Source organism: Halobacillus halophilus, from assembly GCF_020171985.1.
Lineage (GTDB): Bacteria > Bacillota > Bacilli > Bacillales > Halobacillaceae > Halobacillus > Halobacillus halophilus_A.
Genome location: NZ_JAIVAL010000001.1, coordinates 346,029 through 807,401, shown reverse-complemented (window position 1 = coordinate 807,401; position 461,373 = coordinate 346,029). Strand labels below are relative to the sequence as shown.

Below are 461,373 nucleotides of genomic sequence, written 5' to 3'. Positions count from 1 at the left end.
AGCTTTAACTCAAACCGGACGTTTAAGTTCAACTGAACCAAATCTCCAAAATATCCCGATTCGATTAGAGGAAGGACGCAAAATTCGTCAGGCTTTTATTCCTTCAAAAGAAAATTGGGTTATTTTTGCCAGTGACTATTCCCAAATTGAACTTCGTGTACTCGCGCACATTGCACAAGATGAGAAACTCATTGAGGCTTTCCGCGAAGGGCAGGACATTCACACACAGACAGCAAGTGAAGTGTTTGGTGTTGCCAAAGAAGACGTTACGAGTGAAATGAGGAGACAGGCTAAAGCAGTAAACTTTGGAATTGTTTATGGAATTAGTGATTACGGATTATCCCAAAGCCTTGATATTCCGCGTAAAGAGGCTCAAGCATTCATTGATAAGTACCTGGAGAGCTATCCGGGGGTTAAAACCTATATGGAAGAGACAGTTCAGGAAGCAAAACAGGTCGGTTACGTTACCACCTTCATGAATAGAAGGAGGTATCTTCCTGAGCTGACCAGCCGTAATTTTAACCGTCGTAATGCGGCAGAGCGTACGGCTATGAACACTCCCATTCAGGGAAGTGCTGCTGACGTGATCAAAAAAGCGATGATTGATCTTGAACAACGGCTAGCAGAAGAAAAGCTGGAGGCTAAGATGCTGTTACAAGTACATGATGAATTGATATTAGAAGCACCGAGAGAAGAAGTGGAACAGTTGAAAGAAGTGGTTGCATCAGTAATGGAACAAACTGTAGAACTAGACGTTCCGTTGAAAGTAGATTATTCCTATGGATCTACCTGGTATGATGCAAAGTAAGTGAGGAGAATGACACCATGCCTGAACTTCCAGAAGTCGAAACAGTTAGACAAACTTTAAAAACCTTAATTTTAAATAAAACCATAGATGATGTTTCAGTGTATTGGGGAAATATTATTAAGAATCCAAAAGATCCTGATGAGTTCAAGCGCCTGCTTAAGAATCAATCCTTTCTGGATATTGAACGTAAAGGGAAATTTATGATCTTTCACCTGGAGGATTTGGTCCTTGTCTCCCATCTTCGGATGGAGGGGAAATTTGGATTGTATGATGCAGGGGTGGAAAAGCCCAAGCACACCCACGTCGTATTTCATTTTACAGACGGTACAGAATTAAGATATGACGATGTACGTAAGTTTGGCACGATGCACGTGTTTCCAAAAGGAGAAGAAAGGGGTCAGAAACCTCTAAATCAATTAGGGCCTGACCCTTTTGACAAAGAATTTACACTTGATTATTTTTTTCATAAATTACAAAAAACATCTCGAAACATCAAGACGGTGCTTTTAGATCAGTCCATTGTAGCTGGACTTGGAAATATTTATGTGGACGAAGCTTTATACAGAGCCCGTATCCACCCAGAACGATTGGCCAACCAGCTTCTAAAAGAGGAAGCGGATCGAGTTAGAAAGTCAAGTGTGCAGATCATAGAAGAAGCTATCAGTCTGGGCGGAAGCACAATAAGATCCTATCTAAACAGTCAGGGGAAAGTTGGAAGCTTTCAGCAGAATTTGAGGGTTTATGGAAAACAGGATACCATTTGTAAAGAGTGCGGTGATTTAATAATAAAAACGAAGGTTAGCGGAAGAGGTACTCATATTTGTCCAACTTGCCAATCGTATCAAAATTTTTAGACTCCCATATACTATTTACACCTTAGCGAACAGGGGTGGAATAGATGGGGATGACGACGTTCACTTTTTTATTTGTTATTGCACTTAGTATAGACAGTTTTGGAATAGGATGCGTTTTGGGGATGAAAAAGATCAGTCTTTCACTTAGAGGTATAGTAACGATTGCCTTTTTATCAGGTGCAGGATTCATGCTCTCATCTTACATGGGTGCGCTTATATTGCCGATTGTTCATCCTGATTATGCGGAGAGACTGGGGGCACTGGCCCTAATCGGAATTGGATTGTATTTCTTATATCAATACTTTCGTAAACCTGATCATAGTCAGAAGAAAGAGCCGTGGTCCCAGCCTGCCCGTGTACTTAACAATCCTGTAGCTGCGGATGTTGATCAGTCCGGCGGTATTAAAGGTAAAGAAGTATGGCTGTTGGGAGCCGCTCTATCACTTGATACACTTGGCGCCGGCATTAGCGGATCTTTTATGGGTGTAGAACCCTTTGTAACAGCTTTATGGATTTCGATCATTACTTTTTTTATGCTATATGCTGGGATTTTGAGCGGAGCCAAATTAAGTGAAAAAGCAGAAAGCGTTTCGATTGTACCTGCTGTATTACTAATTACAATAGGGATAATGAAATTAACTTAAGGAGGTTACAGTTTGACGGTTGTTATTGGATTGACGGGAAGTATTGCCAGTGGTAAAAGTACGGTTTCTCAAATGTTTTCAAAGTTTAACATTCCCGTTGTGGATGCTGATCAACTTTCCAGAAAAGTTGTGGAACCCGGTGAGCCTGCCTACAATAAAATTGTCGAGGCTTTTGGTTTTCAAATTCTTCAGGAAGACAGGACGATTGACCGAAAGCGTCTTGGGAAGATTATTTTTTCGGATGAAGAAAAGAGACAGCAATTAAACTCTATTGTTCATCCGCAAGTGAGACAGGAAATGCTGGAGGAAAGAGATGCATATAAGGCTGACGGCTATCCAGCTGTAGTACTTGATATCCCTTTACTTTTTGAGAGTAGACTCACCAGTTATGTGGACCGGGTAATGGTTGTCTACGTAGATGAAGAAACACAATTGAAGCGGCTGATGGAAAGGGATCAATCTGAGCGTGAAGAAGCCGAAGAAAGAATCCAGTCACAATTATCGATCGCGGAAAAAGCAAAAATGGCAGATGCTGTAATTGATAATAATGGATCTATAGAGGAAAGTTTTCAACAATTAAAAGACATACTTCATCAGTGGAACATCGTATAGTAACACGTCAGAACTTTTTAGTTTTGGCGTGTTTCTTATTATTAGATTTTGTGTGTAGCCTACTTTTAAAAAAAATCTTGGTTTAACTGAAAAAGCGCTTACAATATGTTATACTAATTCTGAAAAATCGATTTAAAAGTATATCATATATATAGGGGGCTGGAGCATGGGGAAAACAAAGATCGCTATTAATGGCTTAGGCAGAATTGGGAGAATGGTTTTTAGAAAAGCTGCAGCAGATGATTCAATTGAACTGGTAGCAGTAAATGCCAGTTATCCTCCTGAAACTATAGCTCATATGTTGAAATATGATAGTGTACATGGTCGTTTCGATGGAGAAATTAGAGCGGTAGCAGATGGTTTAGAAGTGAATGGGAAAAAAATAGTGATGTGTTCCACTCGTGATCCACTGGAGTTGCCCTGGGATCGTCTCGGAGTCGACATTGTTATAGAAGCTACAGGTAAGTTCCGAACTAAAGATGAAGCTTCTTTGCATATTGAAGCAGGTGCAAAGAAAGTAATTATCACAGCTCCTGGTAAGCAAGTTGATGCAACGATCGTTATGGGAGTAAATGAAGAATCCTATCTCCCGAAGCAGCACCATGTGATTTCCAATGCTTCATGCACGACTAACTGTCTCGCTCCAGTAGTAAAAGTTTTGGAAGATGAATTTGGAATAGAAAATGGTCTGATGACCACCGTCCATTCTTTTACAAATGATCAAAAAAATTTAGATAACCCTCATAAAGATTTACGAAGAGCTCGTGGATGTACTCAATCTATCATACCCACTTCGACTGGGGCCGCCAGAGCTCTTGGAGAAGTTATTCCCAGTTTGAAAGGGAAATTAAATGGTATGGCTTTAAGAGTTCCTACACCAAACGTTTCCTTAGTGGATTTAGTCGTGGATCTAAAAAAAGATGTAACAGCTGAAGAAGTGAATCAATCGTTTTCCAATAAAGCTTCACGAGAGATGAAGGGGATAATAGAATATAACGAAGAACCGTTAGTATCTATTGATTATACAACTTCCCCTTCTTCCGCAATTATTGATGCTCTTTCTACTCAGGTAATGGAGAAGCGCAAAGTTAAAATATTAGCCTGGTACGATAATGAGTGGGGGTATTCCTGCCGTGTCGTTGATCTTGCGAAATATGTAGGAAATGTAATGAAGCAAGAAAAAGAAGCTCGTGTTTCTTAGTAGCCAATTAACCCATAAGTATCTTATAATAGGACCATCGTGTAAGGTATTATTTTACAGGCACTCTCCTTATTTAAGTTATGTAGAGAGAGTCACTGAAAAATAAATCTTGCAAAATGGGGGTATAACGTATATACTTCTTTTTGACCTTCTGAATTTCAATCCATTTCATCTCTACTCAAAGGGTTAGGACCTCTCAGGACTAACTTTCCCCCGTGGTAGTGCATGACTGTTTTTTAGAAGGAGAAGAAGTTAATGTACAAAAGGGGGATCCTAATTATGGATACAATGGGAAGACATGTAATTGCTGAACTATGGGATTGTAATGAAGGAAAATTGAATGATATGTCGTATATAGAACAAGTTTTTGTCGACGCCGCTTTAAAAGCAGGGGCAGAAGTAAGAGAAGTTGCTTTTCATAAATTCGCTCCTCACGGGGTTAGCGGAGTAGTCATTATTTCTGAATCCCATTTAACGATTCACAGCTTTCCAGAGCATGGGTATGCAAGTATAGATGTTTATACATGCGGAGATCGTATAGATCCTAATGTTGCAGCTCATTTTATTGTGGAAGCGCTAGAAGCAGGTCGAAATGAAACAGTGGAAGTTCCGAGAGGAATGGGTCCTGTGGAAGTTGAACAGTCACGAGCTTTATAAATGAACAGGTAAAAGCCACACAGAATATTCTGTGTGGCTTTTTTGAATCGGTGAGTGTCTTTCAAATTCGCATCCCACTCACCTGCTTACTCCCTTTTAGTTCCCATTTCTTATTTTGTTGAATCGTGTTAAAATATAGAAAGTCAATGTCGAATGGAATGAAGGGGTTAGGTAAGTGAAAGCATTTATATCCAGATATTTTAGTAATCATTCGGAAACCAGTGAGCAGCATAAAGATGAGAAGCTTGTTACCCATTACTACAATGCAAAGCATGAGGAACTTATTCGTGCAGTGGAGTCCCTGTTTCCCTCCCCTTCAGAAATTGTTGCCGTGTCTAAGGAGCGTGGGGAAGTCACAGTAAAGTATAAAGGGAAGAGGCGTGCATTTGTAGTGGCGACGATTATTATGGTACGTCCTTTTCGAATAGCTGTAGATTTTTCTGTAACAACGGATTCAGGGGGACCTGTGGATTTGGGATTTAGCCGTAATCTAATTGTTAATCTCTATGACAAATTGGATGGAAAATTTACAAGAGTAGATCCATCGTAAGGATGTCAATGAAATGAAGACTATGTGGAGTTGATCGAATTTGAAATGTCCGAATTGCCACTATAAAAGTACCAAAGTCCTTGATTCTAGACCAATTGAAGAAGGACAGTCGATTCGAAGAAGAAGAGAATGTGAGCAATGTGATTTCCGCTTTACTACTTTTGAACGTATTGAAGAAGTTCCGTTGATTGTGGTAAAGAAAGAAGGTACAAGGGAAGAGTTCAGCCGTGAAAAACTCATGCGTGGATTAATCAGGGCTTGCGAAAAACGTCCGGTGGCTGTTGAAGAATTAGAAAACGTGACCCTGGATATTGAGAAGGAATTAAGAAATCGCGGGGTTTCTGAAGTGCTGAGTAAAGATATTGGTGAAATGGTTATGGAACGTTTAGCCCATATCGATGAAGTTGCTTACGTTCGATTTGCCTCAGTTTACAGACAGTTTAAAGATATCAATGTATTTATAGATGAACTGAAAGATTTAATTAAACACGAGGATGGAGAATGAGCCTGACGTGGCTCATTTTCTATTTTAATGAAAGATCGGAGGTGTTGTTGTGAATCATTCTGTAGGAAAGCTTCTTCCGGTGGATGGGTTTCGATTATCTAAGTGCGGAGAACTTCCTGTAAGTGCTTATCGATCACTAACTCATCTTTACCAGCCGGTTATCGGTCAATTGGCTGTTTCTTTATATCAAGTATTAGTGTCCGAATACGACATGGCATCTTCTGGAGAAATCCAAACTCATCACACCTTGATGGCGTATTTGTCAGTTCCTTTAGATAAAATTTACGAAGCTAGAAAAAAGCTGGAGGCTATCGGTCTACTGCAAACATACCGTCTTTCAACAAGCGAGAAGCAGACGGAATACTTGTACAGACTTCATCCGCCTTTTGCGCCCGAAGGTTTTTTTCTTGATAATATGCTGGCTATGCTGCTGTATCATGAACTGGGCTCAGAAAAATATGAACAGCTCAAGAGGCGTCTTGTTAAGCAGGAATATGTTGTGGAGGGTCTTGAGGAAATCACCGCTACATTCGGAGAAGTTTTTCATTCCCAAACGATTGAAGCGGGAAGATCTGAAGCTAATGATAAGCAAACGGAAAGTTATTCCCGAAAGAGCGGAGGTCCTTTTCTAAAAGATGACTTTGTGGATTTTGAATGGCTGCATGATGCCCTAAAGAAACGAATGTATCCTAGCGACAAAATACTAACTGGAGCTAATAAGCGTTTGATTACCCAGCTGGCTTCTCTCTACAACTTAAGTTTATTGGATATCGAAAAAGCTGTTACCTGGGCAATTGATGAAAATCACCGCTTAGTAGCCGATGAGTTAAAAGCCGCTTGTCATGATTTTATGAAAGAAAAGCCTTCAAGTCGAAATTTCAGTCATATTGACCAAAGAGAAAAAGCCGTAGCTGGCTCGAGTAACTCAAAAAGTAAAGGGGATCAGTTTATCGATATGCTGGAGCAGATTTCCCCGCGTGAATTGCTTGAAGATCTTTCAGGCGGTAATAAAGCTTCCGATCAGGATTTGAAGTTGATTCGTGACGTTATGACAGAACAAGGACTTTCACCGGGAGTTATGAATGTACTCGTTCACTATGTAATGCTAAAGACCGATATGAAGTTATCCAAAGCCTATATGGAGAAAATCGCCGGTCACTGGACGCGAAAGAATGTGACTACTGTAAGACAAGCCATGAATTTAGCCAAAGCTGAACATCAGAAATACCAGCAGTGGGGCAATCAAAATCAATATAAACGGAAAAGTAAGCAGGATGAAGTTATACCCGCCTGGTTCAACCAGAAGGAAAAGAGTAATGCGCAGCCCCATCAGGATTCAGCTGTGAATACGGATGAGATCGCAGAAAGAATTAAAAGGCTGACGAATAAAGGAAACTGATAATAAGGTGTGAGAAGAGTCATGGAACCGATTCAAAGATCATTAAAGAAATGGATGCGCGATCATAAACAGTTCCAGGAACGAATGAATCGTATGAAAGAAGAGGTTGTCCAGTCTGAGGAAGTGTCGCAACTAATCAGAAATCATCCTTCTCTGACAGAAGATGCAGTAGAAAAACAGTTAATTAAATTATACGAATATCAATCTCAATCAAAAGACTGTGAGAAGTGTCCTTCACGGGAGGAGTGTATTAATATACTCCCGGGTTATGTTCCCCGAGCTGAAGTGGAAGGCAGCGAAGTTAAATTAGCTTATGACAAGTGCCGCCGTCAGAGGAAGGTAGAAGAACAGCAAAAGCAGAAGTCCCTTGTAAAAAGTTTACACATGCCAAGGGAAATTTTAGAAGCAAGTTTATCCAGGCTTGATCTAAAGGATCCGGACCGTGGCAGTGCGGTGGAAAAGACAGTTCGATATATTGAAAATTTAAATGAAGAGCTGCCAAGCAAGGGACTATACTTTCATGGACCTTTTGGAGTTGGTAAAACGTACTTTCTTGGAGCTATTGCCAATGAATTGAGCGATAAGAATATACCATCAATGATTATTTATATGCCTGAATTTGTACGAGAGATTAAGGCATCAATTAAAGATGATTCTATGAATGAGAAGATTGAAGCATTCAAAGAAACCCCTGTACTCATGCTTGACGATATTGGTGCAGAGTCTCAGTCTGCGTGGTTCAGAGATGAAGTGCTAGGTTCTATACTGCACTACCGCATGATGGAGCGTCTGCCGGTGTTCTTTACTTCAAATTATAGTCTTGCCGAACTGGAGAAAGTACTCATGCTTAGCAATCGTGGGGATGTAGAACAGGTGAAAGCGAAAAGAATTACAGAAAGAATAAAGCAGCTTAGCCAGGCGGTCAATGTAGACGGTCGCAACCGCCGAGAATAACCCCCCTCTAATTTTTAAGGAACTGTATCATGATTTATGAAATAGACACATAAATATAAGATGGAAAAGGACAAACTCATACTTGTTATATTTGTCCACATCATACTTTATATAGACGTGAAGCCACATGATACTGTTTGGAAGGAAGCCGGGAATTAGGGGGAATACTATTGTTTTGTGTACACTTTTCTAAACGGGCTGAGGCCGTTAGTTTTTTAAAAGCCGTCGATCATACACAGAGGCATTGGTATCTTAAAGAGTATAATAACCATTTTGCGCTATTGGGAGAAACAGGTTCCTCACTCGATTGGATGTATTATCAGGAAGCCGTTGAGGGACTTTTAAGCGTAATAAGAGAAAGGAAATGGCTGGGCTGGATAGAAGGTGTTTTAAAACACCGCTATTATTATGTGGACCAGGAGGAAGTCCAGCGGATCTTGGAGATTGCGCATGAATTCGAGGATAAGCCGCCAAAGAGCCTGAATCTGCCCGATGTAAATATGAAGTTAAGGACTGCTATTCAGAAGTATCTACGTGGAGACAGGAACGTGGATTTTGATGGATTGAGTGTTTATTGTTTAGAAGATCTTCACAGCATGGTAGTCGAATACACGGGCCTGTTGATTGATGAATATAAACAAGAAGAATCCTTTCAGTTGCTTTTGGATTCTTGGAGGTGCCGTGTACACCACAAGGATACAGGTATCCGACTATTACATCTGCTGGAAAATGGTTCGATTCACTATTATCATGATGAGGGGAATGCATTAAGTGAATCCGAGACTTTGCTTTACAGAAGGCAGTATCCTGACGACTCCATTAAAGATCTGCCGCTTCGCTGGAATATCACGCCAGCCCTTGTCCATGCTCCTGATGAGCTTATTATTTATTCAGATAAAACTAATGATTCAGAACTGGAATTATTGATGAGTATCTTTGAAGAGAAAGCCAGCTGGAAACCTCTATCTGAATTTCCTTTTGAAATCTCTTGATTTCCATCGGAATAATGGATATAATACCTACATATTTAAATAACCAGCTATGATAAGGACAACAATTCGAAATGACGCTTGATTAGAGAAGGGAGCCACCGGCTGAAAGCTCCTACTTGACGATTTCGATATTTACCACCTTTGAGCTTTGCTTACGAACCTTTTTAGTAGTGGGCAGCGTCTAATCCCCGTTAAGGATGAATGAAGCCGCATGGAATGCGGGAATTTTGGGTGGAACCACGAGTAATAACGCTCGTCCCTTAGCTGAAGAAGCTATGGGACGGGCGTTTTTTAGTACAGAAAAAAGGAGTGTTTATGATGGCCGATGTAATTAATATTAAATTTCCGGATGGAAACGTGAAAGAATATGAGCAAGGCACCACGGGTGAAGAAATTGCCCATTCCATCTCGCCAGGGTTAAAGAAACAGGCGCTCGCAGTTAAGTTGAATGAGGAGCCTTTTGATTTAAGACGTCCAATAGAAGAAGATGGGACGATTGAAATACTTACGTATAAAAACCCGGAAGGTTTAGAAGTGCTGAGACACTCTTCAGCTCACCTAATGGCTCAAGCTGTGAAGCGACTTTACGGGAATGTAAAACTGGGTGTAGGTCCCGTGATCGAAAATGGATTTTATTATGATATTGACATGGAAGAATCCATCACTCCAGAAGATCTTCCTAAAATCGAAAAAGAAATGCAGAAGATTGTAGATGAAAACCTCGAAGTAGAGCGAATTGAACTTTCCCGCGAGGAAGCTAAAGAGAAGTTCCGTCAAATTGGAGATGATCTGAAACTCGAATTAATAGATGATATTCCAGAGGGCGAGCAGGTTACGATTTATAAGCAAGGAGAGTTTTTCGATCTTTGCCGGGGAGTTCATGTTCCTCAGACCAGTAAAATTAAAATTTTCAAACTGCTCAGTATCTCAGGAGCATACTGGCGCGGAGATAGTGATAATAAAATGCTTCAGCGTATCTATGGTACAGCTTTTGAGAAGAAAGACCAGCTGGAAGAATATTTGCATCTATTAGAAGAAGCTAAAGAGCGCGATCATCGTAAGCTTGGGAAAGAGCTTGAAATATTTACAGTTAATCAAAAAGTTGGACAGGGACTGCCTATGTGGCTGCCAAAAGGAGCGACAATCAGACGTACGATTGAAAGATATATTGTGGATACAGAAGAACGTCTAGGTTACGATCATGTGTACACACCTGTTCTTGGCAGTGTTGATTTATATAAGACAAGTGGTCATTGGGATCACTATCAGGATGATATGTTCCCGGTCATGGAAATGGATAATGAAGACCTAGTACTTCGTCCCATGAACTGCCCGCACCATATGATGGTTTATAAAAACCAATTATACAGTTATCGTAATCTGCCGGTAAGGATTGCAGAGCTAGGAACTATGCATCGCCATGAAATGTCAGGAGCTCTAGCAGGTTTGCAGCGTGTTAGGGCCATGACTTTAAATGATGCCCATATATTTGCCCGTCCTGATCAATTGAAGGATGAGTTTAAGCGAGTTGTGCGACTTGTACAAGAGGTTTACCATGACTTTGGAATTAATGATTATTATTTCCGACTATCTTACCGCGATCCTGAGGACAAAGAAAAGTATGTGGATAATGATGAAATGTGGCATAAAGCCCAGGACATGCTGAAGGAAACAATGGAGGATATGAAGCTTGAATACGTGGAAGCTGAAGGCGAGGCCGCTTTTTACGGTCCGAAACTCGACGTTCAAGTGAAAACAGCACTTGGTAAGGATGAGACGTTATCGACGATTCAACTCGACTTCCATTTACCAGAGCGGTTCGATCTAACATACGTTGGAGAAGATGGAAATGACCACCGCCCTGTCGTTATTCATCGTGGCGTCGTATCAACTATGGAACGTTTTGTCGCTTTTCTAATAGAAGAATATAAGGGAGTCTTTCCTACATGGCTTGCGCCCGTTCAGGCGAAAATTATTCCTGTTTCAGCTGATGCTCACCTTGACTATGCTAAAGAGTTAGAAGATGAATTAAGACAGGCTGGTATTCGTGTTGAAGTAGATGAACGAAATGAGAAAATTGGCTATAAAATAAGAGAGGCACAAATTCAGAAAGTACCGTTCCAATTGGTTGTCGGCGATCGGGAAATAGAAGATAAAGCTGTTAATGTACGCAGATATGGAGAACAGGATTCAGCTACAAAATCAGTGGACAAATTTAAAGAAGAAATTAGAAATGAGATTGACCAGAAGCTGCTAAGGAAATAAGTGGTAAACACGGGGACGCGTCCCCGTGTTTATAAATCATAAGTTTACAATTCAGACCTTGATTTTTAATTCAGTATCCCTTAAGCTATTAAAAGTGTAGTTAAACGAACAAAAGACTTGTTGACATTACTCAATAGGCATGCTATTATTGTTTAGGTAACTTAATGAACGGATCTAGAGACAAGTAGAAGCACCCGCTTCTCACCTGATCGACGCTTTAAGCAGTTGGCAGGTTATTATTTCCTTTGTTTTCTTAGGAGACGTGTGGGTGCAGTATGTGTACCGACACTTTTTTTATGCTGAAAATTCTTGTCGATGACAGATCTAATAGAAGTTTTCTAAATATGTTGGAGGTGGCTCAATATTAGCAAGGATAACATGAATGTTAATGAGAAAATTCGTGCCCGTGAAGTTCGTCTAATCGATGTAAATGGTGAGCAGCTTGGAGTTAAATCCCGTAATGAAGCATTAGATATTGCAGCTAACGCAAATCTTGATCTAGTTATGGTAGCTCCTAACGCTAAGCCTCCGGTTTGCCGAGTGATGGACTACGGAAAGTATCGCTTTGAGCAGCAGAAGAAAGAAAAAGAAGCTCGCAAAAAGCAAACCATTATTAAGGTTAAAGAAATTCGCCTGAGTCCGAATATCGAAGAGCATGACTTCAATACGAAGCTTCGTAATGCTCGCAAATTCTTGAGTAAAGGCGATAAAGTGAAAGCATCTGTCCGTTTCCGCGGCCGTGCGATCACACACAAAGAACTTGGCCAGAATGTACTTGAGCGTGTAGCTGAAGAGTGCAAAGATATTGCCCAGGTTGAGACCAAGCCTAAAATGGAAGGTCGTAGTATGTTTCTAATGCTTGCTCCTCTAAACGAGAAGTAAGAAATTGTAAAAAGTAAAAGGAGGAAATTCACATGCCAAAAATGAAAACCCATAAAGGTTCTCAAAAACGTTTCAAAAAAACAGGTACAGGTAAAGTGAAACGTTCTCACGCTTTCACTAGCCACTTGTTCGCAAATAAATCTACAAAACAGAAGCGTAAACTTCGTAAAGACACACTAGTTTCTGCTGGAGACTACCGTCGTATCAAGCACATGCTTCCAAAAGACTAATAACAGAACGAATAAATAGGAGGGATTCCCATGCCACGAGTAAAAGGTGGAACAGTGACACGCAAGCGTCGTAATCGTGTCCTTAAACTAGCAAAAGGTTATTATGGTTCAAAACATGCTTTATTCAAACAAGCAAAACAACAAGTAATGAAATCAGGTCAGTATGCGTATCGTGACCGCCGTCAGAAAAAACGTGATTTCCGCAGACTATGGATCGCACGTATTAACGCGGCAGCACGTACAAATGACATTTCTTACAGCCGTCTTATGCACGGGTTAAAGCTTGCAGGTATTGAAGTAAACCGTAAGATGCTTGCTGATCTTGCTATTAGTGATGAGCAAGGATTCGCGAATCTTGCTGAGCAGGCTAAATCTGCACTTAAATAAAGACTTATAAGCGTAAATACGCTGAAGTCTTACAAACAATTTTATTATAAAAAGCCATTTCCGAACGCCTGGAAATGGCTTTTTTTATGTGAGGCAGGGAAAACAATGAAAATAGCATTTGGATTTATAGTTATAAGCGTGATCGTCATGTCCCTGATCTGTTTCTATCTTATGGGAAGGGACAAAAGGAAAGCAGTGAAAAATCAGTGGAGAGTGTCTGAAAAAACGATATGGATTGCAGCTATTCTGGGAGGCGCGCTAGGAGGTTTTGCAGGTATGCATGTCTTCCACCATAAAACCAAACATCGCCTTTTTGCCGTTGGACTACCTGTACTTGCTGCGCTTCAAGCAGGCTTGATTGGATACGGGTTTGTACAGTTCTACCTTTCCTGATTTTTTCATAAGATGTAGCTAGGGAGGGGGATTGAATGGGCGAGACATCTTCTGCAATCCTTACGTGGATCGAACATCAAGAAGCCTGGGCACCGCTCTTATTCATAGGTATTCATTTATTACGGCCTTTTCTGTTTTTACCGGTGATGATTGTGTGTATCACGGGGGGGGTATGGTTTGGTCCCATCGCGGGCACCGCTTATTCAGTTATTGGTACTATGTTATCAAGCCTTCTTTTCTATCGTACGATCCGGTTGGTTCCATCCGGGTTGAAAAGACTTCGAGGACTGAAGGAAAAGTGGATGAAAAAGAATGCGAACTTAACGGTTAAACAAGTGGCTGTTCTTCGTTTGATTCCTTTTATTCATTTCCATTTACTATCTTACTGCTTGCTGGAGATTAGTGCGGACTTCAAAGAGTATGCAAAATCTTCTCTATTTGCAAACTTTCCCTTAGCAGTGGTTTACACGTCTATGGGGCAGTGGATTTCTTTATTGTCTATCCCCATGATGATCATATTTTCCATTTTTTTAGTTGTGCTAAGTTTTACCATCCGAAAGAAAATTGAAGTCTTTGTATGGAAAGATTTCTTTCATACGGCTCCATAAAAAAAGGCTGGTCCACATCCGTGAAGCAGCCTTTTTAATAATTGTCATCTAAAGGGTGAATAATTAGCCGGTTAATAGGATATTTCCATTCAATGGAGGCATAAGGATAGCGTATAAGGATTTCCTGCTCTAGAAAATAAATGTCTTCTCGATCCAGTCCTTGAAGCCTCTCTGGCTCATGGGTGCTCACGTTAATCGTAACCACCTCAAATGAATGCTCCGTCGTACCTAAATATTTCTCCCCTTCAAATACAAACCCCTTATAAGTCATAAGAAAGTTCTCTTTTGTGTTTTCTTTGTTATCATGAAAATAGAAGTCTTTTTTATCACGTGCCAGTTCCAGTTTCCTTCGTGGGTTAACAGCAAATTTGTAGGCTGTATATAAGATGAATGCAATAGCAATTAGTAATAATATACGGAAAAGGATGATGATCATACTTATCGTCTCCCTATTTTTGGGTTAGTAATTTATATACGTGTTGAAGTGTCGTTTTGTTTCAAAAAATGATACATTTATTAAGGATAAGCTTTTTGGAAGGAGTCAGATCTTATGAATTGGGAAACCTTATACCTTATGCAGGAAAAGCTCGATCATTATATTGAAACACATCATCAACTGAATAGCTCAGAAAACGTAAAAGAAAAGATCCTGGCTCTTCAAGTGGAATTAGGAGAATTAGCAAATGAAACACGCTGCTTTAAATTCTGGAGTACCAAGCAAGCCAGTGCAAAAGAAACCATTTTGGAAGAATACGTAGATGGTCTTCATTTTATTCTATCCTTAGGGTTGGATCTGGGTCACCGTTATGAGTCACAGCCCGTTACACCTTTCACATCACAAACAGAAGCTTTTCTAGCGGTGTATTCCCTTATAGAACAGTTTCATAACCATACAAATGACCAAAATTATAAGGAATTATTTGGAAGTTACCTCAGCCTGGGGGAGACGCTGGGATTTAGTGAAGCTGAACTGGTTCGTGCATATCATGCTAAAAATGAAGTGAATTATGAGCGGCAGGATCAGGGATATTAGGAGCAAAGAGACGCAATTTTTTGTGAAATCGCTTAAAAAGATATATAATAACACTTGGAAATAAAAAGGAGGAATTAATACATATGGCTAAAAAAGATGAAACACTGACCATGCTGAAAGACCTTACAGATGCTAAAGGTGTACCGGGAAATGAAAGAGAAGCACGTGAAGTAATGAAAAGGTATATTACCCCTTTCGCTGATGAGGTGTTTACAGACAATCTTGGCAGCTTGATTGCTAAGAAGACTGGAGATAAAAAAGGTCCGAGTGTCATGGTGGCAGGGCATTTGGATGAGGTGGGCTTCATGGTCACCCGTATCGATGATCATGGCTACGTTTATTTCCAAACGGTCGGAGGCTGGTGGAGTCAAGTAATGCTTGCCCAGCGTGTTACTCTTATGACAAGAAAGGGAGATTTAACGGGCGTTATTGGCTCGAAGCCTCCGCATATTCTTCCTGCTGAGCAGCGGAAGAAGCCAGTAGAAATTAAGGACATGTTCATCGATATCGGTGCTTCAAGCCGGGAAGAGGCTGAAGAATTTGGAGTGAAGCCTGGCGACTCTGTGGTTCCATACTTCGAATTTACTCAGATGAAAAATGAAAAAATGCTTCTGGCTAAAGCATGGGATAACCGAATTGGCTGTGCTATCGCTATTGAGGTTTTAAAACGTCTAAAAGGTGAAAAGCACCCGAACGTAGTTTATGGTGTAGGTACGGTACAGGAAGAGGTAGGGCTTCGTGGAGCCCGCACATCTGCGAACTTAATTAATCCAGATATCGCTTTTGGTGTAGATGTAGGAATTGCAGGCGATACCCCTGGTGTGTCCGATAAGGATGCCTCCAGTAAAATGGGTGATGGACCTCAAATCATTTTGTATGATGCGTCTATGATTTCTCACAAGGGCTTACGTGACTTTGTCACAGATACGGCTGATAAGAATCAAATACCTTACCAATTTGACTCTCTTGCAGGCGGTGGCACAGACTCTGGAGCGATCCACTTAAGTCATGACGGAGTACCTGCTTTGTCCATTACAATTGCTACCCGCTATATTCATTCTCATGCAGCGATGCTTCATCGTGATGATTTTGAAAATGCAGTTAGTTTGATTGTAGAAGTAATCAAGGAACTGGATGCAGATAAAGTTCAGGAGATTACTTTCCAATAAAAGAAAAAAGACCAGTCCAAATGGGGCTGGTCTTTATTATGCATGATTTAAGCGGTAGGTTCTTTTAAACTCTGTTCTAATGTATTTAATATTTCTTGTTTCTCCTGCTCATCTGACTCTTTCCATAGCATCTCGAAGAAAACACCTAAGCCAGGTAGCATCTTTTCTTCGCCTTTTTGCATCGCATCATCAATAGTTGCCTCCAATTGCTCTGAGTTATGCCCAGTTACATTGGAAAGAATGGCTTGTCTTAAGTTAAGATTCATTTTAACGGAATCCTCCTTTATATTGAATTTTCTTATGAAAGTTTCTCCCTTAGTTTGACCCAACAGGTAAAACCTATGTATGATTAGTTAGAAATAGACGAACAAATGAGGGACGACAATGATTACATCCATTCAAAATTCACAAGTTAAAGAGTGGAAAAAACTACATAAAAGAAAATATCGCAACAGAGAAGAGCGTTTCCTTATCGAAGGTTATCACTTAGTTGAAGAAGCGCTGAAAAGCGACTGGCCTGTTGTTGAATTTATTATCAGTGAAGATGCAAGCTTTACAGTACCTGAGCATACAAAATGTACAACCGTAAGCAGACAGGTGTTTTCAGCCATTTCAGAAACGGAAACGCCTCAAGGTGTTGCGGCAGTAGTTGGTCTGAAAAAATGGGAGTATTCTCCAGCGCCCCTTACATTGTTAGTGGATGCTGTTCAGGACCCAGGCAACTTAGGAACATTGATCCGCACAGCAGATGCAGCTGGATTTGACCATATTGTTCTGGGAAAGGGGACGGTGGATCCTTATAATGATAAAGTTATTCGAGCAACTCAGGGCTCCATTTTTCATATTCCTCATTTCACGGGTGATTTAGAGGAGTATGTAGAAGATTTGAAAAGCAGCGGTGCATCCATATGGGCTTCTACTCTTCAAAACTCTACTCCTTTTCAAAAACTGCAGCCGCAGGAGAAAGCAGCTCTAATTGTGGGAAATGAGGGACAGGGTATTTCCCAGAACCTTGTGGATTTAGCGAATGAACTTGTTTATATTCCTATTCACGGGAAAGCAGAATCATTAAATGTTTCGATAGCCGCAGCCGTACTGATGTACCATATGAAAGGATAGGGTTGCATCCTGCTTTTTCATTCTCTATAATAAGAAAGCAGTTATATAAAAAAAGCGCAGAAAGAGGCTAGTAAGTAATTGGGAATCGATCTCAGGGAGGAAGCACCTTAGACTGTAAGTGCTTCTATCGTTACAACTACTGAAATTTCACTCTGGAGCTGATCACTTTCCAAGTGGTCCGGAATCTATTCCGTTATTGAATCTGAGGTGGGCACTACAGGTGTCAACAAGGGTGGTACCGCGAAACGACCATGAAAAGTCTCGTCCCTTTTTTAGGGACGGGACTTTTTTATTTTTATTAAAGGAGGATATATCCGATGAAAGAGCGTTTAGAAGAGTTGAAGCAGGAAGCTCTTGAGAAAGTCAGCAAATCTGAAAACGTACAAAGCTTGAAAGATGTTCGAGTAGAATACTTAGGAAAAAAAGGACCTATTACAGAGGTGCTTCGCGGCATGGGGAAACTATCCAAAGAGGAGAGGCCTGTAATTGGTCAGCTGGCTAATGAAGTAAGGGAAAGTATTGCCGCTGCGATAGATACGAAACAGACTCGCTTGGAAGATCAAGAACTCGAAAAACAATTAGAATCAGAAAGCATTGACGTGACTCTGCCGGGACGCCCTGTACGTGTTGGCGGTCCTCACTTGCTTACAAGTATTGTGGAAGAGATTGAAGATCTATTTATCGGGATGGGCTTTGAAATAAAGGAAGGTCCTGAAGTGGAAACCGATTATTTTAACTTTGAAGCATTGAACTTACCTAAGGGGCATCCAGCTCGAGATATGCAGGATTCTTTCTATATTACGGAAGAATTACTACTACGTACTCATACTTCACCAGTACAAGCACGTACAATGGGACAGAAGAATGGAAACGAACCAGTTAAGATGATTTGTCCCGGTAAAGTTTACCGCAGGGATACAGACGATGCGACTCACTCTCACCAGTTTACTCAGTTAGAGGGACTGTTAGTTGATAAACATGTGCGCATGAGTGATCTGAAAGGGGTCTTAAATGCCTTTGCGAAGCAAATGTTTGGAGCAGAGCGGGATATAAGACTTCGTCCAAGTTTCTTTCCATTCACGGAACCTTCTGTTGAGATGGATATTTCGTGTAAAGTATGCGAAGGAAGAGGTTGTTCTGTCTGTAAAGGAACTGGATGGATTGAGATATTAGGAGCGGGTATGGTTCATCCAAACGTATTGGAAATGGCAGGATATGATCCAAAAGAATATTCCGGTTTCGCATTTGGAATGGGACCTGAGCGGATTGCTATGTTGAAATATGGTGTGGATGATATCAGAAATTTCTATACCAATGACATCCGATTCTTAGAACAATACCACAAAGCGTAAAGGAGGAGAAAATCAATGCTTGTATCATCCAATTGGTTGCAAGAATTAATCGATATTAGCAGCTATACCCCTGAAGAGTTAGCTGAAATTATTACGAAAACAGGAATTGAAGTGGAGAGTGTGACCCCTGTTGCAGAAGGCGTGTCCGGTGTAGTGGTGGGGCATGTCCAGTCATGTGTACAACACCCAAACGCTGATAAATTGTCCCTTTGCCAGGTTGACGTAGGAGAAGAGACCCTGCAAATTGTCTGCGGTGCTCCGAATATCGCAGAAGGACAGCAAGTAGCTGTGGCAAAACCGGGAGCTGTTCTTCCAGGTAATTTCAAAATTAAAAAAACCAAACTTCGTGGAGAAGAGTCTAACGGCATGATCTGTTCTCTTCAGGAGCTGGGAGTAAACGAAAAAGATGTTCCTAAAGAATTTGCGGATGGGATCTTTGTATTCCCCGAAAATGTTAAAGCGGGAGCGGACGCTCTATCTCTGTTAAACTTAGATGACAAGGTTATAGAACTCGGTTTAACACCTAACCGATCTGATGCTCTGAGTATGGCGGGGGTAGCGTATGAGGTGGCCGCCGCTATTGATGGAGAATATGAACTGCAGGAAGAAGATGTACCTTATTCTAATGAAGCAGCTGGCGATTTTATTTCGGTAGAAGTTGAAGACAAACAGGCTAATCCTTATTATGGGGCTTTCATCATTAAAGATATTAAAATTGGTGCCTCTCCCCTATGGATGAGGAACCGATTAACGGCTGCGGGTATTCGCCCGATTAATAATGTAGTAGACATTACGAACTACGTACTGCTTGAATATGGTCAGCCGCTCCATGCTTTTGATTACGATCGTTTTAACTCGGACAGGATTGTAACGAGACGAGCAAGGGACGGAGAAATGATTACAACATTAGATAACCAGAAGCGGGAACTGAAAGATCACCATCTGGTTATAACAAACGGTGATGAAGCACATGCAATCGCCGGGGTTATGGGCGGAGCGAAGTCTGAAGTTCAAGAAGATACGAAAACATTGATTTTAGAGGCAGCCTATTTCGAACCTTCAGTTGTGCGCCAGGCTTCGAAGGATCATGGTTTAAGAAGTGAGTCAAGTAACCGCTTTGAAAAAGGCGTAGACCCTAACCGTGTCGAGCGCGCAGGAAAGCGAGCCTGTGAGCTCCTGGCCAAGTATGCGAGCGGGACGGTCTTAAAAGGTGCTGTAAGCGTGGACGAGTTGGATCGTTCTGAAAATAAAGTTTCTATTGAAACCTCTGTCATTAATGATCGTCTTGGAACTTCCATTACAAACGAAGAAATTGCCGATATCCTGCGCCGGCTTCAGTTCTCCTATGAGCAGCATGGAGAAAATTTTGATGTAAATATCCCAACACGCCGAGGGGATATAGAACTTTTTGAAGATATGCTTGAAGAAGTGGCGCGTATTTTTGGGTATGATAATCTTCCTTATACGCTTCCGCAAGGATCTTCGCAAGCAGGCGGGCTGACGCTTGAACAGCAGCTCAAACGAAAAGTGAAATCGTATTTCGAGGGAGCCGGACTGCACGAAACGATTACGTATTCATTAACACCAAAGGAACGGTCTCAGATGCTTGTTAGTCCAGAAATTAAACGACAAGCGAAATCTCCAGTTGCTCTTGCGATGCCGATGAGTGAAGACCACAGCCATCTGCGGCTCAGTATGCTGCCCGAATTGTTGCAGTCCTTATCTTATAATGTTGCAAGGAAGCAGAAGGATCTTTCCTATTATGAAGTAGGGACCGTATTTGTAAGTAATGAAGAACAAGTAACGAGACAGCCAAATGAAATTCTAAGGGCATCTGGAGCCTTGACAGGTACGTGGATATCACATCCCTGGCAGCAGGAAAAGAAAGAAGTGGACTTCTATGTAGTGAAAGGAATTGTGGAGGGCTTAAGTGCTCAGCTTGATCTGTCCTTCACCTATGAAAAAACAAAGATTCCTCACATGCACCCTGGACGCACGGCCCTAGTGAAATCAGGTGATAAAGAAATCGGGTTTATTGGACAAGTCCATCCCAAACTTCAAAAGGAATTGGGTCTGAAAGATACGTATGTGTTCGACTTAAACGCTGAGGAACTATTCGCTCAATATACGAAAGAGGAAGCTTTTCAGGCAATTCCACGCTATCCATCTGTTTCAAGGGATATTGCGCTAGTGGTAGACGAACAGATAACATCGGCTGCTATTACCGATACCATTTCTGAGGCAGGAGCACCGTTGGTTAAGGATGTACGAGTATTTGATGTCTACCAAGGCGAGCATTTACCAGATGGGAAAAAATCCCTCGCTTTTAACCTTTTATACCTGGACCCTCATCGTACTTTAAAGGACGAAGAAGTGGAAGAAGCGCACGACAAAATTTTAACAGCTGTTAAAGATCAACACGATGCAGAGCTTCGTGGATAAAAAAGCAGGTGCCCTGGGTTAGCCAGGGCACCTGTTTTTACTTCTATAACTTTTTAGCTTTTTGAGTGTTGGCAAAATGTACTTTTGCTATCTCATCAAGCTTATCTTCACCATAATATTTGATGACTTGCGCTGCCGCTTCGTCCACTTTTGCGGATGCACCTTTCGGAATAGAAAGTCCTGTGTCCATTTCTAGTTGATCCATTGCCTTAACGAAAGCTGACCTAGCGATAATAGATCCTGCAGCCACAGCAATGGAGTAACTTTCGGCTTTGGTCATAAAATATACATTAGACTGCAATTGTAATTTTTCACTACGTAAATGCTTTTTGTAAACTTCCGGCTGGGAGAATTGATCAACCAGAATCCCCTCCGGTTTTATGGGAGAAATCTTTTCTAACAATTTTTCAAGAGCTTGATGATGGAGGATCGTTTTCATTTTTCCCTGGGACCAGCCCTTACGCTGCCATTGATTGTATTTTTTATTGGGAAGCCTTAAAAGGCTGTAAGGGATTTTCAGCTCGACGATGCTTTTTGCAAGCTCTTTAATCTGCCTGTCATTTAAATGCTTAGAGTCTTTGACTCCGATAGCTTTTAGAGTATGGGCTTGCTCTTTCGTAACATAAGCCGCAGCAACAGTGATCGGACCGAAGTAATCTCCGGTTCCTGCTTCATCTGATCCAATGTGAGAACTTGTAAATAAGCTCTCAGGGGGATGAAAAGCGTGAGGCTGTTTAGAACTGCTTTTGGATTTAAGGGACCCAACGTCTGGTTTTCCCCATTGCTCAGACTCCGATTCAGGACTTTTTCCTTGAAATAGAACTTTACCAGAACGATAGGCCGTAATGGTGCAGGAGCTGGTTTTAGCAGCAAAAAGGGCATTTTGAGGCGGATTTTTAAGTTGAGATTGATAATGGTTCTTCATTTTATCCAGGGTTGAAGCTGATAATTTAAGGACGACTTGTGGCATGTTTAATTCCTTTCTGTAAACAAAAATGGTATGAACAGTATAGCAAAATCCTTTTGAAATTAGAACATTTGCAAATTAGATCCATATTGGTTTCCTAATTCAATATCTTCATGTTACTATTAAATTTAGGATTGAGAAACTAGGGGGTATGGACGTGGCACAATCGGACCAAGACAAGAAAAGAATTACAGTGGAGATCAATAAGAGATCTTACACTATAGTTGGTCATGAAGAACCCCATCATATCCGTATGGTATCCAGCTTAGTGGATCAGAAAATGCGTGAAATTCACGAAGCAAATCCAAGTCTGGATACGGCTAAGCTCGCTGTTTTGACTGCTGTTAATACGATGAATGAATATATAAAGTTAAAAGAAGAATGCACGGAACTGATGGATTATATAGAAAAGAAAGAGGAAAAGGACGACAACAATCATGATTGACATATTATTGTTTTTTATATTAATAATAGGAATTCTAATAGGCCTGAAGAGAGGATTTATTCTGCAGCTCTTCCATCTAATTGGGTTTATTGTTGCTTTTGTAGTAGCGGCTATGTACTACGATGACTTATCTCCCAAGCTAACCCTTTGGGTTCCATATCCTGATTTGCCCGCCGATTCATCCTGGGCCATTTTTATGGAGAATATGCCATTAGAACAAGCGTTCTATAATGCAGTAGCTTTTGCTATTTTGTTTTTTGGAGTGAAAATCATTATACATATCATCGCATCCATGCTGGATTTTGTCGCTGAGCTTCCGATATTGAGTTCACTGAATTCACTATTGGGAGGTATTCTTGGTTTCATAGAGAATTATATCCTGCTTTTTGTCTTACTGTATATAGCAGCGTTAGTTCCTCTGGAGATGGTACAGAACGCACTGGATCGTTCTTTCTTAGCTCAGTTTATCATTGAACACACCCCAGTGTTTTCCGAACAATTGAAAACATTATGGATCGAACACGTGGCTGACTGATGATAATGTAGATATGGGTAAACTAAGCCGCTGTGATGATGATCATAGCGGTTTTTTCTTATGTATATAAGGAAAGTTGCACGGGATAATTATCAATTAGAGGAGACGATAAAATATGGCTGTTGATAAAAAGCAAGTAATCAAGTTACTAGATAAGATTGCTGTATATCTTGAGTTAAAAGGTGAAAATCCTTTTAAAATATCTGCTTATCGTAAAGCCGCACAAGCTTTGGAGTCCGATGATCACTCTTTAAATGAAATAGAGGACTTTACTAAGATGAAGGGGATAGGAAAATCCACAGCATCTGTTATACACGAATTTATAGAGAATGGAGAATCGGATACATTAAAGCAATTACAAACTGAAGTTCCTGAAGGATTAGTTCCATTGCTTGATCTTCCGGGCCTGGGAGGTAAGAAGCTGGCGAAGTTATATCAGGAGTTAGGTATTATAGATGCAGAAACGTTGAAAACGGCAGTAGAAAAAGGGAAAGTAGAAGAATTGGAAGGGTTTGGGAAGAAGTCGGCTGAGAAGATAAAGAAGGCCCTAGAAGAAGCAAATACCCGTCCAGAACGACTCCCAATTGCTTTAATGCTGCCTCTCGCTGACAAGATAGAAGGTTTTCTTCAGAATGCAAAAACAGTAGAACGCTATTCACGAGCTGGCAGTCTTCGGCGCATGAGGGAGACGATCAAGGATATTGATTTCATCCTGGTCTCGGAAAATCCGGCAGACACAAGAGATGAACTTCTTAATTATCCAGATATAAAAGAGGTAGTGGCTTCAGGAGAGACAAAAGTTTCTATTGTGGTTAATGAAGGCTATGACATTGGAATAGATTTCCGTATTGTTGCACCTGAGGAGTTCGCAACCACTCTTCACCACTTTACGGGTTCTAAAGACCATAATGTATCAATGAGACAGCTTGCTAAGCAACAAGGTGAAAAAATAAATGAATATGGCATTGAAAATGCGGAAACAGGGGAAGTTCGGACTTTTGAAACGGAAGAAGACTTCTTTAACCATTTCGGACTTCATTACATTCCTCCGGAAGTCAGGGAGAATTATGGTGAAGTAGAGAAGTACAAAGAACCGGTAGACCTCGTCGAATTAAGTGATATACGCGGTGACCTCCATATGCACTCGACATGGAGTGATGGGGCTCAGTCCATTAAGGAAATGGCTGAACAGGCAAAGAATAAAGGTTATGATTTCATCGCTATAACGGATCACTCCAAGTATTTGAGAGTAGCTAACGGTCTTAATGAAGAGCGCTTACGCAAACAGCGTGAAGAGATTAATAAAGTGAACGAGTCAATGAAGGATTTTCATATATTTGCGGGTATTGAAATGGATATTCTTCCGGATGGCTCCCTGGATTTTAGTGATGAGTTTCTGGAAGAGATGGATTTTGTTATTGCATCCATCCATTCCAGTTTTAACCAATCTGAAAAGAAAATTATGGAGAGACTGAACACGGCTTTAGAGAATCCTCATGTTGATATGATAGCACATCCAACGGGACGCTTAATTGGAAGGCGAAAAGGCTACGACGTAAATGTAGAGGAGTTAATTCGAGGGGCGAAGCGTACGGGAACGATTCTGGAATTGAACGCCAACCCTAATCGCCTGGACTTAAACTGGGAATGGTTAATGAAAGCCCAAGAAGAGGGCGTAAATATAGCTATCAATACGGATGCTCACAGTTACCCAATGTTAGAACATATGGAAGTGGGAGTTGGGGCAGCCCGAAAAGGATGGCTCAGGAAAGAAACTGTAGTAAATACTTGGACCAAAAAGCAGCTTATGAATAAGTTCGGTATTTGAGTGTTGTTATAAAGGAGACAGATTTACATGAACCAGCGAATCCTTCATGTTCTAGAATATAAAAAAATTATCGATCAATTAAGTGAGCATGCAGCCTCCTCACTTGGTAAAGAAAAGGCAGCTGCTTTAAAACCCTCCTCCAATTTGGAGGAAGTGAAAGAATGGCAGTTGGAAACAGACGAAGCTGCGCAAGTGCTCCGGTTAAAAGGACATGTACCACTTGGCGGTATTTTCGATATTAAACCTAGTCTAAAAAGAACGACTATTGGTGGTATATTAAGTGCGCTAGAGTGTCTGGATGTGGCGAGCACTATTTATGGCGGACGTCAGCTGAAACGGTTTATCGAAGAGGCGGAAGAACCTGAAATGCCTAAGCTCCGAGAAATTGTGACAGGTATTTTGCCACTCAAGGACTTGGAACAGGCAATACGCAGCTGTATTGATGAGCACGGAAATGTTATGGACGGAGCGTCGGACAAGCTGAGAACCATTCGTTCGAGAGTCCGTACGTATGAGAGTCGCGTACGTGATAAAATGGATTCATTCACTAAATCCAAGACTAAAATGCTTTCTGATGCCATTGTAACCATTAGAAATGAACGGTATGTCCTGCCTGTGAAGCAGGAATATCGCGGGGCAATTGGAGGTATTGTGCATGATCAGTCTTCATCAGGAGCAACACTCTTTATAGAACCCCAATCTGTCGTAGATTTGAATAATCAGCTTCAAGAAGCAAGGGTTCAGGAAAAACACGAGATCGAAAAGATCTTGAAAGAGTTGTCTGAGGAAATTGCGGATCATCATTCAGCTTTATATGAGAATGTAACGCACTTAGGAAACATAGATTTTATGTTTGCACGTGCGAAACTCGGTAAGCAAATGAAAGCTTCTATGCCATTCATGAACGATGAAGGGCGTATTAGAATGCTTCAGGCAAGACATCCGTTAATTGGAGAAGAGGAAGTGGTTCCCAATGATATAGAAATTGGGGAGGACTATACCTCTATCGTTATTACCGGCCCCAATACCGGCGGGAAGACCGTCACTCTGAAATTAGTAGGCCTATGTACACTTATGGCCCAGTCAGGTCTTCAGATTCCCGCTCTGGATGGATGTGAAATGGCTGTATTCGAAGAGGTTTATGCTGATATTGGTGATGAACAATCCATAGAACAGAGTTTATCCACTTTCTCTTCTCACATGACAAATATTGTCGATATTCTAAAGCACGTTGATGACAAAACCCTTGTATTATTTGATGAGCTAGGAGCGGGTACCGATCCACAGGAAGGTGCTGCACTTGCCATGTCCATACTGGATGAAGTTGTCAACCGGAATGCTCGTGTAATCGCCACGACCCACTATCCTGAATTAAAGGCTTATGGTTATAACCGAGAGGGTGTAATTAATGCGTCCGTGGAATTTGACATTCAAACTTTGAAGCCTACCTACCGGTTATTAATAGGCGTGCCGGGGCGAAGCAATGCTTTTGAAATTTCGCGTAAGCTTGGATTACATGAATCTGTAATCACCTCAGCTCAGGAAAAAATCGGCGTCGACTCTCAAAGTGTAGAGAATATGATTGCTTCACTGGAAGAATCAAAGCGCGGAGCAGAACAGGATTATGAAGAAGCTGAACGTCTTTTGCAGGAAGCGGAAGATCTTCGTAACGAACTGAAGAATAAATGGACTCAGTTCGAACAAAAACGCGAAGAGCTTTATGAAAAAGCTGAAGAAAAAGCTGAGAAAGCTATTCGCCAGGCACGAGAAGAAGCTGAGACTATTGTCGGAGAAATTAGAAATATGAAGTCACAGGCCGGTATGAAAGAACACGAATGGATTGAGGCACGAAAGATGTTTGACGAGGCTCAACCTGAACTGGCTAAAAAGAAAAAAGAGTCAAAGCCTGAACCTCAAAGAGAAGTGAAAGAACTTAAGTCAGGAGATGAAGTAAAACTTCTTACTTTAAATCAAAATGGCACGATTGTTGAGCAGACTGGAAAAAACGAATATCAGGTGCAAGTAGGCGTAATGAAAGTTAAAGCCAAAAGAAAGGATCTGGAGTTCATTAAGGCGGAGCAGCCTTATAAAGAAAAACCGATGGCAACGGTTAAAGGGAAAGGCTACCATGTAAAAACGGAACTTGACTTGCGTGGTGAGCGGTACGAGGACGCTCTCAATCGACTTGAAAAGTATATTGATGACGCATTACTTGCCGGGTACCCAACCGTCTCGATTATTCATGGAAAAGGTACAGGAGCGTTAAGAACCGCGGTACAAAATTATGCTAAGAACCACCGGAATATAACGAATCACCGTGCCGGTGGAATGAATGAAGGCGGTAGCGGGGTTACCGTCCTGGAACTCAGCTAGTAGACATAAAGGGGGCGTTAAGATATGACTGACTTTTGGGAATATACGTTAATTGAGACAGCCGCTCGCTACAGTGTTGTCATATTATGTTTGGTCGTCTTTATGGCTGTTTTTGAAATCGTCACTTCTTATAATAACTGGAAAGAAATAAAAAATGGAAACCTCGCTGTAGCAATGGCAACAGGTGGTAAAATATTTGGCATTGCTAATATTTTCCGATTTTCCATTGAACACAATGATTCTCTTCTCCAGACAATGGGGTGGGGGTTGTTTGGGTTTATTCTTCTTTTATCTGGTTATTTTATTTATGAGTTCTTAACGCCTTCCTTTAAAATTGACGAAGAAATAGCAACAGACAATCGTGCCGTTGGTTTTATATCATTCATTATCTCGGTAGGTCTTTCGTATGTGATTGGAGCGAATATCATTTAAGGGGCGACATCATGGAAACCTTAGCAAAAGTATTAATGGTTGTTGCAGCTGTTTTTCTACTGATTGGAATTATATTTTTTATTGTTTATTAAAAGGAAGCCTTCTTCACACGTGAAGAAGGCTTCCTTTTATTAGGAGCTGTTCAACCTCCGAGTTGATTTTAAAGTAAAGCTCCCATTCTTTGGTTGCGCAATATGATTCTTAAGGCTATACCAGAGTCTTGTAATAAAGAATAACTGGGGGATGATCCTTCAGGAAGTTGTGACCTAGAGCCGCAAAAAGCGAGTAGATATCATATAAGATAATCATTATGGAAGGTAATTGTTCACAGTTAATTTTTTCAAAATTTAAAATTATATTTCAATTTTTTTTCATTAATCGTTATAATGGATATATAAGACTAAAGGGAGGCAATACGATATGGACACTTTTCAACGCCCCTGGCATGAACATTATCCACCAGAAGTACCTACCACTTTGGAATATGACGAAAAGCCGCTTCATGATTATTTGGAAGCAAGTGCACAGGCATACGGTGAAAAGAAAGCGCTTTATTTTATGGGGAAGGAATTAACCTATGAACAGATTTATAAGGAATCGCGGTTACTTGCCAGCTATTTACAAGAGAAAGGTTTAAATAAAGGAGACCGCGTATCTATAATGCTCCCTAACTGCCCTCAGTCTGTGATTGCCTATTATGCTATCCTAATGGCAGGAGGAATTGTGGTCCAAACTAATCCTTTATATATGGAGAGAGAGCTTGAGTATCAAATGAAAGATTCAGGAACTAAAATGATTATCTGCCTGGATATCCTTTATCCCAAAGCAGCTAATGTTAAACCGAACACCCCGCTTGAACATATTATTGTTACCGGCATTAAAGATTATCTGCCATTTCCAAAAAACAGGCTGTATCCATTTGTACAGAAGAGACAATATCAGGTACTAGTAAAGCCGGAACAATCGAGTGACACTCACATTTGGAAGAACATACTAAAAACAGCAAGCGGAAATGTAACACCAGTTAAGGTAGATCCTAAAGAAGATTTGGCTCTTCTCCAATATACTGGTGGAACTACTGGTTTTCCGAAAGGAGTTATGCTGACTCATTACAATCTTGTTGTAAATACGCAAATGGCTAAAAGGTGGTTGTACAAATGTGAAGAAGGTAAGGAAGTGGTACTCGCCATTCTCCCATTCTTCCATGTGTACGGTATGACCTCAGTTATGAACCTTTCCGTAATGATGGGAAATAAAATGGTTTTAATGCCTAAATTCGATGTAGAAGAAGTGTTAAAAGTGATTGAAAAGCAGCGGCCAACTTTATTTCCAGGAGCCCCTACGATCTATATCGCCCTTTTAAATCATCCCAATCTGAAAAAATATGATTTATCTTCAATAGAGGCGTGTATAAGCGGCTCAGCACCTCTTCCGGTAGAAGTTCAAGAGAATTTTGAAAGAATTACGAATGGCAAACTTGTAGAAGGGTATGGGTTAACTGAGACTTCTCCCACCACTCATTCCAATTTAATTTGGGGGAGGCGCGTCAGTGGAAGCGTAGGAATTCCTTGGCCTGATACAGATGCTAAAATATACCATATGGAAGCAGACGAAGAAGCAGACGTCGGAGAAATTGGTGAAATTGTAGTTAAAGGCCCGCAAGTGATGAAAGGTTATTGGAATAAGCCTGAAGAAACAGCACAAGTTCTAAGTGAAGATGGGTGGTTTCGTACAGGAGACATGGGCCGTATGGATGAAGAAGGTTACTTTTATGTAGTAGACCGTAAAAAAGATATGATTATTGCTGGAGGGTATAATATTTACCCACGTGAAGTGGAAGAAGTATTATATGAACATTCAGAAATACAGGAGGCCGTTATCGTTGGTGTTCCAGACCCTTATCGAGGTGAAACCGTCAAGGCATTTATCGTGAAAAAGCAGGGAAGCGAAATATCAGAAGAAGAATTAGATGCGTACTGCCGTAAGAATATAGCTTCCTATAAAGTGCCACGCATCTATGAATTCCGTGAAGAACTTCCAAAAACGGCAGTGGGTAAAATTTTAAGACGTACGTTGGTGGAAGAAGAAAAAAGAAAATTAGAGGGTACAGAAAGTATTCAATAAAATTTAAAAGAGTGGTAAATGAAAGTTGACAGATATTTTTCTGGATAGTAGTATAATAGATGAATGACCATTCATTCATTTTCAACAAAGATAGGCAGGAGATTGTAGTGAAAAAGAACAAACCTAAATACAAACAAATTATTGATGCAGCGGTGGAAGTCATTGCTGAAAATGGATACCACTCTTCGCAAGTTTCAAAAATTGCTAAGAAAGCGGGAGTGGCGGATGGTACAATTTATCTTTATTTTAAAAACAAGGAAGATATACTTGTTTCGCTATTCCAGGAGAAAATGGGGCAATTCATAGAGAGAATTCAGGAGGAAACCACTTCTAGACAATCAGCTGAGGAAAAACTTCTCAAATTGATTGAGACTCATTTTGAGCAGCTTGCTGCAGATCATCATTTAGCTATAGTTACTCAGTTAGAGCTCCGTCAATCCAACTCAGAACTCAGACAAAAAATCAATGAAGTTTTAAAAGGTTATTTAAATGTCATTGATGAGATTGTTCAAGAAGGGGTAGAAGAAGGGCTGTTTCGTGATAACCTGGATCGCCGTCTTGTCCGCCAAATGATTTTTGGAACTATGGATGAGACGGTGACAAACTGGGTTATGAAAGAACAGCGCTATAACATAGTAGACCAGGCAAAAGAAGTCCATAGTTTATTTATCCATGGATTAGCCCATTCCAAAAATTAAAAGGAGGGAATTTGGTTGTCAACTCTTACATTACAAGTAAAAGAACAAGTAGCAGAAATTACGATACAGAGTCCACCAGCGAATGCTCTGTCCAGCACTATCCTTCAAGATTTGTCAGAAGAAATGGACCGGATAGAACAAGATGCTTCGGTTAAAGCCATTCTACTTAAAGGAGAAGGAAAGTTTTTTTCAGCAGGAGCTGATATTAAAGAATTTACCTCCTTGCAAGGAGCCTCTGATTATGAGGGACTGTCCAGCAAAGGGCAGGAACTGTTCAACAGAATAGAAAACTTTCATATCCCGGTGGTAGCGGCTATTCACGGAGCAGCGCTAGGTGGAGGTTTGGAGCTTGCCATGGCATGTCATATACGTTACGTGGCAGAAGACGCAAAGATTGGTCTTCCGGAAATTAACCTTGGGATTGTACCAGGGTTTGCCGGCACTCAACGACTCCCAAGATATGTGGGTGCTCCTAAAGCATATGAGATGATATTAACTGGTGTGCCAATATCAGGCAGTGAGGCTGCTTCGATCGGTTTGGCAAATCAAAGTTTCCCGGGGGAAGAAGTATTCGAACAAGCTGAAAAGCTGGCTCGTACGATTGCTTCGAAAAGCGGGCCGGCGATTAACCAGGTAATGAATTTAATCCCCTATGCTCATACGGCCACGTTTAGTGAAGGCGTAAACGCGGAAGCTTCAGCATTCGGAGCAGTCTTTGGAAACGAGGATGCTAAGGAAGGCATCCAAGCTTTTATTGAAAAAAGAAAACCGGAATTTAAAGATAAATAGTCCAGGAGGTTATGTAAATGAACATTTTTGTCTTACTTAAAAGAACCTTTGATACAGAAGAAAAAATATCGGTAGCTAATGGAAAGATTGAAGATGATAGCGCAGAATATATTATCAATCCTTATGATGAATATGCAGTGGAAGAAGCAATTAAGATTCGTGATGAACATGGAGGAGAGGTCACTGTAGTAACAATTGGTGAAGAGGATGCAGAGAAACAATTGCGTACAGCATTAGCCATGGGAGCTGATCAGGCCGTTCTCATTAATACAGAAGACGATTTAGAGGAAGGCGATCAGTTTACTACAGTTAAAATCCTTGAAGCTTTCTTCGCTGATCGTGATGTAGATCTTATCCTGGGAGGAAACGTAGCTATTGATGAGGCGAGCGGACAAGTAGGACCTCGTTTGGCTGAAAGACTTGATATGCCTTGTGTTACGACCATCACAAAAATAGAAATTGACGGAACAACTGTAACGATTGACCGAGATGTCGAGGGAGATGTCGAGAAAGTAGAAACCTCGCTTCCGCTGCTTGTTACGTGCCAGCAAGGTTTGAATGAGCCACGCTATCCATCCTTACCAGGAATTATGAAAGCGAAGAAAAAGCCATTAGAAGAGCTTGAATTAGATGATTTAGATTTAGAGGAAGACGACGTCGAGCCTAAAACGAAGACTACTGAAATTTTCCTTCCACCTGAAAAGCAAGCAGGTAAAGTTCTGGAAGGTGAAACGGCTGATCAGGTTAAAGAATTAGTATCGTTGCTTAAAACCGAAGCTAAAGTACTGTAAATAGAGGACCGGGAAAGGAGAATCGTTATGAGTAAAAAAGTTTTAGTAATTGGGGAAGCTAGAGAAGGATCCCTGCGTAATGTAACTTTTGAAGCGATTGCAGCAGGAAATATAGTTAGTGATGGTGGAGAAGTAGTAGGGGTGCTTTGTGGTGCAGGAGATTTAAGTTCTATGGCACAAGAGATGGTGTACTACGGTGCTTCACGAGTAATCACTGTTGCAAATGAAGAATTGAAAACGTATACATCTGACGGGTACGGTCAGGCAATTTATCAGGTGATTAAAGACGAATCTCCTGAGGGTATAATAATGGGACACACTGCTATTGGTAAAGATGTAACTCCAAAACTAGCAAGCAGATTAGAATCAGGACTTGTTTCAGACGCCACAGAAGTAGTGGTGGAGGATGGAAATATTGTATTCACACGCCCAATTTATTCAGGAAAAGCCTTTGAGAAGAAGGAAATTACAGATGGGCTTGTATTCGCCACAATCCGTCCTAATAATATTCCTGCCTTAACACGTGATGATTCTCTTGCGGGAGAAGTTACAGAAAAAGAGGTCGAGATTACAAACATCCGAACCATCATTAAAGATGTGATCAAGAAATCTTCTGAGGGTGTGGACTTATCGGAAGCTAAAGTTATCGTGGCCGGAGGTCGTGGCGTTAAGAGTTCAGAAGGATTTGAACCCTTACAAGAGCTGGCAGATACCCTTAATGGAACAGTAGGAGCATCTCGTGGTGCTTGTGACGCAGGGTATTGTGATTATTCACTTCAGATTGGCCAGACTGGTAAAGTGGTTACTCCAGACTTATATATTGCCTGCGGAATTTCTGGTGCTATTCAACACTTGGCAGGTATGTCGAACTCTAAAGTAATTGTTGCGATTAATAAAGACCCTGAGGCAAATATCTTTAATGTAGCAGATTACGGTATAGTAGGGGATTTATTTGATGTAGTACCGAAGTTGATTGAGGAAGTTAAACAAATGAAAGTGAATGCATAAATTTAAAAAGCCGAAGCCGATTTATTGGCTTCGGCTTTTGTTCCATGTTTAAATAGGGTATAAACAAATTGTTAGTCACTAAAAATAGATAGTGATATACTCTAAACAGAATAAAAGTTCGAGGAGGAATAGAGAATGGCAATTGTAAAAGCAACAGATCAAAATTTCACTAACGAAACAAATGATGGTTTAGTACTAGCAGATTTTTGGGCTCCATGGTGCGGACCTTGCAAAATGATCGCACCGGTTCTTGAAGAACTGGATGAAGAAATGAGCGATCAAGTGAAAATTGTTAAACTTGATGTAGATGAGAACCAGGAAACAGCTGGTAAGTATGGAGTAATGAGTATTCCGACATTATTGCTCTTTAAAGACGGTAAAGTCGTAGACCAGGTCATCGGCTTCCAGCCAAAAGAACAGTTGGCTGAACTCATCTCAAAACACGCGTAAGTAAAATCTTTAAGAAGGACCGCGTTGCATAGCAGCGCGGTCCTTTTTATAGGTGAGAAATTTCAAGTGTTCTCTTATAGGGAAAAGCGTATTGAAATCATTTATTTTTTGTATAATATTTCCTTCGTGTGATACGTTTAATATAGATTTCTAATATATGGAGTGAAATCCTATGAATTCAACAATAAAAGAAAAGCTGGCTGTATTACCAGATCAGCCGGGCTGCTACCTCATGAAAGATAAAAATGGAACGATTATTTACGTAGGTAAATCCAAGGTTTTAAAAAATCGCGTGCGCTCCTATTTTACAGGAGCTCATGATGGAAAAACCCAGCGTCTAGTGAGAGAGATTGTAGACTTTGAATACATTGTTACGACTTCTGAGATAGAAGCGCTAATTCTTGAAATGAATTTGATAAAAAAATATGATCCAAAATATAACGTTTTATTGAAAGATGATAAAACTTACCCTTATTTAAAAGTTACTGCAGAGCGCCATCCCCGTCTGATTGTGACCCGAAATGTAAAAAAGGATAATGGTAAATATTTTGGACCCTATCCAAACGTAATTGCGGCCAGGGAAACCAAGAAATTGCTGGATCGTTTATATCCCCTTAGGAAATGCAACACGATGCCTGATCGTGTGTGTCTATATTATCACATGCATCAGTGTTTAGGTCCCTGCGAATACCCTGTATCTAAGGAAACGAACCAGGAAATTGTACAGAACATTACCTCATTCTTGAGCGGCGGCCATGCTGATATTAAAAAAGACCTAAAAAAGCGCATGTATGAAGCTTCAGAATCCCTTGATTTTGAGCGAGCTAAGGAGCTTCGTGACCAAATTGATCATATCGAGTCGGTTATGGAACAGCAGAAAATGACGATGAATGACCAGGTAGACAGAGACATTTTTGGATATTCGTACGATAAAGGATGGATGTGCGTACAGGTATTCTTTGTACGAAGAGGTAAATTGATCGAAAGGGATGTTGCTTTGTTTCCATTCTTTGATGATCCAGAGGAAACGTTCCTCAGTTATATTGGCCGGTTCTATCTTCATCAGAATCATCCTTATCCGAAACAAGTACTTGTACCCGTCGCTACCAACACAGAAGTTCTTGAAGGTGTTCTTGAAACCAAGGTGCACATCCCTATGAGAGGGCGTAAGAAAGAGCTCGTCGAACTTGCTATGAAAAACGCAAGTATTGCTTTAGAGGAAAAGTTCGCACTTATCGAAAGAGATGAAGAGCGTACCATTAAAGCAGTAGAGGCACTGGGAGATCATATGAATATCGAAACACCGCATCGTATTGAAGCCTTTGATAACTCCAATATTCAAGGAGCAGACCCTGTGTCTGCTATGGTAGTGTTTATTGACGGAAAGCCAAATAAGAAGGAATACAGAAAGTATAAAGTACGTGATGTAAGTGGACCGGATGATTATGACACGATGAGAGAAGTGATTAGAAGAAGGTATAAGCGAGTACTTAAAGAGGAATTACCTTTACCAGACTTAATCGTAGTGGATGGTGGGAAAGGTCAAATGTCAGCTGCTATGGATGTACTTGAAAATGAACTTGGACTCGATATCCCTTTATGTGGTCTAGCAAAAGACGATAAACATAAAACCAGTGAACTCCTTTACGGAGAACCACCGGCTATTATGAATCTCGATCGTAATTCCCAAGAATTTTATCTTGTCCAGAGGATTCAGGATGAAGTTCACCGTTTCGCTATTACGTTCCATCGTCAGCTTAGAGGAAAAGGGGCGATTCAGTCTGAATTAGATAAAATTCCAGGAGTTGGACAAAAACGTCGTCGCTTGCTGCTGAGACACTTTAAGTCTGTACCTGAGATTAAAACTGCTGGACTTCAGGATCTGACTAAATTAGGGATCCCTGAGCCTGTGGCCAATACCATTCTCATTCATTTAAATCAGGAAGAACCAGAGTCAGCTGAAGAATAGGCTGGTGGCTCTGTATTACGTGATCATAGCTGTAAGTTCTATGTATTTCTCTTTTGTATATTTTTCTTCCAGACATTCATAGGTTTGACCTGTGAGTGTCTGAATGATTTCAGCTAAAAATCCGCATTCTAGTCTGTAATCAATGTGAAAGAGTTCCTGGCTTAATCGTTTCTCGATTATATGCCCGGTCAGTTTAAAAATCATTTGTTTTTTCTTTTCTTTGACCAATGAGAGGTCTCCCCACCCCGTATATTGAAAAAATTCATAGAGTTCGTCGTAATTATTAATGTTTGTTTGGCGTGCCATGTTTTTACCCATAAGGTATAACAGGTACGGGGCATCCTGGCCAAGGAAATCAGGTAAGGTTTGGTAGCGCATGATATCATAACCTGCACCTGTGGTGACCAGTGATGATAAAATATTTTTGTCTAATTTTGTAGATTCTTCCAATACACTCATTCCTTTCTATTTTATTATCACCCGAAATGCGACATGGCGCAATAATTATTGTTTCATTTTATGGAAAGGAAATAAATGTGTATTTTTGAGCATTTTATAGACTGGCTTTCTTGACGCTCCTAGTGGATAGAAGTACAATAAATATGTCACAAACTGTACATTTAACAGAGGGTGAATGGATAAAGGGGATTTGTTTATTATTTTTGAGGGCTTGTAAAGCGCTTAACTGTCTGAAAAATTTTCAAATTCATTCTTTCTGTTATCATTTTGAGGGGGGTAAACATGGCGGGAACACGCGGATATGTTAATCGAAGACTACATTCATTATTAGGGGTAGTTCCCATCGGGATCTTTCTGCTTCAGCACTTAACTGTGAACTTCTTTGCAACACGTGGTCCAGAAGCATTCAATGCAGCAGCTCATTTTATGGAGAGCTTGCCATATCGATATGTTTTGGAAATATTTATTATTTTCTTACCACTATTATTCCATTCTATTTATGGAGTATATATCGCATTCACAGCTAAGAGTAATTTGTCGAACTTCGGGTATTTCAGAAACTGGATGTTTATGCTTCAGCGTATTACAGGTATTCTGACTTTGATTTTCGTAGCTTGGCACGTATGGGAAACAAGGATTGCCATCGGCTTCGGCTGGGCAGAACTTAACTATTCTTTAATGGAAGGTATCCTTACGGAGCCATTCTTTTTCTGGTTCTACATAGTAGGGGTGGTTTCAACTACTTTTCACTTTGCTAATGGTCTATGGTCCTTCTGTGTAAGCTGGGGAATTACTGTTTCTCCACGTTCACAGCTAGTCATGACTTATGCAAGCATTGTAGTTTTTGTCGCTATATCTTATATCGGTGTACGTACACTGATTCAATTCGCATACGGAATATAATTATACGCAGATATATAGTATTTAAGGGAGTGAGCTTCAATCATGACTAATCGAAATATTATTGTTGTCGGAGGCGGTCTAGCAGGCCTGATGGCAACAATTAAAGCAGCAGAGCAAGGGGTTCACGTGGATCTGCTCTCTATTGTACCTGTTAAACGCTCTCACTCTGTTTGTGCTCAGGGAGGAATTAACGGCGCTGTCAATACAAAAGGTGAAGGAGACTCTCCTTGGGAACACTTTGATGATACCGTTTATGGTGGAGATTTCTTAGCTAACCAGCCTCCTGTTAAGGCTATGTGTGATGCAGCGCCTGGAATCATTCACTTGTTAGACCGTATGGGAGTCATGTTCAACCGTACTCCAGAAGGTCTTCTGGATTTCCGTCGGTTTGGAGGAACACAACACCACCGTACGGCGTTTGCAGGGGCGACGACAGGTCAGCAGCTTCTATATGCTCTTGATGAACAAGTAAGAAGACATGAAGTTAATGGACTCGTGACGAAGTATGAAAACTGGGAATTCCTATCGGCCATTATTGACGATGATGGAGTTAGCCGGGGCGTTATGGGCCAGAATTTAAGTGACCACGAAATTAAAGCATTCCCTGCAGATGCTGTAATTATGGCTACTGGTGGTCCTGGAATTATATTTGGTAAGTCAACTAACTCTGTTATTAATACAGGCTCAGCAGCAGGGGCACTTTACCAGCAAGGTGTAAGTTACGCCAATGGTGAATTTATTCAAATACACCCTACAGCGATACCGGGTGATGATAAGCTTAGGCTTATGAGTGAATCAGCACGAGGTGAAGGTGGACGAGTCTGGACTTATAAAGACGGAGAGCCATGGTATTTCCTGGAAGAAAAATATCCTGCTTACGGTAACCTTGTACCAAGGGATATAGCAACCCGTGAAATTTTTGATGTATGTGTTAACCAGAAACTTGGTATTAACGGTGAAAATATGGTGTACCTGGACCTTTCTCATAAAGATCCTAAAGAATTAGATGTAAAACTCGGGGGGATCATTGAAATCTACGAGAAATTCGTAGGAGACGATCCTAAGAAAGTACCTATGAAGATATTCCCTGCGGTTCATTATTCAATGGGAGGCATGTGGGTTGATTTCGATCAGATGACTCATATTCCAGGGATATTCGCTGCTGGTGAATGTGATTATACTCAGCATGGTGGTAACCGCTTAGGTGCTAATTCCCTGTTATCTTCAATTTATGGCGGAATGGTAGCTGGTCCAAATGCTGTTAAATACACGGAAGGACTGGAAACCATATCTGAGGATATGAGTTCAACTCTATTCGATAAGAAATTAAAAGAGGAACAGGCCAAGTTTGATGAGATTATGAAGATGGATGGTGACGAAAACGCCTATCAAATCCATAAAGAGCTTGGTGAATGGATGACTGATAACGTAACAGTAGTCCGGGAGAATGAAAAGTTATTAAAGACAGATGAAAAAATACTCGAGCTTATGGATCGTTACAAACGGATTAATATTAATGATACGTCTCGCTGGAGTAACCAGGGAGCAATGTTTACCCGTCAGCTTTGGAATATGCTTCAATTAGCACGGGTAATTACACAGGGCGCTTACAATCGAAATGAAAGCCGCGGTGCCCACTATAAGCCTGAATATCCTGATCGTAACGATGAAGATTGGCTGAAAACAACGGTAGCGAGCTATGATAAAGAAAATAACAAACCAGTTTTCAATTACGAGGATGTTGATACTTCCTTGATTGAGCCACGTAAACGCGACTACTCGAAAAGTAAATAAAGGAGGTCATTGATGATGAGCGAAAACAAAACGATTACGTTTATTATTACACGCCAGGATCATCCGGATGAATCTGCCTATGATGAAAAATTCGAAATTCCTTATCGTGAAAATATGAATGTAATATCAGCACTTATGGAAATCCGCCGTAATCCTGTGAATGCGGACGGAAAGCCCACCACTCCCGTGTATTGGGATATGGGATGTTTGGAAGAAGTTTGTGGAGCATGTTCGATGGTTATCAACGGTACCCCTAGGCAGTCTTGTACGGCTCTAGTCGATCAGTTGGAGCAGCCAATAAGACTGGCACCAATGACGACCTTCCCTGTAACACGCGACCTTGCGGTAGATCGAAGCCGTATGTTTGATTCACTTAAGAAAGTTAAAGCATGGGTACCAATTGACGGGACTCATGACCTTGGGCCAGGGCCAAAAATGGCAGAAAGTAAAAGGCAGTGGGCATATGAATTATCTAAATGTATGACATGTGGTGTGTGCCTGGAAGCATGTCCAAACGTTAATAGTAAAACTGATTTTATCGGCCCGGCTGCTTTGTCTCAAGTCCGTTTATTTAACTCTCATCCTACAGGTGCAATGAATAAGAGTGAGCGATTGCAGACAATTATGGATGCAGAAGGACTGATGGGATGCGGAAATGCTCAAAACTGTGTCCAATCTTGTCCAAAAGGAATCCCTTTAACTACTTCTATTGCTGCTTTATATCGCGACACAGCTATTGAATCGTTTAAGAGTTTCTTTGGTAGTGACTCAAGAGTTTAAGTTCATAAGGTTAATAAAACCCCCTTCCATTAGTGGAAGGGGGTTTTCGTTTGGTATATTAATGGTTTGAGAGGCTTGCCAGCCATAGTATAATAGATATAATTGATTTTGAGGTAAGGGTGATCTTATGCAGAAATTCAAGTGGAGTCACTTGGTTGTTTTATTGTTCTTTATTATATCCGCTGGGTACTTATCCATACTTTCTATTACCCAGCCTTTCCTTGGAATTGATTTGGAAAAACAAGGGGACAATTGGGTCATTACACATATTGACATGGGGAGCTGGGCTGATCGCGAAAATATACCTATAGGTTCCAGTGTTACTACTATAGAGGGAAAGGCACCGGAAGAGCATTTTAGTGTCTCTATGTTTGAGGAAGTAGAGTTAGCGAAATCTTTTACAATTCAGACTTCCTCACAACCATTCGTTTATGAGAACATTGAGCAAAAAGGTCCTCTTCACTGGACGCTTTTTATTATTATCCCTATTTTATTTTTTCTTTCTATACTGGCGATCGCTTATCTTGTTCATAAACGAGTTCCTAAAAGGTATTCTGCTAATCAATTAATTATTTTCTTTTTGACTATAGCGACGGGGTATTTAAGTAATAGTGGAGCTGTGCGGGATGATTTGTACAGTATATTTTTAAATACTTCTTTATTCTTAGTGGCTCCTGTCATCCTCATGCACTTTTTATATAATTATTTTCAAGAGCTTAATATTTATTGGTTTTCCAAGAAAATCGTGTATTCTCTATATGTTTTCGTCATTGCGGTTTCCAGTTTGGAAGGGGTATTTTTATATAGTCATCATTATCCTGATGTATTCGGTTCTATCCCTGGATGGCTGCTTATGGTACTTTACATTTTTTTATTTAGTGTCATTTATAAAGGTCATTATATTTATAAAGAATCACCCGTCGGTTCTATTTTCAAATACATGAGTGTTGGTATGACTGTCGCTTTCTTTCCTTACATTTGGCTTTACCTTGTTCCTGCTTTACTGTTTGGAGTGAAAATTATATCAATTGAGGTAGGGGCTTTTTTCTTAGTAGCTTTACCTATAACATTTATGTATCTAATTACTCGCGAACGGCTAATTGATATAAACTTTGTTATCAGCCGTGTTCGTTACTATGCTTTATTATCTGTTGTTCCAAGTGTGTTTTTAACGCTGGGAATCACATGGCTGATGGGAACAATATCATCTGAAGTGACTTATGTTCAGATTTACTTACTTATTCATATAGGTTTTATTATGTTTCTTTCCATTAAGGAAGTATTGGATTTCCGTTTGCAAAGGTATTTGTTTTCGGCGAGGTACAGTTATCAGGAAAGTATGCACCGAATTTCTAAGGACATGAAAGATCAGTCAAACGCCGTTGATTTGATGAAAGTCATGCGAGATGAAATTAGAAATGTAATGAATGTTAAAGAAATTTATATCTATTCTAAGCATAATAAAAAGAATATGTATTGTGTGTACGATCCAATTCCAGACGATATTCTAAAACACTTTGACCGCGAACTTATTAGTTACAATTACGATATTGGTTCCATTATAGAGACTGAAAAAGGATTCGGTGTTATTGTTGGGTATTCGTTAGAAAAATTAACAATGCTCTGGTGTAAAGGAAAAAAAGATTATACTAACTTGAACCGTGACGAAAAGACCTATCTTCAGACAATATCCCATAACGCAAACATTGCCATTGAAAATATGAATCTTATTGAAGATCTGGTAAAAGAATTGCAAACTTTAAAAAGTGATAATACTCAAAAGTACCCGACTTGGTTATCCCGTCTTCTTTTCACAATTGCTGAAAATCAGAGGAAGCAGCTTTCTATTGATCTTCATGATACCGTCTTACAGGAACAACTATATTTATATCGCAAAATGGATGATTTGATTGCGCATCATCATTCTTTGGAGCCAACTCTTCAGGCAGAATTAAATATGTACAAAGAATCGCTGCTTGATAGTATTCACTTAATTAGAGAAACCTGTAATGAACTAAGACCTGCTTTCATAGAAGAGTTGGGATTGGTCCAATCATTAAAGAATCTAATTCACCAATACCAATTGCGTTCAAACTTCACGGTGTATTTTAGAAGTGATGAATTTCAGGCTGGCTTAGACCAGGAGCGTATACTTGCCATCTTTCGTGTTGTGCAGGAATTGCTTACCAACGCTATGAAACATTCGGAAGCTAAAATAGTAAAATTATCATTATCGAATGATGAGGAACAAGTCCACTTATTTTATTCAGATAATGGCCTGGGGATGGATTATTCTTTTAAGCGTGATTTATTTTCTCACATCGGGTTGTCAGGGATTGAACAGCGGGTGAACGGGCTGAATGGAACTCTTGAAATTGACACAGCACCCGGTGCAGGATTTAGAATGACGATAACTTTTCCTTATGCATCCAAGAAGGAGGTCCATGTATGACTAGAGTATTAATTGTAGATGATCACCCAGCAGTTGGAGCAGGAACTAAAGCAATGCTGGAGCAAGAAAGTGATATGAAGGTAGATGTAATTGACCATTGCGATAAAGTAGAGGGCCTTCTGGATCAGTATTTGTATGACATCTTGTTGCTTGATTTATATATGCCGGGGATGAATGGAATTGAACTGGCCAAGCAAATACGTAAACACTATCCGGATCTCACCTTGTTAATTTATACCGGGTTTGATCTTAGTACTCACTTCAACATGCTTGTAGAAGCCAATATTAATGGTTTCGTAAGTAAAACAGCGACTAGTGAACAACTCGTTACTGCTATTCGTTGTGCGCTTAGGGATGAGGTGGTAATTCCGCTCCATCTCTTTAAACAGTTAAGGCGATCCGAAGCAAGTGTCAGCCAAACGAACGAATCGCAGGAAGGATCAGGGCTTTCTTTAAATGAAAAGGAACAGTCGATTCTTAAGGAGGTAGCATCAGGGTTTACTAATCGGGAAATTGCTCAAGCGCTTCATATGTCGCAAAGAAGCGTAGAATACACACTTACTGGCATTTTTAATAAACTTAATGTACGATCAAGAACAGAAGCCCTTTTCAAGGCCCAGGAACTCGGGCTTGTGTCTAAATCATAATAGGGTGACACACGGCAGCTTGTTAAGTCATACGATAAATTGACTAAATAATTCCCCTCAATCCTCATGCTCAAGGACAACAAGGAGGGGTACGCTTGTGAAGGAGGAGGGCTATCGGCCAACACAAATTCTAACCAAGCGGGAGCGAGAAGTTTTTGAGCTTCTGGTCCAAGACAAGACAACAAAGGAAATCGCAAAAGAGCTCTTTATTTCAGAGAAAACTGTGCGGAATCACATCTCAAACGCCATGCAAAAGCTAGGGGTGAAAGGACGCTCACAGGCAGTTGTAGAACTGCTACGTATGGGTGAACTGGAACTTTAAGTCTCCATAGAACAGCAAAGATATGGCATGTTTGAAATGGGAGGACCTTCCAGGTATTGCAAAAGGTAGCAATACCTGGGAGGGTTTTTAATAAGGAATAGTTTTATCTTGAATTTTTGTTTATAAACCACGAGAATGAGACATAAAGAAAAATTCGTTAGGAGTGCTGAATGTGTCTAATCAATTACAAGCGTCTATTATAGCGGATGTAGAAAAAGAGCTCAGATACATATCTGGAATTATCAAACAAAGGGGACGAGTAATTTTAAACCACTATCCTATTACCGCCCCGCAGTTTGTTGCTTTGCAGTGGTTACTTGAGAAAGGGGATATGACCATTGGTGAATTATCCGATTATATCCACCTTGCTTGCAGTACCACTACTGATTTGGTGGACCGCATGGAAAAAAATAAACTGGTTGAAAGAGTTAGGGATGTAAAGGACCGCAGAGTGGTCAGGATCCATGTTCTTCAAAAAGGTGAACAAATTATCCATGAAGTAATTGAAAAGCGACAAGATTATTTAAAGGAAGTGTTGAAAGATGTTCCCACAGATGATGTGGAAACATTAAACAACTTATTGCAGGTCCTTCATGAAAAAATGCGGGACGCTGATCAGGGGCAATTTGATTAAGAATTAAAAGAGGGATGATACGTGAAACAACAGTCGATTGGAGTTATTGATTCAGGTGTAGGTGGATTGACAGTAGCCCGGGAGCTCATGCGTCAATTACCAAAAGAATCTTTTATTTATTTAGGAGATACCCGAAGATGCCCGTATGGCCCGAGATCGGAGGAAGAAGTTCGGGTTTTTACGTGGCAAATGGTAAATTATTTACTGGCAAAAAATATAAAGATGCTTGTGGTAGCCTGCAACACGGCGACAGCTTATACACTCACAGAGCTGCAGGATGAACTTGATATACCTGTAGTTGGTGTTATTGCTCCGGGAGCAAGAGCAGCTATTAAGTTTAGTAACAATAAACGTATTGGAGTTATTGGTACAGAAGGAACAATAAAGAGCAAGGCTTATCCTGAAGCGTTAAGGTCTATTGATCAGTCAATCAAGGTTAATGATCTAGCTTGTCCTCCATTTGTACCTATGGTTGAAGAAGGCATTCTATCTGGACCAGAAGCAGAAGGGATAGTCGCTCGCACTTTGCAGCCTTTAAAGGCTATGAATCATATAGATACCTTAATTTTGGGCTGCACCCATTATCCATTGATTAAAGATCTGGTACAAAATGAAATGGGAGATCATATTCAAGTGATAAGTTCCGGAGAAGAAACAGCAAGAGAAGCAAGTTTTATGCTTGCCTATCATAAAATGCTGGAAAAAGGAAAAGAGCCACCTGTCTATGAATTTAATACAACAGGGGATCTAGAAAAGTTCCGAATGATTGCAAACAGCTGGTTCGATGATCCGGTGGAAATCGTAAGGCTTGTAGAATTAGAACACGTTCAAAGCACTGCTTATTATCGATAAGTGGTGTTTTTTTTATGTTAATTGATTAAGGAACAGGTGAAAAAATCTGTGGTCTATTCCTTTTTTGGGCTCGTATATATGGTAGTACAATCAATCTCAGGAGGGGAAACGATGAAGATGGCTGGTTATAAACCCTATTTAATTGCGGTTTTGTTATTCATAAGCTCAGGACTTTTAAGCGGCTGCTTATTTGAGGGAGAGCAAACATTAGAAAAAATGGATGCACCGAAGGAGACCACACTGACTGACTCAGAAATGGATAATGATGCTGTATCACCGGAAGGAGAGAAGGCAGAAGAAGGAGAGGCGAAAGAAAGTGGAGATACTACTGAAGAGGAGCCAGCATCCGCTACAGTAAAGAGAGAGCTTTATCTATTGGATGCTAATGGTATGGTCGTTCCCCAAACTCTTGAACTTCCTGCATCCGAAGAAGCAGCGGCTCAGGCACTTGAATACTTAGTGAAAGACGGACCAGTTACGAATTTACTGCCTAATGGATTTCAAGCGGTTTTGCCGGCAGGAACTGAAATTTTGGGTCTCAATCCGGAGGCCGATGGAACGATGGTGGTAGATGTTTCACCTGAATTCAAGAATTATGAGGAAAAAGATGAACAAAAAATCCTTCAAGCCATGACGTACACCTTAACGCAGTTTGAAAATGTAAAACGCATTAAACTGTGGATCAATGGTCATGAACAAGATGTTATGCCAGTCGGTGGAACCCCTCTAACGGACGGGGTTTCACGCTCCAATGGAATCAATATTCATGTGGGGGACCAAACGGATGTACTCGATAGTGAAGCGGTAACGGTCTATTTTCCAACTCAAAATGGTGATCAGGTTTATCAAGTTCCTGTTACCACACGAGTGAAGAAGAGTGACGACAACTACTCCTCCGTGGTCCAAGCCCTTCTAAACGGCCCTGAACTTGGAACCTCCCTACTTCACCCTTTTAATGAAGGTGCGCAGGTGACAGGTACTGAGCTGAAGAATGGCGTTTTGAAGCTATCCTTTAACGAAGCTATATTATCAGGCGAAGAACAAAAGTCGCTATCGGATGAAGCACTAGCCAGTCTGGTTATGAGTCTAACCGATCTTTCCGAAGTTGAATCTGTAGAAGTCCAGGTGGAGGGTACAGAGCAGGTAATGAAAGAATCAGGAGAACCTCTGGTAGAACCCGTAAGTCGAACTGATATCAATAAAGCTGAAGAACTCTAAAATGAAAAGGGGTGCCCTCTAAGGTGCCCTTTTTCTTTTTGGAAGCGGAGAAGAACAGACTTACTACCGAGCAGCTATAAATTGTGTTAAGATGGGCTAGGATAATGGAGTAGAAGAAGGAGGCGGCTTTAATGAGAAACGATCAAAGAAAAGCAAATCAATTAAGAAAAGTGACGATAGAAACTGATTACGTAAAACATCCTGAAGGTTCGGTATTAATAAGTTTTGGAGATACAAAAGTAATTTGTAATGCCAGTATTGAGGACCGTGTCCCACCTTTTTTACGAAATCAAGGAAAAGGCTGGATCACGGCTGAATATGCGATGCTCCCCAGAGCAACGGAGAATAGAAACATCAGGGAGTCTTCAAAAGGAAAAGTATCTGGACGTACGATGGAAATTCAACGCTTGATTGGGCGTGCACTCCGGGCAGTAGTGGATTTAGATAAAATTGGGGAGCGCACACTATGGGTCGATTGTGATGTTATTCAAGCAGATGGAGGAACACGAACAGCTTCTATAACAGGGGCATTTGTTGCTGTAGTCCTTGCATTAGGTAAATTAGTGCATAACAAATCCATTAAAGAGCTGCCAATTAGTGATTATTTAACAGCAATATCTGTAGGCGTACTTCCGGAAGGAGAGGAAGTGCTGGATTTATGTTATGAAGAAGATAGTAAAGCACAAGTAGATATGAACGTTGTTATGACTGGAAATGGGGAATTTGTTGAACTTCAGGGTACAGGAGAAGAAGCGACTTTTTCTATGCCCCAGCTCCAGACCATGCTCTCCCTTGCTCAAGAAGGAGTTACGGAGCTTGTGGAACTTCAACGGGAGGCAATTGGAGAATGGGCAGAGGTTATTTCTGCTAAACAAGCGGCGCAAACGGAGGGTCAATCGTGAAAGAGGTTTTAATTGCAACAAAAAATGCCGGAAAGGTCGGCGAGTTTCAGGAGCTTTTTGCTGCTTATGATATAGCAGTAAAGTCTTTACTTGATTTTGAGGAACAGATAACGGATATTGAAGAGACCGGTACCACATTTGCAGAGAATGCAACTATAAAAGCAGAGACTGCAATGAATTACTATCAAATTCCAGTGATTGCAGATGATTCAGGTCTTGAAATTGATGCATTGGACGGAGCACCGGGTGTTTACTCGGCACGATATGCCGGGAATGATAAAGATGACGATAAGAATATGGAAAAAGTGCTTGATGAGCTAATAGATACACCATTAGAAAAGAGGACGGCTCGTTTTGTCTGCGCAATAGCCGTAGCCCGGCCGAATGAAGATACCTTTGTGAAGACCGGCATATGTGAAGGTCATATTGCTTTAATGTCCAGAGGATCAAATGGTTTTGGGTATGACCCGATTTTTATTCCAAAAGGGTCTGATCGAACGATGGCTGAGCATACTTCTGAAGAAAAGAATTCCATTAGTCATCGACATTATGCTATCCTGCAAATAGAGGAATGGTTAAAAGATCAATCGTAAAGAGGTGATCCAGATGCCGAAAGTATTAATTATTAGTGACAGCCATGGGCTGGAAGAAGAATTAATCGAAGTAAAAAAACGTCATCAGCATGAAGTAGACGCCATGCTTCACTGCGGTGATTCTGAACTGAGTTATGATTCTCAGGAATTAGAAGGCTTCTATTATGCAAAAGGTAATTGTGATTTTGAGCCAGAAATGGAAAATAATCAGGTTGTGTCAGTAGGTGATATTACGTTTCTTGTGACTCACGGTCATCTTTACCAAATTAAATCTACCCTGATGCCGCTTTCCTACAAAGCTGAAGAAGTAGGAGCTCAAATAGCATGTTTTGGTCATTCACACATTGCAGGGGCTGAAAAAGTAAATGAAAAACTGTTTATTAATCCGGGGAGTTGCCATCTTCCAAGAGATCGGGAGGAGCCAACGTATGCTATCCTTGAATGGTCGTCTCTTGATCAATTGAAGTTACAATTCTTTCATATCAATGGGGATGTAATGCCGGAATTATACATGGAAACATCACTTGCAGCAAAGGAATAATTCTTTGCTGCAATCCTATTGACAAATATATGAGTTCTTATTATAATAGTTTTTGTCCGCTTAAACGATATAGAAATGTTGCGGTTAATAATCTTCATAAATGCGGGTGTAGTTTAGTGGTAAAACCTCAGCCTTCCAAGCTGATGATGAGGGTTCGATTCCCTTCACCCGCTCCATATCATATTTAAATTGAAAATACTTAATCTTGTCCCAGTAGCTCAGCAGGATAGAGCAACAGCCTTCTAAGCTGTGGGTCGCAGGTTCGAATCCTGCCTGGGACACTAACTTAAAACAGCTGACTCCTTTTTTATAAAGGAATCAGCTGTTTTTTAAGTTATACATCGGTTAAAATTATCCTATTTTAAAATGCAACCAATTTTTAATATGAAAAAGCAGTGAATACCGCTGGGGAGTAAATAAAAATCCTGTTTTGAAAAGACTTGTTTCACTTGCATTAAATTGAGAAGGTCTTGGAGAATTAAAAGAGTCCATAGATGCTCTCGGAACATGTGATGGTCATGGTATTTTATTCAAGATCACGGGTGTTCTAGGACGTCAATCTAAATAAATCTAAGCCGCTTTCGATTAGATCGAACTTCAAACAACTTTGATCATAAAAGACTTCCAAGTATGGTTGTGTTTCGAGGGGGTAATATCGGATGAAGAATGGGTGATGTCCTGTTAGGTTTCTTAAGTAGGAATCAGTAAGTAACTCTTTTAATGATATAAACTCTTGATTTGGTGTGTGGGCATTCCCTTCTACTAAACTGAAGCCATCGCTTTCAAGTCTGTGCAACAAATTCAATAGTAAAACCCTCCTTTTCAAGATAAATAGATGTCTACTACTATTATTTGCTTATTGAAGGTTTAACGCAATCAGAATTTTTGTCGGATTTGATTGAAAAAAGTCTTATAGGGGTGGCTGTTAGCTACATTTTGAAGGTTTTAGAGAAGTGTAAATTCAGGTGCAGAACTATACTTTTATATTTACTTTAATTACCGCTCTAATTGAATTCTTACTTCTTGATTACATAAAGCGCTGAAATCTAATATAAGGTTTCAGCGCTTTATGTATAAATTTGGAATAAATCGGTTTCTGTTTCTAAAGAGGGCGGTCATCAAATTCATAATGGACTGGTCCGGGTGCTACACGTGCATTCATAAGCGCTGGAGTATCCGGGCGGGCAATTTGATAGACCGCTGCTCCAACAATTTCTGTAGTTTCTTTCAACTTATCTTTACTAATTTTATCTATTGTATCTTCAGGGGAATGATACCACGGCTCAAGAGGCGCATGAATGAATAATGCAGACGGGATGCCGCGTTCAAAGAACGGGACATGGTCACTGCGCCCGAGCTGCCCGTATTCCACTACTTCTGCTACTCTCGCTCCTGCAGCCGCCCCTAAATCGGTTACCATATTCTTTTCTCCATCAGGTGTAAACATAATTAAATCTCCAGAATCACGACTGCCTATCATATCCATCTGAAAATGAGCGACCGTTCTGTGAACTTCATCTTCACTTAAAGTTCCTGCGTAGTGGTAAGAACCAATTAGCCCCTTTTCCTCGGCACCAAATGTCATAAACCGCAATTCAGTATCTGTTGGAGTATTCGCCATTATTTTGGCTAGTTCCAGCACTCCGGACACACCTGATGCATCATCGTTAGCACCTGGGCCTCCCGCTACAGAATCATGGTGAGCACCTACCGTAATTATCTGGCCGTTATCTTTGTTTTTATGAGGTTTCATTGTAGCAATCACATTGTATGAAGTTTTATCCACTACTCCTGCGTCTTCAACGGATATTTCTGCATGTACTTCTTCTGATTGAAGCTGGTTCACCAGGGATAATCCTGTTTCACGGTCTATAGCGACAGCTGGTATATTCTGCCCTTCGTATGTATAACCAAAGTCACTTCCTTTTTCTCCTTCTCGGTTGAACATGATCACACCTACAGCACCTTTATTTAAAACATTTTGGACTTTTTCATAAAAACTAATGGAGCCTCGTTCAATTAAAGCGATTTTACCTTTCACAGAATCCGTTACTTCTTCTGCAGATGCTAAACCAACATATTGAAGTTTAGAGTTTATTGTCCCGTTCACTGATCCATTGAAGGTGTTAACATTATCGCGAAAATCTTTACCATTAATAGCAATGGAAGAACTACCTCCGTACCAGTCTTGAAAAGTAAAGGGCTGTAATTCCGTATTATATCCATAGCTTTCAAACTTTGCTTTTATATACTGAACTGCGTGGTATTCGCCTTCTGTTCCAGCCTCCCTTGGTTGTTTTGACAGATAGTCTACTCGTTCATAAAGTCGATCAGCACTAATTTTCTTAATAATCTTATTATCGAACGCATGATCACTATTGCTGTTATGAACAGGGGGCGCAGCATCAACTGTGGCTGGAGCAGTGCTTAAAATTAATCCAGCGGCTAACATCATTTTTATTCCTTTTTTTGTCATTTACTAACTCCTCCTTGAATATTTAGCTCGAGACAATCTAACTATAATCTATTTCACAAAAAATGGAAATAGAGCTTCATTTAAGATTAATAGAAGGTTGTATTACGAGGCCAACTTAGGGCCTATACCAAAAATGGAAGTTTCTGAAGCAACCTGTCGAATGTATGAATACAAGTGTCTGCTTTAACAATTACGGGTAATGGTAGAACAGGTGAATGATACTTAAGAATCAAATTCCTAAAATTTGGCCAGGCAGTGGATATGAAAACGTTCAATTACCGTGTTGGCTTTAAAAGGAGGGAAGAAATTATTTATGGAACAAATGAATTTGTTCAACGATGACACGCTGAATATACCTGAAACGGTCCTGTCTCCAATAGAGTGTGATAAAAAATTAAATACTCAGGACTTTGCGGCGAACCAGAAATTATTTTCAGAATATGTAAAGTTAATTCAACGACAACATACATGTTCATGGTTTGAAGCCAGGCAGTTGTTCTTTAAGTTAAGGGATAGAACTCTCGAATGAGTGGAGAGAAGAGGCTCGAATTTAAAGCAAATAAACGAATGTCAAATCATAGAAAGCAAACGAGGCAAATTATTTTAAAGTGTGAGAGATAAATGACAATTTTATTAACTTAAGCTATTATTCTACATTTTTTGCTATAATACAGGCAGTTGGCACTAAAAAAGGATATACCTAATTAGATAGAATAATAGAAAAGGAGTGTACTTCTCAGTGAAAAACATAAACCGGTTGTTTAAAAAGGGACTGGCTTTACTGCCGCTCAGTCTGGTCTTGCTGTTGACCGGCTGTAATAGCGATCTTGCTATTTTAGATCCCAAAGGCCCTGTGGCCCAAACTCAAAAAGACCTCATTTTATACTCCGTCTATTTTATGTTGTTTATTGTGGTTGTCGTATTTGCAGCCTTTACGTATATGGTCGTTAAGTATAGAGAAAATAGACCGGGGCGTAAGGAGACCGATTATGATCCTGATTTGCATGGGAACAACAAAATTGAAGTAATTTGGACGGTTATTCCTTTTATTATTGTTATTGCCTTAAGTATTCCAACTGTGGATACATTATTTCAATTGGAAAAACCACCGGAGGTTGAGGCAAACGAAGAAGAACAGGAACCTCTGGTTATCCACGCTACCACAGCGGATTGGAAATGGTTCTTCAGTTATCCTGAAGAAAACATAGAGACAGTTAATTATCTGCATATTCCGACCGATAGGCCGATTGAGTTTAAATTGTCTTCTGCCGATGCTATGACAGCTCTTTGGATTCCAAGGCTTGGCGGCCAAAAGTACAATATGGCTGGAATGATGAACACTCATTATCTTGAAGCGGATGAAGAAGGTGTCTATAAAGGAAGAAACTCAAACTTCAATGGAGAAGGATTCACGAAGCAGACATTTGAAGTTTATGCAGAAAGCCCTGAAGCGTACGATCAATGGGTGAGTGATACGCAAAATCAGGCACCAGAACTAACTCAGGACAGATATGATGAATTACTCGCACCGGGATTGACGGAAGAACATGAGTTTTCATCTACACACTTGGCATGGGTTAATCACGGAAACCCTGAGGGGATGGATTATGCCATTAATCGTCATTTTCAAAAATATGGTGAATTGATGCATTTAGAAAGTCATCAGGATGCTGAAGACTTTATGGATGAAGAAAATAACGACGATCACGAAAGCGATAGAGATCATTAGGAAGCAGGTGAGTAATTTTGCAACTAGACGAATTTTTTGTGACCGGTGAACCTCTCATATACGCGGGTATGGTTTCCATTGCCCTCGTGACGATCTCCATTTTATTTTTCCTAACGTATTATAAGAAATGGGGATGGCTCTGGCGTGAGTGGCTTACAACGGTTGACCATAAAAAAATAGGAATTATGTATATTTTGAGTGCTCTTGCGATGTTATTCCGCGGGGGCGTAGATGCTATGATGATGAGAACACAGCTGGCGTTTCCGAACATGAACTTTTTAAACGCACAGCATTATGACGAAATCTTTACTACTCACGGTACCGTTATGATCATCTTCATGGCCATGCCGTTTTTAATTGGACTTATGAACTTTGTAGTGCCTTTGCAAATTGGAGCAAGGGACGTAGCTTTTCCTTATTTAAATGCTTTAAGCTTCTGGTCCTTTTTGTTCGGGGCTATGCTGTTTAACATATCGTTTGTTATTGGTGGTTCTCCAGATGCCGGGTGGACAAGTTATACTCCGCTGGCAGGAGCTGCCATGAGTCCAGGACCAGGACAAAACTTTTATCTCCTGGGCTTACAGTTATCAGGTATTGGTACATTAGCAACAGGTATTAATTTTATGGTAACTATCTTAAAAATGAGAGCTCCAAAAATGAGAATGTTTCAGATGCCGATCTTTACCTGGTCCACTTTGATTACATCTTTCATTATTGTATTTGCTTTCCCTATTCTAACGGTTGCTTTAGCTCTAATGACGCTTGACAGAGTATTCGGTGCTCAATTCTTTACCTTAACAGGTGAAGGTATGCCGATGATGTGGGCAAACTTGTTCTGGATGTGGGGACACCCTGAAGTTTACATTGTTATACTTCCTGCATTCGGGATTTTCTCTGAAGTTATTTCAGCATTTGCCCGTAAGCAATTATTCGGTTACAAAGCTATGGTCTGGGCGATCATATTAATCGCTGGATTGAGTTTCCTTGTATGGGTCCACCACTTCTTTACAATGGGTGCTGGTGCTTTTGTAAACTCAGTATTCTCTATTTCGACGATGCTCATTGCTGTGCCGACCGGAGTGAAAATATTCAACTGGCTGGGAACACTATATAAGTCTAAGATTAATAACACAGTAGCTATGATGTGGGCCTTGGCTTTCATACCAAGTTTCGTCATTGGTGGCGTTACCGGAGTTATGCTTGGTATGGCCTCAGCGGACTATCAATTCCATAACACCTACTTCCTGGTTGCGCACTTCCACTATGTATTAATCGCGGGTACGGTATTTGCCTGCTTCTCAGGTCTTGTGTTCTGGTATCCGAAAATGTTCGGACATAAGCTCAATGAAAGACTCGGAAGATGGAGTTTTTGGTTCTTTGTTATTGGGTTCCATGTTTGTTTCTTCCCACAATACTTTGTAGGTTTAGATGGAATGCCACGTCGTGTATTTACCATCATTCCTGAGTGGATGCCACTAAACGTTATTTCTACTGTAGGTGCATTTGGAATGGGAGCTGGCTTTGCCATTTTTGTATTCACCATTCTTTACAGCTACCGCTATAGTGAACGCGAAAAAACAGGAGATAGTTGGGATAATGGAAGAACGCTTGAGTGGGCCACTCCTACACCTGTACCTTTTTACAACTTTGCAACGCTTCCCCATATTGACAGTCAGGATGCTTATGTGAAGTTAAAACAAGAAGGTAAAACGACGTTTGAAGAAGATAAAGTAGAGCCTATTCATATGCCTAGCAATACGGGACAGCCTTTCATTATGATGGCTTTCATGTTCATTGCAGGATTTGGACTTGTATTTGAATGGATGTGGATGGCTATAGGTGGTTTACTTGCGGTATTCGTAATGATGGTTATCCGTTCCTTTGATTACGACGAAGGCTTCCATGTAGAAGTAGATGAAATCAAGCGTACTGAACGCTCGGCAAGGAGGTTATAATATGAGTTCTCATGAGCTGAAAACAGGTCCGTTAGAATATAGAACTGAAGAAGGTCGTCTGACCATTCTTGGATTCTGGATATTCTTAGGAGCAGAAATTGTATTGTTTGCTACACTCTTTGCCACTTATGCTGTATTATTCGGCAGGACAGCTGATGCTCCTTCTCCTGGAGAGCTTTTTGAAGCGAAGACTTTAATGATCATGACATTTATGCTATTAACAAGTAGTTTTACTTGTGGAATCGCCATTCATGAAATGAGGCGAGGATCGGTTAAAGGATTACGAAACTGGATGATTGTCACCTTGCTTCTTGGGCTCGGATTCCTTGGATTTGAGATTTATGAGTTTATTCATTACGCTCATGAAGGTGCCACACTGCAGTCTAGTGCTTACTGGTCATCTTTCTTTACACTGGCAGGAACACACGGACTGCACGTCACGCTTGGTATTGGCTGGGTAACTCTCTTGCTTATTCAATTAACACAGCGAGGATTAACCCCTAAAACTAGCAGGAAATTCTTTGTGATAGGTCTTTACTGGCACTTTCTGGACGTAGTGTGGATTTTCATTTTCACAAGCGTTTATTTGATAGGGATGGTGGTTTAACATGACAGATCATAAAAAACGTATTCCTACTCAACACATTATTGGCTTTTTCTTATCGATAACGTTAACCTTAGTAGCCGCATGGGCAGCTTTACAATCTGATTTGTCCGTTAGATGGATTATCATCGGAATAATGGCATTAGCGATTATTCAGGCAGGTATTCAACTGTTTATGTTTATGCACGTTGTAGAGCCTGAAAGTCAAGGTGGTCATATCCCTTGGAATATGATGTTTCACGGCGGCGTTCTTGCAACCATTCTTGTAGCCGGATCATTGTTTACGATGTCCTTTGGCTTTTCACATGATCATGACGGTGATGGTCATAACCAGCAGGAGCAGCAGGAAGAGCATAGTGAAATGGAAGATTCTACAGAGCATTCTGGCCATTAATTAACCATGTAATTTAATGATCTGGTGGTGATGTAAATGAAATTAAATGAAAAAGTTCATAATTGTGAAGATAATCAAGCCACGGAAATATTATCTCAAAAACATGTTATTAGTTTTATGCTCTGTATTTTATTAACAGCTATTTCTTTATGGGGAGCGCTCTATACAGCTTACTCGCCTAAGTTTGTGCTTTACGCCATTTCAGGATTAGCTTTTACCCAGGCGATTTTCCAATTATTCCATGTGCAGCTTCAAAACCAAAAGACGTACAGATAAATTAAACCCTCTACTTCTAAAGTAGAGGGTTTGCTTTTTATTGAAATTCTTTTTGGTACTTCCCATGGCTGCTGACTATATATACGATGAACATGATCCAGCCTACCTGGGATAATAAAAGTCCGCCATAGAAAATGATCCATAACAGAGAGAATGTGGCAGGTGCAACACTAAACGCAGCCTGGAAATAATAAATCCACATACCGACCAGCATCAAGGACTGTATAACAGCTAGGGATAACCTTCTTACTTTCAGGAAGAGAAAAGGCGTAAGAGTCGAAAGCAATAAGAAAATCATAACAATATCCATTTAAAAACAACTCCTTTTAAGGAAGAATTTAATGTAAGCGCATTCTTACTCTTTCTTTTATTGTAACAAAAAATTCTTGAAAAAGACACATAATGTTCACAAGTTTTCCATAATGAAGCAAAACCACTGTTAAGACATGGCTATTACTTTTTAAAACCTTTTCCTTAACAAGATCATAATCTAAGGTAAAGGAGTGGTCCCCATGTTTTTTTTATTTTACATTTTGCCTGGATTCATCCTTTGTATGGTACAGAAGGAACCTGCGCTTGAAACGAGAGAAGAACGGTCAGTTTATATTTTCTATTTAGTGTTTATTATAATTTTCTGGCCTGTTTTTATTATAGTTAAAGTGTGGAAAAGGTATGTTGGTAAATTTTTGCCGAGGAAGTGAAGGGGATTGGTAAAAGTTATGAAGCATACAGCAGCCCTTCTAATCCAATAATAAGAGTGCCTATTCGGCTATCTTGTTATTATAGGAGTGTGGAGTTAGATGAAACGACAGAACGTACAATGGTTACCAGTTATTGCATCCATAGGGGTAGGTGCAGCCACTTACAGTTTAATGACTGGTCAATCAGGGCAGCTGCAAAACGTGCTTCCTGGTTTAGCAAAGGTGGCGTCATCTCCACAGAAAAATCAATCAACAGAACAATTTCCGTTCAGCGGATAATCATATAGACTGGCTTCTTGTACAAGAGGCCAGTCTATTTTTAAACCATCTAAAAAACGTTACGGCATTCGCCAGTAACGTTTGATGTAATAAATGATTTGTGTTAGTTAATTTGTGGAATTTCAATTGCTCTTTTGTCAATTTCCTTAGTTAAAAGATATACAAAATCATCATCTAACTGAAGCTTGACGGACTCCAGATAAGTTTCTAGTAGCGTTTGATCATCTAGAAGTGACAAAACCATGCAGCTCCTTAGAAATTTTTAATTAGGTGAATTATGATTCACAACTACTTTATTTTAACAAAAAAGGATGCTTTCACATGAGACAAAAGACTCATTTTTGGTGGGGTTGTCATAACTAGACATAATTCGATTTTCTGAAACAAAATAAAAATAAGGGTTCTTATCGAATGAAAAGATAAATGTGCGCTTAACCGCGACACTTTTAGTATGGGAAGGAAAGCAATTCCATTGTGTTTCAGTAATAACTGATTTAATATAGCCTAATAAGTATAAGGTTGGGGGAATTAAATAGAAGGGACTGGCAGAAGGTTTTATTTTAACTTTTTTGGTCATAATAGAATATGCTAGAACTCCAATGCTATAGGAAGGGTGTCTTATGGAAAATAATAAAGGGAATATTGTTATGTTCCCCAAATGGAAAACGAATTTGGAAAAAGAAGGTCTTCAAGCGCTTAAAGAAAAACGTTACCAAGACGCTGTTCAATCACTTCAGCCTCTTCTCGACTATGATGCTGCCAATCATGATGTTTATACAGGCTTATTGATGAGCTGGATTGAGTTGGGCGAATTCGACGAAGCTGAAGAATTATGTAAGAAGCAGATGAAAATAGAAATCGATCATTATTATCACTATTTACATATATACATAACGATTTTATTTCAAACAAACAGGTATCAGGATATTGTGGATCTACTTGACGAAGTGTTTGAAGCAGAAGACGTTCCTCACCAAAGTAGAACTCAATTATGGCAGATGTATGAAGTCAGCCGTAAGCTTTTAGAGGATTATCAGCGAGAACAAGGCGAAAAGCTAATTAATGATTTCCTGGCTGCAATGGACAAAAATGATACTCAAAAGCAATGGGCGATGGTAGAACAGTTGAAAAAACAGCCAGCCTTACCGCATTTAGAGACATTCAGACCAATTCTTAAGGATAATTTAGTTCATCCAATTATCAAATCAGCAGTAATCGAGTGGTTCAGAGATACCCATATAGAAGTCCAAATACAGGTTCAAAAATTCGGTCAAATTATTGAAGTGGTACCCGGGAAACTAAATCAATTACAGTCTGACTACATTATAAAACAAATACAAATGAGACTTGGAGGAATTGAACAGAATAATCCAAGTATGTATGTCATTCTGGACCGTCTTTTATATAGATACTGTTATGTACGCTTTCCGTTGTTTCCTAATGAAAATGAAGTTCCAATTATTGTTGAAGCGCTCAAACAAATAGGTCATCAATATTTGCAGCTGCCTTACCATGAAAAGTCGAATAATGAGGATGTTCAGAAATATATAGAAGAAATTGAATTGTGTGAACAACATTATTCTTTAATCATTGGAGAATAACTAACAAAGGTGAGATTATTCCACTTATATGTACATATCTTGAAAGCCCGCATGTTTATGTTATAATATAATGGTTGCAAATGAGATTCGTATGTATAAAGAGTCATAGAATCAATGAACAATCGTCCATTGACGAAATTGAATGAATAGATGTTGGAGGGAATTTTTTATGTCAGCAAAATGGGAAAAGCAAGAAGGTAATCAAGGTACTTTAACAGTAGAAGTGCCGGCAAGTGAGTTCGACCAAGCACTTGATCAAGCCTTCAAAAAAGTAGTCAAAGATGTACAAGTACCTGGATTCCGCAAGGGTAAAGTACCTCGTAAATTATTTGAACAACGTTTCGGAGTGGAATCTCTTTATCAAGATGCTCTTGACATTGTGCTTCCTCAGGCTTATTCAAACGCTGTAGAAGAAACTGGAATCGAGCCGGTAGATCGTCCGGAAGTAGATGTTAAGCAGATTGAAAAGGGTGAAGACCTGGTATTTACTGCTGAAGTAACCGTTAAGCCTGAAGTTAATCTTGGAGAATACAAAGGCTTAGAAGTTGAAGAGCAAAGTACAGAAGTTACAGAAGAAGATGTGCAGAACGAATTGAAACAACTACAGGAGAAACAAGCTGAACTTGTTGTTAAAGAAGATGGCGAAGTTGAAGACGGCGACACAGTAGTTATGGACTTTGAAGGCTTTGTCGATGGAGAGGCGTTCGAAGGCGGACAAGCTGAGAACTATTCTCTTGAAGTAGGATCTGGTTCTTTTATTCCAGGTTTTGAAGAACAGCTGGTAGGTAAGAAAGCAGGAGAAGAAACAGAAGTAACTGTTACTTTCCCTGAAGAATACCATGCAGAAGATCTTGCTGGAAAAGAAGCGACATTCAAAGTAACCATTCATGAAATTAAAGGCAAAGAATTCCCAGAGCTTGATGATGAATTTGCCAAAGATGTTGATGAAGAGGTTGAATCTCTTGATGAACTTACTAAGAAAACACGTGAACGATTAGAAGAGCAAAAGAAAACAGATGCTGAAAATCAAAAGCGTGACACTCTTGTAACAAAAGCTTCTGAGAATGCAGAAGTAGAAATTCCGGATTCTATGGTTGATACTGAACTTGATCGCATGGTTCAAGAATTTGAACAGCGCCTTCAAATGCAGGGTATGACCAAAGACATGTACTTCCAATTCACAGGGCAGGACGAAGACGCTCTTCGTGAACAAATGAAAGAAGATGCAGGCAAGAGAGTTAAAACTAACTTAACTCTAGAAGCAATTGCTGAAGCTGAAGATGTAAATGTTGCAGATGAAGATGTTAATGCAGAACTTGAGAACATGGCATCCATGTATCAAACAGATGTAGCTCAGTTAACTCAAATGCTTGGCGGAAATACCGACATGATCAAAGAAGATCTTAAGGTACGCAAAGCAATTGACGTATTAGTTGAAAACAGCAAAACTAAATCTGAATAAGAGGATCTGGAGACAAGGGGCGGGTTTGCTTCTTGTCTCCTCCTATATTTCCTCTTAGTAGAGTATAGGTTAAAGAATTAGTGGATAGTATGAATGATACTTCCTGTGTTTTACATACACTATAGAGGTATCCTTTTGTTTGACTTATCCATTACATATCTACATAATGAGGTTGGTGCAATAGAGATTCGCACACCTCTAATAGGTATTGCTTTTTTGTTAGGAGTTATTTTGGTATGATGAGCAAAAGAAACTGAATCGTTTAAGGTCATATCTTAAAACTTCAGTCGCAACTATTGCGTCATTTTATTAAGGGGTGAAATGTATGTTTAAATTCAATGAGGAAAAAGGACAGCTAAAGTGTTCTTTCTGCGGTAAAAGTCAAGAGCAGGTTCGCAAACTCGTGGCAGGACCAGGGGTATATATATGTGATGAATGTATTGAACTTTGTACAGAAATTGTTGAAGAGGAACTTGGAAATGAAGAAGAAGTAGAATTCAAAGAGGTACCAAAACCACAAGAAATTCGTGAAATCCTCAACGATTATGTTATTGGTCAAGAACAGGCTAAGAAAAATTTATCCGTAGCTGTTTACAATCATTACAAGCGTATTAACGCAGGTACGAAAAATGATGATGTAGAGCTTGCTAAGAGTAATATTTTAATGCTTGGACCTACAGGAAGCGGTAAAACACTTCTTGCTCAAACACTTGCGCGTATATTAAATGTTCCATTTGCCATTGCAGATGCAACTTCATTAACGGAAGCTGGCTATGTAGGGGAAGATGTGGAAAACATTCTTCTTAAATTAATACAAGCAGCTGACTATGATGTAGAAAAAGCTGAAAAAGGTATCATTTATATCGATGAAATTGATAAAGTGGCCCGTAAGTCTGAAAATCCTTCCATAACTCGTGATGTATCAGGTGAAGGCGTACAGCAGGCTTTACTGAAGATTCTAGAAGGTACGCAGGCCAGTGTCCCTCCACAAGGAGGACGCAAGCATCCTCATCAAGAATTTATTCAGATCGACACGACCAATGTGCTGTTCATCGTTGGGGGAGCTTTCGATGGAATTGACCAGATTATCAAGCGTCGCTTAGGTCGTAAAGTAATAGGATTTGGTTCGGAACAAAATGTTGATGAGAATGAAAAGAAAGAGTTGCTTACAAAAGTACTCCCTGAGGACTTGTTGAGTTACGGGTTGATTCCGGAATTTATTGGCCGGTTGCCGGTAATTGGAAGCCTGGAGCAATTAGATGAAGATGCACTTGTAGAAATTCTTACTAAACCTAAGAATGCACTTGTTAAGCAATATCAGAAATTGTTCCAAATAGACCATGTAGAGCTGGAAATTGAAGAAGAAGGTCTTCGTGAAATTTCACGTCTGGCCATTGAACGTAAAACAGGTGCCCGCGGCCTGCGTTCTATAATTGAAGGCATCATGCTTGACGTTATGTATGAATTACCTTCACGTGATGATATTGAAAAATGCATCATTACTAAAGAAACAGTTACAGCGGAAAATGGCCGTCCTAAGCTTATTCTGACTGATGGAACGGTCGAAGATGAGAATAAAGAATCTCCTAAAGAAAGTGCTTAAGTAAAACTTTGGAGAGGTATTTCTCTTGAACTTCAAGCCGCGCTACGCCTAGCTGTAGCGCGGCTTCAATTTTATCCTTTACGAAAAGAGATAGATCTGTGATGAGGCACCGCACAGCGGATACCTTACTGGCTGGCTTGAATACAACTCTTATGATAAAGCCTGGTACATAAAGGATGAAAGAAGCGTTTCTTGCTCATAATATGGGTATCATTTGAAGAGGCTGCCCCCTTCACGCACCAATGTGAAGGGGGTTCGGCATTGGAAACTAATAGTTTTCCTGCGTTTACTTTCCAAAAAGTTTTATATATGATTAGAATACGTATTGGTATTATACGGAGGTGCAAAAATATGACAGACAAACAGAAAAATCAAATCCCCCTCCTTCCTCTTAGAGGATTGTTAGTGTACCCATCTATGGTGCTGCACCTGGATGTTGGAAGAGAAAAATCGGTTAATGCATTAGAGCAAGCCATGATGGAAGATAATGAAATCTTCCTTGTATCACAAAAAGAAGTGAATATTGATGATCCTTCTTCCGATGATATGTACTCTGTTGGTACAGTGGCACGAGTGAAGCAAATGGTGAAACTGCCTAATGGCACAAATCGTGTACTTGTAGAAGGGCTTTATCGTGCAACTATTGATGAAGTAAGTGAAGGTGAAGAATTTTATCAAGCAAATATTCAGAGGCTAGAGGATGAACACGAGGATAAAAACGAAGAAGAAGCCTTGATGCGCACGTTAATGAGTCAATTTGAACAATACGTAAAAGTATCTAAAAAGGTAAGTCAGGAGACCTACAATACGGTATCAGACATAGATGAACCGAGTCATCTGGCAGATATCGTAACATCTCACTTGCCCGTGAAACTAAAAGATAAGCAGTCCATATTAGAAACTGAAAATGTGAAAGCACGTCTCCAGAAATTAATAGAACTTATAGGGAACGAACGTGATGTCCTGCAAATCGAACAAAAAATCGGGCAACGAGTTAAGAAATCTATGGAAAAAACACAAAAAGAGTACTATTTACGTGAACAGATGAAAGCGATACAGAATGAACTGGGAGATAAAGATGGCAAAACGGGCGAAGTTGCCCAATTGAAAGAAAAGATTGAAGAAGCTGAAATGCCGGAACGAGTAGAGAAAATCGCGTATAAGGAACTTGGCAGATATGAAAAAGTGCCACAAAGCAGTGCGGAAAGTTCCGTTATCCGTAATTATATTGAGTGGCTTGTTTCTCTTCCGTGGACCGCTGAAACAGAAGATAATCTGGATGTTAAGCATGCAGAGAAAATTCTGGATGAAGATCATTATGGATTAGAGAAAGTAAAAGAGCGCGTGCTCGAGTATCTGGCTGTGCAAAAACTTACTCAATCCATTAAAGGTCCAATTCTATGTTTGGTCGGCCCTCCAGGGGTAGGTAAAACATCACTTGCAAAATCCATAGCCCGTGCCATAAACCGTAATTTTGTCCGAATCTCGCTGGGTGGAGTGAGAGATGAAGCTGAAATAAGAGGACATCGGAGAACATATATCGGGGCGATGCCGGGTAGAATCATTCAAGGAATGAAGAGGGCGGAAACCGTGAATCCTGTATTTCTTATGGACGAGATCGATAAGATGGCCAGTGATTTTAGGGGAGATCCTTCATCTGCCATGCTGGAAGTACTTGATCCTGAACAGAACAGTACTTTTAGTGACCACTTTATTGAAGAACACTATGATCTATCCAAAGTTATGTTTGTAGCGACAGCCAATACTATGTCCTCTATACCAGGACCATTACAGGATCGTATGGAAGTTATTAACATAGCTGGCTATACCGAAGTCGAGAAACTTCATATCGCAAAAGAGCATTTGCTTTCTAAACAAATAAAAGAAAATGGTTTAAGTAAAGGACAAATTCAAATCAGGGAAGATGCTTTACTTAAATTAATCAGAACTTATACACGTGAAGCTGGAGTACGCGGGTTAGAACGTGAACTGGCAAGTATATGCCGAAAAGCTGCTAAAATTATAGTCTCAGGTGAAAAGCAGCGTGTGGTGGTTACAGAGAAGCAATTGGAAGAACTGCTGGGCCGTCCTAAATTCAGATATGGTCAAGCTGAACTTGAGGACCAAATTGGAACAGCTACAGGTCTTGCTTACACGGCTGCAGGGGGCGATACACTCTCGATTGAAGTATCTATTTACCCAGGAAAAGGTAATCTTACTCTTACAGGTAAACTAGGGGATGTTATGAAGGAATCTGCACAAGCGGCCTTCAGCTATATTCGTTCCCGTGCACAAGAGTTGAATATCGATGCTGACTTTGTAGAAAAGAACGATATTCATATTCATGTTCCAGAAGGAGCAACTCCTAAAGATGGACCTTCTGCAGGAATTACGATTGCTACGGCTCTGGTCTCTGCCCTTACCGGACGGCCTGTTCGGAAAGAAGTGGGGATGACAGGAGAAATAACCCTACGAGGCCGAGTACTGCCAATAGGTGGATTAAAGCAGAAATCATTAAGTGCCCACAGGGCTGGTCTTTCTAAAATTATTATTCCTTCTGAAAACGAAAAGGATTTAGAGGATATTCCGGAAAGTGTACGTGAAGGGTTAACATTTATACCGGTTAAGCACTTAGATGAAGTGTTAAACCAAGCGCTGGTGGAGGAAGTCCATGAAGGTTAATTATGCAGATATCGTAATTAGCGCAGCGAGTAAAAAACAGTACCCTAAAGCTCCGATTCCGGAAATTGCCTTAGCAGGAAGATCTAATGTAGGAAAATCTTCGTTTATTAACAAGATGATTCAACGGAAAAATCTTGCTCGCACTTCTTCTAAACCTGGAAAAACTCAAACATTAAATTTTTATATTATTAATGATCTGTTTCATTTCGTAGATGTTCCAGGGTATGGTTATGCCAAAGTATCTAAAAAAGAGCGTGCTAAATGGGGCGAAATGATGGAAGAGTATTTTTCAGAAAGAGAACAGCTGCGTGCCACTGCTCTGATCATTGACTCTCGTCATAAGCCTACGGAAGATGATGTTATCATGTATAACTATTTAAAACACTTTGGATTACCAGTCATGGTTATTGCAACAAAACTGGACAAACTTAAGAAAAGTCAAAAACACAAACAGCTAAAAACCATTCAGGAGGTTTTGGAAATGGAAGAAGAAGATACTTTGATTCCTTTTTCCTCTGAAACCGGTGAAGGAAAAGAACTTGCTTGGAAAACTATGCTCTCACATTTGAATATGTAAGGGAAGCCACTTCTTTTAGAAGTGGCTTTTTTGTACAACGATTTTGCCCTTGTGGAAGATATTCCTTCCCAATTTATTATGAAGCTTTTTATTTAAGTAGTATTAAATATGATGGGAAGATCGTTCAATAATGACTACTACTTCTCAAATGACAACCTTAAGACTTCATGATAATCTTAAGCAATTTCATGCATTTATAAGGATTTAACTGTAATTATATAACCTAACCCATCATATACGGTATTTTGAGTTTATATGCATTATTTTAAATTTTGGGAAAACTTTGAATGATAGATATAATTAATATTATTGTCAATATAACAATTAACTAACAATTTGATGAAGGGATGGACTGGGAAAATATGAAAAAGTACTTATTTATGTTACCTCTTACTATTATCTTGATCTTTGCGTTGGCTGCTTGTGGAAGCAGTGAAGACGAAGGAGAAACTTCAGGTGATTCCGAAGAAGGCTCGGAGGAATCGAGCGGATCTAATGCGGATTACGGTTTAGTCGAAGAAGGAAAGTTTACCTTCGCCTCGTCTGGAGAATTTCGTCCATTTAGCATGACAGATGCAAGTGGGGAAATGTCAGGTTTTGATATCGACGTGGCAAATGCAATTGCCGAAGAACTGGGTCTTGAACCAAATCCTCAAAAACAGAAATTCGCTTCCATTGTAGAAGGGGTTAAAACAGGACGTTTTGATGCTGCCGTAGCAAGTCATACGATTACAGATGCACGTGCAGAACAAGTAGCTTTCTCAACACCATATTATTATTCTGGAGCGCAAATTTTCACACGCCCTGGAAGTGATATTGAAACCCTTGAAGATTTAGAAGGTAAGGAAATTGCTGTATCCAAAGGTTCTACTTACAGTAAATTTGCTGAGGAAGCAACTGAAAATATTAAAACATATGATAGTGATGTCGTAGCCCTACAATCACTTGCCAAAGGCCGTCATGATGCTGTTATCACGGACTTCTTAACAGGTAAGGAAGCGATGCAGCAGGATCTTGAAATTGAGGCTAAAAAAATGATTGAACGCAGTGAACAGGCGGTAGCCGTAGCAAAAGATAACGATAAGCTATTAGAAGACATCAATGCAGCTCTTGAAAAACTTCGTGAAGATGGGACCCTTGCTGAAATTAGTAATGAATACTTTGGTGATGATATTACCACTAAACCTGAGTAATTGATGATTTTAGTTATACGGAAGTCTAAAGAGTGCGCGCGTGCGTACTCTTTTTTGACATTAAAGAGGAGTTGAGGTTATGTACTTACAGTTTATTTCATTCTGGGGAGGTTTTTGGGAAGCTCTTGTAAACAGCCGGGAGTTATTTTTTGAAGCTTCTCAGCTTACCCTTGCATTAACAGCCGTTTCCATATTTATTGCCATATTTGTCGGTTTATTCTTTGCCTTATTAAAAATTTCTAATATTAGACCTTTGGAATGGATCGCGAATGCTTACATTTACATTGTAAGGGGAACACCGCTTATTGTGCAGATTTTTGTATTCTATTATGGATTGACCAACGTATGGATGATTAGCGGATTCTGGTCAGTTTCTTTGGGACTCGCGTTCCATAATGGTGCCTATATTGCTGAGATTTTCCGGGGGTCTATACAATCTATAGGCAAAGGTCAAACAGAAGCCGGACGTTCTCTTGGGATGAGTCAGGCGTTAACGATGAGAAGAATCATTCTCCCTCAGGCTTTCCGACGCGCGTTGCCCCCGCTCGGTAATCAGTTTATTATTGGGTTAAAAGATTCTTCTCTGGCCGCGTTTATTGGAGTGTCTGAGATATTTGCAGTTGCTACAACACAAGGGGCAAATACTTTCGATTATATGACTTGGCTGCTTGTAAGTGCTGTGTACTACTTAATTCTTGTTTTCCTTCTAACCCTTGTGGTTAGCTTGATAGAGAAGAAGATGGCTGTGAGTGGCGATGAGTAAGCATAGAGGAGGGATGCAGTTTGGCTAAGCAAATGATAGAGGTTAACAAATTAAATAAATATTTCGGAGATAACCATGTTCTGAAAGATATTGATTTTCATGTAGCAGAGAGTGAAGTGGTCGTTTTAATAGGTGCCAGTGGATCCGGAAAGAGTACAATGCTGCGCTGTTTAAACTTTTTAGAAATGAAAAACAGCGGAGAGATCTTTATCAAAGGAAATGAAGTTAATCCCAAAAAAGACAATGTTAATGAAGTTCGGCAAAAGGTGGGTATGGTTTTTCAGCATTTCAATCTTTTCCCTCATAAGACCGTACTGGGAAACGTTATGGAAGCTCCTACGCAAGTAAAGGGGCTGTCCAAATCTCAAGCAAAAAAAGAAGGAAAAGAACTGCTTGAAAAGGTAGGACTTGCTGAAAAAGCAAATGATTATCCTTCTCGTTTGTCAGGGGGACAAAAGCAGCGCGTAGCTATTGCGCGTGCCCTTGCTATGAAGCCGGAGATCATGCTATTCGACGAACCTACCTCAGCTCTTGATCCAGAGCTTGTAGGGGAAGTGCTGCAAACGATGAAAGATCTGGCTAAAGAGGGAATGACAATGGTCGTGGTAACCCACGAAATGGGCTTTGCTCGCGAGGTAGCAGATCGAGTGGTTTATATGCATGAAGGTAAAATTGTTGAAACAGGTGCACCAAAAGATATTTTTGAAAACCCGAAGGAAGAAAGAACCCAAGCTTTTTTAAGCTCTATACTATAATGAAAAGCCGCTGTGATGTATACCACAGCGGCTTTTTGTAACTATTTTTTTAACACATAGATACCGGAAATAATTAGGACCAGAGGCCAGTACCTAATGATCGTTTGAAAACCAGTCTGAATCCATTGAAACCATTCAGGATTAACCGGCCATAATAAAGCAAAAAAACCGAATCCAAGGAATAACAGCGCCAGGATCAATCCTTTCTTGGCCCCAGCATACCTGATGAGAAAAGCCATTCCTATAACCAGAAAGTAAAACGGCCAATCATCTGTCCAGAACTCTAGATGTCGGGTGGCGTGGAAATGAATACCAAATCCCAGTAGTAATGCCCCGGTAAAAAGACTCGATTGATCTTTAGTTAAATAATGATGTAATAAAAAGGAAGTTCCGATAATAATGAGTAGAGTAGGCCATGAGTAAAACTCAGATAAGTAGGCAATATTTAATTGGCTGGTCAGAAAGTATAATCCAAAACCAATGAGCAAAAAACCAATTAAAGAATTCTGTTTAGTCATCGAGCGATCCCATCCATTCCATTAATAGTAATTTCGTTTACTTGCGCAATGAGCCTGGGTTTGGTATATTACAAACGGATTATAATTTAAATTTATTCTAAATAAATAGTGAAAAAATTCTTTAACAATGTATCTATATCCTATCACATCATTTTCGAATTCTGTTCATATTTTTGCGGGAAAATAGATAGGAATATATGTTATACTAATTCATATGTGAAAGTCTGGAACGTTTAATGGGGGTAGATGAAATGCATATTTTAGCTGTTGGTCTCAACTATAAAACGGCCCCTGTGGAAATTAGGGAGAAACTCACTTTTTCGGATAAACACTTAACGGAAGCAATGCAGGAGTTAAACACTCGTAAAAGTGTACTGGAAAATGTGATTATTTCTACATGCAATCGTACGGAAATCTATGCAGTGGTAGATCAACTGCACACAGGACGCTATTATATTAAACAATTCTTAGCCGATTGGTTTAATGCTGATAAAGATGAATTCTCTCCATTCTTATCTTTTTATGAAACGGATGGGGCAATTGAGCATTTACTTCGAGTGACCTCTGGGCTTGATTCAATGGTGCTGGGAGAAACCCAAATATTGGGTCAAATGAAACAAGCATTCATTAATGGACAGGAAGCAGGAACGACTGGTACGATCTTTAATCAGTTGTTTAAACAGGCAGTTACGATGGCCAAAAAAGCCCATAAGGATACTGAAATCAGTGAAAATGCTGTTTCGGTAAGTTACGCTGCGGTTGAGCTTGCTCGAAAGATATTCGGTGATCTTGTCCATAAGCATATCGTAATTCTTGGCGCGGGTAAGATGGGTGAACTTGCTGCTAAAAATCTGCATGGATCCGGTGTGCGTAAAGTGACCGTTATTAACCGTACCCTATCTAAGGCACAGGTAGTAGCTGATCAGTTCAATGGACAAGCACGGACCATGGAAGATCTGGATTCCGTTCTTACAGACGCTGACATCGTAATAAGTTCCACAGGAGCGACAGATTACGTAGTGACTAAAGAGAAAATGGAGCCAATACACCGTAAAAGAAAAGGAAAACCTCTCTTCTTTGTAGACATTGCTGTGCCAAGAGATTTGGATCCAGCTATGGAAAGCCTGGAGAGCGTATTCTTATACGATATTGATGATCTTCAAGGCATTGTTGATGCTAATCTGGCTATACGCAAGCAAGCAGCCGAAGAAATTGAAATTATGGTGGAAGCTGAAATTGTAGAATTTAAAGAATGGCTACAGACTATTGGAGTTGTGCCCGTAATTTCCGCTTTGCGCTCAAAAGCCCTTGGCATTCAAGCAGAGACTATGAAGAGTATAGAACGAAAAATGCCTGAGCTTACAGATCGTGAAAGAAAAGTACTCAGTAAACACACAAAAAGTATTATTAACCAAATGCTGAAGGAACCGATCCTTCAGGCTAAAGAATTAGCGGCTCAGCCTGATTCGGAAGAAACCCTGCGGTTATTTACTCAAATATTTGGAATTGAAGCGCAGGTAGAAGAGGAAATAAAAGAGCAGACGAAAAAAAACCAATCAGCTGTGAAGCAAGAAGGTGAGGCAGGCCAATTTTTTCCTGTCGCTAACTCTATTGTTAATCCGTAAGGGTGGATGTCCATATGTTCGAGCTTAAATGGGTATACGAACTCATCCTATTACTTTATGGACTTAGTTTAATTGGATATTTCATTGACTTTGTGCAGACGAACCGGAAGGCTAACCGTACAGCCTTCTGGTTACTTAGTATGGTTTGGGTTTTACAAACCTTTTTTTTGTTGACACAAGTTTTGATTGACGAGAATTTACCCATAATGACCGTATATGATGGTTTATATTTTTATGCCTGGATTTTAGTAACGTTCTCTTTAATTATTAATCGACTGTTTAGGGTGGACTTTCTAGTGTTCTTTACGAATGTGGTTGGGTTTCTTGTTGTACTCATCCATTTATCTACCAGAGCCCAGAACGATTTAAAGGACCAGGGAGTGGAGCTCGTAAATGAGATGCTTGTGGTTCATATTAGTTTAGCCATCATTTCTTATGGGTTTTTTACACTTTCATTCATATTTTCAATTATGTACTTGCTGCAGTACCGACTTCTAAAGAAAAAAAAGTGGAATGCTAAACTGTTTCGTTTGGGTGACTTAACAAAACTGGATCACTTTTCTTATATATCGGTTATACTGGGAGTTCCTCTGTTGTTAATTGCTATTATCTTGGGCGTTACCTGGGGATATATATCACCTGATACATTTTATTGGTATGACTCAAAAACGTTAGGCTCGTTTCTTGTGCTCTTCGTTTATATCGTTTACCTGTTTTTGAGGGTGGTAAAGGGTTATCAGGGACGTTCCATTTCTATATTTAACTCGGGCGCTTTTTTATTTCTATTAATTAATTTCTTTTTATTTGGTTCATTATCGAATTTTCATTTTTAAGGAGGTAGTCACATGAAGAAAATAGTGATCGGTTCAAGAAAAAGTAATTTAGCTATTACTCAGACGGAGTGGGTAATCGAACAACTGAAAAATATAGATCCCAGTTATGAATTTGAAATTAAGAGAATCTCTACTAAAGGGGATAAGATTCTGGATGTGACTTTATCCAAAGTTGGCGGAAAAGGTCTATTTATTAAAGAAATAGAACAAGCCATGTATGACGGAGAAATTGATATGGCTGTCCACTCCATGAAGGATATGCCCTCAGAGGTAGCTTCTGGTTTAACTGTTGCTTCTGTTCCAATTAGAGAAGATCATAGAGATGCATTTGTCTCCAATGGTAATGTTGCACTTAAAGACTTGCATGAAGGAGCCGTAGTAGGAACCAGCAGTTTGCGGCGGAGTGCTCAAATTAAAGCTGTGAGACCAGACGTTGAGGTGAAATGGATTCGCGGCAACATTGACACACGTCTTCGAAAATTGAAAGAGGAAGATTTTGACGCTATTGTTTTAGCAGCTGCAGGTTTAAAACGTATGGGCTGGGATGATAATCTTGTAACCGAATATTTAGAGCCGGAAGTGTGTGTACCTGCTGTAGGGCAGGGAGCGCTAGCGATACAGTGCCGGGAAAATGATTCTTCGTTACGGGACTTCCTTATGCAGATTAACCATGAATATACAGCCACAACCGTATCGGCTGAACGGAAGTTTCTCCATGATCTTAACGGTGGTTGTCAAGTTCCAATTGGAGGATACGCTTATAGAATAGGCAGCGAAATTGTATTGAGCGCACTGGTAGGTACTCCAGATGGTAAAACCATTCTTCACGAAACTGTGAGAGGCGAAGACCCGCTGGCGGTAGGGAAAGAAGCTGCTGATCGTCTGAAAGCGCAAGGTGCTCAGGAAATTGTAGATGAAGCTAAAGAGGAGTATGGGCAGTAATGAAGCCTCTTGCGGGGAAAACGATTCTTGTAACAAGAGGCGCATCCCAGGCGAGACCTTTTGTAGACCGAATAAATCAGGAGGGGGGAGAAGCTTTGCAAACCCCTCTTCTTCACTTTCAACTAAATGACTCGAAGGAGAATCAGGAGATCCTTAAGAAACTTCACAACTATGAATGGGTTTTTATTACAAGCTCTAATGGTGTGAAGTTTTTTTTCGAACTAATCAATCGAATAGGAATTAGGGTTCCTGATTCTCTGCGTTTTGCAATTATTGGAGAAAAGACAGCTCGCACACTTAAGACTTACGGATACGAAGCTGATTTTATGCCATCCAGCTTCCAGGCTGATACAATGGCTGAAGAGTTTTTTAGAGACAAAAGAGCTCCAGGTATGATCCTCTACGTAAGAGGAAACCGCTCAAGAGATGTTCTTCCAGAAAAATTTACTGAACAGCAGGTCTTTTTTCAAACCATCACGGTCTATGATACGCTACTATTGAAAGAGCATCAGGAACAGATTCGACAATCGATCTGTAATCACGAGATTGATGCACTAACGTTTACAAGCCCATCTACTGTCCAGGCCTACATAGCCATCATGAAAGACATGCCGGATACAGGCCGAGATCTTCCTTGCTTTTGTATAGGACCCACAACCGCGGACCAGGCTGAGCTTGTTGGGTTTCAACAGGTCTTTTTACCCCCTCACTATACAATGGAAGATATGGTGGAGAAGATGGTGCAATTTTTTTCATAAGAAGGGAATCGATACTATGGCAGATTTAGATTTTAAACGCCATCGCCGTTTACGGCGGACAGAATCAATGAGAGCATTAGTGCGGGAAACGCATTTACGTAAGGATGATTTAATCTTTCCTATATTCGTAGTTGAAGGGGAAGGAGTTAAGAATGAAGTTTCTTCCATGCCTGGGGTTTATCAAGTTTCTCTCGACCATTTAACAGCAGAGATGAATGAATTAGTCCACGTTGGCGTGCGCTCTGTTATTGTCTTCGGAGTACCGAACGAGAAAGATGAAGTAGGCAGCCAGGCCTATCATGAAGAGGGAATTGTTCAAAGGTCTATCCGACAAATAAAGGAAGAAGTACCTTCACTAACAGTGATTGCAGATACGTGCTTATGTCAGTACACGGATCATGGGCATTGCGGTATCGTTCGCGAAGGTGATATAGATAATGATGAATCGCTTCACTATATTACGCAGACAGCTATTACTCAAGCTGAAGCAGGGGCAGACATTATTGCCCCATCTAATATGATGGATGGATTTGTCGCCTCCATTCGAAAAGGACTTGATGACGCTGGTTACAGCCAGATTCCGATCATGTCCTATGCAGTCAAATATGCTTCTTCATTTTATGGCCCTTTCAGGGATGCGGCTCATAGTTCTCCGCAATTCGGTGATCGAAGAGCCTATCAGATGGATCCATCGAACCGATTAGAAGCTATTCGAGAAGCTGAATCGGATGTAGAGGAAGGTGCAGACTTTCTTATTGTGAAGCCTGCTCTTGCATATTTAGATATTATGAGAGAAGTTAAAGATCGCATTAATCTCCCACTCGTTGCTTACAATGTGAGCGGTGAGTACTCTATGATTAAAGCGGCAGCTCAAAACGGCTGGGTGAATGAGCAGGAAATCGTTCTAGAAAAGCTTACAGCTATGAAGCGAGCTGGCGCTGATCTCATTGTTACTTACTTCGCCAAAGACGCAGCGAAATGGTTGGACGAATAAACCACTGATTTTTAGAAAGGATGAGTCGCTATGAAACAATTTGACCGCTCTTCAGCTGCTTATAATAAAGCGGTGGATTTAATGCCGGGGGGAGTTAATTCTCCTGTGAGGGCATTTAATTCTGTAAACATGGATCCTATATTTATGGAAAAAGGAAAAGGGTCTAAACTTTATGATTTGGATGGCAATGAATTCATCGATTATGTGCTTAGTTTTGGGCCTTTAATCTTAGGGCATGCGGATGAAAAAGTTGTAGAGTCTTTAAAAAAAGTAACGGAACAGGGCACAAGCTTCGGTGCTCCTACAGAAATTGAAAACCATCTTGCTGAGGTGGTTATTGAACGTGTTCCTTCCATCGAAATGCTAAGAATGGTCAATTCAGGGACAGAAGCCACAATGAGCGCCCTGCGTGTTGCCCGTGGGTACACCGGTCGTGACAAAATTCTCAAATTTGAAGGGAATTATCACGGTCATGGAGATTCTCTTCTCATTAAGGCAGGGTCTGGGGTTGCCACTTTAGGACTGCCAGATTCGCCGGGAGTTCCAGCATCCATTGCTCAAAATACGATCACGGTTCCATATAATGATTTAGATAGCGTGCGTTATGTTTTTGAAGAATATGGAGATGACCTGGCTGCGGTCATTATTGAACCGGTATCCGGTAATATGGGAGTCGTTCCTCCAAAAGAAGGTTTCCTACAGGAACTTCGTGAATTAACGGAGAATAATGGCACTGTTTTGATTTTTGATGAAGTAATGACTGGATTCAGGGTAGGTTATCATAGTGCACAAGGTCATTTTGGTGTTACACCGGATATGACCTGTCTTGGGAAAGTAATTGGCGGTGGCTTGCCTGTAGGTGCATATGGAGGAAAACGTCATATTATGGAGCGAGTGGCTCCAGTTGGAGACATTTATCAAGCTGGTACTTTGTCAGGAAATCCATTAGCTATGACAGCAGGTTACGAAACGGTATCATCCATGACAGAAGAAGCTTATGAAGGAATTAATAGAAAAGTGGACCGTCTAATTGAAGGGTATGAAGAAGCGGCAAGAGCAAACAATATTCCATTGACGGTTAACAGGGCAGGATCTATGGTAGGATTCTTCTTTACGAATGAGCCTGTAATCGACTTTGAGACTGCGAATGCTTCTAATCTTGAAATGTTTACGCGCTATTACCAAGGGATGATTGAAGAAGGAATCTACCTTCCCCCTTCCCAATTCGAGGGCCTCTTTCTATCAACGAAGCATACAGAAGAAGATATAGAGAAAACGATAAAGGCAGCAGAAAAAGTATTTGCATCCCTTTAAATATGGATTTCACAAGGCATGGCCGTATTAGGTCATGCCTTTTTCTGGTTCCCTCCATGTATATAAAATCAGTTACCGCATAAGGTGGTAATAGAGACTTGGGTTTATTATATTCTGGGAGGGGCAAATCCATTGAAAAATAAACAAAATGTATTTTCTTTTTATTTAGACGAAGCGATATGGTTTAAGGAAGGACAGGGAGTCAGGGAACTAATTGGTATTTCATTGGAACCTGAAATCGTAATTGAGGAAAATGGAGATGAAGTTCGTTTAAAAGGAACAGTCGAACTGGCGGGAGAATATGTCCCCCACCAATCTGATCATAAATATGAAGAGGCTGCCCCGCTGCAGTCGGTAAGGACCATGGATCATGTGCAATCAGGCGAAGAAGGGGTCTGTTATTTCTCCCATTCCTTCCCTGTAGAAATTACAGTACCGCTTGAAAGGATTTCCAGTCTGGAAGATGTCCTCATTGATATAGAAAGTTTCGATTATGAACTTCCTTCTAATAACCAGCTAAGGCTGCATGCTCAGTTAAACATTAACGGGGTCGAACAAAAATCAAATGCCGCTGATAATTCGGATACATTTGATGAGTCGGCTACTCTTGGACCGGTGGATTACAAAGAAGAACGTAAAGAAAAAGAAAAACCAGTAATTCCAGAAAGGGAAGCCCCTGTGGTTCAGCTCACGAATCGGAATGATCCGTCGGCTCAAGAGTTAGAAACAGATGAAGAAGGCAGATGGCCTCATAAAAAGTCTCAGAATTTCGCAGAATTCTTTGGTCATGAACAAAAAGAAGATACCCCTGAGGTTTCATCTGAGAGTACTAGTGTGTGGCACGAAAGCACTGTGGAAGAAGAAATGAGCGCTTCTTCGTCTTATGTGGAATCCTCGACAAAAGGCTCAGAGGAAAAAGAGGAAGCCCCGGGCGGACTTGATGGAATCAAACAGATATTTAAGCACCTGTTTCCTAATCGTGAAGAGACTTACACTCAAATGAAAATGTATATCGCTCAAGAAGATGAAACGCTGGCTTCTATTGCTGAAAAATATGAGGTGTCCATCCATCAGTTGGAAAAAGTAAACGAACATCGAGATGAAGTTTCTCCTGGTCAAATCGTGTATATCCCTAATTAAATCCATTTATAACGAAAAGCTAGAAAAACGCCGACAATAATTCCTAATAAGAAGACGTCAAATGTTGTAGGGAATAAGATTGTACGGAGACACTGGAAAACCAGAATTGGCAATAAAGCTTTTTCCAATATAAACAAACAAGTACGGCACCATGGTGGAAGACGATAACGGTATAAGCGGCTCAACGTCCATCAACCTCCTTTCATTGCATATTCGCGTTTTTTTCACAAATAGTTGACTAAAACAATCATTTCTATATACAATATGTAATAGAAGCATTATACGTGAAATGCCGTGACAGGGAAGAGTACATGGACATATCCTTCAGAGAGGAAAACGGGTGGTGAGAGTTTTCCAGGTTTTATGTTGGTGGAAGGTCGCCCTTGGAGCAGCTTCTTTGAACGAAAAGTAGAAGAAGCCGGTTAGAAGCCGTTATTTTTTTAAGTGTACAGATATGCACGGCATGTCTGTAAATTAAGGTGGTACCACGGAATTAGATCTCTTTCGTCCTTTTAAGGATGTAAGAGATTTTTTTATTTTTATAAACATAGATGATAAAAGGAGGAAGATCCATATGAATCAAACCGATCTTTCAATGCCCACCAAATATGATCCGGCATCCGTTGAAAAGGATCGCTATCAGTATTGGGTGGATGGTAAGTTTTTCGAAGCGTCAGGAGATAAGAATAAAGAACCTTATACTATTGTTATTCCCCCTCCAAACGTAACTGGTAAATTACATTTAGGACATGCGTGGGATACAACCCTTCAAGATATCTTAAGTCGCGTGAAGCGAATGCAGGGCTATGATGTCCTTTGGCTGCCTGGGATGGATCATGCCGGTATTGCTACACAGGCCAAAGTAGAGGCGAAACTGAGAGAGGCAGGCACATCTCGTCATGATCTAGGCAGAGAGAAATTCCTTGAAAAGTCCTGGGAATGGAAGAAAGAGTATGCTCAGTTTATCCGTACTCAATGGGAAAAGCTGGGTCTTGGTCTCGATTATTCCCGTGAACGATTTACACTGGATGAAGGGTTGTCCGAAGCGGTTAAAGAGGTTTTTGTTAAGCTTTATGAAAAAGGTTTAATCTATCGAGGCGAATATATTATTAACTGGGATCCCGCTACTCGTACTGCTCTTTCTGATATTGAAGTAGAGTATGAAGATGTCCAGGGAGCCTTTTATCATATGCGCTACCCGTTGAAAGATGAAGAAGGCGGAATTGAGATCGCAACAACCCGCCCCGAAACGATGCTTGGAGACACGGCTATTGCTGTGCACCCCGAAGACGAACGCTATCAGCACTTAATTGGCAAGAAAGCTATACTACCTATCGTGGGAAGAGAAATTGAGATTGTGGCTGATGAATATGTAGATATGGAATTTGGTTCAGGCGCTGTGAAGATCACTCCTGCTCATGATCCGAATGATTTTGAGATCGGAAATCGCCATAATTTAAAGCGTGTCCTCATTATGAATGAAGATGGCAGTATGAATGAGAACGCAGGAAAATATCAGGGAATGGATCGATTTGACTGCCGCAAGGAAATTGTCAAAGATCTTCAGTCAGAAGGGGTTCTTTTTGAAATTGAAGAACACCTCCATTCAGTTGGCCATTCCGAACGCAGTGGAGCTGTTGTAGAACCTTATCTTTCTACTCAATGGTTTGTAGATATGAAGCCACTGGCTGAAGCTTCTGTAGATTTACAAAAAGGGGAAGATAAAGTTCAATTTGTGCCTGACCGCTTTGAAAAACCTTATCTTCACTGGATGGAGAACACACGAGACTGGTGTATTTCGCGTCAGCTTTGGTGGGGCCACCGAATTCCTGCATGGTATCATAAAGAGACAGGAGAAATCTACGTAGGCAAAGAAGAGCCGAAAGATGTGGAAAACTGGATACAGGATGAAGATGTACTGGACACATGGTTCTCTTCAGCTCTCTGGCCTTTTTCTACAATGGGGTGGCCTGATGAAAACAGTGAGGACTACAAGCGTTATTTCCCTACGAACGTATTGGTTACGGGTTATGATATCATTGGTTTTTGGGTAAGCCGCATGATCTTCCAGTCCATTGAATTTACAGGACGTCGTCCGTTCGAAGATGTTCTGATCCATGGACTTGTTCGGGATGCTGATGGGCGTAAAATGAGTAAGTCCCTGGGTAACGGAGTAGATCCAATGGACGTCATTGATAAGTACGGTGCGGACTCGCTGCGTTATTTCTTATCGACAGGGTCTTCACCAGGTCAGGACTTACGTTTCCATTGGGAAAAAGTAGAGTCAACATGGAATTTTGCTAATAAAATCTGGAATGCTTCCAGATTTGCCTTAATGAACATGGGCGATTTGAAGTATGAGGATATTGATTTATCGGGTGAAAAATCTGTTGCTGATCTATGGATTCTGACTCGATTGAACCAAACCATTCAACAAGTTACACAAAATATTGATAAATATGAATTTGGTGAAGCTGGAAGACAAATGTATAACTTCATTTGGGATGACTTCTGTGACTGGTATATTGAAATGGCTAAGCTTCCTCTATACGGGGAGGATATGGCAAGGATTCATACAACAAGATCAATCTTAGCTTACACACTTGATCAAATTATGAGAATGCTGCACCCGTTTATGCCGTTCATCACAGAAGAAATCTGGCAGCACCTGCCTCATCAGGGGGAATCCATCACACAGGCTTCATGGCCTGTAACAAGAGATGAATTCCATAATGAGCAAGCCGTTCAGGAAATGGATCGTCTCGTTTCCATTATCCGCTCGGTTCGTAACATCCGTGCAGAGGTAGACACACCAATGTCTAAAGAAATTCAGTTAATGATTCAGGCGAAGGACAAAAATGTGGTTAGCGAACTTGAAAAGAACCGTGATTACCTGGAGAAGTTCTGTAATCCAAGTGAATTAACCATTGCAACTGATCTTCAAGCTCCTGAAAAAGCCATGTCCTCTGTTATAACAGGCGCGGAGCTATACCTCCCGCTGGCAGGCTTAATCAATATTGAAGATGAAATCAAACGCCTGGAGAAAGAATGGAAAAAGTGGGATCAGGAAGTTAGTCGCGTTCAGAAAAAGCTGGCTAATGAAGGATTTGTGAAGAAAGCACCAGAACATGTTGTAGAAGAGGAACGTGAAAAAGAGAACGACTATTTAGATAAGCGTGCCAAAGTTGAAGCGCGTATCGAGGAACTAAAAGCATAAATGAAGCTGGAGGGTATTCTTAGGAGTACTCTCCTCTTTTTGAAAAGAGGGAATGACATGCCAAACTATCAGGAAGCCATCCAATGGATTCATTCTAGAGAAAAATTTAAAGTCAAACCAGGATTAAAGCGGATGGAGTGGATGATGGAAGAACTGGGGCATCCAGAGAAAAAGCTGAACGCTATTCACATCGCGGGCACAAATGGAAAAGGATCGACAGTGACTTTTTTGAGTAATTTACTCCAAACGCAAGGATACGATGTAGGGACATTTACCTCCCCCTACATTATAAGGTTTAATGAAAGAATCAGTGTGAATGGAGAAGCTATCCCAGATGGTGAGCTCGCTGATTTAGTAGAACAAATTAAACCTCTGGCAGAAAAGCTGCAAGCTACATCTCTTGGAGAACCAACAGAATTTGAAATCATTACGGCAATGGCTATGCTGTACTTTTCTCAGAAAAAGCTGGACTTTGTATTGTTTGAAACCGGTCTTGGTGGACGTTTTGATTCCACTAATATTCTACTGCCTCTTTTATCCGTAATTACAAATATCGGTCTTGACCATATAAATATTTTAGGGAATACACGTGAACAGATTGCTTACGAAAAAGCAGGGATAATCAAAACCAATACACCTCTCATTACTGGTGTAAAAGAAAAGTCTGTTTTAAGGGTTTTAAAAGAGCAGGCTTCGGTTTCTAAGGCTCCTATGTCAATCTTGGGGGAAGATTTTCAGGTGGAATATAAAAAAAGCTCACTTGAAGGGGAGTCCTTTGAATTTATAAATTCATCATTTTATTCAGGAGATCTGCTTAGTCCTATGAAAGGCCGGCATCAAGTAGATAACGCAGCACTTGCGCTTCAGACGATGGAGCAACTGAAACAAATGGGAGTAGATATAAATCGTACTAAATATAGCAAAGGGCTGCTAAGAACTTACTGGCCAGCCCGTTTTGAAACAATTTGCACAAACCCTGTAACCATTATTGATGGCGCACATAATGAAGAAGGGACACAAGCTTTAGCAGATACTATGAAACGTCATTTTAGCGGCAAGCGTGTCCATCTTATTTATTCTGCCTTAGAAGACAAGCCGGTTAAAAATATGCTTGAAGTCCTAAAAGAGGTTGTCGATGTAGCCTATATGACTACGTTTGAGTTCCCCAGAGCTATGACGGGCAGTGAGCTAACTGAGCTCTCCCCTATAGCGGATACTATAACTGTCCCTGATTATGTTCAGGCAATCAGGCAGGCTATGTCCATGATGAACAGAGAAGATGTTTTACTTATCACAGGATCCCTGTATTTTATATCAGAAATAAGGAAATATTTTGAATATTAACCCCTGGTATGGTAACATTTTAGTTACTTAATTTTCCCTAATTTAGGAAAATATGGTCAGGGACGGGGTGCAAGGATGGAAAGGTACAAGAGAATCAAGATATGGGTCCTATGGGTTTGTCTATGGCCTGCGAGCATTTACTTGCTGTATCGTTGGCTGAATCCGCCTCTCCACTTAAATATAATGGAAATTGGGTCTTTCGTTATACTTGCCTCCATCGTAGCTCTTTTTCCTTTGCGGATTGGAGATAACCCTGTATTCTTCACTCATGGAATCGCATTCGCAGCTTTCTTGCAATATGGGTTATTTGTAGAAATTATCATATCCCAAGTATCTTTGCTTTTTTTACTTTTGAAGGTTCGCGTGGACCGCACCTCCTCTCATCGAATTCCTATTAATTTCCTGATGTTTCTTGCTATATCAGTCCTGTCAGCCCAAGTATATTATGCTTTGGGTGGAGAGCATGGGGGAGAAGCCGTTTCTTCTATAACGGATGCCCTCCCCATAATTACATACGCTTTATCACAAATTGCTCTCAATCAGCTATCGTTGAAAATAATTACAAAGATAATCTATAAGCAGAAAATCGTATGGTGGGACAGTGGTTTTGTATGGGACTTAGGCACGGCAGGGATTGTACTCCCTGTTGGGTTTGTCCTTTATATTGTTTTCCTTGAATTTGGAATAAATGCTATGTTTTTTGTTGGAATTCCTTTTATCTTTATTTCTGGAATGCTCATGCTCTTTCATAATAGCAATGAAATCAATTCCTATTTAAAGATAACTAGTAAGATTGGACACGAACTTACGGGGAAACTTGGGGTTAAGGATGTGCTTGACTTATTTGTAGACCGCCTCACCGAATTGCTTCCACTTGATTATATTTATGTTTATGATGTACTATCCGAAAATCAACTAAAGCTAATTCGCTTCTTTGATCGTTCCGGAGAAATGAAGCTCTCAGAGTTGCAAATGAACAGGGGGGAAGGCGTTAGCAGAACAGCAAAGATCAAAAACGGGAGTTTTCATTATAAAAAGAGAGCTGAGTGGAAGCATTTAGCGAACTCATTTACGCCTTTGAATGCGGAAAGTGTCCTTTCTGTACCAGTAGAAAGAAATAACGAGATTGTGGGCATTATAACGATTTATTCTAAAAAAAAGCGGGCATTCCTACAGTTTCAGTTTATGATTCTTAGGATTCTAAGCAATTATCTGGGGGTTGCTATTGATAATGCGAGGCACTATGAGCAGCGCAAAGAAGAAAGTGAACGATGCCCACTTACGGGCCTTTACAACTATCGCTACTTTGAAAGTTATTTGCGGGATTTATTTGTGCAATGGGAAAAAGAAGAAATAAAGAAGCCAATTTCTCTTATTCTTTTAGACATAGATCATTTTAAGCAAGTCAATGATACCTATGGACATGAAAGTGGCAATGAAATTCTTTGTCAGCTGGCAGACAGACTGCGTATGGTTTTAAGTGAACGAGGAGTGCTTGCTCGATATGGCGGAGAAGAATTTGTGATTCTTCTACCGGGATATTCGGCTGATCAATCTATTAACGTAGCTAAAGAAATTAAACGTGCCATATCCTCTGAACCGTTCTACTCTCACGAACACATATTAAGCTGGGAAACCGTCCAGGAGATTAATGTTACAGCCAGTATAGGAGTGGCAGTTTACCCGGATGATTGTGAAGAGCCCTTAGAATTAATTCGTCATGCAGATCGGGCGATGTACATAGGTGCAAAGCAGCAAGGAAGAAATAAGGTAGCAAATTATAGTCAATTGAAAACAAAAGTCCAATAATCGTTATTGGACTTTTTTAATACAGTTTAAATACGGGCTGTGCTTTTTTATTAAGAATGTATTATACAATCGGGCCGGTTATTGAAAGACTTCATTTCGAGCTATTGTTTCCCGGTCAAGGTTCTGCGAGGGAGGATTCGCTTTCCGTGTTCTACACGACACAGGGGCGTCCGATGTTATCAAAGGAGTTGGCGGTCTAGGTCGAACATCCTTTATGGTGAGGTTCCTCAGGCGTCGTCTTCTTAATCTTATCGTTTCCCTTTCCTTTCCGCCCTTCTCCCTTTAACGTTACGACCTCATTTATCTCGAAACCAAGTCTCTTAGCAGCGGTAGCTTATCTGTTTCCAAAAGAAATTAACAAAGTTCGTGTAATAAGAGAGGACAGACAGAGTTTCTTATTTTATAATTACATATAGTTAATGAGAAAGGAGGAAATAGTTAGATGAAAAAGAATATTCTTGCAACTGGGAATCCCTCACAAAACTCCACCACAAATGCGATAAGCAAACTAAATTAAAACATTCTTCTAGTATTACGATCTTCCCCTCAAAAAAATATCGATCCAAAAGGAGAAATTGATGCACTCTTTACTATCCCTCTATATACTTACAACTGGGTTAATTTTAGGCTCCTTTTACCATGTAGTCGGAATTCGCCTTCCAGTAAGAGCCCCCTTTCTTACTGGCCGCTCTAAATGTCCTCATTGTAAAACTAAATTGCAGCCTATCGATCTGATCCCTCTTTTCTCTTATCTTTTCATAAAAGGTGCATGCAGGCATTGCTGTACTCACATATCCCTCTCTTATCCAATCGTAGAAGCCTTAACAGGCGTTCTGTTTTTATTCTCTTACCTCGTTTACGGATGGACACCTTCTTTTTTAGGTGCCTGTTTACTCATTAGTTTAAGTATCTTGGTAACTGTCAGTGATCTGAAATACATGCTTATTCCAGACCGTCTCCTTATATGGTTCTCCGTTTTATTTATTATCTACAGATTCGTATATCCGCTTCACCCCTGGTATTCCTCTGTAAATGGAGCGGTTGTTTCCTTTCTTTTGATTGCTTCTATTATAATTTTAAGTAGAGGAGGAATGGGTGCCGGAGATATGAAGCTTTTGGGAGTGCTGGGAATTCTTCTTGGTACTCAGCATGTACTGTTAACGTTTTTTATAGCTGTTTTCATCGGTACGGTAAGCAGTCTGCTCATGATCAGTTTGAAACGTAGTGGTCGTAAAGACCCTGTGCCATTTGGTCCTTCTATTGTTTCCGCTGCTGTTATTGTGTATTTTTATGGAGAAAATTTAGTTGTTTTATACCTGTCATCCTTTTAGGTTTGGGGGAACTCATATCATATTATTGTAAAGACGCTTACTGTACAGAAGTAGCTAACAAGTGAAATTGTCGAAACAATACTGACAAATTTCAACGTTGTTTTTGTGGTTGCTGTGATAGGGTTGGGACAAACCTTGCAGGAGTGATTAAACGATGGGACCGAATAAAAAAATAACCATATCTTTCCGCAATGAAAATGAAAAAGTTCCTAAAAATGAAATAATTCAGGCGAAAGAGGAGGTTGCGGCATCAGATCCACACCCAAATGAGATAGAAGAGATACCGGTATTAGAAATTCGAAAACCAGGTCAATCACCTACTAAGAAAAAAAGGTATAAGAAGAACTCAGTAAAGTACTTGGTTATTGCTGCTTCTTCAGCACTCTTATTAAGTTTTGGACTCGGATTTCTACTCCTGCGCATGTTTGTTAGCCTGACAGACGAAACGACTGCTGGTAAAGAAATGATACCCGCCTCAGCTCCTTCTGAAGAAGCTGTTACAGAGCAAGTTGCTGCTGTAAATCCCAACGCAGTTGAAGCCTATTTGGTTCAGGCGGGAGTTTTTACTACAGAAGAAAAAGCTCTCCAATGGAAAAGTAAATTGACTGCTCTTTCTGTTTCTTCTATGGTTTGGGAAAGGGATCATCAGTTTTATTTATTTGCAGGTAGCGCGCAAACAGAAAGCGAAGCTTCTCAAATTGCTGCAGAGTTATCTGAACGTAGTATTGAAACCTACGTAAAGTCCTGGTCTGTATTGAAGGGAGAAGGCTCCTTTAAAGGAAAAGAAGCTAAAACATTTGAGATTATGATCGATCACTTGGAGAATTTTTCAATTGATCAACTTGCTGAAGCAGATCGTCAAAAGCTGCTTAGCACCCTGGAAGAACAGGATCCTAACTCCCCGTTACTTTCCTCACTGCAAGAATGGGAGCAACGTGACGATTACCATTTGAATTGGCTAAAGGTAGCTTATTCTCTTGAAAAAATGATGGAATAGAGAGTATAGGGCTCATATCGTAGCGAATTTTTAAGAAATTCACTATTGGAATCTTCTTTTTTACTTGTTTTTGGTAACTGAAATTCTGTTTGTGTAAATCAAAGACTGACAGAGATTACTGTAAAATGAGAATACCTCATGTAGAGTAAGGAGTTTAGTTAATGCCTACACTTATACTTGGATCGCAGTCCCCCAGAAGAAAAGAATTACTTAAAGAGGCCGGGTACAAGTTTTTACTGAGAGTTTCTGGAACAGACGAAGAATTGGAGAAAGGTGCCCTCCCAGAACAAGCAGTCAGATATTTATCAGAACAAAAAAGTTTAGCTATCCCTATCGAGGAGAATGAAGTACTGCTTACAGCCGATACCCTCGTATCCATAGATGGAAAGATTTTTGGAAAACCTGCTGATGAGAGTGAAGCTATTCGTTTTCTTACGAATTTAAGTGGACGGACCCACCAAGTGCATACAGGAGTGACATTACGTTCGAAGGAAAACATCGAATCGTTTGTTGTCAAAACAGATATTACGTTCTTTTCCCTATCTGATAAGGAAATTCATAAGTATATGGAGTCAGGGGAAGCGTGGGATAAAGCAGGTGGTTATGGCATACAGGGGAAAGGAGCACTTTTTGTAAAGTATATTCAGGGAGATTACTATAGTGTAGTAGGCTTACCTATAGCTAGAGTCGTAAGGGAACTGGAAGCTTTTGGAGTGTTGCTGGACTGACGTTCTCTACATGAGGAATGAGTTGTAAGGGAGCGAAGATGGTGACAAATGTAAGTATTATGATTAAGGATGTACCCAAGGAAGATCGTCCCAGGGAGAGACTCTTGGAAATAGGCGCTTCCCATCTTTCCAATCAGGAACTACTAGCCATCCTTTTAGGAAGCGGGACTAAAAGAGAGTCTGTTATGGATTTGGCTCAGCGTCTTCTTATTCATTTTGAGGGCATTTTATTACTAAAAGACGCGACCCTTGAAGAGTTGACCGCTATTAGGGGGATTGGGGTAGCAAAGGCCGTTTTAATCATGTCAGCTATTGAAATAGGGAAGAGAATGCAGCAAATGAAGCCCGTAGAAAGATACATGATTCGCAGCCCTGAAGACGGAGCTGATTTCGTAATGGAAGAAATGCGCGACTTAAAACAGGAGCACTTCATTTGTTTATTCTTGAATACTAAGAATCAGGTCCTCCACCGCCAGACCATCTTCATCGGAAGCTTGAACGCTTCGATTGTTCATCCCCGTGAGGTTTTTAAAGAGGCCGTGAAGCGTTCGGCTGCCTCCATTATATGCGCTCACAACCATCCTTCCGGAGACCCTACTCCTTCCCAAGAAGACATCCAGGTAACCAGACGTTTGCAGGAGTGCGGCAAGATGATCGGTATTGAATTATTGGATCATCTTGTCATAGGAGATCGAAAGTTTATATCTTTAAAAGAAAAAGGATACTTGTAACACTATCTATTTTATCTAATTTTTCGTATAATTGAATAGATGGAGATAATAGGCGCCATTTATAGGAACTTCTTATAAATAGGCGCTTCTTCTAATCCACGAAAGGCTTATGCCTGACCCCGCCTGAGCAATGCGGGCACTTAGAAAGGAAGATTGAATTGGGTCTATTTGGTTTTTCTCAAGACTTAGGGATTGATTTAGGTACTGCGAATACACTTGTTTATCTAAAAGATAAAGGGGTTATTGTAAGGGAGCCTTCTGTCGTAGCCAAAAATAATCAAACAGGTGAAATTCTGGCCGTAGGAAACGAAGCTCGTAAAATGATCGGCCGTACTCCGGCGTACATAACTGTTATTCGTCCAATGAAAGATGGGGTCATAGCGGATTATGAGACCACAGCTCAAATGATGAAATACTACATTCAAAAAGCACTGAAAACCAGATCTTCATTTGCAAGTAAGCCCAACATTATGGTCTGTGTTCCATCTGGTATTACGATGGTGGAAGAACGTGCAGTGATTGATGCTACAAAACAGGCGGGTGCGAAAGAAGCATTTCCTATAGCGGAACCTTTTGCTGCGGCGATTGGAGCTGGACTTCCCGTATGGGAACCTACAGGAAGTATGATTGTAGACATCGGTGGAGGCACCACTGAAGTAGCAATCCTTTCCATGGGTGGAATCGTAACCAGTCAATCTATACGTGTAGCCGGCGACGAGATGGATGATTCTATCATTCAGCACGTCAGAAAAAAGTATAACCTTATGATTGGGGAAAGAACGGCAGAAGAAGTAAAAATGGAACTTAGCGGAGCTGGCAGTATCCAGGGCAATGATGAAATGGATATTCGCGGCCGTGACCTGCTCACTGGTCTTCCTAAAACGATTACGGTTCATTCTGAAGAAATTATTAATGTTGTTAAAGATACAGTGGATACAATTATTGAAACAATAATTAACACGCTGGAAAAAACCCCTCCTGAACTTGCGTCCGACATTATGGAGCGAGGAATTGTCTTAACGGGCGGCGGAGCATTACTTAAGAATTTGGATACTGTCATCAGTGAACGTACAGAGATGCCTGTCTTCATTGCAGAAGAACCACTGGATTGTGTAGTTATTGGCACTGGAAAGTCTCTCGAAAATATCCACCATTTCAGAGCCCAACCTAATGTAGCAAGCCGAGCGAAAATGGAGTAGGCGGTCAAGATATGCCAAGCTTATTTCGAAGAAAAAGATTAATGGCAGTATTAATCGGCTTCATCGTATTGGTTGCTTTAATCGGGTTTTCGATTCGGGATCGTGACACTTTAACTACGCCTGAGAAATTCTTTAAAGATACGGTAGGATGGATGCAGAGTATCATTCATAAACCTATAAGTCTAGTTGACAACTCCGTTGACAATATTCAAAATATGTTTGAAGTGTATGAACAGAATCAGGTTTTAAAAGCGCGTCTTTCCGAGTACAAGGGCGTTATCAAAGACAACCAGCGGCTAAAGGATGACAATACGGAGCTGCGAAAAACGATAGGGAAAACGAAATCGTTGAGTGATTATTCACCTATCCAGGCCACAGTTATAGCCAGAAGTTCTGATAGATGGTTTGAGCAGATGACCATTAACCGAGGAGAAGAACATGGAGTGGCCAAGGATATGGCTGTATTGACCAGTGAAGGAATGATAGGGAAAATTAAATCCGCTGGAGCCTTTCACTCGACTGTTCAGCTATTGAGCGGGTTTGATCGTTCCAATAAGATTTCATCCTGGGTTGTAAGAGAAGATAAAAATGAGGCATTTGGTTTAATAGAAGGTTACGATGGAGAAAGTGGCAGATTACTACTTAAAGGTATTAAACTGGACGAAGAATTGAAAAAAGGGGACACGGTCATTTCTTCAGGTCTCGGCGGTGTCTTCCCTAGTGATCTGCGGATAGGTACAGTGGAAGAGGTCGTTAACGATCAGTTCGGTTTAACTAAAACCGCATATGTAAAACCTTTTGCTGATCTATTTAATGTTAACCATGTTATCGTGGTTGACCGCTCGATGCAGACCGTTGATAATGAGGATCAGAAAGAGGATGGAGATTCATGAAAAGGTATTACATTGCTCTGATCAGTCTTCTTCTTCTAGTTATGCAGGGGATGGCTATGAGTTTATTACCCTCAAAGCTAGTATATTCAAATCTATTAATGACTCCTCACTGGGTACTCCTATTCTTATTAATAGTGGCTATATTTTTTGATCGGGACAAAACTTATTTCGCGGTCTGGTACGGGATGGCATTTGGTTTGTTGCTTGATATTGTATATACTGGCATACTTGGAGTTTACATGGTAACTTATGCCCTGGTCATTTACGTGATTCACGGTATTAATAAGACGATTCATTCGAATTTCATCGGAGCTTCACTGTTAGTGATCCTGGGGATCATTTTATCTGATACATTACTTTACGTAATCTATTCATTTGTACAAATCACTTCTATGCCATGGAGTACTTACCTTATCCTGCGACTGCTGCCAACTGTGGCGGCTAATATGATTTTCTTCATTATTTTATATCCTGTCGTGAAGGATCGGGTTACACAGTGGTCAGAAGTAGTAAATAACGCTTAGAATTTTGTAAAATGTCTAAGGTCTGAGGTGACAGCCTGTGACGGCAAACGATCAAAAAGTATTAATAAAAGGAACTAGAGATGGATTGACGCTTAGTTTAGACGATCAGTGTGCTTACAAGGATATACTGAAGGAGTTACAAAGTAAGTTATCTATGAAAGGCATTACTGATGAAGAACCTATGATACATGTGACCATTCAATTGGGTAAACGTTTTGTGACCAACGAACAAAAAGAAGAACTAGTAGACATTATAAAAGAAAAGCAAAAGCTTGTAGTCGATCGTATTGAATCAGATGTTATTACGAAAAAAGAGGCTTTTGAATGGAAAGAGAATACAGAAATTACTCCGATCGCCAAGACCATCCGTTCTGGACAATTGGTGGAGGTACGCGGCGATTTGCTGCTTATTGGAGATGTTAACCCAGGCGGAAGTATATCAGCGACAGGCAATGTGTATGTACTTGGCAGCCTCAAAGGTGTGGCACATGCCGGGGTTGAAGGCGATACAGAAACGGTGATTGCTGCCTCCTATATGCAGCCGAGCCAATTACGAATTGCCGACCAGGTTAGCCGGGCTCCTGATTATGAAACGGAAGGTGTGTATATGGAGTGCGGATTTATTGATGAACAGGAAGGGAAGATTCGCATCGACCGATTACAGGAAGTTGTGAAGAAGAAACCGGATCTTGCAAGTTTTGAAAGGAGAATGAGGAATGGGTGAAGCGATAGTAATTACCTCCGGAAAGGGAGGGGTTGGAAAGACCACAACTACCGCCAATCTGGGGACCGCTTTGGCCTTACAGAACAAAAAAGTTTGTCTGGTGGATACAGATATTGGTCTCAGGAATTTAGATGTGGTGATGGGGCTGGAAAATCGTATTATTTACGATATTGTGGATGTAGTAAATGAACGTTGCAAAACAAAACAAGCCCTTGTAACTGATAAACGTTTTGACTGTCTGCATCTATTGCCGGCAGCCCAGACTTCCGATAAATCCGAGGTGACTCCAGAAGGAATTAAAGAAATTGTGGAAGAATTGAAGCAAGACTATGACTATATTATTATTGATTGCCCAGCCGGAATTGAACAAGGATATAAAAATGCTGTGGCTGGCGCTGATAAAGCTGTAGTCGTTACAACTCCTGAAAAATCGAGTGTTCGGGACGCAGATCGCATCATTGGACTTCTTGAACAGGAAGAAATTGAAGCTCCGAAACTTATTATAAATCGTATCAGAAATCACATGATGAAAAGCGGAGACATGCTCGATGTAGACGAGATCGTTTCAGTATTATCCATTGATTTACTTGGTATTGTGGTAGATGATGACTCCGTCATTACTGCATCTAATAGCGGAGAGCCAGTAGCCATGAAACCAAATTCCAGAGCTTCGATAGCTTACCGGAATATTGCTCGCAGAATACTGGGGGAAGCTGTGCCGCTAATGAATTTAGATGAAGATAATGGTATGTTCTCAAAAGTAAAACGCTTCTTTGGAATGCGCACATAAATTTAGAAAAGAACGCCTGTTTTTTGATAAAAACAGGCGTTCTTTTCTTTTGGCTTCGGACAAGCTTTTACACATATATCCCTTACGAGCCCCATAGAATGTAAAAAAAGGTGGCGGAAAGAGAGGGATTATTTTGAGGAGAGACATTGAACACGTCCGTAAAAATATATCAGAGCGTAAGAAAAAAAAGGTTCAGGGCAGCTACGAACTTCCTAAAAAGTCGTTTGTTCCACCTCAGGATGAAGAAATGCATGGCTATCCACCCTTGGTAACAAGTAGTGGTTATGAAAAAAAGCGACCGCTCCCTGAATTTCAAAAAGAGACAAGTCGCCTGGGGGTTCAGTTGTTTTTTTCTGTTCTATTATTTGCTGCTGTTGCACTAGGCAAACAGACAGATATTGCTTTACTTAATGGGCCAGAGGAATGGGTAACCTCTCAACTGCAGGAGGACTTTCCATTTGCTGCAGTGACGTCCTGGTATAGTGAACGCTTTGGAGAGCCTTTACAGGTGGTGGCTCCAAAACAACCCTCCACGGAAGAAAATCTCGCCATGCCCGTAAATGGAACTGTTACTACATCTTTCCAGAATGATGGAAAGGGAATAGTGTTAACCACTGAAAATAATTCGGAGATTAAAGCGGTAAGAGAAGGTACCGTTATTTTTGCAGGAAATGATAAAGACACTCAAAAAACAGTAATTGTGCAGCACGAAGATGGTTCTAAAAGCATTTATGGCTATTTATCTTCCATTGATGTTCATCTTTATGAACATGTACAAGCCCAAAGAAGTGTAGGATCAGTAAAATCGGAAGAAGGGGAATCAGCGGAGTTCTTTTTTGCCATTGAGAAAGACGAAAAATATTTAGATCCTGTAGAGGTAATAAAAGTGGATGAAAGTTCTTAATTTACTCCCGAGTATTCATATTCACCCTCTCTTCTTTCTATTAGCTATTTCCGCATTCCTTACTGGGGCTATTTATGAATTTGTTATTTTGTTTTCTATTGTTATGATCCATGAACTGGGGCACTTTTTTACCGCTAAGCATTTTGGGTGGAGAGTTACGAAGATAGAGTTCTGGCTGTTCGGAGGTGCTGTGGTTAGTGAAGAACATAATACACGACCTTTTCGAGAACAAGTAAGCGTGATTCTGGCAGGACCGCTGCAGCACATTTGGATATTTGCTCTTCTTATGATTTTGCATGTAACTATGGGGCCTAATCCCCTCTTAAGTGTAGCTGTTTTTTATAATGGAGTTATACTTCTGTTTAACCTTCTTCCGATCTGGCCATTAGATGGAGGTAAAATAATATTTTATCTGATGAATCAGACAGCAAGTTTCAGAAAAAGTCTTATGCTTACTTTATTCTTTTCATTCCTTTCTATACTTCTGATTGGCAGCTGGCTTACGCTGGACGGACGATGGACGTTTGCGGGGATTCTTCTGGCTGCTTTTTTAATTGTGGAAAATGTTCTGGAATGGAGAAGAAGAACTTACACACAGATGAGGTATTTAATGCATTGTGCGCTTGAGGACCGCCGGCATTTAAGATCTATATATGTAAATGTTCCCCAAGAAATGCTGGTACGAGATGCGCTGAAAAATATTAGAAGCAACCGAAATCACCTTTATGTGTTGAAAGAATCCCCCCTTTTCTATATAGTAGATGAGCAAGAATGCCTGCAAGCGTTTTTTGAAAAGAAAAATTCTGATTTGCGCTTAAGGGACTTACCTAAAATTGCGTTATGAAGAGGGATGACATGAGGGAAATCGTTTTCCATACACAAACTTCTGAGAAAACAGGAGTCGTGATAGAGAATAATCGTATCAATGAATATGTGATAGAACGCCCTGGAGTAAAGGCACTTTCTGGGGCTGTTTTTGTTGGCAGAGTCCAGAACATTGATCATGGACTTCAGGCGGCTTTTGTTGACATAGGACAAGGACAGAATGCTTTTCTAAGGAAGCCTGCGATTCCATGGGCTAAAGAATCGATTCATACCACTTTAAAAGAAGGAGAGTATTTATTTCTCCAGGTAATAAAAGAATCCAAGGGTAATAAAGGTCCGCAGGTTAGTGCAGATATTACTCTTCCAGGCCTTTATACGATTTATCAGCCCTATGGAAGGAAAACTTCTATTTCGAAGAAACTAACTCCTTCTGCAACTACTCACCTTCAATCAGAACTTGAGGAAATTCTGAGTCCTGTAGAAGGCTGTATTATCCGCACGGCTGCCGCTGATGTTAACCCCGTTCAGGTGATCAAGGAAATGGAATTGTTAAAGGAGCAGTGGTTGAGAATTACTACGGAACAGCTTACAAAACCTCCGCGTCTCATATGGAAAGATGAGATTATTCCTGATCAGTTAATTAGAAAGTTTCCTCTAAAATCCCTGGAAACGATCATCGTAGATGGGGTCGAGGAAAGTGAACAATTAAAAAATACATATCCATCAATTAAAGATAAAATCAGCTGGAAACCTAAGCGAACAAATGAAGTAGCCCGCAGGTTACAGGACCTGCAAATGGAGATTATCAACTCTCGCTTGGAAATTGAAGGCGGAATTGAGATTGTAATAGAAGTAACGGAAGCAATGACAGTTGTTGATGTGAATAGTTACAAATATAAAGGAAAAGCTTTTTCAAACTCACAAACGCTAGACGTGAATAGGCGGGCGGGGAAAGAAATTCTCAGACAGCTGCGCTTAAGAAATATCTCTGGAATAATAATGGTGGATTTTATATCTATGAAGGATAATTCAGCTGAAGAACAACTCTTAAATGAGATGAAGAATTTCGCTAAACAGGATTTAGTGCGAACGCAGATTTTAGGGATTACACGACTAGGTATCATGGAAATGACTCGAAAGAACGAATGGATGAGCCCCCTCCAATTATTGCAGGAAAATCCTGAACCTGTGCTAACAGTCGAAACGGCCGTTTTCCGTCTTGAGCGAGAACTTCTTTTTGGGGTGGGAAAAAACCAGGAAGCTATTCTGTTATGTATAAATCCCCAGCTTAAAATCGTAAAAAAACAATTGCTTTCAGACAGTATATCTAGTAAAATTCCACAGGAGCTGTTTGTTAGAGAGGATCCAAGCGTTTCTCACTATCAAATTGAGCTTGAAGGGTCCGTGGACATGATTCGTGAAACAATTCATAAGCGCGGTTATCATGTTGACAACTTGTTTTGAACTGTGGTAACATTGTTTTGTTATTCAAGTAGCACTCCGATGCTACAACCGCACAGAACAGGTTTGAAAAACCGTTTCCGGTACCTGAATGGCGAGTCTGAGTAAATCGAGGAGGTGCAAGTATGTACGCAATTATTGAAACTGGTGGTAAACAAGTTAAAGTTGAAAAAGGCCAGGAGATCTATGTAGAGAAAGTAAACGTAGAATCTGGTGACACTGTAACTTTCGACAAAGTTCTATTTGTAGGTGGAGAAGATTCTAAAATCGGTGCTCCTTACGTTGATGGTGCTTCTGTCACGGCTAAAGTTGAGAAACAAGGTCGTCAGAAAAAGCTTACCGTCTTCAAATATAAGCCTAAAAAGAACTATAAGCGCAAACAAGGTCACCGTCAGCCGTACACGAAACTTATCGTTGAAGATATCAACGCGTAAGGTCGGACGGTATGATTAACGTGTCGTTGTTTCGTTCACAGGGAGATATCACAGGTTTTGAGATATCTGGACATGCTGAGAGTGGACCTTATGGTCATGATCTAGTATGTGCAGCAGTATCAGCTGTTTCCTTTGGAGCAGTCAATTCACTGGTGAGTCTTTGTGAATTTGAACCACATGTCGAGCAGGGTGGAGAAGGCGGTTTTCTTAAAATTATTCTTCCTGAGGGATTGAATGAAGAAACTTATGCTAAATCCCAGTTGCTTCTTGAAGGCATGGTGGTTTCGCTTCAGACAATTGAACATGAATACAACCAATATATTACAATATCAAACCAATAAGGAGGTGGAGACCCATGCTACGTCTTGATTTGCAGTTTTTTGCCCAGAAAAAGGGTGTAGGTAGTACAAAAAACGGCCGTGATTCTGAGTCTAAGCGTCTTGGAGCTAAGCGTGCAGACGGACAAACGGTAACTGGTGGTTCTATCCTTTACCGTCAACGCGGTACAAAAGTTTACCCTGGAGCTAACGTTGGCCGCGGCGGCGATGATACATTGTTCGCTAAAGTGGACGGAGTTGTTAAATTCGAACGTTACGGACGCGACCGCAAAAAAGTCAGCGTTTATCCTGTTGCTCAGGAAGCGTAAACTAAATAGTGTATGGGTTCATACGTAATTTGAAGCCGCGCTGTGCCTTTTGCATAAGCGTGGCTTTTTTTGTTATATAATTTTCGAAGATTATTTTAGTTTCCTGCCTATATTTGCTATACTTTTTATTATTATGGATGACCGAAGGAGCTGACCCCCGTTGGATGACAAAGAAATCATTACGCTTCTCAGACATAAGCGTCATGACTGGATGAATCAAATTCAGCTGCTTCAGGGATACGCATCTCTGGGGAAGCAGGAGCGGTTATTAGATCAAATCGAAGACATAAAAAATGAAGCTGAAAATGAAAGAAGAATATTGAATAGTGATGCCGTTGTTTTTCCCATTTGGCTAATATCGTTCAATTGGAAATATGACTATTACAGAATTAAATACTCTTTGAGTGAAGATGTTGATTTATCCCGTCATGATCAAAAGCTGCAGGCTTGTGGCGAGCGCATGATTGAATTAATGAATGACTATAGGGTGGAGGATGAACTCTATGAGGGATCCGTCCAAATTTATAAGGGCATAGATGAGCATTCATTAGGGGTAAGCTGGGAATGGGATGGTCGCTTCCGGCACATAGATACCTTTTTGAAAGAGTTGAATCAGGCAGGGTTTATAGCCACTATTTTAGAGGAAAGAGAATTATCTATCGAAATGATGATAGATTGAAGAGGTGAAGAAGATGTTTGTTGATCAGGTTAAAGTATTTGTTAAAGCTGGAGATGGAGGGAACGGTTTAGTTGCCTACCGTCGTGAAAAATATGTTCCAAAAGGCGGACCCGCCGGTGGAGACGGTGGAAATGGCGGGAATGTTATCTTTGAAGTGGATGAAGGGCTGAATACCCTAATGGATTTTCGTTATCAGCATCATTTCAAAGCGGCTCGTGGAGAAAATGGCATGAACCAGAAGCAGCATGGTAAAAATGCTGATCCTCTAGTAGTCAGCGTTCCTCCAGGCACAACGGTAAAGGATGCCGACACAGATAAGGTTATTGCTGACTTAACAGAACATAAACAACGGGCCGTAATAGCAAAAGGCGGGAGAGGCGGTCGTGGCAATGCCAGGTTTGCTACAGCAAGAAATCCCGCACCAGAAATTGCTGAGAATGGTGAACCTGGAGAAGAACTTGATGTGGTCGTTGAATTAAAATTATTGGCTGACGTAGGGTTAGTAGGCTTTCCTAGTGTAGGGAAGTCAACGTTTCTTTCTGTAGTAACTGCAGCAAAACCTAAAATTGCGGATTATCATTTTACAACTCTATCCCCAAATCTAGGGGTGGTGGAAAGTCAGGATCACCGCAGTTTTGTAATGGCGGACCTTCCTGGGCTGATTGAAGGCGCACATGAAGGAATCGGACTTGGTCATCAATTCTTACGACATGTAGAGCGAACAAGGTTGCTGCTTCATGTTGTGGATATGTCAGGTGTGGAAGGACGCGATCCTTTTGAAGATTATGTCACGATCAACAATGAACTATCTTCTTACGACAAGAGACTGGAAAATCGTCCTCAAATCATTGTAGCCAATAAGATGGATATGCCGGATTCTGCAGAAAACCTGAAGGCATTTAAAGAGAAGCTGGATAAAGACGTTATGGTCTTTCCTATATCTACAATAACTCGTGAGGGGCTGGATGAGCTTCTTTATACAGTAGCTGATCAATTGGATCAAATACCGAAGCATGAAGAGTCTGTTGAAGAAGTCGATGAGCGGGTCGTTTATAAATTTGAAAAAGAAGAAGCTCCTTTCCAATTGACAAGAGCAGACGATGGAGCTTATGTATTATATGGTGAAAAGATTGAATCCTTATTTAGACGAACGGATTTCTCAAGGGATCAATCCATTAATCGTTTTGCCAGACAAATGCGCAGTATGGGTGTGGACGATGCTTTAAGAGAACGAGGAGCGAAAGATGGGGACACAGTCAGAGTACTTGATTATGAATTCGAATTTGTAGATTAATGAGGGGAGAGGATTGGATGACGGATTATAACGAAAAATTTTATTTAGTCCGTAGCGACATTCTCCCTGAAGCCATGAAAAAAACCATAGAGGCTAAAGCGCTGTTAGAACGCGGTAAAGCTGAATCAATATTTGAAGCTGTTCAGCATGTAGGACTGTCCAGGAGTGCTTTTTATAAATATAGAGATGCAGTATTTCCTTTTCAGGCAATGGTAAAAGAGCAGATGATCACTCTTTTCTTTCACTTAGAAGACAGGGCGGGTACGTTATCCAATTTATTGCGTACCGTAGCGCAGTCCGGGTGCAATGTTCTTACCATTCACCAGACCATTCCATTACAAGGAAAGGCAAATGTTACCTTGTCGCTGAACACGACTGGTATGGTTGGTACGATAGAACGAATGCTGCAGCAGCTTCATAAACTCGACTTTGTGGATCGAGTAGAAATTCTAAGTACGGGAGCTTAATTGGAGGGGAAGATATGCCGGAACAACGGATAGGGTATTTAGGACCTAAAGGAACTTTTACAAAAATGGCTGTCGATGGCTTATTCGACGGTGGTACTTATATTGGATATGAAAGCATTCCAGCCTGCCTGGATGCAGTGGAAAATGGCGAGGTAGATACGGGAGTCGTTCCCCTTGAAAACGCTATAGAGGGCTCTGTCCACTTGACCATAGATTATTTGGTTCATCAAGTAAATCAGTCCATCATTGCTGAATTGACAGTACCGATTAAACAGCATTTACTTGTACATCCTGATCATTATGACCATGACCTTAAGAAAATCTACTCGCATAGCCATGCGATTGCGCAGTGTCACCAGTATCTACACAAGAACTATCCGCAAGCAGATCTGGAATATACGGCTTCCACTGGAAGAGCAGCTGAAATTGTAGCGGATACGGGGACTGGAGCAGCGGCCATTGGAAACCATCTGGCTGCAGAAGAGAATGGGTTAAAGATTCTTGCTGAGAACATTCATGACTATGATAATAACCACACGCGTTTCGCAGTCGTCCAAAAGAATCCGATGACATTAAAGGTAAAAGACCAATTCGTAACAAAACAGAAGACCACAGTCATGGTAACGCTGCCTAAAGATTATGTGGGGGCCCTTCACCAGGTCCTTGCAGCCTTCGCCTGGAGAAAGATGAACTTATCTAAAATTGAATCAAGACCAATGAAAACCGGGCTTGGCAACTACTTTTTCTTAATAGATGTTGATCAGCCGTACGACCAGATTCTCTTTCCTGGAGTGCAGGCCGAACTAGAAGCTTTAGGGTGTCAGTTAAAGATTCTTGGAACTTATCCAAGTTACCAATTAGATATTCCTTCTCCTATTCGGAGAGCTTAATTTATGCCTCGTCGAAACCTTGTTTATATCAAGGTTTTGGCGAGGTTCTTTTTAATATTCTAAAGAAATATAGGCTTTTTCATCAATCTTTTGGCTTGAACTGCATAGAGTGTTATGAAGCTATTATTGCCTTTTTAGTTTTTAGATTCACAGGAAGGGAGTTGCAATGGTGAGAATTCACATTGTGCAAAAAGGGGATACACTCTGGAAGATTGCCAAAAAGTATGGGGTAGATTTTGAAGAATTGAAATCAGTTAATACCCAGCTTTCTAATCCTGATATGATCATGCCGGGTATGAAGATTAAGGTTCCGCAAGGCACGAAGCAAGTCAAGAAAGAAGCGCCTAAACAGATGATGCCGAAGAAAGAAATGCCTTCCATGCCACCTTATAAAGACACTTCACCTAAACCGATTCCTGTTATCAAAGAGGACGAGAAAAAGCCTGTCAAAAAAGGTGTTATGGATAAACCAATGATGCCTGTGCAGCCGATTCAAATGAATATGCCGATTCAAATGCCAAGCATCGATCAGCAAATGCAAAATTATTACACGACTTTTCACTTACCTCAAATGCCAATGCCGCAAGCACCTAAAGAAGAAGAGATGCCTTCAGAGGAGTCGCCAAAGGGGGAGGGGAAATCACAGTATCAGGAGCCTGTTCAGCAGCCTTACTTCCAGCCGATGCAGCAACCGATGCAGCAACCGATGCAGCAACCGATGCAGCAGCCGATGCAGCAGCCAATGCAGCAACCGATGCAGCAGCCAATGCAGCAACCGATGCAGCAGCCAATGCAGCCGCAGCTGGTGCATACTGACTTTTATTGCTGCCCGCCACATCCTGTAATGATGCCATCTTACATGCCTATGCAGATGCCGTCTCAGCAGAATATGCCTATGTACCCTCACCAACAAGGCTATATGGGGGGAGAATATGAGGAAAGTTCTTCACCTATGGTCCAGGGAGCTCAAGCGGGAGGGGACTGCGGATGCGGTGCGGATGGTACCGGGGGTCCTCAGGACTGGTCTCCAGCAATGGGATATGGTGGTCAGCCTATGTATCCAGGTTATTACCATCATGGATACCCTCAAGCCTATGGTCCTATGCAATATCCTATGGGTGGTTGGGGACCGCATCAAGGCGGAGGCTCCTATGGAATGGGTCCGTACAGTATGCCACAATCGATGGGGAGTGGTTACCCGCAAGCAGGGCCAATGGGTCCGTATCAGGGGCCTTGGCGGGACGATGATGTAGATGAAAGTTGAGCATACAGAAGGCGATTCATATACGGATCGCCTTTTTCAATGGCTTTTGCGAGAAGAGAAGTTACCTATTAGGTTAGAGAAAGTAATTAAGCCTAAAGTTTATAAAGTTCAGTATAATGGTCAGCCTATGATATTAAAAGGGTACAGAAGAGCGCAAACGTTAGAACAGCAGATCAGATTCTTTCAGGACTGGAACTACGCCTCAATAGCAGCTGCTCGCCCTCTGCCTTTTCAAGACAATATTTACACAAAAAGTAAGTTGGGCTGCACGTGGGGGCTTTTTGAATGGGTTCAAGGAAAACATGCCGATTTTGATAATCATTATGACAGAGAAAAAGCTGTGCAGGTGCTCCATCAATTTCATCGTACTACCAAAGGGATCGCTACTTTAGCTATCCCACGAGATCCACTCTATATTAAATGGGAAAGGCGTTTAGAGCAGTTTGAAGAAACTCAGGACGTCTTTTCAGATTACAGAAAAAGAAGTATTTACCAAGAGATTCGCTTAAGCATGATCATCCAACTTGAACGATTTTCTAATCATCCTTGGGGAGAAATAGAAGAAAAGGCTTGGGAAAATAATGAATGGCTGCACGGCGATGTCGCTCATCATAACTTTATAATTAATAATAATGAGATCAAACTTATTGATTTCGATTTGTTACACACTGGACCTCACCTATATGATCATATTCAATTGGGACAGCGGTTCCTTCCTTATCTAGAGAATCAGCGATCTTTGCTTCTTCAATATTTCAAACACACTCCTGACCCTGACATTTGGTTAAAAGGGGTATTGGTTCCTGCCGATATTCTCAGGGAGTGGCTGTACGGTTATAGGCGATGCGTTAGAGGGGAAGTGTCTCTTTCCAAGCATATAAAAAAATTAGAGAAAGCTTGGGAAAGCCGGAGGAAGTTTGTCCGATATGCTGAACATATGCTAAGATAAGATATCATATGTGTGAGAGGATGAACAATCCGGTGGAACAAAAAGTTAATGAATTAGTGACATGGTTACAAGAACAAGTGGAACAGGCAAATGTAGAAGGCTTACTTGTAGGAGTGAGTGGGGGAATTGACTCCGCGGTAGTCGCAAACTTAATTAAACGTGCATTCCCGAATCAATCTCTTGGAGTTATTATGCCTTGTAAAAGTCAAGGAAGCGACCAAAAACACGCTGAGTTAGTGACGAACGCATGTGGCTTATCCTCTATAAAAGTAGATTTGACTGAAACTCATGATGTTCTGTTTCAAACAATCAAAAACCAACTGGAAGCAGATGGAACTTTTGACGAAGATCAAGAGAAGCTGGCAGACGCAAATTTACGAGCAAGGCTTCGTATGAGTACACTATATACCATCGCTCAGAACCATAAATATTTAGTAGTAGGCACAGACAATGCCGCTGAATGGTACACCGGATATTTCACAAAATATGGGGATGGTGGAGTGGATCTCGTACCATTAGTTCACCTGCCGAAAGGTGAAGTGCGCGAAATGGCTGCTTATTTGGGCGTTCCTGATGAAATTATTAATAAACAGCCAAGCGCTGGGCTTTGGGAAGGTCAGACGGACGAGAATGAAATGGGAACGAGTTATAATAAAATTGATGCCTTCTTACGAGGGGAAGAAGTTCCTGAAGAAGATAGAAAGATTATAGAGTCCATGCATAGAAAATCAGCTCATAAACGTAACCTTCCCCCTTCACCTCCTCAATAAGGGTTGGGTAAAATTAACTGTTTAAAACATTCTCCTTAAACCATAGTAATGGTAAAAGGAGAATGTTTTTTATGTGGAAATACTTTATGGTTCTAATGTTTACAGTTTTACTAGCGGCTGGATGTGGTGCGCAGCCCGACGAAAAGGCTGAAGAAGAAACCACTTACTATGAACCCATCACCTATGGAGGGGACCCTGGTATCAAACGAAGAGGTCAGATTCCTACTGGAGAAGACAGCTGGTTCAAACGTACATCAGAAGAAGAATTCCGTAATTCCAAATTTAAAGAGACCAACAGAGGGCATGATAATGCGTTTAATAACGAAGATTCCATGGAGATCATGAAGAAGGTTAATGAATTAGAAGAAGTCACAATGACCCAGGCTTTTACGGATGACAAGAAAGTTTATGTAGCAGTGATGATTAATCCATATAACCGAAGGGATCAGTCCATACCTAAGAAGGTTGAGGCAAAAGTTAAAGAAATCACTGATAAACCAATCGTTATTTACACCAATAATAATAATTGGGATCATATGAAGGATTTGAACGCCAGGTTGAAAGCTTCGCAGGCTCCAGCTCAATTAAAAAGTCAGATCAGAGATTTCTTTCAGCAAAACCAGACCGGTAAGTAAGTTGCTTTATTCTAACCGGGAAATTGTGGTATATTGAGGGAGGAAAAGATTTGCTTTGGAGAGGAGAATGTCCATGGCTGGTCATTCAAAATGGAGTAATATAAAACGCCGAAAAGGTGCACAAGATGCCAAACGGGGTAAGCTTTTTATGAAACTGGCAAGAGAGATATTTATGGCTGCCAGGCAAGGCGGAGGGGATCCAGAGATGAATCCCAATCTTCGCTTAGCTGTAGATAAAGCTAAATCAAATAATATGCCGAATGAAAATATCGATCGTGCCATTAAGAAAGCAACAGGTGATCTTGAAGGAGTAAATTATGAAGAGTACACATATGAAGGCTATGGTCCTGGCGGTGTAGCTGTTATGGTTAAGGTATTAACAGATAACAAAAACCGGACTGCAGCGGACGTGCGTCATGCCTTTAATAAAAACGATGGAAATCTTGGTGAAAATGGCTGCGTCTCCTTTATGTTTGACCGCAAAGGCTACTTAGTGGTTGATCGCGGAGAAACAGAGGTGGACGAAGAAGAGATGATGCTTGAAGTAATCGAAGCCGGAGCGGAAGAAATGGAAACAACAGACGAGCAATTTGAAATATATGCTGAACCTGAAACTTTTTCTGAAGTGAAAGCTTCGCTTGAAAAGAGCGGATATTCATTTGTGACGAGTGAAGTTACGATGATTCCAGAAACATACACACCTCTGGATGAAGAAGGCGTCGAAAAGATGCTTAAATTAATTGATATGCTTGAGGATAATGATGATGTTCAAGAGGTGTATCATAACTTAGACGCTGATGAAACCATCTTGGAGAAATTATCATAATCGCTGACTTTCTATCATAATAACTTCTGTTCCTGGACATACTAGGAGCAGAAGTTATTTTTTAGTTAGGGGGAACCTGCGATGAATCGATGGTTATGGGTTATACCGGCCAGTTTAATTTTTGCAGGATGGCAATGGTTTGCTGCGGAAGAAGACGTGTCTCTTAGAGCAGAAGATTTATCTTATCAAAGAACGGTTATTAATAAGACAGAAGAAAATGCTGTAGAAACTCTAGTGAATCCTGAACCATTAACAATAAAGGTTGTATTGAAGCAGCATTATCTGGATGGCGTAACGGAAACCATAAATAAGGAAGAAACAATATGGTCTATGGTGGATTTCTGGTCCACTTATGAAGGATGGTCCATAGAATCTCAGGAGCTGGATCAGATCGTTTTCAAAAGACAAGTGGAAGATATTTCACCACTGACTAAGCAGCAGGGGTATTTCGGACTTACGAAAGATGGAGAACTGGCCGTATTTGAGGGGGCTCCTTCTCAGGGGAAGGTTATAGAATCCTTTAAACCCATCCCTATTGAACCATTAGAATCAAAAAGGAAATCCGAATTAAAAGAGGGTATAAAAATTAAGGATGCCTCTCATTTCGAGCAAGTTGTTAAACAGTATGCAGGAGATGAACAGCCGCTATGAATGGTCATAGACGGCTGTTTTATTTTTGTGTCATTGGGAGATGCGCTTTTTGAAGCAAGTCGATTAAACTTGGCTGAACACGGCAGGAATCAACATTCTTCTTCCGGTTCTGTCATGGGCGAACATGTGCTTGTGTGTTACAATAGAGAGTGCTAAGCAATACAGGTAAGAGAGGAATTCCAACTATGATTACTTATGTAAAAGGACAATTAAGCTTAATTGAAGATACGTCTATAATTCTTGAAACAGGTGGAATTGGTTATGAAATTCTATGTGCCAACCCTTATAACTTTCAAGATTCTTTGAATCGTGAAATTAAAGTTCATACATACCACTATATACGAGAAGATCAACAAACATTATTTGGCTTCAGGAAAAAAGAAGATAAACAGCTTTTCGCTCAGCTTTTAAATGTTTCCGGCATAGGTCCGAAGGGTGCTTTAGCTATACTTGGTACGGTTAGTGTACCCGAATTTGTTTCAGCTATTGAACAGGAAGACGATAAGTACTTAACTAAATTCCCTGGTGTTGGAAAAAAGACGGCCAGACAGATGATATTGGACTTAAAAGGCAAATTAATTGTCTGGCTGCCTGATGAGCAGAATGAAGATACCATTTTCTATCAAGAGGAACTGACTTCAAAAGAAAAAAGAGAGCGTATAGAAGATGCACTTGAAGCATTAAAAGCTTTGGGTTATACAGAAAAAGAAATTAAACTGGCACGAACAGAACTTCAAAAAACCAGTGAAGGCAGTGTTGATGATTACGTAAGACAAGGGTTACAGCTGCTGATGAAGTCATAATTGAAAGGGGGAACTAATGTGGAAGATCGAATGATTTCCGGCGAGTTGCAGGAGACGGATGAGGACATTGAACTTAGTTTAAGACCTGAAACGCTCAAACAGTATATTGGTCAGGACCAAACTAAACGAAATCTGCGAATTTTTATTGAAGCAGCAAAAATGAGAGAGGAACCTCTGGACCATGCACTTCTCTACGGCCCTCCGGGGCTCGGAAAAACGACACTTGCTTCTATTATTGCCAATGAAATGGGGGTGCAGTTCAGGACAACGGCTGGACCTGCCATTGAGAGGGCAGGAGATCTGGCTGCCATTTTATCTTCATTAGAACCAGGGGATGTACTTTTTATAGATGAAATTCATCGATTACCAAGATCAGTAGAAGAAGTTCTCTACCCAGCTATGGAAGACTTCTGTTTGGACATTGTGGTAGGCAGCGGTCCCAGTGCGAGATCGATGCGACTTGATCTCCCTCCCTTTACTTTGGTTGGAGCTACCACCAGGGCCGGTTTATTATCGGCGCCGCTTCGTGACCGGTTCGGAGTCCACAGCAGATTGGAATATTACGAAACAGAGGCATTGTGCTCAATAGTGGAGAGGACTGCTGATATTTTTCATGTGGAAATTGATTTTAATGCGGCTGTTGAAATTGCTCGGCGTTCGAGAGGAACACCGCGTATAGCCAACCGATTATTTAAGCGGGTAAGGGATATAGCTCAAGTCAAAGGTGAATCCGTGATCTCTCTCGAAACGACTCAAGAAGCTCTCGAAATGCTTCAAGTCGACGCTGAAGGCCTGGATTATATAGACCACAAGCTTTTAAAAGGCATTATGGATGGATTTCGAGGGGGCCCGGTGGGGCTTGATACTATTTCGGCTACAATAGGAGAAGAGTCTCAGACGATTGAAGATGTTTACGAGCCGTTTCTTCTCCAAATTGGATTTATACAAAGAACTCCGCGTGGACGTGTCGTAACACCTAAAGCGTACGCTCACTTCCATAGGGAGGTGCCCGGAACTTGACTGGCTTCGGAAAAATATTTATTGTTATAGGGATTGTGTTTATCGTGATAGGACTTTTATGGAGTTTTGTTGGCAGACTCCCAGGAGATTTGTCTTTTAAAAAAGGGAATACCACCTTTTATTTTCCAATTATGACGTCCATTGTTGCGAGTATTGTTCTATCACTGATATTTTATATTATTGGTAAAATACGCTAAGGAAGAATAGGGGATTTAAATGGATATTAAGCAGTATGATTTTGAGCTGCCCGAAGAGCTTATTGCTCAGGTACCGCTTCAGGATCGTTCTTCGTCACGCCTCATGGTTTGCGACCGGAGCGCTGAAACAATAGAACATTACCTTTTTTCAGATATTGAAAGGCTATTAAAGCCAGGCGACTGCCTCGTTTTAAATGATACACGCGTACTACCGGCAAGGCTATTTGGAGCGAAAGAAGACACGGGAGGAAAAGTAGAGGTTCTTCTCCTCCATCAAGATTCGAAAGACGAATGGGATGTACTTATCAAACCTGCTAAAAAAGTAAAACCAGGTTCTCGTATCGTGTTTGGGGACGGACAGTTAATAGCTGAATGCACGGAGGTGCAGGAGCATGGTGGAAGAAAAGTCAGGTTCTCTTATGATGGGATTTTTATGGAAGTACTGGAATCCCTTGGTGAGATGCCGCTTCCCCCTTATATTAAGGAACAGCTGTCGGATAGGGAACGTTACCAGACTGTGTACGCTAAGGAAGAAGGGTCTGCAGCAGCACCTACTGCCGGACTTCATTTTACGAATGAATTACTTGAAAACCTTCAGGCTTCGGGTGTAACCATAGCCTATCTCACCCTTCATGTCGGACTTGGAACCTTTCGTCCTGTTAGTGTCGATAAGGTGGAAGACCACGATATGCATGCTGAATTCTACCAAGTATCTCAAGAAACAGCTGACCAATTGAATCAGGTGAAAAACCAGGGAGGTCGTATCATCTCGGTAGGCACAACTTCCACAAGGACGCTTGAAACCATCATCCGTGATTATGGCACCTTTAAGGAAGCTAGCGGATGGACGGATATATTTATCTACCCACCCCAAAAGCTGAAAGCGATTGATGGGCTGATTACGAATTTTCATCTGCCTAAATCCACTCTGATTATGCTGGTCAGTGCCTTTGCGGGTCGTGATTTTATTATGGAAGCGTATGCCAGAGCTGTGGAGAATAAGTATCGATTCTTCAGCTTTGGAGATGCGATGCTGATTATTTAGTTAGATTATTGCTTGATGTGGAGAAAGGAAAGAAATAATGGCAATCACATATGAATTAATTAAAACATGTAAACAAACGGGTGCACGTCTTGGCAAAGTCCATACACCTCACGGATCATTTGACACTCCAATGTTCATGCCGGTAGGTACGCTTGCAACGGTAAAAACGATGAGTCCCGAGGAACTCGAGCAAATGGGAGCTCCAATTATACTTTCCAACACGTATCATCTGTGGCTGCGTCCCGGGGAAGATATCGTTGAAGAAGCAGGGGGGCTTCATTCTTTCATGAACTGGAATGGGTCCATCCTTACAGATTCAGGCGGATTTCAAGTATTCAGCTTAAGTGACTTGAGACAGATTGAAGAAGAAGGTGTTCACTTCCGTAACCATATTAGCGGAGAGAAGTTATTTCTTTCACCTGAGAAAGCCATGCACATCCAAAATTCACTGGGTGCTGATATTATGATGGCTTTTGATGAGTGTCCACCTTATCCTGCCGAGCATGACTATATGAAAAAGTCAGTGGAGCGGACTAGCCGCTGGGCTGAACGATGCCTGGAAGGTCATCAGAGACCTCATGATCAGGGGCTGTTTGGGATTATCCAAGGAGGAGAATATGAAGATTTGCGCCGGCAAAGTGCAAGAGATCTTACTTCAATGGATTTCCCGGGTTATGCTATTGGAGGACTTTCTGTAGGTGAGCCAAAAGATGTTATGAACAGGGTGCTCGATTTTACTGCACCTCTTCTACCTGATGAAAAACCACGCTATTTAATGGGGGTAGGCTCACCTGATTCACTAATTGATGGCAGCATGCGAGGCATAGATATGTTTGATTGTGTACTGCCTACTCGGATCGCACGGAACGGAACCTGCATGACTTCAAATGGACGTCTGGTTGTCCGTAACGCAAAGTTTGCCCGTGATTTTCGTCCGATTGATGAAAATTGTGACTGTCACACATGCCGCAATTACAGCCGCGCTTACATCAGACATCTTGTTAAATCAAGTGAAACATTTGGCTTTAGATTAACTACTTATCATAACCTTTATTTTCTGTTAAAATTAATGAGGCAAGTGCGTGAAGCCATTAAAGAAGATCGACTCGGAGACTTTAGAGAAGAATTCTTTGAACAATATGGTTTCAATAAACCAAATGCGAAGAACTTTTAGAAGGGGGGAAATTAAATGGATACATTAGTCGGTTTATTACCAATTATTCTAATGTTTGTCATTTTCTATTTCCTATTAATTCGTCCGCAGCAAAAGAAACAGAAAAAAGTACAACAAATGCAGGCGGACTTGCAAAAAGGCGATAGAATCATCACAATCGGAGGTCTCCATGGTACGGTCCATGCTATAGATGAAGGATCTCTAGTTATTACGGTACAGGATGGAACGCAAATGAAATTCGATCGTTCATCTGTTCGTGAGAAACTAAATCAGGACTAATGATTAGAATCCCGCTGTATTTGCAGCGGGATTTCTTATGTTCCTTTATCTTTTTGCCGTTCGTCTTGGCAGATTGACCCCAATCATCCCTCCGAGCCAGGCTGCTAGAACCAATCCCCCAAAATAACTGAGCTGCGGCAGAGATATTAATTGATTCTCAAAAATGATTTGGAATAAAGCCATAGCCGCCACAAAAATAAGACCTGTCATAACCCCGGAAAGCCACCCCTTCTGCTCACCTTTGTAAGCAGCCATCATTCCACCAAATGCTAAAATGCTCAAACCGGTAATCAGGGCTGCTTGATTGAGGGTTTGATATTCCATTGTTGTAAAACGAAGGAAAAGAGCCAATACAGCCGCGGAAATAATCATGAGCAGAAGAATAGAGCCAATTCCATATGCAAGGACGCCCTGCGTAAATTTTTTCATATCATAAATCCTCCTTCTTAAGCTTGTCATTAACACTATATGCATGCTTAAGCCTTAGATAGAAGTAGATATTTTCCTTCTTCCTTGAATACGTATAAAGTAAAGACCTTATAAAAAGGGGAAGGTGTATGGCAACTCTACTTGCATTACTCATATTCGTAGCGAGCTATGTATTAATTATGACAGAAAAATGGAATCGGGCACTTGTAGCCTTAGCCGGCGGTGTTCTTCTATTAGTGACGAAAGTGTACGAGTGGGAGGAGGCATTTGGGTTTATTGATTGGGAGACAGTGGCTTTGCTTTTTTCTATGATGGTGCTCGTTTCCATCACGAAGAAAACGGGAGTGTTCACCTATATGGCTGTTCGTTTAGCCCAGCTGGTGAAAGGACGTCCTATACCGTTGCTTGCCGTAAGCGCAATATTTACTGCTGTTGGCTCTGCCTTTTTAGATAACGTAACAACGGTTTTGCTTTTTGTTCCTGTACTCCTTACATTAATTGACCGCTTACAGCTTCCGGCTTTTCCTTATTTACTTGTTACTATATTCAGCTCGAATATCGGCGGGACTGCTACTTTAATCGGCGACCCACCTAACATTATGATTGGACAGGCTGTAGAACATTTTAGTTTTCTATCCTTTATTTATCATTTAGGTCCTGTGGTCCTCGTAATTTTTGGATCTGTGTTAACTATCTTACTGCTTATTTTCCGGAAGCAATTAATCTACAATCCTGAACTAGCTGCTGCCCTTTTGGAAATGGATGCGCGTGAGCATCTAAAGGTCTCCCGTTTATTATTTCAGTCGGTTTCAGTATTGATTTTAACTATTACCGGTTTTATGATGCATCCATTTGTACACATGGATATTACCACCATTGCTGTCAGTGGAGCTTTATTATTACTGTTTTTAACTGACAAAGAATTGGATGTTGAACACGTTTTTCAAGAGGTGGAGTGGGTAACCTTATTTTTCTTCATGGGTTTATTTATGCTGGTTGGCGGTTTAGAAACGGTAGGTGTTATTGATGAACTCGCCCGTATGATGGTGTGGGTTTCTGGCGGCGACCTGCCTATTACATCAATGGTCATGTTATGGAGTGCGGGTGTGCTTTCTGGGGTAGTGGATAATATTCCATTTGTGGCGGCTATGATTCCAGTTGTGCAGGAACTCCAGGGATACGGTATGATGAATGTGGATCCTATATGGTGGTCACTCGCTTTAGGCGCATGTCTTGGAGGAAATGGAACGCTGGTAGGAGCATCCGCGAATGTTGTAGTAGCGGGTATAGCGGCGAGTCACCGCCAGCCTATATCGTTCCTTAAATTTTCGATTTATGGAATTCCTGTCCTGATTTTATCTTTATTGATCGCGTCAATTTACGTTTATTTTAGATATTTGCTTCCCTTCTCATCATAAAAAAATAAGAATGGGTCATCTTATAAGAGAGTATCCTCATGAAAGGTCGTGGGCGTCATTGGCTTTCCTGTCTCTTATATTAAGAACCATTCTTACTTATTTAATTATTCTATTTGTGTTTCGGTTTATGGGGAAGAGAGAAATCGGTGAACTAAGTGTCATGGATTTGGTTGTTTTTATTATGCTCGCTGAAATTGGAGTGTTTTTAATTGAACAACCCGATTCAGCCATTTGGAAATCAGTCGTTCCAATGGCTGTGTTATTAATTATACAACTCGGCAGTGCCTGGATATCGTTAAAGAATCAAAGGTTTAGAACATGGTTTGATGGAAAGCCTTCTGTCATTATTAAACACGGTAAAGTGGACGAGTACGAAATGAAACGGCAGCGCTATAATTTTAACGATTTACTTATACAATTGCGCGAACATGGAATTCAGCAAGTAAATGATGTAGCTTATGCAATCTTAGAACCTTCAGGTAAACTATCGGTTTTTGAAAAAGATGATCAGGGTCATTCCTCTTATGCAGTCGTACTTGTCGCAGATGGAGAAATTCAATATAGCGGCTTGAAAAATATACGTAAAAATAAGAACTGGCTGTTAAATGAACTTAAAAAACAGGGACATGAATCTTTAGATAAAGTTTCTTTATGTACTATTAATGAGGAAGGCGAAGTTTCCATAGATGAAAAAAATCAATTTCAATAAAATAACCGCTTAAAAAAGCGGTTATTTTTTATGAAAGATTTTCTTCCAAGGTATCAACTTCCACTCGTCTTTGCGTAAAAGTTTGAATAGAAACAGAAGTGCCAGATATAGAAGCGTAAGGATGAATCCCATCCATAGGAGCTGTGGAATCGGCCTGCTTTCATGAAGCAGGTAGTGCTTCATTGTGAAACCAACGTAGCCAGTTATACCAACTACCAGTGCAAAACGGATAAACATGTCCAGTGGGAGGGTCATAATTTTGTGTTTGATAAGGACTGCAAGATGTAGAAGAGTTACAACAACTACGCCTACTACCATAGCTATGGCCACACCATGTATTCCAAACTCGGGACGGGAACTCAAACTGACTAATACAATAAATTTAATAATTGAACCAATTAGCGTGTTCCACATCGCAGGCTGTGCTAAATCTAATGCTTGCAATGTAGCCTGGAGCGGGGTTTGAATGTAATGCAACAAGAAGAATGGCGCCATAAACTGCAACATAAAAGCGGCTTGGCTAGTACCGTAAACCGTCATTAGGATAACAGCTGGGAAAATCATGAAAACGACTGTAATGACCCCTCCTGAGGCTAATGAAAGACGAATGGACTGCATAATTCGGTATTGTATGGTTTCTTTTTTACCTACAGCTGCTGCTTCACTAATTGAGGGTACAAGGGCAGTTGAAAGAGCATGGGTTAAAAAAGTAGGTAAGAAAAGCAGGGGAAGTACATATCCAGTTAATTCCCCGTATAGTTTCGTTGATTCCGCTGCAGCAAAACCAGCTATTGCAAGGCTTTGGGCTACAAGGATTGGTTCAAAGAAATAGGTTATGGAACCGATAAAACGACTGCCTGTGGTAGGAAGCGCGATAGCCATTAACTCTTGAAAAGTTTGTTTCCCTTTCCCAACGTGTTTTTTCCAGGTCTTTCTCAGTTTAAACGATTTTTGCAGATTGAACTGTCTCAGCATATAAATCAATGAAACAAATTCACCTAACACTACGGCCGCCATAGCTCCTGCTGCGGCGTATTCGACACCATAAGGGTAAAGCAGTTTAGTTAAGACAAGTACTCCTCCAATACGGACTACCTGCTCAATAACCTGAGACAGAGCCTGAGGCTTCATATTCTGCCTTCCCTGGAAATAACCTCGAATTACCGATGCGACAGCAATGATTGGTATAATTGGTGTAACGACTAATAAAGGAAAAAGAGCGCGCGGGTCGGTTAGAAAATAGGAAGCGATAACAGGGGTGAGTATAAATAATGCGCCTGTAAAGATAATACTTAAGGAACCGGTAATCGACAAAGAGACGATTAGGATACTTTTAATTTTCTTCTCATTGCCTGTGGCTTCAGCTTCGGATACACGTTTTGATATTGCTACAGGAAGACCGAACTGTGTAATGGTAATCGCCAGAATCAGAGTAGGCAGGGCCATCATATAAAGCCCTACTCCTTCGGCACCCATCACACGAGCAACAACAATCCGATTGATAAACCCAAGCAGACGAGTGACCAGCCCTGCAGCTACCAGGATGAGGGCCCCATGTAAAAAGGTTTGCTTAGACATAAAAACAATCCGCCTTCTCAAAGAATTAAAATTCCGCTACAATGAAGTATATGCTAAGCCTTGGACAAGGCATGACAAAGTTTAGAATTATCGAAATTAGTAGGCGGAAGGGCCAGGTAAATTAACGGTATCATCATAATAATTAGGTGTATTAGAAGGAACTAGGAAATTGTACGAAGTTGTTCAAAAATCCCTAATTACCTTGTTGATATATAAATGGTGCGCGGGCCACACTGGCTACATAAAAGGCTTTGGTAGAGGATTGGGTGAAGTTATTACATGAAAAACAGGATATACTGACCCTCATGCGGTATAAAGAAACGACTTAGCAGGTTGTCAAATATAAAAATAGTAGTAAAATTGGTACGGATGGATAAACAAAGGAAACACTTAAACTTAGGAGTGAGAGCCAGTCTTACTGCAAGTACATAAGCATTTCGATAATGATTAGGCGCTGAAGTTATAAAAGGAGGAAATGAACATTATGGTGAAACGGGGGCGTATCGTCGCCTTTTTTCTAGTGCTGATTCTATTAGCAGCTACGATAGGGACGACTGTAACAGGTGTTACTAAAAATATAAACTTAGGTCTGGATCTGCAGGGTGGATTTGAAATCCTGTATGATGTTGAGCCTTTAAATGAAGATCAAGAGGTGAACGAGAGGGTTCTGGAAGCGACCGTTGAATCCCTGAACAGACGAGTGAATACACTGGGGATTAGTGAAACGAACATTTCGATTGAAGATGGCGGACGTATCCGTGTACAGCTTGCCGGTATTCAGGATCAGCAGGAGGCAAGGGATTTATTAGCTACTACAGCTGAACTTTCTTTCCGCGGCGCGAATGGAGAAGAATATCTAGATGGATCAGACCTGGTTGAGGGAAGCGCGCAACAAACATATGACCAGAACAATAGTCCGGCCGTTTCTCTTGGCGTAAAAGATCCTGGTAAGTTTTATGACGTGTCTGAAGAGATTTTGAATACACCTGATGACCCAGCCACACCTTATCCAGAAAATGTTCTGGTCATCTGGCTGGACTATAATGAAGAGACTTCTTTTGCTGAGGAGTATGGGAAGGCCGATCCGGCTTATCTTTCAGCACCAAGGTTTCCAGATGGACCAGTCAGAAGCTCCACCGTACAGATTACCGGGGACTTTACCGTAGAGTCTGCAAAAGAATTAGCAGACCTCTTAAACGCAGGATCACTCCCCGTAAATCTTGAGGAAACCTATTCTACTTCAGTAGGAGCTCAATTCGGTGAACAGGCTATGAATAAAACAATCATCGCCGGAGCAATTGGTATAGCCACTATATTCTTATTCATGATGGCTTATTATCGCTTTCCTGGAATTATTGCTGTGGTAACATTGACCGCCTATGTGTATTTAATATTAGTGGTCTTTGAAGCCATGAACGGGGTACTGACACTCCCAGGGATAGCTGCACTTATTCTCGGTGTAGGTATGGCGGTCGATGCCAATATTATTACCTATGAAAGAATTAAAGAGGAATTAAAAGCCGGTAAATCTGTAATGTCTGCATTTAAAGCTGGTAACAAACGTTCTCTCGCTACCATTCTGGATGCGAACATTACTACACTGATTGCCGCTACTGTTCTATTCATCTTTGGCACAAGTTCTGTCAAAGGTTTTGCTACGATGCTGATCGTAAGTATCTTAGTCAGTTTTATTACGGCAGTATATGGTACGCGTCTTCTCATGGGGTTATGGGTGAAGAGCCGCTTTTTGAATAAACGTCCGAAGTGGTTCGGTGTGAAGCCGGAAGATATCCATTCTATAGAAGAAGGCGAAGAAGTTGAAGCTACGGTTATGAACCGTAAGTTTGACTTTGTTGGTTTAAGGAAAAGATTCTTTACAATATCTATTGTTTTGATTACAGCCGGCATTCTAGCTCTTGCAGTTTTCCGTCTGAACCTGGGTATTGATTTTACAAGTGGTTCAAGGGTCTCCATTTTATCCGATGGCAATATCGATGCTTCACAAGTTGAGGAGACCATGGAAGAAGAGTTTAATGTTGCCCCTAAGAAAGTAGTCATCTCTGGAGACAATGATGAAATTGCTGTTGCCCGCTTTGACAGTGAATTAAGTAAAAATAAAATTGGAGAAATTCAAAGTTACTATGAAGATGAATTCGGCAATACGCCAAATGTAAGCACGGTCTCCCCTGTAGTTGGTCAGGAGTTAGCTAAGAATGCGGCATTAGCTGTTCTATATGCTTCAATTGGGATTATTATTTATGTAACCATTCGATTTGAATTTTACTTTGCATTGACAGCTATCATCGCCCTTCTTCACGATGCTTTCTTTATCATTGCATTGTTCAGTATTACAAGACTTGAGTTTGATATTACAATTATAGCTGCTATCTTAACCATTGTTGGTTACTCAGTTAACGATACAATTGTGACGTTCGACCGGATCCGTGAAAACTTAAAGATGAAGAAGAAAGTCAAATCCTTCAAGGAACTTGCTAAAGTTGTAAATGACAGCTTAATGCAGACATTAGCCCGGAGTATTAATACGGTCATCACTGTAATCTTTGCAGCGATTATGCTCTTGTTCTTTGGAGCTTCGTCAATTACAAACTTTGCCTTTGCCCTTGTAGTAGGACTCCTTGCAGGAACGTACTCTTCCTTATTCATTGCCTCTCAGTTATGGCTGATCTGGCGTGGAAAGAACATTAAAGATAATCCGATTCAATTTGCTAAGAAGAAGAAAACGGATGGACCTCAAGTATAATAATATGAAGCAGCCTTACCTGTTGGGGAGGCTGCTTTTTTGATTGAAAAATAGAAAATTTGGGTATAGATAAATGAATGATTATATTTGTTATAAGGTGCAGTATCATAATTTTAGCTTTATAGAGTAAGGGCTAAACAGGTTCTCTATGGTCTTCCATATGATAATAAAGTCAAATGGAAAAAGGAGGAAAATACGTGAAAGGGCAGTCTTATATTATTTTTGCATTTGTTTTTGCTTTAATTATTGCTATTTTTGCTGTGATCAATGTGGACCCTGTCCAAGTTAATTATATGTTCGGAACAGGTGAAGCGCCCCTGATTCTGGTTATCTTAATATCCGTATTATTAGGCGGACTTGCTACAGCATCTGTAGGAGCCGTGCGTTACTTTAAATTAAAGAGAGAAAATCGCTCTCTGAAGCAAAAAGTTGAACAATCTCACGAGCCGGCAACTTCTTCCGATTTTGATGGAACCCCAGATGAATCGGTTAAACCTAAAGAAGATAGTGATAATAGAAATGTAACGTAAAAGTCGTTTGCCACCCCTGGTCCCCTCTTGTATAATAGATGGGTCAGGGGTGAACTTATGATACAAAGTAAGATGAAATGGCAGTTTACATATAATGAGAATGTCGAAGGATTCGAGGTTCAGCAGGGGCTTACCCCGCTAACCCAGCAAATGCTTGAGAAACGCGGGATTGTTGAGCCGGACGCTGTTGAACAGTTTTTGAACCCGACTATTGATTATTTACATGATCCATTTCTTATGGAAGGAATGGAGAAGGCAGTAGAGCGAATTAAAACCGCAATTCAGCGTGAAGAATCCATTCTTGTCTTTGGAGACTATGATGCGGACGGTGTAAGTTCAACAACTTTAATGATTGAGGCTTTAAGAGAAGCTGGTGCATATTGTGATTTCTATATACCGAACCGGTTTACAGAGGGATATGGACCAAATGAAGAAGCGTTCCTGTTTGCAAAGGATTCTGGATATTCCGTTATCATTACTGTAGATACCGGAATTGCAGCCATTCATGAAGCTGAAGTAGCTAAACAGCTAGGAATAGATCTGATTATAACTGATCACCATGAAGTCCAGGAAGTTTTACCAGATGCCTATAGCATTATTCACCCGAAAACGTCCAGCCGCTATCCATTTCAAGAGTTGGCGGGGGTAGGTGTTGCTTTTAAATTTGCGGAAGCTTTACTGGGAAGATTTCCAAAGGATTATCTAGATCTAGTGGTCATTGGAACCATTGCTGACCTGGTTCCGCTTCAGGGAGAGAACCGAGTATTAGCTTCAATGGGACTTGCAGCTATTTCCCGCTCAAAACGCCCGGGGGTACTTGCTTTGCGTGAAGTTTGCGGTATTGAAGGTGATATGAATGAAGAAACGATTGGATTCACCATCGGTCCTCGTATGAATGCTGTAGGACGTTTGCAAGATGCTACCCCTGCAGTAGAATTGCTTCTTTCTAAAGAGAGGGAAGACGCTCAGCAAATCGCTTCATTTATTAATCAAATTAATCAGGAACGTCAGAAAATAGTGGCTGAGATCGCCAAAGAGGCTGAAGAACTGTTATCTTCAAGGTCACAGGATCTTGAGAACGTAATTGTGGTTGCTAAAGAAGGTTGGAATCCGGGAGTCTTAGGAATTGTTGCTTCTAAACTTGTGCGTCAATTTGACAGACCTGCAATAGTGCTCGGAATTGACCCTGAAAAGGGAGAAGCAAAAGGGTCTGCTCGAAGTATCGATGCGTTTGATCTCTTTGCTAATTGTATGGAAGTCAGAGAACATTTTCTTCATTTTGGAGGTCATGCCCAAGCGGCAGGGATGACTTTAGAAGTAGGGAAAATTGATGAATTAAGAACATCACTGAACGATCTCGCTGAGCAGAAGTTGACAGAGGATGACTATCAGCAAGTTTTGGATATTGAAGCCACTCTTGAACTGGGGGACATATCTTTAAAACAGATTGAAGAAATCGATCAGCTCCGTCCTTTTGGGATGGGTAATCCTAAACCGCTGTTTCACTTAAAGCATACTCCTAAAGAGCTCAGGCTGATCGGAAGTAAAAAAAATCATTTGAAAGTACAATTTCAAAAAGAACAGTCACGAGTGGATGGTATTGCCTTCGGTATGGGAGATGTTTATCCGCACCTGACACCTTCAGACCCTTTAGAGGTAGTAGGTGAATTGGGGATTAACGAATGGAATGGTCGAAAAAACCTTCAGATTATGGTTAAAGATTTACGAGTGAATGACTGGCAGTTATTTGATCTGCGGGGATCAAAACATGTGGAGAAAAAACTTGTAATACCTGCAAATGAGTATTTTACAGCGGTATCATTTCAGGGAGAATATAATGCACCTCACAATATTCCTGTGAATAAGCCTGAAGAATTTACCGAGGGTGCCATGATTGATGGGCTACTGCTATTAGATTTACCTGAGCGTATAAGTCAGTTAGAGGAACTCCTCAGTCGTGTTTCTGTAAGTAAGGTTTTTGCCTGCTATCGTCTGGAAGAAAGCACCTTCTTAAAAACCTGGCCGACGCGCGATCATTTCAAATGGTTTTATGGTATGCTGTTGAAGCGTAAGGAATTCAATCTTAGACAGGAAGGTGAACAGTTGGCTAGGAGAAAAGGCTGGGATCAATCTATGGTTGAATTTATTTCGAAGGTGTTTTTTGAACTTGAATTTGTTAGAATAAAAGATGGAATTGTAACGATAAATTCAAAACCTTCGCAGAAAGATTTAAAAGAATCTACATTATATAAAGAGCGTGAAGAGCGTTTGTACATGGAACAGACTTTGTATTATTCCACTTACAAGGAGTTAAAAGAATGGTTCAATAATTATTTGGACCAGAGTTCCAAGGATTCCAAGGAGGAAGTAGTTAATGGATTATAAAGAACATATCGCTATTGTAGAAAACTGGCCTAAAGAAGGCATTCAATTCAAGGACATAACTCCTTTGATGGACAACGGTCCAGCATTTAAATCGGCGGTTGATGATATCGTTGAGTATGCAAAAGATAAAGAAATAGACATCGTAGTTGGACCTGAAGCACGCGGCTTTATTGTCGGCTGCCCAGTTTCCTATGCGTTAGAAATTGGTTTTGCTCCTGTTCGTAAAGAAGGGAAGCTACCAAGAGAGACGATCAAAGTAGATTATGGCCTTGAATATGGCAGTGACATCCTTACGATTCATAAAGATGCTATTAAACCCGGCCAGCGTGTCATGATTGTGGATGACCTCCTCGCCACCGGGGGCACAATAGAAGCGACGATTAATCTCGTAGAACAGCTGGGTGGAGTGGTTGCCGGCTGCGCTTTCCTGATAGAACTTACGTATTTAGATGGACGCAGTAAGCTTGATGGTTACGATGTATTAACACTAATGCAATACTAACTTAGAAAGAGTGCCCTCAAACAGGGCGCTCTTTGTTTTACAGGTGAGGGGACAGCATCTATCTCTTTACATTTCACCTGCTTTTTTTGATAATATAAATCAAATATCTTTTTAAAGAAAGTCTACAGAAACCAGGGTGATTGAATGGCGAAAGATACAGTTCTAACAGCTGAAGAAGTAATAGAACAAGCAAGCACATACTTGAATGAGGATGACCTTGCCTTTATTCGCCGTGCCTATCAGTTTGCTGAAGAGGCACACAGCGACCAGTTCCGTAAATCCGGGGAGCCTTATATAATCCACCCTATTCAGGTGGCAGGAATTCTTGTGAACCTGGAAATGGATCCGGAAACGATAGCAGGAGGGTTTCTTCATGATGTAGTTGAAGATACGGAAGTAAGTATTGAGGAAATAGAGAAAGCCTTCAATACGGAAGTATCCATGCTAGTCGATGGGGTAACGAAGTTAGGAAAAATTAAATATAAATCAAAAGAAGCTCAGCAAGCGGAGAATCACCGGAAAATGTTTGTGGCAATGGCCAAAGATATCCGTGTCATTCTTATTAAGCTGGCTGATCGCCTTCACAATATGAGGACGTTGAAGCACCTTCCTGCTGAAAAGCAAAGAAGAATATCAAATGAGACACTGGAGATTTTTGCTCCTTTGGCTCATCGTCTTGGTATATCTACAATTAAATGGGAACTCGAAGATACAGCGCTGCGTTATTTAAATCCACAGCAATATTACCGAATTGTGCACCTAATGAAACAAAAGCGTAACGAGCGGGAACATTACATTGAAGAAGTTATAGATGAGATTCGCAGTCAATTGAAGGATGTTAATATTGATGCAGATCTTAATGGAAGACCTAAGCACTTATACAGTATTTATAGAAAAATGGTTTTGCAGAATAAACAATTCAATGAAATTTATGATCTGCTTGCTGTTAGGATTACGGTAAATAGTATTAAGGACTGTTATGCTGTTCTCGGGATCATTCACACTTGCTGGAAGCCGATGCCTGGTCGCTTCAAAGACTATATTGCTATGCCAAAACCTAACCTTTACCAATCACTGCACACGACTGTGATTGGTCCAAAAGGCGATCCTTTGGAAGTTCAGATCCGCACCCATGATATGCATGAGATAGCGGAGTATGGAATTGCTGCACATTGGGCTTATAAAGAAGGACGTCAAAGTGCGGCGGAACAATCGTTTGAAGAAAAATTGACCTGGTTTAGAGAAATTTTGGAGTGGCAAAGTGAAACTCATGATGCCGAAGAGTTTATGGAATCTTTGAAAGTCGATTTATTTTCAGACATGGTCTATGTGTTCACTCCAAAAGGGGATGTAATTGAACTGCCTTCTGGTTCTGTCCCTATTGATTTTGCTTATCGGATACACACTGAAGTAGGGAATCAAACGATCGGGGCTAAAGTAAATGGTAAAATGGAGCCATTAGATTATGTTCTCAATACCGGAGATATTCTTGAAATCATGACTTCCAAACATTCTTATGGTCCTTCCAAGGACTGGATTAAATTAGCACAAACTTCCCAGGCAAAGAACAAAATTAAGCAGTTTTTCAAAAAGCAGAGAAAAGATGAAAATATCGGGAAAGGTAAAGAGCTGGTAGAGAAAGAAATTCGGAATTTCGGGATACAGCCTAAAGATGTACTTACTCCTGATAATTTAATTCGTGTTTCTGAGAAGTTCAATTTTAGCAGTGAAGATGATATGTTTGCTGCTGTAGGTTATCAAGGAATTACAGCAGCCCAAATCGCAACAAGGATTACAGAAAAATGGAGAAAACAGAAACAAAAACAGCAGAACCTGGAACAAACATTGGCGGATGTAAGTACAACTGAAATAAAAACGCCCGCTAAAAGCGGTAAGAAAGATTCTGGGGTTCGCGTCGAGGGAGTAGATAACTTGCTCGTTCGGTTGTCTAAGTGCTGTAACCCTGTACCTGGTGATGATATCGTGGGGTATATCACTAAAGGGAGAGGTGTTTCTGTCCACCGAACGGATTGTCCTAATGTGAAAACGGAGGAAGCACAATCCCGTCTCCTTCCTGTTCAATGGGAAACTTCTGTCACAGATTCAAAACAGTACCATGTTGATCTTGAAATCTGGGGATATGACCGCAGAGGTCTTCTAAACGAAGTACTCCAGGCAGTTAATGAGACAAAAACCAATATCACGGCGGTTTCTGGTAAATCCGACAGAAATAAGATGGCCACCATTCATATTACAATTCTAATTCAAAATACGAGTCATCTACGGAGAATTGTGGAGCGTATCAAGCAGATTCAAGAGGTTTATACGGTCCGACGGGTTATGCAGTAATAGGATACAAAAGGGGTGGCAATGAAATGAAAGCAGTGGTACAGCGTGCTTCAAGAGCGAGTGTAAAAGTCAATAACGAGGATGTTGGTTCCATTCAAAAAGGGCTGGTCGTTTTTCTTGGAGTAACACATGAAGATACGGAAGAAGATGCAAGGTATTTAGCTAAAAAAATTCCTTACCTGAGAATTTTCGAAGATGATGATGAAAAAATGAACCATTCACTTGTAGACTTGGGTGGGAAGATTTTGTCTATTTCTCAATTCACTTTGTACGGAGATTGCCGTAAAGGCCGTCGACCAAATTTTATGCAGGCAGCAAAGCCTGATCAAGCTAAAGACCTCTATGAAACATTTAATCATATGGTTGAAAATGAAGGTGTTGGAGTCGAAACTGGAGAATTTGGCTCTATGATGAATGTTGCTTTGACTAACTCTGGGCCAGTTACATTGATATTGGACAGTAAAGAAAGATAAGAACATAAAGCCCTGGAAGTTGTTGTAAACTTCCAGGGCTTTATGTTTTGTTTTGGATATAAAAAATTTATTCTGCGAAGTACCGAACTAATCCTTTGGTAATTCCTTGCCCGACGGTTGTGTGATAAGAAGGCGAGGTCACAACACCTTCTTCAGACTTATTGGAAATGAAGCCAAGTTCTAATAGTACAGCGGGTTTATTGTTTTCACGCAACACATGAAAATTTCCAAGCCTTACCCCTCTGTCTGTCATACGTGTCTCAACGACCATTTCCTGCTGAATTAATTCCGCGAGGTGTTGATCTTCAAAGTGATAATAGTAGCTGCTGATCCCATTTGCAGAAATATTTACAGGGGCACTATTAAAATGGAGGCTGATAAAAGCATCTGCTTTGGATTGTAAAGAATGATAATTGCGGACTGCAAGCGCCAGGTATTCATCTTTCTGTCGTGTTAATTTAACATTTGCGCCCAGACTTTGCAGCTTTTGTTTTAAAGCATCTGCGGTTTGTAACGTTAAGTCTTTCTCCAAAGTTCCTGTGAAACCAATGGCACCCGGGTCACGTCCGCCATGGCCGGCATCAATTATGATGGTTTTACCATTCAGATTTGATTGGGAATCGGAAGCCACTTCATAATTTACTGGCTGCTTTTGCTGGGTTTTCACAATCCAATCTGCCACATAAGCTTTTTGATTCTGATAACGGATTTCATACCAGGAACCTTCTTTTCCGATGATTTTATATTGCTCGTTCTTATGGCCGCGCCCCACAATAGAGGTTTCTGTAGAAGGACCACTTCTAATATTGGTGCCATTGTAATTTAACGATAAATGTGAGTTTTTTTTCTTATCCATAGTCTTATCATTTTTATGAACCAGCCACTCAGCTACCCAGCCCTGACGATTATTACTGAGTTGAATTTGAACCCACTGTCCTTGTTCACTTATGTATTCATAAACTTCATTTTTATGAACCTGGGTAATCTGTTCATGGTGGGTCCCTGGACCGCTTCTAACATTGACCACATCTTCTTTAACGACCATCTGGTCAGCGTAAGCCTTGAGATCGCTTGAACAAAGTATTCCAAGAATAAATATAAGTACCGCAAAAATTGTTTTCTTCAAGATAAATTACACCTCCTTATTTTGGGCCACGTGTATTATTCGACAGGCATGATACACGTACCTGCTATGGGAATTAAAATATAGTAATAAATATTTTAGAGAATGGCTTGACATCCTAAGGAAAAAGCCTATATGATAGTAATCAATTCTATAATGATACGACTAAAACCATTGAGGGAAAAAGTAGTCCATTCCCACATAACCAGAGACGGAATGCCACGAAGGCTGAAAGCATTCCTTTATGATGGATGGATGAAAGACATTTCTTAGGTTCTGCATCGAAATGAAGTAGGTGTAGACGTACCGCAGGCGTTAACTGTCTTTGAGTGGAAGCTGATGCTTCAATCAGGGTGGCAACGCGGGCAAATTCCCGTCCCTTTTCCTATTGGCAGGAAAAGGGACGGGGATTTTTTTATGGTATTTTATGGTGGAATGTATAAAGGAGGAGTATTAATGAGTATAAATGCCCCAAGAGGTACACAGGATATTCTTCCTGGAGCCTCAGAGAAATGGCAGTATGTAGAGAAAAAATTGGTGGACTTATGTCACCGCTATAACTATAAAGAAATTCGCACTCCTATCTTTGAACATACTGAATTATTTCAACGCGGAGTGGGAGATAGTACAGATATTGTCCAGAAAGAAATGTACACATTTGAGGATCGTGGTGGGCGAAGTATTACACTGCGCCCCGAAGGAACAGCTTCGGTAGTGAGATCCTTTGTTCAAAACAAAGTGCATGGGTCACCTAATCAGCCGACTAAATATTTTTATATTGGGCCTATGTTTCGATATGAGCGACCTCAGCAAGGAAGACAGAGACAATTTGTCCAATTTGGAATTGAAGCTCTAGGAAGTGATGATCCAGCAATAGATGCAGAAGTGCTGGCACTGGCTCTTGATTCTTATCGGGAGATGGGATTGACTTCGTTACGACTTGTGTTAAATAGTCTTGGGGATCTTGAGAGTAGAGAAGCTCACAGAAATGCGCTAATTCGTCACTTTGATCCGCACCGGGAAGAATTATGTGCAGATTGCCAAGTTCGTCTCGATCAGAATCCGCTTCGCGTTTTAGACTGCAAGAAGGATAGAGACCACCCCGCTATGGAAACGGCTCCTTCTATCCTGGATTATTTAAATACCTACTCAAAAGAATACTTTGAGAAGGTTAAAGAATATTTAGATGTGATGGGCATTGAATATGAGATCGATCCTAACCTGGTTCGCGGGCTGGATTATTACAATCATACTGCTTTTGAAATTATGAGCGACGCTGAAGGATTTGGAGCTATTACCACTCTTAGCGGTGGCGGACGCTACACCGGTCTCGTGGAAGAAGTTGGAGGTCCAGCTACTTCAGGCATTGGATTTGCCATGAGTCTGGAGCGGTTATTAATGGCTCTGGAGGCAGAAGGTGTTGAGCTTCCGATCGACGAGGAGCTGGATTGCTATCTGGTAGCTTTAGGCGAAGAAGCAGAGAAGGTTTCGGTGCGTGTGGCTTATCAATTGAGAAAAGCAGGTATCCAGGTAGATAAAGATTATCTTGGCAAAAAAATGAAAGCCCAGTTTAAAACCGCTGACCGCCTTGGTGCAAAATTTGTTCTTATTCTGGGAGATCGTGAAGTTGAAGAAAATATAATAAATGTGAAAGATATGGTAAGTGGAGAGCAAAAAGAAATCCCGCTGGATAATATTGAAACTCATATAAAGAATCAGTTGTTAGGAGGCGAATAAATATGGAACGTGTGCAGAGCGGATCCTTACGTAAAGACCATTTAGGTCAAGAAGTAACTTTAAAAGGCTGGGTACAGAAGCGCAGGGACCTGGGAGGTTTGATTTTTATCGACCTGCGCGACAGGTCAGGACTTGTTCAGGTAGTATTTAATCCGGAAACATCTGAGGAAGCATTAAATACAGCTGAGAATGTTCGCAGTGAATATGTGCTGGAAATAATGGGAGAAGTAGTCGCCAGGGATGAAAAGACGATTAATCCGAGCATCGGCACAGGAGAAATCGAGGTGGTAGCTCACTCTGTTACGATTCTAAACAAAGCGAAAACACCGCCATTTATGATTGAAGAACAGTCCGAAGTTTCTGAGGATCTTCGCTTGAAATATCGCTACCTTGATCTTAGAAGAAAGGAAATGCAGGAGACCTTTCAGCTGCGTCATCAAGCCACCCAATCCATCCGCAATTTTTTAAATGAAGAAGAATTTCTTGAAATGGAAACGCCTATGCTTACAAAGAGTACGCCTGAAGGAGCAAGAGACTATCTTGTTCCAAGCCGTGTACATGAAGGACAGTTTTACGCATTACCTCAATCACCGCAGTTATTTAAACAAATGCTAATGATGTCTGGTTTCGAAAAGTATTATCAGATTGCCCGTTGTTTCCGAGATGAGGATTTACGCGCGGACCGACAGCCTGAGTTTACGCAAGTGGATATAGAAACATCGTTCATGTCTAAAGATGAAATTATGAATATGACCGAACGCATGATGAAGAAAGTAATGAAAGAAGTTAAAGGAATCGAGGTTTCTACTCCATTTCCAAGGATGTCCTACGAAGAGGCTATGGATCGTTATGGGTCAGATAAACCCGATACGCGATTTGGTTTAGAACTTATAAACTTATCGGAAGAAGTTAAGAATTCTGGATTTAAAGTATTCAGTGGGGCTGTTTCTTCAGGGGGGCAGGTTAGTGCCATTAACGTTGAAGGTAAAGCTGATGACTTCTCCCGTAAAGATATTGATAAAATGACGGAAGATGTTAAAGTCTACGGTGCAAAAGGACTGGCATGGCTTAAAGTAAAAGATGGGGAATTTAACGGACCTATCGCTAAATTCTTTACAGAAGAAGAAGCATCCCTTATTAAAAAGAAAACAGGAGCAGCCGACGGAGATCTTTTACTATTTGTAGCCGATAAAACATCAGTCGTATATGATAGTCTAGGGGCGCTTAGACAAAAGCTAGCCCGTCGTCTTGATTTAATTGAAGAAGATCGCTTCAATTTCCTGTGGGTCACAGACTGGCCGCTACTGGAGTACGATGAAGAAGAAGAACGATATTTTGCAGCTCACCATCCATTTACGAAACCAGCAGAAGAGGATATGGACCAGCTGCATAATAATCCTCAAAGTGTACATGCAGAAGCCTACGACATTGTATTAAATGGTTATGAACTGGGCGGAGGTTCTCTGCGTATTCATCAAAGAGAGGTACAGAATCAAATGTTTGAAGTTCTTGGATTCAGTCAGGAAGAAGCGGAGGAACAGTTCGGTTTCTTACTTGAAGCTTTAGAATATGGAGCACCGCCTCATGGAGGTATTGCCCTCGGGTTTGACCGATTTGTGATGCTTCTTGCGGGTCGTACCAATCTTCGTGACACCATTTTATTTCCAAAGACAGCTTCAGCAACAGATCCAATGACCAATGCACCAGGAAGCGTAAGCAAGGCTCAATTAGATGAGCTTCACCTGCAATTAAAGCCTGAAGAATAAAAAGAAAAACTGTCTTAAATCTAGCTTGTTATTGTTGATAAGGTTATATATATATGCTATGATTGTTTTACAAATTAAACGGATCAATCCTGATGTGTACGTTGTTCGAATGTACGTTTTGACCGAACATTTTTGAAACGGGAGCCCGGTGTTTCCATACGGAATGCACGCCTCTTAACCATCACTGATGGGAGGACGCAGGAAGTGTGGAACAGGGCACCCACCTGCCTGGAGCGGGTTCAAAACTCATGATACAACGGCACAATTGGGATTGGTCTTTTAATTTACTTACATAAGAACAAAAAAGGAAGCCCTCTAAGAGAGAGGGCTTCCTTTTTTTATCTTGCTACATTTTCCAGGTTACCGTTTTTTTCCATACGGAATTGAGGTTTATAGGCATAGTCTTGTTCTTCAAACATCACCATTTTTCTTGCTCGATCCATAATTTGAATTAATGCCTGATAATCTTCTGTCATAGTTTCTAATTGTCTATTTAACTGCTGGTTCTGTTCCATTAGTTGCTTATTCTGTTCTTGAAGTTCGAACAGTTGTTTTTTAGCTGAATCACTGCTCGAGGTTTCTTTTTGAAGGTTTTTCAAGTATCGAATAACATGTGAGAGCTGAATCTCGGGTTCGGGCTGATAGTTCATAGCTGGCGGCTCACTCACAATCTTACTTTCTTCAAATATAACAGGTTCTTGTGCAGTTTCTGACTCATAAGTCATACGTGCAGGTATTTCCTTATAAACGGGCTTTTGGTGAGCTTCGTTACGTTTCTTCTCTTTTCTTTGCTTTTTAGCCAGTTCTACAGCCTGCTCATATTTTTGACGAACTTCGGCATTCCACCTGAATCCGCAAGCAGCGGATGTACGGTTTAATGCATCTCCTACTTCATCAAACGCTTTTAATTGGGTGCTCCCCTCACGAATATGGCGAAGAACCGTTTCTGCTAGTAATAAATCATCTTCATGAGACCATGCATCTTGTCTTACTTTAGGCATATTTTCCACTCCTGTATATTTTCCAGGTTTGTATGATAAAGCTCTTTTTTAAGTTGGAATGCTTTGCTTTGTCCACACCTAGAAAAGTAGTTTTTCAGATTTAGTTGTAGTTTAGCCAACAGAAAGTGGAAATATACTTAAGTAGATTTACGATTTTTAATTTTTGTCCATACCTGCTGAAGAGCTTGTTCGAATTTTCCGGTAGCTTTTGGCTCGTAATACATGCGGTTCTTGATGGTGTCAGGTAAGTATTGTTGATCCACCCAGCCGTTTTCATAATTGTGTGGATACTGATATTCTAGTCCTCTGCCTAATTGAGAAGCTCCCTCATAATGAGAGTCTTTCAAATGGGCAGGAACTTCTCCACTCTTACCATTTCGAATGTCTGATAGGGCGGCATCAAGTGCTTTATAGGCACTGTTGGACTTAGGTGACAAGGCAAGTTCCGTAACGATAACAGATAAAGGAATACGAGCTTCGGGAAAACCAATTCTTTCTGCTGCCTGTATAGCAGAAAGTGCTCTTGGACCAGCTTGGGGATTGGCAAGCCCAATATCCTCATAGGCAATGACCACAAGTCTGCGCCCTATACTATCAAGATCTCCGGCTTCTATTAACCGTCCAAGGTAGTGAAGGGAGGCATCTACATCGCTGCCTCTAATTGATTTCTGAAAAGCGGAAAGTACATCATAGTGGGCATCTCCATCCTTATCATGAGAAAAGCTTTTCTTCTGCATACACTCCTCGGCAATTTCCAAATCAATAGGGATAAGCTGGTCTTCCATAGGGGTGGAGAAAGCGGCAAGTTCCAGTCCATTCAATGCAGCTCTAAGATCTCCATTCGCTGCATGGGCAAAGTGATCGACAGCCTCAGAGGTAAGATCAAGTTCCAAATTACCAATCCCCTGTTCTTTATCTTCTATAGCTCGTTGAATCGCTTGCTTAATTTCATCAGGAGTTAGTTTGTAAAGTTCAAATAGATGGCAGCGACTCCTGATCGCTGGATTAATGGAATGATATGGATTACTTGTCGTACAGCCGATAAGAGTTAACCGATTGCTCTCAAGATGAGGAAGCAGAAAATCCTGCTTTGCCTTATCCAGGCGATGGACTTCGTCAAGGATAAGAACGAGTTGTCCATGCATCTTGGCTTCTTCCACAGCAATTTCCATATCTTTCTTTTTATCCGTCACTGCATTTAAGTTCTTAAAAGGTATTTTTAGACTTTTAGCTAGTGCGGTAGCCATCGATGTCTTACCTGTCCCCGGGGGACCAAATAGGATCATGGAAGCCAGGCGGTTTGCTGTTATCATTCGGTGAATCGTTTTACCTTCTTCCACCAGATGGGACTGTCCAATGATTTCGTTTATATTGGAAGGGCGCATGCGGAATGCGAGTGGTTGCTGACTCATACATCAAGCTCCTTTATAAATATGTTTATGATAAAGTTGATTGCCGATCTGGTGATAGTTCGCGATACGGTGCATAGAAATATGCTTTCGGATATGAGTACTTCTCCGAGATTCTTGGCTCGCCAAGAATGAGTGTAGATGATGTTGGATGAAGAGCGTCTCATTTGTCGAACCCTAGTACACTCCTCTTCACACAAAAAAAGGATTATATATAGTAAGGATACTTATATTACGAAAAATCAACATTTAACTATAACAAATTTCGTTATAAATGTAAGGTTAGATGGATTAATGAGAAAATGCAAGAGGCTTGCCATTCATGCTATAATAACGTTTGGTATAATAGAGAGAGGAGGGGTTAGGTTGAGTTTAAACCACCCTCAGGTGCGTGAAAATTTTATTAGGTGGACCTTTTTTATAGTAGGAGTAATTATCCTTGGTCTAGGTATATCCATGACCATGCAAGTAAAAGATTTCGGAATCGGGCCATGGGATGTTTTCCATTATGGACTTTTCCTCCAGTTTGGTTTAACAGTAGGAACCTGGTCCATTATCGCCGGACTCGTGATTGTCACTTTACATGCTTTCTATAAGAAGAAACTGCCGCAGATTGGTACTATATTAAACATGATTTTTATTGGTATATTTATTGATTTCTTTAATTGGCTGCTTCCAAGTCCTGAAATCATGACCATTCAAATTATTGTATTTATTCTAGGTACTATTGTTATCGCCTTAGGAATTGGTATATATGTATCTTCCGGCATAGGAGCGGGACCGAGAGACAGTTTAATGTTAATGATCTCCGAAGCAATGGGATGGAAAGTTTCAACCGTAAGAAACGGTATTGAGATCACAGTCGCTGTGCTTGGCTTTGCTCTTGGCGGTCCTGTAGGAATTGGCACTGTATTTATTGCGTTATTTTTAGGAACTTTTGTAGGATATACGCTACCAGCTTCCCAACGATTGTTACAGTTTTTAATAATGAAAGGTGACTTATATGAAGATATCTACCAAAGGCCGTTACGGTCTAACCATTATGATTGAATTAGCCAGGAAATATGGAGATGGTCCAATATCTCTAAAGCAGATTGCAAGAGACAATGGACTGTCTGAGCATTACTTGGAACAACTGATTGCTCCTTTACGAAATGCAAGTTTAGTGAAAAGCGTAAGAGGGGCTTACGGCGGCTATATGCTGACAAAAGCACCTCACGAAATTACTGCAGGAGATGTTATTCGTATCCTGGAAGGACCAATCACTCCTGTTGAGGGCATTGAAGATGAGGAACCCGCAAAACAAGCTCTATGGAAAAGAGTGCGTGATGCCGTTAAGGATGTACTGGATACGACCACTCTTGAAGATTTGAAAGACCATGTAGACGACCAGACTCAGGATGCGTACATGTTTTATATTTAATTAAGTGGAGGTGAGAATGAATGAAGGGAATTTATCTGGATCATGCTGCTACTTCGCCTGTTCACCCAAAGGTAGTTGAGTCCATGATCCCTGTTTTGGAAGAGACCTATGGCAACCCCTCCAGTGTTCATCAATTTGGAAGACAGGCAAGAAAAACTCTTGACGAAGCAAGGAAGGTAATTGCAAGGAGTATTCATGCAAGCGAAAAAGAAATAGTTTTTACAAGCGGTGGTACAGAAGCTGATAACTTAGCCATAATTGGTACGGCCAGAGCACGCGAACAGGAAGGTAAGCATATCATTACCACTCCAATTGAACATCATGCTACATTACATGCAGTCGAGTATCTTGAAGAAGAAGGTTTTGAAGTTACGTATTTACCTGTTGATGATCAAGGCGCCGTTCGTGCTGAAGATGTAAGGGAATCTTTAAGAGATGATACGATTCTAGTTTCCATCATGATGGTCAATAATGAAACAGGGGTGATGCAGCCTGTAAAAGAAGTTGCGGAACTACTGAGAGAACATTCTACTTCTTTTCATTCTGACATTGTTCAAGCATACGGTCTCATGGAAATTGATGTGACAGAGCTCGCGGTGGACTTGATGGCTGTTTCAGGTCATAAAATAAATGGTCCAAAAGGGATCGGTTTTCTTTATGTCAGGGAAGGAACGAAGCTTGAGTCACTGCAGCATGGTGGAGAGCAGGAAAGAAAAAGACGTGCCGGCACAGAGAACCTACCGGCTGTGAAAGGACTTCAAACAGCTGTAGAACTGATTGAAGGAGAGCGCAACCAAAAAAGGAAGCAATACAAAGAATTAAAAGAAACATTTCTTCATGCTTTAAACGAAGAAGGCGTGAATTACTCAATTAATGGTGCGGAAGAATATAGTATTGAATCCATTATTAATATAAGTTTTCCGGAAATGAATGTGGAAACAATGCTCACAAACTTTGACCTATCGGGAATTGCTGCTTCTAGCGGCAGTGCATGTACAGCGGGGTCCGTGGAACCTTCGCATGTACTTTCGGCAATGTATGGTACTGGTGACCCTCGAACGACCAATTCTATTCGATTTAGCTTTGGCCAAAGTAATAGCAAAGAGGACCTCATACAAGCAGCACAGAAAATCAGTCAAATCGTACAAAGACTGAGCATAACAGGAAGGTGAAAATATGAAAGAACCGAAAGACACTCGGGTTGTGGTCGGAATGAGCGGGGGAGTTGATTCCTCTGTAGCTGCTCTTTTGTTAAAAGAGCAGGGCTATGATGTAGTCGGTATCTTCATGAAAAATTGGGATGATACTGACGAAAATGGAGTTTGTACAGCAACAGAAGATTATGAAGATGTAATTAGAGTGTGTAATCAACTCGATATTCCTTATTACGCGGTTAACTTTGAAAAACAATACTGGGATAAAGTATTTACTTATTTTCTTGAGGAATACAAAGCAGGCCGTACGCCTAATCCTGACGTTATGTGTAATAAAGAGATTAAATTTAAGGCATTTTTAGATCATGCATTGTCTCTTGGAGCTGATTATCTAGCTACTGGACATTATGCACAGGTGCGGGAGAATAATGGTGTTTATGAAATGCTTCGCGGAGTAGACAGGAATAAGGATCAAACGTACTTTTTGAACCAGTTGACTCAGGAAATGCTTGAAAAAGTGATGTTTCCTCTCGGCCATTTAGAAAAGAAACAGGTTAGAGAAATAGCAGAACAGCATGATCTGGCTACGGCTAAAAAGAAAGATTCAACCGGAATCTGCTTTATAGGTGAGCGGAATTTCAAAGAATTTCTTAGTGAATATCTCCCAGCGCAGCCTGGTAACATGGAAACTCTGGATGGTGAAGTAAAGGGAAAACACGAGGGGCTTATGTATTATACTCTCGGTCAGCGCCAAGGTCTTGGAATTGGAGGGGCAGGAGATCCCTGGTTTGTAGTAGGTAAAAATGTCGAGGCAAATATATTATACGTTGGACAAGGTTTTCATCATGATGCTTTATACTCTGATGGTTTAATTGCTTCCGAAGCAAACTGGACAAATGGATATGTTCCTGAAGAAGCCATGGAGTGTACAGCAAAGTTCCGTTATCGGCAAGAGGACAGCCACGTAACCGTACAACCCATGACAGATGGACGCTGGAAAGTAATCTTTCATGAACCGGAAAGAGCCATTACACCTGGACAAGCTGTCGTGTTCTACGATGGAGAAGTTTGCCTGGGCGGTGCTACGATTGATACGGTCTTAAAAGAGGATGCAGCTGTCACATACGTCGGCTGAGCAAATGGTCATGTCCGTTAATCAGGACATGACTTTTTACATATTAAAAAAAGGAGCGAGATCATGGATAAATTAAAGCAAGGAATCGAAGAGATGCAAAAACATAATTATGAGGAGGCGGCCCGTCTTTTCACAGAATCCATTGATGAAAATCCTAAACAGCCGGTAGGCTATATTAACTTTGGAAACCTGCTTACACACATGAATGATTATGAACGTGCAGCCCGGTTTTTTAATAGAGCTATTGAGCTTGATGGAGAAGCAGCTACAGCTTATTACGGACTGGGGAATGTTTATTATGAACAGGAAAAGTTTACAAAAGCTCAAGAGCAGTTTATTCAAGCCATTCAAAATGGTTTAGATGAAGCGGACGTCCACTTTATGCTTGGAATGACTTTTGTTCATCAGGAATACACAAAACTTGCTCTTCCTTATTTACTGCGAGCAGCTGAACTGGCTCCCGACGATGTAGATATCCAATTTCAATATGGACTTTGTTTAGCGCAGAACGGGCAGATTGATGGTGCTGAAGAGGCCATGAAACGTGTGCTACAATTGGAGGAAGAACATAGTGACGCTTACTACAATTTAGGGGTAGTCGCTCTTCATAAAGAAGATGCGAAATCAGCACTCTTCCATTTTAATCGAGCTCTTGAAATTCAGCCTGACCACATGCTGGCTTCTCATGCAAAGGCCCAAGTGGAGCAAGCGTTAAACGAGTAATTATTTGAAGGAGAAAGATGGCATGACACAACAAACGCTCTTTTCTGAATCCAATGAAGACCGTCCTTATGTTAAAGGTGAACTCAATCGAATGATCTTTCATAATGAGGCTGAGCATTTTTCCATCGCAGCAATCACTGTAAGTGAAACAAATGAAGATACGGATGTGGACTCCCTCGTAATCAAAGGACACTTTTCTCCTCTGGAAGAAGGAGAAACCTATATCTTTTACGGTCAATTTCGTAATCACCAGAAATTCGGACTGCAATACGAGGTAGAGATGTATAATCGTGTCTTGCCTGAAACAAAAGATGGGCTGATTCACTACTTATCGAGTGATTTATTTCACGGCATAGGTAAAAGGACGGCTGAGCGTATCGTTGATCAATTAGGAGAGCAAGCGATATCGTTAATATTAGAAGATAGAGCTGCTTTAGATAAAGTACCTAAGCTTACCAAGGAAAAAGCAGATCAATTATACAATTCCCTGAAGGAACATCAAGGTTTTGAACACGTAATGATTCACCTTTCCCAATACGGGTTCGGTTTAAAGTTATCTCAGAAAATTTATGAAGTCTTTAAAGATCAGACTCTCGCCATTATTGAAGAAGATCCTTATCAGCTTGTATTTAAAGTCGAAGGATTTGGTTTTCACCGGGCAGATGAAATGGCGAGGATGCAGAATCTTTCTCATGATCATCCCACCAGACTTAGAGCAGCATGTTTGTACATGATGCAAAAAAGCATGTCTGCCGGTCACACCTACCTTCCCACCGAAGAATGTCTAATGCAGGTTGATCAGTTACTTAATACCGGACTTGAAGCTTCCATTTCATTCGAGCAGCTGTCTGAACAAATTATCCATCTGGGTCAGGAGAAATATGTATATATTGAAGAGGATCGTATTTACTTACCCACACTTTATTTCGCAGAAAACGGCTTCTGCCGTAATATCGATCGTATTCTTGAAGAAGAATTGGAAGCCAAACATACTCAGGCGGATCTCATGAAAATCATTGGAAGCATTGAAGAAGAGGAAGCAATAAGTTATGGAGAAGACCAATTTAATGCAATTGAAAAAACGTTACAATCTAAGCTTATGATTCTGACTGGAGGACCCGGAACTGGAAAAACAACGGTTATCAAAGGAATTATCCAGTCTTATTCAGAATTAAATGACGTGTCAATTGATCCTGAAGATTATGACTCCGATCAGCCTTTCCCTTTTGTCATGGCTGCGCCAACCGGACGGGCAGCTAAACGTATGACGGAATCCACAGGCATGCCTGCAAGTACGATCCACCGTTTGCTGGGATGGGATGGACATGAACAATTTGAACGCAACCAGAACAATCCTTTAGAAGGTAAGGTTCTCATCATTGATGAATTTTCGATGGTGGATATTTGGCTCGCCAACCAATTGTTCCGCGCTGTTCCTTCAGGTATGCAGGTCCTCCTCGTAGGTGATGAAGATCAACTCCCCTCTGTAGGTCCCGGGCAAGTACTTGCCGATCTGCTGGCTTCCGAACAGCTTCCCTCTTCTCAACTGACGGAAGTCTACCGTCAAAAAGAAGGTTCGAAAATTATCCAGCTTGCGCATGAGATTAAAAATAATCAGTGTACGGCGGTATCTCTGGCTAAAGAGCACGATTTTAATTTTATACCTGCTCGGGAGAACCAGCTTGCTGATATCGTTACTCATATTGTAAAAAAAGCGATCGATAAAGGTATTAACCTTAGAGAATTGCAAGTCCTTGTACCGATGTACCGAACAGAAGTCGGCATTCATAAGTTGAATGCAGAGATTCAACGAGTGGTAAATCCCAAAAGTAAACAGAAGCGGGATATTCAATTTAACGATCAGACGTATCGAAAAGGAGATAAAGTCATTCAGTTGGTTAACCAGCCTGAAGACGGAGTTTATAATGGAGATATAGGCGAAATTGTTGCGATATTCCGCGAGGAAGAAAACGTAGACGGTGTAGAGCAGGTGGTCGTTGACTTTGACGGGAAGGAAATCGTGTATCCAAAAAAAGATTTAAAAAATGTAATGCTCGCTTATTGCACTTCGATTCATAAATCGCAAGGAAGTGAGTTTTCAATTGTCATTCTTCCAGTGGTCCGAAGTTATAAAAGAATGCTTAGAAAAAATTTGCTCTACACAGCTATCACCCGTTCCAAGCAATCGCTGATCATCTGCGGAGACCGCAATGCATTTCTCGAAGGCGTAAAATCTGCGGATACAAACCTTCGTTATACAAGGCTAAAAGAAAAACTACAGGAGAAGGTGGCTCCGGAAGTGCCGGAAGATGAGGAGGAAGAATTGTCCCCTTACGATTTTATGTGAAGTTAAGGAGGAGATAAACTATGAAATCTACACTGGGGATATCCGGCAGTACTATTTTAAGTGATCCAGTTCAGTTTGATCAGTTGTTTAAGTCCGGTATTGGTCATATTGAAATTGGAGAATTTCCAGATAAATCATCTTTTTATTGTTTTCTAAAAATGGCCAGGCAGAAACAAGTTTCTTTTGGAATTCATTCACCCCTTATCAGAGGGAACAGCAAGTACGATCTAATCGAACATGTATCTGTGGATCCTCTGGATGCTCGGATCAATTTTGAAAAGGAAGTTGCTTTGGCAGCAAGTGTCGGAGCTGAATATGTTCTAGTGCACTTTCCTTACGTTAAGGGCCCGGTGAGTTCAAACCCTCGGTCGATGATTGAAGAAGGACTTCGTTACCTCTCGGAATTGCAGAAAAAGTACAAAATTTCTATTGTCTGCGAACCTAAACTTGGTCATAACCGTTCTACGGCAGGGATCCAATATCTTCAGCAATTCCCTAAAGACGTGTGGAGTACTTATCAATTATCTCTCTGTATTGACATGGGAGATTATCGAATGGCAGCGGGGGATAAATGGAAAGAATACATCGTTCCTCTGCTTCCATACACAACAGTTGTCCATGTACATAATGTAAGTTTTTTAGATGATAAATATTACTGGGTGCCAATTCATCCAGAACAAAATTCAAAAGAGGGATCCTTTGATATGAAGTCTATGATTGAAATACTGGCTGAAAACAAAGGAAAATATTTTATTTTGGAGCATACTCCTCACTCCAACCCATCTGAAGCATATGTGGTGGAAGGAATGAAGTGGCTTCATAATCTTATAGAGTAATGTATGAATTTATCACGGAGGGACATACTGTTTTGTAAAAAAGGAGTATGTCTCCCCATGAAGTGCCCGAATTGTAAGAGCAAAAATCTTGGTAAAATAGGAAACGAACAATATTATTGTTGGAATTGTTGTCTGGAGTTAGCTATTGAAAATGGTAAAATGAATATAAACCAAATTGAAGAAGATGGCAGTCTTAGCTCTCTCAATGACATATTCTATCAACAAGGATCTTAAGCAAGAATGAGTGATCAAACAGCCAAGTGGGTACGCCGGTTCGTCATCTTCTTCATTATACTTCTCAGTTTATTATTACTAGCCTGGCTGTTTCCCTATTATGATCATATTATGATCATGATTGGAAGAATCCTTCTGCCCTTTGTCCTGGCTCTTGTGCTTTCCTTACTGCTTCATCCTCTTGTGAATCTGTTGGAAGAGACTGGAATCTCAAGGCCTCTTGCTATTCTGTTTATATTCCTTGCTTTTTTTTCTTTAGTAAGTTTAGGAATCTATAAAGGTTATCCGCGTCTGTTAACACAGGTAAGACTGTTGAGTGAGCAAGTTCCTGCTTTAACAGAATCTTATCAGGGATGGATGAAGCAGTTATACGCTCAGACTGAAAGGTTTCCAGATGGTATTCATAAAAAATTAGATGGCAGTTTTTCAGATTTCGAAGAATGGATTAGCACAAAATTAATGAACTTGCTTACAAGTTTAAGTGGTATTTTTGATATGGTCTTTTTAGTCGCCGTCATTCCCGTAATGACATTTTATTTTTTAAAGGACCACAAAATGATCGGTCACTCTTTGATGACTTTATTACCCGTCTCCTGGCATGATGAAGCGAGTAGACTTACCAGGGAACTGAGTCATTCTTTAGGAGGGTATATTCGCGGGCAGCTTCTAATCAGTCTTTTTGTAGGCGCCCTCGCCTGGTTAGGATTTTGGCTGGTGGGTCTCCCGTACCCTCTTATTCTTGGAATTATAGCAGGAATAACGAACATTATTCCGTATTTTGGTCCTTTGCTCGGGGCTGTACCGGTCCTAGTTGTAGCCGTTACGATTTCAGTAAAAACGCTTATTTTTAGTGTGCTGGTAGTCCTGGTGATTCAAGTGCTTGAAGGTAATTTGCTTTCACCATATATTATGGGGAGAAGTATCCACATCCACCCACTGGTCATTATCTTTGCTTTGCTGGCGGGTGGTGAACTTGCGGGAATTCCTGGATTAATTTTAGCTGTACCGGTGCTTACGTGTCTAAAGGTAATTGTTAGTGAAGTTCATAAAGGACGTATTCATATTGACAGATAGGGAACAGTTATCTATAATAGCGCATATCGACACTATACGAACGAAAACAGTGAAGGAAATAAGTAAGCAATTACCCATAATTAGAGAGGCATACTCCAGGCTGAGAAGTATGCTATGAACAGGGTTGCTGAAAGCTATTCCCGAGTGCGGTTAATCCCCGCCGGAGTCGCGCCTCGTTATTGGCGTCTGAGGTGATAGACAGTTTATTGTCTATAATCAGGGTGGTACCGCGGATTTTAACTCCCGTCCCTGCCGATGGCAGGGGCGGGAGTTTTTTGTTCGTACAAATAAAATGGAGTGTTTATAAAAGAGTATGAAGATTGATGTATTTAATAATAAGGAGGTAATATTATGAAATCATGGACATCTGCTGAAGTCCGCCAAATGTTTCTGGACTTTTTTAAAGAAAAAAATCACAGTGTGGAACCAAGTGCTTCTCTTGTTCCTCATGAAGATCCTACACTCCTATGGATAAACAGTGGAGTGGCTACGCTGAAGAAATACTTTGACGGGCGGGTTATTCCTGAGAATCCAAGGATTGTAAACGTACAAAAGTCCATTCGGACCAACGATATAGAAAATGTAGGGTTTACCGCCCGCCACCATACTTTTTTTGAAATGTTGGGGAACTTTTCTATTGGTGATTATTTTAAAGAGGAAGCGATGAAGTGGGGTTGGGAATTCCTGACCAGTAAAGATTGGATTGGATTTGACGAAAGCAGGTTATCTGTTACTGTTCATCCAGAAGATGATGAGGCTTATACCATCTGGCGAGATGTTGTCGGGCTAGATGAAGAGCGGATTATTCGTATTGAAGAAAACTTCTGGGATATTGGTGAAGGCCCGAGTGGCCCAAATACTGAAATCTTTTACGATCGCGGTGAAAAATACGGGAATGATCCTCAAGATCCTGAACTTTATCCAGGTGGAGAAAATGAACGCTATTTGGAAATCTGGAATTTAGTATTCTCACAGTTCAACCATAATCCTGATGACACTTACACACCCTTACCTAAAAAGAACATTGATACAGGAATGGGCCTTGAGAGAATTGTCTGCGTCATTCAAGATACGCCTACCAATTTTGAAACAGATTTATTCAAACCTTTAATTGAAGCAACAGAGTCTATTTCGGGAAGGAAGTATGGAGAAAGTGAAGAAGGAGATTCTTCCTTTAAAGTTATAGCTGATCATATGCGTACCGTTTCTTTTGCAGTAAGTGACGGGGCACTGCCGTCTAATGAAGGAAGAGGATACGTTCTGCGCCGTTTGCTGCGCCGGGCTGTAAGGTTTGCTAAACAAATTGGTATAGATCAGCCTTTCATGTACAAATTAGTACCGGAAGTAGCTGAAATTATGGTTGACTTCTATCCTGAAGTTAAAGAGAAGCAGTCCTTTATCCAAAACGTAATTAAAACGGAAGAGGAGCGTTTCCACGAAACGTTGAATGATGGACTTGCCATACTATCCACGATTATGAAACAGGAATCAGAAAAGGGCAGCAATGTATTTCCTGGCACCGAAGTTTTCCGTCTTTATGATACGTATGGTTTTCCAAAAGAGCTAACGGAAGAGTATGTTGCCGATGCTGGCTTTACTATAGATGAAGATGGATTCATGCTTGAAATGGAGAAGCAGCGGGAGCGTGCAAGGAACGCTCGTCAGAAAACCGGTTCTATGCAGGTTCAAGAGGGTGTACTGGGGGACGTTCATGTAGCCAGTGAATTCACCGGGTATGATCAGCTTCATACAGAAGCAGAAATTGTTGAGATGATTAAAGGTAAAGAGTTTAGTGAACAAGCAGAAACAGGAGATACAGTTTACTTGTTCCTCGATAAAACACCTTTCTACGCTGAAAGCGGCGGGCAGATCGCTGATAAAGGCCGTATAGAAAATGACAACGTTTCATTAGAAGTGACCAATGTTCAAAAAGCTCCAAACGGACAGCACATGCATGAAGCAGTAATTCAGAGTGGTTCGCTCCATAAGGGAGATAAGGTCCGGGCAGAAGTAGATGAGAAATCCCGCTCCTTTATAGTCAAGAATCACACGGCTACCCATTTGCTCCATCAGGCTTTGAAGGATGTATTAGGTGACCATGTTAATCAAGCCGGTTCCCTTGTAGCCCCTGATCGTTTACGATTTGATTTCTCCCATTTCGGCTCAGTTTCCAATGAAGAGATGGAGAAAATCGAATCCATCGTAAACGAAAAGGTTTGGCAGTCTATTCCCGTAAGAATAGAATACAGTTCTATCGAAGAAGCCAAAGAAAAAGGAGCTATGGCATTATTTGGAGAGAAATACGGAGATACTGTGCGTGTTGTCCAAGTAGGTGACTACAGCCTGGAACTTTGCGGTGGCTGTCATGTTGTGAATACTGCAGAAATTGGTTTATTCAAAATAGTATCAGAAACAGGGATTGGCGCTGGAACCAGACGGATAGAAGCCGTAACTGCTAAAGATGCTTACCTGTATATGACTGGTAAAGAAACCTTGTTAAAGCAAGCAGGAGAACGCTTAAAGACGAAGCCAGAACAGGTACCTGAACGAATTGATGTCCTTCATAAAGAGATTAAGGATCTGCAGAGGGAAAATGAATCCTTAAGTGCTAAAATCTCTAATATGGAAGCATCAACCATTCTAGATGAAGTTGAAGAAATTAACGGCGTCAAGGTGCTGGCAAAACAAGTGGATGTGAAGGATATGAATGCTTTGCGTTCCATGATTGATGATTTAAAACAAAAAATTGAATCTGGTATTATACTGCTTGCTGCACCAAATGGAAATAAAGTTCAGTTAATTGCAGGAGTATCAAAAGACTTAGTAGAAGAAGGTTACCATGCAGGACATTTGATTAAAGAAGCAGCTTCCAGATGCGGTGGAGGCGGCGGCGGCCGTCCGGACATGGCTCAGGCTGGAGGTAAGGATGCTTCTAAGATTCCTGAGGCCTTAGAATTTGCAAAAGAGTATGCAAATCAAGGTTCTTAGTTTTCCATTAAGTAAACTTAGGTATATAATGGAGAAAAGACTAACAAGTGCGAGGTGACATGAATGAGCTCAATGGACAAAACAATGAGATTTAACTTCTCAGAGGAACCGTTTGACCAGGATGTGCGCTCTGTACTGCTTTCTGTACACAGCGCTCTTCAAGAAAAGGGCTACAACCCGATCAACCAGATAGTCGGTTATTTACTCTCCGGAGATCCAGCGTACATCCCGCGTCACCAGGATGCCAGAAACTTGATTCGCAAAATTGAACGTGATGAATTAATCGAAGAGCTAGTTAAGTTTTATATTAGAGAGAATAAAGAGGGCAATGAATGAAAAAAATAGGTCTAGACGTAGGCGAAAAAACGGTTGGAGTGGCTATTTCCGATGCCTTTGGCTGGACAGCCCAGGGACTAACAACTATTCATTGGGATGAAACTGATTTTAATACGGTCCGCGGACCGCTTCAAAAGATCATTGAAGAACATGAGATCACGGAAGCAGTGGTAGGATTCCCAAAGAACATGAACGGGACAGTAGGTCCTAGAGGAGAAGCCAGCCAGCGTTTTGCCGCGTGGTTAAAAAAAGAGTATAAAATACCATCCCATCTATGGGATGAGCGTTTAACAACAATGGCAGCAGAGCGGGTATTGCTGGATGCAGATGTCAGTCGAAAGAAGCGAAAGAAAGTCATTGATAAAATGGCCGCTGTTATCATTCTGCAAAGTTATCTAGATTCCAAACAATAAGGAGGACGTTTTATCATGGCACTAGAGAAAGAAGAACGTATTGTAATACCAGATGAAAATGGAGAGGAACATTTATTTGAAGTATTGTTCACATTCGATGTAGAGCAGACGGAACAGTCCTATATTGCCGTCATTCCTGCTGAGCAGAAGGAGGGAGACGAGGTAGAAGTTTTTGCGTTTCGATATGAAGAGAAAGGCAACGAAGAAGATGATCTTGCTCTCTACCAGATCGAATCAGATGAGGAATGGGAAATGGTTGAAGAAATGCTGAATACTTTAACGGATGAAGATTTAACCTAAATAAAAGTAAGAAAGAAAAAGTCTGCGAACTGCAGGCTTTTTCTTATGTGAAGCTTCTGGACCATAGAAAATATACCACTGATGTGGAAAGGCTCTCGCATTTTGTAGTATAATGTACCGGATGGAAGGAGGAAGTCTGTTGTCCGAAAGAAATTTCAAAAAAAATTACAAAGCTCGATTGAAAAAACGTACAGAGGAAGCAAGCACGGTGCGAAAAATTGTAGCTTCCATTCTTACAATATTTGTACTTCTTTTACTTATCGGGGGATTGAGCGGTTATTTTTATATTAAATCCGCCCTGGAACCTGTTGATCCCAACGATGAAAGCCAAAAAAGTGTGGAGATACCATTAGGCTCATCCACGTCTCAAATTGCAGGGATTCTTGAAAAGAATGGAATTATAAAAAATGATTTAATTTTTAGGTTTTATACAAAATTTAATAATGAATCAGGATTCCAAGCCGGGGAATATCAGCTCACTTCGTCTATGAAACTGAACGAAATTATTGACTCACTGCAATCAGGTAAACTAATTAAAGATCCGGCATTTAAGGTAACCATTCCTGAAGGACGGACACTCGATGAAATTGCTGGTACTCTAGCAAAGAAATTTCCATTTACTAAAGACGAATTTTTAGAAAAAGTGAATGATAAAGAATATGTAAAAGAACTTATGGAACAGTACCCTGAGCTCTTAACAGAAGAGGTATTAAATGAAGAGATTAAATATCCTCTAGAGGGATACTTATTTGCTTCTACATATCCTATTTATGTAGAAGATCCTACAATAGATCAGGTTGTCCATAAAATGTTAGACCAGACGAAAGAGGTCGTACTGCCTTACAAAGATCAATTGAACCAGCTGGATCTACTTAATGAGGACATGACTGTGCATGATCTAATGACAATGGCTTCTCTATTAGAGAATGAAGCAAGGACTTCTGAGAATCGAAAGAAAATCGCCAGTGTATTTTATAATCGTTTAGAAGAGGAAATGCCCTTACAAACAGACCCTACTGTATTATATGCTTTAGGAGAGCATAAGGACAGAGTCTTATACGAGGATCTTGAAGTTGATTCTCCTTACAATACTTACGAGGAAGAGGGATTGCCTCCAGGTCCGATCTCCAATTTTAATGAAAATGCTTTAAAAGCTGTGGTTCAGCCTGCAGATACTGAATTCTTATACTTCCTCGCTGATAACGAAGGAAATATCTATTATTCAAAAACGTTGGAGAAGCACAACGAAAAGAAAAATAAATACATTAACAATAATTGATTATTGAAGAGGAATGCGAGATTACTCGCATTCCTCCATTTTTGTATGTTAAAATAGTGGGGTTGTAAAATGGATGTAAATCAAATATGAAGGGATGTTAACATCATGGAGCAAGACGCGTATCTGAAATCATTGCTGCCTTCTTCCACTGGACCATTGGCGCACATGGAGTCATACGCAGAGGAAAAGAATATACCAATTATGGAGCCCGCAGGTATACATTTTCTAATGCAGCTGATTCGTATGCATAGACCTGAACGCATTTTGGAAATTGGAACAGCAATAGGATATTCGGCCCTTCGTATGTTGGAGGCTTCACCTGGAAGCAAAGTTGTATCAATAGAAAGAGACGAGGATCGTTATAGAGATGCCCAGCATTTTATTAATAAGCAAGGAGCAGAAGACAGAATTCATCTTCTGTTTGGGGACGCTCTTGAGCTCAAGGAAGAAGTGCGGAAGGAAGGTTGTTTTGACTTCCTCTTTATTGATGCGGCTAAAGGTAAGTATGAAGAATTCTTTCATCTATACGAACCGTTATTATCTGAAGGTGCAGTAATTGTTTCGGATAATGTTCTGTTTAAGGGTTATGTAGCGGACGATTCACATGCAAACAAACGTATGGCAAAAATTGCTCGTAAAATACGTAATTTCAATAATTGGCTTGTTCACAACCCCGATTATCATACGACAATTGTACCTATTGGCGATGGTGTAGCCATTACAATAAAAAAATGACTGGACCGCGTAGTGTTCAGAGATTATGTTTGGGATGAAAGGAGAAACCAGAAACATGAAAGATAAACCTGTAGTTATTGGAGTAGCCGGAGGTACAGGGTCTGGGAAAACAAGTGTAACCCGGTCCATCATCCAGAGATTTGCTGATAAAACCATTTTAATGGTGGAGCAAGATTATTATTACAAAGATCAGAGTCACCTTCCCTTTGAAGAAAGACTGCAGACAAACTATGATCACCCTCTTGCTTTTGACAATGACCTATTAATTGAACATCTTGAACAGTTGATAGATCAGAAATCGGTAGAGAAACCTACTTACGATTATAAGGTGCATACGCGTTCAGAGGAAACGATACACGTGGAGCCTAAAGAGGTTATAATTGTTGAAGGAATTCTTGTGCTGGAAGACGAGCGATTACGCGATTTAATGGACATTAAGGTCTTCGTAGACACGGACGCGGACGTGAGGATCATTCGCAGAATGATGAGAGATATTAATGAACGGGGGCGCACACTAGATTCTGTCATTGAGCAATATATTAATGTGGTCCGTCCCATGCATCTGCAATTCGTGGAGCCTACCAAACGATATGCAGATCTTATTATTCCAGAAGGGGGCCAAAACCACGTTGCTATAGACTTAATGGCAACAAAAATTCAAACAGTCCTTAATGAAACGCAAGATCATTTCAATTGAGAAAATAGTTGAAAACCTTCCAGAAATCTGGCATAGTTTTCAATAGTAGTTCTAGAATATAGTGTCCTCGTGTAAAGTATAGTAATTCATTAATGAGCATACGTTGGTATCGCTCATTTCCTATATGGGGGAACATCAATTTTTTGATGGATTAAAGGAGTGTTCAAAGAAGATGGCAGAAGAAAAAAACTTTTACATGACAGAAGAAGGAAAACAAAAGCTCGAAGACGAACTGCATCACTTGAAAACAGAGCGTCGTAAAGAAGTAGTAGAGCGTATCAAAATTGCACGCGGCTTTGGAGATCTTTCTGAGAACTCTGAATATGATGCGGCTAAAGATGAACAAGCATTTGTGGAAGCCCGCATTACTCAAGTCGAAAATATGATTAGAAATGCCGTTATTATTGAAAATGATAATGACAATCCGGATACAGTAAGTTTAGGTAAGTCTGTTACCTTTCAAGAACTTCCTGATGGAGAAGAAGAGACTTACACAATTGTAGGTAGTGCGGAAGCAGATCCATTTGAAGGGAAAATCTCTAATGATTCTCCTATGGCTCAAAGTCTCATCGGACATGTAGTAGGGGACAAAGTCTCTGTAGCTACTCCAGGTGGAGATATTGATGTTAAGATTGTTACTGTAGAATAATATTAATAAAAAGACAGGGGCTTCCCTGTCTTTTTATTATGGGTTTCTTTCATCATACTCCTCTTGGCTGTTGGTGATTTCTAAAAAAGCTTATAACGCAATAGGGCCGATTAGTTGAAGATTCAGTTTCGAGATATTGGTTATGAGGAAGGTCCTTCGGGGGACGATTTCGCTTTCCGGCCCTGCACGACGAAGGGTCGTTCGACGTTGCCACAGGACGTGGCGGTCTTAGTCGAACTTCTTATATGTGCTGAGCTTCCTCGGGCTTAACAGCCCTGCGGGATCTCACCGATTATGTTCATCCCGCAGGAGTCTGCATCGTCCCCCTCAGAACCTTGCCAAATCAGCTACTCAAAACCACTTAAAATATGTTTTTGATACACAAAATGAGCATGTGAATATGAGGCTATTCTCATGCTGTAAAGATCTGGAATAGCCTGCCATAGAAGCATTTAAGACCAGTTTAGAAGACGAGGATTCTTTCTTCTGGAAGGATCCGTTTTCTCCTGTGGCTGGGCTGGTTGGGAAATGGCGAGACTCCCATGGGAGAAGGAACTAGGTGAGATCCCGCAGGGAGTGAAACGAGCGAGGAAGCTCCTAGTAAAAGGAGGATCGACTAAGGTCGCCACATCCTGTGGCAACGTCGATCGACCCTACGTCGTGTAGGGCCATAGGAAAGCGAGTTATTTCCCAACCAGCCCTTCTCCATTTAACGTAAAGGACCCATTTTATCTCGGAACTGAGTCTTTAGCTAACGGGAGCTTTTCTGTAAGATTAGCATTGAGATTTAACAAAGGCTGTAATCTAACACATTGCCCGGGAAATGGAAAAAAGGATGAAAGTGTTGGTCACCGCGCCCTATTGTTGTATAATTAACAACGAATTCAAAGGAGGAGACTTTAATGGCTGATAAACATACCGAAGGATCAAGGGCTCATCGTTTTGAAAAGAAACGAAAAAGTACTATTCTCATGAATTGGTTAGTAGGAGCTGGAAGTGCACTATTGATCGTTTTTATAGCTATGATGGTTTTTGGCGGAGATGATCAACCAAGTAATGCCAAAGGTTCTGATGAGGAAAAAGCAGTCTTGAATAGTGAATCGGATCAGAAAGAAAACTCAGAAGAGGACAAAAACAATAATGGTTCGACAAACCACCAGACAAACAAACAAGATTCAGAGCAGGAGGAATCAAACGGATCTGATCCAAATAGTAGTTCAAATACTGATTCCAATAATGAAGAGAGTTCTGATGAAGTGGAATCCTCTGAAGAGGAACAGGACAAGGATGCTACTGAAGAGGAAAACGATACTGATACTGTGATTGAAGAAAGTGATAAAGAAAACGTCGCGAAGATCGTTAAGAAAGATTGGCAGCCTGTTCCTACAGAAATGAATACAAGTGGGAATCATACTATATCTTATAATGAAAATTCTCAAGATTGGAATGAACTTATTAAGGCTGTCAGTAAGGCTACAGGTCTTTCAAAAGAAAATATGATCACATGGTGGATTGGAAACGGAGGCAGCTCTCAAAAAGCTGAAGCAACCGTTTCAAACAAAGAAAAGACCGAGCATTACCGTGTATTTATCCAATGGGTAGATGGAGAAGGATATAAGCCTGTTAAATTAGAAGTTCTGGAAGAAAAAGAAGTGAATCGCTAACGAAAAGGGAGAGAGAAAAATGGCAATTGGTATTATAGGAGCAATGGATGAGGAAATCGAAAAACTTCAAACGGAGATGCAGAACACCAACAGAGAAGAAATCGCGGGAAGTCTATTTATTCAGGGTGTTCTTCGTGGAAAAGAAGTGGTCCTCCTAAAATCAGGAATAGGGAAAGTGAATGCAGCAGTTGCAACTAGCATTCTGCATGAGCGTTACGAAGTTGAAGCTGTTATTAATACGGGCTCGGCAGGAGGTTTTGCTGAGCACTTAGATGTAGGGGATATTGTAATATCTGAAGCAGTTACTTATCATGATGTGGACGTCACGGCCTTCTCTTATGAATATGGACAAGTTCCAGAGATGCCTGCTCGCTATAAAGCAGATGAGAAGCTTGTCAATCAAGCGTTGGAAGCGGTGAAGCAAACAGATGCGGTCTCGGCAAAGGGACTGATTGTTACGGGAGACACTTTCATGCAAGAAGAAAGTAAAGTCCAGTTCGTCCGGAATAAGTTTCCACAAATGGTAGCTGCGGAAATGGAGGCCGCAGCAATTGCCCAGGTTTGTTACAGATATGGGACCCCATTTGTTGTAATCCGTGCCTTGTCAGATATAGCAGGAAAGGAATCATCAATTTCTTTCGAACAGTTCTTACCAAAAGCTGCCGAAAATGCGGCAGCTATGATAATGGCTATGGTTACTCATATTGAATAGATAATATTACCATCTCCACTGCAGGGTCAATGTGTTACAATAATAGCCGTGCAGGAGGTGATCTATCCATGAAATCAACGGAATGGATGGAAAAGAAAATCTCAGATTACAAACGCTTTATTATGACTCTATTAATATTAATCAGTTATTTATATATAGGAACCTTAATTAGTATTTTTGAATACCACACAACAATTCACTATTTTCTATACCCAGTTATAGGGGCCGGATTGATTTATGCTTTTCTATTAATCAAAAAGGTTAAAAAGATGCAGCAGATTTTAACAAGTGAATAGCCTTACTAAAGCCACTGACCATTAATCGTTCAGTGGCTTATTTTACGCTTTTTTTCCTTGCTTGCTTTGCTTGTAAAATTCATGGAAGATCTTCATCAATGCTCTTTTTTCAATTCTTGATACATAACTTCTAGAAATTCCGAGTTCTTTCGCTATTTCCCTTTGTGTCTTTTCTTCGGTTTGATTCAGCCCATACCGAAAAATAATAACTTCTTTCTCGCGTTCGTCTAATATAGTAATGAAGTCTTTTATTTTTTCAAGTTCCATGTGAAGTTGAATTTCTTCCACAATGTCTTTAACATCCGCTTGCAATATATCCAATAGATTCAGTTCATTTCCCTCTTTGTCATGACCAATTGGATCTTGAAGGGAGACATCTTTATTCATTTTTTTAGTGGATCTAAGATGCATCAAAATTTCATTTTCAATACAGCGTGCTGCATAGGTGGCTAGTTTTGTACCTTTACCGGTAGAATAACTTTCAATCCCCTTTATTAGCCCGATCGTTCCAATGGAAATTAAGTCTTCAAAGTCTTCTTTTGTATTCTCAAACTTTTTCACAATATGGGCTACCAGCCTCAGGTTATGTTCAATAAGTATATTTCTCGCCTCATGACTTCCTTCTTGCATTAATTTAAGCTGCTTAGCTTCTTCCTCAGAGGAAAGGGGGTTTGGGAAGGCCTGATTCTTGACGTAAGACATAAAGAATAAAGATTCTTTAAAAAAGTAAAGGATGGAAGCGATAATGCTGCTCATACGACGCGCACCTCCTCGATATTTAGGCAATTGCCTACAACATATCTATGTGTGGAAAAGGGTGGATGTGCTTGTACAGGAATAAAAAGGCCTGACCTAGTTTTCCCCATAAAAAGGAGGGTCCTGTTCCTACAGGACCCTCCTTTTTATGACGTGTTTATTTCTCTTTTTGTTCAGCTCGTAAGACTTCATTATAATCATCTTTGACACTGTCTTTCCACAAAGGAACACCGCTTCGGTGAGCGGCCCTTGCTATGACATGTCCTGATACAGGGGCTGTAAGAAGCACAAATAGAATACCTAAGAGGAGCTTTCCACTTACAATGTCATGCTCAATATACAGAAATAAAAAAGCCCCTATCATTATTCCCGACACACCTAAAGTCGAACTTTTAGTCGCAGCGTGTAGTCTCGTATAAACATCAGGTAAGCGAAGAATTCCAATTGAACCCGAAATGATGAAAAAGGTACCTGATAGTAAGAAGAAACAAATGAGGATGTCAAAAATTAAATTAATCCATGTCCCGCTCAATAATAACACCCTTTTCTAAGAATTTCGCTAAGGCAACCGTGCCAATAAATAATAAAATACCGATTAGCAGAATAACGTCGTTAAATTTGGTAGTGACGAGCATGACCGCGATGATGCCTGCCAAAGCCATTAAGTTAATGCCAATGATATCAAGAGCAACAGCCCGGTCCGGATTGGTCGGACCTTTAATAGCACGGTACAATAAAATCATAACGGAAACAGAAACTCCCAGGACCGCGATGGTCGCTGAATACTCGATCAGTTGCTGGGTAACGTCCAAAATGTTGTCCATTAGCGAGTCACCTCCATAATAGCTTTTTCAAAGGTTTCCTTAATTTCGTTAATGGACTGTTCAACGTCCGGGATGTCCATAGCGTGTACATAAATTTTTGTGTGGTCATCACTGACAGCTATGGATAGAGTACCAGGTGTTAAAGTAATTAAATTGGCCAATAAAGTTATTTCAAAATTACTTTTTAAATCAATTGGAAGGGCAAATATTCCTGGCTCTATGTCCAGTTTTGGTTTGTAGACAACTTTAACAATATCAATGTTTGAAAGGACAAGCTCTCTTATAAATAAAAGCATCAATTTAATAAAATTCCATACCCGGTGCATATAGAACGAATCCGGAATGAATCTCCTGAGAATAAATAAGAGACCGATTCCGAGAAGATACCCGACAAGGAAGGTGGAAAATTGATAGCTTTCACTGAGAAACATCCACATGATTGCAATAATAATGTTTAAGACGATTTGAAAAGGCATCAGCTACTACTCCTTTAATACAGAATCAATGTAGAGTTGCGGATCCATTAAGTATTTGGAAATGGATTCAATGGATGGATAGAACCACTCAGCACCGACTCCAAGTAACACGGAAAAGGTTAAAAGCAATCCTATCGGCCAGGCCATCATTTTGCCTTTATGCTCTCTTTCAGGCAGTGGAATTTCAGTTTTCTCTCCCCAGAACCCGCGAATGAATATACGAATCATGGAGAATAGAATAAGAAGGCTTGTTACAAGTCCGACTATGACAATCAGGATTTCTTCTTCTGCCAAACCGCCTCTTAGCAGGAGCAGTTTACCAATAAAACCGCTGAATGGAGGGATTCCTGCAAGTACCAGAGAAGCAATAAAGAACAGCCAGCCTAGCACAGGATAATGGTGAATAAGTCCACCCATTTTTCTTAAATCTGAAGTTCCTGCCACATAAGCTACAGCTCCAACCAGCAGGAAGAGGACACCTTTGATAATCATATCATGGACCAGATAGTAGATAGTGCCGCTAATGGACACTTCTGTAAAGATTCCTATACCCATCAGCATAAAACCAACAGCCGGGATTATATTGTAAGCCACAACCAATTTGATATTGTTGGTAGATAAAGCACCCACTACTCCAAAAATCATGGTTAGTGCTGCCAGGTAAATGAAAAGTGTATGCGTCAGCTGCACGTCCTGGTTGAAGATTAAAGTAAAAATCCTCAAGATTGAATAAATTCCTACCTTCGTTAATAAAGCACCAAATAAAGCTGACACAACTGGGTTAGGTGAAATATAAGGTCTAGGAAGCCAATAGTACAAAGGAAAAACGGCTGCTTTTGTTGCAAAAACGAAAAAGAACATGATGGCTATAGTTGTAAGAATACCTTGTTGCTCCACCTCTTGCACTCGTTCAGCAACTTGTGCCATATTCACCGTTCCTACGACTGAATACAAAAAAGCAATAGTCGTGACAAAGAGCATCGATGAAAATAGATTAATTAAAACATATTTAATGGATTCTCTAAGTTGAGCTTTTCCATTCCCTAAAACGATCAAGCCGTAAGAAGCCATTAACAGTACTTCAAAGAACACGAACAAGTTAAATAAGTCACCTGTCAGGAACGCACCGCTAACACCTGCAATCAGCATAAAGAAGAAGCTGTAAAAGTAAAAAGCTTCCTGCTCTTTGGAAAGGGACTTTGGAGCATAAAATACACACGCTGTTGCTACAAGATTAGAGGTAAAAACGAGCGTCATGGAAAGTAGATCACCAACCAGAATGATGCCGTAAGGAGCAGCCCAGTCGCCCGTTTCCAGAATGATGGCTCCGTTCTGCAGCACATAAAGAAAAATGCCACCAACAACCAGCAAGTTGACCACAGTAAAGACTTGGGAAAATTTTCTTACGATCGTTGTTTTTTTGTGAATGAAGGCCATTATAATTCCAGCGATTAGCGGTAATATAATGGGCAATGCTGTTAAATTACTCATAATCCGTACCTCTCATTTGTTCCATATTATCCGTGCCATTAATTTTAGAAGTTCTGTAAGCCAGCACGAGCAGTAAGCTTGTTACACCAAAACTGATAACAATAGACGTTAAGATTAAGGCTTGAGGAAGGGGGTCTGTGTACTTTTCCACTCCCTCAGAAAGGATTGGAGGTGCTCCCGTCTTTAGTTCACCCATCGTTAATATAAACAAGTGGGCACCATGGGAAATAAGCCCAGTACCAATGACAATCCGTAACAATTGCTTTTGAAGGAGGTTATAAATACCTGTGGTAAATAAAATACCCGCGAGAATCGCCATGATGATTTCCATTTATTATTCCTCCTCCTCTTCTTTACCTCTTAAACGAACGAGACCGTAAATGGCCATAGCGGCAATTCCAAGTACAACGATTTCAAATAATGTATCTAATCCACGAAAGTCTACAAGGATTACGTTTACTACATTATCGCCTCCGCCGAGGGAATGAGACTTTTCAAGGAAATAACTTGCGATTGATTCAAAGTATTTAGAACTATGGGCGGAAATAGCGACCATTGTCATCAACGCCCCAAAGCCAATAGAAATGATTAGATTCAAAGTTCGTGTACTTGCTGATTCCTCTTTTTTCCTCATTTTCGGAAGGTGGTAGAAAGCAAGCAAGAATAAGGCTACTGTAACAGTTTCTATAATTAATTGAGTTAAAGCTAAATCAGGAGCTCTGTATAGCACAAATAACATAGATAGACCGTAACCTACCACTCCTAATATGAGAATCGCAGCTATACGGTTATTTGTAATTATTGTCCCTATAGCTGCACTTATCATAAGTACGGCTACAAATATTTCAGGTAATGTAACCTCTGCCAAATTGCTAGTATCAACTGTAAATCCACCAGTAATCGCCATAAAAGCAAACGTTACGACGAGGATGGCGGCAAGTACTAGACGTACATAACGACTTAGAGAGCCATTCATATACCCTTTCGTTACGATGGTTGAATACGACTCAAGGCGGTCGACCATTCCATCGTAGACCTTATTGAAACTTAAGGTGCCGGGAAGGTAGTTATAGACCGGCTGCCAGAGCTTACGTGAAAGAACTAAAACGGTTCCTAAGAATACCACTGTTAATGACATAATGAGCGGGGTGGAAATACCGTGCCAGAATTTAATGTGATGTTCGTGAATTTCCATTCCTTTTACTGCACTAGCTGCATGCTCTATAAAAGGTTGATTAATCAAGTGGGGGAATAGGCCTATAACTATAACCGCAGCTACTAAAATAATAGGAGATAATAACATGCCCCACGGAGCTTCATGTGGTTTTTTCGGTAATTGATCAACATTTGATTTACCACGGAAGCTGCTGAAAAAGAAATACATAGAATAAACAAACGTAAAGATACTTCCGAAAACAGCTAAATAAGGAATGATAGACATCAGAAAACCGGTAATGCCTTCCCCGGAAACCTCTAAATGTAAGGAGGCATCAAAGAAGAGCTCTTTACTATAGAAACCGTTCAAGAAGGGCAGCGGAACCCCGGCCATAGAAAAAGAAGCTAACAAAGCTATGGTAGCTGTAATGGGTAGAAACGTCATTAAGCCGCCGAGTTTTCGAATGTCGCGCGTTCCAGTTTCGTGGTCCACGATGCCTGCGACCATGAACAAGCTGCCTTTAAAGGTAGCGTGGTTTAGAATATGGAAAACCGCCGCAAATACCGCAATTTCTGTACCAAATCCAAGCATAGCCATGATCATTCCCAATTGGCTGATCGTGGAAAAAGCAAGGATGGCTTTCAAGTCGGTCTGTCGAACCGCCATATAAGATCCCCAGCAAAGGGTAACGATACCTGCAGTGGATACGATAATGAAGAACCACTCACTTGAGGACAGCATTGGAGAATAGCGAGCGACCAGGTAAATCCCCGCTTTTACCATAGTAGCGGAATGAAGGTACGCACTGACCGGCGTTGGAGCTTCCATTGCATCAGGTAACCAGATGTGGAATGGAAACTGAGCTGATTTTGTGAAGGCTCCTAATAAAATAAGTCCCAATATTAATGGGAAGAACTCGCTGTTTAAGATTAGTTGTTGTTGGTCGATCATACCTTGAATGCTTGTTGTTTTAGTCAATACACTCATAAAAATAAGTCCGCCAAGTAAACTTAGTCCGCCAAATACAGTAATAAGCATGGATTTTAACGCACCATACCGGGATTCTTGCTTAAAGTTCCAAAAGCCAATCAGCAAGAAGGAGGATAATGAAGTGAACTCCCAAAAACTGTATAACACGAACACATTATCGGAAAGCACTACTCCAAGCATAGACCCCATAAATATTAAAAAGTACACATAAAAATGTCCCAGTTGCTCTGATTTATGTAAATAGTAAATCGAGTAAAAGGCAACTAGGGCACCAATCCCGCTTATTAATAACACAAACAATAAACTGAGACCATCTAGATAAAATACTACATTCATATCTAGTGAAGGTATCCAAGAGTACTCTCTTGTTAAAGGTTCAAACCCTGTCCCAATAAAACGTACAAAATAAATGAAGATGATCGCGGGAATCATGGTGACGAAAATCCCCGGATGAAATTTATCTTTCCATTTACTAATAAATGGAATCGCAATTGCAAAGATAAAAGGCAATAATACTACCAGCAGCATCTTGGCTGTTCCTCCCTCAACAAAAAAATTCTTTAATGTAAAACAATCTTTCTCAATCGTACTGTTCATTTAATTGTAATCAAAAGCAGGGGCATTATTCAACTGTAGCCTCCTGGCCAACGCATATTTGAGGCACCTTTTAGTATTCCCTATTAAATAAGAAGAGACACCTCAAATAAAGGGATAAAATTTTTATAAAAAAACTCGCTGATTTGTGATCAGCGAGTTTTTTAAGAGAGAAAACTTCTATAGAATGGAATTTGTGGGAAGTTAACCGACTTGAATGGCTAAATTATCCATATTAATAGATCTGGCTATGAGTTCTTCTTTCATTTGAAGAATGAAGTCTTCTGAGAGATTCAGTTCAATTGCTTTGTGGTAAGATTGTATTAACAGGGAATCAGATAATTGTTTAATACCTCTGTCACTCATGTGACAGCCACCTCCTGAGTGTTCGAAATGAACGTTTCGAGTAATGTATTCTTACCTTACCATGAGCTGAAATTCCCTACAATATGGCAGTTATCTACAAGGAAATGTAGATAACTTTCTCATTTTTAACGAATGAATTAGAGATGCCATAGGAAGTCGGGTGTGGAAATTGTGCATAAACTTATCCACAGGACAGAAGTGTCGGGAATTGTCGAACGATTTACGTTCTAGTTCAAGCCTTTAAATTCGTTTTTGAAACATGAAGTTTTTTTGTATATGATGTATAAGGAGAATTTGCCTGTGTTTATGAGATGGAGTGAAAGAAATGTTAAATAAGTTTTTACCAAATGAGCACGTACCTAGCATTTTTGATATAGACCCCAATGAACTGAAAAACAATGGAATCAAAGGAATTATTACTGACCTTGATAATACGCTGGTTGCCTGGAATGTTGAAGATGCAACAGAAGAAATCAAGGACTGGTTTCAAAAAATGAATGATCATGGGATTCAGGTGACGATTGTCTCTAATAATAAAGAAGCACGAGTTAAATTATTCTCTCAGCCATTAAATGCCACATTTATTTATAGTGCTAGAAAACCTTTAGCTAAGGCATTTAAGAAAGCAAAGAAACAAATGAAGCTTAAAAAAGATGAAGTCGTAGTAGTAGGTGATCAGCTTCTTACCGACGTATTGGGTGGAAATATGGCTGGTTATCACACTATCCTCGTGGTACCGATCGTAGAAACCGATGGTCTGATGACGAAATTTAATCGACAAATTGAGCGGAGAATACTAAATTGGATGAGACGAAAAGGGAAAATTACTTGGGACAGGAGTGATCGTTGATGAACGAAATATATTGTCAGGGGTGCGGAGCCGAGATTCAGACAACGCACCCAGAGCAGCCCGGTTATGCGCCATCTTCGGCTTTAGAACGGGAAGATGTCATTTGTAAACGCTGCTTTCGATTAAAGCATTATAATGAGGTTCAGGATGTCCCTTATAATGCTGATGATTTCTTAGAAATGCTTCATCAGATTAGTGATACTAAAGGGTTAATTATCCAACTTGTAGATATTTTCGACTTTAATGGAAGTTTTATTTCAGGCTTAAAACGTTTGACTGGTAATAATCCTGTCATCCTTGTAGGAAACAAAATGGATGTCCTTCCTAAGTCTGTAAACCATGAAAAGGTTAAGCACTGGCTGAAACGATCGGCTAAGGAGCAAGGACTTGTTGTGGAAGATGTATTTCTCATCTCCGCTGAAAAAAACCAAGGGATCACAGAACTTTCCCATGCTATGGATCAATACCGGAAAGGTGGAGACGTTTACGTAGTAGGTACAACAAACGTAGGTAAATCCACTTTTATTAATACGTTGATTTCAAATACTTCGGGTGAGAAGGATGCTATAACAACTTCTTACTTCCCTGGCACCACCCTTGGTTTTATAGATATTCCATTAGATGAAAATAGTTCTTTATTTGATACTCCTGGAGTTATTCAGCGCCATCAAATGGCTCATTATGTATCAGATCAGGACTTAAAAGTCATTACTCCTAGAAGAGAAGTAAAACCGAAGATTTATCAGCTGAATGAAGCTCAAACACTCTACTTTGGCGGGCTTGCAAGGTTAGATTTTGAAAGTGGCTCTCGTACTTCGTTTGTGTGCTATTTTTCAAACGAGCTCCACATCCATCGAACAAAATTAGAGAAAGCTGATGATTTATATCAAAATCATCTGGGAGAACTACTCGTTCCCCCAGACAGCCGTACGATGGAAAAATTACCGCCGCTAAAAAAACAAACGTTCAGAATTAAAGAAGATAAAACGGACATTGTGTTTTCGGGTCTTGGCTGGATTACAGTACCAGAAGGGCATATAAATGTAACCGTCCACGTTCCTGAAGGTGTTAAAGTATCTCTGCGTGAATCGTTAATATAGGAGGGGAACTATTGCTTAGACTTGGTTTAATTGGTCATCCAGTTGGTCACTCATTATCTCCTTGGATCCATGAACGTCTTATGGAGCATGAAGGACTGGAAGGTACCTATGAGTTATTTGATATTGAGCCGGATACATTCGACCAGCAAATTCATGAATTAAAAAATAGGGGCTTAGATGGTTTTAATATCACCGTCCCATATAAAGAAAAGATTATTCCTTACCTTGATGAAGTAGACAGCAGTGCCCGTGAATTAGGGGCGGTGAACACAGTTAAAAACACGGCCCGCGGATGGGTAGGATACAACACAGATGGCATAGGATTCGCTGTCTCTGTCAGAAATAGATATCCAGAATTATTTTTTAATGAACAGCGTGTTCTTATTATTGGAAGCGGGGGAGCTTCGAGGGGCATTTATCACGCCCTTTTAGAGGCAGGACTGTCTAGAATTGATATTGCGAATCGAACCATTGAGAAGGCAGAAGAGGTTATAAAAAGTGCTTCTTCAAACAACGAATCAAAAGCCTTATCTTTAGATAAGGCATCAGAACAATTAAACGACTATGGGCTGATTGTTCAGACTACCGTTGTCGGTATGAGTCCAAGTGAACATACCACCATTATTCCTCTTCATAATTTGCAAGAGGGGACAGTAGTGAGTGATATTGTGTACCGCCCGCTTGAAACCCGCTTTTTGCAAGAGGCTAGAACTAGAGGGGCTAAGCTGCATTTCGGCCATGAAATGCTTTTGCAGCAAGCGGTATATGCTTTCCATATATGGACGGACACAAACCCGGACGCTTCCTTATTATTGGAAGGTTTCGAAAAAAAACTGAAAGGGGTATAGAATGTTAACAAGTAAACAAAAAAAGCATTTACGTGCTGAATCACACCATGTACAACCCATTTTTCAAGTAGGAAAAGCAGGGGTAAATGAAAATATGACAACTCAAATTGAAGAAGCCCTTGAAAAAAGAGAACTGATTAAGGTGAGTATTCTTCAGAATTGTTTTGAAGATAGTAAACAGGTGGCTGATCAAATAGCCAAGTCTACAGGGGCCCAAATTGTTCAGGTTATCGGTAACACGATTATTCTTTACAAAGAATCGAAAGAAAACAAACAAATTCAGCTGCCGTAAAGGAGTTCTAATATGAAACGTATCGGTATTCTGGGAGGAACCTTTGATCCTCCTCATCAAGGGCACTTGATAATGGCAGAATTTACACGGAGCGAAATGGATCTGGATGAGGTTTGGTTTTTGCCTTCCCATATTCCACCGCATAAACAAAAAGCTGCTGTTTCAGCTGAAGCCCGACTATCCATGGTGGAAAAGGCTGTTGAAGATAATCCACATTTCAAAGTATGTAACGCAGAGTTGACTAGAAAAGGAACGTCTTATACGGTAGATACGATGAAATATTTAATGGAACAATTCAAAGATCATACTTTCTTCTTTATTATCGGAGGAGATATGGTAGAGCATCTGCCTAAATGGAATAGAATCGATGAATTAAACTCTATAGTTGAATTTGTAGGAATAAAACGGCCCGGATACGACTGGAATCCTCCGATGCCCGTTCATAAGGTAGAAATCCCTTTAATGGATATATCTTCTTCTAATATTCGAAGAAGACTTAGTTCTTTAAAAAGCGTTAGATATCTTGTTCCTGAATCTGTAAACCTTTATATAAAGGAGCATCAATTATATGCAGATGACCCGAAATGAAGCATTGGAATATGTAAGACCTGCTTTAAAGAAATCCAGATATGAACATACTATACGTGTGACGGATGAAGCCGTTACCTTGGCTGAACGTTTTGGAGCAGATGTGAAAAAAGCTGAATTGGCTGCAGCATTACATGATTATGCAAAGTACAAACCTTTGGATGAAATGAAGCGATGGATTGTGCAAGAACGCAGGCTTCCGAAAGATCTACTCGACTACCATCACGAATTATGGCATGGACCTGTAGGAGCCTACATGCTTGAAAAGGAAATAGGACTTGAAGATTCGGAAATTATTTCAGCTATTGCTTGCCACACTACGGGTAAAAAGCATATGAGTGTGTTAGATAAAGTGGTTTTTTTGGCAGATTATATTGAACCTGGAAGAGATTTTCCTGGAGTGGAAGAAGTAAGGGATAAATCCCTTACAAGTTTAGACCAGGCTTGTCTGCTTGCATTAAAGAATACTGCAGTTTTTTTAATAAATAAGGAAAGAACCGTTTATCCAGATACGTTTCATGCATATAATGATTTAATATAGAGTTTTTGTTAAAGAGACAAAGATGAAATAGGGAGGAACAGAATGGAAAGTAAAGAATTAGTAACTATAGCCGCACAGGCATGCGATGAGAAAAGAGCTACAGATATTGTGGTGTTAGATATGTCGGATGTATCCTTAATTGCCGACTATTTCTTGATATGTGAAGGCTCTAACGAGCGTCAGGTGCAGGCAATAGCTAGAGAATTGAAGAACCAGGCCGAAGAAAATGGCATCGATGTAAAAAGAATGGAAGGGTTCGAACAGGCTCGATGGATTCTTGTAGATCTCAACGACGTTATCTGTCATATCTTCCATAAAGATGAGCGTCACTATTATAATCTCGAACGACTTTGGGGAGATGCTTCTACAGTAGCTCTTGAGGGGTTAGAAGGCTGAAGGCATGAGCTATCAACAAATGGCTCAGGTTTATGATCGGCTGATGAAGGATGCACCTTATGATCATTGGGTTGAATTTACGAACAAAATGATTGAGCGTTTTCTTCCGAATGCTCAGTCTATTGTAGATGCTGGGTGTGGCACTGGGGAAGTGACCCATCGTCTAAATGAAGAAGGTTACCACCTCACTGGTGTTGATTTGTCTGAGGATATGCTGGCAATCGCTCATCAGAAGAATTCATCCGCTAAAATTCGGTGGCTTCAACAGGACATAACAAATTTAGCCGGTCTAAAAGATGTGGAATGTGTCATTAGTTACTGTGATGTTATGAATTATTTATCAGATCATGAAGATGTGATTCGGGCTTTTCACAGTATTTATGAATCACTCACTCCTTCGGGGTTATTTATTTTCGATGTGCATTCTATTGATCATATTCAAAATAACATGATCGGTGCAACTTTTGCTGAGGTTTATGATGATTTATCATATATTTGGTTTTGTGACCCGGGTGAAGTTGAAAATCGAATGGTTCATGATCTAACATTTTTTGTACGAAATGGACCGAATTTCAAAAGATTTGATGAACAGCATGTTCAGCAAGGTTACTCTGCTGAACAATTAGCTGAATGGCTGATGCAAACGGGCTTTAAAATTCAGTTAATAAGCTCAGATTTTGAAATGGAACTCATGGACAACGGAGAGAGGATATTTTTTGTCTGTCAGAAAATCTAGCGTATGAAAAGGAGTGCGTAAAATACGTACTCCTTTTTTAATTTATTGAAGGATTTACGATTTTTATGTCGTATTATACTATTTAGGATAGGATTAAAGATCAATCTCAATTTTATCTTCTTTGTGCTTGCTTTGTGTTGCTTTAAACATCTCTTGGAATAGAGAGCCAATGTGTGCTTCAAGTGCTTTCAAACCTTCCCCTGTCACTCCGCCTTTAACGGTTACTTTCTCCATTAATTCATCGAGTGTGAAGATCTTCTTTGATAATAAACTTCCTAAACCAATCATCATATTTTCTGTAAGCTCGGTTGCCTTCTTCTCCGAAATCCCCGTTACCTCTCCGGCAGCCTCAATCCAATTTTTTAATAAAAAACTGATGAAAGCTGGTCCACAGGATACCATATCTGAAGCCGCTCGTATGTGGTCTTCTTCAATGGCTGACGGCTTTGAAATATACTCGAATGTGTTCAGTAAAGTTTGTTTTACGGAGTCTGTAACTCTTGATCCAAATGTAAATAAGCTTACGCCAGCGTGAGCATGGTTCGTAATGGAAGGAACAATTCTTGCTACCTGGCAAGAGACTTTGTTTTCCAAATCTTCTACAGAAACCGGACTTGTAATGGAAACAAGACATTGATTTAGCGTTAGCTCATGTTTTACCTCATTCAAGACTTGGCTGTAGTGATGAGGCTTAACACATAAAAAAAGAATATCACTTTTTTTTGCAACTTCCTCTAAATTCTCAGCAACGGTAAGTGCAGCTTCTTCCTTTTGTAAATCTAAAGCTTTCTGTGCTGTGCGATTGTATATAATAAGGTCGCTAGCGCGCACGGCTCCACTCTTCACCAAAGAAGTTGTGAGCATACTCCCCATATTACCAGTACCGATGATTCCCCATTTCACTGGAATCCCCTCCTTAGGTAGTTACCTAATTATTTTTATTCTAATGAATTCTAATTATGAAAGGACGGTTTTATTTACATGAGTTTGTTGCGACGTTATATTTGGATAATAATGGTGGTGGTAGCGGCCATACTCTTAATTTTATTTAATAATCCTGATAAAGAAAAGAATGTAGTAACAGTAGAAAAGTCCGAGAAGGTAGCGGAGGAGGAAGTGGAAAGTAATACTTCAGAAGTTATAGTGGATGTGAAAGGAGAAGTCGTCAACCCGGGGGTATATTCGGTTGAATCAGGACTAAGAGTAGACGGCGTGATTAAAATGGCCGGGGGTTTAACTGCTGACGCGGATCCTTCAAGTGTTAATCTCGCTCAAAAATTACAGGATGAAATGGTAATTTCTGTGCTGGCTATATCTTCTGTCACAAATGAAGAAGCAGGAGAAAATATTGAATTGCTTGCAATCAATCAGGCTACTCTGGAAGAAATTGAAAGCCTGAATGGGATTGGACCCTCTAAAGCAGCAGCTATCCTGCAATATCGAGAGGAAAATGGTCCGTTTAAAACTTCTAAAGACTTGTTAAATGTATCTGGTATTGGTGAAAAAACCCTTGAAAACCTGGAAGAATATATAAGAATACCGTAAAGGAATGGGTCTGTTTGACGAAAAAAAAGGTGGAGGGTACACTGATAAAAAATCTACAGGGGGCTACATAGTGGAACGAATTTCGTGGAATCAGTATTTTATGGCTCAAAGTCATCTTTTAAAATCAAGAAGTACATGTGAGCGTTTAGCCGTTGGAGCTATCATTGTAAGAGAGAAACGCATGATTGCCGGGGGTTACAATGGAAGTGTCTCTGGAGGTGTTCATTGCATCGATGAAGGATGCTATGTAATTGATGGACATTGTGTGCGTACGATTCATGCAGAAATGAACGCGCTCCTTCAGTGTGCGAAATTCGGTGTAGCAGCTGAAGGATCAGAAATTTATGTTACTCATTTTCCTTGCCTGCATTGTACAAAAGCTATTATCCAAGCTGGGATAAAAGCAGTATATTACAGTGAAGATTACAAAAACCACCCATATGCGATTGAGTTATTAGAGCAATCAGGTGTCACAGTCGTGAAAGTTCCTCTTGAAACGGATCCTGTCCATTATGAACAACAAAAGCTTGTGGAGGAATTGATTGGTAAGCTAGAAGAACATAATGATCCTCATGTCGAGAATGTCAAAAAGAAAGCTGGGGATTTATTCCATATGATGGAAAAGAAATGATCGGGAAAGGAAGATGGCACATCCCCGTCACAGCATTTGTTTTGGGCGGGGTACTTGTCCGATTATCAGGATGGCCATTTTGGCTGCTGGTCAGTATAGGGATCGGGTGGATTTTTTTCATGAGACAATCCTGGTCCTATATTGCTATCATGATCTTTTTTTGTCTGTTTGGTTATTACTATTTGACCCCTCTTACACCCATCACCATTAACCCAGGACCAACCGGCCCCATACCAGCAACGATCTCTTCAGATGTGAAAGAAACACCTCAAACTATTCAAATGGAAGTTACATTACAGGATTCACAAGAGAAAGCAATGGTGATTCTTTTTAATAAACAAATGGAATCAGGGACTCGTCCTCCATCCTGGCATCATGGAGCAGATTGCAGTCTCGAAGGCAACAGAGAAGAGATAGCCAAAGCAACGAATCCAGGGCAATTTAACTACCAAGCATTTTTAGCAAATCAAGAAATATACTCTCAAATTGAAATCGAAGGTACTGATGGATTATTATGCAATGATCGGTCTTTCCTTAGTTATGTTTATGAATGGCGTAATAGCCTGATGGTGCACGTGGAGAGTGTAGTGGATACTCAAGCTTATCCCTGGATGGCAGCACTTATTTTTGGGGAGTCAAAGCACCTTAAGGAATCGACCATAGAATGGTTCAGAGATTTTAATCTGTCCCATATCCTTGCAATCTCAGGTCTGCATGTTGGCTTAACCATTGGTGGCTTATACGTTTTAATTTATCGCACGGGTCTTGGAACAATTGAGCAGGCAAGATTACTGGTCATACTCATGCTACCGGGCTATTGTTTTTTAGCTGGAGCAGCTCCTTCTGTGGTGCGGGCTTCACTGATGGCTTTACTTCTACTCATTTTTAGAAAGTTCAATATAAAAATTCCAATAACAGATGTGTTATCTCTGGTAGCTATAAGTTTATTGTTACTATCTCCCGGATACTTTACAAATATTGGATTTCAGTTTTCGTTTTTAGTTACCATGAGTTTGATTTATTCTCTCCCTATTATTGAAAAATCTCCATTTGTGTTCGTCCAGTCAGCTTACATTAGCTTAATCAGTCAAATGTCTATACTTCCTATTCAACTTTCTTATTTCTACGAATTTAATCCCCTCTCATTATTTGCCAACCTACTTATAGTTCCGTACTTCTCATTTATCGTCATCCCGCTGCTCTTATTGTTATTCTGCGTTTGTCTGACCACTCCCGGAATCGCAAGTTGGCTTTCTAAAATAATCATTCACCCCCACGAACAAATTCTTCATACTCTTCAGACTATAAGTACTCCCTTTAATATTCAATGGATTGTAGGAGAACTGGCACCCTTATATATCATTTTGTATCTTTTTGGCTTTGGATACATGATGAAGCAGTGGGTGGCGGAAAACTTGTTGAAAAGTTTTACAGCCGGGGTGATGGCTATATGTGTACTGCTTTTTTTTAGTGTACTTCCTTATATTTCGCCCAGTGGCAAAGTTACGATGCTGGATATTGGACAAGGAGATTGCTTTGTGGTGGAACTACCTTATCGGAGAGGGGTCATGATAGTGGATGCGGGCGGTCCGCCTGTTTTCAGCAAGGATAAAAATAAAACAGTTGAACAGATCATTACCCCTTACTTAAAATCGCGTGGAATACGAGCTATTGATGGCATAATCGTCTCGCATAAAGATGTAGATCACAGTGGAAGCGTTCAGGCAATGGTTAAAACATTTCGCGTGAGTAAATTATTTGTTAGTGAATATTATAAGGCAGATGAAAAAGGTGTTGAAATTGTCCGTTTAAGCCCTGAAGATCAAGTCCTCATTGCGAATCATTCCTTTCGTGTGCTTTACCCCAAAGGTGATTCCGGTAATCCTAATGATAACTCTCTGGTTATATGGAGTGAAATCGGAGGGTTAAACTGGATATTTACAGGTGATATATCAACAGAGAACGAAGAGGAGCTAATGAAGTCTTATCCAGGTCTCCGGGCTGATGTATTAAAAGTGGCTCATCATGGAAGCAATACATCAAGTTCTGAAGAGTGGGTGGAATGGCTTAAGCCGCGAATTAATCTCATATCTGCTGGTAGAGATAATCGTTACGGACATCCTCATAAAGAGGTAACTCTAAGGCTGGAAGAGTATGGAAGATTGTATGTAACTAAAGATCATGGAGCTGTGCAGTACACTTTCTCTGGATCATCAGGAACGTTTTCCACCTTCCTGCCGTATAATGCGAGCAGAGAATAAAAAAAGACTGCAAACGCAGCCTTTTTGAATTTTGTATTCATTATTGTCCTATAACAGAGAATACAACGCCGATTGCGAAAATAACAAAGAAGAAAACAAATGAGAATACAAACCCTAATCCAGAGTCGATAACGTCATTAGTTTTGGACTGAATATCCTTCTTGAATTCGTTCATTGTGACCCCTCCTATATCAATTATTAAGTATAAGTCATTATTAAGCAAAAATCTACATTCAACTTTGAGTGATTATAAAAAATTCCCTTTTAGCTTCATTCATTGCCTCAGCTAGCAAGACTTGTCACAGATAATTCTCGATTAGAGGGTCAAACTATATTCAAGAGAGGAACAGCATCGTCCTCTTCAAAAGCTTCCGGGGTTTTTGAAATGACGTTTATATAGATGATTCATGCGGCGGCTCTGTGTCTCTATTTTGACAGATATGCAAAACAACCATAAAATAGTGACACTGACCCTCCATTAACCAGGGGGGCCGCCGTATTTTTTTTAAAAGGAAGGACCTAACTAATGGGGAAAATTAAGCAGTCACAGGTATATTTATTGTATGGAGAAGAATCCTATTTAATTCAAGAGAACAAGAATAAAATTATTCAGCAGAATTTAAAAAAAGAAGATCAGGAATTTAATATCTCCGAATTTGATTTGCAGGAAACACCAATTGAAGAATTGGTAACGGATGCCGAAACTTTTCCTTTTTTAGGCGAAAGAAAAATCGTTATTGGAGAACAGCCTGTGTTTCTAAAAGGAAAGCCGGACAAGTTGTCATTTGAGCATGATGTTGATGCGCTTCTGCAATACCTCCAGTCACCCGCTGAATATACCATTTTAATTCTTGTGGCACCTTATGAAAAAATCGATGAAAGAAAAAAAATATTCAAGGCTCTAAAGAAGCACGGAGAAATCATTTTATGTCAGCCTGTTAAAGAATGGGATGTTTCTAAGTGGGTGGATTCAATTGCTAATGATTTACATATTTCAGTGCCGGAAAATTTACACGAACTATTTGCTCAGGAAGTGGGTACCAACTTGTTAGCGTTGAGGTCTGAAATGGAAAAGCTTGCATTAAATGTAGGAGAAGGCGGCGTGGTAACAAGAGAGCTTGCTGAGCAGCTGCTTTCTCACAGCGCGGAAGCTTCTGGCTTAAAATTAGTGGATGCTGTAATGGAAAGAGATTTAGGAAGGGCTATTCGGTTATTTAAGGATTTAGAAAAACTTAACGAAGAACCGATAGCTCTTACCGCACTTCTGGCTTCTCAATTCCGCATAATTAGCCAGGCTAAGGTCTTAAAGCAAAAAGGCTATGCTCAAAATCAAATGAGAAATTATATTAAAGCCCACCCATTTGTAATAAAAATGGCACTAAAAAGAGAGAGATACTTTACTCTTGAAGAGCTGAACGAAATTATGACGGAACTTGCTCAAACAGATCACGCCTTAAAACAAGGGAAGATGGAAAAATCACTTGCATTTGAAATGATGCTTTATAAGCTGATCCATATCAAACAAAATCAAATGCAATCTTTATCCTAAAAAGAGCCTTCCGTTATCGGAAGGCTCTTTTTCATGAAAAAACGACCCATACAATGGAAGGATCGTTTGTTGGTCATAATTAACGAAAAAAGTATTATAATGCGTTTACTTTTTTAGATAGGCGAGATTTTGTACGGTTCCCGTTATTTTTATGAAGGGCACCTCTTTGAACAGCTTTGTCAATTTTCTTAACAGCTGTACTAAGAGCATCTTTCGCACTATCTTTTTCATTACTAGAGACAAGTTTCTCTACACGTTTAACAGCTGTACGCATATCTGATTTAAAAGCTGCATTTAGGTAACGAGCTTCATCGTTTATACGTACGCGTTTTTTCGCTGATTTAATATTAGGCATGGTTTCACCTCCTAGGTAAAAACAAAAGACTCATTCATATCGAACAAGAGACATTTTACCAAAGCGGAGGCTTGTTTTCAATAGATTTATCCATCTACATGAAGATTTGCATAGTTTTTATGAGTATGGGAGAAGATGGGCTTAAGGAGGCGGATGTTTCATGAAAAATGAAAAAGAGTACGTCATACGAACAGATTTGGCACTCGAAGCTCAGGAAATGAATGTAAAGGATGACCCTGATTCTTCTGATCATGACGGGGTTAAGGTAGAAGAAAATGAAAAAGATGACATAAAAATTACGTACGTTACTGTAGACGATGAAGGAGCAGCCCGTATTGGAAAAAAAGCAGGTCATTACATTACGCTCGAATCACAAGCCATTAGAAAACAAGATACAGACCTTCAAGTGAATTTAGCCAAAACACTCTCAGGCCAGCTTCGCAAATTGTTACTGGACAGCGGTGTAAAGGAAATGGACCGCTGTTTACTTGTAGGACTGGGCAATCACCAGGTAACTCCGGATGCTCTGGGACCTCTGGTTACGGAAAAAGTTTTGGTGACCAGTCATTTATTTGAACTTCACCCTGAGACTGTAGCTGAAGGATACCGTCCAGTGTCGGCTGTTACTCCCGGCGTAATGGGAGTAACAGGAATTGAAACAAGTGATATGGTGAATGGGATAATTGAAGAGACGAAACCTGATTTTGTCATCGTCATCGATGCTTTAGCTTCTCGCTCTATAAGCCGGATTAATTCTACCATCCAATTGTCAGACACAGGTATTCACCCCGGGTCTGGAGTAGGGAATAAACGGAAAGAAATCAGCAGAGAAACCTACGGAATTCCTGTTATTTCAATCGGTGTTCCAACGGTTGTAGATGCGGTAACCATAACCAGTGATACGATTGATTTTTTACTGAAACATTTTGGTAGAGAATGGAACGAGAAAGATCGTCCATCTAACGCATTATCTCCAGCTCTTAATCCTTTTGAAAGAAAAACGTTAACTGAGGAAGATTATCCAAACGAAGAGCAGAGTAAAGCTGTTCTTGGCATGTTTGGTCAGCTTGGAGAAGCTGAAAAAAAACAGCTGATAAAAGAAGTGCTGACTCCCCTTGGACATAATTTAATGGTAACCCCAAAGGAAGTAGACGGTTTTATAAAGGATATGGCTCATGTAATTGCTTCGGGTATAAACGGAGCTCTTCATCCAGGAGTAGAGGATGGGGAAGCTCAATCCTATTCTCGTTAATAAAGAATTGAATTAAATATAGAAGAGGGTTCTATTAAAATCCTCTCTCTCATACCATTTACTAGATAGAGTTTGGATGAGGAGAGGATTTTTCTTATGCCTAAGTACAAAAAGTGGAAAAAGAAACGTCCCCATATTATAAGGTTATGGTCTAAATGGCTGATCGCCGGGACGGCTGTATTAATATTGCTGTTTATAGGCATAGGTTTGTTAACGGGTGCCAAAACCACATACCGTCTTTATTCGGATACAATCCAAGAATGGACAACACAACTAAAGGGAAGTTCGTTTATTTACTTATTTGAAATGGAAAATCGAACATTTTCAGGAGCTCATCCTGATGAAAACCGTATTCCAGGCTTATCCACTTTAGCATTCAAGCTTTTGACAAGCTTAACGCCTAATGATCCAAGAAGTCTGCTTGGGCGTGAAATTCCTGGCCTCTCCTTTTATAATAGTCAGATCATTATAGCTGGGGAAGGTACGAACTTCGCCACTCTTCCTATCGAGTCAGAACCACCTCTGGACGTGGATCACAAAGGAGAGGAAGGAGAGGTGGAGGAGAAACAACAGGACTCACCGGAAGGAAAGCAAACGATTAAAGAAGATCGTGTATTCATTTCCCATACTCATAATACGGAATCCTTTTATCCTCATTTGCCTGATCGTTCGACCGCTTATGATGGGAAAGTAAACATTACTCTTGTAGGTAAGCGACTGGCAGAAAGTTTAGAAAACCGGGGAATAGGTGCAATGGTCGATCTAACCGATGTGGCTTCTCTTTTAAAACAACAAGGAATGAAGCACTATCAGTCCTATGATGCGATGAGACCTGTAATCAAGGAAGCTATGAGTCAAAATGAATCGCTGCAATATTACTTTGATCTACATCGGGACAGCCTTCCGAGGGAGAATACAACAGTCAATATCGATGGAAAAGAATATGCGCGATTTATCTTTGTTATAGGAGCTGAGCATAGTCAGTATGAACAAAATCTGAAATTCGCGTCTGATATGCATAAACTATTGGAAAGTAAATATCCAGGAATTAGCCGTGGAGTTATCACAAAGAAAGGTTCCGGGGTGGATGGAGTATATAATCAGGACCTCGATCCTAATCTAATCGTGGTAGAGTTCGGTGGAGTAGAAAATAATCTGGATGAATTGTATCGGTCTGCAGATGTAATGGCTGAGGTGTTCAGTGAGTATTATTTTAATGCTGAAAAAGTATCGAATGATTCATAAACTATTAAGGGGGTGAGGTGGATTATGAAGTGGTTGCTGGCTATTCTTTTAAGCGGAACGTTGTTTGTGGCAGGGTCTTTATATGGAATAGAGAAGAATCAGGAAAAAGAGAAGGAACATGCCCCAATTGTCCAAGAAAAAGAAACGGAGGAATCGCCTGTCGTCCATCCATGCTCTCCCCCTGAAACCACAGAGGCGATCCCGTTTATTGTAAAAGTAGCTGCAGGGATAGGAGAAGGAGTGGCCGCGAGCTTTAATGGAATTATTCTTGTACTAGCTGAGTTTATACACTCGAATCCGGGTTCCTCATAGAATCGATTCAGCTTAGACATTGAATAATCAAGCTCCTATTGCTATAATCAGGCTAGTTATGTGTGCCGAATTAGGTAGGAGTGATGTAAGTTGACTAGTCAATACAATCAGGATAGAGTCCGCAACTTTTCGATAATTGCCCATATTGATCACGGGAAATCAACGCTTGCTGACAGAATCCTTGAAAAAACAAAAGCATTAACTCAAAGAGAAATGAAGGAACAGTTTCTTGATGCGATGGATCTAGAAAGAGAGAGAGGCATTACCATTAAGTTGAATGCTGTCCAGCTTAACTATGCTGCTAATGATGGAGAGGACTATACTTTTCATTTAATTGATACACCAGGACATGTCGATTTTACATATGAGGTGTCCCGTAGTTTAGCTGCTTGTGAAGGTGCTATTCTAGTGGTTGATGCCGCTCAGGGTATCGAAGCCCAGACCCTGGCGAACGTGTATCTGGCTTTGGAGAATGAACTGGAAATTATCCCTGTTATTAATAAAATAGACCTTCCAGGTGCTGATCCTGATCGAATTAAGCAGGAAATAGAAGATGTGATTGGCATTGATGCATCTGATGCTATATTAGCTTCAGCGAAAGAAGGAGTAGGAATCGATGAAATTTTAGAACGTATCGTTTCCGACATCCCTGCACCTGCAGGAGAACCTAAAGCTCCAACCAAGGGACTGATTTTTGATTCTCTTTATGATTCCTATAGAGGAGTTATTGCCTACACGTGTGTTCGCGAGGGATCTATTAAAGTCGGCGACAAGATTAAAATGATGGCCACTGGAAAAGAATTTGAAGTGAATGAGGTTGGCGTGTTCCGACCGACACCAACACCTTTAAAAGAATTACAGGTAGGCGATGTCGGTTATTTAACGGCCTCTATAAAAAATATTGGAGACTCTCGCGTAGGAGATACTATAACCTTAGCCAATAATCCTGCCAAAGAACCGCTTCCAGGCTACAAAAAAATGAATCCAATGGTTTTCTGCGGAATGTATCCAGTAGACGCTAATAAATACAATGATTTAAGAGATGCTCTTGAACGTCTTGAACTGAATGATTCATCTCTGCAGTATGAAGCTGAGACCTCTCAGGCTTTAGGATTTGGTTTCCGTTGCGGCTTTCTTGGAATGCTGCATATGGAAATTATTCAGGAACGGATCGAGCGCGAATATAAAATTGATTTGATTACTACAGCACCGAGTGTAATATATAAAGTGAAACTGACAGACGGGGAAGAGAAAGAAGTCGATAACCCTTCCATGATGCCTGATAATCAAACCCTTGAAGAGGTACAGGAGCCCTTCGTAAAAGCAACCATTATGGTTCCTAATGATTATGTAGGTCCTGTCATGGAAATCTGTCAGCGGAAACGCGGAAATTTCATGGATATGCAGTATCTGGATGATAATCGCGTTAATATTGTATATGAAATTCCACTCTCAGAAATTGTTTATGATTTCTTTGATTCCTTGAAGTCTCAGACTAAAGGGTATGCTTCTTTCGATTACGAACTTATTGGATACCGTCCTTCTAATTTAGTTAAGATGGATATCCTGTTAAACGGAGATACGATTGATGCTTTATCGTTCATCGTTCACCGTGACTTTGCATACGAACGTGGAAAACTGATTGCTGAAAAACTGAAGAACCTCATTCCGAGGCAGCAGTTTGAAGTCCCTGTTCAAGCAGCGATTGGAACTAAAATTGTGGCCCGGACAACAATTAAAGCGATGCGTAAAAATGTACTCTCCAAATGTTACGGAGGCGACATTTCCCGTAAGCGTAAACTTCTTGAGAAACAAAAAGAAGGTAAAAAGCGTATGAAAATGGTCGGTTCGGTAGAAGTTCCTCAAGAGGCCTTCATGTCCGTGCTGGATCTGAGTGAAGATTAATCAAATGAAGATAATGAATAAAGCCGCAGGAGTGAATCTCTTGCGGTTTTCCTTATGAAAGGTGGAAAACATCTATGAATATACCTTCCGCTTATATTCACATCCCATTTTGCCAGCAGATTTGTCATTACTGTGACTTTACAAAGTTTTTCTATAACGAGAAACTTGCTGATGAATATTTGGAAGCATTAGAAAAGGAAATACACACTTACGTTCCTGGAGAAAAAGCTGTAGTAAAAACCATTTTTGTCGGCGGGGGCACTCCAACAGTTGTTACCCACAAACAGCTGAAAAAGCTGCTTGATATGATTCATAATCATTTTGATATAGGTGCATGTGAAGAGTATACGTTTGAAGCAAATCCGGGAGATCTGGATTTGGAGAAAGTTCAAATGCTGAAAGATTATGGAGTGAACCGAATTTCCTTAGGTGTTCAGGTTTTCGATGATGACATGCTTGAAAAAATCGGTCGTGTCCATCGAGTGAAAGACGTATACACCAATATTGACCGTCTCCTGCAGGTAGGATTATCGAACGTGAGCATTGATCTAATGTACGCTCTTCCTGGGCAAAGCGTTGAAGATTTTGAAAAAACGATTGATGAGGCTCTTCAATTCGGTTTACCACACTACTCCTCTTACTCGCTGCAAATTGAACCTAAGACGGTGTTTTACCAGCGTTATAATAAGGGTACTCTAGTGAAGCCCCCTGAAGAAGATGAAGCTCAAATGTATGAAATGCTTCAGGAGAAACTTGCGGCCAGCGGTGTCCGCCAATATGAGATCAGTAATTTTGCTAAGCCAGGGTTTGAAAGCAAGCATAACCTGACATACTGGAATAATGAATATTATTATGGAATCGGAGCTGGATCACATGGATACCTGCCAGGCAAAAGAACGATTAATATACGTCCGCTTCCCGCGTATGTAAAACAAGCAATGGAAAACGGGAAACCAGTTCTTCATGAGGAACCCATAGGTGTGAAAGAGCAAATGGAAGAGGAAATGTTTCTGGGGCTCAGAAAAACATCCGGAGTTTCATTAACAAGATTTCGTGAAAAGTACAATCGTGATGCAGAAGAAGTGTTTGGAGAGGCATTCCCATCTCTTAAAAGCAGAGGTTTAATTGAGCAGCAAAATGACAAAATTAATTTAACTCCACGTGGACGGATTCTGGGGAATGAAGTATTTCAAGAATTTCTTATTGATGACTAAAAATTAAATGTTATCCGTTGACATCCTCAACCCCTTTTGATAATTTATTATTAGATTTAGCACTCACTTTCTTCGAGTGCTAACAGAGGTGATCATCGATGTTAACTGAAAGACAATTGCTCATTTTGCAAGTGATTATTGATGATTTCATTCTGACTGCACAACCCGTGGGGTCGCGGTCAATTGCTAAAAAAGATGCTGTAACATTTAGTTCAGCTACTATTAGAAATGAAATGGCAGACCTTGAAGAGATGGGATATATCGAAAAGACCCATTCTTCTTCTGGACGCGTTCCATCTGAGAAGGGTTACCGTTTTTATGTAGATCACCTTCTTGCTCCTTTACGTCTGTCGAACAAAGAAATAATGACTATTAGGGAAGCCTTTGACGACAAGATGCTCGAATTTGAGAGAGTCGTGCAGAAATCTGCCGGTATTCTGTCAGATTTAACAAATTATACGTCCATTATACTTGGTCCTGAAGTATTCGAAACCAAATTGAAACAACTCCAGATTGTTCCGTTGAATGATCAATCGGCGATTGCAATTTTGGTTACCAATACAGGCCACGTGGAACATAGAGCATTTAATGTTCCGGTCGAAATAAATCCTTCAAACCTTGAAAAAATGGTCAACATTTTAAACAGTCGTCTTCAGGGTGTGCCCTTAGTAAAGCTGCATGAAAAGCTGCATACTGAAATTAGTGATTTGCTCAAGACCCATACGGATCAGCATGAACAGGCGTTCTCTTACTTACAGGCTGCTCTTCTGGATGATCATAGCACGAAGCTTTATATTGGTGGTAAAACGAACATTCTGATGCAGCCCGAATTCAGGGATCTCGATAAGGTGCGGTCCTTGTACGCTACAATTGAGCAGGAGAATGATATCGCAGACTTACTGCGTTCAGGTGAGGAAGGGATTAATGTCCGAATAGGTCAGGAAAATCCTTTTGATGCAATGCAGAACTGCAGCCTGATTACAGCTAGTTACAAACTAAGCAATAACCAAATTGGTACCATTGCTTTGTTAGGTCCCACACGTATGGAGTACAACCGAATGTTTTCATTAATGAATGTTTTATCTAAACACATGACGGAAACGTTCAAAGGGTGGTACTAACCTTTCATCATAAAGAGCGGTTTTTATCTCGGTCGCTTCTTTATTGTATATTGCTTTTTCAGCATATCAATTCATGTTATAGTCATTAACGGTGAATTGGAATTTAGGAGGTGGAAGTCGTGGAAGAAAGTAAGCAGCAGAATCAAGAAATTATTGATGAAACGAATGAAGAAAATCAAACAGCTGATGAAGAAGTAGAAGTAGTAGAGGAAAGCTCTGAATTGGAGCAGCTGCGTGAGGAAAAAGAGGAAGCGCAGAACCGTTTACTTCGTCTTCAAGCTGATTATGATAATTTCCGACGCCGTACTCAGAAAGAAAGAGAAGCGGACCGGAAATATAGATCTCAAAGCTTAGTAGAAGAGTTAATTCCTGTTATGGATAACTTCGAAAGAGCTTTGAAGGTTGAAGTAGATGGAGATGCATCTGAGAAATTTGTTGAAGGAATTAAAATGGTATATCAACAGTTCCACAGTGCTCTTGAGAAAGAGGGAGTGGAAGAGATTGCATCTCAAGGAGAAGAGTTTGACCCTCATCTCCACCAGGCCGTGATGCAAGTCGAAGATGAAAACTTTGACTCCAATATTGTAGTAGAAGAACTGCAAAAAGGGTATCGGCTAAATGATCGGGTTATCCGCCCGGCTATGGTAAAAGTAAATCAGTAAATTAACATTGGATGTAGTAAGGTAAAGGAGGACACAAAACCATGGGTAAAATTATTGGAATTGATTTAGGTACAACAAACTCTTGTGTAGCTGTAATGGAAGGTGGAGAATCAAAAGTTATCCCTAACCCAGAGGGTAACCGTACGACTCCATCCGCCGTTGCTTTTAAAAATGGGGAGCGTCAAGTAGGGGAAGTAGCTAAGCGACAAGCAATTACAAACCCTAATACTATTCTTTCCATTAAGCGTTACATGGGTACAGATCACAAAGTAGAAGTAGAAGGAAAAGAGTACACTCCACAGGAAGTTTCTGCTATCATCCTTCAATACATCAAGAATTATGCAGAGGACTACCTGGGCGATACAGTAGATAAAGCTGTTATTACTGTACCTGCTTATTTCAATGATGCTGAACGTCAAGCTACGAAAGATGCTGGTAAAATTGCAGGTCTTGAGGTCGAGCGTATTATTAACGAACCTACAGCAGCAGCTCTGGCTTATGGTATCGATAAAGAAGATCAGGACCAGACAATTCTTGTCTATGACCTTGGCGGAGGTACGTTCGACGTATCCATTCTTGACATTGGCGAAGGTACTTTTGAAGTAGTAGCTACTGCCGGTGACAACCGTCTTGGTGGTGACGACTTTGACCAGGTTATCATTGATCACATGGTAGCTGAATTCAAGAAAGAAAATGGTATTGATTTATCTCAAGATAAAATGGCGAAACAGCGCTTGAAAGATGCTGCCGAAAAAGCGAAAAAAGATTTATCTGGTGTAGCACAGACTCAGATTTCTCTTCCATTTATCACAGCTGGAGAGGCTGGACCGCTTCACCTTGAAATGAATCTAACACGTGCTAAATTCGAAGAACTTGCATCTGATTTAATTGAGCGTTCCATGAAGCCGACTCGTCAAGCTATGAAAGATGCTGGCATGAGCGCTAGCGACATTCATAAAGTACTACTTGTAGGTGGTTCCACTCGTATCCCTGCAGTTCAGGAAGCGATCAAGAAAGAAGTAGGAAAAGACCCATCTAAAGGAGTAAACCCTGATGAAGTAGTTGCGCTTGGTGCATCTATTCAAGGTGGAGTACTTCAAGGTGATGTGAAAGATGTTGTACTTCTAGATGTGACACCACTTTCTCTTGGTATTGAAACCATGGGTGGCGTTACGACTAAGCTGATTGAGCGTAATACAACGATTCCGACCAGCCATTCACAAGTATTCTCTACAGCAGCTGATAACCAAACAGCGGTTGACATCCACGTCCTCCAGGGTGAACGTGAAATGGCACAGGACAATAAAACGCTTGGACGTTTCCAACTTACAGATATTCCGCCAGCTCCACGCGGTGTGCCTCAAATCGAAGTAAGCTTTGATATTGATGCAAATGGAATTGTAAATGTTCGTGCGAAAGATATGGGTACGAATAAAGAACAGTCCATTACGATTAAATCCTCTTCAGGTCTTTCTGACGAAGAAGTAGAAGATATGGTTCGTCAGGCAGAAGAAAATGCTGAAGAAGACAAGAAGAAGCGTGAAGCGATTGAACTTCGTAATGAAGCTGATCAGCTTATCTTCACAACTGATAAAACAATCAAAGATCTTGGCGAGCAAGTGAGCGAAGAAGAGAAACAAAAAGCCGAAACAGCTAAAGAAGAACTTCAGACCGCGCTTGAAGGTGAAGATCAAGAGGCGATCAAAGAGAAGAAAGATGCTCTTCAAGAACAAGTTCAGGCTCTATCTGTGAAGCTTTACGAACAGGCTCAGCAGCAAGCAGAAGCACAGCAAGGCCAAGAAGGCGGCGCTGAGGAAGATGTTGTGGATGCTGATTATGAAGAAGTTAACGATGACGAAAACAAAAAATAATAATAGGTAAAAAAAGAAAAGTCAAAGTCAGGATCTTCTTGACTTTGACTTTTTTTCACGTAGGGATGAATCCCATCCTGTTTGCTTAAACAAACCAGTCAATGTTAATATAAACGTTATGTAATAGTGTCCGGGAGAGTGATCGACAAGTGAGTAAACGCGACTATTATGAGGTGCTGGGTGTATCCCAGGATGCCTCTAAAGATGAAATTAAAAAAGCGTACCGAAAACTAGCAAGAAAGTATCATCCAGATGTTAGTGAAGAAGAAAATGCTTCCGAGAAATTTAAGGAAGCGAAAGAAGCGTACGAAACCTTAAGTGACCAGCAAAAACGTGCTCAGTACGATCAGTTTGGTCATCAGGATCCTAACCAGGGATTTGGTGGTTTCGGAGGCGGTCAAGACTTTGGCGGCTTTGGAGATATTTTCGATATGTTCTTTGGCGGTGGTGGCCGTCAGCGTGATCCAAACGCTCCACGTAAGGGCGCTGACTTGCAATACACCATGACTTTACAATTTGAAGAAGCCATATTTGGTAAGAGCACAGATGTTGAAATTCCAGTTGAAGAAGCCTGCGATACTTGTGATGGTTCTGGTGCTAAACCAGGTACTACTCCAGATACGTGTCCACACTGTGAAGGAAGCGGGCAAATTAATCAGGAGCAGAACACACCGTTTGGCCGCGTAGTTAACCGCAGAGTATGTCATTACTGTCAAGGAAGCGGTAAAATTATTAAGGATAAATGTCAAACTTGTGGCGGCGATGGCCGGGTAACAAAACGTAATAAAATTCATATCGATATTCCAGCAGGTATCGATGAAGGTCATCAAATCCGTGTCCAAGGAAAAGGTGAGGCAGGAGTAAATGGGGGACCTGCAGGAGATCTATTTGTAGTGATCCGCGTTCAGCCTCATGAGTTCTTCCAGCGAGACGGAGATCACATCTTTTGTGAGATTCCGCTGACTTTCGCTCAAGCCGCGCTTGGTGATGAGATCGAAGTGCCGACTGTGCACGGGAAAGTCATGCTTAAGATACCAGCAGGTACTCAAACTGGTAAAACGTTCCGTCTGAAAGAAAAAGGTGCTCCAAATGTTCACGGGCGCGGTCAAGGAGATCAGCACGTGAAAATGAAAATTATCACGCCGAAAAATCTTACAGAACGGCAAAAAGAACTGCTGCGTGAGTTTAACGATATTAGCGGAAATGACGCTACAGAAGAACAGCATGGTAACTTTTTTGAACGTATGAAGCGTGCCTTTAAAGGTGACTGATTGAATAAAAGGAGAGTGTCTGGAACGACAAACGGTTCACAGGGTTTTTAAATCTGTAAGGTCCCGTAAATCGTTCAGACACTCTTTTTTTATATGAGATAAAATTCTATTTGCTGTTATCAATTCTGCTGAATACCGTAGCCCATAGGGCAGAAAATCCAGCCTGCGGGTGTTCGCATAGTAGCAATAAAAAACTGTAAAGTGAGTTGAGTCAAATGAAATGGTCTGAATTTTGTATTCATACAACTAACGAAGCGATTGAACCAATATCCAATATTCTACACGAATCAGGAGCAAGCGGAGTCGTAATTGAAGACCCGCAGGATATGATGAAAGGCCAGACTGACCTGGGAGAAATTTATGAATTGAACCCTGAAGATTATCCTGAAGAAGGGGTCTATGTTAAAGCTTATTTACCTATGAACAGCTTTCTTGGAGAAACGATTGAGGAAATTAAGCAATCTATAAATAACCTCCACGAGTTTGGGATAGATGTGGGGAGAAACGTAGTAACACTTAGCGAGGTTCAGGAAGAGGACTGGGCGACAGCCTGGAAAAAGTATTACAAGCCGGTCAAGATATCTGAAAGGATTACTATTATGCCGACGTGGGAAGATTATACTCCTGTTTCCAGTGATGAAATAATTATAGAAATGGATCCCGGTATGGCTTTCGGAACAGGTACTCATCCGACAACTGTTCTTAGTATTCAGGCTTTGGAACAGTATTTACAAAAAGATGATTTAGTGTTGGATGTAGGAACAGGCTCTGGCATATTAAGTGTGGCCTCTGTTTTATTAGGGGCACGTCACGTGCATGCGTTTGATCTCGATGATATTGCAGTAAAAAGTACCATGATTAATGCCGAGTTGAATGGAGTTGAAAATCAAGTTTCCGCCAGGCTTAATAATCTTCTTGAAGGAGTTGAACAGGAAGCGGATCTGATTGTTTCTAATATACTGGCAGAAATTATCGTTCGGTTTACGGATGATGCTTTTAAAGTTGTTAAGCCTGGAGGATATTTCATTACGTGTGGAATCATATCTGGTAAAAAGGAAATGGTGCTGGAACGCCTGAAAAAATCAGGCTTTGACATTGTGGAAACAAATAGAATGGAAGACTGGATCAGTATTATCGCCAGAAAGCCAGAGTCAAGGTGATTTTGCATGCAGCGTTATTTTGTAGAAGGATCTAATTGGGAAAACAAGCGCTTGTGGATTACTGGAGAAGATGTGCATCATATTTTACGAGTCATGCGCATGGAGAAAGGGGACAAGCTGGTTGGAATTCACCCACAACATGGGCCGGCCAGGTGCAGGATTTCAGAAGTGACGTCCGAACATGTAGAATGCTTGGTAGAGGAATGGTTAGAGGAAAATCGTGAACTTCCCGTGCAGGTAAGTATTGTGCAAAGCCTTGGTAAAGGGGACAAGTTAGAGCAAGTCGTTCAAAAAGGAACTGAACTTGGAGCCTATACATTTATTCCTTATCAGGCTGATCGTTCAGTAGCAAAATGGGATGGAAAAAAGGCAGCTAAAAAAATTCAACGGTTGCAAAAGATTGCTAAAGAAGCTAGTGAGCAATCAGAAAGGATTCGTATCCCTGAGATTCATTCTTTATTATCCTTTCAAGAACTCATCTATTTAAAGGAAGAATATGACTGGTGTATTCTTGCACATGCAGAAGAAGCGCGCAGCGAATCATTTCGACCGCTCGCCTCTATATTAGAAAGAATAAAGCTGGACGAGAAAGTTCTGGTTGTTTTTGGACCAGAGGGCGGTTTTTCTGAAAATGAGATTAGTGATTTAGTGAATGCAGGCTTTTTAACAGTGCGCCTTGGTCCGAGAATTCTTCGTATGGAAACGGCACCTTTATATTTCCTATCAACTCTTTCTTATCAATTTGAAGAAAGAGGAAAGAATAGCTGAAGAAGCTTGGATTCCTTATTAGGCATAGGTATGTTAAAATTAGTTGTACGAACAACTCAAAATCAGAAGGGAAGATTAAATACATGGGACAGAATCTTGCAAAGATGATTGACCATACACAATTAAAGCCAGACACCACAAAGGATAAGATTACTCAAATATGCGAAGAAGCTGCAGAGTACGATTTTGCCTCCGTTTGTGTAAATCCTTACTGGGTAGACTATTGCTATGAAAAGTTAAAGGACACGGATGTGAAAGTATGTACAGTCATAGGCTTTCCATTAGGAGCATCCACTAAAGAAACAAAAGCCTTTGAAACTCGTCAGGCGATTGAAAAAGGTGCTGAAGAAGTGGATATGGTTATTAATATCGGAGAGCTTAAGTCAGGAAATGATGAAGCTGTACAATCAGACATAGAGGCTGTTGTCCGTGAAGCAGCGGGTAAAGCAATCGTAAAAGTAATTATCGAAACGTCTCTATTAACAGAAGAAGAGAAAGAGAAAGCTTCTCATCTTGCTAAAAAAGCTGGAGCAGATTATGTGAAGACCTCGACAGGATTTTCTGGCGGCGGAGCAACTGTTGCCGATATAAGTCTTATGCGCAAAACTGTTGGTCCGGAAATGGGAGTCAAAGCTTCCGGCGGCGTTCGCGATTATGAAGGTGCGAATGAAATGATTGAAGCTGGTGCTACCCGTATAGGTGCAAGTGCAGGAATTTCTATTCTTAAGGGCGAACAAGGCACGTCAGATTATTAATATTCGAACGGAGAGCCGTCCTGCTGAAAAGCTAACGGCTCTCTTTTTATCATATCTGTTACTAAAGATTGACAAAGTAATGAAGAGCAGAATCATTGAACCTCTTGTTTAAATTATTTTAGTACGGTTGCAGCATTAGAAGTACCTAAGGAGATCGGTGTTAATTTTCTCAAATGATCCATTCATTCCCCAAGGCGATCATTAATGAATAACACTAGTATTGAACCCAGCGAATTTAAAGGTAAATATTTTCTATAGGATGGACTTCCAGATTTAAAAAAGCTGGAAATCCCTCTCAATCCAGGCAAATCTACATAATTATAACGAAATCATCCTGTAGAAAAACAGGTGATTTTTCCAAAAGATATGAAATAAAAAGTTGACCGTTTTTAAACCATATAATATAATTGTCAAAGGTATGGGAGGTTCCTATACAAAGAATCAGGTTTTTGCTTCGGAGGGAGGGAAATTGCATGTCAAACACAACTCGCGTTCGTAAAAACGAGTCTCTTGAAGATGCTCTTCGTCGCTTTAAGCGCGATGTATCAAAAAGTGGTACATTAGCTGAATATCGTAAGCGTGAATATTACGATAAGCCTAGCGTACGCCGTAAGAAAAAGTCTGAGGCGGCTAGAAAGCGTAAGTAGTAACTAAAGAGGGTGCGGAACGATGACTATAACTGAAAATCTGACCCAGGATATGAAAACGGCTATGAAAGCTCGTGACAAAGAAAAACTGTCCACGATCCGTATGGCTAGAGCTTCTTTACAAAATGAAGCGATTAAGTTGGGTAAAGATTCATTAACTGAAGAAGAAGAATTAACTGTATTAACCCGTGAGGTTAAGCAGAGAAAAGATTCCCTCCACGAATTTAAAGAAGCTGGACGCGAAGATCTTGTAGAAGGACTCGAGCGTGAAATTGAGATTTTACAAGTATATATGCCGAAACAGCTCTCAGATGAAGAACTTGATCAAGTTGTTCAAGAAACAATTCAAGAGGTAGGAGCGACATCGAAAAGTGACATGGGTAAAGTCATGAGTGCTGTAATGCCAAAAGTTAAAGGTAAAGCCGATGGCTCCAAAGTCAATAAGCTTGTACTTCAGCAATTATCTTAAATATAAAGACCTCTCTTTTTAAAGAGAGGTCTTTTTATATTTTTTGAAACCTGAAGGATGTTCTATTCGTATATGTAGTATTCCTTGGGAAAGCTAATAAGCATAAGGAGGTGATCGTTTAATGAAAAGGACTTTTCGTTTATCCATAATCTTTTGCTTGGTAGTTTTAGCCGTTGGTTTGTCCATCTTTCACCATTATTCTTCTGTGCACGCTCAAGGGGAAGGAGAGCAGGTCTATATTATTCCTGTACAAGATACAGTTGAACGGGGGATGGCTGCTTTTCTAAAGAGGACCACGGAAGAAGCTGCTGAAAATGGTGTCGATCACATTATATTCGAAATAGATACACCTGGGGGCAGGGTAGATGCTGCTGGAGATATAGGTGAGATTTTTCAGGACCTTGATATCCCGAATACGGCCTTTGTCACTAGTCGGGCATATTCAGCAGGCTCCTATATAGCTCTTAATGCGGATAATATTTATATGAAACCGCAAGCAACTATGGGGGCTTCAGGGGTAATTAACTCAGATGGTACCGCTGCTGATAAAAAAGCTCAGTCTGCCTGGATATCTTCGATGGTAGCCGCTGCTGAATCTAATGGCCGCGATCCCATTTATGCCCGTGCCATGGCTGATAGTAGCATAGATCTTCCAGAATACAATGCCGCTGAAGGGAAATTTCTAACTCTTGGACCCAGGGAAGCCGAAGAAGTAGGCTATGCAGAAGGTATTGTAGAAGACCGTGTTGAATTACTTAATGAGTTAGGATTGTCTGAAGCAAAAGTGACTGAAAATAATCCTACAATGGCAGAGAATTTAGCCAGATTTCTAACCGATCCGGTCGTCATTCCTATTTTGCTCTCCGTTGCAAGTCTCGGACTGATTGTAGAGTTATATTCTCCGGGATTTGGCATACCGGGAATTATGGGGTTGCTCTCACTCGTTTTATTCTTTTACGGACACATTGTAGCAGGACTTGCTGGATATGAAGCTATTATTTTGCTTATACTTGGAATAGGCCTTGTTATAGCGGAAATCTTTCTTCCGGGAGGAATTGCTGGAGTTGCAGGAGTCGTTTCCATTGTAGCTTCTCTCATGCTTTCATCTGCGGATATGGGGCATATGGCTATGAGCATTGGAATAGCCTTAATTGCGACCGTTATTGTCTCCGTCGTACTGTTTAAAACCATGGGGCTGGAGCGAGGTTTTTTCCGTCATATTATTCTCCAGGATTCTACCTCTGCAGAGAAGGGGTATTTATCTTCTACCAGCCGCTTAGAGTTGATTGGAATGGTTGGAGAAACCATGACCCCTCTAAGACCTGCAGGCACTGCGGTTTTCGATGGCGAACGCCTGGATGTAGTGACTGAGGGAGGATTTGTTGGCACTGGACAATCGGTTAAAGTTTTGAAAACGGAAGGTTCCCGTATAGTAGTACGTGAACTTTCATTAAAAGAGAAAGAGGAGGAGAAAGAATGACGCTACAAGAACTTATGCCAATTATTGTCATTGGTGTCATTATCATTGTTTTAGCTGTATTATTTACTTTCATCCCTGTGATGCTTTGGATCAGTGCTCTGGCAGCTGGAGTCAAGATCAGTATTTTCACTCTAGTTGGTATGCGGTTGCGAAGAGTTGTACCATCCAGAGTCATTAATCCATTGATTAAAGCCCATAAGGCCGGGGTAAATGTAGATACCAACCAATTGGAAAGTCACTATTTAGCCGGCGGTAATGTGGACCGGGTGGTTAACGCGCTTATTGCTGCTCAGCGTGCAAATATTGAATTGAGCTTCGAGCGCTGCGCTGCGATTGACCTTGCAGGCCGTGATGTTTTGGAAGCTGTGCAAATGAGTGTTAATCCAAAAGTTATTGAAACTCCGTTTATTGCAGGGGTTGCTATGGATGGTATAGAAGTTAAAGCTAAAGCACGTATTACGGTACGTGCTAACATCGACCGTTTGGTCGGAGGTGCTGGTGAGGATACAGTTATAGCCCGAGTTGGGGAAGGAATTGTATCAACCATAGGTTCAAGTCAAAACCATAATAAAGTCTTAGAAAATCCCGATAGGATCTCACAAAATGTATTAGGAAAAGGGCTAGATGCTGGAACGGCTTTTGAAATCTTATCCATAGATATTGCGGATATTGATATTGGTAAGAACATTGGTGCGATCCTGCAGACAGATCAGGCAGAAGCTGATAAAAATATTGCGCAGGCTAAAGCCGAAGAACGCCGGGCTATGGCGATTGCTCAAGAACAAGAAATGCGCGCCCGTGTTCAGGAAATGCAGGCCAAAGTTGTGGAAGCTGAAGCTCAGGTTCCTCAGGCTCTTGCAGAAGCTCTTCGTTCAGGAAAAATGGGTGTCATGGATTATATGAATTATCAAAATATTAATGCCGACACCGATATGAGAAATACACTTGGCAAGATGTCTGAAGGTGAGCAGGGCGAAGGTGAAGAAAGTTAATCCCCTGATTAGCGAAAAGGAGAATTTCTATGGGAGAACTTTTTGATCTATTATTTAGCAACTTTCTCATCGTAGCTGCTGTTATAGGTGGTATTATTAGCTTTTTCAGCCGAATGGGAAGTGAACAGGAAGACGAACGTAAACAAAATCAGCCCAGACCCACCAGTTATCCAAACGGTCCTTCTGAAGAAGCTGAGGAGCGAGGTCCTGTAAGGACAGGACAGAAAAACTTGCAAGAATACTATGAAGAACAGCAGGAAAAGATCAAAGGATATTCAAGGGAAAACGTTTCTCAGGACCCTCAGAAAACGTTCACGTATGAGACACCGAATAAGGATATTCATACATCGGATAAGATCCAGGACGGGCAGATGGAGCGGTATGTGCCTCAAGAAGAAGATGTACCTAATCTTCCGAAACTAAAAAAACTAAATAAATGGGATAAGAAACGATTAGCCGAAGGGGTTATTGCAGCAGAGATTCTCGGTCAGCCCAGAGCCTATAAGCCTCATCGATCTCATCCAAGAAAAAGATAAATGAAACGCACGAATTGTAGTGATACAATTCGTGCGTTTTTCGTATAAATAAAAAGAGGGGGGGAGTCGAATGGCTAAATGGCAAAAGCAAATCCGTACATGGATCGGACGTTATTTCGATTTACCTTCTGATGTGATGCTTGATCTGCCCAGAATCACGACAATTGGGTCGATCCATGTGTACATAGAGAATCACACGGGCCTTTTGCATTTCTCAGATCATGAAGTAAGGATTCAATATAAGCAGGGACAAGTGAAAATAATTGGAAAAGATCTCGGAGTAAAAATGATGCTGAAAGAAGAATTATTGCTAGAGGGAGAAATAAAATCGGTGGAATTCCTGCCTGAAGCTTAAGGGGGAGTAGATAACTATGAAGGTGCAGCAGGACTTCTTTCAAGGCAGCATGAGAGTTAAGGTGCAAGGAAAAATGATTGAACCATTCCTCCAGGCATGCGTACGCAGGGGATGTGTAATTTCAAATATTAAGCGAGTCAATGAACATGAAGCTGTAATGACCATTAGACTTAGTGAATGGAAAACTTTCAGGCAGTTACGAAAAAAGTATCGTTGTAAACTTTCGATCTTAGGAGGAAGAGGGTTTCCATTCTATTATAGGAAAATCACACAGCGAAAAGCTTTAATGGCAGCTTTTTTGCTTTCTGTTATCGTCGTTTTTCTATTAGCTAATACACTTTGGTCTATTAAAGTAGAAGGCTTGACTCCCGAATTAGAAGCTAATGTCGAAAAAAAATTAAAAAGCTATGGGGTATCCCCAGGCAAGCTGACGATAGGTATGGATGATCCTAATGATATACAAAGAAAACTGCTTGATGACATCCCTGATCTTTTATGGATAGGAGTTAATAAGAAAGGGACAAGTTATCAGCTGTACGGTGTCGAAAAGACCAGACATGATACAAGTAAGAACCTTCGTCCCTCTGATTTGGTGGCAGAAAAAAAGGGCATGATAGTAAAAACGTTCATTGAGAAAGGAAGACCGCTTGTAACCGTAAATGATGTAGTTAAGAAAGGCCAGAAATTGGCTACGGGTCAATTGGTAGAAGATAAGGATATATTTGTCCATACGGAAGGGGAGGTCATCGCCGAAACGTGGTATAAAGTCGATCAAAGTATTCCAATGACACAAGTACTTCAGTTGACTGATGGATTGGAAATAAAGGAATACCAACTAAAAATCGGATCCTTAACTATTCCTCTCTGGGGGTGGTGGAAGGAAAATGGACCTCAATTTAGAAGTGAGAACAAAGAGACAAGCTGGGAATGGTTTGGATGGAAGTTACCGATTGATCTAAAAGCCATTCATTATTATGAAATAGACTCAAAAAAATATGAACAATCTAAAGATAAGATTCAAAAATTGGGAATCATAACGGCAAGCGAAAGCCTGAACCAATACCTTGGAAAAGAGGCTGAAATCATGAAAGAAAAAGTTTTGCACCTTCGTGAGGAGAATGGTAAAGTAAAATTAATCCTATTATTCAAAGTTCATGAAAACATAGCAGTGACCAAGTATATAAGTCAAGGAGATTGAGTATGCCGGAAGATTTAAAAACAATGGACATTCAATTAGATAATACAACGGAAGCGCTGGCCCTGTTTGGGACAGAAGATAGAAATTTAAAGCAGATTGAAGAACAATTAAAAGTAACCATTATTTCAAGAGGTGAAACGGTTCGAGTTTCCGGACAAGCGGAGCAGGTTCAATTAGTGGAAGATATTCTTCATTCTGTGCTTGCTATTATTCGTAAAGGGTTAACCATTACGGAAAGAGATGTTGTTTATGCCGTAGAACTAGCCAAAAAAGGTAAAATAAATCAATTCGAAGCTTTATTTGAAGATGAAATCACAAGAAACAGTAAAGGTAAATCGATTCGTGTAAAAACTCTTGGACAAAGAAACTATATCTCTGCTATTAAGAGCAATGATTTAGTTTTCGGTATCGGTCCAGCAGGGACAGGTAAAACCTATCTGGCCGTCGTTATGGCGGTAAATGCTTTGAAAAATGGTGATGTTAAACGAATTATATTAACTCGGCCAGCAGTTGAAGCCGGAGAAAGTTTAGGGTTTTTACCAGGAGATTTAAAGGAAAAGGTGGATCCTTATCTCCGTCCTCTTTATGACTCCCTGCATGATGTGTTTGGAACGGAACATACTGCGCGTCTCATTGATCGAGGTACAATTGAAATAGCCCCTCTTGCATACATGCGGGGACGCACCCTCGATGATGCCTTTGCGATCTTAGATGAAGCTCAAAATACGACTCCTGAACAAATGAAGATGTTTTTGACTCGTCTCGGATTCGGTTCCAAAATGATTATTACAGGTGATATTACTCAAGTTGATCTACCTAAAGGGGTTAAGTCAGGCTTGAAGGTTGCAGAAGAAAAGCTCGGCAAAGTAAAAGGGTCTGCCTTCATTCATTTAGATCAATCTGATGTAGTAAGACATCCGCTAGTACAGCGGATCATCGATGCTTATGAGAAAGACAATTCCTAAGGCCCTTATTAAGGGCCTTATTTTATTTGTAGGAGAATGATTACATAGTAGGCTTGACTTGCATTAAATTTCTTTTGAGGGTTGGATTTGTTTTCCTTCTCTCTTGAAGGTATCATGGTCTATAAGAGCTTATATTATTAAAGAAGCTAAAGATGTTTACGTTGTTTAGAACAGTTAACCCGTGGGTGATCAATCCCGCATTCATTAGTTATCTTTGAAGAAAATAACGGAAGAAGCTATAATAAACCATTGGATAAATTACATTCCTGAATACAGCATGGTTAGTAAAAATTGCAGCTTGAGGAGGAAATAGTGTGATTCAAATTGATTTTCAAGATGAAACCAATTCAGTAGATGAAGCCTATGTGGATTTAATTCAACGTATTATTCGTTTTGCAGGCGATAAAGAAGGTGTTCAACCTGACGCTGAAGTTTCGATAAGTTTTGTTGATAACAACGAAATTCAAGAAATTAACCGAAATTATCGGCAGAAAGATCAGCCTACTGATGTAATTTCTTTTGCTATGCAGGAAGAAGGAGAAGGCGAAACAAAAATTCTCAGTGAAGATCTCCCTCTCATGCTCGGCGATATCGTGATTTCTTTAGATAAGGCGAAGGAGCAGGCTGAAGATTACGATCATTCGCTGGAAAGAGAATTAGGTTTCTTAGCCCTTCACGGCTTTTTGCATTTATTAGGATATGATCATGAAAATGAAGAAGAAGAAAAAGTGATGTTTAATAGACAAGAGGAAATCCTTCATGAGTTCGGACTTGAAAGGTCCTAAAAAAAAGAAATCTATCGGCTTTCGCTTTGCTTGGAATGGAGTTAAGGAAGTCTGGAGTGCAGAAAGGAACTTTCGCATTCATTTGATTGCTGGAGTTCTATGCATAGCAACAGGGGCAAGTTTAAGGATATCTACCTTAGAATGGGCGCTGTTGATTATCATGATCACCATAGTTATTACTCTGGAGATGATTAATTCCAGTATCGAGCGGGTGATGGATTACCTGGCACCCCAATACCACCCACTTGCCGGTTTAGTGAAGGATATTGCTGCGGGTGCTGTATTAATAGCTAGTATTGCCTCGTTAATTGTAGGGGCGTTTATCTTTCTTCCACACTTGATCACCTTATTTTAATGCATGAACAAAAATTGGAACTTTATAGTGAATTTAGAAATTAAGAAGTGACGTAAGAAACATTGGAGGCACAACTATGAATGAAGAATTCAAATCCGGCTTCGTCACGATTGTGGGCAGGCCTAATGTAGGCAAGTCCACTTTTATGAATCGCGTAATTGGAGAAAAAATCGCGATAATGAGTGACAAGCCGCAGACAACCAGGAATAAGATCCAGGGGGTTATGACAGATAAAGAGTCTCAAATTGTTTTTATTGATACCCCTGGAATTCACAAACCTAAGCATAAGCTCGGAGACTATATGGTTAATGTAGCGGAAAATACATTAAACGAAGTAGATGCAATTCTTTTTATGATCAATGCTGAAGAAGGGTACGGGCGCGGAGATCAATTTATTCTTGATCGTCTGCAGCGTGTGAATCAGCCGGTATTCTTAATTATTAATAAAATTGATCAAGTACATCCAGATCAGTTGTTGCCTCTTATTGAGCAGTACAAGGAAAAATTGGACTTTGAAGAAATCATTCCTATTTCTGCGTTAGAAGGGAATAACGTTAACCACATGCTGGAGGTATTAAAAAGTCATTTACCAGCTGGGCCGCAATTTTATCCTGAAGATCAGATCACGGATCATCCCGAGCGTTTTGTTATTAGTGAATTTATTCGGGAGAAAGTTCTGCATTTGACTCATGAAGAAATTCCGCATTCTATAGCGGTAGTCATTGAAGGGATTGAGCCTCGAGAAAATAAGAATGCTGTTTATATTCAGGCTGCCATTATAGTAGAAAGAAAGTCTCAGAAGGGGATTATTATTGGTAAGCAGGGAAGTATGCTTAAAGAGATAGGTAAACGTGCCAGACAAGATATTGAATCTTTATTGGGCAGCAAAGTCTTTTTAGAACTTTGGGTTAAAGTCCAGAAAGACTGGAGAAACCGTCAAGTACAACTAAGTGATTTCGGATATAACGAAGAAGATTATTAAGAGTTGGAAAATATTAAGTCTTATGATTTCACCTTTAAGAAGCATGCTAATGATGTAATTCCGATGCTCAGTGAATATAAGAAAGGCGGTGTTTCTTTTGCTCGAAAACCTTCCATGGAATGTGTTCAGACAAACGGGAAACATTGAAACTTATTTATTGATGAAGGAAATAAAGGAACAAAATCAGCAATCTCCTGAACATCAAGCTTCCTCTATCGAACAGGAATCTCAAGATGATTTTAATTTGTAAGACTAGAAGCAGGTGAGTGCTTTGTTAGAAAAGGTCGAAGGCATTGTTATCCGAACGAGAGATTACGGGGAAACCCATAAGATTGTGACGTTCTTCACTCGTGAGAAAGGGAAGATAGGGGTGATGGCCCGTGGTGCTAAAAAGCCAAAAAGCCGCACTGCCTCAGTTACTCAGCCCTTTATTCATGGCATGTATTTAATTCAAATAGGGTCTGGACTGGGATCTTTGAGTCAGGGAGAAATGATCACCTCCCTGCGCTCAATACGCGAGGATATTGTGAAAACCGCGTATGCGTCTTATCTGGCAGAACTCGTAGATAAGCTGATAGATGAAAAGCAACCGGATCCATTTATGTATGAGCAATTTCTTCAAACACTGCTATGGATGAATGAGGGGAAAGATGCAGCAGTATTGTCGATGATTTATGAATTGAAATTATTTAAAAAAGCTGGTTTTTCTCCAGTGGTGGACTACTGTATAAATTGCGGCAGTCAAGAAGGACCTTACTCCTTTTCTATTCTTGAAGGAGGGCTCCTCTGCTACCGTTGTAAATTCAGAGATCAAAACGCATATGGACTGCCGGATCCTTTACCTAAACTCTTACGTATCTTTGTACATATGGACGTGAAACGGCTGGGACAGATCTCTATGAAAGAGAAGAATAAAAAGATATTGCGTTTAATTATGGATGAGTATTATGATCGTTATGGTGGATATTTAATTAAATCGAAGAAGTTTTTAAAACAATTAGATCTGTTTACTTGATCTTAATTGACATTCGCTTATTAATTCAGTATGATTCAACTACTTAATACTACGTTGTGAAGAAGGAAAGTAGTAGCTGGAAACCAGACTATAAAGCGAGCTTGTGATGGTGGAAGACAAGCGTTATGGTTCAGTGAAGGCAGTCCTGAGCAACCATCTTTAAAAGAGGCTTTCCATATTGGAAGGCAAGTAGGGTGGAACCGCGGAAATCCCGTCCCTATGTCTGTATGTATCCAGACATAGGGACGGGATTTTATTTGTTTGAAAGAACTGTGTGTTTTTTCTATTAGAAAGAGGAGGATGAAAATGAATATCCAAGATATGATTCTTACTTTGCAAAACCATTGGTCAAATCAGGGGTGTTTGCTTATGCAGGCTTATGATACGGAAAAAGGAGCGGGGACGATGTCTCCTATGACTCTTCTGCGAAGTCTGGGTCCTGAACCGTGGAATGTAGCTTATGTGGAACCTTCAAGACGTCCTGCTGATGGACGCTACGGTCAAAATCCAAATCGGTTATATCAGCATCACCAGTTTCAAGTCATTATGAAACCATCTCCAGATAACATCCAGGAACTTTATCTTGATTCCCTTCGTGCTTTAGGTATAGATCCGAATCAGCACGATATACGCTTCGTCGAGGACAACTGGGAAAACCCTACACTTGGGGCAGCAGGATTAGGTTGGGAAGTGTGGCTTGACGGAATGGAGATTACACAGTTCACTTATTTCCAGCAGATTGGAGGACTTGAAGCACGCCCGGTATCTGCTGAAATCACTTATGGTTTAGAACGTCTTGCGTCTTATATTCAGGACAAAGAAAATGTATTTGATCTGGAGTGGACTAACGGTGTCACAGTTGGAGATATTTTTAAACAGCCAGAATATGAACATTCTATCTACACTTTTGAAGAATCTGATGAGAACATGCTTTTCAGTCTTTTTTCTACTTACGAAAAAGAAGCAGAAAGAATTATGGAAAAAGGATTGGTATTCCCAGCTTACGACTACGTTTTAAAATGTTCTCATACTTTCAATCTTTTAGATGCAAAAGGAGTAATCAGCGTCACGGAGCGCACGGGTTATATATCTCGTGTGAGGAACCTGGCAAGGAAGATTGCTAAAACGTATGTGGAGGAAAGAGAACGATTAGGATTCCCGATGTTACCTAAGGAGGTTGAGAGCCATGAATAATACAGTTTTATTTGAACTTGGGGTAGAAGAGCTTCCAGCCAGGTTTATTGATGACGCTCTGCAGCAATTAGAACTAAAGACAGAAACGTGGTTCCGTGAACAGAGAATTCCTTTCGGAGAAGTGAAAGGATTTGCTACTCCGAGAAGACTGGCTGTTCAGATTAGTGATGTAGCTGAAAAACAGCCTGATATAGAAGAAGAAGCGAAAGGTCCTGCTAAGAACATTGCTCTGGATGAAAATGGGGAATGGACGAAAGCAGCTATTGGATTTTCTAAAGGACAAGGAAAAAATGTAGAAGATATATACTTCAAAGAAGTAAAGGGCACTGAATATGTCCACGTGACGAAATTCATTCAAGGTGAAGCAACAAAAGAATTGCTTCAAGACTTTCGCTCTGTGTTTCTAAGTATTACCTTTTCCAAGAATATGCGTTGGGGAAGCTACGACCTAAGGTACGCCCGGCCTATCCGGTGGATGGCCGCCTTGTTTGGTGAGGAAATTATTCCTTTCGCTATTGAAAATGTAACGACTGACCGAATTACATACGGTCATCGTTTCCTGGGTGATAAAGCATCTCTTCGTTCAGCTGAAAGCTATGAACAAGTTTTAACCGACGAATATGTCATTAGTAATGTAACGAAGAGAAAGAATGCCATACGGGAACAACTATTGAAACTTGAAGAAGAAAAAGGCTGGAAGCTTATTATAGATGAGGAACTATTAATGGAAGTCACTCATCTGGTCGAATATCCAACGGTCTTTTATGGAGCATATAATGAAGAATTCCTTGAGATACCTGAAGAAGCTTTAATTACATCAATGAAAGAACATCAGCGTTATTTCCCGGTTCGTTCTCAAGAAGGTACTCTTCTTCCTTATTTTGTAGGCGTTCGAAATGGTGACGATAAACATTTAGATACGGTCTCCCGTGGAAATGAAAAAGTCTTGAAAGCTCGCTTAAAAGATGCCCAGTTCTTTTATGAAGAAGATCAGAAAGGAACGATAGATCAAAAACTGGAAAAGTTGTCCAGAATGGTATATCAAGTTGAACTTGGAACCCTTGCGGATAAAGTGAAACGTATTAGAGCCACAACAAGTAAAATAAGTGAGTGGCTTGACTTGAATGACTTAGAAAAGCAGCAAGCTGAACGAGCTGCTGAGATATGCAAATTTGACCTTGTTACTCAGATGGTTGATGAGTTTACGGAGCTTCAAGGAGTGATGGGAGAAAAGTATGCTCGTTTATTTGGAGAAGAGGAAGCTGTAGCGAGAGCTATTAACGAACATTATATGCCAAGGCAGGCTAACGGCTCCCTTCCTTCCTCAACAATCGGTTCGATTGTAAGTATAGCTGATAAGCTTGACACAATTGTAGGAAGCATTTCGATTGGGATCCTTCCAACAGGTTCTCAGGACCCTTATGGGTTACGGAGGCAGGCGCTTGGAGTTTTACAGACGTTACAAAGTCAACAGTGGAATATTCCTGTAGAGAAATTAATAGATCTCGTTCACCAATTCTATCGTGAATTAAATCTTCCAACACGTCCAGAAGATGAAGTGCATCAGAATTTGCATGAATTCTTTAAACTTAGAGCTGCCTATCTATTAAGAGAGAAGGGCATTGACCCTGACATTGTCGAAGCAACGCTTACGAATGGCGTACGAAACTTCGCAGCGACCATTGAAAAAGCAAGAGTGCTTGTAGATAAGCGTCAGGATCCTACTTTTAAATATGTACATGAAGCCTTAGGCCGAGTGCTTAACCTCGCAAAAAAATCAAATGCCATGGAAGTAAACCCGAAGTATTTTGAGAATGATTCAGAAGTTCGTTTATATGAAGCCTTTAAATTGGTCCATCCAGAGTATGTGCAAGCGATGCAGGAAGACCGTTCCGCTCAGGCTTTAGAGAAGCTTTCTGAATTGGCTTCTCCTATTCATGACTTCTTTGATGGGACGATGGTTATGGCAGAAGATGAGAAGATTCGAAACAATCGATTAGGTTTATTAAGTCAGATTGCTGCAGACATTAAAGAGTTTGCAGACCTGAATGCTATTGAATGGAAACAGCAGTTCTAAGTCCCCTTCTTTTACCCGGTTATTAATATGGTCTATAATAATTAAATAGAATAGTATGTCACAGTGAGCAGGGTGGTGAAAGATTGGAACTCTCAAACCGACAAGAACAAATCATTCAAATAGTAAAAGACAACGGGCCTATAACGGGGGAAAATATAGCGGACCATTTAAGCCTTACAAGGGCTACTCTGCGGCCTGATCTTGCCATTCTAACTATGGCAGGATTTTTGGACGCGAGACCCCGTGTTGGATATTTTTTTACTGGAAAAACGGGTTCAGAATTGTTAACGGAGAAGTTGAAAAAGTTTAAAGTCAAAGAGTATCAATCTATACCGATCGTGGTAGAAGAGGATGTATCAGCTTACGATGCCATTTGCACTATGTTTTTGGAGGATGTTGGTACATTGTTTGTAACGAATGAGCTTGGACATTTGGTAGGTGTACTTTCCAGAAAAGATCTTTTACGAGCAAGTATTGGGAATCAGGACTTGTCCTCGATCCCTGTTCATATTATTATGACACGGATGCCGAATATCACCATTTGTAAACCAGAGGATTTGTTACTGGATGCCGCTCAAAAGCTTATAGAAAAGCAAATTGATGGTCTTCCAGTTGTTGAGCCTGCTGAGAATGGGTTAGAAGTAATAGGCAGACTTACAAAAACCAACATAACTAAAGCTCTGGTTGAGTTAGGACTAGATCAGCACCTGTAGAAGAACAGACAGGAGGGAGAATATGGGGAAACCATTAATTTACGTATTATCAGATTCTGTAGGGGAAACCGCAGAGCTCGTCGTGAAAGCAGCTCTTAGTCAGTTCGATGATGGTCCTTTTGATCTTCAGAGAATTCCGTACGTAGAGGATAAAGGTACAATAAATGAGGCTCTGGTTCAGGCGAAAGAACAGGGAGCCATGGTAGGGTTTACATTTGTCATCCCGGAATTCCGGACATATTTAATTGAGGAAGCAAAAAAGTATGATATCGAATGTGTGGATATAATGGGGCCGATGATGGAATCGATGGAAAAGCACTTCAATTTAGAACCTCGCCTTGAACCTGGACTCGTTCATAAACTGGATGAAGATTACTTCAAGAGAGTAGAAGCCATTGAGTTTGCTGTACGCTACGACGATGGAAGAGACCCTCGAGGAATCGCTAAAGCGGATATTGTGTTGATTGGTGTCTCGAGGACCTCGAAAACTCCGCTCTCTCAATATTTAGCTCACAAACGATTAAAGGTGGCGAATGTGCCCATTGTGCCAGAAGTTGAACCACCAGCTGAACTGTATCGAGTGGACCCTGATAAATGTATCGGATTAAAGATCAGTGCGGAAAAATTAAATGACATCAGAAAAGAGCGCTTAAAATCCTTGGGACTTGGAGCGCAAGCCAGTTATGCAAATATGAACAGAATTCACCAGGAAATTGAACACTTTAATCGTGTAGTAGATCGAATTGGCTGCCATGTTATTGATGTATCCAATAAAGCTGTTGAAGAGACGGCGAATGTGATAACGAATAAATTACGTCAAGATTCCCAAGAATAGTACCAATACTTAAGGTCGCGCTATGATTAAGCGCGACTTTTGTTGGGAAGGATGAAAATAGGTAAAATAGTATATAGCGTAAATCTATAGAATGTATTATAATGTTTATTTGCGGAAAAAATGATTCTAAACAAGCAAACTGTGGATACTTAGATTTCACTAAATGAAGTAAGTGAGCACTTTCAGAAAAATAAAACATTCTAAAATTAGAAGGATTCTATGTATTATTGTAGAAGTACAGTAACTATGTCAAAGTCAAATCAAGTTCCAAGAATATGGGTAGATGCAGATAGTTGTCCAGTTCAACAGGAAATCTATAGTGTGTGCAGCAAATATGAAGTTATCCCCATATTCATAGCTACTGTTAATCATTATAGTCCTGAAAAGGCAGAACAAGGTTGGATTTTTCTAGATCATGGGTCTCAAGCAGTTGACCTTTATATTCTCAATCATGTCTCAGCGTCTGATTATGTAATAACTCAGGACTTATCTTTAGCTGTACTATTGACAACTAGAGAGGTTTATGTTCTTACTCCAAGAGGTAAACTAATCAAAGATACTGATGCAGATGAAATAATGAATAACAAGTACTTGAGACAACAGTCCATGAAGAAAAATAAAAAGTGGAAAGGTCCTTCCGCTTTCAAAAAAGAGGATCGCGAGTATTTTCAGCATGTATTTGAAAAATTGTTAGCTGCTCAGGAAGGTATTCAATAGTCTATCTCGAATAATTGTTTAGTATGGTGATGCGTATGGCTGGGCATATTCCAGAAGAAAAAGTAGATGAAATCCGCCAATCCACGGATATCGTGGATATTATTGGTGATTATGTAGAATTGAAAAAACAGGGTAGAAATTATTTTGGTTTGTGTCCTTTTCATGGAGAAAGCACTCCTTCTTTTTCCGTTTCTGCTGATAAGCAAATCTTCCATTGCTTTGGATGTGGAAAGGGAGGGAATGTGTACACCTTCCTTATGGAAATGGAAGGCTTCAACTTCATTCAGGCTATTAAACAACTGGCTGGCCAAGCACAAATAGATTTACCCGAGGAAGCTTCCCACGAGGATTCTTCACAAATAAGCACTGAATCTCAAAGTATCTTAGAAGCTCATCAATGGCTTGCGAAGTTGTACCATCATATGCTTCTTAATTCAAAAGAAGGTCAGGATGCTTATCAGTATTTAATTGACCGGGGATTTAGTGAAGAAACGATTAAAAAATACCAGATTGGATATTCACCGAATTCCAAAGAGTTTGTGGTCACGTTCCTTGAGAAAAAAGGGTTCCACCCTCAGACAATGGTAAAAGCAGGGTTGTTAAATTCCAATGATCAGGGAGAGTATGCCGATCGTTTTAGAGGCAGATTAATTTTTCCGCTTCGTAACCACTTAGGGAAAACGGTGGCATTTGCCGGGCGTTCACTGGGTCATCAAGAACCTAAGTATTTGAATAGTCCGGAAACGGAACTATTTCAGAAAAACAGGCTGCTTTACAACTTTGACCTGGCAAGAGGAGCAATTCGTAAACAGAAGTCCGTGATCTTATTTGAAGGATATGTTGATGTAATCTCTGCTGATCAGGCGGGCGTTCACAATGCCGTAGGTACGATGGGGACTTCGATCTCTAGTTCTCAGGCTAATCTTCTCAAACGTTATGTAGATCAGGTTATCATATGCTATGACGGCGATCAGCCAGGCGTAGAAGCTGCTGTGAAGGCTGGCCGACTGCTGAAAAACACTGGGTGTCAAACATTCGTAGCCAGAATTCCAGATGGGTTAGACCCCGATGATTTTATTCAAAAGCATGGTGGAGACCGCTTTAAAAGAGAAGTTTTGGACACGAGTGACACGTTCATCGCCTTTATCATGAGCTATCTTCGAAGAGATTATAATCTTCAGTTGGAAGGAGATCGAATTGCTTATATCGAAAAGGTACTACAGGAGGTCGCTCTCCTCGACCGGGCAGTAGAGAGAGAGCATTATTTAAATGAACTGGCCTCAGAGTTCCAGATGTCGGTCGATACTCTTAAAGAAGAAGTCCATCGCATCAGAGGTAAAAACACATTTAAACAGGATAACAAAGACCAAAACCGATATACTAACCGTACAAGTCAGTATTCTATTCAGAATAAACTCCTGCCGGCTTTTCATAATGCGGAAAGAAAGCTGATTGCCTATATGTTAAGAGATCCTTTCATAGCTGAGAAAGTTCAAGAGGAACTAGGAGGGGCATTTAATATTTCAGATCATCAGGTTATAGTGACCTATCTTTATGCCTACTATGAAGATGGTAATCAGTCAGATGTAAGTCAGTTCGTGGAAAAACTTGACGACCCATCTCTGAAAAATCTAGTAATTGAATTGGCTATGGCACCGGTTAGTGAAGAAGTGTCTGATCAGGAAATACATGATTACATTTTTCGGATTAAAGCTGAGCATAGTGACCGTACGGATATTAAAACCTTAGAAGATGATTTAAAGCGGGCGGAGCAGCAAAATGAACCCATTAAAGCTGCTGAAATTGCCATGAAGATCATTGAGAGGAAAAAAGAATTAAAAAACACCTAGATATAGTTGGTATAGATATGTTGGAAGGAGGGGGACATATGGCGGATAATAAGCAACAGCAGCCATCACGTTCTAAAGAAAAGGAAAGCAATAGTAATAATACAAATGAAATGACACTTGAACAAGCAAAAGATCAGGTGTTGGAAATAGGGAAAAAGCGAGGAGTACTTGCTTACGAGGAAGTAGCTGAAAAGCTATCAAGCTTTGAATTAGACTCTGATCAAATGGACGAATTTTATGAGCATTTGAACGAACAGGGTGTTGAAGTCATTGGTGATTCTGAGACTGACCCTAGTATGAAACAGTTAGATAAAGAAGAGGAGTTTGACCTTAACGACTTAAGCGTACCTCCAGGGGTCAAAATCAACGATCCAGTTCGAATGTATCTAAAAGAAATCGGACGTGTAAACCTCTTATCTGCTAAAGATGAAATCAGTCTCGCTCAGAGAATTGAAAATGGTGACGAAGAAGCCAAGAGAGATCTAGCTGAAGCTAACTTGCGTCTAGTTGTAAGTATCGCTAAAAGATATGTAGGCAGAGGGATGCTTTTTCTCGATTTAATTCAAGAAGGGAATATGGGTCTCATCAAAGCAGTAGAGAAATTTGATTATCGTAAAGGTTATAAGTTCAGTACGTATGCTACTTGGTGGATCAGACAGGCCATTACTCGTGCAATTGCAGACCAGGCTCGTACCATTCGTATTCCTGTACACATGGTAGAGACCATTAATAAACTCATTAGAGTACAGCGTCAGCTTTTACAAGATCTAGGACGTGAACCTACTCCAGAGGAAATCGCTCAGGATATGGAACTAACGCCGGACAAAGTACGAGAAATCCTGAAGATTGCTCAGGAACCAGTTTCGCTTGAAACTCCTATCGGAGAAGAAGATGATTCCCATCTTGGTGATTTCATTGAAGACCAGGAAGCTACATCCCCTTCCGATCATGCGGCGTATGAACTCTTGAAGGAGCAGTTGGAAGACGTTCTTGATACGCTTACAGACCGTGAAGAAAATGTATTACGCTTAAGATTTGGATTAGACGATGGACGAACGCGTACGCTTGAAGAAGTAGGGAAAGTATTTGGTGTAACGCGAGAGAGAATCCGCCAAATTGAAGCAAAAGCGCTCCGCAAGTTGAGACATCCAAGCCGAAGTAAACGTCTTAAAGACTTTATGGAATAAAAAGATGTGATGACTCAGGTATCCATCGTCTGCAGAGTGTTCAGATGGTGCCTGGGTTTTTTAATTCTTTAACTGGCGGGGGATACAGTGTATGAAAGAAAATCGACTAGAAACCATTGTTAATGAAATCCATTATTGGAAAGAGCATCGACTACTTCCCCGTGAATATTGCGATTTTCTGTTAGCTCTATACACCGAGGGTCAAAAAAACAGCAGCGACAGAGATATAGAGTTCATGAACTCTAAAAGAAATCCACTCATGCTGATGATTTCAATTTTAACCCTTATTTTGTTACCCCTTTCATTTCTTGTCATTTATTTTACTGAAATGAACCTCATATTGCAAACAGGGCTTTTGTCGACTTTTGTTTTCACTGCTTTTCTGACTCTCCGGCAGGTAAGAAGTACCTATACTGGAATTTATCATATCCCATTAATTACAGGATTACTTATAGGCTTACTACTTTTCTTAAATTTGGTTTCCAGTCTCTCAATCAGTTCTCAATGGATATATGGAATGGCGAGCCTTCACTGTCTCCTTTGGATGGGGATTGGTGTGCGATGGAGAATTCATTATCTCATGATATCAAGCGTTATAGGAATTCTTTTCCTTTGTCTAGCTGCTGTTTTGTAACTTTTCACAAGTTATCTCTTTAATAAGTGGAACTTTTCAAGTAAAATAAATATAGCCGAATAGATTTGCCCATACTAACTTAAGGAATACATAAGGAGGATACAACTAATGAGAAGAAACCCTGTGATTCCATTTGCTATTATCGCTGTCTTAGGTATAGTAGCTATGATCATCGTTTCTGCTGCAGGGATTAACCAGCGCGAAGCGATTCAAAATGAGGAAGAAAATGGTGGAGAACAACAACAGGAAGAGGCAGCCAATGCCAATCCTGAAGAAATGTTCCAATCTAAATGTGCCAGTTGTCATGGTGGTAACTTAGAAGGTGGAGCAGGTCCTAATTTAACGGAAGTGGGAAGCCGTTATTCTGCTGATGAAATTAAAGATATCATACTCAATGGTAAAGGATCTCAAATGCCTGCCGGGCTCTATACAGGTGAACAGGCCACAGCATTAGCAGAATGGTTAGCGGAAAAGAAATAGTTACTTATACTTGAAAAGCTTTCTGTGACAATCAGAAAGCTTTTCTTTATTATGAGAGGGAAGAGTGAATATGAATGTCAATCAGTTATCCAAACGACTTACTAATGTAGCCTTAAAATTACCGAGGGGTGCTTTTTTTGCTGATATCGGCTCGGATCACGCTTATCTTCCATGTTATGTTTGCTTGAACGATCCTTCTGCTAAGGCAATAGCAGGAGAAGTTAATCACGGACCTTACAAGAGTGCATGGAAAGAAGTGGAAAATCATGATTTGGAAGGTCGTATAGACGTTCGTCTGGGAAATGGTTTACACGTTTTAAATAACAATGAAGTCCGCCAGGTTGTGATTGCAGGAATGGGTGGCCCCTTAATAAGGGATATTTTAGAAAGTGGCAAGGAGAAGCTTTCTGAAACCGAACGAATTATAGCTCAGCCTAATATAGATGCTCGTTCGGTAAGACAATGGTTTTTTCGAAACGGTTATGATTTAGTAGATGAAGTAATTCTCGAAGAAAACGGCCATATATATGAAATTCTAGTAGGTGACAGAGGAGAGCCAGCTGCTTCTTATGATTCTTCACAATTGGAGAAACAATTATGGCTTGGTCCTCATCTTCTGAAAAAAGCTGAAGAGGTATTTCTTAGGAAGTGTAAAATGGAACTTGAGAAAAAAGAGTATGTTCTCTCTCAAGTTAAGCAGGCTAGTGTGGTAAATGAAGAGAAAATTCTCCAATTACAAAAAGAGATTAGTTGGTTAAAGGAGGCAACTGAATAATGTCGAATCGAACGTTATCAGCTAGTGAAATTATTAAGTCTTTTGAAGAATGGTCTCCAAAGCACCTGGCTTTTGATTGGGATAATGTCGGACTTCAAGTAGGCACACTGAATAAACCAGTAAAGAAAGTGATGGTAACACTTGATGTACTTGAGAATGTAGTAGATGAGGCTATTGAGAAGCAAGTTGATTTAATTGTTGCTCATCACCCTTTGTTGTTTGTAAAGTTAAATCAAATAAATTTTGACACTCCGAAGGGCAGAGTCATTCAAAAACTTATCAAACATGACATTACGGTCTACGCTGCTCATACTAATCTAGATGTAGCAGCAGGCGGAGTTAACGATGTAATGGCAGCAGCCATTGGTCTTGAGGACACCTCTCCTTTAGTGACAACCGGGCAGGATGAACTAGTTAAACTGACAGTTTTTGTACCGGAAGAACATGCGGAAGAAGTAAGAAATTCAATCAGCGAGGCAGGGGCTGGTCATATAGGACAGTACAGCCATTGTACGTATCAGTTATCGGGCCAAGGTACCTTTAAGCCTCAAGAAGGCTCAACTCCCTACATTGGACAGGTAGACGATCTTGAGATAGTAGAGGAGAAACGAATTGAAACTATTGTACCTAAATCAAAATTAAATGGTGTGTTGACTGCAATGGAGAAAGCTCACCCTTATGAAGAAGTTGCTTATGATCTTTATCCTCTTTTGAACCAAGGAGAAGATAAAGGTGTGGGACGTATAGGCCGCTTTAAAGAACCGATTGAACTAAAGGAATTGTGTGAAAAAGTAAAAGAAAAATACAACGTCCCAGCTGTACGGATGACGGGTGAAGGTTCAAAAGTGATCAAAAAAGCTGCTCTTCTTGGGGGCAGCGGAGAAAAGTATATCCATGCAGCAAAAGCGAACGGAGCAGATGTTTATATTACAGGGGACATGACTTTTCATGCAGCTCAAGATGCTATGGAAATGGGACTTTCAATAATTGATCCTGGCCACCATGTAGAGAAGGTAGTCTGCGCTGAGATTAAGAAATACCTAGAAGAAAAATGGCCTCAGGGTCTATCTGTTATTCTTTCTGAATCCAATACGGAACCTTTTACTTTTGTGTAGAGAGATCAGGATGCTTTCAATAAACAAGTTAAGAAATTGCCTCCGTGTTAATTGTAACCAATCTCCTGAATGACTTAGATTCGATTTCAAGCCATTGGCAGGAAGTAAAGTTTAAAGATATAGATATAATAAAAATGTGCGGACATTCTATGTCCGCACAGCTTGTTAGATCAGTTATTCTTTTGCTTGGCTTTTCTTTTTAGTTTTAACACGCGGGAGAATTTTCTTCTGTTCCACTTTGGATTCGCGAATCCAGGTGTCCACGTCATTTAAGTCATATTGTTCAATGAATTTTATAACTTCTTTAGTTATTGGGGTAGGGGTGGAAGCGCCTGCTGTAACGGCAACCTTCTGAACGCCTTCCAGCCAGTCGAGGTCAATTTCGGTTACATCACTTATACGATATGCCTGAGTACCAGCTTTTTCCATGGAGACTTGAGCTAAGCGATTTGAATTATTACTTTTAGGATCTCCTACAACTAAAGTAAGATCAGCTTCACTAGCCTGTTCAGACACAGCTTCCTGGCGTACCTGAGTAGCCATACAAATTTCCTGATGTTTTTCCAGCTGAGGATACTTTTCTTTCGCTTTTTCCATTACATCATAAACATCCCATTGGCTCATGGTTGTCTGGTTAGTAACCATTAATTTATCGTGATCGATATTAAGATTTTCTACATCTTCTTCCGTTTGGACAAGATGTACTTTACCTGGAGCAACACCCATAGCCCCTTCAGGTTCAGGGTGGCCTTTTTTACCGACATAAATAATCTCGTAGCCTTCAGCTACTTTATCCCGAATTAAATTATGCGTGTTTGTCACGTCGGGACAAGTTGCATCCAGAGCAGTAAGACCCTTTTCTTTTGCACGCTCTTTAACTTCAGGTGAAACTCCATGAGCTGTAAAAATAACTGTGCCCTCGTTAATTCCGTCCAATAGGTCCATGCGGTTTTTACCGTCCACGGTAATAATACCTTCGTCTTCAAAAGCTTGGGTAACATGTGAGTTGTGTACAATCATTCCTAAAATATATATAGGGCGAGGCAGGTTCGGGTCTTTTGCTGCATTCTGTGCAATGACCATGGCATCCACCACACCATAACAATAACCGCGAGGGGCGATTTTAATGACTTCCATTATTTAAAGTCCTCCTCTTTATCCAATCCAATTGAATACTTTTACTTTACCATCCTTTATTATAAAGGCTAAATGGAAAGAAGACAAAGAATCTTGTCGCAGGTTGTCCTGTAATCGTGCATTTCTTCCCTCGCTCTATTATAATAGGATGAGAACATTTTACACTAAAGGAGTACAAAACATAATGAGTACACATAAATTTGAAGAATTTGCTATTACCCCAGTGATCAGTCGGATTATTGGGGAACTTGGTTTTCATGAACCTACACCTATACAGCGAGAGGTCATGCCTGCTGCTTTACGAGGTGAGAGCCTGATTGGACAATCACACACTGGCTCTGGAAAAACACACGCTTATCTATTATCACTCCTCAACAAAATTGACGATGATTCTTCGAACGTCCAATTTGTTATTACAGCTCCAACAAGGGAGCTGGCTATACAAATTCATGAAGAAGTAAAGAAAGCTATACAATTCGGTGGAAAAGATAAGGTTTGGCGCTCTAAGCTGCTAATTGGAGGTACGGATAAGCAAAAGATGGTCGATAAGCTTTCTTCTCAGCCTCCTCATATTATTGTAGGAACTCCGGGGAGAATTCTTGATATGGTAAAAGAAGAAGCTGTTGATTTGCATCAAGCCAAAGGGTTTGTACTGGATGAGGCTGATTTAATGCTTGATCTAGGTTTCATTGAAGAAGTAGATCAGATTTTGATTCGTATGGATCCTGATGTTCAAATTTTAGTTTTCTCAGCTACAATCCCTGAGCGCTTGCAGCCATTCCTCAAAAAATATCTAACTAACCCCTCCCTTATTCAGATTGAAGATGAAAAACCATCGCCTGAGTCTATGGAGCACAGATTAGTTCCTTTGCGTCATAAGAATCCTGCCGATATCATTATGGATATATCCGAAGCTATTCAGCCTTATCTTGCTATTATCTTTACAAATGGAAAAGACCATGCGGATGAATTAGCGGATGCTTTGCTCAGCCGCGGTCTTGAAGTCGGGATTCTTCATGGAGGCTTATCACCAAGAGAGCGAAAAAGGATGCTAAAGGAACTCCAAAATTTACGATACCAGTATATCGTAGCGACTGACTTAGCTTCTCGAGGGATCGATATTCAGGGAGTTAGTCACGTCATCAATGCTCAGATGCCTAAAGAAGAAGAATTTTATATTCACCGTGTAGGTAGAACTGCTCGTGCCGGCTTACAGGGAACTGCCATAAATCTATATAAGGAAGGAGATCTTCCTTTAATCCAGAAGCTTGAAAAAAGAGGACTTACTTTTAATTTCTATGAAGTGAAGAATGGAGAATGGAAAGAGGTTAATTCCTATAATGAACGCCAGACAAGAGAGAAAAAAGAAACAGATCTAGAAAAGAAAGCAAGACAAATGGTTCGTAAACCAAAAAAAGTGAAACCAGGATACAAGAAGAAAATGAAGAAAAAAGCAGATAATAACTTGAAAGGCCTTAAAAGAAATCAATACCGCAAAAAATAGGCATTAGGAAAGGAGTTTTAATTTGAAACTGGGGTCGCATGTTTCGATGAAAGGGAAAAAAATGCTTCTTGGAGCAAGTGAAGAGGCTGCATCATATGGATCTGGTACATTTATGATTTATACAGGAGCTCCTCAAAACACAAGGAGACGTCCTATAGAAGAATTAAATATTGAAGCTGGACAGGAGCATATGAAGTCGCATAATATCTCAGATATTGTGGTCCATGCTCCGTATATCATTAATATCGCTAATACAACTAAGCCTGAAACTTTCCAATTAGGTGTAGACTTCCTTCGAAATGAAATTGAACGCACAGAGGCTATAGGTGCAAAGCAGATCGTACTGCATCCTGGCTCTCATGTAGGACAAGGAGTGGAGAAAGGGCTTCCTAAGATAATTGAAGGTTTAAATGAAGTGCTTCATAAAGATCAGGAAGCCCAAATAGCGCTTGAGACAATGGCTGGCAAGGGATCTGAGATCGGCAGAAATTTTGAAGAAATAGCCAAAATTATTGATGGTGTCACATTGAATGAGAAACTATCCGTTTGTATGGATACATGCCACATTCATGATGCTGGTTATAACGTCGTCGAAGACTTTGATGGAGTCTTGAATGAGTTCGATAAAGTTGTAGGTCTGGACCGGTTAAAAGTCGTCCATGTGAATGACAGTAAAAATGTAAAGGGTGCTCAAAAAGACCGTCACGAAAACATTGGATTTGGACATATTGGTTTTAAAGCTTTACACCAGGTAGTCCATCACCCTTCCTTAAAGGACTTGCCTAAGATCCTTGAAACTCCCTATGTAGGGGAAGATAAGAAAAATAAAAAGCCTCCCTATGGCTTTGAAATAGAAATGTTCAAAGAAGGAAAATTTGATGAAGAGTTAAAGGATAAAATAATGAAGCAATAAAAAAAGGTGCGGATGCACCTTTTTTTATTTTAGGTATTATTTTTAACACGAACCAAATATTTACTTTTAATGTAAGGGACAATTACGTTCGAAAAAATAATTTAAAGATTACGTTATTTGGTCCATTACGTTAACCAATGTGCCACACCGTGTTCTTTGGCCAGTTCCATTAGAAGTCGATTAACAGAGCGGGCTGTATCTTTGGAAGTAATGGCAGCGAGTTTACTTAACATTTTCTTGCGTCCATCGGGATCAAAAGGGTTTTCCTTATTTTTTCTAAGAGCTTTGACAATTAATTCAGCTTCAGACTTTGATATAGGAATTTTGTATTGCTTACTGTAAGCCATTAAATCATGAACCGTCAGCTGTTTTAATTTTTTCATAACAAATTGTTGAGCTACTTGTTTCATTATTGATACTCCCTTTCGCACCAATGATTTAATACACCATATGAATTAAAAGAGAAGAACGTGTTAAGTTAAAATAATGGATATGCCAGAAAATCCCTCGTTAACAAAAGTGATTATGGAACATACTAATCGTGATTCTCCAAACAGAAAGTGAGGGTATCCTTATGTATGATCCGAAAAGTCCTGTTGAGAATCAGGAAACAGAGAAAGCTCCAGAGCATGGTGATGAATTGGAGCAAGTGCATGAGAATGACCAGCAGCCAGTTAATGATCATGGACGCGGTCCTTATCAACCAGTATATGGGGAAAGTTATGAAGAAGAATATGCCCAGGAAACGGCAGTATCGCCTATAGATGAACCTTTTCAAACTGAAGAAAAAGAGACAACCATGGAAAGTGATGTAAAAGTAGGTATGGGCTGGCTGGGGCTGAGTGCAGCCATTCTTTCTTTTTTCTTTGCTCCCCTCATATTAGGTGCCGCTGGCATCATATTAGGGATTATAGGAAAACGGCGAGGAGCTGATACGCTAGGGAACATGGCGATTATTATCAGTATTGTATCCATTGCTTTTTCCATATTCTTTGCTCCGATTTATAATCTGATCTAATTTCAGATTAAAAAAGGTGGACCGCTATGGTCCACCTTTTTTTATGCTTTTTGCTCCAATTTTTCTTTTTCGATACGCTGTTTCTCATAATGCTCTTCGGCGAGTTTATCGACTTCTTTTTTAAGCTCTTCCACCATAATATCTTCAGGAACCTTCCTGATAATCTCTCCATGGCGGAATAGAAGACCTTCTCCACGCGCGCCTGCGATACCTATATCTGCCTCCCGTGCTTCACCAGGGCCATTCACGGCACAGCCTAGTACTGCAACTTTAATAGGGGCTTGAATGGTTTGTATATATTCTTCAACTTCGTTTGCAATAGAAATTAAATCGATTTCGATACGTCCACAAGTTGGACAGGAAATCAAAGTAGCCGCGTTTGCAGCAAGCCCAAATGATTTAAGCAGCTCTTTAGCAGCTTTTACCTCTTCGACCGGGTCAGCACTAAGGCTAATACGCAATGTGCTTCCAATTCCTTTGCTCAAAATAGCGCCTAAACCTGCTGCACTCTTTATTGTACCTGCGTATAATGTACCTGATTCAGTTATACCTAAGTGAATCGGGTATGAGAATGCTTGTGCAGCTTTTTCATAGGCCTCAATGGCTAAGTGTACATCTGAAGCCTTCAGCGAAACGACGATGTCATGAAAATCTAGATCCTCTAGAATTTTAATGTGATGCAGGGCACTTTCAACCATACCGTCAGCAGTTGGATATCCATACTTCTCAAGGATGTGCCTTTCTAAGGAACCGGCATTAACTCCAATCCGAATAGGGATTCCTTTCTCTTTAGCAGCATTTACCACTGCTTCAACTTTTTCTCTTTTACCAATGTTTCCTGGATTGATACGGATTTTATCTGCACCGCCCTCAATTGCTTTCAGGGCTTTTCTATAATCAAAATGAATATCGACAACCAGCGGTATGTTAATACGTTTTTTAATTTCAGGTATAGCGTCTGCTGCACGGTCATCAGGGCATGCAACACGGACGACTTGGCAGCCCGCTTCTTCTAAACGTTTAATTTCAGCTACTGTAGCTTCCACATCGTGCGTTTTGGTAGTAGTCATTGATTGAATAACGACTTCATCAGCTCCGCCGATGGTCACGTCACCTACTTTTACAGGACGTGTATCTTTTCTGTGGGTAATTGCCATTTTCAAATCGCTCCTTTATATACTTACAAAAAAGGTGTGCTTCTTAACGTTCCAACCTTTATTATAAGGGCTTTTAACTTAAATGAGAAGTCAAGTCACTTAAATAAAGCCACTCCACATGTAAAACTATTGTAAATGTTTCTATTTTACATATCCAAGTTTAACAAATTATATTATGGAGGAAGCAAATAGTAAACTCAAGTAATATTTAATGAAACGAAAGTAGAGCCTTAATCGTACATATAGTATTCAGAAGATATACGGGAGGATGTGTTCATCGTGCTCGCATTTGATTGGATTGCTTTGTTTATTACCTTTTTAGGCACCATGTTTTTAATCGGTGAACTGCTGGTTAACATGAAAGGGATCTTTGCAATTATTGGTTTTGGGTTCATAACCGTTTATTTCTCAAGTTACCTAGCAACAGACATGTTTATCATTATGATGCTTGTCTACTTTCTCGGCATCATTCTTATGGTTATTGATGGGAAGCTGATAAATGATGGCACACTTGCTACGATCGGGGCGGCCGTCATGGTTATAGCGGTAGGATTTAGCGCTCCCAATTGGGTGGCAGGCTTGTATAGTATTATTGGAGTCATTTTAGGCGGTGCCGCTTCCCTGTTATTCCTGAAAGTATTTAAACATAGGAAGATGTGGACAAAAATTACGCTGAGGGACCAACTATCATCAGAGATGGGATACAATTCCATGAAAGAAAGTTATCAATTTCTTGTGAATAAAAAAGGCAAGGCTTTGACTGACATGAGGCCGGTAGGAACAATAAAGATCGAAGAAGAAGATTATAGTGCTGTTTCAAATGGACAGTGGATTTCAAAAGATGATGAAATAAAAGTGGTTTCTGTAGATGGAACTAGAATATTAGTGAAAAAGATCTGAATAGGTAAAAAAACAAAATAACCGCTCGTAGAACACTCTATCCCCCTTTGATTGGGTAATATAACTCAAAGGGGGATAGAGTGTTTTTTATTTGAAAAATAAACCAGTCTCAATGAATGAGTTTAACTAGAATAAACTTTGGAAGGAAGACATCAAGATAGAAGTTTAAATAATACATTCAAAAGCAGGGGTTATTTACTATAGGTACTTAGCTATAAGCTCCACATATCAAACGATTATTGCACCTTCATAAACCTAATGTAAATTTAATGTTAAGATTCACAGATATCCTTTACAAATAAAATATCTTTCGTTAATAATGAAAAAGGTGTTTTTAAAAGAGAGAAAATGTTGAAACTTGGATGAAGAAAGGGTGCGGACTAATGGAGATAGACGTTCAAAAGATGATTTTTGAATTTATTGGCGGTCTTGGTATCTTCCTGTTTGGTATAAAGTACATGGGGGACGGACTGCAGAAAGTAGCAGGGGATCGTTTGCGTGAAATGCTGGATCGCTTTACCAGTAATCCGCTAATGGGGGTTATTGCTGGTGCTGTAGTAACTATGCTTGTGCAAAGTAGTTCAACAACTACAGTGCTGACGGTAGGACTGGTTAACGCAGGTTTTATGACCTTTAGGCAGGCTATTGGCGTAATCATGGGGGCTAATATTGGGACAACCATGACTGCCTTTATTATTGGAATTGACGTTAAAGAATATGGTCTTCCAATCTTGGCCGTTGGGTCTTTATTAATTTTCTTCTTTAAAAATAAGAAAGTGACAAACATTGGCCAGACAGTCTTTGGATTGGGAGCTTTATTTTTCGGGCTTGAAACAATGAGTGGAGGTATGAAACCACTCCGATCTTTAGAAGCTTTTAAAGAGCTTACTTTAAGTATGAGTGATAATCCTGTATTAGGAGTAGTAATTGGAACGTTATTTACTGTTATTGTTCAAAGTTCAAGTGCTACTATCGGGATTCTTCAGGGTCTCTTTGGAGAAGGATTAGTAGATATCCAAGCAGCTTTGCCAGTATTGTTTGGAGATAATATTGGTACAACGATTACCGCTGTAATTGCTGCTATTGGAGCTAGTGTCGGTGCCAAACGTGCGGCTTTTGTTCACGTAATCTTTAACGTCTTAGGAGCTACAGTCTTTCTCTTACTGCTAAAACCTTTCACATCCTATGTGAATTGGCTGCAAGGGTATTTAGATTTAGGGCCTGAGATGACCATTGCTTTTGCGCATGGATCTTTTAACATTGCGAATACAATAGTTCAGTTTCCTTTCGTAGCTGTATTAGCCTGGATAGTTATCAAATTAGTTCCTGGAGAAGATTCCCTAATTGAATTTAAACCGCAGCACCTAGATCCGATTTTTATTGAACAATCTCCTTCACTTGCTCTTGACCAGGCAAAAGAAGAGGTAGTCCGAATGGGACAGTATGCCTATAAGGGACTGGAAGAGACCAGTCTATATTTAAATAATAAACAGCAAAAACACTCGGAAATTGCGATGCAGATTGAGGACGCTCTCAATAACCTGGATCGAAAGATAACCGATTATTTAATTGACTTATCTCAAGCTTCCTTAACAGACGAAGAAAGTCAAAAACATTCAGCATTAATGGATTCGGTTCGGGACCTCGAACGAATAGGAGATCACTTTGAAAACATTATCGAACTTATCGATTATAAAAACTCTAATAAAGTTTACTTGACCCCTCAAGCTATTGATGACTTGAATACAATGTTTGATCTTACTTTAATGACTGTAAAACAAGCAACCAGAGCACTTGAAACCATGAATAGAGAAGAGGCTTTAGCTGTAGTTCAGAAGGAAAATGAACTTGATCGCATGGAACGCAGTTACCGTAAAAAGCACATCATCCGCTTAAATGAAGGTGTGTGTACGGGACAAGCTGGTATCGTATTCGTGGATATGGTCAGCAATTTAGAACGTATTGGTGATCACGCTGTAAACATCGCAGAAGAAGTTCTTGGCGAAAAAGAAAGTTTGTAAATCATTTTGAAGGCAGCTGAACAAAGTTTTCAGCTGCCTTTTATAAAAAAGTCTTGAAAGCTTTAAGAGACCGTGCTATATTATTCCTGTCGCTAATTAAAGAGCAAAAAAAGTTGTTGACAAAACATTGAAATGATGATAAATTAATAAATGTCGCTTCAAACACGAAGCTACTTATTATTACATTCATGGCGGTGTAGCTCAGCTGGCTAGAGCGTACGGTTCATACCCGTGAGGTCGTGGGTTCGATTCCCTCCACCGCCACCATTTATTACATAATTAAACTTTCATTACGGCGGTTGTGGCGAAGTGGTTAACGCACCGGATTGTGGTTCCGGCACTCGTGGGTTCGATTCCCATCAGCCGCCCCAAGTGGACCCTTAGCTCAGCTGGTTAGAGCTATCGGCTCATAACCGATCGGTCGCAGGTTCGAGTCCTGCAGGGTCCACCATTATTTTCATACGGAGGAGTACCCAAGTTTGGCTGAAGGGAGCGGTCTTGAAAACCGCCAGGAGCTTTACGGCTCGCGGGGGTTCGAATCCCTCCTCCTCCGCCATGATACATATAATGCGAAAGGTTCCTCCGAAATAATTAGATTAATTACTTGTAGTATGGCTCGGTAGCTCAGTCGGTAGAGCAACGGACTGAAAATCCGTGTGTCGGCGGTTCGATTCCGTCCCGAGCCACTTTTATCAGATGTGAAAAACCAAGCCTGCATTGGCTTGGTTTTTTTATGTTTTAATTTATTCAATACGGGAAATCTTAATAGCGGAAGTCAAAAGTATTCCAAACGGAAAGTTGCATATTATTTGCAAGTAGATTTCCGGTTTGATAATGTAAAATCATGAAGTTATGCAAAGAGCATACTTTTGGTTTTACATATTAATTTAAGGAGGAGTTATACTATGGCCAAATTTGAATTACCAGAACTACCTTATGCTTACGATGCACTAGAACCTACCATCGATAAGGAAACGATGAACATCCACCATACGAAACACCATAACACTTACGTGACTAAGCTTAACAATGCATTAGAAGGTCATGCGGATCTTCAGGACAAATCACTGGAAGAATTGTTAGCCAACAATCTTGCAGCTGTACCAGAGGATATTCGTACGCCTGTACGCCGTAATGGAGGCGGACATGCAAACCACAGTCTTTTCTGGACAATTATGTCTCCGAATGGCGGTGGCGAGCCAACAGGTGATTTAGCAACTGCGATTAATGATACTTTCGGAAGCTTAGATCAATTTAAAGAAAAATTCGAAACAACTGCTAAGGGTCGTTTCGGTTCAGGCTGGGCCTGGTTAGTCGTAAACAACGGCAGCCTTGAAGTAATCGATACGTTAAATCAGGATTCACCGATTATGGAAGGTAAGACTCCGATCCTTGGACTTGATGTTTGGGAACACGCTTACTATCTGAATTACCAAAACCGTCGCCCAGACTACGTTGCAGCATTCTGGAACGTAGTAAATTGGGATGAAGTGGCAAAACGCTACGACGCAGCTAAATAAAAAATTCCAAAGAAGAGACCTGGATTTCTATCCAGGTCTCTTCTTTTTGCATATCTCTTTTTGTTCTGCCAACACTAATGTAGAACACAAAGGAGACATGGATATGGTGAGCAGGCTGCGAGCGTGGTTGAGCCACGAAAACGTTTCGAAAGATTTACTGTTGTTGCTTTTAATTGGAGGTTTATACTCTCTCGGGATTTTTTTATCCAGTACATTTGTGAATATTTATTTGTGGAAACAATCAAACAGTTATACAGACATAGCTCTATATAATTTAAGTATTTATGTATTACAGCCCTTGACTTTTATATTTGCTGGTAAGTGTGCCAAACATATTGACAGAGTCATCGTTCTGCGTACAGGGGTGATTGTTCTTTCATTATTTTTCTTGACCGTACTTATTGTAGGAGAGAACGCTGCCAAGTTTAATATCATGCTCGGTGCATTGCTTGGGGTGGGATATGGCTTTTACTGGCTGGCCTACAACGTATTAACTTTTGAGATAACGGAACCTGATACGCGAGACTTTTTTAATGGGTTTTTAGGTGTTCTGCAATCTTTAGGCGGGATGACAGGACCGCTACTGGCAGGTTTTATTATTTCACGTTTAAACAACTTCACAGGGTACACGGTTATTTTTGCGGTGTCCTTTGGTCTCTTTATAGTGGCGGTTCTTGTGAGCTTTGGATTATCCAGAAGAAAAGCAAAAGGGAATTTTTCTTTTCGGAGAATCATTAACGAAAGGAAAAATAATCTCAATTGGAAACGCATATTAAACGCACATGTATCCCAGGGTTTTCGAGAAGGGACTTTTTTATTTGCGGTGTCCATATGGATTTTCTTAATGACACGTAACGAATTGTCCTTAGGTTTTTTTAATCTTGTTTATTCTGGATTCTCTTTCCTGTTTTATTTTCTAGTTACCCGTCTTGTAAAACCGAGACGAAGAAAAAAAGCTATCTTTATAGCTGGTCTTTCTCTTTATCTTAGCGTGTTAATTTTGCTGGTAAGCAAAAGTATGACTTTGTTATTGCTCTATGGGGCAATTGCAGGCATCTTCTTTCCATTATTGTACGTGCCCTATATATCCTTAACTTATGATGTTATTGGGAAGTCATGGAACGCCGGAGAGATGAGAATCGAATACATTGTAGTTAGGGAGCTGTTTCTAAACTTAGGACGCGTTCTCTCCATAATTGTATTCCTGCTCGCAATTGTATTCATTACTCCTGAGACGGGGATTCCCTATATATTATTACTGGTAGGTGGAGGCCACTTTTTAATTTATTTCTTTATAAAAGATATCGACACAAAAGTAGTTCCGTCTTCTCACAATTGAAACTATCTTCCCTCATCGTACTGATGATATAATATAGGAAGAATTTTGTGGAAAATGGGGGAGAACATAGATGGCCGGCGATATGAAAAGAGGAAAGAAAAGAACCCACCTTCCTTTTCGTTTAAACGTAGTTTTTTTTATTGTATTTCTATTATTTGGAGCAATCATCCTTCAGCTTGGGGTCGTTCAAATTCTTAATGGAGAAGAAGCCCAGGATGAAATTGATCGAACAGAAAACACCACTACAAATATCCCTGTGCCCAGAGGAGAAATGTATGACCGCTACGGAAAGGTAGTTGTAAACAATGAGCCTCTTTATTCGATAACTTATACTCCCCCTAAGGGAGTAAAACAACTTGATCGTTTAGAGCTTGCAGAAAAGTTGTCACAGTATATCAATATGGAGTTTGAAGACAAGCTTAGTACCCGTGACTTAAAAGAATATTTCTTCTTAAAGAATAGAGAAGAAGTCGTTAAGCGTATAAAAGATAAAGACACAAAGGATATGGATAACGGCGAGGTATACCAGCTTCAACTCGACAGCATTAAGGAACCGGAAGTTACTTCTTACGATAATCAGACCAAAGAAGTTATCGCCATTAAAAAAGAACTGGACAAAGCATACGCACTTTCCCCGCACATCATCAAGAACTCAAACATTTCCTATGAAGAATATTCCTCAGTGGCGGAGCATTTAGGGAGTCTTCCAGGGATAAACGTTACATCTGATTGGGAAAGAGAATATCCTTATGGTAATACGTTCAAGAATTATGTTGGGAACATCACTTCAAGAGAACAAGGAATTCCACGTGATAATTTGGAATACTTTATGTCACTGGACTACAGCAGAAATGACCGGGTAGGTACGAGCGGTCTTGAAGAGCAATATGAACAGGTGTTAAAGGGAACTAAAGAGAAAGTACAGTATGAGATTGATAAAAATAACGATGTAGTTGATTCAAAAGTGGTTCGTGAAGGGGAGAGGGGAAAAGATTTAGTTCTCACTCTCGACGTAGAATTTCAGGAAAAAGTTGACCAGATCTTGCGTGAAGAACTAGAGAGTGCAATCCAGCAGGCACCTAATGAGAATAAGCATCTCGAGAATTCAGTAGCGGTGGTATCTAATCCTAAAACAGGCGAGATCCTAGCTATTTCTGGTCAAAAGTATAATCGGAACTTGGAAGATGGGGAGGAGCGTTTCTCGGACACCTCTTACCAGGCAGTTTATAATGCTTATATGTCAGGTTCTACAGTAAAAGGAGCAACGATTTTAACAGGTTTACATGAAGGGGCTATTGATCCTGGACAGACGGTAAATGACCGTGCCATAAAAATCTCCTCGGATAGGGAGAAGTCTTCTTATACTTCAAATATAGGTGTTGTGGATGATATAGAAGCTATTCAACAATCCTCCAACGTTTATATGTATTTTCTTGCCATGTATTTAGGTAAAGAATTTGATTACCAGTATGGGCGGCCTATTAGTTTACAAAATGATACGTTTCAAACCTTTTTGTACAACTTTAATCAATTTGGTTTAGGTGTGGAAACAGGTATTGATTTCCCATACGAAGCAACCGGTTTTGAAGGGGATAATCCGGCTGATGGTAATATCCTTGACTTTGCGATTGGTCAGTACAGCACCTATACGGCCATGCAGTTAAATCAGTACGTCTCTACCATAGCCAATGGAGGCAGCAGGCTTAAAATGAAGCTGGTAAAGGAAATCCACGATCCTTCAACTTCTTCTGAAGGGTTAGGACCGATCTATAAAGAGTACACACCCGAAATCATTAACCAGCTTGAAATGGATTCGACCTATATTGGACGTGTGCAAGAAGGGTTCAGACAGGTGTTCCAAACGAGTGAAGGTACAGCAAGCAGCGTGTTTTCCGATCCAACATATGCTAAATATAATATGGCAGGTAAAACTGGAACAGCTGAGGCAACTAAATCAATACCTGTAAATGGTGGGGAAACCTATCGGCGTGAAGATAACTTATTGAATAAAACGTTGATCGGCTATGCTCCACACAACGATCCTGAAATTGCTTTCTCTGTTGTTACTCCATATTTGGGTAATGATACCCCCACCACCAGTGTAAGTAATAAGATTGGAGCACGTATAGGAAAGGCTTATTTCGATTTAAAGGAAAAAAGAGAAAAAGAAGGTGTCGGGGCATCACCGTCTGAGCAAACCACTGAAGAGGCAACAGAAGAATAATTATATGAATTGCGTAAAAGCTAACCGAAATCTCTTTCGGTTAGCTTTTTTTATGCTTTACAAATAAAAATCGATAAAAATCGACCAATTTACAAAACCTTTACGTTTGATTTATATGTCCTTAAAACTCTTTCTTTAATATATAAAATGTGAGTTGGTCAAGCCGGCATCACATAATACTTGTTTAGAAATAGGGGGAGAAAGAAATGAAAAACTTTAAAAGTTTAGCACTAATGTTTGCATTTATTTTAGTGCTTGGAGTACTTGCTGCATGCGGTGGTTCTGGCGACGATGCCAGCGGTGACGAAGGAAGCGGCTCTGAAAGTTCTGAGGAAAGCTCAGGTAGTGAGGGAAGTTCTTCTGAAGAAGGAGAGGAAGTTTCTGGCCCAATCGCAATTGATGGTTCTTCAACAGTTTTCCCAATCATGGAAAACCTTACGTTCAGCTATCGTGAAGAGGCTCCTGAAGTTGAGACATCCCTAAACAGCTCTGGATCCGGCGGTGGTTTCAAGAAATCCACTAAAGGTGAAATCGACCTAAGTAATGCTTCTCGTGAAATTAAAGAAGAAGAGAAGAAAATTGCAGAAGAAAACGGCGTACAACTTGAGCCACTAACTCTTGCTTACGACGGTCTGTCTGTAGCGGTTAGTGCAAAGAACGATTTCGTTGAGAACCTGACAATTGAACAACTAAGACAAATTTTCCTTGAATCTTCTGATGCACAAATGTGGTCTGACATTAACCCGGACTGGCCTGAAGAGCAAATTGAAATCTTTGCTCCTGGACATGACTCAGGTACTTTTGATTACTTCAATGAAGTTATTCTTGAAGAAAACCCTATGAAAGAAGGAGAAAATACAACTCTTTCTGAAGATGACAACGTTCTAGTACGCGGGATTGAAAATAATCCAAATGCAATCGGATTCTTCGGTTACGCTTACTATGCGGAAAATAAAGATGCGCTAAAAGTTCTAGGAATTGCTGAAGGGGATGCTGAACCTGTAAAACCTTCTGGTGAAACAATCCAGGATGGTTCTTATACACCACTATCCCGTCCATTATTCACTTATGTGAATGTAGAGGCTTATAAAAACAAGCCACAAGTACGTGACTTTGTTGAGTACACATTAAACAATGCAGGAAAAGCTGCAGAAGAAGTTGGATATGTTGCTCTTCCTGAAGAAAAATATGAGGAACAGCTTGATAAGGTTAAAGGCTGGGCAGAGTAATTGATTTTTAAAATCTAACAAGGTAGGTGAGACTAATCATTAGTCTCACCTTGCCTTATGGATGAGAGGAGTTTGAAAATGGACAAAAGTTTACAATCAGAGGGAAATAAATTGAATGTCCAGGATTTAATCGAACGAAACAAACAAAAAACCACTTTTGGACAGCGTATTGAGAAGATTATCCCGTGGTTTTTACTATTCTGTGCTATCATCAGTGTTTTAACGACAGTCGGCATATTATTTACTTTATTACGTGAGTCTATTGGTTTCTTTTCGAATGTATCTATGATTGATTTCTATACGGGAACAAACTGGTCGCCGTGGTCTGGTGATTATGGAGTAGCTCCACTCATTGGTGGAACCCTACTCATTACATTGATCGCAACAGTGGTCGCTGTTCCATTAGGTCTTATGTCAGCCATATTTTTGAGTGAGTACGCTAACGACAAGGTGAGACGTGTGATTAAACCGATTTTAGAGGTTTTAGCAGGAATCCCTACGGTTGTTTATGGTTACTTTGCTTTAACGTTCGTTACACCAATGTTCCAGGGTATTATCCCAGATCTTGGCATCTTCAACGCTTTAAGCGGTGGATTTGTTGTTGGGATTATGATTATTCCAATGGTAGCGTCTTTATCAGAAGATGCTATGAACTCTGTACCAAACGCACTTCGTGAAGGAGCATACGGTCTTGGAGCTACAAAGCTAGAAGTTGTATATAAGGTTGTACTTCCAGCTGCGTTTTCGGGAATCGTTGCCTCAATTGTGCTGGCTATCTCCCGTGCAATTGGTGAAACCATGATTGTAACAATTGCTGCAGGAGCTACGCCGAACTTAACGTTTGATCCCACAGAGTCCATTCAGACGATGACAGCTTTTATTGTCCAGGCTGCTACGGGCGATACAACGTTTGGCTCTACGATCTATTATAGTTTATATGCAGTTGGAATGACGTTATTCGTCTTCACTCTGGGTATGAACTTGTTAGCACAGTATATTTCACGTAAGTTCAGGGAGGAATATTAATGCTTGGACAAAATGAAGAAGGCATCAAGAAACGAATGAAAGGAAGAGTATTAAAAAATAAGATAATGATGGGTATGTTCTTTCTGGCTACCTCCGTTGGTCTTGTTTTTCTAGTACTCCTTTTTTACCGCGTATTGACTCAAGGAATTGGTTATTTAAGCTGGGATTACCTGACTAGTGGACCAGCTCCTTATCCAGAAGAAGCAGGGATTTGGATAGGAATGATAGGATCCATTATGTTAATGGTTATAGTTGCAATATTCTCTGTCATAGTAGGGGTCGCCTCAGCTATTTATTTAGAGGAGTACGCCTCGCAAAACAAATTTACAGAATTTATAAGAGTGAACATCTCTAACTTAGCAGGTGTACCATCTATTGTCTTTGGATTATTAGGTCTTACCTTCTTTGTTTATATGTTTAACTTTGGTTATACTTTGATCGCCGGGGGTTTAACGATGGCGTTACTGATACTGCCGGTTATTGTAGTATCTGCCCAAGAAGCTCTAAGATCCGTACCTATTGATCTGCATCAAGCTTCATTAGGGATGGGGGCCTCTAAATGGCAGACAATCGCACGTGTGATTCTGCCTGCAGCACTTCCTGGTATCTTGACCGGGACTATAATTGCCCTTTCAAGGGCTATTGGGGAAACAGCACCATTAATTATTGTCGGAGCTGCTACTGCCATTTATACGCTTCCAGATTCATTGCTTGCGAAGTACACCGTTATGCCGATCCAGATCTATAATTGGACAGGAAGACCACAAGAAGAGTGGCAATTTGTAGCGGGGGCTGGAATCATAATACTTCTAGCAGTTCTGCTATTAATGAATTCAATTGCCGTATTTATTCGTAATAAATTTCAGCAGCGTCTTTAAACAAGGATGAGGAGGGGTTTCACAATGACTAAAATCAGTGAAGAAACACAAGAAACGAGAGCAGGTAGCATTACTTCAAAACCTATTGTTGAGAAAAAAGATAAACAGCAAAACAGAGAAAGTAAAAATGTTATGCAAGTAGAAGATCTGAATTTATGGTATGGAAGCAATCAAGCACTTTACGAAATCAATATGGACGTTCCAGAAAAAAGGGTAACAGCGATCATTGGTCCTTCAGGGTGTGGGAAGTCCACTTTTATTAAAACGTTAAATCGTATGGTAGAAATGGTACCCATCGTTAAGACTTCCGGTTCCATTAAATATCGTGATCAGGATATTTTTAATGGGAACTTTAAGCAGGAATATTTAAGAACGAAAGTAGGAATGGTTTTCCAATCTCCAAATCCATTTCCTAAGTCTGTATATGATAATGTAGCCTATGGTCCAAGAGTGCACGGAATTAAGAAAAAAGAAGTTCTTGACGAAATTGTTGAGAAAAGCTTAAAGGATGCGGCTATTTGGGATGAATTAAAAGACCGTTTGGATGCAAATGCCTATGGTCTTTCCGGTGGTCAGCAGCAGCGTGTATGTATTGCCCGTGCCCTCGCCGTTGAGCCAGACGTGATCCTGATGGATGAGCCAACATCTTCATTAGACCCAATCTCTACCTCAAAAGTAGAGGAGCTTGTTCAGGAGCTTAAGAAAAAGTATAGTATTATTATTGTGACGCACAACATGCAGCAAGCTGCTCGTATATCTGACAAAACAGCTTTCTTTTTGAATGGAGAATTGGTTGAGTTCGCTGAAACAGATGATTTATTCCAAAACCCTCAAGATAAGCGGACGGAAGATTATATTACAGGACGCTTTGGTTAAGTAAGTGTTTGAGGGGGGAAACTAATGGTCTCTATTCGTCAACATTTTGAAGAAGAATTAAATGATTTGAAAGAAAAGATAAAAGAACTGGCTCTTGATTCAAAATATTCACTTGATACTGCGATCCACGTTTTTTATCAAGGCGATGTTAGTAAAGCTACAAAAATTATTGAAGATGATGCAATTATTGATGCAAAGGAAGATAAAATAAACGAAGATGCTATTTTGCTAATCGCTAAACAGCAGCCGGTCGCTCGCGATTTGAGGCGTTTAATCACAGCCATTAAAATATCATCTGATTTGGAACGTATGGCTGACCATGGTACGAATATTGCCAAGGCAACTATTCACCTGGGTGAGGATCATGGAATTGAGATAAATCCTGAATTAAGAGAGATGGCTGTACTAGCCATGGATATGGTGGACTTAGCAGTTAAAGCTTTTGAGTATGAGGATATTTCTTTAGCAAGTAAACTGGCAGAAATGGATGATGTGGTCGATAGAAAATATGGGGAAGTTGTAAGGGAAACTTTAGAATTAACTGCAATAAATCCTCAGCAAATTCAGCACATTATGCAAATTTCCTATGTAGCAAGATATATTGAACGCTTTGCGGATCATATTACGAATATAGGTGAGAATATATTCTATCTTGTAAAAGGTCAATCTTATGATTTAAATAAATAAGAAGCAGAAAGCTGTTCGTCTGGAACAGCTTTCTGTTTCTTAATGGATTAAAATGAAACGGGGTTCGTGAATATCTAGTGTATTCATCTGTTAGAAGTTTGTAAGACCAACTTCAAAATTATACTTGCAAGCAATAAGGTAATTTGTTAACATTAATAGAGTCTGATGAAATAGATGATATAGTGAAAAGATTGAATTTGGAGGGATAAACAATGCGTGTAAACATTACACTTGCTTGTACCGAAACAGGTGACCGCAATTACATTACTACAAAAAACAAACGTAAAAACCCTGAGCGTTTGGAACTAAGTAAATATAGTCCTCGTCTAGGTAAACACACCTTGCACCGTGAGACTAAATAAAACAGTAGGATTATTTCCTACTGTTTTTTTATATTAATTTTCAGCGCCTTTTCGATATTGGCATGCTTAGTTTCAAGACAGTTGCGCCCCTTACGAACATGGGTAGAAGGGTTGGCTTTAATTTTTGAATGAAGATAGCCACTTCTAAAAGGAGACAGGCTTTATGGATAAGAAAGAGTGCAGAAAGATAGGCAAGCAACTATTAAATAACCTTTCCAGAGATAATAAAGATTCGATTCAATCGGCTCTATATCAGCATTTATTCAAAAGTGATCTATGGAAAAATGCTAAAATGATAGGGATGACTATTTCTCAGGAACATGAATGGTCTACATATCCTATTATTGATCAAGGGTGGAAGGAGCATAAGCAGGTAGTTGTGCCAAAGTGTATTCCTAAGACTAGAGAGATGGATTTTTACAAACTGGAAGATTATGGGCAGTTGGAAACCGTTTACTTTGGATTGAAAGAACCAGATCCTGCTGCTTCAGAGAAGGTAAAAAAGGAAGGGATTCACCTACTTTTAGTTCCTGGACTTTTATTTGATGATTCTGGCTATAGGATAGGTTATGGCGGTGGGTATTATGATAGGTTTCTAGAGGGATTTGAAGGAGACACCATCATGATCGCTTCAGAGGCACAGAAGTTCTCTTCTCTGCCAATAGAGAAGTTTGATCAGAGAGTGGATTATATCCTCACGGAAAAAGGGTTATTTAAAACCAGACAGTTTTAACAAAATATTCTTAAAGATTGAGAGCGCGCATCCCATAATTTCTAGTTTATGGTTTACAATGAATATTACAAAGTTTTCAAGGGAGTTGATGGCATGGAGCGAGTAAACCGAGTTGCCTTGATAGGTACGGGAGCCGTAGGGTCTAGTTATGCATTCGCCTTATTAAATCAAGGTGTTGCAGATGAATTGGTACTTATTGATTTAAATAAGGAAAAGTCTGAAGGAGATGCCATGGATTTAAATCATGGATTAGCTTTTGCGCCTTCCAATAAGAAGATCTGGTTTGGAAGTTATGAGGACTGCAGTTCTGCTGATATCGTGGTTATTACGGCAGGAGCTAATCAGAAGCCCGGTGAAACTCGTTTAGATCTTGTTGAAAAAAACACATCCATCTTTAAATCCATCGTTGAATCCGTCATGTCCAGTGGATTTGATGGTATTTTCTTAGTTGCTACAAATCCAGTGGACATTCTAACTTATATGACCTGGCAGTTTTCAGGGCTTCCAGTTCATCGAGTGATTGGTTCAGGTACAATACTGGATACTGCTCGACTAAGATTTCAATTAAGCGAGTACTTCGAAGTGGATTCAAAAAATATTCATGCTTACATTATGGGAGAGCATGGTGATTCTGAATTACCCGTTTGGAGCCATGCTAATGTAGCGGGTCGTTCTGTATTTGATCGCATACACGATCATCCTGAAAAATATCATGTAGAGGATCTCGACTCCATCTTCGAACAAGTAAGAGATGCCGCCTATCATATTATTGAACGAAAAGGGGCTACTCACTACGGGATAGCTATGGGACTCGTTCGCCTCACCCGTGCCATACTGCACAATGAGAATGCTGTATTGACTATTTCTGGGTATTTACAGGGAGAGTATGGAGAAGAGGATCTGTATATTGGAGTACCAGCCATTATTAATCGTAAAGGTATAAAAGAAATTATTCAGTTAAACCTTGATCATGAAGAAAAGCAAAAATTCAGCCGTTCCGCATCTATTTTGAAAGAATCAATGTTGCCTGTCCTAAATAAATATAAGAATGTATAACGAGTGTAGATCTGGTGAAAATAGACTCATCAACTAATGTTTAAAATGAGGTGGATGAGTTGCACCCGATTCTGAAATGGACTTTGTTAATGATCTTCATTCTATACGGAGCTTATAAGTTTCGTTATCGTGTACTGGATATGGTTACAAAAGTACCTCTACTTAGAAGAAGTTTAGTTAAAACTTCTATGAGCGTTCCATGGGTAAGAAGGAAGTTGCTTGCCCAGATGTTTCAAAGACCTGACTCTAAGCTGCCATAAAGGCAGCTTTTTTTGTCAATCCTACTAATGGCTATGGTTGATTTCCTCATGATATGATAAATAGTACCAAGGAGGTGAATCTATGTTTATAGAACAGGATTTTTATTTCTGGAAGGTAACTCATGATCTTGTACTGAATCAAGGGTGTGAAGTTCTTCATATTAATACAGAACATAAAGAAGCTTGGCTTGAGTACTCAGGTAAGTGGAAGAATCACGTGATTCGAATCAAATATAAGCAAATTAATTGGAAAAATGAACTAAAAAGAGATCTTCAAGTTACATATCAACAGTTAAAGCAAAATCGGCAAATTTATCGCGGAGGAAATGTAATTCTGCATACGATTTATGTATCTGAATTTCCTCCTGTTGAGGAATGGGAAAATGTAGTTTCCGAAATAAACGAAGACAAAAAGTTAAACGTACAACTATATTATTTTTCAGACGAAAATAAAAATAATGAACGTAAGCGGTTTTATGAAGCTTTAAGACTCGATGAACCTATGTTGGAACAAAGAATATCACATAATGAAATGGAAGCTATGATTCCTTATCTAAAGCAGCAGATTGTATCAAGTCATCGGAAAAAACAGCAGGAAGTACAGGCATTATTTCAATTCGGCAAACCTCAGATGACTTACATTTTACTAGCTGTTAATATTCTGCTATTCATGTTTGTAGAATCTCAGGGTAGTACGACTTCTGTTTCAACATTGATTGAGTTTGGGGCAAAGTATAATCCGGCGATCATGGAAGGGGAATGGTGGCGTATAGTTTCCTCCATGTTTCTTCACATAGGTTTGCTTCACCTCTTAATGAATATGCTCGCTTTGTATTACATCGGCATCGCAGTTGAACGCATTTATGGAACCTGGCGCTTTTCCATGATCTATCTCTTGGCTGGTATTTTTGGAGGAGTCGCGAGTTTCATGTTAAATCCTCACGTAGCGGCCGGTGCTTCCGGGGCTATTTTTGGATTATTTGGGGCTTTGCTTTATTTCGGAGTTCGCCATAGACAATTGTTTTTTAAAACAATGGGGTGGAATTTAATCTTCGTTATTGCATTAAATATAGCTTTTGGTATTATGGTTCCTCAAGTCGATAACGGCGCACATATGGGCGGATTAATTGGAGGTTTTATTGCTTCCGCTGCATTTAATCTGCCTAAGCGAAAAGACAAGTTGCTTCAGGGTATTGCTCTTACTGGCTATATCCTTATTCTGGGCACGATGGCCCTCATAGGAAGTGAAGGGCTGTTTAACGATGGGGAGAGAATAGGGCAGGTACAACGAACTCAAGATTTAAATGAAAGTGGAGAGTATGACCAGGTGATTTCAATAACTACTGAAGCTTTAGATGATCCTGGTAGATATGAAGCAGAATTGAGATTTAATCGATCCTACGCTTATAATCAATTAAGTAAAACTGAGAAAGCGATTGAGGATTTAAAAAAAGTCGTTGAGCTCTCCCCTGATATGGGGGAGGCTCATTATAATTTAGCTCTACTTTATCAGCAAAAAGGAGATAAAAGTAAGGCTGTAACACATGCCAGAACAGCAGCAGAATTACGACCTGAGAATCAAGACTTCCAGGAGTTAATAAAGGAGCTTCAATAGTACTGAATTAATTGATGTTTTTTTCCTGTATCATCTTCGAATAGGACCATTAAGTGCTTGCCATTGTTATCAAATAGAATTAAAGGAATATAACTTTGAATAGGATGAGATGATTCCGCATCGGAAATCCCCAAAATATAATTCTTGTACAGCCCTTCCCATAGCTGCCCTTTTATTCGTTCATAGTTTTCTTCTGTGGTCCCCGGGAAGGGTTTATCTTTAAACTCGCCGAGGTGAGTTAAAGGTACAGGAGTGTACTGATTCTTAGGAATTTGATAATAACGCAGCAGTTCTTCCCACTGGGCTTCGATTTGCTGTGTGATGGTATGGTCCAGTGTTTCTTTCCACTCTTTTTCTTCAGGAGTGGAAGGTACATGAAAGGAAGAACGCTTGGTTAGCGGTGAATCAATTACATAAAGAGTGGCACTTGAAGTAGCCTGAATACTTTGAATCGGTTTTTCTCCTTCATGAATTTCCCCATGGTGAAAGCTAATCGCCTCATACCTTTTACTATCCTCTCCATGAAGGCTGGTTTTCTTTTGTATTACAGAAGTATTTTCCTTCCACTTATTCATAATCCCCTTTAACCTTCCGTTAACATATAATAAAGATACGTCCTGTCTTAAATACATAGATGGATTGCTCTCAGAAAACATCTCCCATTTTATTTCGTACTCATCATCATCTTGTGGAGATTCAAATTCCAATTTGGTGTCATAAGAACTGAAAGTGCTCTCTTGGGCTAGTGGGAAATATTTGATAACAGCATCATCTCTGAAATAACTTGAATATACAGCTAGTACAAGTACGAATACTAATGGACCCAATACCCAGTACAGCCAAACTTTTTTCATAAGGTCACCTCCTTACATCACCTGTTCGGTATTTGAGCAGTATATAGATAGTTATGAAGAAATAGAGGAGGACATGCCTTAAAAATTAAGTAGCCTTGAACCCATTTTGTTTATATAAGTATGTTTTCTTGAATTTAACAAAAGCTAACTTCTATGAGGAATGGAAGAAGGTGCGACATGGAAGAGAAGCAACTTTTGTTTGATAATTATGAAAAGAATGTAGCATACCTCCGCGATCGTCTAGGGGTAGAAGAAAGTTTTGATATGATTCATCTAGACCTTGTATATGCAGGCAGAGGTATGTCCTTATTTATGGTCGATGGCTTTGTCAAAGACGATATTCTTCACTATTTGATGAAGCTTCTTTCACGGCTGGACCCTGGCCAATTAGATCCAGATCCTTTAACTAAACTCCTGGAGACTCACCTTCCATATATTGAATTAGATAAGGAAAAAGATCTTAACAAAGCAGCGGACACTGTTTTAGCTGGACCTACAGCGTTAGTGGTGGAGGGTATGGAAGAAATCGTAATGATTGATGCCCGAACTTATCCTGTACGTGGTCCTCAAGAGCCTGATTTGGAGAGGGTAGTCAGGGGTTCAAGAGATGGGTTTGTAGAAACCATTGTCTTTAATACGGCTCTAACGAGAAGGCGGATCAGAGATCGGTCACTTCGTATGGAATATACTCAAATCGGTCGTAGATCACAAACAGATGTATGTTTGTGTTATTTAAAGGATATTGCAGATCCTGAACGTATTGAGCATTTGCAGAGAGTGCTTAAGGAAATAGATACTGATGCTCTGCCAATGGCTGAAAAAACAATTGAAGAGTTTATAAGCGGCCAGCATTGGAATCCTTATCCAGTCATTCGCTATACGGAGAGGCCTGATACGGCAGCAGCACATCTTTATGAAGGGCATATCCTTATCATCATAGATGGTTCTCCTAGTGTTATGATAACTCCGGCAACTTTCTGGCACCATCTGCAGCACGCAGAAGAGTACCGTCAAAAACCACTCGTGGGAGCTTACCTGCGATGGATCAGATTCATTGCGTTTATTTCTTCAATTTTCATTTTGCCTCTTTACTTTTTGTTTTCCATGCAGCCTGACCTTTTGCCGGAAAACTTATCGTTCATTGGACCGACCGATGCTGGAATTGTGCCTCTCCTTTTACAGTTTTTAATTGCTGAAGTAGGCATTGACATGTTAAGAATGGCTGCTATTCATACACCTTCTTCACTGGCTACAGCACTTGGACTGGTTGCAGCTATATTAATTGGACAGGTGGCTGTTGATGTAGGGCTATTCTCGAGTGAAGTAGTATTGTATTTATCTTTGGCAGCAATAGGGACTTTTGCGACCCCAAGTTATGAAATAGGACTTGCTGACCGATTATCGAGACTTGCCTTATTACTCATTACGGGTTTTTTTGGTGTAAAAGGATATGTCATAGGAATTACACTTTGGTTAATTTACCTGTCACGTATGCAGACTTTTAAAACACCTTATTTATGGCCTTTTCTTCCTTTTTCCTGGAAACCTTTTCGAGATGTACTCTTCCGTTCTCCGATCCCCTTAAAGAATAGACGACCTGCTTTCTTGCATCCAAAAGACCCTGACCGATAAATAAGGTCAGGGTTTTACATTTTCATTCCACGCTGCTATTGGTATAATGAATTAGGTGATAAAATAATGAAAACGATTTACGATATTCAACAGCACTTAAAAAAGTTTGGTACTTATATTTATGTAGGCGATCGCCTAGCTGACTTAGAGTTGATGGAAGACGAAGTAAAAGAGCTTTATCGCTCTCAATGTATGGAGAAGGAAGATTTTCAAATGGCTCTTTTATTATTAAGAGGAGAAATAGCAAGGGAAAAAGATCGCCAGCAAGGGGAGGAACGTTAAATGGAAAAAAATATTTTTCTTGCCGCTGATATCGGCGGTACTACGGTGAAACTCGCAGTGATTAAAGATAATGGGGATATTGTTAAAAAATGGGAAATTAGTACGGATAGAGAAAATGGTGGAGAGAGGATCCCTGAAGATATTCATCATGCATTAGAAGCTTCATTAGAAGAGTTACATATTGATAAGAAGCAAGTTGCTGGTATAGGTGCAGGAGCACCAGGTTTTGTAGATCCAAATAGCGGTTTTATCCACGAAGCAGTTAACATAGGTTGGAAAAACTATGATTTTGGTGCCATATTAAGTGACTTGAGCGGTTTTCCTGTATGGGTGGATAACGATGCCAATCTTGCAGCTCTGGGAGAAAAGTGGCTGGGTGCTGGTGAAGGAGCCCATGAACTAATTGCTGTAACTTTAGGAACTGGGGTTGGAGGCGGTATTATAGCTAATGGCGAGATTTTAAACGGAGTTAATGGTACCGCAGGTGAAATTGGTCATATTACCGTAGTATCTGAAGGCGGTGCTCCTTGTAATTGCGGTAAAACTGGCTGCCTGGAAACGTTAGCTTCAGCCACGGGAATTGTCAGGTTAGCAAAGGAAAATATCGAAAAAACTCCTGCAAGCATCTTAAGAGAAATTCCCTCTGATCAGTTAACAGCAAAGGATGTTTTTGAAGCTGCCCAGCAGGGAGATGAAGCGGCAGAAACAGTGATTAACAGAGTTACGGACTTGCTGGGAATGACGATCGCCAATCTTGCTATTGCGATTAATCCTGAAAAAATTGTTATAGGCGGGGGAGTTTCACAGGCTGGAAGTCAATTGTTGGATCCCTTGAAAGTTGCTTATAAAAAATATGCTCTACGAAGAACGTTTGAAGCAACAAGCTTTGATTTGGCAAAGTTAGGTAATGATGCCGGAGTAATCGGAGCGGCATTTCTAGTTAAAGCGAATCAATAAAAGGTGGAGCTTACTAAGCTCCACCTTTCTTTTCATATGAAAACAACTTCCATACATATATTGGATAATGTCGGGTGCATTACTTACGCTTAACAATCAGCTAACAAATTTCTTAAAACCTACTTTTTTTGAAACTTTTGTGATAGAATTTTCGTCATATACAATGAAACTGTTTAATAAAACATTATAAGTGGAATTTGTAAAGGAAGTTAGAAGATCTGGTTAAATAAAAGTAAAAGAATTAACCAGGGTGGTGTACTTTTGAGGAGGAACCAACATGCAAATGAATAAGTTTCGCATGCCTTTATTTATAATAGCTACGATTTTATTTGGAATAAAGACATATCTAGTGTACCGGCTTATGTTCGACTTATCCATTGAAAATCCATTACAGGAATTTATTCTACTGATAAATCCAATCGCGAGTGCCTACCTCATTTTTGCTATAAGTGTTTGGCTCAATCCAGCACGACAGATGAAATACTTGAGATGGACCTCTCTAATTGGATCACTGATCCTGTTTATTAATCTAATATTCTATCGGAATTTTACAGATTTTATTACGATTCCGGTTCTTTTTCAAGGAAATAATGCAGCAGATCTCACCGGAAGCTTTTTAACACTTCTGCATATGCAGGATGTCTTTTTGTTTTTGGATGTTGCAATTATTTGGTATTTAAGTAAAAAGAAATTTGGTTTGTCCATTAATTTACCTCAAACTGGTAAAATTGCAGCTACAGCTGTTACATTCCTTCTGTTAGCAGGAAATGTAGTACTCGCTGAAATGGAACGACCTATGCTGTTTGTGCGTGCTTTTGACAGAGAATATTTGGTGAAGAATATTGGTGTGTACAATTATCATTTATACGATGCTTCTATGCAAACTAAAACAAAAGCTCAACGTGTACTTGCGGACGGAAGTGAAATCAGCGAGATTGAGTCGTATTTAGACCGCAACTCTCCGGATGGTAATAACGAGGATGTACCATTATACGGAATTGCAGAAGATAAAAACGTGATTTTTGTCAGTGTTGAATCTTTCCAGAATTTCTTATTCGACTCTGAAATTAATGGTACAGAAGCAACCCCTTTCCTTAACGATTTAAAAGAGAGTAAAGATACTATTTGGTTTAAGAATTTTTATCACCAGACAGCGCAGGGTAAAACATCTGATTCAGAGTTTATTATCGAGAATTCTTTGTATCCACTGGGAAGGGGAGCCGTCTATTTTACACATGCACAGAATGAATACCATTCCCTTCCTGAAATCTTAAATAATGAAAACTATGAAACATCTGTATTCCACTCAAATAACAAAAGTTTTTGGAACAGAGATGTCATGTACGACAATCTTGGTTACGATCAATTTTATGGTGAACAATCTTTTGAAGTCACGCCGCAGAATTCGTTTGGCTGGGGACTCGAAGATAAAGCATTCTTTGATCAATCCATTAAATACTTGAAAGAACAGCAGCAGCCTTTTTACAGCAAATTTATAACGTTAACGCATCACTTTCCTTTTGAACTACCGGAGGAAAAAGCAAATATTGATCAGTATGATTCCGGATCTAAGACTTTGAATCATTATTTTCAAACAGCCCGCTATACTGATGAAGCATTGCAGTCATTCTTCCAGGAGCTAAAGGCTTCAGGTATCTATGAAGATTCAATCATTGTATTAATGGGAGATCACTACGGAATTAGTGAATTTCACAATAAAGCAATTGGAGAATTTCTAGGAAAAGAAATTAATGCCTATGAGCACACTCAACTGCAGCGAGTACCTTTCATGATTCATATTCCAGGATATGAAAAGGGTGAAGTGCGTGAAGAGGTAGTTGGACAAATTGATGTTAAACCTACCTTGTTACATCTATTAGGGATTAACAATGAAGAGGATCTCACCTTTGGAGACAACATGTTTGCAGAAAAAGGCAAGAACTTCATTGCCATGAGAGATGGAAGCTTTGTGAGTGAAAATTATATCTTTGCCGATGGAACTTGTTTTGACCGTGAGAGCGGAGTCCCATTAGAGGAAGAGAAGGCAAAACAATGCACTCCTATTAAAGAGAAGGTCGATCAGGAACTACAGTATTCAGACAACATTATTTACGGTGATTTGTTCCGGTTTTATGATTTCGGACAGAGTGAAGATTAATAATAGTAAGTCTAAGAGCCGTCATGAAGTTTCTCATGACGGTTCTTTGTATTCTATCACATAATTTATGTGCTCTCAGGGTAAGGATACATACATAATCATTATTTAAAGAGAGGGAATGTCATGTTTCGTTTTGAGAAAGTCAGCCAGGATCCATTAACTAACCTTACATTTACGATCCAAAAAAAAGAAAAAGTAATCCTGTTTGGCCCTTCAGGCGCAGGAAAAAGTACTTTGTTATATTTATTTAATCGTTTAAGTGAACCTGATAGTGGCAGTATCTATTTTAATGGAAAACCAATTAATGAATATTCGGTAACTGAATTAAGAAAAAATGTAGGTCTGGTGCTTCAGGCTCCTCATCTTTTTCCAGGAACCGTATTAGATAATCTGAAATACGGTCCTTCGTTATTCGGGGAATGGGAAGATAAAAACGCTAAGACCTTACTTGAATATGTGCAGCTCCCATCCTCCTATCTCCATAAAGATGTAAGCCAGTTGTCTGGCGGCGAAGAGCAGCGTGTATCATTAGCCCGTACACTTGCGAATTCACCTGAAGTGCTGTTACTTGATGAGCCAACAAGCGCACTGGATTATCAAACCGCTGAAGAAATTGAAGAAGTGCTAGAAGGATTAATTAAAGAACATGAAATGACCATGGTGATGGTCACTCATAATTTGAACCAGGCTCGAAGGCTGGGGGACAGAGGTCTCTTTATTATGGATGGTGGTCTTCAGGAAGATGGAACGATTCCCGATATGCTTGATCACCCAAAAAACGAAAAACTGCTTAATTTCATTGAAGGATAAAGGATGTGAATGCTTTGACGCCAGAAGTCTCTAATCAGTCTTTATTTTTTCTTATCATTTTTGTAATTATCCCTTTAACACTCTCGTATTTCTACCAATTAGGACTGGGGAAGAATGTGTTATGGTCTGCTTTCAGGGGAACTGTTCAGTTATTTGCAATTGGATACATACTGACTTATTTATTTGATCTGCCTGCCCGTCTAGGCATTCCGTTAATGGTTGGAATAATGATTATCATTGCTACCTTTCATGCCAGGCAGAAAGGAAAAGAGCTTCCCCATGTCTTACCAGTCATTTTTATAAGTCTTTTATTTGTAGAGGGAAGTGTCCTTACGATGTGGCTGGTTTTTGACATGGTACAATTTCGGCCGTCGGAAGTAATTCCTATGAGCGGGATGGTGATTGGGAACAGTATGGTAGCTATGGGGCTGGCATTAGAAAGAATGAAAAGTGAATTCCGAGATAACAATGGACGGCTGCTCGCTGCGCTTTCATTGGGAGCTGAGCCCAAACAAGCTTCTCATTTAATTGTTCAGAGAACGCTCCATGCTGCGCTGATTCCCAACGTGGACCGTTTAAAAACCATAGGACTGGTCCAACTGCCAGGGATGATGACGGGTTTAATACTGGGAGGGGTTGAACCAGTAATGGCTATTAAATATCAGCTGGTTATATCCTTAAGTATTTTTTCCTCAGTATCCATCAGCGCCATGTTTGTAACGCTCGCTATGTACAGATATTTCTTTAATAAAAACAAACAGCTTATTGAACCTGAAGGGTAATCATGTAAAGATCCTTATACGCTTACACAGAGTGTACAAGTATTGGCAAACATAAAAAAGGTGTGATACTTAAAATAAGTATCACACCTTTTAGTTCATTAGCTGAAAAGATTGGAGTAAATTGTCATTACTGAGAACCAACCAAACATCAATGCTGATGCACCAGCAAATAAGACGGCGAAGAAGTTTTTAGTTTTCAGTTCACGGAACACCGCAATTACACATAGTACTGCAACGATTAAAAGAAGAATAGCTGTGACCAAGATCAGCACCCCCTAAATCCCTTTTCTTTGTTATCATCCCCATAATAAGGATGTTATAATGTATGTAGCTTAGTTCAATCCTTATTCATTTTATAATATAAAAATGAAATTGTCGAGTTATCTATCCGTATTTTATTAAATTAAATGAGAGGTGTCTACCCATTGTTAAATATTTCTCGATTGCCATTGGGACCAATGGCTACAAACGCTTACATTGTCTATCAAAATAAAAAAGCGCTGGTTGTGGATCCCGGAGGCGATTTTCCAAAATTAGAAGCTTTTTTGAAAGAAAAAGAGTTAAAGGTTATAGGCGTATTATTAACCCATGCTCACTTTGATCACATAGGTGCTGTGGATGCAGTAAGAGACGCTTACAATGTTCCTGTTTACTTGAATAAGGCAGAAAGTGACTGGATGACTGATCCTGCAAAGAATGGTTCTGGTTTTTTCCAAATGGGCCAAATTACGGCTCGTCCAGCGGATTATCCGCTGGAAAGTGGTCAGATGGAAATCGGGCCTTTTTCATTTGAAGTACGTCATACTCCTGGGCATTCTCCAGGAAGCGTATCTCTCGTATTTAGAAATCAGCGTTTTACAATAGCTGGAGACACTTTATTTCAAAGAGGTATGGGAAGAACGGATTTACCAGGAGGAAATCGAGAACAATTACTGGATAGTATTCAAAGTCAATTATTCAGTTTAAGAAATGACATGAGGATTTATCCAGGGCATGGATTGCCTACGACGATCGAGGAAGAGCGTAAAGAAAACCCGTTTTTCACTTGAAAAGAAATAAAAAAATCCTGTTATCCATTGGATAACAGGATTTTTTTAGTGTCCACCAAAGCTTGGCACTAAAATGAATGAAGAATAATAAGTAAAACCAATCATGAAAACTGTCAGGTATGAGAAAAATATGTAAACATACATACGTTCAGACAGTTTAAGGTAACCCACAGTAAGGAAAAAAGCCGTTTGGGCAAGGGATAATAAGGAAGCCTCCATCATATCGCCTGTATAAAACATGACAGCAAAAATACCTGTCCAAAAGGCCAGCACTCTAAACATACGATCCATGCTTTTCCCCCTCCTTTTCCTTCGATAAACTATCATTAATATTATAAACGACCAAATCTCAATTGTAAATAAATCGCTCAGTATTCTTTTTACATTATACACACAAGCAGATTCCTTATACATTACCCTAAAAAGAAGTAAGGAAAAACTTTCAATTGAAATTTATGAAAAAGATGTTTAAAATATTATACAAAGGTTATACAATAACTGTACAACTTAATACATTAAATATTTTAAGAGGAGCGGTGTTAATGGAAGAATTAAGGTTTTACACTTACCCTAGCTGCACATCTTGTCGTCGTACAAAGTCCTGGTTGAAAAGTGAGGGAATTGATTTTAATGAACAGCATTTGTTCAGGGAGACTCCTACGGTGGAAGATCTTAGACAAATATTATCTTTGACCACTTATGGAATTGACGAAATTCTTGCTAAACGCAGCAAAGAGTTTAAATCCTTGGATGTGGATGTAGAGGATCTTTCCCTAAACGAGTTTATTGATTTAGTAATTGAGAAACCGAAACTTCTAAGACGTCCTATTCTTACTGATGGAGAAAAATTAGTGGTTGGATATGATTTGGAAGGGTTACGGGGCATTACAAATCAGAAACTTGAATACGCGGCAAGTATTTCTTAAATTACGTTATGAAAGAGGAACCCGATATGGCCAACTTCGTTTAAATAATCATCGCAAACCATGATCTGTGGGTATGCGATGATTTTTTATGAATTCCTGGTTTGTGGTAATTTATAGTAAGTGTCTAATGATTTCGTATTTCCAGAGTAGTCTGTTATCTCCCATATACAATGAATGCTTTCATGACTCTCTCTATTACAGGTAGCCTGGGCTTTTCCATTAGGCGTCGTTAAGCTGTAATATGGCTCTTCTTCAGGAGAGATATCTTTCCACCGAATAAGCAAATTTTGCTGAGCAGTTTCTAATAAATTCTGTCTTAAGATGGATGAAGTATAGGTATTGTTAAACAAAACGTGGTTCTGATAGCGCTCAACGGAACTTATAGTAAGAAAAATAATAACTAGTCCTATACCAACTACCCATGGAAAAATAATCCCCCTCTGATTAAGGAACAGTTCTATGAATGTTTTTCTGATAAACACCACCACCCTCCATTTGTAACTTAATCATGATAGAGTTAGTATGATTGGTTACATGAATTGCTTCTACATTCTGTAATAAAACTTCATGTCCAGAAGAGTTTACTCTCCTCCTAACAAGATTCTCATATTGCTCAATGATAATCTTGCGATTTATATCATCTATGATATAGATAGTATTAGAAAGTACCGAAACCTCTCGAGCTCTGTTTACTTCTTCTTGTAAGAACGAAAACATTTGCCGTACAGATAGTTCTTCATAGTAATTAACGTTATGAATTGTACGAAATAAAGGGAAAGAAAGAATAAGGATTAATGAGATAATAATGAGGCTTATTAAAGTTTCTAGTAAAGTAAACCCTTGACTACGAACTTTTGGCATATAGACATACTTCCTCTATTTTCTTCAAGTGCGTTTTCCACGTAATACAGCCTTCCACAAGGTTACTTTTCTCTACAAATTGAATCTGTAATGGTATTTCTTGATAGCCTAAATGTACAATAGGCAGCGTTGGTTTCGAATAAGAGAGGGCGTGAAGTTCCTCATGAAGATAGGAAATGGCTATTCTTTCATGGGCTAGATCCTTTTGCAATAAACGAATGTGGCTGAGGGAAGGGAGCAGAAAGATAATAAGACAAAGAAGAAGGCTGAGTGCTGTGATTGTTTCAATTAAGGTAAATCCACTAGAGTTCCTCAATGGTTAACCTGCTCGCGCCAAAAGGAAAAACGATTTTAAAGATACTATAAGGCGTGTGAATTTTCATGGTCCCTGGTTTTGTCACAACTCCATTTTCATTAAACCGTAAAGTGGATTCAAGCGTAAGAAGCTGCATGCTCCAACTGTCAGGGAATGATCTTTTGAAGATTGTCGTTTTATTTTTTTGATCATATAAAATGTATTCATTCGTATTTGGCCGAAACAGCAACATATAGTAAATATGGTCTTGCATAGTCAGGTGCTGGGTTAATAGTACATCATCTTTAAGCTGTGATATGAAATGCGAAGATTGGATGTGCTGAAATGTGCGATGATGGAGAGGAACAATACTTATAAGGAGAATGGACCAGAAGATAAGAACAATTAGAACTTCACTGATCGTATAGCCCTTAGATGATTCTGGACCATCAAGGAGCAGAAACTTCACCGGAAGTTGAATCATATCCAAGTTCGCCTCCATCAGGGCAGGTGGTTTGCTTTAAATATTGACTATCAACTAGATCAGATAAACTGGCCGGATAAGCTCCGTTCTCGATAGAATAAGCTTCTGCTTGAGCCTGCGCTGTGATCACAAGGGCCTCGCAGCCTTTATCTCTTATCGTTCCGTTATTTTTGGTTAAATTTGGTATAGTAATAATCATTAATACAGAGATAACGAGCAGCACAATTAGCATTTCAATTAAAGTGAAGCCTTTTTCGTTTTTCATACGTATCACTCCTGAGTTTATATTTGATCCATCCACTGGTAGAGTGGAAGCATAATGGAAGCATAGATACAAACCACAATTACGGCAATAATAATAAAGAACAACGGTTGAATCATTTGCATCCATTTAAGCATTCTCTCTTGTACATATTCTATGAAAAATTCAGATAACATCTCCAATTCATGACTGAGAGCTTCTATATCATTTGTTTGATGGAATAAATTCGTTAGTTCGCTTTTTAACAGAGAACAGCTGTGCACCGATTGCCCGAGGGTTTTCCCGTCGGCTAGATGAGAGATGATTTTTTCGCTGTAGAATGACAATAATTCATATCGATTGTGGCTGCTCATCATCTCAAGGGCCTGTTTTAAAGGGAGGCCTGCTTTAAAGAGAGAATTTAGATGAGTAGTAAATAGAAAAGAAGTTATAAAGGAATGATAAATCTTTAGAAGGGGAACTTTTTCGTACAAGTTAATACGTGTGTGGAATGCAAGTCTTGGTAAAGTAAACTTCATAACGATCAGCCCAATGAACAAAGCGATCGCTAAAACCCCAAGTCCATTAATAAAATAATCTAGAGCCATCATAAACCATAAAGATGAAGAATCCTCTCCCTGAAAAAGGACCATGAAATTAGGAAGGATCGTATGTTTTAGAATACTAAAGACAGCAATTAAAAATATTAAAAGAAACAGGGGATAACGTAAAACTTGAAATAGTTTATGTGAATAATCTTTTTTCATTTTTAATAGTTCTTCACATTGTTTAAACATAGCAGGCAGGTCCTGGTGTACTCTTCCAAAATAGAGAAAGTTCGTTACCAATGGGGAAAAGTGAACATGAAGGAAAGCGTTATCTATGGTTTTTCCTCTAGATAAGTGGATGTTAAGTTCTTCTGACAATGGGCGCAGGGAAGGATCCCATCCTGTCATCTTCAAGGCTTCCAATAATGGATAACCTTTATGAAGGATGTGGCTTAACCGATGAAAAAAAAGTATTTGAACAGCAACCGGGAGTTTCGTGTTTCTTCGGGTGAAGTTTATCAATAATTTACGAATCCAAGGGCATAAGCCTTCCTCCTTAATTGATCGAAAGACTGAAAATTATTCTGGTTGGTGGGTGGGACATCCCCTATAGATGAGCTTAGAAGGCTGCCATCCAACAATTCTAAGATCGCGGCACGTCTTGGCAGCATTCCTTCTCCATGGATAGGTACTAGTTGTTGTGCAGCTATTGCGATCAAAGTTTGTTCCATATCTGCCTGGGGAATATTCATCTCTCTTAATCGTCTTAGCGTGCCGTAGGCGTCTTTAGCGTGAATAGTACTTATAACAAGGTGTCCGCTCAAGGCGGCCCTAAATGCGAAGTGAGCTGTGTCGCGGTCCCTGATTTCCCCTACCATAAGTAGGTCAGGATCATGACGAAGAGCTGCTTTTAAACCAGTATCGTAAGTAATGCCTGCCTTTTCGTTTACTTGAACTTGAATGATGTTGTTTAAATTCTTTTCAATTGGATCTTCCAGTGTAATGGCTTGAAAGGAACTACGGTTCATTAAGGCCTGTAGAAGAGCATAAAGAGTGGTCGTTTTACCACTTCCCGTAGGTCCTGTAAACAGAATCATACCACTGGAATGGTTTAGCCATTTTTCAATTCTTTTAAGCTGAGAGGGAAAAAGAAAAAGTTGTTCTAGGGGAGTATGGTCCATAGGTGTTAGAATGCGGATGGCGAGACTTTCGGTTCCTGTGATAGGAAGGGTGGAGAGGCGAAGGTCGAAGATGGAGTGGTCGCTTCGGTGTTGAAGGGTGCCATTTTGAGGACGTGTGATTTCTCCAATATCCATTCCTGAGGTGAATTTAAAATACGCAAGAAGTTTTTGGTAAAGTGGCAGGGGGAGGGAAGAGTGGGAAATTCTTTTCCCATGAATACGGAAGTAAATGCTGGCATTTTCGGCAAAAGGAGTGAAATGAATATCCGAAGCCGTTTGCTGTATAGCTGAGATTAGTAAATCGCGAGCGTAATTTGCTATGGACTGCAAAGGAGCTATCACCTCTTTTCAATAATTTTTCACAAAGCTATATATTCGACATAATTCGGCTGATTCCTTCTTTTATTTTTAAACTTTTTATCTTTCCCTTCGAGATGTATAATCAAGAAAACGCCTATATGGAGTTTCTTATCTAATTCGACTACCTGTTTCGAAGAGGAAGAAGATTGGCTAGATATAATAAACCTAGAGAATAGTCAGGGTTTTCACCCCGTTTCTCGTTACTCCATTAAAGGGTGAAATTTTCTGGAGGATCTGCCTGCTAAATAAGTTAATATCTATTTGGATAAGAGTGATATATGAACATAATTTTTAAAGATATAATTAATAATGGGGGTTTACTATGATTTACTTGGTAGGATTTATGGGAAGTGGGAAGTCAACTATAGCTGGAAAACTAAGCGAGAAACTTAACTTGCCTTACATAGAGATGGATAAAGCAATAGAAGAAAAAGAGCAAATGACTATCTCAGATATATTTGCTCAATTTGGAGAAGCTCACTTCCGTGAATGCGAAACTCATCTTCTTAAAAATATTGGCGAGGAAAGTGTTGTATCCACTGGTGGAGGAGTGGTTTTAAAAGAAGAAAATCAACATTATTTATCCACTGGAACGGTAGTGTTTTTGAGGGCATCTTGGAATACCATTGTTTCCAGATTGCAAAATGATGAAGATCGCCCTTTATGGAAAGGGGACTTAACTGAAAAGCATGCCCTATTTGCTTTGCGACAGCCTACATACGAATCATTGGCTGATCTGATTATTGAGGTAGATAATAAGAACCCTGAAGAAATCGTTAATGAAATAATGGATCGTCTAAAAAAATAGAGATTCGGCCATACTATTCCTAAATACACGAGGTAAAGAGGGGATATTATGGATCGGAATGATTATGTAAAGTTTCTCACGGAAGAAATGGTTAAATATATGCAAATGAGTAAACAGGAGAAGAAGCAGAGAAAGGCAGCAAAGCCATCAAAGAAAAGCGCTTTTTATTGGTTCGGTATCATACCTTTTGCTCTTAGGATGATTAAAAAAAAGCATAAAACGACGGAGCATTGAAAGAATCATACTAAATAATACGGCCGCTGACTTTTAGTCAGCGGCTGTATTGTTAATTACATAGGTGTTCGAATTCTGAGAGATATAAAACAACCCTCCATTAATAGTCTCCATTAGAATTCTCGGTCTATACCTTGTATCAATTTGCTCTTGTTCTTTGGTGAATTGTTCTAGACCAATATCTTCGGATGAATAAAAGGATTCTAACAGATCTTTTTCTTCTTGCAGGTGTTCTAATGAATGGGTAGCCCAATCCGCGCTGATCGAAGACACGTACCCTTCGACATATCGTTCAATACGTTTATAAGCGTTCTCTAAATTAATTAGGGGCGTCATGGGGAAGGTATAGTCTGATACAGTTGGTTCAAATTCCATTTCCCTTAATCTGTCCATCATATTAGGCAGGAGGGTGCCGTGTACTAAATTGAGCCCCAGGGATAAAGTTTCGTCCTTACTTTGCTTGCCTCTGTAGTGGAGGTGGATATTTACTACGAGCCAGGGACACAGAGCACGATTTTGTAGCGGTTGCTCAATAGCTTCATATAGGCGCGCGGTTTTTCCTTTGTTAATAGCTGCACGATAAATTGTATGGAGCTTAGGTGTACCTGCATGAAGGTATATTCCACCTTGATTGGAATGGTTCGTATTAGTAAAGGTTAACTGCATGGGGTCTCCAGTGCGGTTCATTTTCTTCATATAATGCCAATAAAAAGGGCGATTCATGATTTCTTCATCCATGCTGCTCGTTAATTGAACTTTCAAATGAGAGTCACTTTTTTCTAATATCGTGCAGTCGTAAGAGGTGAAAAACTGCTGAACGAAATCAAAATAGGGGTTTGAAGTCAACTTGTTTCTCTCCTCTCGCTAATTGTATGTTCAACATAACTGACTAAATTGTTTAGTTTAATATCGATCTCGCCTTTGCTCTCCGATTGATCAAGTATCGTTTGGATTTGTTTATCGAATGAACCTCCTGGGATGTGTTCTAAGATATGGTCAAGGTCACCTACCGCATTTTTAAACATCTCGATCTTTTCATAAAGCATCTTCATGATGTGGTCTTCAATGGTATTCTCAATTGCGAAATTATAAATTTTCACATCGTGTTCCTGACCAAAACGGTGTATTCTTCCAATTCGCTGTTCCAGTCTCATAGGATTCCAGGGAAGGTCATAATTAATCATGTGGTGACAGAATTGAAGGTTAATTCCTTCGCCGCCAGCTTCTGTGGCAATTAGGACTTGAGCTTTGTTCTTAAACAATTGCTTCATCCAATCTCGTTTACTCTTATTAAATTTTCCGCTGAAAGGTACTGATGAGACTCCATGTTGCTGCAGGTACCATTGTAAATAAAATTGAGTGGCCCTATATTCGGTGAATACAATGAATTTTTCATTTGACTCACTGATTAGTTCTATCATTCTCTTCGCTTTAACATGGTGAGGTAGTTGCTGAAGCTGCTCAATAAATTTTGAATAAATAGCCATCGTCTGCTCATTTGACTGCTGTCTCATTTGATTTAACGACATATAACACGCTTCTCTTGAAGAACACAATTCTTTAGCTAACGTCAGCCAAGTAAATGAAGGGTGATCTGATTTTAGGAGTTCCAATTCCTGGTACATATCTTGTTCTTCCTTGGTAAATTTTAGACGCTCATTAACTACTATACGCTTAGAGTCATCAAGTCCCGTATCTTTTCGGCGGTTTCTGATCATCATTTTTCCAACAAGGGAATGAATGTGTTCAATATTTCCTTGTTTGTTTGCTTCATAGCGGTATTTTTTCTTGAATTCTGTCAAATTTCCAAGATATCCGGGCTTTAGAATCGAGACAAGATTAAATAGATCACTGAGCTTATTTTGTATAGGGGTGGCTGTAAGCAAAAGACAGTATGTTTTTTTAAGTTCTTGTACGAACTGATAATTTTTAGTGTTATGATTTTTTAATTTATGCGCTTCATCGATGATAATTAAATCATATGGGATAGACAAGATTTCCTGACGGTGAGCTTCTCTCTTGGCCATATCAATAGAGGTAACTGTGACGTCCCAGTCTGACCAGGCTGCTTGTTTTTTTCTTGGGGAAGCCGCTTGAATGTAAAATTTATCGTTAAGTTCTTGAACCCATTGATTCACTAATGAAGCGGGTGTAAGGATTAAGATCTTACGAGCAACTCCTCGAATCATGTATTCTTTCAAAATCAATCCAGCTTCCAGTGTTTTCCCCAGTCCTACTTCGTCAGCCAAGATGGCTCTTCCATTCATCTGATGAATGACTTTTTCAGCTGCCTCAATTTGGTGGTCCAGAAATTGCACATGTGGCAGGTGTTCTAAAGCAAGTAGTCCATCAAAATTAGGAACTGTATTAATTTTTGCCGCCTCGTAAGCAAGTTTGAATCCTTCCCAGGTGGAGAGATGGTTTGGGTTGTTTAATTTATCACGTAAAGTCGGAATAAATGTATGATCAGGATGAATTTCAACCATAGTTGTAAGCCTCCATCTATTCTAAAAAGATTATTAAAAATTAAGAATGATTCTACAAATTCAATGTCAAATTGCGATGACGCTGTGATATAATGATGTCGAATGAATAAGTGAAGCTATACGTTTTTGAATAGTATGTCCAATAGAATCTAAGAAAATACGAATATGAAGCGAATGACTGCAGGGGGAGAGTCTACTTACGTAGCGCCGAAGGAGCAAGCATGCTGTGAATCTCTCAGGCAAACAGACCTCTGTAGGACGCAGCTCTGGAGAGCGTTTACTAACAGTAAACCACCCAAGAAGCAAATGGTTCTTCTTTAAAGAGTAGAAGAATTATCAAACTTTCTGGTGAATGGACAGAGACTCCTAATCGAAAAACGGTGGAGTCTCTTTTTTATGGATGAAATTAGAGTCTAAAGGAGCGGTTGGATGGCTGAGTTAAAACGAACACCTTTGTATTCCGAGTATAAGAAGCTGGGAGCAAAAACGATTGATTTTGGGGGATGGGACCTGCCAGTACAGTTCTCAAGTATAAAAGAGGAACATGAAGCCACAAGAACCAAAGCAGGGTTATTTGACGTTTCCCATATGGGTGAAGTGATGGTAGAAGGGGATGAGAGTCTCTCATTTTTACAAAAAATGCTCACAAATGATGTTTCTAAACTTGAACCTGGGAAAGCTCAGTACACAATCATGTGCTATGAAGATGGAGGTACTGTAGACGATCTAATTGTATATCAGTTAGAAATAGGCAAATACCTGTTAGTTATTAATGCTGCAAACCGCGAGAAAGATGTAGAGTGGCTGAGAAAACACCAGGAAAATGGTATTTCCATCAAGGATCTATCTGATGATTATGTTCAATTAGCACTCCAAGGTCCAAAAGCTGTAGAGATTTTACAATCCATAACAAAAACTGATGTGTCAGAAATAAAGTTTTTCCGGTTCATTGCAGACGTTGCTATCGATAATGTGAAAGATCGCGCCATTGTATCCAGAACGGGCTATACGGGAGAGGATGGGTTTGAGATCTATCTGCCTGCTGCTTCAGGAGCAGCTCTATGGCAGGTTCTACTTGAAGCAGGTGATAAGCATGGACTTCGCCCTGTAGGACTAGGAGCAAGAGACACACTCAGATTTGAAGCTAATTTAGCCTTATACGGTCAGGAGCTTAGTGCTGAGATCAGCCCGATTGAAGCTGGGCTGGGTTTTGCTGTCAAGACAAAGAAGAAAGATGAGTTTATTGGTAAACAGGTTCTGAAGAAGCAAAAGGAAGAGGGACCTTCCCGTAAGCTCGTTGGTATAGAGATGATCGATAAAGGAATTCCTCGTACCCATTATGAAGTTTTTAATGGAGAGCAGCTGATTGGATTTGTTACAACAGGAACGCAGTCTCCCACGCTTGGTAAAAATGTAGGACTCGCGTTACTAAATTATGATTACACGGAGATCGGGACAGAAGTAACCGTTCAGGTAAGAAAAAAACGTCTTCAGGCAAAAGTGGTTCCTACACCATTTTACAAAAGATAAAGTTTTTGAGGGGGAAGTACCTATGGAATTTCGATATCTGCCAATGACTGAACAAGATAAGAAGGATATGCTCAGCCGTATCGGGGTGCAGAAATCTGAAGAACTATTCTCAGATATTCCTGAAAATATCAGATTTAAAGGAGATTTGGATTTAAAGGAACCAAAAAATGAATTTCAATTGATGAACGAACTTACGAAGATGGCCCAGGAAAACGTAACTCTAAAATCGCACACTTCATTTCTTGGAGCAGGAGTTTATGATCATTACATCCCTTCAATTGTAGATCATGTAATATCCCGCTCTGAATTTTACACTGCATATACACCATACCAGCCGGAAATTTCCCAGGGCGAATTACAGGCAATTTTCGAGTTTCAAACTATGATCTGTGAATTGACAGGAATGGATGTAGCTAACTCCTCTATGTATGATGGAGGCACTGCACTAGCGGAAGCTGTAAATCTTTCGGCTGGTCAGACAAAACGAAAAAAAGTCCTCGTTTCTAAGGCCATACATCCAGAGTCACTTGCTGTCATTCATTCTTATGTAAAGGGTCCAGGGGTTGAAGTTGTAGAAATCGATCATAAGCAAGGGAAGACAGATTTGGTCCAATTAGAATCTGAATTAGATGAAAATACGGCGAGTGTCGTCCTTCAATATCCAAATTTCTTTGGGCAGATTGAGCCTCTTGATGAAGTTAGAAAATTAGTAGATAGTCAGAAAAAAACAATGATGATTACTTCTAGTAATCCACTGGCTTTAGGATATTTAACACCCCCTGGTGAGTTTGGAGCGGATATTGTAACTGGGGATGCTCAAGTATTTGGAATTCCTGCCCAGTATGGCGGTCCACACTGTGGATATTTTGCTACCACCAAGAAATTAATGAGGAAAGTACCAGGTCGGCTAGTCGGGCAAACAGTCGACGAGGACGGGCGTCGTGGATTTGTCCTTACACTTCAAGCCCGTGAGCAGCATATACGCCGTGATAAAGCGACTTCCAATATTTGTTCCAATCAAGCGCTTAATGCGTTAGCATCTTCCGTAGCCATGTCCTCTCTAGGGAAACAAGGCCTTAGGAAAATGTCATGGATGAATATCCAGAAAGCCGCTTATATGAAAAAACAATTACAATTAAACAACATCAATGTTGTATTTGACGGAGCTTTCTTTAATGAACTTGTAGTAAAACTGGATCAGAATATTAAGGAAGTAAACCGGATCCTTCTTCAAAAAGGAATAATCGGAGGTTATGATCTTTCCCAGATGGACAACCGTTTACAAAATCATATGCTTGTAGCCGTAACTGAGATAAGAACGAAAGAAGAGATTGATCAATTTGTAAAAGAAGTGAGGGATATTCATGGCTGATCAGGACTTTCCTTTAATTTTTGAATTGAGCCAAGAAAGCAGAACAGGTTTTAGTCTTCCAGACCTGGATGTGCCAGAAATGGATGCAGAAGAAATGATCGGCTCCTCTTTTGTGAGAAATAAGGCAGCAGATCTTCCGGAAGTAAGTGAGCTTCAAATCATGCGGCATTATACGGCCCTTTCCAAGAGAAACCATGGAGTAGACTCCGGTTTTTATCCACTTGGATCTTGCACGATGAAATATAATCCTAAAATGAACGAAGATGTAGCTCGTTTAACTGGATTCAGTCACATCCATCCTTATCAGGCAACAGAAACTGTCCAGGGTGCGCTTCATCTATTGTACGACTTGCAGGAATCACTTGTATCCATAACGGGTATGGATACGGTTACGCTTCAGCCTGCTGCAGGGGCGCATGGTGAATGGACGGGATTAATGATGATTCGTGCTTATCATGAAGCAAATGGAGACTACGGTCGAACGAAAGTGATCGTGCCAGACTCTGCTCATGGTACAAATCCTGCTTCGGCGACAGTGGCTGGTTTTGAAGCTGTGACTGTCAAATCCGACGAGCGAGGATTGGTAGACCTCGAAGATCTGCGGAGAGTTGTAGATGAACAAACAGCAGCGCTCATGCTGACGAATCCAAATACATTAGGACTTTTTGAGGAAGATATTGAAGAAATGGCAGCAGTAGTTCATGATGCTGGTGGAAAGCTATATTACGACGGAGCAAACCTAAATGCCATTTTAGGTTATGCACGTCCAGGAGATATGGGATTTGATGTGGTTCACTTGAACCTTCATAAAACATTTACCGGTCCTCATGGAGGGGGCGGACCTGGCTCTGGCCCCGTTGGTGTGTCAGCAGAGCTGGAACCATATCTGCCAAAGCCTATATTGACTAAAGTAGATAATCAGTATCAATTCGATTATGATCGTCCTAAATCGATTGGTCGAGTGAAGCCCTATTATGGTAATTTCGGAATTAATGTACGTGCTTACACATATATACGTACGATGGGGCCTGAAGGTCTGAAAAAAGTAAGTGAATATGCTGTAATTAATGCAAATTATATGATGAGACGATTGCAAGAGCAGTATGAGCTTCCATTTGATCGACATTGCAAACATGAGTTTATCTTATCTGGGAAACGCCAGAAAAAACTGGGCGTACGTACACTGGATATAGCTAAGCGCCTGCTGGACTTTGGCTACCATCCGCCAACCATTTATTTCCCAATAAATGTAGAAGAAGCATTAATGATAGAACCAACCGAAACAGAGTCGAAAGAAACACTGGATGCTTTCGTAGAGGCTATGATCCAGATCTCCAATGAGGCGAAAGAGAATCCTGAAATTGTACAGGAAGCACCTCATAGTACTATAGTCAGTCGAATGGATGAAACACAGGCGGCTCGTAAACCGGTCCTAAGTTATAAGAAAGGCGAAAACTGAGTACAAAAGCAGAATTCCTTATAGATGAGTTGGGCTATTTGGACATACCAATAACTCCGGTTGTTTGGGGAGAGGAAACCGGGGAGTCTGCATCGTACAAGTGTGCAGATCAGTCTCACCCGGTACTCTTAGACCAAAATCATCATTTTCGTACAGCTTTCCCGAACAAAGGCGTTTTCACTTTAATTTAATAAGCTGAGTAAATTAGAGCTTTAAAAATAAAACCTGAAAGCCGTGTTATACCCTGGCCTTCAGGTTTTATTTTTATTTTGACTTTTTAGTTTTAATTTTTCCTCCCCATTTTTTGAAACCACCTTGCAGAACGTTAAGATCTTTGTAATCTTTTTTGTTCAGCAGCATGGCCGCACGGGTTGATCTAGCTCCGCTCTGGCAATACAAATAGACAGGTTTGTCTTTCCGTATTTCTATAAGACGATTTTTCATTTGGGACAATGGGATATTACGTGCTCCCAGTATATGACCGCCTTCGAATTCTTTTGGTTCACGAACATCAATAAGCTGAGCTTTACGGTATCCTTGTCTGAATTCTTCTTCTGTTAACGTACTCATTATTTTTTTGGATTTGAAGTATCTATATAAGCCAAATGCTATAAGAGCAATGACAGCTCCAATCAAGATCCAAAGTTCCATAGTATGTCCCCCCATTTCTCTTTTCCTCTATCTATTATAGGAGGGAATCGTCAGCTTTTCAAAAAAAGTTTATTGTATGTTAGAATTTCAAAGTTGGTATCATCGTTTTTTTTTTGACTTAACCTATGCAACTAATGAATTAAGTGAAAAAACCATAAAAAACAGCTTCTTACTTTTGAAATCTAGCTTAAACTGCTTTCTGCGTACGATTAGTAGATTGACAAAATTCAACACATTCGTTCAATAACACTATATATTGAAAAAGTTTATTTCATAAACACAATATATTGATTAAGTTTTCGTAAATGTGGTATGTTACATGTAAATAGAAAATAAATTACTTATTTTATCATTCAAGGGAGAGATTCATAATGCAGACCACAACCTCCAATGATACCTATGCCAAGGTTAATGTAGATCGGTTAAATGCTGATATTCGACAGTTTTCTCAAGTACATGAAATAACATCAGATATGAAGATTACTCACAAAGGTGTTTCAAGACTAGTTATGCTGGATCGGTATGCATTTAAAGATACCGAAAAACTTACGTTGGCAGAGAATGATTTCGTGGTACTTACGGTGAAAGATGATCCGAAATTTCCTGCTCGGGGTTTTGGTTTCATTCAGTCGATTGACTGGGAAAAACATGAAGCAGTAGTAAAAGTAGAGGATGAATTTGTAAACGTTCTTGATCATGAAAATGAACGAGAGACAGGCTTAATAACCCGAAACCTGGATACCATTGATAAACCACTTGAAGTGTATTATGAACAAATCGCTCTGCGTAATGCGACCGGATTGTCAGAGGTAGAAACGGATCCGGTTCAAAAGCAAAAAAGTTTTGAGGATTTTTATAAGGAACTATCAAATTTGAACTTTATCCCTGCAGGCCGTGTGTTATATGGAGCGGGTTCTAATACCGATGTAACTTATTTCAATTGTTATGTTATGCCTTATATACAAGACTCCAGAGAAGGTATTTCTGACCATCGTAAACAAGTCATGGAGATTATGTCGCGCGGGGGAGGGGTAGGAACCAATGGTTCTACTCTAAGGCCGAGAAATACACTTGCTCGTGGAGTAAATGGAAAATCCTCTGGATCTGTGTCATGGCTTGATGATATTGCTAAGTTGACTCATCTTGTGGAGCAAGGTGGATCCAGACGGGGAGCACAGATGATTATGCTTGCTGACTGGCATCCGGACATCATTGAGTTTATTATTTCTAAAATGCAAAATCCTAGAATCCTGCGTTTTCTTATTCAAAATACTGAGGATGAACAAATTAAACAGCTGGCTAAAGACAAACTCAAGTTCACTCCTTTAACGGAAACGGAGAAAGACCTTTTTCAAAGTGTTGTAAATTACAAGCACATGCCTGGTGCAGGTGGATTTACAGAAAAAGCCATTCAGGAAGCTGAGGAGAAGCTAAACACTGGCGGCACGTACACCGTGCACAATCCAGAATTCCTCACAGGAGCCAATATTTCAGTATGTATAACTAAGGAATTTATGGACGCTGTAGAGGAAAATGCAGAATACCACTTACGTTTTCCTGATGTAGAGAACTATACAAAAGAGGAAATGAAGATTTACAATGAAGAATGGCAAAGTAGCGGAGATGTAAGAGAGTGGGAAGAAAAAGGTTTTGGTATAAGGAATTACCGCACCGTTAAGGCTTCAGAGCTCTGGAATTTAATTAATATATGCGCAACTTATTCAGCAGAACCAGGAATTTTCTTCATTGATAACGCCAATGAAAAAACAAATGCTTCTGCTTACGGACAAAAAGTTGTAGCTACAAACCCATGTGGTGAATAGTTTGCCTCATGTAAAACATTGCGGGATAAAGCGGGAAGGCTGAGATGCTGATCCGAACCGAAGGCTGAAGTTAAATCCTCCAGTCAGGGGCAACGCATAGGTGGTGAACCTCATTATGAGAATATAATCCACCCACGAGACCGCAACATTACACGAGTGGTGTGATGAAAATGTATGCTGAACTTGCAGGAAATGAAAACTGTAAGAACTTCTGGATAAAAAGCCGGAAGGATAACAAACTTGGAACAACCTCTAGCTCCATTCTCAGTATGTAACCTGGCAGCGGTTAATCTGGCTTCAGTTGCTGATAAAACAGAGAAAAAAGTAAACTATGATCAATTAAAACAAACCGTTCAAACCGGCGTGCGCATGCAGGACAATGTTATTGATGCCACTCCTTATTTCTTGGAAGAAAATAAAGTACAAGCCCTCGGAGAGCGACGGGTAGGACTTGGTGTGATGGGGCTCCATGATTTATTAATTTATTGTGAAACCGAATATGGTTCTGAAGAAGGAAACAAATTAGTAGATGAAATTTTTGGAGTAATTGCAACTACCGCCTATCGCACCTCAATTGAACTTGCCAAAGAAAAAGGCAGCTTTCCTTTCCTGAAAGGAACGAGTGAAGAGGAAACGTATAAATTGCGCGAAGCGTTTATTAACACTGGGTACATGAAAGAAATGCCTGAAGATATTCGCGAAGGGGTAATGAAGTATGGAATCCGAAATTCTCACTTGTTGACAGTAGCACCTACTGGAAGTACAGGTACAATGGTGGGGGTTAGTACGGGTCTTGAGCCATATTTCTCTTTCTCTTATTATCGCAGTGGACGTTTGGGTAAATTTATTGAAGTAAAAGCAGATATTGTTAATGAATATTTAGATCAACACCCTGATCAAGATCCTGATCATCTGCCTGAATGGTTTGTGACGGCTATGACAATGTCTCCTGAAGCACACGCAGACACCCAATGCATTATCCAGCGCTGGGTTGACAGTTCTATTTCCAAAACCGTTAACGCTCCAAGAGGCTATTCGGTGGATCAGGTGGAAAAGGTTTATCAACGATTATACCGTGGAGGAGCTAAAGGCGGTACCGTATACGTTGATGGAAGCCGTGACAGCCAGGTCTTAACCTTAAAAGCGGAGGATAATGAATTTGATGGAGAACAGACCGAGTTTGAATTTGAAGACGAAAGAAAACCTCGTGTGGTTCTAATGGATACGGTACATGAGTTAGACAAGACGAATGTGACCATAGGATCTGAAGTAGGCGATACTTGTCCAGTATGCCGAAAAGGTACTGTTGAGGACATTGGCGGCTGTAACACTTGTACGAACTGTAACGCACAATTGAAGTGTGGTTTGTAGAATTGAATTGGCCGAAAGAGTATATACCGGACTCACAATGAGTCCGGTATCACTTTTTTTACTCGCTTGTCACAACAGGCAAACTAGTGTATCATTTTCATGAAACACCTACATAAAGACAGCCTGTATTGGGGGTTTATCATGCCAACACCAAGCATGGAAGATTATATTGAACAAATTTATATGCTTATAGAAGACAAAGGATATGCACGAGTATCTGATATTGCTGAAAATCTCCAGGTGCATCCATCTTCTGTGACAAAAATGGTTCAAAAGTTGGACCGGGACCAATATTTGAATTACGAAAAATACCGAGGGCTCATTTTAACTCCTAAAGGAAAGAAAGTCGGGAAACGTCTTGTTTACCGCCATGAGTTATTGGAACAGTTTCTGGAAATAATAGGAGTAGATAAAGAAAACATTTATGAAGATGTAGAGGGAATTGAACATCATCTAAGTTGGAATTCTATTGACCGAATAGGAGATCTTGTCCAGTACTTTGATGAGAAACCCGCTCGAGTAGACTCTCTTAGAGAAGTGCAGCAGAAAAACGAAGAACAAAATCAAGAATAACCACCCCAAGGCGCAGATTTCTGCGTCTTTTTGTTATTCATCTTCTAAATATCTCATAAGATTTTATAAGGGATTAAAGCGGGGTGAATTTTATGAAGGTTGATGGAGTATTCTCAGGTGGAGGGATGAAAGCATTAGCTTTTATAGGTGCTCTTGAAGAACTTGAAGAACAAGGGTATCAATTTAGCCGGCTTGCAGGCACTTCAGCAGGTTCGATTCTTGCAAGTATGACAGCAGCTGGTTATACCTCTAAGGAATTGAAAGAAAAATTGAAGAGTCTTTCCTTTGAATCTCTTGTTGATCTCCCCATTGCAGAGCGTTTATTCCCTTATTCGAAGTGGTTTTTATTATACTTCCGCATGGGTTTGTATAAGGGGAATCGCCTTGAGTGTACGATTGAAGAATGGCTTGAAGAAAAAGGGGTGCGAACGTTTGCAGATCTACCCTCAGGATCATTAAAAATTGTATGCTCAGATCTAAGTATAGGTCGCATTATTGTGATACCTGATGACTTGAAAAGAGTATATGGAATTGATCCCGCAACTTTTTCAGTAGCCAAGGCTGTGCGGATGAGTTCAGGACTCCCTTATTTTTTTATGCCCATAAAGCTTCATGGAAAAAATGGTAAATCTTTAATCGTAGACGGAGGAGTTTTAAGTAATTTTCCTATATGGATTTGGGAGGGGAAAGAAGGCCGGCGAAAACGGCCAATAATAGGCTTGAAATTAAGTGACCCGCCCAGTCAACTTCCAGCACAGAAGATCCGCAATGCCATTCAAATGTTCCACGCACTCTTTAAAACCATGCAGCAGGCTCATGATGCTCGATATATTTCTCATTCTAAGAGTAAGGATATTATTTTTATATCAGTCAAGGGATACGATACAACCGATTTTCATCTTAGTAATCAGGAAAAAGAAGATTTGATGAAGATCGGAAGAGTTCATGCTGCAGAGTTTTTGAAGAGGTGGACAAAATAAAATCGAGCCTTTTAAAAGGAGGCTCGATTTTTATCTTTGTTTTTATTTCCTTCAATTACTCTAAGTTGCGGGCCGCTTCCCCGCCGTTTACTTTTTTTATGAATAGTTGTAGGTTTAGCTGATCTAACGGCCTGACTTTTTTTCACTACAGGAGCGGGTTGCTTATATTTTTGTTTAGATTGTTTAACAGCTTGCTTATATTTCTTCATTTCATTGCTGCTTTTTCCTCCGCTCATTCCACGGTTTCGCAGGAAGAAAAAGTAAATAGCCCCATAGACGATTGCTGCAATACCGATCATCATGGCAATTGAGCTAAGAAAGCTTCCAGTGTCAGTCAATAATTGATAGCCTACAAAGAAAACTGCTAAAGCCACCAACGTATATATGATAGGAGTCATCCAGTTGCGCATGATTGTTATTCCCCCCTTCTCAAAATGATCGACTAAAGACCTTTTAATATTATATATACCACTTATAAAATATTTATATCCCAAAATCATATATTGGAACATCATAATAGGTTGCCAACTATGATGGGATAGTAAAGTGTAAATAGTTCTATTAATGATTATTTCCTCTTCAGCTGGAATTATTCAAAGACTATGGTTCTTTGGTGTAGAAGTTATTTTAGTAGATACGTGAAGTTAAGATTCGGTAGTGGGATTTTTTTACATTTACTTAAATGTTCCCAGAGTAAGTGGCTGAATAAACACCTGATTTATATTCTTTCTTACTTATATTTTACCTTATTTTTCTTCGCATCTCTAGCCTTTATTATGTCGAAAGAGCATGAAAAATTCGCAGATGGTTAAAGATAATGGACAGAGGTGATTTAAATGTCAGATAAACCAAAAGAACAACATCAACAGGAACCCCAGCAAAGTGTTCTTACCAAAACTTTAATCATTGGTTTCGCTTCGGGGGTATTGTGGAGTGGTTTAGCAGCTCTTGCTTATTATTTTCACTTTAGTGAAGTTTCTGCTGCTTCCTTCCTATTTCGCTCCTTTTGGCAGACGGAATGGACAGGAACTTGGCTAGCTGAAGTACTGGCTGTTATTATTGTGGGAGTGTTGTCTCTTATAAGTGCTCTGCTCTATTATATGTTTTTGAAAAAGAAAAATGGCATTTGGCCGGGCCTGATTTTTGGTTTAGTTTTGTGGGCCATTATTTTTGTTATCCTTACACCCTTATTTCCAGCCATACCATCGTTTATGGAATTATCCAGTGACACTTGGGTTACGACAGGATGTTTATTTCTTCTTTATGGATTATTCATAGGTTTTTCTATTTCCTTTGAATATAAGGAGTTTAACGAGTCAGCAAATTAATACTCAAACAAAGGAGTAGTATGATAAACTGAAAAAGTATGACAATTTCGTAAATGGTGGGATGAAATGATGGTGGCAAAACGCCTGTTTTTAATTAATGGGCCGAATTTAAACATGCTTGGAAAGAGAGAGCCAGGCACTTATGGTAACGCTTCTTTGGCGGATGTTGTAAAACTCGTTAAAGATACGGCCTGGGAGTATGGATATGAAGTAGAAGAATTCCAATCGAATCATGAAGGGCATCTCGTTGACCTGCTTCATAAAGCTGACGTACAGGCGGCGGGTGTTATTATGAATCCAGCTGCTTATACTCATACTAGTATTGCATTAAGAGATGCGGTGAGCGCTATCTCCCTGCCAGTTGTAGAAGTACACATTTCTAATATTCATGCGCGAGAATCCTTCCGTCATCAATCCATGATTGCTCCAGTGTCCCAGGGCCAGATTGTAGGCTTTGGTATAGATGGTTACCGCCTGGCTGCATTAGCTATAATTAAAAAGATAGAATCAGAAGGGAGACATGTAAGATGAGTAAATTAGAAAATCTACGCAAATCCGTTATGAGCGATGAACTCGATGGTATACTGATTATGAGCCCAAAAAACAGGCGTTATGTATCAGGATTTACCGGTTCCTCAGGGGCGCTGCTCGTCACAAGTGGGGAAGCCTTACTTATTACTGATTTTCGATATACCGAACAAGCTAACGAACAAGCATCTGATTTCGAGGTCGTTGAACATAAAAATCCTATGGTGAAAGAAGTCGCCAATCAAGTGGAGCGTTTAGGGCTTAAACGGATTGGCTTTGAGAAAGACCATGTTACATATAGTGTCTATGAGCAGTACCGAAAAGAACTAAAAGCAAACCTTATTCCTACCTCAGGTCTCGTCGAAAAGTTACGCTTGATTAAGACGGATGAGGAGATTAGTATATTACAAGATGCTGCAAAAATTGCTGATGATGCCTTTGAACATATACAAAGCTATATTAAACCAGGCGTCAGGGAAATCGATGTTTCAAATGAATTGGAATTCTTTATGAGAAAGCAGGGGGCTACCTCTTCCAGTTTTGATATTATTGTGGCTTCAGGCTATCGTTCTGCTTTACCGCACGGCGTAGCATCTGAAAAAGAAATTCAATCTGGAGAGCTGGTTACTTTGGACTTCGGAGCTCTATACAAAGGATACTGTTCAGATATTACCCGTACGGTAGCCGTTGGTGAAATTAGTGAGGAACTGCGGGAAATCTATGATGTTGTTCTGCAGGCTCAGTTAAAAGGTATGGAGGGACTTAAGTCCGGGATAACAGGTAAGGAAGCAGATGCCCTAACACGTGATTATATTAAGGAGAAAGGTTACGGAGAATACTTCGGCCATTCAACTGGACATGGAATTGGTTTAGATGTCCATGAAGGACCTGGTCTTTCATTCCGTTCCGATATGGTTCTGGAAGAGGGAATGGTAGTAACCGTTGAGCCTGGGATATACGTACCAAATGTGGGAGGCTGCCGGATTGAAGATGATACGGTCATTACAAGCGCCGGTAACAACCGTTTAAGCACATCCACTAAAGAACTTATTTCATTGTAAAAATATAGAAGGAGGAAAAAATATGATTTCAGTTAATGATTTTAGAACAGGTCTAACCATCGAAGTGGACGGAGATATCTGGTCTGTAATGGATTTTCAGCATGTAAAACCAGGAAAAGGGGCTGCATTCGTGCGGTCCAAGTTACGTAACCTAAGAAACGGAAATATTCAGGAAAAAACGTTCCGTGGTGGGGAAAAGGTGGAACGTGCCCATATTGAAAACCGTAAAATGCAATATCTTTACGCCAATGGAGATATGCATGCATTTATGGATATGGAAACTTTTGAACAAGTAGAAATTCCATCATCCGTGCTTGAAGAGCAGTTGAACTATCTGAAAGAAAATATGGAGGTACAAATCCAGTCTTATCAGGCAGAGACCATTGGTGTAGAGCTTCCTAAAAACGTTGAATTAAAAGTAGTGGAAACAGAACCAGGTATTAAAGGAGATACCGCAAGCGGCGGTACCAAATCTGCAACTTTAGAGACAGGTTTGACCGTGCAGGTACCTTTCTTTATTAATGAAGGGGAGAATCTGTTGATCAGTACAACAGATGGAAAATATGTTTCACGTGCATAGTAAATAGAGAGGCTCTTTTAAAGCTCATCCCTAAGTTGGGATGAGCTTTTTTTAATAGAGAAAATCTATTTTATATCTCTCAGATTGTCATAAGAGATGAGATAGAACATACATATGAAGTAAACCAATTAAAGGAGCAGAAAAGGATGGAGGAGATTATCAGGTTGTTTCCCGATCACTTCCAAATCCTCTTAAAAAGGAAAGTGAATTGGAAGACAATTCAGGAAATTCGCTTGCGAATTAATCAGAAAATTGAGGTTCTTGATGCCAGGAAAAATGGATTGGTAGAAGGGCCGATTGTTACATCGGTAGATTTATCCTACGTATTGAATCAGATCAGTCAGTTTTCGCTCTATCGATTTAAAGATGAATTAAAAGAGGGCTTCATAACGATTCAGGGAGGTCACCGAGTAGGGTTAGCCGGTAAGGCAAACACGGTAAACCATCATGTTGAGACATTAAAACATATCGCTTTTATGAATATTCGTGTGGCTAAGAATACTACAGGACAGATTAATCAACTCATTCCTTATTTGTATCAGGGTGATAGATGGACAAGCACTTTGATTATCGGTCCCCCACATTCAGGTAAGACCACTTTATTAAGGGAATTGGCTCAGCGAATTGGGTCAGGTCATCAGGATCTAGGGGCAAGTAAGGTAGCCATTGTGGACGAAAGATCTGAAATAGCAGCCAGTCTTCGTGGGGTCCCCCAACTAGACGTAGGAGCACGCACAGATGTTATGGATGCCTGTCCTAAAGCAGAAGGTATGATGATGATGATACGTTCGATGTCTCCAGAAGTATTGATTGTCGATGAAATTGGCGGGACAGCTGATGCGAATGCAATTAGAGAAGCGACTTTTACTGGAGTTGAAGTAATATGCAGTATTCATGGAACGAGCTTAACTAACGTTCGGAAACGGCCCTCAACTAAGGAGTTGATAGAGGATGGAGTGTTCGAACGTTACCTTGTTCTGGAACGGTTAAGCCCAAATAATCCCGGGTCTATCACCGTTTTAGACGAGTGTGGACTGCCCATAGCTCATTGGAAGGGGAGGGAATTGCATGGAGTGGATTGGGGCCGTACTCATCCTAACAGTAACAACACTTACCGGTTTTGATATCGCAGCCCGCTTTAAACAAAGACCAGGACATATACGGCAGTGGAAAAATGCTTTGCAAATGATCGAAGCAGAAATGGTCTACGGACAGTCCTCATTATGGGAAGTCTGTGAGAATTTAGCCAGACACTTACCGTCGCCAACCTCTCAGTTTTTTGAAAAAATTTACCAGGTTCAAGAACCTTGTTCGGATTTTGCATCTTTATGGGAAGCCCGATTGAAAAAGCATTGGTCTTCGAATGCGATGGGAAAGAGCGAATGGGAGATCTTACTACAGTTTGGACGTACTTTAGGTCAGCATGATCTCGAGCAGCAGCAGAAACAAATTCAATTGGCACTCCATCATTTAGATCGAGAGCTCCAGGAAGCTTTGGATGGAGTCGAGCAGTATCAGAGGATGGCTCGTGGTATGGGGATTTTAAGTGGTCTGCTAGTCATTATATTAATTATTTAAAGGGGGAAGAGCCATTGTGCTGCAAGATGCCACGATACTTTTTCAAATTGCCGGTGTAGGTATTATTGTCGCGATGATACACAGTATCCTAAAGCAAATGGGAAAAGAGGAGATTGCGCAGGCGGTGACGCTCACAGGATTCATCATAGTCCTGTTCATCGTTTTGTATCGGCTCGCTGATTTATTTCAGGAAATTAAATCAGTTTTTCTTTACCAGGGGTAGGAAGTTATGGATATTATACAAATTGTGTCTTTAGGACTAGTAGCGGCCTTATTAATCATCTTATTAAAAGAGCATAAATCCTCGGCCGCTTTTCTGCTCCTTTTATTTACCGTCATCATTATCTTTCTATCCATTCTTGATCAGGTTAAACATATATTCGCGCTTCTTTCCTATATGGCCGAACAAGCTCAGGTGGAACCCTTTTACTTCAAAACCATTTTGAAAATTATAGGAATTGCTTATATTGCAGAATTTGGTGCTCAATTAATCAGAGATGCTGGGTTGAATTCATTAGCTTCCAAAGTTGAACTGGCAGGGAAACTATTCATATTAATGCTTGCGATTCCTATCGTCACTGCAGTAATAGAGACCATCCTAAACTTTATTCCTGGTTACTTAGGATAAGATAGCGAGGTAGGAAATGAAACGTTTATCTTTCATAGTCTGTTTACTCCTGGGCATCGTTTGTTTTCCCATGATCTCATCGGCTTCTCAAAATCCTGATGCGCCTCCTGCTATGTTAGATTATATTTCAACAGACGAGCTTGAGAAAAGCTGGGAGGAGCTAGACCAGGATTATGGAGATTATATGCCCTCCTTCAATATGAAAAACTTTCGTGAATATATTCAAAACGAGGGATCGCTGAAAACATCGGACTGGTTCACAGGAATCCTTCAATTCTTCTTTCAAGAGTTGATGCTGAACGGTAAGTTACTGGCCTCTTTATTGTTCTTAACGCTATTCAGTACATTACTTCAATCGGTTCAGAATTCATTTGAAAATCCAGTCATTAGTAAAATCGCTTACCTAGTTGTTTATCTCGTGCTTCTTACACTGGCCCTGGAGAGTTTCAGGCAAGTGATTGATTACACGATAGAGGCGATCGACAGAATGAGCAGCTTTATGATCGGACTGCTTCCACTATTGCTTGGAATAATGGCCTCATTCAGTCATTTAATGTCTATATCTTTTTTTCATCCCATTATAGTAGCTCTTGTTCAGTCCAGTGGTCTTTTAGTGAAATTCCTTTTAATACCTTTGTTTACATCTTCTGCATTACTTTTGATTGTTGGGTCGCTCAATGAGACTTATAAAGTAGATCAGCTTGCAGAGCTGCTAAGGAAAACCGGCTTAGCAGTCATGGGTATTTTTTTAACTATTTTTCTAGGAGTTATATCCGTTCAAGGGACGGTGACAGCTGTTCAGGATGGCGTGACGATGAAAACGGCAAGATTTGTTACAGGTAATTTTGTGCCGGTTGTGGGACGGTTGTTTACCGATGCCACAGACACCATATTAGGTGCCTCTCTCGTTTTGAAAAACACTTTGGGGATTGCAGGAGTAGTTATACTGCTCGGAATTGCTGTGTTTCCCGCACTTAAAGTTTTCGCTATTGCTATCATATATAAAATGGCTGCTGCTTTATTGCAGCCGCTAGGAGATGGCCCTATTATTCGAGCCATGGATGTAGTGAGCAGACATATCATGTATGTATTTGCTGCATTGTTAATGGTTTCCATGATGTTCTTTCTAGTTATCGTCATTATGGTGGCAGCCAGCAACATAACCATGATGGTTAGATGAGGGTGTGAAGAATGAATCTTTTTATAGAGTGGATTACAAGAATTGTTTTATTTCTGCTATTAGCCATTGTTGCCGATGCACTTCTTCCTTCAGGATTGATGAAGAAATACGCTCGTCTCGTTCTATCAGTGCTTCTATTATTAATATTTCTAGGCCCTTTATTACAACTATTAAAGATAAATCCAGAACAGCTATTGAAAAAAGCGGAGTACACGATGAATGAAGAAATGGAAGTTGATGCCCTGGACGAAAGTATTGAAGAAAAGAAAAAAGAAATACTTGAAGGACAAGATGCATATAAATTAGAACAAGTTACCCAATCATTGTCAGCTGAGCTTAAAGATCCGCTTAAAGAACAGAATTTGCAGCTGGTTGATCTAGAGATGAGCTTTCTTCAAGAACCGTATCAAATGGATACACTGGACAAGCTGGTTCTAACACTTACTCCTCTTGAAGAAAGTAAAACTGTTGAGAATGTTTCTATATCCATCATGGAGAAACAGGCCCCCAAGGAGGAGGAGCAGCTTGATGGTATTCAAGACTGGGTCTCCAAATACTTGGAATTAGACAAAGCACAAATAGAAATCCGCTGGGAGGAAGAGGATGAATAAGTGGTGGAGTAAGTTATTAGAACCTTTGTCTTCTAAAGAAGGAAAAAAGATTAATAAGCCTAAATATTTTATCGGTCTTGGATTAATTGGCGTTTTGATCATTCTCTCTAGCAACTGGTTCCAGAGTAACGAACCCGCTCCGCCTTCACAAGGCGAAATGACAGAAAAGACTTCAATATCTTCTGAAGCAAACGACGCACCTGAATTAACCGACTCCATAAACCAATTGGAAAAGGGCTACGAGAAACAATTAAAACCACTACTGGAGAATATTGAAGGGGTAAGTTCAGTTGATATTATGATTAATTTATCCGCCACTCATGAAAAAGTGTATGACAAAAATTTAATTATAGGAAAGCAGACCACTAAGGAAACAGATAAGAATGGAGGGGAAAGAGAGATTGAAGATTATTCAAAGGAACAGCAGTTAGTCCTGGTTCGTCAAGGAGACCGTGAAGTTCCTTTACTAACAAAAACGACCAAACCAGAGGTCAGTGGTGTATTCGTCACCGCTAAGGGGGTCGATCAAATTCAAGTTAAAGGGTGGGTGGTCGAAGCTGTATCCAGAGTCTTAGACGTACCCAGTCATCGTATTTCTGTCTTGCCTAAACAATAAGGAGGGGTTATCTTGGTTAAAAAACAAACCGTTTGGTTACTTACGATGTTAAGTCTGTTAATTGTATTGAGTGTCTATTACATGACGTCCCCTGATAATGGAGAGATGGCCTTTATTCAAGAAGATGGTTGGACAGAAGTGAATGAAGATGGAAAGAGTCAAGAGAATGCGGAAGGGGTGAAGACTTCTGCTGACGGCTCCGTTATTTCTCAGGTTTCAACAGAGGAACTATTCGCCGCTATCCGCTTAGAAAAACAAAATGAGAGAGATCAGCTTCAGGAACAGCTTTCAGAAATCGTAGCTTCGAGTAATTTTACTACACAGGAAAAAAATGAAGCTTTAGAAAAAATGGAAACGATTAAGGAGAATCAATCTAAAGAGTCTATATTAGAAAACACTATTCAGGCAAGCGCTCCATATGAAGATGTGCTAGTTCGCGCAGAAGACGAGGTCGTTCATGTTACATTAAAAGCGGATGAATTATCAAAGTCCGAAACCAATCAAATTATCCAAATGGTTTCAGATGAGTTTGGAGAAAAGCGCGTGCAAGTTCAATTCCAACCGACAAAATAATCAAGAGCCCCTAACCTAATCGGTAAGGGGCTTTTTATATGATTTTATCAAATTGGACAGGGGACTTATGCCCTGTTTTTACATTCATGCACCACCTGGGAATAAACCGCTTCCAATCAGGAAGTTGCAGTCAAGTGGTATTCTGTCGTAAAATGTTAAGAGGAATTATTAATATCAGTTATAAAAAAGTTTAGTACATAAAGGAGTGCCAACTATGTTAAAGGTGCAGGAAATACGTGAATTAATTAAACTTATCGATCAATCAAACATCGATGAATTCTGCTATGAATCAAATGGAACCAAAGTATCTATGAAGAAGGAACAAGGCCAGGTCGTGTCAGAGCCTGTAAAAGTTCAAGAATCTGTTCAAGCGCAAGCCCCGTCGCAAGATCAGGAAAATGAGCCTGTTAAAAAGGAAGTACAGGACCAAGCCGAACCGGAAGAAGCAGGAAAGAATGAGCAGAAGGAAGCTAATTATGATGCGGAAGTTACTTCTCCTATGGTTGGAACATTTTATCAATCACCTTCTCCAGATCAGGAAGCTTATGTTCAGGTGGGAGATCAAGTGAAAGAGGACAGCGTGGTTTGCATTGTAGAAGCGATGAAATTATTCAATGAAATAGAAGCGGAAGTCAGCGGGGAAATCGTCGAGATTCTTGCAGAAGACGGTGAACTCGTAGAATACGGACAACCATTATTCCGCGTAAAGTCTAAGTAACGGGGGATGAGATTTTGATTAAAAAAGTTTTAATAGCCAATAGAGGAGAAATAGCTGTTCGAATTATCCGTGCCTGCAAAGAGATGGGAATTGAAACGGTAGCAGTTTATTCTGAAGCAGATAAAGAGGCTCTTCATGTTCAGCTGTCTGATGAAGCTTACTGCGTAGGGCCAAAGTTAAGTAAGGATAGCTATTTGAATTATACCAATATCATGAGTGTAGCCACTCTGTCGGAAACAGATGCGATTCACCCTGGTTACGGTTTTCTCTCCGAAAATGCTGAGTTCGCAGAAATGTGTGAAGAATGCAATATTACGTTCATTGGTCCTTCTTCCTATGCCATTCAGAAAATGGGTACAAAGGATGTCGCACGCGAAACGATGAGAGAAGCAGGCGTGCCAATTGTTCCAGGATCGGAAGGTATTATTAAGGATGAAGCGGAAGGCTTGAAAATTGCGGAAGAGATTGGTTATCCCGTAATTATTAAAGCTACAGCCGGCGGAGGTGGAAAAGGAATACGAGTGGCGCGAGATGAAGATGATCTTAAAACCGGCATTCGTATGACTCAGCAGGAAGCTGAAACCGCCTTTGGTAATCCTGGGGTTTATATTGAAAAATATATTGAAAACTTCCGTCACGTAGAAATTCAGGTGCTGGCAGATAATCATGGAAATGCCGTACACTTAGGAGAGCGTGACTGTACAATCCAGAGAAGATTACAGAAACTTATTGAAGAAACACCTTCTCCTGCAGTTACACCAGATATTCGTGAAAAAATGGGAGATGCGGCAGTGAAAGCAGCGCTAGCCGTCAATTATTCAGGAGCTGGAACTGTCGAATTCATTTTTGATAAAGAGGAACAAGAATTTTACTTTATGGAAATGAATACTCGCATACAAGTCGAGCATCCTGTAACTGAGATGGTAACAGGAGTAGACTTAATCAAAGAGATGCTTCAAATCGCCAACAATGAAAAACTCTCCTTTACCCAGGAAGAAATTACGTTTGAAGGATGGGCGATTGAATGTCGGATTAACGCTGAAGATCCATTCAAGAATTTCATGCCTTCAGCAGGACGTATTGACATGTATCTTCCTCCAGGAGGATTTGGGGTACGTGTTGATTCTGCAGCTTATCCGGGGTATATGATCCCTCCTTATTATGATTCAATGGTAGCGAAACTCATTGCTTATGGAAGAGATCGCGATGAAGCGATCCAGAGAATGAAACGTGCCCTGGATGAATTTATTATAGAAGGGGTGCATACAACAATTCCATTCCATCAGCGTATGATGGAGCATGAAATTTTTGTGGGCGGAGACTTTAACACAATGTTTCTTGAGAAATATACTATAATGAAGGATGAAGAATAAAAGGGGTGGTCATTATGAGTGAGAAGCAATTGTTGAATGTGACGGACGGATCGACACTTGGTAACATCGAGATTGCTCCTGAAGTCATAGAAGTAATTGCAGGTATAGCTGTTTCTGAAGTAGCCGGAGTAGCATCCATGCGTGGTAACTTCGCTTCTGGTGTAGTGGAGCGTTTAGGGAAAAAAGACCACGGTAAAGGCGTTAAAGTTGAACTTACAGAAGATGGGGTACTTATAGATGCCTTTGTTGTGATGGACTATGGAATTTCGATTCCTGATACGGCTCAAAAAATACAGGACAATACTCGTCAAGCACTCAAAAATATGACAGCACTTGAGATTAAAGAAATAAATGTCCATATTGTCGGAGTACAAATTGAAGCAAAAGAAGACGAACTCGTCAGTGAAGAATTTTAGCAGGAGGCCGGAAAAGGGGAACTGTTTCCCTTTCCGGCCTTTTCATCTTCTATATTGAACTTGTTTAATCCTTACAATGGAATAGCTTTTATTGTACTAAAATGTTATTATGCAAACGGATATTACCTAAAAGGAGAATGAACATGAAACGACGCACAGCACGAGAAAAGGCTTTTCAGGCGCTTTTTCAAGTCAACAATAGTGAGATCGATATCGAGGAAGCTATTCAGCATGTTATCGAAGAGCCTGTGGTCGATGCTTTTATGCATGATTTGGTACACGGTGTGGCAAATCATCGGGCGGAGATTGACCAATGGATCTCGGACAACCTGGTGAATTGGACCTTTTCTCGCCTTCCGAAGGTAGAAAAGACGATCTTAAGAATGGCAGCCTACGAAATTAAGTACAATGAAGATGTTCCATCACAAGTAGCGATCAATGAAGCCGTAGAATTAGCGAAGATTTTCGGTGAGGAAGAATCCGGAAAGTTCGTAAACGGCGTACTCTCAAAGATGATCTAAATATTAGCAAGGGGGATGCGAGATGGCAGCTGAAGTAATTTATGGAAAACAGTTAGCAGAAGAACTCCGTGAAGAAATGAAGGAAGAAGTTAAAGGATTAAAGGAAAATGGAATTTATCCGAAATTAGTAGTAGTCATAATTGGTGAGGACCCTGCATCAATGTCTTACGTAAGAGGAAAAAAGAGGGCCTCTGATAAAGTGGGACTGGACTCTGAACTAATTGAATTGCCTGAAACGACATCTGAACAGGAATTGTTAGAACTTATCGAACGACTTAACCAGGATCAAACGGTTCATGGTATACTCGTTCAACTTCCTCTTCCTGACCAGATTGCAGACCAGAAAGTAATTGAAGCTATTGACCCTGCTAAAGATGTTGATGGCTTCCATCCTAGTAATGTGGGAAAGATGATGACAGGGCAAGAGACTTTTTATCCTTGTACACCCTACGGAATTTTAGTAATGCTGAAGCGTGCAGAGATCAGCTTGGAAGGTAAGAATGTCGTAATTATTGGCAGAAGTAATTTAGTTGGCAAGCCTGTAGGACAACTCCTGCTCAACGAGAATGCTACTGTAACTCATTGCCATTCCCGAACCAAAAATTTACAGGATCATACACGTAAAGCGGACATATTAATTGTGGCTGCCGGAAAACCAGGTTTGATTTCAGCTGAAGATATTAGCGACGGTGTAGTTGTAATCGACGTGGGTGTAAACCGTGTAGAGGGGAAATTGACCGGGGATGTTCAGTTTGAATCTGCTCGTCAGAAAGCCTCTTACATTACTCCTGTCCCTAAAGGTGTAGGACCTATGACCATTACTATGCTCCTGCACAACACGATTAAAGCTGCAAAACGAATTCACAATCATCAGTAAGGGGACTTTAATGTGAACGACCAATATCTTACGGTTACGGCACTCACTAAATACATTAAACGTAAACTTTCGGGGGATCCACATTTAAAGACCGTATGGCTCAGGGGGGAAATCTCAAATTTTAAACACCATAGCCGGGGTCATATGTACTTATCGTTAAAAGACAACGCTGCAAGAATTCAAGCTGTTATGTTTGCAGGGAACAATAGAGACCTTAAATTTAATCCTGAGAATGGCATGAATGTTCTCATAAAGGGTGAAATAAATGTCTATGAACCTATGGGGCAGTACCAGCTTTATATCAAAGAAATGCAGCCTGATGGCATTGGAGCTCTGTACTTAGCGTTTGAGCAATTAAAGGAGAAGCTTGAGCAGGAAGGTCTATTTGCTATTGAACGCAAAAAAAATATTCCTGCCTACCCAAATCACATCGGAGTTATTACCTCTCCTACAGGTGCGGCTGTTAGAGATATATTATCAACCATTAAACGCAGATATCCTGTGGTCCCCGTTTCAATTCTACCAGTCCTCGTTCAAGGGGAGAGAGCGGCATCTTCAGTAGCTAATGCCATTCAATATGCCAATCAAAACCTTGATTGCGATGTTTTAATTGTGGGACGTGGAGGAGGATCGATTGAAGATTTATGGGGATTTAATGAGGAGATTGTCGCGAGAGCTATTGCTGATTCTTCTATTCCTGTTATCTCCGCTGTAGGACATGAAACGGATACCACAATCAGTGATTTTGCCGCTGATTTAAGAGCAGCTACACCTACCGGGGCAGCAGAGCTTGCGGTCCCTTCCATAGTAGAATTACAGGAGAATACCCGCTCATTGAAGCACCGCCTCATACGTTTCATGGAATCAAAGTCAGTGGAAGACAGACAAAAACTGAATCGTTTGCAAAGGTCGTATGCTTTCAAATATCCAGAACAGCTGCTCCGTCAAAAGGAACAAGACCTGGATCGTATAATGGAAAGACACGCCAAGCAAATGAAGCTCATTCACTCCCAACAAACTGAGAAGTGGAAAAATATTCGTAATCGATTAAAGCAGCAGGGACCAGGCACTCAAATTAACGAGACTAAAGAACGCTTAAATAAAGAGACCCGGCAATTACAGCTTCGTTTTCAGGAAACGCTACATTCAAAAAAAGATCAGTTTCATAATAATCTGGATAAATTAACGTTGCTGAACCCGCTTGAGATCATGAAAAGAGGGTACGCTATTCCTTTTAAAGAAAATGGAAATGTCGTTAAAGAAGTCGCTCATGTAAAGGAAGGGTCAAAGTTAGCTTTGAAAGTTCATGATGGCACCATTAATTGTGAAGTGCTGGACGTAGAGGAGGATGAAAAATGACCCAAAAAGAAGATCAATTAAGTTTTGAGGAAGCAATGAAGCAGCTTGAAGATCTGGTGGAAAAATTGGAAACTGGAGAAGTTCCGCTGGAAAAAGCCATTCAGTATTACCAAGAAGGAATGCAACTTTCTAAAATCTGCAGTGAAAAATTAGGAAATGTAGAAAAACAGATGCAGCAGATCCTGAACGAACACGGCGAATTCGAATCATTTTCTATTCAGGAAGAAGAATGACTGTGATTTTATCGGATTATCTATTAGAGAAACGTCAGTTGATCAATCAGCAATTAATACATTATGTAAGGGATTATACCGTACCTGGCCGTCTTCAGGACGCTATGCTTTACTCTATTGAAGCAGGAGGTAAGAGATTACGACCTATACTATTAATAGCTACAGCCGAGGCGTTTGGTGCAAATGTCGATAAAGCCATAGCGGTAGCCTGCGGACTGGAAATGATCCATACCTATTCACTGATTCATGATGATCTACCCGCGATGGACGATGATGATTTCCGGAGAGGTTTGCCAACTAGCCATCGTCGTTTTGATGAAGCAACAGCGATCCTTGCTGGAGATGCCCTCCTCACATTAAGCTCTGAAATAATTGTGAATGATCAAGAGCTTAATGATCGGGAAAGAGTATTTTTGATACGGGAGTTATCCAGAGCCAGTGGTGCATCAGGTATGGTTGAAGGACAGATGCAGGACATGCTGAGCGAAGATAAACAAATTCCTCTTCAAGAGCTTGAGAACATACACAAGAAAAAGACTGGGAAGTTGTTGAATTTCGCTATTATTGCTGGAACCTTTCTAGGAAATGCTTCAAATGAAAAATTCGACGAAATGAAAAAAATGGGTGAAGCCCTTGGACTGATTTTTCAAATTCAGGACGATATATTAGACGTGACTGGAGATGCTGAGAAAATTGGTAAACCTGTAGGAAGTGATGAGGGTAATAGAAAGAGTACATATCCTCAATTGCTGGGTCTGGATGGAGCACGTGAGCAAATGGAGGCGTACGTGGAAACGGCGCAAGGTGCACTTCTAAACGCAGGCGTAAACAATACAATTCTTTCAGAACTCATCCACTATTTAAGTAGCCGTGATCATTAAAAACGTTTAGATTGAGCAAGGATTTAGAATATGATATATTATGGTTAGTGAGGAATGGTGCAGTATTCTAGTCGGCCCTCCGATCCTGAAGGCGGGCCTAAAAATCCGCCAAAGGGCATATCGATGAAGTTCCTTGTGTTGGCTTGAGGCGCCCAGCCTTGGGTCGATGCTGGGAGTTAAGGTTGCAGGGCGATCCACAAAGGCATGTGGGCGTTGACCCTGCTTCCGCGGAGGCCCATCTCTGTAAGGATCCCTGAGCCAGGGATCCTTATGGAATGGGGTATGAACCTGCAGTATATGGAGTAATATCTATATGCGCAGCGTAGCCTGCCTTGAGTGGTTTTGAGGGGATTATAGTTAATGAATACCATTGTACTTCGGATGGCCACTGAAGACATGGTGTGTAAGCTGTATGAAATCAGAACTGCAAAAGAGGCTAAGGATTGGTTAAAGGCTGTCGGGGAAATCCCCTAGGCTGTTCTAGTTTGGACATGTAACAGGAATTATAGTGCGGACTAAGTGGCAATCTAGTCCAGTTTTCGGAGACGGAGCTGAGTCAAGCTTAAAGGGGAACCGCCAGAGTGGTGACACTCGGTGCTTGATTGGGAAAACCTACTAGACCTAAGCCGCAATTTTTACCTGTTACGTGACCATTCCTTTCGCTACATATGAAGTCAATTAAAGGATATAGAGGTAGAGAATGGACAATAAATTAAAAAAATCCTTAAAATTCAGTTTAAGTATTGCCGTTATCACATTCGTGTTAGCGGCTATTTTTTCAGTTATATCATCCTCCGTTTTAAGCGGGGTTATGTGGATTATTGGACTTGTTATCGTTTTCATTATTGTGTTCACAGGTGTTATATTTGATATGTTAGGAATTGCAGCAACAGCTGCTCATGAGAAACCCTTCCATGCGATGGCTTCAGAAAAAGTATCTGGCGCTAAAGAAGCCATTATTATCGTTAGGAATGCAGACAGGTTTGCTAGTTTTTGTAACGATGTAATTGGAGATATTTCTGGTATAGTAAGTGGGACGGCATCAGCAATTGTAGTATTGCAAGTGGCAAATGTATTAGGATATAGCGATGGTTCGACAGTGCAAATTACAATTTCTGTAATTTTAACTAGTATAGTAGCAGCGCTTACCGTTGGCGGAAAAGCATTAGGTAAATTCTTTGCCATTAATTCCTCAACTAAAATCATCTTCTTTGCCGCAAGGGTTATTGCATGGCTTGAGTCAACCACAAAGATCAGGATTTTATCGAGCGCATCGTCAACCAATAAAAAAACAAGATAATTACAAGGGGGTCCATTAATGGATCTGAGTAAAATTGATAATCCTTCACTCCTGAAGGAAATGAATACAAAACAACTAGAAGAACTGGCAGAGGATATGAGGCAGTTTTTAATCGGCAATCTTGCTGCTACCGGTGGTCATTTAGGTGCTAACTTGGGGGTAGTGGAGCTCACTCTCGCTCTGCATAAAGTTTATACAAGCCCGCAGGATCGGTTACTGTGGGATGTAGGTCATCAGTCTTACATTCATAAAATCCTTACAGGACGTGGAAACCAATTCAGTACATTACGCAAGTACAGAGGGCTATGTGGTTTTCCAAAAAGAATTGAAAGTGAACATGATATTTGGGAAACAGGACACAGTTCTACCTCGTTATCTGCCGCAATGGGTATGGCGATCGCACGTGATTTAAAGAATGAGAACCATTCCATTCTTCCAGTAATCGGAGACGGTGCGTTAACGGGAGGTATGGCACTTGAAGCTTTGAACCATATTGGTCATGAGAAAAAGAGTGTAACCGTTATCCTAAATGACAATGAAATGTCCATAGCAAAAAATGTTGGAGCTCTTCATGGAGCTCTAGGGCGTATGAGAAGTGCAGGTAAGTATAACCGTGCAAAAGATGATTTAGAATGGCTGCTGAAGAAAATCCCTGCAGTAGGGGGAAGGATTGCTCAAGCCGCTGAGCGTCTTAAAGATAGTATGAAATATTTCGTGGTCCCCGGGATGTTCTTTGAAGAGCTTGGCTTCACTTATTACGGGCCAGTAGATGGACATGATTTCGAAGATTTGCTGGAAAACTTAAACTATGCGAAAAAAACTGAGGGTCCAGTTATTGTTCATGTAATGACTCAAAAAGGGAAAGGATACCACCCTGCTGAAAGTGATGTGAAAGATAAATGGCATGGAGTAGGCCCTTATAAGATCGAATCTGGAGAAAAGATTAAGCCATCTTCTGCTCCTCCTGCCTGGAGTTCTGTAATCAGTGAAACATTGCGGAGGGAAGCGCGTACCGATGACCGTGTTGTCGCTGTAACCCCTGCTATGATTCTTGGATCTAAGCTTGAAAAATTCGGTGAAGAATTCCCTGACCGCTTATATGATGTAGGTATTGCAGAACAGCACGCTACTACATTATCGGCAGGTTTGGCTACTCAGGGTATGAAACCTTTTCTGGCTATTTATTCAACCTTCCTGCAAAGAGGTTATGATCAAGTTATACATGATGTGGCCAGACAAAACCTCAATGTGATATTTGGTATTGATCGTGCCGGACTTGTTGGAGCCGATGGTGAAACTCATCAGGGTGTGTTTGATATATCTTTCCTTCGATCTGTACCCAATATGGTTATTTCCATGCCTAAAGACGAAAATGAAGCTCAGCACCTAGTGCATACGGCTGTAAAATATGATGATGGTCCTATTGCTATACGTTATCCGCGAGGCAATGCGGAAGGGGTGGATACTGATGAAGAACTCCACACCATTCCGATTGGAAGCTGGGAAATTCTTAAAGATGGTAAAGATGGAGTTATTCTTACCTTTGGAACTACTATTAAAATGGCTTTAGAAGCGAGTAAAAAGCTTGAAGAAGAAGGGATATCTATTTGTGTCGTGAATGCAAGGTTTATGAAACCACTGGATAATTCCATGCTTCATGATCTCATGAAGAAAGACATCCCAGTACTAACTATTGAAGAAGCGGTTCTTCAAGGCGGATTTGGCTCCAGTGTCCTGGAATTTGCAGCAGAAGAAGGATACAGGTCTCAATGGATAAAACGCATGGGAGTTCCTGACCGTTTTATAGAGCACGGAAGTGTACCGGAGTTGTGGGCAGAGATTGGCTTAACAGAGGAAAAAATTATAGAGAATCTAAAAGAAATGATTCCAACTAAACAGCAGAGGGCTTAATTAATGGGAAGAAAAATTCGTTTAGATGTTTTATTAGTGGAAAAAGGATATATTGAAACCAGAGAAAAAGCTAAGCGCACCATAATGGCTGGACTGGTTTTTTCTGAACAAGAACGATTGGATAAACCTGGAGTAAAAGTAGATGAGAACCTTCCTATCACTGTTAAAGGAAAAGCTATTCCTTATGTGAGCAGAGGAGGGCTTAAACTTGAAAAAGCTCTAAAAGAATTTGATATTCAGGTAAAAGATAAAATAATGATCGACATTGGATCATCTACTGGTGGTTTCACTGACTGCGGTCTAAAAAACGGGGTTAGGTTGAGTTATGCCATAGATGTGGGTTATAACCAGCTGGACTGGGGGTTGAGAAATCACCCTCAAGTTGTTGTGATGGAACGGACAAACTTTCGTTATGTAACACTGGAAGACTTAGCTTATGGACCACCTGAATTTGCGTCTATCGATGTGTCGTTTATTTCTTTGCGTATTATTCTTCCCGTGCTTGCCAAGCTTTTGACTCGTGGCGGCGATGTAGCCGCACTCATAAAACCTCAATTTGAAGCAGGGCGGGAACAGGTAGGTAAGAAAGGGATTGTAAGAGATGCGAAAATTCATACGGATGTTATTTATAACATTCTAGGATTCGCTAAACAGCATGGATTTTCTGCAAAAGGATTAACCTTTTCTCCTATAACAGGGGGAGATGGAAACATAGAATTTTTAGTACACCTATGTCTGGATGGGGCCAAAACGGAACTAAGCCCGGCTAAGGTGGATGATGTTGTTAAAACAGCACATGAAGCGCACAATGGATAAACAGGTTGGAAGGGCTTTAACAGCCCTTTTACTTTGGATGGTTTTTGAAACGGAGGATTACCATGAACAAGGGACAGCGTCACATAAAAATACGCGAGTTGATTACTAATGATGATATTGAAACACAAGATGAACTGGTTGATCGTTTAAAGGGTATGGGATATAACGTAACACAGGCTACAGTTTCCCGAGATATTAAGGAACTCCACCTTGTGAAAGTACCTATGATGGATGGGCGTTACAAATACAGCCTCCCGGCCGATCAACGTTTTAACCCGTTTGAAAAGCTTAAGCGATTAATGATGGATGCTTTTGTTAGTATCGATCGAGCTGGCCACTTTATCATTTTAAAAACCCTCCCTGGTAATGCCAATGCTGTAGGAGCACTTGTAGATAATTTAGAGTGGGAAGAAATAATGGGTACAATTTGCGGAGATGATACTTGTTTAATCATTTGCCGAAGTGAGCACCAGACTGAAACAATAAGTGAACAATTGCTAAATATGCTATAACTGAGGTGGAGCGTTTCATGCTAACTGAACTATCAATTCGTGACTTTGCAATCATCGATCATATTTCAATCACTTTTAAAGAAGGTTTGACAGTATTAACAGGTGAAACAGGAGCTGGTAAGTCGATTATCATTGATGCCATACAATTGTTATCCGGTGGAAGAGGCTCTGTGGAATTTGTTCGTCATGGAGCAAAAAAAGCCGAAATTGAAGGCTTATTTACCGTTGAACCGAATCATCCTATTCATAGTAAAACTGAACAATTCGGTGTAGATATTAGTGAGGATGGAATGGTGGTGCTTAATCGCGCAATTACCCATCAAGGGAAAAGTATTTGCCGGGTTAACGGTAAATTAGTAACTCTTGGGATACTAAAAGAGTTTGGCCGGGCTTTGATTGATATCCATAGTCAACATGAGACGCAATCGCTAATGGATCCGGAGAGACACATTGAACTTCTGGATTTATTTGCCTCCTCAGAATTACAGTCTTCTATGAAGGAGTACCGGCAGGTTTATGAGAAATATCGTACGTTGGTGAATCGATATAAAGAATTAAGTGAAAATGAACAAGAAATGGCTCAGCGACTTGATCTTTTGGAGTTTCAGCTACGTGAACTTCAAGAAGCGGAACTTCAACCGAAAGAAGACGAGGAGTTGAGCGAAGAACGTACTAAATTAAATAATTATGAAAAGATTTATCAGGGAATTCATGATGCTTACTACTCTTTGTATGGAGAACAAAAAGGTCTGGATTGGTTAAGTCATGCAATGACTTCGTTGGAGAGCACAGGTGATTTTGATGACAGTCTGGCTAAAATGTCAGAAGAGCTTTCCAATTCATATTATTTAATCGAGGAATTGACTTTTCAGTTAAGTTCACAAATGGAAAACCTCGAATTTGATCCAGAACGGTTAAATCAAATTGAATCCAGACTGAATGAGTTGAATCGATTAAAGAAAAAGTATGGAGCAGACGTAGAGGAGATGCTGGAATATGCATCCAGAATAGAAGAAGAGATAGACGAAATTAAAAATAAAGATTCACGACTTGCGAACATGGAAGGTCAAATTGATGAACTTGGGCAGGATGCGGTATTAGAAGCGAAGGATCTTCATGATATTCGGAAGCGTGATTCAGAATTGTTAGCTGGTTATATTCATGATGAACTAAAGGACTTATATTTGGAAAAAGCTGCTTTTGATGTTGATATTTCTATAAAAGAAGGAAAACAATCTGATCCTGTCCTGGATGGTAAACCAGTCCGTTTGCATTCTAACGGTTTTGATCATGTTAAATTTTTAATAACAACGAATCCAGGTGAACCTCTAAGAGAAATACATAAAGTAGCTTCCGGAGGGGAAATGTCTCGAATTATGTTAGCTCTCAAACGTATATTCTCAAGACATCAAGGAGTAACTAGCGTTATTTTTGATGAAGTAGATACAGGTGTTAGCGGCCGCGTGGCTCAAGCTATAGCAGAAAAAATCTACGGGATATCAGAAGGCTCTCAGGTGCTTTGTATTTCTCATTTACCTCAAGTGGCTGCGATGGCAGATACTCACGTAAGAATTGAAAAACGAGTAGATAATGATCGTACTTACACAGGGGTGTCGGAATTGTCTCATCAGGAAAAAGCTGATGAATTATCCCGCATGATTACAGGAGCTGAATTGACTGAGACAACTCTTGAACATGCAAGAGAATTGTTAGAGATGGCACATAAACATAAATTAAATAAATGATATGAACGTGTATTGGGGAAATTAAAACGTATGGATGAATCCATACGTTTTTTTTAATTCACTAAATTAGGTTTAGCCAGATGTTTTTAATTTATACTATGGTGAATGTTTCATGCCAAGGGAATCAGTACTATATTTACTCAGTTTATACTGGTTTAAAAAGTGGCCTTGAAGACCACATTATAAGTAAGCCAAGAAAGATTGGTACTGGAGTAATAAGGAGTGTTGAACCCTTGAATCATAAGTTGAAAAGTAAACATATATGTGGTTCTGTTCTCCTGCTGTTGATGCTTATATTACCTTTATTCAGCCCCCTTCAGAAATATCTTGCTATTCCAACAGAAGTAAAAGTGAGTACTTCTGCTGAAATGGAGGCAGCACCGGTTTCAAGTCATCCTAACGAAGCCTGGACAGCATTTTCATCTACAAATGATAGCCAGGTTTTTCATGAATTTGCCGGCGTACCTTTGAAGAAAACGGACATTAAAAAAATGAAGGATATCCGATTAATTCCTGGTGGACAATCGGTAGGCGTAGAATTACACACAAAAGGAGTCCTGGTTGTAGGACACCATCTTGTAACGGGAGAAGCGGATGAGAAAACATCTCCAGGGGAAGACGCCCGTGTTCAAGTCGGGGATATTTTGTTAAAAGGAAATGGTGAGGAACTCAATAGTATGGAGGATCTATCCTCCCTGGTAAAAGATGCAGGGAATGATGGAAAAGCCATAAAATTTACGTTAAAAAGAAATAAAGAGATTTTAACAACGACATTAAATCCATCGTTTAACAAACAGGAAAACGAATATCAGATCGGATTATATATCCGTGATTCTGCAGCTGGAATTGGAACGATGACATTTTACCATCCTGATAGTAAAAAATATGGAGCTTTAGGCCATGTCATTTCGGATATGGATACGAAAAAGCCTATTGAAATTCATGAAGGAACCATTGTACGCTCCCACGTAACTTCAATTGAAAAAGGAAGTCAGGGGGTTCCAGGTGAAAAACGAGCTGAATTTTCCTTAAAGGATGACCGCTTAGGTACGATCACTAAAAATACACCTTTCGGAATCTTTGGAGAATTAGATGGCTCGATTGATAACAATGCATATCCAAATGGTCTGCCAGTCGGATATGCTGACCAGGTAAAGGAAGGACCTGCAAAAATCCTTACGGTCTTGGATGGAGACAAAATGCAGACATTTGATGTAGAAATTGTCAGCAATATGCCTAAGAAAAGCCCTGTAACAAAAGGTATGATTGTAAAAATAACCGACCCTAAATTGTTGGATAAAACCGGGGGTATTGTACAGGGAATGAGTGGAAGTCCTATTATACAAAATGGAAAAATTATTGGTGCAGTTACTCATGTGTTCGTTAATGATCCTACTAGCGGATATGGAGTTCATATTGAGTGGATGCTTCAAGAAGCCGGTATTGAAATATATGAAGAACAGCAAAAAGCAAGTTAAAAAAGGTGCTCCTAGGAGCCCTTTTTCTTTTTGACAAAAAACGACATTAACATTTAGGTCATGTCGAATTATTGCGATTTTATAAGTATTTTTAAGCATTTTGAAGATATCATCCAATTTTGAATATTATTTGTTATAATGAAAAGGGATAGATTTCCTCTATGTCGAATATATGTATTCAAGCAAGAAGAGGGATAATTTTGTAAGGAGGAAGGTAAATGGAAAAAATAAAAGTATGTTTAGCGGATGATAATAGGGAGTTAGTCAAACTTCTTCAGGAATATTTTGAAGACACAAATGATATCGATGTAATCGATGCTAGCTACAATGGTAAAGATTGTCTCCAAATGGTAGAAGAAAAGAAGCCTGACGTGTTGATCCTGGATATTATTATGCCTCACTTAGATGGACTGGCTGTCCTTGGAAAGCTGAAAGAATTTGATAAACAGCCAGAAGTTATTATGCTCACGGCTTTTGGTCAGGAAGAAGTAACTAAAAAAGCTGTAGAACTAGGTGCTGCTTATTTTATGATGAAACCTTTTGATCTGGATCATCTTGCTGAACAAGTTAGACAAATCAAGCATGCGGGGGATCCAATAAATCGTGCTCTTGGCAGCAGTTATACCTCAACCAAGTCTAAAAAGCCTGATCTGGATACAAGCATTACTCACATAATTCATGAAGTTGGCGTCCCAGCTCATATCAAAGGTTATCAATATTTAAGAGAAGCCATTACGATGGTTTATCGTGATCTAGAACTCCTTGGATCCATTACAAAAGTCCTCTATCCCGACATTGCTACTAAATACAATACTACAGCCTCAAGGGTCGAGCGTGCCATTCGTCATGCGATCGAAGTTGCTTGGAATCGTGGAAATATCGATGCTATATCTTCTTTATTCGGCTACACCATCTCGAATACTAAGGCCAAACCGACAAACAGTGAATTCATCGCCATGGTTGCTGATCGTCTGCGTTTAGAGCATAAGGCTTCGTAACGAAAAACATAAATTAAAGTCTGGAACTAAATAATGCCACTTTGAACCTTCTATTATCGGGTGATTTCTCGCCCATCCGATAATAGAAGGTTTTATTTATTTGCCTGTTTATTATTTTTAGCCGTTACATATAGGTAGGTTTTAGCGAGAGATCGGTGTTTATATTATTCAAGTCATAAGCTTATGTATATCATGAGCAAGGATAGGATTATCGTATACCCCTTGATCTATGGCATTTAGATAGGGAATCAGGGAAAGATGAGCTTTATCATCCAGCAGATGAATCCCGTGTCTTTTTATTAGTCGATAACTGAAAGGCAACTCTAAATATTGAAGAATTACATAGCGGTGCCCTGTCTCAACAAATGTACATAATATCTCAATTTCACCGTCTTCAGGGTAAAATCTTGATCCACCAAAACCATCCCTTCTATATACCATCAAATTCTGACCTCCTTCTCCAAAAAGTAACAAGTAAATAAACCTTCACTTATTATACATCATTTTCTATGGGATTTGCTTCCATTTTAAAAATATAAATAGTAACTTATGTTTTTAAACCATTTCGGTTCATTTTCATAACTGATTTGTGATACAATTCTTAATTATTAGTAACTTTGTGAATTGATGGGGTGTTTACATATGAAAGTAGTAAAATTTGGTGGAAGTTCCGTATCTAATGCAGATCAAATTAAAAAAATTACGGATATTATAGAAGCAGATAATGAAAGGAGTGTCATTGTGGTTTCGGCTCCAGGTAAAAGATTTTCTGGAGACGAGAAAGTAACTGATCTTCTCATTAAACTTGGGAATTCTATACATGGTTCTTCTTTTGACAGAAACGTTTATGACCAGGTGCTAAATCGGTTTCGAAGTAATGTTAGCGAACTCGGACTGCGTGAAGAAGTTTTTATCGCAGTCCAATCTAAGATTGATGAAGCCATGAACTTAATTATAGAAGGTGTGCCTTATGGGATGGACGCTTTGAAATCATGCGGAGAAGATGGTTCAGCGTTAGTAATAAGTGCCTATCTAACGTCGAGGAAACAAAAAGCATCTTATGTTAATCCCAAGGATGCAGGTATAATCGTTCGAAATCAATTAGGTGGCGCATTAGTACATGAAGAGAGTTTTGAAAGACTTTATCAACTAAGAGAACGTGATGGAATTTTAGTCATTCCAGGTTTTTTCGGTTTTACTCCAAATGGTCAGCTAGTTACATTTTCCCGCGGAGGATCAGATATAACAGGCGCCATTGTAGCTGCCGGGGTAAAAGCTGATCTTTATGAAAATTTTACAGATGTTGACTCTGTTTATTGTGTGAACCCAAACATTGTAGACCAGCCAAAACAGTTGACTTCCCTTACTTATAGGGAAATGCGTGAATTATCATACGCAGGGTTCTCTGTATTTCATGATGAAGCTCTTATCCCTGCATTCAGAGAAAAGATACCTGTTTGCATAAAGAATACGAACAATCCTGAAGCTCCAGGAACGATGATCGTAGCTGAACAGCCGGATCGGGAAGGGCATGTAGTAGGGATTGCGAGCGATCACGGTTTCTTAAATATCTATGTAAGCAAATTTCTTATGAATAGAGAGATTGGATTCGGACGCCGCCTGCTTCAGATATTAGAAGATGAAGAGGTATCATTTGAGCATGCCCCTTCTGGAATAGACGATATGTCGGTGATCCTCAGGGATTATCAGCTTCCTAAAGAGAAGGAAGAAGTGGTGGTTAAGCGGATTAAAGAGGAATTGGATGTTGATATGGTTCTTATTGAGAGAGATATGGCCATGATTATGATAGTTGGGGAAGGTATGAACCAGGCTGTAGGATTAGCCAGCCAGGCAGCCACCGCATTCAAGGATGCCGGAGTTAATATAGAGATGATTAACCAGGGTTCCTCTGAAGTTTCCATGATGTTCGGTGTGAAATCTGAATCGCTTACAGCCGCTGTGCAAGCTCTTTATAAGAATTTTTTTGAATAATTAATAAAACGAAGCTGCTTATGAAGCAGCTTCGTTTTATTTTTTTTGCAATTGGTTCTGTAATTCTTCAGCTGTATTTATTCCCTCGGCTATGGTTAAGCGCATAAGGTGACAGAATAATTCAGAGGTCATTATGGCATCGTTCAAGGCATGATGACGTTCACGCTTTTCAATACCGAGGTGTTTGAGCAGCGGATCAAGCTGATGTTTAATGTCAGGGAATAACCATTTTGCCATTAGATGGGAATCAAGAACCTTTGGATGATAGGCTGGCAGCTTCCATCTTTTTAACATGGCTTGCAGGAACCTCATATCAAATTTGGCGGGGTGAGCGACCAAAATGGATCCTTCACTAAAATCCAGAAAATTTTGGAAACCTTCTATGAAAGGGCTTGAATTTTTAAGACGTTCTTTCGTGAGGCCTGTTAACCTCAAAGTCTGCTTGTTCACAGGTCTAATAGGACGTATGACCTGGTGGAGCTTTTTCCGATAACATGAATCCAGGCCATGAATCCTGACAGCGCCAATAGAAATGATTTCGTGACCAATCTCTGGAAGGAAACCAGTGGTTTCGAGATCGAAAATAGTATAGTCAACTTCATTAAGATTTTTTTTGGCAATTTCGAAATCGGGTTCGTAAGTTTGGAGCTTATGTTGAAGGTGCTCATAACTTTTCCACTTTAAATAAGGTTTAATCTTATAATAGTAAATGGGTTTTTCGAAAAGAATATATTTTATAATCTGTAGGTCTACGGGCAGCATTACATCACCCTATTCCGGTTGTAACTCAATTCAAGTACCTGCTGAAGTCGCTTGGCAATAATCAGTGCTTCCCGCAGAGAACGACGCTCCTCTTTGTTCATTTGGGTTAGTTTTAGATCATTGGACAGAACTTCATTATTTTCCAGCTGTTTCAGATTTTCTTTTAATCGAAACAGCATTAGACGGTGCAGAGCTGTTTTAGCATTTTCGACATCTCTAGGGTGGAAGCGTTCATGGTCAGCTAATGCGTTCAGCCGGCTCACGGTATTAATGTTTTCAATGCCGTATTTCATGCTATAGATTCTGACAGCATTAACAATCTGCATAATAGCTGACTTTTTCAAGTTAAGAGTCCTCTTTTTTCCTACACCTGAAATACGTCCAAACGGCTGGACCGGGACCCTGAATCTAAGGGTGTCTTTCATTAAAAGCTGATGAAGACTTAATGATTTCTGAACTCTTTTGGTAACATATTTTTTTAATTCGTAAGCCAGTGAATAATCCCCGAATATTGGCCGGAAATCCATGAATATAGTAAAGTCACGAATTTCTTCTGCATCCATTTTTTCTATCCAGGTGTCTACATTTGTATGCCATTCTGTCATCTGCTTGCGCCATTTTTCTTCTTTTGCCATGATTCCACCATTACAGTATGGGAATCCACATTCGTTTAACATATAATTAATCTTTGTAGTAAAACGCTCAAAGTAAGCTTTGATTTTTGTTTTGTGCTTCGAATGTTCGTAATCCGCTAAAATCATTCCGTTGTCCTGATCAGTGGAGAATGCCTGTTCTTTCCGTCCTTCACTTCCCATGACCAAAAAGCAGTAGTTGATGGGAGGGGCCCCATGGCCTTCCGCAATCATTTCATCTTCGGCAATTTGTACCACCTGTTTATGGATACGATCATTATAGTTAGTCATAAGCTCAGCGATATCATACGCAAACATATTATCCTGAATAAGGCTGGCGATGAATTTCTGAAATCTTTGGTTATAGGTTGGAGAAAGTTCAATGATTTCCTGAATCGTCGAAGCATTTGAAATTCGATAAGTAAGGTCAAAGTACACTGAATTCTTGATCGTAAAGAAAGAAGATTGGCGAAGAATTCCTACAATCTTATCTTTATGAAGAACTGGAATAATTTCAGTTGGGTGATGTTTCAAGTAACTGAGAGCATCATAAATGAACTCTTGTTCATTAATTTCGTAGGCTTCCTGAGTCATATAAGCTTTCACAGGATTATTATGGTCGTTTTCAAAATAAGCACGAAGGATTTCTCCGTAACCAATCATCCCTAGCATCGTTTTCTGGTCATCACTTACAATTAAAGCTTCTATTTTCTGTTGTTGTAACATTCTCGCAGCCTTTTCAATGGAAGATTCAGGATGTATGAATGTTGGGGGCTCCATATAGGCATCAGCACGCTTTTTATAGAGATCACGGTCATCCTGATCATCCGTTGTGGAACTCTTGTATTTAACTTCATCATAGAGACTCTTCATTAAGTTACTGATTCCGTCCATGACGACTTTTGAAAATTGTGTGTTATTAGACATTACTTTCAAAAAGGATTCTCGCTCAAAACAAATGGTTTTCACAGGTTCCAATGCCTGTACAGAAAATCTCATTTCACCGCTGGTTAAGAGAATCATGACCCCAATTAAATCCCCAGGATAATAAAAGCGAACAGATAACTGCTTTCCATTGGAACGGTGCATAATATTATTCGCTAGACCAGAGGTAAGGAAATGGATGTCAATTGAATTATCCGATTGGTCTTCATGAATAATAAATTCATTCGTACTGTACTCTTTCACTACAGCTTTTCCGAATACGTCTTCAAATTCCTCTTCTGTTAACAAATCAAAAGGGTATTGATTCTTAAATAACTCAAACTCTGTCACAGAGCAAAACTCCTTCATTTCGAACTACGATTTTGGTCAAAGCGACCTTTAGTGAGGTTTCTTTTTCTATCACGATGAAGAATAAATCCACCAATAAAGGCAAGTCCTCCCAAGAAAAAAAGCAAGCCGGCAGCTCCTTGTAAAGCTATGTGAAAAAATATAGGGTGAAATTCACCAAATAATGCATCCCGCATTAATTTTATGCCATAAACCGCAATGATTCCGGGAGTAGCTAATAACAATAAAGCAATTATGCGCATAATTAGTATCTCCTTTTCTAACAATCATTATCTAGTATATCAAATGGAGAATGATGTGGGAATACAATCCCGCTTGCTAAAAAGTGCATAATAGGGTAGGATAAAGATGCGCAAATTATTGCAGGGTGTGATAATGATGAAACGTGTATTGATTGTCGGAGCAGGCAAAGGTGGAACAGCCCTGTTAAAACTGCTGAATGAAACAGATCGAATGAAAATTGTAGCGGTGACAGATATTAACAAAGATGCTGGCGGTCTTAGGTTAGCAGAGACCATTCATATACCAACAGGTGCTCACTGGCAGGATTTTATACATAAAGATATCGATATAGTTATTGAAGCTACAGGAGATGACGCGGTTTTTGAAGAGATCAGAGCCCGTAGAAATCAGAAAACAGTCGTTATTCCAGGATCCGTAGCTTATATTACGTCAGAGCTTCTCGAAGAAAAAGAAGCCCTCGTCCAGGAATTGAAACGCCAGACGGAGAACCAGCATCTAATATTAAATAGCATTCACGATGGTATGATCGTAATTGCGCCTGATGCCAACGTCACTTTTGTAAATCGAAGTGCGGAAGAAATTTTAGGTATGGATAAAAACTCCATTATCGGAAACTCCATCCAGCGAGTGATTCCGGCTTCAAGACTTCCCCAGCTCTTAAAATCCAGGGAAAAAGAAGTGAACCAGAAACTAATCCTCGAAAATGGAAAAAAAGTTATTACGACAAGGATTCCAATGATCGGCGCTCGCGGGAAAGTTATAGGGGCGTATGCCGTTTTTCAGGACATCACAGAAGTAGTAGATCTGGCAGAAGAAATTACCGATTTAAAAGAAGTAAAAACGATGCTTGAAGCTATTATACAATCTTCCGATGAAGCAATTTCGGTTGTGGATGAAAATGGAAGCGGTTTAATGGTTAATCCTGCTTACTCTAGAATTACAGGGTTATCAGAGGATGAAATTGTGGGTAAGCCAGCCACAGTGGACATATATGAAGGGGAAAGTATGCATATGAAAGTCCTGAAAACCCGGCGTCCAGTTCGGGGGGTGAGGATGAAGGTTGGTCCTCATAAAAAGGATGTATTAGTAAATGTAGCCCCGGTCATTGTAGATGGAAAATTAAAAGGCAGTGTCGGCGTGTTGCATGATGTGACAGAAATACAGTCCTTAACCAGTGAACTCAGAAGAGCACGCCAGATTATTAGGAGTCTTGAAGCAAAGTATACTTTTGATGACATTATTGGTAATTCTTCAGAAATGACGCTTGCACTGGAACAAGCAAAAGTAGGAGCGAGAACTCCAGCAACCGTATTGCTGAGAGGGGAATCTGGGACTGGTAAAGAACTTTTTGCTCATGCCATTCATAATGAGAGTGAGCGGCGCCATAATAAGTTTATTCGAGTGAATTGCGCTTCTATAGCTGAAAGCTTATTAGAGAGTGAACTGTTTGGTTATGAAGATGGAGCTTTTTCCGGTGCTAAGCGCGGGGGTAAGAAAGGGCTTTTTGAAGAAGCCAACTCTGGCAGCATCTTTTTAGATGAAATTGGAGAATTAACCTTGCCCATGCAGGCGAAGCTGCTTAGGGTTTTACAAGAGAAAGAAATTCTAAGAGTAGGAGGCACTAAACCAGTACACATAGATGTCCGAGTAATTGCTGCTACGAATATGAATTTGGAAAAAGCGATTATGAATAAATCTTTTCGAGAAGATCTTTACTATCGCTTAAACCGTCTTCCGATTTATATCCCACCTTTAAGAGAGAGGATAGAAGATTTAAAACTCTTGGCTGAGCACCTGATTCAAAAACTGAATGAAGATTATGGCAGGCATGTAACTTCTATAGACAAGCAGGCTTTCCAAAAATTAATAGAGTATCATTGGCCCGGAAATGTAAGAGAGCTCGAAAATATCATTGGACGTGCCATGATATATATGGATCATTTAGAGGACGTAATACTCCCTGAACATATCCCAAACCTAACAAAAGAAACCTTAACAGCAACCCGTCCGAATATTCCAGGTCATCAGTGGCTTGGAGAGACACTGCAACAAGCTGTAGATGAATATGAAAAAAGACTATTAGCCGATGCTTTCCGGGCCCATAATTTCAATAAGACGCAAACTGCTAAAGCCCTTGGCATTTCCATTCGAAACTTCTATTATAAATTGGATAAATACGGTTTAGATAAACATAGCATGCAAAAATAATCATTCTATGCAATAACTTGCATGGATGTGATTTTCGAAACAGGAAGATGTGGGGTGCATTGAGTTGGCACGAATCTTGCATTATTTATATTAAGAAGAGGTGAAAGAATGAGAACCTTAGATCAAATGGTGGCCCAGGTTAATCGTGCAGAATTGAAAACCGTTGCAGTAGCACAAGCTGAAGATGAAGAAGTCTTAAGGGCGGTTAAAAAAACACGAGAACTGGGAATTGGCAGGTTTCTTCTTACAGGAGATAAACTAGCTATAACAGAGCTTGCAAACAAGCTGAACATAAACTTGGAAGATGATGGGATAACCCTTCTGGATTGCAGTCGTGAAAAGGCTGCGCATGAAGCCGTAAAGGCCGTTCATAATCAGGAAGCTCATGTTGTAATGAAAGGGAATGTAGATACTAAAACATTACTTAAAGCCGTATTAGATAAACAGTATGGTCTTAGAGCTGGCGGGGTCTTATCCCATGTTGCCCTCTTCGAAGTACCAGGGCAGGACAAATTAATATTTTTAACTGATGCAGCTATGAACATTGCCCCGACCCTGGAAGAGAAGGTACAAATCATAAATAATGCTGTTGAAGTAGCGAGCTTAGCAGGATGGAACGTACCAAAGGTTGCTGTGCTTGCTGCTGTAGAAGTAGTTAATCCAGCTATGCCGGCTACTGAGGAAGCTGCAATATTAACACAAATGAACCGGCGGGGACAGATTAGTGGTTGTCTTGTGGATGGACCGCTTGCTTTTGATAATGCGGTTGATAAACGAGCGGCTGAACATAAAGGGGTGCAGTCAGAAGTGGCAGGACAAGCGGATATACTAATGGTGCCTACTATTGAAGTGGCTAACGCCTTATACAAGTCGTTTATGTATTTCGCTGGTGCTAAAGTCGCTGCTGTAATAAGTGGAGCCAAAGCACCTATAGTATTGACTTCAAGAGCTGATTCAGCAGAAAGTAAGGTTTATTCACTAGCACTGGCATTACAGTCCAGCAAACAATAGGAGGAATTGAAAATGCAAATTTTTAAATACATGAAAGAGTACGATTACGAACAACTATTATTCTGTCAGGATGAACAATCTGGTTTGAAAGCTATTATCGCGATCCACGATACTACTTTAGGACCGGCACTCGGCGGAACACGCATGTGGACCTACGCTTCTGAAGAAGATGCAATTGAGGATGCTCTCCGCTTAGCTAAAGGGATGACTTATAAGAATGCCGCTGCTGGATTGAACCTTGGAGGAGGAAAAACGGTAATTATAGGAGATCCCAAGACAGAAAAGAATGAAGAAATGTTCCGGGCATTCGGCCGCTTTATTCAAGGGTTGAATGGACGATACATTACGGCTGAAGACGTAGGGACAACTGTTCAGGATATGGATTTAATTCATGAAGAGACTGATTACGTAACAGGTATATCTCCAGCATTTGGCTCCTCAGGAAACCCTTCCCCAGTAACAGCTTATGGTGTTTACAGAGGTATGAAAGCAGCCGCAAAAGAAGGTTTTGGCAGTGATTCTCTAGAAGGAAAAACGGTAGCTGTACAAGGAGTAGGGAACGTAGCTTTCACCCTTTGCCGTCATTTGCATGAAGAAGGAGCACATTTGATTGTCACCGATATTAATAAGGAGGCTGTTCAGCGTGCTGTAGATGAATTCGGGGCTGAAGCAGTGGAGACTGAAGACATATATAGCGTTGACTGTGATATATATGCTCCTTGTGCTTTAGGTGCAACCATTAATGACGAAACCATTCCTCAGTTAAAAGCGAAAGTCATTGCAGGAGCAGCTAATAACCAGTTAAAAGATACCTCCCATGGTGACCTTCTCCATGAGAAAGGCGTCGTGTACACTCCGGATTATGTTATTAATGCAGGCGGAGTGATTAACGTAGCTGATGAACTCCATGGTTACAATAAAGAGCGAGCTATGAAGCGAGTAGAAACAATTTATGACAACGTCTCCCGTGTATTTGAAATCTCCCGTCGTGACAACATACCTACTTATAAAGCAGCCGACCGCATGGCAGAGGAACGTATTGAACGTCTGCGTCGCTCTCGGAGCCAGTTTCTTCAAAACGGCCACCACATTCTAAGTAGGAAATAAGTACGTGTATGGAGGTCGAAGACATTGCAAAATCATCGCATACTAGTAATTAATCCTGGCTCTACATCAACTAAGATTGGCGTCTTTGACGGTGAAGAGGCTATTTTTGAAAAAACAATCAGGCACCAGCCTGAAGAAATCTTTCAATTTAATAAAATTATTGACCAGTATGAATTCAGGAAGCAGGTCATTCTCAATGAACTTGATCAAGAGGGAATTAATATCAGTAAGTTGAGTGCTGTTTGTGGAAGAGGCGGTTTGCTTCGGCCTATTGAAGGAGGCACATACGAGGTCAATGAAGCTATGCTTGAGGATTTGAAAAACGGCTACAATGGTGAACATGCTTCCAATTTGGGCGGAATTATAGCTAATGAAATAGCAAAGGGGTTAAATATTGGAGCTTATATTGTTGATCCTGTTGTCGTGGATGAGCTTCAGGATATAGCCAGAGTCTCCGGGGTTCCTGAAATCCCTCGTAAAAGTATTTTTCATGCTTTAAACCAGAAAGCAGTAGCACGGCGCGCTGCAAAAGATTTAGAGAAGTCTTATAAAGACACCCGCTTAATTGTCACCCATATGGGGGGTGGCATTACTGTGGGAGCTCATGCCAACGGCCGCGTTGTTGACGTTAATAATGGTCTTCACGGGGATGGACCATTTTCGCCGGAGAGGGCTGGAACGGTCCCCGCAGGGGATCTTGTATCTCTTTGTTTTTCAGGGCAATACTACAGAGATGAAGTCATGAAAAAGTTGGTAGGACAAGGTGGGTTAATGGCCTATTTAGATACAAACGATGCTAGAGAAGTAGAAAAGATGGTCCAGCACGGTGATCGTAAAGCGAAACTAGTTTATGAAGCCATGGCTTATCAGATCGCTAAAGAAATAGGCAGCATGAGCGCAGCTCTTGAAGGGAAAGTAGATGCAATAGCGCTAACCGGAGGGCTTGCCTATGGTAAAACATTCGTGAGTGAAATATCAAAGCGAATCCACTGGATTGCTGATGTACTTGTCTATCCAGGTGAGAATGAACTAGAGGCTTTAAACGAAGGCACTTTACGAATACTGAATCATGAAGAAGTTCCAAAGCAGTATCCTAATTTTATAGAATAGGAAGGAGAGTCCACATGGCTGAAGAATATGATTTAGTCGTTCTCGGAGGCGGCACAGGTGGTTACGTCGCAGCTATCCGCGCTTCGAAGCTTGGACTTAAAGTAGCAATTGTTGAGAAACGCGAACTTGGAGGGACATGTCTTCACCGCGGATGCATTCCATCGAAAGCCTTGCTCAGAAGTGCGGAGGTTTTCCGTCAGACAAAGGAAGCAGAAGACTTTGGCGTGACCGTTCAAGAGCCAACACTTAATTTCACTAAGGTTCAAGAGCGTAAACAATCAATTGTAGACACCCTACATAATGGTGTGCAAGGTTTAATGAAGAAAGGCAAAATTGATATTTTTGAAGGATTTGGAAGAATTCTTGGCCCTTCCATTTTCTCTCCGTCAGCGGGAACAATATCTGTGGAAATGAATAACGGGGAAGAAAACGAAATGTTAATTCCTAAAAATGTATTAATAGCAACCGGTTCCAGTCCTAAGTCTCTACCAGGACTTGAAGTGGACGGAACTCAGGTAATGACTTCAGATGAAGCACTCTATATGGACGAATTACCATCTTCTATTGTAATTGTAGGCGGGGGAGTCATAGGCATTGAATGGGCATCCATGCTCTCTGATTTTGGAGTCAAAGTCACTGTACTTGAGTATATGTCTCAGATCTTACCGACAGAAGATCAGGATGTTGTCAAGGAAATGCAGAAACAAATGAAGAAAAAAGGAATTAGTATTGTAACAAGTGCTAAAGTAATGCCGGATACACTTACTAAAGATAAAGGTATTTCTATCCAGGCAGAAGTAAACGGTGAAGTCATGACTTATGAAGCCGACCGAATGCTTGTCTCAGTGGGACGTTCGGCCAACGTGAAGAATATTGGTCTCGAAAATACAGATATTGTTGTGGAAAATGGTGTGATTAAGACCAATTCCTATTACCAGACAAAAGAAAGTCATATTTATGCAATTGGCGATGTAATTGGCGGTATGCAACTGGCTCATGTTGCTTCTCACGAAGGAATTACAGCAGTTGAACATATGGCTAACCAAAACCCTCACTCCATGAACTATAATCATGTGCCTACTTGCATTTATTCAAATCCTGAAGTAGCGAGTGTAGGTTTGACGGAGCAGCAGGCTAAAGATGAAAATTATAATATAAAAACTGGGAAATTCCCATTTCAGGCTATTGGTAAGGCTCTTGTTTTTGGAGAAACAGATGGTTTCGTAAAAATCATTGCTGATAAAGATACGGATGATCTTTTAGGAGTTCATATGGTAGGTCCGCATGTAACGGATATGATTTCTGAAGCAGGTCTTGCGAAAGTACTGGATGCAACTCCATGGGAAATTGCAGAGAGTATTCACCCGCATCCAACGCTTGCAGAAGCAATTGGAGAAGCAGCTATGGCTGTAGATGGTAATCAAATCCACGGATAAATAAAGGAGGGGGAAATATGGCTGAAAACCGCCATAAATCATTAGGACTTAGTGACGAAGAAGTTTTAGATTTGTTCCGAACCATGCTTATGGCAAGAAAGATAGACGAAAGAATGTGGCTGTTGAATCGTGCAGGTAAAATTCCATTTGTTATTTCATGTCAAGGTCAGGAGGCTGCCCAAGTAGGCGCTTCCTATGCTCTTGACCGAACTAAAGACTATGCTTTGCCTTACTATAGGGACATGGGAGTTGTCCTTTCCTTTGGAATGACACCTCAGGATTTGATGCTTTCTGGTTTTGCTAAAGCGGAGGATCCGAATTCAGGTGGACGTCAAATGCCCGGACACTTCGGACAGAAGAAAAACAGAATTGTAACAGGTTCATCTCCAGTAACGACTCAAGTCCCTCATGCAGTAGGGATAGCACTGGCTGGAAAGATGGAAAAGAAAGATTTTGTATCACTTGTGACTTTCGGAGAAGGTTCCTCCAATCAGGGGGATTTTCATGAAGGAGCGAACTTTGCAGGCGTTCATAAACTTCCAGTTATATTTATGGTAGAAAATAATAAATATGCCATCTCTGTACCTGTCTCGAAACAGCTTGCGTGTGAAAAGGTTTCTGATCGTGCCATCGGATATGGTATGCCGGGTTATACTGTTGATGGGAACGACCCACTTGCCGTTTATGAGGCAGTTAAAGCGGCAGCAGACCGTGGCAGAAATGGCGAAGGCCCTACCCTGATCGAAACAGTATCCTATCGTTTGACCCCTCACTCAAGTGATGACGATGATCGCACATACAGGGAACGGGAAGAAGTAGATGAAGCTAAAAAGAAAGATTCTATAGTTACTTTTGCGAATTACCTACGCGAACAAAACATACTCACAGAAGAGATAGAAACCGAAATGAATGAAGAGATTAATCAAATTGTCAATGATGCAACTGACTACGCTGAAAATGCTTCATATGCTGAAGCGGAATCGGCAATGAAGTACGTCTATGAAGAGAATGAAGAGTAAGGAGGGGGAATAAAAATGGCAGTTATATCTTATATTCAGGCAGTAACTCAGGCTTTAAGAGAAGAAATGAAGCGGGACGATAAAGTATTCGTGCTTGGAGAGGACGTCGGTAAGCGAGGCGGGGTCTTCCGCGCTACAGACGGGCTCTATGATGAGTTTGGAGAAGATCGCGTTCTTGATACACCTCTCGCTGAATCTGCAATTGCAGGAGTTGGAATCGGTGCGGCTATGTATGGGATGAGACCGGTAGCAGAAATGCAGTTCGCTGACTTCATCATGCCTGCAGTGAACCAGATCATTTCTGAAGCTGCTAAAACGCGCTATCGTTCGAATAACGATTGGAGTGTGCCAATGACGATCCGAGCTCCTTATGGTGGTGGTGTACACGGGGCTCTTTATCATTCTCAATCTGTGGAAGCTGTCTTCGCAAATCAGCCAGGGTTAAAGATTGTAATGCCTTCAACTCCTTACGATGTGAAAGGGTTGTTGAAAGCTTCCATTCGTGATAATGATCCTGTCCTATTCTTTGAACACAAGCGAGCTTACCGTTTAATTAAAGGAGAAGTACCTGAAGAGGACTATACGTTACCTATTGGAAAAGCGGATGTTAAAAGAGAAGGTTCAGATATTACGGTAATTACTTATGGTCTATGTGTGCACTTTGCGCTGCAAGCGGCTGAGAAGTTAGCTGAAGAAGGAATTGATGCTCATATCCTTGATTTAAGAACTGTATATCCATTGGATCAGCAAGGTATTATTGAAGCCGCTTCCAAAACAGGAAAGGTTCTTTTAGTTACAGAGGATAACAAAGAGGGCGGAATTATATCGGAAGTATCAGCGATCATAAGTGAAAATTGCTTGTTTGATTTAGATGCACCTGTCCAGCGTCTTGCGGGTCCTGATGTTCCGTCCATGCCTTATGCACCGACAATGGAAAAGTTTTTCATGATGAACCCAGATAAAGTAGAAAAAGCAATGCGGGATCTCGCTGAATTTTAATTAAGGAGGAGTTCGTGTGGGCGTAGAAAAGATCAATATGCCTCAGCTTGGTGAAAGTGTCACAGAAGGTACGATCAGTACATGGCTTGTTGAGCCTGGTGATCAAGTAAATAAATATGATCCAATAGCTGAAGTTATGACTGATAAAGTGAACGCAGAAGTACCATCTTCCTTCACAGGGGTAATAAAAGAACTTGTAGCGGAAGAAGGGGAAACCCTGGCGGTTGGCGATTTAATGTGTCATATAGAGGTAGAGGGGTCAACTTCTGAAGAAAAGCCGGAGGAATCTAATGTAGAAGAAGCGCCGGTTAAGCAAGAAAAGAAACAAGAAGAGAAGAAAACAACTTCTTCCCAAAAATCCGATCAGTCTAAGCAGGATAAAGGAAACAAAAAGCGGTACTCTCCTGCTGTCATGACGCTTGCTCAAGATCATGACATAGACTTGAATCAAGTTGAAGGATCGGGCCGTGGAGGGCGGATCACGCGTAAGGACATTGAGAAGATTATTGAAAGCGGAGAAATTCCACAAGCCAAGAAAGATCCAGAGGAAAATGTAGAGCCTTCTGCTCAGCCTGCAGCTCCTGCTTCTGAAAAACAAGCGCCAGCTGCTGCCGCTTCCAACGTCCAAACAGGTGAAGGGGACATTGAAATCCCTGTAAGCGGTGTTCGTAAAGCGATCGCATCGAACATGGTGAAATCTAAAACTGAGATTCCACATGCGTGGATGATGGTAGAAGTAGATGTTACGAATCTAGTGGAACTTCGGAATGCAAAGAAAAAACAGTTTAAAGAAAAAGAAGGATTTAGCTTAACCTATTTTGCTTTCTTTGTGAAAGCTGTAGCGCAAGCTTTAAAAGAATATCCACAGTTAAACAGCACTTGGGGCGGAGACAAGATCATTCAGCGAAAAGCCATCAACTTAAATATTGCGGTAGCTAAAGAAGATCAACTATTTGTACCCGTTATCCGTGATGCTGATGAAAAGAGCATTAAAGGAATTGCCAAAGATATAACTGATTTAGCTGGTAAAGCAAGAGATGGTAAGTTGACTTCTAAAGATATGGAAGGCGGCACCTTTACCGTCAATAACACCGGGTCTTTCGGCTCTGTCCAATCTATGGGGGTTATTAACCATCCACAGGCAGCTATTCTTCAGGTGGAATCCATAGTGAAAAGACCTGTATATCAGAATGGCATGTTCGGGGCTCGTGACATGGTAAACCTGTGTCTCTCCTTAGATCACAGGGTATTAGACGGACTGGTTGCAGGTAATTTCCTGGCACGTGTTAAGGAGATTCTGGAAAAAATGTCTGAAGATAATACTTCTGTCTATTAATTAAGAAGAAAGCTGTTCCTAAGTGTTTATCTGGGAGCAGCTTTCTTCTTAAATCCCCATAACTTTTCTATGTGTTAACTCAATTGGATTGAAAGACAATGAATATCTTGGTAAAATGGCTCTAGTACTTAATAAAGGAGCCATGCTACATGGATTTTAATATTTTCATGAACGACGTTGTAACGCAAGCGCGCGATGAGATCAAACAAGCGGGTTACAACGAATTAACAACACCCGAAGAAGTTGATGAAGCTTTAAATAAAGAAGGTACAACACTCGTTATGATTAACTCGGTTTGTGGTTGTGCTGGAGGTATTGCTCGGCCGGCAGCAGCTCATGCCATTCACTATGATAAACGACCGGACCAGCTGGTTACTGTATTTGCAGGTCAGGACCGGGAAGCTACCAACCGTGCAAGAGAATATTTCGAAGGTTACCCTCCATCCTCACCTTCATTTGCACTTTTAAAAGATGGAAAAATCCAGACAATGGTCGAACGTCATGATATCGAAGGTTTTGAGCCAATGGAAGTAATCGGTAAGCTTCAGCGCAGCTTTGATGAGTATTGTGAAGAAGTATAATCATACGTTTAAGGGATCTTTGTACTTACAAAGGTCCCTTTTTTGATATAAATTAGAGAATCGAGGTGAAAAATAGATTTGAAGATCGGCTATCGTACGATAAAAACAGCGCTTGGTACGCCAATTGCCATTTGGATTGCACAGCTGCTTCAGTTGGAGAACTTTGTTTCAGCCGGAATTTTAACCATTCTCTGTATCCAAATCACCCGAAAGCGCTCTTTTCTTACTTCATGGTACCGTTTTTCTGCCTGTTTGATAGCTATGGGATTTTCCTACATTTTCTTTGAAATACTCATTGGCTATAATCCAATTGCCATTGGTTTGATGCTTTTTGCATTCATTCCGGTGACTGTAAGGTTGAAGTTAACACAGGGAATCGTCACCAGTTCAGTTATTATCCTCCATTTATATATCTCCGGTGATATTGGATGGAATATTATTTTGAACGAAATTATTTTAATTATTGTAGGAATAGGTACTGCTTTATTATTAAATTTATATATGCCAAGTTTAGAAAATAAATTAGAGGATTATCAGAAAAGAGTGGAAGAAAATTTCAGGGTAATTCTTAAAGAGATTTCGACTTACTTAAGAGAAGGCAGGGATTCCTGGACAGGGAAAGAAATGGCTGAAACAGAAGAGATCCTGGAGAAAGCCACATCACTAGCTTTTCGAGATGTAGAAAATCATCTCTTACGGATTCATAACCGTCATTATCATTACTTTCACATGAGGACAAAACAATTTGATTTATTACAGAGAATGCTGCCTCTGGTTAGTCGTATTACGCCCCCGTCCAAACACGGTGGTAGAATTGCCGATTTCTTTGACGACCTAGCTGAGGCTGTTCATCCTGGAAATACTGCTGTACTATTTCTGCATCAGTTAAATGATATGAAAGAGGAATTCAGAGAGGACGAACTTCCCGAAACGAGAGAGGAATTTGAAGCTCGTGCCAGCCTCTTTCATTTATTGCATGAAATTGAACAGTATTTAATTTTTAAGAGCTCTTTTTAGCATTTATCGGCAGAAGCCTCCCTCTTCAAGCACTGTGTCGAAGACCGGTGGTAAGGGGGAGATGAATGCCGTCGCCTTCAGGCTAAGGTTTTCGTTTTCTATTCCTAAGGCTATATGCTATATTGAAACGAGAACGTAAGTTCCTGTGTCAACGGATTAAAGTAGCCAGACTCCATGAAAAGATTACGAACTCTCGCAAAGATTATCTGCATAAGATTTCTACCGAAATCATCAAAAAACACGATGTGATTGGGGTAGAAAATCTCCAAATTTCCAATATGCTCAAAAACCGAAAACTATCCAAATCGATTAGTGATGCGAGCTGGTCGATGTTCACTACTATGCTCGAATACAAAGCAGAATGGTACGGAAAACAATTGATACCCGTATCGAAAATTTTTGCGAGTTCGCAACTGTGTTCCTATTGTGGATACCAAAACGGTGAGGTGAAGAATCTCGCTGTTCGAACGTGGGATTGCCCGAATTGTGGCAGCCACCACAACCGCGATCTAAATGCGAGCTTCAATATATTGAAGGAGATTCAAAGGATCCTTCCAACCGTCGGTGCGACGGGGCTAGCCTAATCATTTGAACGAACCGTTAGGTTTGTGTTCTTAGGAATCCCCCTACTTCAAAGAGCGTCAGCGAGTAAGTGGGGGTAGTTCAATATATGTATAACCCTCATAAGCAGGGGAAAACTTGAACTAAAAGAGGGTGAAGCTTATGCATTTGACGATGTTAGTCATGATGATGTTCCTCCCATTACTCCCGCCGCAAGTCAATGATGAACCAGTAATTATAGTTAATAAAGCAACACATGAACTTTCTGTTTTTGAAGAAGGAAATGAGGTGTTTAGTGCCTCAGCCGCCATAGGCAAAACTTCCGAATTAACCCCGGAAGGTCAATTTCACGTAAAGGTTAAAGCTAAAGACCCTTATTATAGGAAAAAGAATATTCCCGGTGGAACGCGAGAAAACCCACTCGGGACCCGTTGGATTGGTTTTGACGCCCGGGGCACTGATGGAAGAATATATGGAATACATGGCACTAACCAGCCTGAATCAATAGGTAAGTCGGTGTCGGCTGGATGTATACGACTTCATAATAAAGACGTAGAGAGACTGTTTGATATAATCTCATTAGAATCCGAAGTGGTTATTGTGAAAAGCCATAACGAAATGAAAAGCATTTATGACTCGTGGTTAAGGGATGGATTGAACAGGCTGCTTAACCCAGCCACATAAAAAACGGCCGGAAGCTAGACTAGGCTTCCGGCCGTTTTTTTATATTTTCCTGTAAACATTATAAGAAAAATGAAGCACCAGCTAAGAGAGTCGACAGAACCATAGAAAGGATCATCAAATAGATTACGGCTTTCGTACGCTTTTCTCGCTTGGATTTCTTCTTTTTCGTTGGTTGATGCTGCTTATTGTTTCCTGCCAAGGTTTTTAACCTCCTTCTTGCTCCATCCTACCCAATATTCTATCGAAAAACATTCATTTGGACAAGGCCAGGAAATCAATTACAATATAAATGAGAATTTTACTAATTTTTAGGTAGGTAAGCGCTTTATTTCTGGTATGCTAGAGAGGGACTTACTGATAAGAGGAGGCATTTAAATATGACCCGTTCATCCAACTATGATCATTCTAAACAAGCTTGGGAAAAAGATGTCGAAAAAACAACGGCACGATTCCCTGAGCGTAAATCGTCATTTATAACAAGTTCTGAATTACCAATTGACCGATTATATGAACCGACTCAAAATGAAGAGCAATACATAGAGGAAATTGGCTTTCCGGGCCAGTACCCTTATACGAGGGGAATTCAGCCTACGATGTACCGAAGCCGATATTGGACTATGCGTCAATATGCAGGGTTTGGTTCAGCCGAAGAAACAAATGAACGTTTTCGATACTTACTGAAGCAAGGTCAGACGGGGTTATCAGTAGCTTTTGACCTTCCTACTCAAATAGGTTATGACTCGGATGACCCAATGGCAGAGGGAGAAGTAGGGAAAGTGGGTGTAGCCATTGATTCTCTTCATGATATGGAACAACTCTTCCATGAGATTCCATTGGATCAAGTCAGCACATCGATGACGATAAATGCACCGGCTTCCATTTTGCTTGCTATGTATATTGCCGTTGGGGAAAAACAAGGGGTGAAGCCTGATAAGCTTACGGGTACTATTCAAAATGACATCCTGAAAGAATATATCGCAAGAGGAACCTATATTTATCCACCGAAACCTTCTATGAGACTAATCACTGACATTTTTGCTTATTGTCAAACTCATCTGCCCAAGTTTAATACTATTAGTATTTCTGGATATCACATACGGGAGGCGGGTTCTACAGCAGTCCAGGAGGTTGCCTTTACTCTTGCTAATGGAATGGCTTATGTAGATGCGGCTATAGAAGCAGGGCTGGAAGTGGACCAGTTTGCACCGAGGCTGGCCTTTTTCTTCAATGCTCATAATCAATTTTTTGAAGAAGCAGCTAAATTCAGGGCAGCACGAAGAATGTGGGCTAAAATTATGAAAGAGTATTACGGAGCGGAGAACCCTAAAAGTTGGAAGCTGCGGTTCCATACGCAGACAGGCGGTAGTACTTTGACGGCCCAGCAGCCAGACAATAATATTGTTCGTGTTACTTTGCAAGCGCTTGCTGCTGTTATGGGAGGTACGCAGAGTCTGCACACTAATTCAAGAGATGAAGCTCTTGCGCTTCCAACAGAGGATTCAGCACGAATTGCGCTAAGAACCCAGCAGATTATAGCAAATGAGAGCGGGGTTGCGGATACGATTGATCCCCTCGGAGGCTCTTATTACGTCGAAGCACTTACCGATCAGATTGAAAAGGAAGCTAACGAATACATTGATCGCATAAAAAAACTAGGCGGAGCAGTGCAGGCTGTTGAGGAAGGTTATATGCAGCGAGAAATTCATAAAGCTGCTTATGATGCTCAGAAACGGCTGGAGGCCAATGAAGATATTGTAGTAGGGCTCAATGAATATCAATTAGATGAAGAAATTCACCAGGACTTGTTGAGGGTCGATGAAGCTCTTGAAAAAGCGCAAATCGATAAAACTCAGCACGTTAGAAATACGAGGGATGGTTCCCAAGTGGATAGCTGCTTGGAAGAGTTGCGCAAAGCAGCACGCTCGAATGACAATGTCATGCCTCTTATTGTAGAAGCGGTTAAAGCTTACGCAACCGTAGGGGAAATCGCAAATGTAATGCGCGATGAATTTGGGGAATACACGGGAATGTAGGAAAGGATGATGGTGATGAAGCCTATAAGAGTTTTAATAGCAAAACCAGGTCTTGATGGTCATGACCGGGGTGCATTAATTATAGCCCAGGCGTTAAGAGATCACGGTATGGAAGTTATTTATACTGGCCTGAGGCAGTCTGCAGTACAAATTGCAAGAGCTGCTATACAAGAAGATGTGGATGTTATTGGTCTATCTTCCCTGTCAGGAGCTCATAAGTCGTTGTTTCCTAAGGTGGTTGAGGCGTTAAAAGAACAAGAAGCAGCTGACATCCCTGTCATAGGGGGCGGGGTCATTCCTGCTGAGGACATTCCTTATCTGGAATCTAAAGGGGTAACTAAAATATTTACAAGTGGGTCCCCTACCGATGCCATTGCCGTATATATTAAGCAATTAATTCATAAAGAAACCGTGCAGACACCAAAGAAGATTGCTCATATCGGTATAGCTGTAGAAAGCATTGACCTGACGCTTCCATTTTATCAGCATACTCTTGGTCTTGAGCTTGAATCTGTTGAAGAAGTAGAATCTGAGCAAGTAAGAGTAGCCTTTTTAAATATTGGAGAAACGAGAATTGAACTTCTTGAGCCGCTGAGCGACCAATCGGCAATTCAATCGTTTTTGACTAAAAGGGGTGAAGGAATACACCACATTGCTTTGGAAGTCAATGATATTCATACTCGTCTGGAACAATATAAGCAGCAGGGTGTACCTTTAATTCATGAGGAACCAAAATTAGGAGCTCATGAAAGCCAAATTGCTTTTTTACATCCTAAAGCCGCCAGCGGCGTTCTTTATGAGCTATGTCAACCAAAGTCGGAGGAGTGATCAGCTGTGGATATTTTTGATAAAATTAATGAACTATACGATAAACGCCGTCAGGTCCAAATGGGTGGCGGAGATGAGAGAATAGATAAGCAGCATGACAAAGGAAAATGGACAGCGAGAGAGCGGATTGATTATCTTGTAGATAAAGATTCATTTATTGAATTGAATCCTTTTATCGAACATCGTCACGATGCTTTCGGGATGGATGGAAAAACGGCTCCTGGTGAAGGAGTAGTAACAGGTTTTGGAAAGATTAACGGGCGGGATATCTATTTATTTGCTCAGGATTTTACCGTGTATGGTGGGGCGCTCGGTGAGATGCACGCCAAAAAAATAGCAGCCGTAATGGATTTAGCCGTAAAAAATGGTACTCCCTTTATAGGCTTAAATGATTCGGGCGGAGCAAGAATTCAAGAAGGTGTATCTTCTCTGGATGGTTATGGCCAGGTGTTTTACCGTAATTCTATTTATTCAGGAGTGATCCCCCAAATCTCTGTTATTATGGGTCCTTGTGCAGGAGGAGCTGTTTACTCACCTGCGATTACCGATTTTGTTATTATGGTGGAAAAAACCTCACAAATGTTCATAACCGGGCCAAAAGTAATCGAAACCGTAACAGGTGAACAAATATCCTCGGAGGATCTTGGCGGGGCTAAGGTTCATAATACATTGAGTGGAAACGCTCATTTAAAGACGGAAGATGAAGCTGCTGCTCTTGATGCAGTTAAAGATTTAGTCAGTTATCTTCCTCAGAATAACAAAGAAAAACCTCCAGAAGCAGAAGTCATGGAAGATGACAATTATCTGCCTGATCTAACGGACAAGATTCCTTTTGATCCGCTGCGTCCTTATGACGTGAGGATCATAATCGATGAAGTAGTGGATAAAGAATCTTTCTTTGAGATCCATAAAGATTTTGCGAAAAATATAGTGGTAGGCTTCGCTCGCTTAAATGGAAAAACAGTAGGACTCGTATGTAACCAGCCTAAATACATGGCGGGCGGTCTTGATATTGATTCCAGCGATAAAGCGTCCCGTTTTATTCGTTTTTGTGATGCTTTTAATATTCCATTGGTTACTTTCGAAGATGTGACTGGCTTCTTCCCCGGTATTAAACAAGAACACGGTGGCATTATAAGGCACGGAGCGAAGATCTTGTATGCCTATTCCGAAGCAACCGTGCCAAAACTAACGGTCATTACACGTAAAGCCTATGGTGGTGCATATGTTGCATTAAATAGTAAGTCCATTGGTGCAGACCTTGTTTATGCATGGCCGAATGCCGAAATCGCGGTTATGGGACCTGAAGGCGCAGCGAATATTATTTTTGCAAAGGATATAAAGGAAAGTGAAAACCCTGAAGAGACACGAAAGAGCAAGATCGATGAATATCGCGAGAGGTTTGCTAATCCTTATGTAGCAGCAGGACTCGGCATGGTTGACGATGTGATTGATCCGAGGGAAACGAGAATTACATTAATTAAGGCACTGGATATGTTAAAAAATAAACATGAAGACCGTCCTTATAAAAAACATGGGAACATCCCTCTTTAATTGACACCACCTCTTAGTTCAGCTAACGTACTAAGAGGATATGGTTTACATACGAAGGAGGACAATGAAATGGTTATGATTAATAAAGAACGTGTGCTTGAAGAATTCTTAGAATTAGTCCAAGTGGACTCTGAAACGGGATCTGAAGCTGAGATTTTTGAAGTTCTCAAGAAAAAATTTCGAGACCTTGGACTTGAGGTCTTGGAAGATGATGCAAAATCTATTACCGGTCACGGAGCGAACAATTTAATCTGCAACTTAAGAGGATCTAAAGAAGAAGCAGACCCAATATATTTTACTTCTCACATGGATACTGTGGTTCCGGGCAATGGAATAAATCCTTCCGTTAAAGACGGTTATGTTGTAAGTGATGGAACTACGATCCTTGGAGCAGATGATAAAGCTGGAGTAGCAGCGATACTTGAAGCGGTTCGTTCCCTTCAAGAACAGAAGATAGCCCATGGAGACTTACAGTTTATTATCACGGTCGGAGAGGAAAGCGGACTTGTAGGAGCTAAAGCACTGGACAGTTCATTGTTAAAAGCTAAATACGGTTATGCCATCGATAGTGATGGGGCAGTCGGAAATATCATTGTAGCCGCGCCTACACAGGCGAAGATTAATGCCGTGGTTAAAGGGAAGACGGCCCATGCAGGTGTAGCTCCTGAAAAAGGAGTTTCTGCTATTACTCTCGCCTCAAAAGCTATTGCCAGAATGCCTCTTGGGCGTATTGATGAAGAAACTACAGCCAATATTGGTCGGTTCGAAGGTGGACAGAAGACAAATATTGTATGCGACCATGTAGAAATATTAGCGGAAGCCCGCTCTTTAGTGCCTGAAAAGATGCAGGAACAAGTAGAGAAAATGAAGCGAGCCTTTCATGAAACAGCAGAAGAAATGGGAGGCGAAGTCGATTTGGATATTGAAATCATGTATCCAGGCTTTAAGCAGAAGGAAGGCGATCAGGTAGTAGAAATCGCCCGCGCGGCTGCTTCTAAAATTGGTCGGGAAAGCCAGCTCCTGACAAGTGGAGGCGGCAGTGACGCCAACATTATAGCTGGCTACGGTGTACCAACTGTCAACTTATCTGTAGGCTATGAAGAGATTCATACAAAGAATGAGCGCATTCCGGTTGCTGAATTAGAAAAAATTGCAGAATTTGTAACGGCAATTATTCAAGAAGCAGCGGAACAATAATAGAATATTAAAAATCCCGGATAAATTCCGGGATTTTTTGCGTTAGGTTGATTGGATTCAGACCTTCTTTTCAAATATGTTACAATAGAAGAACAAGAGTTCGAAAAAAGGAAGGATTAATGTGTCTAAATGGTATCCTAAAAATGGAAGGGTCATACTTCATGTGGATATGAACAGCTTTTATGCTTCGGTCGAAATGGCATTCGATCCCAAATTAAAAGGAAAGCCGCTCGCGATTGCCGGAAATCCAGAAGAACGGCGAGGAATTGTGGTTACCAGCAGCTATGAGGCGAGAAAGTTTGGCGTTAAAACGACAATGCCGGTTGGAGAGGCTAGACGTTTGTGCCCTGAATTAATGGTCATGAGACCTAATTTCGAAAGGTATCGTACAGCTTCAAAAGAAATGTTTAAGATACTTGCGGATGTAACCTCACTCGTTCAGCCTGTTTCCATTGATGAAGGATACATGGACATTACGAATTGTGCTTCGCAGGGTTCCCCACCTGAAATTGCTGAGCGAATACAACAGCGAATTGCAGATGAACTCGATCTTCCATGCAGTATTGGGATAGCTCCAAATAAGTTTCTTGCTAAAATGGCTTCCGATATGAAAAAACCGATGGGTATTACTATATTAAGAAAGAGAGATCTTCAGAATAAGCTATGGCCATTACCTATTGAAGAGATGTATGGAGTCGGGGACAAAACGGCAGAAAAACTAAGAAGGATAAAAGTAGAAACAATTGGAGATCTAGCCGTACATTCTGTCCTTGAATTAAAGCGCCTGCTTGGTATTAATGGGGAGCGTCTGCAAAACCGTGCAAATGGCGATGATCAGCGTCCTGTTGATCCCGATGCAGTTCATGAATTTAAAAGTATTGGTACCTCTACTACTTTACCGGAAGATACTACGGATGATCAGGAAGTGCGAAGTGTGCTGAGAAGATTAACACAAAAAGTAGAAGCACGCATGAAAAATAAAAAAGTGCTTGCGCAGAATGTTCAGCTTATGATTCGTTACCACGACAGAAAAACGGTGACAAGAAGTCGTCAATTAAAAGAATTCATTCATTCAGCCGAGGATTTGTTTCAAGTATCTTTACAGCTCTTTGATGAACATTGGAATCAGGAACCCATACGGCTTCTTGGAGTAACTGCTCAAGATCTAGCAGAAAAATCTGAGATTACTCAGCAGCTTGATTTATTCAATTACGAGCAATATGCAAGTAAAGAAAAGTTATATAAGGCTATTGACGATTTAACTGAAAAATATGGAAGCAATCCATTCCAATCGTTATCTGCTCCTCAAAATAATACTGTTACCACCAGCTTTCAAAAAGACTTTCTTGATGATTTTAAAAAATAATAAATAAGATTCTACAAAGAGACAGGAGAGTATGACTCCTGTCTCTTTTCTCATACTAAGAGTGAAAGGAGGATATCTATATGGGTAGAGATCGACAAGAAAAGAAATTAAAAAAATCAAGAAAAGTGGAGTCTGACCGGGATCAGCAATTGAGTTATCCAGGGGCTACTGCTATGGAAGGTCCTGAAGAAGCAAGAAAGCGCAAATAAATTCAGTTTAAGCAGGAGGGTAAGCAATGTCCCCAAGAAAAAAAGGACCTAAACAGCAAACTAAACCTAATTTGCCAACAGGCCCCGACCAGCCTTATGGAACTCCTATTGAGGGTTCGCATAAAGTTAAAAACCAAAACCATTCCCGTCAAAATCAGAAAACCTCTCATGATATGTAATAGAAAAGGCAGCTCAGCTGCCTTTTCTACTGCATTCATTAAACATTTATGCGGGTATTACATATAACTTTATTAAACTTAAGGGCCGAATTGTTGAAGACTCGAATTCGAGATAATTCGGTGCCGTTACTCATTTAGAGAGGGGCACGGCTGTGGAAAGAACTCGCTTTCCTGCGTCGAGCAGGGCCGGAAAGCCAATTCGTCCTCCGCAGGGCCTTCCGCTCAAAAATTGTGTCGAAACTGAGTCTTTAAGTAACGGGAGCTTATCTTTCATAAGTTATAACTAGCATTAAAGGTATTGATTCGTTAATTTTCTCTCTCGTATGAAAACAGTAGTAGGACACATACTATTTTAAAATTGCTTCATAAATGCGGTTTTTCTATTTAACTATATTGGAAGGAATTACCCTCGTATGGACAAACAGGAATCAACTGAAAACAAAAAGATTCAATGGTGGCAGCTTTCATTAATTGGAGTAGGGTGCACAATTGGTACAGGTTTTTTCCTTGGTTCTGCTCTGGCAATGAAAAGAGGAGGGCCGGCCGTACTTCTCATCTTTTTGCTTGCTGCTATCGGAACATATGTAGTATTTGATGCCTTATCAGCTATGACAGCCGAGGATCCTCAGAAAGGATCCTTTCGGGCTTATGCTAAAAAAGCTTATGGGAGATGGGCGGGATTCACCAACGGATGGGTTTACTGGTCTTCAGAACTGCTTATAATGGGAAGTCAGTTGACAGCTTTAGCCATCTTTGCTCAATTTTGGTTTCCTAATGTCCCGCTTTGGGTTTCCTCAAGTGTATTTGGTGTTTTGGGGATCGGTGTTATTATTACCGGTGTGTCGGGTTTTGAACGATTTGAAAATATATTTGGTGTTATGAAAATAGCGGCAATTTTAATGTTTATCATTATTGCTTTTCTAGCTGTAGGGGGAGTTTTAAAAGGCGGGCAGCCTGACCCCTCGTTCACATGGGATAATAAAGGATTACTTCCACTCGGTATAACCGGACTATGGGCTGCATCTATTTACGTCTTCTACAGTTTTGGCGGAATTGAAGTTATGGGTATTATGGCGAATGAACTAAAAAATCCGAAAGATGCTCCTAAGTCGGGAACATTTATGATTTCATTACTTACCACGATTTATGTAGTATCCATAGGTCTCGCATTATGGCTTGTGCCTTATACTAAATTTAATGGGGATGAGAGTCCATTCATTACCGCTTTAAGTAAGTATGATCTATCTTTTGTGCCCCATGCATTTAACGGTGCTTTAATTATTGGAGGTTTTTCCACTATGGTAGCCTCACTGTACGGAATCACTACCATATTAACTTCGTTGTCAGAGGATGGAGATGCTCCTAAATTCTTCTCTAGGACAGGTCCTAGAAAAGTTCCTTATTATGCCGTACTGTTGACTATCGGTGGGTTGATTGCTTCCATAATAGTTGCTTTGCTACTCCCGGAGAAGATATATGAATACTTAACCACAGCAGCCGGCCTCATGCTTTTATACATCTGGCTGTTTATCCTGTTTTCATATAACAAAATTATGGAGTTAACTTCATTTAAACGTGTAAAACGACTAATAGGACTAGTTTTGATTTTGCTTGCCGTTTCGGGAACTTTATTAAATAAAACAAGTCGAATCGGTTTTTTTGTGAGCATAGGTTTTTTACTGGTTATTGGTATTGTAACAATGATTATGAATAAGAAATGGAAGCATTCAGAAATGGAAGAGTAATTGGAAGGCTTGAAAACCGAAATAAGCGGCAAATCCCAGTAAGCTCAAGCCTGAAAGAATTGAAATTACTCGAAGCAGACTGGGGGTTAGTACTTTTCTAAATCCGCTAGACAAAGAAGCCATAAATACATCCCATATCATTAAACCTAGAAGGACAGCGCCTCCGTAGAGCAGAACCTGAGCCAAGTTATAACGATGAATGGAATCAGCAAGTATGCTCCCATAAATACCTAACCAAAAAAGAATGGATAACGGGTTGGTAATGGCTAGCAGAAAGCCATTAATGAACGTTTTCTTTAAAGATTCTCTACTTCTCAGCTCTCCAATCCCAATATCTTTAGTACCTTTAAAGCTTTCAAAAGCCGTATAAGACAACACAAATGCTCCGAATAACCACAGAAATGATTTCATTAATGGAATTTCTAAAAAATGGACAACTCCAAAAAACACACATAGGATAAAAAATAAATCAGCAACAATAGATCCTAACCCAATAGCCCAGGAATGAAGAAAACCGTTTTTAATCCCCTGGTCGATTTGTGCAGCGTTTATAGGACCGATTGGCGCGGCAAGCGATAACCCTAGTAAAATGTAACTAAAAAAAACCCCCATTACGACACTCCCTCTTGAATGGCTTGTCCTAAATATATTCAGTGTCGTAAAGGGTTATGTAATAAGGATAAGGAAAGTTATGTAAATATACCACTGCTCAGCACAGTGGTATAAATGTTTAGTTAGAAGCTTGATAAGTTTCTACAATTAGGCGCAGCAAATCGCTAGCCCGCTGAATTTCTTTCTGATCGGTCTCAGAAATTAGGTCAGGAGTATGCATGAATTCATTAAGAGCTTCTTCGGCAATCTTCACCTGCTGCTGTGCTTCTGCAAACCCGGTTTGACTCTCCTGCATACGTTCAACTGCTTGCTTAGCATGGGCTAAATGTGCCTTCACGTGTTCAAATTGATTGAGGGGCAAGGTTTTTCCTCCTATTTTTTATCTTTAATTTAAACTATAATTTCATTATTTATACCCTTTAAACGTTTAATCCTTATAATTCAATAGAATGGATACATACTAAAAAAAAGGAGGTCATGACATGGCGGAACAAATCATCGCAGTGAGGAAAAATGGAGAGGGAAGTATTGTGGAAATGAAGTTATCATCAGGCAGAATTGTAGACTATCACGAGGCTCATCAAATGGCTAGAAATGGTGAACTGGAGAATGTGAATCTGATTCGAGGTAAAGATGGAGAAGATCATCTGCGTAGTCAGCCAGATGGGGAACTCGACAATAATTTAGATAATCTTCCATCTTTTTAATGTAAGGTATCAAACAAAAAAAGATCAAGAGCGTGACCTTAACTAGCCGCTCTTGATCTTTCTATACTTATCCTAGAACCTTCTTGATGATAGTTAATCCAAAAGAGGAGCCAGGGTACCTGAATTTTTGGTCAAACTTAGTCGTTTGTTTCGTGATACTCTTCAAATGGGTAAAGGTGTCAAAGCTTGCTTGTCCGTGATAGCTTCCCATTCCACTCTCTCCTACTCCTCCAAAAGGAAGGTGGGGGTTTAAGATATGGTATAGGGTATCATTAATACAGCCACCTCCGAATGGAATGGAGGTCATAATTTCTTCCTGATCTGTTTCGCTTTCCCCAAAGTAATAAAGAGCTAATGGCTTTGGACGATTATTCACTTGGCTGATCACTTCGGATAAATGATCAAACGTCAAAATCGGAAGAATTGGACCGAATATTTCATCCTGCATGACAGGGTCAGACCAATTTACCTGATCCAGAATAGTAGGTTCAATCATTTGACGCTTTTCATCTAAAGAACCTCCGGAAACCACCGTTCCTGCAGTTAGATAGGAAGAAATTCGCTCGAAGTGCTGGTCGTTCACGATTTTTACATAATCCGGATTCTCCAAAGGCCGATCCCCGTAAAATTCATGGATATACTTTTTCATAGCCTGAATTAGTGGTGCCTTTACTTCATGATGGACTAGCAAGTAATCAGGAGCAATACACGTTTGGCCAGCGTTAGTAAATTTCCCCCACACGATTCGCTTGGCAGCAAGGTCAATAGCAGCGTCCTTATTAATAATCGCCGGACTCTTACCACCCAGTTCTAACGTTACGGGAATCAGCTGGTTACTGGCTTTCTCCATAATTTTTCTTCCAACAGGTACACTTCCTGTGAAAAAAATGTAATCAAGCGGCTGTTCCATTAGTTCCTGCGTCACTTCTTTATCCCCTTCAACTACGGCAATATAGTTAGGTGAAAAGTACTGTTCTACCATTTTTTTTATGACCCATGAAACCGTCGGAGTAAGTTCAGACGGCTTAATGATAACAGTATTACCCGCCGCAATAGCTCCAAGCACTGGAGCAAGAGCCAGTTGGAATGGATAATTCCAGGGGGCAATAACCAGAACCGTTCCATAAGGCTCTTTATAAATCATATTTTTAGAACCTTTATGGGTTAAGGGTGCTTTGACCTTTTGAGGTGCCATCCATTGTTTCAAGTGTTTCACATGATGGTCTATTTCACTTTTTAAAAAAGCTATTTCAGAGACGTACGCTTCGAATTCAGACTTGTTTAAATCAAATTTTAGTGCTTCGATGATTGGTTTTTCAAATGTTCCAATCATTTTCTTTATGCGTAGAAGCTGATCTTTCCGGAACTGATAACTTTTCGTGTGACCTTCGTCGTACCAGCGCTTTTGCTGTTGAACAATGGTTTGCATGACAATTTCCTCCTTCACGTATTACGTGTAATAGGGTACTGAAAAAAATCATACGCTATTTGCGTATGTGCAAATATAGCTCTTGCTTCCGTTTCAAGCTGCTTCAACGAGCTCCCCTGATAGCGGGAGGAGATATGATTAAGAATAAGCTCTCTTACATTAGCCTCTTTTGCAAGAGTAGCGGCCTGGTGTACCGTGGAGTGAAAGTAATCGTAAGCCATCTGATTTTCATCGCTTGCAAAAGTAGCTTCATGAACAAGTACATCTGAATCTTTAACTTTATATTTTAAACTAGGGATATAGCGAGTGTCTCCCAGAATTGATATTTTTCTACCTTTTTTGGGAGGTCCTAAAACATCTTTTCTATAAATGATCTCTCCATTTTCCAACCGTGTTTGAGATTGACTCTTAATTAATTGATAGATAGGTCCGGGTTCAAGACCCCTCTCTTTAAGTTTAGATGGCATAAGCTCTCCAATTTTGTCTTTTTCACTTAAAATATAACCATAGCTTTCCAGCCCATGCTGCAAAGACACAGCTTCGACTACAAACTGCTCGTCTTCAAATAGCATGCCTTCTTCAACTTCCTCAACATGAAGAGGATAGCGTAAATGTGTGCCGCTAATCTGTAGACTAATGTCGATATACTCTTTTAATCCTCTCGGGCCGTAAACGGTTACAGGAGTTTCGCCCCCCTGGAAAGAACGGCTGCTCAGCAGGCCGGGTAGCCCGTAAATATGATCACCGTGAAGGTGAGTTATAAATATTACCTCAATCCTTCTTGGTCTTAGATTTGTATGTAAGATCTGTTGCTGTGTTCCTTCTCCGCAATCAAATATCCAAGTAGTTCCACGTTCTTCCAACATGCGGAGGGCGAGGGAAGAAACATTTCTTTCCTTTGACGGAACTCCGGACCCTGTACCTAAAAAAAATAGTTCCATTAGAACTCCCTCCTACTAATCACATCATACCACCTGAAGCCTATTAAAACACTTACTATCAGAGAAATGTTACTTATGGATATCATACAATATAGTGAGAGGCTATTTTTAAAGCTTTATAAATTTTCCCTGAGTAATCCTCAGATTATAGGCGCGTTTTTACTTAGATTCACGAATCCAAGTTATTTAATAAAATAGTTTTCTCAAGCTTTGCATGAATCAGGGGCACAAGATTCTGCTGATATCAAATGATTCACCACGCTCTGTTATATTGTCTAGGTCCTTCAAGTTTGTATCCAAGTTCATCTGCTGCTTGTTTTGGCCAGTAAGGGTTCTTTAACAACGAACGAGCTAGAAAGATGAGATCAGCTCGTTCATTTCGTAAGATTTCTTCTGCCTGATTACCACTTGTAATCAGCCCCACCGCTCCGGTGGCAATTCCTGCTTCAAATCTTATCTTCTCGGCATATTTAACTTGATAACCTGGGTAGGGCTCGATAGGTGCGGGTACAACTCCTCCAGAGCTCACATCAATCAAATTGACACCTTGAGCTTTCATTTTTTCAGCAAAGTAGATAAAATCCTCCATTTTATTTCCATTTTCATGATATTCTGCTCCGGAAATTCTAACGAACAATGGTCCTGTCCATGTATCTCGTACAGCATCAATAATTTCGGATAAAAATCTATAACGTTTCTCACGAGAACCACCATATTTATCCTTCCTGAAATTGGTGAGAGGAGACAAAAACTGGTTAATTAAATATCCATGCGCTCCGTGGAGCTCAATAATATCAAACCCTGCCTCTTTTGCACGTTGTGCACCTTCTTTGAAAGATTGAACCGTAGAACTGATTTTCTGTTCATCCATCTCCACAGGTGTTTTTAGGGACTCGTTAAAGGGTGCAGCGCTTGGAGCATATATGTCACTATGCAAATTAGCTTTCCGCCCTGCATGAGCAAGCTGGATTCCTGCCTTTGCCCCATGACGGTGAATGGATTCAGTCAGAGTAGATAGACCTTCAGTATGATCATCAGACCAAATTCCAAGGTCTTCATGTGAAATTCGTCCTTCAGGAGTCACCGACGTTGCTTCAGTCATAACAAGACCAACTTGGCCGGCAGCCCGGCTTTCATAATGGGCTAAGTGAAAAGGCTGAGTATGTCCATCCTGATTATGTGAAGAGTACATACACATAGGGGACATGACTATCCTATTTTTCAAGGTTACATTTTTTATGGTATAGGGTGAAAATAATAAATGTTTCAAAACTATTCCTCCTTAGAGTTACGATAATATTTCTTAAGCTCCTTTAATGAATAGCGACTACCACGCCACTCAATACCGCCACGAAGAAAAGTCAGAACCAGTGCTCTAGAGAGCATATAAATAAATAACACGGCGAAAATGGGCAGTCCTAAGACAATCCATTTGGAATATGTAGTAAGGTGCCGCGTGGTTAACGCATATAAATAAAATAACAAACCGATGATAAAAGCACTAACTATTTGAAGTGGAAGATGGCTGCTCCAAATGGTGATAAACGGAAGAATTTGAGAAGTAAATACACCTGCGATGGCTAGCAGAGCAAACAAAACGGAATAATTCAAACCGGCAAACGCGTTTTTTTCGAAACCCTTAAAAGCAGAAGGAAGGTCAGGGTACCACTCCACAGATAAGCTTCGTAATGCGGTCACCAGGTTCTGTCTGTAGCCTGCTTTTTTAATGCGCAGACCCATGGCTAGATCGTCATCCGGTCTGAAACGAATCGCATGGTGACCCCCAATTCCTTCATAACATGCTTTAGTCAGAAGTTGAAAAGCACCTACCCCCATCCCCCCTTTTTGGGAGGGGTGATTAGCTGTCCAGGGCCGTTTTAAATATCCAAATCCAAAAAGGAAGAACGAAATTAACCCTTTTAGAAAAAAAGAACCGGCCCTGAGATTGGGGGCAGCGGTTAAATGATCCAGGTTTTCATTTTTTAAATAGGTGACAGCTTTGGAGACCACATTTTCATGGAAGTAGATGTCCGCATCGGTAAATAATAAGTAGGTTCCCTTAGACTGTTGCGCTCCTATATGGAGGGCATGGTTCTTACCCAGCCATCCGGATGGTAAGCTCTCAATCGTGATAGCGTGGACATTTGCATGCTGATCAGCGAGGTTTTCAATAATAGAGCCAGTCGAGTCAGTAGATCGATCATTGACGGCCAGGATTTCAAGATTCACGTATTTTTGCTCCAGAAGAGTTTCGACAGTCTGTTTAATGGATTTTTCCTCATCTTTAGCCGCAATAATAATGGATATTAGTGATTTTTCATCTTTGAAGGGCAGATGGTCAATTGAAGGCAGAGTTTTAAACCCCTTTTGAAAATCGACAAGGATTATCGTCCAGAATACGAAGATCAATGTTAATAACCAGAACATTAGAAGAACCCTTTCCTGTTGTTAAGAATAAGCTTTCGATATTCCAGTGCCTGATGGGGAAAATCAGTAAAAATACCATCAATCCCTAATTGATAACATTTCTTCATATGAGAAGGGCGATTGACTGTATAAACCCGCAGATTTAACTTTTCTTTTTGACAGCTTTTGACTAATTTTTTATCTAATAATCGGTGCTTAACATGAAGAGCATCTGCTCCTAAAGACTTTGCATAGTCCGGGAGATTAATCATCTTCGTAGAGGTTAGAAAAGCCGTTTTAATGGAAGGGTTAATCTGCTTCATACGGATAAGGGTGTCCGAATTAAAACTGGAAATAACGGTCCGTTCGACTACATTATATTTCTTTAAAGCTTCATAAACGATTCTTTCAATATCTTTATATTCAATTACATTTGTTTTTAATTCTGCATTAAGAAACATAGGCTGCTCCTTGAACCATCGAAGGAATTCGTCTAATGTTACAATATAACAATCAGAAAATTCTGGGGAAAACCAGCTTCCAGCATCAAGCAGGCGCAGTTCTGTATATGTATAATCCTGTACAAATCCCGTGCCGTTTGTTGTTCTGCGTAAGTTTTCATCATGAATAAGCACTGGAATTTGATCCTTCGTTAACTGAATGTCTGTTTCAATCCCTTCAGCTTGAGCGGAGCGAGCTAATTCAAAAGCGGCCATCGTATTTTCCGGTGCAAGGGAGCTTGCTCCCCGGTGAGCGTAGATAAGTGTTGTATTCATAAAGTTCACCTCTTATTCAGGTTGGACCTTGAGTTTGATTGTGTTCGAAAAACCAGAAAAAGTCAATAAGGAGTGTAAAACATGGGACAGTGGCAGACAAAAGAACAGTTAACCGATCTACTATGTTCATTAGTAGAATATCCAAGTATTACAGGGAGTAATGCGGAGATCGCAATTATTGAATACTTATATTATATTTTAGAAGATCGTAAATATTATCAGGATCATCCTGAACACTTAAACCTTCACCCTTTGGATGACGGACGACAGTTGTTAACTGCCCTTGTAAAACAAGGAGAAGCAAAAGATACAATTGTTCTCATTGCCCACGCAGATGTGGTTGGTGTCGAAGATTATGGATCCTGGCAGAATTTGGCTTTTTATCCCAAAGAATTAACACAGGAGCTTCATAAAAACCCTAGCGTGCTGCCTAAAGATGCCGCAAAGGATTTATTGACAGGAGACTGGTTATTCGGCCGCGGAATTATGGATATGAAAGCAGGATTAACCCTGCACCTTTCAATGTTGGAAAAAGCAATGGAAGGGGAGTTTGATGGAAATTTACTGCTTGTAGCTGTACCTGATGAAGAAGTCAATTCGGAAGGAATGCTAGCCGCTTTGCCGGCTCTTGCAGAGATAAAAGATAAAGAAAATCTGATTTATAAAACAGCCATCAATGGAGAACCAATGTTTAGCAAATATCCAGGTGATCCAGCTAATTATCTATATACGGGATCAATTGGGAAGACACTCCCCGGTTTCTTCTGCTACGGGAAAGAAACTCATGCCGGCGAGCCTTTTGCTGGTCTGAATGCTAACTTGATGGTCAGCTATATTGCACAGGAGATGGAGTTGAACGAAACTTTTATTGAACAGGTCGATGGGGAAAGAACACCTCCTCCTATTAGTCTAATGCAGCGTGACTTGAAGCATCATTATTCCGTTCAAACGCCACAGTCAGCTGTAGCAATGTATAATGTCTTATATATGAAGCAGACCATTGAACAGTTGAACGAAAAATTGTTACTGGCTGCCCAGCGTGCCCGTGCTAAAATCATTAATCATTACCATCACCAGGCCTCTTTTTATTTAGAAGGCACGCAAACGTCGAATTTTTCACCGGAAATTCAGATCCTGACCTACGAACAATTATACAAAGAAGCGGTTGAACGGTATGGGACGAGGGAAGTGGAGCGTCGGCAAAACCGCCTGATTAATCAACGGGATGAAGGAGACCGTGATTTTTCTACGAGTCTTGTGCAAAATCTTGCTTCACTATGTAAAGATATCAGTCCAATGATTGTTTTATTCTACAGCCCTCCTTTCTATCCATCGGTGTCTTCTCAACATGACCCGCTTATCCAAAGCGGTGCGAAAAAGGCTATCGAGACAGCTCGCAACAAATTTGGAGTGAAGCTGACTGAAGTGGAATATTTCACAGGGCTTTCTGATTTGAGCTTTATTGGACCGGTGTCTATGAAATCTTCCATTGATCATTTACTTAATCAGATGCCTATACAAGGAAAAGGGTATGAATTGCCTGCTAAAATTATGGAAACCATTACGATGCCTATCATAAATATTGGGCCACGTGGCAGAGACGCCCACCAGTGGACAGAACGACTTGAACTAACCTACAGTTTTGATAAGCTTCCAGAGATCTTAACGGAAACAATCCATCATTTTTTTAAATCATAAAAATGGCTGGATGCTGTCAGGCATCCGGCCATTTGTAATGTTAATTGTTCGGTTCATAAAAGAAGCCGGCATCTGGACCAATCGGATATCCAGTCAGCATCCAAATGAATAGCATAACGACCCAAATAATAAAGAAACCAATGGAATAAGGGAGCATGGTCGAAATCAAAGTTCCGATTCCTACATTTTTATCGTACTTTTGAGCAAACGCAATTACTATGGCGAAATATGGCATCAATGGTGAAATGATATTCGTAGTTGAATCGGCAATTCTGTACGCTAGAGTAGTCAGCTCAGGTGAGTAGCCAAGCTGCATCATTAATGGAACAAAAACCGGTGCCATAATGGCCCATTTTGCGGAAGAGCTTCCTATAAACAGGTTTATGAAAGCCGCCACGAATATGAACGCGATAATCAAACCAATTCCATTCAAACCAATAGCATCCAGGAATTCAGCTCCACTTACAGCGATTACTTTCCCCATATTGGTATGCGTGAAATACGCAACAAATTGCCCTGCTGTAAAAGCAAGAACAATATACATTCCCATGGTCGCCATTGTATCTGACATTTGATTGGCGACATCTTTATCATTTTTAATTTCTTTTGTTATCTTTCCATAGACCAAACCAGGAATAAAGAAAATGAGCAGGATAATAGGTACAAGACTATGGAAGAAAGGGGAGGCAAGAAAGTCGTCAGGATTTCTCATCGGACCCCAAGAAGGGACTACAAGGAGAGACAGTAGTGCTATTGTGATGATGAGCGCCAGAAGTGCTCCAAGCATTCCTTTCTTTTCAAGTTTCGTTACATAATTGACCTCTTCTTTCACTCCGCCTTGGTAAGTTCCAAGTCTTGGTTCAACGAGTTTATCCGTTATAAGTGTTCCAACAAGAGTTAGCACAAAAACAGACACAATCATAAAATAATAGTTCATAGTGTAAAGAATATTTTCTGCATAGGCAGGGTCAATGGTTTTGGCGGCCTCCTTTGTTAACTCACCGAGTAAGGGATCCAGCGAAGTAAGAAGCAAGTTAGCGCTGAACCCGGCAGATACACCGGCAAAAGCTGCAGCTAATCCAGCTAAAGGATGACGGCCTAACCCGGCAAATAGAACAGCACCAAGCGGCGTAAGCACTACGTAACCTGCGTCTGCAGCCATACTTGACATGATGCCTCCAAATACAAGAGCAGCTGTCATGAAAGAACGTGGCACAGAGGTCACCAGCCCTCTTAGCATTGCGCTGATAAGACCGGATCTTTCAGCCACTCCGATTCCCAGCATTGTAACTAGAACGGTTCCAAGTGGAGCGAATCCTACAAAGTTCTCTACCATACTTTCAAAAATGTATTTGATTCCTTCGCTAGATAATAAATTGGTAACTTCAAGAGTATCTCCAGTTGCAGGATCTTTTACTTGAATACCAATAGTTGAAAAGATCCAGGAAGCTAGTATGACAAGAAAAGCAAATATAGCAAATAACGTTACCGGGTGGGGCAGTTTGTTTCCCACACGTTCAATCCAGTCCAGTATACGTACGGTACGACTTCTATTTTCTTGGTGTTCCATGAGTTTCCTCCTTAAATTAACAAGGCTAATAATTTTACAATAACGCGTTAAAGTATAATAGCTGGAGACATGGATTTGAAGACTTCTTGAAAATGTTTCACTAGAAAGAATATTATAAATTAAAAAAATAGTAGAGATATTTTTGAAATCAGCAGGAAACTATCACGAAAGCGTGCTACAATGGTTATAAAATGAATGTTCATTCAGTTTGGAGGATTTCCGAATGAAAACCTTAAAAGATGCTATTTATCAAATAACACTCCCAACCCCTTATGCAGTGGGAGACGTACACCTTTACTTGCTGAAAGGCGATCGACTCACTCTGGTAGATGCAGGAGTGAAAACCGATGCTGCCTGGAATGAATTAATAATTCAGTTAAAAGAACTGGGTTACAGCCCCCGTGATATAGATCAGATTGTACTAACCCACCACCACCCGGATCATATGGGATTGATCGAACATTTTCCTAATCTGAGCACTGTTGCTGCTCATCCCAAGTTAAAACCATGGCTTGAAAGAGAAGAAGCTTTCTTTTTGAGATATGAGGAATTTTTTTACCGAATGTATAAAGAATCGGGGGTGCCGGAGCAATATTTAGGATTGCTCAAGTCTCTTCGTAAGCCCTTGAAATGGAGCGCAGAAGGCACACTGACATTTGAACTTTTGGAAGGAGACAGGATTCCAGGGCACGAGGAATGGGTAACAATAGAAACCCCTGGACATGCTCAGAGCCATATCTCGTTTTATCGACAGGCTGATGGATCCTTCATTGGCGGTGATCATCTGCTTGCTCACATCTCTTCCAATCCGTTGTTAGAACCTCCTTACGGGATGGAGAAAGATCGTCCACGTCCCCTTCTGCAATACCGGGCTTCTATGGAGAAATTATTGGATAAAAATATTCAAATGGTTTATCCGGGCCACGGGAAGACGTTTCAGAACACAGATGAACTAATCATTCAGCGTCTTAAAAAGCAGGAAGAGCGTGCACTGAAAGTCCTGAATATGTTTGAAGAAGAGAGATTATGTGCATATGATGTATGCAGGCTTTTGTTTCCCAAACATATAGAAAGTCAGTTTGGCCTGACGATGTCTGAAACGATAGGCCAGTTGGATTACTTAGAAAACAAAAGAGCAGTGATCGCCGAATATTCAGGTGAACAAAAATATTATTATGTAAACAGGTGATGGTTATATGAATGAATTGGTTAAAGGTAAAAAAGTTTTAATAACGGGAGCTTCAAGTGGAATTGGTAAATATTTAGCTATACATGTGGCACGTGAAGGTGGTACACCTATTTTAGTTGCTAGGTCTGCCGATCGCCTTGCCATTATAAAAGAAAAAATAGAAGCCGCCTTTTCCGTACCTTGTTATTGGTACAAAGCTGATTTATCTAACGATGCCGAATGGAAAGATGTTATTGATCAAATCTGCTATGATCACGGATCAATTGATGGATTGATAAACAATGCAGGGATGGCTGTTTTCGATCTAGTTTCAGAAGCAAAGTGGCAGGATATCGATCGAATGCTTTCCATCAACGTAAAATCCCTATTTCGAACTACTCATCAATTGCTCCCTCATTTCCTGCAGCAAGGGAGAGGACACATAATAAATATAGCTTCTCAAGCTGGCAAAATAGCGACTCCAAAGTCCTCTGTATATGCAGCTACCAAACATGCCGTCATAGGTTTTACCAATGGTCTCCGTATGGAAGTGGAAAGCCAGGGAGTTTATGTGACGTCTGTGAACCTTGGGCCCGTACGTACGAATTTCTTTAATCAGGCAGACCCTACAGGAGGCTATGAAAAAGCAGTAGATCGATTTATGCTGGATCCAAATAAAGTAGCGGCTAAGGTAGTTGATCACTTATTCTCTAAACAGAGAGAGATTAACATGCCAGGCTGGATGAATTCAGGTAGTAAAATGTATTCTTTCGCCCCTGCTTTTCTGGAAAAAGCAATGGAACGCCAATTCAATAAAAAATAATGTTTTTAACTTTCCAGTGGGTGTCGGTGCTTTAACGGCACCCTGCATTTTTGCCCATTTATCATTCATCAGCAGAAGACTCCCTCTTCAAGCGCCGTGTCGAAGACCGACGGAAATATTGCAATCCAGGATCGCAAAATCAAGCTGCCTAAGCTGAGGCTTGAGAGATTTGCCAAGAGTCTTGAAGTGAAAGGCCGCATCTTGAGTGCGACGGTTCGCCGCCATCCGACCAAAATATTCTATATCGATTCTTGTTAAAACAGATATTCAGGAACTTCCTAAATCCAACGCCTATGTTGGCTTTGATCTAGGATTGAAAGACTTCGCTGTTCTCTCGAATGGCACCACCTATGAAAACCCACGATACCTACGTACGACCGAAAAGAAACTAGCAAAAGCTCAACGTATCCTTTCCCGAAGGGGATCGAAAACGATCCAAATCGATTCGTGAGGCGAGCTGGTCGATGTTCCCCTCTGCTCGAATACAAAGCCGAATGGTACGGAAAACAATTGGTATTCTTATCAATAGTTTTTGCCGAGTTCTCAGCTGTGTTCCAAGTGCGGATACCAAAACAATGAGGTGAAGAATCTAGCTGTTCGAACGTGGGACTGCCCCAATTGCGGCTCCTGCCACGACCGCGATCTAAAAGCGAGTTTCAATATATTGAAGGAAATTAAAAGAATCCTTCCAACCGTCGGTGCGACGGGGCTAGCCTAATCATTTGAACGAACCGTTAGTTAGGTTCGTGCTCTTAGGAATCCCCCAACTTCAAGGAGCGTCAGCGAGTAAGTGGGGGGTAGTTCAAAAAAGAATGACAGCCTGTTAATATTGGAGAATGAAAAATGATTAGGTCGTCGCTTTTAGCATTAGTCGTAGAAATTACACTGTCATTAGAGCTGCTTTGATGTAAAACATCCGGCCGAAATGAGCAAGGGAATTGCCTTAGGGGAATCATTTTTTTATGATAGTGTTAGGAGGGATCGATAATGAAGTTGCGTATAACAGATGAGGCCAAAAAGAAGCTTGAAGATATGAAAGATCCTGGTCGCCCAATTATCAGGCTCTATTATGATACAGAGGGGTGCGGATGTGGAGTGAATGGGCTGCCCACCATTCGGTTTACCGATCAAATTCTGAATACAGATAACTTGGTGGTAAATGCAGAATACAAAGTGATCATTGATCATCAACAAGCCACTTTCTTTAAGCCCGATATGAAACTGGATTTCATTAAAAACAGCTTCCGCCTTTCAAGTCCTGACGGGATTCTTAATCCGATTATCTCTCCAAAAGATGTGAAAGAAGGCGAAGCCGTATGAGTAAAAAAGAAGAAAGAGAAGGAACACTAAGTAAACAGCTAAACGAAGATGTATTGGCTAAACTTCGTTCAAAAAAATCTGAACTAAAACAAAGTGAGGCCGAACGTCTGGAGCAAGAAAAGCAGAAGCGCCTTGAAGAAAGAAAGAAAAAAGAAGCAAATAAAAGTTTTGAAGAGCTTCTAAATGAAAGTGAACTTGATTGGAAAACGTTTAAAAAATAGACTTCCATTTATTGAATGGAAGTCTATTTTTTAAATCTATAAAATGGATTTTGCGATCGATTTTTATACTAAAACAGCACATAAGAAGCGACAAAGTAAATTAAAGTCATAAGAAGAGACGGGGCCGCATAACGCCAGTGACTTGTCTTACTAGCGGGGCGGATGAGCAGAAAGATCATAATTAATGTCATAACGACTCCAAGACAAGCAATAAATATATGAGAAGCCTGGACAGAAGTTAGGATAGCTCCCTCTCTATATAACAAGTCGGTCAAAGCTAAAAGTTGTATATTAAACAAATTGCTTCCAAGTATTGAACCTATTGCCATATTATAATTGGCCAGCCTGAAGGCTGCGTACACGGCTACAAGTTCAGGCAGGGAAGTTGATGCGGCAATTAGAAAGCTGCCTACAAAACTCGCATCAAGTCCTGATGCTTCAGCCATCCGGTCACCTGAAACAGATAAAGCACTTCCAGAAATGAAAACAATGACAGAAGCAATAATAAATCCGATAATAGCTGCTCGCAGCGAGTAATCTTTAGTCACCCCTTCCTCTTCTTGATCGGACTCTTCTCCAGAAATAAATTTCATACTGAAAATATAAAGCATCACGATAACGATCATTTCAATCCCCACTCCAAAAATCTCGATCGAACCGGGAATCCAAAGAGAGAAAATAATAATAATAAGGAAAAGTAAACCGATAGAAGCCGACGGAATATTTTCCTTATTATTCACTTTTTGAAATAATCGCTGTCTTCTATAGATGATATCCATACTCGCAAGGATGACAAGATTAAATACATTACTCCCCAGCATATTTCCCACTGCTATATCTGGATTGTCAATATAGACAGCTGTTAAACTTGTGGTTAATTCAGGAAGTGAAGTAGCTCCAGCAATTAAAAAGGTACCTACAGCAGCCCCGCTTAAGGAAGATTTCTTGCTGATGACGTCTCCGAACTGGTTTAGGTATACAGCACTGACCACCACGATAGCTGCAGCAAGGATGAATACAAAATAAATCATAGCGTTTCCCCTTTCTGCCAGAACATAAAAAAGACCCTGGCACAAAAATAAATTGTACCAAGGTCTTGCGTACTAAGCAGAACTTAGCCTAATGAACCAGGTATTTATCATACCGTATTGACGGTTCACCAGCCGATATCCGGTCGCTACTCCCCTTGTTACTATAAATATAGCGTTGGAACATAAAAGAGTCAAAGATTACGATCTTATTTAAAGGAGATAAGTAATAATTTAGATTTTCTTCTAATTGATCATTGTATTATATTGGAAATTAAAAAGACCTGATGTTATACTATATTTAATTAAATATTGAAACAAGCTCTACTAGGGGTGCCTTCGGGCTGAGACAAATCCATTTGAACCCTAGAACCTGATCTGGACGATACCAGCGTAGGAAAGTAGAGGGTGTAGCACATGTGTTTACTAAATATTTGCTATAAAACCGCTTCCCTATGGGGAGCGGTTTTTTTATGGAAAAGGAAGTGAAGTGGGTTTGAAGCGGGAACTTCATGTACTTTCAGATGGAAAAAAAGAATTGGATGAATTCTGCCAGATGGCCCTATCTATACAATCCGCCGCTACGGCTATCCACCTGCGTGAAAAGCATAGGTCGGAAGAAGAAATAGAAAGATGGGTCTACACACTTATAAAAGAAGGAATATCAAGCACAAAAATCATTGTAAATTCTTATTACTCGGTAGCTGGAAGATGGGGGACTGCAGGTGTTCAACTCCCGGAAGAAGGGCCTTCTCCGCAGACTGTGAAAAGACTCTATCCTGAATTGAGAGTAGGATGTTCCATTCATGGATTGGAAACAGGATACCAAAAGGAAAGGGAGGGTGCTGATTATCTACTTTACGGCAATATTTATCAGACCGAAAGTAAGGCTGGGCTTAAGGGTAAAGGTGTGAAATCATTAGCATCTTTGACCGAAGCAGTTTCCATACCTGTAATAGCTATTGGAGGAATTCACTTATCAAATTTGGAAAAAGTTCTTCAAACTAAGGTATCTGGAGTAGCCGTGATGTCTTCCATTGCTCAAGCTCACAACCCTGTGGAGAGAGCCGAAAGGTTTCAATCAAGGATTCAAAGGAGTTGTTATCATGTCTAAGAAATACGACACAATTATACTTGGCGGGGGAATCATAGGCTGTTCTACAGCTTTTTATCTATCGAAGAAGGGGCAACGGGTTTTAGTTCTGGAGAAAGGGTCACTTGGACAAGAAGCTTCCAGTGCAGCTGCAGGCATGCTCGGAGTCCAAACGGAGTTGGAAGAGGAGAGCCCTATCTACGAACTAGCACGTAAGAGCAGAGAGATGTTTCCAAACTTAGCAGAAGAATTAAAGGACATGACTGGAATAGACATTGGGCTTTCACAAAAGGGAACAATGAGGCTGGCTTTTTCGGAAGAACAGAGAGCTGATTACCGGGAAATTGCTGTAAATCAAAAGCTTAAAGGTGAAGAATCATTCTGGAAAGATAAAGAAGAAATAGTTGGAATGGAACCATGTCTGACAGATTCACTATTCGGAGGAATATGGTTTCCAAAAGAAGGTCATGTATCAGCTCCAGATCTTACCCAGGCTTTTGCGAGAGCTGCAGCTGTAAATGGAGTGACTTTTCGTGAATCTGCTGATGTCTATCAGTTGATATTCCATCAAAATCAAGTGGTAGGAGCAGCTACTGACACTGGGGATTTTTATGGAAGTGCCGTTCTAGTGGCCGCGGGAGCATGGAGTCGTCGTTTCTTACTTGGTGAAGAACAGGCTTTATACCCTGTGAAGGGAGAGGCTCTTTCGGTAAAAACAGAAAAAGCGATGCTTCATACAACCATCTTTACAGATGATTGCTATCTTGTTCCAAAAAAAGGTGGAGAAATTATTGTTGGAGCAACTTCCACACCTCATACATTTGACAAGCGCGTAACCATGGAGGGAATAGGAGGGCTGATTCATAAAGCCAAGAGACTTTTGCCTTTATTGGGGAGAGCTGAAATTGATCGAATATGGGCTGGAACGAGACCTATGACGGGAGACGGTCTGCCCATTATGGGTGCACATCCTGATTTGAGCAACTTATATTTTAGCACCGGACATTATCGTAACGGGATATTATTAAGTCCAATTACCGGGAAGGTAATGGCGGATTATATAGCAGAGGAAGCGACTCTCATAACAGATTTATCAGCTTTTAAGCCTGAGCGATTTCAATACCAAACGGAGGTGAGTCCATTATGAAACTCTTTATTAATGGTGAGGAAATGATAGTACCGGATAATGTGACGAACGTGGAGAAGCTTTTGGATTATTTTAATCTAAATAATAAGGCTGGTATTGTCGAGAGAAATCAAGTAATTGTGGATAGATCGTTACATGCAGAAGAGTCTGTAACGAATGAGGACCGGATAGAAATTGTTCATTTTGTTGGAGGAGGATGAAAAAATGTTAACCATAGCAAATCGTAATTTTCACTCAAGATTATTGCTGGGCACTGGAAAATATCCTGACTATTCTATCCAAAAGCAAGCAGTCGAAGTTTCCGAAGCAGAAATTCTGACGTTTTCTGTTCGTCGGATGAATATCTTTGAAGCGGATCAGCCTAATTTCTTGGAAATGATTGATACGGATCGTTACACTCTGCTTCCTAACACGGCAGGTGCTAAGACGGCAGAAGAAGCAGTCAGAACGGCTAAGCTGGCTAAAGCTTCTGGGTTATGCGATATGATAAAAGTAGAAGTAATCGGTGACCAGCGCACTTTACTTCCCGATCCAATTGAAACATTAAAAGCTTCTAAGATACTATTGGAAGAAGGCTTTATAGTACTGCCTTACACTTCAGATGATGTTATGCTAGCAAAAAGGCTGCAAGACTTAGGAGTGCATGCCATTATGCCTGGGGCTTCACCGATTGGTTCAGGTCAAGGGATTATCAACCCATTAAATTTACAATTTATTGTAGAGCAGTCAACAGTTCCTGTTATTGTAGATGCTGGTATAGGTTCCCCGGCCGATGCGGCTCAGGCGATGGAGATTGGGGCTGACGGTGTCTTATTAAATACGGCTGTTTCTCAAGCGGAAGACCCTGTAAAAATGGCCCGGGCAATGAAGCTCTCGATTCAGGGCGGAAGATTAGGTTATGAAGCAGGTCGCATCCCTAAGAAAACTTACGCGACAGCAAGCAGTCCTACGGAAGGAATGAGCATTGGTTGAAGGAAAGATATTCTAGACAAATTTTATTTTCACCTATAGGCGAAAAAGGGCAGCAAAAACTAAGTGAAAAGCATGTGCTCTTAATAGGAGCAGGAGCTTTAGGAACAAGTAATGCAGAAATGCTGGCCCGTGCAGGTGTTGGGAAAATAACGGTAGTCGATCGGGATTATGTAGAATGGAGCAACCTGCAGCGACAGCAGCTGTTCACTGAGAGGGATGCGGTAGAACGTATTCCAAAAGCAGTAGCTGCAGCCCATCGATTAAGAGAAATTAATTCAGAAATCAACATCTCAGGTGAAATCATGGATGTTTCGGTTCAGGAGATTGAAGAACTGGTCGAAGGTGTAGACATTATGATTGATGCTACCGATAACTTTGAAACCAGGATGCTTCTTAATGATGCTTCACAGAAATATAAAGTACCCTGGGTTTACGGCGCCTGTACAGGCAGTTATGGACTTTCTTATACTATTGTGCCAGGGCAGACTCCCTGTTTCTCGTGTTTGTTAGGAGCAGTTCCTATGGGAGGGGAAACATGCGATACTGTAGGGATTATCAGCCCTGCCGTTCAAATTGTTGCTGCTTACCAAGCTGCTGAGGCATTGAAGCTTTTAGTGGAAGATTATAAGTCTCTAAGGAGAAACCTGTTTTATTTTGATATATGGCAGAACCAACAGTCAACAATTAAAGTAGAAAAATTAAAAAAAGACGATTGTCCTTCTTGCGGGCAGGCATCGACCTATCCTAATCTCGATCCTGTAAATTTATCTAGAACAGCGGTATTATGTGGACGGGACACAGTGCAAATTCGCCCAGCCAACAAGAAAAAAAGAAATCTGGATGAACTCTCTGACAGACTTCAAGCTGTCGAGGGCGGAAAAGTAGAAGGAAATACTTTTCTTTTGAATCTTACGATAGAAGGAAGACGGCTGGTCGCTTTTCAGGATGGTCGTGTGCTTATCCATGGTACGAAAGATATAAGCGAAGCCAAAACGCTTTATAACCGCTATATTGGAGGATAATCCCTAAGATCATGACACGCTCTCATTATATTGAGAGCGTGTTTTTAATGATAGAAAGGAAGGATTATTAAGCCTGGGAATAGAAATTAAGATTAAGGTAAAAAGGACTTAATGCTGGCAGGAATTATAGAATCAGCTGATGTAAAACCGTTGTCTCAGCCACGATCGCTTACCGAATACTCGTTCATAACAGAAACTTACAATTTTTTTTAACAGAGAATACAATAAAGGCTAAAGTTTGAAGATCTCTCTACAATCTCTTATCGAATGAGATTAAGTTCTATTCATATTGGAGGTCGTTCAAATAAATCGTATACTAGAGCCTGAAGGGTTGGACAGGTGGTCAAACATGCCCAATTGGAAACAAATTAGGGATATAATTTTAAAGGAGGAAATATATTCAGTAGAAAAAAAAGGACTCGCGATCCTTGGTATTGTAATTATTGCGCTTTTGCAGGCGTTTACAGAATCTATATTGGATGAAAGCTTAGCAATTATTATAGCGGCAGCTTTAATGAGTGGCTATTCTATTTTGAAGTTGAAGCGCAAAGAGAGAATATACGAGTTTATAATAGTAAGTATATTAAGTTTGCTTTTGCTTGCCTGGGGACTTTACAGGGTTTTAGTAATAATAGTTAACGGTGTCTCTTATTAATGGAAAACCAAACAAAAGGATTCTGCGATTAAATAAGTTGCACTCTACTATTTATCTTTATTAAAAATACCACTGAAAGCAAGGGGAGATCCCAAGTATGACAAAAAATCTACTAAGGGTAGGAACAGTTTATCTGCCTGTTCAATGCGTGGATGAAGCCGCAGAATGGTATGTAGATAAATTGGGAGCTTATGTAACGTATAAAGATGAGAATAAAGCCATTGTTAATATGGCGAACCTAAGTTTCTTTCTTGTTAAAGCAAAAGAAAATGAAACGGCCAATTTTATTGATGAGAGAGGTGAAGAGTGCTTTTCGTTAACATTTGAAGTGAATGGTAAAGAAGAGCTGGAAATACTTTATAACGAACTGGTTAGTCAAGGAGTCCACGTGGGCCCATTTGAAAACAGAGGCCATGGGGGCAAGAACTTTATTTTTTATGATACAGATGGAAACATGTTTGATGTATGGAGTGAATTGAGCTCGGTCTTTAAAGAAAAGTTTGATATTGGGTGAAGAGAAAGTAAGAACGTCCCTTTTTATAAGTTAAAGGGACGTTTTCGTGCATTAAAGAAGGCTTCACATATGGCTGGTTTGGATAGCGATATCCTCAAAGAATGGATGGCATGGATATTTAATGCTTTCACAATCACTGTCGTTTTTTAACGATAAGAAAATTTCACTATCTAATAACGAGTAAATAATTTCTTAGCAAATACCGCTATCTCCAGCTTTTCGATCGTTTCCCAGTAATGGTTTAATACATTTTCCTCTTTATCATTAATTTTCTTCTTAACGAATGGAAACATCTTCATGTCTTTGAACCAATCCCCCTCTTCCGCAGTAGAGTGTGTCCAATCTTCCCAAACATCTTTTAGGTTAGGACTGTAAATACGCGGACTCTTCTTATTTAGATCAATCTGCGTATGAGGTAACATCTGGTTAGAATCAGGAAACATTTTTTTTATTTCAGTAAAAAGGTGAGGCCAAAAATCGTGACGCGATCCTGTATGAGGATGCTGCTCTGCCCAGATTATAATGTACTTAAGACGGCTTTTAATGGAATATAGATCATGATAAAGTTTTTTACCTAATAGAATGCGATCTTCCAACGAAGAAAAATGATGAACGGTTCCTCCTACAAAATTTACTTTTTTTGTACTTTGCGTTTCGTAGGGAATTAGTATGTGATTCAAGTCGAATACATCTTGTAGTCTAAATAAGATAGTATGAAGAACATTTTTTTGATACTGATCATTCAGCATAACCCGGCTCTCAATATAATTCTGTTCGTTTATAATTAAAGCTGTTGTGAGCAGTGAACTGGATTTATCTTTCCAAAAGTTTACCCAAAAAGGCTCCATAAATCGTGATACATTCAAATGATTCAGTAAGTGAAATAAGGAAACATTTTGTTTCTTGCTCTCTTCGTAAAGTAATAACTGCGGATAGGCATCCTGAAATATGAGCCAGTTTCCTCTTTCAAGAAAAAGGAAAAAATCATTTTGTTCTTTTGGGGTAAGCAGCCTGATCAAAAACTCACCTTTTAAATCCGTCATATTCCAGCCGGCATTTCTAGACACCAAATGAGCCAGCAAACACCAATGGATCTCTGGATGGAGTTTAAAATATTCAAGATAAGCCGTGGTTCTAGTAACGTTATTCTTGTTTCTTATCTTTGTTTTATCGCGAATACTCTGGATAAGCTTTCTTTCTTCTTTTGAGAGATTGGAAATGGGTTCTTCTTTTAATTTATTTTTCAATTCTAACTTTAATGTGGTGTACTGATTATGATTGTTTATCCACTTTCTTATCATTAGCTTCAGCCTCCTTTCTCAGCATGGATGTAGCGCATAATGAATACATTTAAACTATTGATAGAACAGAGAGAGGGATGAGGTTGAAGGAGATTGTTGAATTAGAAATAATGCGGCTTGTTAACCTCTTGAAAGAACAGCAGACCATGGATGGATCCTGGAATTATCCTTTTGAAACTGGAATAATTACGGATGCTTATATGATTATTTTATTACGGACCCTTAATTTTCATGAAGGAGAATTGGTTCAGCAGCTTACGGCTCGTATTTTAAGCAGACAGGAAAGAAACGGTTCCTGGAAGTTGTTTTATGATGAAGAAAGCGGCAACTTATCCTCAACTATTGAAGCCTATTATGCTTTGCTGTTTTCTGGATTATGCAAGAAAGAGGATATTGAACTTAAGAAAGCAAGAAACTTTATTCAAAATCATGGAGGCTTAGAAAAAGCATCTATGTTTACCAAAATTTTGTTGAGTTTGACTGGACAATATCACTGGCCGGAGAAATTTACTATCCCTGTAGAGGTAATTTTGCTGCCTCCTGCCTTTCCAATACAACTTTTCGATATATCAGTGTTTGGAAGATCAAACCTTGTTCCTATTCTTCTCCTTGCTCATAAAAAATATCAGGCTGGCAGCATCCATACACCTGATTTATCAGAGTTGAGCACCAGTCATAAGAATCGGAGCGGTGAAGACTCTTTCTTTGAAGATGATATTCGGTCCCTCGAATGGAAAAAGTATTTTAGAGAGCTACTGAATGTAATGAGCCAGAACTTGAACTACTTAGTTAATTTAGAGGAAGCAGCAATCAGAAAAGCCGAGAATTACATGATAAACAGGATTGAACCGGATGGAACATTACTGAGTTACTTTAGTTCCACTTTTTATATGATTTTCTCTTTTCTTGCTCTTGGTTATAAGAAAGAAGATCCAGTAATTGAGAATGCAGTAGAAGGCTTGAAGTCGATGGCTTGTAAAATTAACGGACAAATTCACATGCAATACACAACTGCAGACGTCTGGAATACTGCCTTAATCAGCAGCGCAATGCAGGAAGCAGGAGTACCTGGAAATGCATTGGTTATCCAGAAAGCAAATGATTATCTCCTATCAAGACAACACGTGAAGTATGGAGACTGGGTGCTTCATAACACTAAAACGCTGCCAGGAGGATGGGGCTTTTCAAATATTAATACGATAAATCCTGATGTAGACGATTCCACAGCAGCTTTACGGTCTATAAAAAGTCAGGTCTCTTTTAATGTTGATTACAGGCAAGCGTGGGACCGTGGAGTCAATTGGGTCTTTTCGATGCAAAATGATGATGGAGGATGGCCTGCATTTGAAAGAGAAGTTAATCAACCTTTTTTAGAATATCTTCCGATACAAGGCTCTTCCTTTATTCTCTCCGATGCTTCTTCAGCAGATTTAACAGGAAGAACACTAGAGTTTTTTGGTCGTCACACCCATACCCCTTATGATCATCCAGCTATAAAGAAAGGGCAGAAGTGGCTAAAAAAGCACCAGAACAAAAACGGATCGTGGTACGGAAGGTGGGGGATCTGCTATATATATGGTACTTGGGCAGCTTTAACAGGCTTAATTGCCAGTGGAAAAGATCCTCAGTCTCCTGTGGTCAAGAAATCTGTCCGGTGGCTTGAGAATATTCAGAACCAAGATGGAGGTTGGGGAGAATCGTGTAGTAGCGATAAAAAGAAGAGGTATGTACCGCTTGGTTCAAGTACCCTCACGCACACTGCCTGGGCACTTGATGGACTGATAGCGGCATCTTCTGAACCATCCGAAGAAATGGTCAAAGGTGTCCAATTTCTCATTAATCGTGGAAAAGGTGAAGGGTGGACGTATGAGTATCCGAAAGGACAAGGAATGGCAGGAGCCTTCTATATCCATTACCACAGCTACCGATATGTCTGGCCGCTTCTTACTTTAAGTCACTACCACCAAAAGTTCTTAACATAAGGCGCTGTTATAGGTTATTGTTGATTTTTCATAAGAGACTTATTGCGCAATTGGGCCGCAGGAAAGCGAGTTATTTTCGTAGCTGCCGTACAGAGTCATGAAAAAATCCAGCGATCCGATCAAATTAAGAATATACAAACCTTATTAGGTTTACTTCTCTACAATATAAGGTATGGGTAAAAATGGAAATGCTTAAAGGGGAATAAAAATTATTATAAGGAGTCTTTTGAAAGTGGCAGAAATAAATAGTAGTAGCATCTCTCAAAATGAAAAAAAGCTCGGGTATTCATTTAGAAATACATCAGCAGGGATATTGTTTGGTATAGGAGTAGCTGCTTTTATGGATGAAAGCATCTTTCATCAATTGTTACATTGGCATCATTTTTACGATAAATCAACTACCAATGCCGGCTTAGTATCCGATGGATTCTTTCATGCTTTCAGTTGGTTTTCAACTGTGGCAGCTTTATTCTTAGTAGCAGATCTACGTCGTAGAAATGCCTTCTGGCCTATTAAATGGTGGGGAGCGGTGTTAATTGGAGCGGGAGGGTTTCAACTTTATGATGGAACCATTCAACATAAACTAATGCAAATTCACCAGATAAGGTATGTGGAGGATCTATTGCCATACGACCTTGTATGGAATGGATCAGCTGTACTGATGATTATGGCAGGAAGCATAATTTTATATAAGACACAAAGAAGGAAAAGCATTTCAGGCGGGAGAAAATCGTAGTGAGTCACGATCAGATTGTAAATGTTACAACCGGTCTATCGGCACTATTTTTAAGTGTTGGAGCTCTTCTTATCGTTATCTTATATATAGGGGCAGGACTGAGTTCAAGTCGACATAGTCGATTGAAAGCATGGCCCTGGTATCGGTATATTAGTTTCACATTGGGAATAGTTTGTGCTGCTATATCCGTTATAGGACCAATCGCAGCTCAGGCAATGAGTAATTTTACTATGCATATGGTCAGCCATCTCCTGCTTGGAATGCTTGCTCCCGTTTTACTGGTTATATCCGCTCCCGTTACCCTGCTTTTACGGTCACTTCCTGTAAGACATGCTAAAGTTGTAACCAGCCTGCTTCGTAGTTATCCTGCACGTATCATAAATCATCCTATAATAACCTCATTATTGAATATTGGGGGCCTTTGGATTCTTTATACGACAAGTTTGTATAGTTGGATGCATACAAACCTTATGGTTCATATCTTAGTGCATGTCCATATTTTTGCAGCAGGCTACATTTTTTCAGCTTCACTAATTTACATAGACCCTGTACCTCACCGACTCAGTTATATATACAGATCCATCGTGTTAATTGGTGCTCTTGCAGCCCACGGTATTCTATCAAAATACATCTATGGTCATCCACCTGCGGGAGTTGGGGTACAAGAAGCACAGACAGGCGGAAAGCTCATGTACTATGGTGGGGATTTTATTGACCTCATCATTATCGTGTTATTATGCTATCACTGGTATAAAAATACTCATCCTAACGAGGCGTTAGCTTAAATGCCTTATCCCAATTTGATTAGTGTTAAATCCTCCATTGTTAGGGCAGGAGCTGAAATTGGTTAGGCTAACACATATATTAAAAGAACTCTTTTAATATATGTGTTCTTTTTTGTCGAATACTATCCAGGGGTATATAAGGTCTCAAATTAATAAGAAAGATGGACTATTCTTTTAATCAGAAGAATAAATATTACTAGATAATTTACGATATTAGATGCTTTTTCCCTCGAGGCAATTCTGACAGGTTTTTTTGGCTGTATTTATACAAAGAAAAGATCTTAAAAGGAGAGCAGATGAGAATATATGGTTCACATCAAAAATCCCAGTATTGTTATTAAAGAATTCCTGAATTATAACGATTATAATAGAGTTACAAAGCTTATGGAAGCCTGCATAGCATATGATAATATATCGCTTAAACTGGAACTGGATTATAAATTAAGCCATTCTTTTCAAAAAATGAAAGATATGAATAATTCCAATGAATTTATGTTTTATGAGGGAGAAATGCTTATAGGATATATCGGCATATGTCAATTCGGGGCTGAAATGATGGAAGTGAATGGAATGGTTCACCCGGATTACAGAAGAAGGGGGGTTTTCAGCCGGTTATATGGATTGGTTAAAGATGAGTGGCGCAAAAGATCCACTCAAGATATGTTATTACTATCTGATCACCATTCGCGCTCAGGTCAGGCATTTATTAAATCTACTGAAGCTCGCTATGATAAGTCTGAATACGAAATGTTCCTGGTGAATGAGCCAAAGGATAAGACTGTTTTAAGTCAGATTCTCCTTAGAGAAGCAATGAATGAGGACGCAAAAGAAATTGCGAGACAAAATAAAATTTATTTTCAGATTGATCCTAGGTCTGAACTCACTCTTCCAGAAGAAGAGGCTAAGCACGGAGTTTATATTTATTTGGCTGAGCTTGAGCAATCATGTATAGGGAAAGTGCACTTGAATAGGGAAGACAGTACCGGAGTAATTTTTGGTTTAGGAGTACTACCAGAATATCGCGGCAGGGGATATGGAAGAGAAATTTTATTAAGATCTATAGAGAAGCTTAATGAAAAAAAAGTAGATGATATTAAGCTTCAAGTGGAAGTGAAAAATAGGAATGCCTTAAGTCTTTATCAGACCTGCGGATTTAAAGAAACCTCTACTATGGATTATTTTAAGCTCGCAAAAAGAAATTTTAATTGAGAATAACAAACGTCCAGAACATGATATATGTTCTGGACGTTTAAATGTACAGTTAGAATACTTTTGTAGTCCAGTCTTCGCAATTCCATACGTCTGTTACAACATCCATATAGAAATCTGGTTCGTGAGAAATAAGCAAAACACTTCCTTTATAATCCTGTAAGGCTCGTTTCAATTCTGCTTTAGCATCAACATCTAAATGGTTAGTAGGTTCGTCGAGGACAAGAAGATTAGTTTCTTTATTAATTAATTTACACAGACGTACTTTTGCTTTTTCCCCGCCACTTAGTACTTGCACTTTACTTTCAATGTGCTTTTTTGTTAAACCGCATTTTGCAAGGGAAGCTCGTACCTCATATTGGGTGAAATGTCTAAACTCCTCCCAAATTTCTTCAATGCATGTGTTTTTGCTTGTTTCTTTTAATTCTTGTTCAAAGTAGCCGATATGAAGATGATCACCTAATTGAACGGAGCCTTCAACCGGCTGTATTTCCCCAAGGATACTTTTTAATAGCGTAGTTTTACCAATACCGTTTGCTCCAGATAATGCAATTTTCTCGCCTCGTTCCATAGATAAATTGAGAGGTCTGGAAAGAGGCTCATCATAACCGATAACAAGATCATTAGTATCAAATAAATATTTCCCTGGAGTTCGAGCTTGTTTAAAGTTAAATTGAGGTTTCGGTTTTTCGGAATCAAGTTCGATGACTTCCATTTTATCAAGTTTCTTCTGCCTGGACATTGCCATTTTACTCGTCGCAGCATTCGCTTTATTACGGGCTACAAAGTCTTTTAGATTAGCAATTTCTTTTTGCTGCTTTTTATAAGCGGCTTCAAGCTGTTGCTTTTTCATGTCGTACACTTTTAAAAATTCATTGTAGTCGCCCGGGTACCGGGTTAATTCCTGGTTTTCCACGTGATAAATGATGTTTACGACACTATTTAAAAATGGAATATCATGGGAAATGAGGATAAATGCATTCTCATATTCCAATAGATATTTTTTCAGCCACTCTATATGTTCAACATCGAGATAGTTGGTAGGCTCGTCTAATAGTAATATGTCAGGTTTCTCCAGAAGCAGCTTGGCAAGTAATACTTTTGTACGCTGTCCACCGCTTAGGTCTGTAACGTCCCGCTCTAATCCGATTTCATCAAGTCCAAGTCCATTAGCAACTTCATCGACCTTTGCATCTATTGTATAAAAATCATTGTTAGTCAAGGTGTCTTGCAGCCGCCCGGTTTCTTCAAGCAGGTTTTCCAGTTCTTCAGGACCCACTTCACCCATCTTTCCAAAAAGATGATTCATATCACTTTCCATATCAAACAGATATTGGAATGCAGTCCTCAAGACATCTCTTATTGTCATACCTTGTTGTAAATCTGCGTGTTGATCCAAATAACCGATTCGAATATGTTTAGACCAAATGATTTTACCGGCATCAGGCTCTACCTTACCAGTAATCATGTTCATAAATGTTGATTTACCTTCACCATTAGCACCAATTAAACCTATATGTTCTCCTCTTAATAGACGAAAAGAAACATTTTCAAAAATAGCACGGTCTCCAAAGCCATGACTTAATTCTTTTACAGTTAGTAAACTCATGTGAAACACCTATTTCCTTCTATATAATACATACCCCTATCATTATAAAGGGGCTGAGAAAAAAGTGATAGTGGAGATTCTTTCTTGTGGCAAAAAGGAAGCAGTCTTTTTTAGTTTTTATACTGTCACAGGGTTTAATATTCAACATCAAGTGGAACTTATTATACAATAAGATGGGTGGATTTTTGAAAAATTACCCAATTGTGGCAGGGCGCAAATTAGTAAAGGAGGCGAAGAATGTGAGTTGGTTTCGGAAAATAACTCTCCTATTAGCAATAATTTCTATATTTTTATTTAGCTACCGGTTAATGAATGAAAACTTTGATCCACTTCCTAATTTCATTTTTTATTTTTTGCCTGTGGTTTTTTTACTGTTCGGATTTGAGAATGTTAAAGCTAAACATCGTAGTGAAGGTTTCATTTATCTTCTTACGTTTGTCATTGGCTTTTCCATAGTGATAAAAGACTTTTTTAACTTAATTTAAATGTTCAGCGTATGTTTTTAAATTTGGTTTCTATAGCTAATCCTTCTAATGATGTTTATATTCTGCGCGCTCGAAGTATCTGTAAGCAGGGACTGAATTATACAACGTGTAATAACCATTATTAGCTAAATAAAGCGCCAAGCCTTCTCAGGCTTGGCGCTTTATTTTATTTATTTACTTTAAGTTTAGGATTACGTTCGGCGATAAAATCAGGGCGTGCTTTATTCCCGGAGAAAGGTTCGACGAGCTGATTTTCTACACTGTTATAAACCATGAACATGTTATTTCTAGGGTAGGGTGTTATATTTCCGTTTGAACCATGCATTGTATTGGATTCAAACAGCGTTATAGCTCCAGCTTTACCTGTGGGAACAGAAATGCCTCCCTGATCGGCGAGCCATCTCATGCTTTCCTGATCAGGTACTCCTAACTTCTGTCTTTTTAGAGATTCCTTGTAATTATCTTCAGGAGTCTCACCAACACATTTCACATAGTAATTTTGAGAACCTGGTACAAGCATAAGCGGACCATTAAAAGTGTAGTTATCTGATAAGGCAATAGATAGACTAACGGCTCTCATTCGTGGCATGCCGTCTTCTACATGCCACGTTTCAAAGTCAGAGTGCCAATCAAATTCTTTGCCGGTAAATCCAGGCTTATAATTAATTCGTGATTGATGAATATAGACTTCACTTCCGAGTAAATGGTTCACAATGTCTAATATTCTCTGATCGTTAGCTACTTTTTTAAAATACTCATCACTATCGTGAACTTTAAAGATAGAACGAATTTCGTTGCCTTCCGGCTCGCGGATAATCAAATCCGATTCACTATCCTGGCTGGAATTCTGCAGCTCAAATATTGCTTTTTGCATTTCAGAAACTTCCTCTTCAGAAAAGAAGTTTTCTATTTGAAGAAACCCATTTTGTTCATAGAAATCAAGTTGTTCAGTCGACAAAGGTGACTCGTGGTCTTTTGAACGATCTGTATGAATAACAGGATCCTTCCTTTTCACAATTTCGGGTTCACTACTGTACCTGGACGGATAAAGATCTTCCACAATCAAACACTCCTTTTAAAATATTGATTCATGGTGTGCTTCATCGAGGTTATTCATTAGCCAAGAATAATATTTCAATAAATATATTTCCTTGTGCTCCAACTGATACCCTTTCATATTCAGAATAAACATGAAATTCAAAAAAATAAAGTAAACTTATAATTATATTGTAATAGTAGTAGTTGAGTGATTAGTGGGAAAAACCTATTCCCATTTAATGATACAGTTCAGGAGCGTTTTATTTTGAAAAAATAAATGTCCCTGATACGCTTCTAGTATTGGATTTACTGCAATTAATTTAAAAGAAAGAAGATGAAGTTTATGTCTAACATACAAAAGAAAATTCAAACTATTCCTTTTTCCGTATTGGATTTATCTCCGATTACAGAAGGGGGCTCAGCAACTGTTTCTTTTCAAAATACAATTGATCTGGCACAACATGTGGAAGCATGGGGATATAATCGTTACTGGTTGGCTGAACACCATAACATGCCGTTTATCGCGAGCTCTGCGACCTCACTTTTGATAGGTCACGTAGCCGGTAATACAAATTCTATTAGAGTTGGTTCTGGTGGAATCATGCTTCCTAATCATGCTCCTCTAGTCGTGGCAGAACAATTTGGAACTCTTGAAACATTATATCCGGGAAGGATTGATCTAGGTCTGGGACGAGCACCTGGTACTGATGGAGTAACAGCTCAGGCTTTGAGGAGAGAATTGCAGAGTGACGGGCAGGATTTTCCGAGGTTGTTGAATGAACTTCGATCATATTTTAATCCTTCCTTAAGTACCGGTAAGCAGAATGTTCGTGCCATTCCTGGGACGGGTTTAAATATACCAATATGGCTGCTTGGCTCTAGTGGTTTTAGTGCCCAATTATCGGCACAGCTTGGTCTGCCTTTTGCTTATGCTAGTCACTTTTCACCTAACAATACACAGGCGGCCCTTGATCTGTACCGCAGTCAATTCCAACCATCAGCATCGATGGAGAATCCTCATGCAATGCTCGGAGTTAATATCATAGCAGCAGATACAGATGAAGAAGCAGAACGTTTAGCTACGTCTTTATATCAACAGTTTTTAAATCTCATCCGGAATACGGAACTCCCGCTCCAGCCCCCTGTTGAAAGTATTGAGGAAGTGGCATCTGAAAGAGAAATAATGGCTCTTCGTCAGCAATTAGGTTCTTCAATCATTGGAAGTAAGGAGTCCGTTCGAGAACAGCTTCAAAGTTTTATTGACAAAACTCAAGCCGATGAATTGATGGTCATTTCTCAGATTTACGACCATCAAGCAAGAATTCGTTCTTATGAAATTGTAGCAGAGCTATTTAAAGAAGTATGATGAAACTAGAAGCGCCTGCTTTTGGAGCAGGCGCTTCTGTTAAATTATTATTTTAAAGTTGAGTATCCTTTGAAGTGTAAAAGAGTAGAGGAGATGCTTGCCATTTAATTGTTGTTGAGAAGAGGTTATAATAAAACAAGTTAGGTAGACGGTGAGGGAGAACAAGTGAAGAAGCTGTGGCGTTGCTTAAAGATAAATGGAAAATCATTAAACGTTTTATTGTACTGTTTACAGTAGGATCCGAGCCATTAACAGTAATAATTACTCAACTTTTCGGTCCGCTTTTTGAGGAATCTGGAAGCGAACCTTTTATTATCCCCAGCAGACTACGCCTGCCTTCCTTATTTGGTCGGTTATCTTGACTGGTCGATCATTTATGGTATTTATCAGTTCTTACCGTGCCCTTATATCTATACGTTTGGATAAGATTCCTTCGAATCTTTTCTTATATTTTTACGCTTTGATATAAGATTATAGCTACATGGAATGTATGGCTTCCTGCCACCGTATTAATTTTTGGCAATAGGAGTTGTCCTTAGAATCGTATTCCGGGAGCTTCTTTCAACGCCAGGAGCCGTTTTCGCTAATTAAGCCTCGGCCCTTCACGATATTAGGTCACAGAAGCGCATAGACTTAGTCTATGCGTTTCTTACTCCCTCTTAATAAATAAGTTAGAATATTAGATAAAAAACAAGTTAATTAGTTGCTTTGTTAACTAATACAAACTTTTTTCAATAAATTAGTTAGTCTATTGGAAAAAATGCTCTTACAGCACCTATAGTGGAAAGAAAAATATTGGAGCATAATAAAGAGATATCTAAAGTAAAGGGGGCATCTCATGGATGTAAGAATGATAATGGTGTACCAAGTTCCAAAAGGTACTGAGGCAGAATTTACTTCGGAAGTATTACATGCATCACAAGGGATTCAGATTGCGGAGGATATGCTAAAGACAAAGCGGGCGAAGTCGATTGCTTTTCTAGATAGCTACAACACGGAATGGACATTAAAAGAATTGAAGGAGTATATGAAAGGAATTCAGACTGAGCCCCATAACGTAAAAGTATATTTTGATGGGGGTTTTGATTTAGGAACCAAGAATTCAGGACTCGGCTTTGCCATCTATTATGATCAGAATGGAAAATCTTTTCGCCTTAGAAAAAATGTTTTAGTCCATGAACTTGACACGAATAATGAAGCAGAATATGCTGCACTTCATAACGCATTGCTTGAACTGGATATATTAGGTGTACATCATTTGCCTGTGAAATTAATTGGTGATTCTCAAGTCGTTATCAATCAATTGATTGGAGAGTGGCCGTGTCTGGAAGAACCGCTGTCTAAATGGGCAGATCGAATTGACGAGAAGCTTATTCAATTAGGAATTCAACCTCAGTATCACTTAATTTCAAGGAAAGATAACCGAGAAGCGGATCGCTTAGCTTCTCAAGCTTTAAATAACATTGAGATTATTAGTACGAGTGAGGTCAATTAGTCTTATGATTATATTCCATAGAACTAATTAATTTAAAGAGAGTCCATTTTAGAGAGGAGTCTCTCCTTTACGAGGAATTTTTTACGAAAGACAAGCCTTTAATTAGCGGCGAATAAATACTGGAGTTCCTATAGGGATGATACTGGCCAATTCTTCTACATCCCTATTGTACATACGAATACAGCCCTTCGAGACGGCTTTGCCGATCGAGCTAGGTTTATTTGTACCATGAATACCATAATGTTCTTTTGATAAACTCATCCAGAAAGTACCAAATGGACCACCTGGATTGGGTGCTTTGTTAATAATAATAAAGCTGCCTGTCGGTGTGCCTTGCAGCATTCGGCCAACAGCAATGGGATATTCTTTTTGCTTTACCCCATTTTTTATAAGAGTGAGTTTACGTTTACTGAGTGTAATATCGATGCTGTAGGGAATGCTTGCTGTACTTGGATAGCCTGGAATGACAATAGGTTGGCCGATTACAATTACATTTGGGTTGATGGTGGGATTAGCTTTAATAATTTCCATTAAGGGTTTACGGTAATCTCGGGAAATCTGTGTTAGTGTTTCGCCTTTTTTTACATAATGAATCAATTGAAAAGCCTCCCCTTGGCTTACGTATCCATATAAGATATATGAGGAACGGGGGGGAGATTATTCTCCAATCTAAAATAGGAAGAAGAGGAATCGAAATGAAAGTTAGAATTATACTTGCAATCCTTATGGTCATTGTACTTTCAGGATGTGGAAGAGAAGAAGTAACCTTTGAAAGTGTAGAAAAACTTCCTGGACTATTAGCTCAACAGAAGCTGATGGTAGGAGGAAAAGGGGTATTTGAAGAAGATGATAAACATTATGCGTTTATTGTGGTGCACAATGGAGAAACAGTAGAGTTTGACCAAGTATATTACTTACCTGACAAAGATCATGCTCTCAATTTTAAGTATAAGATAAAAGGAGAACCTAAAGATGATAAAAAAAATAAAATGAATGTGGAGGTAATTGAGTATCATCCAGACCAGGAAATTAAGTCTTACTGGTTTAACGAAAATCGTATTTAATATTTATATTAAGATGAACAAGTCCCTTACTCTGACAAGGGGTTCTTGTTCATTTTTTTAATCTGATTACACTCAATAGAGGGCTGTTTAATTGAATAATCAGTTTCGAGATGTTTTGGTCCGTTGCTCATATTGAGAGGGGCTGGCTACGGAAACAACTCGTCTTGTTCCATCACCCAGATAAGATTAGCATATGCCGTTCATCAACCGATAGAATAATCACAATCTTTTTTTGGTCGCTTATGCTAGTCGTGTCTTTCAGGGTGATTCCACATTTGAGCACTTTCCTGCGGCCTTACAAGACGTAGGGTCGATCCTCCTTTAACAATAAGCTTCCTCAGTCGTTAACACCCCTGGACAGTCTCGCTTAGTTTTTCTCACGCGGGGGTCTGTCGTTTTCCCGCCAACCAACAACGAAGTCTAACAGTGCATAGTTATATAATAATTTATAAATATTAGTGTTCCACTGTGAAAAAAGAAGTGATAATTTTGATTATCAATGTAATCCTTGGCTTCATTATTCCTGTGAGTATCAATGTTATTTATTGTGAAAACCTAGAATTAACATAATACATATGTACACTTTAGAGGTTTCAATTGCATTCGTATCTAAAGATTGGCGATTCAACATCGTTTGAAAAGTGAACCCTGGATATGTAATCCTTCCTAAACGGATCTGTTTTGCATAAATGGTGAGATAATTACATAAATTATCTTAATAAGATAGGAATAAGAATATGGATTGGAAGGGAGACCTTCTTATGAAATACGATTGCATCATTATCGGTGGGGGAATTGCAGGCCTTCAAGCCTCCATCCAGCTGGGACGATACAAAAGGTCTGTATTATTGATAGATGCTGAAGATGGAAGGTCTTCATTGTGTAGGAAGTACAGTAATATTCTAGGATTTCCTAATGGTGTAAGTGGACAAGAACTTCGTAAAGCGGGCCGACAGCATGCTGAAAACCTTGGGGTATCCATACGCAAAGACAGGGTAAAGGATGTGCATAAAAATGGTAGAGAATTCACGGTATATACGGTCGGAGGAGGAATGTTCAGTGGAAAAAACCTTCTTCTCGCTACCGGTTTAAAAGACCATATCCCTTCTCTCCCGGGGGTTAAACCCTGTCTTGGGCTTTCGGTTTACGTCTGTCCTGATTGTGATGGTTATGAAGTTATGAACCAAAGGACGGCCGTAATTGGTTCAGGAAACGCAGGAGCTTCAATGGCTATAAGTCTTTTATATTGGAGTAGAGATATACTATTTATTAACCATGAGCTTGAGGACATTTCCCCTGAATGGACGCAGCGTTTAGCAACTGAAAATATTGAAGTGATAACGGCTAAAGTAAAGGAATTACATGAGATAGAGGGAAGTTTGAACCGAATAGAAATGAAGGATGGTGAGAGTCTCCATGTGAAAAAAGCTTTCTTGGCTTTTGGAGGAAACCAGGTACGAACAGAATTGGCCGTGAAGCTTGGAGCTGAAATCAGTGAAAATCATCATCTTATTATTGATCCCAAGACAAAGATGACAAGTGTACCTAATTTATGGGCCTCCGGCGATGTAGCTGCGCATTCAGAATTAGTTACGGCTGCTATGGGTGAAGGCTCTCTGGCTGCTATATGGATCCATAAAGAGTTACTGAAGAAATAATCATAGATGGACGTAAAAAGCATTGTTTATTCTTTGGCAAAGAGGTCAATAAGTCTTAATCCTTCTTACCTGTTTGACTCCCTGTGATAATGCGCATGAAGGAATGGAACTTATCTACTTAAGAAAAAAGTGTCGACAATTCATAAAGGCCTGCAAAACATCTAGTTTTGCAGGCTTCGTTTCTTCATTCTGTCATTAATTTAATAAAGTTATCAAGTGGTTGCAGTGATTTCAAGTTCTCGTTACAACGATGGCTATCCTTACATATATAATTACCACGACTGATTGGGGTTTCTAATGTATTTAGCTTAATGGATGTGGTAAACATTCCAACTTCTTCGTGTTCCTTACAAATTGCGCAAATACCGCTCTGCCTGGAAGGCTTAAAATTACCTTGAATACCCAGTAAATCACCGTTTTTATAAGCCGCAATAAATTTCTGATTGCTCCCTGAGTCATTCCACCCTAAGTAAGATAGAGTACCCCATTCAATATTTCTTAAAGAAGGAACTTCTAGTTTCTTTACTTTAGGAAATAATCGCTTAATGTTTTGCTCATTAAGTGGGGGAAATGTAAAGACATGCTGTTTTAAGCGAGAGAGGAAAAAAATGGCCTCTGTTTCGTCTTTTACATCCTGAACCTGGTCAATAATTTCCTTTTGCTCATTTGATAAATCTGAGAATAAATCAATAACTTTTTCTCTAGTCATAGATTTGAAGGCGTGTGCAACAGCCTGATCGTGCGTGGATGTGTGCGTACTTAGCAGAGTTGTGATCTGGTCCTTGATGAAATTATACTGATCCGCTCTGATGAATGATTCCATATTTATACCTCCATGATGGTTGATATAAGAAACCTTATATGAATGGTTGGGAGCTTATTGTAATATCCTTAGCTATTATTTTACAAAAAATATGAAAAGCTGTACAAGTTTGAAGACTTTTAAAGTCACACACTTAATCCATAAAATTAACAACAAGTTATTCGTTATGGTTAATAACTCGTTTCTATTAAAATTAGCTAATCACAATGAATTTGCGAGCAGCTGGAAAGAAGAGTTCTTAAGAAATGAAATGATTAAATAGAAGCTGCGAACGTATCTTATTTCAACAGCATCCAAATATATGCAAGTTGTCCAGGGAAGTGAGTAGACCCCAGTAGTTGGGATTGAATACTGAAAGGAGTAGTTTGGGATCAACCTTTTTAAAATAAAATGATAAACGAGGATACGGGTTTGAGGTTATGTAAGAGGAAGAAGAAGGATTAAAAAAATTAGGACTGGAATCGAGATGGCTATTTTAATCTTTGATTAATGCGATCCAATCCTTCAATTTTTGCTTTCTCAGTACTCAGTTCTCTTCGAAGTAAAACATTTTCGGCCGTCATACCTGCCAAAATCGAAATTCCGACCAGGGTACGTAATACTTCGGGATCAGGAACTAAGTAGGTAACAGCAAATATAGAAGCAGCTGCTCCAATTAAGAAGTCGGCTAGAAAACCTAAATATAGTCCCTGCGGTCTTATTCTTTTCTTGGGAAAGACCAATACTTTACCATTTCTCATCAAATGAGCGATTACACCAGTCAGACCTCCTATTAAACCGGCGATCATCAGTGTATTAGTCACATTCACTCCCCCTAAATTTAGAGTCAAAAAAAAGCGGCTTTGCGAAGATATTTAGAAACATAAGCTAATATGCACTAATAATCGACCAAAGATTCCGCCTTATAAACCCAACATACCAACCAATATTATAATGAACACTATGGAAACAGTATACAACTAATTTGTCAGAAAATAAAGACTTTTTTGGATATTTTTTACTTTACTTAGTAATTTATGGGACTTATTTTATTAATAAGGTCATGTACTTCCTTTTCATAATAAAGTACTTCTTTTTTTGTCGACGCTTCCATCATTTTTTTTAGCATATATTTATACTTTTCCAGATCTTTTGATTCCATCTGGTCTAAATGTGGTTTTTCATCCGTATGCAATGTATCTAGAAATTGTTGAAGCTCTGTGAAATAATAACGTACTTCTTCAGGAGAAGAGGCATTCTTTAATAAAGATAGCATATGGTCGAATTTTCTTTTCTGACTCTCACTCATTTGAATCAATCGTCTGGGCCTCCTTTGCTATTCTTCCATCATATTCACTTATACCACTAACTTAATTCTTTCACACGATTACTGTTAAATTTATGTAGAAAATTCTTCTTATTATAATAGTATGCCTGCTCAGGAAGAAGTTTCACTATAAACACGTGCGATCCATTGACGGAAGTTTATACAATATGAGTCTATTCGCTTACCTTCGGATTATCTTGATACCAAGCGCAGCTTATGTATTTGAAATACCAGTTTCCACGTATGTGCGTTCAAGCTTCCATTCATGGCTTTCAGGGTCTAGAGCGAAGGTTTGGAAGAATAGGTTGGAAGTTTCGACCAATTTTCCATTCATTGTAAGTGTAGCGCGTATAATGGCCATTCTCTCGTTTGGCTTTAAAGGAATTATAGATTGGGGTATCAAGACCCATTCCATTTCTTGATCTTTAAAATATTCGAATGAATGACTCCAGCCTTCTACTGAATCTTCATAACCGTAATCCTCAGCTTTTCCTTGCTGGATTTCTCGAGCGATTAAATCCTCAGAGATAACACTTCTCATATAGTCAGAATTTAAATGCTTCCAATTGTGAAGGTATTCGTGCAAAAACGAATAGAAATTATTTTCAACTTGTGTATCCAAAGAAAAATCACTCTCCATTTTTTAATAGTCACAATTATTAAAACATTTGTTGGATTATTTTTCAAAAAAAGGGATATTTTTTGAAACTAATAATCGTCAGTATCTAAGGATATGAAAATTATTAATAAAAAAAGAGCAGGTCTAATGCCTGCTCAAAATCCAACTTTCATTGGGATGAATGACTTATGTTAGTTTAAGTAAGTTGTTTTTTTAGAATAAGAAAAAGCCCAGCGCCAGCAGATACGATCATACCTACTAACATCATTAGTGGATTATTAGAGGAAGTATCAGGTAATTCTCCACCATCTTCTCCTTGCTCTACGGAAGCGTCTTCGTCAACTTCAGAAGAGGTGTCTTCATCTGAACTATTTGACTCTGAACCATCTTCTTTATCAGCTACAAATGAATCCCATTCACTTTGAGATACTTCACAAGGTAGGTTATCATTGTCTCTGTCAAGGTCATGTGGGTCATTATCTTCGTCATAACCATTCTCATACCAGAAAGACATGACTTCATCATGATTTTCGAAACTGTCACAGTCTTTATCATTGATTACTGCTGACTCGGAAGACTCGCTCGTTTCTTCAGAATTTGAATCTTGCTCGTCCGAAGCATCCCAACCATCAGTCAGGTTTTCACAGGGTTGTCCATCTGAATCATTATCCAAGCGGTCAGGATCATTTTCAGCAGAAAAGTTATTGTCATTCCAATATTGCATAACCTCGTCACCGCTTGAAAAATCTCCGCAGTCTTTGTCTTCATCAGCGCTGACAGCTGAGGCACCGCCTGCTACCATCCCAAGGGAGAGCAGACTAACAGCAAATATTTTCTTTAGCATCAAATTCCTCCTAGTATTAGTAATACATCCCAATGTCATAAATCTAGTAAAACATGGAAATAAGACCTTTTACAAGGGAAATTTGTAATTTTTAATAAATATTTTGAATATTTAGTCATTTTTAGGTAAAGTCAATGTAGACGTTTATTTATATTTGAAAGGAGAACTAAAAATTGGTGTGGTATAAAAATGAGGTTATTAAAACGCTGAATTGTGACTATCCGATAATTCAGGCAGGCATGGCAGGTGGTGTAACGACTCCTGAATTAGTTGCTTCCGTGTCAAATGAAGGAGGGATGGGCACGATTGGAGCTGGTTACTTGCATCCGGATGAATTAACAGAAAAAATTATGGCTGTCCAGCAGTCCACATCAAAAACATTTGGAGTAAATATGTTCGTTCCAGAAACTCCTCGATATTGTTCAAATCAAGTAACTCGAGCACGTCAGCTTCTGCAACCTTATGAACAAGAGTTACAAATTAAACCCAGGGAAATACCAGAAATGTCAGAAACTCATTTTGAGGAACAAGTAAATACAATTTTAAAATTACATGTTCCTGTCTGCAGTTTCACTTTTGGTGTACCTGATAAAACACTGGTAAAAGAATTACATAAGAATGGAGTGAAGGTAATAGGAACAGCAACTACGGTAGAGGAAGCTGTGATTAATGAGCAAGCTGGAGTTGACATTATTACTGCCCAGGGAAGTGAAGCTGGGGGTCACCGAGGTACTTTTCACGGGTCACATGATCAAGGGATGATAGGGACAATGTCTTTAGTTCCTCAAATGGTTGACGAAGTAGGTATTCCTGTTCTAGCAGCTGGAGGGATTATGGATGAAAGAGGAATAGCCGCCTCTTTAATGCTGGGAGCCCAAGGTGTACAAATGGGCACAGCTTTTGTTACAAGTTTGGAAAGCGGGGCAAAAGAGCAGCATAAACAAGCCATTTTACAGGCGAAAGAGAGCGATACTACTATAACTTCAGTATTTAGTGGTAAGCCTGCCAGAGGTTTAGAAAATGAATTTATTAAACAAATGAAGCCTTATCAAAATGAATTGCCAGATTACCCTATCCAAAATGAATTAACTAAGAACCTAAGAAAAAAAGCGTCTGAAAGGAATAGACCAGAATGGATGTCCCTGTGGTCAGGGCAAAGTCCACGACTAAGCGGAAAAAAGTACGTTTCTCAGATCATAAAGGAATTAGTAGATGGAGTGGAGCGTCTCTATAGCAACAGGGGCCATAAATTATAGTTTCATTGTGATTAAATAAATAAGTTCATTCATATATTCTCATTTTATTTTCAACTAATCCAGCACTTTCCCTGGCCTAAACCACTTTCTGAATACCCGGCCAGTAAATAAGGCGGGTATTCAGGAATAAGGGAAGAGTTTGTACTTTTATCCTTCCAACCGTCGGTGCGACGGGACTAACCTAATCATTTGAACGAACCGTTAGGTTCGTGCTCTTAGGAATCCCCCAACTTCAAGGAGCGTCAGCGAGTAAGTGGAGGGTAGTTCAAAAGTTAGAAGCGTTTGACATCTGGCTTTTGCGCTGTAAAGACTTTGACGAATCCTGAACGATAATGACGGAAGCTATTACAAGAACAATGCCAATATATTGCCAACCATCAAGTTGTTCGTTGAAAATTAAATATCCTGTTAGGGATGCTACTACAGGTTCTACAGTAGCGATTATGGAAGCGCGGCTGGATTCTACAAATTCCAAACCTTTGGTATAGAGAAGAAATGGAAGCATTGTAGAGAGAAATCCTAGTCCTATAACGATAAGTAAAGTCCCATCGTTAAATAGATAAGTTATCTTCCATATCTGACTCAATGGCACGGCTGCAAGAGAAGCAAATAAAAACGTATAAACGGTAACGGTCAACGAGTTATATTTTGCGAGAGCGTATTTACCTAGAATACTATAGAGAGCATAGAATAGTCCTGCTCCTAAACCTAGGAGAAGTCCATATAATGATATGGCACCTTCCACCTTTGGAAACATTCCGATTACAAGCGTACAACCTGTGAAAGTCATACATAAGGCTGCTAACTTTCTAAGCGTAAATGGTTCATTTAAGAGGAACTTTGAAAAAATAGTAACAAATATAGGTGCGGTGTAGAGAAGGACAAAGGCAATTGAGATGGAGGTCTCTTCCATAGCACTAAATAAGCACCAATTAAAAAATACAATACTAAAAATGCCTGTACCTATAAAATAACGGCTGTCTAAAGGTTTTATCTTTAAATAACGCTTGTCTTTTACAAGTGTATATATAAGAAGGAATAAAAAAGCAGTGAATACCCTTATGGCTACAACTTGAAAAGGAGTAAAACCTATTTTATAGAGGTAGGTTACAAAGATACCTATGACACCCCACAAAGCAGCAGCGATGAAAATTAAGATTAAAGCTAATCGACGGTTCATGATTTCCCTCACTCTTCTAAAGTTTTCTGTCTATTATATAAAAAAAAGGTAGAAGGAGAGAAGCATAAATTCAACTAAATGAATGACCGATCTTCTCAACTCTGTAAATGACCCGCTTCACTATTTTTATCAAAAAGATGTATTGAATAGATTCATTCGAGGCAATAAAAAGTGAACGAAAGATGTAAATTATTTCCTATGATACAACATTTACTCCGTGAACCATATATGAATAGGGAAATAATGATTGATCTCGTTAAATTTTATTGAATTTAATTCCCAAGTATTAAATGCATATATTATTGAAGCCTTCCACTTAATAAGCAGAAGGCTTTCTACATATCGATGTTTCTATGGACCGTCTTGAAATAAAAGAGTTAAAAAGGGTTAGTAGCCCACTGTAGTGATGTTTTAATGAAAATACGAGGATGTAGTTTGAGTTGAGCAACCATATATTCTGCAAGATCTTCCGGCTGCATATATTTCTCTTTATCCTGCTCACTCAATTCGTCTCCAAAAGAAAGCTCCGTAGCTACCAGGCTTGGGTTAAGTGTAAATACGCGTATGTTATTTCTCCTGACTTCCTGCATTAAAGCTTCTGTCATTCCTTGTAATGCGAATTTAGAAGCGCTGTAGGCTGTGGATCCAGCTGTCCCTTTAAGTCCACTGCTTGATGAAATATTAATAATGTCTCCCTGGTTTTTCTCGATCATCTGAGGTAAGACTGATCGAGTTACGTGGTAGGTTCCAAATAGGTTGACCTCGAGAGTATGCTTCCACTCTTCTGGTTCGATTTCAAGAAATGACCCATAAGTTCCAATCCCTGCATTATTAATAAGAATATCTGCATTCCCGAGGGAAGACTGTAAGCTCGCCACAGCTTGTTCTACTTGCTCAATATCCGCAATATCAACGGTAACAATACTTGCTTTTACTCCGTATCCTTCAGCCTCCTTTGCCACATCTAATAACTTACTTTCCGTACGCGCCATCAGTCCAACATGTACTCCTTCACGGGCAAGCTGAATAGCAGTAGAGCGCCCGATTCCCTGGCCGGCACCGGTAATGTAAGCAATCTTTCCTTCAATAGTTTGTCCCATAGATACTCATCCTTTCTAATTAACTTTCTACTTAAGTTTACGTTTATCAAATAGAAGATTCAAAGATATGTAATCGTAAAAAGGTCTCCCTCCCATTATAATTAACGATAACGATATTATGTAAATTAAATTACAGGAAAATTAAATGATGATTATCGTCTCCTTGTTAAACTAGTTAATCCTTTACAAACGATCCAATACATGATAGTTTAAATTATGGTTAAAAGGGATAGCACTTTTATCTGAATCTAATTAAATTTAAAATGACATTACAATTTATAAATTATTGGTGGGAATAAGCTAGACTAATAGAGCTAGACATAAGCCAAAAAAGAACTTTTACAAAAGTTCTTTTTTGGCTTTTTTTAATGGAAAAAAATGGGGGTTTTTGAATGAATCACTTGAATAGTTCTCTGCGGCAACAATCACTTCATTTTTTAACGTGTATTCATTTAGTTAAAAAAAGTAAAGAAGCCTATGAGCATGCAAAAGAAATAGTGGAATCCGGATCTCCAATTTCAGAGGATATATGTAAAGCTTGTGCCGCAATTTGTAGAGATTCTGCTAAGAAGCTTAATGCTGCTAAGGATGGTTCAATGGATAAGATGATTGAATTATGCTTGGTGAATGCCACTTTATGTGAAGAAATGATTAGTATGGTTAAGTGAGATAAGTAGCAAGCGATCTCAGCTATCATTTAGCATAACAAGAGCCCCCATAAGTTCCTGCTTGGAATGGGGGCTCTCCTAATTTAACTATTTCACTTTCTTCCAGTATGCTCCTTCTTTACTGGAGCGAAGAGGCGGGAATGTTTCTCCACTTTCAAGTTTTACTTGTTTTTCATCTTCTGTAGGATTGCTTTGTTTACGTCCGTCCGTAAGTCCATCAAATTCGTATGTTCCGTTTTCTGGTACGTTTTCGCCTGTCTTGTAACGATCTGCCACGTAAAACATCTCCTTTAAAAATGATTTGATTTGTGGTTCACCTATCTATTTCCAAATATTCCATCTAGTAAACATTTATTTTGAGGATTTTTTTATACTTATATAATTTTGAATATCTAATTAGGGGTTCGCTGCCAGGCAGGTTAACGAATTGAAATAATGAAGTGTTCATAAATTGAACCCCCTATATTGGGTTTTATGAATGTCTTCTGTTTAAGAGCGTTGGGATTTTATTGAATCAGTACTTGGAAGAAAGTTTATTATATAAAAAAAGCGGGGTAATATCATATTATGGAATTTAGCAGCATGATTATCTGGCTATAATTAATTATTAGAAATAAGGAATGAGAGTATTGGAAAAAAAGTCTTTAAATTCAGAAATAGCAGGTTATATAGGAAAGCTGCTTCGAGACAACTTTGGCAAAGGACCCACATCAGTATATGTATCAATTAAAAAGCCATTCGTTTCGATTTACCTAAAAGATTTTTTAGCGCCCATCGAACGATTATTGGTAGGGCAGAAAAATTTTCAAAAAGTTGAGGAAACTCGGGATTTAATGTTTGAAGAGCTAATCCCGGAGATAAAGGCAACTTTAAGAATTTCAGCTGATCTACATATAAAGAATTTTTATTATGATTGGTCTCTAGAAAATAAAACTGGCGTCTTGCTTGGAGTGATGGACCATGATGAAAGGAATGAGCAATTTTATCCCGAATTTCCTAATAAGAAAATGTTGGAAGATGAAATGATTAAAGTCAGTGAAATAGCTCAAAAAGCTCCGGATCATCTTAACTCCATGTATCTAAATAATCGAACTCTGGTTATGGAACGTAAAGGAATCTTGACAGAGCTTGAAAAAGAGCTGATTCGCGAGGGTAACAAGGAACAATTATTGTTAAGTAAAAGACAGCTTGAGAAAAGGTTGTTGGATATTAAGGTATTTGAGTCCGTATTAGGTGTAACCATTAAAGACGTTTTTGTGGATTGGGATTTTTATTTGGATATTAGTTATCTGATATTTATTGTTAAACCAAAATGATAGATAGCGAATAAAGGATTATGTTACAGATCAATCGTCCACAACTCCGTGGGCGTTTTTTAGTTGGATAACTATTTTAACAATAGGAAATGTAGAACAGTTTTTCAGAAGAGGTATATCCCTTTGCTTTCCCTGTCGCTCAAATTACAGTAAAATGGAATAGAATTGTGATAGGAAGCTGGAGGAACTAATGTGGATTATAAACCTATAAGATCAAAAAAAATATACGAACAAGTGGCGGATTCATTGTTGGAATCTTTGAAGAATGGGGAATTGAATCCTGGAGATAAGCTGGACAGTGTAGAACATTTGGCTAAAAGCTTTAGCGTGGGACGTTCTGCAGTAAGGGAAGCTCTAAGTGCTCTTCGGGCCATGGGGATTTTAGAAATGCGCCAGGGAGAAGGTACGTACATTAAATCTTTTGAAGCTTCACGCTTTTCATTGCCGACTTCAGCCGCTTTTCTAATGAGAACAGAGGATATGAAAGAATTGTTGGAGGTACGGCAAATCCTTGAAGTTGGAGCTGCGGGATCAGCTGCACTATCTCATAAAACGGAAGACTTAAAGCCAATGGAGGAAGCTCTGCTTGAAATGGCGGAAGCTAATGGAAATAACGAAATTGGAGAACAAGCAGATCTTGCTTTTCATATGGCTCTGGTAAAAGCTACTCATAATGAAATGTTGATTCAATTAATGCAAAGCGTTTCCGAAATCATGGTGCAGGCTATGCGAGAAACCCGTAAACTTCTGCATTCTAAAGAAAGAACTGAAAAGCTATTGCAGGAGCACCGTCGTATCTTCCAAGCCATTAAAGATCGTTCAGAACTGCAAGCGCGTGAAGAAATGATGGTACATTTAAGAAATGTAGAGAAATCGGTTTCACATATATTAAAAAAATAAGACGTGGAATAGGCTCAATGTATAGCATTTATCAGACATAATTGGAATGAATGCGATGGTCGAAACTACTTTACAGCAAATAGAATCAAAAGAAGACAAAAGTAAACTAGTTTAAAAAGAACTTTATAGCATAGTAGAAAAACTCTAAAGCGGTGGGGTATAGCATGTATATCCACACCGCTTTTTTTAGGGTTGCAAAATTTGGAAAAATCATATTACATAGTGATAAGAATTTTTTGCAATTCGGTGGGGTGAGTTTCTGATTTGATTTAAAGTTAATTTTCCGATCTTGAAAGAATGAGTTCAACTCGACCGAAATGTACACGAAAAAAATCCTCTTAGTCGCGCTTTCGATTATCAAACAGGATATGAAATAATAAATACTATAAGGATGAGTGTCGGTATATTGGTATGAATTTAATAGTAAGGGGAGATAAGAGTGAATCCAATTTTAAAAGATGTTCGTACAGAAATTGAAACAGAAAGATTAGTATTAAAAATGCCAGTCCCGGGAGACGGTGCTGCAGTAAATAGAGCAATTCAAGATTCTCGAGAACAACTACAGCCGTGGCTTGGCTTTGTTCAGCAAGTTCCAACTCCCGAGGATACGGAGGTGAACACTCGCGAAGCTCACGCTAAGTTCCTTACTAGGGAGAATCTTAGATACCTTATTTTCTTAAGAGATACGGAAGAGTTTGTAGGATCTACAGGTTTTCATAATATCAATTGGGAAATTCCTAAGCTTGAAATAGGTTATTGGATCGATACCTCAATAAGTGGAAAGGGTTACATGAGCGAAGCCGTAGCAGCATTAACAAATTATGCATTCAAGGAATTAGAATGTGTAAGAGTCGAGATCCGTTGTGAATCTGGAAATCTTAGGAGTCGTTCGATTCCGGAAAGATTGGGATACGATTTAGAAGGAATTCTGCGAAATGATGACTTATCTGTAGATGGACAGAGACTTACTGATACTTATATTTATGCCAAAGTGACCCAGTAAGATTCACCGCTGTACATTAGTGGGATGGGGGAGTGTTAGTGTAAATGGAAGATATTATTATCATAGGAGCTGGGGTAAGCAGTATATTCTTTGCTCACAAACTGGTTCAGGAAAATAAAAACTTATCGATACGAATTATAGATAAAGGCAAGCCTCTTAAGGAGAGAATTTGCGGATTGGATGAAGGCTTATCCTGCACTTGTAGTGAGGGATGTAATAGATACATAGGGTATGCCGGCCTTGGGAAATCAGAAGGGAAATTCAATTATACAAATGATTTCGGAGGAGATTTGGGACGCAAGATAGGGGGAGGAGAGACCCTGGAATTAATGAAAGAAGTAGACCGCATACTTCAAAAGCATGGTGCAGAAAGTGTAGGACTTTACAGTACAAAAAATAAATCACTTGCAGCTAAAGCTGAAAAACATGGATTAGAAGTATTATCTGCAGAAGTGAGACATTTGGGAACTAAAGTAGCTATAGAGGTTTTCCAAAAACTCTATGAGACACTGCAAGAACATATTCACTTTACATTTGAAACAAATGTTACATCCCTTCAACCAGAAGCACAGAGCTTTTTCATCGAAACAGACAAGGGGAATTTTCATAGTAAACAACTCATTATAGGAACAGGAAAAAGCGGAGGTAATTGGATAAACAAGCAAATGGATGACCTAGGTCTCAATACGGGTGAAACTAGGTTGGATCTGGGTTTAAGGATAGAGATGAGAGAAGACCAGCTGAACGCCATTTTAAAAGACACATTTGAAACAAAGCTAAGATGTCGAGGGAAAGGATATGAAGCAACAACGTACTGTATGAATCCGCGCGGCCGTATTATTCGTAAGTATCAGAACGGACTAGTAATGCCTGATGGACAGAATAAAAATGAAGAAAAGACCGAAAGTGGTAATTTAAATTTCACTCTCTTTGTTCCTCGCTATTTCCCATCTTATGATCAGGCTATGCAGACAGCTCATCGAATAATAGGCGGGATTAATCAAGGTGATGGACGAATTATTAACCAACGACTAGGTGATTTTTATGCCAATCGACCTTCTACTGAGCTTTCATCTAACTTAATTAGACCTAGTCTTGAAGCAGAGGCGGGGAATTTAGCAGTTGAAATTCCTGATTTATATCTCCGTTCGGTACTTGAATTTATGGGGAAACTGGAAAACCTCATTGAATGCCCAATCCACCCGGATACTTTGCTGTATGGAATGGATGCTAAATTTTATGAACCACAGATTTATACTACGGAAAATTTCGAAACTCAAATAAAGGATTTATATTTAATTGGCGATTGTTCTGGAATTACACATTCATTATCTCAAGCTGCTGCAAGTGGGCTTTACGTAGCAGATAAAATATTGCAAAAGCATAAAGGTCTTTGTTAATCGTCTAATATAACAAGTTTAAGATGGTGGGTTATTTAGTAATATAGACCGATTCCTCATTTTAATAATCTAAGATTTTTAACAAAAAATGTTTTATTTTGGAAGTAATGGGTAAAGAGTACTGGGTACGAAATGATAGGGAAAAAGGTCTGGGCTGTATCATCTTTGGTTTAGTACATAAAAAAAGTCAGGAAATGCCCTGTGATGGATTGCCTAATACAATTTAGGAGTGTTTGGATGTTTAAGAAGTTAGCCAGTTTGACCGCAGTTTTATTAGTAATGATGCTACCGCTTCAGGTCGCAGCCGAGGAAATGAGTGCAGAGGAACTATTAAAGAAATCTAATGAGGCCATGATGGAACTTGATAGTTACACGGTACGATCTATAACAGAGCAAAAAATGCCAATGGAGGGTAGGGAACAGGTTATTTCTACAGAATCTGAAGCTGACATTACATTGGATCCATTTGCTATGCATCAGATCATTACAACCTCATTACCTGAAAGTGAGAAAGAACTGAAACTTGAATCCTACTGGACAGAAAAAGGGTTTTATCAGCAGAATCCTGAAGGGGATTGGGTTAAATTTGAAGATAATTTTCCAATGAGTCAATCCGACATTCAGGAAATGATGACGGCTCAATCTCAGGTTTCCCAGGCTTCAGAATTTGCTGAGGAAATGAACGTTAAGGAGACAGAGGGATCCTACGTAGTAAGTTACGAAGGTGATGGAGAAAAACTTCTGAAAGCTTCTCAACAACTTTTTCAAAACACCATGGACGATAAAGAGATGGCGAAGATGATGGAAGAAATGATGAAGCAAATGACTATTAACAATATTTCTTATCAGATAACAATTGATAAAGAAACGCATTACATGACTGGAATGATGATGAAGCTTGATATGGATATGGAAATGGATGATATGTCAACCAATATGGTACAAACTTTTGATATGTCTATCGATAATTTTGATGGTGTTGGTACCATTAACGTCCCAGGTGAAGTGGTTGACAACGCTAAATCATTTGAAGAAACCATTCCTGAAGGCGGTGAATTGCCGGACACTTCAAGTAATGATCCTGGGTTAGCTTTAGCTGGAGCGTCCCTCGCAATGATTGCTGGAGGAATATTTGTTTATAGAAGACATAGAGCAATTCGTGCCTAGTGATGAGAGAAAAGCCGCATGTGTACATGCGGCTTTTCTTCCTTTATTATGGTATGAAAAGGAAATAATAGAGGTGAAATCGTGAATAAAGTTTTAGTAGCAATTATGCTGTTTGGTGTCTTGATGGCTGGATTCTATGGATATCAATGGTGGGACGGAACCAAGGCAGCTGAAAAAGTTCCTATGGAAGAAACCGAGGAATGGAGCAAATCAGATAAAGAAGCCGTACATTCAGAAACTGATAAAAACTCCTCTCGAATAACTGAGGTAGAAGCACAGAATACTCATAAAAATGAGACTCCAGAGCCCGTTACTATGAGTAAGGATATTGATAAATTCAAAAAAGGAGAAAATGTGGGAAGAGTAGTTATTCCGAGTATCGAAATGGGATATACCACATTTTGGGGAGCAGATCCGGAAGTCTTAAAACAAGGAGTAGGCATGTACGTAAGTGAATGGACAACGACACCTGATGAAAAAAGACATACGGTGCTTAGTGGCCATCGAGAAACCGTATTTACTGAATTAGGAGACGTAAAGAAAGATGACTCCATTTTTGTAGAATATAATGGAAAAAGGTATGAGTATAAGGTTGAAAAAATGTGGGTGACTGATGCTGATGACCGAAGCGTCATTGTCGAAAAAGACGAAGCTACTTTAACTCTATCTACATGCTACCCGCTTGACTTTATAGGAGACGCACCCGACAGATATATTATCCAGTCAAAATTGATAAACGTAAATGATATGGACAAGTAAGCAGGTCAATGGTGGAATCTTAATTTACGAATCATATTAAGGAGGGATTTTTTGAGTGAAAGAAAAAGCATGCCTGTATTTATGGCTGCATTGCCATTGGTCATTATGATAATAGCAATGGGATTTACAATTATTAAATATGAAGGAGCTCCTCATATCCCCTTATTATTAGGAGCTTTTTCAGCATCCATCGTCGCTTTGTTTTATGGATATTCCTGGAATGAAATAGAGGATAGTTTCTACTCGGGGATACATAAGGCATTACCTGCCATCGTTATACTGATTTTAGTTGGTTTAATCATCGGTTCATGGATAGGAGGAGGAATCGTAGGGAGTTTAATTTTTTATGGGCTCAAGCTTATTTCACCAGGTTATTTTCTTATTTCCATTATGCTCCTTTGTACTGTAGTTGCTCTATCTATTGGCAGCTCATGGTCCACGATGGCTACGATTGGAGTAGCGGGAATGGGGATTGGAATTAGCATGGGTATATCTGAACCGATGATTGCAGGGGCTATTATCTCTGGGGCTTATATGGGGGATAAAATGTCACCTCTATCGGATACCACAAATCTCGCTTCAGGGATAGCAGACGTGCCTTTATTCGAACATATTAAGCATTTGCTATATACAACACTCCCAGCCTACGTGTTAGCTGCAATTATTTTTGGGGTATTAGGGCGTAGGTTTTCGGCAACAGGATATGAAAGCGGACAAATATCTTCAATTATGGATAATCTTCAGTCTCAATTTTTGATTTCTCCATGGCTCTTGTTAGTTCCAGTATCTGTGATTGTATTGGTGCTTTTAAAGATCCCTGCATTACCAGCTCTTAGTATAGGTGTTGTGCTGGGGTTTTTATGTCAGGTTCTCATTCAGGGAGATACAGTAGGAACTGCGGTGCTATCCCTATATGATGGATACCAGCTTAATGCTGAAAATGAGTTGATGAATAATTTATTGAACCAGGGGGGTCTTAGCAGTATGATGTACACCATATCCCTGACCGTTGTGGCAATGATTTTTGGAGGAGTTATTGAAGGTACTGGAATGATGAAGAAATTGATGGATGGAATTATTCAATTAGTACGCTCTACACGTGCATTAGTTCCCGCCACTATTTTAACTTCTATCAGTACGAATATTACGATGGCTGAACAATATATTTCTATTATAGTTCCGGCTCGTATGTACGCAGATACTTATGACGAGAAAAATCTACATAGAAAGAACTTATCACGTGCGGTAGAGGATGGCGGTACTGTTACAAGCGTGCTGGTCCCATGGAATACAGGAGGTATATTTGTAGCTGGAACTCTCGGTGTAGAAACCCTTACTTATCTTCCTTATGCTTTTTTTAATTTAGCAACCCCCGTGATATCTATTATATTGGCCTTGACAGGGTTTAGCATAGTTAAAGCTGGACTGGAACAAAAGAGTTCTTCAGAGACGAATCGAAATATCGGATAATAAAACCTGAACTGTCTGGAACAAAAGCATGATGAATGACATATGAGAGGTTAAAGCTTTTTATTTACGAATTTTACTAACCTTTAGTTTGTGGATTTTTAAAGTAAATCTCCCGTGTGATTAAGACTCCATTTCGAGATAAACGGACTCGTTGCGTTAGATGGATAGGGTTTAAGGGGAATTAACTTGTTTCGCAATTGAGCCTTATAGTAATCGGCTCAATTACTTAATAAGCCCCTTATTAAAAAATCAACCAATAAACTTTATCATTCATCGGCAGAAGACTCCCTCTTCAAGCGCCGTGTCGAAGACCGGTGGTAAGGGGGAGATGAATGCCCTCGCCGTAAGGCGAATGCCTTTGAATATTCTCCCTTCCGTGATATCCTAAAGCAAGAACATACGTTCCTGGTTAGGGGGGAGGTGGAGGCATAAAGCGTATAACTTTCGTATCTATCCAAATAAAACCCAGGAATTGCTCATCGCTAAGACCATCGGCTGCGCTCGTTTTGTCTTCAATCATTTCCTCTCCGAATGGAGCCGTGCCTACAAGGAAACCGGAAAAGGTTTGAGTTACGCTACTTGTTCCAAACAACTACCCAACCTTAAAAGAGAATTCCTTTGGTTAAAGGAAGTGGATAGCACGGCCATCCAAACGTCGGTCAAACATCTTTCTGACGCTTATGAACGGTTTTTCAAAAAGCAAAACCAACCTCCGCGGTTCAAATCAAAGAAAAACAAAGTCCAGTCCTACACCACAAAATGCACAAACGGAAATATTGCCATCCAGGATCGCAAAATCAAGCTGTCTAAGCTGTGGCTTGTGAGATTTGCCAAGAGTCGTGAAGTGAAAGGTCGCATCTTGAGTGCGACGGTTCGCCGCAATCCGACCGGAAAATATTCTGTATCGATTCTTGGTAAAACAGATATTCAGGAACTTCCTAAATCCAACGCTTACGTTGGCCTTGATCTCGGATTGAAAGACTTCGCGTTCGCTATCTTCTCGTGAAGTCTAGCTACTTTAATACGTTGCTTATGCCAATTCGAAGAACCCTTTTCCCTTCGGGAAAGGATACGTTGAGCTTTTGCTAGTTTCTTTTCGGTCTTACGTAGGTATCGTGGGTTTTCATAGGTGGTGGCAACGAACCGTTAGGTTCGTGCTCTTAGGAATCCCCCAACTTCAAGGAGTGTCAGCGAGTAAGTGGGGGTAGTTCAAATGAGCGATTCATAAAATGGCTTCCAAGGATGACATATAGCCGCATTATTTGAGAAAAGCAGCATGAAGTCAGATTATCCTCAATAACACATATAATGACTAAAAACCACTGCTTAGTAGGCCAGTGGTTTTTTAGTTATCTGTTATTTTAAATCAACTGGAAGATGAGAAAGACCTCGTAGCAGAAATACAGGATTCCATTCAGGTCTATTCATCGTACGGTTTAAATCGATATTCGGAAAAGCGTTCATCAGCTCTTCAATAGCGATTTTTCCTTCTAGACGAGCTAGAGGAGCACCAAGGCAAAAGTGGATTCCAAACCCAAATGCTACATGGGCATTTTTATTTCTCGTCACATCAAATTGATCGGCGTGATTGAATTTCTCCTCATCGCGATTTGCGGAACTTATAGACGCTAGAACGAGATCTCCACGCCGAATCTCTTGTCCATGGAACTCCATGTCCTCCTCTGACCAGCGCGCAGTTGAAAAATCGACAGGGCTATAAAACCGAAGTCCTTCTTCAATCGCAGAAGGAATAAGCGTTTGATCCGATTTAATTTTAGACATTTGATCAGGGTAGTCAAAAAGAGCAAACATCGTATTGCCAATGAGATTAACCGTTGTTTCATGACCGGCAATGATTAACAATACAACCATAGAGTATAATTCAGCTTTGGTTAATTGCTCTTCCTCTTCTGCTGTTTGCAGTAAATAAGAGATTAAATCCTCTTCAGGTTCTGATTTCCGTTTTTCGAAAAGACTGGTTAAGTAGGCGGTAAATGCTTCTACATCTTCCTGAAAATCAGCAGTCATATTGTCAGAAGCAGCTACTATGGTATTGGACCATTTCCTAAACTTGTTTCGGTCTTCAATCGGTACACCTAGAAGTTCACTAATCACAATTATAGGCAGAGGAAATGCGTAATCATCAATTAAATCTACAGACCCTTCTTTATGTTTCATTTCCTCAAGAAGGTCCTGGGCAATTTCAGTAATTCGAGGTTCCAGTTGCTTAATCGTTTTAGGATTAAAATAAGGCTGGACCAGCTTACGAAGTCTGGTATGGTCAGGCGGGTCAACGTCCAGCATCATGTTTTGAAATATATTTAGTTCATCTTCGTTCATATCTTCCCGAGATGATTGGGAAAATAATTTATTCTGATCTTTAATAAAACTGGGAGACTTTAATAGTTCCTTTACATGATCATACTTAGTTATAATCCAGGAACTATTGGAAGCTTCACTGGACATAGGAAAAACAGGTTGATTTAAGCGCAGATGTTGATAAAAAGGATAGGCTCCTTCTTTGAAATTAGATCTATAAATAGTTTCAGTATTCTCCATTAAATCTTCCCCCTTTAAGTGAATATGGAACATAACTTTATAGTAAAGGATGGATACATATTGGACAACCAATATTTGGCAAGGTGAGACGGCTCTATTGGTTTGCTATTCTTACATGAATTCAATAAATGCTGCCAGACTAAGAAGGAAAGGAGGGTGTTCGAATTGGGTAAAAAGAAGAAAAATAAAAGTAAAGAAGACTTGAATGCATTGAAAAGAGAAAAAGGCGAAAAAAATGGAACAGGAAAGCAGGATCCTTCTCGTTAGAACAAAAAAATCCGGTACCCTTCAGGGACCGGATTTTTTTAATCTGCGTTTGATTTATCTTCGATTAAGTAATTCAATTGCTTGAATTTATTTTTAATAACAGATGTATCTGCAAATAGGTCATGAATTCCCTGATGTCTTTTAGTAAAAGCGACTACTAAATAAGGAATTCCGAAAATAGCCATGCTAATGTATCTGCCGATGCATTCGCGGAAGAATATCTGTCCGTTAGTTAAAGGCTTATCAGTTAGTGACTCGACAGATAAACCAAATATCATTTTTCCAAGAGTTGCTTTAAAAAACTTGGTCATTAGAATGAAGTAAAGGAAAAACAAAAGGGAGGTAAGCAAATTAGAAGCGCTAAACATCTCTATCCATAATTCGGCTCCCTCTAAATTTAATAAACCAATTAATGGTTTAGTTACAACTGTGTTTACACTCCAAAGCACAAGTAAATCAATAATATACGCAAAAAACCGTCTCCAGAATCCGGCGTATAACAATCTTTGGATATCCTGTTTTTGACTTCTCAATAGTGAAAGAGGTGGTTTAACACCTGGGTGCTGTTCAGTAGTTTCCATATAACTTCCCCCTTACTCGCTATATAAGTACATTAATTTAGGTCCCTGGCGTTCACTGATGAGTTCCTCTATATAACGGACTTCACTATTTGGCAAGAAACTTTCAGCTAGGGGTAAATTGAAGAATGAACCGACACTGTTCTTATACTCAATGACCTGCGGGTTTCCACCTATCTGTTCTTTAAGTGCTTGTAAGGCATCTTCCTGAAATCCAATTTGATCCACTAAGCCATTCTCTGCTGCTTGCTTTCCAGAATAGATTCGTCCATCCGCAAGCTCTCGGACACGTTCCTCTGGAAGATCTCTACCGTTTGAAATCACATCAACAAATTCTTCGTAAGAATCATCTACAAGCGTTTGAATGATTTCACGTTCCTCTTCCGTCATTTCTCTTGTTGGACTCATAATATCCTTATACTTACCGCTTTTAAACGTATTGAATTTAACCCCGTACTCATTTGCTAGTTCCTGGTAATTGACGTTTTCCATAATAACGCCCAGTGAACCGGTAAACGTTTCATTTGAAGCAAAAATTTGATCAGCAGGAGTAGAAATATAATAACCGCCGGAAGCAGCCATGCTTCCCATGGAAACATAGAATTCTTTATCAGCTTCTTTTAATTCTAAGAGCTTATCGTGAATCTCAGCACTTTCGTAAACTCCTCCTCCTGGGGAGTTTACATGTAGTAGGACTCCTTTAATGGAAGGATCTTCTTTAATGGTTTCCAATTTCTTTAAGAATTGTTCGTGCTGATAGCCACCACCACTAAATGGGTTCGGGTTAGAACCTGGATTGTTCATGATGGTACCTTCCAAATTAAGTTGTACAATGCGCTTGGAAGCAGAGCCCTGCTCAATGACTTTCTCTTGAGGCTTCTCACTTCCTGAGAACATAGAAGCCATATTCTCCGAATCTTCATCCGTGGTGAACACATTGATGACCTGGAAAACAATAGCTATTAATAGGATACCGCCTGCAATAATGCTTGCTCCTACACGTTTATTCATATGTAAATCCTCCTTCTTGAATGATGTAACTTTATCAGGACTATGAGAAGAGATGCAAGTAAATTATTAGCACTCCTAAAAATTTCACTTTAATCGTACTTACTGAAGTTCCTGACATTTTATTTATACGTATGAAAACTGGTAAGGTTTCGACCAATATGAAATTATATTGATTTATTAATTTATTAATCAAAGGTGAGTGCAGAACCCACTGAACTATTTGTAAGTAGGAAAGCTTTTTAAGAATTTATAACTATTCATAGCCGTTTTGTAAAAGAAACTTTTTTGGTACAAAGACCTACAAGTGACGCTAATGTCCCGGCATAGCTTCCTAAAATAAAGGGTTCATAATTCATAGTGAGTGTTTTTCTAATAATAAGAATAGTACTTAAGATATATAACTACTTATGTAAACCTCCGATAGTAGCTAAATTCAAACATCCTATTTTAATTTTTGTAATTTGCAGACTATTACCACAAAATGTATAATTTTAGCCGTATGTAAAGATACATAAAATTAAGAAAATGGGGGTCTTTAAATGAAAAAGGCTAAATGGCTATGGTTAGGGCTGGTTTTGCTTGTCAGTCTATTCCTTGCTGCATGTTCCAGTGGGAATGATTCAGAAACAAGCAGTAACGAGGAGAGCAAAGATAATGAGGATAGTACATCAAAGTCCAGTGAGCAGGTGCTGAACCTTTCAGAGGGGGCAGAAATACCAACGATGGATTCTTCTTTAACAATTGATGCCCTGGCATCTCAATGGCTGGGATCAACGAAAGACGGGCTTTATCGCTTAGGCGAAAATGGCAAACCGGAACCAGGGATTGCAAAAGATCATGAAATGAGTGAAGATGGTCTGACTTGGACATTCCATTTAAGGGAAGATGCTAAATGGTCAAATGGAGATGCAGTAACAGCCAATGACTTTGTTTATGCCTGGAGACGAGCAGTTGATCCTGAGATTGGATCCGAATATGGTCCTTATATGATGAGTGGCGTAATTAAGAATGCGGAGGCCGTTTCTAAAGGTGAGAAGTCTCTTGAAGATCTTGGGGTTAAAGCAGTAGACGATTACACCTTTGAAGTAACCTTAGAAAAACCAACACCTTACTTCGAGTCCATGACTACATTTGGGACATTCTTGCCGCTAAATCAAAAGTTTGTTGAAGAAAAAGGCGATCAATATGCAATGGAAGCTGACGGACTTCTTTCGAATGGTCCATTTGTAATGACTGAGTGGAACCACGGGGAAGGATGGAAACTTGAAAAGAATCCGGATTACTGGGATGCAGATGCTGTACAGTTAGAAGAAATTAATGTAAATGTAGTGAAAGATACAGCTGCTGCTGTCAATCTGTATCAGACAGATGAAATAGATCGAGTAAACCTGTCTTCAGAGTTCGTGGACGAGTATCGTTCGTCTAAAGAATTGAAAATCGAAGAAGAGCCAACAATTTTCTTCCTTAAAATGAATCAGGAAAATGAGATTCTTTCTAATTTGAATGCACGTAAAGCGATTCAGATGGTGGTCGATCGTCAGAGTATGGTGGAGGTTATTTTAAATAACGGTTCTATTACGACTGGTGGTAATGTACCTGCTAACTTTACGAAACATCCTGAATCTGGAGAGGATTTCCGGGAAATTAACGGTGCATTAGTAGAGCACGATCTAGAGAAAGCGCAGGAGTATTGGTCAAAAGCAAAAGAAGAGTTAAATATAGAGAGTGCGGAACTTCGCTATTTGGGCGGAGATACAGAGGTTGCTAAGAACCTGGATGCTTACATTAAAGATCAGCTTGAAAAATTGGATGGCTTGTCCATTAAGGTGGAGAGTGTTCCTTTTAAAGTGCGTTTAGATCGTGATAAGAATATGGATTATGATATAGAGAATTATGGCTGGGGTCCAGATTACATTGATCCGAACACATTTTTGAACCTATGGGTAACAGATGGAGGAAACAATAAGACCGGTTACTCAAGTGAAGCATATGATTCTCTAATACAAAAAGCAGGAGATGAACTTGCTCAAAAACCTGTTGAACGTTTCGAAGCCTTTTTGGAAGCTGAGAAGCTGCTAATTCAAGAGGACGCAGTTATTGCTCCCCTTTATCAGCGAGCAAGAGCGCAGCTGTGGAAACCGGATGTTAAAGGGGTAACAACGAATCCGATGGGACCCAACTACACTTATAAGTATGCATATATTGAAGGTGAATAAATGATAGGAATAATGAGTCTGCCCCCAAGAGGGGCGGACTCATTTTTTGCAGCTTTACTGAATATAAGCTCGTACATAAAGGAACCCTTTTTCTTAGGGCTGCTTAAAAGAAATGGATAATTTACTTCATAGTCATCATTCTATACAATGAATAAGGGTAATAAGTCAGATTAACAAAAGGTGTTATATATGAAACATGTCATCATTGGAGCAGGTATAGTAGGAGCCTCCACGGCTTATCACTTGTCCAAAAGAGGGGAAGAAGTTCTTATCGTAGACCGGAAAGACAGAGGACAGGCTACGAGGGCCGCTGCAGGAATTATATGCCCCTGGCTAACAAATCGAACGAATAAGTCCTGGTACCATTTAGTAATAGAAGGGGCGAGGTATTATCCTTCTCTAATTAAAGAATTGGAGACCCACGGATTAGCCGATACTGGCTATAAGCAAGTGGGAGCTATCAATATCTTTGATACTGAAGAGAAATTAGATCGAAAAATGAAGGTTGCTTTAGAACGGAGAGAGAAGTCACCAGAAATGGGGGAAATAACAAAGCTGACCCCTGCGCAGACTAAAGCGGTGTTTCCTCCTGTAGCTGAGCATTATAGAGCACTTCATATTAGCGGAGCAGCTAAAGTGGATGGAAAAGCGGTTTCGCAGGCTCTTCTGTCAGCAGCCGAGATGAACGGCGCTGTCTATAAAGAAGGTGAGGTTCAACTCATTCATAATGGAGATGCTTCTGCAGGTGTACGGGTAGAGGATAAGCATATTGAAGCAGATCAGGTAATTGTTACAAATGGGGCCTGGGCTAAACAATTATTTGCTTCTTACGGTTTAAATATAAGTGTGACATACGAAAAGGCTCAAATCGTTCATTTACAACTCCCTGAAAAGGATACAGACTCGTGGCCAGTTATGCTTCCGCCATTTAATCACTACATGTTGACTTTTGACAACGGAAAATTGGTAATAGGGGCTACCAAAGAAAATCGTGAGGATTTTGAAACGGATGTGACAATGGGAGCGGTTCACCAACTGTTAAATAAAGCATTAAAAGTAGCTCCAAAACTTGCTGAAGCTGCTTATATACAAACAAAAGTTGGTTTTCGTCCATTTACTCCTGGTTCTTTACCTGTAATTGGGCGTGTACCAGGGTTCGAAAACGTATGGATGGCAAATGGTCTTGGTGCTTCAGGGTTGACCAGCGGTCCTTATGTAGGATCTATTCTTGCTAGTTTAGCGGCAGGAGAAGAAGTAGAAATCAATTTACAGGATTATGATCCCGCTAAAGCATTTTAATAAAACCCACAAACTCTTTGGAGTTTGTGGGTTTTTAACAATTTAGGCATGTTTCTTCACTCTATCACCTGAATGCAGCTCGTGATTTAAGGAATTTTCTGTCTCATCGTCTTTGGGAGGCTTATTAATAAATAAAGCTAGTACTATTCCTGCAAGGGAAAGCATCGTGATTACGATAAAAGCTATGCAGACACCATATATACCAGGAAAGTCTATAGCAGGATTTCCTTGAGCATTCTGAGTAGAAGTGGTCATCACGGTTACTAGGATGGCCGTACCAACTGAAGCAGCCACCTGCCTCATGGTGTTATTCATAGCAGCGCCATGCGCTATTAATTTTTGAGGCAATTGATTTAATCCTGCGGTTGTAACTGGCATCATAACCATGGATAAGCCAAACATTCGAATGGAATACAGGATAGTAATGGAAGTAAAGGTTGTTTCAATGTCGAGAAATACAAAAGCAGCTGAAGCTGCGGTTAATATGGTTAATCCTGTTAGAGCAAGCAATTTTGCACCGATTTTATCAAAAATTCTGCCAGTCAGAGGTGACATAAAACCACTAATGATAGCTCCAGGGAGAAGAGCAAGTCCAGACTGAAAAGCGGTGAACTCTCTCATGTTCTGCATATAAAGCGGAAGGAGAGTTTCTACTCCTATTAAACCCATAAAAGCGATCATTCCTATAATGGTTGTAATGGTAAAGATAGAATATTTAAAAACCCTGAATTCAAGCATTGGGTGTTCCATACGCAATTGTCTGGTTATAAATAGAAACAGTCCTATGCAGCCAATTAAAAGCACGTATATGGCTGTGGGGCTGGTCCAACCTTCATTTCCAGCTACGGTAAATCCATATAGGAGACTTCCAAAACCGATGGAAGATAGTCCAATAGATAAGGGATCTACTTTCGGAAAACTAAGTTCAGTTACGTTTCGTAGAAAGAAATAAGCTAATACAGTAATGATGAGTGCAAGGGGAAGTGTTACTAGAAACAACCATCTCCAAGAAGTTGCTGCTGTAACCCAGCCTGAAAGGGCTGGACCTATGGCTGGGGCGAAAGAAATGACTAGCCCAATATAACCCATAGCTGCTCCGCGCTTATTGATCGGAAAGATCATTAAGAAAACGGTTTGCATAAGTGGAAGCATAACTCCTGCCCCACTTGACTGAATGACTCTTCCTATTAGAAGAGTTCCAAAGTTAGGGGCTAACCCTCCTAATACGGTTCCAAGTGTAAAGATGGTCATAGCTCCCAAAAATAATTGTCTCGTCGTAAAACGTTCAATTAAAAATGCGCTGATAGGAATCATTATTCCATTAACAAGCATAAAAACGGTGGTGAGCCACTGCGCGCTATTGGCTGATATATTCATCTCATCCATTATAGGGGGAATGGCTGTAATCATTAACGTTTGATTTAATATAGTAATAAAAGATCCTGCTAGTAAAATAGCTGCGATCAATACCTTATTATAGTGAGTAGAAGTCATAAATATCATCCTAATTCTTTGGATTTTTCTGGATCAATTCCGTTATTATACGCCTGAACGGTTGAATTAGACAACCACTTAGTAAGCAATTATGTAAATTTGTATATTTAGAAAAATCACATAAAGATTAATTTTACTATAATAATATTATGTAAATTAAATGAAAATAAGCTCCCGGATTAAGGAGCTAGCTCTAGTCAAGATTGCATAAATAGTTTGGTATGGGAAGAAAAGGACTGATCAATTACTTCTTTATATTCGTTCAAGAGTTTGCTGAGAATGGTTTCCCAGGATTGATCGAGGGCATACTTTCTTGCCTCCATTGCCATTGTTTGAATCCTTAATGGGTCTGCTAAAAGATTACATATAGCATCAATCATCTGGGAAGAGTTTCTGGGATCGCACAGGATCCCCGTTTTCCCGCTCTGGATAATTTCTTGAACGCCGCCGGATTTTGAAGCCACGACAGGAGTTCCGCAGGCGAGCGCTTCGAGAACTACATTTCCAAAAGTTTCAGTTGTGGATGGAAAAATGAATAAAGTAGAATTCGCATAAATATTTGCTAATTCACTTCCGTGTACATAACCGGTAAAGGTTATATTAGGCAATTTTTCCTTTTGTAGCTCTTTGAGAAGCGGACCTTCTCCAACTATGAGCCAGTGAACCTTGTTTTTATAAGGTTCTGGGAGATCCCTGGCAACATCCATGAGTATGTCCAGGTCTTTTTCAGGGGCCACTCGACCAACATAAGTTAAGAGAAATGTTGGTTTACTATCATCATAATCTTTGAGGATCATGTTATTTATAGAAGGGTGGAATCTGGTACAGTCTACGCCTCTGCTCCAAATCGCGATGTTATGAAAACCTTTAAGATTTAATTCGGTTCTTGTGTGATAAGATGGAACAAAAGTCCTTTGAAAATCTCTATAAAACCACTTTAAATATTTCCACATCCATTTTGATAAATATTGTAAGTTATAATACTCCAAATAGCGATCGAAATTCGTGTGGTAAGATCCTACGATAGGAATGTTTAATTTCTTTGCACAATATAATCCAGTTAATCCCATACTGAATGGGGTGGCAATATGTACAATATCAGGGTTGAAAGACGTCAGCTCTTTTCTTATACGAACTGCACTTGGTAATGAAAGACGGCATTCTGGATACAGTAAGAACGGAAAGCTAAGAGCAGGGCGGATACAATTAGAAGAGGGCGAATCTTTCAATTGAGGAATAAACAAACGATATTCAATTTCTTCTTTTTCTAACTGTTTAATTAATCTTCCAAGAGTGCGAGATACTCCATTGACTTGTGGCGTGTAAGTGTCCGAGAAAATGGCAATCTTCATTTAACTTCCCTCCCTAAACCATTTCTGTGATCGATTAACGATAAGTCGTTTAACTGGTCTACCGCTATTATGTATTCGAGCAATTACAGGGATATGACGGAATAGAAGGATGGCTTAGTAGATTAAATAAAATCCAAACAAAAAACCTACTTGATAATAGTAGGTTTTTTGTTTGGATTTTATTGTTGAGATCGTTAGTTAGAATAAGGTTGAGTTGAAATGGTTTAGCACAATGACATCATCAGGCTGCTTTTTTACCAAGAGACTGTTGACTGATGGTTTTTAACAAGATCATTTTGTCTTTAAGCGTCAGTTTACACCAGATACCTGCATTGATTTTCATTCTCTTCTCCTCCTAGGAAAAATTTAAGTATGAGTCATGGCTAATGAATCAGTTCAACTTGTACTTAGCATATACCGTCTTTTCATCCAATATAAACAACAAAAATTTCTACAATGTTCGATGTTTGAGATGCTATAGTAACTGTTTTAGCATCTTCCTGTCACATGAAAGGCAAAAGGACTGAAAATAATGGTGAATCTTGTAATATAGATATAGGGTTTGTCAAACGGTTTATTTAACTATATGAAAATATTATTTGAATACTAAGAGTGATAGAAGGGATATTGGAGGAAGACGTGGAAAGTATCGTTAAAGGGGTGAAAGGTTCATGAAGTATAAAGTGATTGATGGTCATAACGATACATTGTTAAATTATGTGAATGGAACTAGTGATTTTGATTTCTTAAAAGAGTCTGATACGGGGCATCTAGATTTGGTAAGAGCTAAAAAGAGTGGATTCTACGGAGGTTTTTTTGCAATATTTACTCCAAACCCGGTAAGTCCTCCCCCAATCAGCGAATTTATCACAGAGAAAGGCTACCGCATGCCTTTAGCGGATCCAATTAATTCTTCCTATGCTCAATTACATACAAACGAGGTATTAGCCAAGATGCTTAAACTCGAGATAAAATTACAGCAGCAATTCAAAATTGTACGCAGTGAAAATGAAATGAGCGATTGTCTGAACAAAGATGTGATTAGTGGAATTATACATATGGAAGGGGCCGAGGCGATTGATTTGGACTTTAATTCTCTTTATGTTTATCATCAAGCAGGCTTGCGGTCTCTGGGACCAGTTTGGAGCAGACCAAATAACTTCGGAGAAGGCGTTCCTTATCATTTTCCGGCCAGCCCTGATACAGGACCTGGGCTTACCGAAAAAGGAAAGCAGCTTATAAGACTCTGTAACGAACTTGGTGTAATGGTTGACTTGTCCCATATGAATGAGAAAGGGTTCTGGGATACAGCACGCATTTCCACACATCCACTAGTCGCGACCCACTCTAATGCTCATAAACTCTGTCCGATTACAAGAAATTTAACAGACAAACAGCTGGATGCCATTAAAGAATCTAATGGAGTAGTCGGAGTAACTTTTTGCGCGAGTATGTTAAGGCCTGATGGAAAAATAGACCTAAGTGCCCCATTAGAAGCCATTACAGATCATATCCATTATATTGCAGACCGTATTGGTATTGAGCATATAGCGCTCGGTTCTGATTTTGATGGCTGTACGATACCGGACGCCATTAAAGACGTGACGGGAGTGCCAAAGTTATTGGATCAGCTTCTCCATGAAGGCTGGACGGAAGCAGATATGGCTAAAATAACCCACTTAAATTGGCTAAGGGTTCTTAAAGAAACAGGAATCTAATGATATAGAGTTGTACACAAGTAAACGCTTAGCGCTTGAAGCGCTAAGCGTTTACTTGTGTTTTTTAAGAAGATGGTTAGGATGATACTATTTATATATTCACAAAAAAATTAAAATACTATTAATAATAGTAGTCTGATATGAATTTTCATATCAGACTACTTCTTAATTTAATACTTTATATTTAAGAGCGGTGCTTCTGGTAGGTAATTGGCCTGGTCATGGCTTGGATTTCGCTAAAAATTTGTTCTGTAAGTGGGTCCGCTTCCAAATAGCTTAAGTTATCCTCTACCTGTTCAACCGAACTAGCACCAAATACGGCTGTAGCTACAGCTGGGTGGTGAAGGACATATTGGAGGGCAAGTGCGGTTGGTGTTCTTGCGTCACTGCCATAATCCTGCCATTTTTCAGTAAGGGCAAGGATTTCCTCTTGACTATATTCTAAAAAACCGTCTTCGGCTTTTTGGGAGGCTTTCTGATGTCCTTTTGATGAAAGCATACCTTTAGCCAGGGGCCCTCTGGCAAGGACACTAATATCATTTTCAGAAAGTAAGTCCAAAATTTCTTCTTCTGGCCTTCGATCAAGAGCATTATACTGCATCATGACACTGGATATATTTGACCTCTTAACATATTCACGTATAACATTCGGACGAATAGAAGATATTCCATATTCACGAATAAGTCCATCTTGTTTAAGTTCATCAAATGCTTCGATCGTTTCGTCCATAGGATCATCAATTGTACCGCCATGAAGCTGATACAGATCAATGTAGTCAGTACCTAGGCGCTGCAAGCTGTCTTTTACAGCACGTTTAATATGTTTTTTTGAGGGGTCCCATGTCCAGCCTTCTTGTCCTGGGGTGAAGTTATTTCCTGCCTTAGATCCGATAATAAGATCTTCCCTGCGTCCCTGAATCGCTTTGCCTACTATCTGCTCATTGTCTCCAAAATCATAAAGATCAGCTGTATCTAAGTAATTGACTCCAGAGTCTATTGCTCTGTCGATAATAGATTTTGCTTTCTTTTCATCCGTACCTAAAGACATGCAGCCTAAGCTGATTTCGGATACATATAAGTCTGATTTCCCAATTTGTCGTTTTTTCATATTATCATCCTTTCTTATTTTCCCTTTAAATGCATATGGAATCTTCGGTATCTCCCTTCCACATATGATAAACTATCCATAGATTAATGGAGAGGATGAGAGACTGTGAAGAGGTTTGAAGAAAAAACATATCATACAGAAACAATCTATACGGGAAAGATTGTCCAATTAAATATTGACAGTGTTACTTTACCCGATGGAAACACTTCTAAACGAGAGTTGATTAAGCATCCAGGAGCTGTAGCCGTTATTGCCCTTACGGATGAAGGTAAATTAATATGCGTAGAGCAGTACAGAAAACCAATGGAAAAAAGCCTGGTCGAAATTCCCGCCGGGAAACTTGAGCCTGGTGAAGAAGCTATGACGTGTGCGCTTAGAGAATTAGAGGAAGAAACAGGTTACACGACGGATTCTTTGGAATGGGTTACCTCTTTTTATACATCTCCTGGTTTTGCTGATGAGATTGTCCATATTTATTTCACGGATCAAGTTAAAGTTATGGAACAGCGTCCAGATGGCGATGAGGATGAATTCGTAGAACTTATGGAGTTAACGATGGGGGAAGCTGAAGAATTAGAAAAAAATCAACGGATCCAGGATGCTAAAACCGTCTATGCTCTTTTGTACTGGAAGCTTAGAGTTTCAGAATAAACCTTTTAATCCTTGAGTTTAGAGACATGGTTGAGTCAAATGAGGACTAATAATAAGGTCAGTTACTTCTATTTCCACTTTATGAAATCTATGAACATTTCATAGAGAATGCTCGATTAGACAAGAAGTATCTAAAGTATGAATCTTATTGAATAATGGTCTACTTTTATCTTTTCCTTCATAGATTGGTCATAGACCGGTTATGAGAAAGGATGGAGATTCCATGCAGAATAGTATGCGGGTGGCAGGAAAAGAGATACAAAGCCATGTGAATATATTCGTTTTTATATTCGTTTTGTTTATTATGGGGATTATATTTGGAGCTGTAATTGTTAACAGCATGAATTTTGTTCAAAAGCAGGATCTGTTTTTTTACTTAAAACAATTCTTTGAACAAAATATTTCTATGAATGGAACTTCAAAAGCCACTCTATGGAAAGACAGCATCCTTTATCATATAAAATATATGTTTCTGCTGTTTTTATTAGGTATCTCAGTTATTGGCATGCCTATTATTACCGTTCTATTATTTATTAAAGGATTGGTTGTTGGGTTTTCCGTAGGGTTTCTAGTAAATCAAATGGGCTGGTATGGTCTTTTGATTTCCTCGGCGGCTATTGCTCCTCAAAATTTACTTATCATACCTGTATACTTATTAGCTGGATCGTTGGCCCTGATTTTCTCTTTGACGCTTTGTAAACAGCTGTTTATAAGAAGAGTACATCAGCCCATCCTTAAAGGATTTGTTCGCTACAGTGCTTTTTTTGGGGCATTAATGCTTATCCTGATCATTGCTTCTACTATTGAAGTGTTTTTTTCTAATACCATTCTTGACTACGTGTTAAAGTGGATTTATCATTAATTTAATAGTGATAATCATATTCAGTTTAGAATGATTATAAAACATAGATTAAAATAATTTTAATTTGACACTCGTTCTGACTCTGCTTATAATTAAATTGATTACGAGGGAGGGACGAACGATATGGAGCATCGTATTGAGAGAATTAAGAAACAATTGCATTCCCAGAGTTACAAGTTAACTCCTCAAAGGGAAGCTACTGTTCGAGTGCTTTTAGAAAATGAAGAAGATCACTTAAGTGCCGAAGATGTCTACCTCCTCGTAAAAGAGAAAGCACCCGAAATCGGTCTGGCTACTGTATATCGTACGCTGGAATTGTTATCCGAATTGAAAGTTGTCGATAAAATAAACTTTGGAGATGGAGTTTCCCGCTATGACTTGCGAAAAGAAGGGGCGGAGCACTTTCATCACCACTTAGTTTGCATAGAGTGTGGATCGGTAGAGGAAATCGAGGAAGATTTATTAGGGGACGTTGAAAAGCTTGTTGAAGGTCAATGGGGATTTCAGGTTAAAGATCATCGTTTAACGTTTCACGGAATCTGCCGCGTCTGTCAGAAACAAGCCGTAACCGCCTCGGCATCAGAGGGAAGCGAAGAGAATTAATTAACTGCCGCTATGAAATTACATAGTGGCTTTTTTATTTTGAGAAACTTTTGTTTTCTACAAACGGGATACCTCTTGATCTATTTACAAACTGGTGGAAATCGTGTAGGTTTATCGTAGGTAGAACAATCATGTATATTTGACCTCCATTCGGGCATATCCTTTTACATAAAGGCTCTAGAAAAGGGGTAGCGGGATGGTTCATTTACGTCAAAATATACAGGAATTAGTTAAAGTTCTTATTGTGTTTACTTTATGTACTTGTGTTTTTTATATGGCACTACGTCTTGTACATGAAGAGTACGAAAGGCAGCATCGATACGATCCGCCAAGCGGAGCGGCAGTAAAGGTGTACAAGCCGCTGGAACCTGAATGGCCGGATCGACTGTCGATATTTTTTCACTTAGGAGAGTAGGTGGGTCATGGATTACGCATTAGAAGATTTTTTTCACTATTTAACAGTTGAGCGAGGTCTATCACCGAATACCATCCAATCTTATAAGCGTGATCTAACGCAATACCAGCAGTTTTTACAACAGAAATTAAATCTCTCAGACTGGGATCAAATAACAAGAGCTCATATAATGAGATATCTGCATGATTTGAATGATAAAGGGCGCTCTTCTGCTACAGTGGCCAGGCTGCTGTCTTCCATTCGTCTCTATCATCAATTTTTAATAAGGGAAAAAGTGACAAATGAAGATCCAAGTCTCCATATAGAAACCCCAAAAAAAGAACGGAAGCTGCCAAAAGTACTTTCATCTGAAGAAGTGGACAAACTTCTTAATGTACAAACTAAGGACCCTCTATCTTTAAGAAATAAAGCCATGCTGGAAATGCTTTATGCCACAGGGCTTCGTGTCACAGAACTTGTCTCTTTAAAAGTAAGTGATCTTCATCTAACGATGGGATTTGTACGCTGTTTAGGTAAAGGGTCTAAGGAAAGAATTATTCCTTTAGGAGATTTGGCGAAAGAAGCTGTGCAAACTTATTTGGAACAAGGGCGCGGGACGTTAGTCAAAAGTAAAAAGACAGAAGAATTATTCGTGAATCACCACGGAAATAAACTGTCACGCCAAGGTTTTTGGAAAATACTGAAAGCGGTTGCCCTCGATGCTGGAATTATGAAAGAACTTACTCCTCATACGCTGAGGCATTCATTCGCTACACATTTATTAGAAAATGGAGCGGACTTGCGTGCTGTACAGGAAATGTTAGGTCATGCTGACATTTCTACTACTCAGGTTTATACACATGTAACTAAAACACGATTAAAAGATGTTTATCGCTCGTATCATCCACGAGCATAAACTTTTTTGTTTTTAGTTGTCTGACATCCTACATCTTTAGAGGTTAGCGTAAAATAATAAAGTTATGGGAAAGTAAAACATAGGAGGGATCGTTAATGAAACCATTTAAAAGAGTATTTTTAGTAGTTATGGATTCTGTAGGAATAGGTGAAGCTCCGGACGCTGAACAATTTGATGATCAAGGAGCTGATACCCTCGGTCACATAGCTGAACGTATGAATGGATTGAATATGCCGAATATGGGATCGCTTGGATTGAGTAATATTAGAGAAATTCAGGGGATTAAGCCGTCTAAACAGCCAAAAGCTCACTACACTACTATGAGAGAAGCATCTAATGGTAAAGATACGATGACTGGCCATTGGGAAATTATGGGGTTATATATTGATCAGCCTTTCCGGACATTCCCTGATGGATTTCCAGATGAACTTTTGAATGAAATAAAAGAAAGAACAGGAAGAGGCATTGTAGGAAACAAACCGGCCTCCGGCACAGAAATCATAAAGGAATTAGGAGAGCATCACATGAACACCGGTGATTTGATTATTTACACGTCTGCAGATTCTGTGCTGCAAATTGCTGCTCACGAAGATGTCGTCCCGCCTGAAGAGCTTTATGAAATCTGTGAACTTTGCCGGGAATTGACACTAGATGAAAAATATATGGTTGGACGGGTAATTGCGCGTCCGTTTGTTGGAGAACCTGGTTCTTTTGAGCGTACTTCCAATCGACATGATTATGCTTTAAAACCTTTTGGAAGGACAGTTATGAATGAAATGAAAGACGAAGAACTAGATGTAATTGCTATTGGTAAAATTTCCGACATCTATGACGGAGAAGGGGTAACAGAAGCGATTCGTACGAATGACAATATGGATGGAATGGACAAACTTGTTCAATCTATGCAACAAGACTTTACAGGCATGAGCTTTTTAAACCTTGTCGATTTTGATGCAAAATTTGGTCATCGCCGGGACCCAGAAGGATACGGTAAAGCGCTAGAAGCTTATGACGAACGTCTGCCAGAAGTACTGGATCTGCTTAATGAGGATGACCTCTTGATCATTACGGCAGACCATGGTAATGACCCGGTTCACCATGGTACAGATCATACTCGAGAACTTGTTCCATTAATTGTCTATCATAATGGAATTGAAGGTGGAAAAGAGTTAGGTCAGCGTCAGACTTTTGCTGATATCGGGGCCACAATATCTGACAACTTTTCAATTAAAATGCCTGAGCATGGAACTAGTTTTTTAAACGATATTAAATAGGAGGTCCGTTATGTATCACTTACATGTAGAAGAAGCTTCAGAATATATTACGAAACAATTAAATGTCCAGCCAACCGTAGGCTTGATTCTCGGTTCGGGTCTAGGGGTGCTGGCTGATGAGATTCAAAACCCCACAACCATCCTTTATAAAGATATTCCTCACTTTCCTGAATCAACCGTATCCGGACATAAAGGACAATTGGTTATCGGGGAGTTGGAAGGAAGACAAGTCATTGCTATGCAAGGCCGCTTTCATTATTACGAGGGATATAATATGCAGCAGGTTACGTTCCCAGTCCGGGTAATGAAAGAACTCGGCATTGATACCTTGTTTGTAACGAATGCGGCTGGGGGGATTAATGAATCCTTTAACCCTGGTAATCTGATGATTATTACGGATCATATTAATAACATGGGGGACAGTCCTCTTATTGGTCCGAATGATGATGAAAGGGGACCACGATTCCCGGATATGTCAGAAGCCTATGATCGTAACCTGATCGCGCATGCCAGACAAAGTGCTGAAAGACTTGAGCTGAATGTACAGGAAGGTGTTTACGTAGGTAACACAGGCCCAGCTTATGAAACAGGCGCGGAGGTTCGAATGCTTCGTGTATTAGGTGGAGACGCGGTAGGAATGTCTACTGTCCCTGAAGTTATTACAGCAAGTCACGCAGGAATTCGTGTTCTCGGGATCTCTTGTATTTCCAATATGGCTGCCGGAATACTGGATCAGCCCTTGACTCACGATGAAGTAATTGAAACCACCTCTCAAGTGAGAGAGGACTTCCTGGGATTTGTTAAGGAACTATTAAAGTCATTACCAGCCTAAAGGCATAAATAGTAAAGGGTGAGTTTAAATGAGAATGTACGATATCATTGTTAAAAAAAGAGATGGCGGCGAATTAACAAAAGAAGAAATCTACTTTTTTGTAGATGGGTACACCAAAGGTGATATTCCTGACTATCAGGCCTCGGCCCTCACGATGGCTATTTACTTTCAAGGGATGACGCAAGAGGAAACAGCTACATTGACTCAAGCTATGGTGGATTCCGGTGAAACTATTGACCTTTCTGCTATTAAAGGACATAAAGTGGATAAACATTCAACAGGCGGTGTAGGCGATAAAGTTACCTTCATTGTAGGTCCATTAGTTGCTTCTGTCGGGGTACCAGTCGCAAAAATGTCAGGGCGAGGCCTGGGTCATACAGGTGGAACGTTAGATAAACTGGAATCAATCAAGGGTCTGGAAATTGAAATGACAAAAGACCAGTTCATCCACAATGTGAATACTCATAAGCTGGCGGTAGCTGGACAGACAGGAAATCTGGCACCTGCCGATAAGAAGTTATACGCATTGCGCGATGTAACAGGGACGGTCGATTCCCTTCCTCTCATAGCCGGGTCTATTATGAGTAAGAAACTGGCTTCTGGTGCAGACGGTATAGTGTTAGATGTTAAAACGGGGTCTGGTGCTTTTATGAAAACCCTTGAAGATTCAAAAAATCTCGCTCAGGAAATGGTGAATATCGGTAACAATCTTGGACGTCAGACGGTTGCGGTAATTAGCGATATGAATCAGCCACTTGGGTTTGAAGTCGGAAATGCCAACGAAATTAAAGAAGCTGCTGAAATTCTGCAGGGAAAGAATGTAGAGGATTTAAGAGAGCTATCTTTAGAACTTGCATCTCATATGACCGTTCTTGCGGAAGTATTTAGTTCTTATGAAGAAGCTTATGAGGCTTTGGCGAAGAATTTGGAAAATGGAAAAGCATTTCAAAGTTTGCGGAATTTAGTGGAAGCACAAAATGGTGACGTATCGATGATCGATAACTTAGACAACCTTCCTAAAGCTAAGTACAAAGTTGAGGTGAAAGCGGAGAAAAGCGGCTATATAGCTGCAATTGATGCTGAGTCCATCGGAATTGCAGCTATGTACTTGGGTGCTGGACGCGCTACCAAAGATGATGAGATTAATCACGGAGTAGGCATTACTTTGAACAAAAAAATAGGAGATTGGGTGGAAGAAGGAGAATCACTAGTTGTGCTGCACAGCGATGATGAAGAGCCTCAAGCATCCATTACTAAAGTATTAGGTGCTTATTCTATTACCGATGAGAAAGTAGATAAACCTACGTTAATTTATACAGTGATTAAATAAATTGATTGAGATTTATAAGTTACAATCTCTTTAACAGAGTTCTTCGCTATCCTTTGATAGTGAAGAATTTTTTTATTAAATTTTCATATTCAACGAATTACTTCATTAAAAGACCATTTAACGTTTAGAGTCAGAATAGAGGAAGAAGTTTGAATCCTTTCACTTTCTGTTATCCTGAGATAAACCATATATGGGATAGGGATGCGTCATTGGCTTAAATAGGAATCAAATAAATAGAATAAAACGATAATAAACAAGGTGTAGAATCTTAGTCTGCACCTTGTTTTTCTTTTCCTGTAAATTTGTATAGAAAACCATATAAAGGGAAAAATAGGGGCACTTACAGAAATTGGAGGTCAATTGTATGCAAAAACTCATCGGCTCCATCCTTATTTTCATGGTAACTTTAAGCATTTTACAGCCAGCGTCCATAAAAGCAGAAGAAAAATCTGCACCTGATCTGGTGGATTCTGCTAAATCAGCCATATTGTTAGAAAAAAATAGTGGAATGATGCTCTACGAAAAAGATGCCCATCAGGAACTTCCTCCTGCAAGTATGACAAAGGTAATGACCCTTTTGCTTATAATGGAGGCATTGGAAAAAGAGAGTATTAGTCTGGATGAAAAAGTAAGAATCAGTGAACATGCGGCTTCGATGGGAGGATCACAGATTTTTCTAGAAGCTGGTGAAGAGATGACAGTTCACGACTTATTAAAAGGAATAGCTGTAGCTTCTGGTAACGATGCAAGTGTAGCCATGGCGGAGCGGATCGCAGGTTCAGAGAAAGAGTTCGTTAATCAAATGAATAAAAAAGCACAAGATTTAGGTCTGAAACACACACATTTTGAAAACCCTACCGGACTTCCGGCAAAAGGACATTATAGTACAGCTCATGATATGGCTGTAATGGCTCGTGAACTTTTATTACACGATGAAGTCACTCAATATACAAGTATCTATGATGATTATTTACGTAAAGGCAAGGATAACGAATTCTGGCTGGTCACGACAAATAAATTAATTAAATCTTACCCTGGTATGGATGGTTTAAAGACAGGTTACACTTCTGAAGCAAAATATTGTCTAACCGCTTCCGCTAAGCGGGATGACATGCACATGATTGCGGTCGTGATGGGGGCGGAGACGCCTAAAGATCGTAATTCGGATATAACAAGCCTTCTTGATTATGGTTTTGGCCAGTATGAAGGAGTCAAGTTATACGATAAGAAAGATACGTTAAAAACCATGAAGCTTACTAGAGGACAACCTGAAAATATTAAACTTTCTCCTGAAAAAGATGTTGTGATTCTTAAGAAAAAATCCCAGAAAGAACAGGCTTATGACACTAAAATAAAACTGGTGGAACAAAAGGAACTTCCTCTTTCCAGAGGAGACCATATGGGCTGGGTCATCATTGAGAAAGACGGAAAAGAAGTAGCCAAAGTTCGTCTGGAAACAAAGGAGAAAGTAGAGAAAGCAAGCTTTATTAACTTATGGGAGCGTTCCTGGAGGAATTTGACGAGCTTTCAGAGGTTTTAGCTTTTTGCCACTAGTATTGTTTTTAAGCAGGAATAAGCAGCAGATTTTACGAAAGACTTAAGGACTCTTATAAGTTAGAGGAGGAAACCAATTGAGTCTTCGCGTAGAATTTGTGACTAAAGAAAATGTTTTAGTAGTTCGCTTGGAGGGAGAACTTGATCACCATGAGACCAGTAAACTCCGTGAATCCTGGCGGGACCAGCTGCACCAGAACGATGTAGATCATGTAGTTGTTAATTTAGAAAAACTTAACTTCATGGATAGTTCGGGCCTTGGGGTTATGCTTGGACGATATAAAGAGGTTCAAGCATCAGGTAATGAAATGATTATTTGTTCTATATCACCAGAAGTCAGGCGGTTATTTGATTTATCCGGGATGTTTAAGATTATGAGGCTGGTTGGTAGCGAATCGTATGCTCTTGAGCTATTGGGGGTGGCTTCATGCGAAATGAAATGACGCTTGAATTTTTGAGTGTGAGTGAAAATGAATCACTTGCGCGCGTGGCGGTAGCGGCATTTATAAGTCAGTTGAATCCTACAATGGAAGAGCTTACGGATATTAAGACAGTTGTTTCTGAAGCTGTCACAAATGCGATCATTCATGGATATGAGGAAAATCCGCATCAGAAAGTTATGCTTTCATGTGCAATTGATGGCGAACAAATTGAAATTATTATAAAAGACGAAGGCAAAGGAATCAGCAACATTGAAGAAGCTAAAGAGCCTCTCTTCACTTCAAAACCTGAGTGGGAACGTTCTGGTATGGGATTTACAATTATGGAGAATTTCATGGATAAGGTGGATGTCACTTCTGAACCAGATATTGGGACAACAATCCGTATGATGAAGCAGCTCACGTCAACTAGAGCTTTATGTAATTGAGGCGGATGCTACTATGAGTGATACTACAAAAGAACGCTTATCTGACCATAACGTCAAAGAACTGATTCGTAGAAGTCAAGCAGGTGACCAGGATGCACGGGATTTTTTAGTAGAAAAAAACACCCGATTGGTATGGTCGGTTGTGCAACGTTACTTACGAAGAGGATATGATCAAGACGACCTTTATCAAATTGGCTGTATAGGCTTGCTCAAATCAATTGATAAATTTGACCTGAGTTATGATGTCCGTTTTTCAACCTATGCTGTTCCTATGATTATTGGAGAGATTCAACGATTTATTCGTGATGACGGTACCGTTAAGGTCAGTCGAAGTTTAAAAGAATTGAACCATAAAGTCAGAGGAAAAAAAGAGGAATTAATGAAGATTTATGGACGATCGCCTACAGTGAATGAATTGGCTGAAGCTCTAGGGATGACGAGAGAGGAAATCGTCCAGGCGGAGGAAGTTGGACGATCTCCACAATCTATATATGAAACGGTTTATGAAAATGAAGGAGATCCCATCACGCTTGTAGATCAAATCGCAGATGAGGAAGATAACTGGTTTGATCAAATAACTTTGCAGGATGTATTAAGCAGGCTTGAAAAAAGGGAACGTCTGATTATCTACTTGCGTTACTATAAAGATCAAACACAAACGGAAGTAGCCGAACGCTTAGGTATTTCCCAGGTGCAGGTTTCAAGGCTTGAGAAAAAAATATTGGCTGATATGAAACAGACGATGAATGATACGAGTTAAACTGCGTTCAATAAGAGCGCAGTTTTTTTATTGTGTGCAATTGTATGTTTTTTTCCAATCGCACACATAATAAGCGTAAGCCACAGACAGGGAGGCGAAATTATGACGACTCCTGTTTATATCCGTATCAAACAATCGATTAATACAGACCCTTTATCGACGATACGATTAGGAGATATAGCCCGTATCACTGGATCCAGACGTTACGAGACTGTGTTACCCAATATGGTTGTTCACAAAGTTAAAGCTGATGACCAAAACATAGTAGTTATTGATGGTTTCATGATTATTGAACAAGTTCTTTCTAAGTTTCCCCAAGTAGAAGTAGAACTGCTCGGTCCGAGCCAATGTGTGGTTCACATTGAAAAGCATAAAAAGCAGCCTTCTCTTTTACTGATTTCAGGAATTTGGCTGCTTCTTTTTATCGGGGCAGCCATGGCCATTATGAACTTTCATTATGACGTAAGCATGGAGTCTGTACAGCAAAAACTCCATTTTATGCTTACTGGAGAAGAGAAAGAACACCCGTTATGGATTCAAGTTCCTTATTCTCTGGGACTTGGCATAGGGATGATCCTGTTCTTTAATCATTGGTTTCAAAAACGTTTTAACGAAGAACCGAGTCCAATGGAAGTAGAAATCTTCAATTATCAGCAAGATTTAGATCGGTACGTAGCTGTAAAAGAAAACAAGGTGGAAAAACAGGATGCAGATCATTGAAGCACTTATCGGGCTTGCCTCAGGTATAGCTGTGGGGACCGGTTTCGTTGCTTTTTTAACTGTATTAGGGATTGTACCTCGATTAATGCAGCTAAGTCACTCAGAGTCTAAGCTGCGCCTTTATGAGGCAGCGGTAATTCTGGGAGTATTCTTTGGAATTTACTTATCGTTTGGAGATGGTCCCATACAAGTCTCGATCATTGGTCTCGTCATCTGGGGTCTTTTTCATGGAATCTTTATTGGAATGCTGGCAGCTGCATTAACAGAAGTATTGAATGTATTTCCACTTTTATTTAAAAGAGTCGGTGTAGATGGTTTTTTGTTTACTCTGCTTATGGCTCTCGTGCTAGGTAAAATTGCTGGGTCACTTTTTCAGTGGCTGATTTTTGTTCGATAACCACTTATAAAATAGAGGAGGTATATGTCTTGGACAAACAAAAACTGAACGAACAGAATTACGAAAAGGCGAGTAAAACTTATCAACCTAAACCTCCTTATGTACTAAATGTAATTAAGGCTTTTATTATCGGTGGGCTGATATGTGTGCTGGGAGAATTAATTACAGAAATGTACGTTCATTGGTTTGATTACTCCGAAAAGGATGCAGGTAACCCGACTGTAGCTACATTAATACTTTTGTCTGCACTGGCTACAGGCTTTGGGGTTTACGATAAACTGGGTCAGTTTGCTGGTGCGGGTTCGGCTGTTCCGGTTACAGGATTTGCCAATTCCATTACATCTGCAGCGCTTGAACATAAGAGTGAGGGACTGGTGCTAGGTGTAGCCACAAACTTATTTAAACTGGCTGGATCTGTCATTGTGTTTGGAGTAGTAGCAGCTTATGTCCTAGGTATATTACGTTATCTTTGGTCGCTTATTTTTTAGGAGGAATACACTATGGGAAAAACCGGAGTGCAATCATGGTCTTTTACTAATCCAGTTTATATACAGTCTACAGGTACCGCAGTAGGTCCTTTAGAAGGACAGGGACCACTCAGCAGCACTTTTGATCGAGTTCATGATGATCTTCACTGCGGAGAAGAAAACTGGGAGCTTGCGGAACGTCGGTTGATGATAGATGCTGTCCATTCCTGTCTTCAAAAAGCAGGAACAGATGAATCAAATGTGGATTTATTTTTAGCAGGAGATTTATTGAACCAAAACGTTACAGGTAACTATGTTGCCAGACAATTAGGCATTCCTTTAATTGGTATGTTCGGTGCCTGCTCTACCAGCATGGAAACTTTAGCTACAGCAGCGGCTTTAGTAGAATCTGGCTACTCAAAACAGGCGTTGGTGGCTGTAAGCTCACACAACGCTACAGCAGAAAGGCAGTTTAGATACCCGACTGAATATGGCGGTCAAAAACCTAAGACGGCTACCTTTACGGTAACAGGCAGCGGAGCAGCGTTAGTATCCAAGGCGCCTTCTCCGGTGAAAATTGAGGCAGCTACTATTGGTAAAGTCATGGATTACAAAATTAAAGATCCATTTGATATGGGATCAGCTATGGCTCCCGCTGCGTGGGATACAATTAAAACGCATCTGGAAGATATGGGAAGGGTGCCAGAAGATTATGACGTCATTGCTACCGGTGATTTATCTTCAATAGGAACTCCGATTTTACGTGATTTAATGAAGCAGGATGGGTATGACATTACACCCGTTCATAAGGATTGTGGTTTAATGGTTTATCACAGTGACCAGCCCGTCTTCAGCGGAGGAAGTGGATGTGCATGCTCGGCTGTCGTCACTTATGGAAAATTACTGGATGATTTAAAGCTGGGTACTTATAAGCGTATATTAGTTGTCGCGACTGGAGCTTTAATGAGTCCAATGATGATACAACAGAAAGAATCTATCCCTGGTATCGCTCATGCTGTAGTTTTAACGAAGGGAGAAACCTCTTAATGAATTTTTTATGGGCCTTTGTAGTAGGTGGAGGAATCTGTGTTATCGGGCAGCTATTACTTGACTTAGCGAAATTAACGCCTGCTCATGTCATGTCCTCTTTCGTTGTAGCCGGTGCCGTACTCGATGCATTTGACCTTTATGATAATTTGATTGAATTTGCGGGGGCAGGTGCCACGGTGCCAATTACAAGTTTCGGTCATTCCCTTTTACATGGAGCTATGGAACAAGCGGATGAACATGGCATTATAGGTATAGCTATCGGGATTTTTGAGTTAACCTCAGCAGGAATAGCCTCAGCTATATTATTCGGTTTTATCGTGGCTGTCATTTTTAAACCGAAAGGATAGAAATTAATTAGGGAGGTGACATCTTTGAGTAAACCGGGCAACACACCAATTGTGATGAAACTAGAACAAAATCGTAAAGTAATGAATGAACGAGTGGGTGTCGATCAATCATTTGATATAGGCTTCCGTACATTAAACCTATTAAATCATGAAATTAATCTTTACTACGTTACTGGATTATGTGAAACGCCTATTATTGTGGAATTAATGAGACAGTTGTTTGAAATGAATGAACTTGAAAGTGAAAGCGAAAAGCGCTCGGTTTTTCAGCAAATCAAAGATGAGATCCCTCACCAGCAAGTTGAAGTCGTTCCTTCAATTGAGAAATGCATAACTCAATTATTATCTGGTTTAATTGTAATTTTTGTACAGGGTGAAACAGAAGCTTTTATCGTTGATGTTCGGTCGTACCCTGGAAGAACACCAGAGGAACCCGACACAGAGAAAGTTATACGCGGATCGCGAGATGGTTATACAGAAAATATTATTGAAAATACGGCACTAACTAGAAGACGAATTCGTGATGAACGTTTGAGGCATGAAATTATGCAGGTAGGGGAGCGTTCAAAAACTGATATATGCTTGTCGTATATTCAGGATGTAGCTGATCCGGGACTTGTCAAGCTTATTAAGGAGGAAATAAAAAATATTGAGATTGATGGGCTCTCCATGGCTGACAAAACGCTAGAAGAATTTCTCGTTCATCAAGGAAGGAACCCATTTCCTCTCGTAAGGTACTCGGAAAGGCCAGATGTAACAGCTGCTCACTTATTTGAAGGTCATGTCGTAATTATGGTGGATACGTCCCCGAGTATGATTATTACTCCAACTACTTATTTTCATCATGTCCAGCATGCTGAAGAGTTTCGCCAATCACCAGCGGTAGGCACATTTGTAAGGTGGGTACGTTTTTTCGGGATATTTGCGTCTGTATTTTTACTGCCTCTCTGGATGCTATTTGTTATGCAGCCGGACTTATTACCCGCTCAGTTATCATTTATTGGACCTAATGAGGAAAGCACCATGCCAGTAATCGTACAAATTTTATTAGCGGATTTAGGGTTGGAGATGCTTAGGATTGCAGCGATCCATACACCTACGCCTTTATCCACGGCCATGGGATTAATTGCTGCCGTATTGATAGGGCAAATTGCTATTGATGTGGGGATGTTTGTACCCGAAGTAATATTATATGTCGCTGTCAGTGCTATAGGCTCTTACGCTACTCCCAGCTACGAGCTTTCTGTCGCGAATAAAATGTCCCGCGTTCTGCTTGTCATATTTGTCGCTATATTTGGTATAAAAGGATTTATGATTGGTATGACCCTGTATATTATAATACTTGCTCATACTAAATCTTTAAATACTCCTTACCTCTGGCCTTTCCTACCATTTAACGCTAAAGCAGCTCTTCAGATTGTTTTACGGATGTCCATGCCTTCCTTGAAAGTAAGACCGAGCATTGTTCATCCCCAGAATAATCAGAGACAAAGGTCGTAATTATATTGCCGGTTCTTTATCAATGTGATAAATTAAAATAAATCAACTTGAGAAATGTTCCTTTTATGAAGGAGCATTTTCTTTTTAAGAGCTACAAAAGGCGGTGGTTTTCTATGAATTACGAAACAGATCAGCGAGGAGCGCTGCTAATCGGCGGCATTCCGGCACAAGACTTAGCCGAACAGTATGGAACTCCTTTATATGTATATGATGTAGATAAAATACGAGCAAATGCCAGAGCGTTCGTAAATACCTTTAAAGATTATGACATACCTGCACAGGTAGCTTATGCGAGCAAGGCGTTTTCATCAATCGCTATGCTTGAAGTGGCTCACCAAGAAGGACTGAGTCTTGACGTGGTATCAGAAGGGGAGCTCCATACGGCTCTTGAGTCTGGCTTTCCTGCTGAAAAGATTCACATGCATGGAAATAATAAAAGTATACAGGAACTGGAAATGGCGGTTGAGAATAATATAGGCTGTATCGTGGTTGACAACTTTTATGAAATTGAATTGCTGCACGCTATACTACAAGAACAGCAAAAGGGTATGGACGTTCTGCTGCGTGTAACCCCAGGAATCGAAGCTCATACCCATGATTACATCCTGACTGGTCAGGAGGATTCTAAATTCGGGTTTGATTTGTCCAGTGGACAAGCAGAAGAAGCTTTTCTAAAAGTTAGGGAAGCAAGTCGAATAAACATGAAAGGGCTCCACTGCCATATTGGTTCGCAAATATTTGAGACAAGTGGATTTGAAATGGCTGCCCGAAAATTATTTTCAGCTTTGAATGAATGGTCGGAAAAGTATGAATACGAAGCTTCCGTCTTAAATCTAGGGGGAGGATTTGGTATTCAATATACCGAAGAAGATCAACCTTTAGAACTGGATCAATATGCTCATTCCTTAATAAAGGAAGTAAAGGATCTATCTGCCCGTTACAATTATCCTATTCCTGAAATTTGGATAGAACCAGGCAGGGCAATCGTAGGGGAAGCTGGAATTACTTTATATACTGTGGGGTCGATTAAAGATGTACCCGGAATTAGAACTTATGTCTCCGTGGATGGAGGAATGACAGATAATATCCGTCCAGCACTTTATCAAGCTAAGTACGAAGCTGTTTTAGCTAATAAAATGAAGGAACAAAGTTATCAAGAATATGCTATTGCTGGTAAATGCTGTGAATCAGGAGATATGCTTATCTGGGATACTGAACTTCCGAAAGTTGAACATAAGGATTTACTTGCAGTTTTTAGTACGGGAGCGTATGGTTATTCTATGGCAAACAATTACAATCGCTTTCAAAAGCCTGCTGTAGTTTTTGTGGAGAATGGCAGCCATCAGTTGGTTGTCCGAAGAGAAAGTTATCAGGAAATGACAAGATTAGATTTATCTTATTTGCGCAGAGAGGGGTAGAAAGTAATGAAACAAGCAACTATTGAATTTGAAAATGGAGAAAAAATGCTAATAGAATTATATGATGAGGCAGCTCCTGGAACGGTAGAAAACTTTGAAAAACTTGCTAATAGTGAATTTTATGATGGATTGACCTTCCACCGTGTCATCCCCGATTTCGTTATTCAAGGCGGAGATCCTAATGGAAATGGAACGGGAGGACCGGGATATACGATCAAATGTGAGACAGAAGGCAATCCTCATAAACATAAGAGAGGTACTCTATCCATGGCTCATGCGGGTAAAGATACGGGAGGAAGTCAATTCTTTGTCTGTCATTCTCCACAACCGCATTTAGATGGACGTCATACGGTATTTGGACAGGTAATTGAAGGTGTCGATACAGTGGACCGAGTTCGTCCTGGTGATGTTATGCACAAGGTTAGAGTCGAAGACAAATAGTCCAATAAAGGAAGGCATTCATGGTTCTCGATGTTATTCTCCTGCTCTTCTTAATAGCCCCGCTTGGTCTATTTATACATGAAATGGGTCATGTCCTGTTCGCAATGATTTTTCGTGCTGAAAAATCCTATATTATAATAGGAGCTGGCAGGCTGATATACAAATTCCGTGTTGGAAAACTGCAAGTGTATGTGCGTCTATTTTTCTTTAACGGCGGTCACTCTATCAATGAGAAGACTCCATCTTTTTCGTTTAAAGAGAAAGCCTGGATAAGTATAGGGGGCCCTCTGTTAAACGGAGTAGTGGCTTCTCTGCTTTTTCTGCGTCCAGTGACAGAACAACCGGAAGGATTCTTTTATTTCTGCTTGTTCAATGGATACCTTGCCATAACGAATAGCTTTCCCTTTTATATCAAAGGTATAAAATCAGATGGCTATCGATTTTTTCAATACTTTAGGTCGGCCAAGTTTTAAAAGGTTGCATCTTCAAGTGAATTTGTTATTCTATGTTTTGTATGTGAAACCAAAGATTCCGGGGGAAACTGAATGAGAAAGAAGAATTGGACACTGTTTATTTTTCTGCTTGTCCTAGGATTTGCCTGGGGCATCTACTACTGGTTTGGTATTGTGCAGTAGTGCATTGCTGGTGTAAAATATCCATGGCTTTACAGGATTAGCGACGCCGTTCTATAGAAAAGATTAAGAAAAGTTATTTTCATAATTGAGGGGTAACTATGTTAATTCGATATAAAAAAACATTTGAAAAGATTGCAATGGGTCTTTTGTCCTTTATGCCTGAGGTATCAGATTTGAAAATGCTTCAAGGAATCATTAAAGAATATGAGACGAATGAAAATTGGAATTTATTCTTATGGAAAGAAGAAGATATTCTTGGGACCATTGGAATTCGAGTAGAAGGTCGGAAAGTGGTAATTCAGCATGTATCTGTAAATCCATCCCACAGAAACTCAGGTATTGGCAGACAAATGATCCATCGTATTCAAGAGAATTACGGAAGTCAGTACGAAATTTGTGCAGATCAAACAACGGAGTCATTTGTGATAAAGTGTGAAACACAAAGACCTTCTTCACAAGTATAGGAAAGGAGATGTCCATAGACATCTCCTTTATTTGTGGTCATTTTTATTTTTTTCTTAATTTATGTTTATGAATCAAATAGTTATTTTGTAAATTACTCGGGCTTCCATAAACTACATTCCATTTTTCGCATAATATTTGAACCTCTTTCATCAACTGTTCATCCTTAATAGGAAGGTTCATACTCTTGTAAGCAGATCCTCTTTCAATTTTTGTTTTCATTTCTTCTAGTTTATTGGATAATAAAGAAAAAGAGATACCTATATTTTCGATATGAATAATGTTAGGTTCAAGCTTTTCCAGGCATCTATTTATAAGGGTGAGCGCTCCTCGAAGATTACCCCTCCGGTAATGGTATAAACAAACAGCTATTTGTATGAGTAAAACCCACACAGATGAACGGTTCTTAGGTTCAACTGATTTCCAATGTTCTTCCAGCACTTCATGGCATTCAAAATAATCTCTAGTCCCATGAAAATGAGCTAAGAACACTATATATTTCTCAGGGTACATACAGGATACCTCCGCAAATTTTCACTTCAATAATTATTGTAAACGACCGATGAACAGTACAACAAGCCTTAGTGTATAATTCACTTACTTAACAATTTTTGATACGATGATAATCGTCAATTGATAATAATAAAGGAAGAATACGATGAATAAAAGCTATCAAGTTAAAGTAGATGGATTTGAAGGACCTCTGGATCTTCTTTTACATCTAGTGAATCGTTATGAAATCGATATTTACGATATCCCTGTTTCTAAAATAACCGATCAGTATATGAATTATATTCATACGATGAGAGAATTGGAGTTGGACCTTGCCAGTGAATACTTAGTGATGGCGGCTTCGCTGCTAGCCATAAAAAGTCAGATGCTATTGCCTAATCCAACCCTTGAGGAAGCTGATGACGAAGGCTTAGAAGAAGATCCTCGTGAAGATCTTATGAGAAAACTAATTGAATACCGTAAATATAAACAGGCAGCTGAAGGATTAAAAGAAAAAGAAGTAGAAGCAAATAGAATATACACTCGGCCTCCTATGCGCCAGGAAGAAGTTCAAGGAGAGGCCCCTCCTATTAAGCCTGGAGAAGCGTCTATTTATGATATGATTCATGCAATGAGTAAAATGCTTTCAAGAAGTAACGCAAATGAAGAAGTTCAAGAAACTAAAATAAAAAGGGATGAAGTCCCCATTCAAATGAGAATGGAAGAAATTTTGACTCAAGTTGATTTGCAAGAAGGTGGAACCTCCTTTTATCAGTTATTTAAAAAACGATCTCGTCCGCACATAGTCGTTACCTTTATGGCTATCCTGGAATTGATGAAAAGTAATGACATTGTTTGTGTGCAGCAGCAGCACTTTGAAGAATTAATTGTATTTAAAATGGAGGATGCCCCATGGAGTTAGAGGAGTACAAAGCTATCGTAGAAGGACTACTGTTCGCCTCCGGTGATGAAGGCTTAACCCGTAAAAAAATAAGTACCCTTCTCGAAATAAGCCAAAAAGAGTTAAATGATATAGTAGAAGAATTAAAACAGGATTACCAGAGCCCTCACAGAGGCGTTACGATCATGGATTCGCATGGGGTTCTGCACTTGACCACCAAACCTGAACACGCCTCTTACTATAAGCGAATGATAGATTCGCCGGGTAATACCCGCCTCTCCCAGGCCGCTCTTGAAACGCTTGCCATTGTTGCTTACCAGCAGCCTATTACAAGGATAGAGATTGATGATCTTCGAGGAGTAAAAAGTGATCGAGCAGTGCAGACCCTTGTTAACAGAGGATTAATAGAGGAAAAAGGAAGAAAAGAAGCTATAGGACGTCCTGTACTCTTTGGTACGACGAAGGATTTCTTAATCTATTTCGGACTTACCTCGTTGAGTGAGCTACCGCCGCTTTCAGAACTTACAGAAGCAGAAAATGTAGAGGAAGAAGCGGACCTTTTTTTCGGTAATTTCACTGCAACTGAAGAATAGAATTTTATTTCATGAGAAAAGAGGACGATTTATATTAAGCGGCCTCTATCTGTTAAATAAATAGAGTAAATTACCATGCATACCTAAGCGGTTTCATCTCTAAAACTTTAGAGGTGAAGCCGCATTTTTATGGGTTTAGGCTCGTACATATTATTGTGAATGTATCCAACTATCTTAACATGATTATTTCAAGTAATTATTTATGGTTCCATCACTTTTTTCCATACCCATCTAATACATGTATATAATTTTCTTCGACCTTTGAAACAGAAGTGATTTGTCTGGAAACGGAGTCTTAAGCAATCCGGCCTTATTGTGTATGAAGTCTTTTATGAAGAATCAACAATAAACTTTAGAAAAGCATTTTACACTCTAAGAGTAAAATGGGTCCTTCTTCAGTTCTCTAGCTTAAGAAGCTTGATTATTAGTTGCAGGTTTCTAGTACTCATAAGCTTGTACCGGGAAGCATAAGGTAAATCAAATGACGAAAACAGGGAGGTCCCCCGGTGAAAAAGCTTATATTATCTTCTTTATGTTTAGCAATGGTTACATCACTTCTTATAATTAAACCAGTTCAGGCAAATCCAAACCTGTCCGTTTCTGCTGAGCATGCGGTATTACTGGATTCTGAATCAGGCCGCGTCTTATATGAAAAAGATGCTTATGAGGCATCCCTAATTGCTAGTACTACTAAAATTATGACTGCTATTATAGCAATTGAGTCAGGGAAGATGGAAGAGAAAGTAAAAGTAAGCAGTAGAGCGGTACATACAGAAGGTTCTTCGATTTATTTAACCGAGAATGAGAAAATACCTCTTAAAGATTTAGTCTATGGTTTAATGCTGCGTTCAGGAAACGACTCAGCTGTGGCAATTGCTGAGCATGTAGGTGGAAGTGTGGAAGGTTTCACACAAATGATGAATGAGAAGGCTCTGTGGCTAGGGATGAATAACAGCAATTTTGAGAATCCGCACGGACTGGACGGGGAAGAGCACTTATCTAGCGCTTATGACCTAGCCTTACTAATGGCTTACTCGATGAAAAATGAAACATTTCGAGAAGTTACCGGAAGTGAATCTTATCGCTCAGAAAATAGAGATTATGCCTGGATGAACAAAAATAAATTATTGACAAAATACTATGCACCAGCAAATGGAGGAAAAACTGGGTTTACAAAGAAAGCAGGACGTACTCTGGTGTCCAGTGCTGAGAAAGATGGCATGGAATTAATTGCAGTAACGCTAAATGCACCAGATGATTGGAATGATCATCAACGTATGTTTGAATGGGGATTTAAAAACTTTGAGTCGGTCAAACTTCAATCAGAGGGTACAGTTGAAACAAATGGGCAGAGCTATTACTTACCTCGTGATATTTACTTTCCGTTAACTGCCGCAGAAAAGGAAAATGTGAAAGCTACATTCTATCGATATACCGGGGTAGAACAGGAAAATGTAGCGGGTATGCGTCAATTTAAGGCGGGAGAAATTCCGCTCGTACAAGCCTCTGTTTGGCATGAACGACCAAAAAGGTCCGTGATATCCGGAATGAAAAGCTTTTTAGGTAAGATTACGGGGGTGGTGCCGTGGTCAACTTAATTTGGGCTCTGTTAGCTATTATAGGAATTGTTTATGCAGCCTTTAATGGAACGATGGAGGCTGTAAACAAAGCGATCTTTTCTACGCTGGACGAAGCTGTAATGATCGCGCTGAGTCTTACCGGAGTACTTATTTTTTGGCTTGGACTTATGAAAATCGCGGAAGAGGCAGGACTCCTGAAAGGGTTGGCTAAGTTATTCAGACCCTTTGTAAGAAAGATCTTTCCTGATATTCCTGAAAACGACCCAGCTCTCGGTTACATCCTTTCAAATATGACAGCTAACATGTTCGGTCTGGGAAATGCAGCTACTCCTATGGGGCTAAAAGCAATGAACGAACTTAAAAGGTTGTCGAACTCTAAAGAAGCCAGCCGGTCAATGATTACATTACTAGCTATTAATACATCCTCTCTTACTTTAATTCCTACTACGGTTATTGCCATTCGCATGAAGTATGGTTCGGCTGATCCAACCAGCATTGTAGGCGCCACTATTCTGGCAACTATCATTTCGACCTGTGCTGCTCTTATAATTGATCGGTACTTCTATTATCGTAGAAAAAGGTTGATGAGACCATGATCAGCATATGGTTAATCCCGGGGATTATTTTAATAGTACTTGTTACAGCAACCTTGAAAAATGTCCCTGCTTATGAAGTATTTGTAGAAGGCAGTAAAGAAGGAATTCAAATTGCTATTACTTTACTCCCTTTTTTATTAGGAATGATGGTGTCGATTGCTATTTTTCAAGCTTCTGGAGCTATGGGAGCAATTTTGAGCATCTTTGAACCTGTTACAAGGGCTGTAGGGTTTCCGGAAGAAATCCTCCCTCTGGCATTTATTCGTCCTATATCAGGTACGGCGGCTTTAAGTATGACCACCGAGCTTATTCGAACATACGGCCCTGATTCATTTATCGGATACCTGGCCTCAGTCATGCAGGGGAGCACGGATACGACATTATACATCATCACGGTATATTTTGGAGCGGTGGGAATTAAAAAAATGGGGGATGCTTTAAAGGTTGGACTATTGGCCGATATGGTTGGTATAATAGCTTCTGTAATAGTTGTAGTCATCCTATTTAGTTGATAGGATGACTTTTTGTGCAAATATAGCTATAATGTGTATAATGTTAAGGAGCTGACAAGCCGCGCTGGAGTACCTCAGCGTGGCTTCCTGTTGTGTATAGATTAAAGAGTGAAAAGGTTGGTGACCAGGGATGGCTGAAATGGAAAGACTGCAGAAAGTGATCGCCCATGCAGGTGTAGCTTCTCGTAGAAAAGCAGAACAAATGATTATAGATGGCAAGGTTAAAGTAAACGGTGAAGTAGTTAAAGAACTTGGAACAAAGGTGAGCTCGAATGATGATGTTGAGGTAGAAGGAGTACCGATCGTGAAAGAGGCACCGGTATATTACTTGCTTTATAAACCGCGTGGCGTTATTTCAAGTGTAAGCGATGATAAAGGCCGTAAAGTTGTGACCGATTTTCTGCCGGAAGTAGATGAGAGGATCTTTCCAATTGGCAGGCTTGATTACGATACCTCTGGTTTACTTCTTTTAACAAATGACGGCGAATTCGCTAACCTTCTTATGCATCCAAAGCATGAAGTTGATAAAGTATACATTGCGAAAACAAAAGGAATTCCTTCACGTGAACAGCTTCAGCAATTAAAAAAGGGAATAAATATTGATGGAGAGTACTTAAAGGCAGTGCACGCCAAGATTAATTCTTCTGACCCGAAAAAAAACAGTGCGATTATCCAGGTTATTCTTCATGAAGGAAAGAATCGTCAAGTACGCCGGATGTTCGAAGCTCTTGGCTATCCTGTCGACAAACTTAAGCGTGAAAGGTACGGGACGCTTGATTTACATGGAATGAATGCTGGAGATTCTCGTCCATTAAAACCTCATGAAGTTAAGCAGCTTCGGCAGCTTGCAGAAAAAAATGTTGAATAACGTTCAAATTTTCCGATTCCAATCAATGTTATAATGAGTTGGGAGTGAATGATATGAAGGAACAAACACTAAAGAAAAAAAGAAAAAGGCTTGTCTTTCGTACAGTTATTCTTGCGGTAATGGCGGGATTGGTTATATTTGCTCTTATTTCTAATGCAAAAGAAGAGAAGTCTGTTATTGCTAAAGGAGAGCAAGCTCCTAACTTTCAATTGCAAAAATTTGGAAGTGATGGGGAGACAATGGCCTTAAATGATTTAAAAGGTAAAGGAGTTATGGTTAATTTCTGGGCAACTTATTGCGGACCTTGTAAGGATGAAATGCCTTATATGGAAAAGTTATATCCCGAATTTAAAGAAAAAGGCGTAGAAATTCTTGCGGTTAACCTTGATTCCACTGAATTAGTCGTACAGAATTTTATAGACCAATATAATTTAAGCTTTCCGGTTTTACAAGATAAAAACGGTCAAGTTATGGATTTATATAACGTGAGCAATCTGCCTGCGACACTATTCATCAACTCTGAGGGTGAAATTGTAGAGAAAGTAATTGGTCCACTTACTTTGAGTAAATTGGAAGGCCACTTACAGAATATTGTACCTGAGGAGTAGAGTTTACTTGATATTGTGAGGTTTTAATATGAACGAAATTACATGTGAGTGCGGCCATGTGAACCCTGAAGGCACGGTTCTTTGTGAAGCGTGTGGTAAACCTATTGAAGGGAATCAGCATATCAATGGCAATGAAGACAAAAAGCTTCTAAACATGCGGTACGATGGCAGTGCCCGGCGGTCTCAAACTTATAACCGCACGATTGTGGACAAAATCTGGAATTTCTTTTCTTCTGTTAAAGTGGGCGTGTGGCTGATTGTCCTTACGTTAATTGCTTCAGCGGTGGGTACCATTCTCCCCCAGGAAATGTACATACCTCCAAACGTAGATCCAGCTTCACACTATAGAGATCAATATGGAATGTTTGGACAAATCTATTACCAGCTTGGTTTTCATAACTTATTTAGTTCATGGTGGTATATGTTATTAATTGCCATGATTGGTATTTCAATAGTCATTGCCAGTATCGACCGATTTTTTCCTCTTTATAAGACATTAAAAAGACAAAAGCCCAAGCGGCATGAATTGTTCATGAAAAAACAGCGTGTGTTTGGGGTCACAGAGACTGAGCAGATAGACCTTGAGCTTTACAAAAAGAATTTGAAAAAGCGAAGATTTAAAATTTATGAACAGGATGGACACATTCTTGCAGAAAAAAACCGCTTTGCCCGTTGGGGGCCGTACGTAAACCATATAGGTCTAATTATATTTTTAGTAGGGTCATTGCTACGGTTTGTGCCTGCGTTTTACATTGATGATTTTATATGGGTTCGTGAAGGTGAAACTTCTATGATTCCAGGAACAGAAGGCAAATATTATATCAAGAACAAAGACTTTATCCTGGAAACTTATAATGAGGACGATGAAACGGATGCTCGATTTAAAGAAGCGATTCAAAAACAAGGCGGACCTATTCCAAAAACATTTCAGACTAACGCCGTCATTTATGAACGAACGGATGACATTATCCCTGGTAAAGAACCGGAATTAGCAGAACTGAAAGATACACAAGCTAAAATGAACCATCCGATCAAATTCGATGATTTTGCTCTTTATCAAGCCAGTTATCAGTTAAATGAGTTTAAAGAAATGACTTTTAAAATTCATGACAAAGGAAATGAAGATACAAACTATGGGGAATTTACTGTAGATTTGTCCGACCCAAAGAATGAATATACTCTCGATAGCGGCTATCGTGTAGAGATAAATAATTATTTTCCTGAATATGAAATGCAGGAAGGAGCCCCTGTATCCGTATCTAAATATCCAAAAAACCCTGCGTTCGTCTTTTCTCTTTACCCTCCTGATTCTGAAGAAGCAGAAACTAGCTTTCTAGGAATTGGTGCCAACGTGGATGCTAGTGGAGAGAACGACTATAAGATTGGTCTTGTTAATTTTGATGTTCGCGATGTAACAGGGCTTACGGTGAAGAAGGACCATACACTTCCGCTTATTGCCTTAGGTGGTGCCATTTTTATGTTAGGTGTAATTCAGGGAATGTATTGGAATCATCGGAGAATCTGGCTTCAGCCTAAAGAAAATGGAGTTTGGATTGCCGGCCACACGAATAAGAACTGGTATGCTCTTAGGCAGGAGATAAATAAAGTAATTTCTGGAACTCACATTCAGGAGCCCCGGGATCAGTATGAAAAGAAAGAATAGAACTAATTAGTGTTTGAGGAGGATAAAAAATGGGAGATTTAAGTGCAATTAGTGGAAATTTACTATATGCTGCTTTTTTCCTTTATTTGATCGCAACTTTTTTCTTTGGGGCAACAATCCGGGATAAAAAGAGAGCGAAAAACAGAACTGCAGGGAATATAGGAATATCTATTACTATTCTCGGTTTTATAACTCAAGTGGGTTACTTCATAACAAGGTGGATTGCAAGTCACCATGCACCGGTTAGTAACTTATTTGAATACACTACGTTCTTTGGAATGATGCTCGTATTTGCATTCATCGTTCTGTATTTTATTTATAGAGTGGATCTGCTTGGTCTTTTTGCATTGCCAATCGCTTTACTAATCATCGCTTTTGCGAGCATGTTTCCGACTGAAATTTCTCCATTAGTACCATCATTGCAATCACACTGGCTCTATATTCACGTTACGACAGCTTCACTTGGCCAGGGTATATTATCCGTCAGTTTTGTGGCAGGATTGATTTACTTAATTTCCCAGATTGATCAATCCAAATCAAATAAGCATACCTCATGGCTCGAGTTCGTCATTTATACAATAGCTGCTGTGGTTGCTTTTATCGTTCTATCATCTACCTTTAGCGCCTTGAATCATCAAACAGTTTTTCAGGCGCCAATTGAAGGGCAGCAGACGGAAATTACTTATCAAATGCCTGCCTTTATCGGACCGGCAGATGGAGAATTAGTTACAGAGGAAGCTATGCAGCCCCTGGTAGAAGCTCCGGGATGGATGCGCGGGGAGGATGCAGCTGTTAAGCTAAATACCTTTATTCTATCTTTACTTACCGGGCTTATAATTTATGGAGTATCAAGACTCTTGATGAGAAAAAGAGTGGGTGCATTTCTACAGCCTATGCTTAGAAAAAAGGTGAATCCAGAACTGGTCGATGAAGTATCCTACCGAGCCGTCGCCATCGGTTTTCCTGTATTTACTTTAGGGGCTCTTATTTTTGCCATGATTTGGGCTCAGCAGGCATGGGATCGCTTCTGGGGCTGGGACCCGAAAGAAGTTTGGGCTTTGATCACCTTCTTTTTCTATGCAGCTTATTTACATTTGAGGCTCTCAAGAGGCTGGCAGGGAATGAGATCAGCCTGGCTTGCCGTGGGTGGTTTTGGAATTATCATGTTTAACTTAATTGCGGTAAATTTGGTGATTTCTGGACTTCACTCCTATGCATGATTTATTCTTAAAGGCAGGAAGGGTTTTTTTACCCCCTGCCATTTTTATTTATGAAAATATAATAATTAGTATTAATTAAGGGTGGTTAGACTTATGGAACAAGAAGCCAGAGTATTAGTAGTGGATGATGAAGATCGTATTCGACGTTTGATTCGGATGTACTTAGAAAGAGAAAATTATATTATTGACGAAGCAGAGGATGGTCATGAAGCTTTACAAAAAGCTATCGATGTGGATTACGATGTTATTCTGCTCGACTTAATGCTTCCGGGAATGGACGGTATAGAAGTTTGTAAAGAGCTCAGGGAAAAGAAAGCAACTCCAGTCATTATGCTTACAGCAAAAGGGGAAGAAGCAAATCGTGTTCAAGGTTTTGAAGTGGGGACCGATGATTATATAGTGAAGCCATTTAGTCCGAGAGAAGTGGTTTTAAGGGTGAAAGCTCTGCTTCGCCGATCTTCCTCTACTAAATTTTTGGAAACGGATACTTCTACAAGGAATGTCCTGGTATTTCCTCACATGACCATTGATAATGATGCGCACCGTGTAACGGCCGATGGAAAAGAAGTGGCATTAACTCCTAAGGAGTATGAGCTCCTTAATTACATGGCGCAGTCACCTGACAAAGTTTTTCATAGAGAACAACTTCTTAAAGAAGTTTGGCAATATGAATTTTTTGGTGATCTCAGGACAGTGGATACGCATGTGAAGAGATTAAGAGAGAAGCTGAGTAAAGTTTCCGCTGATGCGGCTGGTATGATCGTTACAGTCTGGGGTATTGGCTACAAGTTCGAGGTAAGTGGAGAATAATGTTCTGGCGTAGTGTAGTAGGTAAACTCTGGTTTACTATATTATTCCTTGTGTGCTTTGTCCTATTTATTCTAACGGTATTGTTATTAGAATTTTTTCAGAACTATCATATTCAACAAGCAGAAAGTCAATTACTTCAGACTGCCTCTAAAATTACAGAGGTAGTCGAAAGATATGAAGACAGAAACCTGCTTCTTTCTACAACGGCACTTGTTAAAAACCCTGCAAGCCGTGCGATGATCACTTATGGACCTGATGAAGTCATTATTAGTGATAGCGAATCACAGGCCCTCCCCAAAATGACTTATGATTGGATCTCGTCTGATAATGATTTGTCCAAAGTCATTAGTGAAGGACGCGACGTGAAAAAGGTTGCAGAAATAAAGGAGTTTGATACAGAGGTTATGGTGGTGGGAACTCCTTTAACCGGAAGAGATGGAGCTGTTTTTGTATATCAATCTCTTGATACGATAGAGGAAACTTCCGAACAGACCACCAAGATTATTTTTCTTGGAGCAGGGATTGCTATCATTTTGACAACGATCTTTGCTTTTTTCTTATCAACCCGTATTACTTCCCCCCTAATCAAGATGCGCGAAGGGGCCCTTGAACTTGCTAAAGGAGAATTTAACACGAAGATTCCTATTTTAACACATGATGAAATAGGCGAGCTTGCTATGGCTTTCAACCGCATGGGACGTCAGCTTAAATTTCATATTAATGCCCTGAATCAGGAGAAAGAACAGCTTTCAGGAATATTGCGCTCGATGGCAGATGGAGTAATTACCATCAATCGTGAAGGGGAAGTTCTGATTACCAATCCTCCAGCCCAGCAATATTTAGAAGCTGATAAGTTTGAGAATGATGAACAAGGTACATTAAACCCAAGCAGTTTGCCAGCTCCTCTTAATGAACTATTTGATGAAGTAATATCCAAAGAACAGGAAGCGATGACTGAAGTATCTTTGCAAGGCCGTTCCTGGGTCATTATTATGACTCCATTATATGATAAAGAGACGATTAGAGGTGCCGTTGCTGTCTTACGGGATATGACAGACGAGCGCAGACTGGATAAACTTCGCAAAGACTTTATTGCCAATGTGTCCCATGAACTGCGAACTCCTATTTCGATGCTTCAAGGTTACAGTGAAGCAATAGTAGATGATGTTGCGGAGAGTAAAGAAGATAAAAATGAACTAGCCCAAATCATTCACGATGAATCATTGCGAATTGGCCGACTGGTCAATGAATTATTAGATTTAGCACGAATGGAAGCGGGTCATATAAATTTATATGTAGAGTCCGTAGAAATGACTCCTTATATGGATAAGATCGAACGGAAGTTTCAAGGACTTTCCAAAGAGCGGCAGGTGGACTTAACCATCAATGTAGATCCAAATCTGGAATGGCTTTATTTTGATGCTGATCGGATTGAACAAGTCTTCACCAATCTAATTGATAATGCCCTTCGACATACAAATGAACATGGATCCGTGAACGTAATTATTGAGGATGGAGAACATGAATGGGTGGCATCTGTACATGATTCCGGTCAAGGAATTTCCGAAGAGGATCTTCCTTTTGTATTCGAAAGGTTCTATAAAGCAGACAAATCCAGGAAAAGAGAAGCATCTAAGCATAAAAAAGGAACAGGGCTAGGACTGGCTATTGCTAAAAATATTGTGGAAGCCCATAATGGAAGTATCAGTGTGCACAGTAAGGTAGAAGAGGGAACTACTTTTTCTTTCAGGATCCCAAAGATTATAGATTCTACAGATAGCTAGTTGCTAAATGTCGAAATGTGGGTTAGTCTAGTAATGTATAAATAACTTAATATTGAGTGGATTCAGGTGCCTGAAAGGGCTTAAAAAGGGAACCCGGTTAAAGGCCGGGACTGTCCTCGCAACTGTATGTGAAGACGAAAAGGAAGTTCCACTGTGCAATTGCACGGGAAGGGTCCTTAGTAGGATGACACACAAGTCAGTAGACCTGCCTGATCCCAGTGTTTCAAAGCTTCGGGGATTGAGCGTTTGAGACAACCGATCGGTTCTATGTAAATAGATTAACTAACCCATCTGGTTTGTCTTAAGCTTGCCTTTGAACGAAGGTAAGCTTTTTTTGATGGATACATAGTGTTCAGGTTGTCCATTCGTCCTTTCTAAAAAGCTATTATTAAAAAGCGAGAGGATGGAATCAAGATGAACAAACTTTATACCTTAATCTTGGCGATCTTATTAACGGCGGGTACTCTGAGTGGGTGTGGAACCCAGACCGAAGAAAATGCTAATGCAGGTCAAGAAGAGGAAAAACAGGAAGTCAGTGTCCAAGTAGAGATCTCTAAAAATAATGGTGAGGAAACCTTGGCTGATAAAGAAATTTCCGTAGAAGAAGGCACAACCCTATTAAGCGTGATGGAAGACAATTTTGAAGTAGAACAAAGTGAAGGGTTTATAAATAGTATTGAAGGAATAGCAGGAAATCAAGAAGAGAAAATGGCGTGGATGTACACAATTAATGGAGAGGAAGCCCAGGTTGGAGCCAACGAATATGAAGTAGAGCAAGGCGATCAGATTATATTTGATTATCATTCATGGGAATAATGAAGAATGAATATTTATAAAATTACTTTAATTGCCATGCTTGCCTCATTAGCGGTTGCAGGGCGAATTGCTCTAAGCCATGTTCCAAATGTACAGCCGGTTACGGCAATCATCATTTTGACAGGATTCTGGATGGGTCCCGCTGCAGGTCTAATTATGGCATTCTTAACCACTGTTGTTTCCAATATGCTGCTTGGTATGGGATACTGGACTATATGGCAGGTAGTTGCGTGGTCAATCATCGGTTTGCTTGCCGGCACAATTGGTAAGTTTAAACCTGAATTTCCTGCCTGGGGCCTGACCATATATGGGTTTCTATCAGGTATATTTTTCGGAGTAGTTATCTCACTTACGATGCGTTCCATTGGCCAGCCCTTTTGGGCTTATTATTTAGCTGGACTGCCATACGATATTAATCATGCTATATCAAATGTTATATTCATTTTAATTCTATCTCCTGTTTTAAGCACCTTATTTAGACGGTATAGGAAGAGAAATGGACTAACGGGAAACACTCCATTTGTTGGAACAAGGAATTATCGTGCTTAAAAACACAGGATACCGGGTCCCCTGGTACCTGTGTTTTTTTCTTTAGTCAACTCTGCTAAACTATATAAACGGATTCGCTACGTAAGGTGGAAAAGCGTTGGCAGGGAAAAAATTCGTCTTATTCCATAGCTTGGACACTCGAAGTATAAGCCGCTTATCAAGGGATTGAATAACCGCAATCCTTATGATGAGCGGCTTATGCTGGTCGCGTCTTTCAGGGGAATACCACTTTTGAATACTTTCCTATAGACCTTCAGCAAAATCAAACATCTCGAAACTATGTCTTCGATTATTCTTCTCAATAACTTACTAAATCATTAATGAGAACCAACCATAACATGTAAAAGAGCTATTTACTTATAAATTCTTTGGAAGGACTCTTCCCTTATTTCTTTTTTTAAATCCTCATATTAAGATAGTGATGTAACTTTTCTCATACATATAACGACTAAATAGATAAGTGGGAGGTACCGTTAGTGAAGACGTTCTTTGACGAACTTTATGATAATTATCATCACGATTTGTTTCAATACTTAATCTATATGGTCAAAGATCGCGATCTAGCTGAAGATCTTGTCCAGGAAGTTTATATAAAAGTGCTTAAATCGTATCAGTCTTTTGATGGACGAAGCACCGAAAAGACTTGGCTGCTATCCATAGCAAGGCATGTAGCGATTGATTACTTCAGGAAGCAAAAACGCAAAAGAAATCGGATTATGGATTTTTTTGATTGGAATAATAAAGGAGAGCAGCTTAAAGACCAGTCCTCTCTCCCGGATGAAATTGCCGTACAAAATGATGAAATGAAGCAAGTTTATAAAGCGCTCGATAATTGTACGTTGGATCAAAGAAATGTCATTATATTCCGGTTCATTCAAGGGATGTCTATTCAAGAAACAGCGGAAATATTAAATTGGAGCGAGAGTAAAGTGAAAACGACCCAGCATCGAGGAATGAAATCATTAAAAGAGATGATGGAGAAGCCTATGGAAGGGGGGACGCAGCGTGAAGCGTAAATCCTATAGTGAAGATGAATTGAAAGAGCTGTTAGGGAATTTTCCTAAGATGGAAGATAAGCACAGCAAAGAAGACCTTTATCGTTCCATCGAGCCTGAACTAAATAAACGTAAAAGAAGGATCGCTCACTGGATAACTCCAAGTATGGCTGCAGCCGCTGTGCTGCTTATCCTTGCAATTGTCCTCCCTGTTTTTTTAAGTTCTCATCCTTCCAATGAATATAGCGGATCAGCTGATCAGGAAAACAGTTCGACTGAGTCTGCAAATGAACGTGGCCAGGACCAGGCAAAATCTACTGAACAAAAACCTTCTGAACTAGACGATTCCAACAGAGAGGAAGGTAATAATCCGTCCCTTGATAAGAATGAAACTGAGGTAAATGAGGGTACAGAATCTCCTTTTACCATCCAGAATCATTCTCCAGACACAGAGTCTTACGTTCTTCCAGGTAAAAACGGAGAAGTCGTCGTCCCGTTTACTGTAATAAAAAAGGCGGATGAGGAAAACCAAGAAGTTGCTTCACTCGTTAAACCTGAAAAATGGGGCCTGGCTGAAGATCTCCTCAAGGAGTTAACTTTTAATATTGACGAAAAAAGAGAACAAGCTGAAGTAATATTTCCCGATAACTTTTCAATAAACGGGAGTGCTTACACATCGATAATTTCGGAGAGTATCCGTTGGAGATTATACCCTTATAATGTGAAAACCATCAACATTCAAACTGAGAGCGGATCACCGGTCGTCCTCGGCAATCTTGGAGAAGTAAATACTCTTCCTATAATTGAGGAAGATCGGTATTTTTATCAAATTTATTCTAGTGAGTCCAGCGAAAGGCAATTTCTTGTTCCTATTAAAGCTGAGAAAGAGATGTCTCTGGAGGATGCTTTAAATCGAATGAAAGAAGAACAGACATATGGCAACGTAGTCCCTGCTGTCCCCGGGCATGTAACTTTTCCTTCTGTTAGTGCGGAGGGGGCAACTCTCGTGTTGAAAGTTGAACATGATTCGTGGCCAAGCGATCAGCAATTAATAAGAATGGTTGATGCTATATTAGCTACGGCTGATAATTTTGGTTTTAAGGATGTGCGGTTTCACAATATTAAACCGGAAAAAAGTTCTTCCTATGATTTTAGTGAGCCCATCCCTGTACCGACTTATCTGAACCCGATAGAGATGAACGAATAAACTGGAACCCCGTATAATGGATACGGGGTTTTTGATCACTTTAATAGGTAAGCAGGGAGGGGACATGTTAAAATTGAGGGGACGTATTAAAGGGGACGGTGCAGGATGGATAAAGAAAGAATAAGGATCCAAGTGTCTGAAAAAATTAAATTAATCCGTGTGGAATATGGTTATACGCAAACAAAAATGGCAGAAGTGCTAGGCTTGTCAAAAAAAACCCTTGTCCAAATTGAAAAGGGACGCACGATTGCTGGATGGACCACAGTGGTTGCCGTTTGCGCTCTTTTTCAAGATAGTGAAGTTTTAAAAGGCGTCCTTGGAGACGAACCGATTGAAATTGTAGAAACCATTGCTCATCACCACGTTGAGCGTCCGGTTGGTAAAACGATGGGAGGGAAGGTATGGTGGACAACGCTCAAGGAAAAAGAGAATTTTTTACTGCAGCAAAATATGATAAGTAAGCATTACCGTATTATAGATGATCAATCCGACCGATGGTTTTCTACGTTTGAAGAGGAAGAAGCTTACAGAAGATTTGAAGAACTGGGTAAAAAATAAGCACGATTAAAAAAAGAACCCCTTCCCATTTGGAAGAGGTCCTGCTTTATTATTCGTGCTTGTACGCATTTCCTTCAAAAGGTGACTCTGCGATCTTAATAGAATCCGTAGGGCAGCCATCGAAAGCGTCTTCCATGTCTTCTTCCCACACTTCCGGCACTTCTGATATACCCTGGTTATCATCAAGTACAGAGTAAGCAATCCCTTCGTCATCATAATCATATATGTCAGGTGCTGCAGCTCCACAAGCACCACATGCGATACACGTTTCTTGATCAACCATCGTAAATTTAGCCACGAGTGATGATCCTCCTTTGTATGTCCACTCACGAAGAGGAAACTGAAAAAAATAGGCTACATAGTTATTGTAAAACTCCCGGCTGGAGTTTTCAACATGAACGGTAGATTCCCTCGGATTTGGAAGGAGGAGGCTGGTGTGTTTAACGTTATTATTTTAACATGTATAAGAGAGTTAAAAGGCGAGCGTACGATCTCCGGAATATATAATTTACTAACTGGAAAACGTTCGTCTCAGACTTTGCAGGATGCAAAGGGTTACGAATTAGAACGTTATTTTGGAATTTATGAAGGATTAGCTCGAGATGAATTTGAAGATATATGTAAGCGAATGGAAAATAGCCAGTGGATATATCTTGTAGATCGAATTTCACCAATTATTACATCCGAGGGGGCTCACTATCTTCATAATTACAAAGGGCCTTCATTTGAATATTTTAGCGGAATGAATAATCACCGTAACATCAGAGAATTTGAACACAGACTTTTACTGGTCATTCAGACCATTACGTCTATACATGAAGGCAATTATTCGTTTATCCCTGTTATTGACGACTCTAAAGCACAAAGATGGGTTAAACGTTATTATGCTTCTCTTTCCCGTAACGTAGATCAAGAAGTCAAAGGAATGTATAATGAAATCTTAGATCTTCTGAACAATCGCTCGCATTTGGAATCCGAGCTGTTCACCTTTCGGTTGAGTGGAGCTGAAGTTATAGGTCTTACCTATGAACAACTGAAGCGTAAGTATGACATTACAAAGGAAGATGCTTACGTTTGTATTCAGCATGTATTTTATTATTTATTCCACGAGGCTAGAAAGTTACCAGATGCTTACCCTTTCCTATTTGCTTGCACTCGCGGTTTAGATGTTGAAACCATGATCACTCAGTCAGCGAAGCATACGTACCACTATTTAGAGCTAGGATGGACATTGGAAGCGATTGTTTCTAAGCGGCGTTTAAAAAAAAGCACCATTCAGGACCATATTGTTGAAGCGGCCCTTGTTATTCCGGATTTTTCAATCGAACGTTTTCTCAGCGTCAAAGATCAGCAAAGAATTATAACAGCAGCTAATAATATGAAGACGCTGCGTTTAAAACAAATCCATCAAAGTTTGAACGGTGAATTTGATTACTTCCAAATCAGATTGGCGCTGGCTAAAGGTAAGAAGTTAACAGCGAAAGGAAAATCCTATGCAGACGTATAATTTATCTTTTCAATTAGAAAAGCATTTCGGATTCTCACAGTTTCGTGAAGGGCAGCGGCCAATTATAGAATCCATTTTATCAGGACAGGATGTTCTTGGTATTTTACCTACAGGAACTGGGAAATCTCTTTGCTATCAGCTGCCCGCAAAAATTCAATCAGGAACAACGATTGTAGTGTCTCCGCTCATTTCTTTAATGATTGATCAAGTGAAGCAGTTGAAAGCCTCCGGCTATAAGTCAGTTGTTGCACTGAATAGCTTTATGGATCGTGCGGAGCGCAGAAAAATGCTGGAACATCTGGATCAATATGATCTAATTTATATGTCCCCTGAATTTCTGCAGAATGACTGGATTATGCAGCATCTTACAAAACTCAGTATCAGTTTATTTGTCATTGATGAAGCTCACTGTATTTCACAATGGGGCCATGAATTTAGAACGGATTATTTAAAATTGCATCAAACCATTTCTAAACTAGGCGAACCGACAGTACTAGCTTTAAGCGCTACAGCAACTCCGGAAGTCCAGACTGACATTATGGATAAGTTAAAGCGACCACGTATGGAAAAGCATATCTACCCAATGGACAAGCAGAATGTCAGTTTTGCTGTCGAGCATTACGCCACACCTGATCATAAAATAGATCGAATGATTAAGCTCCTCTCTGATCAGGCGGTACCTACTATGGTTTATTTTTCCAGTAGGCAATGGGCGGAAAAAGCAGCCTACCTGCTGCAGGTTAAGCTGAAGCAGAGAGTAGCTTTTTATCACGGAGGAATGGATCAAATGGATAGGATGTTGGTACAGCAGCAATTTATGAATGATCAGCTCGATGTAATTTGCTGTACAAGTGCATTTGGGATGGGGGTGGATAAATCTAATATCCGTCTGGTAATTCATTTTCATCCTCCATCCCAGCTAGAATCGTTTATCCAGGAAGTAGGTAGGGCGGGGAGAGACGGGAACCCTTGTGTGAGTCTGGTACTTTACGGACCAAAGGACCATTATCTTCCTCAGATGTTAATAGAAAGCGAATTGCCACAAATGGACCTTGTTCAAAACGTGTTAAGATATCTGCATACGTTATGGAAGAACAACACGTTAATTCCTTCGAATGAAGAATTTGCCGAACAACTGGAATTATCGGAGTCACAATGGAACTTTTTGCGTTTTCAGTTAGAAGAACACGGTGTGCTGAAAGAGAGAACTATTTTAGTAGATCCTAATGAGACTTTTATTGAGCGAAATTTAGAGGATCTAATAGATAAAAGGTGGAAGTACAAGCAGGAAAAACTTACCGAAATGCTTCAATGGATTCATCATAATGCCTGCAGGAGAAAAAGACTCTACGAATCTTTTCAAGCTGATATTCGAGAACCCTCCGTACCCTGCTGCGATTCATGTGGCTTTAGGATGGATTCGTTAAGCTTTGAACAGAATGAATTCCAAGCAGATATGGATAATTGGAAAGAACGGTTAGCTATTATCTTTAGACAGGGGGCGAGGTATGAAACGAAAAAAACAGGCAGAGGTTATTAAATTGATGACGGATCAAGAAGTTACACTTCAGTTGATCTTAACACAGCTTTTACTTCTAATCCTTTCTATTCTAGGCAGCTTTTTTTTATTTGATACCTTTTGGTCAGAATGGAAATCCATATTTGAAGTAACGTTTAATGAGTGGGTATGGTTTGGAGTGCTGCCGGGTTTTGTTGTTCTCTTGATTGATTTTATTTTGATGAACACGCTTCCAAAACAATACTATGATGATGGTGGTATCAATAACAAAGTATTTAAAAATCGGTCAATCCCAGGTATCATTGGAGTTACATTATTAGTGGCTATAAGCGAAGAAATGCTGTTTAGAGGTGTTTTACATACGGAATATGGATATTGGGCCGCCAGTTTATTATTTGCTCTTTTACATTTTCGTTATTTATCAAAAATTGTTCTCTTAATCTCTGTATTGTTTGTCAGTTTTTTTATTGGATATATGTTTGAATTAACAGGGAGTCTTACCGTTACAATTACGGCTCATTTTATTATAGATGTGGTGCTTGCCATGTGGATACGTCTAGGGGACAGGGGGGAATCAAGTGACTCAATCCCATCAAAGTGAAGGTGTGAATAATGTGAACGAGAAGAAATTAACCAGTGAAAATATGAACACTTTGGATTTGCCACCACAGCGAAATAAAGATAAATCTAATGTTTTTATGACTAAGTGGAGTGCCAATCCTCTTTGGGTTCGATATATTATGGTTTTCATATTTATTTTCATTGTCTTGTTATTAATTTTCTAGTAATAAAGGTTAACTACAAATGAATTCCCCGTCCTTATAAGGACGGGGAATTCATTTGTATGATATTAAAAAAATTGCTTTCGATCTTTTTCGAATTTAAGAATTTCAACTGCTTCCCGAAAACGTTGAGAGTGCACAACCTCTCTTTCTCTTAAAAATTTAAGACTGTCATTTAAACACGGGTCATCTGACATATTGATAATCCACTGGTAAGTAGCTCTTGCTTTTTCTTCGGCCGCGATGTCTTCATAAAGATCTGCAATCGGGTCACCTTTAGCCTGTATATAAGTAGCTGTCCACGGACTTCCTGCAGCGTTATTGTAGTAAAGAGCGTGGTCATGGTTAGCATAATGGGCACCTAATCCAGCTTCTTTCATTTGTTCAGGTGTAGCATCTTTGGTTAATTTATAGATCATCGTAGCAATCATTTCCAGATGGGCGAATTCTTCCGTTCCTATATCAGTCAGTAACCCAATAACCTTATCAGGAATGCTGTAACGCTGATTTAAATAACGGAGTGCGGCAGATAATTCCCCATCAGCTCCTCCATACTGCTCAATCAAGTATTTAGCAAGTCTTGGGTTACATTCCGTTACTTTAACTGGATATTGCAATTTCTTCTCATAATACCACATTTAATCCCTCCTTTTTTATTCTTTACAGCTGCCAGGGCCAGGGGCTGTCTTTCCAATTCCAGGGGTAACCTGAAAAACTGGCTCCGTACTGGCGCAACGGTCCAAAGTGTTTTTCATAATTTGCTTTTAAATCCCTGCTTTGGACCGCCAGCTCATTAAACTGCTGAATAGCTTGGGAGTCATTCGGATGCGTATCTAAGTAAAGAGTTAGCTCTACAAGCGCAAAGTCTACCATTTGAATCTTTTCCATTAATTCGTATCTTTGAGTAGCTCCTTCCGATGGGTTGTTCATGAATGATCCCCCTTCCCTAGCGGAGTTGGATAAGGGTCGTAGAAGCAAGGCCAAAGCGTACCTTTATAAAGTGCCTCATGTAAAGAGAATTGGGGAAGATTAGGCTGTTGAAAGCCAACATATAGATTGGGGGGAGTCTGATAGCAAGCCCTCTGCCGAGGAGGACATGGATCAAACGGACCATGATACGGCTGATAACACTTAATCAAAGTAAACATTAATATCCCCTTCCTGTACTCATTATCAAAATTTATGATGATTCGGCATGTCCTATGCGAATAAAAGGAGGAATAAACCTGGTCTATAGAGAAATGATTAATGAAGGATAGGCTGTATAATAGAATATGAAGAGGTGAGCGTATGTTTGTGAAGAGTATTATGAAACCGGCACATCGATCATACACTGCGAAGACAGATGATCGCTTAAGCGGCATTTTAGATTTATTGAATGACCATGATCTTCAGGCAATGCCTGTACTGAATGATCGAAAGTTCATGGGAATGGTATCAAAGGAGATTATTTACCGGGCTTATTTTAATTCAGATCAAAGCAAAGAAGTCTTTTTAAACCAAACAACCGCAGGTGAAATTGCTGAGAATGAGGACTTCTATATCCATGATGAAGAAGTATTTGAACGCACACTGCCTGCATTTAAAGGTTTTCCTTTACTGGCAGTTGTAGATAAAGAAAGGAATTTTCAGGGGCTTGTCACACGTTTTGATGTGATCGAGCAGTTTGAAAGCGCATTTGGAAGTAAAAAGAAAGGTATTCGAATTGCTTTTACTTCTGAAGAGTCTAGTGGCCGAATTGAGAGACTGGGAGACATTATTAAAAGTTACCATGAAAATGTCATATCTCTGGCTACATTTGATGAAACGGATAAGCTCGCACGCAGAATCGTACTCAAAATTGAAAAAAAGGATAATATTGAACAATTTACAAATAAACTGGAGAAGACAGGGTTTAGAATTTTAAGTGTGAAAGAAGTGTAAAGATTGACTGCTATGACTTTGTTCATAGCAGTTTTTTTGTGAATTGCTTTTATGGTACGATTAATTTTATTCTATCTTTGGGAGAGTGGAGCAAGTGTTAGCTGGGGTCTTAATAGGAGCAAGTTTAGGATTGTTATTTCTTGCAGGAATGTACTTTAGGGCAGAGCAGGACTTCTTGGATACACATATAATTGAAGATGCTGCTTTTCCTTACGGTCAAGAACTGCACATTGTCTTTATTTCAGATGTTCATAACCGCGAAATAAATCAAAAAACCCTTAATAAGCTAAAAAATGTGGATGTTGTAATCATTGGAGGAGATTTAGTGGATAAGCGGACGCCTCTAGCTAGATTGAAGAACAACCTAGAGAAATTAAAACAGTGGAAAGCTCCTGTCTACTTTATTCCCGGAAATAATGACCATGAACTGGAAAGAGCCAGTCTTCTAGATGTTCTTGATCATCATCATATTCATGTTCTTTCCAATTCGGACAATGAGGTGACCTTCCATTCGAAGGACAGGATACTATTAAGTGGAATTGATCCTTATTTTATGAAGCCCAGGCGTCAGGCTGCTTATATAAACGATCACATTAATTATCAAATACTGTGTGTTCATGACCCTTACGTTTATCACAAAATGAATCAGCAGGATCAGAAACAGTTTAATCTAGTACTGAGCGGGCACACTCATGGCGGTCAAATCCGACTATTTGGAATAGGACCTTACACAAAAGGAGGATGGTTTGAGTCTGAAAATCCTCCTCTCCTTATAAGTGAAGGGTATGGAACCTCCCTGCTCCCGCTGCGTTTAGGAACTAGAGCAGAACTTCACTCCATTATCATTAAATCTTCCTAACAGGGTTATTCAAATATTATATAAAGAATATACAAATTTTACACGTGATTAACTATTCATATATACTTAGAGGAAAAGGAAAGAGTTGGAGGAAGGCAAATGGGGACAAAGCAAGCAAAATACAATATAAAGGCCGTATCTCAAATGGTAGGAATTCAGCCGGGCACTCTTCGAGCGTGGGAGCGCAGGTACCAAATAGTTCGGCCTTCCCGGAACGAAGCCGGGCATCGTTTATATTCAGATGAGCATATTAAAATATTAAAGTGGTTAATGGAAAAAGTGGATAAAGGATTCACTATTTCCCAGGCTGTATCGCTTCTTGAGAACAATGAAAATGCAGTGGACGCTTCCAATCATACGGAAAGCAGAAACCAATTAGATATCCTGGGTGATGATCTTCTAAATGCGCTGCTTTCATTTGAAGAGAATAAAGCACAGCAGATACTGGATCATGCCTTTAGCTTGTTTACCCCGGAAACAGTTGCCATTGATATTATAGGGCCCCTCTTAGTGAAAATTGGAGACCTTTGGGAGGAAAATCGGATTACTAGTGCACATGAACACTTTGCAAGCCATTTCCTTCGTTCCAGAATGGGGATGATGCTTCTCTCCATACCTTCTGATGCTATGCTTCCTAAGGTTCTGCTTGTATGTGGTCCTAATGAGCGTCATGAACTTGGACTATTGATATTTGCACTGTACATGAAGCGTAAAGGATATGATGTGATTTACCTTGGCCAAAGCATAGCTGGAGGCGACATTGATATTGTTATTGACGAAATAGAACCAACCTACATGTTTATGTCCTGCACGTTAAAGAAAAATATCCCCATTACGGTGAGTTTGGCTGAATCTTTACAGAAGCAGTTTCCTGAATTGAGAATAGGCCTGGGCGGTCTGGCTTATGATCGGTTATCCGAACTTGATAAAAAACGAATGGAGCCATTCCTAGTCGGAAACACTAAAAAAGATTGGGAGGCCTGGCTTACCAAGCATTAGTGGCAATAAATATGAAGGTTGCAGTAAAAAGGTTGCCCCTGTAAACTCACTTTAGATATAATTCGAAAAAAGGTGCCATAATCGCATCAGTCATCATACTATATAGATAACACATATTGTGACAGGGGGCGATCATGTGCGAGTTGAAAGAATGACAAATGAAAAATTTAAGATTTTTCTAACCTTTGATGATTTGTTGGATAGAGGATTATCAAAAGAAGAATTATGGAGTGACCTTCCAAGAGTCCATCGAATTTTCAGCGATATGATGTATGATGCGGGAATTGAGCTCGGAGTCGAGTTAACAGGTGTGTTACTTGTGCAAGTTTATCTATTACAGGCACAAGGCATGTTAATAGTTGTTACCAAAACTGAGCCAACGGATATGGAAGACGAAGAAGATTACATGGAAATGAAAGTTACACTGGATGAAAGTAAAGAAATGATGTTTTCATTTGAAGATTTTGAACATGTCATCCAGGCTGGTATTCATTTACACAAGCTAGGTGTTACGGGTGGCAATGTATATTATTACAATGATTACTATTATATGCTCTTAATGGATGAAGACATCATTCATCTGGATATCGATCAAGTAATTGCTTTACTGTCCGAATTTGCCTCAGCTTCCTCAGCTACCTCGTATAGACTGGCGGAGTATGGAAAGCAAATTATGAAAGATAATGCATGTGGAACAATTAAAAATTATTTTTCTTAATCCGTTTTCCGTGGACGATGCTTTATAAGCTTCGTTCTTTTTATTTTTAATAGAAGCTCTTTATAGAACATGTTACTATAGTTAAGGATGTTTGAAATTTTAAGATGGTAAGAAATGGAGTGTCCATAATGAAGATTGCAGTATTATATGGAGGGACTTCTGGGGAACGGGAAGTTTCTTTATCTACAGGTAAGGGAATAATAAAAGCGTTAAAAAACAAAGGTCATGAAGTGGTCGCTATCGATTTTTCACCCGAAAAAATTAAAGATATACTGGAATTAAAGGTAGATCTTGTTTTTCTTGGACTTCATGGACGCTTTGGTGAAGATGGTAAAATTCAAGGCTTGCTTGATATGCTTAACCTTCCTTATGTTGGGTCAGGTGTACTATCCTCAGCTTTAGCTATGGATAAAGCAAAATCAAAACAAATCTTTTCATTAAATGGACTTCAAACTGCAAACAGTAAAACGTTTGATGTTACTGGTTTATTGAATGTGAGCGAGATAGTGGAAGATATTAAGAAGCATTTTCCAACGCCATTCGTGATTAAGCCAAATCAGGAAGGATCCACACTGGGACTAACAATTGTGAAAAAAGAAGATCAGATTGAAAAAGCCGTTGAAACAGCAGCCCACTCTGATTCTACTATTCTGGTAGAGGATTATGTTCAGGGAAGAGAAGTTACGGTGCCAGTCATAGGTCAAAAAGGGAAAGAAACGCCGCTTCCGGTCATTGAAATAATCCCTAAGAATGATTATTATGATTTTGACTCAAAATATAAACCAGGTGGAAGTGAACATATTGTTCCTGCCAAACTGCCGGATAGTCTTACCGACCGACTAAAACAAGAAGCGGTGAAAGCTCATCAGTTATTAGGATGTGAAGTTTATTCTCGCGTAGATTTCATAATTAACGAAAGTGGAGAGCCGGTAATTCTGGAAGTGAATACACTTCCGGGGATGACTCCAACTAGTTTATTCCCTGATTCCGCCAAGGAAATAGGCTGGAGCTACGACGATCTTATTGAAAAATTCGTAGAACTATCCCAATTTGATAAATAATAGAGAGTGCAATCGCTTACATTTTGCTGATTAAAGACACTAGAATGCTAAAACACGCTTTCCATAATAGAAGTGAAAGTGTATACTATTGACTGAAAGAATACCCTGAAAGCGAATGCACGGATATTAGGAGGTAAATGGATGGTAGCGGATAAGCCGACAGATGCTGCAAACGAAAACAATGATAAACTCGATGTTTTAAAATCCACACAGACGGTGGTTAAAAAAGCACTTGATAAATTAGGTTATCCTAACGAAGTTTACGAACTCATGAAAGAACCGGTACGGATGATGACGGTAAGGATTCCTGTACGGATGGATAATGATCACATTAAAATATTTACAGGCTATCGTTCCCAGCATAATGACGCGGTTGGTCCTACCAAAGGCGGGGTGCGTTTTCACCCGAATGTCTCAGAAAAAGAAGTCAAGGCTTTATCTATCTGGATGAGTTTAAAAGCTGGAATTGTAGATTTACCTTATGGTGGAGGAAAAGGCGGAATCGTATGTGATCCTCGTGAAATGTCTTTTCGGGAACTTGAAGGCGTGAGTCGTGGTTATGTTAGGGCTATAAGTCAAATTGTAGGTCCTACCAAGGATATCCCAGCACCTGATGTATTTACAAATTCTCAGATTATGGCATGGATGATGGATGAATACAGCCGCATTGATGAATTTAATAACCCTGGTTTTATCACTGGTAAACCGCTTGTCTTAGGCGGATCACATGGCCGGGAAACAGCCACGGCTAAAGGTGTAACCATCTGTATTGAAGAGGCAGCCAAAAAGAAAGGTATTAGTGTAGAAGGTGCCCGAGTGGTTGTACAAGGCTTTGGTAACGCTGGAAGCTTTCTAGCTAAATTTATGCACGATCGCGGAGCTAAGGTTATTGGGATTTCCGATGCCTATGGAGGGTTGCATGATCCTGATGGTCTGGATATCGATTACTTACTCGACCGCCGGGATAGTTTCGGGACGGTTACAAATCTTTTCAAAAATACAATTTCCAACGAAGAACTGTTGGAGTTGGACTGTGACATATTAGTTCCTGCTGCTATTGAAAATCAAATTCGCGAAGAAAATGCTCATAACATAAAAGCAAGTATCGTGGTAGAAGCGGCAAATGGCCCGACTACTTTAGACGCCACTCGAATATTATCTGAAAGAGGAATATTGCTTGTACCAGATGTTTTGGCATCTTCGGGAGGAGTAACGGTTTCTTATTTCGAATGGGTCCAGAATAATCAAGGATATTATTGGACAGAAGAAGAAGTGGAAGAGAAACTCCATAAAGTGATCGTTAAAGGGTTTGATAACGTTTACAAAACAGCAGAAACACGACGAGTAGATATGCGTTTAGCTGCTTACATGGTTGGTGTAAGAAAGATGGCAGAGGCTTCTCGTTTTAGAGGATGGATATAGGTTGATTTGACCCCAAATATCTCCTATCATTTACATGGTAGGAGATTTACTTTTGTTTATTAAATCGAACGTAAGTTCCAGATACTTCTGGAAAAAGGAGTGAGTAACGTGCATCAGGAAGAAAAAGTCATCATAATCGGCGGTGGCCCCTGTGGTATGAGTACAGCCATCGAGCTAAAGAAAATGGGCATTGAACCATTAATTATAGAAAAAGGAAATATTGTTAATTCTATTTTTCATTACCCCACCCATCAAACGTTTTTCAGTTCGAGTGAAAAGCTGGAGATTGGAAATATTCCATTTATTACGGAACGTCAGAAGCCTGTGCGAAACGAGGCTCTAGCCTATTACCGAGCCGTAGCAGGCCGGGAAGAGTTACGCGTAAATGCTTTTGAAAAAGTAATGCACGTGGAACAGGAGAAATCAGGGTTTATCGTTAAGACTGAAAAGCGGACAGGTGAACAGGCGGAATATAAAGCGGAAGACCTGGTTATTGCGACCGGCTATTACGACCAGCCGAATCATTTAGGCATAAAGGGAGAAGAGCTTACAAAGGTTATGCATTACTTCAAGGAAGCCCATCCCTATTATAATAAAGATGTCGTAGTTATCGGTGGGAAAAATTCTGCAGCCGATGCCACTCTGGAACTGGAAAAGTCCGGAGCTAATGTTACTGTTTTATATCGCGGTGAAGAATATTCAAAAAGTATTAAGCCATGGATCTTACCTCAATTCGAAGCTCTAGTAAGAAAAGGTGCCGTAAATATGGATTTTTGTGCCCATATTAAAGAAATTACTGAGACTGAGGTCATTTACGAATGCCGGGGGCAGGAAAAGCGTATTGCGAATGATTTTGTTTTCGCTATGACAGGCTATCGTCCCGACCATAACTTTTTGACAGAGATGGGTGTGGAGTTTGATAGAGAGACAGGGCGCCCTGATTTTAATGAAGATAGTATGCAAACCAATGTTCCTGGTATTTATATCGCTGGAGTAATTGCAGCAGGATACAATAATAATGAGATATTCATTGAAAATGGTCGGCATCATGGCGGAAAAATTGCTCGTGCGATCAGCAGTAAGGAATAAGCGAGCCGTTTAGCCATCTCCCGCTCCAGAGAAGGGCTGGGAGATTTTTTTATAAATTTATTATTCCGCAATGTATAAAGGGGGCTTTATTTTGAGTAAAGTAGTTTTGCTTACCACGGGAGGTACCATAGCTAGTGTACCTAATGAGCAGTCCGGTAAATTATCTTCTGGTGCTTTAACTGGTGAGGAGCTGGCTGAAATGCTGAAGCTTCCAACGGATATTGATGTGGTCATTGATTCTGTATTTCAAAAACCTAGTATGCACGTAGGTTTTGAGGATCTAATATGGCTTAAAGAGAAAATTGAAGCTTACTTTGAGGATGATATGGTTTCAGGTGTGGTCGTGACTCATGGGACCGACTCTCTGGAAGAAAGTGCATACTTTCTTGACTTAACCATTAATGATCAGCGGCCTGTTGTTATAACTGGATCTCAGAGATCGCCAGGTGAGATGGGCAGTGATGCATATATTAATATGAGACATGCGATTTATGCAGCTTGTAGTCAGGATTTGCATGGAGCAGGGGCTGTAGTGGTCTTTAATGAACGCATATTTCCTGCTAAATATGTAAAGAAAGAACACGCTTCTAATATCCAGGGGTTTAATGCTTTTGGGTTTGGTTATTTAGGAATCATTGATAACGACGAAGTTCATATCTATCAAAAACCGATATACAGAGAAACTTATGATCTTATAACTGATATTCCAAGGGTAGACATCGTTAAAACTTATTCAGGTGCGGACGGGGCTTTAATAAAAGCTGCACGTGAGAGTCAGGCGAAAGGCATAGTATTAGAAGGGGTAGGCAGAGGTCAAGTAGCACCCGGCATGATGGCTGAAATTGTTAAATCAATTGAAGCAGGAGTGAAAATTGTAATTACTACAACATCTGAAGAAGGTTCTGTCTACACAACTTATGATTATTTAGGTAGTGCCTACGATCTTTATAAGCATGGTGTCATTATGGGAGATGATGATGATAGTAAGAAAGCCCGCATAAAATTAGCGGTTATTCTAGCTTCCAATTATGAGGGCGATATTACTTATTAACTCTTAATCAAAGCTTAAGCCGACTTTTCGGTTTATTTCTGGTGAAGGATCGGTGTGCGCTGCCCGTCCTTTTATTACTTCTTGATGTACACTTTATGGTGCATAAAGCCGTGGAATTCTAATCAGAACTGATAAAAAAGTACCAGGTTGGCTGGTGCTTTTTTATTTTTAATCCGTTCGGACGTATACTATATTCCTTTTCAACATTCTTCATGATACCATTGGAATAAGGCGAAAGAATGAGAGAGGGCTGATTTTTATGGCCTTGCTGACTGCAGCCATATCTCCTGCTATAGCAATTATGACATTTATATACTTAAGTAAAAGAATTGAGCTAGAACCTCTTCCATTGATTATCCGCATGTTTATTATTGGCATCATCATGGTATTTCCTTTGATGTTTATTCAATATGCTTTTGAAACTGAAGGGGTGTTTCAAACACCGCTATTGAGATCGTTTTTCTTAGCTGGGTTAATGGAAGAATTTTTCAAATGGTTTTTTCTCTTATTTGTTGCCTATAGGCACGCAGATTTTGACCATCACTACGATGGAATTATCTATGGGGTGGCAATTAGTTTAGGCTTCGCAACAATAGAAAATATTATTTATATTTTTTCAAATGGAATTGAGATTGCATTGTTAAGAGCTGTCTTTCCAGTATCTTCTCATGCATTGTTTGGAATTCTTATGGGTTTTTACATGGGTAAAGCAAAATTCGCCAGTAAAAACCAAAATTTGTGCTTAAGTTTAGCTTTACTAATTCCAGTGGGTTTACATACCTTGTATGATTATATTATTACGGTATCGAACCAGACATGGCTGTACTGGATTACACCATTTATGATCGTTTTATGGATGATAGGTTTTAGAAAGATAAGACTGGCCAATGAACATCATGAAGACCTTCAAAAAACGTGATATAGAGTAAACCGCCGCTGCAACGGCGGTTTTTTTAATGGATAAAGATGTATAAAGTTCTTAAACCGATGGACACTAATCTTATAAATAATACTACTGGTCAGGGGTGTAACTCGGATGATATCAAAGAAAACGATAATCATTGGATTGGGAGCAGCTATGCTCATCTTTCCTGTTTCAGAATGGACATCTGTCAACTCTGTGGAAGCTTTTTCAAATCAAGTTATACAGCATGGAGCGACCGGAGATGATGTGATTGAACTACAAGCCAGATTGCAATATCTGGGGTTTTATAACGGCAACATCGATGGGGTTTTTGGATGGGGCACTTATTGGGCCGTTCGGAATTTTCAGTATGAATTTGGTCTTGAAATTGATGGTTTGGTAGGGGAAGAAGTGAAAAATAAACTGACCAAAGCTAGTAAATATGATAAGGGATATGTTCAGGAGCAACTGAGAAGAGGAAATGATTTCACTTATTACGGAGGTACACCGAAAACTCAGCAGGTTAAACAACAGAAACCAAAAGGAACCCAGAAACCTCCTCAGAAACAGGAGCCAACAGCCGTTAATGTTCCAAGTGGGTATTCTCAGAACGATATCCAATTGATGGCTAATGCTGTGTATGGAGAGGCACGAGGTGAGCCTTACGTTGGTCAGGTCGCCGTGGCATCTGTAATTCTTAACCGTGTGTCGAGCGCAACGTTTCCAAACACCGTGTCAGGAGTCATTTTTGAACCACGAGCATTTACTGCGGTAAGTGATGGACAGATATGGCTTCAACCTAATGAAACGGCAAAAGAAGCGGTTATGGACGCTATAAACGGATGGGACCCATCTGGGCAGGCTATATATTATTTTAATCCAAACACGGCAACATCGGACTGGATATGGTCTAGGCCGCAAATTAAGAAGATTGGCAAACATATATTCTGTAAATAGGAGGTGTAAGAATGGTTCGCTGGATTACAATTGTCGTATTAAGTATAGTAGCTATAGGTACAACAGTCTGGGGTTACAAGGAAAATCAAGATAAAAATGCAGTACTTATTCAAGCAGAGAACAGTTATCAGCGTGCATTTCATGAGCTCACTTACAACGTAGATCTTCTGCACGACAAAATAGGTGCTACTCTGGCTATGAACACTAGACAGCAACTCTCACCACAGTTAGCTGAAATTTGGAAAATCACCTCGGAAGCAAATTCAGATGTGGGTCAGCTTCCGCTTACTCTGCTACCGTTTAATAAGACAGAAGAATTTCTTTATGAAATAGGGGATTTTGCTTACAAAACCGCTATTCGTGACTTAGAGAAAAAGCCTTTAAGTGAAAAAGAATTAAAGAAACTGGAAGAGCTTCATAAGCATTCAGGTGAGATTGAAACGGAGTTACGTAAAGTACAGAATGTTGTTTTAAAAGATAATTTGCGCTGGATGGATGTCCAACTGGCTCTTTCTACTAATAATGAAGCAGGCGATAATACGATCGTGGATGGTTTCAAGACCGTAGAGAAAACGGTGGACGGTTATACACAAACGACCGCTCAAACAGGTATAACAACTACCACTCCAGAGAAAAGTTATAAAAATCTACAAGGGAGTCTTATTTCAGAAGCAAAAGCCAAACAAATTGCAAGTCAATGGCTGGAGAAGGTGGATGTTAATAAACTTACACTGACTAAATCAGGTAAGGGAGCTGATGTGCCAACTTATACGGCTTCGTTTGACAATGGGAAGCGCAATGGGTATATGGATTTAACTGTAAAAGGTGGGCACCCTTTAACCATTATGATCAGCCGCAAAATGGGAGAGGCGAAAATTAGTCTTCACGAAGCATCCAAGAAAGCAGAGAACTATGTAGAAGGACTTGCGGCAGAAGGTTTAGAGCTGGCTGAGACGAACCAGTACAATAACATAGGGATCTTTCGTTATGTTTATACTAAGGATGACATTCGTTATTATCCAGAATCCGTAGTTGTAAAAGTGGCGTTAGATAATGGTGAAGTACTTGGTTTATCCGCAAGAGATTACTACGATGATCATAAGGATCGTGAAATTGAAAAACCTGAAATCACCGTAGAAGAAGCACGCTCCAAAGTAAACCCGGGGTTAGATATACAGGAAAATCGCCTGTCTGTTATCGAAAATGACTTAAAAGAGCTTGTATTATGTTACGAATTTTTAACTACTAAAGAAAATACGACGTATCGAATATTTATAAACGCTCAGAATGGACAGGAAGAAAAAGTGGAAACATTAAAGAAAGCCGAAATCAAATTTAATTAGTAAAAAAACCGTCATGAAAATGGCGGTTTTTATAATTCTTAAGACCTATATACTTTTCAAATTAATAAAAAAATGAGATAATATAATTAATACAAAAGTCATGTATAGTTGGGGGATATAATGGAGATTTTAAAAATTGGTATGGCGTTCAACCTGGAAATTAACTCGAAGGATAATGAAGAACCGGAGAAATATAAATGTAAACTTGTTGATTACACGAAAGGGTATATTTATATTGATTATCCTATTAATGTAAAGACGGATAAAGCGGCTTTTATTATGGAAGGTACTGAAATTCAGGCGAGCTTTATTACCGAGGATCAATCTGTATATAGCTTTTACACGGAGGTAGTAGCTCGAAAAAAATTAAACATTCCGGTGCTCGTACTCTCATTTCCTCCTCGAAAAGATCTTATTCGAATACAGCGTAGAAAGTATGTGCGTGTAGATGCTTCAATAGATGTGGCGGTTCAGTTTGAAAACCAATCTTTTACAGCAGTGACTCAGGATATTAGTGGTGGCGGAGCAGCAATTTTAGAACCTTTTCATGTACAGATGCACAAGTGTCAGCGCGTTAACTTAACGTTAGTTCTCCCTATGAATTCTGGTGAAAACCGTTACGTGGAGTCAGAGGGAATCATAGTAAGAATAATTCAACAAGAAAGCGGAACAAGAAATCAAGTATCCATTCAGTTTGAAAATATTTTGGAAAAACAACGTCAGTTAATTATTCGATATTGTTTTGAGCAACAGATGAACATGCGTAGAAAGGCACTAAATTAGCTACATAATAATGGATTTTTTCCAATTAGTTATGTTATTCTTTACAGAGTAATTAAGAGTCTCTCGTGGTGGAGTCAGCCCTCTGAGGGCTCTTAGGCGCGCTTTCATTAATTGAGTGCGCTTTTATTTGTATAAGGTAAATTGGAGGAAACTGAACTCATGGATATTATGACAATTGCAATCGACGGCCCAGCTGCTGCCGGAAAAAGTACTGTAGCAAGAAGAGTAGCTGAAAAATTATCTTTAATATATGTAGATACAGGGGCCATGTATCGTGCATTAACTTGGAAAGCCTTAAATAATGGTGTTTCACTGGAAGATGAATATGCTCTGGCGCAATTATTGAGGAACACGGCCCTAGAATTAGTGCAGAGTGAGAATGGACAGAGAGTTCTTCTTGATGGTGAGGATGTTTCGGATGATATAAGAACAAGTGATGTTACGAACCAGGTATCGATTGCATCCAAACATAAAGAGGTCAGAGAAGAAATGGTAAGCCGTCAACAGGAACTTGTTAATCAACAAGGTGTAGTGATGGACGGAAGAGATATAGGGACTCATGTACTGCCTAATGCTGATGTAAAGATATTTATGATTGCTTCTGTGAATGAAAGAGCAGAAAGACGTCATAAAGAAAATCAGTCTAAAGGGTATGACTCAAACTTGGAAGACCTTAAGGAAGAGATTCGCAGGCGTGATGAAATAGATTCAAATCGTGAAGTCGCTCCCTTGGTAAAAGCTGACGATGCCGTTATTGTAGACACCACCTCTTTAACAATAGAAGAAGTAGTAGCCCAGATAATTAAAGTAGTAAATGAAAAGAAGAAGAGGGGGGAATAAATAATGAGTTTGTATAAGCTGGGTAAATGGATTTGTGCTGTCATCTTTTACCCTTTATACCGAATTAAAGTTATAGGTAAACACAATATTCCTAAAGAAGGCCCGGTTATTGTCTGTTCCAATCATATATCTAATGCAGATCCGCCTGTAGTAGGTATTACAAATAGCAGGGATATCTACTTTCTTGCCAAAGAAGAATTGTTTAAAAACAAGCTGATTGGGGGAATTCTTAAAGGAGTCCATGCTTTTCCAATAAAAAGAGGCATGCGTGATCGTAATGCGCTCCGTCAAGGTTTGGAAATTCTTAATAATAATCATGTACTAGGTCTTTTTCCAGAAGGAAGAAGACAGAAGAATGGCGAAATTGGAAAGGGCTTGGCTGGTGCAGGTTTCTTTGCTCTGCGTTCTGAAGCCTATATTGTTCCCTGTGCTATAGTAGGGCCTTACAAGAAGTTCCAGCGGTTGAAAGTCGTTTATGGTGAACCCATTGATATGAGTAGATACCGTGAGGAAAAAGCTTCTGCACAAGTCGTAACGGATCGAATTATGGAAGAAATCAGAAAACTGCATAAAATTCACAGCTGATGGAGCGTAATCACTTGACAAAAAGCTCTAAATATTAGAAGTTAGAAAAAAGGGCATTTCTGTTTCAAGGTTGTGTCGGAAATTGAAGGAGGTAGCTTGGTATGGATGAAATGAATCAAGAAGTATCTGGAATGCAAGAATTCTCTGCCGGGGACATTGTTACTGGTAAAGTTGTTAAAATCGAAGAAAAACAAGTCCTCGTAGATGTTGGATATAAAGTTGAGGGGATTGTACCTATTAGTGAATTATCCAGCCTTCATGTTGAAAAAGCTTCAGATGCAGTCAGCGAAGGGGACGAGTTGACTCTGCAAGTGAAAAAAGTAGAAGATGATGAAATCGTCCTATCTAAAAGAGCTGTCGATGCAGATAAAGCATGGCAGGACCTGGAAGACAAGTATGAGAGTGGAGAAATTTTCGAAGCTGAGGTTAAAGACGTTGTAAAAGGCGGACTTGTAGTAGACATTGGCCTTCGTGGATTTATTCCTGCATCTCTAGTAGAAACTTACTATGTTGAAGATTTTGAAAATTACAAAGGTAGAAACCTTTCTCTTAAAGTGGTCGAACTGGATCGCGAACAAAATCGTGTCATTCTTTCTCATCGGGCAGTAGTGGAAGAGGAAGAGTCAGCGAAAAAGCAGGAGGTACTGCACTCGCTTGAAGATGGTCAGGTAATTGAAGGTACTGTTCAAAGATTGACAGACTTCGGTGCGTTTGTAAACCTAGGAGGTATTGACGGATTAGTACATATCTCCCAACTGTCTCATCAGCATGTAGAAAAAGCATCTGATGTAGTTGAAGAGGGGCAGACGGTTAAAGTTAAAGTACTATCTGTTGATCGCGATAACGAGAGAATATCTCTTTCCTTAAAAGCCACTCAGCCTGGTCCGTGGCATGATATTCAGGAAAAAGTTAAACAGGGAGAAGTACTGGAAGGAACGGTTCGCCGTTTAGTAAGCTTCGGTGCATTTGTAGAAGTGTTCCCAGGAGTTGAAGGACTCGTTCACATTTCCCAAATCTCCAATCGCCACATTGGTACTCCTGGTGAAGTCCTGGAAGAAGGACAGCAGGTACAAGTTAAAGTGTTAGACGTAGATGGAGAAGGCAAACGTCTTTCCTTAAGTATGAAAGAACTTGAAGCTGAACAAACTAGAGAAGAGTACCAGCAGTATGAGAAGGAAGAAGACAATTCCGGTTTCTCACTAAGTGATATGATTGGCGATAAGCTGGATAAATACAAAAAATAATTGAGCGGGTGTTGGATATGACAAGGTCTGAAAGGAAAATTGATCATATCCGCCATGCATTAGGTCACGAACGAGCTTATCGCAATCATTTTGATGATGTGGAAATCGTTCATCAAAGTCTGGCTCGACTGGACTTTAATCAATTGAGTATAGAGACACAAGTAGGGGAACTTCATCTAAGTTCCCCTCTTTTTGTTAATGCAATGACCGGTGGTGGTGGAGAAAAAACGAAAGAAATTAATCGGAACCTCGCTTTAGCAGCAAGTGAAACCGGTATTGGAATGGCTGTAGGTTCCCAAATGTCAGCCATTAAAAATCCCGAGGAGAGATCCACCTATGAAGTTGTGAGGGAAGTAAATCCTGATGGGATCATTTTTGCAAATGTAGGGAGCGAAGCTACCGTTCCTCAGGCAGAAGAAGCTGTCGAGATGCTTAAAGCGGATGGACTGCAAATTCATATTAATACACTTCAGGAATTAATAATGCCTGAAGGAGACAGAGATTTCTCCCACCGTCTTCATAGAATAGAAGAGATTGTATCTAAAATGTCTATTCCTGTGATCGTTAAAGAGGTAGGTTATGGCATGTCAAAAGAGACAGTGGAATCCCTATATTCTATGGGGGTACGTTATATTGATGTAGGGGGCCAGGGGGGTACAAATTTCTCTAAAGTTGAGAATATGAGAAGAGACAACCCTTTATCATCATTTAACAACTGGGGAATCCCTACCCCTATTTCTATTTTGGAATCCTCCACTGTCGCTTCGGACCTCCACATTATCGCATCCGGAGGTATTCGCCACGGACTTGATGGAGTGAAAGGACTCATTCTGGGAGGAAAGGCATTCGGAATGGCTGGAGGACTGCTTCGTGTCCTGGTTGAAGAGGGTAAAGAGGCTCTGGTCAATGAAATTTATCATATTCATGAAGAAGTGAAAATTGCGATGATGTTGTTGAATACACCTAATATTCACGACTTGTCTCATAACCCCTATATATTATTTGGCAGGACTAAAGAATGGTCAGACCAAAGACTTGACCCATGATGATAATCATGGGTTTTTTATATGGGCAGATGTTTAAAGAAGGGCTTAGTGATCCATAATAGATAGAAGGAAGGGGTGGAAAGCTTTGGCAGCTATTTACTACTGGTACGCTTGGTTCCTTGCTCTCATCATCTTTTTTTTCATTCCAGCTTCATCCTTGCGAAGTCGCTTGTTACTTTTTATCTGGATCATAATGTGTACATATTCCTTCGGAGATAATCCGTTCATAAACTTTCAGCTCTACTCTATTTTGCTATTAGCCATTTTTGGTACTTATTTTTGGAAAATTACTCATAAACATATGATCCAGCATTTCTGGCCTATCGTGTTAAGTATTGGCTATACAGCTGTGCAGCTATTTCTACTAGTGCAGCCAGTTTGGTCCAGACTCCCGGGTATTTACCTGGGAGTAATATTTTTCTTATTTGTGCTTCATAAAATGTTTGAAGATCTACCTAGTTTAATAGGGGTATGGCTTCTTATAAATGCATTTGGTACATTATGGTCTTATTTGGTACTTTCAATTTACATTTTAGAAGAGCCCATTATGAATCAACAAATGATAATTTTTGTATTAAAAGGTATGGTCGTTTTATTTATTATGTACGGGATTCATCACTTAAAGTATTCTCTGCAACAGCAGAAGATTAAAACGATTAAAAAAGGAGGTGCGTATGTGTGAATGAATACACGTATCCAATTATTGCTGGTATTACAGTTGGTACCGCATTGAGGGTCTTTATGCTTCGAACCGACTATCGTCAATATCCTACCTACTTACACGGGAAAATTATTCATTTATCTCTGGGTTTTATAGCGGCTGCGCTCGGGACGATAGCCATTCCCTCTATAATGGAAAAAGAATTTACAGCGGTTACCTTTTTAACATTAGCTGCTTCCCAGTTCAGAGAAGTTCGTAACATGGAAAGAAATACGTTAACAGAAATGGATTCCTATGAACTTGTACCACGGGGAAACACTTATATTGAAGGGATTGCAGTCGCTTTTGAAAGCCGAAATTACCTCGTTATTTTTACTTCCTTCGTTGTTACGTTATGCTATTTAGCAATAAACGGTTGGGCAGCTCTTGGTGCTGCTTTCGTGTGTTTTGTAATTTCTTCCCTGTTAATGAGCGGTTCCAAGCTTTCAGATATTGTAACGGTGGAACTATCAGAACTTAGCTTTAAAGGGGCAGGTTTATATGTAGATAACATTTATATCATGAATATAGGACTTCCTGAGCGTCAGGACGAAATTCTAAAGTATGGAATGGGATTCATACTGACACCTAAGTCTTTTAGTGTTCGCTCAACTATAGCCAACCTTGGCCAGCGGCAGGCCATTTTACATGATGTATCCGTCACTCTTGGGGTTTTTAGAGATTCTGGAACGCCTGCACTTGTTCCGTTAATTAAACGAGATCTTAACGATGGGAGAATTGGTGTTTTTATATTACCTCAGGAAAAAGATCCTGTAAGGGCAAAAGAAATCATTTCCTCCGTCCCAGTACTGGAAAATGCCATACAAATGCCGTCAAGGAAAAGAAACCGGGAGGGCTAATATATGAAGATGGAAAAAGCGATTCTAGCAGCGATTACAACTCAATCAGAAAAAGTGACGGGAAGTACGGCCGTTTTTCATTGTGAGACCAAAGAAGAAATGGAAGCTGTAGCCGCTAACCTTGAAGCGATCCTTGATGGAATCGCTCACGCCTTGAGTGATCGATTATACATCATAGTAAAGCATTGATGGAAGCGGATCAGTAATTGTTTATTTTATTAATGTCTGCTAAAATATTAGAGTTAAAGGATTTCTGCTGTTCTGCGGAAGGAAAGCTGCGCATCGGCTATCCGCGGAAGAGCAGTATTTTTTATGTTGCGTGGTACAGAGAAATAGAAAACTCAGGTAGAATTCTTTTACCTCTGTATTTTAACGATGAAGAAATCGTGGAATAAGTAAAAATAGAAAAGAAGAAAGGAAGATCCTTTCATGAGAAAATCTGTCATGGCGATTGTTGGACGACCAAATGTGGGGAAATCGACCATATTTAATAGACTGGTCGGGGAAAGAATTTCGATTGTAGAAGACACACCTGGAGTGACGAGAGATCGTATTTATGCTGAGGGAGAATGGTTGAATGAACGGTTTAATGTCATTGACACAGGGGGAATTGAACTTGGTGATGAGCCTTTACTTGTACAAATGAGAGAGCAGGCTCAGGTAGCTATCGATGAAGCGGATGTTATTGTTTTCATGGTTAACGGCCGTGATGGAATTACAGGCGCTGATGAAGAAGTGGCGAAGATCCTTTACAAATCAAACAAACCTGTCGTGCTCGCCGTGAATAAAGTTGATAATCCAGAAATGAGAGAAAACATCTATGAATTTTATTCTCTTGGTTTCGGAGAACCCCACCCTATATCTGGTACTCATGGTCTAGGACTTGGCGACATGCTGGATGAAGTGGTTAAACACTTCCCCGAAAAAATGATAGAAGAAATCGATGACGATATTATTCGTTTTAGTGTCATTGGTCGTCCTAATGTTGGAAAATCTTCATTAGTAAACACTCTGTTAGGACAAGAGCGAGTTATTGTAAGTGATATAGCAGGAACAACTAGAGATGCCATAGACACACCGTTTTCAAAAGATGACCGGGATTACGTTATAATTGATACGGCAGGGATGCGGAAACGTGGAAAAATATACGAGGCTACTGAAAAATACAGTATAATGAGAGCACTGAAAGCTATCGAACGATCCGATGTGGTTTTATCCTTAATTGATGCAGATACAGGTATTCAGGAACAGGATAAAAAGATTGCCGGCTATGCACATGAAGCTGGTAAAGCTGTGATTATTGTAGTGAATAAATGGGATACTGTGGAAGTGGAAGAGAAAACGATGAAAGAGTTCGAAGATAAGGTTCGATCTAACTTTCGCTTTTTGGATTATGCTCCTGTTGTATTCTTATCAGCTAAAACAAAAAAGCGTGTTCATACCTTACTTCCAAGAATACTGGAAGCAAGCGAGAATCATGCCAAACGCGTTCAAACAAACATATTAAACGAAGTGATTATGGATGCTTTGGCTATGAATCCATCCCCTTCCATAAAAGGGCAAAAGTTAAAAATCTTTTATGCTACGCAGGTATCTGTTAAACCTCCGAGCTTTGTAGTATTTGTAAACGAACCGGAACTGATGCACTTCACTTATGAGCGTTTTCTTGAAAATCGAATTCGCGAAGCTTTCGGTTTTGAAGGTACGCCTATTAAAATCTTCGCTAGAAAACGAAGTTAAGGGAAATTCAAGAAGGGAGCAGGTATCATGGAAAAAGTAGCCGTTTTAGGGGCGGGCAGCTGGGGGACAGCTCTTGCCATTGTCCTTGCTGATAATGGTCATGAAGTAGCTCTTTGGGCTCACCGTAAAGAGCATGCAGATGAAATAAACGAAACACGTGCAAATGAGAAATATTTAAAGGGTGTTACCATACCTGAACAGATAGTCGCTGATAGTCAGTTGGATAGGGTCGTGAGTGGGGCTGACCACATCCTGCTTGTTGTACCTACGAAAGCTATGCGTGAGGTATGTCAGAGCCTTAGAGAGCTCATTGATCATAGAGTAACCATCACACATGCTTCGAAGGGGATTGAACCTGAAACGTTCAAAAGAGTGTCAGAAGTCATCCATGAAGAGATCCCTGAGGAGTTATATGAAGATATTGTGGTATTATCAGGACCTAGTCATGCAGAAGAAGTAAGCTTGCGGCAGCCGACAACGGTTACGATCTCCTCTAAGAAGCTAGAGGTAGCAGAAAAGGTACAGGACCTTTTCATGAATCGCCAGTTCCGTGTTTACACTTCTCCTGACCTCGTTGGTGTGGAGCTGGGCGGCGCCTTGAAAAACATTATAGCTTTGGGGGCTGGAATATCAGACGGCTTAGGTTATGGTGACAACGCCAAAGCTGCTTTAATTACAAGAGGGTTGGCTGAAATTGCGCGTTTAGGCACATCTATGGGAGCTAATCCCCTTACTTTTTCCGGTCTTACAGGTGTTGGTGATTTAATTGTTACTTGTACTAGTTCTCACAGCCGTAATTGGCGTGCCGGGTACAAATTAGGTCAGGGGAACGATTTGGATGAGGTACTTAATGAGATGGGAATGGTGGTGGAAGGAGTCCGCACAACGAAAGCGGCTTACCAGCTTTCTCAGACTCAGGCTGTAGAGATGCCAATAACTTCTGGAATTTATCGAATTTTATTTGAAAAAGCCCATGCAAGAGACGTGGTGGACCAGTTGATGACCAGGATTCGCCGTCATGAAATGGAGGACCTTACAAATATTCTTGATGAACAAATGAATGACTGACACATATAGAACCTCGTGCATATACTATCCAGAACCTAACGCACGAGGAGGTCAATTGTTTATGAGTGATTTTCAAAAGAATATCTTTGATCATTTGAAGAAGAAAGCTAATATCGACGCTGAAGATGTTTTTAACGTGGCAAATTCTGTTCAAAATGCTGATTTTAAAGATGAGAAAACGGTGCGGCGTTTAGTGCGTCAATTGTCAAAAATAGCGAATAAACCGGTTTCTAAGCAAAAAGAAGATAAAATTGTTGAAGCGATTACGAAGCAGAATATGCCTTTGGATATGAATACTTTAGGTAAGTTTTTAAAAGGATAGTTAACGAGTGGGCGTCTGAGGAGGCGACCCTTCGAAAAAATGCATATGATAACACGCAGCAATTATTACACATGAGCTGGATAGGGAATTATTTAGTCAAACCGGAGCAAAGCTGCTCCGGTTATTTTTCTTTTGATAATAAAGAATTTAAATAAACCTTACATAAGATCTTGGTTGCTGTAGTTTCTTGTGATCGGAATAGGAAGGTGTTTCCGCTTAATGGTAAGCGTGTGGTATAATATCAAAAGCGATTTGTGTACAAAGGGGGAAAATAATGTCTGAATCAATGCTCAATATGTACATCTCCTTTGCTGGGATTTTATTCTTGTTTCTGGCAATTGGATTGATTTTATTAAGCAGGCATAAATTAAAAGGCGTGCTTTCTGGAATTGTAGCCTTTTTAGCCTATGTGTTTATGATTCTGGGAGGTCTAATTATATTTTACATCGTATTTAGTGGACCGACAGCTTAAGGAAATGGAGGGCTCAACATGAAAATGCTAAAACTATGGACTGTTCCATTCCTTCTTTTAATATTGACGGGCTGTCTTTATCCAAGTAACCAGCTGCAAAAAAACCAGGTACCTAATCAGGTACAGTTAGAGTCTATCCAAAACGCTGTAGAAACCTATCAGGAAAATACAAACGGTTTGTTACCCATAAAAACTAAACCTCAGGATACACCTATTTTTCAGAAATATCAGCTGGATTTTGAGAAGTTAAAGCAGCAAAATCTAATTGGCGAACTTCCTGGTACAGCCTTTGAGAACGGGGGATATTATCAATATGTTATTATCTATCCAGAGGAAAACCCTACAGTAAAAGTTCTTGATTTAAGAACGACTGAAACCCTTCGTTCGTTACAGGTAAAAGTAAAATTCTTCAGGGACAATAATCGTTATCCACCGTTTGGAGATCAAATTGCTAAAGGTGTCTACGCCCTTGATTATGAAAAAATAGGTCTAGATGAACCACCTATGATTGATAGTCCTTATTCTCAGCAAATGCTGCCCGTTTATTTAAATTCAGAAGGAAAACTGTTTATAGATTATCGAAAAGATTTATATGAATATCTTAAAAACAAGGATCATTCCTATGAATCTGGTGAAGATATCCGCTATTTACTTACGGATCATGCCCCGTTTGTACCAGGTTATTCAGAACCCTACACCATACGTGATGGAGAACCCATCTTTATGAGTGAATATCAGTCATCTTAAAAGGAGCCGTTCCCGGTTAGGGAACGGTTCTTTTTTCTGCTGAAGATGCTCGGAAGGATATAGAATGATCTTTTCCTCGTCTTCATAAGCTTTAAAGAGCTAGTTCAAAACCTTTTCCGGTAACAAGGTTCAATTAATTATAATATGAAGTTATTAAATTCTGGCATATTTCACTTAGATGATGTCATAGAATTAGATTGTCTAGGCTTGTATGATGGTGAAATTTTATTTGGGAGGGGATCCTTTGGAAAAGGTAGATATCTTTAATGATATTTCCAAACGGACAAATGGTGATATTTATCTCGGAGTAGTGGGGGCTGTAAGGACTGGTAAATCCACATTTATAAAGAAGTTTATGGAATTAGTAGTCTTGCCAAACATGGAAGAAGAGTCTGAAAGGGAACGTGCGTTAGATGAGCTTCCCCAAAGTGCTGCAGGAAAAACCATCATGACAACAGAACCAAAATTTGTTCCTAACCATGCAGCAACGATTAACATTGATGATCATCTGGATATCCGTGTCCGTATGGTTGACTGCGTCGGCTATGCCGTTAAAGGCGCTGTGGGCTATGAGGACGAACATGGGCCGCGTATGATTCATACACCATGGTATGAAGAAGCCATTCCTTTTCAAGAAGCAGCGGAGATCGGTACTCAAAAAGTTATTCAGGAGCATTCAACCATTGGAATTGTAGTAACGACTGATGGGACGATTGGAGAAATTGCACGTGCCGATTATGTAGAAGCTGAAGAAAAAGTAGTTGAAGAGTTGAGAGAAGTTGGTAAGCCGTTTATCATGATTGTTAATTCAGCTCAACCTCATGCCGATAGTACAGAGAGGTTGAGAAGAGAACTTTCAGAAAAATATGATATCCCAGTTCTGGCCCTGTCGGTCGAAAGTATGAGAGAGCAAGATGTACAAAGTGTGCTTAGAGAGGCATTGTTTGAGTTTCCTGTTCTTGAGGTCAATGTAAACCTGCCAAGCTGGGTAATGGTGCTTGATTCTAGGCACTGGTTAAGGAACAATTTGCAGAATGCAATTGAAGACACAGTCAAGGACATTAAGCGACTTCGGGACGTAGATACTGTCATTGGAAACTTTGATCACTATGAATATATTACCGGTGCCCATATTTCTGGAATGGATCTTGGAGAAGGGGTGGCAGAAATTGATCTGCAGGCTCCTGAACATCTTTATGACCATGTACTGAAAGAGATTGTTGGCGAGGAAATTCGGGGCAAAGATCATCTTCTGGAAATTATGCAGGATTTCGCCATCGCTAAAAGAGAGTACGACCAAGTAGCAGATGCTCTGCAGATGGTGAAACAAACCGGATATGGCATAGCAGCTCCATCTTTAGAGGACATGTCTTTGGAAGAACCTGAAATAATACGCCAGGGTTCAAGATTCGGGGTTAGGTTAAAAGCAGTGGCCCCTTCTATTCATATGGTCAAAGTAGATGTACAGTCTGAGTTCTCGCCAATTATAGGTACAGAGAAACAGAGCGAGGAGCTTGTAAGATATTTGATGCAGGATTTTGAAGAGGACCCATTGTCTATTTGGAATTCAGATATATTCGGACGTTCATTAAGCTCAATTGTACGTGAAGGTATACAGGCTAAGCTTGCTTTAATGCCAGAAAATGCAAGATATAAATTGCAAGAAACGCTGGGGAGAATAATCAATGAAGGCTCCGGCGGCATGATAGCCATCATCCTATAACGGCTCCCAGTGGGCCGTTTTAATTTTTTTGTGCAATTTTTTTTAGATAATAAAGGGATTTCCCGGTCCAGTGTCGTAATAACTCGTATGGAAGGTTTAAAGTTGAGCAAAACCCCTTCGTGTCAGGGTTTGAGGCTTCTTGCACCCGCGAGGTGTTTATGGTAAGCTACTCTTGAACTGAAGCGGAATTCACTCCTATAAATCGCTTTGTAACGCGATTGTTAAAGGATTCTCTATTGAATTTCGTTGGAAACTCGTTTAGTATAAGGCTTGTCATCATTTGATGACCGCTACATCAACATTTATAGTGGTTCTTTCCACTTGAATGAGATTAACCCTCTTGAGAGGAGGTGAATGTCATGAACAAAACAGATCTAATCAACGCTGTATCTGAAAAAACAGATCTTTCTAAGAAAGATGCTACACAAGCTGTCGACTCTGTATTCGAATCTATCATGGATTCACTAAAAGATGGTGAGAAAGTTCAGCTTATTGGATTCGGTAACTTTGAGGTTCGTGAGCGTGCGGCACGTAAAGGTCGTAATCCACAAACTGGTGAAGAGATCGAAATCTCTGCTAGCAAAGTTCCTGCTTTCAAACCAGGAAAAGCCCTTAAAGACGCGGTAAAATAAAAAGCTACATAGGGCTTTGGAAAAGGGTGCATTGTGCACCCTTTTTTTCTTATTAACGAACTCTCTGTTATAAAGGATTTGAATGTTTTGACATCAAAATACTTCTAAGAGATAGTAGTAATTAAAGAAAGGAGATTGTAGTAAATGACAACTTCTAATAATGATTTTTTTGTTATTAAAGCTTTAGAAGACGGTGTGAATGTTATAGGATTAACGCGAGGTACAGATACAAGATTCCATCATTCTGAAAAACTTGATCAGGGTGAAGTAATGATTGCTCAATTTACAGAACATACTTCTGCCGTTAAAGTTCGTGGCAAAGCAATCATTCAGACGAGCCATGGTGAAATGACAAATGAAGGGGACGAATAGGCTCTCATTACGTATAGAGAAGCTACATAAAAAGCGTTTGAAAGTGAATTGTGCTATAATGGGTATGGTTTATTAGTGTTCACGAAGGGACCAGGTGATCAAGTTGAATTCCTCAGATCATTACATCAAACAATTGAAACAGAAAATTGAATCGAAAGTTCGCCATCCTTTTTTGGCGCGTTTTATACCGGAACCTGCTGTGGATGAGGATAAGCTCGTGATTTTATCTTCGATCATGGATCATACCAGTCTGTCTTCTGTAAAAAAGGAACAGTATATTATTACGACTATGCTGGTTCAAATAGCTTTGGACACCCATGACCTTGTAACCCTTACAGAAGATGAAGATGACCAGGAAACCATCAGAAACCGACAGTTAACTGTTTTAGCAGGGGACTATTACAGTGGACTCTATTACTATTTATTGTCTCAACTTGAGGATATACCCATGATTCAAACGCTTGCAGGTGCTATAAAAGAAATTAACGAATTAAAAATGGAGCTATACTATAAAGATGTAGAGTCTTTTCAAGAATTTCTAAACGGTCTAAAGAAAATAGAATCGTTACTTATTCAAAGAGTGGCTTCTTATGTCCAAAGGACAACAATTAACGATATGGCAGGAGAATGGCTTCTGGCAAAGAAACTTCTTGAAGAGAAGAAAAGTTATCAGGAAGGTAAATTTTCTCCACTCATCGATGTACTAATTAAGCGGCCGGGGATTTTAGGGAATAGTGGGCAAGTAATCGTAAACATTGAGCAAATGCTCCAGAGCCACGTGCATCGGCTTGAAACAACAGTCTCTCAGCTGCCGATTCATTTTAACTGGCTAAAAACTTATGTCCATTCTGCTATTCATCATCAATTCAATCAGAGACAGATTGCGGAAGAAGGTTAAATATGGGCTCACAAACTAAAGAAGAACGTGTTCATCATGTATTTGAACAAATATATAATCGATACGACCAGATGAATTCCATTATTTCTTTTCAACAGCATCGTTTGTGGCGAAGAGATGTAATGAAAAGAATGAATGTTAGCGAAGGAGAACAAACACTTGATCTGTGTTGCGGGACGGGAGATTGGACAATGGCTCTAGCGAAAGAAGTCGGACCGACCGGGAAAGCAGTAGGGCTGGACTTTAGCATTAATATGCTCTCCGTAGCCATTAAAAAGAAAATGGCATTAAAAATGAGGCAAGTAGAATTTGAGCACGGTAACGCCATGGAATTACCTTTTGAAGATAACCAGTTCGATTACGTTACGATTGGATTCGGTTTAAGAAACGTTCCGGATTACAGGCAGGTTCTATCAGAAATGCTACGGGTGGTAAAGCCTGGTGGAAAGGTTGTCTGTCTGGAAACTTCGCAGCCGGAAAACCCCCTTTTTAAATCTATTTATTATTTCTATTTTAGAAATATAATGCCTTTATTTGGAAAGATTTTCGCTAAAAGTTATCAGGAATATAGCTGGCTGCATGAATCGGCTAAAGATTTCCCGGGGAAAAACGAATTAAAAGAGATGTTTGAGGATGTCGGTTTTAAGAACGTAATAGTCAAATCCTATACAGGTGGCGTTGCGGCCATCCATATGGGTGAAAAGCAATAATTAAGGATGAAGCACAATGAAATTAGCCATGATCTACTCATTTCTGAAAAACGATTTATCTTCTATAGAAACTGCTGTAAATGAGACTATACAGTCAGATAACCCGGTTCTACGCGAAGCTTCGAGCCAACTTTTGCAGGCTGGTGGAAAGCGCATAAGACCAGTATTTGTGCTGTTAGCCGGTAAATTCGGTGATTACGATATTGAACGTATGAAGGCCGTAGCTGTGTCTTTAGAACTTATACATACTGCTTCTCTCGTTCACGACGATGTAATTGACGAGTCAGAGCTCCGAAGGGGAGAGCCTACAATAAAGTCACGCTGGGATAACCGAATCGCTATGTATACAGGCGATTATATTTTTGCGCGCTCGCTGGAAAACCTATCGGCTCTTGAAAATCCCCGGGCTCATCAGATTTTAGCTAACACCATGGTTGAACTTTGTCTAGGTGAAATTGAGCAAATCAAGGATAAATATAATCTTGATCAGAATTTACGTACATATCTTCGTAGAATAAAAAGGAAAACGGCTCTTCTGATTGCGGCTAGCTGCCGTTTGGGTGCTATTGCGGCCAATGTTACCCCTCGTGAAGAAAAAGCCTTATATCAATATGGGTATTATGTAGGGATGTCTTATCAGATCATCGACGATGTTCTTGATTTTACTTCTTCCGAAGAAGAACTAGGCAAACCAGCGGGGAGTGATCTTCTTCAGGGTAATATTACATTACCTGTTCTATATTCTATGGAAGAAAGCGATTATAGGAAGCGTCTGGAAGAGCTTTTTAATAGAAAAGATCAATTAAACCCGGAAGATATTAAACCATTGATTGAACGGATTAAAATAAATGATTCTATACCCCGGGCTCTCAATTTAAGTGACAGGTATTTGAAAAAAGCTTACGAGTCCTTGGATAAGCTTCCTCCAAATCGTGCTAAACAGACTTTAAAAGGGATTGCTAAATACATTGGAAAAAGAAGGGCATAATGTATTGCCTTCCCTTCCAAACTTTGATAGAATTTGCTATGGCACTTATTAAAAGCGCTTTCACACTATACATAAACTGAGGTGGATGACATGGAAAAGACTTTTTTAATGGTTAAGCCTGATGGAGTTCAACGTAATTTAATTGGTGAAATTACTTCAAGATTTGAAAAAAAAGGGTACAAATTAGCGGGTGCTAAACTCATGGTTATTTCAAATTCTTTGGCAGAGGAACATTATGGCGAACATAAAGATAAACCTTTCTTTAGTGAACTGGTAGAATTTATCACTTCTGGCCCTGTATTCGCTATGGTGTGGGAAGGGGAGAATGTAATTGCCGGGGCTCGTCAGATGATGGGGGCTACTAAACCCTCCGATGCTGCACCAGGAACGATCCGCGGAGACTTCGGAGTAACCGTGGGCAAAAACGTCATTCATGGTTCCGATTCAGCTGATAGTGCTAAAAGGGAACTCGAGCTGTTCTTCAATTCTGATGAAATTTTAAATTACCAAAAAGATAACTTAAACTGGGTTTACTGAGTACAAATCCTTTCGAAAACCGCCTTTATGAAGGCGGTTTTTTTAGTGTGTTAACTTACGATGGGATTATCGTTTACACAGCATAAGGGTTCAGCTACTCTAGTATAGTAAAGATCTGTAAAGATAAGGAGCCGACTTTATGATTGAGGATTACAGAGAATTTGTCCAACTTTTACATAAAGGATATAAGAAACTGTGTGACCTTTAAGAAACACAAATTGTTGGCAGATCTTTTCATACCTTCTTGTGAGCTTATTGTTAGCAGAGATGTGTTAATCTACTTTACAGAGGAAGCTAAGCATCGTGTTTACGATAATTTCAGACGCTCCCTTAAAAATGGAGGAGTATTTTTGGTGGGTAGCACCGAACAAATATTTTCACCGCGAAAATATCAACTAGAAGTTTTCGATTCTTTTTTTATAAGAAAACGGATTTCGAATATAGGTAAGCGCTTCCAAAGTCTTTTTATAAAAAATTCGAACAATTTTGCGACACAAACGTTTATGCGTATGATATAGTAGTACGTAAAATTTATTGCTGAGAATATCTCAGTTCACTATACGATCAGGAGGGATGTTATCCATGCGTTATTTAACAGCAGGTGAATCTCATGGTAAGCAGTTGACAACAATTATAGAAGGGGTACCTTCCCATCTACCTTTACTAAGCGAACAGATAAATGAATCTTTAATTAGACGGCAAGGTGGGTATGGCCGTGGTAAAAGAATGCAGATTGAGAAAGACTTAGTAGAGATTACGAGCGGGGTGCGACATGGTTATACCATGGGTTCACCTATAACTTTGGTTGTCCACAACGACGATTTTAAACACTGGACTGATATCATGGGAGAAGATCCACTTCCTGAAGATGCGAATATTCGTAGAAAAGTAACGAAACCAAGACCAGGCCACGCTGATTTAAATGGCGGAATGAAGTATGGTCACCGTGATATGCGAAATGTTTTAGAGCGTTCTTCCGCGCGAGAGACGGCTGCCAGAGTTGGGGCAGGAGCTGTAGCTAAAGTATTGCTAAGCGAGCTCGGAATTGAAGTAGCTGGATACGTGCGGGAAATTGCAGGCATCGTAAGTGATGTAGATGAAAGTCTGTCGTTAAAGGAACGACGTGAAATATCCGAGAACTCGCCTGTGCGTACTTTTGATGAGGACGCAGCTGAAAAGATGAAAAAAGCTATCGATGACGCTAAAAAGGATGGAGATACAATTGGAGGGGTCACCGAAGTTTATGTAGAAGGTATGCCTCCTGGACTTGGGTCTTATGTTCAGTACGACCGTAAGCTGGATGCTAGAATTGCCGGCAGTGTTATGAGCATTAATGCGTATAAAGGGGTAGAATTCGGAATAGGTTTCGAAGCAGCCCGTCGAAACGGCAGTGACGTTCATGATGAGATTCTCTGGAGTGAAGAACGAGGTTATTACAGACGTACAAACCGTCTTGGAGGATTCGAGGGAGGTATGACCACAGGCATGCCAATAGTGGTTAAAGGGGTTATGAAGCCTATCCCTACTCTTTATAAGCCGCTTCAAAGTGTGGATATTGATACTAAAGAGCCATTTAACGCAAGTATTGAACGTTCTGATTCCTGTGCTGTTCCTGCAGCTTCCGTTGTTATGGAGCACATTGTAGCTTTTGAATTGGCTAAGGCTATTACAGAAGAATTTCCATCTGACTATTTCCCAAGGTTAAAACGTGCTGTTGATGATTATCGTAAGGAAGTCAGGGAGTTTTAAATGAGCTCTTTGACAATTCATGCAAGCTCTCATGAGTACGAGGTCATTATAGAAGAAGGAATTCGTCACAAACTGCTAAATTATATAGCAAGTGGTTATCGGAAAGTATTAGTGATCACAGATGACAAAGTTTCGAATATCTATTTGGATGATGTAATCCGTGGACTAGGAAAAGATTTTGATGTTGAGACTTCTATCGTTCCATCTGGAGAATCATCTAAGAGTATGGGGCAGTATGAGCGATTGCTGGATGCGTGTGTAGAAGCTCAGCTTGACCGTCACTCCTTAATTCTTGCGTTAGGAGGAGGTATGGTTGGAGATCTTGCTGGGTTTGTAGCTTCTACTTATTTAAGAGGTATTGATTTCATTCAAATGCCTACGACAATTTTGGCACATGACAGCAGCGTTGGAGGAAAGGTCGCGATCAACCATCTTAAAGGCAAAAATCTGATAGGAAGTTTTTATAATCCTGTAAAGGTCATTTATGATACTGAAACATTGTTTACGCTCCCGGCAGAAGAGATCCGTTCAGGGTATGGAGAAGTTATAAAACACGCTTTTCTTAGCAGCGAAGAGTGGTGTAGTAATCTGCTTCAAATTTCGTTGGACAAGATATCTAGTGAACAGATAAAGGATGACCTGATAAAGGGGATTAAGGTCAAGGCAGCAATTGTAGAAAGTGATGAGCGTGAAAAGGGAATACGAAGGTATCTAAACCTGGGCCACACTCTGGCACATGCAATAGAGTCTGAGCTTGGCTACGGAAGAATCACCCATGGAGAGGCAGTTGGAATTGGGTTATGGTTCGCCCTACGTGTTAGTGAAAGGAAACTGAACGCATCCCTCTCAGTGGATCGCTATCGTGAATGGCTGAAGTCCAATCATTATCCTTTGGATATCTTTAAGGACTTAGATATGGAGATGTTGTTTAAACGAATGAAGTGGGATAAAAAAACAGTACATCAGAAAATTAATTATGTTTTGTTGAATCAGATTGGAACTCCGTGTGTTGTCGAATTAAGCGACCAGGAAATACGAACAGACTTGAATCTATTTATTAAAGAGGTGAGAGCCACATGATCCGAGGTATCAGAGGGGCTACTACAGTGTCAGTAAATAGATCAGAAGAGATCATAGACAAATCTGTAGAACTAATGCACGATCTTATTCGTCAGAATCAAATTCAGCCAGAGCAGGTTGTATCTGTTTATTTCACAGTTACAGAGGATTTGAACGATGGCTTCCCAGCCAAATCCCTGAGACAACTTGAGGGATGGACTTATGTCCCCGTTATGTGTATGAGAGAAATTCCCGTCCCCGGGAGTTTACCTAAGTGCATTCGAGTAATGGTAACGGCTGAAACTGATGCAGCACAGCATCATATTAAGCATATTTACCATTATGAAGCTAAACAGTTACGACCGGATTTAAAGAGTTGAGAGGAGCATTCCTGTATGAAAGCTAAAGACATTTTAAAAGATATGAAGCCTTACAAACCAGGAAAAGGAATAGAAGAAGTAAAAAAAGAATATGGACTTGAGCGAATTGTTAAGCTAGCTTCTAACGAAAACCCGTTTGGATTTTCTCCTAAGGTGAAACAAGAACTACCTGAATTAATCGCTGACTTAGAAATTTATCCCGATGGATATGCATCGGCAGTGAGAAGAAAAGTAGCTGAATTTATTAATGTGAATGATAATCAGCTTATTTTTGGAAATGGATCTGATGAAGTTGTACAAATTATATGTCGCACGTTTTTAGAGCCGGGAGCTAATACGATTATGGCTACACCTACCTTTCCTCAATATAGGCACAATGCTTTAATAGAAGGAGCTGAAGTGAGAGAGGTCCCATTAGTAGACGGTCATCATGACCTTGACGAAATGCTAAGGCAGATCGATGCTCAAACCAGGGTGCTGTGGATTTGTACGCCTAATAATCCTACTGGGGTACATATTGAACGTGAAAAGCTTAAATCAGTAATGGAAGCATGCCCCGACCACGTTTTAGTAGTTCTGGACGAAGCTTATTACGAGTATTTAGAAACAGATGACTACTTTGATGCTCTAGCAGCATTAGACAACTATACGAACCTTATTGTCCTGCGCACATTTTCAAAAGCTTATGGCTTGGCGGGACTTCGAATCGGATATGGAGTGGGAGACCCCGACGTGATTCGTATGCTGGAGCCTTCGCGTGAGCCGTTTAATACGACAACCGTTTCTCAGGCTGCTGCCATTCTTGCTTTGGACGATCAGCAATTCTTACAGATGTCACTGGAAGAGAATAAGAAAAATAAAAAAGGACTCATGAAGTTCTGTGATGAGAATGGCTTATCGTATTATGATTCACAAGCCAATTTTCTACTTATTCATCTTCCATTCAGCGGAGACGAAATGTTTCAGCATTTGCTAACAAAAGGTTTTATTGTGCGTTCAGGGGAAGCTCTGGGACTTCCTAATACGATACGTCTGACGATCGGCCGTTCAGAGGATATGGCCGTGATCCAGGAAGAAATGAAACAGAAACTAGTTTCAGGAGTAAAGTAATGAAGCAGACAGTATTGATCGTAGGCTTAGGCCTGATTGGCGGCTCTCTTGCAATGAACGTTTCGAAAAAAGAAAACGTCCATGTAATTGGTATTGACCAGGATCCTGAAACGATAAGTATGGCAAAGAAGCAGGGAGTTATCCATAGTGACTCTGATGACTTTAACTCTGCTGTGAAACAGGCAGATGTTTGTGTTCTGGCTACTCCTATTTCCGTAACCATTCAATATTTAAATCAATTAGAATCCATCGAGCTTTCTAAGCCCCTACTGGTAACGGATGTATCCTCTGTAAAAAACAATGTACTTGAAGCGGCAAATAACTTAAATCATTCCAAAGTATCTTTTGTAGGTGGCCACCCAATGGCAGGTTCTCATAAACAGGGATATACTGCGGCTAAACCTCATCTATTTGAAAATGCTATATATGTGCTTACTCCTTCGCTTCACGCATCTGTACATGAAGCAGAAATGTTGAAAGAATTGTTCTCTGAAACGCAAGCGAGGTTCCTGACCTTTTCCACAAAAGAGCATGATGAGATGACAGCGGTAATATCTCATTTTCCTCATCTAATTGCTTCTTCACTGGTGCATCAGGCAAAACAATGGCAGGAAACTCATCCTTATATTGAACAACTGGCAGCAGGAGGATTTAAAGACATTACTAGGATTGCTTCTAGCAACCCTAAACTCTGGCAGGATATCTTTTTCCAAAACCGTAATTTGCTAATTTCTATGCTTGATGATTGGATAAAGGAAATGGATAAGGTAAAAACCTTTTTGCAAGATAAAGAGAGTGAACAAACATATAAGTATCTTTTAGACGCTAAGCATTACCGCGACGATCTGCCTGTAAGAGACAGAGGCGCGATCCCGGCCTTTTATGATATTTATGTGGATATTCATGACCAGCCCGGTGCGATCTACCATGTGATAGGTTTACTAGCCGATGAGGAAATTAGTATTAAAAACATTCAGATCCTGGAAATTCGTGAAGGGATTACAGGAGTGCTTCGAATTAGTTTCGCTGCGAGTGACGAGCAATGGAAAAGTAAAAAAGTGCTTGAAGCCCATCAATATGAAGTGATGATACAACAATAAGGGGTGTGTAACATGTCAGCCATAGAGTTAGGTCCTCCAACTAATAGTTTGAAAGGTAGTCTCACTGTTCCTGGGGATAAATCTATTTCCCATAGAGCGGTAATATTTTCATCATTGAGCCAAGGCGTATCACAAATCACGAATTTTTTAACAGGCGAAGATTGCATGCGGACGGTGGAGGCTTTTAGACAGCTTGGTGTTCAAATAGAGCAGACCGAGGACGAGTTAACCGTATATGGGAAAGGGATTTCACACTTGAAAGAAGCTGAATTACCAGTAAACTTTGGAAACTCTGGTACTACAGCCCGATTGATGAGTGGGGTGTTAGCTGGCCTTCCGCTATTTACTTCAGTATATGGAGACCCGTCCTTATCTAGGCGTCCTATGGATCGTGTAGTCCACCCATTGCGTGAAATGGGTGCGTATATTGCCGGACGTAAGAATGCCTCTGTGCTGCCTCTTGCATTTGAGGGTACTAAATTAAAAGGCACTACGCATCATTTACAAGTAAAAAGCGCTCAAGTCAAATCAGCTCTTCTACTAGCCGGAATGCTTGCAGAAGGAAGAACGACTGTGATGGAACTTGGAATAACAAGAAATCATACCGAGATGCTGATGTCTCAATTTGGAATTAATATCAATGTAGAAGGTTCTAAAATTACTATTGAGGGAGGTCAACAGCCTACAGCTTCTAATCTTAGAGTACCTGGGGACATTTCTTCGGCGGCATTTTTTATCGTCGCCGCTGCCATATGCTCAAACAGCTCGATTACAATAAGAGACGTTGGGCTTAATTCGACTAGAGATGGAATAATTCAGGTTATGAAGCATATGGGAGCTTCTGTAGACGCTAACATACATTCTTATGTCGGTGATGAACCTGTCGGTGATATTCAAATTAAGTCTTCCCCTCTGAAAGGTGTCAACATAGAAGGGGAAATGATCCCGAATTTAATTGATGAAATTCCGATCGTTGCCCTGGCAGCTACACAGGCAGAAGGGACTACTGTTATAAAAGATGCCCGTGAATTGAGGTTTAAAGAAACCGATCGAATTGCAGCAGTCGTGAATAATTTAAGAGCTATCGGGGCTCATGTAGAACCGCAGGAAGATGGAATGATTATCCATGGTCCGACTCCTCTAAGAGGCGGAAAAGTCGATTCATTTGGGGACCATAGAATCGGCATGATGGGCGCGATCGCATCCCTTGTTTGTGATGCTCCCGTAACGATTGAGGATAAAGAGTGTATTAATATTTCATACCCGACTTTTTTTGACCATTTAAATCAGCTGACCAATTAAATAGTTTTCATAGTTTTCAGTAAGCTCTCATACGATATAAAAAGCCTGATGGAGGTTTGAATCGTATGGGAGCTTATTGGTTTAGTACTTATGTAGAGAAAGAGGATGGGGGAGAGGTAGAGGAACGGCTGGTTGATGGAGAGAGGTTCGTTCGTAATCCCTCAGGTAGCAAACCTTATGTTCACATGAATATGGATGGTTTCTATGTAACACCTGGGTATGTCATGCTTGATAACTTTGAGCCAATTTCCTTTAGTTCTACTCCCGAAGAAACAGCTGGTAATTACATAAAAAGAGGGTGTTCACTACTTCTTATTCAACACCTAGTGACTAGCATACGCCACTATCGTCAGCTTTATGACGAATATTTAAATAAATTATCCGGAATTCCAGTAAACTATATGGTGGTTCCAGTCATAAATGCTAAGCTTATAAAAGCTGAGATGGTCCGATTTTTTGCTAGAAAAGGATGCCCCTTTTTATGTATTGAAGTGGATTTGATCAATGACTTGAAAAATGTATCCTGGGAATGGCTGGTCCAGGCTCAGGCGTACAAGGGAATTCCACTGACTATCCGTGTCAAAGATTCTGCAAATACGTCGAACAACTATTCAGAATTATGGTCTTCAGTTAGTAAGCAGTATGGTATCATTAAGTTATCAGAGTTACAGGATGATGATGTAGTTTCGTTTCAGAATCTAAAGGATAGTGGGATTTTTCCTAGTCGCGGTCGTTTAGCAGCAGGTGGGCAGGCTGATTATAATTTGTTTTGGAAAACTCAACATTCTTTGATTGATGAACAGGAAAAATTCGTTTATCATAACCCTGTTCCAAATGTAACGATTATAGATGGGCAGGTTAAACAAGTCAATCAAACCTTGGTTGACCGTAAACCAGGCACACATATTCAAGTGAAACTTCACAAGCATTTTGTTTAACAGAGAAAGGATGTCATCATGGAGGAAATACAAAAAGCAATTCGTCAGATGGAAGCCCATAAGACGGAAGATGCAATAGAAACTCTTACACAATATTTACCACATGCGGATGAAGAAGAGCGCTTTACCATTGCAGAACTCTACATTCAGTGGGGGATGATGGATGAAGCGAAGATGGTTCTTCAGGAACTGATTCAACGCTATCCAAAAGAGCAGGAATTGAAAGTAATGATGGCAGAAATTCATATTGATTTAGGCGAAGATGATGAAGCGATAGAACTGTTAAATCAATTCGGTCCTGAAGATGAAGATTATCTGCAGGTACTCGTTCAATTAGCTGATTTATACCAGGCACAGGGATTATACGAAGTAGCTGAGCAGAAGTTATTAACTGCTAAGCAAGTAGAACCTAATTCAGCCATTATTGACTTTGCTCTAGGCGAACTGGCTTTTTCAAACGGTGAGTACTCTAAATGTGTTCCTTATTACGAGAACGCTATGCACCACCAACCCGTTATAGGAGATATAGAAGTAGCCACGCGTTTAGCAGAAGCATATGCAGCCAATGGTGAATTTGAGCAATCTCTCGAATACTACCAAAACGTGGAAGAAGAGAATCCAGATGTAATGTTCCGCTATGGCTTTGTGGCTTTTCAAGCAAATCGTAATGATATAGCCATTAAGGTCTGGGAACAATTGATTGAGAAAGATCCTTATTTTCATTCGGTTTATTCTCAGCTGGCTCAGGCTTATGATTCGGAAGGTATGCCGCAGGAAGCCCTGGATATGGCTAAGAAAGGCTTAGCAAAAGATGAGTTTAATAAAGAACTCTATCATCTGGCCGGTACGTTAACTCATAAACAAGGAAACAAAGACGAGGGTTACAGGCTGATGAGGGAAGCTGTAGCACTTGATCCAGGCTATAAAGAAGCGGTTTTATTTCTGATAGAAAACTTTAAAGAAGATGCTGACTATGAAGCGGTTATTGAACTGATTAACCAGTTGATCTCTCTTGGAGAGGAAGACCCCAATTATCTATGGGAACTTGCCCAGGCTTATGAAGAGGAAGAACAGTTTAAAGAAGCTTACGAGCAATATAAGCAAGCTTACCCATCATTAAAAGAAGATACGGAATTCTTGAAAGCCTATGGATACTTCCTGGTTGAAGAAGGCCGTATGAAGGAAGGACAGGAAGTATTTAGAGAATATTTAGCAATTGACCCCGCGGATACTGAAATTGAAGACTTTTTGGCGAGGCTTATGGAACAAGAATGATTTGAATAATGAGGCGCGGGAGGGGCGCATATGCAAACACCTATATCTGTTGATGAAAAAAAAGATTTTGTCCGGTGGTTTCTAAATCATTATCAATTAAAGAAACGTGAAAGTGTATGGATCCTTAATTATTTAATGAATCATGAATCCTTACTTTCCAGTGTTCATTTTGTCCAGGAAGTGAAGTTCTGTCCTAGAGGTATGGAGATAAGTGCTCAAGGTGTATCCGACCCCCCATTTCGGTTTTATAAAGGGCAAGTTATGACTAATGATGCAGAGAAGTCGTTCCACGATTTGAGGATGAATCAAGACGAGCCTGTTTATATTCAAATGAATTTTGATAATGCTCAGCAAAGTTCGAAATATGCTCTTGTATTAGAGGAGAACCCTTATCTTCCTAAAGATTATTATTTGAATGAACGCGATAAAAACGAAGCGGAACGCTTGCTATCATTAAGTCTTCTTAAACACAGACAGAAAGAGCTGGAAGGGAAAATTGATGCTGCTTTGATTGACGGCGAACGAGATAAATTTAAAGAATTGTGTAATGAATTAAGCAGTCTCAAGCAGGATTTAAATACCTTCTTATAATATGGCACTAGTCAGGAGCATTTTTTATCGCTCCTGACTTTTATTTTTTCGACAATCTAGTACAATAGAGAGAAGAAAGGCAGGAGATGATAGCCCGTGAGATGGAAAGAGAATGATATTAAACAATACTTACCTGAGAAAGAATATATTGATACGTTGTTAATTCCACTGATTCCTTTTGACCCTGCTTCTGACCAAATGATGGGGAAACAAGCGTTTCAAAAGGAAATCAATCAGATTTTTACAAGTCTGATTGAAAAAGAATATAGGGGACGAATATTTTTAGCTCCAGAGTATTATTACATAAGCGGAGCGGCAGAGACAGAAGTATCACGAGTGAACAGCTGGATCAATCAGTTTAAAAAGCAGCCATTTATGCATGTGTTTCTTTTCACTTTTGATGCCAAATGGAAAAAACATGAGGATGAACTCACGGGTAAATTGTTGTGGGTTCCAGCAATCCAGAGTGGGAATATCCAATCTACAGAGACGCAATCATTCGTGAAAGAACAAGCTGGTCAAATTAGTGAACTTATCCAGGCATACTGGTAATAGAAAAGTTACGACAAGCCTTGATAATTTATTGACCGCGCCTTGAGATTGCGCTATCATGGTAATGTCCTAGTAAACTGTGTGTAAAATATCCATGTCATATGGATTACAGCATAGAGGGGGGAAAAGAATGAGCGATAAAAAACGAGTATCCCGTCGTCAATTTTTGAACTACACACTGACTGGTGTAGGCGGCTTCATGGCAGCCGGAATGCTTGCACCAATGGTTCGGTTCGCAATTGATCCAGTATTGCAAACCAAAGAAGGCGGAGAAATGCACTCCGTTGCATCTGTTGATGAGATTACTAATGAACCAACAAGGGTGGAATGGACCATTGACCAGGTTGATGGTTGGTATGAATCAGAGGTTCAGAAAACAGCTTGGGTGTACAGGAATGAAAAAGATGAGATTGTGGCACTTTCTCCGATCTGTACCCATTTGGGCTGTACGGTAGACTGGGCGTCTAACGAGGAATACCCAAACCAATTCTACTGTCCATGTCACGGTGGACGTTATACCAAGGATGGGGTGAACGTTAAAGGAACACCTCCAACGGCGCCACTTCCAGTGTATGAACACAAAGTTGAAGAAGGCATGCTTTACCTTGGAGAAGCACAATCTAGAAAGGGGGCGTAACTCATGCTGCAAAGACTTTATGACTGGGTGGACGAGCGTGTAGATATTACACCATTGTGGCGTGATATCGCCGACCATGAGGTTCCAGAGCATGTCAACCCAGCCCATCACTTTTCAGCTTTTGTTTATTGTTTTGGGGGACTGACTTTTTTCATTACAGTCATTCAAATTTTGTCAGGGATGTTCCTGACCATGTATTATGTACCAGATATTGAGAATGCATGGAAATCCGTTTACTATTTACAAAGAGAGGTAGCATACGGTCAAATCGTTCGCGGCATGCACCACTGGGGAGCGAGTCTTGTTATCGTAATGTTATTCTTACATACGTTACGGGTATTCTTCCAAGGCGCATACAAGAAACCTCGAGAGCTAAACTGGGTAATCGGAGTTCTGTTATTCTTCGTTATGCTTGGTCTTGGTTTCACAGGATACCTGCTTCCATGGGATAACAAAGCATATTTCGCTACTCAGGTAGGTCTTGAGATAGCCGCTGCAACACCATTTATAGGAGATGCGATACGAACGTTACTTGCGGGTGATCCATCGATCGTTGGGGCACAAACCCTTACACGTTTCTTTGCGATCCACGTTTTCTTCTTGCCGGCCGCTTTGTTCGGATTAATGGCCTTTCACTTTATCTTAATCCGTAAACAAGGAATTTCCGGTCCACTATAAAATGTAAGTTAAAAAAGGAGGGAAAGCTGTGCATAGGGGAAAAGGGATGAAGTTCGTCGGTGACTCTAGAATTACCGCCGAATCTAAAGCCAATTTACCAAAAGACTACTCAGAGTATCCGGGCCGTACTGAAGCGTTCTGGCCTAACTTCCTTCTTAAGGAATGGCTCGTAGGTTCCGTGTTTCTAATCGGTTTCCTTATTCTGACTGCTGCTCATCCGTCACCTTTAGAGCAACAGGCAGATCCCACCAACGCAGGTTATATTCCATTGCCTGACTGGTATTTCTTATTTTTATACCAATTTTTGAAATATGAATTTGCGGGTGGAGAGTTTATTGTACTGGGTGCAATTGTTATGCCAGGACTGGCATTTGGAGCTTTATTACTTGCTCCGTTTCTAGATAGAGGTCCCGAACGTCGTCCACATAAAAGGCCGATTGCCGTTGGATTAATGCTCCTTGGATTTGTTGCTACTTTCTGGCTGACATACGAATCTGTTCAACACGCTGACTATGAAACACGTGCTGAAAAATACGGGGTTAATGTTGAAGCTGTAGAATCAGAAATCGATAAATCAGGCGAAGGTTATGCTTTATATGAAGCGAACTGTTTAAGCTGTCATGGTGACTCATTGCAGGGCCAAGGAAATTATCCATCTTTAATTGATTCTGAAAAATCTGTAGATGAAATTAAGGATATTGCTGTAAATGGAATCGGGCAGATGCCTGCAGGTATCTTTGGTGGCTCTGATGAAGAATTGCAAGTATTAGCTGAATATATTGCTAACGCCGGCTCAGGCGGAGGCGAAGGTTCAGGAGAAGGTTCTTCTGAAGGTGAAGGATCCGGTGAAAGCTCAGGAGAAGGTTCTTCTGAGGGTGAAGGATCCGGTGAAAGCTCAGGAGAAGGTTCTTCTGAGGGCGAAGGATCCGGTGAAAGTTCAGAAGAAGGCTCTTCTGAAGGCGAAGGATCTGGCGAAAGTTCAGGAGAAGGCTCTTCTGAAAGTGAAGGATCAGGCTCAAGCGAATAAGTTTTAATTGTAGCCGCGCTCTTGGAGCGCGGCTTAATTTATATAGGGGGAAGCAAAGTTGAAAGAATTAGTTTCCTACATACTAACAAATCGTGGGTTCTTAATCTTGTTGTTTATCGTGAACCTTCTGGGGACAATTTATGGTTATATTTGGTATGGTAGTCAGCTAGCGGTTACAGAACCTAAGTTTTTAATATTTGTGCCTGATAGTCCTACAGCCAGTCTGTTTTTTACAATTTTCTTAGGGTTTTATATCTTTAATCGACATGTGCCCTATATTGAGGCACTGGCTCTTATTACTCTTCTCAAGTATGGACTTTGGGCGGTGGTTATGAACGGGTTAACTTTTGCTGAATTTGGCAGTCTTCCCTGGACAGGTTATATGCTTATCGTATCTCATGCTGCTATGGCATTTCAGGGTCTATTATATGCTCCGTTTTATTCGATAAGGATGAGACATGTCCTTGTAGCAGCTATATGGACACTGCATAATGATGTCATTGATTACGTATTTGAACAGATGCCTGTTTACCCTGCAATTATGAAGTATATGGAGCAGGTCGGGTATTTTACATTTTGGTTAAGCCTGGGATGTATAGGGGTGGCGTATATCGTTTCACAAAAAACTCAATCGGTCTAAATTATATCCTTTCCTCATAGACTCTCTATAAGACTTTTTAAGAGAGGGGAGAAGTGGAATGGGACGGGCAATATTGATCTTACTATGTTCCGTTATTTTCACACTCACACCAATGAATAAGCATCTTTACCTATCTGGAAATTCAGAGGATTGGACACCCTTTTTCATGCAGTACAAGCTTCTTTTACAGGATGGAAAATACGAGCTGGCAAGTAAAGTACTGAATAACCGCAGGACCGAATTGGAAAACTACCTAGAAAGCCTATCCCCTGAAAAAGAGGAGATCGGGAAAGAGTTGCTCCAATCCGTAGTAACTGGTAAGCAGGGAGCTCAATTAGCTGATGCTGAAAGATTGGTTATATTTATTGAAACGGTAAATTCAACCAACTATTTGGAAAATATAAACAACCTTGTGTTTGACTATAAGAAGAATCTGAGTGCTGATTCTTACCTTACAAATGAAGAACTTCAAAATGAATGGGAGAAAGTTGTCCCAAGCCTTTTAACGTATTATTCTTATGACCAGTTAATTCCTATTGGTGAACAATTATCGAAACTATCAGAGGGCGATTCTTATCAAATCCGTGAAACTATGGCTGTGGAAATGGATCAGCTTCCTGAAGCCTTGCCTGCTTTAAGCGGGGATGCGTTATTATGGACGGTAGTGCTTATTGGAGGTACAATATTATTAACACTGGCTTATGTAGCTGCTAAGAAATATCAAGCCATTGCCACTGTGAAAGGGTCAATTAAGAGAGAAAATAGTTGATTTTTTTAGCTGATTTGACTAAAATTGACCTAAGAACTTTATTTACATCCAAGACGGAGGAATGAACCATGATGAGTTTTATTCTTTACTTCGCACTGATTTTGATTATCCCAATATGGGCCCAGTCAAAAGTAAAGAGCACCTACAAAAAGTATTCAAAAGTAGCTATCTCCTCTTCTATGTCCGGAGCAGAAGTAGCTAGAAAAATATTAGATGATAATGGTCTGTATAATGTAGCTGTAGAAGAAGTCAGAGGGCAGCTATCGGATCATTACGATCCTCGCTCTAAAGTTGTACGCTTGTCTACAGATAATTTCCATGGGCGTTCGGCTGCAGGAGCTGCCGTTGCTGCTCACGAAGTTGGGCATGCGATTCAAGATGCTCAGGACTATGCGTTTTTACGTTTCCGTAGTGCGCTTGTACCAGTTGCGAGCTTCGGGTCAAACATCTCGATTTTCTTAATCATTGGTGGAGCTCTTCTTCAAATGACCGGCTTAATTTTTGCCGGGATTGTATTCTTTGCCTTTGCTGTGCTTTTCCAGCTGGTAACTCTGCCCGTTGAGTTCGATGCTTCTAACCGAGCAATGACTCAGTTGGTGTCGACTGGAGTTATTAGAAATGAGGAGGAACGCCCGACGAAGAAGGTATTGAATGCTGCGGCTATGACTTATGTAGCTGGTGCGCTTGTAGCTCTAGCTGAACTGCTTCGCTTCATTTTCATGTTTTTCGGAATGGGAGAAGAATAATATAAAGTTATGCCCCGCCTCTCAATGGAAGCGGGGCATTTTTTATTTGGTGTTTACAATTTAGTCCCTGATCGGGTTTTTGTTTTCATCGAGCGTGAAACCTTCGCCCATTACATCGTGAACGTGACTGACGGCTACAAAGGCATGGGGGTCTATGTGATCAATAATGGTTTTTAAGCGTACAATTTCGTTCTTGCCAATTACGCAGTAAAGAACGTCTCTTCTTTCTCCTGAGAAAGATCCGCGCCCCTCGAGTATAGTAATGCCGCGATCCATTTCCTGCATCACTTTTCTGGAAATTTCATCACTTCTACCAGAAATAATGGTTGTTCCACGTGCGGCATAGGCGCCTTCCTGAATAAAATCGATAACCTTTGCGCCGATAAATACGGCTACGAGTGTGTACATACCTTTAATCGGGTTTAAGTAAGTAATGATGGAAACCAAAATAACGACCGCATCAAATACAAACATGGCTCGGCCCATACTCCAGCCTAAGTATTTATTGATAAGGCGAGCAATGATGTCCACGCCTCCTGTCGTTCCGCCGTACCGAAAAATAATGCCTAAACCTACTCCAATGAAGACACCCGCAAATAAAGAAGCTAACGTGAGGTCAGAGGATAGATTAAATTCAATCATATAGATCTGGGAAATTCTAATAAATAAGGATACGGCAAGGATTCCAATTAATGAATAAAGGAAAGTATTACGTCCGAGTATCCGCCAGCCTATGATTAAAACCGGGATATTGAGAATGATATTCATAAGGGCTGGATCCCAGTTAAATAAGTATAAAAGCAATAATGTAATCCCAGTAAACCCTCCCTCACCGAGTTCATTTTGAATGTTAAAATGAACAAGACCAAATGAAAAAATAGCAGAACCAATTAAAATGAATAAAATGTTTTTAAGACGCAATCCAAAGATTTTAATGCCTGCTCACCTCCATAAATGTCATACGTTTCTCATTATAGAGTTTTCTTTATGAACAGGCAATTCTAAGATTTTAGTTTAAAAATTTGTCAAATTGCCCCCTTTTGGCTACCATTTATAGAGATGCTACAGTAAAAAGGGAGCGGATAAAGTGAATTACACTACAGAAGATATTCAAAAACGTGTGGACAAATACATATCCCAGTTTAAGGAGGGCTATTTTTCTCCATTAAGTTTACAAGCCAGGCTTACGGAGGAAGTTGGTGAAATGGCTCGAGAAATCAACCATCATTATGGGGAAAAGCAAAAGAAAGCATCAGAAAAAAACAAAGCATTAGAAGAAGAATTAGGGGACGTCCTTTTTGTCTTAACATGTTTTGCAAATTCTTTGGACATGGATTTATCAGAAGCATTCGAACAATCGATGAGGAAAATTGAAACAAGAGATAAAGACCGCTGGACACGTAAAGAAGGAGAGAGTTCAAATGAGTGATAATATTAAAGTGATAGTAGCTGGACCTAGAGGTAAAATGGGGGCAGAAGCTCTGAAATTGATTGAAAAAGAAGAGAACCTAACGCTCGTAGCCTGTGTAGACCGTAAAAACGGAGGAAAAAATGTTACCGACATAGACAATCTGCCAAATCTGGATGCGCCTATATTTGAGGATCCGGAGAAGTGCCTGAGTGAAATAGAAGCTGATGTGCTAATTGACTTAACAACTCCTGAAAATGGTTATAAGCATACAAAACTTGCCCTTGAACATGGAGTGCGTCCTGTTGTAGGAACCACAGGATTTACGCCCGAACAATTAGAGGAATTGAAACAGCTAGCGGAAGAAAAACAAATTGGTGCTGTAATCGCTCCTAACTTCGCGGTAGGAGCGGTGCTGATGATGCAATTCTCTAAATGGGCCGCTAAACATTTTCCAGATGTTGAAATCATTGAGAAACACCATGATCAGAAATTAGATGCTCCTTCTGGTACAGCTATAAAAACCGCTGAGCTTATTAGAGAAGTTAGAGAAAGTCACCATCAAGGTCACCCTGGCGAAACAGAAAATTTACCTGGTGCCCGCGGTGCGGACACTGATGGTATGAAGATCCACAGTATGCGTCTTCCTGGATTAATTGCTCACCAGGAAGTTGTTTTTGGAGGACTAGGGCAGACACTTACGATTAAACACGATTCCCACCATCGTGAGTCATTTATGAGTGGTGTTAAATTAGCCGCTGAAAAGGTCATGCACCTGGAAGTCCTTGTGTATGGTCTTGAACACTTATTAGACTAAAAGGGAGACGGGAACGATGAATATTGCGTTAATCGCTCATGATAAGAAAAAAACGGATATTATACAATTTTCTATAGCTTATAAAGAAACATTACAGAAACACCAGCTGTTTGCTACAGGAACGACCGGAAAACGCATCGCTGATGCTTCAGGTCTTCCCGTTACTAAATTTTTATCAGGCCCTTTAGGAGGAGATCAGCAAATAGGAGCGAAAATCGCTGAAGATGAAATGGATATGGTTATTTTCTTTCGTGATCCTTTAACTGCCCAGCCTCATGAGCCGGATATCAGTGCCCTGCTTCGCCTGTGTGATGTTCATCAGATTCCGCTTGCCACTAACCTGGCTGGAGCTGAAATACTGATTCATGCTCTCGATCGCGGCGATTTAGAGTGGCGAAAAATCCTTAAAGAACAGAAGAAAGAGCAGGAGTGATCATATGGCTAAGATAGGAATTACCTGCTACCCTACAGTAGGGGGGTCAGGCGTGATCGCGACAGAACTTGGCAAGCTTCTTGCTGAAAAAGGCCATGAGATTCATTTCGTAGCTTCCCAAGTTCCTTTTCGCTTGAATCGAGTTTATCCAAATATCTACTATCATGAAGTAGAAGTCAGTAATTATCCGGTTTTTCAACATCCCCCTTATGATCTTGCTCTAGCTAATAAAATGGCTGAAGTCATAAACAGAGAAGAACTGGATATTCTTCATGTACACTATGCCATGCCTCATGCTATTTGTGCTATTTTAGCTAAACAAATGGCTAAGCGTGACGTAAAAATTATTACAACTCTTCACGGTACTGATATTACAGTACTTGGTATTGATTCGAGCTTAAAGCAGATGATCAAATTTGGCATTGAACAATCTGACAAAGTTACAGCTGTCTCTGAAAGCTTAGTCCAGCAGACTCAAGATCAGCTTTCGACTGATAAGCCAATAGAAGTCATCTATAATTTTGTAGATGAAAGAGAATATTATCAAAAGCCCTCTTATTCCCTAAGAGAAGATTATTGTATTAAAGAAGAGGAAAAAGTAGTTATCCATATTTCTAATTTTCGCAAGGTGAAAAGAGTACCTGAAGTTGTACGTGCTTTCTCTAAAATTGCTGCTGAAATCCCTGCAAAGCTTCTGCTCGTAGGGGATGGTCCTGAATACTCTGATGTCCATCAACTTGTAAAAGATCTAGATCTCGAGGGACAGGTGCTTTTTCTTGGGAAACAGGAAAATGTCAGTGACCTTTTGTCCATCTCGGATTTAAAGTTACTGTTATCTGAAAAAGAAAGCTTTGGTCTTGTTCTTCTAGAAGCTATGGCTTGCGGGGTGCCGTGTATTGGCTCTAATATCGGAGGCATTCCAGAAGTTATTGACCACGGCGAAACCGGCTATATTGCTGAATTGGGTAACGTCGACCAGGTTGCTTATTTTGCTTTGAAGATGCTGACTGATGAAGATTTAATGGACAGGCTTTCTGTTAATGCAAAGCAGGTGGTGGAAACAAAATTTGCCTCGGGAACTATTCTTAATCAATATGAAGATCTTTATGAACGGGTGCTGAATAATGATTGAAAGTTACGAACCAAAATTGGAAGCGGCCTTTGAATTACTAGCCAAAATAGAGGAGGGAGGAGGAGAAGCTTATATTGTGGGTGGCGCGGTAAGGGATTATCTTTCCGGACGGCCACTTGGAGATATAGATATTGCTAGTTCTGAGCCTCCCTCACATATACAGAGAATGTTTGATAAAGTAATTCCTGTAGGCATAGAACATGGAACCGTAATTGTCCGATTTCGCTCAGTTTCGTACGAGGTAACCACCTTTCGTACAGAAGAAGGATATGAAGATTACCGCCACCCCGACGAAGTAACATTTGTACGTGACATAAAGGCGGACCTTGCCAGACGTGATTTTACAATTAATGCTATGGCTATGGACCGATTTGGAACTATAATAGACCCTTATAATGGACTAACAGCGATCAAAAACCGCCAAGTAAAGGCTGTAGGTGATCCTTTCAATCGGTTTACCGAAGATCCTTTGCGAATGATGAGAGCCGCCCGGTTTTCAAGTCAGCTGGAATTTGAAGTGGAAAAAGATACGATACAGGCGATTTCAGCTAAGTCCAGCTTGCTTAAATATATATCAGTAGAGAGAATCGCGGTGGAAACATTGAAACTTTATCAGGGGCGTGGATACAAAAATGCTATTGAGCTGGTGAGTAACACTGATCTGATTACATACTTGCCAATCTTTAATACCATTCCATCCTTTTCAAATGTTGCGCCGCTTGTGCAGTTATCTTCCTGGCCAGAACTGGTTACCTATTACATGGCTTACTCCCCTTCGTTTTCTATTAAGGAATGGATGAAGAGATGGAAGCTTTCTAATAAAGAGAGACGTGAAACGGAAGAATTGAATCATGCGTTAAACGAATACCTGATTAAGAATCGCGCCACCCCCTGGCTTTTGTATGTACTGCCTGAATACTTACAAGAAGCTTTTGCTAGAGTTTTACAGGCTAAAGGGCTTGCGGATGAATCGATTCTTATAAAATTACAAGAAGGATGCAAGAACTTACCCATTCTCTCGCGGAGAGAGCTTGCATTTCAGCCTCAGGACCTCATTTCTTTATTTGCTGATAAACAAAAAGGGCCTTGGATTTCTGAATACATGAAGGAAATAGAGCATCAAGTCGTTGAAAGACATTTACCCAATGATTATGAAAAAATAAAGGAGTGGGCATTACTGTGGAATCCACCCGAAAACAACTGATTGATTTATTAGAAAAGGAAAAGGGTTATGTATCTGGACAGCAATTATCAGAATCATTAAACATCTCTCGCACGGCTGTGTGGAAGCATATGAATGAACTAAAAAAAGATGGCTACCAAATTGAAGCGATTCGCAAGAAAGGATATAAAATTCTCTCATCTCCGGATAAGATTAGCGGCAATACACTTCAGTGGGGGCTGGAGACTAAATGGCTGGGACAGAAACTTGTCCATTTCGATCAAGTTGAATCCACTCAGGAAATTGGTCATCAATTAGCCAGCCAGGGTAAACCGCATGGGACGGTGGTAATAGCGGATGCACAAGGAAAAGGAAGAGGCAGAATGGCAAGGAATTGGCATTCTCCTAAAGGAAAGGGGATATGGATGAGTATTTTGCTACGTCCTGACCTTCCTCCTATGAGAGCGCCTCAACTTACATTGCTTGCTGCTACCGTTCTTGCCAAGATGGTAAGAGAGAATTCGAATCTTCACCCACAAATTAAATGGCCCAACGATTTACTTATTGATCATAAAAAAGTTTCAGGAATCCTAACAGAAATGCAAGCTGAACATGACCAAATCCAATATGTTGTGTTAGGAATCGGAATGAACGTTAACCAGCAGTTGAATGAAATCCCGAAAGATATCCGACATAAAGCATCTTCTTTAAAGATTGAGTCCGGTCAAGAATGGGATATTCAACAAACTATTCAATCGATCCTGCGTCTATTTGAAAATACATATGATAGCTACGTAGAGCGAGGGTTTGAACAAGTAAAGAAGGAATGGGAGCATTTTGGTTATCGGATTGGAGAAGAAGTCACCATTTCAACTATGAGACGGGAATGGCAGGCTACCCTAATTGGGATAGAGCCAGATGGAGCACTTCGAGCCAGAGATAAGGAAGGGAACGAAGAGAAACTATATTCAGCTGAAATTCATTGGGGCGAAGGAGGCTATCATGCTTAATAAAAGTCACTTTATTAAAATGAAGCAGGAGAAAGATAAAATAGCCATGATTACAAGTTATGATTTTCCATCGGCTAAAATTGCTGAACAAGCTAAAGCGGATATGATTTTAGTGGGGGACAGTCTTGGAATGACAGTTCTTGGGTATGATTCCACCATTCCTGTAACGATCGCTGATATGATTCATCACGGCAAAGCCGTGAAAAGAGGGGCTCCTGATACTTTCACTGTCGTGGATATGCCCTTTATGTCCTACCACGTGTCCATTCAGGATTCTTTATACAACGCAAAAAAACTTTTTCAGGAAACAGGAGCTCAAGCTTTAAAGCTTGAAGGAAGCGGAGAAGTCATTCAGACGATGGAAAAACTTGTGCACGCGGGTATCCCTGTGGTGGGCCATATAGGTTTAACTCCACAATCTGTTCATGTTTTAGGAGGTTACAGAGTTCAGGGTAAAGATAAGGCCACAGCAGCACGCTTAGTTCAAGAAGCAAAAGAGATTGAGGCTGCAGGAGCTATTGCCATCGTCCTGGAGTGTATACCAAGACAATTAGCGGAGATTATCTCAAAAGAATTAACTATTCCTGCAATAGGTATAGGAGCAGGGGCAGAATGTGATGGACAAGTCCTCGTGTATCACGATATATTAAAATATGGGGTCGAGCGCTTACCGAAATTTGTGAAACCTTATCTTGATAGTAATCACATACTGGGAGAAGCTGTTCAATCCTACGTGAATGAAGTGAAATCAGGGGAGTTCCCCGAAGTTAAACATACGTTCACGATGGATCCAGACAGTCTTCCAGACCTTTAAGGGGTATAAAAAATGAAAGTTATAAAAGAGATACAAGAAATGCAAAAAGTTTCTGCTGATCTTACACGGGCAGGAAAATCGATAGGCTTTGTACCAACAATGGGTTACTTACACGAAGGACACGAACGCCTCCTTCAGGTAGCCCGTAAAGAAAACGATTATGTTATATTAAGTATTTATGTTAACCCTCTTCAATTTGGCGAGCATGAAGACCTGGAGCATTATCCTAGGAATATTGATCATGATCTGTCTGTAGCAAAAAGAAATGATATAGACTATATTTTTCTGCCTGAAAATAAAACGATGTATCCGACCCCATTATCTATAGAAATGGTTGTTAGCAAAAGAGCAAATGTTTTATGTGGGCGAAGCCGCCCGGGACATTTTGAGGGTGTAGTGACAATTTTGACTAAATTATTCAATATATGCCGTCCGACAAAGGCTTATTTTGGTCAGAAGGATGCCCAGCAGGTGGCTGTGGTGGATGCTCTTATCCAAGACTTCAATTTTCCTGTTCAATTGGTCTCTGTACCAACTGTAAGGGAGAAAGATGGTCTGGCTAAAAGCAGTCGCAATATTAATTTATCGCCTCAGGAAAGATCGGAGGCACCTGCAATTCAGAGAGCATTACAAAAAGGAAAGACCCTGATGCAGACTGATAACCCCGACATCCCAGAGGTTATACAGGAAACCAGGCAGTTTCTTGAAAGGGAAACTCGTGGTAAAATAGATTATATTGAGTTATTGTCATATCCTGATTTGGAGCCAATAGAAACCTTCGATCGGCAAGTAATTCTTGCTGTTGCTGTGTATTATGAGAGTGCACGGTTAATCGATAATACGGTTTTCCGCCCGGGAGATATGTCTTAATGAAGAGGTTCGAGGAGGACTGAATATGTTCCGTACGATGATGAAGTCGAAAATTCATCGCGCTCGCGTAACTGAAGCAAATTTAAACTATGTGGGAAGTATAACCATTGACCAAAATATTTTAGACGAGGTAGGAATTCTGCCACATGAAAAAGTCCAGATTGTTAATAACAATAATGGAGCTAGATTAGAGACTTACGTCATTTCTGGAGAAAGAGGAAGCGGAGTCGTATGTTTAAACGGGGCTGCAGCTAGACTTGTACAACCTGATGATATTGTTATTATCGTTTCTTATGCTATGGTAGATGAGAATGAATTGGCGGACTTTAAACCTAAAATTGCGTTAATGAATGATCATAATCAGATTGTCGAATTGCTGGAAGAAGAACCACCACTTACAGCTTTACCTTTTTAGTAAGTTTATAGAGCTGCATTAGTACAAAGGGGATCTTTGCCAGGGCTTCATATAAGGCGGGGTCCTTCCTTTTTGCTATTAAGTGAAGTTTGAAAGAGGGATATTGATGACTACATTTGCAATTGTGGATTTGGAAACAACAGGAAACGCTAAAGAAGATCGGATCATTGAAATAGGGATTGTGATTATGAAAGAGACAGGGTCCGTTATCAAAGAGTTCTCTTCTCTTATCTACCCTGACAGAGGTATCCCACCATTTATTACTTCATTAACGGGGATAGAGGAAGAGGATGTATTGGATGCTCCCTTTTTCTCAGAAATTATAGATGAGGTATATGATCTTATTAAAGACTGCTATATTGTTGCCCATAATATTGAGTTTGATCTTGGGTTTCTTAATGGTGAATTTAAAAGGTGTGGATACAAACCATTACATAATCCTGTTATTGACACCGTAGAACTCGCCCGAATATTAATACCTACTTCCCCTACTTTCAAACTGGGACAGCTGGCCGAGCACTTAGGGATGGGACATAACCGCCCTCATAGAGCCCTATCTGACGCGCAAGTGACAAGAGATTTGCTAGTTTATCTGCTTAATCGAATGAGTTGTCTTCCTGAGCGCACCTTGTTTCATTTACTGAAGGTAGAAGACAAGCTTAAAAGTGAGCTCCGTCCTTTTATAACAAAAATAAGGGAAGACAAACGTTATTCTCTTGAAAAAGAAGATGGCTACTCGTTAATACATGGCATTTCAGTAAAAAAATCCAGTTACCCTCAAGCTGAAGATTCTTCTAACCTTCCTCCTTTTAGTGAATGGGTGAAAAAAGCTTATGAAGATGAAGAAGGTATGAAAAAAGTCATGAAAGATTTTGAATCCCGAAACGGACAAAGGGATATGACTGAACTGGTGTTTGAATCGTTGGAGAAATCCAAACATGCACTTATTGAAGCGGGGGCAGGAACAGGAAAGTCCATCGCATATTTATTAGCTTCCTTATATTATGCCATCCAAAACGGTCAGCGGGTTCTTGTAACGACTCATACCACCAGCTTGCAGCAACAACTGCTTGAAGAGGAGATTCCACGTTTAGAGCATTTATTTAACCGTCCTGTACGTACAGTTCTTTATAAAGGAAGAAGTCATTATATCAGCTTGATTCATTTCAGTTATGAACTTGAGCAATCACGGCAGGACAACTATGATATTGCTCTTACGAAAGCCATGATTCTAGTTTGGCTTACAGAAACAGTTACGGGAGATGTGGATGAAATTCAACTGCCTTCTAATGGCAGACAATTCTGGCACAAAGTCTCAGCTGAACAATCAACCAAGACAGTTGATTTAGATTTAGGGGAAGATTCTTTTTACCATTGGGCTCAAGAGAAAGCTTCTCGCGCAGATCTTTTGATTACAAATCACGCATTGTTCTGTATGGATTTAGTAAGTGAAGAACCAAGACTGCCTTCCTACGACCATGCCATTATAGATGAAGCCCATCACCTTGAACCTGTAGCCAGTCGTTACTTCGGAATAAGGATGAATTATAAGGAACTGCAGAGACAACTTAGTCAGTTCAGTGATATGTTTAAAAAAAGCACCTATAGCAAGTGGGGTTTTCGTGAATCCTTTTTTAAAGAGGCGAAAAAGTGTCAGGTAACAGTGGATGAAGCAAAAGAAGAACTGAATCAACTGTCCAAGTATATTTTTCAAAGCATTAAAAGGGAACACAAAGGTGACAGAAAAAAGAGTGATGTGGGCCGCATTCAGTACACATTAAAAATGGGAGATTTTTCAGGATTCCAGTTAACTGCCAAGGAAATGTCACTCCGTTTTACCGCGTTATTATTTAAGTTAATAACAGGAATGGATCATATGAGGGAACAAATGCGATTGGCTGCGAGTATGGCTGAAGATGACTCGTTACCTATTTTAATAACTAGACTCGATAGACAGATTGAACTTTGTCATCAAATCCGGAAGCAATTAACAGATTACTTTGACTCTGATCACGAAGAACTAGTGAAATGGATTGAAATAGAAGGAGAAGGGGCGAATAATTCGATTTACTTGTTCAGTGAACCACTCAATATAGCAGATCTACTGAGAGAGGAGTTATTCCATAAAAAAGAGAGTGTAGTGCTTACAAGTGCGACTCTATCTACAGATGGCTCTTTTTCTTATATGAAAGAACTATTGGGTATAGACCAGAAGGACCTGGTGGAATCAATTATTCCTTCACCTTACTCCTATGATCGGCAGGTTCAGCTAATGGTGCCCAATGATTTTCCGGATATTAAACATAATCCAGAAGAGTATATTGATGCTATTAGTGAAGCGATCTATTCCATTGCCGAAGTGACCAAAGGAAGGATGCTTGTCTTGTTCACTTCTTATGATATGCTTAGAAAAACTTACAGCTTATTGAAGGAGATTATTGATCCGGAAGAATTCATGATATTCGCTCAAGGCGTCTCAAGCGGTAGTCGAGATCGATTGAAGAAGAATTTTCAATCTTTTGAGCAATCCATTCTATTAGGAACCAGTTCATTCTGGGAAGGAGTAGATATTCCAGGTGAAGACCTTTCCTGTTTAGTAATGGTTCGTCTGCCGTTCCAACCGCCAGACCAGCCGGTTCAGTCTAAGAGAGATCTTCAAATGAAAGAGAGTGGGCGTAACTCTTTTATGGAGAGGTCACTTCCCCAAGCCATTATTAGGTTCAAACAAGGATTTGGTAGACTTATTCGGTCCAGCACGGATCGAGGAGTTGTTTTCATATGTGATCAGCGGCTGATGGAAGCGAGTTATGGGAATTACTTTTTAAAATCCATTCCAGAAGTTCCGGTCAGTTACCGTTCTACACGGGAGCTTATCAATCAAATGGAACAATGGTTATAATACGAAGGTAATTTCAATCTACATGGGCCTTCTAAACTGTTATACTAGGAAGGCCCTGAGTAAAAGATAAAAATATTATTTCTGAATGATGGAGGTAATCATGTGGAAAATAAAGTAGAAACCCTTTCAACGGTCCGTATTCAAAAGTCTGACGACCTATATAAAATTGTGGATACTTTAAACCGTACCTTGAAAGATAAAAATCTAATGTTTGGGTTGGCGCTTGATGATGAGGACAATGAAACCGCAGTCTTCACGATTTACCGTACCTAGCTGGCTGAAGTGGACCTTTATAATTGCTGGAGTCCTCCTCCTTCTCAGCGGGGCTTTAGTTGTATGGATGTATGTTAGTATTAACAAGGACCTTCACGCTGGCGAGGATGCAGCTCGAAAGATGGCGCTGAACCGGACTGAGATCGCTACAGTTGAAGAAGTGAGCATATATCACGGAAAAAGTAGGGTACATATTGTGAAAGGAAAAAACCAAGATGGTAAAGATGGACTTGTTTTCATCGATTTGTCTAAAAACGAAATCCTGAATGAACAAATGAACCTTGAAATGATAACTGAGTCAAAGCTAAGGCAGAGCTGGAGAGCTGATTGTCAAAATTGTACATTTAAAAATATCCAATTAGGTTACGAAGAGGAAAATCCAGTTTATGAAATTACGTATGTAGATACACAGAATCGATATGTATTTGATTACTTTAATCTAAATGGAGAACGATTTGATCAGCGATTTGCCTTTAAACAAAATTAAAAAAGGAGTGGATCATAATGGAATTAGCTAACCGTGTTCAATCCCTTACGCCTTCTAGTACCCTGGCGATCACAGCACAGGCTAAGGCTTTAAAAGCAGAGGGGCATGATGTGATAGGTCTAGGTGCAGGTGAGCCTGACTTCAATACACCCTCCCATATACTAGACGCAGCTAAGAAAGCAATGGATGAAGGCTTAACAAAATATACACCAGCTGGCGGAATACCTGAATTAAAGAATGCTATAACTGCGAAATTAAAACGAGATCAAAACTTAACCTATACGAATGAGCAAATCATTGTTACTACTGGTGCAAAACATGCTCTTTTCACCCTTTTTCAAGTGTTGTTGAATAATGAAGATGAGGTTATCGTTCCTGCTCCATACTGGGTTAGTTACCCCGAGCAGATTAAATTAGCGGAAGGGAAGCCTATAATCGTGCCGGCTGATGAGTCAAATGACTTCAAGATTACGCCTGAACAATTGAGGGCTTCCATCTCTGAGAGAACGAAAGCCATTGTCATAAATTCACCAAGTAATCCCACTGGAATGATGTATTCAGAAAAAGAACTGAAAGAACTGGGTCAAGTTTGTCTTGAACATAATATTTTAATTATTTCGGATGAAATTTATGAGAAGCTGGTTTATACATCTGAGAAACATGTTTCCATTGCTCAATTATCCGATGAGCTTTATAATCAGACCGTTATCATTAATGGAGTTTCTAAATCTCACTCCATGACAGGCTGGAGAATAGGGTTTGCCGCCGGTAACAAATCTATTATAAAAGCTATGTCCAACATGGCGTCTCACTCTACTTCTAATCCAACCTCTATCGCGCAGTATGCCGCCCTTGCTGCCTATATGGGGAGCAATGAAGAGGTAAATGAAATGAGAGAAGCATTTAAAGAGCGACTGGAGGTTCTTTACAAAAAACTCACATCCATTCCAGGCGTAGATTGTGTAAAACCTTCAGGCGCCTTCTACTTGTTTCCGAATGTACAAAAGGCGGCTGAAGCAGGTGGTTTTTCAAATGTAGATGAATGGGTTAAAACCCTTCTTGATCAGGAAAAGGTAGCTTTAGTTCCTGGTTCAGGATTTGGAGCTCCTCAGAATGTTCGTTTATCCTACGCTACTTCGTTAGATCAACTTGAAAAGGCAGCAGATAGAATTAAACAATTTGTACACAATCATCAATCTTAAAGATAAGCTGGAGGTATAAGCGTGAAAACAACAATTTCTCAAGTTTCAAAACACCTTAATGAAGAAGTTACGATAGGAGCATGGCTTGCTAATAAGCGTTCAAGCGGAAAAATTGCTTTTCTTCAGTTACGGGATGGAACTGGATTTATGCAGGGTATCGTAGTAAAGGCCGATATAGGGGAAGATAAATTCCAGGAGGCGAAAGCACTTACCCAGGAATCCTCCATGTATGTAACAGGAACAATTGTAGAGGATACAAGGTCTCCATTGGGATATGAAATGCAAGTGACAGATTTTGAGATCATTCATGAAGCTGTGGACTACCCAATCACACCTAAAGAGCATGGCACTGAATTTCTAATGGATCATAGACATTTGTGGTTACGCTCTAAACGCCAGCATGGAGTTATGAAGATCCGTAATGAAATTATTCGGGCAACATATGAATTCTTTAATGAAAATGGATATGTGAAAATTGATCCCCCGATTTTAACCGGATCTTCGGCTGAAGGCACAACAGAACTATTTCATACTAAATACTTTGAAGAAGATGCCTATTTGTCTCAAAGCGGTCAGTTATATATGGAAGCTGCAGCGATGGCCTTTGGTAAGGTGTTCAGCTTTGGACCGACATTCCGAGCTGAGAAGTCAAAAACCCGCAGGCATTTAATTGAATTTTGGATGATTGAACCTGAAATGGCATTTATGGATCACGAAGACAGTCTTGAAGTTCAGGAGCAGTATGTGTCTCATGTTGTACAATCTGTACTCAAAAACTGTAAAATTGAACTGGAAGCGCTTGGACGCGATACCGGTCAGTTAGAAAAGATTCAAGCTCCATTTCCTCGCATAAGTTATGATGAAGCTATCCAGCTTGTGAAGGAAAAAGGATTTGATGACATTGAATGGGGTGATGATTTCGGAGCCCCTCACGAAACAGCTATAGCAGAAAGTTATGATAAGCCTGTTTTTATTACGAACTACCCGGCAGAGATTAAAGCCTTTTATATGAAGCCTGACCCAGCTAGACCTGAAGTTGTTTTGTGCGCAGATTTAATAGCCCCTGAAGGTTACGGTGAAATTATCGGAGGGTCTCAGCGAATTGATGATTTAGAACTTATGAAACAACGCTACGAGGATCACGGGTTGACAGGTGATGCTTATAATTGGTACTTGCAGCTTCGAGAATATGGAAGTGTACCTCACTCTGGATTTGGGCTTGGATTGGAACGAACAGTAGCCTGGATCGCAGGCGTTGAACACGTGCGTGAAACTATTCCATTCCCTAGATTGTTAAATCGACTGTATCCTTAAGTACGGGAAAAAACACCGATTACCCGCCTCCTGGCGTTATCGGTGTTTTTCTTTGAAATCATAATCGGGAGTGAATCGTATGGCTAAGTATCAAAGTTTTCAAACAATGATAGACAATCAAATGATGATACCGAAGCAATTGTTAACGGATTACCAAAAATTAGGCATGGGAGAAAGAGAACTTCTCTTACTTCTTCAGCTTCACCGTTTCAGGGCGGATGGGAATTTATTCCCAACTCCTGAGGAATTAGCCCAATATCTATCTGTTTCCAGTCAAGAATGTTCACGCATTCTTCGCAGTTTGATTCAAAAGCAGTTGCTGCAAATTGAGCAACAGCAGAACGATCAACATGTTTTGACCGAGTGTTACTCTCTTGAACCTCTTTGGGATAAGTTATTTAGCTACACACCTAGACGGAGAGAAGAAGCCCAGGAGTTTAACGAGAACATATTTCCATTGTTTGAGCAAGAATTCGGAAGACCATTATCTCCTTTTGAGATAGAAAATATTAATATATGGCTTGATGAAGAACAACAATCGCCTGCTTTAATTAAAGCTGCCTTACGGGAAGCGGTATTAATGAGCAAACTAAATTTCAAGTACATTGACCGCATCTTAAGGGAGTGGAAGAGAAAGGGCGTCCACACAGTCGAGCAGGCACGTGAGCAGGGAAAGCAGTTCCGACAGGGCGGAAACAATAGCTCAAGGAATAAAGAAGAGGAAAATACGCAAAAAAAACGTGATGTATCTTTATACTACAATTGGTTAGAGGAGGATTCATAAAAAGCCTATTATGCTGAATAAAACACAAATACGTTATTGTTTAGATGTTTTTAAACAGATGTTTCCTGAGGCAGAATGCGAATTAAACCATTCGAACCCCTTCGAATTGCTCGTAGCTGTTGTTTTATCTGCTCAAGCAACAGATTCACTTGTTAATAAAGTCACACCTGAATTGTTTCAAAAATACAGGACACCGATTGACTATATTGAGGTACCGCTCGAGGAATTACAGAATGATATTAAACGGATTGGTCTTTATCGTAATAAGGCTAAAAATATTAAGAAGCTTTCTCAAACTTTAGTGGATCAGTTTAATGGTCAAGTTCCGCCTACCAAAGAAGAATTAGAAAGTTTAGCAGGAGTGGGCAGGAAGACGGCCAACGTCGTAGCATCAGTAGCATTCAATGAACCCGCAATTGCAGTGGATACTCATGTCGAGCGTGTTTCCAAGCGGTTAGGCATATGCCGCTGGAAAGATTCCGTTCTTGAAGTGGAAAAGACGCTGATGAGAAAAGTTCCAAAAGAAGAGTGGAGTGTTACTCATCATCGAATGATTTTCTTTGGCCGCTACCACTGTAAAGCTAAAAGACCAAATTGTGAAGAATGCCCTTTGTTGGTTTTATGCAGAGAAGGCAAAAAACGAATGAAAAAACAAGATCCAAGAGATCAACCAGAATGATAAAAAAGCGAACTCCGAAATGGAGTTCGCTTTTTTAAGCAGCTTCGTCAGTAGATTCTTCGTCCGTATTAGGCTGCTCAGGGGCAGGTTCTTCAGGGTTTTCTTCATTATTGCTGTCTTCAGAACCTTCATCATTACCGTTGTTACTGTTATTCCCGGAATTTTCTGAGCCTTGATCCCCGGTTTCCTGATTGCTTTCTTCTTCACTATTCTGTTCCTGATTATTCTGACTATCTTCCTCATTACCTTGCTCAGGGGCAGGAGCTTCTTCATCTGTATTTTCTTCTGGAGGAGTTCCTTCTTCATCGGCTGGGGCATCTTCATTATTTTCCTCTGGAGCCTGTTCTTCAGGATTTTCTTCTGTAGAAGGCTCTTCCTCAGGAGACTCCTCTTCAGGAGTTTCTAATGGATTTCCCTGAACTCCAGGTACTTGAACTCTTTCTCCAGTGGATTCACTGCTTTCGGCTTCACCACTTTCACTTACAGCTTTGACAGCAAATTGATAGGTTGCCCCTTGCTCAACATTAGAAACGCTGGCACTTTTATCTTTTGTCGTAGTTAATTCTCTATAATCCCCACCATCAATTGATACGGAGACTTGAAATGAAACGTCTTCTGTATCACCGTAGGACCAGTTTAAGTCAATGGAATTTGAGCTTTCGTTATATTTTCCTGTTAGAGAACCGACAGGGTCCAGCTGTTTAAATGTCTTAGAAACCTTAGATGGCTGGTTATCAACGTGAAATAGCTCTGTCACGACACGACTCTGCGGTGTATTCGAACTAGGAAGCTTAGCTGGACGAGACCCCTCTTCAACTTCGACTTGTACAACCGATTCCGGCTTATTAAAGTCAGCTGTTTCTTTACCTTCTGATAATTGAGTCATCAGCGGTTTGAAGATCTGTTTTGGTATATCTTTTCCAGCCTGTGATAAACCTTTCATGTCGTTATAGCCGGTCCATATGGATATAGAGTAGTTGGTTGTGTATCCATTAAACCAGGAATCTGGTGCAGTATCCCCGCGGTTTGTCGTTCCGGTTTTTCCGGCTTCGGGAAGACCGGAGACGTTAGCTGCCTGTCCAGAGCCTTCTGACATAGTAGTCTGAAGCATGTCACTGATCATGTACGCGGTATAGCTGTCCATGGCTGATTTTGGTTCCGGTTTAGTATCCCGTGTATCTTCGCCTGGTACTTCAATTTTTCTCACCGTGTAAGGCTCATTATATACGCCCTCATTCCCAAAAGCAGCGTAGGCTCCAGCCATTTGCAGAGGGTTTACACCAGTTGCTCCGCCACCAATGGCCTCCGCAGGCTGAGGATTAACAATGTCTATCTCCAGTCCTGATGCAAATTCTACAGCCTGGTCAATACCTACATCCTGCAAAGTTTTGATAGCAGGAACGTTGAGAGATCGGCTTAAAGCATATCGGGCTGAGACCCAGCCTCTAAATCGATTATCAAAGTTATTTACTGCTCTTCCGTTTACTTCATATTCTTCATCTTTAATTTGATGATAGGTAGAGATTTTGTCGTACTGAATCGCCGGACCGTAAGCCATAATTGGTTTAAACGTTGATCCAGCCTGCCTTGAGATATCTGTGGCATAATTTAAATTACTGCCCTGGTAATCGCGGCCGCCTCCAATCGCACGAATCGCTCCGGTTTTTGTATCTGTGACAGCCACACCTGTCTTCAATTCATCATCCGGCCAGGAGATAGGGCCATCGCTACTCAATAACTCTTCCACTGATTCTTGAGCCTTTGGATCAAGAGTGGTATAGATTTTTAATCCATCTTTGAAAATGTCTGCGCCGTCCATTTTAGCTTCTACTTCTTTTTTAACTTTTTTAATAAAAGCATCATATGGTGTTTCTTTTTTATCAGTCTCCGTCTTATCTATCATATCCTCTACGTTTGTTTTTCTAGCTTCCTCGGCTTCTTCTTCTGAAATTTTTCCATGCATAACCATCAGATTGAGCACCGTATTGATTCGATCTTTTGCAAGATCGGGATTTTCAAGTGGATTATAAGCCGATGGACGCTGAGGCAGGCCCGCTAACAGAGCTGCCTGCGGTAAAGTTAACTCACTTAAGTCTTCTTTTCCGAAATACGTTTTGGCAGCTTCCGCAACGCCATAAGCACCTGCTCCGTAATAGATTTTATTCATATACATTTCCAGGATTTTTTCTTTTGAATATTCCTGGTCCAGTTTGATAGCTAGATACTGTTCCTGTACTTTTCTTTCAATCGTCTTTTTGCTCGTTAGAAAGGATCTTTTAACCACCTGCTGGGTAATGGTACTTGCACCTTCAGCGCCGAACCCGCTTGTAATGTTAGCTCCTACCGCTGCTACTATTCTTCTGAAGTCTATACCGATGTGGTCGTAAAATCTCGAGTCCTCTGTAGCGATCACCGCGTCTTTAAGGACTGGAGGAAGATCGTCGTATGTTACTTTGGTTCTTCGTTCTGCCCCAGCTAAATCTGTAATCAGGTTATCATTCATATCGTAAACTTTTGAAGA

At 40.1% G+C, this 461,373-nt stretch carries 475 protein-coding genes, 7 tRNA genes, 1 other RNA gene, 8 pseudogenes, 3 riboswitches and 5 other annotated features (2 of these 499 running past the window's edge); of the genes and pseudogenes, 410 read left to right on the top strand and 81 right to left on the bottom strand.

The genetic code is table 11. The annotated features are described in order from the left end of the window. The 17 genes from polA to LCM11_RS04115 all read left to right on the top strand — a co-directional run. On the top strand, nt 1-808 hold the 3' end of the coding sequence (polA, locus tag LCM11_RS04195) for a DNA polymerase I (protein ID WP_224892978.1). The gene continues 1,838 nt to the left of window position 1, outside the view; only the last 808 of its 2,646 coding nucleotides appear in the window; the start codon falls outside the window, past its left edge; the stop codon is at nt 806-808. A 17-nt stretch (nt 809-825) separates the two neighbouring features. After that, complete coding sequence (gene mutM, locus LCM11_RS04190) at nt 826-1,662, top strand: DNA-formamidopyrimidine glycosylase (protein WP_224892977.1); 837 nt, start codon at nt 826-828, stop codon at nt 1,660-1,662. A 44-nt stretch (nt 1,663-1,706) separates the two neighbouring features. Continuing rightward, nucleotides 1,707-2,306 (top strand): manganese efflux pump, encoded by a 600-nt coding sequence (locus tag LCM11_RS04185; RefSeq protein WP_224892976.1) that lies wholly within the window; start codon nt 1,707-1,709, stop codon nt 2,304-2,306. Between the two features lie 12 nt (nt 2,307-2,318). Then, nucleotides 2,319-2,918, top strand: a complete 600-nt coding sequence (gene coaE / locus LCM11_RS04180; RefSeq protein ID WP_224892975.1) for a dephospho-CoA kinase — start codon at nt 2,319-2,321, stop codon at nt 2,916-2,918. A gap of 166 nt (nt 2,919-3,084) precedes the next feature. Continuing rightward, the gene (locus tag LCM11_RS04175; protein WP_224892974.1) at nt 3,085-4,119 is read left to right on the top strand and encodes a glyceraldehyde-3-phosphate dehydrogenase; all 1,035 of its coding nucleotides are present in this window, start codon (nt 3,085-3,087) and stop codon (nt 4,117-4,119) included. 279 nt (nt 4,120-4,398) lie between these two features. Beyond that, the gene (speD, locus tag LCM11_RS04170) at nt 4,399-4,776 is read left to right on the top strand and encodes an adenosylmethionine decarboxylase (RefSeq protein ID WP_014643982.1); all 378 of its coding nucleotides are present in this window, start codon (nt 4,399-4,401) and stop codon (nt 4,774-4,776) included. Nucleotides 4,777-4,951: 175 nt separating this feature from the next. Beyond that, nucleotides 4,952-5,326 (top strand): cytosolic protein, encoded by a 375-nt coding sequence (locus LCM11_RS04165; RefSeq protein ID WP_224892973.1) that lies wholly within the window; start codon nt 4,952-4,954, stop codon nt 5,324-5,326. A 40-nt stretch (nt 5,327-5,366) separates the two neighbouring features. After that, nucleotides 5,367-5,831, top strand: a complete 465-nt coding sequence (nrdR, locus tag LCM11_RS04160) for a transcriptional regulator NrdR (protein ID WP_224892972.1) — start codon at nt 5,367-5,369, stop codon at nt 5,829-5,831. Between the two features lie 49 nt (nt 5,832-5,880). Beyond that, entirely contained in the window at nt 5,881-7,230 is a 1,350-nt protein-coding gene (locus tag LCM11_RS20490; RefSeq protein ID WP_224892971.1) for a replication initiation and membrane attachment family protein, read from the top strand. Nucleotides 7,231-7,251: 21 nt separating this feature from the next. Continuing rightward, nucleotides 7,252-8,184, top strand: a complete 933-nt coding sequence (dnaI, locus tag LCM11_RS04150; protein WP_089752323.1) for a primosomal protein DnaI — start codon at nt 7,252-7,254, stop codon at nt 8,182-8,184. A 170-nt stretch (nt 8,185-8,354) separates the two neighbouring features. Then, nucleotides 8,355-9,176 carry a putative sporulation protein YtxC gene (gene ytxC, locus LCM11_RS04145; protein WP_224892970.1) on the top strand — a complete coding sequence of 274 codons (822 nt, stop codon included), beginning with the start codon at nt 8,355-8,357 and terminating at the stop codon, nt 9,174-9,176. A gap of 318 nt (nt 9,177-9,494) precedes the next feature. Beyond that, nucleotides 9,495-11,441, top strand: coding sequence for a threonine--tRNA ligase (gene thrS, locus LCM11_RS04140; protein WP_224892969.1), 1,947 nt, complete (start codon nt 9,495-9,497; stop codon nt 11,439-11,441). A gap of 176 nt (nt 11,442-11,617) precedes the next feature. Beyond that, nucleotides 11,618-11,742: a sequence feature (ribosomal protein L20 leader region), on the top strand. Nucleotides 11,743-11,819: 77 nt separating this feature from the next. Continuing rightward, on the top strand, nt 11,820-12,323 hold the full coding sequence (infC, locus tag LCM11_RS04135) for a translation initiation factor IF-3 (RefSeq protein WP_089752320.1): 504 nt from the start codon (nt 11,820-11,822) through the stop codon (nt 12,321-12,323). Between the two features lie 32 nt (nt 12,324-12,355). After that, nucleotides 12,356-12,553, top strand: a complete 198-nt coding sequence (gene rpmI, locus LCM11_RS04130) for a 50S ribosomal protein L35 (RefSeq protein WP_014643973.1) — start codon at nt 12,356-12,358, stop codon at nt 12,551-12,553. A 30-nt stretch (nt 12,554-12,583) separates the two neighbouring features. Then, a complete protein-coding gene (gene rplT, locus LCM11_RS04125; protein ID WP_224892968.1) occupies nt 12,584-12,940 on the top strand; it encodes a 50S ribosomal protein L20 in 357 nt (118 codons plus the stop codon). 105 nt (nt 12,941-13,045) lie between these two features. Next, complete coding sequence (locus LCM11_RS04120) at nt 13,046-13,333, top strand: DUF1294 domain-containing protein (protein ID WP_224892967.1); 288 nt, start codon at nt 13,046-13,048, stop codon at nt 13,331-13,333. Nucleotides 13,334-13,368: 35 nt separating this feature from the next. After that, complete coding sequence (locus LCM11_RS04115) at nt 13,369-13,941, top strand: TVP38/TMEM64 family protein (RefSeq protein ID WP_224892966.1); 573 nt, start codon at nt 13,369-13,371, stop codon at nt 13,939-13,941. 34 nt (nt 13,942-13,975) lie between these two features. On the opposite strand, the gene LCM11_RS04110 is transcribed toward LCM11_RS04115, so the two are convergent. Then, nucleotides 13,976-14,377 carry a sigma-w pathway protein ysdB gene (locus LCM11_RS04110; RefSeq protein ID WP_224892965.1) on the bottom strand — a complete coding sequence of 134 codons (402 nt, stop codon included), beginning with the start codon at nt 14,375-14,377 and terminating at the stop codon, nt 13,976-13,978. A 114-nt stretch (nt 14,378-14,491) separates the two neighbouring features. On the opposite strand from LCM11_RS04110, the gene LCM11_RS04105 reads away from it, so the two are divergent. Further along, complete coding sequence (locus tag LCM11_RS04105; protein WP_224892964.1) at nt 14,492-14,974, top strand: dUTP diphosphatase; 483 nt, start codon at nt 14,492-14,494, stop codon at nt 14,972-14,974. 83 nt (nt 14,975-15,057) lie between these two features. Next, the gene (locus LCM11_RS04100) at nt 15,058-16,143 is read left to right on the top strand and encodes a M42 family metallopeptidase (RefSeq protein ID WP_224892963.1); all 1,086 of its coding nucleotides are present in this window, start codon (nt 15,058-15,060) and stop codon (nt 16,141-16,143) included. Between the two features lie 47 nt (nt 16,144-16,190). Here LCM11_RS04100 and sspI read toward each other — a convergent pair whose 3' ends face one another. Then, entirely contained in the window at nt 16,191-16,409 is a 219-nt protein-coding gene (gene sspI, locus LCM11_RS04095; protein ID WP_224892962.1) for a small acid-soluble spore protein SspI, read from the bottom strand. Nucleotides 16,410-16,527: 118 nt separating this feature from the next. Between sspI and LCM11_RS04090 the strand changes: the two genes are divergently transcribed. From LCM11_RS04090 to pheT, 3 genes are all read left to right on the top strand, one after another. Next, nucleotides 16,528-17,262, top strand: a complete 735-nt coding sequence (locus LCM11_RS04090) for a TrmH family RNA methyltransferase (RefSeq protein ID WP_224892961.1) — start codon at nt 16,528-16,530, stop codon at nt 17,260-17,262. A gap of 317 nt (nt 17,263-17,579) precedes the next feature. Next, the gene (gene pheS / locus LCM11_RS04085) at nt 17,580-18,614 is read left to right on the top strand and encodes a phenylalanine--tRNA ligase subunit alpha (RefSeq protein WP_224892960.1); all 1,035 of its coding nucleotides are present in this window, start codon (nt 17,580-17,582) and stop codon (nt 18,612-18,614) included. A 15-nt stretch (nt 18,615-18,629) separates the two neighbouring features. After that, nucleotides 18,630-21,056, top strand: a complete 2,427-nt coding sequence (gene pheT / locus LCM11_RS04080) for a phenylalanine--tRNA ligase subunit beta (protein WP_224892959.1) — start codon at nt 18,630-18,632, stop codon at nt 21,054-21,056. A gap of 43 nt (nt 21,057-21,099) precedes the next feature. Here the strand turns inward: pheT and rnhC are convergent, their stop codons facing one another. Next, nucleotides 21,100-22,026, bottom strand: a complete 927-nt coding sequence (rnhC, locus tag LCM11_RS04075; protein ID WP_224892958.1) for a ribonuclease HIII — start codon at nt 22,024-22,026, stop codon at nt 21,100-21,102. A gap of 148 nt (nt 22,027-22,174) precedes the next feature. Between rnhC and zapA the strand changes: the two genes are divergently transcribed. The 12 genes from zapA to uvrC all read left to right on the top strand — a co-directional run bounded on the left by zapA (nt 22,175) and on the right by uvrC (nt 35,465). Next, complete coding sequence (zapA, locus tag LCM11_RS04070) at nt 22,175-22,468, top strand: cell division protein ZapA (protein WP_089752309.1); 294 nt, start codon at nt 22,175-22,177, stop codon at nt 22,466-22,468. Beyond that, nucleotides 22,461-23,003: a CvpA family protein gene (locus tag LCM11_RS04065; protein WP_224892957.1), complete on the top strand. Its 543-nt coding sequence runs from the start codon at nt 22,461-22,463 to the stop codon at nt 23,001-23,003. The genes zapA and LCM11_RS04065 overlap by 8 nt, the downstream gene beginning before the upstream one ends. A 115-nt stretch (nt 23,004-23,118) precedes the next feature. Beyond that, nucleotides 23,119-24,831, top strand: a complete 1,713-nt coding sequence (gene polX, locus LCM11_RS04060; protein WP_224892956.1) for a DNA polymerase/3'-5' exonuclease PolX — start codon at nt 23,119-23,121, stop codon at nt 24,829-24,831. 27 nt (nt 24,832-24,858) lie between these two features. Continuing rightward, on the top strand, nt 24,859-27,204 hold the full coding sequence (locus tag LCM11_RS04055) for an endonuclease MutS2 (RefSeq protein ID WP_224892955.1): 2,346 nt from the start codon (nt 24,859-24,861) through the stop codon (nt 27,202-27,204). 24 nt (nt 27,205-27,228) lie between these two features. Continuing rightward, nucleotides 27,229-27,636 (top strand): DUF350 domain-containing protein, encoded by a 408-nt coding sequence (locus tag LCM11_RS04050; protein ID WP_224892954.1) that lies wholly within the window; start codon nt 27,229-27,231, stop codon nt 27,634-27,636. 420 nt (nt 27,637-28,056) lie between these two features. Further along, nucleotides 28,057-29,760: a long-chain-fatty-acid--CoA ligase gene (locus LCM11_RS04045; RefSeq protein WP_224892953.1), complete on the top strand. Its 1,704-nt coding sequence runs from the start codon at nt 28,057-28,059 to the stop codon at nt 29,758-29,760. A gap of 107 nt (nt 29,761-29,867) precedes the next feature. Continuing rightward, complete coding sequence (locus LCM11_RS04040) at nt 29,868-30,458, top strand: TetR/AcrR family transcriptional regulator (protein WP_224892952.1); 591 nt, start codon at nt 29,868-29,870, stop codon at nt 30,456-30,458. Nucleotides 30,459-30,473: 15 nt separating this feature from the next. Then, nucleotides 30,474-31,247, top strand: coding sequence for an enoyl-CoA hydratase (locus tag LCM11_RS04035; RefSeq protein ID WP_224892951.1), 774 nt, complete (start codon nt 30,474-30,476; stop codon nt 31,245-31,247). 17 nt (nt 31,248-31,264) lie between these two features. After that, a complete protein-coding gene (locus tag LCM11_RS04030; RefSeq protein WP_224892950.1) occupies nt 31,265-32,038 on the top strand; it encodes an electron transfer flavoprotein subunit beta/FixA family protein in 774 nt (257 codons plus the stop codon). A 27-nt stretch (nt 32,039-32,065) separates the two neighbouring features. Next, nucleotides 32,066-33,046: an electron transfer flavoprotein subunit alpha/FixB family protein gene (locus LCM11_RS04025; protein ID WP_224892949.1), complete on the top strand. Its 981-nt coding sequence runs from the start codon at nt 32,066-32,068 to the stop codon at nt 33,044-33,046. A 135-nt stretch (nt 33,047-33,181) separates the two neighbouring features. Then, on the top strand, nt 33,182-33,496 hold the full coding sequence (gene trxA / locus LCM11_RS04020) for a thioredoxin (protein ID WP_224892948.1): 315 nt from the start codon (nt 33,182-33,184) through the stop codon (nt 33,494-33,496). A gap of 172 nt (nt 33,497-33,668) precedes the next feature. Further along, entirely contained in the window at nt 33,669-35,465 is a 1,797-nt protein-coding gene (gene uvrC / locus LCM11_RS04015) for an excinuclease ABC subunit UvrC (RefSeq protein ID WP_224892947.1), read from the top strand. 15 nt (nt 35,466-35,480) lie between these two features. Here uvrC and LCM11_RS04010 read toward each other — a convergent pair whose 3' ends face one another. Beyond that, nucleotides 35,481-35,924, bottom strand: coding sequence for a YslB family protein (locus LCM11_RS04010; RefSeq protein ID WP_224892946.1), 444 nt, complete (start codon nt 35,922-35,924; stop codon nt 35,481-35,483). A gap of 282 nt (nt 35,925-36,206) precedes the next feature. Between LCM11_RS04010 and LCM11_RS04005 the strand changes: the two genes are divergently transcribed. The 14 genes from LCM11_RS04005 (at nt 36,207) to LCM11_RS03940 (ending at nt 47,843) form a co-directional block, all read left to right on the top strand. Then, entirely contained in the window at nt 36,207-36,827 is a 621-nt protein-coding gene (locus LCM11_RS04005; RefSeq protein WP_224892945.1) for a succinate dehydrogenase cytochrome b558 subunit, read from the top strand. Nucleotides 36,828-36,869: 42 nt separating this feature from the next. Next, nucleotides 36,870-38,621 carry a succinate dehydrogenase flavoprotein subunit gene (sdhA, locus tag LCM11_RS04000; protein ID WP_224892944.1) on the top strand — a complete coding sequence of 584 codons (1,752 nt, stop codon included), beginning with the start codon at nt 36,870-36,872 and terminating at the stop codon, nt 38,619-38,621. Nucleotides 38,622-38,636: 15 nt separating this feature from the next. After that, complete coding sequence (gene sdhB / locus LCM11_RS03995; RefSeq protein WP_224892943.1) at nt 38,637-39,401, top strand: succinate dehydrogenase iron-sulfur subunit; 765 nt, start codon at nt 38,637-38,639, stop codon at nt 39,399-39,401. A gap of 127 nt (nt 39,402-39,528) precedes the next feature. Further along, a complete protein-coding gene (locus LCM11_RS03990; RefSeq protein ID WP_224892942.1) occupies nt 39,529-41,853 on the top strand; it encodes a sensor histidine kinase in 2,325 nt (774 codons plus the stop codon). After that, nucleotides 41,850-42,500 carry a response regulator transcription factor gene (locus tag LCM11_RS03985; RefSeq protein WP_224892941.1) on the top strand — a complete coding sequence of 217 codons (651 nt, stop codon included), beginning with the start codon at nt 41,850-41,852 and terminating at the stop codon, nt 42,498-42,500. Before LCM11_RS03990 ends, LCM11_RS03985 begins: the two co-directional genes overlap by 4 nt. Before the next feature lie 97 nt (nt 42,501-42,597). Further along, complete coding sequence (locus LCM11_RS03980; protein WP_014643940.1) at nt 42,598-42,822, top strand: helix-turn-helix domain-containing protein; 225 nt, start codon at nt 42,598-42,600, stop codon at nt 42,820-42,822. Nucleotides 42,823-42,994: 172 nt separating this feature from the next. After that, the gene (locus LCM11_RS03975) at nt 42,995-43,456 is read left to right on the top strand and encodes a MarR family winged helix-turn-helix transcriptional regulator (protein ID WP_224892940.1); all 462 of its coding nucleotides are present in this window, start codon (nt 42,995-42,997) and stop codon (nt 43,454-43,456) included. Between the two features lie 21 nt (nt 43,457-43,477). Further along, a complete protein-coding gene (gene racE, locus LCM11_RS03970) occupies nt 43,478-44,308 on the top strand; it encodes a glutamate racemase (RefSeq protein ID WP_224892939.1) in 831 nt (276 codons plus the stop codon). Between the two features lie 111 nt (nt 44,309-44,419). After that, complete coding sequence (locus LCM11_RS03965; protein ID WP_224892938.1) at nt 44,420-45,526, top strand: GerMN domain-containing protein; 1,107 nt, start codon at nt 44,420-44,422, stop codon at nt 45,524-45,526. 131 nt (nt 45,527-45,657) lie between these two features. Further along, nucleotides 45,658-46,428 (top strand): ribonuclease PH, encoded by a 771-nt coding sequence (gene rph / locus LCM11_RS03960; protein WP_224892937.1) that lies wholly within the window; start codon nt 45,658-45,660, stop codon nt 46,426-46,428. After that, nucleotides 46,425-47,021 carry an XTP/dITP diphosphatase gene (locus LCM11_RS03955; protein WP_224892936.1) on the top strand — a complete coding sequence of 199 codons (597 nt, stop codon included), beginning with the start codon at nt 46,425-46,427 and terminating at the stop codon, nt 47,019-47,021. The genes rph and LCM11_RS03955 overlap by 4 nt, the downstream gene beginning before the upstream one ends. A gap of 13 nt (nt 47,022-47,034) precedes the next feature. Beyond that, nucleotides 47,035-47,562, top strand: coding sequence for a metallophosphoesterase (locus LCM11_RS03950; RefSeq protein WP_224892935.1), 528 nt, complete (start codon nt 47,035-47,037; stop codon nt 47,560-47,562). A 102-nt stretch (nt 47,563-47,664) separates the two neighbouring features. Continuing rightward, a tRNA-Gly gene (locus tag LCM11_RS03945) sits at nt 47,665-47,738 on the top strand. 31 nt (nt 47,739-47,769) lie between these two features. Next, a tRNA-Arg gene (locus LCM11_RS03940) sits at nt 47,770-47,843 on the top strand. A gap of 821 nt (nt 47,844-48,664) precedes the next feature. On the opposite strand, the gene LCM11_RS03935 is transcribed toward LCM11_RS03940, so the two are convergent. Next, complete coding sequence (locus LCM11_RS03935; protein WP_224892934.1) at nt 48,665-50,038, bottom strand: M28 family peptidase; 1,374 nt, start codon at nt 50,036-50,038, stop codon at nt 48,665-48,667. 313 nt (nt 50,039-50,351) lie between these two features. Here LCM11_RS03935 and LCM11_RS03930 point away from each other — a divergent pair, with 313 nt between their 5' ends. From LCM11_RS03930 to LCM11_RS03905, 6 genes are all read left to right on the top strand, one after another. Further along, entirely contained in the window at nt 50,352-50,567 is a 216-nt protein-coding gene (locus LCM11_RS03930) for a hypothetical protein (protein WP_224892933.1), read from the top strand. A 210-nt stretch (nt 50,568-50,777) separates the two neighbouring features. Beyond that, the gene (gene qoxA / locus LCM11_RS03925) at nt 50,778-51,767 is read left to right on the top strand and encodes a cytochrome aa3 quinol oxidase subunit II (RefSeq protein WP_224892932.1); all 990 of its coding nucleotides are present in this window, start codon (nt 50,778-50,780) and stop codon (nt 51,765-51,767) included. A 17-nt stretch (nt 51,768-51,784) separates the two neighbouring features. Beyond that, entirely contained in the window at nt 51,785-53,722 is a 1,938-nt protein-coding gene (qoxB, locus tag LCM11_RS03920; protein ID WP_224892931.1) for a cytochrome aa3 quinol oxidase subunit I, read from the top strand. Between the two features lies 1 nt (nt 53,723). Continuing rightward, nucleotides 53,724-54,329 (top strand): cytochrome aa3 quinol oxidase subunit III, encoded by a 606-nt coding sequence (qoxC, locus tag LCM11_RS03915; protein ID WP_224892930.1) that lies wholly within the window; start codon nt 53,724-53,726, stop codon nt 54,327-54,329. A gap of 1 nt (nt 54,330) precedes the next feature. Further along, entirely contained in the window at nt 54,331-54,720 is a 390-nt protein-coding gene (locus LCM11_RS03910) for a cytochrome C oxidase subunit IV family protein (RefSeq protein ID WP_224892929.1), read from the top strand. A 36-nt stretch (nt 54,721-54,756) separates the two neighbouring features. Then, nucleotides 54,757-54,996, top strand: a complete 240-nt coding sequence (locus tag LCM11_RS03905; protein ID WP_224892928.1) for a hypothetical protein — start codon at nt 54,757-54,759, stop codon at nt 54,994-54,996. A gap of 37 nt (nt 54,997-55,033) precedes the next feature. On the opposite strand, the gene LCM11_RS03900 is transcribed toward LCM11_RS03905, so the two are convergent. Continuing rightward, a complete protein-coding gene (locus tag LCM11_RS03900) occupies nt 55,034-55,306 on the bottom strand; it encodes a hypothetical protein (RefSeq protein WP_224892927.1) in 273 nt (90 codons plus the stop codon). Between the two features lie 490 nt (nt 55,307-55,796). Between LCM11_RS03900 and LCM11_RS03895 the strand changes: the two genes are divergently transcribed. Continuing rightward, the gene (locus tag LCM11_RS03895) at nt 55,797-55,976 is read left to right on the top strand and encodes a hypothetical protein (protein ID WP_224892926.1); all 180 of its coding nucleotides are present in this window, start codon (nt 55,797-55,799) and stop codon (nt 55,974-55,976) included. A gap of 103 nt (nt 55,977-56,079) precedes the next feature. On the opposite strand, the gene sda is transcribed toward LCM11_RS03895, so the two are convergent. Continuing rightward, nucleotides 56,080-56,220: a sporulation histidine kinase inhibitor Sda gene (gene sda, locus LCM11_RS03890; RefSeq protein WP_224892925.1), complete on the bottom strand. Its 141-nt coding sequence runs from the start codon at nt 56,218-56,220 to the stop codon at nt 56,080-56,082. 376 nt (nt 56,221-56,596) lie between these two features. Between sda and LCM11_RS03885 the strand changes: the two genes are divergently transcribed. From LCM11_RS03885 to LCM11_RS03850, 8 genes are all read left to right on the top strand, one after another. Beyond that, nucleotides 56,597-57,577 (top strand): tetratricopeptide repeat protein, encoded by a 981-nt coding sequence (locus LCM11_RS03885; protein ID WP_224892924.1) that lies wholly within the window; start codon nt 56,597-56,599, stop codon nt 57,575-57,577. Nucleotides 57,578-57,746: 169 nt separating this feature from the next. Then, nucleotides 57,747-59,039 carry a trigger factor gene (gene tig, locus LCM11_RS03880; protein WP_224892923.1) on the top strand — a complete coding sequence of 431 codons (1,293 nt, stop codon included), beginning with the start codon at nt 57,747-57,749 and terminating at the stop codon, nt 59,037-59,039. A gap of 325 nt (nt 59,040-59,364) precedes the next feature. Further along, complete coding sequence (gene clpX, locus LCM11_RS03875; protein ID WP_014643922.1) at nt 59,365-60,642, top strand: ATP-dependent protease ATP-binding subunit ClpX; 1,278 nt, start codon at nt 59,365-59,367, stop codon at nt 60,640-60,642. Between the two features lie 351 nt (nt 60,643-60,993). Next, nucleotides 60,994-63,324, top strand: a complete 2,331-nt coding sequence (gene lon, locus LCM11_RS03870) for an endopeptidase La (protein WP_224892922.1) — start codon at nt 60,994-60,996, stop codon at nt 63,322-63,324. Continuing rightward, entirely contained in the window at nt 63,314-63,901 is a 588-nt protein-coding gene (gene yihA / locus LCM11_RS03865; RefSeq protein WP_224892921.1) for a ribosome biogenesis GTP-binding protein YihA/YsxC, read from the top strand. Before lon ends, yihA begins: the two co-directional genes overlap by 11 nt. A gap of 362 nt (nt 63,902-64,263) precedes the next feature. Continuing rightward, complete coding sequence (locus LCM11_RS03860) at nt 64,264-65,094, top strand: transporter substrate-binding domain-containing protein (RefSeq protein ID WP_224892920.1); 831 nt, start codon at nt 64,264-64,266, stop codon at nt 65,092-65,094. A 79-nt stretch (nt 65,095-65,173) separates the two neighbouring features. Further along, the gene (locus tag LCM11_RS03855; RefSeq protein ID WP_224892919.1) at nt 65,174-65,857 is read left to right on the top strand and encodes an amino acid ABC transporter permease; all 684 of its coding nucleotides are present in this window, start codon (nt 65,174-65,176) and stop codon (nt 65,855-65,857) included. A gap of 32 nt (nt 65,858-65,889) precedes the next feature. Then, nucleotides 65,890-66,612: an amino acid ABC transporter ATP-binding protein gene (locus tag LCM11_RS03850; RefSeq protein WP_224893084.1), complete on the top strand. Its 723-nt coding sequence runs from the start codon at nt 65,890-65,892 to the stop codon at nt 66,610-66,612. A gap of 41 nt (nt 66,613-66,653) precedes the next feature. Here LCM11_RS03850 and LCM11_RS03845 read toward each other — a convergent pair whose 3' ends face one another. Next, complete coding sequence (locus tag LCM11_RS03845) at nt 66,654-67,130, bottom strand: LiaI-LiaF-like domain-containing protein (RefSeq protein ID WP_224892918.1); 477 nt, start codon at nt 67,128-67,130, stop codon at nt 66,654-66,656. A 251-nt stretch (nt 67,131-67,381) separates the two neighbouring features. On the opposite strand from LCM11_RS03845, the gene hemA reads away from it, so the two are divergent. The 7 genes from hemA (at nt 67,382) to spoVID (ending at nt 74,736) form a co-directional block, all read left to right on the top strand. Then, complete coding sequence (gene hemA, locus LCM11_RS03840) at nt 67,382-68,755, top strand: glutamyl-tRNA reductase (protein ID WP_224892917.1); 1,374 nt, start codon at nt 67,382-67,384, stop codon at nt 68,753-68,755. 14 nt (nt 68,756-68,769) lie between these two features. Further along, nucleotides 68,770-69,588, top strand: a complete 819-nt coding sequence (locus LCM11_RS03835; RefSeq protein WP_224892916.1) for a cytochrome c biogenesis protein — start codon at nt 68,770-68,772, stop codon at nt 69,586-69,588. A gap of 12 nt (nt 69,589-69,600) precedes the next feature. Next, nucleotides 69,601-70,530 (top strand): hydroxymethylbilane synthase, encoded by a 930-nt coding sequence (gene hemC / locus LCM11_RS03830; RefSeq protein ID WP_224892915.1) that lies wholly within the window; start codon nt 69,601-69,603, stop codon nt 70,528-70,530. Next, on the top strand, nt 70,530-71,288 hold the full coding sequence (locus tag LCM11_RS03825) for a uroporphyrinogen-III synthase (RefSeq protein ID WP_224892914.1): 759 nt from the start codon (nt 70,530-70,532) through the stop codon (nt 71,286-71,288). The genes hemC and LCM11_RS03825 overlap by 1 nt, the downstream gene beginning before the upstream one ends. Before the next feature lie 16 nt (nt 71,289-71,304). Then, nucleotides 71,305-72,282 (top strand): porphobilinogen synthase, encoded by a 978-nt coding sequence (hemB, locus tag LCM11_RS03820; RefSeq protein ID WP_224892913.1) that lies wholly within the window; start codon nt 71,305-71,307, stop codon nt 72,280-72,282. A 30-nt stretch (nt 72,283-72,312) separates the two neighbouring features. After that, on the top strand, nt 72,313-73,596 hold the full coding sequence (gene hemL, locus LCM11_RS03815; protein WP_224892912.1) for a glutamate-1-semialdehyde 2,1-aminomutase: 1,284 nt from the start codon (nt 72,313-72,315) through the stop codon (nt 73,594-73,596). Between the two features lie 132 nt (nt 73,597-73,728). After that, nucleotides 73,729-74,736, top strand: coding sequence for a stage VI sporulation protein D (gene spoVID / locus LCM11_RS03810; protein WP_224892911.1), 1,008 nt, complete (start codon nt 73,729-73,731; stop codon nt 74,734-74,736). Here the strand turns inward: spoVID and LCM11_RS03805 are convergent. Continuing rightward, complete coding sequence (locus LCM11_RS03805) at nt 74,733-74,921, bottom strand: hypothetical protein (RefSeq protein WP_224892910.1); 189 nt, start codon at nt 74,919-74,921, stop codon at nt 74,733-74,735. The two genes, spoVID and LCM11_RS03805, sit on opposite strands and share 4 nt — an antisense overlap. Nucleotides 74,922-75,021: 100 nt before the next feature. Further along, nucleotides 75,022-75,251 (top strand) — a binding site (T-box leader). Nucleotides 75,252-75,310: 59 nt separating this feature from the next. On the opposite strand from LCM11_RS03805, the gene LCM11_RS03800 reads away from it, so the two are divergent. The 34 genes and pseudogenes from LCM11_RS03800 (at nt 75,311) to yajC (ending at nt 106,236) form a co-directional block, all read left to right on the top strand. Then, nucleotides 75,311-77,953, top strand: a complete 2,643-nt coding sequence (locus tag LCM11_RS03800) for a valine--tRNA ligase (RefSeq protein WP_224892909.1) — start codon at nt 75,311-75,313, stop codon at nt 77,951-77,953. A gap of 57 nt (nt 77,954-78,010) precedes the next feature. After that, entirely contained in the window at nt 78,011-79,297 is a 1,287-nt protein-coding gene (locus LCM11_RS03795; RefSeq protein ID WP_224892908.1) for a bifunctional folylpolyglutamate synthase/dihydrofolate synthase, read from the top strand. Between the two features lie 75 nt (nt 79,298-79,372). Continuing rightward, the gene (locus LCM11_RS03790; protein ID WP_224892907.1) at nt 79,373-81,106 is read left to right on the top strand and encodes a sensor domain-containing diguanylate cyclase; all 1,734 of its coding nucleotides are present in this window, start codon (nt 79,373-79,375) and stop codon (nt 81,104-81,106) included. 578 nt (nt 81,107-81,684) lie between these two features. Further along, on the top strand, nt 81,685-82,437 hold the full coding sequence (locus tag LCM11_RS03785; protein WP_224892906.1) for a prepilin peptidase: 753 nt from the start codon (nt 81,685-81,687) through the stop codon (nt 82,435-82,437). Between the two features lie 154 nt (nt 82,438-82,591). Beyond that, a complete protein-coding gene (locus LCM11_RS03780) occupies nt 82,592-83,434 on the top strand; it encodes an SPOR domain-containing protein (RefSeq protein ID WP_224892905.1) in 843 nt (280 codons plus the stop codon). A gap of 161 nt (nt 83,435-83,595) precedes the next feature. Next, nucleotides 83,596-84,162 (top strand): Maf family protein, encoded by a 567-nt coding sequence (locus LCM11_RS03775; protein ID WP_224892904.1) that lies wholly within the window; start codon nt 83,596-83,598, stop codon nt 84,160-84,162. Nucleotides 84,163-84,221: 59 nt separating this feature from the next. After that, complete coding sequence (gene radC / locus LCM11_RS03770) at nt 84,222-84,893, top strand: RadC family protein (RefSeq protein WP_041601678.1); 672 nt, start codon at nt 84,222-84,224, stop codon at nt 84,891-84,893. A gap of 158 nt (nt 84,894-85,051) precedes the next feature. Then, nucleotides 85,052-86,092 carry a rod shape-determining protein gene (locus LCM11_RS03765; protein ID WP_224892903.1) on the top strand — a complete coding sequence of 347 codons (1,041 nt, stop codon included), beginning with the start codon at nt 85,052-85,054 and terminating at the stop codon, nt 86,090-86,092. A gap of 11 nt (nt 86,093-86,103) precedes the next feature. Beyond that, nucleotides 86,104-86,985 carry a rod shape-determining protein MreC gene (gene mreC / locus LCM11_RS03760; RefSeq protein ID WP_224892902.1) on the top strand — a complete coding sequence of 294 codons (882 nt, stop codon included), beginning with the start codon at nt 86,104-86,106 and terminating at the stop codon, nt 86,983-86,985. Beyond that, on the top strand, nt 86,982-87,509 hold the full coding sequence (mreD, locus tag LCM11_RS03755; protein WP_224892901.1) for a rod shape-determining protein MreD: 528 nt from the start codon (nt 86,982-86,984) through the stop codon (nt 87,507-87,509). The genes mreC and mreD overlap by 4 nt, the downstream gene beginning before the upstream one ends. 37 nt (nt 87,510-87,546) lie before the next feature. Then, a complete protein-coding gene (gene minC / locus LCM11_RS03750; RefSeq protein WP_224892900.1) occupies nt 87,547-88,233 on the top strand; it encodes a septum site-determining protein MinC in 687 nt (228 codons plus the stop codon). After that, nucleotides 88,226-89,023, top strand: a complete 798-nt coding sequence (gene minD, locus LCM11_RS03745; protein ID WP_089748931.1) for a septum site-determining protein MinD — start codon at nt 88,226-88,228, stop codon at nt 89,021-89,023. The genes minC and minD overlap by 8 nt, the downstream gene beginning before the upstream one ends. A gap of 133 nt (nt 89,024-89,156) precedes the next feature. Then, a complete protein-coding gene (locus LCM11_RS03740) occupies nt 89,157-89,927 on the top strand; it encodes a M23 family metallopeptidase (protein ID WP_224892899.1) in 771 nt (256 codons plus the stop codon). After that, nucleotides 89,914-90,771, top strand: coding sequence for a site-2 protease family protein (locus LCM11_RS03735; RefSeq protein WP_224892898.1), 858 nt, complete (start codon nt 89,914-89,916; stop codon nt 90,769-90,771). The genes LCM11_RS03740 and LCM11_RS03735 overlap by 14 nt, the downstream gene beginning before the upstream one ends. 11 nt (nt 90,772-90,782) lie before the next feature. Then, entirely contained in the window at nt 90,783-92,216 is a 1,434-nt protein-coding gene (locus tag LCM11_RS03730; RefSeq protein ID WP_224892897.1) for a ribonuclease E/G, read from the top strand. 36 nt (nt 92,217-92,252) lie between these two features. Continuing rightward, nucleotides 92,253-92,325, top strand: a sequence feature (ribosomal protein L21 leader region). A 13-nt stretch (nt 92,326-92,338) separates the two neighbouring features. After that, nucleotides 92,339-92,647: a 50S ribosomal protein L21 gene (rplU, locus tag LCM11_RS03725; protein ID WP_014643892.1), complete on the top strand. Its 309-nt coding sequence runs from the start codon at nt 92,339-92,341 to the stop codon at nt 92,645-92,647. Between the two features lie 11 nt (nt 92,648-92,658). Beyond that, a complete protein-coding gene (locus LCM11_RS03720) occupies nt 92,659-92,988 on the top strand; it encodes a ribosomal-processing cysteine protease Prp (RefSeq protein ID WP_224892896.1) in 330 nt (109 codons plus the stop codon). Between the two features lie 14 nt (nt 92,989-93,002). Continuing rightward, a complete protein-coding gene (gene rpmA, locus LCM11_RS03715; RefSeq protein WP_014643890.1) occupies nt 93,003-93,293 on the top strand; it encodes a 50S ribosomal protein L27 in 291 nt (96 codons plus the stop codon). A gap of 160 nt (nt 93,294-93,453) precedes the next feature. Continuing rightward, complete coding sequence (locus LCM11_RS03710) at nt 93,454-93,972, top strand: Spo0B domain-containing protein (protein WP_224892895.1); 519 nt, start codon at nt 93,454-93,456, stop codon at nt 93,970-93,972. A gap of 13 nt (nt 93,973-93,985) precedes the next feature. Continuing rightward, nucleotides 93,986-95,266 (top strand): GTPase ObgE, encoded by a 1,281-nt coding sequence (gene obgE, locus LCM11_RS03705; protein ID WP_224892894.1) that lies wholly within the window; start codon nt 93,986-93,988, stop codon nt 95,264-95,266. A gap of 17 nt (nt 95,267-95,283) precedes the next feature. Beyond that, nucleotides 95,284-95,733, top strand: coding sequence for an ACT domain-containing protein (locus tag LCM11_RS03700; RefSeq protein WP_224892893.1), 450 nt, complete (start codon nt 95,284-95,286; stop codon nt 95,731-95,733). 14 nt (nt 95,734-95,747) lie between these two features. Further along, nucleotides 95,748-96,623 (top strand): prephenate dehydratase, encoded by an 876-nt coding sequence (pheA, locus tag LCM11_RS03695; protein ID WP_224892892.1) that lies wholly within the window; start codon nt 95,748-95,750, stop codon nt 96,621-96,623. A 169-nt stretch (nt 96,624-96,792) separates the two neighbouring features. Next, nucleotides 96,793-96,940: pseudogene (gene safA / locus LCM11_RS20545) on the top strand (SafA/ExsA family spore coat assembly protein); the annotation flags it as partial. Between the two features lie 936 nt (nt 96,941-97,876). Then, nucleotides 97,877-98,836, top strand: coding sequence for a phosphotransferase (locus tag LCM11_RS03685; protein ID WP_224892890.1), 960 nt, complete (start codon nt 97,877-97,879; stop codon nt 98,834-98,836). A gap of 32 nt (nt 98,837-98,868) precedes the next feature. Then, complete coding sequence (gene nadE / locus LCM11_RS03680; protein WP_224892889.1) at nt 98,869-99,606, top strand: NAD(+) synthase; 738 nt, start codon at nt 98,869-98,871, stop codon at nt 99,604-99,606. 71 nt (nt 99,607-99,677) lie between these two features. Further along, on the top strand, nt 99,678-100,241 hold the full coding sequence (locus tag LCM11_RS03675) for a YhcN/YlaJ family sporulation lipoprotein (RefSeq protein WP_224892888.1): 564 nt from the start codon (nt 99,678-99,680) through the stop codon (nt 100,239-100,241). A gap of 73 nt (nt 100,242-100,314) precedes the next feature. Further along, on the top strand, nt 100,315-101,067 hold the full coding sequence (locus LCM11_RS03670) for a YebC/PmpR family DNA-binding transcriptional regulator (protein WP_224892887.1): 753 nt from the start codon (nt 100,315-100,317) through the stop codon (nt 101,065-101,067). A gap of 81 nt (nt 101,068-101,148) precedes the next feature. Continuing rightward, the gene (locus LCM11_RS03665) at nt 101,149-101,718 is read left to right on the top strand and encodes an intercompartmental signaling factor BofC (protein WP_224892886.1); all 570 of its coding nucleotides are present in this window, start codon (nt 101,149-101,151) and stop codon (nt 101,716-101,718) included. A 185-nt stretch (nt 101,719-101,903) separates the two neighbouring features. Then, nucleotides 101,904-102,521: a Holliday junction branch migration protein RuvA gene (gene ruvA, locus LCM11_RS03660; protein WP_224892885.1), complete on the top strand. Its 618-nt coding sequence runs from the start codon at nt 101,904-101,906 to the stop codon at nt 102,519-102,521. 18 nt (nt 102,522-102,539) lie between these two features. Further along, on the top strand, nt 102,540-103,541 hold the full coding sequence (gene ruvB, locus LCM11_RS03655; protein ID WP_224892884.1) for a Holliday junction branch migration DNA helicase RuvB: 1,002 nt from the start codon (nt 102,540-102,542) through the stop codon (nt 103,539-103,541). Then, nucleotides 103,538-103,738 (top strand): DUF2905 domain-containing protein, encoded by a 201-nt coding sequence (locus tag LCM11_RS03650; protein ID WP_014643877.1) that lies wholly within the window; start codon nt 103,538-103,540, stop codon nt 103,736-103,738. The genes ruvB and LCM11_RS03650 overlap by 4 nt, the downstream gene beginning before the upstream one ends. Nucleotides 103,739-103,757: 19 nt before the next feature. Continuing rightward, complete coding sequence (gene queA / locus LCM11_RS03645) at nt 103,758-104,783, top strand: tRNA preQ1(34) S-adenosylmethionine ribosyltransferase-isomerase QueA (protein ID WP_224892883.1); 1,026 nt, start codon at nt 103,758-103,760, stop codon at nt 104,781-104,783. Nucleotides 104,784-104,820: 37 nt separating this feature from the next. Further along, nucleotides 104,821-105,957 (top strand): tRNA guanosine(34) transglycosylase Tgt, encoded by a 1,137-nt coding sequence (tgt, locus tag LCM11_RS03640; protein WP_224892882.1) that lies wholly within the window; start codon nt 104,821-104,823, stop codon nt 105,955-105,957. Between the two features lie 15 nt (nt 105,958-105,972). Continuing rightward, a complete protein-coding gene (gene yajC / locus LCM11_RS03635; RefSeq protein WP_089748968.1) occupies nt 105,973-106,236 on the top strand; it encodes a preprotein translocase subunit YajC in 264 nt (87 codons plus the stop codon). A 45-nt stretch (nt 106,237-106,281) separates the two neighbouring features. Here the strand turns inward: yajC and LCM11_RS03630 are convergent, their stop codons facing one another. Beyond that, the gene (locus LCM11_RS03630) at nt 106,282-106,665 is read right to left on the bottom strand and encodes a TIGR04086 family membrane protein (RefSeq protein ID WP_224892881.1); all 384 of its coding nucleotides are present in this window, start codon (nt 106,663-106,665) and stop codon (nt 106,282-106,284) included. Nucleotides 106,666-106,793: 128 nt separating this feature from the next. Between LCM11_RS03630 and LCM11_RS03625 the strand changes: the two genes are divergently transcribed. Both LCM11_RS03625 and LCM11_RS03620 read left to right on the top strand, forming a co-directional pair. Continuing rightward, nucleotides 106,794-108,083 (top strand): ArsB/NhaD family transporter, encoded by a 1,290-nt coding sequence (locus LCM11_RS03625; protein WP_224892880.1) that lies wholly within the window; start codon nt 106,794-106,796, stop codon nt 108,081-108,083. 10 nt (nt 108,084-108,093) lie between these two features. Then, entirely contained in the window at nt 108,094-108,792 is a 699-nt protein-coding gene (locus LCM11_RS03620) for a DUF421 domain-containing protein (protein ID WP_224892879.1), read from the top strand. 21 nt (nt 108,793-108,813) lie between these two features. Here the strand turns inward: LCM11_RS03620 and spoVB are convergent, their stop codons facing one another. Further along, complete coding sequence (gene spoVB / locus LCM11_RS03615) at nt 108,814-110,370, bottom strand: stage V sporulation protein B (RefSeq protein ID WP_224892878.1); 1,557 nt, start codon at nt 110,368-110,370, stop codon at nt 108,814-108,816. 484 nt (nt 110,371-110,854) lie between these two features. On the opposite strand from spoVB, the gene secDF reads away from it, so the two are divergent. From secDF to dtd, 6 genes are all read left to right on the top strand, one after another. After that, nucleotides 110,855-113,131 carry a protein translocase subunit SecDF gene (secDF, locus tag LCM11_RS03610; protein ID WP_224892877.1) on the top strand — a complete coding sequence of 759 codons (2,277 nt, stop codon included), beginning with the start codon at nt 110,855-110,857 and terminating at the stop codon, nt 113,129-113,131. Nucleotides 113,132-113,328: 197 nt separating this feature from the next. Beyond that, a complete protein-coding gene (locus LCM11_RS03605; protein ID WP_224892876.1) occupies nt 113,329-113,661 on the top strand; it encodes a lipopolysaccharide assembly LapA domain-containing protein in 333 nt (110 codons plus the stop codon). A gap of 57 nt (nt 113,662-113,718) precedes the next feature. After that, the gene (recJ, locus tag LCM11_RS03600) at nt 113,719-116,046 is read left to right on the top strand and encodes a single-stranded-DNA-specific exonuclease RecJ (protein WP_224892875.1); all 2,328 of its coding nucleotides are present in this window, start codon (nt 113,719-113,721) and stop codon (nt 116,044-116,046) included. Continuing rightward, nucleotides 116,036-116,548 carry an adenine phosphoribosyltransferase gene (locus LCM11_RS03595; protein ID WP_224892874.1) on the top strand — a complete coding sequence of 171 codons (513 nt, stop codon included), beginning with the start codon at nt 116,036-116,038 and terminating at the stop codon, nt 116,546-116,548. Before recJ ends, LCM11_RS03595 begins: the two co-directional genes overlap by 11 nt. Before the next feature lie 144 nt (nt 116,549-116,692). After that, a complete protein-coding gene (locus LCM11_RS03590; protein ID WP_224892873.1) occupies nt 116,693-118,897 on the top strand; it encodes a RelA/SpoT family protein in 2,205 nt (734 codons plus the stop codon). Between the two features lie 26 nt (nt 118,898-118,923). Then, nucleotides 118,924-119,370, top strand: a complete 447-nt coding sequence (dtd, locus tag LCM11_RS03585) for a D-aminoacyl-tRNA deacylase (protein WP_224892872.1) — start codon at nt 118,924-118,926, stop codon at nt 119,368-119,370. A gap of 67 nt (nt 119,371-119,437) precedes the next feature. Here dtd and LCM11_RS03580 read toward each other — a convergent pair whose 3' ends face one another. Then, entirely contained in the window at nt 119,438-120,496 is a 1,059-nt protein-coding gene (locus LCM11_RS03580; RefSeq protein ID WP_224892871.1) for an N-acetylmuramoyl-L-alanine amidase, read from the bottom strand. A 162-nt stretch (nt 120,497-120,658) separates the two neighbouring features. Continuing rightward, nucleotides 120,659-120,877 (top strand) — a binding site (T-box leader). A 72-nt stretch (nt 120,878-120,949) separates the two neighbouring features. Here LCM11_RS03580 and hisS point away from each other — a divergent pair. The 3 genes from hisS (at nt 120,950) to ssrS (ending at nt 124,272) form a co-directional block, all read left to right on the top strand. Next, nucleotides 120,950-122,230, top strand: a complete 1,281-nt coding sequence (hisS, locus tag LCM11_RS03575) for a histidine--tRNA ligase (protein WP_224892870.1) — start codon at nt 120,950-120,952, stop codon at nt 122,228-122,230. 2 nt (nt 122,231-122,232) lie between these two features. Beyond that, on the top strand, nt 122,233-123,996 hold the full coding sequence (gene aspS, locus LCM11_RS03570) for an aspartate--tRNA ligase (protein ID WP_224892869.1): 1,764 nt from the start codon (nt 122,233-122,235) through the stop codon (nt 123,994-123,996). An 83-nt stretch (nt 123,997-124,079) separates the two neighbouring features. Further along, nucleotides 124,080-124,272: non-coding RNA, 6S RNA (gene ssrS / locus LCM11_RS03565), on the top strand. Nucleotides 124,273-124,334: 62 nt separating this feature from the next. Here ssrS and LCM11_RS03560 read toward each other — a convergent pair. Continuing rightward, nucleotides 124,335-124,997: an RsfA family transcriptional regulator gene (locus LCM11_RS03560; RefSeq protein WP_224892868.1), complete on the bottom strand. Its 663-nt coding sequence runs from the start codon at nt 124,995-124,997 to the stop codon at nt 124,335-124,337. A gap of 137 nt (nt 124,998-125,134) precedes the next feature. Next, the gene (locus tag LCM11_RS03555) at nt 125,135-126,409 is read right to left on the bottom strand and encodes a replication-associated recombination protein A (RefSeq protein ID WP_224892867.1); all 1,275 of its coding nucleotides are present in this window, start codon (nt 126,407-126,409) and stop codon (nt 125,135-125,137) included. Nucleotides 126,410-126,772: 363 nt separating this feature from the next. Between LCM11_RS03555 and LCM11_RS03550 the strand changes: the two genes are divergently transcribed. From LCM11_RS03550 to LCM11_RS03460, 19 genes are all read left to right on the top strand, one after another. Then, complete coding sequence (locus tag LCM11_RS03550) at nt 126,773-127,456, top strand: YczE/YyaS/YitT family protein (protein ID WP_224892866.1); 684 nt, start codon at nt 126,773-126,775, stop codon at nt 127,454-127,456. Beyond that, nucleotides 127,410-127,829, top strand: a complete 420-nt coding sequence (gene cymR, locus LCM11_RS03545) for a cysteine metabolism transcriptional regulator CymR (RefSeq protein ID WP_014643856.1) — start codon at nt 127,410-127,412, stop codon at nt 127,827-127,829. Before LCM11_RS03550 ends, cymR begins: the two co-directional genes overlap by 47 nt. A 20-nt stretch (nt 127,830-127,849) precedes the next feature. After that, a complete protein-coding gene (locus tag LCM11_RS03540; protein ID WP_224892865.1) occupies nt 127,850-129,001 on the top strand; it encodes a cysteine desulfurase family protein in 1,152 nt (383 codons plus the stop codon). A gap of 4 nt (nt 129,002-129,005) precedes the next feature. Further along, nucleotides 129,006-130,118, top strand: a complete 1,113-nt coding sequence (gene mnmA / locus LCM11_RS03535) for a tRNA 2-thiouridine(34) synthase MnmA (protein WP_224892864.1) — start codon at nt 129,006-129,008, stop codon at nt 130,116-130,118. 63 nt (nt 130,119-130,181) lie between these two features. Then, nucleotides 130,182-130,841 carry a tetratricopeptide repeat protein gene (locus LCM11_RS03530; RefSeq protein ID WP_224892863.1) on the top strand — a complete coding sequence of 220 codons (660 nt, stop codon included), beginning with the start codon at nt 130,182-130,184 and terminating at the stop codon, nt 130,839-130,841. Between the two features lie 22 nt (nt 130,842-130,863). Continuing rightward, entirely contained in the window at nt 130,864-133,188 is a 2,325-nt protein-coding gene (locus tag LCM11_RS03525; RefSeq protein WP_224892862.1) for an ATP-dependent RecD-like DNA helicase, read from the top strand. A 20-nt stretch (nt 133,189-133,208) separates the two neighbouring features. Beyond that, on the top strand, nt 133,209-134,024 hold the full coding sequence (locus LCM11_RS03520) for a sugar phosphate isomerase/epimerase family protein (RefSeq protein WP_224892861.1): 816 nt from the start codon (nt 133,209-133,211) through the stop codon (nt 134,022-134,024). Between the two features lie 240 nt (nt 134,025-134,264). Further along, complete coding sequence (locus LCM11_RS03515; protein ID WP_224892860.1) at nt 134,265-135,332, top strand: AI-2E family transporter; 1,068 nt, start codon at nt 134,265-134,267, stop codon at nt 135,330-135,332. A 40-nt stretch (nt 135,333-135,372) separates the two neighbouring features. Next, nucleotides 135,373-135,586, top strand: a binding site (T-box leader). A gap of 97 nt (nt 135,587-135,683) precedes the next feature. After that, the gene (gene alaS, locus LCM11_RS03510; protein ID WP_224892859.1) at nt 135,684-138,320 is read left to right on the top strand and encodes an alanine--tRNA ligase; all 2,637 of its coding nucleotides are present in this window, start codon (nt 135,684-135,686) and stop codon (nt 138,318-138,320) included. A gap of 63 nt (nt 138,321-138,383) precedes the next feature. Next, nucleotides 138,384-138,656, top strand: a complete 273-nt coding sequence (locus LCM11_RS03505) for an IreB family regulatory phosphoprotein (RefSeq protein WP_014643848.1) — start codon at nt 138,384-138,386, stop codon at nt 138,654-138,656. Continuing rightward, complete coding sequence (gene ruvX, locus LCM11_RS03500; RefSeq protein WP_224892858.1) at nt 138,653-139,069, top strand: Holliday junction resolvase RuvX; 417 nt, start codon at nt 138,653-138,655, stop codon at nt 139,067-139,069. Before LCM11_RS03505 ends, ruvX begins: the two co-directional genes overlap by 4 nt. Before the next feature lie 15 nt (nt 139,070-139,084). Further along, nucleotides 139,085-139,369: a DUF1292 domain-containing protein gene (locus LCM11_RS03495; RefSeq protein WP_014643846.1), complete on the top strand. Its 285-nt coding sequence runs from the start codon at nt 139,085-139,087 to the stop codon at nt 139,367-139,369. A gap of 139 nt (nt 139,370-139,508) precedes the next feature. Then, complete coding sequence (gene mltG / locus LCM11_RS03490) at nt 139,509-140,648, top strand: endolytic transglycosylase MltG (RefSeq protein ID WP_224892857.1); 1,140 nt, start codon at nt 139,509-139,511, stop codon at nt 140,646-140,648. Between the two features lie 105 nt (nt 140,649-140,753). Next, nucleotides 140,754-141,383 carry an O-methyltransferase gene (locus LCM11_RS03485; RefSeq protein ID WP_224892856.1) on the top strand — a complete coding sequence of 210 codons (630 nt, stop codon included), beginning with the start codon at nt 140,754-140,756 and terminating at the stop codon, nt 141,381-141,383. Nucleotides 141,384-141,438: 55 nt separating this feature from the next. Beyond that, nucleotides 141,439-142,080, top strand: coding sequence for a uridine kinase (gene udk / locus LCM11_RS03480; RefSeq protein WP_224892855.1), 642 nt, complete (start codon nt 141,439-141,441; stop codon nt 142,078-142,080). A gap of 172 nt (nt 142,081-142,252) precedes the next feature. Beyond that, a complete protein-coding gene (greA, locus tag LCM11_RS03475; RefSeq protein ID WP_089749013.1) occupies nt 142,253-142,729 on the top strand; it encodes a transcription elongation factor GreA in 477 nt (158 codons plus the stop codon). A 902-nt stretch (nt 142,730-143,631) separates the two neighbouring features. After that, entirely contained in the window at nt 143,632-144,393 is a 762-nt protein-coding gene (locus tag LCM11_RS03470) for a YrrS family protein (RefSeq protein WP_224892854.1), read from the top strand. Between the two features lie 19 nt (nt 144,394-144,412). Continuing rightward, the gene (mtnN, locus tag LCM11_RS03465) at nt 144,413-145,105 is read left to right on the top strand and encodes a 5'-methylthioadenosine/S-adenosylhomocysteine nucleosidase (RefSeq protein WP_224892853.1); all 693 of its coding nucleotides are present in this window, start codon (nt 144,413-144,415) and stop codon (nt 145,103-145,105) included. Between the two features lie 68 nt (nt 145,106-145,173). Next, nucleotides 145,174-145,401, top strand: a complete 228-nt coding sequence (locus LCM11_RS03460) for a YrhC family protein (RefSeq protein ID WP_224892852.1) — start codon at nt 145,174-145,176, stop codon at nt 145,399-145,401. A gap of 42 nt (nt 145,402-145,443) precedes the next feature. Here LCM11_RS03460 and sigK read toward each other — a convergent pair whose 3' ends face one another. From sigK to LCM11_RS03420, 8 genes are all read right to left on the bottom strand, one after another. Then, on the bottom strand, nt 145,444-146,157 hold the full coding sequence (gene sigK / locus LCM11_RS03455; protein WP_014643838.1) for an RNA polymerase sporulation sigma factor SigK: 714 nt from the start codon (nt 146,155-146,157) through the stop codon (nt 145,444-145,446). Nucleotides 146,158-146,314: 157 nt separating this feature from the next. Next, the gene (mnhG, locus tag LCM11_RS03450; protein ID WP_224892851.1) at nt 146,315-146,689 is read right to left on the bottom strand and encodes a monovalent cation/H(+) antiporter subunit G; all 375 of its coding nucleotides are present in this window, start codon (nt 146,687-146,689) and stop codon (nt 146,315-146,317) included. Next, entirely contained in the window at nt 146,670-146,981 is a 312-nt protein-coding gene (locus LCM11_RS03445; RefSeq protein WP_224892850.1) for a Na(+)/H(+) antiporter subunit F1, read from the bottom strand. The genes mnhG and LCM11_RS03445 overlap by 20 nt, the downstream gene beginning before the upstream one ends. Continuing rightward, complete coding sequence (locus LCM11_RS03440; RefSeq protein WP_224892849.1) at nt 146,981-147,457, bottom strand: Na+/H+ antiporter subunit E; 477 nt, start codon at nt 147,455-147,457, stop codon at nt 146,981-146,983. The genes LCM11_RS03445 and LCM11_RS03440 overlap by 1 nt, the downstream gene beginning before the upstream one ends. Nucleotides 147,458-147,463: 6 nt before the next feature. Continuing rightward, a complete protein-coding gene (locus LCM11_RS03435) occupies nt 147,464-148,948 on the bottom strand; it encodes a Na+/H+ antiporter subunit D (protein WP_224892848.1) in 1,485 nt (494 codons plus the stop codon). Further along, entirely contained in the window at nt 148,941-149,279 is a 339-nt protein-coding gene (locus tag LCM11_RS03430) for a Na(+)/H(+) antiporter subunit C (RefSeq protein ID WP_014643833.1), read from the bottom strand. Before LCM11_RS03430 ends, LCM11_RS03435 begins: the two co-directional genes overlap by 8 nt. A 3-nt stretch (nt 149,280-149,282) precedes the next feature. Further along, nucleotides 149,283-151,622: a Na+/H+ antiporter subunit A gene (locus LCM11_RS03425; protein ID WP_224892847.1), complete on the bottom strand. Its 2,340-nt coding sequence runs from the start codon at nt 151,620-151,622 to the stop codon at nt 149,283-149,285. Between the two features lie 270 nt (nt 151,623-151,892). Then, nucleotides 151,893-152,054 carry a sporulation histidine kinase inhibitor Sda gene (locus LCM11_RS03420; protein ID WP_224892846.1) on the bottom strand — a complete coding sequence of 54 codons (162 nt, stop codon included), beginning with the start codon at nt 152,052-152,054 and terminating at the stop codon, nt 151,893-151,895. Nucleotides 152,055-152,379: 325 nt separating this feature from the next. On the opposite strand from LCM11_RS03420, the gene LCM11_RS03415 reads away from it, so the two are divergent. The 8 genes from LCM11_RS03415 to LCM11_RS03380 are packed head-to-tail and all read left to right on the top strand — an operon-like array spanning nt 152,380 to nt 157,405. After that, nucleotides 152,380-152,904, top strand: a complete 525-nt coding sequence (locus LCM11_RS03415) for a YqeG family HAD IIIA-type phosphatase (RefSeq protein ID WP_224892845.1) — start codon at nt 152,380-152,382, stop codon at nt 152,902-152,904. Then, the gene (yqeH, locus tag LCM11_RS03410; protein ID WP_224892844.1) at nt 152,904-154,004 is read left to right on the top strand and encodes a ribosome biogenesis GTPase YqeH; all 1,101 of its coding nucleotides are present in this window, start codon (nt 152,904-152,906) and stop codon (nt 154,002-154,004) included. Before LCM11_RS03415 ends, yqeH begins: the two co-directional genes overlap by 1 nt. 11 nt (nt 154,005-154,015) lie before the next feature. Further along, complete coding sequence (gene aroE / locus LCM11_RS03405) at nt 154,016-154,852, top strand: shikimate dehydrogenase (protein ID WP_224892843.1); 837 nt, start codon at nt 154,016-154,018, stop codon at nt 154,850-154,852. Nucleotide 154,853: 1 nt separating this feature from the next. Then, nucleotides 154,854-155,144, top strand: a complete 291-nt coding sequence (yhbY, locus tag LCM11_RS03400) for a ribosome assembly RNA-binding protein YhbY (RefSeq protein ID WP_224892842.1) — start codon at nt 154,854-154,856, stop codon at nt 155,142-155,144. 12 nt (nt 155,145-155,156) lie between these two features. Further along, nucleotides 155,157-155,732 (top strand): nicotinate-nucleotide adenylyltransferase, encoded by a 576-nt coding sequence (locus LCM11_RS03395; RefSeq protein ID WP_224892841.1) that lies wholly within the window; start codon nt 155,157-155,159, stop codon nt 155,730-155,732. Next, entirely contained in the window at nt 155,713-156,273 is a 561-nt protein-coding gene (yqeK, locus tag LCM11_RS03390) for a bis(5'-nucleosyl)-tetraphosphatase (symmetrical) YqeK (RefSeq protein ID WP_224892840.1), read from the top strand. The genes LCM11_RS03395 and yqeK overlap by 20 nt, the downstream gene beginning before the upstream one ends. Nucleotides 156,274-156,315: 42 nt before the next feature. Continuing rightward, complete coding sequence (gene rsfS, locus LCM11_RS03385) at nt 156,316-156,669, top strand: ribosome silencing factor (RefSeq protein ID WP_014643824.1); 354 nt, start codon at nt 156,316-156,318, stop codon at nt 156,667-156,669. Nucleotides 156,670-156,673: 4 nt separating this feature from the next. Continuing rightward, nucleotides 156,674-157,405, top strand: coding sequence for a class I SAM-dependent DNA methyltransferase (locus LCM11_RS03380; protein WP_224892839.1), 732 nt, complete (start codon nt 156,674-156,676; stop codon nt 157,403-157,405). Nucleotides 157,406-157,498: 93 nt separating this feature from the next. On the opposite strand, the gene comER is transcribed toward LCM11_RS03380, so the two are convergent. After that, entirely contained in the window at nt 157,499-158,308 is an 810-nt protein-coding gene (comER, locus tag LCM11_RS03375) for a late competence protein ComER (protein ID WP_224892838.1), read from the bottom strand. A 78-nt stretch (nt 158,309-158,386) separates the two neighbouring features. Here comER and LCM11_RS03370 point away from each other — a divergent pair, with 78 nt between their 5' ends. From LCM11_RS03370 to LCM11_RS03360, 3 genes are all read left to right on the top strand, one after another. Then, a complete protein-coding gene (locus LCM11_RS03370; protein ID WP_224892837.1) occupies nt 158,387-158,950 on the top strand; it encodes a ComEA family DNA-binding protein in 564 nt (187 codons plus the stop codon). Nucleotides 158,951-159,050: 100 nt separating this feature from the next. After that, nucleotides 159,051-159,581, top strand: a complete 531-nt coding sequence (locus LCM11_RS03365; RefSeq protein ID WP_412098131.1) for a ComE operon protein 2 — start codon at nt 159,051-159,053, stop codon at nt 159,579-159,581. Beyond that, complete coding sequence (locus LCM11_RS03360; RefSeq protein ID WP_224892835.1) at nt 159,578-161,842, top strand: DNA internalization-related competence protein ComEC/Rec2; 2,265 nt, start codon at nt 159,578-159,580, stop codon at nt 161,840-161,842. The genes LCM11_RS03365 and LCM11_RS03360 overlap by 4 nt, the downstream gene beginning before the upstream one ends. 40 nt (nt 161,843-161,882) lie before the next feature. On the opposite strand, the gene LCM11_RS03355 is transcribed toward LCM11_RS03360, so the two are convergent. Next, nucleotides 161,883-162,017 carry a YqzM family protein gene (locus LCM11_RS03355; RefSeq protein WP_089749053.1) on the bottom strand — a complete coding sequence of 45 codons (135 nt, stop codon included), beginning with the start codon at nt 162,015-162,017 and terminating at the stop codon, nt 161,883-161,885. Between the two features lie 351 nt (nt 162,018-162,368). On the opposite strand from LCM11_RS03355, the gene holA reads away from it, so the two are divergent. Beyond that, on the top strand, nt 162,369-163,391 hold the full coding sequence (gene holA / locus LCM11_RS03350; RefSeq protein WP_224892834.1) for a DNA polymerase III subunit delta: 1,023 nt from the start codon (nt 162,369-162,371) through the stop codon (nt 163,389-163,391). Between the two features lie 94 nt (nt 163,392-163,485). Here holA and rpsT read toward each other — a convergent pair whose 3' ends face one another. Further along, nucleotides 163,486-163,746 carry a 30S ribosomal protein S20 gene (rpsT, locus tag LCM11_RS03345; protein ID WP_014643816.1) on the bottom strand — a complete coding sequence of 87 codons (261 nt, stop codon included), beginning with the start codon at nt 163,744-163,746 and terminating at the stop codon, nt 163,486-163,488. Nucleotides 163,747-163,906: 160 nt separating this feature from the next. Here rpsT and gpr point away from each other — a divergent pair, with 160 nt between their 5' ends. The 36 genes from gpr (at nt 163,907) to LCM11_RS03165 (ending at nt 198,638) form a co-directional block, all read left to right on the top strand. Further along, nucleotides 163,907-164,998 (top strand): GPR endopeptidase, encoded by a 1,092-nt coding sequence (gene gpr / locus LCM11_RS03340; RefSeq protein ID WP_224892833.1) that lies wholly within the window; start codon nt 163,907-163,909, stop codon nt 164,996-164,998. A gap of 96 nt (nt 164,999-165,094) precedes the next feature. Next, the gene (gene spoIIP, locus LCM11_RS03335; protein WP_224892832.1) at nt 165,095-166,243 is read left to right on the top strand and encodes a stage II sporulation protein P; all 1,149 of its coding nucleotides are present in this window, start codon (nt 165,095-165,097) and stop codon (nt 166,241-166,243) included. A gap of 24 nt (nt 166,244-166,267) precedes the next feature. Next, nucleotides 166,268-166,555 carry a hypothetical protein gene (locus LCM11_RS03330; RefSeq protein ID WP_224892831.1) on the top strand — a complete coding sequence of 96 codons (288 nt, stop codon included), beginning with the start codon at nt 166,268-166,270 and terminating at the stop codon, nt 166,553-166,555. A gap of 90 nt (nt 166,556-166,645) precedes the next feature. Then, complete coding sequence (gene lepA / locus LCM11_RS03325; RefSeq protein WP_224892830.1) at nt 166,646-168,460, top strand: translation elongation factor 4; 1,815 nt, start codon at nt 166,646-166,648, stop codon at nt 168,458-168,460. Nucleotides 168,461-168,534: 74 nt separating this feature from the next. Then, nucleotides 168,535-169,674 (top strand): radical SAM family heme chaperone HemW, encoded by a 1,140-nt coding sequence (gene hemW, locus LCM11_RS03320; RefSeq protein ID WP_224892829.1) that lies wholly within the window; start codon nt 168,535-168,537, stop codon nt 169,672-169,674. A gap of 98 nt (nt 169,675-169,772) precedes the next feature. Further along, nucleotides 169,773-170,795 carry a heat-inducible transcriptional repressor HrcA gene (gene hrcA, locus LCM11_RS03315; RefSeq protein ID WP_224892828.1) on the top strand — a complete coding sequence of 341 codons (1,023 nt, stop codon included), beginning with the start codon at nt 169,773-169,775 and terminating at the stop codon, nt 170,793-170,795. 119 nt (nt 170,796-170,914) lie between these two features. Next, entirely contained in the window at nt 170,915-171,457 is a 543-nt protein-coding gene (gene grpE / locus LCM11_RS03310) for a nucleotide exchange factor GrpE (RefSeq protein ID WP_224892827.1), read from the top strand. Between the two features lie 41 nt (nt 171,458-171,498). Then, on the top strand, nt 171,499-173,328 hold the full coding sequence (gene dnaK, locus LCM11_RS03305) for a molecular chaperone DnaK (RefSeq protein ID WP_224892826.1): 1,830 nt from the start codon (nt 171,499-171,501) through the stop codon (nt 173,326-173,328). A 149-nt stretch (nt 173,329-173,477) separates the two neighbouring features. After that, entirely contained in the window at nt 173,478-174,599 is a 1,122-nt protein-coding gene (dnaJ, locus tag LCM11_RS03300; RefSeq protein ID WP_224892825.1) for a molecular chaperone DnaJ, read from the top strand. Nucleotides 174,600-174,814: 215 nt separating this feature from the next. Continuing rightward, a complete protein-coding gene (gene prmA / locus LCM11_RS03295) occupies nt 174,815-175,759 on the top strand; it encodes a 50S ribosomal protein L11 methyltransferase (protein ID WP_224892824.1) in 945 nt (314 codons plus the stop codon). A 6-nt stretch (nt 175,760-175,765) separates the two neighbouring features. Further along, the gene (locus tag LCM11_RS03290; RefSeq protein WP_224892823.1) at nt 175,766-176,527 is read left to right on the top strand and encodes a 16S rRNA (uracil(1498)-N(3))-methyltransferase; all 762 of its coding nucleotides are present in this window, start codon (nt 175,766-175,768) and stop codon (nt 176,525-176,527) included. 83 nt (nt 176,528-176,610) lie between these two features. After that, nucleotides 176,611-177,282: a deoxyribose-phosphate aldolase gene (deoC, locus tag LCM11_RS03285; RefSeq protein WP_224892822.1), complete on the top strand. Its 672-nt coding sequence runs from the start codon at nt 176,611-176,613 to the stop codon at nt 177,280-177,282. A gap of 473 nt (nt 177,283-177,755) precedes the next feature. Beyond that, nucleotides 177,756-177,929 carry a 30S ribosomal protein S21 gene (gene rpsU / locus LCM11_RS03280; protein ID WP_089749081.1) on the top strand — a complete coding sequence of 58 codons (174 nt, stop codon included), beginning with the start codon at nt 177,756-177,758 and terminating at the stop codon, nt 177,927-177,929. A gap of 22 nt (nt 177,930-177,951) precedes the next feature. Continuing rightward, entirely contained in the window at nt 177,952-178,398 is a 447-nt protein-coding gene (locus tag LCM11_RS03275; RefSeq protein WP_089749083.1) for a GatB/YqeY domain-containing protein, read from the top strand. 121 nt (nt 178,399-178,519) lie between these two features. Beyond that, entirely contained in the window at nt 178,520-179,878 is a 1,359-nt protein-coding gene (locus LCM11_RS03270) for an NfeD family protein (RefSeq protein WP_224892821.1), read from the top strand. Next, a complete protein-coding gene (gene floA, locus LCM11_RS03265; RefSeq protein ID WP_224892820.1) occupies nt 179,875-180,870 on the top strand; it encodes a flotillin-like protein FloA in 996 nt (331 codons plus the stop codon). Before LCM11_RS03270 ends, floA begins: the two co-directional genes overlap by 4 nt. A gap of 29 nt (nt 180,871-180,899) precedes the next feature. Further along, nucleotides 180,900-181,406: a hypothetical protein gene (locus tag LCM11_RS03260; RefSeq protein ID WP_224892819.1), complete on the top strand. Its 507-nt coding sequence runs from the start codon at nt 180,900-180,902 to the stop codon at nt 181,404-181,406. 70 nt (nt 181,407-181,476) lie between these two features. Further along, nucleotides 181,477-181,761 carry a sporulation protein YqfC gene (gene yqfC / locus LCM11_RS03255; RefSeq protein ID WP_224892818.1) on the top strand — a complete coding sequence of 95 codons (285 nt, stop codon included), beginning with the start codon at nt 181,477-181,479 and terminating at the stop codon, nt 181,759-181,761. A 16-nt stretch (nt 181,762-181,777) separates the two neighbouring features. Continuing rightward, complete coding sequence (gene yqfD, locus LCM11_RS03250; RefSeq protein ID WP_224892817.1) at nt 181,778-182,959, top strand: sporulation protein YqfD; 1,182 nt, start codon at nt 181,778-181,780, stop codon at nt 182,957-182,959. Nucleotides 182,960-182,961: 2 nt separating this feature from the next. Further along, complete coding sequence (locus tag LCM11_RS03245; protein WP_224892816.1) at nt 182,962-183,924, top strand: PhoH family protein; 963 nt, start codon at nt 182,962-182,964, stop codon at nt 183,922-183,924. 317 nt (nt 183,925-184,241) lie between these two features. After that, entirely contained in the window at nt 184,242-184,709 is a 468-nt protein-coding gene (gene ybeY / locus LCM11_RS03240) for an rRNA maturation RNase YbeY (RefSeq protein ID WP_224893083.1), read from the top strand. Continuing rightward, nucleotides 184,684-185,064 carry a diacylglycerol kinase family protein gene (locus LCM11_RS03235; protein ID WP_224892815.1) on the top strand — a complete coding sequence of 127 codons (381 nt, stop codon included), beginning with the start codon at nt 184,684-184,686 and terminating at the stop codon, nt 185,062-185,064. The genes ybeY and LCM11_RS03235 overlap by 26 nt, the downstream gene beginning before the upstream one ends. Nucleotides 185,065-185,140: 76 nt before the next feature. Then, entirely contained in the window at nt 185,141-186,046 is a 906-nt protein-coding gene (era, locus tag LCM11_RS03230) for a GTPase Era (protein WP_224892814.1), read from the top strand. Between the two features lie 97 nt (nt 186,047-186,143). Beyond that, a complete protein-coding gene (locus LCM11_RS03225; RefSeq protein WP_224892813.1) occupies nt 186,144-186,296 on the top strand; it encodes a YqzL family protein in 153 nt (50 codons plus the stop codon). A 21-nt stretch (nt 186,297-186,317) separates the two neighbouring features. Further along, nucleotides 186,318-187,061, top strand: a complete 744-nt coding sequence (gene recO / locus LCM11_RS03220) for a DNA repair protein RecO (RefSeq protein WP_224892812.1) — start codon at nt 186,318-186,320, stop codon at nt 187,059-187,061. Between the two features lie 306 nt (nt 187,062-187,367). After that, a complete protein-coding gene (glyQ, locus tag LCM11_RS03215) occupies nt 187,368-188,255 on the top strand; it encodes a glycine--tRNA ligase subunit alpha (protein ID WP_224892811.1) in 888 nt (295 codons plus the stop codon). After that, nucleotides 188,248-190,332 (top strand): glycine--tRNA ligase subunit beta, encoded by a 2,085-nt coding sequence (glyS, locus tag LCM11_RS03210; RefSeq protein ID WP_224892810.1) that lies wholly within the window; start codon nt 188,248-188,250, stop codon nt 190,330-190,332. The genes glyQ and glyS overlap by 8 nt, the downstream gene beginning before the upstream one ends. An 83-nt stretch (nt 190,333-190,415) precedes the next feature. Next, nucleotides 190,416-191,045: a helix-turn-helix transcriptional regulator gene (locus LCM11_RS03205; RefSeq protein WP_014643786.1), complete on the top strand. Its 630-nt coding sequence runs from the start codon at nt 190,416-190,418 to the stop codon at nt 191,043-191,045. A 22-nt stretch (nt 191,046-191,067) separates the two neighbouring features. Beyond that, complete coding sequence (locus tag LCM11_RS03200) at nt 191,068-191,880, top strand: pyruvate, water dikinase regulatory protein (protein ID WP_224892809.1); 813 nt, start codon at nt 191,068-191,070, stop codon at nt 191,878-191,880. A gap of 246 nt (nt 191,881-192,126) precedes the next feature. Beyond that, entirely contained in the window at nt 192,127-192,597 is a 471-nt protein-coding gene (locus LCM11_RS03195) for a DUF188 domain-containing protein (RefSeq protein ID WP_224892808.1), read from the top strand. Between the two features lie 35 nt (nt 192,598-192,632). Beyond that, nucleotides 192,633-194,447: a DNA primase gene (dnaG, locus tag LCM11_RS03190; RefSeq protein WP_224892807.1), complete on the top strand. Its 1,815-nt coding sequence runs from the start codon at nt 192,633-192,635 to the stop codon at nt 194,445-194,447. 38 nt (nt 194,448-194,485) lie between these two features. Then, on the top strand, nt 194,486-195,634 hold the full coding sequence (gene rpoD, locus LCM11_RS03185) for an RNA polymerase sigma factor RpoD (protein ID WP_224892806.1): 1,149 nt from the start codon (nt 194,486-194,488) through the stop codon (nt 195,632-195,634). A gap of 91 nt (nt 195,635-195,725) precedes the next feature. Further along, nucleotides 195,726-196,268: a hypothetical protein gene (locus LCM11_RS03180; RefSeq protein WP_224892805.1), complete on the top strand. Its 543-nt coding sequence runs from the start codon at nt 195,726-195,728 to the stop codon at nt 196,266-196,268. A gap of 108 nt (nt 196,269-196,376) precedes the next feature. Further along, nucleotides 196,377-196,748, top strand: coding sequence for a cytochrome c550 (gene cccA, locus LCM11_RS03175; RefSeq protein WP_224892804.1), 372 nt, complete (start codon nt 196,377-196,379; stop codon nt 196,746-196,748). A 70-nt stretch (nt 196,749-196,818) separates the two neighbouring features. Next, a complete protein-coding gene (locus tag LCM11_RS03170; RefSeq protein WP_224892803.1) occupies nt 196,819-197,523 on the top strand; it encodes a tRNA (adenine(22)-N(1))-methyltransferase in 705 nt (234 codons plus the stop codon). After that, entirely contained in the window at nt 197,523-198,638 is a 1,116-nt protein-coding gene (locus LCM11_RS03165) for a Nif3-like dinuclear metal center hexameric protein (RefSeq protein ID WP_224892802.1), read from the top strand. The genes LCM11_RS03170 and LCM11_RS03165 overlap by 1 nt, the downstream gene beginning before the upstream one ends. 174 nt (nt 198,639-198,812) lie before the next feature. Here the strand turns inward: LCM11_RS03165 and LCM11_RS03160 are convergent, their stop codons facing one another. Next, nucleotides 198,813-199,775, bottom strand: a complete 963-nt coding sequence (locus LCM11_RS03160; protein WP_224892801.1) for a 4-hydroxy-3-methylbut-2-enyl diphosphate reductase — start codon at nt 199,773-199,775, stop codon at nt 198,813-198,815. 184 nt (nt 199,776-199,959) lie between these two features. Here LCM11_RS03160 and LCM11_RS03155 point away from each other — a divergent pair, with 184 nt between their 5' ends. Both LCM11_RS03155 and LCM11_RS03150 read left to right on the top strand, forming a co-directional pair. Continuing rightward, nucleotides 199,960-201,279 (top strand): DEAD/DEAH box helicase, encoded by a 1,320-nt coding sequence (locus LCM11_RS03155; RefSeq protein WP_224892800.1) that lies wholly within the window; start codon nt 199,960-199,962, stop codon nt 201,277-201,279. Nucleotides 201,280-201,301: 22 nt separating this feature from the next. Further along, on the top strand, nt 201,302-202,192 hold the full coding sequence (locus LCM11_RS03150) for a deoxyribonuclease IV (protein WP_224892799.1): 891 nt from the start codon (nt 201,302-201,304) through the stop codon (nt 202,190-202,192). 125 nt (nt 202,193-202,317) lie between these two features. On the opposite strand, the gene LCM11_RS03145 is transcribed toward LCM11_RS03150, so the two are convergent. Further along, nucleotides 202,318-202,602, bottom strand: a complete 285-nt coding sequence (locus LCM11_RS03145; RefSeq protein WP_224892798.1) for a DUF2624 domain-containing protein — start codon at nt 202,600-202,602, stop codon at nt 202,318-202,320. Between the two features lie 164 nt (nt 202,603-202,766). On the opposite strand from LCM11_RS03145, the gene LCM11_RS03140 reads away from it, so the two are divergent. Next, complete coding sequence (locus LCM11_RS03140) at nt 202,767-203,210, top strand: hypothetical protein (protein WP_224892797.1); 444 nt, start codon at nt 202,767-202,769, stop codon at nt 203,208-203,210. Nucleotides 203,211-203,251: 41 nt separating this feature from the next. Here the strand turns inward: LCM11_RS03140 and ispG are convergent, their stop codons facing one another. Then, entirely contained in the window at nt 203,252-204,361 is a 1,110-nt protein-coding gene (ispG, locus tag LCM11_RS03135; RefSeq protein ID WP_224893082.1) for a flavodoxin-dependent (E)-4-hydroxy-3-methylbut-2-enyl-diphosphate synthase, read from the bottom strand. Between the two features lie 285 nt (nt 204,362-204,646). On the opposite strand from ispG, the gene LCM11_RS03130 reads away from it, so the two are divergent. The 20 genes from LCM11_RS03130 to LCM11_RS03035 all read left to right on the top strand — a co-directional run bounded on the left by LCM11_RS03130 (nt 204,647) and on the right by LCM11_RS03035 (nt 221,093). Continuing rightward, nucleotides 204,647-205,267, top strand: a complete 621-nt coding sequence (locus tag LCM11_RS03130) for an NfeD family protein (protein ID WP_224892796.1) — start codon at nt 204,647-204,649, stop codon at nt 205,265-205,267. A gap of 383 nt (nt 205,268-205,650) precedes the next feature. Beyond that, a complete protein-coding gene (locus LCM11_RS03125; RefSeq protein ID WP_224892795.1) occupies nt 205,651-207,288 on the top strand; it encodes a Na/Pi cotransporter family protein in 1,638 nt (545 codons plus the stop codon). Nucleotides 207,289-207,478: 190 nt separating this feature from the next. Continuing rightward, nucleotides 207,479-207,555: transfer RNA gene (locus tag LCM11_RS03120), tRNA-Met, on the top strand. Between the two features lie 28 nt (nt 207,556-207,583). After that, nucleotides 207,584-207,659: transfer RNA gene (locus tag LCM11_RS03115), tRNA-His, on the top strand. Nucleotides 207,660-207,662: 3 nt separating this feature from the next. Further along, a tRNA-Ile gene (locus tag LCM11_RS03110) sits at nt 207,663-207,739 on the top strand. A 12-nt stretch (nt 207,740-207,751) separates the two neighbouring features. Further along, a tRNA-Ser gene (locus tag LCM11_RS03105) sits at nt 207,752-207,844 on the top strand. A 57-nt stretch (nt 207,845-207,901) separates the two neighbouring features. After that, nucleotides 207,902-207,974 (top strand) — tRNA-Phe (locus LCM11_RS03100). Nucleotides 207,975-208,193: 219 nt separating this feature from the next. Beyond that, on the top strand, nt 208,194-208,808 hold the full coding sequence (locus tag LCM11_RS03095; protein WP_089749139.1) for a superoxide dismutase: 615 nt from the start codon (nt 208,194-208,196) through the stop codon (nt 208,806-208,808). Nucleotides 208,809-208,911: 103 nt separating this feature from the next. Beyond that, the gene (locus LCM11_RS03090) at nt 208,912-210,147 is read left to right on the top strand and encodes an MFS transporter (RefSeq protein ID WP_224892794.1); all 1,236 of its coding nucleotides are present in this window, start codon (nt 208,912-208,914) and stop codon (nt 210,145-210,147) included. 70 nt (nt 210,148-210,217) lie between these two features. After that, nucleotides 210,218-212,371, top strand: a complete 2,154-nt coding sequence (locus LCM11_RS03085) for a peptidoglycan D,D-transpeptidase FtsI family protein (protein WP_224892793.1) — start codon at nt 210,218-210,220, stop codon at nt 212,369-212,371. Between the two features lie 206 nt (nt 212,372-212,577). Next, a complete protein-coding gene (locus tag LCM11_RS03080; protein WP_224892792.1) occupies nt 212,578-213,600 on the top strand; it encodes a phosphate ABC transporter substrate-binding protein PstS family protein in 1,023 nt (340 codons plus the stop codon). A 78-nt stretch (nt 213,601-213,678) separates the two neighbouring features. Further along, on the top strand, nt 213,679-214,626 hold the full coding sequence (gene pstC / locus LCM11_RS03075; RefSeq protein WP_224892791.1) for a phosphate ABC transporter permease subunit PstC: 948 nt from the start codon (nt 213,679-213,681) through the stop codon (nt 214,624-214,626). Next, complete coding sequence (pstA, locus tag LCM11_RS03070; RefSeq protein WP_224892790.1) at nt 214,626-215,504, top strand: phosphate ABC transporter permease PstA; 879 nt, start codon at nt 214,626-214,628, stop codon at nt 215,502-215,504. Before pstC ends, pstA begins: the two co-directional genes overlap by 1 nt. A gap of 132 nt (nt 215,505-215,636) precedes the next feature. Beyond that, nucleotides 215,637-216,380, top strand: coding sequence for a phosphate ABC transporter ATP-binding protein PstB (pstB, locus tag LCM11_RS03065; protein ID WP_224893081.1), 744 nt, complete (start codon nt 215,637-215,639; stop codon nt 216,378-216,380). Nucleotides 216,381-216,404: 24 nt separating this feature from the next. Continuing rightward, the gene (phoU, locus tag LCM11_RS03060) at nt 216,405-217,067 is read left to right on the top strand and encodes a phosphate signaling complex protein PhoU (RefSeq protein ID WP_224892789.1); all 663 of its coding nucleotides are present in this window, start codon (nt 216,405-216,407) and stop codon (nt 217,065-217,067) included. 212 nt (nt 217,068-217,279) lie between these two features. After that, the gene (gene rpmG, locus LCM11_RS03055) at nt 217,280-217,429 is read left to right on the top strand and encodes a 50S ribosomal protein L33 (RefSeq protein ID WP_014643761.1); all 150 of its coding nucleotides are present in this window, start codon (nt 217,280-217,282) and stop codon (nt 217,427-217,429) included. 163 nt (nt 217,430-217,592) lie between these two features. Beyond that, the gene (locus LCM11_RS03050) at nt 217,593-218,162 is read left to right on the top strand and encodes a 5-formyltetrahydrofolate cyclo-ligase (protein WP_224892788.1); all 570 of its coding nucleotides are present in this window, start codon (nt 217,593-217,595) and stop codon (nt 218,160-218,162) included. Nucleotides 218,163-218,255: 93 nt separating this feature from the next. Then, the gene (locus LCM11_RS03045) at nt 218,256-219,218 is read left to right on the top strand and encodes an L-lactate dehydrogenase (protein ID WP_224892787.1); all 963 of its coding nucleotides are present in this window, start codon (nt 218,256-218,258) and stop codon (nt 219,216-219,218) included. A gap of 59 nt (nt 219,219-219,277) precedes the next feature. Further along, complete coding sequence (locus tag LCM11_RS03040) at nt 219,278-219,478, top strand: hypothetical protein (RefSeq protein ID WP_224892786.1); 201 nt, start codon at nt 219,278-219,280, stop codon at nt 219,476-219,478. Between the two features lie 82 nt (nt 219,479-219,560). Next, nucleotides 219,561-221,093 carry a rhomboid family protein gene (locus LCM11_RS03035; protein ID WP_224892785.1) on the top strand — a complete coding sequence of 511 codons (1,533 nt, stop codon included), beginning with the start codon at nt 219,561-219,563 and terminating at the stop codon, nt 221,091-221,093. Here the strand turns inward: LCM11_RS03035 and LCM11_RS03030 are convergent. Next, nucleotides 221,087-221,947 (bottom strand): hypothetical protein, encoded by an 861-nt coding sequence (locus LCM11_RS03030; protein ID WP_224892784.1) that lies wholly within the window; start codon nt 221,945-221,947, stop codon nt 221,087-221,089. The genes LCM11_RS03035 and LCM11_RS03030 overlap by 7 nt on opposite strands. A gap of 177 nt (nt 221,948-222,124) precedes the next feature. Between LCM11_RS03030 and LCM11_RS03025 the strand changes: the two genes are divergently transcribed. The 6 genes from LCM11_RS03025 to LCM11_RS03000 all read left to right on the top strand — a co-directional run bounded on the left by LCM11_RS03025 (nt 222,125) and on the right by LCM11_RS03000 (nt 228,568). Continuing rightward, nucleotides 222,125-223,579, top strand: a complete 1,455-nt coding sequence (locus tag LCM11_RS03025; RefSeq protein ID WP_224892783.1) for a spore germination protein — start codon at nt 222,125-222,127, stop codon at nt 223,577-223,579. A gap of 66 nt (nt 223,580-223,645) precedes the next feature. Continuing rightward, nucleotides 223,646-223,861 (top strand): YqgQ family protein, encoded by a 216-nt coding sequence (locus LCM11_RS03020; protein WP_014643754.1) that lies wholly within the window; start codon nt 223,646-223,648, stop codon nt 223,859-223,861. Beyond that, a complete protein-coding gene (locus LCM11_RS03015) occupies nt 223,862-224,818 on the top strand; it encodes an ROK family glucokinase (RefSeq protein ID WP_224892782.1) in 957 nt (318 codons plus the stop codon). It begins immediately after the preceding gene. A gap of 277 nt (nt 224,819-225,095) precedes the next feature. Continuing rightward, nucleotides 225,096-226,976 carry an LTA synthase family protein gene (locus tag LCM11_RS03010; protein WP_224892781.1) on the top strand — a complete coding sequence of 627 codons (1,881 nt, stop codon included), beginning with the start codon at nt 225,096-225,098 and terminating at the stop codon, nt 226,974-226,976. 123 nt (nt 226,977-227,099) lie between these two features. Then, nucleotides 227,100-227,786, top strand: a complete 687-nt coding sequence (locus tag LCM11_RS03005) for an ATP-binding cassette domain-containing protein (RefSeq protein ID WP_224892780.1) — start codon at nt 227,100-227,102, stop codon at nt 227,784-227,786. 14 nt (nt 227,787-227,800) lie between these two features. Further along, a complete protein-coding gene (locus LCM11_RS03000; RefSeq protein WP_224892779.1) occupies nt 227,801-228,568 on the top strand; it encodes an ABC transporter permease in 768 nt (255 codons plus the stop codon). 98 nt (nt 228,569-228,666) lie between these two features. On the opposite strand, the gene LCM11_RS02995 is transcribed toward LCM11_RS03000, so the two are convergent. Next, on the bottom strand, nt 228,667-228,831 hold the full coding sequence (locus LCM11_RS02995) for a DUF2759 domain-containing protein (RefSeq protein WP_224892778.1): 165 nt from the start codon (nt 228,829-228,831) through the stop codon (nt 228,667-228,669). Between the two features lie 162 nt (nt 228,832-228,993). On the opposite strand from LCM11_RS02995, the gene LCM11_RS02990 reads away from it, so the two are divergent. Next, on the top strand, nt 228,994-229,617 hold the full coding sequence (locus LCM11_RS02990; RefSeq protein ID WP_224892777.1) for an MBL fold metallo-hydrolase: 624 nt from the start codon (nt 228,994-228,996) through the stop codon (nt 229,615-229,617). A gap of 45 nt (nt 229,618-229,662) precedes the next feature. Here the strand turns inward: LCM11_RS02990 and LCM11_RS02985 are convergent, their stop codons facing one another. Next, the gene (locus tag LCM11_RS02985) at nt 229,663-229,908 is read right to left on the bottom strand and encodes a DUF2626 domain-containing protein (protein ID WP_014643748.1); all 246 of its coding nucleotides are present in this window, start codon (nt 229,906-229,908) and stop codon (nt 229,663-229,665) included. Between the two features lie 251 nt (nt 229,909-230,159). On the opposite strand from LCM11_RS02985, the gene LCM11_RS02980 reads away from it, so the two are divergent. After that, nucleotides 230,160-230,543 (top strand): Spx/MgsR family RNA polymerase-binding regulatory protein, encoded by a 384-nt coding sequence (locus tag LCM11_RS02980; RefSeq protein ID WP_224892776.1) that lies wholly within the window; start codon nt 230,160-230,162, stop codon nt 230,541-230,543. Nucleotides 230,544-230,987: 444 nt separating this feature from the next. Here LCM11_RS02980 and comGF read toward each other — a convergent pair whose 3' ends face one another. Genes comGF through comGA form a run of 6 tightly spaced genes read right to left on the bottom strand, consistent with a single transcriptional unit; the run spans nt 230,988 to nt 234,483 of the window. Further along, on the bottom strand, nt 230,988-231,404 hold the full coding sequence (comGF, locus tag LCM11_RS02975) for a competence type IV pilus minor pilin ComGF (RefSeq protein ID WP_224892775.1): 417 nt from the start codon (nt 231,402-231,404) through the stop codon (nt 230,988-230,990). Beyond that, nucleotides 231,388-231,720 carry a prepilin-type N-terminal cleavage/methylation domain-containing protein gene (locus tag LCM11_RS02970; RefSeq protein WP_224892774.1) on the bottom strand — a complete coding sequence of 111 codons (333 nt, stop codon included), beginning with the start codon at nt 231,718-231,720 and terminating at the stop codon, nt 231,388-231,390. The genes comGF and LCM11_RS02970 overlap by 17 nt, the downstream gene beginning before the upstream one ends. Then, nucleotides 231,707-232,183, bottom strand: a complete 477-nt coding sequence (gene comGD, locus LCM11_RS02965) for a competence type IV pilus minor pilin ComGD (RefSeq protein ID WP_224893080.1) — start codon at nt 232,181-232,183, stop codon at nt 231,707-231,709. Before comGD ends, LCM11_RS02970 begins: the two co-directional genes overlap by 14 nt. Beyond that, nucleotides 232,149-232,448, bottom strand: coding sequence for a competence type IV pilus major pilin ComGC (comGC, locus tag LCM11_RS02960; protein WP_224892773.1), 300 nt, complete (start codon nt 232,446-232,448; stop codon nt 232,149-232,151). The genes comGD and comGC overlap by 35 nt, the downstream gene beginning before the upstream one ends. Before the next feature lie 17 nt (nt 232,449-232,465). Continuing rightward, nucleotides 232,466-233,494, bottom strand: a complete 1,029-nt coding sequence (locus tag LCM11_RS02955) for a type II secretion system F family protein (protein WP_224892772.1) — start codon at nt 233,492-233,494, stop codon at nt 232,466-232,468. Next, the gene (gene comGA / locus LCM11_RS02950; RefSeq protein WP_224892771.1) at nt 233,491-234,483 is read right to left on the bottom strand and encodes a competence type IV pilus ATPase ComGA; all 993 of its coding nucleotides are present in this window, start codon (nt 234,481-234,483) and stop codon (nt 233,491-233,493) included. Before comGA ends, LCM11_RS02955 begins: the two co-directional genes overlap by 4 nt. 352 nt (nt 234,484-234,835) lie before the next feature. Here comGA and LCM11_RS02945 point away from each other — a divergent pair, with 352 nt between their 5' ends. Further along, the gene (locus LCM11_RS02945; protein WP_224892770.1) at nt 234,836-235,321 is read left to right on the top strand and encodes a shikimate kinase; all 486 of its coding nucleotides are present in this window, start codon (nt 234,836-234,838) and stop codon (nt 235,319-235,321) included. Between the two features lie 48 nt (nt 235,322-235,369). Further along, nucleotides 235,370-235,555 (top strand): YqzE family protein, encoded by a 186-nt coding sequence (locus LCM11_RS02940; RefSeq protein ID WP_224892769.1) that lies wholly within the window; start codon nt 235,370-235,372, stop codon nt 235,553-235,555. A gap of 33 nt (nt 235,556-235,588) precedes the next feature. Here LCM11_RS02940 and LCM11_RS02935 read toward each other — a convergent pair whose 3' ends face one another. Both LCM11_RS02935 and LCM11_RS02930 read right to left on the bottom strand, forming a co-directional pair. Next, nucleotides 235,589-236,401, bottom strand: a complete 813-nt coding sequence (locus LCM11_RS02935) for a YqhG family protein (RefSeq protein WP_224892768.1) — start codon at nt 236,399-236,401, stop codon at nt 235,589-235,591. Then, complete coding sequence (locus LCM11_RS02930) at nt 236,398-238,041, bottom strand: DEAD/DEAH box helicase (RefSeq protein WP_224892767.1); 1,644 nt, start codon at nt 238,039-238,041, stop codon at nt 236,398-236,400. Before LCM11_RS02930 ends, LCM11_RS02935 begins: the two co-directional genes overlap by 4 nt. A gap of 174 nt (nt 238,042-238,215) precedes the next feature. After that, nucleotides 238,216-238,302: riboswitch (glycine riboswitch) on the top strand. 168 nt (nt 238,303-238,470) lie between these two features. Between LCM11_RS02930 and gcvT the strand changes: the two genes are divergently transcribed. Genes gcvT through gcvPB form a run of 3 tightly spaced genes read left to right on the top strand, consistent with a single transcriptional unit; the run spans nt 238,471 to nt 242,402 of the window. Beyond that, nucleotides 238,471-239,571 carry a glycine cleavage system aminomethyltransferase GcvT gene (gene gcvT, locus LCM11_RS02925; RefSeq protein ID WP_224892766.1) on the top strand — a complete coding sequence of 367 codons (1,101 nt, stop codon included), beginning with the start codon at nt 238,471-238,473 and terminating at the stop codon, nt 239,569-239,571. Nucleotides 239,572-239,593: 22 nt separating this feature from the next. Continuing rightward, nucleotides 239,594-240,943, top strand: a complete 1,350-nt coding sequence (gene gcvPA, locus LCM11_RS02920) for an aminomethyl-transferring glycine dehydrogenase subunit GcvPA (protein ID WP_224892765.1) — start codon at nt 239,594-239,596, stop codon at nt 240,941-240,943. Beyond that, nucleotides 240,936-242,402 carry an aminomethyl-transferring glycine dehydrogenase subunit GcvPB gene (gene gcvPB, locus LCM11_RS02915; RefSeq protein WP_224892764.1) on the top strand — a complete coding sequence of 489 codons (1,467 nt, stop codon included), beginning with the start codon at nt 240,936-240,938 and terminating at the stop codon, nt 242,400-242,402. The genes gcvPA and gcvPB overlap by 8 nt, the downstream gene beginning before the upstream one ends. Nucleotides 242,403-242,666: 264 nt before the next feature. On the opposite strand, the gene LCM11_RS02910 is transcribed toward gcvPB, so the two are convergent. Continuing rightward, complete coding sequence (locus LCM11_RS02910; RefSeq protein WP_014643733.1) at nt 242,667-243,053, bottom strand: rhodanese-like domain-containing protein; 387 nt, start codon at nt 243,051-243,053, stop codon at nt 242,667-242,669. 371 nt (nt 243,054-243,424) lie between these two features. Between LCM11_RS02910 and LCM11_RS02905 the strand changes: the two are divergent. The 4 genes and pseudogenes from LCM11_RS02905 to LCM11_RS02890 all read left to right on the top strand — a co-directional run. Further along, nucleotides 243,425-244,870 (top strand): annotated as a pseudogene (locus LCM11_RS02905) (vitamin B12-dependent ribonucleotide reductase); the annotation flags it as partial. Nucleotides 244,871-245,119: 249 nt separating this feature from the next. Next, nucleotides 245,120-246,247: pseudogene (locus LCM11_RS02900) on the top strand (ribonucleotide-diphosphate reductase subunit alpha); the annotation flags it as partial. A 141-nt stretch (nt 246,248-246,388) separates the two neighbouring features. Further along, a complete protein-coding gene (gene mntR / locus LCM11_RS02895) occupies nt 246,389-246,820 on the top strand; it encodes a transcriptional regulator MntR (protein WP_014643730.1) in 432 nt (143 codons plus the stop codon). 92 nt (nt 246,821-246,912) lie between these two features. Next, the gene (locus tag LCM11_RS02890; RefSeq protein WP_224892763.1) at nt 246,913-247,800 is read left to right on the top strand and encodes a patatin-like phospholipase family protein; all 888 of its coding nucleotides are present in this window, start codon (nt 246,913-246,915) and stop codon (nt 247,798-247,800) included. 11 nt (nt 247,801-247,811) lie between these two features. Here the strand turns inward: LCM11_RS02890 and LCM11_RS02885 are convergent, their stop codons facing one another. Then, the gene (locus LCM11_RS02885; RefSeq protein WP_224892762.1) at nt 247,812-248,210 is read right to left on the bottom strand and encodes a DUF2955 domain-containing protein; all 399 of its coding nucleotides are present in this window, start codon (nt 248,208-248,210) and stop codon (nt 247,812-247,814) included. 426 nt (nt 248,211-248,636) lie between these two features. On the opposite strand from LCM11_RS02885, the gene LCM11_RS02880 reads away from it, so the two are divergent. The 27 genes from LCM11_RS02880 to spo0A all read left to right on the top strand — a co-directional run bounded on the left by LCM11_RS02880 (nt 248,637) and on the right by spo0A (nt 271,621). Further along, entirely contained in the window at nt 248,637-249,128 is a 492-nt protein-coding gene (locus LCM11_RS02880) for a YqhR family membrane protein (protein ID WP_224892761.1), read from the top strand. A gap of 66 nt (nt 249,129-249,194) precedes the next feature. Beyond that, nucleotides 249,195-249,659 carry a type II 3-dehydroquinate dehydratase gene (gene aroQ / locus LCM11_RS02875; RefSeq protein WP_224892760.1) on the top strand — a complete coding sequence of 155 codons (465 nt, stop codon included), beginning with the start codon at nt 249,195-249,197 and terminating at the stop codon, nt 249,657-249,659. Next, nucleotides 249,656-250,717, top strand: coding sequence for a M24 family metallopeptidase (locus LCM11_RS02870; RefSeq protein ID WP_224892759.1), 1,062 nt, complete (start codon nt 249,656-249,658; stop codon nt 250,715-250,717). The genes aroQ and LCM11_RS02870 overlap by 4 nt, the downstream gene beginning before the upstream one ends. A 22-nt stretch (nt 250,718-250,739) precedes the next feature. After that, entirely contained in the window at nt 250,740-251,297 is a 558-nt protein-coding gene (gene efp / locus LCM11_RS02865) for an elongation factor P (protein ID WP_224892758.1), read from the top strand. Nucleotides 251,298-251,443: 146 nt separating this feature from the next. After that, on the top strand, nt 251,444-252,421 hold the full coding sequence (gene spoIIIAA, locus LCM11_RS02860) for a stage III sporulation protein AA (protein WP_224892757.1): 978 nt from the start codon (nt 251,444-251,446) through the stop codon (nt 252,419-252,421). Then, a complete protein-coding gene (gene spoIIIAB, locus LCM11_RS02855) occupies nt 252,366-252,875 on the top strand; it encodes a stage III sporulation protein SpoIIIAB (protein ID WP_224892756.1) in 510 nt (169 codons plus the stop codon). Before spoIIIAA ends, spoIIIAB begins: the two co-directional genes overlap by 56 nt. Before the next feature lie 16 nt (nt 252,876-252,891). After that, entirely contained in the window at nt 252,892-253,098 is a 207-nt protein-coding gene (spoIIIAC, locus tag LCM11_RS02850) for a stage III sporulation protein AC (RefSeq protein ID WP_014643720.1), read from the top strand. A gap of 6 nt (nt 253,099-253,104) precedes the next feature. After that, nucleotides 253,105-253,503, top strand: coding sequence for a stage III sporulation protein AD (gene spoIIIAD / locus LCM11_RS02845; protein ID WP_014643719.1), 399 nt, complete (start codon nt 253,105-253,107; stop codon nt 253,501-253,503). A 16-nt stretch (nt 253,504-253,519) separates the two neighbouring features. Next, nucleotides 253,520-254,683, top strand: a complete 1,164-nt coding sequence (spoIIIAE, locus tag LCM11_RS02840) for a stage III sporulation protein AE (protein WP_224892755.1) — start codon at nt 253,520-253,522, stop codon at nt 254,681-254,683. A gap of 11 nt (nt 254,684-254,694) precedes the next feature. After that, the gene (spoIIIAF, locus tag LCM11_RS02835; protein WP_224892754.1) at nt 254,695-255,294 is read left to right on the top strand and encodes a stage III sporulation protein AF; all 600 of its coding nucleotides are present in this window, start codon (nt 254,695-254,697) and stop codon (nt 255,292-255,294) included. Next, nucleotides 255,287-255,910 (top strand): stage III sporulation protein AG, encoded by a 624-nt coding sequence (spoIIIAG, locus tag LCM11_RS02830; RefSeq protein WP_224892753.1) that lies wholly within the window; start codon nt 255,287-255,289, stop codon nt 255,908-255,910. Before spoIIIAF ends, spoIIIAG begins: the two co-directional genes overlap by 8 nt. 12 nt (nt 255,911-255,922) lie before the next feature. Continuing rightward, nucleotides 255,923-256,483 (top strand): SpoIIIAH-like family protein, encoded by a 561-nt coding sequence (locus LCM11_RS02825; RefSeq protein WP_224892752.1) that lies wholly within the window; start codon nt 255,923-255,925, stop codon nt 256,481-256,483. 214 nt (nt 256,484-256,697) lie between these two features. Then, the gene (accB, locus tag LCM11_RS02820; protein WP_224892751.1) at nt 256,698-257,201 is read left to right on the top strand and encodes an acetyl-CoA carboxylase biotin carboxyl carrier protein; all 504 of its coding nucleotides are present in this window, start codon (nt 256,698-256,700) and stop codon (nt 257,199-257,201) included. Between the two features lie 14 nt (nt 257,202-257,215). Next, nucleotides 257,216-258,574 (top strand): acetyl-CoA carboxylase biotin carboxylase subunit, encoded by a 1,359-nt coding sequence (accC, locus tag LCM11_RS02815; RefSeq protein WP_224892750.1) that lies wholly within the window; start codon nt 257,216-257,218, stop codon nt 258,572-258,574. A gap of 14 nt (nt 258,575-258,588) precedes the next feature. Beyond that, the gene (locus LCM11_RS02810; RefSeq protein WP_224892749.1) at nt 258,589-258,990 is read left to right on the top strand and encodes an Asp23/Gls24 family envelope stress response protein; all 402 of its coding nucleotides are present in this window, start codon (nt 258,589-258,591) and stop codon (nt 258,988-258,990) included. Nucleotides 258,991-259,133: 143 nt separating this feature from the next. Next, nucleotides 259,134-259,511 carry a transcription antitermination factor NusB gene (gene nusB / locus LCM11_RS02805; protein ID WP_224892748.1) on the top strand — a complete coding sequence of 126 codons (378 nt, stop codon included), beginning with the start codon at nt 259,134-259,136 and terminating at the stop codon, nt 259,509-259,511. Between the two features lie 22 nt (nt 259,512-259,533). Further along, nucleotides 259,534-260,388, top strand: coding sequence for a bifunctional methylenetetrahydrofolate dehydrogenase/methenyltetrahydrofolate cyclohydrolase FolD (gene folD, locus LCM11_RS02800; protein ID WP_224892747.1), 855 nt, complete (start codon nt 259,534-259,536; stop codon nt 260,386-260,388). Between the two features lie 12 nt (nt 260,389-260,400). Further along, a complete protein-coding gene (xseA, locus tag LCM11_RS02795; RefSeq protein ID WP_224892746.1) occupies nt 260,401-261,747 on the top strand; it encodes an exodeoxyribonuclease VII large subunit in 1,347 nt (448 codons plus the stop codon). Next, entirely contained in the window at nt 261,744-261,980 is a 237-nt protein-coding gene (locus LCM11_RS02790; protein ID WP_224892745.1) for an exodeoxyribonuclease VII small subunit, read from the top strand. Before xseA ends, LCM11_RS02790 begins: the two co-directional genes overlap by 4 nt. Then, on the top strand, nt 261,977-262,861 hold the full coding sequence (locus LCM11_RS02785; protein WP_224892744.1) for a polyprenyl synthetase family protein: 885 nt from the start codon (nt 261,977-261,979) through the stop codon (nt 262,859-262,861). The genes LCM11_RS02790 and LCM11_RS02785 overlap by 4 nt, the downstream gene beginning before the upstream one ends. Nucleotides 262,862-263,561: 700 nt before the next feature. Further along, nucleotides 263,562-264,161, top strand: a complete 600-nt coding sequence (locus tag LCM11_RS02780) for a hypothetical protein (protein ID WP_224892743.1) — start codon at nt 263,562-263,564, stop codon at nt 264,159-264,161. A gap of 18 nt (nt 264,162-264,179) precedes the next feature. Then, a complete protein-coding gene (dxs, locus tag LCM11_RS02775) occupies nt 264,180-266,072 on the top strand; it encodes a 1-deoxy-D-xylulose-5-phosphate synthase (protein ID WP_224892742.1) in 1,893 nt (630 codons plus the stop codon). A 3-nt stretch (nt 266,073-266,075) separates the two neighbouring features. Further along, nucleotides 266,076-266,888, top strand: coding sequence for a TlyA family RNA methyltransferase (locus LCM11_RS02770; RefSeq protein WP_224892741.1), 813 nt, complete (start codon nt 266,076-266,078; stop codon nt 266,886-266,888). A gap of 62 nt (nt 266,889-266,950) precedes the next feature. Further along, nucleotides 266,951-267,400: a transcriptional regulator AhrC/ArgR gene (gene ahrC / locus LCM11_RS02765; protein ID WP_014643702.1), complete on the top strand. Its 450-nt coding sequence runs from the start codon at nt 266,951-266,953 to the stop codon at nt 267,398-267,400. A gap of 17 nt (nt 267,401-267,417) precedes the next feature. After that, nucleotides 267,418-269,145 (top strand): DNA repair protein RecN, encoded by a 1,728-nt coding sequence (recN, locus tag LCM11_RS02760; protein ID WP_224892740.1) that lies wholly within the window; start codon nt 267,418-267,420, stop codon nt 269,143-269,145. 233 nt (nt 269,146-269,378) lie between these two features. Then, nucleotides 269,379-270,623, top strand: a complete 1,245-nt coding sequence (gene spoIVB / locus LCM11_RS02755; protein WP_224892739.1) for a SpoIVB peptidase — start codon at nt 269,379-269,381, stop codon at nt 270,621-270,623. Nucleotides 270,624-270,841: 218 nt separating this feature from the next. Further along, nucleotides 270,842-271,621, top strand: coding sequence for a sporulation transcription factor Spo0A (gene spo0A, locus LCM11_RS02750; RefSeq protein WP_224892738.1), 780 nt, complete (start codon nt 270,842-270,844; stop codon nt 271,619-271,621). 168 nt (nt 271,622-271,789) lie between these two features. Here the strand turns inward: spo0A and LCM11_RS02745 are convergent, their stop codons facing one another. After that, nucleotides 271,790-272,065, bottom strand: a complete 276-nt coding sequence (locus LCM11_RS02745) for a hypothetical protein (RefSeq protein WP_224892737.1) — start codon at nt 272,063-272,065, stop codon at nt 271,790-271,792. Between the two features lie 198 nt (nt 272,066-272,263). Between LCM11_RS02745 and LCM11_RS02740 the strand changes: the two genes are divergently transcribed. Further along, a complete protein-coding gene (locus LCM11_RS02740; protein WP_224892736.1) occupies nt 272,264-273,613 on the top strand; it encodes an aspartate kinase in 1,350 nt (449 codons plus the stop codon). A 36-nt stretch (nt 273,614-273,649) separates the two neighbouring features. Here the strand turns inward: LCM11_RS02740 and LCM11_RS02735 are convergent, their stop codons facing one another. Genes LCM11_RS02735 through LCM11_RS02725 form a run of 3 tightly spaced genes read right to left on the bottom strand, consistent with a single transcriptional unit; the run spans nt 273,650 to nt 276,542 of the window. After that, entirely contained in the window at nt 273,650-274,375 is a 726-nt protein-coding gene (locus tag LCM11_RS02735; protein WP_224892735.1) for a PolC-type DNA polymerase III, read from the bottom strand. Then, nucleotides 274,375-276,282: a DUF294 nucleotidyltransferase-like domain-containing protein gene (locus tag LCM11_RS02730; RefSeq protein WP_224892734.1), complete on the bottom strand. Its 1,908-nt coding sequence runs from the start codon at nt 276,280-276,282 to the stop codon at nt 274,375-274,377. Before LCM11_RS02730 ends, LCM11_RS02735 begins: the two co-directional genes overlap by 1 nt. Nucleotides 276,283-276,296: 14 nt before the next feature. Then, nucleotides 276,297-276,542, bottom strand: a complete 246-nt coding sequence (locus LCM11_RS02725; RefSeq protein ID WP_014643695.1) for a DUF2627 domain-containing protein — start codon at nt 276,540-276,542, stop codon at nt 276,297-276,299. 136 nt (nt 276,543-276,678) lie between these two features. Here LCM11_RS02725 and LCM11_RS02720 point away from each other — a divergent pair, with 136 nt between their 5' ends. The 12 genes and pseudogenes from LCM11_RS02720 to LCM11_RS02665 all read left to right on the top strand — a co-directional run bounded on the left by LCM11_RS02720 (nt 276,679) and on the right by LCM11_RS02665 (nt 289,612). Continuing rightward, on the top strand, nt 276,679-278,751 hold the full coding sequence (locus tag LCM11_RS02720) for a sigma 54-interacting transcriptional regulator (protein WP_224892733.1): 2,073 nt from the start codon (nt 276,679-276,681) through the stop codon (nt 278,749-278,751). A gap of 108 nt (nt 278,752-278,859) precedes the next feature. After that, nucleotides 278,860-279,762, top strand: coding sequence for a phosphate butyryltransferase (gene yqiS, locus LCM11_RS02715; protein WP_224892732.1), 903 nt, complete (start codon nt 278,860-278,862; stop codon nt 279,760-279,762). A 12-nt stretch (nt 279,763-279,774) separates the two neighbouring features. Next, complete coding sequence (gene bcd, locus LCM11_RS02710; RefSeq protein ID WP_224892731.1) at nt 279,775-280,869, top strand: branched-chain amino acid dehydrogenase; 1,095 nt, start codon at nt 279,775-279,777, stop codon at nt 280,867-280,869. A gap of 24 nt (nt 280,870-280,893) precedes the next feature. Next, entirely contained in the window at nt 280,894-281,979 is a 1,086-nt protein-coding gene (gene buk, locus LCM11_RS02705) for a butyrate kinase (RefSeq protein WP_224892730.1), read from the top strand. Nucleotides 281,980-281,993: 14 nt separating this feature from the next. Then, nucleotides 281,994-283,415 (top strand): dihydrolipoyl dehydrogenase, encoded by a 1,422-nt coding sequence (lpdA, locus tag LCM11_RS02700; protein ID WP_224892729.1) that lies wholly within the window; start codon nt 281,994-281,996, stop codon nt 283,413-283,415. A gap of 17 nt (nt 283,416-283,432) precedes the next feature. Continuing rightward, nucleotides 283,433-284,434 carry a thiamine pyrophosphate-dependent dehydrogenase E1 component subunit alpha gene (locus tag LCM11_RS02695; protein ID WP_224892728.1) on the top strand — a complete coding sequence of 334 codons (1,002 nt, stop codon included), beginning with the start codon at nt 283,433-283,435 and terminating at the stop codon, nt 284,432-284,434. 15 nt (nt 284,435-284,449) lie between these two features. Beyond that, nucleotides 284,450-285,433 carry an alpha-ketoacid dehydrogenase subunit beta gene (locus LCM11_RS02690; protein ID WP_089749279.1) on the top strand — a complete coding sequence of 328 codons (984 nt, stop codon included), beginning with the start codon at nt 284,450-284,452 and terminating at the stop codon, nt 285,431-285,433. A gap of 16 nt (nt 285,434-285,449) precedes the next feature. Continuing rightward, on the top strand, nt 285,450-286,769 hold the full coding sequence (locus tag LCM11_RS02685) for a dihydrolipoamide acetyltransferase family protein (protein WP_224892727.1): 1,320 nt from the start codon (nt 285,450-285,452) through the stop codon (nt 286,767-286,769). 149 nt (nt 286,770-286,918) lie between these two features. Beyond that, entirely contained in the window at nt 286,919-287,350 is a 432-nt protein-coding gene (locus LCM11_RS02680) for a BrxA/BrxB family bacilliredoxin (RefSeq protein ID WP_224892726.1), read from the top strand. Nucleotides 287,351-287,428: 78 nt separating this feature from the next. Continuing rightward, the gene (locus tag LCM11_RS02675; protein WP_224892725.1) at nt 287,429-288,367 is read left to right on the top strand and encodes an aromatic acid exporter family protein; all 939 of its coding nucleotides are present in this window, start codon (nt 287,429-287,431) and stop codon (nt 288,365-288,367) included. A gap of 149 nt (nt 288,368-288,516) precedes the next feature. Beyond that, nucleotides 288,517-288,951, top strand: a pseudogene (locus LCM11_RS02670) (RNA-guided endonuclease TnpB family protein); the annotation flags it as partial. A gap of 139 nt (nt 288,952-289,090) precedes the next feature. Beyond that, a complete protein-coding gene (locus LCM11_RS02665; protein ID WP_224892724.1) occupies nt 289,091-289,612 on the top strand; it encodes a L,D-transpeptidase in 522 nt (173 codons plus the stop codon). Between the two features lie 58 nt (nt 289,613-289,670). On the opposite strand, the gene prli42 is transcribed toward LCM11_RS02665, so the two are convergent. Beyond that, nucleotides 289,671-289,811 carry a stressosome-associated protein Prli42 gene (gene prli42, locus LCM11_RS02660; RefSeq protein ID WP_224892723.1) on the bottom strand — a complete coding sequence of 47 codons (141 nt, stop codon included), beginning with the start codon at nt 289,809-289,811 and terminating at the stop codon, nt 289,671-289,673. A gap of 178 nt (nt 289,812-289,989) precedes the next feature. Between prli42 and LCM11_RS02655 the strand changes: the two genes are divergently transcribed. The 8 genes from LCM11_RS02655 to LCM11_RS02620 all read left to right on the top strand — a co-directional run bounded on the left by LCM11_RS02655 (nt 289,990) and on the right by LCM11_RS02620 (nt 298,723). Beyond that, on the top strand, nt 289,990-291,645 hold the full coding sequence (locus LCM11_RS02655; RefSeq protein WP_224892722.1) for a methylmalonyl-CoA mutase: 1,656 nt from the start codon (nt 289,990-289,992) through the stop codon (nt 291,643-291,645). 15 nt (nt 291,646-291,660) lie between these two features. Beyond that, nucleotides 291,661-292,473, top strand: coding sequence for a methylmalonyl-CoA epimerase (gene mce, locus LCM11_RS02650; RefSeq protein WP_224892721.1), 813 nt, complete (start codon nt 291,661-291,663; stop codon nt 292,471-292,473). Between the two features lie 6 nt (nt 292,474-292,479). Further along, nucleotides 292,480-294,027 (top strand): acyl-CoA carboxylase subunit beta, encoded by a 1,548-nt coding sequence (locus LCM11_RS02645; RefSeq protein WP_224892720.1) that lies wholly within the window; start codon nt 292,480-292,482, stop codon nt 294,025-294,027. A gap of 75 nt (nt 294,028-294,102) precedes the next feature. Further along, a complete protein-coding gene (locus tag LCM11_RS02640; protein ID WP_224893079.1) occupies nt 294,103-295,224 on the top strand; it encodes a M20/M25/M40 family metallo-hydrolase in 1,122 nt (373 codons plus the stop codon). A gap of 121 nt (nt 295,225-295,345) precedes the next feature. Next, nucleotides 295,346-296,590: a DNA polymerase IV gene (locus LCM11_RS02635; protein ID WP_224892719.1), complete on the top strand. Its 1,245-nt coding sequence runs from the start codon at nt 295,346-295,348 to the stop codon at nt 296,588-296,590. Between the two features lie 80 nt (nt 296,591-296,670). Beyond that, entirely contained in the window at nt 296,671-296,799 is a 129-nt protein-coding gene (locus LCM11_RS02630; RefSeq protein WP_224892718.1) for a YpzI family protein, read from the top strand. 26 nt (nt 296,800-296,825) lie between these two features. Further along, on the top strand, nt 296,826-296,978 hold the full coding sequence (locus LCM11_RS02625) for a small acid-soluble spore protein P (protein ID WP_041601354.1): 153 nt from the start codon (nt 296,826-296,828) through the stop codon (nt 296,976-296,978). Nucleotides 296,979-297,391: 413 nt separating this feature from the next. Then, the gene (locus LCM11_RS02620) at nt 297,392-298,723 is read left to right on the top strand and encodes an amino acid permease (RefSeq protein WP_224892717.1); all 1,332 of its coding nucleotides are present in this window, start codon (nt 297,392-297,394) and stop codon (nt 298,721-298,723) included. Here LCM11_RS02620 and LCM11_RS02615 read toward each other — a convergent pair. Further along, nucleotides 298,706-299,335: a LysE family transporter gene (locus LCM11_RS02615; RefSeq protein WP_224892716.1), complete on the bottom strand. Its 630-nt coding sequence runs from the start codon at nt 299,333-299,335 to the stop codon at nt 298,706-298,708. The two genes, LCM11_RS02620 and LCM11_RS02615, sit on opposite strands and share 18 nt — an antisense overlap. A 118-nt stretch (nt 299,336-299,453) precedes the next feature. Continuing rightward, on the bottom strand, nt 299,454-299,696 hold the full coding sequence (locus LCM11_RS02610; protein WP_224892715.1) for a hypothetical protein: 243 nt from the start codon (nt 299,694-299,696) through the stop codon (nt 299,454-299,456). A 121-nt stretch (nt 299,697-299,817) separates the two neighbouring features. Here LCM11_RS02610 and LCM11_RS02605 point away from each other — a divergent pair, with 121 nt between their 5' ends. Then, nucleotides 299,818-300,042, top strand: a complete 225-nt coding sequence (locus LCM11_RS02605) for a DUF3892 domain-containing protein (protein WP_224892714.1) — start codon at nt 299,818-299,820, stop codon at nt 300,040-300,042. Nucleotides 300,043-300,109: 67 nt separating this feature from the next. Here the strand turns inward: LCM11_RS02605 and LCM11_RS02600 are convergent, their stop codons facing one another. The 5 genes from LCM11_RS02600 to LCM11_RS02580 form a co-directional block, all read right to left on the bottom strand. Continuing rightward, nucleotides 300,110-301,471, bottom strand: coding sequence for an aldehyde dehydrogenase (locus LCM11_RS02600; protein ID WP_224892713.1), 1,362 nt, complete (start codon nt 301,469-301,471; stop codon nt 300,110-300,112). A gap of 14 nt (nt 301,472-301,485) precedes the next feature. Then, complete coding sequence (rnz, locus tag LCM11_RS02595) at nt 301,486-302,412, bottom strand: ribonuclease Z (RefSeq protein ID WP_224892712.1); 927 nt, start codon at nt 302,410-302,412, stop codon at nt 301,486-301,488. 253 nt (nt 302,413-302,665) lie between these two features. Beyond that, the gene (gene namA, locus LCM11_RS02590; protein WP_224892711.1) at nt 302,666-303,682 is read right to left on the bottom strand and encodes an NADPH dehydrogenase NamA; all 1,017 of its coding nucleotides are present in this window, start codon (nt 303,680-303,682) and stop codon (nt 302,666-302,668) included. A 2-nt stretch (nt 303,683-303,684) separates the two neighbouring features. After that, the gene (locus tag LCM11_RS02585) at nt 303,685-304,839 is read right to left on the bottom strand and encodes a glycosyltransferase (protein ID WP_224892710.1); all 1,155 of its coding nucleotides are present in this window, start codon (nt 304,837-304,839) and stop codon (nt 303,685-303,687) included. Then, the gene (locus tag LCM11_RS02580; protein ID WP_224892709.1) at nt 304,839-305,594 is read right to left on the bottom strand and encodes a glycerophosphodiester phosphodiesterase; all 756 of its coding nucleotides are present in this window, start codon (nt 305,592-305,594) and stop codon (nt 304,839-304,841) included. Before LCM11_RS02580 ends, LCM11_RS02585 begins: the two co-directional genes overlap by 1 nt. An 81-nt stretch (nt 305,595-305,675) precedes the next feature. Between LCM11_RS02580 and LCM11_RS02575 the strand changes: the two genes are divergently transcribed. After that, on the top strand, nt 305,676-307,292 hold the full coding sequence (locus tag LCM11_RS02575; protein WP_224892708.1) for a M20/M25/M40 family metallo-hydrolase: 1,617 nt from the start codon (nt 305,676-305,678) through the stop codon (nt 307,290-307,292). A gap of 40 nt (nt 307,293-307,332) precedes the next feature. Here LCM11_RS02575 and LCM11_RS02570 read toward each other — a convergent pair whose 3' ends face one another. Then, nucleotides 307,333-308,862, bottom strand: a complete 1,530-nt coding sequence (locus LCM11_RS02570) for an AbgT family transporter (RefSeq protein ID WP_224892707.1) — start codon at nt 308,860-308,862, stop codon at nt 307,333-307,335. 223 nt (nt 308,863-309,085) lie between these two features. On the opposite strand from LCM11_RS02570, the gene LCM11_RS02565 reads away from it, so the two are divergent. The 5 genes and pseudogenes from LCM11_RS02565 (at nt 309,086) to LCM11_RS02545 (ending at nt 312,394) form a co-directional block, all read left to right on the top strand. After that, the gene (locus LCM11_RS02565; RefSeq protein ID WP_224892706.1) at nt 309,086-310,051 is read left to right on the top strand and encodes an MBL fold metallo-hydrolase; all 966 of its coding nucleotides are present in this window, start codon (nt 309,086-309,088) and stop codon (nt 310,049-310,051) included. A gap of 7 nt (nt 310,052-310,058) precedes the next feature. Further along, the gene (locus tag LCM11_RS02560) at nt 310,059-310,853 is read left to right on the top strand and encodes an SDR family NAD(P)-dependent oxidoreductase (protein ID WP_224892705.1); all 795 of its coding nucleotides are present in this window, start codon (nt 310,059-310,061) and stop codon (nt 310,851-310,853) included. Between the two features lie 87 nt (nt 310,854-310,940). Then, nucleotides 310,941-311,571: pseudogene (locus tag LCM11_RS02555) on the top strand (zinc ribbon domain-containing protein); the annotation flags it as partial. Nucleotides 311,572-311,840: 269 nt separating this feature from the next. Next, nucleotides 311,841-312,173 carry an iron-sulfur cluster biosynthesis family protein gene (locus LCM11_RS02550; RefSeq protein ID WP_224892704.1) on the top strand — a complete coding sequence of 111 codons (333 nt, stop codon included), beginning with the start codon at nt 311,841-311,843 and terminating at the stop codon, nt 312,171-312,173. After that, the gene (locus tag LCM11_RS02545; protein WP_224892703.1) at nt 312,170-312,394 is read left to right on the top strand and encodes a YqkE family protein; all 225 of its coding nucleotides are present in this window, start codon (nt 312,170-312,172) and stop codon (nt 312,392-312,394) included. The genes LCM11_RS02550 and LCM11_RS02545 overlap by 4 nt, the downstream gene beginning before the upstream one ends. Before the next feature lie 68 nt (nt 312,395-312,462). On the opposite strand, the gene LCM11_RS02540 is transcribed toward LCM11_RS02545, so the two are convergent. After that, the gene (locus tag LCM11_RS02540) at nt 312,463-313,425 is read right to left on the bottom strand and encodes a sodium:calcium antiporter (protein ID WP_224892702.1); all 963 of its coding nucleotides are present in this window, start codon (nt 313,423-313,425) and stop codon (nt 312,463-312,465) included. Nucleotides 313,426-313,741: 316 nt separating this feature from the next. Continuing rightward, nucleotides 313,742-313,839: riboswitch (TPP riboswitch) on the top strand. 79 nt (nt 313,840-313,918) lie between these two features. Here LCM11_RS02540 and LCM11_RS02535 point away from each other — a divergent pair. From LCM11_RS02535 to LCM11_RS02505, 7 genes are all read left to right on the top strand, one after another. After that, nucleotides 313,919-314,536 carry a thiamine phosphate synthase gene (locus LCM11_RS02535; protein WP_224892701.1) on the top strand — a complete coding sequence of 206 codons (618 nt, stop codon included), beginning with the start codon at nt 313,919-313,921 and terminating at the stop codon, nt 314,534-314,536. Next, a complete protein-coding gene (gene thiO / locus LCM11_RS02530) occupies nt 314,529-315,662 on the top strand; it encodes a glycine oxidase ThiO (protein ID WP_224892700.1) in 1,134 nt (377 codons plus the stop codon). Before LCM11_RS02535 ends, thiO begins: the two co-directional genes overlap by 8 nt. Beyond that, nucleotides 315,659-315,862 (top strand): sulfur carrier protein ThiS, encoded by a 204-nt coding sequence (thiS, locus tag LCM11_RS02525; protein WP_224892699.1) that lies wholly within the window; start codon nt 315,659-315,661, stop codon nt 315,860-315,862. The genes thiO and thiS overlap by 4 nt, the downstream gene beginning before the upstream one ends. A gap of 4 nt (nt 315,863-315,866) precedes the next feature. Next, nucleotides 315,867-316,634 carry a thiazole synthase gene (locus LCM11_RS02520; protein ID WP_224892698.1) on the top strand — a complete coding sequence of 256 codons (768 nt, stop codon included), beginning with the start codon at nt 315,867-315,869 and terminating at the stop codon, nt 316,632-316,634. Continuing rightward, a complete protein-coding gene (locus tag LCM11_RS02515; RefSeq protein WP_224892697.1) occupies nt 316,631-317,656 on the top strand; it encodes a thiazole biosynthesis adenylyltransferase ThiF in 1,026 nt (341 codons plus the stop codon). The genes LCM11_RS02520 and LCM11_RS02515 overlap by 4 nt, the downstream gene beginning before the upstream one ends. A 349-nt stretch (nt 317,657-318,005) precedes the next feature. Continuing rightward, nucleotides 318,006-318,311, top strand: coding sequence for a hypothetical protein (locus LCM11_RS02510; RefSeq protein ID WP_224892696.1), 306 nt, complete (start codon nt 318,006-318,008; stop codon nt 318,309-318,311). Between the two features lie 97 nt (nt 318,312-318,408). Continuing rightward, nucleotides 318,409-318,825, top strand: a complete 417-nt coding sequence (locus tag LCM11_RS02505) for a VOC family protein (protein ID WP_224892695.1) — start codon at nt 318,409-318,411, stop codon at nt 318,823-318,825. 170 nt (nt 318,826-318,995) lie between these two features. On the opposite strand, the gene LCM11_RS02500 is transcribed toward LCM11_RS02505, so the two are convergent. Continuing rightward, the gene (locus LCM11_RS02500) at nt 318,996-320,126 is read right to left on the bottom strand and encodes a DUF2515 domain-containing protein (RefSeq protein WP_224892694.1); all 1,131 of its coding nucleotides are present in this window, start codon (nt 320,124-320,126) and stop codon (nt 318,996-318,998) included. A gap of 83 nt (nt 320,127-320,209) precedes the next feature. Between LCM11_RS02500 and shc the strand changes: the two genes are divergently transcribed. From shc to LCM11_RS02480, 4 genes are all read left to right on the top strand, one after another. Continuing rightward, nucleotides 320,210-322,108, top strand: a complete 1,899-nt coding sequence (gene shc, locus LCM11_RS02495) for a squalene--hopene cyclase (protein WP_318246132.1) — start codon at nt 320,210-320,212, stop codon at nt 322,106-322,108. Nucleotides 322,109-322,349: 241 nt separating this feature from the next. Beyond that, a complete protein-coding gene (locus tag LCM11_RS02490) occupies nt 322,350-322,844 on the top strand; it encodes a DUF2243 domain-containing protein (RefSeq protein WP_412098130.1) in 495 nt (164 codons plus the stop codon). Further along, nucleotides 322,844-323,629 carry a cytochrome c oxidase assembly protein gene (locus LCM11_RS02485; protein WP_224892693.1) on the top strand — a complete coding sequence of 262 codons (786 nt, stop codon included), beginning with the start codon at nt 322,844-322,846 and terminating at the stop codon, nt 323,627-323,629. The genes LCM11_RS02490 and LCM11_RS02485 overlap by 1 nt, the downstream gene beginning before the upstream one ends. A gap of 306 nt (nt 323,630-323,935) precedes the next feature. After that, the gene (locus tag LCM11_RS02480) at nt 323,936-324,838 is read left to right on the top strand and encodes a GNAT family N-acetyltransferase (protein WP_224892692.1); all 903 of its coding nucleotides are present in this window, start codon (nt 323,936-323,938) and stop codon (nt 324,836-324,838) included. A gap of 52 nt (nt 324,839-324,890) precedes the next feature. On the opposite strand, the gene LCM11_RS02475 is transcribed toward LCM11_RS02480, so the two are convergent. Next, a complete protein-coding gene (locus tag LCM11_RS02475) occupies nt 324,891-326,447 on the bottom strand; it encodes an ABC-F family ATP-binding cassette domain-containing protein (RefSeq protein ID WP_224892691.1) in 1,557 nt (518 codons plus the stop codon). Nucleotides 326,448-327,098: 651 nt separating this feature from the next. After that, a complete protein-coding gene (locus LCM11_RS02470; RefSeq protein WP_224892690.1) occupies nt 327,099-327,992 on the bottom strand; it encodes a proline 4-hydroxylase in 894 nt (297 codons plus the stop codon). Nucleotides 327,993-328,313: 321 nt separating this feature from the next. Here LCM11_RS02470 and LCM11_RS02465 point away from each other — a divergent pair, with 321 nt between their 5' ends. After that, nucleotides 328,314-329,336, top strand: a complete 1,023-nt coding sequence (locus LCM11_RS02465; RefSeq protein ID WP_224892689.1) for an LLM class flavin-dependent oxidoreductase — start codon at nt 328,314-328,316, stop codon at nt 329,334-329,336. Between the two features lie 838 nt (nt 329,337-330,174). Then, nucleotides 330,175-330,831 (top strand): reverse transcriptase-like protein, encoded by a 657-nt coding sequence (locus LCM11_RS02460; RefSeq protein ID WP_224892688.1) that lies wholly within the window; start codon nt 330,175-330,177, stop codon nt 330,829-330,831. 102 nt (nt 330,832-330,933) lie between these two features. On the opposite strand, the gene LCM11_RS02455 is transcribed toward LCM11_RS02460, so the two are convergent. Continuing rightward, nucleotides 330,934-331,428 carry a L,D-transpeptidase family protein gene (locus tag LCM11_RS02455; RefSeq protein WP_224892687.1) on the bottom strand — a complete coding sequence of 165 codons (495 nt, stop codon included), beginning with the start codon at nt 331,426-331,428 and terminating at the stop codon, nt 330,934-330,936. A gap of 98 nt (nt 331,429-331,526) precedes the next feature. On the opposite strand from LCM11_RS02455, the gene LCM11_RS02450 reads away from it, so the two are divergent. Then, nucleotides 331,527-331,895, top strand: coding sequence for a hypothetical protein (locus tag LCM11_RS02450; RefSeq protein ID WP_224892686.1), 369 nt, complete (start codon nt 331,527-331,529; stop codon nt 331,893-331,895). Between the two features lie 761 nt (nt 331,896-332,656). Next, nucleotides 332,657-333,553, top strand: coding sequence for an NAD(P)/FAD-dependent oxidoreductase (locus LCM11_RS02445; RefSeq protein ID WP_224892685.1), 897 nt, complete (start codon nt 332,657-332,659; stop codon nt 333,551-333,553). Nucleotides 333,554-333,737: 184 nt separating this feature from the next. Here the strand turns inward: LCM11_RS02445 and LCM11_RS02440 are convergent, their stop codons facing one another. The 5 genes from LCM11_RS02440 to LCM11_RS02420 all read right to left on the bottom strand — a co-directional run bounded on the left by LCM11_RS02440 (nt 333,738) and on the right by LCM11_RS02420 (nt 337,145). Beyond that, nucleotides 333,738-334,376 (bottom strand): FusB/FusC family EF-G-binding protein, encoded by a 639-nt coding sequence (locus LCM11_RS02440; protein WP_224892684.1) that lies wholly within the window; start codon nt 334,374-334,376, stop codon nt 333,738-333,740. Nucleotides 334,377-334,846: 470 nt separating this feature from the next. Next, complete coding sequence (locus tag LCM11_RS02435; RefSeq protein ID WP_224892683.1) at nt 334,847-335,179, bottom strand: DUF4257 domain-containing protein; 333 nt, start codon at nt 335,177-335,179, stop codon at nt 334,847-334,849. A gap of 203 nt (nt 335,180-335,382) precedes the next feature. Continuing rightward, the gene (locus LCM11_RS02430; RefSeq protein WP_224892682.1) at nt 335,383-335,673 is read right to left on the bottom strand and encodes a hypothetical protein; all 291 of its coding nucleotides are present in this window, start codon (nt 335,671-335,673) and stop codon (nt 335,383-335,385) included. A gap of 223 nt (nt 335,674-335,896) precedes the next feature. Continuing rightward, complete coding sequence (locus LCM11_RS02425; RefSeq protein WP_224892681.1) at nt 335,897-336,304, bottom strand: flavoprotein; 408 nt, start codon at nt 336,302-336,304, stop codon at nt 335,897-335,899. Nucleotides 336,305-336,497: 193 nt separating this feature from the next. After that, on the bottom strand, nt 336,498-337,145 hold the full coding sequence (locus LCM11_RS02420; RefSeq protein ID WP_224892680.1) for an LPXTG cell wall anchor domain-containing protein: 648 nt from the start codon (nt 337,143-337,145) through the stop codon (nt 336,498-336,500). 176 nt (nt 337,146-337,321) lie between these two features. Here LCM11_RS02420 and LCM11_RS02415 point away from each other — a divergent pair, with 176 nt between their 5' ends. After that, complete coding sequence (locus LCM11_RS02415) at nt 337,322-338,401, top strand: NAD(P)H-dependent flavin oxidoreductase (protein ID WP_224893076.1); 1,080 nt, start codon at nt 337,322-337,324, stop codon at nt 338,399-338,401. Between the two features lie 265 nt (nt 338,402-338,666). On the opposite strand, the gene LCM11_RS02410 is transcribed toward LCM11_RS02415, so the two are convergent. Together LCM11_RS02410 and LCM11_RS02405 are read right to left on the bottom strand one after the other, a co-directional pair. Next, nucleotides 338,667-339,581, bottom strand: coding sequence for a DMT family transporter (locus LCM11_RS02410; protein WP_224892679.1), 915 nt, complete (start codon nt 339,579-339,581; stop codon nt 338,667-338,669). Between the two features lie 377 nt (nt 339,582-339,958). Beyond that, nucleotides 339,959-340,681, bottom strand: a complete 723-nt coding sequence (locus LCM11_RS02405) for a 3-ketoacyl-ACP reductase (protein ID WP_224892678.1) — start codon at nt 340,679-340,681, stop codon at nt 339,959-339,961. Nucleotides 340,682-341,073: 392 nt separating this feature from the next. Here LCM11_RS02405 and LCM11_RS02400 point away from each other — a divergent pair, with 392 nt between their 5' ends. Beyond that, the gene (locus LCM11_RS02400) at nt 341,074-341,349 is read left to right on the top strand and encodes a hypothetical protein (RefSeq protein ID WP_224892677.1); all 276 of its coding nucleotides are present in this window, start codon (nt 341,074-341,076) and stop codon (nt 341,347-341,349) included. Between the two features lie 87 nt (nt 341,350-341,436). On the opposite strand, the gene LCM11_RS02395 is transcribed toward LCM11_RS02400, so the two are convergent. After that, entirely contained in the window at nt 341,437-341,634 is a 198-nt protein-coding gene (locus LCM11_RS02395; RefSeq protein WP_263622235.1) for a YjzC family protein, read from the bottom strand. A 335-nt stretch (nt 341,635-341,969) separates the two neighbouring features. Here LCM11_RS02395 and LCM11_RS02390 point away from each other — a divergent pair, with 335 nt between their 5' ends. The 8 genes and pseudogenes from LCM11_RS02390 to LCM11_RS02355 form a co-directional block, all read left to right on the top strand. Continuing rightward, nucleotides 341,970-342,665: a DUF2294 domain-containing protein gene (locus tag LCM11_RS02390; protein WP_224892676.1), complete on the top strand. Its 696-nt coding sequence runs from the start codon at nt 341,970-341,972 to the stop codon at nt 342,663-342,665. 192 nt (nt 342,666-342,857) lie between these two features. Next, nucleotides 342,858-343,565, top strand: coding sequence for a FadR/GntR family transcriptional regulator (locus tag LCM11_RS02385; RefSeq protein ID WP_318246131.1), 708 nt, complete (start codon nt 342,858-342,860; stop codon nt 343,563-343,565). A 439-nt stretch (nt 343,566-344,004) separates the two neighbouring features. After that, a complete protein-coding gene (locus tag LCM11_RS02380; protein WP_224892675.1) occupies nt 344,005-344,568 on the top strand; it encodes a GNAT family N-acetyltransferase in 564 nt (187 codons plus the stop codon). A 44-nt stretch (nt 344,569-344,612) separates the two neighbouring features. Further along, a complete protein-coding gene (locus tag LCM11_RS02375; RefSeq protein ID WP_224892674.1) occupies nt 344,613-345,968 on the top strand; it encodes an NAD(P)/FAD-dependent oxidoreductase in 1,356 nt (451 codons plus the stop codon). A gap of 237 nt (nt 345,969-346,205) precedes the next feature. Further along, nucleotides 346,206-347,135 carry an LPXTG cell wall anchor domain-containing protein gene (locus LCM11_RS02370; RefSeq protein WP_224892673.1) on the top strand — a complete coding sequence of 310 codons (930 nt, stop codon included), beginning with the start codon at nt 346,206-346,208 and terminating at the stop codon, nt 347,133-347,135. Between the two features lie 81 nt (nt 347,136-347,216). Next, entirely contained in the window at nt 347,217-347,894 is a 678-nt protein-coding gene (locus LCM11_RS02365; RefSeq protein WP_224892672.1) for a class D sortase, read from the top strand. 51 nt (nt 347,895-347,945) lie between these two features. Next, complete coding sequence (nhaC, locus tag LCM11_RS02360; protein ID WP_224892671.1) at nt 347,946-349,364, top strand: Na+/H+ antiporter NhaC; 1,419 nt, start codon at nt 347,946-347,948, stop codon at nt 349,362-349,364. Nucleotides 349,365-349,761: 397 nt separating this feature from the next. Further along, nucleotides 349,762-350,352 (top strand): annotated as a pseudogene (locus tag LCM11_RS02355) (RNA-guided endonuclease TnpB family protein); the annotation flags it as partial. Here the strand turns inward: LCM11_RS02355 and LCM11_RS02350 are convergent. The 4 genes and pseudogenes from LCM11_RS02350 to sppA form a co-directional block, all read right to left on the bottom strand. After that, nucleotides 350,346-350,498, bottom strand: a pseudogene (locus tag LCM11_RS02350) (transposase); the annotation flags it as partial. The pseudogenes LCM11_RS02355 and LCM11_RS02350 overlap by 7 nt on opposite strands. 222 nt (nt 350,499-350,720) lie before the next feature. After that, the gene (locus LCM11_RS02345) at nt 350,721-351,923 is read right to left on the bottom strand and encodes a cytochrome P450 family protein (protein WP_224892670.1); all 1,203 of its coding nucleotides are present in this window, start codon (nt 351,921-351,923) and stop codon (nt 350,721-350,723) included. A 305-nt stretch (nt 351,924-352,228) separates the two neighbouring features. Further along, on the bottom strand, nt 352,229-352,771 hold the full coding sequence (locus LCM11_RS02340; protein ID WP_224892669.1) for an RDD family protein: 543 nt from the start codon (nt 352,769-352,771) through the stop codon (nt 352,229-352,231). Nucleotides 352,772-352,783: 12 nt separating this feature from the next. After that, nucleotides 352,784-353,779, bottom strand: a complete 996-nt coding sequence (gene sppA / locus LCM11_RS02335; protein ID WP_224892668.1) for a signal peptide peptidase SppA — start codon at nt 353,777-353,779, stop codon at nt 352,784-352,786. A gap of 539 nt (nt 353,780-354,318) precedes the next feature. Between sppA and LCM11_RS02330 the strand changes: the two genes are divergently transcribed. Then, nucleotides 354,319-355,995: a peptide ABC transporter substrate-binding protein gene (locus LCM11_RS02330; RefSeq protein WP_224892667.1), complete on the top strand. Its 1,677-nt coding sequence runs from the start codon at nt 354,319-354,321 to the stop codon at nt 355,993-355,995. Between the two features lie 189 nt (nt 355,996-356,184). Next, the gene (locus LCM11_RS02325) at nt 356,185-357,294 is read left to right on the top strand and encodes an NAD(P)/FAD-dependent oxidoreductase (RefSeq protein WP_224892666.1); all 1,110 of its coding nucleotides are present in this window, start codon (nt 356,185-356,187) and stop codon (nt 357,292-357,294) included. Between the two features lie 42 nt (nt 357,295-357,336). Here the strand turns inward: LCM11_RS02325 and LCM11_RS02320 are convergent, their stop codons facing one another. Both LCM11_RS02320 and LCM11_RS02315 read right to left on the bottom strand, forming a co-directional pair. Beyond that, entirely contained in the window at nt 357,337-358,788 is a 1,452-nt protein-coding gene (locus tag LCM11_RS02320) for a DHA2 family efflux MFS transporter permease subunit (protein ID WP_224892665.1), read from the bottom strand. Nucleotides 358,789-358,985: 197 nt separating this feature from the next. Then, nucleotides 358,986-360,140 carry a glycosyltransferase family 4 protein gene (locus tag LCM11_RS02315; RefSeq protein ID WP_224892664.1) on the bottom strand — a complete coding sequence of 385 codons (1,155 nt, stop codon included), beginning with the start codon at nt 360,138-360,140 and terminating at the stop codon, nt 358,986-358,988. Nucleotides 360,141-360,811: 671 nt separating this feature from the next. On the opposite strand from LCM11_RS02315, the gene LCM11_RS02310 reads away from it, so the two are divergent. After that, entirely contained in the window at nt 360,812-361,858 is a 1,047-nt protein-coding gene (locus LCM11_RS02310; RefSeq protein WP_224892663.1) for a dipeptidase, read from the top strand. A gap of 184 nt (nt 361,859-362,042) precedes the next feature. On the opposite strand, the gene LCM11_RS02305 is transcribed toward LCM11_RS02310, so the two are convergent. Further along, a complete protein-coding gene (locus LCM11_RS02305) occupies nt 362,043-362,966 on the bottom strand; it encodes an aldo/keto reductase (protein WP_224892662.1) in 924 nt (307 codons plus the stop codon). A gap of 105 nt (nt 362,967-363,071) precedes the next feature. Between LCM11_RS02305 and LCM11_RS02300 the strand changes: the two genes are divergently transcribed. The 22 genes from LCM11_RS02300 to LCM11_RS02195 all read left to right on the top strand — a co-directional run bounded on the left by LCM11_RS02300 (nt 363,072) and on the right by LCM11_RS02195 (nt 380,449). Then, the gene (locus LCM11_RS02300; protein WP_224892661.1) at nt 363,072-363,617 is read left to right on the top strand and encodes an NUDIX hydrolase; all 546 of its coding nucleotides are present in this window, start codon (nt 363,072-363,074) and stop codon (nt 363,615-363,617) included. A gap of 223 nt (nt 363,618-363,840) precedes the next feature. Further along, nucleotides 363,841-364,479: a stage II sporulation protein M gene (spoIIM, locus tag LCM11_RS02295; protein WP_224892660.1), complete on the top strand. Its 639-nt coding sequence runs from the start codon at nt 363,841-363,843 to the stop codon at nt 364,477-364,479. Nucleotides 364,480-364,602: 123 nt separating this feature from the next. Beyond that, nucleotides 364,603-365,082: a Fur family transcriptional regulator gene (locus LCM11_RS02290; protein ID WP_224892659.1), complete on the top strand. Its 480-nt coding sequence runs from the start codon at nt 364,603-364,605 to the stop codon at nt 365,080-365,082. 196 nt (nt 365,083-365,278) lie between these two features. Continuing rightward, a complete protein-coding gene (locus LCM11_RS02285; RefSeq protein ID WP_224892658.1) occupies nt 365,279-365,497 on the top strand; it encodes a YqzK family protein in 219 nt (72 codons plus the stop codon). A gap of 7 nt (nt 365,498-365,504) precedes the next feature. Beyond that, a complete protein-coding gene (gene xerD, locus LCM11_RS02280; RefSeq protein ID WP_224892657.1) occupies nt 365,505-366,392 on the top strand; it encodes a site-specific tyrosine recombinase XerD in 888 nt (295 codons plus the stop codon). Between the two features lie 95 nt (nt 366,393-366,487). Then, nucleotides 366,488-367,666, top strand: coding sequence for a phosphopentomutase (gene deoB, locus LCM11_RS02275; RefSeq protein WP_224892656.1), 1,179 nt, complete (start codon nt 366,488-366,490; stop codon nt 367,664-367,666). A gap of 10 nt (nt 367,667-367,676) precedes the next feature. Beyond that, on the top strand, nt 367,677-368,498 hold the full coding sequence (locus LCM11_RS02270; RefSeq protein ID WP_224892655.1) for a purine-nucleoside phosphorylase: 822 nt from the start codon (nt 367,677-367,679) through the stop codon (nt 368,496-368,498). Nucleotides 368,499-368,526: 28 nt separating this feature from the next. Next, nucleotides 368,527-369,828: a pyrimidine-nucleoside phosphorylase gene (locus LCM11_RS02265; protein ID WP_224892654.1), complete on the top strand. Its 1,302-nt coding sequence runs from the start codon at nt 368,527-368,529 to the stop codon at nt 369,826-369,828. Nucleotides 369,829-370,192: 364 nt separating this feature from the next. Next, nucleotides 370,193-371,368 (top strand): D-alanyl-D-alanine carboxypeptidase family protein, encoded by a 1,176-nt coding sequence (locus LCM11_RS02260; RefSeq protein WP_224892653.1) that lies wholly within the window; start codon nt 370,193-370,195, stop codon nt 371,366-371,368. Between the two features lie 91 nt (nt 371,369-371,459). Further along, nucleotides 371,460-371,825: an anti-sigma F factor antagonist gene (spoIIAA, locus tag LCM11_RS02255; RefSeq protein WP_224892652.1), complete on the top strand. Its 366-nt coding sequence runs from the start codon at nt 371,460-371,462 to the stop codon at nt 371,823-371,825. Next, entirely contained in the window at nt 371,810-372,250 is a 441-nt protein-coding gene (gene spoIIAB / locus LCM11_RS02250; RefSeq protein WP_224892651.1) for an anti-sigma F factor, read from the top strand. The genes spoIIAA and spoIIAB overlap by 16 nt, the downstream gene beginning before the upstream one ends. Before the next feature lie 13 nt (nt 372,251-372,263). Then, complete coding sequence (gene sigF, locus LCM11_RS02245) at nt 372,264-373,010, top strand: RNA polymerase sporulation sigma factor SigF (RefSeq protein WP_224892650.1); 747 nt, start codon at nt 372,264-372,266, stop codon at nt 373,008-373,010. 102 nt (nt 373,011-373,112) lie between these two features. Further along, a complete protein-coding gene (locus LCM11_RS02240) occupies nt 373,113-373,730 on the top strand; it encodes a stage V sporulation protein AA (RefSeq protein WP_089750206.1) in 618 nt (205 codons plus the stop codon). Continuing rightward, on the top strand, nt 373,717-374,127 hold the full coding sequence (locus LCM11_RS02235; protein WP_089750204.1) for a stage V sporulation protein AB: 411 nt from the start codon (nt 373,717-373,719) through the stop codon (nt 374,125-374,127). The genes LCM11_RS02240 and LCM11_RS02235 overlap by 14 nt, the downstream gene beginning before the upstream one ends. A gap of 29 nt (nt 374,128-374,156) precedes the next feature. Beyond that, nucleotides 374,157-374,615 carry a stage V sporulation protein AC gene (gene spoVAC / locus LCM11_RS02230; protein ID WP_224892649.1) on the top strand — a complete coding sequence of 153 codons (459 nt, stop codon included), beginning with the start codon at nt 374,157-374,159 and terminating at the stop codon, nt 374,613-374,615. Between the two features lie 12 nt (nt 374,616-374,627). Continuing rightward, nucleotides 374,628-375,641 carry a stage V sporulation protein AD gene (spoVAD, locus tag LCM11_RS02225; protein ID WP_224892648.1) on the top strand — a complete coding sequence of 338 codons (1,014 nt, stop codon included), beginning with the start codon at nt 374,628-374,630 and terminating at the stop codon, nt 375,639-375,641. After that, nucleotides 375,641-375,991 (top strand): stage V sporulation protein AE, encoded by a 351-nt coding sequence (gene spoVAE, locus LCM11_RS02220; protein ID WP_224892647.1) that lies wholly within the window; start codon nt 375,641-375,643, stop codon nt 375,989-375,991. The genes spoVAD and spoVAE overlap by 1 nt, the downstream gene beginning before the upstream one ends. 24 nt (nt 375,992-376,015) lie before the next feature. Next, on the top strand, nt 376,016-377,491 hold the full coding sequence (locus LCM11_RS02215; RefSeq protein ID WP_412098123.1) for a spore germination protein: 1,476 nt from the start codon (nt 376,016-376,018) through the stop codon (nt 377,489-377,491). A 113-nt stretch (nt 377,492-377,604) separates the two neighbouring features. Beyond that, complete coding sequence (gene lysA / locus LCM11_RS02210) at nt 377,605-378,909, top strand: diaminopimelate decarboxylase (protein ID WP_224892646.1); 1,305 nt, start codon at nt 377,605-377,607, stop codon at nt 378,907-378,909. A 6-nt stretch (nt 378,910-378,915) separates the two neighbouring features. After that, a complete protein-coding gene (locus LCM11_RS02205; protein ID WP_224892645.1) occupies nt 378,916-379,350 on the top strand; it encodes a peptidylprolyl isomerase in 435 nt (144 codons plus the stop codon). Between the two features lie 20 nt (nt 379,351-379,370). Further along, nucleotides 379,371-379,823 (top strand): site-2 protease family protein, encoded by a 453-nt coding sequence (locus tag LCM11_RS02200; protein ID WP_224892644.1) that lies wholly within the window; start codon nt 379,371-379,373, stop codon nt 379,821-379,823. 260 nt (nt 379,824-380,083) lie between these two features. Then, complete coding sequence (locus tag LCM11_RS02195) at nt 380,084-380,449, top strand: GNAT family N-acetyltransferase (RefSeq protein ID WP_224892643.1); 366 nt, start codon at nt 380,084-380,086, stop codon at nt 380,447-380,449. A gap of 43 nt (nt 380,450-380,492) precedes the next feature. Here LCM11_RS02195 and LCM11_RS02190 read toward each other — a convergent pair whose 3' ends face one another. Beyond that, nucleotides 380,493-380,960 (bottom strand): DUF309 domain-containing protein, encoded by a 468-nt coding sequence (locus LCM11_RS02190; protein WP_224892642.1) that lies wholly within the window; start codon nt 380,958-380,960, stop codon nt 380,493-380,495. A 145-nt stretch (nt 380,961-381,105) separates the two neighbouring features. On the opposite strand from LCM11_RS02190, the gene LCM11_RS02185 reads away from it, so the two are divergent. The 16 genes from LCM11_RS02185 (at nt 381,106) to LCM11_RS02110 (ending at nt 396,199) form a co-directional block, all read left to right on the top strand. After that, nucleotides 381,106-381,861 (top strand): segregation/condensation protein A, encoded by a 756-nt coding sequence (locus LCM11_RS02185; RefSeq protein ID WP_224892641.1) that lies wholly within the window; start codon nt 381,106-381,108, stop codon nt 381,859-381,861. Continuing rightward, a complete protein-coding gene (scpB, locus tag LCM11_RS02180) occupies nt 381,852-382,433 on the top strand; it encodes an SMC-Scp complex subunit ScpB (RefSeq protein WP_224892640.1) in 582 nt (193 codons plus the stop codon). The genes LCM11_RS02185 and scpB overlap by 10 nt, the downstream gene beginning before the upstream one ends. Nucleotides 382,434-382,939: 506 nt before the next feature. Beyond that, on the top strand, nt 382,940-384,031 hold the full coding sequence (locus LCM11_RS02175; protein WP_412098122.1) for a D-alanyl-D-alanine carboxypeptidase family protein: 1,092 nt from the start codon (nt 382,940-382,942) through the stop codon (nt 384,029-384,031). Further along, nucleotides 384,019-384,609 (top strand): nucleoside recognition domain-containing protein, encoded by a 591-nt coding sequence (locus tag LCM11_RS02170; RefSeq protein ID WP_224892639.1) that lies wholly within the window; start codon nt 384,019-384,021, stop codon nt 384,607-384,609. The genes LCM11_RS02175 and LCM11_RS02170 overlap by 13 nt, the downstream gene beginning before the upstream one ends. Then, nucleotides 384,606-385,121 (top strand): spore maturation protein, encoded by a 516-nt coding sequence (locus LCM11_RS02165; RefSeq protein WP_224892638.1) that lies wholly within the window; start codon nt 384,606-384,608, stop codon nt 385,119-385,121. The genes LCM11_RS02170 and LCM11_RS02165 overlap by 4 nt, the downstream gene beginning before the upstream one ends. Before the next feature lie 139 nt (nt 385,122-385,260). After that, nucleotides 385,261-385,989, top strand: a complete 729-nt coding sequence (locus LCM11_RS02160) for a pseudouridine synthase (RefSeq protein WP_224892637.1) — start codon at nt 385,261-385,263, stop codon at nt 385,987-385,989. A gap of 53 nt (nt 385,990-386,042) precedes the next feature. Continuing rightward, complete coding sequence (resA, locus tag LCM11_RS02155) at nt 386,043-386,597, top strand: thiol-disulfide oxidoreductase ResA (RefSeq protein ID WP_224892636.1); 555 nt, start codon at nt 386,043-386,045, stop codon at nt 386,595-386,597. 28 nt (nt 386,598-386,625) lie between these two features. Beyond that, complete coding sequence (locus LCM11_RS02150) at nt 386,626-388,260, top strand: cytochrome c biogenesis protein ResB (RefSeq protein ID WP_224892635.1); 1,635 nt, start codon at nt 386,626-386,628, stop codon at nt 388,258-388,260. A gap of 29 nt (nt 388,261-388,289) precedes the next feature. Then, the gene (gene ccsB, locus LCM11_RS02145; protein WP_224892634.1) at nt 388,290-389,480 is read left to right on the top strand and encodes a c-type cytochrome biogenesis protein CcsB; all 1,191 of its coding nucleotides are present in this window, start codon (nt 388,290-388,292) and stop codon (nt 389,478-389,480) included. A 93-nt stretch (nt 389,481-389,573) separates the two neighbouring features. Further along, on the top strand, nt 389,574-390,290 hold the full coding sequence (locus LCM11_RS02140) for a response regulator transcription factor (RefSeq protein WP_224892633.1): 717 nt from the start codon (nt 389,574-389,576) through the stop codon (nt 390,288-390,290). Further along, on the top strand, nt 390,290-392,074 hold the full coding sequence (locus tag LCM11_RS02135; RefSeq protein WP_224892632.1) for an ATP-binding protein: 1,785 nt from the start codon (nt 390,290-390,292) through the stop codon (nt 392,072-392,074). Before LCM11_RS02140 ends, LCM11_RS02135 begins: the two co-directional genes overlap by 1 nt. A gap of 47 nt (nt 392,075-392,121) precedes the next feature. Continuing rightward, nucleotides 392,122-392,302, top strand: a riboswitch (cobalamin riboswitch). A gap of 186 nt (nt 392,303-392,488) precedes the next feature. Further along, nucleotides 392,489-392,890: a DUF4430 domain-containing protein gene (locus tag LCM11_RS02130; protein ID WP_224892631.1), complete on the top strand. Its 402-nt coding sequence runs from the start codon at nt 392,489-392,491 to the stop codon at nt 392,888-392,890. A 6-nt stretch (nt 392,891-392,896) separates the two neighbouring features. Beyond that, nucleotides 392,897-393,439 carry an ECF transporter S component gene (locus LCM11_RS02125; protein ID WP_224892630.1) on the top strand — a complete coding sequence of 181 codons (543 nt, stop codon included), beginning with the start codon at nt 392,897-392,899 and terminating at the stop codon, nt 393,437-393,439. Between the two features lie 476 nt (nt 393,440-393,915). After that, the gene (gene sigX, locus LCM11_RS02120; protein ID WP_224892629.1) at nt 393,916-394,455 is read left to right on the top strand and encodes an RNA polymerase sigma factor SigX; all 540 of its coding nucleotides are present in this window, start codon (nt 393,916-393,918) and stop codon (nt 394,453-394,455) included. Continuing rightward, entirely contained in the window at nt 394,445-395,641 is a 1,197-nt protein-coding gene (locus LCM11_RS02115) for a hypothetical protein (RefSeq protein WP_224892628.1), read from the top strand. Before sigX ends, LCM11_RS02115 begins: the two co-directional genes overlap by 11 nt. Nucleotides 395,642-395,746: 105 nt before the next feature. Beyond that, on the top strand, nt 395,747-396,199 hold the full coding sequence (locus LCM11_RS02110) for a helix-turn-helix transcriptional regulator (protein WP_224892627.1): 453 nt from the start codon (nt 395,747-395,749) through the stop codon (nt 396,197-396,199). A 49-nt stretch (nt 396,200-396,248) separates the two neighbouring features. Here the strand turns inward: LCM11_RS02110 and LCM11_RS02105 are convergent, their stop codons facing one another. Continuing rightward, entirely contained in the window at nt 396,249-396,497 is a 249-nt protein-coding gene (locus LCM11_RS02105) for a ferredoxin (RefSeq protein ID WP_224892626.1), read from the bottom strand. 138 nt (nt 396,498-396,635) lie between these two features. Here LCM11_RS02105 and LCM11_RS20485 point away from each other — a divergent pair, with 138 nt between their 5' ends. Genes LCM11_RS20485 through LCM11_RS02090 form a run of 3 tightly spaced genes read left to right on the top strand, consistent with a single transcriptional unit; the run spans nt 396,636 to nt 399,826 of the window. After that, nucleotides 396,636-397,706 carry a helix-turn-helix domain-containing protein gene (locus LCM11_RS20485; protein WP_224892625.1) on the top strand — a complete coding sequence of 357 codons (1,071 nt, stop codon included), beginning with the start codon at nt 396,636-396,638 and terminating at the stop codon, nt 397,704-397,706. Beyond that, nucleotides 397,693-399,246 (top strand): RecQ family ATP-dependent DNA helicase, encoded by a 1,554-nt coding sequence (locus tag LCM11_RS02095; RefSeq protein ID WP_224892624.1) that lies wholly within the window; start codon nt 397,693-397,695, stop codon nt 399,244-399,246. The genes LCM11_RS20485 and LCM11_RS02095 overlap by 14 nt, the downstream gene beginning before the upstream one ends. Beyond that, nucleotides 399,215-399,826: a CPBP family intramembrane glutamic endopeptidase gene (locus tag LCM11_RS02090; protein WP_224892623.1), complete on the top strand. Its 612-nt coding sequence runs from the start codon at nt 399,215-399,217 to the stop codon at nt 399,824-399,826. The genes LCM11_RS02095 and LCM11_RS02090 overlap by 32 nt, the downstream gene beginning before the upstream one ends. A 249-nt stretch (nt 399,827-400,075) precedes the next feature. Here the strand turns inward: LCM11_RS02090 and LCM11_RS02085 are convergent, their stop codons facing one another. The 3 genes from LCM11_RS02085 to LCM11_RS02075 are packed head-to-tail and all read right to left on the bottom strand — an operon-like array spanning nt 400,076 to nt 401,155. Beyond that, entirely contained in the window at nt 400,076-400,645 is a 570-nt protein-coding gene (locus LCM11_RS02085) for a manganese catalase family protein (RefSeq protein ID WP_089750146.1), read from the bottom strand. A 22-nt stretch (nt 400,646-400,667) separates the two neighbouring features. Further along, nucleotides 400,668-400,937 (bottom strand): spore coat protein CotJB, encoded by a 270-nt coding sequence (locus tag LCM11_RS02080; protein ID WP_224892622.1) that lies wholly within the window; start codon nt 400,935-400,937, stop codon nt 400,668-400,670. Next, a complete protein-coding gene (locus tag LCM11_RS02075; protein ID WP_224892621.1) occupies nt 400,934-401,155 on the bottom strand; it encodes a spore coat associated protein CotJA in 222 nt (73 codons plus the stop codon). The genes LCM11_RS02080 and LCM11_RS02075 overlap by 4 nt, the downstream gene beginning before the upstream one ends. 142 nt (nt 401,156-401,297) lie before the next feature. On the opposite strand from LCM11_RS02075, the gene LCM11_RS02070 reads away from it, so the two are divergent. The 48 genes and pseudogenes from LCM11_RS02070 (at nt 401,298) to LCM11_RS01835 (ending at nt 443,153) form a co-directional block, all read left to right on the top strand. Further along, nucleotides 401,298-401,930 carry an HPP family protein gene (locus LCM11_RS02070; RefSeq protein ID WP_224892620.1) on the top strand — a complete coding sequence of 211 codons (633 nt, stop codon included), beginning with the start codon at nt 401,298-401,300 and terminating at the stop codon, nt 401,928-401,930. Nucleotides 401,931-402,024: 94 nt separating this feature from the next. After that, nucleotides 402,025-402,789: a metallophosphoesterase gene (locus LCM11_RS02065; protein ID WP_224892619.1), complete on the top strand. Its 765-nt coding sequence runs from the start codon at nt 402,025-402,027 to the stop codon at nt 402,787-402,789. A 99-nt stretch (nt 402,790-402,888) separates the two neighbouring features. Then, nucleotides 402,889-403,788, top strand: a complete 900-nt coding sequence (locus LCM11_RS02060; protein WP_224892618.1) for a MerR family transcriptional regulator — start codon at nt 402,889-402,891, stop codon at nt 403,786-403,788. A gap of 136 nt (nt 403,789-403,924) precedes the next feature. After that, entirely contained in the window at nt 403,925-404,506 is a 582-nt protein-coding gene (locus tag LCM11_RS02055; protein ID WP_224892617.1) for a genetic competence negative regulator, read from the top strand. A gap of 128 nt (nt 404,507-404,634) precedes the next feature. Further along, the gene (locus tag LCM11_RS02050; protein ID WP_224892616.1) at nt 404,635-405,567 is read left to right on the top strand and encodes a D-alanine--D-alanine ligase; all 933 of its coding nucleotides are present in this window, start codon (nt 404,635-404,637) and stop codon (nt 405,565-405,567) included. Nucleotides 405,568-405,708: 141 nt separating this feature from the next. Next, complete coding sequence (locus LCM11_RS02045; protein WP_089750135.1) at nt 405,709-406,989, top strand: Glu/Leu/Phe/Val family dehydrogenase; 1,281 nt, start codon at nt 405,709-405,711, stop codon at nt 406,987-406,989. Between the two features lie 156 nt (nt 406,990-407,145). Then, a complete protein-coding gene (locus LCM11_RS02040; RefSeq protein WP_412098129.1) occupies nt 407,146-408,078 on the top strand; it encodes a YpdA family putative bacillithiol disulfide reductase in 933 nt (310 codons plus the stop codon). 70 nt (nt 408,079-408,148) lie between these two features. Next, complete coding sequence (locus LCM11_RS02035) at nt 408,149-409,129, top strand: asparaginase (RefSeq protein WP_224892614.1); 981 nt, start codon at nt 408,149-408,151, stop codon at nt 409,127-409,129. Nucleotides 409,130-409,388: 259 nt separating this feature from the next. Continuing rightward, nucleotides 409,389-410,048, top strand: a complete 660-nt coding sequence (prsW, locus tag LCM11_RS02030; protein WP_224892613.1) for a glutamic-type intramembrane protease PrsW — start codon at nt 409,389-409,391, stop codon at nt 410,046-410,048. Between the two features lie 117 nt (nt 410,049-410,165). Continuing rightward, nucleotides 410,166-410,990 (top strand): spore cortex-lytic enzyme, encoded by an 825-nt coding sequence (gene sleB / locus LCM11_RS02025; RefSeq protein WP_412098121.1) that lies wholly within the window; start codon nt 410,166-410,168, stop codon nt 410,988-410,990. An 11-nt stretch (nt 410,991-411,001) separates the two neighbouring features. Then, nucleotides 411,002-412,333 carry a germination protein YpeB gene (ypeB, locus tag LCM11_RS02020; protein ID WP_224892612.1) on the top strand — a complete coding sequence of 444 codons (1,332 nt, stop codon included), beginning with the start codon at nt 411,002-411,004 and terminating at the stop codon, nt 412,331-412,333. A gap of 120 nt (nt 412,334-412,453) precedes the next feature. Continuing rightward, nucleotides 412,454-413,116, top strand: coding sequence for a flagellar brake protein (locus LCM11_RS02015; RefSeq protein ID WP_224892611.1), 663 nt, complete (start codon nt 412,454-412,456; stop codon nt 413,114-413,116). A 159-nt stretch (nt 413,117-413,275) separates the two neighbouring features. Then, complete coding sequence (gene cmk, locus LCM11_RS02010) at nt 413,276-413,956, top strand: (d)CMP kinase (protein WP_224892610.1); 681 nt, start codon at nt 413,276-413,278, stop codon at nt 413,954-413,956. 3 nt (nt 413,957-413,959) lie between these two features. Beyond that, nucleotides 413,960-414,541, top strand: a complete 582-nt coding sequence (locus tag LCM11_RS02005) for a lysophospholipid acyltransferase family protein (RefSeq protein WP_224892609.1) — start codon at nt 413,960-413,962, stop codon at nt 414,539-414,541. 101 nt (nt 414,542-414,642) lie between these two features. Beyond that, on the top strand, nt 414,643-415,785 hold the full coding sequence (gene rpsA, locus LCM11_RS02000; protein ID WP_224892608.1) for a 30S ribosomal protein S1: 1,143 nt from the start codon (nt 414,643-414,645) through the stop codon (nt 415,783-415,785). A 17-nt stretch (nt 415,786-415,802) separates the two neighbouring features. Further along, complete coding sequence (fni, locus tag LCM11_RS01995) at nt 415,803-416,831, top strand: type 2 isopentenyl-diphosphate Delta-isomerase (protein WP_224892607.1); 1,029 nt, start codon at nt 415,803-415,805, stop codon at nt 416,829-416,831. A gap of 85 nt (nt 416,832-416,916) precedes the next feature. Beyond that, the gene (locus LCM11_RS01990; RefSeq protein WP_224892606.1) at nt 416,917-417,513 is read left to right on the top strand and encodes a hypothetical protein; all 597 of its coding nucleotides are present in this window, start codon (nt 416,917-416,919) and stop codon (nt 417,511-417,513) included. Then, a complete protein-coding gene (locus tag LCM11_RS01985) occupies nt 417,510-418,391 on the top strand; it encodes a YIEGIA family protein (RefSeq protein ID WP_224892605.1) in 882 nt (293 codons plus the stop codon). Before LCM11_RS01990 ends, LCM11_RS01985 begins: the two co-directional genes overlap by 4 nt. A gap of 3 nt (nt 418,392-418,394) precedes the next feature. After that, complete coding sequence (locus LCM11_RS01980) at nt 418,395-418,580, top strand: capping complex subunit for YIEGIA (protein ID WP_014643531.1); 186 nt, start codon at nt 418,395-418,397, stop codon at nt 418,578-418,580. Nucleotides 418,581-418,820: 240 nt separating this feature from the next. Next, complete coding sequence (der, locus tag LCM11_RS01975) at nt 418,821-420,131, top strand: ribosome biogenesis GTPase Der (RefSeq protein WP_224892604.1); 1,311 nt, start codon at nt 418,821-418,823, stop codon at nt 420,129-420,131. Between the two features lie 27 nt (nt 420,132-420,158). After that, entirely contained in the window at nt 420,159-421,199 is a 1,041-nt protein-coding gene (locus tag LCM11_RS01970) for an NAD(P)H-dependent glycerol-3-phosphate dehydrogenase (RefSeq protein ID WP_224892603.1), read from the top strand. 61 nt (nt 421,200-421,260) lie between these two features. Beyond that, complete coding sequence (locus LCM11_RS01965) at nt 421,261-421,521, top strand: stage VI sporulation protein F (protein WP_224892602.1); 261 nt, start codon at nt 421,261-421,263, stop codon at nt 421,519-421,521. Nucleotides 421,522-421,795: 274 nt separating this feature from the next. Then, nucleotides 421,796-421,993 (top strand): DUF2768 domain-containing protein, encoded by a 198-nt coding sequence (locus tag LCM11_RS01960; protein ID WP_224892601.1) that lies wholly within the window; start codon nt 421,796-421,798, stop codon nt 421,991-421,993. 18 nt (nt 421,994-422,011) lie between these two features. Beyond that, on the top strand, nt 422,012-422,740 hold the full coding sequence (locus LCM11_RS01955) for a hypothetical protein (protein WP_224892600.1): 729 nt from the start codon (nt 422,012-422,014) through the stop codon (nt 422,738-422,740). Between the two features lie 244 nt (nt 422,741-422,984). Beyond that, nucleotides 422,985-424,463 carry a stage IV sporulation protein A gene (gene spoIVA / locus LCM11_RS01950; protein WP_224892599.1) on the top strand — a complete coding sequence of 493 codons (1,479 nt, stop codon included), beginning with the start codon at nt 422,985-422,987 and terminating at the stop codon, nt 424,461-424,463. A 359-nt stretch (nt 424,464-424,822) separates the two neighbouring features. Next, nucleotides 424,823-425,095 carry an HU family DNA-binding protein gene (locus LCM11_RS01945; RefSeq protein ID WP_014643523.1) on the top strand — a complete coding sequence of 91 codons (273 nt, stop codon included), beginning with the start codon at nt 424,823-424,825 and terminating at the stop codon, nt 425,093-425,095. Nucleotides 425,096-425,239: 144 nt separating this feature from the next. After that, nucleotides 425,240-425,467, top strand: coding sequence for a trp RNA-binding attenuation protein MtrB (gene mtrB, locus LCM11_RS01940; RefSeq protein ID WP_224892598.1), 228 nt, complete (start codon nt 425,240-425,242; stop codon nt 425,465-425,467). Between the two features lie 94 nt (nt 425,468-425,561). Further along, a complete protein-coding gene (locus LCM11_RS01935; protein WP_224892597.1) occupies nt 425,562-426,365 on the top strand; it encodes a heptaprenyl diphosphate synthase component 1 in 804 nt (267 codons plus the stop codon). A gap of 2 nt (nt 426,366-426,367) precedes the next feature. Then, nucleotides 426,368-427,075 carry a demethylmenaquinone methyltransferase gene (locus LCM11_RS01930; protein WP_224892596.1) on the top strand — a complete coding sequence of 236 codons (708 nt, stop codon included), beginning with the start codon at nt 426,368-426,370 and terminating at the stop codon, nt 427,073-427,075. A 16-nt stretch (nt 427,076-427,091) separates the two neighbouring features. Further along, nucleotides 427,092-428,063 carry a heptaprenyl diphosphate synthase component II gene (hepT, locus tag LCM11_RS01925; RefSeq protein ID WP_224892595.1) on the top strand — a complete coding sequence of 324 codons (972 nt, stop codon included), beginning with the start codon at nt 427,092-427,094 and terminating at the stop codon, nt 428,061-428,063. A gap of 90 nt (nt 428,064-428,153) precedes the next feature. After that, a complete protein-coding gene (ndk, locus tag LCM11_RS01920; RefSeq protein ID WP_224892594.1) occupies nt 428,154-428,600 on the top strand; it encodes a nucleoside-diphosphate kinase in 447 nt (148 codons plus the stop codon). A 143-nt stretch (nt 428,601-428,743) separates the two neighbouring features. Next, nucleotides 428,744-429,118, top strand: coding sequence for a CheR family methyltransferase (locus tag LCM11_RS01915; protein ID WP_412098120.1), 375 nt, complete (start codon nt 428,744-428,746; stop codon nt 429,116-429,118). Between the two features lie 64 nt (nt 429,119-429,182). Beyond that, complete coding sequence (aroC, locus tag LCM11_RS01910; RefSeq protein ID WP_224892593.1) at nt 429,183-430,349, top strand: chorismate synthase; 1,167 nt, start codon at nt 429,183-429,185, stop codon at nt 430,347-430,349. After that, on the top strand, nt 430,350-431,429 hold the full coding sequence (gene aroB, locus LCM11_RS01905; RefSeq protein WP_224892592.1) for a 3-dehydroquinate synthase: 1,080 nt from the start codon (nt 430,350-430,352) through the stop codon (nt 431,427-431,429). It begins immediately after the preceding gene. Then, nucleotides 431,426-431,788, top strand: a complete 363-nt coding sequence (gene aroH / locus LCM11_RS01900) for a chorismate mutase (RefSeq protein ID WP_224892591.1) — start codon at nt 431,426-431,428, stop codon at nt 431,786-431,788. Before aroB ends, aroH begins: the two co-directional genes overlap by 4 nt. 15 nt (nt 431,789-431,803) lie before the next feature. Continuing rightward, a complete protein-coding gene (hisC, locus tag LCM11_RS01895) occupies nt 431,804-432,898 on the top strand; it encodes a histidinol-phosphate transaminase (protein ID WP_224892590.1) in 1,095 nt (364 codons plus the stop codon). Continuing rightward, the gene (locus tag LCM11_RS01890) at nt 432,898-433,998 is read left to right on the top strand and encodes a prephenate dehydrogenase (RefSeq protein ID WP_224892589.1); all 1,101 of its coding nucleotides are present in this window, start codon (nt 432,898-432,900) and stop codon (nt 433,996-433,998) included. The genes hisC and LCM11_RS01890 overlap by 1 nt, the downstream gene beginning before the upstream one ends. A 12-nt stretch (nt 433,999-434,010) precedes the next feature. After that, nucleotides 434,011-435,300 (top strand): 3-phosphoshikimate 1-carboxyvinyltransferase, encoded by a 1,290-nt coding sequence (aroA, locus tag LCM11_RS01885; RefSeq protein ID WP_224892588.1) that lies wholly within the window; start codon nt 434,011-434,013, stop codon nt 435,298-435,300. A gap of 65 nt (nt 435,301-435,365) precedes the next feature. Continuing rightward, nucleotides 435,366-436,238, top strand: coding sequence for a hypothetical protein (locus tag LCM11_RS01880; protein WP_224892587.1), 873 nt, complete (start codon nt 435,366-435,368; stop codon nt 436,236-436,238). Nucleotides 436,239-436,256: 18 nt separating this feature from the next. Continuing rightward, nucleotides 436,257-437,513 (top strand): tetratricopeptide repeat protein, encoded by a 1,257-nt coding sequence (locus LCM11_RS01875; protein ID WP_224892586.1) that lies wholly within the window; start codon nt 436,257-436,259, stop codon nt 437,511-437,513. A 30-nt stretch (nt 437,514-437,543) separates the two neighbouring features. Further along, the gene (locus LCM11_RS01870) at nt 437,544-438,104 is read left to right on the top strand and encodes a ReoY family proteolytic degradation factor (protein WP_224892585.1); all 561 of its coding nucleotides are present in this window, start codon (nt 437,544-437,546) and stop codon (nt 438,102-438,104) included. Between the two features lie 96 nt (nt 438,105-438,200). Continuing rightward, nucleotides 438,201-438,656 carry a YpiF family protein gene (locus tag LCM11_RS01865; RefSeq protein WP_224892584.1) on the top strand — a complete coding sequence of 152 codons (456 nt, stop codon included), beginning with the start codon at nt 438,201-438,203 and terminating at the stop codon, nt 438,654-438,656. Nucleotides 438,657-438,786: 130 nt separating this feature from the next. Continuing rightward, complete coding sequence (locus tag LCM11_RS01860; RefSeq protein ID WP_224892583.1) at nt 438,787-439,293, top strand: ubiquinol-cytochrome c reductase iron-sulfur subunit; 507 nt, start codon at nt 438,787-438,789, stop codon at nt 439,291-439,293. Between the two features lie 3 nt (nt 439,294-439,296). Then, nucleotides 439,297-439,971 (top strand): menaquinol-cytochrome c reductase cytochrome b subunit, encoded by a 675-nt coding sequence (qcrB, locus tag LCM11_RS01855; protein ID WP_014643505.1) that lies wholly within the window; start codon nt 439,297-439,299, stop codon nt 439,969-439,971. A 28-nt stretch (nt 439,972-439,999) separates the two neighbouring features. Then, nucleotides 440,000-440,755: pseudogene (locus LCM11_RS01850) on the top strand (c-type cytochrome); the annotation flags it as partial. 301 nt (nt 440,756-441,056) lie between these two features. Beyond that, complete coding sequence (locus tag LCM11_RS01845; protein ID WP_224892582.1) at nt 441,057-441,638, top strand: DUF1405 domain-containing protein; 582 nt, start codon at nt 441,057-441,059, stop codon at nt 441,636-441,638. 58 nt (nt 441,639-441,696) lie between these two features. Continuing rightward, a complete protein-coding gene (locus LCM11_RS01840) occupies nt 441,697-442,407 on the top strand; it encodes a sporulation protein YpjB (RefSeq protein WP_224892581.1) in 711 nt (236 codons plus the stop codon). Between the two features lie 71 nt (nt 442,408-442,478). Continuing rightward, nucleotides 442,479-443,153, top strand: coding sequence for a zinc metallopeptidase (locus LCM11_RS01835; RefSeq protein WP_224893071.1), 675 nt, complete (start codon nt 442,479-442,481; stop codon nt 443,151-443,153). Nucleotides 443,154-443,213: 60 nt separating this feature from the next. Here the strand turns inward: LCM11_RS01835 and LCM11_RS01830 are convergent, their stop codons facing one another. Beyond that, nucleotides 443,214-444,089, bottom strand: a complete 876-nt coding sequence (locus tag LCM11_RS01830) for a YitT family protein (protein ID WP_224893070.1) — start codon at nt 444,087-444,089, stop codon at nt 443,214-443,216. 151 nt (nt 444,090-444,240) lie between these two features. On the opposite strand from LCM11_RS01830, the gene LCM11_RS01825 reads away from it, so the two are divergent. From LCM11_RS01825 to nth, 16 genes are all read left to right on the top strand, one after another. Next, nucleotides 444,241-444,582 carry a nucleotide pyrophosphohydrolase gene (locus LCM11_RS01825; RefSeq protein WP_224892580.1) on the top strand — a complete coding sequence of 114 codons (342 nt, stop codon included), beginning with the start codon at nt 444,241-444,243 and terminating at the stop codon, nt 444,580-444,582. Further along, the gene (gene dapB, locus LCM11_RS01820; RefSeq protein WP_224892579.1) at nt 444,575-445,378 is read left to right on the top strand and encodes a 4-hydroxy-tetrahydrodipicolinate reductase; all 804 of its coding nucleotides are present in this window, start codon (nt 444,575-444,577) and stop codon (nt 445,376-445,378) included. The genes LCM11_RS01825 and dapB overlap by 8 nt, the downstream gene beginning before the upstream one ends. Nucleotides 445,379-445,394: 16 nt before the next feature. Beyond that, the gene (locus LCM11_RS01815; RefSeq protein ID WP_224892578.1) at nt 445,395-445,811 is read left to right on the top strand and encodes a methylglyoxal synthase; all 417 of its coding nucleotides are present in this window, start codon (nt 445,395-445,397) and stop codon (nt 445,809-445,811) included. 4 nt (nt 445,812-445,815) lie between these two features. After that, nucleotides 445,816-446,943, top strand: coding sequence for an N-acetyl-alpha-D-glucosaminyl L-malate synthase BshA (bshA, locus tag LCM11_RS01810; RefSeq protein WP_224892577.1), 1,128 nt, complete (start codon nt 445,816-445,818; stop codon nt 446,941-446,943). Continuing rightward, nucleotides 446,936-448,147: a CCA tRNA nucleotidyltransferase gene (locus LCM11_RS01805; RefSeq protein ID WP_224892576.1), complete on the top strand. Its 1,212-nt coding sequence runs from the start codon at nt 446,936-446,938 to the stop codon at nt 448,145-448,147. Before bshA ends, LCM11_RS01805 begins: the two co-directional genes overlap by 8 nt. Continuing rightward, complete coding sequence (locus tag LCM11_RS01800; protein ID WP_224892575.1) at nt 448,123-449,115, top strand: biotin--[acetyl-CoA-carboxylase] ligase; 993 nt, start codon at nt 448,123-448,125, stop codon at nt 449,113-449,115. Before LCM11_RS01805 ends, LCM11_RS01800 begins: the two co-directional genes overlap by 25 nt. Further along, nucleotides 449,108-449,929, top strand: a complete 822-nt coding sequence (gene panB / locus LCM11_RS01795) for a 3-methyl-2-oxobutanoate hydroxymethyltransferase (protein ID WP_224892574.1) — start codon at nt 449,108-449,110, stop codon at nt 449,927-449,929. The genes LCM11_RS01800 and panB overlap by 8 nt, the downstream gene beginning before the upstream one ends. A 12-nt stretch (nt 449,930-449,941) precedes the next feature. Continuing rightward, nucleotides 449,942-450,799 (top strand): pantoate--beta-alanine ligase, encoded by an 858-nt coding sequence (gene panC / locus LCM11_RS01790; protein ID WP_224892573.1) that lies wholly within the window; start codon nt 449,942-449,944, stop codon nt 450,797-450,799. 25 nt (nt 450,800-450,824) lie between these two features. Further along, nucleotides 450,825-451,214 (top strand): aspartate 1-decarboxylase, encoded by a 390-nt coding sequence (gene panD, locus LCM11_RS01785; protein WP_224892572.1) that lies wholly within the window; start codon nt 450,825-450,827, stop codon nt 451,212-451,214. 106 nt (nt 451,215-451,320) lie between these two features. Next, entirely contained in the window at nt 451,321-454,113 is a 2,793-nt protein-coding gene (dinG, locus tag LCM11_RS01780; protein ID WP_224892571.1) for an ATP-dependent DNA helicase DinG, read from the top strand. A 102-nt stretch (nt 454,114-454,215) separates the two neighbouring features. Further along, the gene (locus LCM11_RS01775) at nt 454,216-454,386 is read left to right on the top strand and encodes a YpmA family protein (protein ID WP_065814010.1); all 171 of its coding nucleotides are present in this window, start codon (nt 454,216-454,218) and stop codon (nt 454,384-454,386) included. Continuing rightward, nucleotides 454,340-454,873: a DUF5590 domain-containing protein gene (locus LCM11_RS01770; protein WP_224892570.1), complete on the top strand. Its 534-nt coding sequence runs from the start codon at nt 454,340-454,342 to the stop codon at nt 454,871-454,873. Before LCM11_RS01775 ends, LCM11_RS01770 begins: the two co-directional genes overlap by 47 nt. Nucleotides 454,874-454,890: 17 nt before the next feature. After that, a complete protein-coding gene (locus tag LCM11_RS01765) occupies nt 454,891-456,075 on the top strand; it encodes a pyridoxal phosphate-dependent aminotransferase (RefSeq protein ID WP_224892569.1) in 1,185 nt (394 codons plus the stop codon). 21 nt (nt 456,076-456,096) lie between these two features. After that, nucleotides 456,097-457,389: an asparagine--tRNA ligase gene (gene asnS, locus LCM11_RS01760; RefSeq protein WP_014643486.1), complete on the top strand. Its 1,293-nt coding sequence runs from the start codon at nt 456,097-456,099 to the stop codon at nt 457,387-457,389. Between the two features lie 79 nt (nt 457,390-457,468). Continuing rightward, nucleotides 457,469-458,173, top strand: a complete 705-nt coding sequence (locus LCM11_RS01755) for a DnaD domain-containing protein (protein WP_224892568.1) — start codon at nt 457,469-457,471, stop codon at nt 458,171-458,173. A gap of 10 nt (nt 458,174-458,183) precedes the next feature. Beyond that, nucleotides 458,184-458,852 (top strand): endonuclease III, encoded by a 669-nt coding sequence (nth, locus tag LCM11_RS01750; protein ID WP_224892567.1) that lies wholly within the window; start codon nt 458,184-458,186, stop codon nt 458,850-458,852. A gap of 34 nt (nt 458,853-458,886) precedes the next feature. Here the strand turns inward: nth and LCM11_RS01745 are convergent, their stop codons facing one another. Beyond that, nucleotides 458,887-461,373, bottom strand: the 3' portion of a protein-coding gene (locus LCM11_RS01745; protein WP_224892566.1) for a transglycosylase domain-containing protein. 204 nt of this gene lie beyond the right edge of the window; 2,487 of the gene's 2,691 nt are visible here — the last part of the coding sequence; the start codon falls outside the window, past its right edge; it ends in the stop codon at nt 458,887-458,889.

Coding starts and splice junctions, on each gene's coding strand:
- mutM (WP_224892977.1), top strand. CDS start 826: ATGCCTGAACTTCCAGAAGTCGAAACAGTTAGACAAACTTTAAAAACC.
- LCM11_RS04185 (WP_224892976.1), top strand. CDS start 1,707: ATGGGGATGACGACGTTCACTTTTTTATTTGTTATTGCACTTAGTATA.
- LCM11_RS04175 (WP_224892974.1), top strand. CDS start 3,085: ATGGGGAAAACAAAGATCGCTATTAATGGCTTAGGCAGAATTGGGAGA.
- speD (WP_014643982.1), top strand. CDS start 4,399: ATGGATACAATGGGAAGACATGTAATTGCTGAACTATGGGATTGTAAT.
- dnaI (WP_089752323.1), top strand. CDS start 7,252: ATGGAACCGATTCAAAGATCATTAAAGAAATGGATGCGCGATCATAAA.
- thrS (WP_224892969.1), top strand. CDS start 9,495: ATGGCCGATGTAATTAATATTAAATTTCCGGATGGAAACGTGAAAGAA.
- infC (WP_089752320.1), top strand. CDS start 11,820: ATGAATGTTAATGAGAAAATTCGTGCCCGTGAAGTTCGTCTAATCGAT.
- rpmI (WP_014643973.1), top strand. CDS start 12,356: ATGCCAAAAATGAAAACCCATAAAGGTTCTCAAAAACGTTTCAAAAAA.
- rplT (WP_224892968.1), top strand. CDS start 12,584: ATGCCACGAGTAAAAGGTGGAACAGTGACACGCAAGCGTCGTAATCGT.
- LCM11_RS04120 (WP_224892967.1), top strand. CDS start 13,046: ATGAAAATAGCATTTGGATTTATAGTTATAAGCGTGATCGTCATGTCC.
- LCM11_RS04115 (WP_224892966.1), top strand. CDS start 13,369: ATGGGCGAGACATCTTCTGCAATCCTTACGTGGATCGAACATCAAGAA.
- LCM11_RS04110 (WP_224892965.1), bottom strand. CDS start 14,377: ATGATCATCATCCTTTTCCGTATATTATTACTAATTGCTATTGCATTC.
- LCM11_RS04105 (WP_224892964.1), top strand. CDS start 14,492: ATGAATTGGGAAACCTTATACCTTATGCAGGAAAAGCTCGATCATTAT.
- LCM11_RS04100 (WP_224892963.1), top strand. CDS start 15,058: ATGGCTAAAAAAGATGAAACACTGACCATGCTGAAAGACCTTACAGAT.
- sspI (WP_224892962.1), bottom strand. CDS start 16,409: ATGAATCTTAACTTAAGACAAGCCATTCTTTCCAATGTAACTGGGCAT.
- LCM11_RS04090 (WP_224892961.1), top strand. CDS start 16,528: ATGATTACATCCATTCAAAATTCACAAGTTAAAGAGTGGAAAAAACTA.
- pheS (WP_224892960.1), top strand. CDS start 17,580: ATGAAAGAGCGTTTAGAAGAGTTGAAGCAGGAAGCTCTTGAGAAAGTC.
- pheT (WP_224892959.1), top strand. CDS start 18,630: ATGCTTGTATCATCCAATTGGTTGCAAGAATTAATCGATATTAGCAGC.
- rnhC (WP_224892958.1), bottom strand. CDS start 22,026: ATGCCACAAGTCGTCCTTAAATTATCAGCTTCAACCCTGGATAAAATG.
- zapA (WP_089752309.1), top strand. CDS start 22,175: ATGGACGTGGCACAATCGGACCAAGACAAGAAAAGAATTACAGTGGAG.
- LCM11_RS04065 (WP_224892957.1), top strand. CDS start 22,461: ATGATTGACATATTATTGTTTTTTATATTAATAATAGGAATTCTAATA.
- polX (WP_224892956.1), top strand. CDS start 23,119: ATGGCTGTTGATAAAAAGCAAGTAATCAAGTTACTAGATAAGATTGCT.
- LCM11_RS04055 (WP_224892955.1), top strand. CDS start 24,859: ATGAACCAGCGAATCCTTCATGTTCTAGAATATAAAAAAATTATCGAT.
- LCM11_RS04050 (WP_224892954.1), top strand. CDS start 27,229: ATGACTGACTTTTGGGAATATACGTTAATTGAGACAGCCGCTCGCTAC.
- LCM11_RS04045 (WP_224892953.1), top strand. CDS start 28,057: ATGGACACTTTTCAACGCCCCTGGCATGAACATTATCCACCAGAAGTA.
- LCM11_RS04030 (WP_224892950.1), top strand. CDS start 31,265: ATGAACATTTTTGTCTTACTTAAAAGAACCTTTGATACAGAAGAAAAA.
- LCM11_RS04025 (WP_224892949.1), top strand. CDS start 32,066: ATGAGTAAAAAAGTTTTAGTAATTGGGGAAGCTAGAGAAGGATCCCTG.
- trxA (WP_224892948.1), top strand. CDS start 33,182: ATGGCAATTGTAAAAGCAACAGATCAAAATTTCACTAACGAAACAAAT.
- uvrC (WP_224892947.1), top strand. CDS start 33,669: ATGAATTCAACAATAAAAGAAAAGCTGGCTGTATTACCAGATCAGCCG.
- LCM11_RS04010 (WP_224892946.1), bottom strand. CDS start 35,924: ATGAGTGTATTGGAAGAATCTACAAAATTAGACAAAAATATTTTATCA.
- LCM11_RS04005 (WP_224892945.1), top strand. CDS start 36,207: ATGGCGGGAACACGCGGATATGTTAATCGAAGACTACATTCATTATTA.
- sdhA (WP_224892944.1), top strand. CDS start 36,870: ATGACTAATCGAAATATTATTGTTGTCGGAGGCGGTCTAGCAGGCCTG.
- sdhB (WP_224892943.1), top strand. CDS start 38,637: ATGAGCGAAAACAAAACGATTACGTTTATTATTACACGCCAGGATCAT.
- LCM11_RS03990 (WP_224892942.1), top strand. CDS start 39,529: ATGCAGAAATTCAAGTGGAGTCACTTGGTTGTTTTATTGTTCTTTATT.
- LCM11_RS03985 (WP_224892941.1), top strand. CDS start 41,850: ATGACTAGAGTATTAATTGTAGATGATCACCCAGCAGTTGGAGCAGGA.
- LCM11_RS03965 (WP_224892938.1), top strand. CDS start 44,420: ATGAAGATGGCTGGTTATAAACCCTATTTAATTGCGGTTTTGTTATTC.
- rph (WP_224892937.1), top strand. CDS start 45,658: ATGAGAAACGATCAAAGAAAAGCAAATCAATTAAGAAAAGTGACGATA.
- LCM11_RS03950 (WP_224892935.1), top strand. CDS start 47,035: ATGCCGAAAGTATTAATTATTAGTGACAGCCATGGGCTGGAAGAAGAA.
- LCM11_RS03935 (WP_224892934.1), bottom strand. CDS start 50,038: ATGACAAAAAAAGGAATAAAAATGATGTTAGCCGCTGGATTAATTTTA.
- LCM11_RS03930 (WP_224892933.1), top strand. CDS start 50,352: ATGGAACAAATGAATTTGTTCAACGATGACACGCTGAATATACCTGAA.
- qoxC (WP_224892930.1), top strand. CDS start 53,724: ATGAGTTCTCATGAGCTGAAAACAGGTCCGTTAGAATATAGAACTGAA.
- LCM11_RS03910 (WP_224892929.1), top strand. CDS start 54,331: ATGACAGATCATAAAAAACGTATTCCTACTCAACACATTATTGGCTTT.
- LCM11_RS03905 (WP_224892928.1), top strand. CDS start 54,757: ATGAAATTAAATGAAAAAGTTCATAATTGTGAAGATAATCAAGCCACG.
- LCM11_RS03900 (WP_224892927.1), bottom strand. CDS start 55,306: ATGGATATTGTTATGATTTTCTTATTGCTTTCGACTCTTACGCCTTTT.
- LCM11_RS03895 (WP_224892926.1), top strand. CDS start 55,797: ATGAAACGACAGAACGTACAATGGTTACCAGTTATTGCATCCATAGGG.
- sda (WP_224892925.1), bottom strand. CDS start 56,220: ATGGTTTTGTCACTTCTAGATGATCAAACGCTACTAGAAACTTATCTG.
- LCM11_RS03885 (WP_224892924.1), top strand. CDS start 56,597: ATGGAAAATAATAAAGGGAATATTGTTATGTTCCCCAAATGGAAAACG.
- tig (WP_224892923.1), top strand. CDS start 57,747: ATGTCAGCAAAATGGGAAAAGCAAGAAGGTAATCAAGGTACTTTAACA.
- clpX (WP_014643922.1), top strand. CDS start 59,365: ATGTTTAAATTCAATGAGGAAAAAGGACAGCTAAAGTGTTCTTTCTGC.
- lon (WP_224892922.1), top strand. CDS start 60,994: ATGACAGACAAACAGAAAAATCAAATCCCCCTCCTTCCTCTTAGAGGA.
- yihA (WP_224892921.1), top strand. CDS start 63,314: ATGAAGGTTAATTATGCAGATATCGTAATTAGCGCAGCGAGTAAAAAA.
- LCM11_RS03860 (WP_224892920.1), top strand. CDS start 64,264: ATGAAAAAGTACTTATTTATGTTACCTCTTACTATTATCTTGATCTTT.
- LCM11_RS03855 (WP_224892919.1), top strand. CDS start 65,174: ATGTACTTACAGTTTATTTCATTCTGGGGAGGTTTTTGGGAAGCTCTT.
- LCM11_RS03850 (WP_224893084.1), top strand. CDS start 65,890: ATGATAGAGGTTAACAAATTAAATAAATATTTCGGAGATAACCATGTT.
- LCM11_RS03845 (WP_224892918.1), bottom strand. CDS start 67,130: ATGACTAAACAGAATTCTTTAATTGGTTTTTTGCTCATTGGTTTTGGA.
- hemA (WP_224892917.1), top strand. CDS start 67,382: ATGCATATTTTAGCTGTTGGTCTCAACTATAAAACGGCCCCTGTGGAA.
- LCM11_RS03835 (WP_224892916.1), top strand. CDS start 68,770: ATGTTCGAGCTTAAATGGGTATACGAACTCATCCTATTACTTTATGGA.
- hemC (WP_224892915.1), top strand. CDS start 69,601: ATGAAGAAAATAGTGATCGGTTCAAGAAAAAGTAATTTAGCTATTACT.
- LCM11_RS03825 (WP_224892914.1), top strand. CDS start 70,530: ATGAAGCCTCTTGCGGGGAAAACGATTCTTGTAACAAGAGGCGCATCC.
- hemB (WP_224892913.1), top strand. CDS start 71,305: ATGGCAGATTTAGATTTTAAACGCCATCGCCGTTTACGGCGGACAGAA.
- hemL (WP_224892912.1), top strand. CDS start 72,313: ATGAAACAATTTGACCGCTCTTCAGCTGCTTATAATAAAGCGGTGGAT.
- LCM11_RS03800 (WP_224892909.1), top strand. CDS start 75,311: ATGAATCAAACCGATCTTTCAATGCCCACCAAATATGATCCGGCATCC.
- LCM11_RS03795 (WP_224892908.1), top strand. CDS start 78,011: ATGCCAAACTATCAGGAAGCCATCCAATGGATTCATTCTAGAGAAAAA.
- LCM11_RS03790 (WP_224892907.1), top strand. CDS start 79,373: ATGGAAAGGTACAAGAGAATCAAGATATGGGTCCTATGGGTTTGTCTA.
- LCM11_RS03785 (WP_224892906.1), top strand. CDS start 81,685: ATGCACTCTTTACTATCCCTCTATATACTTACAACTGGGTTAATTTTA.
- LCM11_RS03780 (WP_224892905.1), top strand. CDS start 82,592: ATGGGACCGAATAAAAAAATAACCATATCTTTCCGCAATGAAAATGAA.
- LCM11_RS03775 (WP_224892904.1), top strand. CDS start 83,596: ATGCCTACACTTATACTTGGATCGCAGTCCCCCAGAAGAAAAGAATTA.
- radC (WP_041601678.1), top strand. CDS start 84,222: ATGATTAAGGATGTACCCAAGGAAGATCGTCCCAGGGAGAGACTCTTG.
- mreC (WP_224892902.1), top strand. CDS start 86,104: ATGCCAAGCTTATTTCGAAGAAAAAGATTAATGGCAGTATTAATCGGC.
- mreD (WP_224892901.1), top strand. CDS start 86,982: ATGAAAAGGTATTACATTGCTCTGATCAGTCTTCTTCTTCTAGTTATG.
- minD (WP_089748931.1), top strand. CDS start 88,226: ATGGGTGAAGCGATAGTAATTACCTCCGGAAAGGGAGGGGTTGGAAAG.
- LCM11_RS03735 (WP_224892898.1), top strand. CDS start 89,914: ATGAAAGTTCTTAATTTACTCCCGAGTATTCATATTCACCCTCTCTTC.
- LCM11_RS03730 (WP_224892897.1), top strand. CDS start 90,783: ATGAGGGAAATCGTTTTCCATACACAAACTTCTGAGAAAACAGGAGTC.
- rplU (WP_014643892.1), top strand. CDS start 92,339: ATGTACGCAATTATTGAAACTGGTGGTAAACAAGTTAAAGTTGAAAAA.
- LCM11_RS03720 (WP_224892896.1), top strand. CDS start 92,659: ATGATTAACGTGTCGTTGTTTCGTTCACAGGGAGATATCACAGGTTTT.
- rpmA (WP_014643890.1), top strand. CDS start 93,003: ATGCTACGTCTTGATTTGCAGTTTTTTGCCCAGAAAAAGGGTGTAGGT.
- obgE (WP_224892894.1), top strand. CDS start 93,986: ATGTTTGTTGATCAGGTTAAAGTATTTGTTAAAGCTGGAGATGGAGGG.
- LCM11_RS03700 (WP_224892893.1), top strand. CDS start 95,284: ATGACGGATTATAACGAAAAATTTTATTTAGTCCGTAGCGACATTCTC.
- pheA (WP_224892892.1), top strand. CDS start 95,748: ATGCCGGAACAACGGATAGGGTATTTAGGACCTAAAGGAACTTTTACA.
- LCM11_RS03685 (WP_224892890.1), top strand. CDS start 97,877: ATGAAAGTTGAGCATACAGAAGGCGATTCATATACGGATCGCCTTTTT.
- LCM11_RS03675 (WP_224892888.1), top strand. CDS start 99,678: ATGTGGAAATACTTTATGGTTCTAATGTTTACAGTTTTACTAGCGGCT.
- LCM11_RS03670 (WP_224892887.1), top strand. CDS start 100,315: ATGGCTGGTCATTCAAAATGGAGTAATATAAAACGCCGAAAAGGTGCA.
- LCM11_RS03665 (WP_224892886.1), top strand. CDS start 101,149: ATGAATCGATGGTTATGGGTTATACCGGCCAGTTTAATTTTTGCAGGA.
- ruvA (WP_224892885.1), top strand. CDS start 101,904: ATGATTACTTATGTAAAAGGACAATTAAGCTTAATTGAAGATACGTCT.
- queA (WP_224892883.1), top strand. CDS start 103,758: ATGGATATTAAGCAGTATGATTTTGAGCTGCCCGAAGAGCTTATTGCT.
- tgt (WP_224892882.1), top strand. CDS start 104,821: ATGGCAATCACATATGAATTAATTAAAACATGTAAACAAACGGGTGCA.
- yajC (WP_089748968.1), top strand. CDS start 105,973: ATGGATACATTAGTCGGTTTATTACCAATTATTCTAATGTTTGTCATT.
- LCM11_RS03630 (WP_224892881.1), bottom strand. CDS start 106,665: ATGAAAAAATTTACGCAGGGCGTCCTTGCATATGGAATTGGCTCTATT.
- LCM11_RS03625 (WP_224892880.1), top strand. CDS start 106,794: ATGGCAACTCTACTTGCATTACTCATATTCGTAGCGAGCTATGTATTA.
- LCM11_RS03620 (WP_224892879.1), top strand. CDS start 108,094: ATGGGTCATCTTATAAGAGAGTATCCTCATGAAAGGTCGTGGGCGTCA.
- spoVB (WP_224892878.1), bottom strand. CDS start 110,370: ATGTCTAAGCAAACCTTTTTACATGGGGCCCTCATCCTGGTAGCTGCA.
- secDF (WP_224892877.1), top strand. CDS start 110,855: ATGGTGAAACGGGGGCGTATCGTCGCCTTTTTTCTAGTGCTGATTCTA.
- recJ (WP_224892875.1), top strand. CDS start 113,719: ATGATACAAAGTAAGATGAAATGGCAGTTTACATATAATGAGAATGTC.
- LCM11_RS03595 (WP_224892874.1), top strand. CDS start 116,036: ATGGATTATAAAGAACATATCGCTATTGTAGAAAACTGGCCTAAAGAA.
- LCM11_RS03590 (WP_224892873.1), top strand. CDS start 116,693: ATGGCGAAAGATACAGTTCTAACAGCTGAAGAAGTAATAGAACAAGCA.
- dtd (WP_224892872.1), top strand. CDS start 118,924: ATGAAAGCAGTGGTACAGCGTGCTTCAAGAGCGAGTGTAAAAGTCAAT.
- hisS (WP_224892870.1), top strand. CDS start 120,950: ATGAGTATAAATGCCCCAAGAGGTACACAGGATATTCTTCCTGGAGCC.
- aspS (WP_224892869.1), top strand. CDS start 122,233: ATGGAACGTGTGCAGAGCGGATCCTTACGTAAAGACCATTTAGGTCAA.
- LCM11_RS03560 (WP_224892868.1), bottom strand. CDS start 124,997: ATGCCTAAAGTAAGACAAGATGCATGGTCTCATGAAGATGATTTATTA.
- LCM11_RS03555 (WP_224892867.1), bottom strand. CDS start 126,409: ATGAGTCAGCAACCACTCGCATTCCGCATGCGCCCTTCCAATATAAAC.
- cymR (WP_014643856.1), top strand. CDS start 127,410: ATGAAGATATCTACCAAAGGCCGTTACGGTCTAACCATTATGATTGAA.
- LCM11_RS03540 (WP_224892865.1), top strand. CDS start 127,850: ATGAAGGGAATTTATCTGGATCATGCTGCTACTTCGCCTGTTCACCCA.
- mnmA (WP_224892864.1), top strand. CDS start 129,006: ATGAAAGAACCGAAAGACACTCGGGTTGTGGTCGGAATGAGCGGGGGA.
- LCM11_RS03530 (WP_224892863.1), top strand. CDS start 130,182: ATGGATAAATTAAAGCAAGGAATCGAAGAGATGCAAAAACATAATTAT.
- LCM11_RS03525 (WP_224892862.1), top strand. CDS start 130,864: ATGACACAACAAACGCTCTTTTCTGAATCCAATGAAGACCGTCCTTAT.
- LCM11_RS03520 (WP_224892861.1), top strand. CDS start 133,209: ATGAAATCTACACTGGGGATATCCGGCAGTACTATTTTAAGTGATCCA.
- LCM11_RS03515 (WP_224892860.1), top strand. CDS start 134,265: ATGAGTGATCAAACAGCCAAGTGGGTACGCCGGTTCGTCATCTTCTTC.
- alaS (WP_224892859.1), top strand. CDS start 135,684: ATGAAATCATGGACATCTGCTGAAGTCCGCCAAATGTTTCTGGACTTT.
- LCM11_RS03505 (WP_014643848.1), top strand. CDS start 138,384: ATGAGCTCAATGGACAAAACAATGAGATTTAACTTCTCAGAGGAACCG.
- ruvX (WP_224892858.1), top strand. CDS start 138,653: ATGAAAAAAATAGGTCTAGACGTAGGCGAAAAAACGGTTGGAGTGGCT.
- LCM11_RS03495 (WP_014643846.1), top strand. CDS start 139,085: ATGGCACTAGAGAAAGAAGAACGTATTGTAATACCAGATGAAAATGGA.
- LCM11_RS03485 (WP_224892856.1), top strand. CDS start 140,754: ATGGAGCAAGACGCGTATCTGAAATCATTGCTGCCTTCTTCCACTGGA.
- udk (WP_224892855.1), top strand. CDS start 141,439: ATGAAAGATAAACCTGTAGTTATTGGAGTAGCCGGAGGTACAGGGTCT.
- greA (WP_089749013.1), top strand. CDS start 142,253: ATGGCAGAAGAAAAAAACTTTTACATGACAGAAGAAGGAAAACAAAAG.
- LCM11_RS03470 (WP_224892854.1), top strand. CDS start 143,632: ATGGCTGATAAACATACCGAAGGATCAAGGGCTCATCGTTTTGAAAAG.
- mtnN (WP_224892853.1), top strand. CDS start 144,413: ATGGCAATTGGTATTATAGGAGCAATGGATGAGGAAATCGAAAAACTT.
- LCM11_RS03460 (WP_224892852.1), top strand. CDS start 145,174: ATGAAATCAACGGAATGGATGGAAAAGAAAATCTCAGATTACAAACGC.
- sigK (WP_014643838.1), bottom strand. CDS start 146,157: ATGAGCAGCATTATCGCTTCCATCCTTTACTTTTTTAAAGAATCTTTA.
- LCM11_RS03445 (WP_224892850.1), bottom strand. CDS start 146,981: ATGGACAACATTTTGGACGTTACCCAGCAACTGATCGAGTATTCAGCG.
- LCM11_RS03440 (WP_224892849.1), bottom strand. CDS start 147,457: ATGCCTTTTCAAATCGTCTTAAACATTATTATTGCAATCATGTGGATG.
- LCM11_RS03435 (WP_224892848.1), bottom strand. CDS start 148,948: ATGAGTAATTTAACAGCATTGCCCATTATATTACCGCTAATCGCTGGA.
- LCM11_RS03430 (WP_014643833.1), bottom strand. CDS start 149,279: ATGGAAATCATCATGGCGATTCTCGCGGGTATTTTATTTACCACAGGT.
- LCM11_RS03425 (WP_224892847.1), bottom strand. CDS start 151,622: ATGCTGCTGGTAGTATTATTGCCTTTTATCTTTGCAATTGCGATTCCA.
- LCM11_RS03420 (WP_224892846.1), bottom strand. CDS start 152,054: ATGAGTGACAGAGGTATTAAACAATTATCTGATTCCCTGTTAATACAA.
- LCM11_RS03415 (WP_224892845.1), top strand. CDS start 152,380: ATGTTAAATAAGTTTTTACCAAATGAGCACGTACCTAGCATTTTTGAT.
- yqeH (WP_224892844.1), top strand. CDS start 152,904: ATGAACGAAATATATTGTCAGGGGTGCGGAGCCGAGATTCAGACAACG.
- yhbY (WP_224892842.1), top strand. CDS start 154,854: ATGTTAACAAGTAAACAAAAAAAGCATTTACGTGCTGAATCACACCAT.
- LCM11_RS03395 (WP_224892841.1), top strand. CDS start 155,157: ATGAAACGTATCGGTATTCTGGGAGGAACCTTTGATCCTCCTCATCAA.
- yqeK (WP_224892840.1), top strand. CDS start 155,713: ATGCAGATGACCCGAAATGAAGCATTGGAATATGTAAGACCTGCTTTA.
- rsfS (WP_014643824.1), top strand. CDS start 156,316: ATGGAAAGTAAAGAATTAGTAACTATAGCCGCACAGGCATGCGATGAG.
- LCM11_RS03380 (WP_224892839.1), top strand. CDS start 156,674: ATGAGCTATCAACAAATGGCTCAGGTTTATGATCGGCTGATGAAGGAT.
- LCM11_RS03370 (WP_224892837.1), top strand. CDS start 158,387: ATGAGTTTGTTGCGACGTTATATTTGGATAATAATGGTGGTGGTAGCG.
- LCM11_RS03365 (WP_412098131.1), top strand. CDS start 159,051: ATGGCTCAAAGTCATCTTTTAAAATCAAGAAGTACATGTGAGCGTTTA.
- LCM11_RS03360 (WP_224892835.1), top strand. CDS start 159,578: ATGATCGGGAAAGGAAGATGGCACATCCCCGTCACAGCATTTGTTTTG.
- LCM11_RS03355 (WP_089749053.1), bottom strand. CDS start 162,017: ATGAACGAATTCAAGAAGGATATTCAGTCCAAAACTAATGACGTTATC.
- holA (WP_224892834.1), top strand. CDS start 162,369: ATGGGGAAAATTAAGCAGTCACAGGTATATTTATTGTATGGAGAAGAA.
- rpsT (WP_014643816.1), bottom strand. CDS start 163,746: ATGCCTAATATTAAATCAGCGAAAAAACGCGTACGTATAAACGATGAA.
- gpr (WP_224892833.1), top strand. CDS start 163,907: ATGAAAAATGAAAAAGAGTACGTCATACGAACAGATTTGGCACTCGAA.
- spoIIP (WP_224892832.1), top strand. CDS start 165,095: ATGCCTAAGTACAAAAAGTGGAAAAAGAAACGTCCCCATATTATAAGG.
- LCM11_RS03330 (WP_224892831.1), top strand. CDS start 166,268: ATGAAGTGGTTGCTGGCTATTCTTTTAAGCGGAACGTTGTTTGTGGCA.
- hemW (WP_224892829.1), top strand. CDS start 168,535: ATGAATATACCTTCCGCTTATATTCACATCCCATTTTGCCAGCAGATT.
- hrcA (WP_224892828.1), top strand. CDS start 169,773: ATGTTAACTGAAAGACAATTGCTCATTTTGCAAGTGATTATTGATGAT.
- dnaK (WP_224892826.1), top strand. CDS start 171,499: ATGGGTAAAATTATTGGAATTGATTTAGGTACAACAAACTCTTGTGTA.
- prmA (WP_224892824.1), top strand. CDS start 174,815: ATGAAATGGTCTGAATTTTGTATTCATACAACTAACGAAGCGATTGAA.
- LCM11_RS03290 (WP_224892823.1), top strand. CDS start 175,766: ATGCAGCGTTATTTTGTAGAAGGATCTAATTGGGAAAACAAGCGCTTG.
- deoC (WP_224892822.1), top strand. CDS start 176,611: ATGGGACAGAATCTTGCAAAGATGATTGACCATACACAATTAAAGCCA.
- rpsU (WP_089749081.1), top strand. CDS start 177,756: ATGTCAAACACAACTCGCGTTCGTAAAAACGAGTCTCTTGAAGATGCT.
- LCM11_RS03275 (WP_089749083.1), top strand. CDS start 177,952: ATGACTATAACTGAAAATCTGACCCAGGATATGAAAACGGCTATGAAA.
- LCM11_RS03270 (WP_224892821.1), top strand. CDS start 178,520: ATGAAAAGGACTTTTCGTTTATCCATAATCTTTTGCTTGGTAGTTTTA.
- floA (WP_224892820.1), top strand. CDS start 179,875: ATGACGCTACAAGAACTTATGCCAATTATTGTCATTGGTGTCATTATC.
- LCM11_RS03260 (WP_224892819.1), top strand. CDS start 180,900: ATGGGAGAACTTTTTGATCTATTATTTAGCAACTTTCTCATCGTAGCT.
- yqfC (WP_224892818.1), top strand. CDS start 181,477: ATGGCTAAATGGCAAAAGCAAATCCGTACATGGATCGGACGTTATTTC.
- yqfD (WP_224892817.1), top strand. CDS start 181,778: ATGAAGGTGCAGCAGGACTTCTTTCAAGGCAGCATGAGAGTTAAGGTG.
- LCM11_RS03245 (WP_224892816.1), top strand. CDS start 182,962: ATGCCGGAAGATTTAAAAACAATGGACATTCAATTAGATAATACAACG.
- LCM11_RS03235 (WP_224892815.1), top strand. CDS start 184,684: ATGAGTTCGGACTTGAAAGGTCCTAAAAAAAAGAAATCTATCGGCTTT.
- era (WP_224892814.1), top strand. CDS start 185,141: ATGAATGAAGAATTCAAATCCGGCTTCGTCACGATTGTGGGCAGGCCT.
- glyQ (WP_224892811.1), top strand. CDS start 187,368: ATGAATATCCAAGATATGATTCTTACTTTGCAAAACCATTGGTCAAAT.
- glyS (WP_224892810.1), top strand. CDS start 188,248: ATGAATAATACAGTTTTATTTGAACTTGGGGTAGAAGAGCTTCCAGCC.
- LCM11_RS03200 (WP_224892809.1), top strand. CDS start 191,068: ATGGGGAAACCATTAATTTACGTATTATCAGATTCTGTAGGGGAAACC.
- LCM11_RS03195 (WP_224892808.1), top strand. CDS start 192,127: ATGTCAAAGTCAAATCAAGTTCCAAGAATATGGGTAGATGCAGATAGT.
- dnaG (WP_224892807.1), top strand. CDS start 192,633: ATGGCTGGGCATATTCCAGAAGAAAAAGTAGATGAAATCCGCCAATCC.
- rpoD (WP_224892806.1), top strand. CDS start 194,486: ATGGCGGATAATAAGCAACAGCAGCCATCACGTTCTAAAGAAAAGGAA.
- LCM11_RS03180 (WP_224892805.1), top strand. CDS start 195,726: ATGAAAGAAAATCGACTAGAAACCATTGTTAATGAAATCCATTATTGG.
- cccA (WP_224892804.1), top strand. CDS start 196,377: ATGAGAAGAAACCCTGTGATTCCATTTGCTATTATCGCTGTCTTAGGT.
- LCM11_RS03170 (WP_224892803.1), top strand. CDS start 196,819: ATGAATGTCAATCAGTTATCCAAACGACTTACTAATGTAGCCTTAAAA.
- LCM11_RS03165 (WP_224892802.1), top strand. CDS start 197,523: ATGTCGAATCGAACGTTATCAGCTAGTGAAATTATTAAGTCTTTTGAA.
- LCM11_RS03160 (WP_224892801.1), bottom strand. CDS start 199,775: ATGGAAGTCATTAAAATCGCCCCTCGCGGTTATTGTTATGGTGTGGTG.
- LCM11_RS03155 (WP_224892800.1), top strand. CDS start 199,960: ATGAGTACACATAAATTTGAAGAATTTGCTATTACCCCAGTGATCAGT.
- LCM11_RS03145 (WP_224892798.1), bottom strand. CDS start 202,602: ATGAAACAAGTAGCTCAACAATTTGTTATGAAAAAATTAAAACAGCTG.
- LCM11_RS03140 (WP_224892797.1), top strand. CDS start 202,767: ATGTATGATCCGAAAAGTCCTGTTGAGAATCAGGAAACAGAGAAAGCT.
- LCM11_RS03125 (WP_224892795.1), top strand. CDS start 205,651: ATGGAGATAGACGTTCAAAAGATGATTTTTGAATTTATTGGCGGTCTT.
- LCM11_RS03095 (WP_089749139.1), top strand. CDS start 208,194: ATGGCCAAATTTGAATTACCAGAACTACCTTATGCTTACGATGCACTA.
- LCM11_RS03090 (WP_224892794.1), top strand. CDS start 208,912: ATGGTGAGCAGGCTGCGAGCGTGGTTGAGCCACGAAAACGTTTCGAAA.
- LCM11_RS03085 (WP_224892793.1), top strand. CDS start 210,218: ATGGCCGGCGATATGAAAAGAGGAAAGAAAAGAACCCACCTTCCTTTT.
- LCM11_RS03080 (WP_224892792.1), top strand. CDS start 212,578: ATGAAAAACTTTAAAAGTTTAGCACTAATGTTTGCATTTATTTTAGTG.
- pstC (WP_224892791.1), top strand. CDS start 213,679: ATGGACAAAAGTTTACAATCAGAGGGAAATAAATTGAATGTCCAGGAT.
- pstA (WP_224892790.1), top strand. CDS start 214,626: ATGCTTGGACAAAATGAAGAAGGCATCAAGAAACGAATGAAAGGAAGA.
- pstB (WP_224893081.1), top strand. CDS start 215,637: ATGCAAGTAGAAGATCTGAATTTATGGTATGGAAGCAATCAAGCACTT.
- phoU (WP_224892789.1), top strand. CDS start 216,405: ATGGTCTCTATTCGTCAACATTTTGAAGAAGAATTAAATGATTTGAAA.
- rpmG (WP_014643761.1), top strand. CDS start 217,280: ATGCGTGTAAACATTACACTTGCTTGTACCGAAACAGGTGACCGCAAT.
- LCM11_RS03050 (WP_224892788.1), top strand. CDS start 217,593: ATGGATAAGAAAGAGTGCAGAAAGATAGGCAAGCAACTATTAAATAAC.
- LCM11_RS03045 (WP_224892787.1), top strand. CDS start 218,256: ATGGAGCGAGTAAACCGAGTTGCCTTGATAGGTACGGGAGCCGTAGGG.
- LCM11_RS03035 (WP_224892785.1), top strand. CDS start 219,561: ATGTTTATAGAACAGGATTTTTATTTCTGGAAGGTAACTCATGATCTT.
- LCM11_RS03030 (WP_224892784.1), bottom strand. CDS start 221,947: ATGAAAAAAGTTTGGCTGTACTGGGTATTGGGTCCATTAGTATTCGTA.
- LCM11_RS03025 (WP_224892783.1), top strand. CDS start 222,125: ATGGAAGAGAAGCAACTTTTGTTTGATAATTATGAAAAGAATGTAGCA.
- LCM11_RS03020 (WP_014643754.1), top strand. CDS start 223,646: ATGAAAACGATTTACGATATTCAACAGCACTTAAAAAAGTTTGGTACT.
- LCM11_RS03015 (WP_224892782.1), top strand. CDS start 223,862: ATGGAAAAAAATATTTTTCTTGCCGCTGATATCGGCGGTACTACGGTG.
- LCM11_RS03010 (WP_224892781.1), top strand. CDS start 225,096: ATGCAAATGAATAAGTTTCGCATGCCTTTATTTATAATAGCTACGATT.
- LCM11_RS03005 (WP_224892780.1), top strand. CDS start 227,100: ATGTTTCGTTTTGAGAAAGTCAGCCAGGATCCATTAACTAACCTTACA.
- LCM11_RS02985 (WP_014643748.1), bottom strand. CDS start 229,908: ATGGATCGTATGTTTAGAGTGCTGGCCTTTTGGACAGGTATTTTTGCT.
- LCM11_RS02980 (WP_224892776.1), top strand. CDS start 230,160: ATGGAAGAATTAAGGTTTTACACTTACCCTAGCTGCACATCTTGTCGT.
- comGF (WP_224892775.1), bottom strand. CDS start 231,404: ATGCCAAAAGTTCGTAGTCAAGGGTTTACTTTACTAGAAACTTTAATA.
- comGD (WP_224893080.1), bottom strand. CDS start 232,183: ATGATTCAACTTCCGGTGAAGTTTCTGCTCCTTGATGGTCCAGAATCA.
- comGC (WP_224892773.1), bottom strand. CDS start 232,448: ATGAAAAACGAAAAAGGCTTCACTTTAATTGAAATGCTAATTGTGCTG.
- LCM11_RS02945 (WP_224892770.1), top strand. CDS start 234,836: ATGATTTACTTGGTAGGATTTATGGGAAGTGGGAAGTCAACTATAGCT.
- LCM11_RS02940 (WP_224892769.1), top strand. CDS start 235,370: ATGGATCGGAATGATTATGTAAAGTTTCTCACGGAAGAAATGGTTAAA.
- LCM11_RS02930 (WP_224892767.1), bottom strand. CDS start 238,041: ATGGTTGAAATTCATCCTGATCATACATTTATTCCGACTTTACGTGAT.
- gcvT (WP_224892766.1), top strand. CDS start 238,471: ATGGCTGAGTTAAAACGAACACCTTTGTATTCCGAGTATAAGAAGCTG.
- gcvPA (WP_224892765.1), top strand. CDS start 239,594: ATGGAATTTCGATATCTGCCAATGACTGAACAAGATAAGAAGGATATG.
- gcvPB (WP_224892764.1), top strand. CDS start 240,936: ATGGCTGATCAGGACTTTCCTTTAATTTTTGAATTGAGCCAAGAAAGC.
- LCM11_RS02910 (WP_014643733.1), bottom strand. CDS start 243,053: ATGGAACTTTGGATCTTGATTGGAGCTGTCATTGCTCTTATAGCATTT.
- mntR (WP_014643730.1), top strand. CDS start 246,389: ATGCCAACACCAAGCATGGAAGATTATATTGAACAAATTTATATGCTT.
- LCM11_RS02890 (WP_224892763.1), top strand. CDS start 246,913: ATGAAGGTTGATGGAGTATTCTCAGGTGGAGGGATGAAAGCATTAGCT.
- LCM11_RS02885 (WP_224892762.1), bottom strand. CDS start 248,210: ATGCGCAACTGGATGACTCCTATCATATATACGTTGGTGGCTTTAGCA.
- LCM11_RS02880 (WP_224892761.1), top strand. CDS start 248,637: ATGTCAGATAAACCAAAAGAACAACATCAACAGGAACCCCAGCAAAGT.
- aroQ (WP_224892760.1), top strand. CDS start 249,195: ATGATGGTGGCAAAACGCCTGTTTTTAATTAATGGGCCGAATTTAAAC.
- LCM11_RS02870 (WP_224892759.1), top strand. CDS start 249,656: ATGAGTAAATTAGAAAATCTACGCAAATCCGTTATGAGCGATGAACTC.
- efp (WP_224892758.1), top strand. CDS start 250,740: ATGATTTCAGTTAATGATTTTAGAACAGGTCTAACCATCGAAGTGGAC.
- spoIIIAA (WP_224892757.1), top strand. CDS start 251,444: ATGGAGGAGATTATCAGGTTGTTTCCCGATCACTTCCAAATCCTCTTA.
- spoIIIAB (WP_224892756.1), top strand. CDS start 252,366: ATGGAGTGGATTGGGGCCGTACTCATCCTAACAGTAACAACACTTACC.
- spoIIIAD (WP_014643719.1), top strand. CDS start 253,105: ATGGATATTATACAAATTGTGTCTTTAGGACTAGTAGCGGCCTTATTA.
- spoIIIAE (WP_224892755.1), top strand. CDS start 253,520: ATGAAACGTTTATCTTTCATAGTCTGTTTACTCCTGGGCATCGTTTGT.
- spoIIIAF (WP_224892754.1), top strand. CDS start 254,695: ATGAATCTTTTTATAGAGTGGATTACAAGAATTGTTTTATTTCTGCTA.
- spoIIIAG (WP_224892753.1), top strand. CDS start 255,287: ATGAATAAGTGGTGGAGTAAGTTATTAGAACCTTTGTCTTCTAAAGAA.
- accB (WP_224892751.1), top strand. CDS start 256,698: ATGTTAAAGGTGCAGGAAATACGTGAATTAATTAAACTTATCGATCAA.
- LCM11_RS02810 (WP_224892749.1), top strand. CDS start 258,589: ATGAGTGAGAAGCAATTGTTGAATGTGACGGACGGATCGACACTTGGT.
- nusB (WP_224892748.1), top strand. CDS start 259,134: ATGAAACGACGCACAGCACGAGAAAAGGCTTTTCAGGCGCTTTTTCAA.
- folD (WP_224892747.1), top strand. CDS start 259,534: ATGGCAGCTGAAGTAATTTATGGAAAACAGTTAGCAGAAGAACTCCGT.
- LCM11_RS02790 (WP_224892745.1), top strand. CDS start 261,744: ATGACCCAAAAAGAAGATCAATTAAGTTTTGAGGAAGCAATGAAGCAG.
- LCM11_RS02785 (WP_224892744.1), top strand. CDS start 261,977: ATGACTGTGATTTTATCGGATTATCTATTAGAGAAACGTCAGTTGATC.
- LCM11_RS02780 (WP_224892743.1), top strand. CDS start 263,562: ATGGACAATAAATTAAAAAAATCCTTAAAATTCAGTTTAAGTATTGCC.
- dxs (WP_224892742.1), top strand. CDS start 264,180: ATGGATCTGAGTAAAATTGATAATCCTTCACTCCTGAAGGAAATGAAT.
- LCM11_RS02770 (WP_224892741.1), top strand. CDS start 266,076: ATGGGAAGAAAAATTCGTTTAGATGTTTTATTAGTGGAAAAAGGATAT.
- ahrC (WP_014643702.1), top strand. CDS start 266,951: ATGAACAAGGGACAGCGTCACATAAAAATACGCGAGTTGATTACTAAT.
- recN (WP_224892740.1), top strand. CDS start 267,418: ATGCTAACTGAACTATCAATTCGTGACTTTGCAATCATCGATCATATT.
- spo0A (WP_224892738.1), top strand. CDS start 270,842: ATGGAAAAAATAAAAGTATGTTTAGCGGATGATAATAGGGAGTTAGTC.
- LCM11_RS02740 (WP_224892736.1), top strand. CDS start 272,264: ATGAAAGTAGTAAAATTTGGTGGAAGTTCCGTATCTAATGCAGATCAA.
- LCM11_RS02735 (WP_224892735.1), bottom strand. CDS start 274,375: ATGCTGCCCGTAGACCTACAGATTATAAAATATATTCTTTTCGAAAAA.
- LCM11_RS02725 (WP_014643695.1), bottom strand. CDS start 276,542: ATGCGCATAATTGCTTTATTGTTATTAGCTACTCCCGGAATCATTGCG.
- LCM11_RS02720 (WP_224892733.1), top strand. CDS start 276,679: ATGAAACGTGTATTGATTGTCGGAGCAGGCAAAGGTGGAACAGCCCTG.
- yqiS (WP_224892732.1), top strand. CDS start 278,860: ATGAGAACCTTAGATCAAATGGTGGCCCAGGTTAATCGTGCAGAATTG.
- bcd (WP_224892731.1), top strand. CDS start 279,775: ATGCAAATTTTTAAATACATGAAAGAGTACGATTACGAACAACTATTA.
- lpdA (WP_224892729.1), top strand. CDS start 281,994: ATGGCTGAAGAATATGATTTAGTCGTTCTCGGAGGCGGCACAGGTGGT.
- LCM11_RS02695 (WP_224892728.1), top strand. CDS start 283,433: ATGGCTGAAAACCGCCATAAATCATTAGGACTTAGTGACGAAGAAGTT.
- LCM11_RS02690 (WP_089749279.1), top strand. CDS start 284,450: ATGGCAGTTATATCTTATATTCAGGCAGTAACTCAGGCTTTAAGAGAA.
- LCM11_RS02680 (WP_224892726.1), top strand. CDS start 286,919: ATGGATTTTAATATTTTCATGAACGACGTTGTAACGCAAGCGCGCGAT.
- LCM11_RS02665 (WP_224892724.1), top strand. CDS start 289,091: ATGCATTTGACGATGTTAGTCATGATGATGTTCCTCCCATTACTCCCG.
- LCM11_RS02655 (WP_224892722.1), top strand. CDS start 289,990: ATGACCCGTTCATCCAACTATGATCATTCTAAACAAGCTTGGGAAAAA.
- mce (WP_224892721.1), top strand. CDS start 291,661: ATGAAGCCTATAAGAGTTTTAATAGCAAAACCAGGTCTTGATGGTCAT.
- LCM11_RS02640 (WP_224893079.1), top strand. CDS start 294,103: ATGATTAATAAAGAACGTGTGCTTGAAGAATTCTTAGAATTAGTCCAA.
- LCM11_RS02630 (WP_224892718.1), top strand. CDS start 296,671: ATGGGTAGAGATCGACAAGAAAAGAAATTAAAAAAATCAAGAAAAGTG.
- LCM11_RS02625 (WP_041601354.1), top strand. CDS start 296,826: ATGTCCCCAAGAAAAAAAGGACCTAAACAGCAAACTAAACCTAATTTG.
- LCM11_RS02620 (WP_224892717.1), top strand. CDS start 297,392: ATGGACAAACAGGAATCAACTGAAAACAAAAAGATTCAATGGTGGCAG.
- LCM11_RS02615 (WP_224892716.1), bottom strand. CDS start 299,335: ATGGGGGTTTTTTTTAGTTACATTTTACTAGGGTTATCGCTTGCCGCG.
- LCM11_RS02605 (WP_224892714.1), top strand. CDS start 299,818: ATGGCGGAACAAATCATCGCAGTGAGGAAAAATGGAGAGGGAAGTATT.
- LCM11_RS02600 (WP_224892713.1), bottom strand. CDS start 301,471: ATGCAAACCATTGTTCAACAGCAAAAGCGCTGGTACGACGAAGGTCAC.
- rnz (WP_224892712.1), bottom strand. CDS start 302,412: ATGGAACTATTTTTTTTAGGTACAGGGTCCGGAGTTCCGTCAAAGGAA.
- LCM11_RS02585 (WP_224892710.1), bottom strand. CDS start 304,839: ATGTTCTGGTTATTAACATTGATCTTCGTATTCTGGACGATAATCCTT.
- LCM11_RS02580 (WP_224892709.1), bottom strand. CDS start 305,594: ATGAATACAACACTTATCTACGCTCACCGGGGAGCAAGCTCCCTTGCA.
- LCM11_RS02575 (WP_224892708.1), top strand. CDS start 305,676: ATGGGACAGTGGCAGACAAAAGAACAGTTAACCGATCTACTATGTTCA.
- LCM11_RS02570 (WP_224892707.1), bottom strand. CDS start 308,862: ATGGAACACCAAGAAAATAGAAGTCGTACCGTACGTATACTGGACTGG.
- LCM11_RS02565 (WP_224892706.1), top strand. CDS start 309,086: ATGAAAACCTTAAAAGATGCTATTTATCAAATAACACTCCCAACCCCT.
- LCM11_RS02560 (WP_224892705.1), top strand. CDS start 310,059: ATGAATGAATTGGTTAAAGGTAAAAAAGTTTTAATAACGGGAGCTTCA.
- LCM11_RS02550 (WP_224892704.1), top strand. CDS start 311,841: ATGAAGTTGCGTATAACAGATGAGGCCAAAAAGAAGCTTGAAGATATG.
- LCM11_RS02545 (WP_224892703.1), top strand. CDS start 312,170: ATGAGTAAAAAAGAAGAAAGAGAAGGAACACTAAGTAAACAGCTAAAC.
- LCM11_RS02540 (WP_224892702.1), bottom strand. CDS start 313,425: ATGATTTATTTTGTATTCATCCTTGCTGCAGCTATCGTGGTGGTCAGT.
- thiO (WP_224892700.1), top strand. CDS start 314,529: ATGTCTAAGAAATACGACACAATTATACTTGGCGGGGGAATCATAGGC.
- thiS (WP_224892699.1), top strand. CDS start 315,659: ATGAAACTCTTTATTAATGGTGAGGAAATGATAGTACCGGATAATGTG.
- LCM11_RS02520 (WP_224892698.1), top strand. CDS start 315,867: ATGTTAACCATAGCAAATCGTAATTTTCACTCAAGATTATTGCTGGGC.
- LCM11_RS02510 (WP_224892696.1), top strand. CDS start 318,006: ATGCCCAATTGGAAACAAATTAGGGATATAATTTTAAAGGAGGAAATA.
- LCM11_RS02505 (WP_224892695.1), top strand. CDS start 318,409: ATGACAAAAAATCTACTAAGGGTAGGAACAGTTTATCTGCCTGTTCAA.
- LCM11_RS02500 (WP_224892694.1), bottom strand. CDS start 320,126: ATGATAAGAAAGTGGATAAACAATCATAATCAGTACACCACATTAAAG.
- LCM11_RS02480 (WP_224892692.1), top strand. CDS start 323,936: ATGGTTCACATCAAAAATCCCAGTATTGTTATTAAAGAATTCCTGAAT.
- LCM11_RS02475 (WP_224892691.1), bottom strand. CDS start 326,447: ATGAGTTTACTAACTGTAAAAGAATTAAGTCATGGCTTTGGAGACCGT.
- LCM11_RS02465 (WP_224892689.1), top strand. CDS start 328,314: ATGTCTAACATACAAAAGAAAATTCAAACTATTCCTTTTTCCGTATTG.
- LCM11_RS02460 (WP_224892688.1), top strand. CDS start 330,175: ATGGATGTAAGAATGATAATGGTGTACCAAGTTCCAAAAGGTACTGAG.
- LCM11_RS02450 (WP_224892686.1), top strand. CDS start 331,527: ATGAAAGTTAGAATTATACTTGCAATCCTTATGGTCATTGTACTTTCA.
- LCM11_RS02445 (WP_224892685.1), top strand. CDS start 332,657: ATGAAATACGATTGCATCATTATCGGTGGGGGAATTGCAGGCCTTCAA.
- LCM11_RS02440 (WP_224892684.1), bottom strand. CDS start 334,376: ATGGAATCATTCATCAGAGCGGATCAGTATAATTTCATCAAGGACCAG.
- LCM11_RS02420 (WP_224892680.1), bottom strand. CDS start 337,145: ATGCTAAAGAAAATATTTGCTGTTAGTCTGCTCTCCCTTGGGATGGTA.
- LCM11_RS02410 (WP_224892679.1), bottom strand. CDS start 339,581: ATGAACCGTCGATTAGCTTTAATCTTAATTTTCATCGCTGCTGCTTTG.
- LCM11_RS02405 (WP_224892678.1), bottom strand. CDS start 340,681: ATGGGACAAACTATTGAAGGAAAGATTGCTTACATTACCGGTGCCGGC.
- LCM11_RS02400 (WP_224892677.1), top strand. CDS start 341,074: ATGAATCACTTGAATAGTTCTCTGCGGCAACAATCACTTCATTTTTTA.
- LCM11_RS02395 (WP_263622235.1), bottom strand. CDS start 341,634: ATGTTTTACGTGGCAGATCGTTACAAGACAGGCGAAAACGTACCAGAA.
- LCM11_RS02390 (WP_224892676.1), top strand. CDS start 341,970: ATGAGAGTATTGGAAAAAAAGTCTTTAAATTCAGAAATAGCAGGTTAT.
- LCM11_RS02375 (WP_224892674.1), top strand. CDS start 344,613: ATGGAAGATATTATTATCATAGGAGCTGGGGTAAGCAGTATATTCTTT.
- LCM11_RS02370 (WP_224892673.1), top strand. CDS start 346,206: ATGTTTAAGAAGTTAGCCAGTTTGACCGCAGTTTTATTAGTAATGATG.
- LCM11_RS02345 (WP_224892670.1), bottom strand. CDS start 351,923: ATGGAGAATACTGAAACTATTTATAGATCTAATTTCAAAGAAGGAGCC.
- LCM11_RS02340 (WP_224892669.1), bottom strand. CDS start 352,771: ATGGAAACTACTGAACAGCACCCAGGTGTTAAACCACCTCTTTCACTA.
- sppA (WP_224892668.1), bottom strand. CDS start 353,779: ATGAATAAACGTGTAGGAGCAAGCATTATTGCAGGCGGTATCCTATTA.
- LCM11_RS02330 (WP_224892667.1), top strand. CDS start 354,319: ATGAAAAAGGCTAAATGGCTATGGTTAGGGCTGGTTTTGCTTGTCAGT.
- LCM11_RS02325 (WP_224892666.1), top strand. CDS start 356,185: ATGAAACATGTCATCATTGGAGCAGGTATAGTAGGAGCCTCCACGGCT.
- LCM11_RS02320 (WP_224892665.1), bottom strand. CDS start 358,788: ATGACTTCTACTCACTATAATAAGGTATTGATCGCAGCTATTTTACTA.
- LCM11_RS02315 (WP_224892664.1), bottom strand. CDS start 360,140: ATGAAGATTGCCATTTTCTCGGACACTTACACGCCACAAGTCAATGGA.
- LCM11_RS02310 (WP_224892663.1), top strand. CDS start 360,812: ATGAAGTATAAAGTGATTGATGGTCATAACGATACATTGTTAAATTAT.
- LCM11_RS02305 (WP_224892662.1), bottom strand. CDS start 362,966: ATGAAAAAACGACAAATTGGGAAATCAGACTTATATGTATCCGAAATC.
- spoIIM (WP_224892660.1), top strand. CDS start 363,841: ATGCAGAATAGTATGCGGGTGGCAGGAAAAGAGATACAAAGCCATGTG.
- LCM11_RS02290 (WP_224892659.1), top strand. CDS start 364,603: ATGGAGCATCGTATTGAGAGAATTAAGAAACAATTGCATTCCCAGAGT.
- LCM11_RS02285 (WP_224892658.1), top strand. CDS start 365,279: ATGGTTCATTTACGTCAAAATATACAGGAATTAGTTAAAGTTCTTATT.
- xerD (WP_224892657.1), top strand. CDS start 365,505: ATGGATTACGCATTAGAAGATTTTTTTCACTATTTAACAGTTGAGCGA.
- deoB (WP_224892656.1), top strand. CDS start 366,488: ATGAAACCATTTAAAAGAGTATTTTTAGTAGTTATGGATTCTGTAGGA.
- LCM11_RS02270 (WP_224892655.1), top strand. CDS start 367,677: ATGTATCACTTACATGTAGAAGAAGCTTCAGAATATATTACGAAACAA.
- LCM11_RS02265 (WP_224892654.1), top strand. CDS start 368,527: ATGAGAATGTACGATATCATTGTTAAAAAAAGAGATGGCGGCGAATTA.
- LCM11_RS02260 (WP_224892653.1), top strand. CDS start 370,193: ATGCAAAAACTCATCGGCTCCATCCTTATTTTCATGGTAACTTTAAGC.
- spoIIAB (WP_224892651.1), top strand. CDS start 371,810: ATGCGAAATGAAATGACGCTTGAATTTTTGAGTGTGAGTGAAAATGAA.
- sigF (WP_224892650.1), top strand. CDS start 372,264: ATGAGTGATACTACAAAAGAACGCTTATCTGACCATAACGTCAAAGAA.
- LCM11_RS02240 (WP_089750206.1), top strand. CDS start 373,113: ATGACGACTCCTGTTTATATCCGTATCAAACAATCGATTAATACAGAC.
- LCM11_RS02235 (WP_089750204.1), top strand. CDS start 373,717: ATGCAGATCATTGAAGCACTTATCGGGCTTGCCTCAGGTATAGCTGTG.
- spoVAD (WP_224892648.1), top strand. CDS start 374,628: ATGGGAAAAACCGGAGTGCAATCATGGTCTTTTACTAATCCAGTTTAT.
- spoVAE (WP_224892647.1), top strand. CDS start 375,641: ATGAATTTTTTATGGGCCTTTGTAGTAGGTGGAGGAATCTGTGTTATC.
- lysA (WP_224892646.1), top strand. CDS start 377,605: ATGAATTACGAAACAGATCAGCGAGGAGCGCTGCTAATCGGCGGCATT.
- LCM11_RS02205 (WP_224892645.1), top strand. CDS start 378,916: ATGAAACAAGCAACTATTGAATTTGAAAATGGAGAAAAAATGCTAATA.
- LCM11_RS02200 (WP_224892644.1), top strand. CDS start 379,371: ATGGTTCTCGATGTTATTCTCCTGCTCTTCTTAATAGCCCCGCTTGGT.
- LCM11_RS02195 (WP_224892643.1), top strand. CDS start 380,084: ATGTTAATTCGATATAAAAAAACATTTGAAAAGATTGCAATGGGTCTT.
- LCM11_RS02190 (WP_224892642.1), bottom strand. CDS start 380,960: ATGTACCCTGAGAAATATATAGTGTTCTTAGCTCATTTTCATGGGACT.
- LCM11_RS02185 (WP_224892641.1), top strand. CDS start 381,106: ATGAATAAAAGCTATCAAGTTAAAGTAGATGGATTTGAAGGACCTCTG.
- scpB (WP_224892640.1), top strand. CDS start 381,852: ATGGAGTTAGAGGAGTACAAAGCTATCGTAGAAGGACTACTGTTCGCC.
- LCM11_RS02165 (WP_224892638.1), top strand. CDS start 384,606: ATGATCAGCATATGGTTAATCCCGGGGATTATTTTAATAGTACTTGTT.
- LCM11_RS02160 (WP_224892637.1), top strand. CDS start 385,261: ATGGAAAGACTGCAGAAAGTGATCGCCCATGCAGGTGTAGCTTCTCGT.
- resA (WP_224892636.1), top strand. CDS start 386,043: ATGAAGGAACAAACACTAAAGAAAAAAAGAAAAAGGCTTGTCTTTCGT.
- LCM11_RS02150 (WP_224892635.1), top strand. CDS start 386,626: ATGAACGAAATTACATGTGAGTGCGGCCATGTGAACCCTGAAGGCACG.
- ccsB (WP_224892634.1), top strand. CDS start 388,290: ATGGGAGATTTAAGTGCAATTAGTGGAAATTTACTATATGCTGCTTTT.
- LCM11_RS02140 (WP_224892633.1), top strand. CDS start 389,574: ATGGAACAAGAAGCCAGAGTATTAGTAGTGGATGATGAAGATCGTATT.
- LCM11_RS02135 (WP_224892632.1), top strand. CDS start 390,290: ATGTTCTGGCGTAGTGTAGTAGGTAAACTCTGGTTTACTATATTATTC.
- LCM11_RS02130 (WP_224892631.1), top strand. CDS start 392,489: ATGAACAAACTTTATACCTTAATCTTGGCGATCTTATTAACGGCGGGT.
- LCM11_RS02125 (WP_224892630.1), top strand. CDS start 392,897: ATGAATATTTATAAAATTACTTTAATTGCCATGCTTGCCTCATTAGCG.
- LCM11_RS02110 (WP_224892627.1), top strand. CDS start 395,747: ATGGATAAAGAAAGAATAAGGATCCAAGTGTCTGAAAAAATTAAATTA.
- LCM11_RS02095 (WP_224892624.1), top strand. CDS start 397,693: ATGCAGACGTATAATTTATCTTTTCAATTAGAAAAGCATTTCGGATTC.
- LCM11_RS02090 (WP_224892623.1), top strand. CDS start 399,215: ATGAAACGAAAAAAACAGGCAGAGGTTATTAAATTGATGACGGATCAA.
- LCM11_RS02085 (WP_089750146.1), bottom strand. CDS start 400,645: ATGTGGTATTATGAGAAGAAATTGCAATATCCAGTTAAAGTAACGGAA.
- LCM11_RS02080 (WP_224892622.1), bottom strand. CDS start 400,937: ATGAACAACCCATCGGAAGGAGCTACTCAAAGATACGAATTAATGGAA.
- LCM11_RS02075 (WP_224892621.1), bottom strand. CDS start 401,155: ATGTTTACTTTGATTAAGTGTTATCAGCCGTATCATGGTCCGTTTGAT.
- LCM11_RS02070 (WP_224892620.1), top strand. CDS start 401,298: ATGTTTGTGAAGAGTATTATGAAACCGGCACATCGATCATACACTGCG.
- LCM11_RS02060 (WP_224892618.1), top strand. CDS start 402,889: ATGGGGACAAAGCAAGCAAAATACAATATAAAGGCCGTATCTCAAATG.
- LCM11_RS02050 (WP_224892616.1), top strand. CDS start 404,635: ATGAAGATTGCAGTATTATATGGAGGGACTTCTGGGGAACGGGAAGTT.
- LCM11_RS02045 (WP_089750135.1), top strand. CDS start 405,709: ATGGTAGCGGATAAGCCGACAGATGCTGCAAACGAAAACAATGATAAA.
- LCM11_RS02040 (WP_412098129.1), top strand. CDS start 407,146: ATGAGTACAGCCATCGAGCTAAAGAAAATGGGCATTGAACCATTAATT.
- LCM11_RS02035 (WP_224892614.1), top strand. CDS start 408,149: ATGTATAAAGGGGGCTTTATTTTGAGTAAAGTAGTTTTGCTTACCACG.
- prsW (WP_224892613.1), top strand. CDS start 409,389: ATGGCCTTGCTGACTGCAGCCATATCTCCTGCTATAGCAATTATGACA.
- sleB (WP_412098121.1), top strand. CDS start 410,166: ATGATATCAAAGAAAACGATAATCATTGGATTGGGAGCAGCTATGCTC.
- ypeB (WP_224892612.1), top strand. CDS start 411,002: ATGGTTCGCTGGATTACAATTGTCGTATTAAGTATAGTAGCTATAGGT.
- LCM11_RS02015 (WP_224892611.1), top strand. CDS start 412,454: ATGGAGATTTTAAAAATTGGTATGGCGTTCAACCTGGAAATTAACTCG.
- cmk (WP_224892610.1), top strand. CDS start 413,276: ATGGATATTATGACAATTGCAATCGACGGCCCAGCTGCTGCCGGAAAA.
- LCM11_RS02005 (WP_224892609.1), top strand. CDS start 413,960: ATGAGTTTGTATAAGCTGGGTAAATGGATTTGTGCTGTCATCTTTTAC.
- rpsA (WP_224892608.1), top strand. CDS start 414,643: ATGGATGAAATGAATCAAGAAGTATCTGGAATGCAAGAATTCTCTGCC.
- fni (WP_224892607.1), top strand. CDS start 415,803: ATGACAAGGTCTGAAAGGAAAATTGATCATATCCGCCATGCATTAGGT.
- LCM11_RS01980 (WP_014643531.1), top strand. CDS start 418,395: ATGAAGATGGAAAAAGCGATTCTAGCAGCGATTACAACTCAATCAGAA.
- der (WP_224892604.1), top strand. CDS start 418,821: ATGAGAAAATCTGTCATGGCGATTGTTGGACGACCAAATGTGGGGAAA.
- LCM11_RS01970 (WP_224892603.1), top strand. CDS start 420,159: ATGGAAAAAGTAGCCGTTTTAGGGGCGGGCAGCTGGGGGACAGCTCTT.
- LCM11_RS01965 (WP_224892602.1), top strand. CDS start 421,261: ATGAGTGATTTTCAAAAGAATATCTTTGATCATTTGAAGAAGAAAGCT.
- LCM11_RS01960 (WP_224892601.1), top strand. CDS start 421,796: ATGTCTGAATCAATGCTCAATATGTACATCTCCTTTGCTGGGATTTTA.
- LCM11_RS01955 (WP_224892600.1), top strand. CDS start 422,012: ATGAAAATGCTAAAACTATGGACTGTTCCATTCCTTCTTTTAATATTG.
- LCM11_RS01945 (WP_014643523.1), top strand. CDS start 424,823: ATGAACAAAACAGATCTAATCAACGCTGTATCTGAAAAAACAGATCTT.
- mtrB (WP_224892598.1), top strand. CDS start 425,240: ATGACAACTTCTAATAATGATTTTTTTGTTATTAAAGCTTTAGAAGAC.
- LCM11_RS01930 (WP_224892596.1), top strand. CDS start 426,368: ATGGGCTCACAAACTAAAGAAGAACGTGTTCATCATGTATTTGAACAA.
- hepT (WP_224892595.1), top strand. CDS start 427,092: ATGAAATTAGCCATGATCTACTCATTTCTGAAAAACGATTTATCTTCT.
- ndk (WP_224892594.1), top strand. CDS start 428,154: ATGGAAAAGACTTTTTTAATGGTTAAGCCTGATGGAGTTCAACGTAAT.
- aroC (WP_224892593.1), top strand. CDS start 429,183: ATGCGTTATTTAACAGCAGGTGAATCTCATGGTAAGCAGTTGACAACA.
- aroB (WP_224892592.1), top strand. CDS start 430,350: ATGAGCTCTTTGACAATTCATGCAAGCTCTCATGAGTACGAGGTCATT.
- aroH (WP_224892591.1), top strand. CDS start 431,426: ATGATCCGAGGTATCAGAGGGGCTACTACAGTGTCAGTAAATAGATCA.
- hisC (WP_224892590.1), top strand. CDS start 431,804: ATGAAAGCTAAAGACATTTTAAAAGATATGAAGCCTTACAAACCAGGA.
- LCM11_RS01890 (WP_224892589.1), top strand. CDS start 432,898: ATGAAGCAGACAGTATTGATCGTAGGCTTAGGCCTGATTGGCGGCTCT.
- aroA (WP_224892588.1), top strand. CDS start 434,011: ATGTCAGCCATAGAGTTAGGTCCTCCAACTAATAGTTTGAAAGGTAGT.
- LCM11_RS01880 (WP_224892587.1), top strand. CDS start 435,366: ATGGGAGCTTATTGGTTTAGTACTTATGTAGAGAAAGAGGATGGGGGA.
- LCM11_RS01875 (WP_224892586.1), top strand. CDS start 436,257: ATGGAGGAAATACAAAAAGCAATTCGTCAGATGGAAGCCCATAAGACG.
- LCM11_RS01870 (WP_224892585.1), top strand. CDS start 437,544: ATGCAAACACCTATATCTGTTGATGAAAAAAAAGATTTTGTCCGGTGG.
- LCM11_RS01860 (WP_224892583.1), top strand. CDS start 438,787: ATGAGCGATAAAAAACGAGTATCCCGTCGTCAATTTTTGAACTACACA.
- qcrB (WP_014643505.1), top strand. CDS start 439,297: ATGCTGCAAAGACTTTATGACTGGGTGGACGAGCGTGTAGATATTACA.
- LCM11_RS01840 (WP_224892581.1), top strand. CDS start 441,697: ATGGGACGGGCAATATTGATCTTACTATGTTCCGTTATTTTCACACTC.
- LCM11_RS01835 (WP_224893071.1), top strand. CDS start 442,479: ATGAGTTTTATTCTTTACTTCGCACTGATTTTGATTATCCCAATATGG.
- dapB (WP_224892579.1), top strand. CDS start 444,575: ATGAGTGATAATATTAAAGTGATAGTAGCTGGACCTAGAGGTAAAATG.
- LCM11_RS01815 (WP_224892578.1), top strand. CDS start 445,395: ATGAATATTGCGTTAATCGCTCATGATAAGAAAAAAACGGATATTATA.
- bshA (WP_224892577.1), top strand. CDS start 445,816: ATGGCTAAGATAGGAATTACCTGCTACCCTACAGTAGGGGGGTCAGGC.
- LCM11_RS01805 (WP_224892576.1), top strand. CDS start 446,936: ATGATTGAAAGTTACGAACCAAAATTGGAAGCGGCCTTTGAATTACTA.
- panB (WP_224892574.1), top strand. CDS start 449,108: ATGCTTAATAAAAGTCACTTTATTAAAATGAAGCAGGAGAAAGATAAA.
- panC (WP_224892573.1), top strand. CDS start 449,942: ATGAAAGTTATAAAAGAGATACAAGAAATGCAAAAAGTTTCTGCTGAT.
- panD (WP_224892572.1), top strand. CDS start 450,825: ATGTTCCGTACGATGATGAAGTCGAAAATTCATCGCGCTCGCGTAACT.
- dinG (WP_224892571.1), top strand. CDS start 451,321: ATGACTACATTTGCAATTGTGGATTTGGAAACAACAGGAAACGCTAAA.
- LCM11_RS01770 (WP_224892570.1), top strand. CDS start 454,340: ATGATGAGGACAATGAAACCGCAGTCTTCACGATTTACCGTACCTAGC.
- LCM11_RS01765 (WP_224892569.1), top strand. CDS start 454,891: ATGGAATTAGCTAACCGTGTTCAATCCCTTACGCCTTCTAGTACCCTG.
- LCM11_RS01755 (WP_224892568.1), top strand. CDS start 457,469: ATGGCTAAGTATCAAAGTTTTCAAACAATGATAGACAATCAAATGATG.
- nth (WP_224892567.1), top strand. CDS start 458,184: ATGCTGAATAAAACACAAATACGTTATTGTTTAGATGTTTTTAAACAG.